The organism is Paraburkholderia susongensis (assembly GCF_900177725.1).
Taxonomy (GTDB): Bacteria; Pseudomonadota; Gammaproteobacteria; order Burkholderiales; family Burkholderiaceae; genus Paraburkholderia; species Paraburkholderia susongensis.
Window position 1 is genome coordinate 455,802 of the sequence record NZ_FXAT01000002.1, and the last position, 437,333, is coordinate 893,134.

Below are 437,333 nucleotides of genomic sequence, written 5' to 3' on the forward strand. Positions count from 1 at the left end.
CGGGAATTGCCGCCGCGCCCTAAGATGAATGGCTGGCGGAGTCGAGCTTTGTATCGTTTTCGGTAGCAATGGTAACGTTCCCTGCTTCAATCATTCGTATGAAAAGCAGGGGGCGCGTCACAGTAACGCCCTGCTGCGCTCAGGAACCGTATTTTTCTGGAATTGGCATGAATCCGTCTTTCCCCGCCGCGCCCCCGGTCGAGCGCGCGGCCGAACCCACCGAGGCGAACATCCGCGATCTCGTCTACGGCTTTTACGATCGCGTGCGCGCCGACCCGCTACTCGGACCCGTCTTCGAAACGAAGCTCGCGGGCCGCTGGGACGATCATCTGCCCAAGATGTGCACGTTCTGGGGCTCGCTCGTGCTCGGGGCGAAGCAATATCGCGGCAACGTGCAGCAGGCGCACCAGCCGCTCGAAGGCGTCGAGCCGCAGCATTTCAGCCGCTGGCTCTACCTGTTTCTCGATACGGTCGAATCGCGCTACCAGCCGGCCGCGGCGATCCGCTTCATGGAGCCGGCGCTGCGTATCGCGCAAAGTTTGCAGTTGAGCCGCTTCGGTTGGGATTACAAGATTCCGGCAGAGCAGCAGGCGCTGCTCGAACGCGTGGCGCCGAAGCGGCATCCACGCGATGACGAGGCCGACCGTCACTCCCGACCGGCGGGCGAGCCGTTTCCAGTGCCGATTGTTGGCCGCTCGAGCGAGAACTGAGACGAATCTGGTGCGCGATGCGGTGGCACGGCGGCCGCAGTCCTCAGTCCGCAGTCCGCAGTCCGCAGTCCGCAGTCCGCAGTCCGCAGTCCGCAGTCCGCAGTCCGCAGTCCGCAGTCCGCAGTCCGCAGTCCGCAGTCTCGGACGCGCCTACTGCCCCGTTTTGTTCCCCGACTCGATGCCCCAGCGCGCCAGCGCCGCATCGTCGGTCACGCGCGCGTCGACCCAGCGCTCGCCCGCGTCGGTTTTCTCCTTCTTCCAGAACGGCGCCTCGGTCTTCAGATAGTCCATCACGAATTCGCAGGACGCAAACGCCTCGCCGCGATGTGCGGCCGTCGTCGCGACGAGCACGATCTGGTCGAGCGGATAGAGCTTGCCGACCCGATGCACGATCAGCACCTCGATGCCCGGCCAGCGCTCGCGTGCGCGCTCGACGATCGCTTCGAGCGACTTCTCCGTCATGCCCGGATAGTGTTCGAGTTCCATCGTCTCGACCGCGCTGCCTTCGTTCAGATCGCGCACGGTGCCGACGAAGCACGCGAGCGCGCCGATCTTCGGATTGCGCGCGCGCAGCGCGGCCACCTCGGCGGTGAGGTCGAAGTCTTCGGTCTGGATGCGAACGGGCATGGACGGCTCCTCTGGCTTCTTCGCCTGACGCGCGCGGGCGCGGCTCAGCCGCCCGTGACGGGCGGAAAGAACGCAACCTCGCAACCCTCGGTGATGCGGGTGCTCGCGCCGGTCATCACGTGGTTGCAGGCCATGCGCAGCGCGCGGCCTTCGGCGAGCGTGTCGGCCCAGATGCCGCCGCGCACGCGCAACCACGCGCGCACGTCGCCGACGGTTGCGATGCCGTCCGGCACGTCGACGGTTTCGTCGGAGGTGTTGAGCGCTTCACGCACGCTCGCAAAGTATCGGAGTTCAATCTTCATCGGGATGCCACCGGCCATGCCGCAGATGCGGCAGACGGCCAGCCTCAGTTCAGCAGTTCGGAAAACGGAATGAAACGCACGGTTTCGCCCGCGCTGATTGCGTGATTCGGCGGATTATCGATCAACCCGTCGCCCCACACGGTCGACGTCAGCACGGCCGAGCTTTGATTCGGAAACAGGTCGAGACCGCCCGCCGCGTTGACGCGCGCGCGCAAAAACTCGTTACGGCGATCGGCCTTGCCCTGCGTGAAGTCGGCACGCAGCGACAGCGCGCGCGGCGCGACCGCCTGCACGCCGGCGAGCCGCAACACGAACGGACGGACGAACAGCAGGAACGTCGCGAAGCTCGAAACCGGATTGCCGGGCAGGCCAATGAAGAACGTTTCGGCCGCCGAAGAAGCCGCCGCGCCCGCGGATGCCGCACCGCCCGCCCCCGCCACGCGGCGCACCGCGCCGAATGCGAGCGGCTTGCCCGGCTTCATCGCGATCTGCCACATCGACAGACGCCCCTCGGCCTCCACCGCCGGCTTCACATGATCCTCCTCGCCCACCGACACGCCACCGCACGTGAGAATCAGATCGTGCCCCTGCGCGGCTTCGCGCAATGTCGCGCGGGTCGCCTCGAGCTGGTCGGCGACAATGCCGTAGTCGGTGACTTCACAGCCGAGCTTTTCGAGCAGCCCGCGCAACGTGAAGCGATTCGAGTTGTAGATCGCGCCTGGCCTCAGCGGCTCGCCCGGCATCGTCAACTCGTCGCCGGTGAAGAACACGGCGACCTTCACGCGGCGGCGCACCTCGAGCTCAGCGCAACCGACCGATGCGGCGAGCCCCAACGCCTGAGGCGTGAGCCGCGTGCCGGCCGGCAGGATCACGGCCCCCCGGCGGATATCCGCGCCCTGCGCCGTGATCCACTCGCCCGTCTGCGGACGATGCACGATCGTGACTTCGTCGCCGGCCGCTTCGGTCTGCTCCTGCATCACGACCGCGTCCGCGCCGGGCGGCACCGTCGCGCCGGTGAAGATGCGCGCCGCGGTGCCTGACGTAAGCGGCGTCGGCGCATGACCGGCCGGAATGCGTTGCGAGACCGGCAGGCGGCTGCCGTGCGCGAGGTCGGCGATCCGGACCGCGTAGCCGTCCATCGCGCTCGTGTTCATCGGCGGGACGTCGAGCGGCGACGTGACGTCGGCGGCGAGCACGCGGTTCAGCGCGTCGAGCGTCGGAAGCGCTTGCGTGCCGTCGATCGGACGCGCGGCGTCGAGCAGGATCGCCAACGCGTCGGCAGTGGCGAGCATGGGAGCGCGGGGCGTTGATGTGGACATCTTGGGTCTCGAAGCCGCAGGTTAAAAGAACATTGTAGCGGCCGATGCCGCCAGCCTGGGCGGCCCGGCGTTATGAAACGATTTACCCAAGCATTTATCCGCTCACTCACCCCTTTATTCGCCCCTTTATTCGCCCCTTTATTCGCCCACTTATTCCCCGGTATTCGCGACGATGAAGTCCTTCACCCGCTGCGCGTCGGCCGGCACGACTTCGAAGCGCTGCGGCAGCGACTCGATCCCCGAGAACGCGGCCGGCCGCTCCGGCTCGCGCAGCAGCGCCTCGCGGATCGTCTCGCCGAACTTGATGGGCTGCGCGGTCTCGAGCACGATCATCGGAACGCCCGGCTGCAGATGCTCGCGCGCGACCTTCACGCCGTCGGCCGTGTGCGTGTCGATCATCGTGTCGTAACGCTCGAACACGTCGCGGATCGTGTCCACGCGCGTGCCGTGGTTGCTGCTGCCCGACACGAAACCGAACGCCTTCACGCGTGCGAAGTCCCCGCTCGCAGCGAGGTCGAAACCGCCCTTCTCCTCGACGTCGCGGAACAGTTGCAGCACGCGCGACGGATCCCGGCCGAGCAGATCGAACACGAAGCGCTCGAAGTTCGACGCCTTCGAGATATCCATGCTCGGGCTGCTCGTGTGATACGTCTCGGCCGCCTTGCGCACGCGATAGATGCCGGTGCGGAAGAACTCGTCGAGCACGTCGTTCTCGTTGGTCGCGACGACGAGCTTTTCGATCGGCAGCCCCATCATGCGCGCGATGTGACCCGCGCAGACGTTGCCGAAATTGCCCGACGGCACCGTGAACGATACGCGCTCGTCATTCGACTTCGTCGCGGCAAAGTAGCCCTTGAAGTAGTAGACGACCTGCGCGACGACACGCGCCCAGTTGATCGAGTTGACCGTGCCGATCTTGTACTTCGCCTTGAACGCGTGATCGTTCGACACCGCCTTGACGATGTCCTGCGCGTCGTCGAACACGCCTTCCACCGCGAGGTTGAAGATATTCGGGTCTTGCAGGCTGTACATCTGCGCGGTCTGGAACGCGCTCATCTTTTTGTACGGCGACAGCATGAACACGCGGATGCCCTTCTTGCCGCGCATCGCGTATTCGGCGGCGCTGCCGGTGTCGCCGGAAGTCGCGCCGAGGATGTTCAGCGTTTCGCCGTGCCTCGCGAGCGCGTACTCGAACAGGTTGCCGATCAGCTGCATCGCCATGTCCTTGAACGCGAGCGTCGGCCCGTTCGACAGTTCGAGCAGCGAGAGCGGCGCGCCGTTCTCGACGCCGAGCGTCTTGAGCGGCGTGATCTGCGCGGCGCTTTCGTCGTCGCGCACGTTGCAGTAAGTCTCGGCCGTGTAGGTCTTGCGCGTGAGCGCGCGCAGATCGTCGGCGGGAATGTCGTCGCTGAATTTCGACAGGATCTCGAACGCGAGGTCCGCGTACGGCAGCGTGCGCCAGCGCGTCAGTTCGTCCGCGGTGACGCGCGGATACTCGGCCGGCAGGTACAGGCCGCCGTCTTTCGCGAGACCGCCGAGCAGGATGTCGGAGAAGGTATGGCGCTCGCCGGCTCCGGCGCCGCGCGTGGAGAGGTAGTTCATAGTTCGGCCTAGTTCAGCGCTTCCATGCGCAGCTTCGTGACTTGCGAGACGACGGTCTCGAGCGCTTCGATCGACTGGATCGCCGCGTTGACCTGCTTCTCGACCGTCTCATGCGTAATCAGGATGATGTCGGTTTCGCCCTTGCCGTTCGCATCGACATGCTCCGACTCCTTTTGCAGCAGCGCGTCGATCGAGATGCCGGTGTCGGCGAGGATGCGCGTGATGTCGGCGAGCACGCCGGTCACGTCCGCGACGCGCAGGCGCAGGTAGTAGCCGCTCGTCACTTCCTCGATCGGCAGGATCGGCGTGTTCGACAGGCTGTCCGGCTGGAACGCGAGATGCGGCACGCGGTGCTCCGGGTCGGCCGTGTGCAGGCGCGTCACGTCGACCAGATCCGCCACCACGGCGGAGGCCGTCGGCTCCGCGCCCGCGCCCTTGCCGTAGTAGAGCGTCGTGCCGACCGCGTCGCCATGCACGACGACCGCGTTCATCGCGCCTTCCACGTTCGCGAGCAGGCGCTTTTCCGGAATCAGCGTGGGATGCACGCGCAGCTCGATGCCCTTCTCCGTACGGCGCGCAATGCCGAGCAGCTTGATGCGGTAGCCGAGTTCCCCAGCGTATTTGATGTCGATCGCCGCCAGCTTGCTGATGCCTTCGACGTACGCGCGGTCGAACTGCACCGGCACGCCGAACGCGATCGCGCTCATGATCGTCGCCTTGTGCGCGGCGTCCACGCCTTCGATGTCGAAGGTCGGGTCGGCTTCCGCGTAACCCAGCTCCTGCGCGGCCGCGAGCGCGGTCGCGAAATCGAGCCCGCGATCGCGCATCTCCGAGAGGATGTAGTTCGTCGTGCCGTTGATGATGCCCGCGATGTACTGGATGCGGTTGGCCGTGAGCCCTTCGCGCAACGCCTTGATGATCGGAATGCCGCCGGCCACCGCCGCCTCGAACGCAACCATCACGCCGTTCGCGCGCGCCGCCTCGAAAATCTCGGTGCCGTGCACCGCGAGCAGCGCCTTGTTGGCCGTGACCACATGCTTGCCGTTCCTGATCGCGCGCAGCACCAGGTCGCGCGCAATGCCCGTGCCGCCGATCATTTCCGCGACGATCGCGATCGAAGGATCGTCGACCACCGCGTTGAAGTCATCGGTCAGCGCCACGCTGCCAGCCTCGCCGCCGAGCGCCGCAGTCGCCTTCGCGGGGTTGCGCACCGCAATGCGCGCAATCTCGATGCCGCGGCCCGCGCGGCGTTTGATTTCTTCCTGATTGCGGCGCAGTACCGTGAAGGTGCCGCTGCCTACCGTGCCGAAGCCCAGCAGTCCAACTTTGATCGGTTCCATGCAGCCTGTGTGTCGAGTAGGTGATTAAGGGTAACTTGGTCGGGCGGCGGCGCGCCGTGCGCCACCCGCCCAGTATGCGCGAGGCGGGCTTACGCCGTATGACGCTTGCGGTAGCCGTCGAGAAAGCGCGCGATGCGGTTGATCGAATCCGCGAGATCGTCCACGTTCGGCAGGAACACGACGCGGAAGTGGTCCGGCGTTTTCCAGTTGAAGCCGGTGCCCTGCACGAGCAGCACGCGCTCTTCGAGCAGCAGGTCGAGAATGAACTGCTGGTCGTTCTGGATCGGATACACCTTCGGGTCGAGACGCGGGAACATGTACAGCGCCGCCTCGGGCTTCACACAGCTCACGCCGGGGATCGCCGTGAGCATCTCGTAGGCGAGCTCGCGCTGCTTATAGAGGCGTCCGCCCGGCACGATCAGGTCGTTGATGCTCTGATAGCCGCCGAGCGCGGTCTGGATCGCGTACTGGCCCGGCACGTTCGGGCACAGCCGCATCGACGCGAGGATGCCGAGCCCCTCGAGGTAGTCCTTCGCGCTGCGGCGGTTCTCGCCGGTCAGGCCCGAGATCGCCATCCAGCCCGCGCGGTAGCCGCACGAGCGGTAGCTCTTCGAGAGGCTGTTGAACGTGACCGTGAGCACGTCCTCGGAGAGCGAGGCCATGGCCGTGTGGGTCTTGCCGTCGTAGACGATCTTGTCGTAGACCTCGTCGGCGAAGATCACGAGGCCGTGCTGGCGCGCAATCTCGATCAGGCCGAGCAGCAGTTCGTCCGAATACAGCGCGCCGGTCGGGTTGTTCGGGTTGATGACGACGAGCGCGCGCGTATTCGGCGTGATCTTCGCGCGGATGTCGTCGAGATCGGGCATCCAGCGGTTCGATTCGTCGCAGATGTAGTGCACCGGCGTGCCGCCCGCGAGGCTCACGCCGGCGGTCCACAGCGGATAGTCCGGCGCGGGCAGCAGCACTTCGTCGCCGTCGTTGAGCAGGCCCTGCAGCGCCATCACGATCAGTTCCGATGCGCCGTTGCCGATGTAGATGTCGTCGAGCTCGACGCCATGCACGCCCTTTTGCTGCGTGTAGTGCATGATCGCCTTGCGCGCCGAGAACACGCCCTTCGAATCGGAGTACCCGGACGAGTTGGGCAGGTTGAGGATCATGTCCTGAATGATCTCGTCCGGCGCCTCGAAGCCGAACGGGGCGAGATTGCCGATGTTCAGCTTGATGATGCGGTGGCCCTCTTCTTCGAGCTGCTTCGCATGTTCGAGGACGGGCCCGCGAATGTCGTAGCAGACATTCAGCAATTTGTTGGATTTGAGAATCGGTTTCACGGCGGGCACTTCATCCTGGTTGATGACTTGGTGATGGCTTGGGCAAACGGGCCCGGCTGACGGCGCCGGCGACGGCCGCCAGCCGCGGATTGGTCGATCTTTCGGGCCGACAAAAAACGAAGCGGACGAACGGAAAAGCGCGGAAAAGCACGGCGAAAGCGCGTGATGCCAACGCAGGCAGCCGGTGAGCTACACGATGTTCGCCGCACGATGTTCAACCGCAGCTTGTGGCGGCACTTGAGCAAGGGGCGCCGCAGGGCGGCTAAAAAGTTATAATTTAGCGGATTTTGGCCGACTTCCGCAATGCACCAACCGCAACGGCAAGCCTTTTCGGCCCCCTCGTGCCTCACGTGCGTCGAACCGCGCCGCCTGCGCCGCGTCCGGTCAGGCCGGCAACAGGCACGATGTTTCACGACGACTTCGGAAAACCAATTTGAAATTACATCAGGATTCCAGCGGCGCCCTGAACACCGTCACCGGCTACGGCGCCGACTACGTCGAAATCAATCTGGTGCGTCATTCGGGCAGCATTCTCGTGCTGCCGGACGCGCCGGTCATTGCCTGGCCCGTCTCGTCCTTCGAGCAGCTGAGCGCCGAGCACTTCGCGATGCTGATCGAAGCAGCGCCCGAGGTGGTCGTGTTCGGCAGCGGCGAGAAGCTGCGCTTCCCGCATCCGCGCCTGACCGCCGCGCTCGCCGCAAAACGCATCGGCGTGGAAACCATGGACTTCAAGGCCGCCTGCCGCACCTACAACATTCTGATGGCCGAGGGCCGCAAGGTCGCGGCCGCATTGCTGATCGAAGCCTAGCCGGCGCGACCGGTCGCCATGTCCAGAACAACAACGCCGCGCCGCGTCGCGCGGCGCCGCCAGAAAGGTTGAAATTCATGAACGATACGCCGTCGAGGCTACCGCTCAATCGCACCACGATCCTGCTGCTGGTGCTGGCTCTCGCCGTGATCTGGTTCGTGCCGCTCGGCTGGCGGCATCTGCTGCCGAGCGACGAAGGCCGCTACGCCGAAATGGCGCGCGAGATGTTCGTCACCGGCGACTGGATCACGCCGCGCTACAACGGCTACAAATATTTCGAGAAGCCGCCGCTGCAAACCTGGGCGAACGCCCTCACGTTCGCGTGGTTCGGCATCGGCGAATGGCAGGCGCGGCTCTACACCGCGCTGACGGGCTTCGCCGGCGTGCTGCTGATCGGCTTCACCGGCGCGCGCGTGTTCAATGCGGCCACCGGCGTGTTCGCGGCGCTCGTGCTCGCCTGCTCGCCGTACTGGAACCTGATGGGCCACTTCAACACGCTCGACATGGGCCTGTCGTTCTGGATGGCGCTCACGCTGTGCGCGCTGCTGCTCGCGCAGCGCCCCAACCTGCCGACCTCGTGCGTGCGCGGCTGGATGTGGGTGTGCTGGGCGTCGATGGCGCTGGCGGTGCTCTCCAAGGGCCTGGTCGGCCTGATCCTGCCGGGCGCGGTGCTCGTGCTCTACACGCTGATCGCGCGCGACTGGGCGCTCTGGAAGCGCCTGCATCTGGTGAGCGGCCTGATCGTCTTTTTCGCGATCGTGACACCGTGGTTCGTGCTCGTGCAGGACCGCAATCCGGAATTCCTGAACTTTTTCTTCATCGTCCAGCAGTTCGAGCGCTACCTGACACCGGAGCAGAACCGGCCGGGCCCGTTCTACTACTTCGTGCCGGTGCTGCTGGTGGGCTTCCTGCCGTGGCTGTCGGTCACGCTGCAAAGCGTGCGCCACGCGTGGCGCCAGCCGCGCCAGCCGAACGGCTTCGCGCCGGTCACGCTGATGCTCACGTGGATCGTCTTCATCTTCCTGTTCTTCAGCGCGTCGCACTCGAAGCTGCTGTCCTACACGCTGCCGATCGCGCCGCCCATCGCGATGCTGATCGGCATGTACCTGCCGCTCGTCACACGCGATCAACTGCGCCGCCATCTGGCGGGCTATGCGCTCTTTCTCGTGGTCGCCGCGTTCGTCGCGCTGTTCCTGCCGCGCTTCGGCACCGCGCGCAATCCGGCCGAGCTATACGCCGCGTTCCGCACGTGGGTGCTCGCCGCGCTCGCGGTCGCGTTCGGGCTGACGCTCTTCGCGCTGTGGCTGAACCGCCGCGGCGAGAGCGGCGGAGGCAGCCACGCCCGCGTCGGCCTCGGGGCCGTCGCCGCGTTCGGCGCGGGGTGGCTGCTGCTCGGCACGATCGCGGGCACCGGCCACGACGTGTTCGGGCGCCTCAGCTCCGGCGCGCCGCTCGCGCCCGCGATCCGCGCGCAGCTCGCGAAGCTGCCGGCCGATACGCCGTTCTACTCGGTCGGCGTGCTCGACCACACGCTGCCGTTCTATATCGGCCACACGATGATCATGGTCGAGCATCCGGACGAACTCGCGTTCGGCGTGTCCGTCGAGCCGCAGAAATGGGTGCCCACCGTCGATGCCTGGATCGAGCGCTGGAAGGCCGAGCGCTATGCGCTCGCGCTGCTTCCGCCACCGACCTACGACCGGCTTCTCAAGCAGGGCCTGCCGATGCAGGTGATCGCGCGCGATTCGCGCCGCGTGGTGGTAATGAAGCCGCTCCCGGCCGCTGATGCGGCCACCTCGGCCGGCCAGGCCGGCGCGGCTGACGCGCCGGCAACGCTGGCCGCGCCCGCCACGGCCGCGTCGCCAGCCATGCCCACCGCGCCGGAGTCCGCGGCGGCGGCGCCATCCGCGGCAAAACCGCAGCCATGACCTTCCCTCAGAACCGGAACGTTCGATGAACCCGATTTCCCTCTTCTGCATCCTCGCCGGCGTGACGCTGAACGCCGGCGCGCAGCTGCTGCTCAAGGCCGGCACGAATGCCGTTGGACACTTCGAATTCACCCGTGCGAACATCCTGCCCATCGGTTTCAGGCTCGCGACCCAGCCGCCGATCATCGGCGGGCTCGCGTGCTACGTAATCAGCGTGGCGGTGTGGATCATCGGCCTGTCGCGCGTGGACGTGTCGATCGCCTATCCGATGCTCTCGCTCGGCTACGTCGTCAACGCGTTCGCCGCGTGGTATCTGTTCGGCGAAGTGATGTCTGTGCAGAAGCTGGTCGGGATCGGCATCATCCTCGTCGGTGTGGTCGTGCTCGCGCGCAGCTAGGCGCGAGCCCCCGGCAACAGCTTGCCGGACGCGCTTTATGACCGTCCATTGCCCGCGCGGGCCCGGGCCGGACGCACCCGGCCCGGGCATTTCGCAGGAACCCGAGCGGCGCACGAGCCGCCTAAGCGAGACGTAAGGTTGACCGCGGTATGCTGTGCGGTTACGGTTTTTCCAGCCGCAACCTTGGGTCTGTGCGTAGTTTGTGGTTTACTTCGCGCCCTTCGGGCCGCGCCCCTTTCAATCGAGCGATGCATTCATGAGCCAATCAACAGCCCCGTTTTTGCCGTTTGTCAAACCCGAGATCGATGAGGAAACGATTCAGGGCGTCGTCGAGGTGCTGCGCTCCGGCTGGATCACCACCGGCCCGCAGAACCAGAAGTTCGAGGCCGCGCTCTCCGAATTCTGCGGCGGCCGTCCGGTGCGCACCTTCAACTCCGGCACGGCGACGCTCGAAATCGGGCTGCGCATCGCCGGCGTGGGCCCCGGCGACGAAGTCATCACGACGCCGGCAACGTGGGTCTCGACGAGCAACGTGATCCTCGAAACCGGCGCGACGCCCGTCTTCGCCGACATCGACCCGGTCACCCGCAACATCGACCTCGATCTGCTCGAAAAAGCGATCACGCCGCGTACCAAGGCGCTGCTGCCGGTCTATCTGTCCGGCCTGCCGGTCGACATGGACCGCCTCTACGCGATCGCCCGCGCCCACCAGCTGCGCGTGATCGAGGATGCCGCGCAGGCGTTCGGCTCGACCTGGAACGGCGAGCGCATCGGCAAGCTCGGCGACATCGTGTCGTTCAGCTTCCATGCGAACAAGAATCTGACCTCGATCGAAGGCGGCGCGCTCGTGCTCAACAACGAGGAAGAAGCGGTGCTCGCCCAGAAGTACCGGCTGCAGGGCATCACGCGCACCGGCTTCGACGGCATGGACTGCGACGTGCTCGGCGGCAAGTACAACCTGACGGACGTCGCGGCGCGCGTCGGCCTCGGCCAGATGCCGCATCTCGAGCGCTTCCTTGCGCAGCGCAAAAAACTCGTGCGCGCGTACTTCGCGGGCTTCGAGGGCGGCGCGGCGGTGAAGCTCGGCGTCGGCCTGCCGTTCGCGGACTTCAAAAACAGCAACTGGCACATGTTCCAGATCACGCTGCCGCTCGAGAAGCTCTCCATCGACCGCGCCGGTTTCATGGGCCAGTTGAAGGGGCGCGGCATCGGCTCGGGCGTGCATTACCCGGCGCTCCACCTGTTCTCGCTGTACCGCGAGCGCGGCTTCAGGGAAGGCATGTTCCCGCACGCGGAGCGCTTCGGCGCCAGCACCGTCACACTGCCGCTCTTCACGCTCATGAACGAGGGCGACGTGGAGCGCGTGTGCCGCGCGGTCAACGAAATTTGCGAACAATACGGAAAATAAGCGGACATGACTTATTCGGAATATCGCGCCGTCGCACCGGAAGTGTCGATCATCATTCCGGTGTACAACGAGGAGGCTGGACTGGCGGCGCTCTTCGCGCGCCTCTATCCGGCGCTCGACGCGCTCGGCACCCGTTATGAAGTGATCTTCATCAACGACGGCAGCCGCGACAAATCCCCCGCGCTGCTCGCCGAACAGTTCCGCGTGCGGCCCGACACGACGCGCGTGATCCTCCTGAACGGCAACTACGGCCAGCACATGGCGATTCTCGCGGGCTTCGAGCAATCGCGCGGCGACATCGTCATCACGCTCGACGCCGACCTGCAGAATCCGCCCGAGGAAATCGCCAAGCTCGTCACGAAGATGCGCGAGGGCTACGACTACGTCGGCACGATCCGTATGCAACGCCAGGACAGCCTGTGGCGCCGCAAGGCCTCGCGCGCGATGAACCATCTGCGCGAGCGCATCACGCGCATCAAGATGACCGACCAGGGCTGCATGCTGCGCGCGTACAGCCGCCACATCGTCGATACGATCAACCGCTGCGGCGAGATCAACACGTTCATTCCGGCGCTCGCGTACACGTTCGCGCAGAACCCGGTCGAGATCGAGGTCGCGCACGAAGAGCGTTTCGCAGGCGAATCGAAGTACTCGCTGTATTCGCTGATCCGCCTCAATTTCGACCTCGTGACCGGCTTTTCGGTGGTGCCGCTGCAATGGCTGTCGTTCATCGGCGTGATCCTGTCGCTCGGCTCCGCGGCGCTGTTCGTGCTGCTGCTGATTCGCCGCTTCATCATCGGCGCGGAAGTGCAAGGTGTGTTCACGCTGTTCGCGATCACGTTCTTCCTGCTCGGCGTCATCATCTTCGCGCTCGGCCTGCTCGGCGAATACATCGGCCGGATCTATCAGCAGGTGCGCGCGCGGCCGCGCTACCTCGTGCAGACCATTCTCGAGGAGCGCGACGGCGCGACCGTGACCGGAACGCCGCGTCAGAGCGTCGTGCAGGGCGTGCAGCCCGCGCCGCTCGCCGATCAGGGGCGCAATCCATGAAGCCGCGCGCCGTCGTATTCGCGTATCACAACGTCGGCGTGCGCTGCCTGCAGGTGCTGCTCGCGCGCGGCGTCGAGGTGGCGCTCGTCGTCACGCACGAGGACAACCCGAGCGAGAACATCTGGTTCGGCAGCGTGGCGTCGGTAGCGGCCGAGCACGGCATTCCGGTTCTCACGCCGGCCGATCCGAAAAGCCCGGAGCTGCGCGCCGCGGTGAGCGCCGCGCGGCCGGACTTCATCTTCTCGTTCTACTACCGCCACATGCTGCCGGTCGACCTGCTCGCGCTGGCCGCACGGGGCGCTTACAACATGCACGGCTCGCTGCTGCCGAAATACCGCGGCCGCGTGCCGACCAACTGGGCGGTGCTCCACGGCGAGACCGAAACCGGCGCGACGCTGCACGAAATGGCGGCGAAGCCCGACGCGGGCGCGATCATCGCGCAGACACCGGTGCCGATCCTGCCCGACGACACCGCCGCGCAAGTGTTCGACAAGGTCACGGTCGCAGCCGAGCAGACGCTCTGGCGCGTGCTGCCGGCGCTGCTCGCGGGCGAGGCGCCGCATCTGCCGAACGATCTCGCGCACGGCAGCTACTACGGCGGGCGCAAACCGGAAGACGGCCGCATCGACTGGAACCAGTCCGCGCAGCAGGTCTACAACCTGATCCGCGCAGTCGCGCCGCCCTATCCGGGCGCGTTCACCGACCTCAACGGCCAGCGTTTCATCGTCGCGCGAGCCCGGCTCGCGGCGCCCGGCGCGCTGCGCTCGGATTTGCCGCCGGGCCTGCACGTAAGCGATAATGCCGTTTTCGCGATCTGCGGCGACGGCCGCGCGATCACCATCCACGAATTGCGGCATCAGCACGACGGCGGCGAGACTGTCGTCAGTCCGGCGAAATTCGCCCAGCTCATCCAAACTCATTCATGAAAAAAGTCCTGATTCTGGGTGTGAACGGCTTCATCGGCCATCACCTGTCCAAGCGCATTCTCGAAACCACCGACTGGGAAGTGTTCGGGATGGACATGCAGACCGAACGTCTGGGCGACCTCCTCAATCATGAGCGGATGCACTTCTTCGAAGGCGACATCACGATTAACAAGGAATGGGTCGAATATCACGTCAAGAAGTGCGATGTGATCCTGCCGCTCGTCGCGATCGCCACGCCTGCCACTTACGTGAAGCAGCCTCTGCGCGTGTTCGAACTCGACTTCGAGGCGAACCTGCCGATCGTGCGTTCGGCCGTCAAGTACGGCAAGCACCTCGTGTTCCCGTCGACCTCCGAGGTCTACGGCATGTGCACGGACGAGCAGTTCGATCCGGAAGAATCGGTGCTGTCGTACGGCCCGATCAACAAGCCGCGCTGGATCTACGCGTGCTCGAAGCAGCTCATGGACCGCGTGATCTGGGGCTACGGCATGGAAGGCCTGAACTTCACGCTGTTCCGCCCGTTCAACTGGATCGGCCCGGGGCTCGACTCGATCTACACGCCGAAGGAAGGCAGCTCGCGCGTGGTCACGCAGTTCCTCGGCCACATCGTGCGCGGCGAGAACATCAGCCTCGTCGACGGCGGCGCGCAAAAACGCGCGTTCACGGACATCGACGACGGCATCAGCGCGCTGATGAAGATCATCGCGAACAAGGACGGCGTCGCCACGGGCAAGATCTACAACATCGGCAACCCGACCAACAATTTCTCAGTGCGCGAACTCGCGCACAAGATGCTCGCGCTTGCCGCCGAATTCCCCGAATACGCGGAAACGGCCAAGCGTGTGCAACTCGTCGAGACGTCGTCGGGTGCGTACTACGGCAACGGCTACCAGGACGTGCAGAACCGCGTGCCGAAGATCGACAACACGATGCAGGAACTCAACTGGACGCCCACGTCGACCTTCGACGAAGCGCTGCGCAAGATTTTCGAGGCGTATCGCGGCCACGTCGCGGAAGCCCGCGCGCTCGTCGAACAGTAATAAGGCTCGTCCTTGGCTCGTATCGTCCTGAAGATCGACGTCGACACGCTGCGCGGCACCCGCGAAGGCGTGCCGAATCTCGCCCGCATCTTCGACCGCTTCAAGGCGCGCGCCACGTTCCTCTTCAGCCTCGGGCCCGACCACACCGGCTGGGCGATGCGCCGCGTGCTGCGGCCGGGCTTTCTCAAGAAGGTGTCGCGCACCTCGGTGGTCGAGCATTACGGCGTGAAGCAATTGATGTACGGCGTGCTGCTGCCCGGCCCCGACATCGGCGCGAAGGCCGCCGCCGAGATGCGCGCGATCCACGAAGCCGGCTTCGAGTGCGGTATTCATACGTGGGACCACGTGTACTGGCAGGACAATGTGCGCTCGAAAGATCGCGCGTGGACCGCCGCGCAGATGCAGAAAAGCCACGACCGTTTCGTCGAGGTGTTCGGCGCGCCGCCCGTCACGCACGGCGCGGCGGGCTGGCAGATGAACGGCCACGCGTTCGAGCAGATCGACGCGTGGGGCATGCGCTACGCGTCCGATGGCCGCGGCCACTCGCCGTATCTGCCGGTGGTCGGCGGCAAAACGCTCATGCATGTGCAAATGCCGACCACGCTGCCCACGCTCGACGAAGTGCTCGGCGTCGACGGTGTCGATATTCACAACGTCGCCGCGTGGATGCTCAAACACACCGCAAACAATCCGCACGACCAGGTGTTCACGCTGCACGCGGAACTCGAAGGACAGAAGCTCGCACCGGTTTTCGAGCAACTGCTCGAGGGCTGGCGCACTCAGGGTCACACGTTCGCGACGATGGGCGATTACTACGCCACGCTGGACCGCAGCACGCTGCCATCGTACCCTGTTACGTGGGGCGAAATTCCAGGGCGCTCTGGCGAGCTGATCGTCCAGCCCTGAGCGGCCGAAACGCGGCGCGGAAGTCATCGGAAAGCACGCTGCCTGCTGCCGGGCCTGACGCTCGGGCAACCGCGGGGCAACTGCGGGGCAACCACGGGGCAACCGCGCGGTAACGGCGGGCAACCGTGAATAGCTGCGCGGCAAGCTCCCGCAACCGCATGGCAGCCGCATAGGGGCCTTCCGCGTACCGTCCACGCGCCGCCCGTTTCCCCGCACAACCAGAACCTCGACGACAGACCGGCCGACGCCGCGGCAGCAAGCCGGTGGCGGCCATAACAACCGGAGAACCTCGTGTCCATTGCAGTCGACCAACCCATCCCCGACTTTACCGCCCCCGCGACCGGCGGCGAGATCACGCTGTCAAAGCTGCGGGGCAAGAAGGTGGTGCTGTATTTCTATCCGAAGGACAACACGCCGGGCTGCACGACCGAAGGTCTGCAATTCCGCGACCTGTACCCCAAGTTCAAGAAGGCTGGGGCGGAGGTGATCGGCGTGTCGCGCGACAGCCTGCGCTCGCATGACAATTTCAAGGCCAAGCTCGAACTGCCCTTCCCGCTGATTTCGGACGCGGAAGAAACGCTGTGTTCGCTCTTCGGCGTCATTAAAATGAAGAAAATGTATGGCAAAGAGGTACGGGGAATCGAACGCTCCACGTTCCTCATCGACGCCGGCGGCGTGCTGCGTCAGGAGTGGCGCGGCGTGAAGGTGCCGGGCCACGTCGACGACATTCTGGAGGCTGTACAAGCGCTGTGAGGCGCGTTATATTGGGTTGCAATGAGTGCCTGTCCACCCCACATTTTCCTTCGCTGCGCCAGACCTGACGGCCGCCTTACCGGATCGACCGGAGCCGTTCGGATCGTGAGGCGCAACGCGAGCATCGTAGTCGAGCCGCCTGCCCCGAATGCCGGGGCGGCGGCTTTTTTAATTGCGCGCGACCGTTCGTTCACTGGGCTGCGCGCTTTAGTCAAGGAGCCTATCGAAGACCAGGCGAACCGGCATCTCTAGACTGAATGCGCGTCGCCTCGCGCAAACTGGGCGCCCCATGAGGGCACCGACAGAATGCGACGGGCGGCGCACGATATGTGACCCGATCAATTCGAGGGAAACCATGCCTTTGCCTACTCCCCCCAGCAAGCTCGGCAATCTTTTGTCGCCTGAAGAATACAAGGCCAAAGCCGTCACGCCCGCGCGCTCCGCCGCGAAAAAACAGGCGCATGAAGGGGAATCCGCAGAGTCGGCCGATTACGGCCGCGCCAACGTCGCCACGCCGATGGCGCACGCCGCCAATGCCGCTACCACGCTGCGGCCCGTGCCGGCCTCCGCGACACCTGCCGCTGCGCAGCCCACCCCGGCGCGCAACCGCAAATCGAAACAGACCGCGGCGTTGTTGCAGCCGGTTCCGGCTGCACATCCGCAAACCGCGGCCGGTGCGGCCGAGGCCGAGCCGGTCGTCGCCCGTGCGCCGAGCGCAAGGCAGCCCGCGGCCGACGCCACTGCTGCCGCACCCGTGCCCACCGCAGGCGGCACGCGCAAGAAACGCGGCTCGGCCGCTGCGCCGCTCGAGATGCAGAAACTCTTCGTGCTCGACACGAACGTGCTGATGCACGATCCAAGCTGCCTGTTCCGTTTCGAGGAACACGACGTCTATCTGCCGATGATGACGTTGGAAGAACTCGACAACCACAAGAAAGGCATGTCGGAAGTCGCGCGCAACGCTCGCCAGGTGAGCCGCACGCTCGACGCGCTCGTCGCGAACGCCGGCAACATGGCCGACGGCATTTCGCTCGCGCGTCTCGGCAGCCGCGAAGCGTCCGGGCGCCTGTTCTTCCAGACGCGCCTCACCGCGATCGAGCCGGTGGAAGGCCTGCCGGAAGGCAAGGCCGACAACCAGATCCTCGGCGTCGTGCGCGCGTTGCAGCGCGACCGTGCGGATCGCCAGGTCGTGCTGGTGTCGAAAGACATCAACATGCGCATCAAGGCGCACGCGCTCGGCCTGCCCGCCGAAGACTACTTCAACGACCAGGTGCTCGAAGACAGCGACCTGCTCTATTCGGGCATCCGCGCGCTGCCGCAGGATTTCTGGACGAAGCACGCGAAGGGCATGGAAAGCTGGCAGGACACGAAGACCGGCACGACCTACTACCGGGTCACGGGTCCGCTGTGCGCGTCGATGCTCGTCAACGAGTTCGTCTATCTCGAGCCGCAGAACGGCGAGCCCACGTTCCATGCGCTCGTGCGCGAGATCAACGGCAAAACGGCGCTGCTGCAGACGCTGCGCGACTACGGCCACCACAAGAACAACGTGTGGGGCATCACGGCACGCAACCGCGAGCAGAATTTCGCGCTGAATCTGCTGATGAATCCGGAAATCGACTTCGTCACGCTGCTCGGCCAGGCAGGCACCGGCAAGACGCTCGTCGCGCTCGCGGCCGGCCTCGCGCAGGTGCTCGACGACAAGCGCTACAACGAGATCATCGTGACGCGCGCGACGGTGCCGGTCGGCGAGGACATCGGCTTTCTGCCGGGCACCGAAGAGGAAAAAATGCAGCCGTGGATGGGCGCATTCGACGACAACCTCGAAGTGCTGCAGAAAACCGACGACGCAGCCGGCGAATGGGGCCGCGCCGCGACCCAGGAACTGATCCGCTCGCGCCTGAAGATCAAGAGCATGAACTTCATGCGCGGCCGCACGTTCGTGGACAAGTATCTGATCATCGACGAGGCGCAGAACCTCACGCCGAAGCAGATGAAAACGCTCGTCACGCGCGCGGGTCCGGGCACGAAGATCATCTGCCTCGGCAATATCGCGCAGATCGATACGCCTTACCTCACCGAAGGCAGTTCGGGACTGACTTACGTGGTCGACCGCTTCAAGGGCTGGGCGCATAGCGGACACGTGACGCTCGCGCGCGGCGAGCGCTCGCGCCTCGCCGACTACGCGTCGGAAATTCTTTAAGCGTCCGTTCAATCTTTAGCACCGCAAGCCGCGTCCGGATCGTTCCGGACGCGGTTTTTTATTGCCCGCGCGTTCCGCCCGGGCAACACTTAGCGCGTGAACTTCAAGTAATTTATCAACAATTCTTGCCGCAGCCATGTTCGGCGGGCTACCATCGCGTCATTCAGTCAGTAAACGGGCGTTTACCCGCCCGCCCTCGTCTTCATGCGCCGACTCGCGTTCTCGCTGCTGACCGTGCTGCTGCTCGCTGCTTGCGCCGGCGCGCCGCAGAAGACGTCGCGCGGCTCCGGCGGGGTCGTCGTGGCGAACGGCGCGTATCGTGCGCCGCCGCCCGGCTTCCCTCACTTTGTCGATCACAGCATCGGCCGCGAGGAAATTTCGATTCAGGCGATGAGTCTCGTCGGCGTTCCATACCGCTGGGGCGGCAATACGCCCGATAGCGGCTTCGATTGCAGCGGCTTCGTGCGCTACGTCGTGCTGCGCGCCGCGTCGGTGAACCTGCCACGCACGACGGCCGAAATGAGCGGGCGCGGTGAATCGATCGAACCGGACGAAATCGCGCCCGGCGATCTGATCTTTTTCAACACGACGGGGCGCGCGCATTCGCACGTCGGCATCTACGTGGGCAAGCTGCGCTTCGTCAATGCGCCGTCGACGGGCGGCACGGTGCGGCTCGACTATCTGACCAATCCTTACTGGGCGAAGCGCTTCGACGGTATCCGCCGGATGGCCGGCCCGGCCGCGACGCCGGCGCCGTTCGATACGCCGAGCTATCAGGCTGCGGCACCGCAGGAGCGCGGCGCGGCGGTTGCGGCAACATCAGCTTATGCGGGTGCAACAGCGGCAACGGGTGCGGCGTCTCCTGACGTGAAGGCCACGGCTCAGGTGCCTGCTCAGGTGCCAGCTCAAGCGCCGGTTTATGCGGGCGGTCCGTCCCCGCAAGCTGCGCGCATTGAAACGGCGGCACGCGCACCCTCGATGACGGCAGCCCAACCGGGCGTGGTCTCGACCGCAACGACCGGCGCCGCTGGCACCCCCACCGCGCAAGCCGACCCGTTCGAGCCGCCACCGCCGGGCCTGAGCGCCGCGCAGTTGCAAGCGCGCTCCGCGGGCGCGGTGGCGCCGGCCGTGGTGCCGGCGGCTCAGGCAAGCGCGTATGACATCAGTGCGCCGTCACCCGTGCAATCCGCGCCACCAGCGGCAACCGCCCGCGCCACCTCGCCAACCGCGCCCGACTCGATCGACGCCGCCGCCGATGCATTCGAGCCACCGCCTTCCGCTTCGGTCGCCGAGCGCCAGGCCCAGCAGGCGCAACGTGCCGAAGCAGGTGGCAGTGCCCAGATCATGCGCGCGTCGACAGCCTCGCGCGGCATCCCCGCGCCTACCCAGACCAGCGACGATCCGATCGCGCGCTTCGCGAACGGCAACTAGTGAGGCGCTCGCGTCCGGCAGCAAGGTCCCGCGCGCAGGCGGATCCCGGCGAATTCGCGGTGACGAAAGTCCGCGTGCGCGCCGCGAAAAACCGTCGTCAAATACAGCGATCCCACCGATCTGCTATCGTCATCGATATTCTTCTGACGGCGGGTGGCGACGATGGAACTCGGGCTGAAAGACAAGGTGGTGTTGATCACTGGCGGCAGCAAAGGGATCGGGTTCGCCTGCGCGCGGGCGTTCGCGCAGGAAGGCGCGAAAGTCGCGATCGTGTCGCGCGATCCCGCCAATCTCGCGCGCGCCTACGAGCAGTTGAAGCAGGAAGGACTGCATGTGCATCGCACGCGCGCCGATCTGCACGAGCCGCATAGCGCCGCGGATATCGTCGAGGAAGTCAGCACCGCCGTGGGTCCGATCGACGTGCTGATCAACAGCGCCGGCGCGGCGCGCCGATACGACCCGGAAATGCTCGACGCCGACGCGTTCCGCTCGACGATGGAAGCGAAATATTTCCCCTACATCTATCCGCAGCAGGAAGTGCTGCGCCGCATGGCCGAGCGTGCGAAAGCCGGCAACGGCGCGACGCCCGGCACGATCGTCAACATCATCGGCATGGGCGGCAAGATTGCGAGCGACATCCATATCGCGGGCGGCGCGGCGAACGCGGCGCTGATGCTCGCGACCGTCGGCCTCGCGCACTACTACGCGCGCTATGGCATTCGCATCAACGCGATCAATCCGGGCTCGACGTTGACCGAACGCGTCGAGGAAGCGGTCAAGCTCGAGGCGACGCGCCAGGGCATCGGCAATGAAGAGGCACTCGCACACGGCGAGGCAAAAGTGCCGCTCGGCCGCTTTGCCAAACCGGAGGAAATCGCCGACGTCGCGCTGTTCCTCGCGAGCCACCGCGCGAGTTATGTGACGGGTGCGATCATCCCGATGGACGGCGCGAGCGCGCCGCTGATCTGAGAGAGGCTGGCAGGATGACGCGCGGCGGCCGGGGCAGCGGCTAAAGCCCGCGCCAGTCATCTAGCGCAGGCCCGCATCGCAAAGAGCTACAGGGAGAGAACTACAGGAAGCGGTGGCCGAGCCACCAGGCGGCGCCGGAGAGCACTGCGGAGGCTGGAATCGTCAGAATCCACGCCCAGACGATGTTGCCGGCCACGCCCCAGCGCACCGCGCTCAGCTTCTGCGTTGCGCCGACACCAACGATCGCGCCGGTAATCGTATGCGTCGTGGAGACGGGAATGCCAAGCCACGACGCGGTAAACAGCGTGATCGCACCGCCCGATTCCGCGCAGAAGCCACCGACTGGCTTGAGCTTGGTGATCTTCTGACCCATCGTGCGCACGATCCGCCAGCCGCCGAACAGCGTGCCGAGTCCCATCGACAGATAGCAGCCGCCGATTACCCACAACGGCGGCGCGGCCGCATTCAGCGACGCAAAACCGGTTGCGATCAGCAGCATCCAGATGATGCCGATGGTTTTCTGCGCGTCGTTGCCGCCGTGGCCGAGGCTGTACAGGCCCGCCGACAGCAGTTGCAGGCGGCGGAAACGCCGGTCGACCTTGCTCGGCGGCGTGCGGAAATAAAGCCACGACACCACCAGCATGAAAAACGAGCCGAGCACGAAGCCGAGCAGCGGCGAAATGAAGATGAACGCAACCGTCTTCATGAGACCGTCCCAGTTCAGCGAGCCCCAGCCCGACTTGGCGAGCGCCGCGCCCACGAGCCCGCCGATCAGCGCGTGCGACGAGCTCGATGGAATGCCGTAATGCCACGTGATGATGTTCCAGCCGATCGCGCCGACCAGCGCACCGAAAATCACGTAGTGGTCGACGATGGCCGGATCGATCGTGCCTTTGCCGACCGTCGCGGCCACTTTGAGGTGGAACACGAAATACGCGATGACGTTGAACGCCGCCGCGAACGCCACCGCCTGCTGCGGCTTCAGCACGCCGGTCGACACGACCGTGGCGATCGAATTCGCCGCGTCGTGAAAACCGTTCATGAAGTCGAAAATGAGCGCGACGGCGACCAGGCCGGTAACGACCCAGATAGCGAGTTGTATCGATTGCATTATGCGTTTTCCAGCACGATGCCTTCGATGATGTTCGCTACATCCTCACACTTGTCCGTGATCGTTTCGAGCAGCTCGTAAATCGCTTTCAGCTTGATCAGAACCTTGACGTCGTCTTCTTCGCGGAACAGCTTCGACATGGCCGAACGCAGCACGCGGTCGGCTTCCGATTCCAGACGGTCGATTTCCTCGCACGCCTTGAGGATCTGGCTCGCCTGCTTCATGTCCGAGAGCAGGCCCACGGCGAACTGCACGCGCTCCGAAGTCGCGGTGCAGATATGCGCGAGCTGGCTCGCCTCGGAGGTGACCGCTTGCACGTCGTACAGTGAAATGGCGGTGGCGACGTCCTCCATGAGGTCGAGGATGTCGTCCATCGTCGTGATCAGCTTGTGGATCTCGTCGCGGTCGAGCGGCGTGATGAAGGTCTTGTGCAGCAGGTCGATGGCTTCGTGCGTGAGCTTGTCGGCGGCCTTTTCGGCCTTCTGCACGTTTTGTTTGTGGGTTTCCGCGTCTTGCAGATTGTCGATCAGCAGCTCGAGTTCGCGGCTCGCCGAGACGATGCACGTTGCGTGCGAATTGAAGATTTCAAAGAACTTGCCCTCGGTGGGCATGAATCGACCGAACATTGGGATCCCGAAAATTGGTCATGTAATGGCTGACATAAAACCGCCACATTGTACCGTTGCGTTACGGATATCGCACTTTTGACGGCGCCCTTACAACAACGGCGGCGCCGCGTTCGCGTCACTCGCCGCCGTAGAAATTCTGCGGGCCGGCAAAATTGTCGAACTTCGTGTATTGACCGTGGAACGTGAGCCGAACGGGACCGATCGGACCATTACGCTGCTTGCCGATGATGATTTCCGCGGTGCCCTTGTCCGGGCTGTCCGGGTTGTACACCTCGTCGCGGTAAATGAACAGGATCACGTCCGCATCCTGCTCGATAGCGCCGGATTCACGCAGGTCCGACATGATGGGCCGCTTGTTCGGGCGCTGCTCGAGACCGCGGTTCAACTGCGACAACGCGATCACCGGCACGTCGAGCTCCTTTGCGAGGCTCTTCAGCGATCGTGAGATTTCCGAGATTTCGGTCGCGCGGTTTTCGCCGGACGACGAACCGCTCATCAGTTGCAGGTAGTCGATGATGATGAGGCCGAGCTTGCCGCACTGGCGCGACAGACGCCGCGCGCGCGAACGCAGTTCCATCGGATTCAGCCCGCCGGTTTCGTCGATGAAGATCTGCGCCTCGCTCATTTTCTGCACCGCGTGCGTGAGCTTCGGCCAATCCTCGTCGGTCAGACGCCCGGTTCGCATGCGGTGCTGATCGAGCCGGCCGACCGAGCCGAGCATACGCATGGTGAGCTGCGTGCCCGGCATTTCCATCGAGAACACCGCGACCGGCAGCCCGTACTCCACCGCGACGTATTCGCCGACGTTCATCGAAAACGCCGTCTTGCCCATCGACGGACGGCCCGCGACGATGATGAGCTCGCCACCGTGCATGCCCGAAGTCATGCGGTCCAGATCGACGAAGCCGGTCGGCGTGCCGGTCACGTCGCTCGGATTGGCGGTGTGGTAGAGCGTGTCGATGCGCTCGACCACTTCCGTGAGCAGCGGCCCGATCTCGAGGAAGCCCTGGGTGCCGCGCGCACCGTCTTCGGCGATCGAAAACACCTTCGATTCGGCTTCGTCCAGCAATTGCCGGACTTCCTTGCCTTGCGGGTTGAAGGCGTCGGCCGAGATTTCGTCGGCGACCGACACGAGCCGGCGCAGCACCGCGCGATCGCGCACGATTTCCGCATAGCGGCGGATATTGGCCGCACTCGGCGTGTTCTGCGCGAGCGCGTTCAGATAGGCGAGACCGCCGACCTCCTCCGCCTTGCCCGACGTGCCGAGCGCTTCGTACACGGTAATCACGTCGGCTGGGCGCGTGGCCGCGATCAGCTTGCCGATGTGTTCGAAGATGATGCGATGGTCGTAGCGGTAGAAGTCGCTCTGCGCGAGGAAGTCGGCGATGCGGTCCCACGCCGCGTTGTCGAGCAGCAGGCCGCCCAGCACCGATTGCTCGGCCTCGATCGAATGAGGGGGGACTTTTAGCGACTCGAGTTGGGGATCTTTGGACGGTGCGTTCATGGGGAGGAATTATCGGGCAATCCGGCGATCGCGGCGAGCGGAAAAAAGCAGGCACGTGGGACAAAATCGGGCACAAAAAAAGCAGGGGCCGGTTACCCGGCCCCTGCTCTTCACCAGCAACGTGCTGGCTGATACTGCGTGATGCTTAGACGTGTTCGCCGATCACGGCCACCGTCACATCGACGAGAACGTCGGTGTGCAGCGAAACCTGGACAGCGTGCTCGCCGACCGTCTTCAGCGGGCCTTCCGGCAGACGCACTTGCGACTTTTCCAGTGCGAAGCCTTGCTTGCCGAGCGCTTCGGCGATGTCCGCGTTCGTCACCGAGCCGAACAGACGGCCGTCGACGCCGGCCTTCTGACCGATCTGAACCGTCGAGCCTGCCAGCTTTTCGCCTTGAGCCTGAGCGGCTGCCAGCTTTTCAGCGGCCAGCTTTTCGAGTTCTGCGCGACGCACTTCGAATTCAGCGAGCGCCTCTTTCGTTGCACGGCGAGCTTTCTTGTTCGGGATCAGGAAGTTACGTGCGTAACCGTCCTTGACCTTCACGATATCGCCCAGGTTACCCAGATTGACGACTTTTTCCAGAAGAATGATTTGCATTCGGATGCTCCTTATCGCGTCGTCGGGTTAGGCCTTGTGCTGGTCGGTGTACGGCACCAGCGCGAGGAAACGCGCGCGCTTGATAGCCGTGTCCAGCTGGCGTTGGTAATGCGCCTTGGTACCCGTGAGACGTGCCGGCGTGATCTTGCCGTTCTCGCCGATGAAGTCCTTCAGCGTTTCGATGTCTTTGTAGTCGATGTATTCGACGCCAGCAGCCGTGAAACGGCAGAACTTCTTGCGCTTGAAGAGCGGGTTCTGTTGCTGACGACGCTTGTCAAATTTCTTACCAGTCGGGCGGGGCATGTTCAGTCCTTTCCAATGTCCTGCAATGCTGTGATGTGAAATACCAGAGTTCTTGCGTTGCGGTGCTTTTTCGCCAGAAAGCCGGTGAAGAGCGTTTCCACGCCCATCTGACAGCTTTCGAGCTTACCGCTCGCTTCGCCCGCGGCGACCGCCTGCATGGTCAGTTCGACCTGGCGGGCAATGCCCGCTTCGACGACTTCCGTGCGGTGCTGCAACGTGCAGCTGGCAATCGGAACGCCGGCGGGGGTATACCGCACCGGTTCGCGTTCGACGACGCTCGCCGTGAGTTGCAGCCGGTTCATGTACCTTCGTGCACGTTGGCGACAGCGACGCTGTGGTCTGGCAGCTTAAATAGTGTGTCTTAAGCCTGCGCTTCGGTCGGCTGAGCGGCTGCCGACTTCTTGGCTTCTTCGCGCTGCACTTCCTTCATCATCGGCGACGGGCCGGTTTCGGCCTTCTTCATCTTGACGATGAGGTGACGCAGAACGGCGTCGTTGAACTTGAACGCGTGTTCCAGCTCGTCGAGCGTGGTCTGGTCGCATTCGATGTTCATGCAGACGTAGTGAGCCTTCGCGAGTTTCTCGATCATGTAGGCCAGTTGGCGGCGGCCCCAGTCTTCGATGCGGTGGATCTGCCCACCGTGCGACGTGATCGTGCCCTTGTAACGCTCGATCATGGCGGGCACCTGCTCGCTCTGATCGGGATGCACGATAAAGACGATTTCGTAATGACGCATACACACTCCTTGTGGATTAAAGCCACCCGGGCGTCGGAACCGGTGCGGCAAGTGAGAAGCCGAAGAGTGTAACTGGAATGGGGCCGGGTTGCAAGGTATTCCGTCGATTCGGTGACGGAATCGGGTGTGTTTTCAAGAGCTTAGGGTGGCTGGCGGCGGGGGCCGGAGTGGCAAAGCGTCGTTGCGGGGGCGTCGGCAGAGTGCCGGGCCTTGCTGCGTAGACCTGTGCGCAGCCTTCCGGCGGCCGTCGGGACGCTTTTCCGAGCCGCTGGCCGACGGGTTTTCTCAGCCTTGTTCTACCTTTCTGCCTTCCTTCCGCCTTGCCCCGTCTTCCCGCCCCCGTGCCACCCCTCAACCTGCTTCCGTACGCCCGCTGCCGCTCTGCAGACGCGCTCGAAGCGCCGCTTCGAGGCCGCTCAGCGCGTCGGGCGCGGCGTCCGTGATCGCCCACCAGGTCATGCCCGCCGCGTCCCAATGCGCAATCGAGTAACCGTCGTGATCGAACGATACAGGCGCAGCGCCATCGATGCCGCGGGCCGAGCCACCCGATGCGCTCTGCGGGAACACATATACGTCGATCACGTGCTTGCGATAGCGGTACACGAGCACCGCGACCCGCTGATGCGCGAGGTAGTCGAGCCGGCCGCCTTCCAGCGCGAAGCCGCTCGCCGCGAGATCCTCGACGGGCGGCGAATAGTCGAGCCGGCCGTTGAACCACGGCTTGACCGTATGCTGGTCGGTCGAAATCACGTCGATGTCGCGCCCGGACACCTGCGCCCGCACATGACTTTCCACGAGTTCGTCGACGAATGGCGCGAATTCCGCGGGACGGTGCAGACTCAGCGTGAGGACCGCCGCCGCGGCACATAGCGCGATGACGAGCGCCGCGAACCCGCCGCGCGTGGCCGCGCGATTCGCTCCGCCTACGGTGACTGGGCCGCCGAAGCCGCTTGAGCCTCCCCAACCGCCTGAGCCAGCCGAACCAACCGAGCCGCCCGAGCCCCGAGAACCGTTGGAGCCGCCGGAATTGCCCAGCCGGCCGCCAAGCCACGCGAGCCACCACGCCCCACGCCGCCGATGTCCACGCTCCGCCCCCCCCGCGTCCGTCATCCCTGCGGCAGAGGCAGTTCCAGCCGTGCCAGTGCCTGTCTCAGCCCCACCCGCCGTTGCGCCCGGCACGCCGAACCCTTCTTCGCCAAGCCCTTCATCGAGTCCCGCTGGCAGGCCGGCGACAACGCGCGCCCGCAGCGACTGCGGCGCCCGATGATACGGCGCCGCCCGCAGCGCTCCGCTCAGCGCGCGCAGGTTTTCACTCGCGCGCCGGCAATCGTCGCAGCTCTCGATATGCTGCTGGACCCGGCGCGCATCCGGCGCCGGCAATTCGTGATCGGCATTCGCATCGAGGAGCGGCCGTGCTTCGTTACAGTCCATCCGGCGTCTCCTGAGCAGGGTCGGCGGCAACGCCGGGAATATCGAGGGGCCGGCCGTCAGCAAACGCCCGGATCTGTGTCACTGTTGCGGTGGCGGGCAAGCTCGCCGCGGATGATACGGCGCGGCTATCGCCGCCACTTCGCGCCGGCCGCGCGGATGACGCCGATTGCCCGGGCTGCGCATCCTCGTCCGGCGGCGCACCGGTCGGCACCCTCGTGCCGGCGGCCTCCTCGCCGCCTTGACGCGCCGCGCGCTCGACCGACCTCGCGGACTCCGCCTCACCGCACGCGCCCTGCCCACCGCTGTGTCCACCTCTGCGGCCGCCACCGGCAGGCGCCGTCACGCCTCGCTGCTGCGCCATCAGCACCTCGGCCAGCTTGCGCCGTCCGCGCGCGAGCCGCGACATCACCGTGCCGATCGGCACATCGGCGACCACCGCGATCTCCCGGTAACCCATCTCTTCGAGTTCGCGCAGGATCAGCACCTCGCGATACTCCACCGGCAAGCTCGCCAGCGCGTCGTGCACCTGCTTCACATCCTCGTCGCGGATCAGCAGCGTCTGCGGATCGTCGCCGCTCGCGCTCCAGCCATCGAAAGTCGCTTCGTCCATCGTTTCGTCGAATTCGAGCATCTCATGCGATGGCGCGCGCCGCCGCCATTCCGTGTACCAGGTGCGGCGCACGATCGCGAGCAGCCAGGGCCGCGCGGAGTCGCCGCGAAACGTGTCGAAGAAGCGGAACGCGCGCATGAACGCTTCCTGCACGACGTCCTCGGCATCGCTCGCATTACCGCACAGCCAGCGCGCGAGGTTGTACGCAGCGTCGAGGTGCGGCAGCGCCAACTGCTGGAAGCGGCGGCTCTTCACGGCATCGGCGGTATCAGCGGCGGTGGCTGCGCCCGGCGCGCGGGCGGAGTCTGGATCAGTCTGGACCACCTGAGCCCTCCAAGGGCATTGCGGCTGCGTTGTACGGTTCGCGGTGCGGTTCGCGTGGGGTTGCGCGCTGGGTCGTGCGTTCGGTCGCACGCGCCCGCCAGGCCCTACCTCGCGCGCCCTTTCACCGTATAACCAGCCTCATGCCGAGTTTATTCCCGCCCGCGGAACCCATTCGCAAAAAGATCGGCGCGGGACACCTGCTAATAAGACGAACGGTTCCAGTAGTCCTCGCTCGCGTACACGTCTTTCAGATAATCGATGAAATAGCGCACCCGCGCCGGCACGTAGCGCTGCTGCGGATAGACCGCGAGGATGTCGTAGTCGGGCAGCGCGTAGTCGTCGAGCACGGTTTCGAGTTCGCCGCGCGCGAGCTGCTGCTGGATTTCCCACGTGGACCGCCAGCCGAGCCCGAGTCCCTCGGACACCCAGCGGTGCAGCAGTTCGCCGTCGTTGCAGTCGAGCGTGCCGCCCACGCGCACGGTCGCGAGCTTGCCGTTGCGGCGGAAGTACCAGCCGCGGTTCTGCCCGCCTTGCAGATTGAACGCGAGACAGTTGTGGCCCGGCAGGTCTTCGAGCGTTTCAGGCTTGCCGTGGCGGCGAAAATAGTCGGGCGTGCCGCACACCACGCGCCGGTTCGACGCGAGCTTCACCGCGACGAAATTCGGATCGACCGCGCCGCCGATACGAATCGACAGGTCGTAACCCTCACGCACCAGATCGACGACCCGGTCAGTCAGATTGAACGACATCTGCAATTCAGGCTTGTCGGCCAGAAACGCGGGTGCGAGCGGCGCGACGTGCTTGCGGCCGAACGCGGCCGGCGCCGACACGATCAGATGGCCGTTCACCGCGCGCCGTCCCGCGCTCAGCTCGTTTTCCGCCTGGTCCCATTCGCTGAGCAGGCTGCGGCAGCGCTCGAGAAACGCGGCGCCGTCCTCGCTGACCACGAGCCGCCGCGTCGTGCGGTACATGAGCTTCACGCCGAGGCGCTTTTCGAGCGCGTCGATGCGGCGACCGAGAATCACCGGCGACACGCCCTCTTCGAGCGCCGCTGCCGCGAGGCTGCCCGCGTCCGCGACACGTACGAAGGTTTCGATCTGTTTGAAGCGGTCCATGTTCGTCTCCTGCCTCGCTTTTGTCTCGCTCTTGCCCTTCGCCCGTTTCCAGCCTGTCCCGTGTCCGGCGGCCACCGGCCTTCCGTCTGGCTTCGCACGATTCGATACTTTTTGTTTCGGAATAAGCGACCTTGGCTGATCTTATCAAACCTTTGATGCAGGCCTAAAGTGCTCCCAACAGACTTTGATTCCCACATTTCCAGATATCGAGGAGACATTCATGGCCAAAATGAGAGCCGTCGACGCCGCTGTGCTGGTGCTCGAAAAAGAAGGCATCGACACCGCGTTCGGTGTGCCGGGCGCCGCGATCAACCCGTTCTACTCGGCGATGCGCAAAGCCGGCGGTATCAGCCACGTGCTCGCGCGCCACGTCGAGGGCGCCTCGCACATGGCCGAGGGCTACACACGGGCGCGGCCGGGCAACATCGGCGTGTGCATCGGCACCTCGGGCCCCGCCGGCACCGACATGATCACCGGTTTGTACTCCGCTCAGGCCGACTCGATTCCTATTCTGGCTATCACGGGTCAGGCGCCGCGAGCGCGTCTGTACAAGGAAGACTTCCAGGCCGTCGACATCGAATCGATCGCGAAGCCCGTCACCAAGTGGGCCGTGACCGTGCGCGAGCCCGCGCTCGTGCCGCGCGTATTCCAGCAGGCGTTCCACCTGATGCGCTCGGGCCGTCCGGGCCCGGTGCTGGTCGATCTGCCGATCGACGTGCAGCTCGCCGAGATCGAGTTCGATATCGACACCTACGAGCCGTTGCCGGTCTACAAGCCGAAGGCGACCCGCAAGCAGATCGAAGCGGCGCTCACGCTGCTCAACGATGCTGAAAAGCCGCTGATCGTCTCGGGCGGCGGTGTGCTCAACGCGTCCGCCGAAGACCTGCTCGTGAAGTTCGCCGAAACCGTCGGCGTGCCGGTGATTCCGACGCTGATGTCCTGGGGCGCGATTCCCGACGACCATCCGCTGATGGCCGGCATGGTCGGTCTGCAAACCTCGCACCGCTACGGCAACGCGACGATGCTCGCGTCCGACTTCGTGCTCGGCGTCGGCAACCGCTGGGCGAACCGTCACACGGGCAGCGTCGACGTCTATACGAAGGGCCGCAAGTTCGTGCACGTCGATATCGAACCGACCCAGATCGGCCGCGTGTTCGGCCCCGATCTCGGCATCGTGTCGGACGCGAAGGCCGCGCTCGAACTGTTCGTCGAAGTGGCGAACGAGTGGAAGGCCGCGGGCAAGCTGAAAGATCGCAGCGCATGGGTCGCCGATTGCCAGGAGCGCAAGCGCACCATGCTGCGCAAGACGCACTTCGACAACGTGCCGATGAAGCCGCAGCGCGTCTACGAAGAGATGAACCAGGTGTTTGGCCGCGACACGTGCTACGTGAGCACGATCGGTCTTTCGCAGATCGCCGCGGCGCAATTCCTGCACGTCTACAAGGCGCGCAACTGGATCAACTGCGGCCAGGCCGGCCCGCTCGGCTGGACGATTCCGGCAGCGCTCGGCGTGCGCGCCGCTGATCCGCAACGGCCGATCGTCGCGCTCTCGGGCGACTACGACTTCCAGTTCATGATCGAAGAACTCGCGGCCGGCGCGCAATTCAAGCTGCCGTACGTGCATGTGGTCGTGAACAACTCGTACCTCGGGCTGATCCGCCAGGCACAGCGCGCATTCGATATGGACTACTGCGTGCAGCTCGGCTTCGAGAACATCAACTCGCCGGAGACCAACGGCTACGGCGTCGATCACGTCGCGGTCGCCGAAGGTCTCGGCTGCAAGGCGATCCGCGTGTTCAAGCCCGAAGAGCTGAAGCCGGCCCTGGAGAAAGCGCAGTCGATGCTCTCCGAGTTCAACGTGCCGGTGATCGTCGAAGTGATTCTCGAGCGCGTGACCAACATTTCGATGGGCACCGAGATCGACGCGATCAACGAGTTCGAGGAACTGGCCGCGAAGAACGAAGACGCGCCGACCGCGATCAGCCTGCTCGACTGAGCGCCTCACGTTCGAGGCATTCGCAGTCACCGCAATTTGCAACGTACGCGGCGCTCGCCGCGCGCGGGAGACAGGAGTCGCTTTCATCAGCGGCCCGGCTCCCGGCGCGCGGCAGCCGCGCACGCCATTCCCCTGACCGACCAGAGAGACACACGCACCATGCCGAAATTCGCAGCGAATCTCACGATGCTGTTCAACGAAGTACCGTTCCTCGACCGTTTCGCGGCAGCAGCCAACGCGGGTTTTCACGCGGTCGAATTCCTGTTTCCGTATCCGTACGCCGTCGCTGAATTGAGCGAACGTCTGCAACAAAACCGCCTGAAGCTCGTGCTGCACAACCTGCCCGCGGGCAACTGGGAAGCGGGCGAGCGCGGTATCGCGTGCCTGCCGGATCGCGTCGCCGAGTTTCAGGACGGCGTCGGCCGCGCAATCGAGTACGCGAGCGCGCTGAAGGTGCCGCAACTGAACTGCCTCGTCGGCATTCCCGGCGCGAACGTCGATGCCGACACGGCGAGCGCGACGATCGTCGACAACCTGCGTTTTGCCGCTGGCGAACTGAAAAAGGCCGGCATCCGGCTGCTGGTCGAGCCGTGCAACGCGTACGACATTCCGGGTTTCGCGCTGAACCGTTCGAGCGAAGGCCTCGACGTGATTCGCGCAGTCGGCTCGGACAACCTGTTCCTGCAATACGACATCTATCACATGCAGCGGATGGAAGGCGAACTCGCCGCGACGATCAAAAAGAACCTGCCGCAGATCGCGCACATCCAGTTGGCGGACAACCCGGGCCGGAATGAACCGGGCACCGGCGAAATCAACTACCCGTACCTGTTCGCGCTGCTCGACTCGCTCGGCTACGAAGGCTACGTCGGCTGCGAGTACAAGCCGCTCACGACGACCGAGGCCGGCCTCGGCTGGGTGCAGAGCGTGGCCGGTCAAACGCGCGGCGCGGCGCATGCCGCGGCCTGAGACAGCGGCCTGAAGTAGTAGTGGCTCGAAGCGGCCGCATCACGCACACAAACCATAACCCTGGAGATTCACACACATGGCAAAGATCGGTTTCATCGGCCTCGGCATCATGGGCGCGCACATGGCGCGCAACCTCATCAAGGGCGGTCACACGCTGTTCGTGAACGGCGCGTACCCGGTGCCGGACGACATCGCGAAGACGGCTAGCGTCGTCGCCAACTCGACCGCCGTCGCGCAAGCGGCCGATATCGTCATCATCATGGTGCCGGACACGCCCGACGTCGCCAAGGTGCTGTTCGCCGACGACGGCGTCGCCGCCGGTCTCACGAAGGGCAAGCTCGTGATCGACATGAGCTCGATCTCGCCGCTCGACACGCAGGAATTCGCGAAGAAGATCAACGCGCTCGGCGCCGACTATCTCGATGCGCCGGTGTCCGGCGGTGAGATCGGCGCGCGCGAGGCGTCGCTGACGATCATGGTCGGTGGTCCTGAGAAAGCCTTCGCGCAGGCCAAACCGCTGTTCGATCTGATGGGCAAGAACATCTCGCTGATCGGCGAGAACGGCGCGGGTCAAACGTGCAAGGTCGCGAACCAGATCATCGTCGCGCTGAACATCGAAGCGGTGGCCGAAGCGCTGCTGTTCGCGTCGCGCTCGGGCGCCGATCCGGAACGCGTGCGTCGCGCGCTGATGGGCGGCTTCGCGTCGTCGCGGATTCTCGAAGTGCATGGCGAGCGCATGACGAAGCGCACGTTCAATCCGGGCTTCCGGATCGAGCTGCATCAGAAGGACCTGAACCTCGCACTCGACGGCGCTCGCAAGCTCGGCATCGCGCTGCCGCATACCGCGAGCGCGCAGCAACTGTTCAGCGTCTGCGCGGCGAACGGCGGCAAGGCGTGGGATCACTCGGCAATGGTGCGCGCGCTCGAAATCATGGCGAACCATGAAGTCGCGCAGGCGCCGGGCGGTGAGGAAGCGAAGGCGGCCTGAGGCCGCGGTGACCGAGCTTGCCTGACTGCGCTGATTGCTGCTTCAGCATGAGCGGTGTCACGGTGAGCACAGGTGGGGCGCCTGTTCGTCGCGCGGCAGCTCAGGCTGAGGCGCGGCGCAACGGGCAAATCGTGCCGCTCTGGGCTGAGAGCGGCAAGTGGGGTCCGCAGCGGCACCCGGCGGCGCCGGGGAAGCCTTGGTCGGTCAGACGTCGTCGTCGGGTGTCCGGCTGTCGGATTCGCTCATGCATTCAAGCATGCAGCAGCAAGCATCAATACGTATCGAACACCTTCTGCAACGCAACCGCCTCCGTCACACCCGCCGCGAGCGCCAGCATCAGCAGCACCCGCGCCTTGTACGGATTCAGCGAACCCGCGCTGACGAAACCAAGCGCGTCGTCCGCCGCCGCGCCATTGCGCATCACGTGCCCTGAACCGACGCGCGACGAGCGCACCACCGCGATGCCGCGCGACGCGGCCTCGGCGAGCGCCTGTTGCAACGCCTGATGAATCGAGCCGTTGCCCGTCCCCGCGACGACGATGCCGCGCACACCCGCCGCGACGAGCGCATCGACGGCAATCCGCGACACCCCCGCATAGCTCGCGACGATCTCCACGTGCGGCCACTGCGCGCCAATCGCGAATTCACTCGCAAGCGTATGAGCACGCACCACGCCGCGCTGGAATTCGACACGTCCGTCCTGCACCCAGCCGAGCGCGCCGATCTCGGGCGACTGGAACGCATCGACCGCATAGGTGCTCGTCTTGACGACGTCGCGCGCACTGTGAATACGGTTGTTGAAGGCCACCAGCACGCCCTGCCCGCGTCCTGCCGGATGTGCCTCCGCGTGCCCCGCCACGTGTGCCGCGACCGTCACCGCGTTCAGCAGATTCAGCGGGCCATCGGCCGATAACGCCGACGCCGGACGCATCGCCGCGGTCAGCACGACGGGCTTGTCCGACTTGACCGTCAGATGCAGCAGGTAGGCGGTTTCTTCGAGCGTATCGGTGCCGTGCGTGACCACTACGCCGTCGACAGCGTCGCTCGCAAGCAGCGTGTTGATGCGTTGCGCGAGCGTGGTCCACAACGGCAGCGTCATGTCCTTGCTGTCGACGCTGGCGATCTGCTCGGGCGCGATCCGCGCGACCGTGGACAACGCCGGCACCGCCGCGAGCAACTGATCGACGCCGACGACGCCCGCCTGATAGCCGGACGTGTTGGTCGCATCCGCGGCCGCGCCGGCGATCGTGCCGCCGGTCGCCAGTACGGCGATGCGCGGCAGCGACGGCGTCGCGCCGTGGCCTGAGGAAATCGGGGAAGAGGAAGTCGAGGTATTCATGGCGGCGATTGTAAGCGATGCGCGACACGCCGCCATGGGTGGAAAACCGCATGCGCATGCGGACCGCACTCACGCTGGGATGATTGACGCAAAACCCGTGCAGGGTCCGCACAACGCGGCGTGCAACGCCCGCGCAACACCAGCATGATGGACGGTCCAGCGCCTTCGCTCAAACCGCCTCGCGCAGTTGCGCCGCGATGTCCGTCTCGCTCAACTGCGGCGCGAACATTTCGATCAGCCGGTATGCGTACGCGCGCAGGAACGCGCCCTTGCGCAAACCGACGCGCGTCGTGCTCGCCTCGAACAGATGCTGCGTGTCGAGCGCGACGAGTTCGGTGTCGCGCTTCGGATCGTAGGCCATCGCCGCGACCACGCCGATGCCCATGCCGAGTTCGACGTAGGTCTTGATCACGTCGGCGTCGATCGCGGTCAGCACGACGTCGGGCAACGCGCCCGCCTTCGCGAACGCCTGGTCGATATGCGAGCGGCCCGTGAAGTCCTGGTCGTAGGTGACGATCGGGAATTCGGCGATCTCGTCGAGCGTCAGATTCGGCCGTCCTACGAGCGGATGGTCCTTCGGCACGACCACGACGTGATGCCACGAATAGCACGGGAACGTCACGATGTCGGGGAAACGGTCGAGCGCTTCGGTCGAGATGCCGATATCCGCTTCGCCGTTGATGATCATCTGCGCGATCTGCTGCGGGCTGCCCTGGCGCAACGCCAGATGCACTTTCGGAAACACTTCGGTGAACTGGCGAATCACCTTCGGCAGCGCATAGCGCGCCTGGGTGTGGGTGGTCGCCACGACGAGGTGGCCGCTGTCCTGATCGGCGTACTGGCGCGCGACGCGGCGCAGATTCTCCGCATCGAGCAGCATCCGCTCGATCAGCTGATGCACTGCCTTGCCCGGCTCGGTGAGACCAGTCAGACGCTTGCCGCGGCGGATGAAAATATCGACGCCGAGTTCGTCTTCGAGATCCTTGATCTGTTTCGACACGCCCGACTGCGACGTGTAGAGCACGTTCGCCACTTCGGTCAGATTCATGTTCTGCCGCACGGCCTCGCGCACGAAGCGCAATTGCTGGAAATTCATCGATGTGTCTCCGGTTCAGCCAGAGTTGAGTTATTGAAGCCGCCAGGTGGAATCACCCAGTCCGGCTGATACGTTTCTCTCTTATGACAGATACGTCAATGCGCGGCACCGCATCTGGGCGCTGCTTCCCGGTACCACGCCCGGCCATCTCATTGCGCCGGAAACACGCGCAGCGCGCGCGGCACCGCGGTCACGCCGTCGCCGATCGCGAGTTGCAGATCGCGCCATGTTTCGCGATCGAGTTCCGCTTCGAGCAGATTGCCCTCGCGGCCCGCGAGTTCGACGCGCACCGAGCCGCCGAGCGTGACGACGCGCCGCACGTCGACGACGATGCCTTCACGATGCCCCGCTGCCTGCGGATACAGTTGCAGATCATGCGGGCGCACGTAGGCGAACGCCGGACCGCTGAAACCGGCCGTGATCGCGACCGGCAGCGCCGCGCCATCGACGACGAAACCGGTCGCGTCGACCTGGCCATGCAGACGGTTCGCCGCGCCGAGAAACTCATAGACGAACGAGGTCTGCGGATGATCGTACACGTCCTGCGGACTGCCCACCTGCTCGACATGGCCGCGATTGAGCACGACGATGCGATCGGCCACTTCCAGCGCCTCTTCCTGATCGTGCGTGACGAAAATCGTCGAGATGTGCAGATCGTCATGCAGGCGCCGCAACCAGCTGCGCAATTCCTTGCGCACCTTCGCGTCGAGCGCGCCGAACGGCTCGTCGAGCAGCAGCACCTTCGGCTCGACCGCGAGCGCGCGCGCCAACGCGATACGCTGCCGCTGACCGCCCGACAGCTCCGACGGATAACGTTGCGCAAGCCAGTCGAGCTGCACAAGCTTGAGCAGTTCGTGCACCTTCTCGCGAATCACCTTCTCGGAAGGCCGCTCCTTGCGCGGCTTCACGCGCAGCCCGAACGCGACGTTCTCGAACACCGTCATATGGCGAAACAGCGCGTAATGCTGGAACACGAAGCCTACTTCTCGCTCGCGCGCGCCGACCGTCGCGACATCCTGACCTTGCAGCACGACCTGGCCGCCGTCCGCGTATTCGAGCCCGGCGATCACGCGCAGCAGCGTGGTCTTGCCGCAACCCGACGGCCCGAGCAGCGCGACCAGTTCGCCCGGCGGGAAGTCGAGCGAAACGTTGTCGAGCGCGACGAAATCGCCGAAGCGCTTGTGCAGGTTACGAACGGTGATACCCATTTACAGCTCTCCTTGCTTGAGCGGATGTGGCTGCGACGCGTGCGTTGCGTTGACGAAAAACGAAGGGGGCGCGGATGGCGAACCCGCGGAGTGCGCAGCGGACGACGGCGCCGGCCCTGCATACGCCGGCACCGCGCGCGCGGCCGACAGTTCGGCGGACATATGCCGCTCGGCGAGCAGCTTGAGCCCGAGCGTCACGAGCGCGAGCAACGCAAGCAGCGACGCCACGGCGAACGCCGCCGAGAAGTTGTATTCGTTATAGAGAATTTCGACGTGCAGCGGCATCGTGTCGGTCTGGCCGCGAATATGGCCCGACACCACCGACACCGCGCCGAACTCGCCCATCGCGCGCGCATTGCACAGAATCACGCCGTACAGCAGGCCCCATTTGACGTTGGGCAGCGTGACGCGGCGGAAGATCTGCCAACCCGACGCGCCAAGCACGTGCGCGGCCTCTTCCTCGTCGTTGCCCTGCGCCTGCATGAGCGGAATCAGTTCGCGCGCGACGAACGGGAACGTGACGAAGATCGTCGCGAGCACGATGCCCGGCACCGCGAAGATGATCTGCACGTTGTGGTCCTCGAGCCATGGGCCGAACCAGCCCTGCGCGCCGAACATCAGCACATAGATCAGGCCCGAGATCACCGGCGACACCGAGAACGGCAGATCGATCAGCGTGGTCAGGAGCGCCTTGCCGCGAAACTCGAACTTCGCGATACACCACGAAGCCGCGAGACCGAATACGAGATTGAGCGGCACGGCGATCGCGGCGGTCATCACCGTGAGCTTGATGGCCGAGAGCGCATCCGGATCGGCGAGCGATTCGAAATAAAACCGCAGTCCCTTGTTGAGCGCCTGATAGAACACGGCGGCGAGCGGCACGACGAGGAACAGCGCGAGAAACAGCAGCGCGATGCCGGTCAGCAGCCAGCGCACCACGGGCGGCTCGCTCACCGGGTCGGGCCGGCGCGCGGCATTGAGCGGTGCGGCGGCGAGGGACTTCGCGGCAGCCGCGCCGTTCGCGTCGTTCTTCACGTCGTTGTTCGCGTCGCTCTTCACGTCATTCAGGTCCTGCGCGGAACGGCGGCTCATTGCGCGCCTCCACCAACGGCCGAAACCGCGGGAATGCCCGAAACGCTCGTTGTGCTGCTCGTTGTGCTGCTCGTTATGCTGCCTGTTGTGCCACCCGTCGGGCCGCTCGTTGGCCCATGCGGCGCGGGCCCCGCGCTCCCACGGCTCGTGCGCCGCTGCAAATACCACTGCAACGTATTGATGAAGAGCAGCATCAGGAACGACACGACCAGCATCACGACCGCGAGCGCGGTCGCGCCCGCATAGTCGTATTGTTCGAGCTTCGTGATGATGAGCAGCGACGTGATCTCCGATTTCATCGGCACGTTGCCGGCGATGAAGATCACCGAGCCATATTCGCCGAGAGCGCGCGCGAACGCGAGCGCGAAGCCGGTCAGCAGCGCCGGGAACACGGCCGGCAGCACGACACGGCGAAACGTGAGCCAGCGCGACGCGCCGAGGCACGCGGCGGCCTCCTCCTGCTCGCGCTCGGACTCCTCGAGCACCGGCTGCACCGTGCGCACGACGAACGGCAAGCCGATGAACGTCAGCGCGACGAGCACACCCGCCGGCGTGAACGCGATCTTGATGCCGAGCGGCGCGAGAAACTGTCCGATCCAGCCATTGCCCGCATACACCGCCGCGAGCGAAATGCCGGCCACCGAGGTCGGCAGAGCGAACGGCAAATCGACGACCGCATCGACGATGCGCTTGAACGGAAACGTGTAGCGCACCAGCACCCACGCGACGAGAAAACCGAACACCGCGTTGATCAGCGCGCCGCCGAGCGCCGAGAAGAACGTCAGGCGATATGACGCGAGCACGCGCGGTGAAGTCACCGCGCGCACGAACTGATCCCAGTCGAGCGTCGCGGTCTTCAGAAAGGTCGCCGCCAACGGAATCAGCACCACGAGGCTCAGATAAGCCACCGTGATGCCGAGCGTCAGGCCAAAGCCGGGCAATGCGCTCGGCTTGCGAAAGGTCAACGTGGTCATGCTGGATACTCGTTCATGGTTGAGGCTCGCGCGGTTGTCGCGTTGCTGTGTCGTTGTTGTGCTGCCGTGCTGCGGGCCGCCGTACTCCGGTTAGCCGAAAGCGCGCCCATTGGGCGCGCCCGCCTCCCGGCACGTCGCCGCGCCGGTTCGGCTGCCGCCGGTGGTTCAGGCGGCAGCGGCTTTTACTGCGGCTGATAGATCGAGTCGAACACGCCGCCATCCGCGAAATGTGTCTTCTGCGCGTTGGCCCAGCCGCCGAACGAGTCGTCGATCGTGTACAGCTTCAGCTTCGGAAACTTCGCGGTCAGCTCGGCCGGCACCTTGTTCGAACGCGGACGGTAGAAGTTGCGCGCGGCGATCTCCTGCCCCTCTTCGCTATAGAGAAAGTTCAGATACGCCTCGGCGAGCTTGCGCGTGCCATGTTTGTCGACGACCTTGTCCACCACCGCGACCGGCGGCTCGGCGAGGATGCTCACCGACGGCACGACGATCTCGAACTTGTCCGGACCGAATTCCTTCAGCGACAGGAACGCCTCGTTCTCCCACGCGATCAGCACGTCGCCGATACCGCGCTGCACGAAGCTCGTGGTCGCGCCGCGCGCGCCCGAATCGAGCACGCCCGCATTCTTGTAGAGCTTGCCGACGAACTCCTTCGCCTTCTGCGCATTGCCGCCCGGCTGATGCTCGGCATACGCCCACGCGGCGAGGTAGTTCCAGCGCGCACCGCCCGAGGTCTTCGGATTCGGCGTGACGATCGACACGCCCGGCTTCACCAGATCGTCCCAGTCCTTGATGTGCTTCGGGTTGCCCTTGCGCACGAGGAACACGATCGTCGACGTGTACGGCGACGCGTTGTCCGGCAGCCGCTTCTGCCAGCCCGGGTCGACGAGACCCTTTTTGGCGAGCGCGTCGATGTCGTAGGCGAGCGCGAGCGTCACGACGTCCGCCTGCAGGCCGTCGAGCACCGAGCGCGCCTGCGCGCCCGAGCCGCCGTGCGACTGCTTGAAGGTGACCGTCTCGCCGGTCTTCGCCTTCCATTCCTTGCCGAATACCTGATTGACGTCCTGATACAACTCGCGCGTCGGATCGTAGGAAACGTTCAGGAGCGTCGTGTCGGCGTGCGCCGCGCCGCTCGCGCCGAACATGCCGAGTGCGCCCGCCGTGCCGACGGCAAGCGCCGCGATGAGTTTTTTTGTCCTGCCTGCCAGCCCCGTGTGCCGATGGTTCATGTCAACCTTTCTCCGCGTGATGATCCGCTTCAGTGAATTTGCTGTTGTTTTGCGTCGCGGTCACGTGCACATGAGCGCCAACCCGGAGGCCAGTCTATCGAAGCGCTTTCATCATTAAAAATAATGTTTCTTCATTTTTTAATACGCAAAAGTGGTAACGGCAGACACGCGAGACGTTGCTGCACGAAAACGGATGCGATGACGTACGCAAGCAACGCTGGAGCGTCGACCGTTTCGGGAACTTAAAGTAAAGCTTGAATTGCGCCGAATACTGTATAAAAATACAGTTACCTGTTCATACATACAGTGACCATGACAAAACTCACCGCACGACAGCAGCAGGTTTTCGATCTGATCCGCCGAGCGATCGAACGCACCGGCTTTCCACCCACGCGCGCCGAGATTGCCGCTGAACTGGGCTTCAGTTCGGCCAATTCGGCGGAAGAACATCTGCGCGCGCTGGCTCGCAAGGGCGTGATCGAACTCGCTGCCGGCGCGTCGCGCGGCATTCGCCTGCTCTCCGGGCAAGCTCAGGGTCTGGATGACGCACCGCATCAGTTCACGCTGCCGCACGCGGGGCTCATGCAGTTGTCGCTGCCGCTCATCGGCCGGGTCGCGGCGGGTAGCCCGATCCTCGCGCAGGAACATATCTCGCAGCACTACGCGTGCGACCCCGCGCTGTTCTCGAGCAAGCCCGACTACCTGCTGAAGGTGCGCGGCCTGTCCATGCGCGACGCGGGCATCTTCGACGGCGACCTGCTCGCGGTACAAAAGCGCAGCGAGGCGAAGGACGGCCAGATCATCATCGCGCGGCTCGGCGACGACGTAACGGTCAAGCGCCTGAAGCGCCGCTCGAACGGCATCGAGTTGATCGCGGAAAACCCCGACTACGAAAACATCTTCGTTGAAACCGGCAGCGCGGATTTCGCGCTGGAAGGGATCGCCGTGGGGCTGATCCGCCCGGGCGAGTTCTGAATTTCCGGTATTGCCTGCATTGCCTGCACCGCCTGGACTACCCGCGCCGCTTTGTCCAAACCAAGCTGCATTCACCTCGCATTGCCTGGAGAGACTCATGGAACGCCTTGCCCGTCTGCTGCCTTTTCGCCAGTTCGGCCGTCTGCGCCATCTGCGCAAGCTCACGCCCTGCTCATTGACCGAGGCTCCCGCGGCGCGCACGCCTTCGCTGTTCGACGAGCCCCCCGCCATCTCGGGCCTGCCGTCCTCATTGCCGGCGTTTGCACGCGTGTCGCTGAACGCGGGCCTGAATACGGCCGCACCGGCGCGTCGTGCACCGGTGCGGGTCTATCACGGGCCATCGCGCCTGATCATGGTCGGCACGCTCGACGCGGTATGCCGTATGATCGATCGTTGCATAGCCGACGAAGCCAACGTGCACGGTGCTGTGTTCGAATCCTGAGCGAACTTCCGGAGTTCGGATCTTCGCGTTGCATGGGATCGTGCCGACCTCGCCGTGGCCCACGCTGGAAGATCCAACCTGACCGGAGAGTCCCATCCGATGAGAGTTCCGAAACGTATCCAGGGCAGCACCACCCGGCCGCTGCTCATCACGCTGATCGTAGTCATCGTGATTGCCGCGCTAGGATTCATTTATGCGTCGCCGTATATCGCGGTGAACAATCTCAAACGCGCGGCCGATGCGCGAGACGTGCAAACCGTCAATTCGTACGTGGACTTTCCTGCGTTGCGCGAGAGCCTGAAACAGCAGGTGGCCGACATGCTGACGCGTCGGCTCGGGGCGGACAACGGTAACAAGATGGCGACTATCGGCGCGATGATCGGCGTGACGTTGATCGGTCCGCTCGTGGATGCCTATGCGACCCCAGACGGTGTCGCGGCCTTGCTGAACGGCATGCCGCCGCGCGGCAACCCGGGCGAACAACCGGCGCCCCCGCCGGCCGCAGGCACGGAAGGACAGGCGGCACCTCCCGCCGGAAATAACGCCAATCAGGCAAATGCGGAGCCGCCCGCACGGGAAACCACGGCCGGCTACCGCGGCCTTAACGAGTTTGTCATCACCTACCGGCGTGGCGAGGGCAATGCAAACTACTCGGCGATCTTCCGGCGCGAAGGTCTGATTACGTGGAAGCTCGCCGCGATCAATCTGAACGAGTGAGTTGAACGTCCGGCCTGAACGGATGAGTGGCTGGGCCATCGAGCCCAGCCACCCGGCAAGATACGGCAGGCACGTCAATGCTGCTCGATGCCGCTTAATGCCTAATGCCGTTTGATACCGTTTGATACCGCTTGATACTTCTCGATGCTGCTCGATACCTCCCGATCCACACAACGAGCGGCGCACTTCATGCGCTATGCGCTATCCCCTGCCTTAATGCCTCGCGCATAAGCATTGCGCCAAGCAACACCTTCCACCTCATCAAGCGGCAGCCTGCTGCTGTTCCTGCGCGGACGAACAGGCCACCAGAATGCTGCATGAAACGCGGTCGAGCAGCGGTGTGTTGCCAGCTCCCATCCACCAGCGCGACAGGCCAGTCCGGCAACGGTGGCCGACCACCAGGAGGTCCACATGCAACTCATTGGCGAGATTGGCGATCTCGTCGATCGGATGGCCGAACGCGAAATGCCCCTGGGCATTCACACCGCGCTCGGTCAGCCAGTTCACGCCCTCCTGCAGAATCTCGCGGGCGGTTTTTTCGAAACTGCCGCAAGCCACGTCGGTGAGCAGGCCCGCACTTTGAGCAATACTGGAACGCATATCGACAACGGACAGCAGATGCGTTTCGGCCTTCAGGTCCAACGCCAGATCGGCGCCGCAACGCAGGGCTTTGCGGCCTTCGCGCGAGCCGTCGTAGCACAACAGGATTTTCTGGTAGCTCGCCATCGTTTTCTCCCTTCGCGCGGGAAGCGCGCTCTGAATCAATCATGGTGCGCCGCAATTCGGCTTGCAAGAGATGGAAAACGCTAAGTGCGTAGCCGGTGCATGCTGATCCACTCTGCACAAACGTTGGGCGGCGTCGGGCGGGTCTTGCACATCGATGCGGCAGCGCAAAACTCAATGCCCCGCCGCTACGGCCATCGGCATCGCATTTGCCCCCTCATCAGCACGATGAATGCCCGCAAGCGTCCCTGCACTCGCATTCGCGGGCCGATATCCTAGAATAGGCGGCTTTCGTGGCCGTCGCGGCCACCCCTGTGCAGCGCTTCCATGACGTGTCATTGCGTGTTCTTCCGGAGCCTCGATCGATCCATGCTTGCCGCCCCCATCGAATTCCATCAGGTCAGGAAAAATTACGGCGAGAAAACGGTCGTCGATGGACTGTCATTCCACGTGAACGCGGGCGAATGCTTCGGTCTGCTCGGCCCCAACGGCGCAGGCAAGACCACCACGCTGCGCATGCTGCTCGGCATCGCGTCGCCCGATGCCGGCACGATCCGCCTATGCGGCGAGCCGATCCCGGGCCGCGCACGCGTCGCGCGGGCGCGCGTCGGCGTGGTACCACAGTTCGACAATCTCGATCCCGATTTCACGGTGCGCGAAAACCTGCTCGTGTTCGGCCGCTACTTCGGCTTGAGCGCCGCGCAATGCCGCGCAGCGGTGCCCGAGTTGCTCGAATTCGCGCGGCTCGAAAGCAAGGCGGACGCGCGCGTGAGCGAACTGTCGGGCGGGATGAAGCGGCGTCTCACGCTCGCGCGCTCACTCATCAACGACCCCGACGTGCTCATCATGGACGAGCCGACCACCGGGCTCGACCCGCAGGCACGGCATCTGATCTGGGAGCGGCTGCGCTCGCTGCTCGCGCGCGGCAAGACCATCCTCCTGACCACGCATTTCATGGAAGAAGCCGAGCGGCTTTGTCATCGGCTGTGCGTGATCGAAGAAGGGCGCAAGATCGCGGAAGGTGCGCCGAACGAGCTGATCGCGTCCGAGATCGGCTGTGATGTGATCGAGATTTACGGCCCTGATCCGTTTGCGTTGCGCGACGAACTCGCGCCGCTCGTCGAGCGAACCGAGATCAGCGGCGAGACGCTGTTCTGCTACGTGAACGACGCGCAGCCCGTGCACGCGCGGCTCAAGCAGCGCGCCGATCTGCGCTATCTGCATCGGCCGGCGAATCTCGAGGATGTGTTTCTGCGGCTCACCGGCCGCGAGATGCAGGACTGACGATGGCCCTGAAGCACGCCACGCGACATACGCCGGCTCAGACTGCGTAAGCCGCGACGGCGTCGCACAATAGACGCCAAGTCATAGACGCGAAACACGCGAGAAATACGAACGACGAGCGGCACGAACGAAAGACACGAGACACCTCATGGACGCACGCGCATACGAAACCCCAGGCGACACGCCATCGGCACAGGAGCCTTTCGCCGCGTTCCCGGCCAACGCCGTGAACTGGATCGCGGTATGGCGCCGCAACTATCTGGTCTGGAAAAAGCTCGCGATCGCGTCGATGTTCGGCAACCTCGCCGATCCGATGATCTATCTGTTCGGTCTTGGTCTGGGACTCGGGCTGATGGTCGGGCACGTCGACGGCGTCTCGTACATCTCGTTTCTCGCGGCGGGCACGGTTGCCTCGAGCGTGATGATGTCGGCGAGCTTCGAGTCGATGTATTCGGGCTTTTCGCGCATGCACGTACAGCGCACATGGGAGGCGATCATGCACACGCCGCTCACGCTCGGCGACATCGTGCTCGGCGAGGTGATATGGGCCGCCAGCAAGTCGGTGCTGTCGGGCGCCGCGATCATGCTCGTGGCCGGCGTGCTCGGCTACGCGAATTTTCCGTCGATGCTGCTCGGCCTGCCGGTCATCGTGCTGACCGGCCTCGCCTTCGCAAGCATTGCGATGGTGGTGACGGCGCTCGCGCCGTCGTACGACTTTTTCATGTTTTATCAGACGCTCGTGCTCACGCCGATGCTGCTGCTCTCCGGCGTGTTCTTTCCGTCGTCGCAACTGCCCGCCGCCGCGCGGGTCGCGACCGGCGTGTTGCCGCTCGCGCATGCGGTCGATCTGATGCGCCCGGTCATGCTCGGACGGCCGCTCGACCACGCGCTGTGGCACGTGAGCGTGCTGGCCGTCTATGCGGTGGGCGGCTTCATCGTTTCGGCGATTCTGTTTCGCCGCAGGATGATGAAGTAGGCCGAGGTTCCTGGCTGGCTTCCAGACGAAATCCCAGACGGAAAACCGCGCGGCGTGCATGAAGCGTGCGCCCGCGGCGCGGGGGTTCGGGTCAATTTGCCGTCAGATCCCGCCATCAATCCTTGCCGCGGGTGCGCGCCGTGAGTCTTCGCCGTGAGTCTTCGCCGTGCGTCCTCGCCGTCAGTCCTCGTCGTCAGTCCACGGAATCTCGACATCGGAGATGAACGCGACCGTCGCGAACGGTCCACCCTCGTGGCGCCCGATCTTGCCGTCGGCTCGCTGCCACTCGACCCGGAACACGGTGCCCGGATCGTCCGCGATGAGCCGTACCGTGCGCACTTCTTCGGGATCGGTTTCCTCGACCGGACCATCGAGCGAGATCAGCAAGGCCTGGGGCCACAGGCCGTCGGCGGGATCGTAGATCCTGTCGCCATCGGGAATCAGCGTGAATGCCTCCACGCCGATGGTCGCCGACGCCTCGACGATCATCTTGGCCAGCGCGCGCAATAACGCAGTCGCTCGTGCCGAGTTCGCCTGGCGGATAGCCAGGTCGCCGCGCGTGAGCGCCTGTTCGAGTTTTGGATTGGTTTTTTGTTGCGCCATTCGATGTCCTGGTCCTATCGCTCTGTTGTCGAGAGGCACGCCATGTTGACGACGCGCCGCGCTTCTTTTCCGATTGAAGTCCTGCCGTTGGTGTGCGTTGCAGCATCGCGGGCAGTACAGCGTTACGGTGATTCTTCTGTCGACTTTCCGCCGCTTTTCGTGGTCTTTGCGCGCTTTGTCAGGGCCGCCTCCGTCCACCACAGTTTAGGTCGTGATTCAGGTTCCGACTGGACATTTGCCACTCCGCCGCACGTGCCGACGCCTTTCCGACCTTTGCCTTTCCGGCAACGCTCGCTTCGAAACACGATCATTGTGACAAAAAAGGCTGGCTTCTAGAATCGGTCGCAATGACGTCGCATGACATCGCATGCCGCGACATGCCGAGGCCCGCAGGCAACGAGCCACAACGAGCCCCTTGGCAAGCATCGCGAGCCTTCGGCCTCATCGGCCTCTCGAACCATCAAGCCCATCCCGCATTGGAGACATCCCCATGAGCCGCACCCAGGCGATCGAGCACGCAACCCGGCAGTTCGAATCCGGCGCCTTTCTCGCTGTCCTGAACCGGCGCGTCGGCTTTCGCACCGAAAGCCAGGAAAGCAATCGCGACGCGCTGCTGCTGTCCTATCTGACCGACGAAATCACGCCGGAAGCCGAGCGCCTCGGTTTTCAGACGCGCATCGTCGACAACCCGGTGAACGGCTTCGGCCCGTTTCTGATCGCGAACCGCCATGAAGGCGACCATCTGCCGACTGTGCTGATCTACGGTCACGGCGACGTCGTGCGCGGCTACGAAAGCCAGTGGCGTGCGCCGCTCACGCCGTGGGCCGTGACGGTCGAAGGCGAGCGCTGGTTCGGCCGCGGCACCGCCGACAACAAGGGCCAGCACACGATCAACCTCGCGGCGCTCGCGAGCGTGCTCGACGCGCGCGGCGGCAAGCTCGGCTTCAACGCGAAGCTGCTGATCGAAATGGGCGAGGAAACCGGCTCGCCGGGCCTCGACGCGATCTGCCGCGCGCACCGCGACGAACTGGCCGCCGACGTGCTGATCGCCTCCGACGGCCCGCGTCTCGCCGCGCGCCGCCCGACCGTATTCCTCGGCTCGCGCGGCGCGGTGAATTTCAAGCTGTCGTTGAACCTGCGCGATGGCGCACATCATTCGGGCAACTGGGGCGGCCTGCTGCGCAATCCCGCCACGGTGCTCGCGAACGCGCTCGCGAGCCTCGTCGATGCACGCGGCGTGATCGCGGTCGACGGCTTGCGTCCGCCGCCGATTCCCGCAGCCGTGCGCAGCGCGCTCGCCGACATCACGGTGGGCGGCGGCCCCGGCGATCCGCCGGTCGACGAAGACTGGGGCGAGCCGGGTCTCAGCGCGCCCGAGCGCGTGTTCGGCTGGAACAGCTTCGAGGTGCTGGCCTTCAAGGCGGGCAATCCCGAGAACCCGGTCAACGCGATTCCGCCGTCGGCGTTCGCGGTGTGCCAGTTGCGCTTCGTGGTCGGCACCGATTGGGAAAATCTCGGCGGACATCTGCGCGCGCATCTCGACGCGCACGGTTTTCAGCTCGTCGAGATCGACGTCGAACGCGGCGCGCCGGCCACGCGTCTGAATCCGGATGACCCGTGGGTCGAATGGGCGATCGCGTCGCTCGAACAGACCACCGGCAAGAAAACCGCGGTGCTGCCGAATCTGGGCGGCACGCTGCCCAACGAGGTGTTCGCCGACACGCTCGGCCTGCCGACGATCTGGGTGCCGCATTCGTACCCGGCATGCTCGCAGCATGCGCCGAACGAGCACCTGCTCGGCCCGGTCGTGCGCGAGGGGCTGCAGATCATGGCGGGACTGTTCTGGGATCTCGGCGAGAACTCGCCGCATGGGTCGAGGAAGCAAGCGGCGGGTACGGCAAAGGCCTTGAGCTGAACCAGGCCGAAGTGATCCGGGAACGATCCGGACACGACGGCCTCGGCGACTCGCGACGACGTGCGGCGGGGTGCTGAAACGACCCGCCGCCGCTCGCACTTCCACTTACGCGCCTGGGCAGACCGCTCGAGCCCACCCAGGCGCGCCGCGCTCACCTCACACTCAAGGCGCCGGATTCGGCTGCAACTCGTGCAGCCTGTCGATTTCCGCGAGCACTTCCGGCGACAGTTTCACTTCCGCACTCGCGATGTTTTCCTTCAATTGATCGAGCGAGGTCGCACCGATCAGGTTGCTCGTCACGAACGGCCGGCTGTTGACGAACGCGAGCGCGAATTGCGCCGGCGACAGGCCGTGACGCTTCGCGAGCTCCACATAACGCGTGGTGGCCTGCACGGCCTGCGGCTTGCTGTAGCGCTGGAAACGCTCGAACAGCGTGATACGCGCGCCGGCCGGACGCGCGCCGCCTTCGTACTTGCCCGACAGCCAGCCGAATGCGAGCGGCGAATACGCGAGCAGGCCGATGTTGTCGCGATGAGCGTACTCGGACAGACCCGCTTCGTACGTGCGGTTCAACAGGCTGTACGGATTCTGGATGCTGACGATGCGCGGCAAGCCGAGCTTTTCGGCCGCGCGCAGGAATTGCGCAACGCCCCACGGCGTTTCGTTCGAGACGCCGATGTGACGCACCTTGCCTTCCTTGACGAATTCGGCGAGCACCGCGAGCGTCTCTTCGATCGGCACCGTATAGGCGTCGTCGACCCACGGATACGCGGTGCGGCCAAACGTCATCGTGCTGCGATCGGGCCAGTGCAGTTGATACAGATCGACGTAATCCGTCTGCAGACGCTTGAGGCTATCGTTGAGCGCTTCGGTCAGATTCTTGCGATCGAACTGGTTGCCCTCGCCGCGGATGTGACGCGGATTGTGCGGCTGACGCGCCGGCCCGGCGATCTTCGTGGCAAGCACGATCTTCTCGCGCGCGCTCTTGTGCTGCGCGAGCCATGTGCCGATGTAGCGCTCGGTCGAGCCCTGCGTTTCGGCGCGCGGCGGCACCGGATACATTTCGGCGGTGTCGATCAGATTGACGCCGTGGTCGAGCGCATAGTCGATCTGCGCATGCGCTTGCTGCTCGGTGTTCTGCTCGCCCCACGTCATGGTGCCGAGACCGATCAGGCTGACCTTCACGTCGGAGTCGCCGAGTCTGCGGTATTCCATCTAACTTGTCCTGTTGAATGTATGAACGAAAAGCGCAGACGTTACCACGCCAGCGCGATACCTGCAGCGAGGCGAGGACCTGTCCACGCCAGTAACAGACTGGCGAACGTGCCTTAGAATGCGAGGCCGGCGCTGCGATGCTTTTATCGTCGCGCTACCGGCCGCGCTTCGTACCTTATTCACTCTGGCGCGCTTCATGAACCTCGCGTCGAGCTCCCCGCCATGAATCCCGAACACCTCGAACTGCTGGTCACGCGCGTCATGCCCTACGGAAAATATAAAGGCCGCGTGATTGCCGATCTGCCGGGCCACTATCTGAACTGGTTCGCGAGCCAGGGCTTCCCGCCCGGCGAAATTGGCCGTCTGCTCGCCTTGATGCAGGAGATCGATCACAACGGTTTGAAGCCGTTACTCGAGCCCTTGCGCAAACGTTGAACAAGCGTCGGGCAAGCATCGGGCGCGCGCTGCGAACGGGTTGGCAGCATTGTCGTGAAAGCCTGGCGAAACACGACGAATCGCGATGAAAGTTATAGCGCAGGCAAGCTGCAAGCAATGTAGGTCCGTACAAATTTATACAGTCTTTTTCTTGCGTGTCGCGAGTGCGTGGCCTTTAATTCGCATAGGTCGCCGCGCTGTGAAGCTCGCCGAATGAGTGACGCGAATCGATCGCCGCCTGTCACTCCTCGCTTGTCTCTCCCGATGCCGTGCGCGACTATCCGCCTGTGTGATTTCCTGCCTGTCCATGCCCGAATTCAATCTTCCTGCGTTGCTCGAATTTATCGGTCACGATCTGTCGCCGGTGCGCGCGGTCATCGTGTTCTTTCTGATCGGCTATGTGATTGTCGGACTGCCCTTGCATTTCCGCCAGGGTGCAGCATCGCGCGACATCTGGGGCACTGCGGCCGGAGTAACGATGGCCGCACTCTACGCGGCGTTCATCGTCGGCGTGTACCCTGCACTGCATCATACGGCTGTGATCGCGCATTGACGCGTGGCGGCGTTTTATCCAGTCGTGCTTGCCGAGCTTCTGGCACAGGAGCGTCATCGGCGTCGGCTGTTTTCAGCTTCATCTTCAACCCTATCTCCAGTCCCAATCCCGGCTCAGATCCGGAGTCACTCGATAACGCTTCGCGCAATTCCCGGTGCGGCCGCCAGCGCTTTGCCGAAGTGCGAAGTGCGGTAATGAAAAGCCGTAGCCGCGCTCTTCAGCCCCGTTTCGAATCAAATCATTAATCAGTTGTTACGGTAGCGCTGACTGGTTAGACGCGGGAAGATGGCGGGAAGGGTCGAGCGGCGCGGCATTCGATTGCCTTGCGCGAATCGTGGCCGCGCGCCGATGCACTCACGTGGTAACGCGCGGACACAAATACCACTGAACTCCGCCGCGCGTTGTTTTTCTTATGTTTACATGAAGGGGGAGATCGTGAGCAGGCTCATTGCATCGGCGGCGCTGCTGGCGGCGGCAGCGAGCTTCACCGGGTGCGCGGTCGCACCGCCCGCAGGATACGACTATACGTACGCGCAGCCTTATTACCCGTACGTGTACGGCCCACCCTATGCGCCGGTTTATGGCACGGTCGGCATCTGGGGCGGCTTTGGCGGCCCATGCTGCTATTACCACGGCGGACATGGATACTGGCATGGCCGCGGCGGCTGGCATGGCGGCGGTTGGCACGGCGGTAACGGCGGCTGGCACGGCGGCGGATACGGTGGAATGCATGGCGGCGGAAGCGCGTGGAGTAGCGGCGGCGGCATGGGCGGCGGACATAGTCATTGAGATTGGCAACAAGTCACTGCAACTCGATACCCTTGCCGCCGCGACGTAAGTCCCGCCGTCGCCCCACCCTGCCCGGCCATGTCCGGCCTTGCGGTAAAATTGCTGTTTCGATTCAAGCCGCCTAGCCGTCCCATGTCTTCACCTCACACTCCCAGCCCGCGCCGCGTGTCCGTCGCGCCGATGATGGACTGGACTGATCGCCACTGTCGTTCGCTGCATCGCCTGATTTCGCGCCATACGTGGCTCTACACGGAAATGGTGACGACCGGCGCGTTGCTGCATGGCGACGTGCCGCGTCATCTCGCGTTTGCGCCCGAGGAAGCACCGGTTGCGCTGCAACTCGGCGGCAGCGAGCCCAACGATCTCGCGCGTGCGGCAAAACTCGGCGAGCAATGGGGTTACGACGAAATCAATCTGAACTGCGGCTGTCCGTCCGAGCGCGTGCAACGCGGCGCATTCGGCGCGTGCCTCATGAACGAGCCGCAACTCGTCGCCGATTGCGTGAAGGCGATGCGTGACGCGGTCTCGGTGCCGGTGACGGTCAAGCACCGGATCGGCGTCGACGCGGTCGAAGAGTACGGCTTCGTACGCGATTTCGTCGGCACAGTGGCCGATGCGGGCTGTGACGTGTTCATCGTCCACGCGCGCAACGCGATCCTGAAGGGATTGAGCCCGAAAGAAAACCGCGAGATTCCGCCGCTCAAATACGACTACGCGTATCAGTTGAAGCGCGATTTTCCGCGGCTCGAGATCATCATCAACGGCGGCATCAAGACGCTCGATGAAGTTGAGGCGCATCTTCAGCACATCGACGGCGTGATGCTCGGGCGCGAGGCTTATCACAACCCGTACGTGCTCGCCGGAGTCGACGCGCGCTTCTATGCTTCCACGCAAACGCCGCTAACGCGCGACGAGGTTGAAGCGAAGCTGATCGAATACTGTGCCGACGAAATGGCGCGGGGCACGTATCTCGGCGCGATCACGCGCCATGCGCTTGGGCTTTACCGTGGCGAAGCCGGCGCGCGAGGCTGGCGTCGCGTTCTGTCCGACAGCAAACGACTCGCGGCACGCGATCTGAGCATTTTCGACGAAGCAAGACAGCATCTGCGCGAGCCCTTCGAAATTTCTGAATAAAGGGCTAGGCAAACACAATTCCAGTCCCTATAATCTCGTTTCTTCGTCGGCGAGACAGCTTTTTTAAGCAAGTCAAGCGGATGTTAGTGGTGGCTGTAGCTCAGTTGGTAGAGTCCAGGATTGTGATTCCTGTCGTCGTGGGTTCGAGTCCCATCAGCCACCCCAGAGAATTCAAGCACTTAGCCCGGTTCATCGAACTGGGCTTTTTGCTTTCTGGCGTCCGTGTAACCACTGTGTAACCGGATTTCGTCGAAGCGTCTTCGGCGAGGGACCGTATGGCGTACATCCAATGCACCAAGTGTGGGGCCATTTCGGCATCAGTCTACAAACAGGCTGACTTGGCGCGGGTCTTTCGCCCAGGCACTGCAGTTGGCGCGATTTCTCCTAGTGTGTTGGCGGCCATCATCAGCGCAGTCACGGCATTGCTTCGCGACAGCATGGCATCGTGGCGTAACCGCCAGCAGCCTTACGGGGTTTGCAGCGCATGCGGACATTTGTGGAAAATCGGCTGAGACTTGCGGAACGTCGCACAGCCCCGCCATCCTGCATGACTCTTCTCTAACGTCGGAGAGGTCGAGGGAGCTACGCAGAATTTTGTGCTTATCCACCTATCCCTAGCCTGGAAATTTGTAGGTCGTAGAGCGCGCCGTCGTCGGTCAGGCATTCGCCGGCGCCAGCTTGCGACCAGCCCGAGAACGAGAATACGCAACGCAGATTGTGGCCGTCCGGCGCGGATGCAAGAACATTGCCATTGCCGGTGGCGCTAATGCCGACGGCTGAGCCGGTCGCAACGTGTGTCCCGCTGAAGACCGTACCAAGCGAAAATGAGCCACCTTCAACATAGGCGAAGTGGCCTGAGTAGGTTTCACCGCCAAGGGTGATGGTGACCGATTTGTCTATCTGCTTTGCCACGCCGTGGGCTATCGGGCCTTGCGTGCGTGGCATCAAGTCGAGGTTGTAGGTGGCACATCCCTGAAGCGAAAGCGCCAGCAGTCCGCAAACCCGTCCCCATTTCATGGCTCACCCCGTCTAGTAATTGGTGAGCAACCATAGCACGCGGATGAGGCGCTATACCTTCTTCAACCGGTCACGGCAAGCCCGGAGCAAAGCAGCCACCTCGTGCTGCTTCTCCAGCCATTCACGCGACCGCATCCCATGCGTGAGACCGTTCTGCGACGAAACCGCTTCACCCTCACGGCTTTTCGGGCCGGTGGACTGCTCCCACGGCTTCCAACGCTTGATTGCCTCAGCCTGCTTCGCTCGCCGTTCCGGTGTCCAGCCATTCGCCATTGCTGTGTTCCAAAAGTTCAGTTGATTGGTCGGAAGTGTTTTCGTGCGCGCGCGGAGGCAGCGAGTTGTTGCCCTGCTGTGGCCCGTTGGCAATGTTCGCCTGCTTCACGAATACCGTGCGCGGGTTGCGAATTTCGGCCAGTGCTTCGACTGTTACGCGGCACTGTGACTGTGCCTCGAGCGCCAGCGACAAGTGCGCCTGCATCCGATTCAGGTATTCGGAATTCTTCGCCTTGTTGGCCAGAAAGTTGAACATCATGTCGAGCGTGTTCGCCTGTGTGGCCGGCATCGCCTCGAGCCCGTGCAGGTCACCCGCCTGTGCCTTTCGTATGTGTCAACGGCCTGATTCCCTGTAGTCATGACGGTCAGCAAGTTCATGTTCAATAAAGTCCAGGGGCCGCCAAAAGGCAGTTTTTTCATATGAGATATTCCGCACCTTCGCCTGAAGATTTTCAGCGCCTCAAAGACGATCGCCGCAAGACTGGCAACGAAATGGCCGGCCTGTTCGGCGTGGTCAGCGGTCAGCAGTGGTGCAAGTACACCGGCGGCGTTCAGCGGAGAGAGATGGCCCCGCAGATTCTGTTCCTTGGAGCGGCGAGGCTCGCGCTCACACAGGAAGAGTTCGAGCGCGTCGTGTCGAAGATGCGCGAGCTTGGCGCCGATATCGAACTGGATTGACGCGCGGCGCTGCCCGCATGGGTTACGGCCAACAATAGGCGAGATTATCGAAACGCTGTGCTCGTCGCCGACCAGCCTCAAGATGCTGGAGCCACGCACTTTCCCGTAGCTTTGCAAAGAACCGTTAAATATTTGATTAACGACCAATATTGGGCGCAAGCCCATTGCGATCAAGAATGAGCTCCGGTAAAAAATGAACTGTTCACATATTGCGCATCTCATCGAATGAGGTCCGCAATTATGCAACGTTCATAAATTCAATAATGGAGAGCATCAAAACGGATGGCTTATACGGGAAAATTTTGGGTAAATAACGAGCCTCTATCACCGCTGACTATTTTCGGCATCGGCACCTTCAACGCCTATTCAGGCAATGACCAATACCGCAATCGGGGCGGCTGCACAATGGTGCCCAATAACGGCCCAATCCCCGCCGGTAAATACTGGATCGTAGACCGCCCCACGGGCGGCTTGTACTCTCAGACTCTTGCATGGACTAAAGACACTCTGAATTCGGTTGTAGGCCATCCGTCGAATCACCGTGAATGGTTCGCACTGTATCGGGATGACGGGAAGATTGACGATGTAACGTGGGTGAATGGCGTCAAGCGCGGGCAGTTCCGGTTGCATCCGGCAGGAGGTCGGGATATTTCGCTCGGCTGCATTACCTTGCCGAGCCATACCGATTTTTGGGCTATCCGGAGTGCGCTTCTGCGCACCGCGACTATCCCCGTACGTAATTCGGGGCTCCGCGCTTATGGAACAATCGAGGTCGTTACGTATGGCAACACTTGCCCGTAGAGTATTCAAGGTCGTTCTGTTCTGCGGCCTGTTCCGTCTTTTGCTGCCATACGTCCATCCCTACCCCGTGGAGTGGACAGAAAGCCAGTCGCTCGCATGGTTGCACGCCGCTAACCGGTTAGACATCCGGGACCCCGACGATTTATTTTTTTGGGTCACGGTAGCAATGAACCTCATCGCAACTACGCTTGCCTATGTGGTGATTATGAGGTTATGGCGTCACTACAGGAGACGAAAAAAAACCATCGAGGGATAATGCGAGCCCGCCCCCAAGGCGGGTTCTCTTTTTTGCGCTATGCGCGGTCCTCGTCAACGGAAAGGTGCCCGCGCGTCCCGCCCGGCTCGTGCGTCTCGAACACGCGTTCCTCGCCAGGTTCAAGCTGTTCATCATTGATGCTGTCCCGATCGATGATCACGCGGATCGGGTTTCCGCGTTTCGTGGCCCGAGCGCTACCCTTCCTCCCCCACCAGCCCCACCGTCTTCCCCCCCAAAAACCGCTTGTTAAAGGGGGACAGTCCGCCGCTGAGCCTTGTCGCGCTTATCTCTGCCCGATTGTTTCCCGAACGGGAATAGTAATTTCAAATTATCGGCACAAATTTTCAATAGTAGGGGTATACACTGCCTTCAATCGACGTTGCAGACACACCTCACCGGCTCCTGCGACGCCTTCCTGAAATGCAGTCGAACCGTTATCGGAGTCCTACCATGAAGACCAAGTTCATCGCCGCCCTGCTGGTTGCCGCTTCTGCCTCGATCGCCGCTCCCGCTTTCGCAAGCGGCTACGGTCCGGCACCGTTCTATCGTCCGTCGGTTGGCGCGCCGGCTTCGCAACAAGGCCAGAGCGCACAGACCGTCGCTGCCGAGCACGGCGACGCCGCATCGAATGCATACGGCGGCGTGAAGAGTGTGTCGTCGCAATCGGGCACCCGCGAGCCGGTTTCGGGCCCGCAATCGGTGTTCTTCGGCCACTAAGCCAATCAGCAGTCGCTGTTGATTCGCTGCCCGCAAGGGCAGCGGGTTATCTGGGCGCCGTGCATCGGGTATCGATGCCGGCGCCCAGTTGCGTTTACCGCGGACTTGTCGCGCATATTGAATTCGAATCCGCTGGATGATGCGTGGAGACCCGCGGCACGGCACTCCAGGATACGGGCGTCCCAACCCCGCACGCGTAGCATCCCCGACCAGCCCTAACTCGCAAGCCCCGCGTCGATCAATTCGCGCGCTGCACGAAAACCCGCCTCGGCCGCCGCATGCTCGGTGGACCACAAGCTGTCGATATGCACGAGTTGCCAGTCGACCACCGGCGCATCGTTGCGCAGCACCCGAAAATGCGCCTTGACGCCGGTCAGCACCTGTTCGACCGCGACTTCGATGTCGTAGTCCCCATAACGCTCCTGGTAATCCCCCATGTCGAGGCCTTTCGGCTCCATGCTCGCCTCCGTGGTACCGCTTGATCGCATGCATGACAAGGAAGCGGCCGCACTGGCTCCGCGAGCATCGCTATGGCTCGCCGCGCGCCGTTTCGGCATCCAGGCCGCTGCGGTCCGATGATCGGCAGATCAGTCGCAATCGCCGGAAAGATATTGCCGGCCCTTGCAGTTGATCTCGACCTCGCCGGTGCCTGCCTCGGCGACGAGATCGCTCGCCAGTAATTCCGCCATGACGGACTGCGCGAGTGCGGGCGCCGTCTGCCCAACGCCGACATCGTTCAGACGCCGCAACGCTTCGACTGCTTCGGGACTCAAGGACTTCGACATGGCCGTCTCCGTCGGAATGCTCAATTCATCGTAGCAAGTTTCACGAACGGATGCAGGTACGCGCGGCGACGGGCCCTCGGTATGCGCCGTGAACGCTGACGATTGGCGTCTCGAGCAGGCACGATGTCGCACGCAACGGGAAACGCGACGGCGCACGTGGGAAAGGAGGCTATTGGCAGCCGCTACAGCAGGGCGAAAGCAGACGGAGCACGAAAAGGAGCATCGAGCGTCAAGCACCAGGCTCCAGACCCCAAGCTCAAAGCTCAAAAGGCTCAGGCAGCGAATCTTCCGCCCACCCCCGTGTCTACCGGTGAAGCGCGACCACGCCAGCACCTGCCAGCGACGTCGCGAAGGAGAACGACATGAAACGAAGCAGAGAGACAACGCTCACGGCAGCGGGCATCGCGCTTGCGGCAACGCTTGCAACAATCCTTGCGAGCGGCACGGCAGCCTTCGCGCAAACCACCGCGCCGCGCAACGGCGACAGCCGCTCGCCGATGGTCAAACCGCCCGAGGCGGCATCCGGCTCGGGTGGTGCAGGCACGCTGGACCACATGCCGATCAAGCGTCCGGGCAAGGCGGCCTACGACCGCATGACGCACGAGCCGCCCGCGCGCGGCGCGAACGCAAAGTAGCCGCGCAGCCGTTAGCGCACAGTCGTCAGAGCCGCGCGATCGACACTTCCGTCGACTTCACGAGCGCGACCACCTCCGAACCGACTTTCAGTTCGAGTTCGTCGACCGAGCGCGTCGTAATCACCGACGTGACGATGCCAAACGGCGTCTCCACATCGACTTCGGACACCACCGAACCACGGATGATCTCCTTGACCTTGCCTTTGAACTGATTGCGCACGTTGATTGCAGAAATGCTCATTTAAAGTGACTCCAGAGAAGCGGTTGAGAACAGATAGCCAGGAACAGCAGGTTGGGATTTCAGATGGCCCAGCGCACGTCGGTCGGGCGCGTAAGCTGTTCCTTTGCAGGTTCGCTATAGGCTCGATGCAGCAGCGTGTCGTCGTTGGGTCCGGTTTTCAGCACGCGTTGCAGCACGTGTTCTTCGAGCGCGGCGAAGCCCGCCGACGCGCGCGCACGCGGCCGCTCGAGCGCCACCGGCTGATCGAGCGCGATGCGCCCTTCCTCGATCAGCAGAATCCGGTCGCCGAGCGCCACCGCTTCGTGCACGTCATGCGTGACGAGCAGCGCGGTGAAGCGATGCTCGCGCCACAATCGTTCGATCAGCGCGTGCATTTCGATACGCGTCAACGCGTCGAGCGCGCCGAGCGGTTCGTCGAGCAGCAGCAATTGCGGACGATGCACGAGCGCTCGCGCAAGCGCGACACGCTGGCGCTGCCCGCCCGACAGTTGCGCGGGCCAGTCGTCGGCGCGTTCGAGCAGGCCGACCTCGGCGAGCACGGCGCGCGCGTCCTCGCGCGCCCCGCGGCCGAGACCGAGCATTACGTTCTGCAGCACGCTCTTCCATGGCAGCAGACGGGCGTCCTGAAACATGATGCGGGTATCGAGCGGACCGCCGTCTTCAGCGCGTTTTTCGAGTGCGCCCGAACTCGTCTCTTCGAGACCGGCGACGAGCCGCAACAAGGTCGATTTCCCGCAGCCGCTGCGGCCGACGATCGCGACGAAGCTGCCGCGCTCGATCGACAGATCGAAATCCGACAGCACCTGGCGCTCGCCGTAGCGCTTGCCGACGCCGCGTAGTTGCACGGCGTAGTCGCCGATGTTGTGTGCGGCCTTGTGTGCGTTGTTGCGAGCGAGCGCACCTGCTGCTTGCAGCGTTTCATCGCCCCCGCTTCCTCGTTTTTTCCCCCGCGGTTGCGTCTGCACCCACTCCAGCGCGTGATGCGTCGCCCCGTTCCGCTCGGCATCGAACGCTTCGTTCTCGTCGTGATCCGCAACACGCGGCTGGGCGAGTTCGGCCTCCAGATCACTGCCCGCGATGCCGCCGAACGTCGTCGACAATGTCGTTGCACTCATGCTTTCGCTCCTCGCTGATAGGCCGGATGCCAGCGCAGCGACACACGTTCGAGGCTTTTCGCGAGCACGTCGGCGAGTTTGCCGAGCGCCGCGTACAGCAGAATGCCGACCACCACGACATCGGTTTGCAGGAATTCGCGCGCGTTCATCGTCATATAGCCGATGCCCGATTGCGCTGAAATCGCTTCAGCGACGATCAGCGTGACCCACATGAGCCCGAACGCGAATCTCACGCCGACCAGGATCGACGGCAACGCGCCCGGCAGAATCACATGCCGGTACAGCGCGAAACCTTTGACGCCGTAACTGCGCGCCATTTCGATCAGGTTCGCGTCGACCGAGCGGATGCCGTGGAACGTGTTCACGTAGACCGGGAAAAACACGCCCAGCGCGACGAGGAATAGCTTCGCTTCTTCCTCGATGCCAAACCACAGGATCACGAGCGGAATCATCGCGAGCGCGGGGATGTTGCGGATCATCTGCACGGTCGAATCGAGCAAGATTTCAACGGGTTTGAAAAGCCCCGTGGCGAGTCCGAGCACGAGACCGATGCCCCCGCCGAACGCAAAGCCTGACACCGCGCGCCACGTGCTGACCTTCACGTCCGCCCACATTTCGCCGGACTGGATCAGCGACCATGCGGCCTTCACGACCGCGAGCGGTTCAGGCAACACGCGCGTCGACAGCACGCCGCTGCGCGCGGCGATTTCCCACGCGAGCAGAATCGCGAACGGCGCGAGCCACGGCAGCAGATGCGCGCCCAGGCGGCGCAGTGTGTTAGCACTTATGCCGGCTGCCGCGGGTGTGCGCGCATGAGGCTGCGCGCTCAGAGTGGTTTGAGTCATGATGGCTGTCCTTGTTGCCTGATCTGTCGAAAGTCGTCGCGAGGTCGTTGTTCGATCGTCGTTAGGTTACCTATGCAACACCCCACTCGCCTCAGCTCGCGCTCGCCGCCTTCGGCAGATAGTTGTTGCCGACGATCTCCCCAAACGGTCCCGACAACGGTCCGCTCGCGACCTTGTCGAGCCGCTTCGGCAGCAGCGGAAACACGAGCTCGGCGAAACGGTAGGACTCCTCCAGATGTGGATAACCGGAGAGGATGAACGTTTCGATGCCGAGTTCCGCGTACTCTTTCATACGCACGGCCACCTGCTCTGGACTGCCGACCAGCGCCGTACCCGCGCCGCCGCGCACGAGGCCGACGCCCGCCCACAGGTTCGGATAGATCTCGAGGTCCGCGCGCCCGCCGCGCTTGCCGCCGTGCAGGGCGGCCATGCGGCGCTGTCCTTCCGAGTCCATCTTCGCGAACGAGGCCTGCGCACGCGCGATCGTGTCGTCGTCGAGCTTGCTGATGAGCTTGTCGGCGGCGGCCCACGCTTCCTCTTCGGTCTCGCGCACGATCACGTGCAGACGGATGCCGAAGCGGATCTGCCGGCCGCGCTCTGCGGCGCGCGCGCGAATGTCGGCGATCTTCTTTGCGACCGCCTCGGGTGGCTCGCCCCACGTCAGATACGTGTCGATGTGATCGGCCGCGATGTCGTGCGCGGCCGCCGAAGAACCGCCGAACCACAGCGGCGGATGCGGGTTCTGCACCGGCGGATACAGCGCCTTGCCGCCCTTCGACTGCAAATGCTGGCCGTCGAAATCGATCGCATCGTTGGTGTGCGAAGCAGTGAGCAGCTTGCGCCAGATATGCAGGAATTCGTCGGTGATTTCGTAGCGTGTGTCGTGATCGACGAACACGCCGTCGCCGGCCAGCTCGGCCGCATCGCCGCCCGTCACGACGTTGATGAGCAGGCGCCCATTCGACAGCCGATCGAACGTCGCCGCCATGCGCGCAGCGAGGCCCGGCGACGAGATGCCGGGGCGGATCGCCACGAGGAACTTGAGCCGCCGGGTTGCGGGAATCAGGCTCGATGCGACCACCCATGCGTCCTCGCACGAGCGCCCCGTCGGCAGCAGCACGCCTTCGTAGCCGAGCGTATCGGCGGCGACGGCGATCTGCCGGAAGTAGTCGTAGTCGGCTGCGCGTGCGCCTTGGGACGTACCGAGATAGCGGCTATCGCCGTGAGTCGGAATGAACCAGAACACATTCATTGGTTGTTGCTCCTGCCAGTTCTAAACGGAGTAATAGGAAGACGCTGCGCCGGCGCCGCGCGCAGGCCGGCCGCGCGTATCGAGCCGGCCTGCGGCTGGGCGCTGCGACGCATCGAAGAAATTGAAAACAGACGGCTGGCTCAGGCCGCCGGCAACCTAATCACGGCCGGGCGGACAACAGAGCGAGCCACGGCGCGAATCACGGCAAGAATCACAGCGCAAGCGCGCGCACCTGCTAGTTCCGCAGTGGAGGCACTTCGGCATCAGGCTGAACATCGCGGCGGCTTTCCTCGACCAACGTGCGCGTGATGCGCTCGATTAAACGGATGACAGCGAGCAGCGCCGTCTGCATGAGGAAACAGTCTATGGAGCGGCCCGCGGCTTTTGAACGATTTTTTTGAGCTTAGGTTTTCCGCTTTCGTGATTAGCCCGACGCTCGGGCATACAGGTGTTGCGCTTTATGCACGCGGCAACGGGCGGCGGCACCCCTATCGATATAATGGCGCACGTTTCCCATTCATCCGGTACAGGTTTTGCGAATTACGCCGCCTGTACTTTGGCGGTGCAATGCATGCAAAAACTTATCCTGCCGTTCGTCGCCGGTTTTCTGGCTTCCCTTTTCTTCCACGAATCCACGCTGGCGCTGATGCATGCCGCCGGCGTCATCGACTCCAGCGGTTTTTCGACCGCGCCGTTTCTGCCGCTCGGACTGCCTGAGTTCATCGCCAACGCGATCTGGAGCGCGTGCTGGGCCGTGCTGATGGCGTGGCTGCTGCGCGTCGCGCCGCACCGGCAAGCGCCATGGGTGCCGGCCTTCGTGTTCGGCGGCATCGTGCTGACGGCGGCGAGCGTGTTCGTCGTCGATCCGCTGCGCGGCATCTGGCCGAGCGGCAACATGCTGCCGCGCCTCGCGGTCGGTTTCGCAGCGAACGCGATGTGGGGCTGGGGCGCGCTCGTATTCATGCGCGCGTTCATGGCAAGCGGAAGCGGGGAAGAGGAGTAAGCGTGGGGCGGGCCGCGGCGCCCCGGCGTAGTCGCGGGGTGAGCGGTGGCGCGGCGATGTGGTCGCGAGACCGTTGTTATTCGACCTCGTTGTTCAACCTCGTTGCCCAGCACGTTATCAGCCTCGCCGTGAGCCTCGTTGTGGGCTCCGTGTCGTGAGCCTCGTTGTGGGCCCCGCGTCGTGAGCCTCGCGTTGTGAACCCCATCGTGAGCGCCGTTACGAGCCTTGTTATCAGCGTCGCCCCGCTGGCTTCTCGTTCAGTTACACCCGCGCGCGTCAACCACGCAGATCGCGCAACGGATGCTCGTTCGCCGGCCACGGGCTGTCGAACATCTTCTCGACGTCGGCCGCGCTTACGTCCTCGATGCGCGCGAACCGCCAACGCGGCGCATTGTCCTTGTCGATGATGCGCGCGCGAATGCCCTCCACCGTATCGCCGATCAGAAAGCTCGAGCGCGTCAGATCGAGATCGGCGCGCAGCACATCCGCCATCGAACCCTCGGCGCGCGTCACCACCTCGAGCGATACCGCCATCGACAGCGGCGAGCGTTCGCGCAACACCGCAATCGTCTGCTCGGCCCACTCGGCCGCGTCATCGCCGCGCTCGTGCTCCTCTTCGAGCGACGCGAGAATCCGCGCGACATCGGGCAGTGCGAAATGCCGGTCGAGCAGCGTCCTCGCGCCCGCGAGCGCCGACTCCTCGGGCAGCGGCGCGACCTGATACGCGCGCGCTTCGCGCTCGATGCACGCGACCACGTCCGCGCCGCGCTCGAACGGTTCGCGGCGCAACGTGTCGAGCAGCGCGGGCAAGGCTTCGTCGTCGATATAGACATCGGCGAGGCCTGCGTACAGCGCGTCGGCCGCGCCGATCGTCTCGCCCGTCACCGCCAGATAGCGGCCGATCGCGCCCGGCGTACGCGCGAGAAACCAGCTCGCGCCGACATCGGGAAAGAGGCCGATGCGGGTTTCGGGCATCGCCATCTTCGTCGATTGCGTGACGACCCGCAGGCCGCCCGTGCGATGCGCTCCCTGCGAAATGCCCATGCCGCCGCCCATCACGATGCCGTGCATAAGCGCGATATACGGCTTCGGATACGTGAAGATCGCGTGATTGAGGCGGTACTCCTCGGTGAAAAACGTGTCGCGCGAATCCTGGTCGCCGCGTTGCGCCGCCTCGTACATCAAGCGGATATCGCCGCCCGCGCAGAACGCGCGCGCATGCGGGCTGCGCACCACGACGGCGAGCACCTCGGGGTCTTCGCGCCATTGGTCGAGCGCCGCATGCATCACGCGGATCATGCCGGTCGACAGCGCATTGAGCGCCTTCGGCCGTTCCAGTTCGATGAAGCCGATGCGGTTGGCTACGTAGGTCGCGACTTCGTCGCTAGCGGCGGGCGAGGCGGAAATGGACATGGAGAGCTGGGCGCGGCGGCGCGGGATGATGTGGAACTGAACGTTATCACGGGCTCGCGGCTTTGCGTTTGGCGGATGGGTTGCCCGGCGGGCTGGCGGGCTGGCGGGCTGGCGGCCGGGCGGACTACCCAGCCTGAGGCGTGCCGAGCCATGCGTCGAGCGTCACGCCGACCACCGTATCGAGCGGTGCGCCCGGAAACACCGGACACGTAAGGTTGAGCGCGACGATGCCATGCAGGCTCGCCCAGAACGCCTCGGCCCACACGGCCGAGTCGATCGAAGCGAGCGACGCCGGTAGACGTCCCGCGGCTCTCAGTTCGTCGAGCGCGTCGATCATGATGCGAAACGCGGCATCGTCAGCGTCCTCGTCCGGGACAGCCGAGGGAGCTGCCTGGCCTGTTGCCTCGGGCGTTGCGCCCGCTACTTCGTCGTTTGCGTTGCCGGTTGGCTCCGGGTTGCCCGGCTCGGCCGCCTGAGTTGCTGCCTGAGTTGCTGCCTGAGCCGCCGCCTGAGTTGCGACCTGAGCCACGCTCGCCTGAGCCATCCCTGACTGAGCCAACTCCGAGGCAACCCGAGCTGCGCCGACCTTGCCCGCTCCCTCGCGCCGGGCGCCCGCCGCGCCGCCGAGCGCCGCGCCGGTATAGCTCGGATCCTCCATGAAGATCAGCCGGTAGGTCTCCGGATGCGCAACGCCGAACGCAACGTACGCGCGCCCGAGCGCCCTGAGCCGCTCGGCCGGATCGGCGATCTGCACGAACGGCACGAAGGTCTCGAGCAGTTGCGCGTAGCCTTCCGCACACAAGGCTCGCGCGATCTCGTCGCGGCTTTCGAAATGCAGGTACAGCGTGGCGGGCGAGTATTCGATCGCGTCGGCGATCTTGCGCATCGACAGCGCGGCGAAGCCCTCGCGCATCACGATGCGCCGCGCGGCATCGAGGATGCGTTCGCGCAGTGCCTGTCTCTGGCGGTTTTTTCGTTCGACGATTCCCATGTCAGCAATTTTCGGTTTGACAAACTGAAAAGTCAAATTAAAATGAACACTGTTTATTGAACACCGTTCAGTAAATTTTCATCCGTCACTACGGACCTGCAAAATTGTGCGGCTCAAGCGTGCCGCCGTCCTTGGAGTCATCATGCAAGCCACTGGAAAGGTCGGTTTATTCGGTGCCGCGGGCGCGGCCGGTCAATGCATCGCGGCGGCGCTCAGCGCGGCGGGACGCGGCTACAGAGTGGTCGGCCGCTCGCGCGAGTCGCTGCAGCGGGCCTTCGGTCACGATCCGCTCGCCGAAATCGTCACGTGGAATCCCGACGACCCTGCCTCGGTTCGTGCAGCGGCCGCCGGCTTGCAGACCGTGATCTACCTCGTCGGCGTGCCCTACGACCAGTTCGCCCAGCACCCGCCGCTGATGGAAAAAACGCTTGCCGGCGTGACGGCGGCGGGCGTCGAGCGCTTCATCCTGATCGGCACCGTGTATCCGTATGGCCGCGCGCAGGGCAATCCGGTCCGCGAAGATCATCCGCGCGAGCCGCATACCTTCAAGGGCCGCATGCGGCTCGAGCAGGAAAAGCTCGTGCTGGCGGCGCACGGCCGCGCGGGCCTGTCGACGCTGGTGCTGCGCCTGCCCGATTTCTACGGACCGTGCATCGAGCGCAGCCTGCTGCAAGGCGTGTTCGTCGGCGCGGCGACCGGCAAGCGCGCGCAGCTACTCGGTCCTGTCGATATGCCGCACGAATTCATTTACCTGCCGGACATCGCTCCGGTGGTCGAGATTCTCACGCGCACGCCCGAGGCTTACGGGCGCTGGTGGCATCTCGCGGGCGTCGGCACGATCACGCAGCGCGAAGTAGCGCGCAAGGCGTATGCGCTGGCGGGTCGCGAACCGAAGCTGATGGTGGCCGGCAAAGGCATGCTGCGCGTGCTCGGCCTCGTCAATCCGCTGATGCGGGAACTCGTGGAAATGAACTACCTGATGACCGAGCCGCTCGTGCTCGACGATTCCGCGCTGACGAAGCTGATCGGGCCGATCGTGAAAACATCGTATGAGGAAGGGATCAGGCGGTCTTTCGAAGCGGCACGCGCGTCGGTGTCGGCCGGCGATGCAACCCGGCGGGAGACCGTAAGAGGCACGTGATTTACACGCAAGAAGCGCGCAGACGGGTAGCTAACCGGGGCGCAACTGTCCGCGCTCACGCTATGTGCGCTCGCTAGGCCGCCACCTGGCCCGGCGGAAAGTGGCCGCTCCTGAGCAGCACCGGCGTGCCCTTGCTGATCCGCAGATGCTCGCGCGCGACCGCCTCGATACGCGGCCGGCCGGCGTCGAACGCGCGCAGCCAGCCTTCGAGGTCCTCGCTACAGGCGCCGAAATGATCTTCGAGCGCTTCGACCGAGATCGCGCACGGCACCGGCTCGCCGTCCACCAATGCGGGAAAGACGACGGTCAGATTGGAGTCGCGATAAGCAGGTGCGTCTGCGGGAAAGCGAATTTCCATGATCGCCTCATCAGAAGATTCCGGCGGGACGACTGCACCGGCGAGAATCCAATGCTCGCCATCGATCCCGTGCGGGTCCCGCTATGGTACCCGTGCCGCCGGACTGGGGTCTAGCGTGCGGCGGGGCGTTGTTTGGGGCCGTTGTTTGAGGCCTTGCCGGGGCCTTTTCCTAGCCTTTCATGGACATTGCACTTACCTTGTCTGGGCCATTGCTTGGGCCGTGGTTGAGGCATGGCTCTATCGCTTTGTCCCGCACTTTTCCGCATTCTGGCACGGCGTGTTGGTCGTGCCGCAAGTTGCGCCGTCTGCCCGCACGCCACCGCGCATTCCCCGTCCCCCGCACTTCCCTCCTGGATATATGCCCAAATTCGAGGCGCGAACTCGCGCTCGCCTCGCCTCGCGACAAGTTCCAATGCACACCGCAACAGCCAACCGCGCATCGCACTTATGCGGCTCGCGCCGGTCGAATAGCCTGATTGGCACGCTCTGTGCTGCCGACTGGTTTTACGTCAACGGTGCCATTCCGAGATGAGGGAGCGCAATATGGGAAAATACTTTCTGCAGAATCACGAACTGCCCGAACCGGATGCGGCGAACAGATGGTTTGCCTACGCCGAAAGCCACGGCATCGACATTCCGAAAGCGATCAGCATCTGGGAAGACGCGGCCACCGAAAGCGGCGCGGAGAGCCGCCGGCTCGTCAGCGCGGCGGGCATTACGATCGAAACGTCCTAGCCTGCGCCGTGGCGCACGCCCGCCGAAGGTCAATGCCAGACACTGGCTCAGCAGCACCCGCATCCATCCACCCTCACCCATCCGAATGAAAGGAAACATCACGATGCATTTCACGACGCAACCGCGGCGCGCCGGCCGATTCCACCGCCTCCGACCCAGCGCCACGCTTGCCCTCGTGCGCCGCGCGCTGCTCCCGGCCGCGCTACCGGCCGCCTTGCTGCTCGCCGCTGGCCTCAGCGGCTGCGCGTCGTCGAATACCACCACGCTGATCAATCTGCCGAACGGCCAGACCGGCTTCGCGGTCAATTGCAGCGGCGCCGATGCCGCTTCGAGCTGGGCATCCTGCTACGTCCAGGCCGGCAAGGCATGCGGCGCAACGGGCTACGACATCGTGTCGAAGGACAACGACGAAGGCGGCGCCGCCGGTGGCAGCGTGACGAACGTCGTATCGGCCAACGTAAAAAACCGCTCGATGATCGTGCGCTGCAAGTAAGCCCAGCGCAGACCGCGCGCCGCGCCTCGGCGCCGGCTCAATGCGCCTGCATCTTCGAAAAGAGATTCAACACGGCGACGCCGGCAATGATGAGCCCAAGCCCGATCATGGCCGGCACGTCGGGCACCTGGCGGTAGAGAACCAACGCGACCAGCGTGATCAGCACGATGCCCACGCCGGACCACACCGCATAGACGATGCCGACCGGAATGCTCCTGAGCGTGAGCGACAGGCAGTAGAAGGCGATGCCGTAACCCACCACCACGACCGCCGAGGGCAGCAGTCGCGAAAAACCATCGGACGCCCGCATCGCGGAGGTCGCGATCACTTCGGCGACGATCGCGATGGCGAGCAATGCATAGGGAGGCAACCGCATCGCGTCAGGCCTTCGCAAGCGCGAGCTTGCTGTAGTCGTGACCCAGATGCGCGCACAGCGCTTCCACGACGAATTCGTGATCGGCGCGTTGCGGCAGCCCGGACACCGTGATCGAGCCGATCACGCCGGCGCCTTCCACCGTTAACGGAAACGCGCCGCCATGCGACGCATATTCGGTCGCCGGCAGACCGTGCTTGTCAGCCAACGTCGCGCCTGCGAGCTGCATTTTCAGGCCGATCGCGTATGAGCTGCGGCGAAAGTGTGCGACGGTGTTGCCCTTGCGGCGCGCCCAGTCGACGTTGTCGGGCGTCGCGCCGTCGAGCAGGCTGAAAAATAGCGGCTGACCGAACGTGCGCACGTCGATCGCGGCGGCAATGCCGCGCGCTTTCGCGAGTTCGTGCAGATAAGCGCCGATTTGCCACGCACGGTCGGCATCGAAGCGGGGAAACACGAGGGCCTTTTCCTGGGCAGCAATTACCTGCAGATCGTGAGCGATATCCATGAAGTTCGAAGCGAGGTCAGAGAGTTGAAGCGCTCGCCGTCGTGAAGTCATCCTGGGGTGTGGCGAGCCGCATGGAGAATCCGGATTCTAGCGCAGCGCCAGGTGGCGGCTTTGCGCGACGCGGCGCTGAACGTCCGGAGCCGTGTTGCCAGCAAGGGCCTCGATGACGGCAAGCCGCCGTGCGGTTGCGTAATGAAGCGAATTCTTACATGGCTATTGCGTCGGCTGTCACGTTGTTCTATAATCTTTTCTTCGACGGACGCGGGGTGGAGCAGTCTGGCAGCTCGTCGGGCTCATAACCCGAAGGTCGTAGGTTCAAATCCTACCCCCGCAACCAAAGCCTCATCAGGCTTTGCGCGATTCAAACGTTTTTGGCAAGTCCTTCTTTTTGCGATTTTGGGCAATCGGTGGGCAGAGCCTGCGAGAATCCGACAAACCGTCACACCATCAAACCCGCCTTCGAGCGGGTTTTTTGTTTTCTGGCCTTCGACGGCTTCGCGCCGCCGCCTTCCCCAAAACGCCATTAAGGCCGCCAGAAGCCGGGATTCACGTCAGGCGCCGTCTTCTGCCCGACCGGTTTCCCCATCCGTTTCGCTTCTTCCGCGACAGTGTTCAATTCGTCTTCGGTCACGTCAGAAAAGCAGTGCAGTTCGGAACCGACGCGCACCAGTAGATCGACAGCGATCATCGGCAGCATTCCGATATCAGGCGGTTCAGCCGGGCTGACAATATCCGAGTTTGGTCAGTCGTTCGCCGCCAGCGTGGTGCGCGATCATGCTTGTGATGCTCGTATGCACGAATGCGCAAAGAATTCGGTACTGAACATAGGCTTCGCCACGATCAACGCGGCTTAGTTTCGCTTCGACGGCGAGCTTGTCGAGTCCGGCCTTCCGTAGTTCCTTGCGAACAGGTTCTTTGCGCGGACGTTCTCCTAACGCAGTTGATCGAGATATTCGGCCTTGGCTGACAGGTTCATCAGGTCCGCCACACCTTCGAGCATCGAGCGAATCGGCCCGCGCCATGACGATCACGAACCGGCTGTGTCATCCCTGAGAAAAGCGCGATGACATCGCGCTTTTCTTTTGCGCGCCGTCAACAGAATATGCATCAGGAATCGGATTTTTCTTAATTTTCGTAAATTATTGTCACGACGCGATTATCCCAAATTAATTTGGTTGATCTAAATAGATTTAGATGGTCAGCTAACAGATTGGCAATTGAATCGAAAAAAATCTGCGCGTACCGGCGCTGATCCAGGGGGTGTTCGGTTCCTTTTTGCTGAATCGCAGGCCTGACGTAATTGCTGACAGCTTTTTACAGAGTATTCAGGACGGACCCGCAGAAACGCAAAGGCATAACTTGCGCATTCGCAACTATTGAGACACGAAGGGAAGGTCGAAAATGAAGCGAGCCATTCTGAAGCCAGACGACGCATCCGGCAACGACGGTGTCGTTACCGAAGGTATCGACCATTCAGCCGCAGAAGGCGATCCATTCGCCAACGGGGCTTGCACGGTTATCTTCCGAATTGTCGCCGATTACCGGGAATCGTTCGGTGACCATTTCGATTCGCTACCGTTCCTGACGTCGGGTGGGTATTTCGTTGAGGGCGCGAGCTTGCGATCCGCAAAATCAGGTTGCGAAATATGGTCTCGCCTGCAATGGGATATCTGCCGGTGTCGGCATAGACGCCAGGACTGGTGCGACGAACAGTTCGTACTGACCGGTAACGATGGGAGGCCGATGAGCGGTGTTCATTATCGCGTGCGCGTCGGCTCGAACGTCGTAGCCAGTGGCGTAACTGATTCAAGTGGACGAACGGTACGTATCACGACGGGCGAAAGCCTGCGACTAAGGCTCGAAGTCGCGTGACGCAAGGATCATCAAGCCTACAACTTCAAATTGAGAAGCAATAGAAATGACGGACTCTACACAATGGGTAACGGTTCACGATACGGCTTATACAAACACTAACCCCAATTCATGCGTTGAAGTTCGAATCGCCGCAAATCTGTTGTCGTGGGACATCCCCGATAACAGATACGGCGACAAGCTACCTTTAATTCCATCATCTTCGCGTGTGCAACATGGAAAAATTCTGTACCATCTGCCGATCAAAGCTACGGTAAAAAGCCGTACCGGCGTTCCGCTTTCTAATCGCACACTATCCATCAAGAGCGATCGCGCACACGATACTGTACGAATTTCAGGCCCGACCGATTCAGACGGTTGCGCAATAGTGATACTCGAATCACGTGAATCGGGTGATTTGTCGTTATCAGTGATGGACGATAATATAACGGCCGTGCCACTACGTTTAACTCTGAAAGAGGCATGGTATGAAAGCACTTTCCTCATTACTGGATATCATGTCTGCTTTGAAAGCGATTTTACGGGAGAGCCGGTATTCGCACATGGCACGAATGATTACCACAAGAAAGATTTCCTATACAGCGCGCGCGGCGTAGTCATGCAGGGCACAGGAAAAGCGTCAAATGGTCGATATATTCGACCAACCCAGGTAAATTCGGGCTGGCATCGCAACAATCATGGCAATCGCGACTATTTGAACAACCCAGACGGCGTGGCATTCACTTATACGAACTCAGTGCAAGGCGCATATAACCCCGTTACAGAGAATCATTCAATCGCCGTTGATCCTGATGTGATTCCGAAGCGCGCTCAAGTCAATATTGAAATGGTTGGCAATCGCTTTGCGGACGATACTGGAAGCGCAATTGTCGGCCATCATATAGATAATTTTTTCGGCGCTGGCGCAGCGATACAGACGACATGGGAAATTGGCCCAATAAATAACACGCAGCGCAAAGTTAAATATATCGGCTTCGGGAGTTAATTAAATGGGGATTGGAAAATATTTTATTCGCGCAATGATTGCTGCCAGTCTCGGTATTGGCGCAGCCCAGTTTGCCTACGCTGATGGCTCCGTGAGCTTTGCGTTGGACATCATTCCGATGATGAAAGGTCGCCCAATTTTTGAGCAGTTCATAGCCCAGTCATTTTCAATTACAGATACCGGATGGGGAATTCGAATTGATAGCCCAACAATACCGCATATGGGCGGCGCACGTATAGGGCCATATAGGTTTAATGCAATCTGGCACAGCCCAAAAGGCGACGTTCCTGTTACTCTTATAATAGATACAAAGACACAGTTTTTCGACGCTCATCATCGAGAAATTACTGGCGATGATCTGAGAGAGGCAACGTCGATCACTGAGACTTTGGATTCGATAGAAATCGAGTCACCCAAAGGCAATTAGCGGCCCGCTCTGGCGCGCCTATTTGATTATTCGATAATAAGCGAGCGCGCTCTGCCGGACGCACAAAAAAAGCGCGTCAAAAAAATGACGCGCCAAGACTACGAGGCAATGTACAAGAGAAAAAAGACGACTGCGGTGGAGGCCGAGGGCTTCCATCGCAACCATCAGGGCCGATGCTATCAGCGGACCTGAAAAGCGACTGTCAACCAGTGTCAGATGCCGCGCCGGCCGGAACAGGCATTGCGGCCCGGCACCTCACCGCGCCTCAGTGATCCCTCGCCCGGGTGATAAACTCCTATCACCCTTTCTCGTCCCCTCTCCAATGAAATTCTGTTCTGTCTGCGGCCACGGCGTCAGCCTGAGCATTCCGCCGGGCGACAATCGCGAGCGCTTCGTATGCGGCAGTTGCGGCACGGTGCATTATCAGAATCCGCGCAACGTAGTCGGCACCGTCCCGGTGTGGGACGACAAGGTGCTGCTGTGCCGTCGCGCGATCGAGCCGCGCTACGGTTACTGGACGCTGCCCGCCGGCTTCATGGAAATGGGAGAGACGACCGCCGAGGCCGCGTCGCGCGAAACGCTCGAGGAAGCCGGCGCGCGCGTCGAGGTGCAGAACCTGTTCTCCCTGCTCAACGTGCCGCACGTGCATCAGGTTCATCTGTTCTACATGGCGCGGCTGCTCGATCTCGACATCGCCGCCGGCGAGGAAAGCCTCGAAGTGAAGCTCTTCGAGGAGCACGAAATTCCCTGGAGCGAGATCGCCTTCCCCACCGTCGGGCAGACGCTGCGCTTCTTTTTCGCCGACCGTGCGGCCGGCAGCTTCGGCCTGCACACAGGCGACATCTTCCGCTCGCTGCGCGAAGGCTGAGCGGCGCACATGGTTCCCTGGCTCGGAGTTGACGATCCGTTTCCGCCTGTCGAGCGTGCGCTCGGCGCGACGAGCGGCGCGCCGGGCCTGCTCGCGGCGAGCAGCGACCTGCTGCCCTCGCGGCTCATCGACGCTTATCAGCGCGGCATCTTTCCGTGGTACTCGGACGGCCAGCCGGTATTGTGGTGGAGCCCCGACCCGCGCATGATCCTGCGCCCCGCCGAATTCAAGCTGTCGCCGTCGCTGCGCAAGACGCTCAAGCGCGTGCTGCACGACGACGCGTGGGAGATCCGCGTCGACCACGATTTCGCCGCCGTGATGCGCGCCTGTGCGCAAGCGCCGCGACGCGGACAGCGCGGCACGTGGATCACGGCGGACGTCGTCGAGGCGTATTCGTCGCTGCACCGGCTGGGCGATGCGCACAGCATCGAAACCTGGTTCGAAGACAAGCGCGTGGGCGGTTTGTATGGCGTGTCGCTTGGCAAAATGTTCTTCGGCGAATCGATGTACACCGAGGTCACCGATGGCTCGAAAATGGCGCTGGCCGCGCTCGTCGGGCACTTGCGCCGTCACGAAATAGAAATGATAGACTGCCAGCAGAACACGTCGCATCTGGCGTCGCTGGGCGGGCGCGAGATAGCGCGCAAGGCGTTCGTCGCGCATGTTCGCGCGTCTGTCGGCGCACCGGCCATTCCCTGGCGCTTCGACAAGACCGCCCTGCTCGAGGTCGTCGCGCGGGCGGCGTAGGAAGAATCAGGCCGAATCCGGGTCCGCCGCCCACCGGGGCAAGAGTCATAAGCCGCGAGGCGCGCCGGGTTTGCATTACCAGAGACGCTTCGAGAGCTGCCAACGTGACTCATCCCAACGAGCTGCCTCTTTCTCCACTTTCAGCGCTGCAATTTTATGCAACGGCGCCCTATCCCTGCAGTTATCTGGATGGCCGCATCGCGCGCTCGCAAGTCGCCACGCCCAGTCACCTGATCAATTCGGACGTCTACACAGACCTCGTGAAAGCGGGCTTCCGGCGCTCGGGCGTCTTCACGTACCGCCCGTATTGCGACGGCTGCCGCGCATGCGTGCCGGTGCGCGTGCCGGTCGAGCGTTTCGAGCCGAACCGCACGCAGCGGCGTGTGTGGAAAAAGCACGGCGGGCTGATCGCCACCGTCGCGCCGCTTCACTACGACGAAGAACATTACGCGCTCTACATGCGCTACCAGTCGGCGCGCCACGCGGGCGGCGGCATGGACCGCGACAGCCGCGACCAGTACGAACAGTTCCTGCTGCAAAGCCGGATCAACTCGCGGCTCGTCGAATTCCGCGAGCCGCAGCCCGACTGGCCGGACGACGCGCGGCCGGCGAGAGCGAACACGCCGGGCGTGCTACGCATGATCAGCATGATCGACATTCTCGGCGACGGCCTGTCGTCGGTGTACACGTTCTTCGAGCCCGACCTGCCGCACGCGAGCTTCGGCACCTACAACATCTACTGGCAGATCGAGCAGGCGCGCAGCCTGAACCTGCCCTACGTGTACCTCGGCTACTGGATTCGCGAGAGCCCGAAAATGGCATACAAGGCGAATTTCCGGCCGCTCGAAGGTTTGATCGACGGCGCCTGGCGCGTGCTCGATCCGGCGAACGTCGACCTGCCGCCGATCGATTTCGAGATCCACGGCCGGCGCGGGCCGCTGCGGCCGTAGCTGTTCGCGGGCGACCACGGCGACACAACGGCCAGTGGTGGCCGCCGGTGGATCCGCCCCAATCGGTCTCATAAAAGCCCAAAGCCGGTAAAATAACGGGTTCCCATTCTCCGGCCGTCCGGCTGCTTCATTCCGTGCTCAGCTCCCTTTACCCGCTTGTTCGCGCCCAACTCTTTCGCATGGACGCGGAAGACGCCCACCATCTCACCTTGCGCATGCTCGGCGCAGCCGGGCGCACCGGCCTCGCCAGCGCGCTCGCGGCGCGCGTGCCGGATGCGCCGCGCAACGTGATGGGCCTCACGTTCCGCAACCCGGTCGGGCTCGCGGCGGGCCTCGACAAGGACGGCGCCTGCATCGACGGGCTCGCGGCGCTCGGCTTCGGCTTCATCGAGGTCGGCACCGTGACGCCGCGCGCGCAGCCGGGCAATCCGCGGCCGCGCATGTTCCGGCTGCCGCAGGCGAACGCGGTCATCAACCGGATGGGCTTTAACAATGCCGGCGTCGACCAGTTCGTGAAGAACGTGCAGGCGGCGCGCTATCGCGGCGTTCTGGGTCTGAACATCGGCAAGAATGCCGACACGCCGATCGAGCGCGCCGCCGAAGACTACCTGTACTGCCTCGAGCGCGTGTACCCGTTCGCGAGCTACGTGACAGTCAATATTTCATCGCCGAATACGAAGAACCTGCGCCAGTTGCAAGGCGCCGACGAACTCGACGCGCTGCTCGCCGCGCTCAAGGACAAGCAGCAGCGCCTCGCCGACCTGCACGGCAAGCTCGTGCCGCTCGCGCTGAAGATCGCGCCGGACCTCGACGACGAGCAGATCAAGTCGATCGCCGACACCTTGCTGCGCCACAAATTCGAAGGCGTGATCGCGACCAACACGACGCTCTCGCGCGCCGCCGTCGCCGGCATGCAATACGGCGACGAAGCGGGCGGCCTGTCGGGCAAGCCGGTGTTCGACGCGTCGAACGAAGTGATCCGCAAGCTGCGCGCCGAAGTCGGCGAGGCGGTGCCGATCATCGGCGTCGGCGGGATTTTTTCGGGCGAGGATGCGCGCGCGAAGCTCGCGGCGGGCGCGTCGCTCGTGCAACTCTATACGGGCTTCATCTACCGGGGTCCGGCGCTCGTCGCCGAATGTGCGCAGGCGCTACGGTGAAACAGACACCTGCGAGGCACCTGCGAAGCACCCTCGAAGCACCCGCGCCGCCCGCGTAATATAGACATAAACAAACGGTATTTGGGTTTCGATAGCTCTGTTTGTTATGCTTGCGCCCGTCCAAACGCCAGCCGAACAAAAAGGAACACGATGAAATTTGGCCTGTTGAAAAAGCTTCTGGTTGCCGCCCTGATCGGCACGTCGTTGACCGCCGTCGCCGCGCACGCGGAAGACCTGCTGGATCAGGTCAAGCAGCGCGGCACGCTGCGCATCGGCCTCGAAGGCACCTTCCCCCCGTTCAACTCGAAAGCGCCGTCGGGCGAGCTGGTCGGCTATGACGTCGACATCGCCAAGGCCGTCGCGGCGAAGCTCGGCGTGAAGCCGGAATTCGTCACGACCGAGTGGAGCGGCATCATCGCCGGTCTGCAGGCGGGCAAGTTCGACGTGATCGTCAACCAGGTCGGCATTACCGATGCGCGCAAGCAGACACTCGACTTCTCGCCGGCCTACACGTACTCGACGGCGCAGCTGATCCAGCGCAAGAACGACACGCGCCAGTTCACCTCGCTCGACGACCTGAAGGGCAAGAAGCTCGGCGTCGGTCTCGGCACGGTCTACATGGACATGGCGAAAGCGGTGCCGGGCATCGACGTGAAAACCTACCCCGGCGCGCCCGAGTACCTGCGCGATCTGGCCGCCGGTCGGCTCGACGCGGCGCTCAACGACCGTCTGATGCTCGCGTACCTGCTGAAGAACTCGCAGCTGCCGCTGCGCACCGGCGCGAACGTCGGTCCCGGCAAGCCGTCGGGCATTCCGTTCAAGAAGGGCAATCCGAAGTTCGCGCAGGCGATCGACGACGCAATGGCCCAGCTCGAAGCCGACGGCACCTTCACGAAGATTTCAGAGAAGTGGTTCGGCATCGACGTCAGCAAGCCGATCAACTAACACGCATCGGGTGAAACGAAGGGCGGCATCGTCGGCGATGCCGCCCTTCGCGTTTCTGCGGTGCGGCGTGCGATAAAACCGCGCGTCACGCGCGCGTCACGTATACCCCGACTCGTGTCGCGCAACCCGCGCCTTAACGCCCGCCAAAGTTTATGATGTGCGCTTTGCGCGCCAAACAGAACACCGTCCATGTCCACCACCACCCTGCTCATCCAATCGCTGCCTGTGCTCGCACAGGGCGCCGTGCTGACGGTCAAGTTCGCCATCCTGTCGATGGTCTTCGGCCTGATCGGCGGCGCCGTGCTCGCGCTGATGGGCATCAGCCACAGCCGTCCGCTGAACTGGATCGCGCGCGTCTACGTGAGCGTGATGCGCGGCACGCCGCTGCTCGTGCAGATCTTCGTGATTTACTACGGGCTGCCGAGCTTCGGCATCTCGCTCGATCCGACGCCCGCCGGCGTCATCGCGTTGTCGGCGAACGTCGCCGCGTATCTGTCGGAGAGCATGCGCGGCGCGATCCTCGGCATCCACCAGGGCCAGTGGCTCGCCTCGTACAGCCTCGGGCTCTCGCGGCGCCAGACGCTGCGCTACGTGATCGCGCCGCAGGCGCTGCGCATCGCCGTGCCGAGCCTCTCGAACAGCCTCATCAGTCTCATCAAGGACACCTCGCTCGTCTCGGTGATTACCGTCACCGAGCTCTTGCGCAGCGCGCAGGAAATGATCGCGTCGACCTATCAGCCGCTGCCGCTTTATCTCGCCGCGGCAGCCGTGTACTGGGTGCTGTGCCAGGTGCTCGAATGGGCGCAGCGCTGGTATGAGCGGCGTCTGTCGCTGCCGACGCGGCACTGAGCGCCGCACGGCCGCTCACTCCCCCGCGAACTTGAGCCCAAGCGCCGCGCGCGCCGCATCGGCCATTGCGATCATCCGCAGCGAGGTGTCGTGCGGCATCAGCGGACTTTCGAGCTGACCCGCGCGAATCAACTCGCAGAAGTGCGCGGTCTCGTAGTTCAGTCCGCCGCCTTCGAACGGCTCGTCGAGCTCGACGACGCGGCCATCGGCATAGCGGATCGTCGCGCGCGACGGATTCCACCACGGCTCGTGCAGCGTCACGTGGCCGCCTTTCGCCATCAGCAGCGCATCGCCCTTGCCGTGCAGATCGAGCCCGCAGAACAGTTGCGCGATGCCGCGCTCGTGCCGGCTATTGAGACTCGCGAACGTATCGACGCCGCTCGCGCCCAGGCGCCCGAACGTCTGCACGTCGTGCGGCGCACCGAGCCAGTCCACGGCGAGAAATATTTCGTAGATGCCGATATCGAGCAGCGCGCCGCCTGCATGCTCGAACGATAGCGACGGATGATCGTCCGGCACGCCCGGCACCGAGCATCCCGCGCGCACGAAGCCGACCTCGCCGATCGGCTCGGCGGCGAGTCGTTCGCGCAGCTTCCTGTAGAGCGGATAGAACGGCGGCTTCATCGCTTCCATGAAGAGCCGTCGCGAGTCGCGCGCGGCCGTGACCACGCGCTCCAGCTGCGGCCGGTTGATCGTGGCGGGCTTCTCGCACAGCACGTGCAGACCGGCCTGCAACGCGGCGATCGCATAGTCGGCGTGGCTGTCCTGAAGCGTGGCGATATAGAGCGCGTCGATGCCGCTTGCGAGCAGCGCGTCGAAACTCGTGCAGACCGTGCCGCCGAATTCACCGGCGAAAGCCTGCGCCGGTTCCGCGCGACGCGACCACAGCGCGGCGAGCCGCGCGTGCGGCACATAGGCAAGCCCTTGGGCGAAGCGGCGCGCAATGCGCCCCGTGCCGACGATTCCCCAGCGGATCACACGCGGCGAGTCTGCTTCAGACGAGGTTTCGTGCGCGGTTTCATGCGCGGCCTGGTGCGCGATTCCGTTCGTGGCCGACGTTGCCAATATTGCATCTGTCATCGTATCTTCAAAGGCCCATGCGGTTCAGGAAAGCCGACATTGTCGCGCATGTCGCACACTTCGCTCGCGCACGAACGCGCCGACCCGCGCGAAGCGCTTTCCCTGCACCGCATGGTCCTTCGAAAACCGGCGAGCCGCCGCCCGCGTCTACGCGCTCCTCCTCATGCCCACACGCGAGCTCACACGCGCGCCTGCGGTTGCGTCGAAAACTTGTCGCCGAGTTCTTCCGCGGCGTGTTCGATCATCGCGAGCGAGGCGCTTTCCGCTTCCTGCGGATCGCGCCGCTCGATCGCCTCGATCACGCGCTGATGCGAGGCGATCGCGGTCTCCCACAGCCCCTCCTTGTCGTGCACGATCGGATTCACGCTCGACAGCGCGCCGCGGATGATCGCCGCCATCTGCCTGAAGAACTGGTTGCCGCTCGCGATCACGATGCGCGTATGGAACAGTTCGTCGGCGTCCTGATAGCCGGGCTCGCCCGGATGGATCACGCGAAACGCCTCGAACGCCTCGCGAATCGCCGCGACGTCGGCGGCGCTGCCGCGCGCGGCCGCCTGAGCCGCCGCGCGCGGTTCGATCAGAATGCGAAACTCGATCACGTCGCGCAGAAACATCGGATCAGGCTTCGCGCGAAAACGCCAGTTCACGACGTCCTCGTCGATCATGCGCCAATCGCTCATCGGCCGGATGCGCGTGCCGATCTTCGGCCGCACGTCCAGCATGTCGCGCGCGAGCAGCATCGAGAGCGCCTCGCGCATCACGGTGCGGCTCACGTCGAACTCCTTCGACAGCACGTCCTGCGGCGGCAGTATCGCGCCGTACTTCTCTTCGACGATGCCGGTGACGAGCCCGTCCATCACTTTGCTCACCAGCGAGCGATCCTTGTTTGCCTGTTCCATAACACTCTCCCCGAAGCGGTGTTGTCCCCGCGTGGCCTGTTGATTGACTGGCCCGTGCATATCGTTTTTATGCGTATCGTATTTTCTACGATACGTTGCAAGCTTCGAAACAGATGCGCCAGTTGGGACACTTCCTGACAGGGTTATCCCTCTGAAGAATTGTTTCGTTCCTGTAACGTCGCATGTTTCGATAGGCGCAAGGCTTGCGCGTCAAGCGTGCCTGCGCTGCGCAATTTTCATCGTGCGAATACGCACGTTGTGAGATGGAATTGTCTGATTTGCGCGGATGGGGCCTCGCGATGCCGTGGGCGGGCGCCGCGCGGGTGCAATCGCGTGCGGTATCGAAGGAGATTGAAAGGCTGAAGCGCGAGGCCGAATGGCGGAGTTCAACGGTGAGGCCGAACCGCGAGATCGAACCACGAGATTGAGCCGCGAGGCTCGCCCGCATCGGACGCGGGCGGCCGCTCGCATGTTTCCGGGTTCGCGCGCTTAGGTCATCGCGCACGCCACCGACGCATAACGGCCGCCGAAGAAAATCAGCGGCGCATGCTCGTCGAGCGAGAACACGAGCACCTGGCCGACGAAGAGCGTATGGTCGCCGCACGGATGCCGGTCCACGATGCGCGCGGCGAAGCGGGCCGCCGCGTGTTCGAGCAGCACGACGCCGGGCAGGCCGTCCACCGCCGCGAAGCGCGGCGCGAGACTCGACGCAAAGCAGCTCTGCGCTTCGCCCGCGAAATGGCGGCTGTGCGGCTCCTGCGCCTCGGACAGCACACTCACGCCGAACAGCTCGTCCGTCATCAGACGCTCGTGCATGCGCGCGCGATGCCCGACCGAGACGACGATCAGCGGCGGCCTGAGCGAGCCCGACATGAACGCGTTGGCGGTCATCGCGTGAAGGCTTTCGCCGCTGCCGGTCGAGATCACGACGACGCCGGTCGCGAAGCGCCCGAGCGCGCTGCGAAAGCGCCGCTCGTCGAACGGCGCCGCTGGCGCATCGCTCTCAGGCGCCGTTGCCTGACGTACCGTTGCCTGCATGTCCGCTCTCCTGGTCCCGGCCGTACTGATCGTCGAAGCGCACGATGTCGTCTTCGCCGAGATAGCCGCCTGATTGCACCTCGATGATTTCGAGCGGCGTCTTGCCCGGATTCTCGAGCCGATGCGTGACGCCCAGCGGAATGAACGCCGACTGATTCTCCGAGAGCAGGAAGCGCTCGTCGCCGCGCGTGACCAACGCGGTGCCGCGCACCACGATCCAATGCTCGGCGCGATGATGATGCATCTGCAACGAAAGCCGCCCGCCCGGCTTCACGACGATGCGCTTCACCTGAAAGCGCTCGCCGCGCTCGAGCGAATCGTAAAAGCCCCACGGCCGCCCGACCTTGCGATGCTCCTCGGCCTCGCTGCCCTGCTCCGCCTTGAGGCGCCCGACGATAGCCTTGACGTCCTGCACGCGGTCCTTCGCGGCGACCAGCACCGCGTCGGCGGTTTCGACCACCACCACGCCGCTCACGCCGACACACGCGACGAGCCGCCCGTCCGAATGCGCGAAGCTGTCGGTCGAGCCGTCGAACATCACGCGGCCGCGCGCGACGTTGCCGTGCGCGTCCTTGCTCGACGCATCCCACACCGAGTCCCACGCGCCGATGTCCGACCATCCCGCGACGAGCGGCACCGCGACGCCGACGAGACGCGCATCGGTCGCGATGCGCTCCATCACCGCGTAGTCGATCGAATCGGACGGGCACGCGGCGAACGCATCGCGCGCAAGATGCAGCGAGCCGTCGCCGTCGATGCTCGCGTGCTCGAACGCATCCGCGCAGGCCGCCGCGATGGTGGGACGGCACAGGCCGATCGCGGCAAGCCAGACCGATGCGCGCACGACGAACATGCCGCTGTTCCACCAGTACTTGCCCGAGGCGAAGTAGCGTTCGGCGAGTTCGGCGTCGGGCTTCTCGACGAAACGCTCGATCGCGCGCGCGCCCTTGCCGCCGAGCGCCGCGCCCGTGCGGATATAGCCGTAGCCGGTCGCCGCGCGCTGCGGCGGCACGCCGAGCGTGACGATCGCGCCGCGCGCCGCATGCGCGAGCGCTTCGTTGAGTGCCGCGCCGAATGCGGCGTGATCGGCAATCAGATGATCGGCGGGCAGCGCGACCAGAATCGGATCGTCGCCGGCCGCGGCCGAGGCGCGCGCGGCGAGCGCCGCGATGCTCAGCGCGGGGGCGGTATTGCGCGGCACCGGTTCGAGCAGCATGCGAACCGGCTTGCTGTATTGCTCGACACGCTCCAGCGTTTGCAAGCGCAGATCCTCGCAGCAAACCACGAGCGGCGTGGCCGGCCGCACTGCGCGTGATGCGGGGGACCCCGTGCACGCTGGGTTCGTGGTCGCAGCGAATGCCGCATCGAATGCAACACCGAACGCCGCATCGAGCCGATGCAGCGTCGCTTCGAGCAGCGATTCTTCGCCCATCAGGCCGATCAGTTGCTTCGGATTGCGTTCGCGCGACAGCGGCCATAGCCGCGTGCCCGAGCCACCCGCGAGAATGACCGGTTGCACGCTCAGTGCGTTGAGCGTGGTAGCGGCCTTTGCCTGCTGAGCCAGTGGATTGCCTGGTTCTACTATTCGGTTCATATTGCGCCCCCCGTCGGAGTTCAAGTCTGTCTGATTCGCACTGGAGCCAGCATGTCTTCATGCTGGCGTGGCGCGATTGATGTTTCGCGATCCATCTGTGTGGATCAGTCGATTCGATAGTCGAAACGGCCCGGCGTAATGAACCACGAGGACCACGGCGCTTATCCAGTCAGGCTAGCCCGTCTTCGCGCCATGATTACGCATGTCCGAATAAACGAAACGCTCGCGCGCGCTTTGCAAGCCATTGCGTCGCACGCGCCCGCCGCCGTCCGGAGTCGCGGCTGTGCGGCTCGCCGTCGCGCGCCGCGATGTCGGGCCGGCGCAGTTTGGTAAAACCATCGCGATAGACGTTCTCGACATACGACATGATGTTTTCCTGCGCGGCCGACGAGAGGACTGCGTGATCGGTGTGCTTGCAGAAGGCCACGTGAACGCGCTTGAAGCGCCGCAGCCGCGCACCGCGCACGCCGAAGCAGCGCTCGAGCTCTTCGACGCCTTCGTCGAACACGCCATAGACGAGATGCGTGTCGACCCCTTGCTCGTCGAGCTCGGCGAACAGGCGCCGCTCCTCACTCGCGCCGAGTTCGATGCCGCACAGCCGCTGGAGCCGGTCGGCGAACGTTTCGCGAAGCCGCGCGGCCATGCGTGCCGACAGCACGCGTACCACGCCGAAGCCGCCCGTCTGTCCTTTGATGACACGCAGCCATTTGCGCGGCTGCATCATCGAGCGCAGGTAGTTGCGCGTCGAACCGAATGCGGCCACCGCGATTTTCGGCTTGCCATGCTCGTCGCAGATGTTCTGCCATCTGAACTTCGGAAGGTTGATGAGCACGGCGCCGAGCACCGCGGGCTCGCGCGTCGCGGCATACAGACCGGTGTACGCGCCCGCGCAGATGCCGACCAGCACCGCGCCCGCATGTCCGCGCCCCGTGAGCCAGCGCGAAGCGCACGCGGCATCGTCGGCGCTCGACTGCGCGTATAGCCCGTCGAGGCTCGGCGCATCGAGCGACGGCATGCTGTCGCCAAGACCGCCCACGTCGATGCGCAACGAAGCGATCCCCTGGCGCGCGAGACGCCGCGCGAAATTCACGCTCAGCCGCGCATTGCCGATGCGCGACACCGCGCCCGTGTTCAGCAGCAGCACAGCGGGCGCGGTGGCGGCCGCCGCCCCGTCGGGCAGGCAATAGACGCCGAATACCTTGCCGTCGTTGAGCCACACCGGCGTTTCGTGCAGACCCGGCGCGACGTCGTGACCAGCAAAGGCATCGGCATTCGCAGCCCATGCGGGAGGGCAAGCGGCAGCCCGAGCTTCGACGCGTTGCGCGCCGCCCGCCACGAGCCAGTTTTCGATCGATTGAAACGCGGCCTGCGGAAGCTCGCTGTCGAGCGACTCCATCATGAATCTGCTGTATTCGTCGAACGGCTGACGCTCGACCGCGACGCCCTGCTCCGTGTAGTGTGCGGCGAGCGCATCGACACGCGCCGGATCGAGCGCGTCGAGCAGCAGCACGCGCGCGGCCGGCCGGCTCGCGTCGCGATGCAGATCGACGGCGCGCAGACTGTCGAGCGTGTCGCGATAGATCCGGAAGCCGTAGGCCTCGACAAACTCATCGGTGTCGGGCTCGGCGGTGCAATCTATCGCGGTGGGCAACGACAGCCACTGCCGGTAATGCGCGCGCAATTCTCGCTGATAATGCTTGCCGGAGAACACGGGCGCGAGCAGCGCGAGGCCATGCACGTCGCCGAGTTCCTGCGCCGCGAGCGCGGCCAGCATGCCGCCCAGGCGCAGACCGATCAGGCTCACGCGCTCGACACCGGTCGATTCACGCAGCAGCGCGACCGCCTGCTTGACGCTGTCGATCCATGCGCGCCACAGGCCCGCGTCGCTCGTGTTGCCGGCCGAATCGCCGGTGCCCGGATAATCGAAGCGCAGCACCGGCATGCCGCGCGCGGCGAGACGCTCGGCGAGCCTGCGCATGCCGCGATGCGTGCACAGCGCGTCGTAGCCGAACGGGGAACACAACACAACGCCGTCCGAGCCGTTGGCCGGATGCAGCCAGCCGAATTTGCCTTCGAAGACGATGGGTCTCACACTCTGCTCCTTACGGGATTATTCCTTTCAAGTATTACAACAAAGGACATCCCGTTGATATGTACGTCCTGCCACATTGATTCGGATTCCAACTCATGTTCACGGTCCATCGTGCGTGCGCTCCCGCACGCGGATGCGATACGCGCGGCCATGCTCACTCGTCCGTCATACCGCGTGGCGGATGCCGGGGCGCGCGAGCGTCGCGCGAGCCGCCAGCAACACGTGATAAAAAAAGCGCGCACGCAGCCGCTCGCGCATCGGATAGTGCTTCGACAGCAACACGCGCCACGCCTCGCCAGGCTCGCCGGCTCTCGCGTAGGCCGATGCGGCGCGCGGCGCGATGCGGCGCAGCGCGTCAGCGCGCGCGGCCTGCGCGGCGGCGGGCACCACGCTGTCGCGCAGTTGCGCGAACGCGTGCATCGCGGGCAACGCATGCGTCGAAATCGACAGCGCGGTTTCGCGCGAGATCGACACGAACTCATCGACGAAGCACACGGCGGGCGCATCGAGGCACAGGCGCAAGCCGAAATCGAAGTCGCACGCCTCGCCCACTTCGGCGGTCGTGCGATACGCAATGCGGCGCGCGGCGAGCGTGTCGACCAGATAGCCATTGTTCGGGAACATCTGGTCGATGCCGGCGAGCGCGGGCACGGTCATACTGCCGGCGCGCTCGGGCATGCGCCGGTAATCGCGGTTGAGAGACGCGGTCGCATGCGGGCGCGGGGTGCCGTCGTTGGCGATCACGCGCTGCGTGCCGAATGCGGCGATCAGGCCGGGATGCCGCTGCCAGCACGCATCGAGCGTGCTCAGCGCGTGCGGTTCGAGCAGATCGTCGTCGTGCAGCAGCACGAGGCGCGCGCCCTGAGCGCGTGCGAAAAGGCGATTCACGTTGCCCGCCTGACCGAGCCGCGGTGTGTTGCGCCAATAGCGGATCGGCCGGTCGCTGCGCGCGCGCCAGCGCTCGACGACCTGCCGCGCGCTGTCGTCGCGCGAGTCGTCGCCGATCACGATCTCGAACTCGCGGTACGTCTGCGCGTGACAACTGGCGATGGCTTCGTCGAGCAGCGCGGCCCGATTGCAGGTCGGAATGCAGATCGAAATCAGCCGCGCATTCAATGCGTGTCTGGGTTCCCCGCCATGTCCGTCAATCAGTTCAAACATACTTGCTCCGAAAAGCGGTTCGCGCCGCGGCCCCGTGGCTGCGCTCACCTAACTTCTGATGATTGGCATTTAACATCCTCTCGATAGCAACTATCTGTACGGCCACCCACACAGACGCGCGGCGCGCCAGGGCAATATTCAGACCTGCGACGGGCCGACGCCGCCGCTCATGCGCGCGCAGCGAGTGCGGCTACGCACCGACGGCGTCAAGAACGAATCGCACCATTGCATGACTCATTGGCCGGACTGTGGACCATGGAAAGAAGTATCGTCAGAAACATCATCATCAACTTTGCAGGGGCCATCGCTCCGACGTTCGTTTCCCTCGTCACCGTACCCACGTATATCCATCTGATGGGCGCCGAGCGATACGGGGTGATCAATCTGGTGTGGACGCTGATCGGCTACTTCAGCGTGCTCGATCTCGGCACGAGCCTCGCGACCGAAAATCAGATTTCGAAGGCGCGTGCCGCGGACGACGATTCGATCGAACGCATCTTCTGGAGCGCGTGGTTCATGAACCTCGGCACCGGCATCGTCGGCGGACTGCTGATCTACGCCGGCACGATCCTCTACATCACGCACGGCGTGAAAATCGAGCCGGGGTTCCAGCGCGAAGTGATGGCGAGCCTGCCGTGGATCGCGGTGGCCGTGCCGATCGCAAACGTTTCATGGGTGTTCGCCGGCGCGATCAACGGCGTCGAGCGTTTCGCGAGCTTCAACATCAACCAGACGATCGGCACCGCGCTGTTCCAGTTGCTGCCGCTCGCGGCGATCTTCTGCTTTTCACCATCGCTCGCGGTCGTGATTCCGGCTGCCGTGATCGCGCGTTTCGTCGCCGGACTCATGCTCGGCGCAGCCGCGTTTCGCGCGCTGGGCATCCGCCGCGTGCGCATGCCGCAATGGCATGTGATGGCCGAACTGTTTCGCTATGGCCGCTGGATGCTGATGTTTTCCGGTGCCAACATGATCGCCTCGACACTCGATCGCGTGCTCGTCGGCGCGCTGCTCGGCGCACGCTTCGTCACCTACTATGCGACGCCGCAGAATCTCATCACGCGTCTGAACCTGCTGCCGGTCGCGATGGTGCGCACACTGTTTCCGCGCCTCTCGGCGGTCTCGCGCGCCGATGCCGATGCGCTCGCGCACAACGCGCTCGCGTTTCTGAACGGCGCGTTCACGCCCTGCGTGATCGTCGCGCTGTTCGCATTGAAGCCGTTCCTGCTCTTGTGGCTCGGGCCGACGCTCGCCGCCGCCGCGCCGGTCGCGAGCGTGCTGATACTCGGCGTGTGGCTGAGCGGCCAGTCGGGCATTCTCGGCATCCTGATCCAGGCGCAGACCAGCCCCGCCTACGTGGCGAGCGTCGGCTGGCTGCAATTGCCGTTCTTCGCGGGCGCGCTGTGGTGCGGGATCCACTGGTTCGGAATCATGGGCGCGGCGGTCGTCGTCGTGCTGAAGGCGCTGTTCGATTATTCGGTGCTGCTCGTGTTCGCGCGGCTGCACGCGTGGTCGATCGTGCGCAACATGCTCGCGCATCTCGCGTTTCTGCTCGTAGCGCTCGTGCTGGCCGATTCGATCAGCGCGCTGCCGCTCGCGATCGTCATCGCGCTCGTGCTGACGGCGGCGAACTTCGGGATGTCGCTGCATGGATCGAGCGAATTGCGCGCCGCGCTCTACAAGGTGTGGGCGCGGTTCGTGCCGTCGACGGGGCAGGCTGAGGGGTAAGGTGGGTGGCGGTGCGGCTTACGGAAGCGGGAACTGGTCCGGCTTCACACGCAAACGTTGCTTTACTTCAGGGTGATATATCGAGAGGATACCGAGTGCGCAGGCGCCGAGGCGGTTGGCGACATTTTCCGTCAGTTCACCGCCTGGAATAGCGTCAAGCCGCCAAGGCGCGACTACGGCGTTTTCGCGCAGTTCCGTAAGATCTGAATCTTTGAGCGAGCACATTTCGAATTGCTGAAGTTCCTCGTTGAACGAGATAACGAAAGATTGTGGTGCGAGCATAGCCTAGAATCCCCTGCACTGATTGTAGAGTCGGAATGCGTTCTGTTGGCACGCGACAAGAGTATACGGGTTGCCTGTCGTCGCCCGATACAGCTTGCATTGATCGAGACGCGCTTCGTATTCGGCGAAACATTCGGCCTCCTGCGCTTCATCAACCCCGCGCGCCGCAATGTCCTGCATGTCGTCGCTTATCGCATCCGGCCGGTACTCGAAAGGCTGTGCATTGCCAAGATTCCGCGGCACACGCGGGCTATTGCCATAGAACGACCTTACCACCTCCGCGTCAGCCGGTGGTTGTGCGTGCGCAGGGGCTTGCCGGGAACCTTTTTCCCGCTGCGTCCGTATCGCCTCCACACACTTGCGCATCTCATCGCGCTCCGGCACGAAGACCAGGTTGCCGTCCTTTATTTCGTTGTACAGGGCTCTGGCAACCTGATGGTTGTCCATCCTGTTCATGTGAAAAATGTTGTCACTTTCCCCGAGCGCGTTGCGCAACTCGTAGGACTGAAAGGACAGTAGCAGGGACGGGGCATGCCGCAGCCACGCTATGCGTGCTTCTTTCATGCCCTCCACCAGATCGTCGTGTGCCTCGCGCGGTACGCTCGCCTGCAACGCAAAATGAAACCAGCGGTCCACGTCGAACATGCGGGGCGACCAGATGTGAAGGCCAATCGATTTGCGAACGCTTCGCCAGAAGAAATGTCCGTGCTGCCCTTCACGGACGCTGTGACAGGAATCCGGGGGAAATGACAACGTTGCGCCTCACAATCGATTAACCAGCCGCGATTGTGCAGCAGGACACCATCCCGAAAAACCCCGGCTTAATCGTTGCAGGAGACGCCAGTCACGCCTGAACTGAACTGCGCCTCTGAGTTCAGCCCCCTGAGCCATAGCGCGCATCAAAAAAAATACGCGGAGCGACCTCCCGGCCTTCCCCGCGTTATCGCCCTCGCATTGCCCTTCCCTTCACACTGTCGTCGATTGCGTCACCGTGTCCGCGAGGCCGGTCTGCGGTGCCGCGATCTTCCCGATATCCGTCCCGCGCGCGGTCAGTTTCGCAAAGCGGCGCGGCTGGCAACTCTCGAGCGTGCGCTCATAAACCGCGAGATACGCCTCGCTCAGACGCTGCACACTGAATTTTTCGAGTCCCTGCGAAGCCCGCGCGGCCAATGCCGCATGCGCCTCGCGATCGGTCAGCAAGGTGGTGATCGCGTCGGCGAGCGTGGCCGGGTCGTGCGGCGGCACGAGCACGCCCGCCTCGCCGCCGTCGAGCATTTCGGGAATGCCGCCCACGCGCGTCGCCACGATTGCGCGGCCCGCTTCGCGCGCTTCGCACAGCACGAGCCCCGCAGGCTCGTTATGCGAGGCCAGCACGAACACGTCGGCCTGCGCGAGATAGCCGCGCGGATCGGCGCAAAAGCCCTCGAAGTGCGCATGCTGCGCCACGCCGATCTGCTGCGCGAATTCCTCCATGACCACGCGGTCCGGACCTTCGCCGACCAGATACAGCACCGCGCTGGGCAGACGCTTGCGCAGCAGCGCGAACGCGAGCAGCAGATCGCGGATGCCCTTGCGCTCGTACATGCCCGCGAGCGTGACGATGCACGGATGCGCAAGCGCCGGCGACGCAGGCATCGGCTGCCCGGCGAGCCGCGGCGTGCCGACCGTGCCGTTGCGCACGACGGCGAGGCGCTCGCGCGGAATGCCGCGCGCTTCCATCGCGACCGCCACCGCTTCGCTCACGGTGACGACGCGGTCACCCACGCGCATCAGCGTCGCGCTCTTCTGAAACTCGTTGTGCACGGTCGTCACCAGCGCATAGCGCCGCCGCAGCACGCCGAAACGCGCGAGCAGCGCGCCGGTCATCATGTGCGCGTGCACGACGTCGGGATCGATCCGCGCGATGAGCCGGTTCAGCCCCGCCACCATCGCAGGCACACGCGAGGGCTTCGGCGCCTGCGCAAGCAGCACGTGACGCACGCCGTGCCGCTCGAGCAGTGCCTCGAAGCCGCCGCCGCCCGATGCGACCGTCACGTCGTGTCCCGCGCGCGCCTGGCTGCAGGCGAGATCGACCATCACGTTGACGATGCCGTTGCCGATACTTTGCGCATGGTTGGCAAGATGGATGATTTTCATGGATTGGCAGCAACGTCAGTGGGATGGCGAGAAGCGGTCGCGGGCGCGGCCGTCGAAGGTGTGAAGCGATACATGAGCGCCTTGCCGTGCGCGTCCTCTTCGACGAGCACGACGTATTCGCCCGCGTACTTGCCGGAGTCGAGACGATGCGCGGTGATCGGCATCGGCACGTCGGTCCAGCCGCTCGTCGAGCCGACTTCCTTGCCCGGCGCGAGCCGGCCGAGGTCGCGCCCGCTCGCGCGGTCGTAGACGCGTACGATCGCACTGCGCGTTTCGACGGCGAACACGTAATCGCCCGCGACCGTGAAGCCGTTGATCGACAGCCATTCGGGCGGCCCGGCGTCGGGCAGGCCGATCACGTAGCGCAGCACAGGCTTGCCGCTTTTCCAGTGGTCGTAGCGCGCGAGCTGTGAGCCCGCGCCATTCCAGTTGTCCTGATTGAACGGATGCGCGGGCGTCGAACCGGAGATGAACATCGTGTCGTCGTCGGCCGAGTAATAGAGGCGCGCGATGCGATTGAACGGTGCGGGCGCCGGATACTCGCGCGTCGCCGCGTAGCGGTAGACCGGATTGCCGACGCGATCGAAACCCTGCAACGGGAAGCATCGAATGCCCTCGGCTTCGGTGCCTTGCCACACGTCGCCGCGACTGTCGACCCACCAGCCGCGCAGAGGCGGCGCATCGCTGCGATTCGCGTTCTGGTCGAACGCGGCGGAGGAGAAGTCGCCCTTGCCGGTCACGTCGCGCCAGATCCATTCGCCTTGCGGCGGCTGGTTCGGCGGCCACGCGCCGTCGATATGCGACAGCGCGAAGAGTCCCGCCGGAATCGCGGTCTCGCGATCGGCCGCGAAACGGTAGATGCGCAAATACGACGAGTACATGTCCGTCGTATAGAGCAGGCGATGCCCGCGTACGTCGCGCACCATCGGCATGCCGCGCTGCGCGCCGAGAGACAGATGGAAATACGGATCGTACGGATAGCGGAAGCGGTCCGCGGTATAGCCCGCATACGACCACTCCTTGCCGGGCCCGCGCGACAGATCGAGTGTGAAGCGTTTGCTGCCGCTATACACGGAAGGCGGCTCGCCGTCGACGAACTGCGCGCCGTCGACGAACAGCAGCCCCTGCAGGCTGAAGCGCCGCGTGCCGTCGGGCGCGTAGCTTTCGAGCAGCGCGCCGTCGTAAGTGCTCGGCCCCGTGCCGATGGGACGCGGCCCGGCGCCGTTCATCGACACATAGAGATTACCCGCGCGGTCCGCGCCGACGCCGGTCAGCCCATTGAAGCGCAGCGGGCCCGGCGCGCCCGCGCGGCCCGCGTAAATGCCGCCCTGCTGCCCGAAGCTCGCCGAGAGTTGCATGCCCGCGCCCGCCGTGCTGCCGGGGCTGGCCGCGGTATAGATGAGGATCTGCTGGCGCGCGCCGTTATCGGCGACGAGCAGACGGCCCTGCGTATCGACGCTCAGATCGACGGGCACTGTGCCGCCGGGCAGCGCAAGCTCGCCGAGGTACGCGCCGTCGCGCGAGCGATGCGCCACGCGGCGCGCGTCGTCCGTGCGGCTGTTTTCGATGATCCATAACGAGCCGTCGCGCGCGAGCGCCATGCGGCCCGGCTCGTGCACCGCGAATGCGCCGGCCGGCTGCATCGTCTGTGCATCGAATACCTGCACGCTGTTGTCGAGTTGATTCGCGACGAACAGGCGCGTGTTGTCCGCGGCGAGGCCGCGAATCGCGTAATCAGTTTTCGCGGAATAGCGCGAGATCAGCAGGAACGCGAGACGGCTTCCCGCCGGAAACCTGAGCTGCCCCGCGAACGGCACGCCGTCGCGAATGTCCGCGCGGCTGCGGCGCGACACGCCGCTCCACACTTCGCCTTCGCGCGGCGTAGGCCGGTGTTTGGCTTCCTCGTTGCCGAGGCTCACCATCGTCTGCGCAGCGTAGACGTACTCGTCGTTCACGGCGATCGCGTCGCCGCCCATCATGCCCCAGCCATGCGACTCGCCGCCGTGACGCACGAGTTCGCCGTTGCGGTACTGGCCGAGTTCGCCGCCGCCCTCGTCCCACGGCGCGTTCGTGAAGACGTCGCCATCGGCCGCGACCGCGATCGCCTGCACGTCGATCTGCATCCAGCGATGATCGCCATAGCCCCACGTATTGCCGATCCACGAAGTTCGATAGGAAAACGAAGGATGTGCAGCGGCCGCGCGCACCTCGTCGGCGGGACGTCCTGCCGAGGCCACTGCGCCCGGCACGGCGGTGTCGGACGTCGTGCTTTCCAACGACGACGCCTGGTGCGCCACAGCGCTGTTCATGGCGCCGCTCATGACGCTACCGAGGCCGCTCCCCAGGCCACCCCCGTCGCCACCGCCCCACGCCGCGAGCAACGCGATGAACGGCAACGCCAGCGCGAGCGCGAACACCAGTCGCTCGAAGGTTTTCCGTGCAGGGCGTCGCATGATTACCCGCGCATCAGAACGCGCCGATCGCTTCGCGATAGACGTCGGCGACCTGCGCGGCGACTACCGGACGATCGAACCGGCCGCGTGCATAGGCGCGGCAGGCCGCGCTGTCGGGCAGCACGCGGCGGCCCTGCAGCGTGTCGACGATGCCTTCGCCGATCGACCTGTAGCCGCTCGACTGCAACACGAGTTCGCTCGACAGCGGCGCCACTGCCTCAGGCAGGCCGCCCACCGGCGTGACCAGCACCGGCGTGCCGGCCGCGAGCGATTCGATCGTGGTGAGCCCGAAGCCTTCGAGCGACACGGTCGGCACGATCGACAGATCGGACGCGCGATACCAGAGCGGCACTTCGTCGTCGGGCACGAAGCCAACCAGCCGCACGTGTTCTTCGAGCCCGCGCGAGCGGATGCGCGCCTGCAATTGCGCTTCGAGCGGCCCCTTGCCCGCGATCGCCAGCAACACGTCGGGCAGCAGCGGCTTGACGATCGCCATCGCGTCGATCAGGTCCTCGATGCCCATGCGCGACACGAGCCGCCGAATGCAGAACAGCAACGGCCGGTCCTGCGGCAGACCGAGCCGCTCGCGCGCCTCGCGCCGGGTCAGATCGATGTCGAAGTGCTCGACGTCGACGCAGCCCGGCACGATGCGGATGCGGTCCTCGCGCACGCCGTAGGTCTCGTGCAGCAGACGGCCGAACGCGTGCGACAGCACGATATGACGCGTCGCGCCACGATAGACGAAGCGCTCGAGCGCGATGCGCGCCGCGCGCGACCAGCCGCCCCCGCCGCCCGGATACGATTCCGCCCCCCACGGCCCATGAAAATGCACGACCTTCGGCACACGCCGGAACACACCGACGGTCGGCGCCGCGTAAAGCGCGAAATGCGACGCGACGACGTCGGGCATCTTCGCCGTGCGCAACGCGAGCGACTGCCTGCGCGAGCGCCACAACCGCGTGCCGAGTTGCGACTGCGCGGCGGCGAACGCCTGCACGCGCCCGCCCGAGGCGTCGAATACGCCGGGGCTACCGGCCACCATGCCGCGCACGCTGACGCCCTGCGCGGGCAGCGTGTCGATCAGCGACTGATACATGCGATCGAGCCCGCCTGGCCGTTCGTTGAACCAGTGCATGCCGATCTGCAGCGAATCGATCGAAGTACTGTTCATGGTTTCACCGATGCGGTTGCGCAGCCGGCCGGCAGTTCGCGTGCGTGGCGCCGCGCGTGCACCTGCTCGTAGACGTTCAGATAGCGCTCGGCCATCGCCTGCCAGCTCAGCGTCGCCGCGACGCGGCGCGCGGTTTCGCCAAGACACCGCGCGTAGTCGGGGTCGCTCGCGAGCCGCACGACCGCCGCCGCAAGCGCACTCGCATCGTTCGGATCGTCGAGCACGATGCCGCTGCCCGACGTAATCACTTCCGCGCCGCCGGCCGTGCGCACCGTAATCACCGGCAAACCGGCGGAGAGCGCTTCGAGCAGCACGAGCCCCATCGGTTCGTAGCGCGAAGGAAACACGAACGCATCGACCGAGCGCATCAGCGCGGGCATGTCCATCACCATGTCGGTGAAGTGAACCCGGTCGCTCAACCCGAGCGCTTGCACGAGCGCCGGATACGGGCTGTTGTGCAGAATCCCCGCGACCGCGAGATGCACGTTGGCGGGCGTATGCACGAGCGCATGCAGCACGGTGTCGAGATTCTTGCGCGACATGCGCAGATCGCCCGCGAAGAGCAGCATGAACGGCGCCTGCGGCAAGCCGAAGCGCGCGCGTTCCGGCGCGCCGGGCGTGAATTCGCCGACGTCCACACCGTTGTGAATCACCTCCATGCGCTTCGCGCCGATGCCCAATGCGCCGACCTCGCTCGCCACCTTCTGCGAGACCGGCACGATCACCTCGGCATGGCGGAACGCCCATTTTTCGCAGCCGATGTTCAGCAGCGTGTAGATCACCTGATACGCGTGATAGAAACTGCGCAGCAAACGAAACGGGTAGAAGCCGCAGCGATACCAGCCGTCGTGCACGAAGTGCGCCGCGTTGACGTCCGCGCGCGCCCACGCGATGAAGCCGTTCACGTGCACGATGTCGAATTCGCCGCGATGCGCGCGAATCCATGCACCGCAACGCCACGCGAACATCTGGTATTGAACGAGCCGGCTCGGCAGGCGGCTTCTCGCGATCTGCACGAAGCGCACGCGCGGGTGCGCGACGAGTTCGGGCGCCGCTTCGGCGGCGAGCAGCGTCACGCTATGGCCGGCCGCGAGCGCGGCCTGCACGATCTCGTAGTTGACGCGCCCTTGCCCATCGTTCTTGCGCACCACGTGGGTGACGATCAGAATCCGCATCCTGTTGTCCTTCATCTGGCTATCTTTGTGTTTGTCTTGTGCTTATCCCGCGTTGCGCGAGGGAACCATGCGGGACGTGTCGCGGCCTTCGCGCGCGTAGCGCAGCGAAATCACCGGCAGCGTCGCGCAGATAAAGAAGAACATCCCCGAGACCGACGTGAGCGTGTTGACGAAAACCATCATCGTGACGATCGAGACCGCCACGCCCACGCCGGCATTCGCGAGCAGGTCGCCGGGCCGCTGACGGCTCGCGCGAAACGCGCGCCACAGCATCATCAGCACGCCGCTCACGTAGAGCAGCGTGCCGGGCCAGCCCATCACGAACGGCACTTCCATGAGGCCGCTGTCGAAGTCGAGCATGGCCGGCGCCGCGGAGTTGTCCGAGAGCTTGGTGCCGAGCCCTGTGGTGCCGAGGCCCTCCCCCGCGATGTTGGAGAGCGCCGACGAGAAGAAGGTCTTGTAGAACTCGGTGCGCGCCTGATAGCTGGTGTCCTGACCGATGTTCTGCATGGTGTCGAAACGCGCGATCACCGGCGCCGCGATCTGATCGATCATCATGAGCGGCGTCGCCATCACCGCGAGTCCGATCGCCCCGGCGAGAAGCCGCAGGCGGTTCCTGCCGTTCAACATCAGGAACAGATAGACGAGCGCGACGGCGAAGCCCCCCCACGCGCTGCGCACACTCGTGAACAGCAGCACCGGCACGCCGACGCAGCCGAGCACGATGCGCATCTTGCCGCGCGCCGCGAACGACATCAGCAGGATCGCCATCAGCGTGACCGCGAACGGGCCGCTGGAATTCATCGTGCTGCTCACGCGCATGCCGAACGGCACGGGATGCCCTTCGGAGGCCATCTTCGAGGCGATCAGCCAGAACGCGTCCCATGGCATCGGCGCAACGAATTCGACGAGGCCATACACGCTCATCAGCAGTCCGCCGTAAATGAAGGTCTTCAGCAGCACGCGGTGATAGTCGGGATAGTGGCGCCACGTGACCACCAGATAGAACGCGACCATCACCGGATAGAGCCACGTGATCAGCGCATAGATCGCGGCCCCCGGCCCGACCTGCGCGAACCCGATCACGAACGCGTACAGCAGCGCGGCCACGATCAGCACGAGCGGAGCGGCGCGCCGCTGGCCGAGCTTCGACATATGCTTGAGCAAGGTCAGGCCCGTGAGCGCAACCGCGGCGAGCGGCGCGATCATGATGAGGCTCTGCTGGTTGAACGAGCCGTTGGCGAAATCCGCGAGCCGCCGCACCTCGGGTGCAAGGAAAAAGAGCCAGCAGACGAAGCCGAGGTAATGCGCGGGCGAGCGCAGGTACAGCACGAGCGCGACGGCGAATGCGCCGAGCGGAAACAGGTATTCGGCAAGATGGCCCTGATGCAGCAGGATCAGCGCGAGCGTCGCGCCGAACAGCAGCAGCGGCAGGCGCAACGGATGACGAAGGCCCTGCGCGCGCACGCCGGCCACGGGCTTCGCTGCGGCGAACTTCGCGGCCCGGGCTGGCTCTGCCGCCGCACTGGCGCGCGCGGGCATCGGCAGGCGCACCTGCGCGCTCGACGGTGTCACAAGCATGCGCGACATCACAGCAACTCGAAGGTATCGACGAACGACGCGCCGTTGCGCGCGCGCCGCCGCGAGTTGACGCGCGGCTGGCCGCCGTGCCCCTGGCGCGTGAGTCCGATGAACGCCACGCCATGTTCGAGGTACGGCCCCTCCGTCTTGCGAAAGCCGAACTGCTCGTAGAAGCCGCGCAGGCCGAGCGGCGCGCTCACGCGCGCGGCGCGTCCCGGCCAGCGTTCGGAGACCGCGTCGAGCACGCGCTCGATCAGCAGCTCGGCGGTGCCGTCGCCACGCCGCAGCGGGCTCGTGAGCACCTTGTCGATCGTGATTTCCGGATCTTCCGCATCGCCGGGCTGCACGCGCGCATAGGCGAGGATCGGCATGGGCCGCGCCATGTCCTCGGTAGCGAACACGTGCAACGCGTGTTCGTCGCGGCCATCGGCATCGAGGCACACGTGCGACTGTTCGACGACGAACACCGCGCTGCGCGCTCGCAGCACAACATACAACTCACGTGCAGACAGCTGATCGAATTCCAGCGTTTTCCAGTTCATCACGCTCCCCGGCGGTCAACAGGTTCGGCGGGGCCGGCAGCGAGCGCCACGCCCGACGGCATGGCTCGACACGACGGCTCCTTGTCATGGGCTACACGGTACGTCCGCAAAACGCGTGTTTCCGTGCGGCATCGCACTGACGCTGGGCTTTGACAATTCTTAAATAGCGGTCATCGGAGCGCGGCATCACCGTGCGCCCTCATCGCAAGCGACCCATGGGCGCCGCGGGCACATGACGGCGATGCGCATGAGTTCGCTCGCGCCATGCCGCGATGAAGCAGACCGGACCGATCCAATACGAAACAAGAAACACGAAACAAGACCACCGACGATCGTTTTACGTCAGGGCCATTCAGTTGAACGTTGAACCTCAAGGGGGACCGCACCATGATGAAAACCGCATTGAGACGCATCCTTTCCGAAGCCGCCCGCCTGGAAGTGCCGGTGGACGGCCTCGCCGATGACGCCGACCTCTACGCCGCAGGCCTTTCCTCGCTCGCGACCGTGCATCTGATGCTCGCGATGGAAGACGAATTCGACGTTGAGATTCCGGACCGCATGCTCACGCGCCGGCTCTTTTCGAGCATCGACTCGATGGCCGCGGCGATCACCGAACTACAACAGGCGAAGGCGGCAGCATGAGCGCCCCGCTGCTGGACGCGGCCACGGCCGCGCAGGCCGGAGGCGGCGCAGCGGCCTGCACGGTGGCGCTCACGGCGCTCGGCCCCGAACCCGAATGGCGCGCAGCGGCGCATCGTTGCGCCGCCATCGCCGCGCAATACGCCGATGCGGTGGACCGCGAAGCACGCTTCCCCGCTGAAGCATTCGAAGCGCTCAAGCGCGAACGTTTGCTCTCGGCGATGGTGCCCGCCGCATTCGGCGGCGCGGGGCTCTCGCTCGCCGACATCGGCGCGATCTGCGAAACGCTCGCTCAGGGCTGCGCCTCGACCGCGATGATCTACGCGATGCATCAGATCGAGGTTGCGTGCATCGACGCGCATCGCGGCGACTCGGCATGGCAAGCGCAGCTGCTCGCGCAACTGGTCGAGCAGCAATGGCTGCTCGCATCGGCGACGTCCGAGGAAACCATCGGCGGCAACATGCGCACGAGCGCGTGCGCAGTCGAGCTCGATGGTGCGCGCTTTCGGATCGAAAAGCTCGCACCGACGATCTCGTATGGCGCTTACGCGGACGGCATTCTCGTCACGGCACGGCGCACCGCGGAGTCGAGCGCCTCGGACCAGGTGCTGATCGTCGTGTTGCGCGGCGAGACCCAGCTCGAAAAGCGCGGCGGCTGGGATTCCATGGGCATGCGCGGCACCTGCAGCGAGGGCTTTCGCCTCGTCGCCACGGGCGCGGCCGAACAGATTCTCGCGACACCGTTTGCCGAAATCGCCGACCAGACCATGCTGCCGGTCTCGCACACGCTGTGGGCCTCGGTCTGGACCGGCATCGCGGTCAATGCGGTCGATCGCGCGAAGGCCTTCTTCCGCGCCCAGGCGCGCTCGAAGCCCGGCACGATGCCGCCGTCGGGCCTGCGCCTCGCCGAAGCGGTGGGCCTGCTGCAGATGATGCAGGCGCGCCTGTCGGTTGCGCTCGGCGCCGCGCATCTCGCGTATCAGAGCCATCAGGCGCGTCAGGCATGCGACGCCGGTCCGCAGCCCGACACGCCGCTCGCGGCCCAGCTCGGCTTCGCGTCGGACATGAACACGCTGAAAACCAGCATCTCGAACACCGCGCTGCAGGTCGTCCATGAAGTGCTGATGATCTGCGGCATGGCGGGTTACAAGAACGGCACGCCGTACAGCGTCGGGCGCCATCTGCGCGACCTGCACTCCGCGCCTTTGATGATTAACAACGATCGTATTGCGCAGAACACCGCGAGCCTGTTGCTCGCGCAACGTCCTGCCACTCCGGGGAGATCCTGAATGAACATGATGACCGATACCGCCGCTGCCGCTGCCGCCACTGCCGCCGCCGAAGCGAGCCCCACAGTGGAGTCGTCGCTCACGCTGCGCGACGAGATGCTGGCCGCCGGCCTGCTGATCGATACCGGCGAAAACGGCCTCTATGGCCGCAGTCAGATTTTCGAGGACGTGCTGGAAGGTCTGAACACGGCGATCACGCATCTGGGACGCGATCAGGAACCCGAAGTACTGCGCTTTCCGCCCGCGATGCGCCGCACCGACTTCGAGGACAGCGAGTATCTGAAGAGCTTCCCGCATCTCGCAGGCACGATCCATTCGTTCTGCGGCAACGACATGGGCCATCGCCGCCTGCTAACCGCGCTCGACGACGCGATGGCCGAGCGCGACGACGATCGCAGCGACGCATGGATGGAGCAGCAGAAACCGACACGCATCGTGCTGACGCCGGCCGCCTGCTATCCGATCTATCCGGTGATGGCGCGGCGCGGCGCGCTGCCCGCCGGCGGCCGTACGGTCGATGTGCTGTCGTACTGCTTCCGCCATGAGCCCTCGCTCGATCCGGGCCGCATGCAGATGTTCCGCATGCGCGAATACGTGCGGCTCGGCAGCCCCGAGCAGGTGATGGCGTTCCGCCAGATGTGGATCGAACGCGGCTCGCTGCTCGTCAAGCTGCTGCAGTTGCCCGTCGAGATCGATCTCGCGAACGATCCGTTCTTCGGCCGCGGCGGCAAGATCGTCGCCGACAGCCAGCGCGCCCAGGCGCTCAAGTTCGAGCTGCTGATTCCGGTCGCCGATCCGCGCGGCAAGACGGCCTGCCTGTCGTTCAACTATCACATGGACCACTTCGGCGCGCTCTGGAAGATCCCCTGCGAAGACGGCGCCGTCGCGCATACCGGCTGTGTCGGCTTCGGCATGGAACGCATCACGCTCGCGCTGTTCCGTCATCATGGGCTCGACGTGAACGCCTGGCCCGACGACGTGCGCGCGCTGCTGTGGGGCGACACCGGAACGCGCATCGCGCAGGCGATGCAGACCATGCAGGCCCCGGCTGCCGCCGGGGACGGTGCATGAATCCGTTGCCGACACCGGCGGCGGCCGGGGCGTTCGCGGCGCAGCAACTGCCGCGGCGCCCCGCAGGCCTGTCCTTGCCTCCGGGCAGCGCGGTCCTGCCAGGCGCTCGCGCGCGGTTGCGCGAGCACGTGCCGCACGCGCTGCATCAGGGCGAGCGCGTGTGGCAGGAGACCAACTGCTACGTCGATCTGTGGATCGAACTGCTGCATGGTTTCGGGCTCGAGCCGCGCGCGGCGCTCGCCTTTACTGTGACGCAGGATTTCGAGGGCGATCAGTTCACCTTCTTCAAGTTTCCGCTCGAAGACCTCGAACATCTGTACGGCACGCAGGTGCAGGAACTCGCGATCTACGACTCGCTCGAAACGCGCGTGCTCACGCAGGCGCTGCGCGGTCATACGGTGCTTCTCGAAGTGGACAGCTATTACCTGCCCGATACGCGTGCGACCGCGTATCGCAGCCAGCATACGAAGACTACGATCGGCATCGATTCCATCGATATCGCCGCACGCCGCATCGGCTATTTTCATAACGCTGGCTACTATCAGCTCGAAGGCGAGGACTACGACGGCGTGTTGCGCAAGCTGCCGCATTTCGCCGCGCAACCCGATGTGCTGTTCCCGTACGTCGAGTTCGCCAAGCAGGCGCGGCCCGCGCTCGAAGGCCTCGCGCTCGCGGAAGCCTCGGCGGAACTGTTGTGCGCGCATCTCGAGCGGCGTCCGCTCATCAATCCGATTTCGCAATGGCGTGCCGCGTTTCCCGCGCATCTCGACACGCTATTCGAACACGGCGAGGCGTACTTCCACCTCTACGCGTTCAATCTGATGCGTCAGCTCGGCGCGAACTTCGAGTTTCTCTCCAAGTATCTGCTGTGGCTGATCGCGCAAGGCTTCGAGATTCCGCCGGAGATTCCGGCCGCGGCGCAACGTATCGCGTCGGAGTCGATGGTGATGCAGTTCAGGCTCGTTCGCGCCATCGCGCGCGGACGTCGCGACGCGTGCGAAGACTGCTTCGACGTGCTCGAAAGCGCTTATGAAAAAACGCTGCCGCCGCTCGCTGCGCTCGTGCGTTGACACACCAGACGCGCGCACTTCGCACCTTGCGCCGCGCGGATTTCCCAGGAACTCGCCGTGGATGTATTGACGCTCGACCCGGCGGCTGACGAAGGTGGCGCCGGCCGCCCGCTCGCGGCCGCCCACGTCTCGCTATGGCCGCAACCGGTCGACACCGGTTGGGAATGCATCAGCACGCCGCCGTTCGCGTGCGCTTCACCAGCCGATCTGCCTGCCGGTCTGAACGCTGCCTCGCCCGGACATGGCTGGCTGGCCGCGCAGGTGCCCGGCACCGTGGCCGGTGCGCGCCGCGCAGCGGGCCTGCTCGATATCGATCACCCGCCGCCGCTCGCCTTCGACGATCACTGGTATCGCGTCACGCTCACGGGCACCGGGCGCCGCCGCCTGCGTCTGCATGGACTCGCGACGCTCGCCGAAGTCTGGCTCGATGACGTGAAGCGTCTCGACTCCGCTTCGATGTTCGTCGCGCACGATCTCGACATCGACCTCGATGGTAGCGCGACGCTCGCGCTGTGTTTTCGCTCCCTGACGCCAGCGTTGGCGGCAAAACGTTCGCGCGCGCGCTGGCGGCCGCGGCTCGTCTCGCCGCCGACGTTACGCAATGTGCGAACCACACTGCTGGGTCATATGCCGGGCTGGTGTCCGTCGATCCAGGCGGTCGGTCCGTGGCGCCCTATCGAATTACTCAGCGACGCGCCGCACGCATTCGATACGCTCGATCTCGCGAGCCGTCTCGATCACGACGATGGTGTTGTTTCGCTGACGTTACGTTTCCTGCAACCGCACGATACGGCTACCTGTCGCGCGACATTTGAATGCGCAGACTCTGTTTCGTCTTTGCAATGGCACGATGCCTATACATTGACCGGCAGCGTGCGCGTACCGCACGCGAAGCGCTGGTGGCCGCATACGCATGGCGAGCCCACTTTATATCCTCTGACGTTGCGGCTCGATGACGGCAGTGTCGTCTCTCACTCCCTGGGTTCGATCGGCTTTCGCAGCGTCGAAGTGGAGCGCGGCGCCGACGGCGCGGGCTTCGCGCTGCGCGTGAACGGCGTGCCCGTATTCTGCCGCGGCGCGTGCTGGACGAGCGCCGATCTCGTCACGCTCGCGGGCAGCGAAGCGCAATTGCGTCACACATTCGAGCTTGCGCGCGCCGCGGGCATGAACATGCTGCGCGTCGGCGGCACGATGCTGTACGAGTCCGATATGTTTTATGCACTCGCCGACGAATACGGCCTGCTTGTCTGGCAGGACTTCGCGTTGGCGAATTTCGACTACCCGAACGACGCCGCGTTCAGTGCGCTGATCGAGCGCGAGGCGAGTCAGTTCCTTACGCGCACACGACGTTTCGCGGCGCTTGCCGTGCTGTGCGGTGGCAGCGAAGTCGATCAGCAGGCAGCCATGTTCGGGTTGCCCGCTTCGATGCGCGCGCAGCCGCTCTTCACCGAACTATTGCCCGCCGTGGCCATGCGCGAACGCGCCGATGTGCCGTACGTGAGCAACTCTCCCTCGGGCGGCGCCTGGCCGTTTTCGACTAACGAGGGCGTCACCCACTATTACGGCGTGGGCGCGTATCAGCGTCCGCTCGACGACGTGCGCCGCTCGCAGGTGCGCTTTGCGGCCGAATGCCTCGCGTTTGCAAACGTCCCCGACGACGTGACCCTGAACGACGCACTCGGCACGATCCATCTGCACGATCCGCGCTGGAAAGCCGCCGTGCCACGAGACCCGGGCGCAGGCTGGGATTTCGACGACGTGCGCGACCATTATCTGCAAACGCTTTACGGCGTCGAGCCGGCTCGGCTGCGTTACGACGACCCGGCGCGCTATCTGGAGCTCTCGCGCGCGGTGGTGGCCGAACTGATGGGCGACGTGTTCGCCGAATGGCGGCGCGCGGGGTCGTCGTGCGGCGGCGGCCTCGTCTGGCAACTACAGGATCTGCGCCCGGGCGCGGGCTGGGGCTTGATCGACGCAACAGGACGGCCCAAGAGCGCGCTGCACGGCCTCGCCAACGCGCTGCAGCCGCTACAGGTCGTGATGACCGACGAAGGCCTCAACGGCCTCGATATCCATCTGATCAACGAGCGCGCGCAAACGTTTTGCGGACAACTCGAACTCGTCTGTCTGCGCGAGGGCAGCGTCAAAGTGATCTCCGCGAGTTGCGCGGTCGAGCTTGAGCCGCATAGCGTAAAGCGCGTGAGCGCGGCCGCGTGCCTCGGCCAGTTCTTCGACTTCACGCACGCGTACCGTTTCGGCCCGCGCGCGCATGACGTCACGATCGCAACGCTGCGCGATGCGGCGGGCCAGGTCGTTTCGGAGGCGTTTCATCTGCCTGAGCGGCGCGTTCACGAGCGTCACGATCTCGGTCTGACGATTGCCGCCGAGCGCGGCAGTGATGGCGGCTGGCAGCTCGTCATCGAAGCGAAGCGCTTTGCGCGCTTCGTTCATATCATTGACCCGCACTACCGGGCCGCGCGCGACTGGTTTCATCTCGCGCCGAATCGTCCGTGTATCGTTCCGCTGATTCCTCTGTCGGCGCGTGCATCCACCGGTGAAATGGTTGCGCGTGCAGCGAGCGCGGAGATTAACGCCGATGAAACATACGCGTCACCCGCAGGCGAGGTGCGCGCAATCAATGCGTTATCCGCCATCTTCTACGGCTAGTGGTCATTGTGAACTAGTCGCACCTTTGAGACGCGCATAAAACCTCGCATTGCGCGAATCCAACTGTCTGATCTGTTAAATCACTGTTGGCTTTTGCGCGACTGTTCCAGCTTCCAAAGGGCTCTCCGTGCGGCAGCGCACGCATCGCATTTAACACTTCTGAATCAATTTCGGCACTTTACAAAAAGCGCATCAAAACGTGCATGCGACGGCAAGTTCAATTCTGCGACAGTCTCGCCGGGACCCCCGTCAACACGCTAAAGCCCTGTCGTATCAAGGAATTGCGTCAAACGGGAAACTCTCATGCCTTGCATCCCCTGAGAGGGGGGGTGTACAGATTTGAAACAAAAAGCCGCTTTCGGGTTCGCGGCCCGCTAAGGCTATGTTCGCTGCGCCGCATCAGCACGTGTTTTCCCCAAGGTTGGCACGGTCCTCGCTAATAGGTAATCGCAACTCAGCGCCGCTGCAAACGAGAGCCAAAAGAAGGGCTACGGCGCAAAGGCCAAATACGGGGCCGATCCTGCTCGTCCATCGCTGCTCATCAGGGCAGCATGTTCCGGGGATGCAGGCATCGGATCAAAGAAACAGAAAGTCGTGCGAGACGCGACTTTCACGCGAGGACCGATCATGTTGACACTTCAATCCGATTTGCACGGTAACCATTTGCTTGGCGCACTGCCGTCGCACGAATGGCAGGCGCTAGCTCCACATCTTGAACTGGTTCATCTGCGTACCGAGCAGTTGCTGTGCGATTCGGGTCAGCGCATTCATCACGTCTACTTCCCCACCACCGCGATCATCTCGATGCTCTCGACGATGGAAGACGGCAGCTCCGTCGAAATCGCCGCAGTCGGCCGCGAAGGGATGACCGGCGTGCCGGTGCTCACCGGTGGCGAAACGATGCCGAACCGCGTGCAGGTGCAATGCGCCGGCTTCGCCTACCGCATGAGCGCACAGGCGCTCAAGCAGCAGTTCACACGCTCCGACTTCCTGCGCCGTCTCATGCTGCTGTATATGCACGCGCTGCTCACGCAGGTCGCGCAAACGGCAGCGTGCAATCGCCACCACTCGCTGAACAAGCAACTGTGCCGCTGGCTCCTGATCGAAGTCGATCGCGTCGCCTCGAACGATCTGACGGTCACGCAGCAACTGATCGCCGACATGCTCGGCGTACGCCGCGAAGGCATCACCGAAGCGGCCGGCAAGCTGCACGACGAAGGCCTGATTCACCATAGCCGCGGCCATATCAAAGTGCTCGACCGCAAGGGCCTCGAAGCACGCGCCTGCGAATGCTATGGCCTCGTCAAGCGCGAATTCGATCGTCTCCTGCCGCGCCTGCGTCAGGCCGAGACCGTGGAATAAAAGTCGAATAAGCATTGCACCGTTTGATCACCGGGGTAGTTCAAACATGTTCAGAAATACTGCGCGATGCCTCGACGCACTCTTCGTGATTGCGGGCGGCCTGCTCGCTCACTGGATGCGCTTCTCGACACCGATCGCATTGTCCGATACCGAGCGTCTGCTGATCGCTTTCAACTGCGTCCTCGTGCTGCTGCTGTTTCCAGCCTTCGGGGTTTATGAAACGTGGCGCGGCAAGGCGCTTGCGCCGGTGCTCGCGAGAATCGCCGCCGCGTGGTTCGTGGTGGTCGCCACCGCGCTCATGCTCGCGTTCACGCTGCACCGGATGGATGCGGTGTCGCGACTGTGGTTCGGCTATTCGACGCTGATCTCCGGCGCGCTCATCATCGCGACCCGCTGCATCGTGCACGTGATGCTGCATAACCTGCGCCGCCGCGGCATGAACGCGCGCACCGTCGCGATCGTCGGCGCACCCGGCTTCGCGCGCACGCTGCTCGCGCATCTCGAACATGCGCCGCAGGCGGGCTTCAAGCCGGTCTGCGTGTTCGACACGAGCATAGAAGGCGCCGACGCTTATCGCGCCTATCACGCGCGTCTGAACCGCCTGCCGGTGCTGACGGATCTGAACGCATTCGCCGCCAAGGTGCGCGACGAACGCGTGAACGAAGTGTGGCTCGCACTGCCGCTTTCCGAAGAACACACGATCTACCGCTTCACGCGCACGTTCAGACACGACTTCGTCAACCTGCGCTTCATTCCCGACGTGCGCGGCCTCTCGCTCTTCAATCACGCGCTCACCGATGTCGTCGGCTTACCCACCCTCAATCTGAGCGCGACGCCGCTTTCGTCGCCGCAGATGTGGCCCAAGCTCATGTTCGACCGTCTGTTCGCGGCGCTCGCACTGCTTGCGCTCGCACCGGTATTCATCGTGCTTGCGATCGGCATCAAGCTCGACTCGCCGGGACCGGTGTTCTTCCGCCAGATCCGCAAGGGCGTGGACGGACGGCCGTTCGGGATCTACAAGTTCCGCTCGATGACCGTGCACGAGGAAGCACACGGCCAGATCACGCAGGCGACGCGCAACGACACGCGCGTGACGAAGCTCGGCAGCTTCATGCGCCGCACGAGTCTCGACGAGCTGCCGCAGTTTCTCAACGTGCTGCTCGGTCAGATGTCGGTGGTCGGTCCGCGTCCGCATGCGATCGAACACGACGATCTGTACAAGGACCAGGTGTACGGCTACATGCACCGTTACCGGATCAAGCCCGGCATCACGGGCTGGGCCCAGGTCAACGGTTATCGCGGCGCAACCACCAAGGTGGAAAAGATGGAAGCGCGCGTGAAATTCGATCTCTTCTATATCCATAACTGGTCGTTCTGGTTCGACATGAAGATCGTGTTCATCACGATCTTCAAGGGCTTCGTCGGCCGCAACGCATTCTGATCATGCCAATCCGGGAACCCATCCTGAAAGTCTCCGTCATCGTGCCCACTTACCGGCGCACCGCCGATCTGGCTCGCTGCCTCGCCGCGCTCGACGCGCAGGAACGCCGCGCCGACGAGGTGATCGTGATCGCGCGCCACGACGATTACGCCACCCTCGACTGGCTGCGCACGCGCGAAGCGAACCGGCCCGATCCGCGCCGCTGCGTCGTGCTCGTGCACAAGCCCGGCGTAGTGGCCGCCTACAACCTCGGCATCGAAAGCGCGAGCGGCAACGTGCTCTGCTTCACCGACGACGACGCCGCGCCGCATCGCGACTGGGTCGCACGCATTGCGCAGGCGTTCAGGAAAGAGCCGAAGCTCGGCGGCCTCGGCGGCCGTGACATCGTGCACGAGCGCGGCGGCATCCTGCAGGGCAGGAAGCCGCACGTGGGCCTCGTGCGCTGGTATGGACGCACCATCGGCAACCATCACATCGGCCACGGCGAAGCACGCGAAGTCCAGGTGCTCAAGGGCGTGAACATGGCGTTTCGCCGCGAAGCGATCGGCTCGCTGCGCTTCGACGCGCGCCTGCGCGGCACCGGCGCGCAGGTTCACTGCGAGATGGCCTTCAGCCTCGACGTGCGGCAGCGCGGCTGGACCCTGGTCTACGACCCATCGCTGCTCGTGGAGCACTTCCCTGCTCAGCGCGGCGACGAAGACCAGCGCTTCAAATTCAACGACGCGGCTTTCTATAACGCGTCATTCAATCTTCGACTCATCATGTGCGAACACCTGACGCCACCCGGCCGATGGGCGTTCGTCGCTTACTCGACGCTGATCGGCGATCGCGCGGACCCGGGGTTCCTGCGCGCATTGTCGCTGGCATTCGAGCGCGGCGGCGTAGCACTTGCATTTCGCAAATGGCGAGTCGGTTTACGCGCGATGCGCGGGGCTTGGCAGGAAGCGGTGCGCTGACTTTTGGACGCGCCCGTTTCTCGGGGGACCACTATATGACTATCAAAACGATTGCCGCCGGGCTGGCGGCTGCTTCTCTATGCGCCTGCTCGCTGGCGCCCGGACCATATCTGGACACCAAGCGGCTGGAACCGCCGCCTCCGCCCGAGCAGACCGCGGAGAAGTTTCCAGTGCACATGATCGACGTCGACTATTTCCGCAAGGAGCGCGCCGCGGCCGTGCCCGCCGTCTGCCCGCTGTCGTGCCTGACTCCGCAAACGCGCGCCGCCTACGAGTACCGGCTCGGCGTCGGCGATCAGGTGACGATCATCGTGTGGGATCACCCTGAGCTGACGGGCGGCGGCACCGGCATCGCCAGCCTGCCGCCGTTGCCGGCCGGCGCGAACGGCGCTTCGCCCTCGCCCGGCCCCACGCAGACACAAGGCGCGACGCCGATCGGAGCAGGCATGAGCGGTGGCGGCGAAAGCGGCCTCACCGTGCGCGTCGCCAACAACGGCACGATCTTCTTTCCGCGCGTGGGCCGCATCAAGGTGCTAGGCATGACCGCACCGCAGGTGCAGGAAGCGCTGACGAAGGGACTCTCGCGAACGATTCGCAATCCTCAACTCGACGTTCGCGTGTCGGGTTTCAACAGCCAGTCGGTGCAGGTCACCGGCAATCTGCGCACGCCTGCGTCGGAAGCGATCACCGACTCGCCGCTCACCGTGCTCGACGCGATCAATCGCGCGGGTGGCGCACTGCCCGATGCGGATCTGCAGAACGTCGGCGTGACGCGCAACGGCCGGCGCTATACCGTCGACGTCGCCGCGCTGCTCGAAACCGGCGACCCGCAGCAGAACGTGCTGCTCAAGGACGGCGACATCATCGACGTGCCGGACCGCTCGAATAGCCGCGTGTTCGTACTCGGTGAAGTGAACAAGCCGACCTCGCTGCCGATGAACCGCGGCCGCCTCACGCTCGCCGACGCGTTGACCGGCGCGGGCAGCCTCGACGTCAAAACCGGCGACCCGCGTTTCGTCTACGTGGTGCGCGGCGCCGACAAGACGCTCACGCCCGACGTCTATCAGCTCGACATGACCCAGGTCGACGCGCTGATGCTGATGACCAAGTTCAATCTGCAGCCGAAGGACGTGGTGTACGTGCAGGTCTCGAGCGCGGCGCGCTTTAACCGCGCACTCGAACAGATCACGCCGACCCTGGAGTCGCTCTTCTACACGGTGCAGTTGTCCAGATAAATCGCTTGCGACGGAGTATCGCTATGAGTACGTATGACATGCTGGACCACGGGCCCGCGCCCAGTAGCGACGAGGACGCCGTCATGCGCGACCTGCTGCGCATGGTCATGGAGCAGATCTGGTGGGTGATCGGCATCGCGGCGAGCGTGATTCTCGCCGCGGTGATCTACACGAAACTCGCCACGCCGATCTATTCCGCCGACGCGCTGCTGCAGGTCGACACGCAGGCCGGCGCCGGCAACGCGGCGACCCAGAAGGCGATTTCGCTGATGCTGCCGGCGGCGCCGGTGCGCACCGATGCGGAAATCGAGATCATCAAGAGCCGCGCGGTGGTCGAGCCGGTCGTCGATCAGTTCCGGCTGAACTTCAGCACGTCCGCGCGAACCATGCCGGTGCTCGGCCGGATCACGCCGCTGTTCGCGCGCAAGGGGCACCCGCTCGGCGCGCTGTTCGGCATGAGTTCCTATGCATGGGGCGGCGAGCAGTTCGAGGTCGATTCGATCACGGTGCCGAAGTCGCTCGAAGGCACGCGCCTTGTCCTGCGCGCGCTCGGCGAGGGCCGCTTCGAACTGAACGATACCAACGGCGGGACGCTCCTCAGCGGCACGGCCGGCACGCAGGCGAGCGGCAACGGTATCACGCTGTTCGTGAAGACGCTCGTCGCGCGGTCCGGCACCGAGTTCTACGTGACGCGCTACAACCAGCTCGACGCGGTCGCGGCACTCTCCACCAGTCTGCAGGTCGCGGAAAAAGGCCACGATACCGGCGTCGTGCAACTGTCGTACACGGGCGCCAATCCGCACGCGATCACCGATATCGTCAACGCGGTCGCGGCTTCGTATCTGAAGCAACGCACCGAGCGCGCTCAGGAAGAAGCGAGCCATATGCTCGATTTTCTGAACAGCGAATTGCCGCGTCTGCGCGACGAAGTGAAGAAAACCGAAACCGCGTTGTCCGAGTATCAGTCGAAAGTGGGCTCGTTCCAGCCGACCCAGGAAGCCGGTGTCTATCTCGCCGGTGGGCTCGACTACGAGAAGCAGATCGCGGCGTTGCGCATCCAGCGCGCGCAGTTGCTGCAGCGCTTCACCGAAGAGGCGCCCGAAGTGCAGCAGATCGACTCGCAGCTCGCGGCAATGTCGCGTGAGAAAGCGCGCTTCGAAGATCACTTCACGACACTGCCGAGTTCCGAGCGCAATGCGCTCGCGTTGCAGCGCGATGCGAAGGTCGCCGAGGAAATCTATGTCGCTCTCCTGAACAAAATTCAGGAGCTGTCGATCTCGCGCGCGGGCACGATCGGCAACGTGCATATCATCGACGAAGCGCTCGTGCCGTCGCAGCCGGTACGGCCGAAAGCCGCGCTCATCATCGGCGCGGGCACGATGCTCGGCATTCTCGGCGGCATTCTGTTCGCGTTCTGCCGCCGCAGGTTCTTCACCGGCGTGGCCGATCCCGAGTTCGTCGAACGGCGCTTCCAGTTGCCGATCTTCGGCTCGATCACGTTCAGCCCGGAACAGGCGCGCAGCGACCGTCAGCTGAGCGCGCTGCGCGCGGCTGCACTGCCCGCGCCACGCTCGACGCCGACCGAAGTACCCGCGGTGGGTGCGGAGCGCTCAGGCGTCATGGGCCTGCTGGGTTCGCGCGCGGCTGATCTCAAGGCCGGTAAAGATGCCGTACCCGTCGGCACGCAGACCGTCATCGCGTCGGGCAAGACGCCGATGCGCCCGCTGCTCGTGAAAACGCATCCGTACGACATGACCGTGGAAGGCCTGCGCGGCCTGCGTGCGTCGCTGCAATTCGGGCTGATCGACGCGCCGAACCGGATCATCGCGATTACGAGTCCGGCGCCGTCGGACGGCAAGAGCTTCCTCTGCGCGAATCTCGCCACGCTGATCGCGGAATCGGGCAAGCGCGTGCTGCTGATCGACGCCGATCTGCGGCGCGGCCGGCTCGCGCAATACCTTGGCCGCTCGCCGAACGGCGGTCTGACCGAGTTGCTGACGGGCCAGGCCGATTTCGAAACCGTGGCGCGCGCGACCGGCGTGGACGGTTTGCACTTCATCGCGGCGGGCGCGTATCCGCCGAATCCGTCGGAGATTCTGACGTCGCCGCGCTTTAGCGAAATGCTTGCGCGCTTCGAACAGGAATTCGATCTCGTGATCGTCGACACGCCGCCGCTGCTCGCGGTGGCCGACGCCGCGGTGATCGCCAATCTCGCCGGCTCGACGGTGCTCGTGATGCGCGCAGGCGCTCATACCGAGACCCATGTCGCCGAAGCGCTGAAGAAATTGAAGCGCGCGCGGGCTCGCGTGATCGGCGGCGTGATGAATGCGATGCCGGTGAAAAGCCATAACCGCCAGGGCACCTATGACTACGCATATGCGTACACGTATTCGGCCGGTGATCCGCCGGATATTCATGCGCCGAAGTAGTTGAACGGGGAAGTCGTGTAGCGGGAAAGGGCTGCGCCTGATCGAGGCGCGGCCCTTTTGTCTTGAGGTGCTTTGTTTGTGCCTTGTGCCTTGCGTCTTGTTTCCAGCGGTATGTGCGGCTTGCACGGAATCGCCGCGAAACCGGCAACGCGAATGCAAATGCAAACGCCAATGCCGGCGGCTGAATCACAAGCCGCCGGCATTGGCGCAAACGAGCAGAACGCTCGACGAACTACAGTAACCGAAACTCAGCCTTCAACGCAGCACGCGGCTCGCAACCACCGCTACGCCGTGTTCACAGAAACGCGCTGACGTCGGTTTGAAAACGCACGGCAAGCGCCTTCGCCACCTTTTTGCTGATCGCGCGCCGGCCCGCGAGAATATCGCTGACCACGGTCGGCGATGCGATACCGGCCAGGTCCTTCTGTTTGAGTCCGTGCGTGATCAGCAGATGGCGCAGCACCTCGCGCGGCTCCGCGTTCGGAAGCATCACGTTATGAGATTTCCAGTGGCCGATCAGATCCGCCACGATCGTATGCAGATCGGCGAGCGGATCCTTGTCATTGCCATTCAGACACTCGGTCAGCGAACTCGCGACCCGCAGCATCTGCTGATAATCCGCGTCGGTGCGAATCGGTATGATCGGCAACTGGCTTTGCAGCGCGGCCCAGGTTTCGGAGATGTCGGGACAGGATCCCGGAAAGCGTTCAGCGTTCATGAGTTTAAATTCGTCCTCTTCCAAAGTCGTATTGCGCACACGTCAGTACATGACGAACGAATAACGACTGCCTGTTGTAGTGGGTCGCCGCGGCACCCTGCACCGCCCGCATCGGAAACGATGCAGCGAGGCGGCCCAGGGTTCGTGCGGCGAGCGTCTGCTTCAGGTCGTTATGGCCACGCGAGGCAAGCCGGCGCTAATGAATACCGCCTCAATAGCGCACGGCGCGCACCCGGATGCTGGCTGCTGCCATCCAGCCATGCTCTCTTTTCGATGGTCCACCGCGAAGGTCCCCGCACGTGAACTGCGCATCGACGATGCGCGCTTCACGTGCGGGGTCAAACGCAACGGACCGACACCTATAGCCGCCCGGACGCGATGGCCCGAACGGCTCTTTGCTGCTCGTTGCGAAATCACTGCGTTACGACGAAATCCTTGCATTCCCGCCGATACGCTCCCGATCACGGGAACACCGGCAAGACCAGTCTCAATGCCCCCAACTGCTTTTTCGCGCCGCGTCGCGAGGCCAGCCTAGCTCCTCGGTCGCGAGATCGTGTTCGATGCGCTCGACGCTCGCGCCGCGCTGACGCAGGCCCGCCGCCGAAATCGTGCGCGTGACCTCGGCCATGAACGCACGCCGGAATACGACTGCCGAAAAACGCTCGGCATTCGCACGACAGGCACCAGGCGTGATGTGTTCGCTCAGCCGCTCGAAGCGATTGATTGCGTCGAGCATCGACACGACTGTCTGGCGCGCGAAGAAAACACCGGTGGGTTGCGCTTCGCCGACCGGCACCACCGTCTCGAGCGCGCCGCCCTTGCCGAACGCGATGACCGGCGTGCCGCAGGCCTGCGCTTCGAGCGGCACGATGCCGAAATCTTCCTCGGCGGCGAACACGAAGGCGCGCGCGCGTTGCAGATAATCCTTGAGTACTTCGAATGGTTGATAGCCGAGGATCATCACGTTCGGGCCGGCCTTCGCGCGAATCGAAGCCATCTGCGGGCCGTCGCCGATCACGACGAGCTTGCGGTGCGGCGTCGCGTTGAACGTCTCGACGATCAGATCGATGCGCTTGTACGGCACCATCCGCGAGGCGGTCAGATAGAAATCTTCCTTCTGCGTGCACAGCTCGAACTCGTGCACATCGACGGGCGGCGGAATCACCGCGGCATCGCGCCGGTACGTTTTCATCACGCGCCGCGCGACGAATTCTGAATTCGCGATCAGACGGTCGACGCTGTTCGCCGAATGCGCATCCCAGCCGCGCAGATAGTGCAGCATCGCGCGCGCGGCCCACGACTTCGGCCCGCGCAGCAGATTCGCTTCGCGCAGATACTGGTGCTGCAGATCCCACGCGTAGCGCATCGGCGAATGCACGTAGCTGACGTGCGTCTGATCGGGGCCGACCAGCACGCCCTTCGCGACCGCATAAGAACTCGTGATGATGAGATCGTAGCTCGACAGATCGAACTGCTCGACCGCGAGCGGCATCAATGGCAGATACCCGCGATAACGGCGGCGCGCGAAAGGCAGACGCTGGATGAACGACGTGGTAACCGGCTTGCCTCCAAGCGGCCTGCGGTCCTCGAGAAAATCGACGAGGCTGAAAAGATCGGCATCGGGAAAGCACTCGATGATCTGCTCGAGCACCTTCTCGGCCCCCCCCGGTGCGACGAGCCAGTCGTGCACGATCGCCACTCTCATGATCCTTCCTACCTGTCAGTAAACGCCACATGGGCTTAGCAAAGAGTGTATGTGCCGCATTCCTTGCTGTGCGTGCGCGTGCCCACATTCGACACGCGACAGTACGCGAATAATCCGAGTTATCCGTTCGCCGCTGCGAACTCACGGCCTTATTGCTGCGCTTTTGTCATTTGGCCTCTTTCATTCGGTCTTTTTAATTTGACCTTTCTTTTCATTTGACCGTTTTCAATTGCCCATTTGAGTTGCCTATTTCATGCGCCCGACGATCGACGTCTCTCCCCTCGCCTCCTCTCTGGCTCAGCCAGCGCTGTCCGATCAGCCCGCCTCTTCCGCACGCACGACGCATGCTGCCGCGCTGCCGGCGGTGCTGTTCGTCGATCAGAGCGGCCAACTCGGTGGCGCTGAATTCGCGCTGCTGCAACTCGCCGGACATTGCACCGCGCACAGCGAAGTCGTGCTGCTCTCCGACGGCCCGTTCCGCATGCGCCTCGAAGCGCTCGGCGCACGCGTGCAGGTGATTAGCGATGCGCGCGTGTCGGGCGTCGTGCGGCAAGCGTCCGTAATGAACTGTCTGCGCGTGGTGCCTGGCATCGTGCGCCAGGTCCGCGCGATTGCCGCGCGCGCGCGGCAATTCGACGTGCTGTTCCTCAATACGCAGAAAGCGCTCGTGCTCGGTGCGCTCGGCAAGCCGCTGCATCGCAGGCCGGTGATCTGGTATCAGCACGACATCCTCACGCGCGAGCATTTCGGACGCGTGCAGTTAAGCATCGTCAAATGGCTCGTGCGTCTCGCGGTCGATCACGTAGTCGTCAATTCGCAGGCATCGGCGCGCTCGCTCGAAGCGTTGACCGGCATCGCGGCCAACTCGGTGCCGGTCGTCTACAACGGTATCGATGCGCAGGCATTTACGCGTGTCGACGGCAGCGACATGAGCGCGCTGCGCGAGCGTCTCGGCTTGCCGAAGGATGCGTGGCTTGCGGGTCTGTTCGGCCGGCTCGCGCCATGGAAAGGTCAGCACATCGCACTCGACGCGCTCGCGCGTCTGCCCGATGCGCATCTGGTGCTGGTCGGCGCGCCGCTCTTCGGTGAGGATGCCTACGCGCAACGTCTGCACGAGCAGGCGGCGGCGCTCGGCATCGCGGATCGCGTGCACTTCGCGGGCTTTCAGGACGACGTGCCCGCGTGGATGAAAGCGATGGACGTGATCCTGCATACGTCGACCGAGCCGGAGCCGTTCGGGCGCGTGATCGTCGAGGGCATGGCCGCGGCGCGGCCGGTGATCGCCGCCGCGGCGGGAGGCGTGACCGAGATCGTGCGGCATGGCCGCAACGGCTGGCTCGTGAAGCCAGGCGACGCGGCCGCGCTCGCCGGCGCGATCGGCACGTTGCGCGCGGATCCGGCGCTCGCCGGGCGGCTCGCGAAGCAAGCGCTCAGTGATGCGCGCTCGGAGTTTTCGGTGGAACGGTATTTACAGCGGATGACGCAGGCGATCAGGCAGGCTGCGCGCTGATGCTGCAATAAGAAGGATATTGAAAAACGCGTGTGAGCCGCCTGAAACGGCTCACACGCGTCGGAACGAATAAAACCGCTATCCGCTTAGCTCTGACCGTACGCGATCGTCTGCACGCCGCTATCGGTGCCGAGCAGGCACAGGTTCGCGCCGCGGCCCGCGAACAGGCCCACAGTCACGACACCCGGCCACGCGTTGATATGCGCCTCGAGCGTGCGCGGGTCGCTGATGCTCAAGCCCTTCACGTCGATGATCTCGTTGCCGTTGTCGGTAATGAACGGCACGCCGTCCTTCGTCACGCGCACCACCGGCACGCCGCCGAGCGCCGCCACGCGCCGGCCGATCGCGGTGCGCGCCATCGGCACCACTTCGATCGGCAGCGGGAAGCGGCCGAGCGTGTCGACGACTTTGCTCGCATCGGCGATGCAAACGAACACGTCCGACACCGACGCGACGATCTTCTCGCGCGTGAGCGCGCCGCCGCCGCCCTTGATCATCGCGCCGCTGTGGTCGATCTCGTCGGCGCCGTCGACATACACCGGCAGCGAATCGATCTCGTTCAGGTCGAGCACCTTGAAGCCGTGCGATTGCAAACGCGCGGTGGTGGCGAGCGAACTCGACACCGCACCGCGATAGCGGGATCGGGTGGCGGCCAGCGCGTCGATGAAGCAGTTCGCGGTGGAGCCCGTGCCGACGCCGATCACCGAGCCTTGCGGCACGTTGGCGTTCACGTAATCGGCGGCGGCCTGGCCGACCAGTTGCTTGAGTTCGTCTTGAGTCATGGGAAATGCGGGCAAGCGTTAAAAACCGTTAGTTTACCGGAGTGGCCGGCGGACTACCCGATTGGGCCACTCGCGCGCCACGCGTCGAGCGTGCTTTGTCGGCGCATACGATAAAAACGCAACGAAAACTCGGCTAAAACGCAGAATCATCCATCGCCCATTCCCTTCCCTTATCGTCACTTGCTAGCTTCGCAGGTCATCCGATGTCATGCTATCCAAGCTGACGAGAATGAATGAAGTTACCGTGGTCTTGAAATATCAGACCTTCAACAATATGCCCTATTATATTCTTACCGCATTTGTGGGTTAAAGGTACAACATGCTGTCAAATCACTACCCGCGAATGTACGAACTCTTCGGAGCGTACTTTAATCAGGATTTTGATTTATGGGGGAACACGATTCCAGAAATTGTCTCTTGCTACAAGCGAGACAGTCCACGGGAATACCATCATGAACTGGTCAGCGAGATTAATTCGTTCATGAACGAGCACCCAGTCGATCTTGATTCGGCCTTTGCAAAAAACTACGACTCAGGCTTTTATCCAAAACTATGGGGCCATACGACCGCTTCTTTTCTTGACGAATTAAAGCGGCTTTTGGGCGAGTAGCCGATCGCTCACCACATGATTAGCCATCCGTCCGGAAACACCAGTGTGATCCGGACGCAAGCAATTAACTGATAAGGACTACTTCTTCACCGCCCGCTGCCGCACCGCCTCGAACAGACACACCCCCGAGGCCACCGACACGTTCAAACTCTCGACCGTCCCCGCCATCGGAATGCGCATGATCACGTCGCACGTGTCGCGGGTGAGACGCCGCATGCCCTCACCTTCGGCGCCCATCACGAGCGCGACCGGACCGTCCAGCTCCGTTTCGTAGACGCTCTTCTCCGCCTCTCCCGCCGTGCCGACCACCCACACGCCCGCGTCCTTCAGCTCGCGCAACGCGCGCGCCAGATTCGTCACGGTGATGTACGGCACGGTGTCGGCCGCGCCGCTCGCGACCTTCGCGGCGGTCGCGTTCAACCCAACCGCACGGTCGCGCGGCGCGATCACCGCGTGCGCGCCGGCTGCGTCGGCGACGCGCAGGCACGCGCCGAGATTATGCGGATCGGTCACGCCGTCGAGCACGAGGATCAGCGGCGAACCGGCGATGCCGTCGAGCAGTTCGGCGAGGTTCTGCGCGAGCGGCAGGTCGCCCGCGCGCGCGACCACGCCCTGGTGGCGCTCGGTATGCGCGAGGCCCCACAGACGCGTTTCGTCGGCGGCGATCAGGCGCACGCCGGCTTCTTTCGCGGCATGCAGGAATTCGGTCATGCGACGGTCCTTGCGCGTCGCGTCGTAATAGACATCTTCGACCGTCGACGCATCGTGCCGGATACGCGCGGTCACAGCGTGGAAACCGTATAAAACCTTGAGACGTGCCATGACTGAACAACCTTTGATTGAGCGCGCGCGATACGCGCCGCTGTGATGAATATGAAAACCTGTGCGTACCTTCGCGCCACTGCGCAGGCAGCGTCGCAGCACCCCGCGCGCCGACACCACGGCGCGCCAAAATGCAGACCGCGCGCAACCGGCACGCCTTTACGTGCCCGCTGCGCGCGGACGAGACACTGCGACGGCTTCAGCGCTTCTTGCGTGCCTGCTTCGACGCCGCCTTCGGCGGGGCGCCACGCTTCTTCGCTACGCTGCGCGCCGCGCGCGCTTCCTTGACCGCCACGCTCTGCGCCGGCGCGGCCTTCTTGCGCCGTGGACCCGGCACCGCCGCGCCATTCTCCGCGAGAGGCAACGCGCGCACACGCGGGCCACCGCCGTCGCCTTTCTCGACCGATGCGCCGCGCGACGCGGGCGGCTTGATCGGCGCATCGCGCACGAGGCGGAAGTCGATCTTGCGCGCGTCGAGATCGACGCGGCTCACCTGCACGCGCACACGATCGGACAAGCGATAGCGAATGCCGGTACGCTCGCCGCGCAATTCGTTCTTGATCTCGTCGTACTGGAAGTAATCCGAGCCGAGTTCGGTCACGTGCACGAGACCTTCGATAAAGAGCGAATCGAGCTGCACGAAAATACCGAACGATGTGACGCCGTTGACCATGCCGCCGTACTCTTCGCCGAGCTTGTCGCGCATGAAATAGCACTTGAGCCACGCTTCGACGTCACGCGACGCTTCGTCCGCGCGGCGTTCGTTCGCCGAGCAGTGCAGGCCCAGCTCCTCCCAGATCGCCACGTTGTTCGCGCGCGCGCGGCCGCGCTTTTCCTCGTCAGCCTGCTGCATCGCGCGGGCGCGCGGCGACAGCGCCGTATTGAGTTCGACGCCGTGCGGCGGCTCCGGCTGATACTTGCGGCCCTGCAGGATCGCGTAGATCGCTCGATGCGTGAGCAGGTCCGGATAGCGGCGGATCGGGCTCGTGAAGTGCGCATACGCCTCGTACGCGAGACCGAAGTGGCCGATGTTGTCGGGACTGTAGACCGCCTGCTGCATCGAGCGCAGCAGCATCGTCTGCAGCATCGGCGCGTCGGGCCGGTCGCGGATCTGCGCCATCAGCGCCGCGTAGTCGCTTGCGTGCGGCGTGTCGCCGCCGCCGAGCGTGAGCCCCATGCCGCGCAGGAAGGTGCGCAGATTCTCGAGCTTTTCCGCGCTCGGGCCCGCATGCACGCGAAACAGGCCCGGATGCTTGTTGCGCTTGAGGAAGTCGGCCGCGCACACGTTCGCGGCCAGCATGCATTCCTCGATCAGCTTGTGCGCGTCGTTGCGCGTGCGCGGCACGATCTGCTCGATCTTGCCCTGCGCATTGCAGACGATGTACGTCTCGGTCGTATCGAAGTCGATCGCGCCGCGCTTCTGGCGCGCCGCGAACAGCGCCTTGTAGACGCCGTACAGATTCTGCAGTTGCGGCAGCAGCGCGGCGCGGCGCGTCGCCTCGGGACCCTTGGTGTTCTTCAGCACCGCGGCGACTTCCGTGTAGGTGAGCCGCGCGGCCGAATGCATCACGCCGGGATAGAACTGATACCCCTTCACCTCGCCGCGCGCGGTGACGATCATGTCGCACACGAGCACGCAGCGGTCGACTTGCGGATTGAGCGAGCACAGCCCGTTCGACAGCTTCTCCGGCAGCATCGGAATCACGCGGCGCGGGAAATACACCGAGGTGCTGCGCTCGATCGCGTCGGTGTCGAGCCCGCTCTTCGGATGCACGTAGTGCGACACGTCCGCGATCGCGACGATCAGGCGAAAGCCCTCGCCGCGGCCGACCTTGACCGGCTCGCAATACACCGCGTCGTCGAAGTCGCGCGCGTCCTCGCCGTCGATCGTGACGAGCGGCACGTCGCGCAGATCGACGCGATGGCGCAAGTCGGCCGGACGCACTTCGTCGGGCAGGCGCGCGGCTTCGTCGAGCGCGGCCGCGCTGAACTCGTGCGGCACGCCGTATTTGCGCACCGCGATTTCGATTTCCATGCCGGGGTCGTCGATATCGCCGAGCACTTCGGCCACCCGGCCGAGCGGCTGCGAATGGCGGCTCGGGAAATCGGTCAGCTCGACCACCACGACCTGGCCGACCTTGGCCTTCTTGGTGTTCTGCGTGATCAGGATGTCGTGGCCGATACGCTTGTCTTCGGGCGCGACGATCAGCGCGCCGTTCTCGTTGAGCAGACGCCCGATCACGCGCTTGTTGGCGCGGTCCGTGACCTCGACGATGTGCCCTTCCGGCCGCCCGCGCCGGTCATAGCCGACGATGCGCGCAAGCACCCGGTCGTTGTGCATGACCTTCTGCATCTCGCCGTTGGGCAGGAACAGGTCGTCCTGGCCGTCGTCGCGAATCAGGAAGCCGTAGCCGTCGCGATGACCCTGCACACGGCCCGCGACGAAATTCGATGGATGCGTGAGTTGATAGAGATTGCGCTGATCGAGCCGGATCTGGCCGTCGCGCTCCATCGCGCCGAGACGCTTGAAAAATCCTTCGCGCTCCTGGCGCTTGATCGACAGCGCTTCGGCGATGTCGTTCGCGGCAAGCGGCGTTTCACTCGTGCGCAGCACGCCGAGGATTTCTTCGCGGCTTGGAATCGGATACGGAAATTTGCTCAAGGGCTTGTCGATGATTTTTTCTCGTTGCATGGACATCGGTCGGCGATCTGGCCCGGCCAGGTAGACGTTTGCGATATGCGCTCAACTACGGTTGCGTGGCGCCTCTCGTTGCATCGGTTATTGCACCTGCTGTGCTCTGCTGCGACTGTGCCGCAAACGTGCCGGACACCGCGCGGGTCCGGCACGTTCAAGGCTGAATCGACGGGCGTGCCAACGAACCACTGCGAGGCATTCTAACACCCGTGCCGCGCGCCAAGCGGGCCGGCTGCGGGGACAGCGGCGCATGGCGCGACGCGTCGCGCCGAGGCTCGGACGGCTTCAGCGAAACGCTTGACAGGTCTTAATCCGTCGCTATAATAGCGGTCTTTGCTGTGCACCACCTGCCCAGGTGGCGAAATTGGTAGACGCACTAGGTTCAGGTCCTAGCGGTGGCAACACTGTGGAGGTTCGAGTCCTCTCCTGGGCACCAGAAAAATAGCTCCAGACAAATTGCTGGAGTGAGATTCAAAAAAAAGCCCGCTGATCGACTGCGGGCTTTTTCTTTTCTGGACGCGTACTCATCGCGCGCCCGGCATCTTTCCCGATAGGTTTTTCCCGATAGACGCACGCCAGGCACCGGCGGTTGTCGACGTAGTTGTCGCGTCACTTCAAGCAAACTGCTTTAGTTCTTCCGGCTGCATGTGCTCCGGATTGAACCAGACTTCATTCTTCAATTTCCAATTGCGCGTCGATCGGGACCAACGCCGCCGTTTGCGCAACCACACGCTAGCCGCGAAATGCCAGCGTCTTGCGCGCGAATTCTGTCACCTGTTGCCCAACGATTTCCAGTTGCATGCGCGCCGCTTCGTCGATCAGCAGGCCGCTGACGTCGAAGATCGGCAGTGACGTATTGACCATCGCCCCGAGCGGCGTCGGCCAGCCGCGCAGCGCGTGCGCGATCGAGCGCATCGCCGTGAGCGTCTGCCCCGCGGCCTGCCAGCCCGCCGCGCAGCAGATGCAGCCGATCGCGCAGCCGTCGAAATACACGCGAGCGTCGCCGCGCAAGTCCTCCGTATAGTCGAGCACGTTCTTGATCAGGCCGGATACCGAGCCGTGATAAGCCGGCGACGCGATGATCAGCCCGTCGCACCTGCGATACAGATCGATGACGCGCTGCATTGCGGGCGCTCGCTCGGTCAGCCCAGGCGTGTATATCGGCAAATTGAGCGCACCCCCGGCGATCACCTCGACGTCCGCGCCCGCCGCCTCGGCGGCGGCGAGGCTCACGCGCAGCAGCCGCTCGGTCGCCGAGCCCGGCCGCAGCGTTCCGCCCACGCCGACTATCAACGGCCGTCGCGGGACGGCAGCGCCGGCAGACGCCATAGCCATGACGTGTGCCGCATCGCTGGCCTGCAGGGCATGCTCGTTATCGCGCGGTTTCATGGTCGTCTCCCGAAGCCCGATTATTGGCGGCCGCAGGCGGCGTCGGCGTGCAGATATTTACCCAGCAGCGGCATCACCTCGGCCCCGAAGCGTTCGATCGAGCGCAGGATCCGCGGCTGCGAGACGCCTGGAATCGCCATGAAGCAACTGATGTGCGTGGGCCGAAGCGTTTCGATTTCCCGCACCAGTTTCTCCGCGACCACCTCGGGCGAGCCGATGAGCAGGCGATCGATGATCTCGTCGAGCGGCGGTTCGTCCGGCGCGGGCAACTCCTCGAGGAACGCGCCGTCGAGCCGCGCATACTTGTTGCGCATCGACATCGCCACACGCCGCACGTAGCGCGCGCCGTCGGCGGCCAGTTCGGCCTCTTTGGCATCGTCCGTCACGAACACGTAGCGCTGCAGCGCGAACGGCATCCGGGCGGCGTCGCCGCCGGCGGCCACGTAGGCTGACTCCACTTTGTCGCGGATGCCACTCAGCACGTCGAGCCGGTTCCAGCCCGTGGTGAAGAAGGGGATGTAGCCGCGCTGCACGGCGCGCCGCTGCGTTTCCATGTCGCCCGCCAGCCCCGCCACATAGATCGCCGGCCGCGGTTGCATCGTGCGCACCGAAAAATACGTTTCCGAAAAATGGATATGCTCGCCGTTGAACGACAGCGGCTCACCGTCCAGATAAGCTTCCACGAAATCGAGCAGTTCGAGCATCCGGGCGCGCCCAGTGCTCAGTTCCACGCCGAACTTCTGGAATTCGTATTCCTGGTAGCCGGTGCCGAAACCCAGCACCAGGCGCCCGTTGCTGATCTGGTCGGCCATGCCGATATCCTCGAGCAGGCGGATCGGCTCGTAGAGCGGCGCGACGATCACCGCCGGTCCGAGCTTGATGCGCTCGGTCTGCCCGGCCATGTAGGTCGTCATCGTCAGCGGCGAGGGGCACAGGCAGTAGTTGGAAAAATGATGTTCCGCGAACCAGGCTATCTCGAAGCCGGCCTGCTCGACCAGCTTGACCTGCTCCGTCGTGTCCCGATAGATCTGACTCGGCCCGCGCTGACGGTCACGCTGGGTCATCAGGCAAAAAAGACCAAAATGCATGTGAATATCTCCGTGCGTTAGTCGCTCGCGGTCCCTAGCCGACGATCGTCTCGCCGCCGTTCGGGCTGATTACCTGCCCTGTCAGGAAGTCGGCTTCGGGCGACGCCAGGTACGCAACCGCATAGGAAATCTCGATGGGCTCACAAAAGCGCTTGAGCGGCACCTTCTCCTGCTTGGCCTTGAGCGTGGCCTGATCGTCGAGCTTGACCGGTCCGCCCGAAAGCACTCCGCCCGGCGCCACCGCGTTGACGTGAATGTTCCACGGCGCCCACTCCTTGGCCCACGCCTTGGTGAGCCCGAGCAGCGCCGCCTTGGCCGCGCAGTAGTGAGGCGACACCGCCGCTCCGGTCATCCCCCAGATCGACGAAATGTTGATGATCTTGCCGTAGCGGCGCGCCTTCATATCGGGCAGCACGGCCTGCGCACAAAAGAACGAGCCGCGCACATGGACAGCCATCATGCGGTCGAACTCGGCGTCGTCGATGTCTTCGGTCTGCATGCGCCTGCCGTAGCCGGCGTTGTTCACAAGAATGTCGATCGGCCCGAGCGCGTTGACGGCACCCGCCACGGCGACCTTGAGCGCCCCGACGTCGGCTACGTCGAACACCGCCACGTGAACGCGACGGCCCAGCTTGCGCACCTGCTCCGCGGTGTTCTCCGCTGTGTCGCCGCGCAGGTCGGCCACCACGATGTCCGCGCCGCGCTCGGCCAGCAGCAGCGCGTGCGCACGTCCCATGCCGTCACCGGCGCCGGTGATCAATGCAACCTTTTTGTCGAGTAAAGACATCATCATTCCCTTGCGATCAGAAGCGTGTCGTTAATGGACCAGACGAGCGCCACCGGCGCGCCGGCTGGATACAGATCCTCGCGACGTTGCGCGTTCTGGCGCACGGCGAGACGGAGTGAAGTGCCCACCCGCACCCGGTAGCGCACCGTGCCGGCGGCGAATACGACGTCTTCGACGACGCCCGTCAGGCGGTTGAGCAGGTGGCAGCCAGGCTTGTCGTCGGGCGTGTCATCGAATGGCGCGTCGGCCGCGGCAATCCGCACCGCCTCGGGACGTACGCAGACGACGCACCGCTCGGGCGCGAGCGCGTCGGCGTGCACCACCGCCGTCAGCGCGTGGTCCCCGTTGACAGTCAGTGCAACCCTGCTGCCGGCCAGCCCTCGCGTCGCCGTAATCTCGAACAGATTCGCGTCGCCGAGGAAGCTGGCGGCGAACGCGTTGCGCGGATTCTCATACAGCTCTCGCGGCTTGCCGTACTGCACCAGGTGGCCGTGATTCATGATGGCGATGCGGTCCGACATCGCCGCGGCCTCATCCTGGTCGTGCGTGACGTACAGAATGGTCGCTTCGATCTGCTCGTGGAACGCCTTGATCTCGTACTGCATTTCAGCCCGCAGATTCTTGTCCAGCGCGCCTAGCGGTTCGTCCATCAACAGAATTCGCGGATCGTAGACGGCTGCGCGCGCCAGCGCGACGCGCTGCTGCTGACCGCCCGAGAGCTGGCTCGGCCGCCGCCGGATCTTGTCGGACAGGCGCACCGTCGCGAGCATTCGCTCCACGCGCTCCTGGATCTCACGCGGCGCCATGTGACGCAGACGCAGCGGGAAAGCCACGTTGTCGAACACGCTCATGTGCGGAAACAGCGCGTAGTTCTGGAACACCATGCCGATGTTGCGCAGGTACGGTGCGATGCCGACCAGATCGCGGCCGTCGACCTCGATGCTGCCGCCCGAGGGCGCGACGAAGCCGGCGATGGCGCCGAGCAGTGTCGATTTGCCGGAGCCGCTCGGGCCGATGATCGAGAAGAATTCGCCCGCATCGATCGTCAGGTCGGTGGAGGCGAGCGCGGTGAACTCGCCGTAGTGTTTGGTCAGCCCGCGCAGCGTGAGGCGCGCGCCACGGCTTTGCACGCCCGTCGTGCGAGCGGCTCCAGTTTGTACACTCCCCTCAGCCATGCGCGCCCTCCACATCGAGGCCCGCCCGCTTGCGCAGCGCGCTGGCCGCGGCCAGCATCACGAGCGTGAAAACAAAGATCAGGCTGGCGATCACGGCGATGCTCGGCGTCAGAAAATCATTGAGCTGCTGCCAGATCAGCCGCGGCAGCGTGCGCGTGTTGATTCCCGTGAGGAAGAGCGCGAGCAGCAGTTCGTCGAATGACGTGGCGAACGCCAGGATGCCACCGATCGCCACCCCCACCCGGATCATCGGGAACGTGACCTTCCAGAAGGTCTGCCAGCCGTTCGCTCCCAAGGTCATCGCCACCAGTTCGAGCGTGTCGCTGTAGCCGGTCAGCGCGGCCGATACGGTGATGAACACCAGCGGGATGCCGATCATCGTGTGCCCGATGACGACCGCCAGGTAGCCGCGCAGCAGCCCGAGGTCGAGCATCACCGGATACAGCCCGATCGCCAGGATGACGTGCGGCAGCATCATCGGCGCGACGATTAGCGCCGAGATCAGCGCGCCGCGCGCGAGACGCCCCTTCACGACCGCCAGCGCCGCCAGCGTGCCCAGGACCATCGACGCAAGCGCCGATGCCATGCCGATCGCGAAGCTGTTGAAGGCCGCGCCGCGCCACGCCGGATCGTCCGCCATCTCGACGTACCATTTGAACGACCAGTGATGCGGCGGAAACGTCAGATAGCTTTCCGCGTTGAACGACAGCGGCAGGACGATAAGCGTCGGCACGATCAGGTACAGCAGGATCAGTGCGACGATGCCCGTCATGGCGATGCGCGCCATGCGCATCATGCCGCTCATCGGGTCGATGCCGCGCATGCCGCTCACCGGGCCCGCACCGCCCGGGTTGCCAGGGCCGCCCACCGTCTTCATTTGCCGGGTCACATGGGTCATCTCAGCGCTCCCGGTCAAAGCCCTGCGTCGCGCCGCCGGTCAGGCGCACGTACACGATGTAGATCGCCATCGTCAGGAGCAGCAGCAGTGTCGCGAACGCCGACGCGATGCCCCACTGCAGATAGCGGTCCGTCTGCTGCTCGATCAGCACAGCGGCCATCATGTTGCGCGGACCGCCGAGCAGCGCCGGCGTCACGAAGAACCCGAGCGACATCATGAAGACCAGCAGGGAACCGGCGCTTACCCCCGGCATCGACAGCGGCAGGAATACGCGGGCAAAAGCGATCGCCGGGTTCGCGCCGAGCACCCCGGCCGCGCGGAGCAGCGACGGATCGATGGCACGCATGCAGGCGATCAGCGGCAGCACCATGAACGGCAGCATGATGTGGACCATTCCGACATTGGAGGCGATCGCGCCGGGCACGAAATCGACGGGTTGCGCCACGAGGCCCGACCACACCAGCGCGCCGTTGAGCACCCCTGCCCGCTGGAATACCACCATCCACGCATACGAGCGGATCACGACGCTGGTCCACAGTGGAATGATCACGCACGCGCTCATCAGTTGCAGGCGCCAACCGCGCGCGCGGGTGATAGCGTAGGCCACCGGATAGGCAATCAACAGGCAGATCGCCGCCACGAACGCGGCTGTCTCGAAGGTATTGGCCAGCACCTTCAGATAAGGACCGGCCGATATCACGTGCCGGTAATTGCCCAGTCCGAGCCCGGGCGTGCCAAAGCTCCGCGCGATCACCCGCACGAGCGGCCAGACGAAGAAACACAGCAGGAACGCAGCGGGCGGAACGATCAGCCACCGGTATCCGCTGCCGATACTCCAGGCGCGGAATTCGCTGTCGGTTGAAACGCGTGCCATAGTGGGCCTCTGCCTCAACCGAGCAGCCAATTGTTGAAGTGGTCGGCCACGTTCTGGCCGTTGTCCGCCCAGTACTCCAGGTTCAGCATCGTCCCTTTGCCGAAATTGGCGGGCGATGACGGCAGCACGGCCTGGACCTCGGGACTGAGCATCGCCATGGCGTCGCGGTTGACTGGACCGTACGGCAGCAGCCTGGCGAACGCGGCCTGCGTGGGCGCCGACAACTCCTGCGCAATCAATTGCATCGACTCTTTCCTGTTCGGCGCGCCTTTGGGCACCGCCCAGGCGTCGCTAACGAAGATCGCCTGATTGAAGTGATAGTCGACCGGCGCGCCCTGGAGCTTGGGCTGATAGACGCGGCCATTCCAGATCGCGCTGACGTCCACCTCGCCGCTGATCAGCAGTTGCGCGCCCTGCGCGCCGCTCGTCCACCAGACGACCTTGTCCTTGATCCGCGCGAGGCTGTGCAGTGCGCGGGCGACGTCGAGCGGATACAGCTTGTCGCGGCTCACGCCGTCGGCCAGCAACGCGATTTCGAGTGTCTGGCCCGGCTCCTTGTGCAGGCCGATCCGGCCCGGGTAGTCCCACACTTCGCGCCACGTTTGCGGCGGCTTGCTCTTGACCTTCTGGGTGTTCCACGCGATGTGATACGCCGCAATGTCGGTCAGCACGAAATACGGGTAAGCGACGTGCGGCAGCAGCTTGCTCTTATCGACGATCGAATAGTCGATCGGCTCGAACAGCCCCTGTCGCCCGAACAGGATGTATTGCTCGCCGGCCCCTTGCACCACATCCCACTCGACCTGCCTTTGCTCGACCATCGCCTTGAGCCGGCTGGCTTCGTTGGCGGTGGTGACTATCGGGATGCCGGTGCGCTCCTGCCAGGTCTTGAACACCGTCTTTTTATAAGCGTCCTCCAGCATACCGCCGCCGGTGGCGACCGCCAGTTGATCCGGCTTGGCGAATGAACGCGTGGGCATGACGAGCGGCAACGCTGCCGCGCCGCTCAAAGCTTTCACGATATCGCGCCGTGACCAGCGCCGTCCCAACGCGAATTTGCGGTCGTTCATTGCCTGCCTCCAATCTGATGAAGTGATTGCGCTTCGTGGCAATGCATCGTCTGAACTCAAATCATCAGCATGCCGCCGCTGGCGATGACCGTCTCGCCCACCACGAAGCGGTTGCGCGCGGAGGCAAGGAAAAGAATCAGTTCGGCAATGTCGTCCGGCTCGGCAGGCCGGCCCAGTGGAATCTGCTTGATGCGCTCGGCGAACCACGGCTGCTGCGTGGCGCCTTCGGTTGCCATCGTGCCGGGGCTGACCGCGTTGACGAGCACCTGGTGCGGCGCCATTTCCTCGGCCAGCGACTTGGTCAGGCTGACCACGGCCGCCTTGGCTGCGGCGTAGTGCGGGAGCTTGGGCTTGGCGCGATGCGCATCGGCCGATGCGACGTTGACGATGCGCCCGTAGCGGCGGCCGATCATCAGATCGACGAGCGCACGTGTGGTGAGGAAGGGTCCGGTCACATTCGTGCGGAACGTCCAGTCCCAGTCCGACAGGCTGATGTCGCGCAACTGCCCCTGGCGCCAGCCGCCCGCATTGTTGACCAATACGTCGAGCCGCCCGCCGGCGCTGTGTTCCAGTTCCCCGCGCAGCGCCGCCACGTCTTCTTCGACGGCCGTGTCGCCATGCAGCGCGAACACGTCGAGCCCCTCCTGCCGCAGTCGCTGCGTGACGCGCTCGAGTTCCGGCCTGTCGAGATCGAACAGGCACACGCGCGCGCCGCGGCGCGCCAGCATCGCGGCTACCGCGAGGCCGAGACCGCGCGCCGCGCCGGTCACCACCGCCACTTGTTCCGCAAAGTCCATGACACGTCTCCTTAGTCACGACTGCAGGTTGCTACATTCCACGTTAGAACATTTGAATCATATGTCAACAAATAGATCATTTGTTGCATTCCGACCAACCGCGCACTAGACTGGTTTTCAGTCGACGCCCTTTGCCACGCTTTGCCACGCGCGAGGAAAACATGCGCTCTTCAGTCCAGCGGTCCCCTCACGACACCGGCGCAAATCCCGCGCCGGCCGGCGACTCGCAGCAAAACCACGCCGAGCTCACCGCCTCCCACGTGTTCCACCGGTTTCCGCGCAACGCCATGCCGGTCGCGGTGGCCGGCGACGGCGTCTACGTGATCGACCGGCAAGGCAAGCGTTACCTGGATGCGTCGAGCGGTGCGGCGGTGAGCTGTCTAGGGCATAGCCATCCAGCGGTGATCCGCGCGATTCAGCGCCAGGCCGAGCAACTGGCCTTTGCGCATACGAGTTTCTTCACCAACGAACCGCTCGAAGAACTGGCCGCGCTGCTCTCAGCCAGCGCGCCGCCCGGGCTGGACCGGGTGTATTTCGTCTCGGGCGGCTCCGAAGCGGTCGAAGCCGCGCTGAAGCTGGCGCGCCAGTATCAGGTCGAGCGCGGTGAGCCGCAGCGCACGCGCGTCATGTCCCGGCGCCAGAGCTACCACGGCAACACGCTGGGGGCGCTGGCCGCGGGCGGCAACCGGTGGCGGCGCGCACCGTTCGAGCCATTGCTGACGCAGGCGCTCGACGTCGCGCCGTGTTACGCGTATCGCGACCGGAGGCCGGACGAAAGCGAAGAGGCCTACGGCGAGCGGTTGGCGTGCGAGTTCGAGCAGGCCATCGTCGCGGCCGGCCCCGAGACCGTCATGTGCTTTATCGCCGAGACCGTGTGCGGCGCCACGCTGGGTGCGGTGCCAGCGGTGCCGGGCTACTTCCGGCGCATCCGCGACATCTGCGACCGCTACGGTATTCTGCTGATTCTCGATGAGGTGATGTGCGGCATGGGGCGAACCGGCACGCTTTACGCATGCGAGCAGGAGGGCGTCATCCCGGACCTGCTGGTGATCGCCAAAGGTCTGGGCGCGGGCTATCAGCCGATCGGCGCGGTGCATGCGGCGCGGCACGTGTTCGACGCGATCGTCGGCGGTTCGGGATTTTTCCAGCATGGCCACACCTACAGCGGCCACGCGCTCGCGTGCGCGGCGGCGGTCGCGGTACAGAAAGCACTGCGCGACGAGCATCTGATCGACAACGTGCAGCGGCGTGGCCCGCAGTTGATGCAACGCCTGCGCGAGCGCTTCGGCATGCATCCCTATGTTGGCGACATCCGCGGCCGCGGGCTGCTGCTCGCGCTCGAATTCGTCGCCGAGCGCGACGCGAGGACGCCGTTCCCGGCAGAAGCGCGGACCGCGCAGCGCATCAAGGCCAGTGCGCTCGAGCACGGCCTTATGTGCTACCCGGCTGGCGGCGTCATCGACGGCAAGGTCGGCGACCACGCGATGCTAGCCCCGCCTTTCATCATCGAGGAAAAGCATCTCGACGAAATGGTCGACAAGCTGGCGGAGACAATCGATGCCGTGTTTCCCGACGCGGCCCGCCGGCGCTGAAGAGATAATCGTTCGAGCTTCGGCGTATGCTCGACTTCAACGATAATCGCGCAGGCGCCGACGCCCGTTGAAGGTCTCCTTTGCGAGGCCGGAGATTGGCGAGATGCGATTCATCCCGACAACATCATCGGAAGCCGCCATCCTTCCGACAACTCGTGATACCAACGTTGACCGCCGTGGACAAGCATCAGACCGAACCGGACAATCCCCCGCTCACTATCGACAAGCTCGTCGAGCAGCGATTCAGCGCGCTCAGTCCCAAACTGCGTGAGGCCGCGCGGTTCGTGATCGACCGCCCGGAAGAGATCGCGATGAATTCGATGCGTACGGCGGCGGTGCGTGCTTCCGTGCACCCCTCCACGATGCTGCGCCTCGCGCGCGAACTCGGCTTCGACAGTTATGAGCCGTTTCGCGATGAATTCCGCACCTGGCTCGCAAATCGCGGCGCGGTCTCGTGGGCTGGCCGCGCCGAGACGTTGCGCGGCCAGCGGACCGACTCGCACAAGGAGCATCTGATCGAGAAGATTGTCGACCAGGAAGTCTTCAATCTGCGCAACACGTTCGAGCCGCGGACGATCAGCAAGATCGTCGAGGCGCGGACCCTGTTCGGCGAGGCGCGCAACGTCTACGTGCTGGGCCTGCGTAGTCTCTTTCCGGTGGCGTTCTATCTGAACTACGTGTGCCGCATGTTCAACGACAAGACGGTGCTGATGATGGGCGTGGGCGGCACCTTCGCCGACGAACTGCGCACCGTCGACGAGCGCGACGTGATGATCGTTTTCAGTTACCGGCCCTACGCGCGCGACACGCTCAAGGCAGTCAAATTCGCGCGGTCGTGCGGCACGCGGATCGTTGCGGTGACCGACAGTAAGGTCTCGCCGATTGCCACGTGCGCCGACGTGGCAATCCCCGTGCTCAACACGACTCCGTCGCTGTTCCCATCGATCGGGCCGGCATTCCTGGTCGCTCAGGCGCTGGTATCGCTGCTGGTGGCGGAGAGCGGGGAAGACACGATGGCCAAGATTGCACGCAGCGAACGGCAGCTTACCGAGTTCGGGGTTTATGTTAGCGACAACGAGTAGAGGCTCTCGATACCCGGCTTCAATCGAACCGGTACCGGTCATCCCGAAGTAACACTCGAACATCATCTTTAGGAAGTCGAAATTTTTTCAAGGGCACAGTGGATTGGAATCAGCGCGCACATGCCGCAAGTGGCAACGCGATCTGCGCGGGAGAGATCTCGACGCCGCCGAACGGGACCAGATTGACCGGAAAGCTCTCTCCAACGGCTGGCGAATAGTGAAGCCGACGCGGGACCTTCGCGTCCGGCCGGAAGCCCGGCTCCCGAAGAAGCGCCTGTCTTGGTGAGGCTGCCGGTACTGGAGAGCGTGTTCGCGGTCTGCGCGAAGACCCGTTTTTTCAGGGTCGCCGCTATTTCCTTTCCTTGAAACCTCAACGCATTGGCCTGCGATTGCTGCAACGATGTCCGCTTTAGCAGCTTTAGCAGCTTTAGTCTTGCTGTGTCACATAAATTCAGTTGCACCGCCCCGGAAAGCGGTCTAATGACCTGCTTCGAGTGCCCGGATACGCTCAATCGGCTCGCCTCGTCGCTTCCGTCACTTCCCTGCGCGATTCAACCGGGAGGAAGAAAGTTTGTTTGAAGCAGGGATTGACAAACCTGATCGGCACGCTAAAATAGCGGTCTAGCTTGAAGACGTGCCCAGGTGGCGGAATTGGTAGACGCACTAGGTTCAGGTCCTAGCGGTGGCAACACCGTGGAGGTTCGAGTCCTCTCCTGGGCACCAGCAGTTGTTCCGGCATGATCCGGTAAAGCTCGAGAAACCCCGTAAGATCAAAGTCTTACGGGGTTTTTTGTTGTCTGTAATTCCCCTGCGCTCCACTGGCATCGACGATTTTTGCGTATCCCGGATTCGAAGGGCAAACCCATGCCCAGACACGTCGAACCGAAGTCAAATGTGGTAATTCGCGCTGTCAAAGCGAAAGCGCACACCCGTCCCTACCTTCTCGCGGATGGCAACGGGCCCGCCTTGAGGGTCCGGCCAAACGGCGCCACTACCGCACGCAATCCTGTCCGCGAAGGCACCGACCGGTTTCGTTGCCGCTCACCTCGCTGAACCACCTTCCCGGTGCAGACGAACGAACACCGTAGTCGTCTGCACTGCTTTCGTGCTGCTTCAGAAAAACCGAAGCAAGCAAATTCTCTTCTGATTTGTCCGCAGTTTTTGGGGCTTCTACATTCAGTTCACCGGAATGCGCCTCCAGGTCGCATCCGACGACGAAACCCCGCAACACTGAGGACAGGCGATGCGCACGCTCCCCACCCCATCACGTCGCGCTGCCCGGCGCGCGCTTCCCGCACCGGGAGGCACATCATGACCGAGCTGATTCAGTACCTCGTTTCCGGCCTCGTGGTCGGCTGCATCTACGGACTTGTCGCGATCGGTTTCACCGCGGTCTACAACGCGACACACATCGTCAATTTCGCCCAGGGTGAAACTTCGATGCTGGCTGCGCTCACGGCCGCCAGCCTGATCGCGCTCGGCGTGCCGCTCGTCGTCGCACTGCTACTCGCCGTGGGCTTCGTGGCGCTCGTCAACGTGGCGATCGAGCGGGTCGCGATCCGTCCCATCGGCAACGACGTGACACGCGGCATCATCATCACGATTGGCGTGGGCATCGTTGCGCAAGGACTCGCGGCGCTCGCCTGGGGCACCGACGCGCAGCCGCTGCCCGCGTTCTCCGGCTCAGGCTCGCTGAACCTGCACGGCGTGTCCGTGCCGCGCCAGGCACTCTGGGTGTTCGGCACAACGGCCGTGCTGATGGCGGGACTCTATCTCTTTCTCACCCGCACCTATCTCGGCAAGGCGTTTCGCGCCTGCGCGATGAACCGCGACGCGGCTGGCCTCATGGGCATTCCGACACGCTCGATGCGCGGCATCGGCTTTCTGCTGTCGGGCTTCGTCGGCGGCGTGGCGGGCGTCATCATCGCGCCGATCGCGCTGATGCAGTACGACAGCGGCACGCCGCTCGGCATCAAGGGTTTCGTCGCGTGCATCATCGGCGGCTTCGGCAATCCACTCGGCGCGGCCGTCGGCGGACTGCTGCTCGGCGTGCTTGAAGCGCTGTGCGCGGGCTATCTCAGCTCGGGCATGAAGGACGCGATTGCGTACGTGCTTCTGCTCGTGTTCCTGCTGGTGCGGCCTGGCGGCATGCTCGGCGAATTCGGAGGCGCGCGCGCATGAAAGCCGTCCTCATACTCGTGGCCGCGCTGGCCCTCGTACTCGCGACGGGCAATGCGTACCTCGTCAACCTGCTCGTCGTGTGCGCGATCTACGCCATTCCCGCTATCGGCCTGTCGATGCTGATGGGCTACACCGGTCAGATTTCGCTCGGCCATGGCGCCTTCGTCGCGTTCGGCGCGTATCTGGCGGCGTGGCTCACGCGCACGATCGATCTCGATCCATGGCTCGGCTTGATCGCGGCAACCGCGTGCTCGGCGTTGCTCGCCTGGTGCATCGGCTGGATCGTGTTCCGCCTGAAGGGCCATCACCTCGCCATGGCGACGCTGGCGCTCGCGCTGATCGTGCATATCGTGCTGGTGCAGTGGCGCAGCGTGACAGGCGGTCCGGACGGCCTCGCGGGTATTCCGTCGCTTGCGATCGGTCCGTTCAGTCTCGCGTCCGATCAGGCCGTCTACGTGCTCGCCTGGGCGCTGTGCGCGCTCGGGCTCGCCATGGCGCACAACCTCGCCTCGTCGCCAATGGGCTTTGCGATGCGCACAGTCAGCGAGAGCGAGCGCGTCGCGCTGTCGCTCGGCATCGACGCGGCGCGCGTCAAGCGCAAGGTGATCGCGTTGAGCGGCGCGTATGCGGGCCTCGGCGGCGCGCTATACGCGTACTGGATCGGCTACATCAGCCCGGACCCGTTCAACGTGAGCTTCTCGATCAAGCTGCTGCTGATCGTCGCGCTCGGCGGCGCGGCGGGTGTGTGGAACGTGCTGTTCGGCACCTTCGTCGTCGTGATCGTCAGCGAATGGCTCAAACCGTTCGGACGCCTCGATGTCGTGATCTACGGCGCGCTGCTGGTGAGCGTCATGATCTTCATGCGCGACGGCTTCGTGGCGACACTCGCGTGCCAGTTGCGGCGCCTGCGTCAACGCGCCCCGCTACGCCCGCTCGTGACCGGTGACGTTCTACGCGATAAGGAATCCCTATGAATGCGCCGCCCCTGTCTACGCCGGATACGGCGGATACGTTGCTCGAAGTGACGGGCGTGTCGGTCCGCTTCGGTGGCCTGCAAGCCCTCTCCGATGTCGGATTCGACGTGCGGCGCGGCGAGATTCTCGCGCTGATCGGGCCGAACGGCGCGGGCAAATCGACGTTGCTCAACGTGCTGTCGAACTTCATCGCGCCACAGACCGGCAAGGTCCGCTTCAAGGGCCGCGTGATCAGCGGACAGACGCCCGATGCGGTCAACCGCCTCGGCCTCGCGCGCACTTTCCAGGCCGCCGAAATCCTCGCCCGCATGACGGTGCTCGACAACGTCGCGACGGCCGGCGTGGCGCGCCGCAAGGCCAGCATATTGCAAGGCATGATCAATCCGTTCGCGACCGCGAAGGCGCTCGCGGCGCTGCGTACGGACGCCGCCGCGATGCTCGACCTCGTTGGCCTGCGCACGCTGGCCGAGCGTCCCGCGGCAGCGCTGACGGCCGGTCAGCAGCGTCTGCTCGCCGTCGCGCGCGCGCTCGGCAGCGATGCCGAACTGCTGCTGCTCGACGAACCCGCCGCCGGCCTCACGACCGACGAGAAAAAGCTGCTCGCCGAAGCGATCTTCCGTATCCGCGAGCGCGGCATCACAGTGCTCTTCGTCGAACACGATCTGGCTTTCGTCAGCAGTCTCGCGGATCGCCTCGTCGTGCTCAATCACGGCGCGGTGCTCGCGAAAGGCGACCCGCAAACGGTGCGCCACGATCCGGCGGTGATCGCCGCGTATCTCGGCAATACCGACGTGCGCGCCGGGCGCAAGCCGGCGCCGTCCGCGTCGTCCTGCCGTGAGGACACGCCGGTGCTGCGGCTCGACCGCCTGAGCGTGCGCTACGGCCAGGCCGACGCGCTCGTGAACGTGTCGCTCGAAGCACGGCGCGGCGAGATCGTCACGCTGATCGGCGCGAACGGCGCGGGCAAGTCCACCCTGCTGAAAGCGATTGCCGGACTCGTCGCACCGGCATCGGGCGATGTCGCGTTCAACGGCAAATCGATCGCACGCGTGCCGATGGAGCGCCGCACCGCGACCGGCATCGCGCTCGCGCCGGAAGGACGTCAACTGTTCGGCACGCTGAGCGTGCGCGACAACCTGCAAATGGGCGGCTACACCGGCCTGCGCGGCGCGGGGCTCGTGAACCTGTTCCACCCGCGCCGAGCCGTCGCGCGCGAAATGAGTGAAACGATGGACGACATCCTCACCTTCTTCCCGCGCCTGAAGGAGCGCATCGACCAGCAGGCCGGCACGCTCTCTGGCGGCGAAGGCCAGATGCTCGCGATCGGCCGCGCGCTGATGAGCCGGCCGCAACTGCTGATGCTCGACGAGCCCTCGTTCGGACTTGCCCCTCAGGTCACGCGCGAAATTCTGGAATCGCTGCCGCGTCTCGCCGAACGCGGGATCACGGTGCTGCTGGTCGAACAGAACGCGCATTGCGCATTGCAGGTCGCCGATCGCGGCTACGTGCTGGTCAACGGCCAGATCGCGCTGGAAGGCAGCGCCGCCGCACTGCTCGATTCACCGGATATCGGCGAGGCGTATCTCGGTTGGCAGGACTCCGAATCGTGCGAGGCCGTCTAATGGAACTGCATAACGAAACGACATCTTCGATGCTTGCAACGCACGAACACGCCGAGCACGCTGAGCGCATCGCGCTCGACGCGATTGTGGCGAGCCGCCCGGTTCTGCGCGCGCTGCTGCGCGCACGCGACGCGATCCGCTGGCCCGAGCGCACTCTGCTGCACGCGGGGCCGCCGCTGGGCGAGAGTGCGCCGCCGCCCCCGATACTCCACTCCGCCGCGCACGCCGCGCTATTCGAAGGTTGGGCAGCGTCGTTCGACGAAGCGATCGCGGCCATCATGGCGCGCGAGATCCTGCTCGCGCCCGCGCAGGAACACGACTGTGTCGTGCCGCTCGCCGCGGTGCTGTCGCCGGGTCAGTACGTGCAGGTCGTGAGTGACGCCGCCGGCCGGGGCCGCACGATCCACGCGGCGCTGAGTGGCGGCGGCGGCGCGGCGATCCGCCTTGGCATGGACGATCCGCAGGTCACTGCGCATCTGCGCTGGATCAATGGCCCGCTTGCCGACGCGGTCGGCGCGCGTCTTGGCGCACCGGTCGATCTCGCCGCGATCGCCGATGCCGCGCTTGCACTCGGTGACGACTGCCACGGCCGCACGATCGAGGGCACCCGCATCTGGGTCGAGCGGCTCGCAGCGGAGCGCCCATTCGACGACCCTGCCGTGAAGCGCTTTCTCGACACGTCGCCGGGATTTTTTCTGAACACGTGGATGGCCGCGTCGGCCTGCATGCTGAGCACGGCCGAACATGTGAACGGCAGCGCGATCGTCACGTCGATGGGTGCGAACGGCAGGCATGCCGGCATCCGTCTCGCGCACGCGCCGCAACGCTGGTTCACTGTCGAAGCAACGACGCCCGTCGGACGTTTCGACGCCGGATTCGCCGCGACAGACGGCCTGCCCGCGATCGGCGACAGCGCCGTGGTCGACGCGCTCGGGCTCGGAGCAATGTGCATGCATCGCTCGGAGGCGCAGCAGCAGAACCTCGGCGCGTTCATGCAGTCGCCGCCCCAGGCGCTCAACGCCACGCTGCTCGGCGCGCTTCATCCGGCGTTCACGCGCGGCGCGACGCGGGTCGGGCTGAGCGCGCGCAGCGTCGTCGCGAGCGGACTTCGACCCGCCGTCGCACTCGGCATTCTCGACACGAACGGCCGGCGCGGACGCATCGGCGGCGGCATCTGGACCGCGCCGCTCGCACTGTTCGAGGACGCGCTGACCGCTCTCTTCATCTGAAACCACAAGAACGGAATATTCGATATGAAACGCACGCACCGCATTGCATTCGGAATCCTTATGATTATGGGGATCAGCCAAACCGCGCTCGCCGCCGACGACATCAAGATCGGCGGCCTGCTCGAAACGTCGGGCTTCGTGGCCTCGCTCGGCCAGCCTGCGCTCGAAGGCGCGCAACTGGCCGTGGATCAGGTCAACGCGGCGGGCGGGATCAAGGGCCGCAAGGTGAGCCTCGTGAACATCAACACGGAAAGCGACAACACCAAAACCGTATCGGCACTCAAGCGTCTGACCACGCAGGAAAACGTGGTGGCGATCATCGGACCGTCGAGCAGCGGCTCGAACTTCGCGATCGTCGATACGGTGGAGCGGGCGAAGATTCCGATGATCGGCATCGGCGCCACGCGCGGCATCGTGCTGCCGCCGGAGCGCCGCAAGTATGCGTTCCTCGTGCCGCTCACCGACGTCGTCGTTGAAAGCGTGATGCTCGAGGACATGAAAAAGCGCGGCATCACGAAGATCGCGATGCTGCATTCGGATGTCGCATTCGGCACCAGCGCGAGCGACACCCTCGAAAAGCTCGTCAAGAATTACGGCATCACCCTCGTCGATAACGAAACCTTCGGTAACAGCGACACCGACATGACGCCGCAACTCACGAAGATACGCGGCTCCGGCGCGCAGGCGACGGCGATCTGGGCAACCGGCCCCGGTCTCGCGATCGCGACGCGCAACTATCGCGCGCTCGGCATCACGGCTCCGCTCTATCTGACGCAGGCGGCGAACGACTTCAACTTCCTGCGCCTCGCGGGCGACGCCGCCAACGGCGTGCTGCTGCCGTCGTCGAAGATCTACGTCGCGAGCGAATTGCCGGACTCCGATCCGCAAAAGCGCGTGCTGACCTCGTTTTCGGCCGCCTATCAGGCGAAATACGGCCATCCGCCGGCCACTTTCGCAGGCAACGGCTACGACGCGGCAATGCTGCTCATCGACGCGATTCGCCGCGCCGGCGACAAGCCCGACGCGATTCGCGACGCGCTGGAGAACGTGAAGGACTACGTGGGCGTAACGGCGCGCTACACGTACGGTCCGCAGGATCACTTCGGCACGCGCCCGGACAGTGTGGAAATGCTCACCGTCGAGCAGGGCAAATTCAAGCTCGCGCACTGAAACGTCCTTATCTCCTGCGTTACGGGGCAATGATTTGCGGCGCTGGAGCGCGAGCCGCCCTTCGGCACATCAGGAAAACTTTAGCTAGCGGTTTTATTTGTGAATGTCGCGCGGAACGCGGCGTCGCTAGCATCCTATCGGAACGTCATAAGTAGAGTGAACCCATGACCCAGAAAACCATTCTGATCAAGCCCTACTCGGCTTACGAGCGGGAACGCCAACCAGCGGAAAGCATCGAGCTCACACACGTCGAGAAAGGCTCGCCGATGGGCGAATATCTGCGCCGCTTCTGGCAGCCGCTCGCCCTTTCGGCGGAACTCGGCGAACTGCCGAAGGCCGTGCGCATGTTCGGCGAGGATCTCGTGCTGTTTCGCGCGAAGAACGGCAAACCGGGCCTGCTCGAAAAGCATTGCAGCCATCGCGGCACATCGCTCGAATTCGGCATCTGCGAAGACGAGGGCCTGCGTTGCTGTTACCACGGCTGGCTGTTCGGCGTCGACGGCACGATTCTCGAAACGCCCGGAGATCCGCCCGATTCCCAGTTGCGTTTCAACGTGTGCCACGGCGCATATCCGCTGCACGAGTATCGCGGCATCATCTTCGGCTACTTTGGACCGCCGGACGAGAAACCCGAGTTTCCGGTGTTCGACACCTATGGCATCGACGACGACCGCCTCGTGCCCTACTGCATCACGTATCCGTGCAACTGGCTGCAGGTGCACGAAAACGTGATGGACCCGGCGCATGGGGTGTTCCTGCATACGCGCATCAGCTTCACGCAGTTCGCGGAAGCCTGGGGCGAGTTGCCCGAGATGGATTTCGTGCCCACGCCCGCCGGCATGATCTACGTGACGACACGGCGCTGGAAGGACAAGGTGTGGGTGCGTTCGAACGACATCATCCTGCCGAATCTCGCGCAGGTCGGACACATCTGGGAAGATGGTCAGGAGGACAAAAGTTTTGCGCGCGTGGCGATCACGCGCTGGACCACGCCGATCGACAATCATACCTGCCGCATCATCGGCTGGCGCCATTTCCATCCCGACGCGGACCCGCGCGGCATCGCCGACGAAGCCCAATGCGGCGTCGAATCGGTCGACTTTTTTGGCCAGAACGGCGAGCGCCCATACGAGGACCGTCAACGCATGCCGGGCGACTTCGATGCGCAGGTGTCGCAACGGCCCATCGCGATTCACGAGCTCGAAAACCTCACGCGCTGCGATCGCGGCGTCGCGATGCTGCGCCAGTTGCTGCGGCGCGAGAGCAGGAAAGTCGCCGAGGGCGGCAAGCCGTCCGTATCGCCGTTGCGCACGAGCGGTGTCACCCCGACCTACGCCCACGACACGGTGATCACCGCGCCACCGCGCGATGACGACACGGCATTCATCCGCGAAGTCGGCAAGACGATCACGGGCATCGTCGTGCGCGGCGAGCATCACGAAGCGGACGACCGTGACGAACAGGTGCGCGCGCGCATCGAAGACTACGCGCAGTCGCTCGCCAGCACCACGGTCTGAATTCCTGTCGGCACCGCTGTTATTTCCACCGTTTTTTCAAAAGGCAAACCCAACATGAGTCAAACCGTTCATCCCGGCACGGTCGCCTGGACCGGCGACAACCCCGGCATCTATCTGAAAGAGACCGACGACGGCGAATGGAGCAGTCTTGCCGCCTACTTCAAGATCAACTACTCGTCTTTCGGTATGGGTAAAGGCGTGCTGCTGCTCGAAAAGCCCAATGTAGCCGCAAGCCTTCCAGAAGCGTGCAATGTGTGTATCGCCGACAACGAAGCGCTCGCACGCTATCTGATGGAGCATTTCTTCAGCCGATTCGCGGCGTTCCGCGCTTCCGTGGGAACGGCGGCGATCCAGTATCTGCCGCTCACGGATTCGCGCTCGGCCGGCGACACGCGCTCGCGCTATCAGGAGATCCTGCTCTCGGGTGATCTGGAAGTCGTGATGACATGGAACAGACTCGGCACGCCCTACGCCGTCGATATGCCCGCGGAAAAAGGCCCGACGCAGAAGCACGAGATGTACAGCCTCTTCATCGACGCGGCGGATGCGAGCATCGAGTTGAACGGCCGCGCGCTGCGCGGCAAGGTCACGACGCGCAACTTCGACGGCGGCAAGAAAAGCTCTGCGTTTCTCGCGTTCTCGGAATCGTGGATGGAGATGCCCTGAGCGACGGCCGCGCCGGCCGTGCCGTCGGCCGTGTGTTAGCGATCACGGCGACTCGATCGTGAGCGTATCGACGATGGACGCTATGCGCTCGACAATCGCCGCCGCGACGCGCGGATAGTGATAGCGGTACGAGTGGGCAACCACGATGTTGGGCTGGCGCACGTGCGAGTCGAACGGACGCGACACGATGCGGCCGATGCCCGGCACCGTGTACGGAGGACAGAAGTTGAGCAGCGAGAAGCCATGCCCCGCCGCGACGAGACCAAAGAGCATATTCAGCGACGTGACCGCATGCGCGATGCGCGGCAGCACGCCGTGCGAGCTGAAGGCTGACAGCATGTACTCCCGCGTACGCGGAAGGTCGAGCAGGATGAAGGGTTCGGTGTTGATGTCGGCGGCGGGAATGTGAGTGCGCGAAGACAGCGGATGATCTGGCGGCAGCACGACCTGCAACGGCGCGCTGCGCAGCGTCATGATCTGAATGCCCGACGGAATTTCGAAGTCGTACAGCACGGCGAGATCGAGCGTGCCGGTACGCAGGCCTTCGATCAGATATTCGTGATGGCCTTCGGTCCACGTGAGCTTCGCGTTTGGAATTTCGGCGCGCACCGAATTCAGAAGCGCCGGAATGACGAGCGGCGCGAACGTGGTCAGGCATCCGACTTTCACCTGCCCGCGTAGCGCGCTGCGATCGAGCGTGCCGGGTACAAGCAGTTCGTTCGCGTTCTGAAGCACGGCGCGGCATTGCACGGCGAACTCGCTCCCGGCCTCGGTCAGAAGAAGGCCGCGTGCGTGTTGCCGGTTGAATAGGGTTACGCCGAGCGTGCCTTCGAGATGAGCGATCGCGGCCGACACCGCAGGCGATGAAACGTGAAGCAAAGCCGCTGCTTTCTGCACGGATTGATGCTGCGCGGCGGCGAGGAAATACGAAAGCTGTCTGAGAGAGAAGTCCGGAGCCCGGATTGGGCCGTTGTCGTTTTCTTCCGGGTCCGGTCTTGGAAAGTTCATGTTGGGCGAGCAGCTCGATTGCGGTCGAAAAGATAAACAAGTCGGGCAAGGCGAAGAAGCGAATGTCACCAGAGAATACATGCGTGAACGACGATACGGCAACCGTTCACACCGGGAAGCAGGCGATCCATGCAGCCCCGGTTCGCTCGTATTGCGTGGGCGAAACCGTCATGCTCGACGGCTCGGCACGTCTTCCGGTCGTCGCATGCATGGAGTCGGATGAGGTGCATACGGCGCCGCTTTCGCCGATGCGGCTGGCGTTCACCGTTTCATCCAGCGATAGCGCAACGTGTGTGCCCTCGCGGACGCCGCGTCATGCGCTGAACGTGCCGCCGCATCTGGCTGTACGCGACGCTTTGTTATTACCGGGCTGCTGGCCGAAAGTCTGGGTAGGACTGACCTGCCGCCTGAATGTGCGAGCGCATGAAGCCGTGTTGATTCACCATGCCCATACGACGGCAGGCATGCTCGCCACGATTCTCGCCCTGGAGATCGGTGCCGACGTGCTGGCTGTCTGCGACTCGGCTGAAGCCGCGCGCCGCCTGATCGCGCTCGGGGCCAGCGAAGCGGCGACGTATGCATCCTGCTGGCCGGAGCTGATGCGCGAACACGGCGGTGCAGATGTCGTGCTCGATCTGGCGGGCGGCCGCTATACCGGAATGTCGACGCTTTGCGCGCGGCGTCATGCACGCATCGGCGTCATGGACGCGGCGGGACACGGCCTGTTCGACGAGACGCAGTGGCAGCGCTTCATCGCAAGACAGCTTGCATTGATCGTGGCAGACTGGTCGCCCCTGCGCGAGGCCGCCTGCGCGTCCGAAGCGGCTCTGGCATTCGACGCGATAACGCGCACGTCCGGCTGGGCCCGATTCACGCGTGCCCGTCCCGATTCACCCTTCGAATCACACTGTGACCACTGACGCATGAAAACTTACTACGACTCCGAGCCGCTGACCGCGCTCGATATCCGCCACGGACTTGCACAGGAGCGCCTGACGTACGACGCGGTGCTCGACCGGATCGACGCTCGCGTCGAATCATGCGAGCCGCACGTGAAAGCGTGGGTCGCGTTGGACACCGGTGCGGCGCGCGCCGCGCTCGCGAAGCAGGCTGTGCCATTGGGAGCTTCGCTTCTCGCGGGCGTGCCCATCGGCGTGAAAGACATTTTCACGACGAGCGATTTCCCGACGCACTATGGCTCGCCGATCTACGCACACGGCGTCATGGCTGGCGACGCCGATTGCGTCGCGCTAGCGCGCGCAGCAGGTGCGCTCGTGATAGGCAAGACGGTGACCACCGAATTTGCGTACTTCAAACCCGGCCCGACAGCCAACCCTCACGACGTGCGGCGCACGCCCGGCGGTTCGTCGAGCGGATCGGCGGCGGCGGTCGCGGCCGGTATGACGCCACTCGCGTTCGGCTCGCAAACGGCCGGTTCGTTGATCCGCCCGGCTTCGTATTGCGGTGTGTTCGCGCTGAAGCCGACGCACGACGCGTACAGCCTCGGCGGCGCGAAGGCCATGGCGCCCTCGCTCGACACGCTGGGCTGGCTGGCTCGATCAGCCGATGACCTCGAACTGCTGCGCGCCGCGCTCACCCTCGAACATTTCGAGGCACTACCGGAAGCCGACGGTACCGCATTGCGCATTGCGGTGCTGCCCGGTTACGAACAGGAACCGATCGAAGCCGCCGCGCACGCAGTGTTCGATGACGCGCTCGCCCTTCTTTCGCGAGCGGGCGTGTCGATTGCACCACTCGACGTGCCCGATGAAATGCACGGCCTGATCGATGCACAGAAAGCCGTGCAGGCCTATGAAGCCGCGCAATCGTTCGAGTCCGAATGGAACGGCAAACGCGACTTGCTGAGCGCGCCGTTTGCCAGGCTCATCAGCGACGGCATCGCGACGGCACGCGACACCTACGAGGCCGCGCGCGCGCTCGCCGCCCGCTCACGCATCGAGTTTGCCGCTCTGACGCGCAACGCCGATGCCGTGCTCACGCTGGCCGCGCCCGGCGAAGCGCCTGCCGGGCTCGATGCAACGGGTGACCCCGTGCTGAGCCGTTCATGGACGCTGCTCGGTCTGCCTTGCGTCAACGTGCCGGGACTGCGCGGACCCAACGGACTGCCGATCGGCTTGCAACTGATCGGCAAGCCTCTTCAGGAGCGCCGGCTTCTTGCCATCGCCAAACTTCTGAACCGTTTGATCGAACGAGGCATCTGAAATGAAACTGGTCGTCGAAAAGAATACACCGATTGCCCCGGCGGTACGGCTCATCACGCTGCGCGCCGAGGACGGCGCGCCGTTGCCCCCCTACACGCCGGGCGCGCATCTGTCGTTTGCGATTCCGGGCACGCATCTGCATCGCGAGTATTCGCTAACCGGCGACGGCTATACCAGCGACACCTACGAAGTTGCGGTATTGAAGCGGGGCACGGGTTCGGTGTGGATGCATGCGTTGCAGGCGGGCGAGCACGTCGATGCACAATTGAACAACGCGTTCGCTCTCGAAAGTGCCGAAGACGGCCATCTGCTAATCGCGGGCGGCATCGGCATCACCCCGATCCTGTCGATGGCGCGGCGCCTTGCTCGTGACGGTTTGCCCTTCTCGCTGCACTATGCGTCGAAGGATCCGGCGAGCGCCCCGTTCGGCGCACAGGTCACGGGGCTCGGCACGCATTGCCATCTGCACGGCGGCAGCCCGAATGCGCTTCGCTCAAAACTCGCCGGGATCCTCGCCGCGCCTCGCGCCGACGCGCGCCTTTATGTGTGCGGACCGCAGGCGATGATCGCCGATGTCATGCAGACTGCTCAGACATCAGGCTGGCCCGCCGGGCGTATCCATGTCGAACTCTTCGAAGGGACGTTGCCCGTCTCCGGCGATCGGCCATTCGATGTCGAGCTGAGCCTGAGCGGTTTGACCGTGCACGTCGATGCAGGGCAAAGCCTGCTCGACGCCTTGATCGCCGCTGGTGTCGAGCCGCTTTACGACTGCAAGCGCGGCGAATGCGGGATGTGCGTGACCCCGGTGCTTTCCGGCGAACTGGATCACCGCGACAAGTATCTTGCGGCGAGCGAACGTGCTGCGAACCAGTCGATCTGCGTTTGCGTTTCACGCGCCCGGTCTGCAAGCATTACGCTTGATCTGTAGAACCTCTGTCGAGGCGATGCGGCGATGATCGGACAAAATGAGTCAGAATCTGTGACGTATGCCCACTAGCATCACGTTTTGTGAGCGCGAACTCGAAGGCGTGAATCCGAAAATGCTCGCATGCGCGCCACGGCTGGCAATCTGATAGACGTCGTAAGCATAGACATCGGTACGCTTCGACAGCAGATAGTCGATGCTGAGGCTGCCCATGTGCCAGTTCGGCGAACCGTCCACACCATGGTACGTGCCGTGCGTGAGCACATACCCGACGCCGAGCACGAGTGCGGGTGTCAGCCGGTAGGTGCCGTTCACGTCGACGTTGGTCAATTGCAGTCCGGTGCCGTCGAGATAATCGTAGCGCACCGAGGTCAGCTCGCCATTCAGTTGCAGTTTCGACCATGCGTAGGAACCGGCCACGCCGTACTGCCGTTGGGTATCCACGCCGACCGAGGAACTGAGCGGTGAGGTATGAAATAGCTGGAACGGCGCTCCGGCGTAATCGTCCGTTACGGTGCCCGAGCTGTTCACGCCGACACCTGGCCTGCGCAGATCCAGATAAGCCGCGGTGAGTGTCAGTTGGCCGTTGCGATAGCCCACGCCGGCACTGAAAGCACTGTTGTCGCTAAAATTTCCGGCGGCGTTCGACAAACCGTAGAGCATTTCGAACTGCAGACCCGCGAGCGTCGGGCTGATGTATTTCACTGAATTGTTGTAGCGAAATGAGCCGAACGCGTTGTCGTTGTCGCCGATATGCGCCGCGATGCTGTTCGCCCCTACCGGCGTTTCATAAAGGTCGAAATAGTCGTAGAACATGTCGTACTGGCGACCGAACGTCACGGTACCGAGACGTTCGTTGCTGAGTCCGACGAAAGCCTGACGCCCGAACAGCCGGCCGCCGTTCTGCAGCTTGCCGCTATTGAGGTCGAAGCCGTTCTCGAGAACGGCAAGCGCGCTGTTGCCGCCGCCGAGATCTTCCACCACACGGATGCCCCAACGCGTGCTTTGCAATGCGCTCGAAACCGTCTGCACGGCCGAGTGACCTCCTGCGTTGCTAACATAGCCGATGCCCTCCGAGATGAGGCCGTAGAGCGTCACCGTGGACGGGCTTCCCGCCGTGTTCGCCGCACTATTGATGCTCTGTGCCTGAGCCGCTTCCGACATGCACAATACAATCAAGATACCTAAATAATTTTTATAACCAGGAGTTCTCATGGATAGCCCCGTTATAGATGCGAATCGAACTTGAATCGCGTGAGTGACGTGATCCGATGTGCAACCCGGCTGCTGCCTGGCTGCAGCCGGTCTTGCGAAAGATTCCCCGGCAATCAGTTCACGTCGCGCTTCCTGATCGCAACCGGAATCAGCACGCCGCCAACCACGAGCAGTGCCGCAATGACGTGCAGACCCGTCTCGAAACTGCCGGTGCGATCCTTGAGCCAGCCGACGAACAGCGGTGCGAGCAAGCCCGCGGTAAGGCCGACGCTATTGACGAGTGCAAGACCGACCGGTGCGGCCGCGCTGCTGAAAAAGGAACTGCCCATGGCCCAGAAGATCGGCGAGCCGCCGAACAGCATCGCTACAGCGAGGCCGAGTACCAACGTAGCCAGCATAACGTTGCCGCCCAATGCGGGTGTGACCGCGAGCGCCGCGGCGCCGGCGAGCGAGCAGAAAGCGAAGTGCCAACGCCGCTCGAATCGCAAATCGGAGTGATAGCCGACGAGAATCATGCCGATCACGCCAATGCCATAGGGCACGCCAGTCCAGAGTCCAAGCGCGAACGCGCCCGATACGCCGAAGCTGCGAATGATCGCCGGCACCCAGAAACTCAGCACGTACGCGCCGCACATGAGCGTGAACCACGCGAAACAGAGCACCCAAACCTTGGGGCGCAGCACTTCCCTCATGAACTTCGTGTGCGTGCTGCCTTGTACATCATGGCCGAGACCCGCTATCACGACGTCCTGTTCGGCACGGCTTAGCCACGCCGCCGTGCGTGGACCATCGGGAAGCAGCCACAATGCGGCGATACCGCACAGCACGGTCGGCAACCCCTGCAGCAGGAACATCCAGCGCCAGCCCGCGAGTCCCTTGACCTGATCGAGTCCGCTGATGATCCAGCCCGACAGCGGACCGCCGATCAACCCCGCGAGCGCCGTAGCCGCAACCAGAAACGACAGCACGCGCGCGCGGCGCTGCGGCGGATACCAGTAGGTAAGGTAAAGCACGAGCCCCGGATAGAAACCTGCCTCGAACGCACCGAGAAGAAAGCGGAACAGATAGAACTCGCCGGTGTTTCTGACGAGCATCATCGCAGCGGACATCACGCCCCACAGGATCATGATGCGCGCCATCGTCTTTCTTGCGCCGAAGCGCCGCATCAGCAAGTTGCTCGGAATCTCGAACGGCAGATAGCCCGCGAAAAAAATCGTGATGCCGATGCCGTACGCGGTGCTGCTCAAACCGAGGTCGGTCTGCATCGGCCCCTGCGCGAAGCTGATATTGATGCGGTCGAGGTACAGCATCACATAGCAGAGCAGCAGAAACGGCATGAGCCGCCACGACACTTTCTTATGGACGCTGTCGGCCATACGGATCCTGCTGGCGGTCTCTTCGATGCTGTACGTGTGGGACATGCGATCCTCTCACGGGCCATACCGGCCGATATCCGGCGACCCCAAAAGCTTGCGGTGGTTGCGGTGGTTGCGGTGGTTGCGGTGGTTGCGCTCGATGCGCCGGCTCGCGTGCCACCGCGAACCGGCACCGGCAACAGGACGTTTATCTGCCGCGAGCGGGTAACGCCGCTGCGAGATCGACCGGCGTGCCTGCTTCGGCTCCTTCCGACCACTTGCGCCACAACTGCCCTTTCCATCTGTGACGGCCGGACACCGGGAATTGCTGCACGAGTGCGAGCACGCGATCCTGCACCTCGGGAGGAAAGCCCCGCTCGAACGCATCGCGCTCGCTGCCGAACGAAAACGCGCTGAGCGACGCATTGTTCTGGTCCGAGCGCAAACGCTGGGTCGCCGCGACATCGACTTCCTTGTCCTTGATCAGAACTCCGTAGTCGTCGCGCGCGGTCTTCGCGTCGATGAAACCATCCATCACATCGCGCAGCACGGCGTGCGGATCGCGCTCGAACGGATTGCCGTAACCCGCGCCGTTCGGCGTGACGATGCGCACGACCTCGCCCTGCTCGAGCAGCAGACTGTTGGTGATCTTGCCGATATTGCGTTCGCCGGCGTTGCCCGGATTGAGCGTCGTGCTGCCGAGACTGCCGGGCGCCCCGCCCTTGCGTCCCCACGGACGAAAGTGAAAGCGCTCCATGCCGCGCGCGGTCAGCGTTGCTTCCGGACAGCGCATCGCAAACTCCATTTCGATACCGACGCCGCCGCGCCATTTGCCCTTCGAAGGTGGCGTCGTCGAAAGACAATAGCGGTACACCGTAATCGGGAGATCGACTTCGGTTGTTTCCACCGGAATATTGCGCAGATAACCCGCCGCAAAGTCGGCTCCGTCGATACCGTCCTTGACTGGACGCGCGCCCGATCCTCCCCAGAGCGGCTGCACGACGTTGACCTTGAGTTCGCCCGTCTCTGGATCGTTCAGCGAAACGAGCGTGACGCCGAGCATCCCCGCGCCGGCCGCCGGCACCTTGCCCGCGACGCGCGCGCTGGCGGGCTGCGCACCATCCACCGCCTGCGAGAGCACGCCGAAGATCATCTCCATGATCCGCACCACGGTCGCAAAGCGCACGCCGACTGCCGCGGTCGGCTCGGGATTGACGAGCGACCCCTCGGGCAAGGTCACGCTGACGGGCCGCACGATGCCGCGATTGATGGGAATCGAGTTGTCGACCGCGTAGACGAAGTTGAAAATTCCCGCGTTGACGAAGTGATGGTTCTTGCCACGTGTCGGCAAATTCAGCGCCACGCCGACCTGCGGGTCCGTACCCGTGAAGTCGAGATGAACCGAGCTGCCCGATACCTCCATGGCGAGCTTCAGGCGCGCCGGCGGCAGGTTCGTGCCGTCCAGTTCGAGATAGTCGACCATTTCGTAGCGGCCGTCGGGCACCCCGGAGAGCACGTCGCGCGAACGGTCCTCGCCGTAGTCCAGCAGATCGGCCATGCCATCGACGAAACGCTGCAGGCCGTATTTCACAATCGTATCGTCGAGCCGCTTTTCGGCCGCGCGCATCGCGGACACCATCGCCTGAATATCGCCCTCGTTGTGATACGGAATGCGGCAGTTGGCGAGAAACGTGCGCATCAGGTCTTCGTTCAGTTTCCCCTTGTTGTAGAGCTTTGTCGCGGGAATGCGTATGCCCTCCTGGAAGAGATCGTTTGCCGCGAGCGCGATCGAACCCGGCACCATGCCGCCGACATCCGACGAATGAATGAAGGTCCAACTGAAGCAGATCAGCTCGCCAGCGTAGAAGTACGGCTTGAGCAGATGGATGTCGGGCAGATGCGTGCACAGGCCGCCGGTGCTCGACGGATCGTTTGCAATGACGATGTCGCCCGGCTCATAGTTGTCGAACGCAGCGATGATGTCCTCCATCATCGCGCCACACATGAAGGCAACGCCGATATCGCGCGGATAGCTGAAAATCTCCCCCTGCTTCGACACGAGCGCTTCGCCGAAATCCCACGCCTCCTTGATGAACGGCGTGAACGACGCGCGATGAATGATGTGCCCCATTTCGCTCGTAATCCCGTTCAACCGGTTGTTGAGGATTTCGATAAAAACCTTGTCTGTGCGATACGCGCCGCTCGTGCGCTCGGACGGATTCGTTTGCGTCTGCTTCATCGTCATTGCAGTTCCCCAATGATCATGCCGTAGTCATCCACGCGGCACTGGAAGCCTGGCGGAATGAAAGAAGTCGTGTCGTATTGCTCGACGATCGCCGGCGACGCAAAGCGATGGCCGGGACGCAGCGCGGCGCGGTCGTAGACGTCCGCGCGCCAGACCTTGCCGTCGATATAGATGTCGCGTTGCCGCTGCGCACGCAATTCGCCTTGAGCCGCATCGTGCTCGAGACGCGGCAGCAGTGGCCGCGTCGTCCTGCCGATCGCGCTCACGCGCAGGTTGATGATCTCGAGCGGGGCATTCGACGTGCCGTCTCCATAGAGCGCGTTATAGGCTTTGCGAAACGCGTTCGCGATCGCGTCATACGCGGCGGGACTCGTCGGGTCGATATCGTCGAGCGCGACCGTGACCTCGAACGACTGTCCGAGGTAGCGCATATCGGCGCCGATGCCGACGTCGCGTTTCTCGACCCGAATGCGTTCGTCGTCGATCCAGCGCAGCGCCGTTGCACTCAGTGCTTCGATCGAAGTGCGCAGCGTAGCGAGCGCGGCTTGTGGGCGCTCCGGATCGATCACGAGGTTGACGGTCTGGATGAAGTCACTCTTCGCATCCGCGACGAGCGCGCCCAACGCGCACAGCGTGCCCGGAGAAAGCGGCACGAGCACCGTGCGAATGCCGACCTCTCTTGCAAGCATGAAACCGTGCGTCGCGCCCGCGCCGCCATAGCAAAGCAGCGCGAACTCGGAGACGTCCACCCCCTTGCGCGCCATGAGCGGCACGAGTTCCGAATACATGTTCGACGTCGCGACGCGCAGCACGGCTTCGGCACTCTCCTCCCTCGTCATGTCGAGCGACGCCGACAGTTCGCCGAAAACGCCGAGCGCACTCGAACGATCGAGCTTCTGTTCTCCGCCAAGAAAGCGCTCGGGGTCGATAATGCCGAGCGTCACGTACGCGTCGGTGATGGTCGGCCGGGTGCCACCGCGTCCATAGCATGCGGGACCCGGGTCCGAACCGCTGCTCTCCGGTCCGACCTTGAGCACACCCACTCCGTCAGTCCACGCGATCGATCCGCCGCCCGCGCCAATCGAGGAAAGATCGACAGCCGGCATCGAAATATCGAAGTCGCCGATATGACATTGGTTGGCGTAGCGGATATCCGTATCGATGACGGCGACCTCGGTGCTCGTGCCGCCCATGTCCATCGGAATCAGTCGCGAGAAGCCCGATTGCAGTGCGACGTAGCATGCACCGATCGCGCCCGACGCAGGTCCCGACGACAGCGTCTCGACAGGCGTCCTGCGCGCGCTCGCGGCAGTCATCACGCCGCCGTTCGATTTGGTCGACAGCAGCGTCGCGCCGAGTCCGACCGACTTCGTCTCCTCGGTCAGTGCCGCGAAATACGCATCCATCTTGCCGCCGATATACGCGTTGATCGCACTGACCATCGTGCGTTCGTATTCGCGGATCTGCGGCCAGATCTCGGTCGAGCAGCACACGTAAAGCCCCGGCAACGCACGCTCGATCGCCTGCTTCGCCATCTGCTCATGACGCGGATGCCGATACGAATGAAGAAACGTGATCGTGAGCGCCGTGACCCCGTCCGCGACGAGTTCGCGCGCCGCGGCTACGACCTCGCCGAGATCGAGTGGAATCAGCACGTCGCCGCCAGCCATCACGCGCTCATTGATTTCGCGTACGTGTCTCCGCGCGATCAGCGCACGCGGTTTTTCCACCAGCAGATCGAATACGTCGGGCAGGCGCGAGCGGCCGAGACTCATGATGTCGAGAAAGCCGCGTGTGATGAGCAAACCCGTTCGCGCGCCCTTGCGTTCGAGCAGCGTGTTGACCCCGAGTGTCGTGCCGTGCACGAAATAGCGCACGTCTTGCGCACGAATGTCATGCTGCTCGCTAAACCGCGCGAGCCCGTCCATCACCGCCTGACTCGGATGACGCGGCGTCGACGGCACCTTGGCTACCAGCGTCTCGCCGCTGTCCTCGTTGAGCAGACAGAAATCCGTGAATGTTCCGCCAATGTCTATTCCTAAGCGGTACTTAGTATTTTCCACCGATCTTTCTCCTGACATGAACCTGCTTCCCTGTGATGAGGCTCCGTTCGCCTGTGGCGAGCCCAGCCCGCTCCTATCCGTCCGTCAGCACGCGAGCCCTGCACGCCGACATGCGCTGTCGGCGGCGAGGCGTATCTGCGGAAGAATGTCCTCTTCGGCAACGCGCGACGCGCGGCCGTTCTGGATAACCCAGTTACCAGCCACCATTACACTGCGCACGCGAAAGCCGCCGCTCGAATAAACGAGGTTCGATACGGGCGCGAAACGCGGCCTTGGTTGCCACTCCCAGCCGTCCATTGAAATCAGCGTGAGATCGGCGCTTTTTCCTTCGGCAATGGAGCCGATTTCGTCGTCCCACATCAGCGCTTTCCCGCCGTTGAGTGTGGCCATGTCGAATGCCTTGTCCGCGCCGACCACGGTGGCATCCATGCGCGCGTCCTTGTGCGCGCATGCGGCCAGATGGATGATGCGCGGCATGTCGAGAAAGCGGCTGATCGACGCGGCATCCGAACCGAGCGTCACGTTGACGCCGGCCGCCAGCAGTTCAGGGAATTTGCCATGAGCGACACAACCGAAGCCGCCGAGCATGCTTGCGGACGGGCAATGCGCGACGTGAGCGCGACGGCGCGCGACGTGTTCGACTTCCGCGTCGGAAATCGCGCCCATATGAGCGGCCAGAAAATTCGGACCCAGCACGCCGAGTGTTTCATACCGTGCCACGCAGCGCTGCCCGTAGCGCGCGATGCTCAGATCGTTGTCGGCAGGCCGTGTCGCCAAGTGGCCGTGAATGCCCGTGCCGCGCTGATCCGCCTCGCGAGCGATGCGTAACACCAGGTCGTCGCTCACGGAGTTGGGATTCCAAAGGCCGAAATACACTTTGACGAGGCCATCGTTCGCGCCGTGAAATTCATCATAAAAGCGGCAGCTATAGCGCACCAACTCGTCGGTCGTGCTCTCGCTGACCGGACGCGATGGATCGCTCACGTCGGCGACGAGTGGCGACAGCACGAGCCGGATGCCGACGGTTTCGGCCGCGCGCCGGATCGCTTCGGGATAGCGCGCGCCAGGATCCGCGACACAGGTGGTCCCGCTCTTCGCCATTTCCACGAAACTACCGACAGCGCCCCAATACGTCTCCTCCTCGCTTAGCGCGCGCTCGAACGGATAAAGACGCGTTCTCCAGCGTTCCTCTATGGCAACGTCGTCGAGCAAGCCCTTGGAGAGAAAGTGCGCGGGATGCTGATGTGTGTCGATAAAGCCAGGCACTGCCAGGCAGTCGCCAAGCTCGACCCTGCGCGCACCGGCAAACCGTTGGCGGCACTCGCCGGTTTCGCCGACAGCCACCACGCGCCCATCGTCGATCGCGATCGACGCATCCAACAGCACTTCGCGAGCGCGATTCATCGTCACGATGCCGGCCGTTTCGAGCAGCAGTGTCATGCCTCCTCCTCGTCATGCATCGTCGATGGATGATTGCCGGTACTGCGACGCGATTGCTGCAGACGCAGAACGCGCGGACTGCCTTCGAAGCGCTCCGCCAACGCGTGTGCCGCGCCGCGCAGGATCTGCACCTGGTACTCGTATTCGGCGGGAGACACCATCTGCGTCGGAAAGGCCGTGCCTACCGCCGCGACCAGTTCGCCCGAGTGATCGATGACCGGAACCGCGAGCCCGCCGATGCCAGCCAGACGCTCGCCATCGGACGCGCTGTAACCACGCCTGGCGATATGGTCGAGTTCCTTCCTCAAACGTTCGCCCTCGACGATCGTGCGCATCGTCAACCGTTCGAACGGTGCCTGCGCAAGCAGTTGTTCGCGAATACGCGACGGAGCGAATGCCGCGAGAGCCTTGCCGGGCGCTGTTGCATGAAACGGGTAGTACGCACCGAAGTCCGACGTGAAGTCGACCGCCACGGGCCCTTCGATACCAAGCAGATATAGCGGACGCAAACCGTCGAGCGTCGACAGCGTTGCGTGGAAGCCGCTGCGGTCCACCACGCTGCGCAGGATCGGCAACGCCTGGCGGGTCAGCGGATGCTGCCGGATGAAGCGCGAGCCAAACGCGTAAGCGGCCACACCGACCGAATAGAGGCGCGTTTTCGGATGTTGCTCAAGCCAGCCGGCGTCACGGAACGTCGACAGGATGCGCGACACCTGACTGCGCGGCAGCGCGAAACGATCCGCGAGTTCGCTGACCGAGTGGTAGTTGTTGTCGTCGGTAAAGACTTCGAGAATTTCGAGAGCCGTTGCGATCGTCTTCATGTTCATTGCAAATAATGCAATCTATTATGCGATTGAAGTGCCTTTCTGACCATGAGGTGTTTATATTCCGGTCAAAAAACGGGCGCAAGAAATGCTGCTGTAGTTGCAAATATCGCAATCTCTTTATCTGACGTTTATCCGGGCTCTGAGGGGGACTTTTTCAGCCTGCCGAAAATTGACTGCCCCATCGCTATAAACTAGCAATTCATATCAATGGGAGACGGTTGCGGACTCGCCAATGGTCCAGCGCTGCCGCGCGGTGGTTCGGGCCCGAAGCTAGTTGTGATGATGCGAGGCCTGCATCCGATGCCTCGGCAAGGCGAGATATTGACGGATTAGTCCAAAGCAACTTCGAAATCGAGGAAACGAAAAGGGGCTTTGTACTGCTGCCCCGACGTTGGGTGGCCGAGCGCCGCTTTGGTTGGCCCAACCGTTTCCGACGTCTCGCACGTGGCTATGAGCGACTACCTGAAACTCTCGCCGGGCTTCATTTCGTCGTCTTAGCAATGCTCATGCTCGTCCGCGCAGCCCCAGCGCCCCCAAGTTCCCGCACCCTCTAATCAGCCACGCACTGCCGCGTTTCGAGTCTGCTCAAAATCGCTTCAAAATCCTCGATGGGAAGCGGGCAACCAAAATAATAGCCTTGATACGCATAGCACCCAGAGGCAGCGAGGAAGTCCCGCTGTGCCTCGGTCTCCACCCCCTCGGCGATCACGCCCAAACCGAGGCTATGCGCGAGCGCCACGATGGTTCGTGCGATCACGGCGTCGTTGGGATCGACCAGGACATCACGCACGAAGGAGCGGTCTATTTTCAACTGGTCCAAAGGAAGACGCTTCAAATAGGACAGCGATGAATATCCGATACCAAAATCGTCCAGCGAAAAGACGACACCTTGGGCTTTGAGCGCACTCATCTTCTGGATGATGTCCTGCACATTGTCGACCAGCACGCTTTCCGTCAGCTCCAGCTTCAACCTGTTTGGCCTCGCTCCGGTTCGACTAATGATGGCGAATACCTTTTCCACGAAATCAGGCTCGCGGAATTGCTGGGCGCTGACATTGACCGCAATGGTGAGATGAGCCATATCCGGTCGCGCTGCCCAACTCGCCAGTTGCGCGCAGGCGGTCTCCAGGACCCAGCTTCCCAGTGCGAGGATCAACCCGGTTTCTTCTGCCAATGGAATGAAATCGGCAGGCGCTACGATACCGCGGCTGGGATGCTGCCAGCGCACCAGTGCTTCGGCGCCTGTTATGCCGGTGCCGTCGATCTGTGCCTGGTAATGAAGCAGGAACTGGTTGCCCTCGATTGCCTTGCGCAATCCTGCTTCCAGCGCAGCGCGTTCCACCACGGCGGTCTGCATATCCGGGTCGAAGAAACGCACGGCATTACGGCCTCTTTCCTTGGACTTGTACATCGCGAGGTCAGCCTGCTTCAGCAGTTCGTCGATCGAGGCTTGATGTCCCCTGAACACAGTGGCACCGATGCTCGCCGTACTGCGGTATTCGATCTCGCCGAGCTGATAAGGACTACCCAGGACGGTGAGGATTTTTTCGCCCACGACTTCGGTCTGACTGGCCGCCTCACGCCGGCTTTTGTGCAGGTTCCCCAGCACCACCACGAACTCGTCCCCTCCCACTCTGGCCACGGTGTCGCTCTCGAGTACGCTCGCCGCCAGACGTTGCGCCACCTGTTGCAGCAGCAGATCGCCTTTGTCGTGGCCTAGCGTATCGTTCAACGTCTTGAAGTGGTCCAGATCGATGAACAGCAACGCGCCGCAGGCTTCGTTCCGGGCGCTGGCCGTGATCGCCTGCTTCAGGCGATCCAGCAGCAGCGTGCGGTTGGGCAATCGGGTCAGCGCATCGAAGAAGGCCAATTCCCTGATTCTCTCTTCCGCGATCTTGCGCTCGGTAATGTCGTGATGCGTGCCGACATAGTGGCTGACGATGCCGTTCTCGCCCATCACCGCGGAAATCGTGAGCCACTTCGGATACTCCTCGCCGCTCTTGCGGCGCCCCCAGATTTCGCCTTGCCATCCGCCGGCGCGATAGATCTCTTCCCACATCGCCTGAAAGAATGCCGCGTCGTGACGGCTCGAGCGAAGCACTCGTGGTGTCCGGCCCACGATTTCCTCAGCCGTATAGCCGGTGCATTCACTGAAAGCGGAGTTCACGCGCAAGATTATGGCGCTCGCGTCGGTGATCATCATCGGTTCCATCGAGTCGAACGCAACAGCCGCAATTCGCAGTTCAGCCTCGACCTGCTTGCGCTCGGTAATGTCGCGACCGCTCGTGCGAAACCCGATGAAATCGCCCTTGGCATCGCTGATCGGAACCCAGGATACGGAAAGCCACATGAGCGAGCCGTCCTTGCGCACACAGCGAAATTCGAGGTCATCGCCGCGAGAGCCCTGTAGCGCCTTGTGAAACTCAGGTGCAACGCGGGGGATATCTTCCGGACAAATCACCGTGCCGGCAAAGTCCGACAGGGCCATGCACTCGTCGACCGTATAGCCGATGTACCCCTCCACGGCCGAGTTGATCCAGCGGGGCTTGCCGTCGGATCCCCACCAGATCTCCCAGTTGACCGTACAGTCGGCAATCGCGCGGAATTTCTCCTCGTTCTCACGCAGTTCCTTTGTCATTCTCGAGGCGAGCCGCATCGCGCGGCCGCGGCCGGTCATCATCAGCCAGGTGAGCAGCGCCAGCAGCAGGCTGAGCCCCGTGCCGGTGCTGGCGATCTGGAACGCCGCGTTACGGCCGAAACGGGCTTTGAAGTCGTCCTGCGCGCTCATCGACAGGGTCCAGTCATGTCCGCCGACGACCAGATATTCATTGGCCGAGATGTCCGTAGCCCGGTGATGACCCGGCGCTTCGGGCGTCCTGTGCAAAAGCGCCGCGGGCGACGGCCCGACGCCATCGTAGATGGCGATAGTCAGACCGGGCGGCTGCTCGCCGTACAGACTGGCGATGACGTCGTGCATGTGAAAGGAGGCGTAGACCCAGCCAACCAGATGCGCGCGGCGATCGGCGACGCTCTCCTGCGGCTGGCCTCGTTCGTAGATCGGCAGATACATGATGAAACCGGGGCGAGCGTCGGCCCCGGTATCTACCGCGAGGCGGACCTTTCCGGAAATGGTCGCCATGCCGGAGTCGCGCGCCTGCTCCATCGCGCGCCGCCGCACTGGGTCGGTCCACGCATCGAAACCGGCCGACGCGCGATTGATGCCGATATACGGCTCGCGCTGGATGATCGGCGCGTAGTTTTCGCGCGAACCCTCGGGCTGGATCGTGTAGTCGGACAGGCCCTGCCGGTGCATGGTGGCGACATGCGCGGCCTTTTGCGCCGCCGGCACCCACGCGACGATGCCGATCGCCTGAATGCTGGAGAAGTTGGCGTCGAGGTTGAGGGTGTCGACGTAGTCGCGGAATTGCTCGCGGTCAATCGCTCCACTCGCGGCGAACAGGCTCTGCACGCCGCGCAGCAGGAGCTCGTACGTGGCCATGCGCTGCTCGATCCGGCTGACAGCGTCGCCCAGCGAGAAGTCGAACTGGGTGAGGAGTTCATGACGGGCGGCTTGCCGCTCGTGGTCCCAAAGCATCCACGTCACACTGAGTGCTGCGGACAAGACCAGTAGCGGGAGCAGGACAAGACGCGTCCAGTTCACGGCGGCGAATGGAAATCGACCATCGAATCGGCGAGGTCGGGTTTGAAATACTTCTCGAAGATGCGCCGAACCGTGCCATCCGCGCGCATCTCATTCACCAGGGCGCGCCACTTTTCCCGTTCGGCTGGCGACAGCGCCTTCTTCGACATGATGAGACCGTGAGGTATGGCCGGGTCGTCGAACTCCACGATGCTAGTCACGTCGCGGATTTTCTTTTCATCGATTGCAGGGTAATCGAAAGGCTCGATAATCATGCCCTGAATGCGTTGCTGCAGAAGCGCCTTATACAACGGATCCAGACCACCCGCCTGGCTGACGCGGTTTTCGGCTGCCAGCGAGTCGACCAGACGGTTGGCCGAATCGCTGTAGCGGAAGCTGCGGATAACGCCGAGCTGAAACTGACTGTTGTGCTCGAAATCGGCCAACCGGCGAATTCCGGCATCCTTGCGCACCAATAGATAGTATTTGTTGCTGAAGTACCAGGCGAAATCCGCGTACTGATTGCGCTCGTCGTTGGCGATGCCTGAGAGGCTGAAATCGAGCGCGCCGGATTCGATCAGCTTCCAGATCCTGGCGCGTGACATGAGGCTGACCCGGATCTGGCAACCGCTACGGCGGATCAATTCGTCAGCGAAGTCCTTGTCGATCCCGGAGTCTGTGTCGATGGAGTAAAGCAGACCATGATCGTGCAACGCTAGCGTAAATGCCCGCGAACATTCGGGGCCCGCGGCCATAGCGGTGCCAAGGCAGCTAAGCGTTAGCAGCAATCCCCAAAGGCCATGTCGAATCACACTGCCCCCGTCGCGCGAAGGTGATTGATACCACATTCAATTTTCCCAGCCATGACTCAGACGACGAATCGTAATATTGCGCCGCTGTGAATGCGGCTGTAAGAGGCTGTTTTTTTGTGGACTCGGTAGCATACACCTGTCCGAATGGACGCCGAAATATTTAAATCAAAAACACTCGTTACGCAATATCGGCAACGCGCCGCGGTTCTTGAGGGAATGTGTATTTTTGCGGGTTCCCTGTCATGAGTCGTCGCGATTTCCTTGCAGATCGCGAGGCCGAGCCCGGCGGCGGTAGGGGTGAAATGCGATTATGGAGCGCCCACATACTTTGGCGTACACGCTGTGAATTTCGTCCGCCTGCAATCGTTCAATGCCATTCCGAAGGCCCGACGGCACACGTGATGTTTGATAAGCCAACACTGGACACTAACGAACGCGCCGGCCAACGCAATCGCCGCGGAACTGCATACGGCGATCACGCCATCCGGCAATCAACGTGTGACCGTTACTGCGGGTCGTCTGCCGGCACAAAGACCATGCCATGCGGACTGGCCAAATTGGTCACCAAAGGAAGGAGTGCTCCGCTACGCAAATCAAGTTGGCCGACATAAGCCGGCACTGCCGGCGTGCTACTCGTAGCGGCTACGCCCGTTGATGCGGAGAACGCCGCGTCGCGCTGCCAGACATTCGCACTAATCTTGTACACGATGTTCGCCGCCGTGTCGGACACGAGCAGGTAGCCTCGCCGCGCAGTGGCGAATACCGTGTCGTCAACCTGTACGTTGCCGAGAAGCGGCAGATATTGCACTCGCGGTTCATCGCCCGACGAGCGCAACAGGACAAGCTGACCATCGCCCTGATCATCGAGCAGTACATCCCCCGACGGCGTCAGCGTCATCGAATCCGGATCGGTCAGGTTGAGGGTTGCCACCGTGCCAAACGGAATGTTGCTGGCGTCCAATGTGCCGCGCATTACCGGAGTGACGTCGATCGTGTAGGTGTTTGCATCGAGGTGCACAACGCGGACAATCGCGGGCCCGGTATTCTTGCCACCGGCATTGAGAGTGGGATTGGACGCACTGAAATAGGTCTGGCCGTCCTTGAATACGATGTCATCGTAGCCGCCGCCGTGCAGTGTCTTGCCGAATGAATACGGTTTGGATGCCTGGCCGGTCGCGGGATTGATTATGACGAGGTTCGGACTCGCATCCTCATTCTGCATCGCCCAGATCTCGCGCGTGTACGGATTGACCTTCAGACCATCGTTGTGTCCCACGACCTGGTAACTCTTCACGACACTGCCGTCTTGCGCGTATTCAACAATCACGCTCATCGCTCCGTTCGAGCCATCCGGCGCGCCGTTGTTTGCATAGCCGACCCAAACGTGACCATCGAGCACGGCCAGTGAATCCGGTGCGCTCATCAACCCGCCGGAACCCGCCGCGAACACGCTTAGGCTAAACCCCGGAGTGGCCAACGGCTTCGCTGCGGTTTGCGCGTCGGCGCCACCGGCCGCGAAATAGAGAGCAGTGAACGCTAGTGCGGTGCGACCAAAAATACGGCTTACTGCGTAAGCAGATCGAATGCTGGGCATGTTCGTCTCCGGAAACAGGTATGCGGGCGGGAAAGGCAGGAGCACCGGTATGTGCGAGGCAACCGGTAATGAAGCGAAATATATGGAAACATGCGCGCATGACTGAACGGTGACCGCGCGTGAAACTACGCCGAATGTGGGCAAGAACCCTTTGGCTTTCCTAACTTTTCTTAAGAGATCCTTAAGACGACGGAAGCTTTGAAAAAATATATTGCTCAAGCACTTCGAATCGAGGCCGATAGACAGAACGCAGTACACACGTTTTTTCTATGGGAGATTGGGATGGCCATTCAGGCAATCGGTCAAAGCATCGTACAAGCAGCACCCTCGTCCACAGCGTCGACTTCGGGTTCAGCGTCGACGGCGCCGGCATCGGGCACGAGCGCTTCGTCGGCTACGGGGTCGAGCACCAGCACGTCCACGTCGTCGTATACGGTCAGCATCAGCAGCGCCGCGCGCGCCTTGATGGCGGAAGCGACCGAGACGTCGGTTCAAACCGCGCAGGAAGCAGGAAAGGGCGATCGGCAGGCGCAACGCCTGCTCGCCAAGGAGGCCGCAGCCAAGGCGGGCTAAGGCACCCGGGAGATCAAGCTTGCAGGACAGGACCGCCGCGCCGGATCGGCGGCGGTCCCTCAGCATTTGAATGCGTGCCGGCATGACGCGCCAGGCATACCGAGCACTTGCGCGGCGCTATCCTTGCGTTCACCGAACGCCTGCTGGTTATCTTCGGCGGCGTTCAAAACGGTGCCGGGATCGGATAGGCGAAGCGACGACGTAAGCGTTCAATTTCCCATCAGCCGGCGACCCGCCGATTGACGAGTTCCATCGGCGGGTGCGAAAGAGAGTCGGGCCAATATCCGGCTTACAGCATTCGTCCCGTGCAGCCTCAAAGACATCAATCAGACGGGCCGATCCGCATCGTCAATGGTGTCTGTACAGTGGACTAGAGCTCGTCGTGGTCGAAGTGCGTTGACCCGATTGCGCAGTACCGCTCGTCATTCCACCCACTCCTTCGGTCGCGGAGTTCCCTGCCGCGACGCGGGCTTCGGCCGCCTGAATGTCGCCGGGATATCTGGCGTCGTCACGTTTCGCCGGGACGTATCCGGCTTTCTCCAACTGCACGAGTTCAGAGTGCACCTCCGCTCGTGTGACCGGTGCATTCGACTGCTGAGCAAAAGAAGCGAGCGGTGTCGCCAGCACGGCGGCTATAACGATGCCTTGAAGCAATTTCATGATTCGTACCTCCACAGTTTCACCCGTTGCGAACAGCCCTGTTCGCAAACGATGACTACACAGTACGGTACGTATCCTTAAGCCGAGATTATGTGATCGCCGCAAGACTGTGATTGCGCCGTTTCCAACAGGTCGCGCAATGTTGTGCTTTTTTTACCGGTGCCGCAGCGTTGTCTGTGTAACTCGAGCTGAACACACGGGCCGCTAACGAGTCGACACTGCATGGCGTTCATGTCGAAGTGCGGTTAAGGAAATCTTCAGGTAGCGGAGGCCTTTTTCCTCGGCAGGTGGGAAATCACCGGCCCATCTACTCGCCTGCACAGATGGCAGCGCGACATCGACTGGTTGCTGTTAAACGTTAAGCATCCCTTAAGTCGGGCTGTCGTATGGTCCGTGGAGTTTCTTCGCAACAGACCGCGACTCCATATCCTTAAAGGGCTGTAAGCCGCTGCAGCGGCAGATACCCAGTCACTTGACCACGCGGGTGGTTAGTATCACCAGTCTGAGTTGGCGCTTCAATGTTTAAACCGACTACGCTGGTGACTGCCACCCTTTCTGGCCCGGAAGTATTCCGGGCCTTTTTTTTCGCTGACCACGAGCAGGCTTTCTTAACAATATCGGCGATGGCATCTACGCCGGATCGTTGAAGCAAGTAAGCTGCGGGCACTCTGTGTTCATTGCTCGATCTGCCGGTTCCAGCGCGAATCCCACTGCGCGCGATGCTCGTTGATCATATCCCAGTCCACTACCGTCACCTTCTTCACGAGCTGATTGAGGTCGCCGAGGCTCTTTTGCATATCCGGCGGCATGGTCGCGTTCTGGTTGGTGGGAATCTGCTTGCCGGCAGCCGCGGCCTTGCTCTCTGCCGGCGCTGAGAGCAGGAACTGCGCGAGCTTTTGCGCGAGCTGCGGATCGGGATTGTTCTTCACGACGCACAGGTCGACGAGCAGCAGCACGGCGCCCTCCTTCGGGTTCGCATAGGCCACAGGCAGGCCCTTATCCTTCAGGTCACCGACGGCAGTGGGCGTGAGCGGGAAGATTCCGGCTTCGCCGGTCTGGATCATCTCCGAGAGCTTGGCCGAGTTCGGAATATATTCGACGACGTTCGGCCCCACCGTGCTCGCCCACTTCGTGAAGCCTGGCTCGACGTTGTTCTCGCTGCCGCCCATCAGGCGGTTGATGGCGAGAAAGCCATGCAGCCCGAAGGTGCTGCTGGAGGCCGACTGGAACACCACCTTGCCCTTGTACTTCGGATTCGCGAAATCGAGCCACGAGGTGGGCGGCGCCCAGCCTTTCTCCGTAAACAGCCTGGTGTTGTAGCCGATGCCGGTCATGCCGAGCTGCACGCCCGCACCCATGTCACCCTTCATGCGCGCGAACGGATAGAGCTCCTTGAGCACCGGCGAATCGTCGAGCTTTTCGCACACGCCCATGCTCACCGCGCGCGCCATCACGCCGTCGTCGAGGAAGGCCACGTGGATCTGCGGACTGTTGCGGTTGGCGAGGAGCTTGGCGAGCACGTCGGAGGAGGTGCCCGGCACGACCACCACCTTGACGTTGTTTGCCTTTTCGAAGTCGGGCATGACCTGACTCGTATAGGCCTTCTCCATCGGGCCGCCATTCATGCCGACGTAGATCGTTTTCGTTTGCGACCACGCGGAGGCGGAAAAGCCGAAAGCGCAGAGCGCCGCCAGCGAGGCAAATGTGCGTGCGAATTTCATCGTATGGATTCCTTATCTGATTGAGAGAGCGGCATGAACGGAAGACTGCGTAAAGCGGCCGATCGCGAACGCTTCGATGGGCGTGCTCGTGGCGCCTTCGGTGACGAGCTCGGCGAGAACCTCGCCCACGCCCGGCGCGAGCAGAAAGCCGCCCCCGGAAAAGCCGAAGGCGTGCAGCAGGCGTGGCGTGGTGTTGCTCAGGCCGATGATGGGATTGCTGTCCGGCGTTTCACCTTCCACGCCGCTCCATGTGCGAATGAGCAGCGCATTGCGCAGTCCGGGCACGAGTGCGCAGGCATCGCGCATGACGGCGCGCGTGGTGTCGCTGGAAGGCTGCGCATATTCGCCGTCACCGTGTCCACGGCCGCCGCCGATCACGCAGTTGCCGCGCTCGACCTGGCGCGCGTAGACGCCGCCGCCATAAACGCCCAGGTTGTGCTCGATGAAGCGCGGCAACGGCTCGGTCACCCACATGTTCGGATAGATCGGCTTCATCGGCGCGGTCTCGCCAAAGCTGTGCGCAACCGTGTTAGCCCAGGCGCCCGCGGAGTTGATGAGCCAGTCGGCGCTGATGCGCTCGTTGCCCGCGCGCATCTGGAAACGGCGGCCGTCGAAGCTCAGGTCGGCAAGCGCGGTCTGTTCCTGCACGTGCGCGCCCGCGCGACGTGCCGCCACCGCGAAACCGGGCGAGACGAGGCGCGGGTTCGCATGGCCATCGCTCGCGCACAGCGCCCCGCCTATTGCGGCCTTGCCGAGCCAGGGGTAGCGGCGGCGAAACGCGTCGCCGCTCATGACCTGCGATTCGACGCCGAATTCGCGGGCCATCGCAGCCCAGGCGTGTAGCGCTTCGATGTCGCTGTCGCGGCGCGCGAGCCGCAAGTGCCCCGAGATGACGAGTTCCCCGTCGATGCCGATCAGCTCGGGCAGCCGGCTCCAGACACGGCGCGCGCGCACCGCGAGCGGCAACTGTTCGGCGGGCCGGCCGTGGCAGCGCACGCCGCCGTAGTTCACGCCGCTCGCCTGCGCACCGCAGAAGCGCCGCTCGAACAGGCCGACGCTGACGCCCTTGCGCGCAAGCGCGAGCGCCGCCGATGCGCCGACAAGCCCGCCGCCCGCGATCACGACCTGAAAGTGGCGCGTGTCACTCATCATGGGCCTCTTCATCCATGACCTGAATGCCGTCCTCGAACAGCATCGGCGAAATCGGAATCGGCTTGATGGGCGCCTGGCTGCGCAGGCGGCCCACCTCGTGCAGCGGCTTGCCGGTTTCCGCGCTCAGAAGCGCCAGCGCCGATTCGCCGCACATGCGTCCCTGGCAGCGCCCCATGCCGATGCGCGTAAGCGCCTTCAAACGATTGACTTCGGTCGCGAGGCCGCTGCGGATGCAGCTGCGCAAGGTGCCGGCGTTGACTTCCTCGCAGCGGCAGACGATCAGGTCGTCGGGCCAGCCGCCGGCGCACTGGACCGGTGGCGCAAACGCGTGCTCGATGCCTGTGCGAAAGCGCGCAATGCGTTCGAGGCGATTCTCGATCGTCGCGGCATCTGGAAGCCGAGCGTCATGCGGCAGCGCGATGCCGAGGTCGTCGAGCACCGCGAGCGCGACGCGGCGTCCCGCGAGTTCGGCGGCGTCGGCGCCGGCAATGCCCGCGCCGTCGCCGGCCAGATAGACACCCTGCACCGAGCTACGGCCTGCCGCGTCGCGTTCGGGCAACCAGCAACGGTTGAGCGCGTTGAAGGCGAAGCGGCAGCCCGCGAGATCGGCGAGTTGCGTTTCCGGGCGCAAGCCGTAACCGAGGCCAACGGCATCGCAGGCAAGCGTCTGCCCGGCGCCGCCGGCTGAGCGCCAACGGATGGCTTCGACGGCCTCGCCACCGTCGATGGCCGCGAGAGACACGCCGTGCTCCATGCGCACGCCGTGCGCCTTGAGCCAGGCGACGTAATAGACGCCCTTCGCGAAGGTGCCCGGTTGATTGAGCAGCTTCGGCGCGGCGGCGGCCTGGCGCGCGAATGGGCTCGTGTCCAGAACCGCGGCCACCTGCGCGCCTGCTTTTGCGTACTGGTAAGCGACGAGATAAAGCAGCGGGCCGGTGCCGGCGAGCACGGTGCGCCGGCCGATCGCGCAGCCCTGCGCCTTCAGCGCCACCTGTGCGCCGCCGAGCGTATAGACGCCGGGCAAGGTCCAGCCGGGCAGCGGCACGATGCGATCCGTCGCGCCGCTGGCGATGATCAGATGCGACCACGGCACGCTCGCTTCCCTGCCCTCGCCCAACGTATCGAGCCGCCCGGGCTCGCACGACCAGGCGAGCGTATCGGGGCGATAGTCGATCTTCGGAAGGATCTGCTCCATGACTTCATGAACCGCATGCGCCTTCTTTGCCTCGAAGCCGTAGAGCGCGGCTTTCGTGCGCGAGAAGCCCACGCCCGCAGCGGGCTGGCGATAGATCTGGCCGCCCCAGCGCGCGTTTTCGTCGATCACGACCGGACGCAGGCCCGCGGCCACGAGCGTCTGTGCGGCGCGAATGCCCGCCGGGCCCGCGCCGACGATGACGATACGAGGCGCCGTCGTGCTCATTGCGCGTCCCCTTCCTTAACTTCGTTCTCCGTAACGAATTGCGAATCAGATCGAGAATCAGGTTGCGTGAGCACGCGCATGCCCTCGCGCAGCGGCGTCGAGCACGCGCGCAGCCGTGTGCCGTCCTCGCTGCGGACCCAGCAGTCCTGGCACGCGCCAATCTGGCAAAAGCCCGCGCGCGGCTCGCCGCTGAATTCGCTGCGGCGCACGCGCCGCTGCTGCGTGAGGATCGCGGTGAGAAGCGTGTCGCCGGCGAGCGCCTCGGCCTCGACGCCGTCGAGAACGAAGGAAACGCTCGCGCGGGCGGTTTCGGCAACGCGGACAAACTGGGCGGAACGAAGCGATGTGACGATGCTCATGAGAGGTCGGCGGCCTGGCGGCAAAAGTCGGGAGCGAAAAATCGGCAAGGTCTCGGGCAGCGTTCAGTGCTGCCCGATCAGGATGCGGTTAAGACCGTAGACGCGATCGAGCAGCAGCATCGCGCCCGCCGTAATGAAAATGACGAGCGCGGAAACGGACGCCATCATCGGGTCGATCGATTCGGTCGCGTACATGTACATGCGCACGGGCAGCGTGACGGTCTGCGGCGATGTCACGAAGATCGACATCGTCAGTTCATCGAAGCTGTTGATGAACGCGAGGAGCCATCCGCCCGTGATGCCGGGCACGATCAGCGGCAGCGTGATGCGGCGGAAGGTGGTCCACGCGTTCGCGCCGAGCGACGAGGCCGCATGCTCGATGCTGCGATCGAGGCCGCTCACCGAAGCAAGCACGAGCCGCATCACGAACGGCGTGATAACGATCATGTGCGCGAGAATCAGCCAGGCGAACGAGCCGGTTGCGCCGATCAGCGCGAAGAAGCGCAGCAGCGCGATGCCGAGCACGAGCCCCGGAATCACGAGTGGGGAAAGCAGCAGCCCGTTCAGGAAGCCGCGCCCTGGAAAACGCGCGCGGCCAATCGCGAGCCCCGCGGGCAGCGCGATCACGAGCGAGAGCGTGGCCGAGGCGAAGGCGAGCTTCAGGCTGTTGAAGAACGCGGTGATGAAGTCCGGGTAGTCGAGAATCGCGCGGAACCAGCGCAGCGAGAAACCGTGCGTGGGCAGCGTCAAAGTTTCGTCGGGCGTGAAGGCCACGAGCACGACGATGACGAGCGGCGCCAGCACGAACAGGATGACGAGGCTATGGAACGTGAGAGCGAGCGGTCCGTTTTTGCGCATGATGAATGACCTGACGAATTCCGGGTTCCGGGCGATACAGACGATTAAGAGCCTTAACTAGGCCCTAGCCCATGCTGCGGGCGTAGCGGCGCTCGAGCACGCGGTAGTAAGTGAGCATCACCGCCAGATTGGCGACCAGCAGGAGCACGGCAATCGTCGCGCCGAGCGGCCAGTTCATCGAACTCAGGAACTGGTCGTAGACGGCGGTCGCCGCCACTTTCAGGCGCCTGCCGCCGAGCAGGCCCGGAATCGCGAACGCACTCGCCGAGAGGCCGAACACCATGAGGCTGCCCGAGAGAATGCCGGGCATCAGTTGCGGCAGCACGATGCGGCGCAGCGTGGTGGCGGGCGAGGCCATCAGCGAAAGGGCCGCATTCTCGGTTTGCGGATCGAGACGCTGCAGCGCGGTCCACACCGGAATCACCATGAACGGCAGCATCACGTGCACGAGAGCGATGACGATCGCGAAGGTCGTGTATTCGAGCTTGAACGGCCCCGCGCCGAACAGGCCGAAGAACTGGTTCACGAGGCCGTTCATGTTGAGCAGCATGCTCCAGCCGAACGCGCGCACCACCACCGAAACGAGCAGCGGCGCGAGAATCACGAGCAGGAAGAGCGAGCGCCACGGGTCGCCCATGCGCGAGAGAACGTAGGCCTCGGGCGTGCCGATCACGACGCACAGCAGCGTGGTGAGCGCGGCAATGCCGAAGGTGCGCAAAAAGATCGTGTGGAAGTACGACGAACCGAGCACCTCTATGTAGTTGTGCAGATCGAATGCGGCGATCGGGCCGCTCGACGGATCGAAGCGGTAGAAGGTGAGCACGAACGTCATTGCGAGCGGCACGAGCACGAGCGCGGCAAACAGCAGCAGCGCGGGCGCGCTCATGAGCCACAGCGGCATATAGATTTGCCAGCCCGCGCGCACGGTGGCGCGCGGCGCGCGTTGCGAAGCGGGAAGCGTGCTAGACACGGGCGCTCTCCCGCTGGATGAAGCGGACCGCATCGCTATGCCAGTCGATGCCCACCTGGTCGCCTTCGGCAAGCGGCTCCCTGCCTTCGTTCTGGCAGCACACGAGCATCTCGCCGGCTCGGCTGTCGAGCCGGTAGAGCCATTGGCTGCCAAGGAAAAAGCGGCTCGTCACACGGCCCGCGAGACGCCCCGCGCCGCTTGCGCATAGCTTGAGCTTTTCGGGGCGGATGCACAGCGTGATCGCGTCGCCCACGCCGAGCGCCCGCCCGCGCTCGGGCAACTGCGTCATCGAACCGGTTTCCGCGAGGTCGTTGCCGAGATCGACGCAGATGGTGTCGCCCTCGCGCGAGACGATGCAGCCCGCGAGCATGTTGGCCTTGCCGATGAACTGCGAGACGAAATCGTTCTCGGGACGCTCGTAGGCGCGATACGGGGTATCGACCTGGGTGATGCGGCCGTTCTCCATCACGACCACGCGGTCGCTGATCGAGAGCGCTTCCGACTGATCGTGCGTGACCATCAGCGTGGTCGTGCCGATCTTGCGCTGAATCGAGCGCAGTTCGAACTGCATGTCCTCGCGCAGCTTGGCGTCGAGATTCGACATCGGCTCGTCGAGCAGCAGCACGGGCGGCGCAATCACGATCGCGCGCGCGATCGCCACGCGCTGGCGCTGGCCGCCCGAAAGCTCGCGCGGAAAGCGATGCGCGTAGGCGTCGAGGCGCACGAGCGAGAGCGCCTCGCGAATGCGCTCCTTGCGCTCGGCCTTCTGCACGCCACGCATCTCGAGACCGAAACTCACATTCTGCTCGACGCTCATGTGCGGAAAGAGCGCGTAGCTCTGGAACACGATGCCGAGGCCGCGCCTGTTCGGGGGCATGTGCGTGATGTCGCGGCCATCGAGCGTGATGGAGCCGCGCGTGGTTTCCACGAAGCCGGCAATCATCTGCAGCGTCGTGGTTTTGCCGCAGCCCGAGGGGCCGAGCAGCGAGACGAACTCGCCCTTCTCCACCGACAGGTTGATGCCGGTGACCGCCTGCAAGTCGCCGAACGATTTCGAAACATCGGTCAAGGTGAGGAACGACATGGTCTGGCCTTCCAGTGCATGGGGCGCGCCGACACCCGCGGAATCGGTTGCATTGCGTTGCCCCGACTCTAGCTAGCCAAATTTTTGCTCGTCAATTTAAAATTCCGTCTTGTGAGAGAAATCTGTTTTATATTTCATTTAATGGAATACAAAGATGGCTGTGGGCCTCGGTTATTTCATCAGGCGATCTTCGGGAAATCCCTGGAAACGCGGACCCACCAAGAAGGAAGGTGTGCGTCAGAACGCTAGTTCGATGAACACGCCGAACCATATGACCATTCATCAAATATTCCGCTGAATGGAATAAATCGAGGTAAACGTGACGGCAATGGAAGAGAAAAGTGCAACGCCGGGCGACGACGCCCGCGGCGCGGGCGTCCTGCAGCGCGCATTCGCGGTGATCCGCGCGCTGGGCGAGAGCAAGGCCGAAGGCAGCCGCGTGACGGCGCTCGCCAAGGCCGTGGGCCTCACCCAGGCCACGGTGCATCGCCTGCTCCAGGGGCTGATTGCCGAGGGCGTGGTCGAGCAGGATGAAGGCACGAAGCGCTACCGCCTGAGCGTGGACTTCTTCGCGCTGGCGGCACAGGCGGGCAACCCGAGCGGCATGCGCACGCTGTGCCGTCCCGCGTTGCTGCGCCTGTGCGCGAGTCTCGGCGACACGATCTTTCTGCTCGTGAAAAGCAGCTTCGACGCGGTATGCCTCGACATGTGCGAAGGGCCGTTTCCGATCCGCTCGTTCACGGGCGATATCGGCGGGCGCGTGGCGCTGGGCGTGGGCCAGGGGAGCCTCGCGATTCTCGCGTTTCAGCCCGAGGCGGAGCGCGAGGAGATCATCCGCTTCAACGTGCCGCGCCTGCGCAGCTATGGCGTGCTCGACGAGGTGTATCTGCGCACGGAGATCGAGCGCGTACGCAAGCTCGGTTACGCGGGGCGCAATACCGGCGTGCTGGAGGGCATGGCGGGCGTGGCCGTGCCGATTCTCGACCGCAACGGCTGCGCGGTCGCGGCGCTAAGCGTCGGCACGCTGGCCGCGCGCCTGACCGAGGACCGCTTGCCGACGATCGTCGAATTGCTCAAGCGTCAGGCTGAGATCATCGGCCCACAGACGAATCCGTTCGACGTGGCGGTGCGCCGCCCCATGCATGGACTCACTCGCGCCATGACAACACAGCCATTGGCGTAAGCGGCACCCGGTGCCAGCGTCACGCAATTTGAAGGTGCGGCCGTGGCCGGCAGATTCTGACCCGAGCGGCAGGACTACGCCGCAAAAGCCGCGACCACCCTGTTGAATGCATCCGGTCTCGCGACATTCATCCCATGCGATGCGCCGCTGATCGTCTCGCGTTCGGCGAATTCGATCCACTGTTCCAGCTTGTCGACTGTATTGCGGAACATCCTGGGGCTTTTTTGACCATCGATCAGCAACGTGCGGCACTTGATATCGCGCGCGGCTTCGGGGGTGTAGGCAGGAAGCGGATCGAGCAACTGTTTTGGCAGCGTGAGCGCATTGTCGAGCGCCATTCGACGAAAACTCGCGGGGCTTTTGCTCCAGAATCCCGGCATGCTCACCGAGTCCACGAACATCGACAAACCCGCGTCGAACTCTCCTTGCTCGATCAGCTCCGCGACACGCGTGCGCAGGACGTTAGTCGCGGGCGGCATGGAGGCCGGCTCACTTCTCGGTACGGTTTGCAACGGACCGCCGGGATCCGCCAGCGTCAGCGTTTTGACGAGCCGCGGATATTCGCGCGCGAGGTGAAAAGCCACACAACCGCCGCGCGAGTGTCCGACCAGATGCACTGGGGCAAGGTCGAGCGCAGTGATGAATCCGGCAATCTCCTCGACGTGCGCTTCCCAGCTGAAGTCGCTGCGTCCGAACGCATCGACCTCCGGCCAGTAATGGCTCAAACTGGGCGCGAAGCAGTGAAACCGGCTCGACAGGGACGCCATCTGGGCGTCCCAGTAGCGGTAATCGCAAAGCGAGCCGTGCACGAACACCATCGGTTCACCATGCCCGCACTCGACGTACGGCACGGCAACACTCGATGCGGTGGTCGCGAACAACGGCGCAGCCGAGCCATAGGCCGAGGCGAGAATCGATGGGCTAGTACGTGCATTCATCACAGCGCTCCTTTTCCGACACTATCGGCGCTACGCTGACAAAAGAAAATCGCATAATATTGATGGAATCGATCTATTTTTCTTATATCACCCATCATGGCAACGGAAATGAAGGCGCTGGACCTGGACGTGCTCTCGATGATCGTGGCGGTCGCGGACGCCGGCACGATCAGCCGCGCGGCGCAAGTCGTCCATCGCTCGCAATCGGCGGTGAGCATGCAGATCAAGACGCTCGAAACAGCGCTCGGCAAGGCTCTGTTCGTTCGCAAGCCACGCAGCGTGGTGCCGACACAGGACGGCGAAACGCTCCTGACCTACGCACGGCGAATGATCGCGTTGCGTGATGAGGCGTGGGCGGCGGTGGTACGGCCCGACGTGACCGGACGCGTGGTAATAGGCGTACCGGACGACTACGCAACGTCACTGTTTCCGCCCATCCTCAAGAAATTTTCGGCAACCTATCCCAAGGTGGAGATTCAGGTTGTGGGTTTGCCGAGCGTGGCGCTCGAGCCGATGTTGAAAGACGGCACCGTCGATCTGGTTTGCGCGACGCGGGTGAAGGGTTTGCATGGTGAGTTCCTGCGTCACGAACCGATGGTCTGGGCCGCCGCGCCAGGCGCGACCGAAATCTGGCGTGAAAGACCCTTGCCTATCGCCGTGTTTTTGCCGGGCAGCGTCGCACGCGAGAAGGCAATACGGAGTCTGGAGCGCGCGCGCATCATGTATCGGACGTCGTATGAAAGTCCGAGTCTGCTGGGTCTGCTGACGATGGCCGAGGCCGGACTGGCGGTCACTCCGTTGGCAAAATGCGCGGTACCAGCGCATTTTTCGCTGCTGGGCGCGGCGAACGGTCTGCCGGAAATCGGCACGCTTGAAGTCGTGCTCGCGCGAAGTGCCGCCTCAAAACGACCTCCTTGCGATTTTCTCGCGGAACGGATTCTCGCCGACCTCAAGAATTAACCCGGAGATCCGCGATATTCATTGCGCGGTTTTCGGGCAGCTCTGACCCACTTCTTCACCCCGTACGACTCGACCGCCGCGAAATCCCGTCGGTCGACACCCGGTGCGCCCCTGTTCGGGCGGCACTGAGCGTACGCATGCCGGTCTCGGCGAGCGTCTCGAAGGTGCGCAGCCACTGAGGCTTGCGCAGCGTCGCGGCGAGCACGTCCCCGCCGGCTCGTCCGCGCACCATCTTCTTACGGATGCCTTCCTGCACGGCGCCATTCCGTCACCAATCAGAAATACTTCCGATTGCTTGCTGAAATATTTTCTGTAAGCATTCATCGGCACCTCGCTGGCCGCGATCTGCGCTCTGGCCTCGAACAACAACATCCAATTCCGAACCCATGAACAACAAGACGATCCTGCCGTACGCGTCGGCGTTGCTCGCCGCCGCGCTCATGACCGCATGCGGCGGCGACACCGATAGCCCCGCGCCCTCTACCCCGTCCACGCCCAGCGCCTCACAGGATTCGACCTGCCTCGCGATCGACAGCAGCGGCGCCACCGTCGTCGTCGGCTCGAACCAGCCCGGCGACCCGTCGCTGCCCGAGCAGGCGTCCGGCTACCGGACCGGGCTGAAGCCGATCTACGCGAAGACCTACCTGGTCGCGACGTCGAACGCGTACGCGAGCAAGGCCGGTTGCGCGGTGCTCAAGCAAGGCGGAACCGCCGCCGACGCCGCCGTCGCGGTGCAGGCGGTGCTCGGGCTGACCGTGCCGGAGGCGACCGGCCTCGGCTCCGGCGGCGTGCTGCTGTACTACGACGCGGCCAGCAAGACCGTGCAGTCCTATGACGGCCGGGAGACGGCGCCCGCCGCCGCGACCGAGAACTACCTGCGCTACGTCGACGACGCGAGCGACCTGACCACGCCGGTGCCGAGCGCACGCGCGAGCGGACGCTCGATCGGCACGATCGGCGTCCCGCGGTTGATCGAGGCGCTGCAGCGCGATCACGGCAAGCTGCCGTGGCGCGACCTGTTCGGCGACGCGATCTCGCTCGCGACCGACGGCTTCCCGATCGGCGGCCGGCTCGCCGCTGCGATCTCGTCGAACGCGAGCAGCCTGAAGCGCGACCCCGAAGCCGCCGCGTACTTCCTGAACGCAGACGGCTCGCCGAAGGCGCTCGGCACCGTGCTGAAGAACCCGGCCTACGCCGACGCGCTGACGCAGATGTCGCACGACGGCGCGAACGCGCTGTACACCGGCGCCATCGCGCAGGACATCGTCACGAAGATCGCGACGACCGCCGGCGCCGACGGCTCGAAAATCACGCCGGGCAAGACGACGCTCGCCGACCTCGCGGGCTACCAGGCGAAGCGGCGCGAGCCGGTGTGCACGACCTATCGCGGCGCGTACTGGGTATGCGGGATGCCGCCGCCGTCGTCCGGCGGCATCGCGGTCGCGTCCGCGCTCGGCATCCTCGAGAACTTCGACCTGAAGTCGCTCGCGCCAACCGCGATCGATCTCGAAGGCGGCAAGCCGACCGTCGCCGGTGTGCATCTGATCAGCGAGGCCGAACGGCTCGCGTACGCGGATCGCGACAAGTACGTCGCCGACACCGACTTCATCCCGCTGCCCGGCGGCACCTGGGACACGATGCTGAACAAGCCGTACATGAAGCAGCGTGCGGCATTGATCAGTACCACGAAGAGCATGGGCACGGCGCAGCCGGGCGATCTCGGCGCGGTGCCGCTCGGCGTCGACACGACGCTGATCGAGCACGGCACCAATCAGTTCACGATCGTCGACGGCAGCGGCAACGTCGTCAGCGCGACGACCACCGTCGAATCGAGCATGGGCTCGTTCCACATGACGCACGGCTTCCTGCTGAACAACCAGCTGACCGACTTCTCCGCGAGCCCGACCGACAACACCGGCACGCTCGTCGCGAACCGCGTGCAGCCCGGCAAGCGGCCGCGCAGCTCGATGGCGCCGACGCTGGTGTTCAAGGTCGCGGCGGACGGCTCGAAGGGCGACTTCGTGATGGCGACGGGCTCGCCCGGCGGCGGCACGATTCCGCAGTACGTCGTGAAGACGCTCGTCGGCTCGCTCGACTGGGGGCTCGACGCGCAGCAGTCCGCCGGGCTCGTCGATTTCGGCGCGAGCAACAGCCCGACCACGACGGTCGGCGGCGAGCATCCGAATGTCGACACCAGCAACAACGGCGCGAACGATCCGCTGATCGCCGGACTGAAGGCGCTCGGGCACACGGTGTCGACCTCGGCGCAGTCGAGCGGCGTGAATACCGTGATGCGGGTGACGGCGAACGGCGCGAACGTGCTGCAGGGCGGCACGGATCCGCGGCGTGAGGGTGTGGTGCTGGGGGATACGTTCACACCGTAAATGCGGCGCCTGCGCGCCGGAACGCATCGGGCGTGCCGGCGCGCAGGCGCATCTTCCTACATCCGAATCACGTCCATCACCGTCTTCTTCTTGTCCTTGAACCGGTAGATCGTGATGGCCGCATCTTTGAGGTCGCCGTGAGGATCGAACGCGATCTTCCCGATCACGCCGTCATACTGCGTCGCCGGCATCGCGGCGAGCACCTTCGTGCGATCGGTCGAGTCCGCCCTCTTCATCGCGTCGTAGATCACATAAACGGCGTCGTAGGCGAACGGCGCATACGCATCGATCGGCACCTTGTAGCGCGCGGTATAGCGCTGGTCGAACTGCTGCCCCTTCGGCATCTTCGACAACGCAAGCCCCGCCTCGGAACATACGACGTTGTCGATCGCGTCCCCTGCCAGGCTGACCATCTTGTCGGTGCACGCTCCGTCACCGCCCAGCACGCTTGCCGTGATGCCGAGATTCGCGGCCTGCTTCGCCAGCGGCCCAGCCGTCGCATCCGAGCCGCCATACATGATTACGTCTGGCCGCAAACCCTTGATCTTCGTGAGAATGGCGCGAAAGTCGGTCGCCTTGTCGTTGGTCGCCTCACGCGTGACGATCGTCGCGCCGTTCGCCTTCGCCGCCTTGATGAATTCATCGGCGAGACCCTGGCCGTATGCGGTCGAATCGTCGATCACGGCGATACGTTTCGCGTGCAGCGAGCCGAGCGCGTAACGGGCGAGCGCCGGTCCCTGCAAGGCATCGGTGGCGACCACGCGAAACGTCGTCTTGTACCCCTGCTGGGTATAGGCCGGGTTCGTCGAGCCCTGTGAAATCTGCACGACCTGTGCTTCGCTATAAATACGCGACGCCGGAATCGACACACCCGAATTGATGTCGCCGACCACGGCCACCACGCCGTCGTCGACCAGTTTCTGCGCGACCTGCGTGCCGGTGCGCGGATCGGCCGCGTCATCCTGCGAATCCAGTTTGAACTGCACGGGCTTGCCGCCGATCACGGGATGCTGGCTGTTGATTTCGTCGATGGCAAGGCGCGCCGCGTTCTCGCTGTCCTTGCCCATGTTGGCGAGCTGGCCGGTCAGCGGCGCGGCGTGGCCGATCAGCACGACGGCGGGCGTCGCATCGGCCGCATACGCCGATACGTGAATGGCAGCCAGCGCAATCACGCCGGCGACGGAACGATAAGTGGATTTCACGGGCGGCCTCACTCCGATAGTGGATGGATCGAATGGCGCTGTGCCGGATGCGATGCGCCTGAAAACCAGTATTCGGTCGCCAGAATTGCGCGTCCAACGACAAATTCTTTTCAGCGCCGATAAACAAACGCTATGCCGTCACGGCGTGTGTGTTCGCATGCAGCAAGGCCTCGACGCTGCGTCCGATCGCGAGAATCGATGCGTCGGCGAGCGCGGACCCGCAAATCGAGAGCCCGACAGGCAGTTCGTCTTCGTCGTGGCACGGCAGTGTGAGCGCGCAGCCGTCCATATAATTCACAACGCCCGGATTGCGCAGCACCTTCGCATTCAGTGCAAAAAACGCCTCGTCGTCGTGCTCGACGCTGGAAATCCGCGGCGGCACGATCGCAACGGTCGGCATCAGCCATGCATCGAACTTTGCCAGCCGCATGCGCGCAGCGCGCACGAATCGCTCGCGCGCGGCAAGCAACTCGATATAGTCAGCGGCGCTGCGTCCCTCGCCTGCGCGCAAACGCTTCAGCACGCGCGGGTCGTATCCGTCGGCGTTGCGTGCAACGTGTTCGCGATGCCACGCCCACGCCTGCACCGCCGTGATGCCCGCGAGCGGAAGACGGCCTGCAACCTCATGCAGTTCGGGAAATGCGAAATGTTCGACGCAAGCGCCTGCGCGCCTCAGCATGCCGACGGCGCGATTGAATGCAGTGCTGACGGTTTCGTCCAGTTCGTCCGCCACATAGTCGGACGTGACGCCGAAGCGCAGTCCGGTGAGCGGGCGTGGCGCGGTATCGAGCGCCTGCGCCGAGATGACACTGTCGATGAGCGCGCAGCAATCCACGCTGCGCGCGATCGGTCCGATCGAATCGAACGACGTGGATAGCGGCACGACCCCATCGAGCGGCACGCGGCGCGCCGTCGGCTTGAAGCCGACGAGACCGCAGAATGCTGCGGGAATCCGCGCTGAGCCGCCCGTATCGGTGCCCAGCGCGGCGGCGACGTGCCCGAGTGCGACGGAGGTCGCCGCACCGGAACTCGAACCACCCGCAAGACGGCTCGCATCGCACGGATTGACGGGCGTGCCGTAGTGAGGATTGAGTCCGAGTCCGGAGAACGCAAACTCGCTCATGTTCGTCCGCCCGACGAACACCGCGCCCGCCTCGCGCAAACGTGCGATTGCCGCAGCGTCCCGCACGGCGGGTGCGGCGCCGCGCAAAATCCGCGAACCGGCGGTCGTCACCTGTCCTTTCACGTCGAAGAGGTCTTTCACGGAAATGGGCACGCCCGCCAACGCCGAAGGCACATAGCCCCGCTCGCGGAACGCGTCGCTGCTGGAGGCGGCGTCGCGCGCCGCCTCGCGATCGACATGCGTATAAGTCGCGCCGCCGTGCGCCAGGTCGGTGTCGATCGCGGCGAGACTCGCATCGAGCGCCTCGACCGCCGAAGTGGTGCGCCGGGCCAGCGCACTGGCTGTTTGACGCAGGGTTCTCATCGCCGTCACTCCATATGTGCGAGCGCATCGATCGAATAGCGATGCGCTGGACCGCCGCCGAGCGGCTTCGCCTTCACGCCGACGGGCGTTCCAGATCCGATTTCACACGCCATTGTTTTCATTGCAACGTTCCTTCCTTTATTTCTTCCTTTAATTCCTTTAGTTCCTTTAATCGTCTTCTCACCGATTCCGGCCGTATCGCTGCATCGGCGTTCATTGCAAAGTTTTGGCGTGTGGCACACCCGTGTCCAACAAATTAAAATTGTCGCAAGACAGAATATTTTCTTATCCCTTCATATGAGACCTGGCGCTACACTGGGGCACTCCAGCCTGCCGCGTCAGGGGCGTGAATGAACCTGCGATTTCTCGAAACCTTTGTCTGGCTCGCCCGGCTGCGCAGCTTTCGCCTGACGGCCGAGCGGCTGAATGCGACGCAAGCGGCGATTTCCAGCCGCATTTCCGCCCTCGAGCAGGAACTGGGCGTGCGGCTCTTCGAGCGCGGCCCCAAGGAAGCGACGCTCACGCAGGACGGCACGAAGACGCTGCCGTTCGCCGAGCAGATGCTGAAGTTGAATCAGGCGATGATCGAGAGCGTCGGCGACCGCTCGAAGGTATCGGGGTTGTTGCGGCTAGGTGCGATCGAATCGATCGTTCACACGTGGCTGCCCGATCTGCTCAAGAGCATTCACGAGGCGTATCCGAATCTCGTGATTGAACTGACCAGCGACACATCGTCCAATTTGTCGACCCAACTGCTCAATGGCCATATCGACGTTTCGTTTCAGACAACCAGCGTCGCAGGCTCCGACATGACGAATGTCCCGCTGGGCAACCTGCCGATGCGCTGGATGGCGAGTCCGGCGCTCAACCTGTCGGCGCAGGCGTTGACGGAGGCGGAACTGGCCGCTTATCCCGTGATCAGTTTCGCACGCCACTCGCTGCCGCATGAGTTTCTGACCGGCCTGTTCGCCGCGAGTGGCGACGTGCAGGTGCAGATCAACTGCCTGTCGTCGGTGGCCGCGATCATCCGGCTCGTCGTCGACGGCTTCGGCATTGCCGTGCTGCCGCCCGCGTTCGTGATGCGCGAACTCGAAGCGGGGAAACTGCAGTTGCTGCAAGTCACGCACCGCGTGCCTGTCTTGCCGCTGATTGCCGCGTACCGGCGCACGCCCGATAGTCTGCTCTCCGAATCCATCACACGGCTTGCGCTGAACGTCGTGCTCGAATTCTGCCTGAAGCACGGACCCGGGTTCGCGCTATTCCCGCCCACGGACGAGCCTGGCTCCCACACGTGAACGCCTGAACATCGAAGCGAGTCTCCCCGCATGCCGACTGCCCGTTCTATTCCAATCGAACCGCTCGACGCGGCATGTTGCGAACCCTATGGCTGGATGCTCGGCAAGCCGGTGCGCGCCGATGGCGATACACCCGCGTTCGTCAGCCCGGCATCGGACTTCTGGCGCGAGCATCTGTTTGATACCGGCTCGCCGGGTGAAACGGAAATTCTGTGGGTCGTATACCGGAATCGTGACGAAAGCATCGCGTCACTCGAGGTTCATCGCCTGACGCAGCAGGCCATCGTCCCGTTGAGCGCACCTGTCGTCCATCTCGTCGCGGCGTCGACGGAAGACGGCGAGCCGGACCTGGACACGTTGCGGGCCTTCGCGATTCCCGTCGGCATGGGTCTTTGCATGCGGCCGAACATCTGGCATGCGACACGGGTTCGCGATCGCGAAGCGACCTGCCTGATGCTGACGCGGCCTTCGACGACCCGCGATCTCGTCGTTCATCTGAAAACCGGTGCGCCTGCTCGTGAAAGCGCGATCCGGACTATCGGCGCGCGCCGGATCGAAGGTTCGCAATAGAGCGTGTCGGGCGCTTTACCGGCCTGTACTTCGTTGTATTCGCCGTGCTCATGCCTGTTCATCATGCCTGTTCACTTGGCAGCCCTTAACAAGGGCCGCTGACACGCCCTACCCCGGTTGCGCGCCATGATCCGGCAGGTTTAACGCCAGATCATCCGCGGCGAGCGCCTGCGGAATGCACTCTTTAAGGAAATCGACAAAGGTTCGGATCTTGGCGTCGAGATACTGACGCGACGCATACATGGTGTACACGGTCAGTTTCTGGAGCTGATAGTCCGGCAACACCCGCAACAACGAACCGTTGCGCAGCGCGGGCACCGCCGCCGGCATGGGCAACGCGCCGATGCCCACGCCCTCGCGCAAGGCGCCGGCCAACGCCTCGGCAATGTTGACCTGGAATGTCGCGGGCGGCAGCAGGAACGTCTCGACGCCGTTCGAACCTTCCAGGATCCATTTGTCGCGCGGAAATACCGGGGTGAACAGTTGAAGGCACGCGTGCCCGGCCAATTCGGCGACGTTGCGCGGTGTCCCGTGCTCGCGCAGGTACGCCGGGGCGGCGCAAAGTACGCTGTGCACCGATCCCAGCACATGCGAGATGAGTCCCGAATCCGGAAGTTCGACAGAGCTCAACTGAAGCGAGACGTCGTACCCCTCGTCGAGAAGATCGGGAAAGTGCTGTGAAAGCGTCAGTTCGACCGAGACGGATGGATAGCGCTTCTGATACTGCATGACGGCAGGCACGAGATAGGCCTGGCCAAACCCCGTCGTGGCATGAACGCGCAACCGGCCGGAGGGCTGCGCCTGGGCGTTGCCCGCTTCGGCCTCCGCCTGGTCGATGTACGCGAGAATCTGCTCGCATCGCCGCAAGTAACGTTCCCCTGCCTCGGTGAGAACGACACGGCGAGTATTCCGGTTAAGCAGGCGAGCCTGGAGATGTGCCTCGAGACTCGCCACCGCACGAGACGCCGCCGCGGTCGCGATATCGAGGCGCTGCGCGGCCGCTGTGAAGCTGCCCTCTTCTGCAACGCGCACGAATATGCGCATGCAATGCAACCTGTCCATCATATGTGTAGCGTGTTTCGGTTCAGCCGCCAACGCAGGCGTGGTGTCGGAAAGCCATCGCTCCAGCGAACGTTGCGCCCTCTTCGCCTTGTACCGAACGATAGTCAGTTTTCCCGGCACATTACCATGCCCCGGCAACCGCGTCGAAGCGTATCGAATGGACCAGCATTTTCTCCGTCTGCTTGTTCAGAACCGTCTCCACTTACCCTGCGCAGTTCTCCAGCCGCGCGGTGCATGGCGTGCCTGGACTACCTCTGATGGTGAACGGATTGTTGCGCATGCAATATCGACTAACGTTCGTCAGAACTCGTGACCGTGCCGTCGTGTCTCGCTGAGGCTCCCGAGAGCCTCGCGATCGGCCAGACCGTGGCCGCCGCTCCGAGCGAGGTGGCCGCAGCCACTGCAAACATCGTCGCCGCATCGACCTTTGCCGCCATCATGTAGCCGCCGAGAAGCGGGCCGACAATGGCGCCGGCCCGGCCGATCCCCATCGCCCAGCCCACACCCGTCGCGCGCAACGACGTGCTGTAGAAGCTCGCGCAAAACGATACCGTGCACATTTGCGCGCCGATACTGAGCACACCGCTGAGAAACGCGGCGACACCGAGCCAGGCGGCCGAATGTTGAGCTTGCCCGATCAGCAGCACGGCGATCGCACCCGCTGCATACGCGGCCGCGATCACGCGCGGCGCGGCGTAGCGGTCCGCGAGACGTCCAATCACGGTGCAACCGACCACCGCGCCGAGATTGAGCAGCGCGACGGCGATGACCGCCGCCCCGACGCTTGCGCCGACGATATGCGCGGCGAGCGGAATCCAGTTGATCAGCAGGTAGGTCAACAACAGGCTCAGGAATAGCGTTGCCCACAGCAGCAGCGTGCCCGCCGCGCGTCGCTGCGCGAACAGTTGTGCAACCGAGGCGCGCGATAGTCCGTGCGACGGCGCAGACGGCCGGTCGCTGATGTCGATGGCGAGGCGCTCGCAGATGCGCCTGACCTTCTCGTGTTCGCCGCGATGCTCGAGGAACGCGATCGATTCGGGCACGACGAGAAAGAAAATAACGCCGATCACCAACGGCAGAATGCCGCCAATCACGAAGACCCCCTTCCAGCCCGCGGCCGCGACGATGCTTTCGGATGCGAGGCCGCCAATGACGGCGCCGATCGGAAAACCACAAAACATGGTCGACACCATCGACTCGCGCCGCTTCGCCGGCGCATATTCGGACGCGAGCGCCACAAAACAGGGCAGCGCGCCGCCCAGCCCGAAACCCGTTACGAGGCGGATGCTCGCGAGCACGTCCACGGAATTCGCGAGCACGGTCGAGACAGACGCGAGGCCGAAGATGGCAATCGAGAGCAGCAAGGCCGGCTTGCGGCCGATGCGATCGCCGAGTTGGCCGATGCTCAGCGCGCCGATGAAGCTGCCGAGCAGACCTGCGGCAAACACCGGGCCGAAGGTGGCCGGCGCAAGTCCCCATGCGGCGGCGATATGCGGCGCGACGAACGCGATGGCCTGGGTGTCGAAACCGTCGACCAGTGCAACGGCGCCGCACAGAACGATGATGGCCATTTGCATTCTTTGCCTTCGTGCAGCGGGACGGCGGCGCTGGCCGCTTACGGTCTGCACGCTTTCCGTATTGTTCATGAGCGGCTTCTGTGGCTGACAAAAATATTAGAAGGCGATCTCGCGGGAGATGACGCGCGTCGTGATGAGCCATGCACCGGACTGCATCCGGCACAGCGTGTCGAACAGATCGTTGATCCGCGTCTCGGTCTTCGCATCCCGCTGCTCGACCGTCATCTGTACGGCGGTGGTGCGTGCGCCGTGCGCATCTTCCGCCTCGATCCGCAGATTCGACCAGAGGTGCCTCGTCTTGCGGCCCGGTTGCGCATGACGCTGCTCACAGTCGCGCGCGATTGCGTCACGTCCGGCGAGCTGCTGCCCGCCGACATGGAGCACGCCGTCCGGCGCGAAGAGACGGCTCAGCGATTCGCCGTCCCCGCGGTCCGCGTACCATGCAAAATCACTGAGCAAGCGCTCGATAGCGAGGATGTCTTCCTGTTTCAATTGAAATGCTCCTTGGTATCCGCGATCGCGGATGGGCTGAATCTAGAAACGCACGGTGAGGCCGACCCGGCACAGCGTCTGCGTGCTGCCCGAGGACGTGCCGCCCGCGCCGATAATCGCGGCGAACGCATCGCCGTCGCCGCTCACCCATTGCCGGGCCACCGTGGCGTAGACAAACGTGAGCTTCGAGAAGTCGTGCGCAAGGGTCACGTTGGCCTGATGCGCGTGGTTGTTGCTGAGAACGGCATTGCCCTGGTTGAACTGGTAGCCGACCGTCATTTCGTTGTTGTCGGAGATCTGGTAGTACCCGCCCACCTCGTACACGTTGACGCGCCCGCCGTTGTACGTGTTCTCCGTATTCGTGAACATCGCGTCGATCATGAAGTCGGCAATGTTCGCCCGCCCGCCGATGCCCCAGTTGCGGATGCCGTTGTTGCCGTTGTTGATGTTCGGAAACTTCGTATACGTATAGGCCGCGTCTAACGTCATGACCCCGCCGGCATATGAAACGCCGAAGCTCTGCGTGCTGTTCTGCCCGAACGCGCCGGGCTGGCCGCCGAATGCATACATGGCGCCGAACTTCAGGCCGTGAAAGTTCGGAGTTTCGTACGAGATCGCGTTGTTGGTCGTGATGCTGCCGGCGGTGCGGTCGAAATCCATCGAGCCATTGGGCAAGTTGAGTTTCGCGAATGGTCCCTGCTGTGTGTAATAAACCGGGTTGTACTTCAGCATCGCCCCCCAGCGGTCGATCGTCATGTAGCGGAACATGAAATCGAACTGATTGCCCGCCGTCACGGTGCCGTACTGTTCGTTCGTCAGACCGACCCAGGCTTCCTTGCCGAACAGCAAGCCGTTCACCATTGCGCCCGTTCCGTCGTTGAAGTTATTCACGAGCCGGAAAATCGCCTTGGTGCCGCCGCCGAGATCTTCGGTGCCGCGCAGGCCCCACAAGGTCGGCACCATCGTGCCGCTCTGATAGAAGTAGTTGCTCTTTCCGCCCTGGTTCGACGTATACGTAATCCCGGCGTCGAGCACGCCGTAGATCGTGACACTGCTCTGGGCAAAAGCGGGCATGCAGACAAGTAACGCAAGCATCCCCAGAAGCTTGCCTTTCATGTAAGTCTCCTAAATATTATTGATTTTTCGCCTGACTGCCGTAGAGCGGCGAATCAGGATGGCACTGCGACTACGTGGAAATGGACGCAGGAAACATGAGGTTCGCTACGCCGTGAGAACAGCTTCAGCCAGCATCGGCGACGAGACCGGCGCGCTCGATCGCGTATATCGCGCAGGTTTCGTCGACATCGGATCTATCACCACTGATTCCGACGGAGCCGATCAGGGAGCCTTCGTCGTTGCGCACGAGCACCCCGCCTTGAACGGGCGCGATGCGCCCGCCCGAAATGGACGAGAGCGCGGCAAAGAACGCGGGCGCCGCCTCCGCGCGCTGGGCGAGCTGCCGGCCGCCAAGCCCCATGCCGAGCACGCCCCATGCTTTGGCGATAGCGATATCGGGGCGCAGAATGCCCGATCCGTCCGAGCGCTTCAACACCAGCAGATGGCCGCCGGTATCGAGCACGGCCACGGTGAGCGGCTGGCAGTTAATCGCGTCCATCTTCTCGAGCGCGTAGTCGACGATTGTCGAAGCGAGATTCAGCGTCAGGGTTTGCATCGGGTTCTCTCTGGGCGGGTGTGTGTTCTTACTCCGGGGACGGCATCGAGCCGGTTTGCGCCTTTGCGGCAGCGTCAGTTCACTCCCGGCTCGTCCGGCAACGCGTCTTCGTCGTACCGGTCGGATTCGACTGGCGGCAGATCGACCGGCGGCAAGCCGACCAGATACAGCGTCATCTCGCGCGCTGCGCTGAACGTCGCCGCTTCGCCAGCCTCGACCTGCACGGCGCTCAGATAGTCGATAGCGTTACCTTGCGTGTTGCCCTGCGTGTTGCCCTGCGTGTTGCCCTGTGCCTCGCCGTTCCCATCGAGCACCGTGAAAATACGCCGCGCACGGCTCTCAACCGATGTCCATTGCGCACCCGCGCGCAGGCGCACCCACTCGATCCAGACGCCCCGCTCCGAAAAGGCGCCCATGTACTTATGCTCGACGCCGCTCGCGCCCGCGACCGGCAGCCAGTGGTAAGACTGGGGGTCGATCAGGACGACGCTGCGGTAGCGCGGTTTCGGATACCTGATCTTGCTGCCGAACACCTGTCGCCAGATTGCACTCAGCGCCCAGTCTTTTTTGCCGTCCGGCCAGTAGTAGAACGGGCCTGAAAACGTGCCGATCGCGGTGAGCTCCTCCCGAGCCTTGCGACGCTGCTCGATGCTCATGAAGCCGTAGCCCGACGCACCGCCGAACTGCAGAACGAGCTGCTTGCGCTCGCCGGGGGGCGTGTGGCCGAGCGGATCGTCCTGCGGTCCGTAGGCGAGCCCTTCCGGAAAGTAGCCGATCTCGTTCTCATGCAGCATGCCGGTGCGCCCCAGGTTCATGTCGCCGCGAATCGGCAGGCGAATCTGGTCGAAGTTGTGGCGATGCGTCGGCATGGCGAAGTCGGCATCCTGGCGGCCGAGGATGTACATGAAGTTGTTGGGCGAATCGGGTTCGCCGCTCAGCAGATGCTTGAACTTGACGGTGCCGAGCGGGTGGTCGTTGGCCCACCCGTCGTCGTCGAACGGAACGATCTTCATCGTTACTGCGCTCCCGTGAATGAATGGTTGAGAAGTTGCCTTCAGGAGGTTTCGCGAGCGGCGGCGGGCACGCCGCTGGCGTCGCCGGACCGGCTGCGCGCGCGTATGAGGAGCAGCGCGAGGACTGCCGCGCCGGCGCTAAACGAGGTCGCGCCCGCCATCGCGAACAGTGTCGCGAAGCCGACGCCGGAGGCGAGCAGCATCCCGCCGAATACGGGCCCGACGATCGCGCCGGTGCGGCCCGCCGCCATCGCGCAGCCGATGCCGGTGGCGCGCAGGAACGTCTCGTAGAAACTCGCGCTGAGGGCGACCGTGCAGAGTTGCGCACCCATGCTGAAGAATCCGGCTGCGAACGCGACGAAAAAGAGCGCTGCCGCGGAGTGGGCCACATAGGTGATCGACGCGATGATGCCGGCGCCGATCCAGTAAGCGCAGCCGATCACGCGCGGCAATCCGCCGGCGCCGTCGGCAAGCCGGCCGAGCGTGATGCTGCCCACGATGCCGCCGAGGTTGAACATCGACACGGCGATCACCGCGCTTTCGATACCGAAGCCGCTGCGGCGAGCCATCATCGGTATCCAGTTGATGAGCATGTAGAGCATGAACATGCTGAGGAACGTGGTTGTCCACAACAGCATCGTGCCTGGCGCGCGGCCGTCGGCCAGCAAGCTCGCGACGGACGAGCGGACGTGCGTGACGGCCCCGACTTCGCCGTTCCATAGCGCCGTGCCGTTCATACGCGCGACGATGGGCGCGATCTTTTCGCGCTCGTTGCGCAGCGCGAGAAAACGCGCGGACTCCGGCAGCCAGCGCGCGGCGGCCGGCAGGATCAGGAGCGCGAGCAGGCCGCCGAGGAGGAACACGCTGCGCCAGCCGAACAGTGGAATCAGGTACGCCGACGCCATGCCGCCGACTACCGCGCCAAACGGAAAACCGCAGAACATCATCGCGACCAGCGTGGCCCTGCGCGGACCCGGTGAGTATTCAGTGGTGAGAGCGATGAAGTTGGGCATGGCGCCGCCCAGGCCGATTCCGGAAAAGAACAGCACCGCGATCAAACCGGAAACCGAAGTGGCGAGCGGCGTGGCAAGCGTGCCGGCCGCGACGATGGACATGGCGTAAAGCAGCGTCACCTTGCGCCCCTTGCGATCGCCGATGCGTCCGAAGGCAATTGCGCCGATCAACCCGCCGAGCAGACCGGCGCTGAACACCACGCCGAATATCTGGGGCGCAATTCGCCACTGTGCGGCCAGCTCCGGAGCCACGAATGCAATGGACTGCATATCGAATCCGTCCATCATCGCGATGAGAGAACAGAGCGCGATGACGCGGATCTGGAAGGCTCCAATCGGCCTCGAATCGATGAGTGTCTCCAGACTCATCTTCTCGCTGACGTTCATCCCATCTCCTCCGTGCGGTGAGCAGCCATGGCGCAGCTCACGCTTGTTGTCGTTCTTTGTGGTCGTGCAGTGCCGGACGTGCCCAAGGGTCTGCGCCGGTCATCTGATCTCTGGATGCGAGCCGACTCTATGTGTATAGTGCCTCCAGCTATTTCGCCACGTGCGCCTCTAGCCCTGTTTTAGCGGGGATGTAGCGCATCACGCGGCTATAGGAGACTAGTCTAGAGGGGTAGAACGAACGCCGTCCATGCCGGGCGGGACATTTCTAATATCGATCCCATGAATATTTCTTCGGTCGACCTGAACCTGCTCAAGGTGTTCGACGCGATTTATGTCGAACGCAGCGTGAGCCGCGCAGCCGTGCGGCTCGGCCTGACACAGCCCTCGGTGAGCCACGGTCTGACGCGCCTGCGCACACTGTTTGCCGATCCGTTGTTCGTGCGCCTGCATGGCGGCGTCGAACCCACTATCGCCGCCATGCGCATCGCACCGGTCGTGCAGCAGGTCATGCGCAATCTGCAGACGATGTTCGACGAGGGCTCGCGCTTCGATCCGGCCACAGGAAGGCGTACGTTTCTCATCCAGATGAGCGATTTCGGCGAGGTGACGTTCTTGCCGCCGCTCGTGCGTGAATTGCAGGCGCGCGCGCCGGGGGTGCGAATCGAGACGTGCCAGTTGGCCGGAATGGAGCTGACCCAGGCACTGGAAAGCGGACAGATCGATTTCGCGATCGGACACTTGCCGGTGCTCGACGAGCTGTTCCAGTCCGAGCCCCTGTTCGGCGAGCAATACGTTCTTCTCGCACCGCCGGACCCGGCGTCGAAGCCGCCGAAAACACGCCCGCTCGAAGCGCTCGAATTTGTCTGCGTCACGTCACACCCGGAGACCACGAAAATACTGGTCGAGCTAGGACTGCAGGAACGGGTGAAGCTGGCCGTTCCGCATTTCATGGTGCTGCCCGCCATCTTCGAGGAAACCGGTCTCGCCGCCGTCCTGCCGCGCCGGGTGGGCGAGTACTTCGGGCAAACCGTCGGCAAGGGACGCTACCGGGAAATCGAGCTTCCGGGGCCGGGCCTCAGCATGAACATTAATCTCTACTGGTTCAGACGCTATTCGACCGAGCCCGGCAATATCTGGCTGCGCGAGCTCATCGTCGAGTTGTTCAAGCATTCGTCCGCGCAGCGCAAATCGCAGGGACGCAAGACCGGGCAATCTCGCGCTACGGATACGACATTCCGATGAACACACCGTCCAACGCACTCCACGATTCACCACGCCGCACCAATCGCGCCAGTATCACGCAACTGATATTCGACGACTTGCGACAACGCATTCTCGACAGGCAGTTCGTGCGCGGAGGCCGGCTTCCCACCGAGAAACAACTGGTTGCGCATTACGGCGTGAGCGTGGCCAGTCTGCGCGAAGCGATACGCGGACTCGCAAGCGCAGGGTTCGTCGAGGTCCGGCACGGCAAAGGGGTTTTCGTGACCGCCAGCGCCGAGGACCTGATCGCGAACTCGCTGAATTCGATGATTCAGCTCGAAAACGTCGGCATGGCGCATGTACTGGGCGTGCACGGCGCGCTGAATACTTACGCCTCGGAGCTTGCCGCGGCGCGCGCGACGCCGCAGGATGTCGACACGATGCAGAAGGCGCTCATCGCCGTCGATCATGCGGTCACGCCCGAAGATATTGCGGACGGTTTGACGCGGTTTCTCAACGCGCTCGTACGCGCCTCCGGCAATCCGCTGCTCGTGTCGCTATGCCAGTTCCTGACGACCGTGCAGATCGGCCTTGCGCGTGAGATCCAGGGCAAGCGTTTCGAAGCCTGGCGCAAGACCGCCGCGCGATTGTCGAACGGGCGGCAACGCATCGTCGACGCGATACGGATCGGCGACGTGGATGGCGCACGGGTTGCGGCGCGCGCTTTCCACGAGCATTCGATCAGCGTATTCAACGCGTTGCCGAAGGCCAATGACGCCGTTGTCCAGGATCTGGCGATATCGGCGTTCTTCTCCAAGCTCCTTCAGCAGATGATGCGATAGGTCTACCCGGACGTCGGCGTGCGTGGCATGGATGGCCTCGTGGCGACCTAGCTGCCCTGAACCGCTTCCCAGGCCTCGTACAGGTCTTGCCCTTCATCACGTGCGCGGTGGTGGACGAGCTTCATCTCGCGCTGCTCGAGCGGGCGTGCGATCTCGATGTAGCCGCGTTCCGCGGACAGATCGTACGGTTCGCCGTCTTCGTTCGAGTACGCGTAATACACCTTGCTGACACCGGCCAGATACATGGCCGACAAACACATCGAGCATGGGTAGCCGCTCGCGTAGACGACCGCCCCGCTCAGATCCGTGCTTCCCTGCGCCTTGCTCGCGGCACGAACCGCCTGCATTTCGGCGTGCGCGCTGGGGTCGCAGGTGGCATCCACTTCATTGACCGCACGGGCCAGCACCTTGCCGTCTTTGACCAGAACGGCGCCGAAAGGCCAGGTCTTGCGCTCGCGCACGTTCTCCATGGCGAGACGGATCGAGTCGACCAGGTAGGTTTCAGTATTGGACATATAACGTCTCCATTCAGATGGGATGGGCTCAGCTGCCGCGGTAGGTCGAGAAGCACCACGGTGAGCAGATCAGAGGCACGTGGTAATGCTGCACCGGATCGGATACGTTGAAGCGCACCGGCACGACGTCAGCGAGCGCGGCCTGGTCTTTGAAATGCGCGCCAATTGAAAAACGAAGCTCGAACGGGCCGGCTCTCGCCGCGTCGGAGGGCAGCATCGGTGCGTCGGTGCGCCCGTCGGCATTGCTGACCGCACGGGTCAAGAGCCGCGGGGGATCGACGCTCAGGTCGTAGAGCTCGATAGGTACTCCGGCAATGGGCTTGCCTGTCGTGATGTCGAGAACATGGGTGCTGATGCCAGCCATTCGCTTGCTCCTTGTCTGGTCGATGAGTCCGTGGCGGTGCCTGCTACTCAGCTGCCCCGGTAGTACGAATAGTTCCAGGGCCCGAATTGCACAGGCAGGTGCAGCCGCTCAGCGGCGCTGTTCACGCTGAAGCGAATGGGTACCTGAGACAGGAACGACGGAGACGGCAGCCGTACCCCCTTCGTCCGGTAGTAACTGTCGATATGCAGGAGCAGCTCGTAGTCGCCCGCCCGATAGGTATCGCCGATGAGCAGCGGCTCATCGGCGCGGCCGTTCTGGTTGATGATGACTGTCCGGATCGGTTGACGACGTTCATTTTCGATCCGCGCAAACTCCACCTGCAGGCCCGTGGCGGGCGCACCGTGCCACGAATCGAGGATGTGGATCGTCAGACGCGGGCTGGCTCCGTGCTGCGAGATAGGATCGGCGGATTGCGCCGGCTGCGCGGCGCCGTTCCCGAGGGCCGCGGCTTGACTGGACAGCGCCTGACGGGACAGCAGCATGCCGCCTGCCATGGTCATCGAGGTCACGACGAAGCGTCGGCGATTGGGTTTGCTGATGTTGTTCATCGATTAGCATTCCTTGGTGAGCGAACGTGTGCGATACGGAGGATCACGAGTACCGCTGCCAGCAGTTCAATCACGGCAACGAGGTACAGGCCGGGCGAGAGGCTGCCCGTCGCGGTCTTGACCAGACCCAGCACATAAGGCGCACCGAAGCCGGCCAGATTCGACACGGAGTTGATCAAGGCAACGCCGATCGCCGCGGCGCTGCCGGTCAGATACAGGCTCGGCAATTGCCAGAAGACAGGAATGGCGCTCATCGTGCCGGCCAGCGCTATCACCATCGCGGCCATCGTGAAAGCGGGTGCAACGCCGGGAAGTCCGAGCATGGCAGCCAGGGCCGCCAGTGCCAGCGCGCCGCAGCCCGCGGGTATCGCGAAATGCCAGCGCACCTCCTTGTTCCGGTCGGAATGCGCACCGTTCAGGATCATCCCGGCTGCCCCGAAGACGTAGGCGAACGCCGCGATCCAGCCAATCACCAAGGTCGAACCGAAACCGGAATCACGGATGATGGTCGGAATCCAGAACGTCAGCGCCGAATTCGCACACAGCAGGCAGAAGAAGATCGCGATCAGCAGCCACACCTTAGGATTACGGAACAGCGTGCGCCAGTCGTGGCCGCGTTCGCCGAGCGCGCGTTTGTCCTGTTCCAGAATGTTCTGGACGACCTGCTTTTCGGACACGCTCAGCCACCCAGCCTGCTCAGGCCGATCGGTCATGTAGAAGAAGGCCACGACCCCGGCCGCGATCGACGGGACGCCCTCGATCACGAAGAGCCACTGCCAGCCATGGTGGCCGCCCACGCCGTCCATCGAGGTCATGATGGTGCCCGCGAGGGGGCCGCCCAGTACACCCGCAATCGCGGAAGCGGACATGAAAGTACCGAAGGCCCTGGCTCGCCGGGTACTCGGATACCAGTAAGTCAGGTAAAGAATGATCCCGGGATAGAAGCCGGCTTCGAATGCGCCGAGAAGAAAACGCAGAACGTAGAACTGCGTGGGCGTGGTAACGAACGATTGGAGGATGCAGATGATGCCCCACCCTATCGTGATTCGCATGATGGTCTTCTTCGCGCCGATCTTCTGCAGCAGTGCGTTAGAAGGCACCTCGAAGAAAAAATAACCGAGGAAGAAGATGCCGGCCCCGAGACCGTACACCGCCTCGCTGAATTTCAGCGTGTCGAGCATCTGCAGCTTGGCGAAGCCGATATTGACCCGGTCCAGCCATGCAAGAACCCAGAGAATGCAAAGAAAGGGAAGAAGACGCCAGGAGACCTTGCGGTAAACGGAATCTTCGAGCGAGGTGTCGGCGCCAGAACAGACTGACGCATTCTGCTCGGTGGCAGTCATGAGAGTCTCCTGAAAGAAATCGACCTTTCAAAGCCGGAGATGCAACCACCTCATCACGTGGCGGTCAGCCTGAAACCATACTTGTGCATCAGCGACTCGCGGGGCCGTGTTTTTGTAGTGAGTCGTGAACATATCGCAGGGGTATGGGGGCTGACAGCGCGGACCTGCTATAGACTCTATATCAAACCCGAAAGAAGCCGGCCTGACGCCGGTTTGCGCGAAGTTTCCGTGAGACCGGATGGTATCGATAACGTCAATTGCACCGCGATTCGCTGCAAAGGCAGCCAGACGGTGCCGTGCCGATCCAACGGGCGCATCGGCAACCGTTGACGGCGTGCCGCCATCAACGGCAAAGTGGGTGGCATCGGACAATCAACAGGAAGTCACCCCATGCGCAATGACGATCCGTTGGACACGTATCTTCTGCGTGTCTTATGCACCCTCGTCGAGGAACGAAGCGTTTCGCGCACCGCCATTCGCATGAACCAGTCGCAGCCTGCGCTCAGCACCGCGCTCAAGCGGCTGAGGAAGCTGTTCGATGACCCGTTGCTCATCAGGGAAAAGAACGAGATGGTGCCGACCGAACGGGCGCTGCAGTTGATGCAGGACGCGCGGGTTGCGCTCAGTGCTCTCGACAAGATGCTCAGCTCCGATGAGGCCTTTGATCCGGAACGGTCCGAGCGCACCTTCACGATCGCGATGCCGGATTATCTGGCGCCGCCGTTCCTGGCCGATCTGGTGGGCCGATTTCGGCGCAACGCGCCGAATTCGAGGCTCGTGACTTTGCCGATGGGCGCCGACTACGACTACGAAAAGGCCTTGGCCGAAGGACAAGTCGACATCGTGATCGGCAACTGGCCTGTCTCTCCCGAGCACCTGCATATGAGCGTCCTGCTCGAGGATGAAGTGGTATGCCTGATGTCCAGCGAGAATCCGCTCACGAAGCCCGGCAAGCTGACCGCTGAGAGCTATATCAATGCTTCGCATCTGGTGCCGCTGCCGTACTCGAACTCGCAACGCGGCGTTGTCGAGAGTTCATTGGCGACCTTGCGCCTGAGCCGGGGGCGCCAGGTCTCATGTCCGTACTTCAGTCTCGCGCCGTACCTCGTGAGCGAGTCGGATCTCATCCTGACCACCGCGCGCCACTTTGCCGCCTACTATGCGCGTCGCCTTCCCCTGCTCATCAAACCCGCGCCGTTCGACTTTCCATTGATGCGCTTCTATGCACTATGGCATCCGAACCGGCATCGCGCGAAAGCGCACACCTGGTTGAGAGGTCTCATTGCCGAAAGCGTCACGGTACTGCGAAGTATTGCCGGCGCTTCATAGCGCGCCGGCGGCGCAAATACGACCTTAATTCGTCGCCTGCTATACGGCCAATAGAATCTGCCTGCTACTGCACGTGCCCGGTTGATTTCTATACTCGGAACCTCGTTTTCAGTTCCGAGGATCCTAACGACGATGACCCAGATAAAATTCGACACCGCCAACCTCGCTGCGATCAACGCGATGGGAAGGGACCAGTTCATTCAGATGCTGGGTGACATCTTCGAGCACTCGCCCGATGTGGCCGAAGACGCGTGGCAAGCGCGTCCGTTTCGCTCCGTGGATGCCCTCCACGAAGCGATGATGAGCAGCATCCGCGCGCGCGACGTTGCAGCAAGAAAGGCCTTCTTCGATCGCCACCCGGAACTGTCCGCCCAGGCGATCCGGCATGGCGGGTTGACGGCGGCATCCGTCGACGAACAAAGCAGCGCCGGCTTGCATGCGCTCTCCCAGGAAGAAGAAGCACGCCTGCAACAGATGAATCGCCAATACCGTGAACGGCACGGTTTCCCGTTCATTATCTGCGTTCGCCATTACACCAAGGCTGGCATTTTTTTCGAGCTGGAAACTCGCGTTGCGTGCGATACGGAATTCGAACTCGACTACGCACTGAATCAGATCAAGGCCATTACGCGCGGCCGGTTGAACCAGCGGGTGGCATAGGCAGGACGGCCTGCGGATCGCACTCTTCACGAAACGGGGGTGGCGCTGGCGCGCGGCCGAAGTCACCGGATCGGTTGGCGACGTGCGCATCGAGCACAAGGGTGCGGAGATCCCGCGTGTGCCGCGGGACCTCCGCTGACGGCCTCGCTGTGCCGAAGGTCAGCGCTTACGCGCGGATAAATGCAAGCAGATCGGGGTTGATGACGTCGGCGTTCACCGTCAGCATGCCGTGCGAGAAACCCGGATAGACCTTGAGCCGGCTGTTCCTGATCAGCTTCGCCTGCAATTCGACGGCGTCTTTGTACGGCACGACCTGGTCGTCGTCGCCCTGAATACAGAACGTTGGAACCGTTATCGCTTTCAGGTCCTCCGTCTGATCGGTTTCCGAGAAGGCCTTGATGCCTTCGTAGTGAGCCTTGGCGCTGCCCATCATCCCCTGACGCCACCAGTTCTGGATAATGCCCTGCGAAACCTTCGCGCCCGGCCGGTTGAAACCGTAGAACGGCCCCGAGGCCACGTCGAGAAAGAACTGCGACCGGTTGGCGGCGAGAGCCTTGCGAAAGCCGTCGAACACCTCGATCGGTGTGCCGCCGGGATTGCTCTCGGTCTTGACCATGAGCGGCGGAACGGAGCTGACCAGAACAGCCTTGGCGACACGGCCCTGAGGTTGACCGTATCTCGCGACGTACCGGGCCACTTCGCCGCCGCCGGTCGAATGGCCGATATGAACGGCGTTTTTCAGATTCAGGTGTTCGGCAACAGCCGAGGCATCGGCGGCGTAGTGATCCATGTCGTGACCATCGCTCACCTGGCTCGAACGCCCATGGCCGCGGCGATCATGGGCGACGACGCGATAGCCCTCGGCGAGGAAGAACAGCATCTGCGCGTCCCAATCGTCCGCGCTGAGGGGCCAGCCGTGATGGAAAACGATGGGCTGAGCGTTCCTGGGTCCCCAATCCTTATAGAAGATTTGGGTGCCGTCTTTGGTCGTGACGAACGTCATAGCTTTGTCTCCTTGCTGTTGCGGTGAGAGCGGCACCGCGGATCCTGCGATCGCGGTGAGCGGGGAAAATAACGGCGTGACGGCGGCCGCAGCCGCTGCGGTTAGAACCGTCCGCCGGGAGATGCCTTTCGCGCCAAGGTTTTCGTCTTCCTGCTTCACGCAGACCTCCTCTGTTGGAAAATTCCGTCCGGTGCTTCTGTCACCTGGCCCATGGGGCGCGTTTGCTGCAAGAGCAACGGGTCGAGCGATCGCTGAGGAACGGCATGGAGATCTACACCTGAAGAGTAGGCCGAAAGACGATTTCGTTCACATCAACGTCGTCCGGCTGACTGATGGCGAAGGCCACGGCCCTGGCAAACGCGTCTGGTGAGATGGCGATTTCGTAAAACGCCTTCATGGCCGCGGCAATATCCGCCTCGTTGATGCCGCCCGGCAGATCAGTCGCCACCGCACCCGGCAGGATGACGGTCGTGCGAATATTGTGAGGCTTGACCTCCTGGCGAAGCCCCTCCGTTATCACCCGCACCGCCTCCTTGGTGGCGGAATAGATGGCGGTCACCGGGGCGGCCCTGAGAGCCGCGATAGACGAAACATTGATGATCTGCCCGGCCCTCTGGCGGATCATATGCGGCAACGCCGCGGCGATTCCGTAGAGAACGCCCTTGAGGTTCACGTCGATCATCTGATCCCATTCGCCGATCTTCAGCTTTTCGAGCAACGAAAGGGGCGCCACCCCCGCATTGTTGACCAGCACGTCGACGCGGCCATGAGCCTCGACCGCCGTATCGACCAGCTTCTTCACCTGTTCGCTGTCCGTCACGTCGGTCGCGATCGACAGGGCCTGGTGGCCTGCGGCCCTGAGTTCGTCAGCGAGCGCCTGAATCCGGTCGGCACGTCGTGCGCCCAGAACCAGCAACGCACCCTGCTCGGCGAGATGTCTGGCCGCCGCCTCCCCAAGGCCGCTGCTCGCTCCTGTAATCACCACGACCTTGCCGTTTAAACCTGTCGCCATCTCGCCTCTCCTGACTCCGATTGAACTCGATGTCCGCGGCGCACCATGCTCGAAGGCTGGCCTGCGCGAGGACATTCCTCATCGAAGTGAAACAGAAAACGGGTTGTCGACGATAGACCGAAACCACCAGATTCATGTGCAATCCTGCCAATCGTGATTGACTCGCCTGCTCCTCGCCCTGGTGAAGGCGGACCGGTTTTCTGCGGAGTGTCGACAGCCCCGGCCGCAATGAGCAGAGCGCTCCGGCCGTCCTCGTCGTGATCCGTCCGGTTGCTTCAATCAGTGGAGTTGCGCGTGTCTTCGGTTTGACGCAGTCTTCGGCCGTCTCTGCCCGGGGCCTCGCCAAACTGCCGCCGGTATTCCCGGCTGAATTGCGACGCGCTGTTGTAACCCACGGCAAAGCCGACTGTCGCCACATCCTCCGCCGAGGCGAGGAGCAGCGAGCGGGCTGTCTGGAGGCGAATCTGTTTCAGGTATCCGATTGGCGTCATCGAGGTGACGGCGAGGAAATGCCGGTGGAACGAGGTGACGCTCATTCCGGCGACTTGCGCGAGATTCTCGATACGCAGCGGCTCCGCATAATGCGTACGAATGTGCCGGATTGCGCGGCCGATCTGCGCCATGCGGCTATCGGCAAGCCCGATTTGCCGCACCATTGGGCCCTGGGCCCCGTTAATCAGCCGCCAGAGAAATTCCCGTTCTATCGAGTTGGCAAGGACCGGGATATCGGCCGGTCTGTCCACTAAACGCAGCAGGCGGATGATCGGCTCGATCAACTCATCGGTCAGCGCACTGACGGCGATGCCCGGGGGATCGGACAGCGGAGCCGGCGCGCTTCCCACTTCCAGTAGCAAAGAGGCGATTGCCTCGGGCCGCAGCGCAAGTCCAAGGCCCAGATAAGGCGCCTCTTTCGTCGCCTCCGCCACATGCGCTTCCAGCGGCAGGTCGACCGAGACGATCAGATATTGGCCGGTGCTGTAGTCGAACACCTGGTCGCCGAGGCAGACATGTTTGGTGCCACGCGCCACGAGCGCGAATGTCGGCTCGGTCACGTCGGCCATCGGCAGCGTGGGCGCGACCGCCGACATGAGCGTCACGTTCGGGAGCACACGGTAAGCCAGTGCGTCGGGGCTGGCGAGGCGCGTCATCAGCTCTCGCAGCTCAGTCAGGCGTGTTAGGTCCATGCAGCTAACCTAACACACGATCGACGTCGAAATGCACAAACATGTCGCGATTGGCAGGATTATGCAAAAAACAGGTAGTTCAGTCAGACCTCCTGCGGGTACTCAGCAAAACGAATAGATTCCGGAGAGGCGCCAACGTGGGTTGCGCCGCAATAAGGTGGGCAAGTTCAAGACTGCACAGCCGTTAGGCTTACTCATATAACCACCGAGTGGAATTGCTTTTTCAAACAGCGGCACGATTTTCGATCGACTGAATGGGACGATCACTGAAAGCCGCTACACGGCGAACGTAAACCGCGGTAATGGCTGTTGTAACTCAAGTAATGTGCGCCGAATCTAGACTGTGGCCAATTCATCGAACGGTATTCGTTCACGACCTGGCAAGCGCTTCGCCCGCTGTTGGAAGTGCGCCAATGGGATGTAGCTATGCGGCCCGCAATCCAGTCAATATCTCGTGTGGCATTGATTCTTTCACCCGCAGTGGGCGATTCACTGTTGATGATGACGATTGCGCACAACCTTCAGAAAAACCGTATTGCGGCCACCGTGTTCGGCCAACATGCGCATGTTCTGCGCGATTGGTTTCCAGATATCGATATACAGGCCGAGTTAGGCGAAGCGCATCTTGCGGAGCAACTGCACGGCTTCGATACCGTCATTCAAATGCACAGCAATCGGCCGTTTACCGGGCTGGATCGCCTTCATCCCCGAGTGATCCTGCTCGACCATATCTGTCGCGCCCGTTCCTCGGAATCGATGGCGGATCGGCTCGCACTATTTTGTCGCGATGAACTTGGTCTGCCGAATGCCGAAAAAAATAACGGCATTGTGCCGCCGCCGGAACTTCAACACCGCAAGTACCCGTTTCGCGTCGCCATCCATCCCACCGCAAGCACAGTGGACAAACGCTGGCTCGCATCACGCTTCATTCGACTGGCGGTGGAACTGCGCGACCAGGGTTTCAGCCCGGAGTTCGTGGTTGCGCCGCAAGAGCGTGCGGACTGGAAACACGTCGAAAAGCTCGGCATCACCCTGCCCGACCTCCCTTCGCTCGATCACGTCGCCACCTGGCTTTTCGAATCCGGGTGGTTCATCGGTAACGACTCGGGAATCGGCCATCTTGCATCGAGCCTGCAGATTCCCACCATTTCATTGTTCATGCGCCGCGGTATCGCGCGCACGTGGCGTCCCGGCTGGGGCATCGGACGGGTATTGATAGGCGGCGCTTACTTGCCCACAGGACGCCTGAGGGAGCGCTACTGGAAATACCTGTTGTCGGTTAGCAAAGTGACTCAGGCGTTCGAGCAACTACGCACCAATCTCGCATGAATTCATTACCCGTTCCCCGCATGGCGAAAGACAAACCCAGACGCGTCGCCGTGGTCATGTCGAACGCGATCGGCGACACGCTGGTGTTGATGGTCATCGTGAAAAATCTTCTGGGCAACGGTATCGATGTCGCGGTCTTCGGACGTCCGGCTCATGCATTGCGGCACTGGTTTCCCCACGTCGCGATACAGCCGTTGCCGGACCATGCGGATGCCGGAGCACTGCTGGCGCCGTACGACACCGTTCTGCAAATGCATCGGAATCAGCCGATGCCACGCCTGACAGAAGCCCACCCTTGTGTTCTTGATCTGGATGAGGTCGTGTTCGGGGATCGCTCTGGTTGCATGGCGGAGCGCTTCGCCGACTTCTGTCGTGACGAACTCGGACTGCCGGATGTCGACCTGAGCAATGGAATCACGCCCCCGCCGGCACTACGACACCGCCATTACATTCGCCGTATCGCCATTCACCCCGAAGCCAGCACCGAAGACAAGCGCTGGCTATCAGAGCGATTCGTGAAGTTAGCCCGCAATTTGCGTCAACGCGGCTATGACGTCCACTTCGTGATCGCACCGCACGAACGCGAACGCTGGCGAGACCTGGAACGATGGGGCATTCCTGCCCCGGAATTTAGCAGCCCTCATGAGCTGGCATGCTGGTTATACGAATCCGGCTGGTTTATCGGAAACGACTCCGGTGTCGGGCATCTCGCATCGAATCTGCGCATTCCGACCATCAGCCTGTTCCGGCGGCGCCGCGTATCTGAACGCTGGCGCCCGGCGTGGGGAACGGTCAACGTCGTTTTACCCTGGCAATGGGTTCCCACCGCGCGGCTCAAGGAGAAATTCTGGCGCCAGACGCTGACGTGCGCACGCGTATTGTCCACGTTTCAGCGCATGGTTCAGGATGACCGGAACACCGCGAAATCTGGCTCACGTCCGCTATGAAACGAATTTGCCATGCTGAAACCGCGAAACATAGCGTGACTGTCGAAGCCGCGCTGTACGAACGCCGCTCGCGCTCCATCGGCGGCGGCCCCGGCTGGCTGGCGCATCAAGGATTTCTCTCGCTCGCGGAAAATTTCACAACCGGTTATCGGAATTCAAATTGCTTTACGCTCGCTCGATGAGGCCAGAAACCAAAACGGTGTTTTTGCATACCGGATACAGAACGGCGGGCACATGGCTATGGTCGTGTTTTCGCCGCCTCAACGAAGTCACTGCGTACTACGAACCGTTGCACGAGATGTTGTCGACAATCGATTCGGCAAAGCTGGCTACCAGTACGGCAGACAGTTGGCGTTCGGGTCATCCGAAACTGGAGAAACCGTACTTCGCGGAATTCGCGCATCTGCTTGAACCGAGTGGACAAGGTATCTCCGGCTACGAGGAGCGTTTTTCAATCGATCGCTTCTCGGGGCAGACTCCCGACGGAGCCGGCCAGCTTCAAGCCTACCTATGTAAGCTGATAAGCGCCGCTCACGAGCGAGGCGGCGTGCCGGTCTTCAAGTTCTGCCGATCGCTGGGCCGGCTTCCATGGTTTCGCAGTACCTTCCCGGACGCCGTTCACATCGTGGTTGAGAAGAACCCCATTTCCCAGTGGCGGTCTTGCTGGGATCTGCTCGCCACTCACGGAAACCCGCATTTCGTGGCCGTCCCGTTTGCCGTGCTGGCATTGAACAGAGATACGCCAGTGGTCGAGCAAATGCTCGAAGGACTGCATATCGATTTGCCGCGGATATCGCGAGAATCAACGGAAAAGCCGTTTGGAGCATGCCTTGATTTTTTCAAGCAACATGTGATGAATGTTGCACCCGCCGATGCATATCGCGCTTTTCTCGCACACTGGCTCCTCGCTTCACAGCATGCAACGACTCATGCAGATGCGATCTTCGATTGCGATCTCGCCGCTCGGTCACCCGCCTATACGCGAGCCGCTGAACGCTGGGTAGCCGATCTGACGGGACTCGAGCCGTCGTTCGGAAGCGCGCGCCAAACGTGTGAGGACAATCGTCACTGCGGATTCGAAGCGCCGGAAGGATTGGAGATTCACCTTGAAGCCGTAGATCTCGGCAAGGAGATGGTGCGAGGCGGCGCCGTTCATCCCGATACATTTGCGCTGTGGACCAGCAAGCTCGCTCAGGCCACGCAAGTGCTGGCCTTCGGCGCCCAGGCGAACTGGCCGCAGACGTGGACTCCTCTTCATCGGGCTACACGTATCGTGGATATTGCGCTGATCGACGGTGCGGGAGTCGACACGGTGCTGGCAGGCGAACTCGCGGCAACACGAGCGGCTTTAGGAGAAGCGCGGCAACAACTTGCCCGCCTGCAGCGTTCACCGTTCCGGCGCCTGACTGAGTCAGTGCGCGGGTTGTACTCGCCGAAACGTTCCGCCCGTTCTTTCGCCGACGGATGAGGAAAGCGGGCACACCATGACGCGTGACACCAGCCCGCTGTCGTACCTGTCACTGGACTCGCCGTGGCGCCCCGAACATCCGCGACAGGACCCGCGCCAATTCCTTGACGACCGCGTCCGCAGTCGGCCGGTGAAGCAGTGCGACGTCCATCGTATCGATCGAAGGCAAGCCGCTTTTTTTCGTCAAGACGATATGATCGGCCGTGACCGAACGCGCAGGCAGCAGACTGATGCCGAGCCCGTCGGCCACCGCCGCCTGGATGCCGCTCAGGCTCGAACTGATGAAGCTCATGCGCCAGCGGCGTCCGAGTCCTTCGATCGCATTCGTCATGTCGTCGCGATATAGTCCGCGCGGCGGGAACGCAATCAGCGGAATCGGATCGAGGTGGAAAGATGGATTCTTCGCGCTGTCGATCCAGCGCAGTTGCTCCGGCCAGCATGCCACCGCCTCGCGGCTGTTGCGCCGGTGCTTCACGATCACGAGGTCGAGATCGCCGCGATCGTAGCTGCTGGCGACATCGCGGCTCAAACCGCTCATCACCTCGAGCTTCACTTGCGGATGCTTTCGATTGAACGCCGCGAGCATATGCGTGGTGGGCCCGCCAACGAAATCCTCGGGCACGCCCAGGCGCACCGTCAAACCCACCGTTGCTCCCGCCAATGCTTCGAGCATCTCGTCGTTGAGGGCCAGCATGCGCCGCGCGTAGGCCAGCAGCGTCTCACCCGCATCGGTCGGGCGCACGTCGCGGCTGCCTCGTTCGAGCAGCTTGTGCCCTGCCAGCTCCTCGAGGCGTCGCACTTTCTGGCTGACCGTCGACTGCGTCGAATGCAGCCGCGCCGATGCCGCCGTGAACGAGCCGCAATCCGCCACCATGACGATTGCCCGCAGCAGATCCAGATCGAACAGCGGCCTATTCATTTTCACGCCCCCTCTCATCGGACTATTTGAATATCGAATGCGGATACCGCGTTCTATCACGCCGCATCGAGGAGGGCAATGGCGGTCCACGCCGTGCTGCGGACCATCGGCGGCGCGAGGGCGACGCATGGGCCGCAGCCGGCGTCACCCGCTCGACATGCGGGCGACGCCGTGGCTCAACAGTCGCTATTAAGCGCGGCGCGTCTGCGGCGCACCGAGCGTGAGCTTCATCTGACGGTTGACGTCCTTGTAGAGCAGATAGCGGAAGCGCGAAGGGCCGCCCGCGTAGCAGGCCTGCGGGCAGAACGCGCGCAACCACATGAAATCGCCGGCTTCCACTTCGACCCAGTCCTGGTTCAGCCGGTAGACGGCCTTGCCTTCGAGCACATAGAGGCCGTGCTCCATCACATGCGTTTCCGCGAACGGGATCACGCCGCCGGGTTGGAACGTGACGATGTTGACGTGCATGTCGTGACGCATATCGGCGGTATCGACGAAGCGCGTCGTGACCCAGCGCCCTTCGGTGCCGGGCATCGGAATCGGCTCGACGTCCTGTTCGTTCTTCACGAACGGTTCGGGCTGCGGCAGGCCATCCACTGCTTCGTAGTGCTTGCGGACCCAGTGGAAACGCGCGCAGTCGGCGCCGCGATTGCGCAGCGACCAGTTCGTGCGCGGCGGAATGAACGCGTAGCCGCCCGGCACGAGCTTGTGTTCAACGCCTTCGAGCGTCAGCGCGATTTCCCCTTCGACCACGAAGAGGACACCCTCCGCATGCTCGTCCAGCTCGGGGCGCTCACTGCCGCCGCCCGGGCCCACTTCCATGATGTACTGCGAGAACGTTTCGGCGAAGCCCGATAGCGGACGCGCCAGCACCCACAGGCGCGTGTTGTCCCAGAACGGCAGATGGCTCGTCACAATGTCACGCAACACGCCTTTGGGAATGACCGCATAGGCTTCGGTGAACATGGCGCGATCGGTCAGCAATTCGGTCTGGGCCGGATGGCCGCCGTGTGGCGCATAGTAAGGGGTCGATGACACTCGGACGCTCCGTGAGGGTTGATGTCGCGATTTCAGAAACGAGGCCGCGTACGGCGGCTCCCGGGATAATCAGCCGCGCGGGCCGTTTGTGGTATTTGCGGCCTTTGCGGTTTCGGTGTCGAAGTGCAGGCGGGCCGGGTCGCCCCAGAACTGCCCGTGTCGGACGATGGCCCGCTCGGCGGGAACGGCCGCGACAGCGGCGGCGGCGTTCTCAGCCTTCAGGATGACGAACGATGCCTCGTTGCCCGCCTTCAGGCCATAGTCGTGCTTGCCGATCACGGCCGCGCCGGCTGTGCTCACCATGTCCAGCGCGACCAGCAGTGCTTCGTCGGTATAGAACCCGGAGCGGTAGCCGATCAGCATGGCCCGCTGGAGCATGTCGCCGTTTCCGTACGGCCACCAGGCGTCCTGAATGTTGTCGTTGCCGCTGAAGACGCGCACACCCGCCGCACGCAGTTGCAGAATCGGCGGAAAGGCCCGGTCTCCGGGAGCGTTCGTCATGATCGATACGTCTGCTTTCGCGAGCACATCCGCGACGCGCTCGACCTGCGCGGCTTCGACATCGCCCAATGCATAGGCGTGGCTGACCGACACCCTGCCCTGCAAGCCGCACGCGCGGGTGCGCTCGGCAATGCGATGCAGCTGGCCGATGCCTTGCTCGCCCGGCTCATGCAAATGAATGTCGATCTTCACGCCGTATTTCTGCGCAATGCCGAAGATGATGTCGAGCTGACCTTGCGCGTCGCCGTCGAGGGTGGTCGGGTCGATGCCGCCTACGGCTTCCACGCCTTCGCGCGCCGCCGCGCCGAGGACATCGGCGGTGCCCGGACACGAGATGACGCCAGCCTGCGGAAATGCGACGAGTTCGATGTCGACGATGCCGCGCCACTTCTCGCGCGCTTCCATCACGGCATGAAGATGAGTCAGACCGGTCGTCGCGTCCACGTCGACGTGGCTTCTCATCGCCATCGTGCCGAACGATGCGGCCTGACGGATCAGCGCATCGGCGCGCACCGCCACGGGCAATGCGTTCGCGAGCGCCTGTTTCTCGTCGGCAAGGCGTTCGCGCAGCGTCGCGGCAGCGCGATGAGGGCGCCAGCGGTCGCCCACGAAGCTCTTGTCGAGATGGATATGTCCATCGACCCACCCCGGCAGCACGAGATGCCCTTTCAGGTCGACGACCTCGGCGCTGCCGCTCTCAGGACGCTCGGCGCCGACGCTGACGAAGCGGCCATCGCGTACCGCGAGATTCAGGGGTTTGCCGTCAACGCCCACGGCGTTGACGAATACGCGGTCGATCATGACTGTGCCTCGGCGAATCGGAGGCCACTGGACGCGTCTTTATTGACGTTGTGCTCGCCGCGCCGCGTGGCCGTATGGGATAGATGCCGACACCATATCGCACGCCCGAGTCATCGACAAATTAAATGTTGAAATGCATGTCATTCATTTTATTGATACTTTGCTAGCGGCCGGGCGCGCGCCGCCGCGTCTTCATGAACTCGACGAAGCGCAGCGCGGACGCGCCTATACGCGCTACATGCGCGAGCGGCACCCACAGAGTTTCGCGCACGACACTGTCGAGATCGCCGGCGCGGGGCACGACGCCGACGCGATGTTCGGCTCGCCGGCCGGCCTCGCGGAACTATTCGGCAAGACTTGAGACAGACGGGCCCAAAGTGGGGCCCGAGGCGGATTCGAAACAGGTCATTCTCCGCTTCTGGCCGCGTTCGGCCTGCGCCCTGATCACACCTTATTCACCCCGCCGCAGCCGAACCACCCGCGCACGGGTTTCGCGGCAGGCACCCACTTCGCGCAAGCCTGGAAAGCCAGCAACGCGCCGCCCACGGCAAACAGGATCGGAATCAGAAACTCCTGGCTCACGCGCGTAAACTCAAACGCGAGCACGACAGCGGTAATCGGCATCTGCATCGAAGCAGCGAGAAATGCCGTCGCACCAACCACCGCAAATGCCCCTGGCGAAGCACCCGGCCACACGAGAGTCCATAGTCCGCCGAGCACGATCGCCAGCAGCGCGCCATTCGCGAATCCCGGCGTCAGCAGCCCGCCTTCGGCGCCCGCACGCAGGCTGCTTGCGGTAATCGCGACCCGCAGCACCAGCAGCGTCGCCGCAAGGCTGATGCTCAATCCGCCGTCGAAGGCGAGACTCGCCGGACCCTTGCCGTTGCCGAGCAGTTGCGGGAAATACATCGCCAGCATGCCGATCATCGCGAAGTTCAGCAGCGACAACACCGGCAGGCGCCAGTCCTTCGGCGCGGCGGCGCGCGAGCGTTTCGTCAGTTCTACGAACCACCAGGCCACCGCGCCGAAAACCGGACCGCATACGATCGACCACACCGTCAGCGAGGCATTCAGCGTCATGGCCGGCGTCAGATACTGGAACTCGTTGCCGAGTCCCAACCGGGCGACCAGCGCGGCCACCGTCGACGTCACGACAGCCGGCACCAGCACGGACCAGCCGAACGTGCCCAGCAGCACTTCGAGCACGAACACCGCGCCGCCGAGCGGCACGTTGTAGACCGCGGCGAGACCCGCACCCGCGCCGCACGCCACCATGATCCGGCTCTGCGCGACCGACAGCCCCGCGCGGCGCGACAGCCAGCCTGCCAGCGCCGAGCCGATTTCGCGCGGTGCGACCTCGCGGCCGAGCGGTGAGCCCAACGCAACCGTCACGATCTGCAGCAGCGCGTGGATCGTGGTGCTCATCAAAGGCATCTGCGGATCGTCGGATTTGAGCGCCGCGCGGATGCTCACGAGCGGCCGTCCATAACGGTACAGCGCCCACCAACCGAGTCCGGCCACGAGCCCGCACAGCGTGAGAACCATCGCGCGACGCTGCGGCGACGCGTCGCTCACACCGTCGAGAAAGCTCGCAGCGCTGACCACGTGCGAGACGCTGTAACCGTAGGCGACATGTTGAATGCCATGCAGCAGCAACGCGAGCAGCATGCCGCCGATGCCGGCACCGAGACCCGTAAGCAACGTAACGGCGGCGACTGCCATGAATGGGCTGTGTGCGCGGCGCACAGGCACCGGAGAAGTTGCGTTGACTGACATGAGGGATGCTCGGCAAGAGGACATGAAACGGATGGCGGTCATCTTATTGCGCGGCGCACCATGAATCAAATTGATTTTTCTCTTATATTGATGCTCATTTTGCATATATACCGTGCGACTTCGATGCACACAAACGATTCGCGACACCAGCAACTGCCCACGCGCAGATACAGGCACACAGCGGTAACAGTACGGCAAGTCAACCGTGCAATTCCGCGCTTTATAGCCGTGCTTTAAATCCAATGAATATTACAAATAACAAACTAATTTAATAACATTATCAATACGATAATTACATTTAACCAACATAAAACACGTATTGCGGATTCAGCATGAAATTTGCTCTCCGGATTAACACGGATAAAAGCAGGTTCAACCATGCAAGCGCTTAACGCTCGGCGTACACTCGCCGCAGGTATTGGCAGCAAGGCGCAAGGGGCAAAGGCAACGAAGCCGCCCGCCGTCAGTCGCGGGCTTGTGGAGACTCAGGAGAACAATCAATGAGCTGGACTCGGGAACAGAGAAACGTCACGATCGCCGCCTATCTGGGCTGGACACTCGACGCATTCGATTTCTTTCTGATGGTGTTCGTATTGAAAGATATCGCGCAGGAATTCGGTACGGACATTCCGTCAGTTGCGTTTGCGATCATGCTGACCTTGATGATGCGTCCGCTCGGCGCATTGATTTTCGGCTGGCTCGCGGACAAATACGGCCGCCGTCCCACGCTGATGATCAACATCGCGTGCTTCTCGCTGCTCGAACTGCTGTCCGGTCTCTCGCCGAATCTGATGACCCTGCTCGTGCTGCGCGCGCTGTTCGGTATCGCGATGGGCGGCGAATGGGGCGTCGGCGGCGCGCTGACGATGGAAACCGTGCCGCCGAAATCGCGCGGCATCGTCTCGGGTCTCCTGCAGGCCGGTTATCCGAGCGGCTTTCTGCTCGCCTCGATCGTGTTCGGCGTGTTCTATCAATACATCGGCTGGCGCGGCATGTTCTTCGTCGGCGTGGTGCCCGCGCTGCTCGTGCTCTATATCCGCGCGCACGTGCCGGAATCCCCGGCATTCAAGACGCTCGAAAAGAAGGTGCGTCCCGGCCTCATCGCGACGCTCAAGCAGAACGTCGGCCTGTCGATCTACGCGATCATTCTCATGACCGCGTTCAACTTCTTCTCGCACGGCTCGCAGGATCTCTATCCGACCTTCCTGCGCGTGCAGCGTCAGTTCGATGCGCACACGGTGTCGTGGATCACGATCACGCTGAACATCGGCGCGATCTGCGGGGGCCTCTTCTTCGGCTGGCTGTCGGAGAAGATCGGCCGCAAGCGCACGATCTTCATCGCCGCGGTGATCGCGTTGCCGGTGCTGCCGCTGTGGGCTTTCTCGACCACACCGATGCTGCTCGCGCTCGGCGCATTCCTGATGCAGATCTCCGTGCAAGGCGCATGGGGCGTGATTCCGGTGCACCTGAACGAAATCTCGCCTGATGAAATCCGCGCGACCTTCCCCGGTCTCGTGTATCAGCTCGGCAATCTGATCTCGTCGGTCAACGGTCCGATGCAGGCGAAAATCGCCGAACTGCACGGCAACAACTATGCGCTCGTGATGGCGGTCGTGATCGGCATCGTCGCGGTCGTGATCTGCGCGCTGATTCCGTTCAGCCGCGAGCGCCGCGGCATCGACATGATCCAGTCCGCACGTGACGTCGGCACGCCCTCTGTAGGCAGCGCGGCGGGAGGACAGGTCTAGGAACGCCATTCGTTCGAACTGGACAGCTATCGTGCCGGCGCATTAACGGGCACGTTGGCCGGCACATTAGCGGGCGCAATAGCCTCGAAGACGGTTCGAACCGCCACGGCGCCAACACGCGCCGGGCGTGAAAAGTTCAGGCACGAAGCCCGATACATTGCAGGCGATACGAGGCCGTTCCGATTCGATCGGAACGGCCTCTTTGTTTTCCGCGCGACATGACTCGCCGCGCGCGGAAAAGAGCGCTTTCGTCTGATCTTCTAGAGGAGTTAGTCGAGCCGGACACCTTGATCGCAGCGGCCATCCTTCTTTATCCTGAAAAACGGTTGTTTCAAATATCGATTTGAATCGCTTGTTTGCGAGCCGGCAGCGCCGGCCACTGGGAGACGCAACATGGCAGTTCGCGCAACAGGCCGGCATGCCGGCGACACCAAGTCACGCATTCTCGACACCGCGGAGACGCTCTTCATCGAATGCGGCTATGAAGCGATGTCGCTGCGCCAGATCACTTCGCGCGCCGAAGTCAATCTCGCGGCGGTCAACTATCACTTCGGCAGCAAGGAATCGCTGATTCATTCGATGCTTTCGCGCCGTCTCGACCGGCTCAACGAGGAGCGGCTCAAGCTGCTCGACCGCTTCGACAGAATGCTCGGCGCGCGCCTGACCTGCGAGCACGTGCTCGGCGCGATGTTCATTCCGGCGCTGCGTTTGTCGCGCGATCCGCGCGTCGGCGGCAAGGCGTTTTTGCGCCTGCTCGGCCGTGCCTATACCGATCCGTCGGCGTTCATTCGCGACTTTCTGAACCAGCATTACGAATCGGTGGCCGTGCGCTTTTTCGATGCGTTCCAGCGCGCGCTGCCGCATCTGCCGCGCGAAGAACTCGGCTGGCGGCTACACTTCGCGATCGGCGCGCTGTCGGGTGTGCTCGCGGGCACCGACACCGACAGCCTCATTTCCGAGTTCTCGCAGGGCAAGTCGATGAACGACCTGCAACTGATCGCGCGCCTCGCCTCGCTGATGGTCGCCGCGCTCAAGGCGCCGCTGCCGGACAGTTCGCAACTGGCGATGTTCGCCGCGGTGCTCGGCGATGCGGCCGAAGGTGGTGTGGTCGAAGGTGGTGCGGCGGAAGGCGATGCAGCCACTGGTGAACGCCGGGAGGGCAACCCCGAGCCAGCGCCCGCATCGTTGCGGCCTATGCTGCACGGTACCGCGTAAAAGCGCGGCGCCAGCGCGAATCGAAACATCGAACACATCGGCGGGGGCTGCGCCGGCATACGCCACCGCGAGCAAAGCAGCGGACGTTGGCAAGCAGACCGAAGCATCGGTGCAATGAAAAAACTTCCCCCCGCGAAGGCTGGGAAATCGGACAATTCCGCGGCAATTCCTGCATCGAGGACCGCCACAGACCATCACGGCAAAGCGCACCCGATACGTCCAACTCAAGGCACACTGACACACGTTCGGCGTCCCTGAAAAGAGGCTTGCAGCCGGACTCCCCTGAGGGGACTTCCGGCGGCCGTGTCCCCCAAGGGGGACGTCCTTCGGGTGTCCAGCGGAGTAATCAACGACATGAACGACTCCTACCTGAAGTTCGTCAACTCGCCGTTCGGCGCGCGCCTCGCGCGCTCGCTCGGTCTGCCGAAGCCCGAGGTGCTGCGGCGCTATCGCGGGGACCGGCCCGAGTTCGACGGTCTGATCGCGATCGGCGCGGGCCACGAGCCGCGCCTGTTCGACGCGCTCGCGAAGCTGGTCGCGAGTATCGGCATGACGAGCGTCGCGCACGAAAGCGCCGGACTGTGGGTACCGCTCGCCAACCGCCACGGTCTGATGACCGGGCGCTTCGAAGCGGCTGAAGCCGGCTCGTCCGGCAAGCTCGCCGCGCTGCTGTTCGACGCGAGCGGAATCGAAGACAGCAGCCATCTCGAACCGCTCTACGGCTTCTTTCACGACACGCTGCGCTCGCTCGGCCAATGCGGGCGCATCGTCGTGCTGGGCCGGCCGCCCGAGGCATGCGCAAGCTCGCGCCAGTGGACCGCGCAGCGCGCGCTCGAAGGCCTGACGCGTTCGCTCGGCAAGGAAGCGCGGCGCGGCATCACGGCGAATCTGGTGTATGTGGAGGAAGGCGCGGAAAGCACCGAAAGCGGCATCGACGCGACGCTGCGTTTCTTCCTGTCGCCACGCTCGGCCTATGTGTCGGGTCAGGTGGTGCGTATCGTACAAAGCAGCGCCCAAAGCGGCACACAAGGCGGCGCGGGCGGCGCTCACGTTGGCGGCGGCACGAGCGCCCTCGCCGTCGACTGGGCGCAACCGCTCGCCGGCCGCCGCGCGCTCGTGACCGGCGCCGCGCGCGGCATTGGCGCGGCGATCGCGAGCGTGCTCGCAGCCGAAGGCGCGCACGTGATCGGCCTCGACATGCCGTCCGCGCGCGACGCGCTCGCCGCGACCCTGCGCCCGCTCAACGGCACCGCGCTCGCGTTCGACATCGCCGCACCCGAAGCGCCCGCGCAGATCGCTGCCGCGCTCGACGAGCAAGGCGTCGACATCGTCGTGCACAACGCCGGCATCACGAAGGACAAAACCATCGCGAAGATGAGCGAGGCCGCGTGGCAAAGCGTGCTCGACATCAACCTCGGCGCGCAGGAGCGCATCGACGACGCGCTGCTCGCGGGCGGCATCCTGCGCGACCGCGGACGCATCGTCGCGGTGTCGTCGATCAGCGGTATCGCGGGCAATCTGGGGCAGACCAACTACGCGACCTCGAAGGCCGGGGTGATCGGCCGCGTGCAGAGCATGGCGCCGCGGTTGCGCGCGCGCGGCATCACGATCAACGCGGTCGCGCCGGGCTTCATCGAAACGCAGATGACCGCGAAGATTCCGCTCACGATCCGCGAGGCCGGCCGCCGCATGAACTCGATGAGCCAGGGCGGCCAGCCGGTCGACGTCGCGCAGACCATCGCATGGCTCGCGCAGCCGGGCTCGGCGGGCATCAGCGGCCAGGTCGTGCGCGTGTGCGGTCAAAGCCTGATTGGAGCATGAGCATGCGCGAGCCGGATGATCCGTTCGGGAACCGTCATGCCGCCTCCGCGCGAGGCGACGGCGCGCGGCCGAAAACCGTCATCGTCGAAACGCTGCCGGCGCCCGCGAAGCTCTATGCGCGCGCGTTGCCGGGCATCGTCAAGCGCGGCCGCCACACGCACTCGACGCAACTGCCGGCGCTGCGGCTCGTGCGCCCCGCCATCGCGCTCGACCCCGGTCCCGTGTGGCGCTATGCGCGCGTGTGCGGCTTCATCCCCGAGCATGGCGTGCCGCTCACCTATCCGCATCTGCTCGCGTTTCCGCTGCATCTGCTGATGCTGACCGACCCCGCGTTTCCATGGCCCGCGCTCGGGCTCGTGCATCTCGCCAATCACGTGCGGCTGCGCCGCCCGCTCGCGTACAAGGACCTGCTGCGCATCGAGGTGGAATTCGGCGCGCTGCTGCGCCACGACAAGGGCCAGGCGTTCGTCGTGCATACGCGCATCTACCGGCGCGGCGAAGCGGTATGGGACGGCGACAGCATTTATCTGAAGCGTGCGGTGCCGGCGACCGGTCATCCGCTCGAATCGCTCGCGCCCGGCCCCGATGCGCTGCAACGCATCGCGCGCTGGCAGCTCGCGCCGCAATTGGGCCGCGACTACGCGGGCGTGTCCGGCGACTACAACCCGATTCACCTCGCCGCGCTATCGGCCAAGGCGTTCGGCTTTCCGCGCGCGATCGCGCATGGCATGTGGACGCTCGCGCGCGCCGTGTCTTCGTTGCAGCCGCCGAAGCCGCTCGCCGAAGCGACGCTAGCCGCCGAATTCAAGGTGCCGATGCTGCTGCCAGGCGAAGCGTCGTTGTGGAGCGCGTCGCCGTCGCTGATCGAGCGCGATTTCGAGGTACGCGACATGGCTGGTGAAAAGCCGCATTTGCGCGCACGCATGCAGTGGCGACTGCAATGAGCCACGGCAACACCATTCGCCCCTCCCTTCACCCGGCCACGACCTCAAGGAGCCGAGCATGCCCCACCCGCAACCCGCCGTGCGCCGCGTCGCCATCGTCGGGGGCAACCGGATTCCGTTTGCCCGCTCGAACACCGCGTACGCGAGCGCATCGAATCAGGACATGCTGAGCTTCGCGCTGCAAGGCCTGATCGACCGCTACGGCCTGCATGGCGTGCGTCTCGGCGAAGTCGCGGCGGGCGCGGTCATCAAGCATTCTCGCGATTTCAACCTGACGCGCGAAGCCGTGCTCTCCACCACGCTCGCGAAGGAGACGCCCGCCTACGACGTGCAGCAGGCATGCGGCACCGGCCTCGAAGCGGCGATCCTCGTCGCCAGCAAGATCGCGCTCGGGCAGATCGACGCGGGCATCGCGGGCGGCGTCGATACCACGTCCGACGCGCCGATCGGCGTCAACGAGCGCATGCGCCAGATCCTGCTCGAAGCGAATCGCGGCAAAACAGCCGGGCAGCGCCTCGGCGCGCTCAGCAAACTGCGGCCCGGCATGTTCTTCAAGCCGCTCCTGCCGCGCAACGTCGAGCCGCGCACGGGCCTCTCGATGGGCGAGCATTGCGAGCTGATGGCAAAACGCTGGAACATCTCGCGCGAGGCGCAGGACGTGCTCGCCTGCGAGAGCCATCGCAAGCTCGCGCACGCGTATGAGCGTGGCTTCGTCAATGACCTGATGACGCCGTATCGCGGCCTCGCACGCGACAACAATCTGCGCACCGATCTCACGCTCGAAAAGCTCGCGAATCTGCGGCCCGTGTTCGATCGCGACGCCGGCACGCTGACGGCCGGCAATTCGACGCCGCTCACCGACGGCGCATCGGCGGTGCTGCTCGCGAGCGAAGCGTGGGCGGCCGAGCGCGGGCTGCCGGTGCTCGCGTATCTGAGCTGGTCGGAGACGGCCGCCGTCGACTTTTTCGACAAAAAGGAAGGCCTGCTGATGGCGCCCGCATACGCGGTGCCGCGCATGCTCGCGCGCGCCGGTCTGACGTTGCAGGACTTCGATCTGTATGAAATCCACGAAGCGTTCGCGGCCCAGGTGTTGTGCACGCTCGCGGCATGGCAGGATGACGAATATTGCCGCACGCAGCTCGGGTTGCCGGGCGCGCTCGGCGCGATCGACCGCGCGAAGCTCAACGTGAACGGCGGCTCGCTCGCGACCGGCCATCCGTTCGCGGCGACGGGCGGGCGCATCGTCGCCGCGCTCGCGAAGATGCTCGCGCAGCTCGACAAACCGGCCGGCACCGCGCGCGGGCTGATCTCGATCTGCGCGGCGGGCGGCCAAGGCGTGGTCGCGATTCTGGAACGCTAGCGCTGCATTGCCCGCTTCGCCGCGCCGCGCGCGCTCCCCAAAGGGAGACCTCAGGGAAACCTCAGGGAAACGGACGGGAAACCACCGGGATACCAACAGAGGAAGCCACGGCTTTAAGGAGACGACCGATGACCCAGCCTACCCAAGCCCCGCCCCCGGCCGCCGCCGGCCCCGCCTCACCGCGCGCGCCCAACACCGACGGCATCTGGTACGCGTCGTATCCAGCGGACGTGCCGCGCGACATCGACGTCACGCAATACGAGTCGCTCGGCCAGTTCTTCGACGAGTGCGTCGCGCAGTTCCGCGAGCGCGTCGCATACGTGAGCGTCGGCGCGAATCTGACGTATGGCGAGCTCGGCCGCAAGGCGAGCGCGTTCGCCGCGTATCTGCAAAGCATCGGCGTGAAGCCGGGTGAGCGCGTCGCGATCATGCTGCCGAACACGTTTCAGTATCCGGTGACCCTCTTCGGCACGATCAAGGCGGGCGGCGTGGTCGTCAACGTGAATCCGCTCTATACGGTGCGCGAACTCGCGCATCAACTGAAGGACAGCGGCGCGCAAACCATCGTCGTGTTCGAGAACTTCGCGAAGACGCTCGAAGACGCGCTGCCGGGCACGAAAGTGCGCAACGTCATCGTCACGGGGCTCGGCGATCTGCTCGCCGACGGTCTCAATCTGAAGGGACATCTGCTCAATTTCGTGCTGCGCCACGTGAAGAAGATGGTGCCCGCCTACAGGCTGCCGCAAGCGGTGCCGCTGCTCAAGGCGCTCGCGGCCGGCTACGCGCGCCCGTTCTCGCCCGTGCGCGCGACTCACGAAGACATCGCGCTCCTGCAATACACGGGCGGCACCACCGGCGTCGCGAAAGGCGCGATGCTCACGCACCGGAACATCATCGCGAATCTGCTGCAGGCGAAGGCGTGGGCCGCGGGGCAGTTGAGCGGCGAAGCCGAGACGGTGCTCACGCCGCTGCCGCTCTATCACATCTATTCGCTCACCGTGAACGCGCTGATTTTCATGGGGCTCGGCGGGCGCAACATCCTGATCGCGAATCCGCGCGACATGAAACGCGTGATGATGATCATTCGTCACGAGAAGTTCACCGGCATGACCGCGGTCAACACGCTCTACAACGCGTTTCTCGACAACGAGGAATTCCGCAGGCGCGACTTCTCGGATCTCAAGCTCGCGATGGCGGGCGGCATGGCGACACAGAAAGCGGTTGCCGATCGCTTCAAGGCCGTGACCGGCAAGCCGATCATCGAAGGCTACGGGCTCACCGAGTGCTCGCCGATCGTCTCGATGAACCCGGTCGATCTGACCAACCTGCGCGACTTCGAAGGCTCGATCGGCCTGCCCGCGCCGTCCACGCACGTGCGCTTCAGGAAGGACGACGGCAGTTGGGCCAGCATCGGCGAAGCGGGCGAGCTGTGCGTGAAGGGCCCGCAGGTGATGAAGGGCTACTGGAACCGCCCCGAGGAAACCGCGAAGGTGCTCGACGACGATGGCTGGCTCGCGACCGGCGACATCGGCGTGATGGATTCGCGCGGCTTCATCCGCCTGATCGACCGCAAGAAGGACATGATCCTCGTGTCGGGCTTCAACGTCTATCCGAACGAAATCGAGGACGTGATCGCCGCGCATCCGGAGGTGCGCGAAGTCGCGGCGATCGGCGTGCCCGATCCGGCGCAGGGGGAGCGCGTGAAGGTGTTCATCGTGCGGCGCAATCAAACCTTGACTGCGGAACAGGTAATCGCGTATTGCCGCAAGAATCTGACCGCCTACAAAGTGCCGAAGCTCGTCGAGTTCCGCGACGAGCTGCCGCAAACCAACGTCGGCAAGATTCTGCGCCGGGCGTTGCGCGACGAGGAACTCGCGAAGCAGAAGTCGGACTGATTGGAATACGCGTCGCGTTGGTGCGTTATTGCATTGTTGACCGTGTCACTTTCAGGAGAAATTCATGAAGCACCGCGTGTCCGCCCGTTCGTTGCGCCCGCGGGTTTCGCCGCACGCCGCCAGCGCTTCGCCGCGCGACGAAGCAGGCCCGCGCGGCGTGCCGACGCGCGGGCTGCCGGTTCGCAAGCTGGCCGCGATGGTGGCACATTCGTTGGCATATTCGTTGGCATATTCGTTGACACATTCGCTCATGCGTTCGCTGCTGGGCACGGCGATCGCCGCGGCCGCCCTGCTCGCCACGCCCGCTGCGTTCGCGCAAAACGACGACCACCCGCCGCCGCTCGACACCGTGAGCGCTGTCAAACCGCCCGCGACGCCGCTCGCGCAGGTCGGCAAGCTCACGCTCGATCAGCAGGTCAAATGGCTGCGCGCCGCGCAGCAGAGCGGCGCGATGGAAAAGCTCGACGACGCGCAACTGGTTGCGCTGTTCCAGTCGCTCGATCCGCTCGCGTTGCCGCGCTATATCAAGGAAGGGCCGAACGGCTATCCGTCATACGAGTTCACGATGTCGCGCTCGGAACGCATTCACGGCCAGTGGCCCGACAAGCCCGATCACATGCTCGTGCGGCTCGCGCACGATCCGCTGCGGATCTACGCGAAGTGGCTGCCCGACGGCGCGCACGCGGGCCAGGAAATCATCTACGACGAATCGAAGCGTAGCGACGAAATGTACGGCCACCTCGGCGGCATCATGAACGTGCTGCCGTTGTGGACTTCGCTGACGGGCACCCTCGCCCGCTCGCAATCGAATCATGTCGTGAGCGATCTCGGCACCCAGTACGTTGCGGACCAGTACCTCAGCGAGGGCAGGAAATACATCGAGTCAGGTTTGCCGCATTCGACCCAGATCGAAGTCAAAACGATCGACGGCGTGCGCGTCGTCGCATTCACGTTCGAAGCGCCGTCCGGGCAGCCGCAGTTCTATGCGAAGAAGGAAACGCTCGGGCTCGATCTGCGGCATCCGTTCTTCCGCACCGTCGAGTCTTACGACAACGACGGCAAGCCGTTCGAGAAGATCGTCTTCGAGAACATCACGCCGAAGACGTTCGACGATTCGACTTTCGATCCGAAGAACAAGGCTTACAGGTTCTAGCCTCACGCAATGCGCGCGATGCGCGGCGTGAGCGCGAAAGCCACGTGCGCAGGCTGCGCATGCGGCCCGGCGCGCTGCTCGTGACTCTCTTCGATGAAGCGTCCCGTGCGCATCGCGAGATGGCGCAGGATGAAGTAATCGGACGCGCGCGTGAAGCCGATCAGCGACGGCGCCGCGCGCGCGCTCGTGTCGCCGAGCAGCGGCGCGAGCGCAGAGAACCATAGCGCGCCGGCGTCGTCACCGGTTTCGAAGATGGGTAGCTTCAGGTGCGCGGCATAGCGTGCGAACGACGAGCCGCAGACCAGCGTGGAATCGGCGACCGCGAGCGTGCGCGCTTCGTTGCCGCGCGCGGCAGCCTGCGCGAGCCACGGCCATGCACCGCCCGCCATCGTCGACAGCCACGCGCCTGTAAGCATGAAAGTGCGCCGGTCCATGTTGCGTGTGCTCCCGGTCCGTTTCGGGTTTGCTTCGGGTTTGCTTCGGGTTTGCTTCGGGTTTGCTTCGGGTTTGCTTCGGGTTTGCTTCGGGTTTGCTTCGGGTTTGCTTCGGGTTCGCGTTGAATACCAGATCCGCTTTCGGTCCACCTTGCCGCACGCCAGCTTCCGATTGGGGCACGCAAACACGTTTCGGCAACGCTCAAGCACGCTACGCGCAGCGTCCCCACGCCCTCACGTGTACCCTCTCCGGTCGCGCCACGCCGCCGGCCAGATTCCCTGCTTACCCGGCGCGAGAATACCGTTCGGATCGAGCGTGTCCTTGATCGTTTCCGACAGCCGCAGCAACGCGCCATCGTTGAAACCGTACTGAGCCGCCGCGAAATCCATGTACGCGAGATGCGCGCGATATTCGCCATAACCGGCCGCGCGCGCATCGCTCATCAGTGAGCGCAGCAGCGCGCCGGCCTGCTCGGCCTCGCTCGCGTCGTCGCGATCGAAAATCGCCGCGAAGATGTGATGCAGATAACGCGCGCCCGCCGTAAAGCCGCCGTAATAGTCGAAGCCGTATTCCGCGGCGCGCGTCTTCACCATCGTGTATTGACGCATCGCGTCGCGCCCGGTCGCCGGACAGAGCGGCGCGAAGTCGACATGCGCGCCCGCGCCGCCGCGCCAGTCGAGCATGCGAAACGCGGTCATCGCGGGAATGCCGGCCATGTTGCGGTCGCCGCCGCCCGTCGGCTGGGCATTGCCGGCATAGCGCGCCGCCGACAGCCGCGCCTGCGGCACCCGCGCAAACGCGCGCTCGATGAGCGCATAACGCGCGTCGATCAGCTCGGGCGTACCGTACAGCGCGAAATGCAGATTCCAGCGCCCGACGCCGAGCTTGTCGAGCATCGCGGCCACCGCGCTCTCGGGCATCGCGCCTGCGCCCTCGTACCACTGCTGGCGCGCCGACAGGCTCGCCGCACGGCGCAAGCCGCCTTCGATCACCGCGTGGTTGCGGATCGTCTCGTCGAGCCGCAGCGGCCGCAGAATATCGACGATCGCTTCCAGATCGGCCTCGTGGCGAAACTGGATTTCGCCGAGCAGATACGCGGGCGGCGCGGGCATCAGCCAGACGCCGAGCTTCGTGACGATGCCGTAGTTCGACTGCATGAACATCGCATCGAACGACGGTCCGTAGCCGGGCTGGTACAGCTGCCACGCGGTGCCGATTTCGATGCCGCCCATGCCGGTGCGCAGCACGTCGCCGTTGGCGAGCACCACTTCCATGCCGCATTGCGCGGCCGCGTGGTCGCCGTAGTCGGTATAGCCGAAACCGCGCTCGAGTGTGTTGCCGACCACGCTGCCCCAGCCGGCCGCGGGCGGATCGATCCACAGTCTGTAACCTTTGTCGCGCAGATGCGCGTACAGATCGAAATAGCTGACGCCCGGTTCGACGAGCGCATAGGCGAGCGCTTCGTTGACTTCGAGGATGCGGTTCATCCGCTGCAGATCGAGCACGACTGAGCCGGTGAGACGCGGCGCCGCGCCGCCGTACGCGAAATTGCGCCCGGTCGACACGGTCCACAGCGGAATGCGGGATTGATTGGCGATGCGCAGCACCGCGCGAATCTCGTCGACCGAAGCGGGCAGCAACGCGGCGCTCGCGGCAAACGCGGCGCGCTCGCCGGGGGCGAACGGATCGCAATAGGCGGCGAGTCCGGCGTCCGAAGTCACGACGTGCGCGTCGCCGACGATCGCACGCCAGCCGGCGAGCGCGCGGTCGAACTGCGCGGCGGAAACGTTGGGCGGCAAGGTCTGGGGCAACGCGTGTCCTCCGGTGATGCGGGCGGGCGCTTACCGCGCGGCGACTACCGCTCGCTGCCTCTCGCCGCTCCCCGCTACTGCTCACCCTTCCAGGTCTCGGGCTTGCCGCCGAGCGCGCTGCACACGTCGATGGCCATGGTGCGCAGCTTGCCTTCCGCGATCGCGCCCGAAAGCGCGTAGCCCATGCCGTCGCTGACCCAGTAGAAGGTGCGCCGGTTGCCGTCGCGGAATAGCCGGAACGCGGTTTCGTCGCGTGCGATACCGGTCACATAGAGCGTAAGACGCGCGCCTGCCGAGTTCTCGTACATGAACTGCGCGGCCGGTCCCGCTTCACCGGGCAATAGCCGCCCGCCGACCAGTGAATAACCATACTCCTGCAACGACGGCACCGAAAGCGGCCGGTTCAGCCGCTTCGACAGCCAGTTGATCAGATGCTCCTCTTCGCTCGCGGCGACTTCCACCGGATGACGCTGCTCCGGCGTATACACCGCATACGCGACATCCGCGCGCTGCGCGAAGCCCGCCGGCCGGCCGCCGGGTTCGCCCCAGGCACCGGCCCAGGCACCGTCCGTCAGACGCGGCGCGAGCGGCCCGAAGGCGAGCGCGAGCCCCGCGCCAGCGGCGAGCCAGCAGGCCGCGAGGCCCGCCCGCTGCCACCACGGCCGCGGGCGGTGCACGAGGATGAAGGCCGGCTCCTTCGTTTCGGCCGGTTCAGCCGCTTCGGTGCGCCGATTGTCCCCGTGATTCGCGCCAGGGCCCGCGGCTGCATCGAGCCTCTCCTGCCCGTCATCTTCAGCGCGCCGCGACACCCGCGACACCCCGCACAGCGCACGCAACGCGGCTTTCTGCGCGCGCCACGCCGCCACGCGCTCCGCCGCCGGCGGATGCTGGTCCAGTTGCGTTTCGATTGCGGCGCGCTGCGCATCCGCCAATTCGCCATCCACATAGGCCGACAGCGTGCGCAGGTCGAGCCCTTCGGGCAGATCGGAATCGTAGTCGTCGTTGTTCATTATGGATTTCTCACCACTTTCAGCCGCGCGACCTTGTGCGCATCCTGCTCCGAACCGTGGTTCGGCCCCCCTGCAGGCCCCTGGGCGAGCAGCGCGCGCATGTGCTCGCGCGCCCGCGAAAGCCTCGACATCACCGTGCCGATCGGCACGCCCAACGCACTCGACGCCTCCTGATACGACAGTTCCTCGACGCACACGAGCAGCAGCACCTCACGCTGCTCGTGCGGCAGGCAATACAGCGCACGCTGCAGATCGCGCAGCACCAGACCGTCGACTTCGCCCTGCGGCGCTTCGAGATTGCGCCACGGCGCGCTTTCGTCGTCGACCGCGATCTCGCGGCGGCCGCGCAACTGATCGATGTAGAGATGCCGCAGGATCGTCAGCAGCCACGCGCGCATATTGCTGTTCGGCCGGAACGCCGACCAGCGCGCAAGCGCACGCTCCGCCGTATCCTGCACGAGATCGTCGGCCCAGGCGTGGTCGCCCGTCAGTGCGCGCGCGTAGCGGCGCAACTGCGGGAGCCACGCGATCACTTCCGCTTCGAATGTCACCCGGTGCGCAGCACTCAGTAGCCGCCGCCGCTGCTGTTGCCGCTCGAGCCCGACGCGGTGTTGTCGCCCGTCGACGTACAGCCGCCGCTCGTGAGCGTGCCGAAGGCGAGCGCGAGCAGCACGAAGAGCGCGGACAGAATACGGGATGCTTTCATCATGAGTCTCCTGACGATCACGCGGCGTGATCCTCGCCTGCGACCGGAGCGGCAAGCCGCGGAATGCGGCGTTGCCATACACGACTTAACGCCGGCCAAGCGCGGTTTATTCCACCGCGGACCACCGTTTGCCCAGCGCGCGCCGCGTCGTTTTGCGCGGCGCCCCTCTTCCTTTTTCGCCAGCCGTGCCGGCCATGCCTGGAGAGTCAGCAGGAAGGCGCCATCGGCCAGCAGATTCGTAACTCAACGTTACAGTGCGCCGTTATCGGATGCTTATGTGCGCACAAGCCGCTATAGTGGATGAAGTTCGCCCCGCCGACGCGTTCTGCCCCCGCATAGAATAGAAAGGGTAGAATCGCGGCGAACCACCGTCTATTTAACCTGAATTGTCCATGGCATCCGCAGAATCGCATCCGCAAAACGACTTCATGAACGCTGCGCGCAAGGAACGAAAGCGCGTCGAGATCTATCTCGTCAACGGCATTCGCCTGACAGGGTGCATCGAGTCGTTCGATCAGTATCTGGTGATGCTGCGCACGCCGGTTGGCCTGCAAGGCATCTACAAGCGCGCGATCTCCACGATCCAGCTCGACACCGGCACGCGGCCGGCACCGCGCGCGGGCCGCACCTCGCACGGCGAGCACGCCGGGCGCGGCCCGCATGGCCCGCGCGAGCATCGTGAGCCGCGCGAGGCGCGCGAATCGTATGGCGCACCGTCGTCGGATCGCCCCACGAACGAACGCGGTAGCGGCAACCCGGACGGCCCGGTGGTCGTGACGCGGCGCCGGCGTCTGTTCGGCACCGGCGGCGAAGGTGGCAATCACGGCGGCAACCACGGCGGCGCGAGCGGCCAGGGCGGCGGCAACGGCAGCAACGAATAAACGATTGTGGCAGCGTTCGGCTAGTCCGTGGACCGGCCAAGCCGCTGCAGGATTTTCTCCAGTTGCATCACCTGCTGCTCCGTCAGTTCGAACCTTCCTTTGACCGCCAGCACGCGGCGGCGCCAGTACACGGCGTCGAGCATGCGCAGCGCCGGTTGCTTCGTCGCCCAATCCAGGTGTTCCAATTCGGCTTCCACGATGTGCGATGCGAGCAGGCGCCGGGCATGCACAGGTTTTTTCCCGTTCATCTGGTTCGCTGTCTTGTAGTTGGGCGGAGTCTTCGTTCGCATCCCGCCCGGTGGTTGGCCTGATGATGCGCATGTTGTCCGCGTATGGATGGATGCGGCCCCGCGAATGCGTTTGCAGAATCTCGCAAGCGAGGACACACCGAGAACGAATCGATGGCGGCCGGTTTCAAACGGTTTCAAACGACACGTCGATGCCATCCCGGCAATCGCCATGCGCTATGCTGAATAGTCGACTCTCTACTTATGGAGCACGTCATGACCAGCAAGAGCCAGCATGCAACTCACCACGCGCGCACGCGTCGGGCGCCGGCCGAGTCTAGCGAGACCCGCCTCGACGAAGCGCTGATGGAAAGCTTTCCCGCCAGCGATCCGATCGCCGTCGACGTGACGCAGCCACATCGCGCGCGGGTGCGGAAAATCCAGCCGAAGAGCAAGAAGCGGCATTGAGACGGCCGGCGGCACGCCCGGCGCGACAGTGAAGCGCGTGCGGATTTCTCGTTCTGGAGCGCAGCGGCGTTGGCTTTAGCCGTTATGACTTGCGCAAAAACGTGGAATCGAAATGCCGTAAAACCTGGCTCAGTGCGGCGGCAAACCGCTTTCCAGTTCGCGCTGCAGCTCGCTCACCTGACGCTGCGCGGCGCGCAACCGGTCCTGCGCGGACTGCTTCTGCTGGGCCAGCGCGATCGCCTCGGCACGCCTCTGCTGCTGCTGGCTCGCGACGATGCTCTGCTGCTGATGCGCCACGTCGAGATCGGCCTGCAGGCGGCTCGCGCGTTCCTGCGACAGCGCGATCATGCGCTGCGTGAACGCCTTCTGCGCTTCGAGCTGCGTGCGGCGAATCTCGACATCCGAAAGCTGCACCGTCTGCCGCACGAAATCCTTGTAGATGAGTTCTGCGCGCGCCACGTCCTGTGTCTTGATCACGCGCCAGAAGTTCTTCTGCTGGAACAGCGCGACGTAGTAGGTCATCTCCTTGCCGTAGAACAGCAGGCTCGCGCCATACGAGCCGTTGTATGTCGTGCGCAATTCGCTCAGATCCGAGCCGCCGATCATCTGCTGCAATTCCGCCACATTCCCCGCGGCGGACTGCCGGCTTTCGTCCGGCGTCAATGCGGAGGTCTCCGCCTCGCCGGCCTGCGATGTGCCCGGCAACGCGGCGTTGCCCCCCGGCCGGGAAACGATCGCGCTCTTCGCGCCACTGTCCTGCGGAGCCTGAGCATTCACTCCCTGTGCGGCGCTCAACGCGATGAGGGCGGCTAGAGCCATCTCTCGCGGCTTCGACTTTCGGTCCATGTAACTCCTGCTGAATGGTTTTTGTTCTAGTGCAAACGGCGAATCGCTACTCGCCTTTGCGGGTTTCGGGCTCTTTACCGAAAACGAGCCGGTGGGAAGCGCCTCGCTCGGTCCAGGCATCAATGCGGCGCTCTCCTGTCAGTTGAACTGGCGCTTGCGGGAAGCGGGCGTATTGCGTGCCGATTAGAAGCTCCACTATCAAACGGTGCGCATGGTTTCGCGTATTCTGCGCTGACGATGCAAACGGCACCCCGCCCGCATCGTCCCGCATTGCGAAGGCCAGTGCTGCAAAAGCGCCAGCAATGCGCATAACGCCGCGCGACCACGATCGCGCCGTCTCTCATCAAGGAGGAAGGCAATGACGCAATTCACTCAACGCGCCCGCGCGATCGCGCTGCGCACCGCCCGACATGCCGCGCTCGCCGGCGCTCTGCTCGCGAGCGCCGTGACGGCCATGGCGCAAACCGATACGCCGGTCGGCACATGGCAAACGATCGACGATCACACCGGCCAGCCCAAGGCGCTCGTGCAGATCACCCAGGACGGCAGCGGCGAGTTGAGCGGCAAGGTCATCAAGGGGCTCGGCGCGAACGATCAACCCGATCGCCGCTGCACCCAATGCACCGACGCGCGCAAGGACCAACCGATTCTCGGCATGACCATCATCGACAGCATGAAGAAGGATGGCGACGCGTGGGATCACGGTCAGATCCTCGACCCGGAGAACGGCAAGGTCTATAAGTGCAAGATGCATCTCGAAGACGGTGGCAACAAGCTCGTGGTGCGCGGCTATATTGGCGTCGCGCTGCTGGGCCGCTCGCAGACGTGGGTTCGTCAGCAGTAAGGTGTGACGTGTGAGGCGCATCAGTCCCCTCGGCGTGTAGCTTGAACCGGCGCATAGCGCTACACCGATAGCGAGTTCCATACGGAGCAACCGCGCAGGATGAAAAGGAAACGGCCGGCGATGAACATCGCGCGGCCGTTTTCATTTGAAGCGAGCCGTTCCGAATGGCTAGGCCGCCTGCTTGAACGACGCCGCATAGGCGAACGGCGACGCTGGCGATGGCGCGGCCGTTGCCGGGTTGTACGCCCCCTGCGCAACCTGGACCACCGCGGCGGTTTTCTGTTGCGCACCCACGTGCGTGCGCATGCGCGCTTCCATCAATTGGCAAAGCTCTTCGCTCGCCGAGCCGAGCAACTGTTCCGTGACGCGCTTGAGCACGCCGGATTCGTACCATGATTTGAAGCGGCGGTGGCACGTCTGGTACGACGGGTATCTGCGCGGCATGGCGGACCACGTTGCGCCGCTATACATGACCCACATCACGCCGTTGAGCACCGCGCGCGTATTGGCAAGAGGCCGGCCGCGCAATTCGGCGCGCGGACGCAGTTCGGGCAGCAGCGGCGCGACACGCTGCCATTCTTCATCGGTAATATCGCGGTACGGATTCATGCTTCCTCCTTTGTCAGAAATACGACAAAAGATAGCCAGTCATCCGCTTGCCGAATATAAGACGACTCCGAATCTTGAAAAAGTCTTGTCTGACGCAGACAGGCTCGCGACAGGACTGCGCCAGAGCGCGCGCATTGATCCGCGCGCATCGTGGTCCGTGAGTCTGGCCCGCGCGGCGGGCAGCGCGGGCTCGAAACCGGCTCAGGTCAGCGACGTATCGACGATCCGTCGCGGCGCATCGAGATACTCCTTCGACTGCATCTCGACGATGCGCGACACCGTGCGCGTGAATTCGTTGGCCATCGGACCATCGACGTACAGTTCCTCAGGCGGCACTGCGGCCGACATCAGCAGCTTGACCTTGTGGTCGTAGAACACGTCGATGAGCCATGTGAAGCGGCGCGCTTCCGAGGCCATGCGCACCGTCATCTGCGGCACGCTCGAGAGAATCACCGCATGAAAGCGGCTCGCGAGTTCGAGGTAGTCGTTCTGCGAGCGCGGACCGCCGCACAGCGTCGCGAAGTCGAACCAGACGACGCCGTCGGCGCGGCGCAGCGCCTTCAGTTCGCGCTTCTCGATATGCAGGATCGGGCTCTCGTCGGGCACGGCCGCGAGCCGTGCGAATGCGTCGCGCAGCGCCTTGTCGGCGGCAGCGCCGAGCGGCGAGTGATACACCTCGACCTGCGCAAGCGTGCGGCGCCGGTAGTCGATGCCCGCGTCGACGTTGAGCACATCGAGTTTCTGCTTGATAAGCTCGATCGCAGGCAGCATGCGGTCGCGATGCAGGCCATCCGGGTACAGCGTGTCCGGGTCGTAGTTGGACGTCATCACGAACTGCACGCCGTTCTCGAACAGCTTGTCGAGCAGACGGTACAGGATCATCGCATCGGCAATATCGGAGACGTGGAATTCGTCGAAACAGATCAGCCGATAGCGCTTCGCGATGCGGCGCGCGAGTTCGTCGAGCGGATCGGCCTGGCCTTTCAGCTCTTCGAGTTCGCGATGCACTTCGCGCATGAATTCGTGGAAGTGCAGACGCGTTTTACGCTGCACCGGCACGATCATGTAGAAGCTGTCCATCAGGAAGCTCTTGCCGCGGCCCACACCGCCCCACATGTACACGCCGCGCGGCAGTTCAGGGTGATTGATCAGCTTCTTGAACGCGTTCGAGCGGCGCGACTTGTATTCGACCCACTCCTCGTAGCACCGCTGCAGGCGGTCGACCGCCGCGCGCTGCGCCGGGTCCGATTGATAACCGCGCGTCTGCAGTTCTTTTTCGTAGTATTCGGTGACGTTCATCGTGTTGCTGCAAAAAGAAAGGCGGGAGGGAGTGAACCCGCCCGCCTTTGGTGATGCCAAGGTTGCGTTCGGTCAGGCGTGCGCGTTTACATGTTCAGCGCGCGCTTGTCCACGGCGAGTGCCGCTTCGCGCATGACTTCCGACAGCGACGGGTGCGGATGGCAAATACGGCCGATGTCTTCCGACGCCGCCTTGAATTCCATCGCCACCACGGCTTCCGCGATCAGGTCCGATGCGTTCGCCGAGATGATGTGCACGCCGAGCAGTTCGTCGGTCTTCGCGTCGGCGATCATCTTGACGAAACCATCCGCCTTGTTGATGCCGAGCGCGCGGCCGTTCGCCATGAACGGGAACTGGCCCGTCTTGACTTCGCGGCCTTCGGCCTTCAGCTGCTGCTCCGTTTTGCCGACCCATGCGATTTCCGGTTCGGTGTAGATCACCCACGGAATGCAGTTGTAGTCGATATGCGGCTTCTGACCGTCGATCACTTCGGCGACCAGCACGCCTTCGTCTTCAGCCTTGTGCGCGAGCATCGGGCCGCGCACCACGTCGCCGATCGCATACACGTTCGGCACAGCCGTCGCGCAGTGATCGTCCACGTCGATGAAGCCGCGCTCGTTGGCCTTCAGGCCGATCGCTTCGAGGCCGAGGTTGTCGGTGTTCGGCACGCGGCCGACCGACACGATCAGACGGTCCGCTTCGAGCGTCTGCGCGTTGCCGTCCTTGTCCGTGTAGGCGATCGTCACACTGTTCTCAGTCGTCTTCACTTCGCCGACCTTCACGCCGACGTGGATGTCGAGACCCTGCTTCTTGAACTGCTTGGCCGCTTCCTTCGAAAGCGCCTGGTCAGCGGCACCGAGGAATTCCGGCAGCGCTTCGAGCACGGTCACTTCCGCGCCGAGGCGACGCCACACCGAGCCGAGTTCCAGACCGATCACGCCCGCGCCGATCACGGCGAGCTTCTTCGGAGCCGTGTCGAAGCTCAGTGCGCCTTCGTTGTCGGCGACGATCTTGTTGTCGACCGGGATGCCCGGCAGATGGCGAGCTTTCGAACCCGTCGCGATGATCACGTTCTTCGCGGTGACCACTTCCGTTTCGCCCTCGCCGCTCACTTCGATCTGCACGCCTGCATCGGTACGGCCGGTGAACTTGCCGTGACCCTTGAGCCACGTGATCTTGTTCTTGCGGAACAGGAATTCGATGCCCTTGGTCATCTTCTCGACGATGCCGTCCTTGCGGGCCATCATCTTCGAGATATCGACCTTCACGTTCTCCACGGAGATACCGTGGTCCGCGAGGTGATGCGAGGCATTTTCAAATTCTTCCGACGACGCGAGCAGCGCCTTCGACGGAATGCAGCCGACGTTCAGACACGTGCCGCCGAGCTTCAGCGCGCCGGCCGGGTTCTTCCATTTTTCGATACATGCGACGGTCTTGCCGAGCTGCGCTGCGCGAATGGCGGCGATATAACCGCCAGGGCCCGCGCCGATCACGACGACGTCAAATTCTTTGGACATGACAATCCTTTTGATGGCGGAACGGCGCCGGGCCACTCGACATGGCGCGCGCCGTTCCTGTACTGCGGAATGCTAAAGACGTGCTACGGATGGCGCCGGCCCGCGGTAGCCGGCCGGCGCCAGTGGAACGTGCGCTTACAGGTCGAGCAGCAGGCGCGCCGGATCTTCCAGCGCGTCCTTCATCGCGACCAGCGACAGCACCGCTTCGCGGCCGTCGATGATACGGTGGTCGTACGACAGCGCGAGGTAGTTCATCGGGCGGATCACGATCTGGCCGTTTTCGACCACAGCGCGTTCCTTCGTGGCATGCACGCCGAGAATCGCGGACTGCGGCGGGTTGATGATCGGGGTCGACAGCATCGAGCCGAACACGCCGCCGTTCGAGATCGAGAACGTACCGCCGGTCATTTCCTCGATCGACAGCTTGCCGTCCTTCGCCTTCTGGCCGAACTCGGCGATCTTCTTCTCGATGTCGGCGAGGCTCAGTTGATCCGCGTTGCGCAGGATCGGCACCACCAGACCACGCGGCGAGCCGACAGCGATACCGATGTCGAAGTAGCCGTGATAGACGATGTCGTTGCCGTCGATCGACGCGTTCACGAGCGGGAACTTCTTCAGCGCGTGAACAGCCGCCTTCACGAAGAACGACATGAAGCCGAGCTTCACGCCATGTTCCTTCTCGAACTTGTCCTTGTACTTGTTGCGCAGGTCCATGACCGGCGCCATGTTCACTTCGTTGAACGTCGTGAGGATGGCGTTGGTTTGCTGCGACTCGAGCAGACGCTCGGCGATGCGCGCACGCAGACGCGACATCGGCACGCGCTGTTCCGGACGGTCCTTGAGCCACTGCTCGGCCGATGCCGGCGCCTTGACGTCCGGCAGCGAAGGCTTCGCCGCCTTCGGTGCGGCAGCCGGAGCCGGTGCGGCCTTGGCGGCGGGTGCGCCAGCGGTGAGCACGTCGCCCTTCGTGATGCGGCCGTCGCGGCCCGTGCCGGCAACGTCGCCAGCGGCCAGACCCTTCTCGGCCATCAGCTTGCCGGCAGCCGGCGAAGCAGCGGTGTTCGAGCCGGTGGCAACGGCAGCCACGGCAGCCGGTGCGGCAGTGGCAGCCGGTGCAGCGACCGGAGCCGGCTTCACTTCGGCTTCGACAGCAGCGGCGCCTGCGGTGCCTTCAGTGTCGATCTTCGCGATCACCTGGTCGGCAACGACGGTGTCGCCGTCGTTCGAGATGACTTGCGCGAGCACGCCGGCTGCGGGTGCCGGCACTTCGAGCACGACCTTGTCGGTCTCGATTTCGATGAGGATTTCGTCCTGAGCGACAGCCTCGCCGGGCTTCTTCTTCCACTGCAGCATGGTGGCTTCCGAGACCGACTCGGAAAGCTGGGGAACCTTGACTTCAACAATAGCCATTATGAGTATCCTGAATACGTATCGGGTGACGGCGCAATTAACGACGACCGCCTGCGAACCGTGCGCGCCGCGCAGGAACCTTCATCGGATCACTGGGCGCGGCGCGGGAAAGCGCAGTGCGCTTTCCCGGTTCGTCTGTTCTCTTTATTTAGCGATCGACGCGCTCTTGAGGCGGCCGAAAGCGCCTTCGATCAGCGCCTTCTGCTGCTCGTAGTGCTTCGCGTAGTAGCCGACTGCCGGCGAGGCCGAAGCCGGACGGCCGCTGTACGCCAGCTTCTGTCCTTCCTTCATGCCTTCCTTCAGGTGGTGCTCGATGTAGAACCACGGGCCCTGATTCTGCGGCTCGTCCTGCACCCACACCACTTCGGTCGCGTTGTCGTACTTCTTCAACTCCGCTTCGAACTGCTTGTGCGCGAACGGATAGAGCTGTTCGATACGGACGATCGCGACGTCGTTCGCCTTCGCTTCGCGGCGATGGGCGACCAGGTCGTAGTACACGCGGCCCGAGCAGGCCAGCACGCGCTTGACCTTCTTCGCGTCGATGGCTGCGTCGATTTCGCCGATCACCGGCTGGAACGAACCCTTCGCGAGGTCCGACAGATCCGACACGGCTTCCTTGTGACGCAGCAGCGACTTCGGCGTGAAGACGATGAGCGGCTTGCGGAACAGGCGGATCATCTGGCGACGCAGCAGGTGGAAGATCTGCGCCGGCGTGGTCGGCTGAACGACCTGCATGTTGTGGTCTGCGCACAGTTGCAGGAAACGCTCGATACGCGCCGACGAGTGCTCCGGACCTTGGCCTTCGTAGCCATGCGGCAGCATCATGGTCAGGCCCGACACGCGGCCCCACTTCACTTCGCCCGACGAGATGAACTGGTCGATCACGACCTGCGCGCCGTTCACGAAGTCGCCGAACTGCGCTTCCCATGCGACGAACGTGTTCGGTTCAGCGGTCGAGTAGCCGTATTCGAAGCCGAGCACCGCTTCTTCCGACAGCACCGAGTCGATCACCGTGAACTTCGCCTGACCTTCGGCGATGTTCTGCAGCGGCACATACGTGCCGTCGTTCCAGCGCTCGCGGTTCTGGTCGTGCAGCACCGCGTGACGGTGCGTGAACGTGCCGCGGCCCGAGTCCTGACCGGTCAGGCGCACGGCATAACCGGACGCGACCAGCGACGCGAACGCGAGGTGTTCGCCCATGCCCCAGTCGAGCTTCGCTTCGCCGCGGCCCATGGCGCGACGGTCGTTGATGACGCGCTCGACGAGCGGGTGCACCTTGAAGTTCTCGGGAATCGTGGTGATGCGCTCGGCGAGGCGCTTCAGTTCCGCGAGCGGCACGGCCGTGTCGGCCGCGTCGGTCCACTTGCGGTTCAGGAACGGCACCCAGTCCACCGCGTACTTGCTCTTGTAGTTCGAGAGCACCGGGTCGATCGTGTGATGGCCTTCGTCCATCGCCTTGCGATAGGCCTTGACGAATTCATCGCCTTGTTCGGCCGTGATCACGCCTTGCTGCACGAGCTTTTCAGCGTACAGCGCGCGCGTGCCCGGGTGCTTCGCGATCGTCTTGTACATGAGCGGCTGCGTGACCGCCGGAGTGTCCTGCTCGTTGTGGCCGAGCTTGCGGAAGCAGACGATGTCGACCACGACGTCCTTGTGGAACTGGATGCGGAAGTCGATCGCCATCTGAATCGCCAGCACGACCGCTTCGGGGTCGTCGCCGTTCACGTGCAGCACCGGCGCTTCGATCATCTTGACCACGTCCGAGCAGTACAACGTGGAGCGCGAGTCGCGCGGGTCCGACGTCGTGAAGCCGATCTGGTTGTTGATGACGATGTGCAGCGTGCCGTGCGTGCCGTAACCGCGCGTTTGCGCGAGGTTCAGCGTTTCCATCACGACGCCCTGGCCCGCGAAAGCCGCGTCGCCGTGAATCTGCACCGGCAGCACCTGCAGGCCGGTGTCGTCGCCGCGACGGTCCATGCGGGCCTTCGCCGAGCCTTCGACCACCGGGTTGACGATTTCGAGGTGCGACGGGTTGAACGCGAGCGACAGATGAACCGGGCCGCCTTCGGTCGAAACGTCAGACGAGAAACCCTTGTGGTACTTCACGTCGCCGGCCGGCAGGTCGTCGACGTGCTTGCCTTCGAATTCGGCGAACAGGTCGGCCGGCATCTTGCCGAGCGTATTGACCAGCACGTTCAGACGGCCACGGTGAGCCATGCCGATGACGATTTCCTGAACGCCGTTCGCGCCGCCGTGACGCACGACTTCGTCCATCGCCGCGATGAAGCTCTCGCCGCCTTCCAGCGAGAAGCGTTTCTGGCCGACGTACTTGGTGTGCAGGAAGCGCTCGAGGCCTTCCGCGGCCGTCAGGCGGTTCAGGATGTGCTTCTTCTTGTCGTTGCTGAAGTTCGGCGTGGAGCGGATCGATTCGAGCCGCTCCTTCCACCAGCGCTTCTGCTCCGGATCGCTGATGTACATGTACTCGGCGCCGATCGTGCCGCAGTACGTGTCGCGCAGGGCCTTGACGATGTCGCGCAGCGTCGCGCGCTCGAACCCGAAGTACAGATTCGTTGCGCTGAACTCCTGGTCCATGTCGGCTTCGGTGAAGTCGTAGAACGCGGGTTCGAGTTCGGGGATCGCGGGACGTTCGCGGCGCTTCAGAGGATCGAGATTGGCCCATTGCGAGCCGAGGAAGCGATATGCGCCGATGAGGGACTGGACATAAACCTGTTTGCGGGCCGTAGCGAGGTCTTCGCCGCCGGTCGCCGCGCGCGGCAGGAAGGCATTGGCCTTGGCGCGCTGGGCAAATGATTCGACGATCGGGCCGTGGGCCACGTCGTTGGCATTGCTGCCGTCCGATGCGGGTACGTTTTGCAACGCATCGAAATAGCTGCGCCAGGTCTCGGGCACTGACGCCGGATTATCGAGATACGCTTCGTACATTTCTTCAACGTACGGAGCATTGCCGCCGAACAGATAAGAGTTCGACTGGAATTGCTTCATCATTTTTACGCTCACCTTTCTTCGAGCTTCTCGAGAAATAGCGGGTTACAGAACCTTCCGCGACACGGCCTGACCGTTTAGCGGATTGCGCGAATCAAGTCTTGCTTGGAAGGACCTAAAACTGTGCACCCGGGAGCATAGCACAGAACGAATAGCCCAGATAGCGAACAGCATAGGTGCCCAAGCCCGCCATGACGGGCGTTTCGCGGGTGGTACGGCATCCCCTTCGTGGCGCGCAACGGTGTTCTGTGAAAAATGGCGGCGAATGCGACCGGCGGCGAAGCGCTGCAATAGACGGGGGCGCACCGCGCCTTATGAACCGCACCTCATGGCGCCGCCCGGCTCGCCGCGTTTGCATGCGCCGGAAACGACGAAGCCACCCGAAGGTGGCTTCCGTTTGCTGCTATCCAGACAGGCTCGAGGCTCGCTTACTCGCTCACGACCTTGTTGCGGCTCGCGCTGCGGCGCTCGTGTTCCTTCAGGTAGCGCTTGCGCAGACGGATCGACTTCGGCGTGACTTCGACCAGTTCGTCGTCGTCGATGAATTCGACCGCGTATTCGAGCGACAGCTGGACCGGCGGCACGAGACGCACGGCTTCGTCGGTGCCCGACGCGCGCACGTTCGTGAGCTGCTTGCCCTTGATCGGGTTCACGACGAGGTCGTTGTCGCGGCTGTGAATGCCGATGATCATGCCTTCATAGAGCGCCTCGCCCGGCGACACGAACATGCGGCCGCGATCCTGCAGCTTCCACAGCGCATACGCGACTGCCGCGCCGTCGTCCTGCGAGATCAGCACGCCGTTGCGACGCTCGCCAACCGCGCCTTCCTTGACCGGCTGGTACGAATCGAACGTGTGGCTCATCAGACCCGTGCCGCGCGTGAGCGTGAGGAATTCCGACTGGAAGCCGATCAGACCACGCGCCGAAATGCGGTACTCGAGACGCGTACGGCCACGGCCGTCCGACGCCATGTCGAGCATTTCGCCCTTGCGGCGGCCAAGCTCTTCCATCACGCCGCCCTGGTGGGTGTCTTCCATGTCGACCGTCAGGTTTTCGTACGGCTCGTGCTTGACGCCTTCGACTTCCTGCAGCACCACGCGCGGACGCGACACGGCCAGCTCATAGCCTTCGCGACGCATGTTTTCGACGAGAATGGTCAGATGCAGCTCACCGCGGCCAGCCACTTCGAACGTGGTTTCGTCGCCGGTATCGCGCACGCGCAGCGCGACGTTATGGTTCAGTTCCTTCATCAGGCGGTCGCGAATCTGGCGGCTCGTGACGAACTTGCCCTCGCGGCCGGCGAGCGGCGACGAGTTGACGAGGAAGTTCATCGTCAGCGTGGGTTCGTCGACGGTGATCATGGGCAGCGCTTCCGGCTGTTCCGGCGAGCAGATCGTCACGCCGATGCCGACTTCCTCGATACCGTTGACCAGCACGATGTCGCCCGCTTCAGCCGAATCGACCTGCACGCGGTCGAGGCCCTTGAACGACAGCACCTGGTTGATCTTGCGATTGAGGATTTCGCCGTCCGGGCCCGAGCGCACCGCGACGGCCATGCCCGGCTTGATGCGGCCGCGCGTGATGCGGCCAATGCCGATACGGCCGACGTACGACGAATAGTCGAGCGAGGTGATCTGCAGTTGCAACGGACCGTCCGGGTCCGCCGGGCGAACCGGCACGTGCTCCAGGATCGCCTCGAACAGCGGCCGCATGTCGCCGTCGCGCACTTCCGGCGTGAGGCCGGCATAACCATTGAGGCCCGACGCGTAGACGATCGGGAAGTCGAGCTGCTCTTCGCTTGCGCCGAGTTTGTCGAACAGGTCGAAGGTCTGGTTGATGACCCAGTCGATCCGCGCGCCCGGGCGGTCCACCTTGTTGACCACAACGATCGGCTTCAGGCCGAGCGCGAGCGCCTTCTTCGTGACGAAGCGCGTTTGCGGCATCGGGCCTTCCACCGCGTCGACGAGCAGCAGCACCGAGTCGACCATCGACAGCACGCGCTCCACTTCGCCGCCGAAGTCGGCGTGCCCCGGCGTGTCGACGATGTTGATGTGCGTGCCTTCGTACTCCACCGCGCAGTTCTTCGACAGGATCGTGATGCCGCGCTCTTTTTCGATGTCGTTCGAGTCCATCACGCGCTCGGCGATCTGCTGATTCTCGCGGAACGTGGCGGTCTGACGGAGAAGCTGGTCGACGAGCGTGGTCTTGCCGTGGTCGACGTGAGCAATGATGGCGATGTTGCGTAGGGCGCGGGTCATAGGAAACCTGAAGACAGTTGGAGTGCGCCGCCTGCTTATGCTGCTGGTTGAGGGAGATAAACCACGACAACAAGCCCAAAGCGCACTTTTGGGAACCCAACATTGTAGCATGACGAGATGATGCTTTCTGGTATTCCCCGATAGACCACCCGCCCTTCCCGCTACTACGGCCGGGGCGCAACGCTGCCGCAGCCCTCCCTACGGCAAACCGTACCCTTTTTTGCTTTAAGTGGGAAAAATCCTTGCCTAAGCTGTAATAACGCTTGTCGTGTCAATCAACAGCCGACTATACTAATGCCTAGTCAACCATTGCATTCGCACGAGAATCATGCCGGAGCCGTCCAACGAACCCACGCCGGACCTCAGCGAGTATCAGCTCGGCGAAAGCGTCGGCTATCTCCTGTCGCGGGTGAAATCGACCATGTCGAATCTGATCACGCAGCGCAGCATGGCCGAACTGGGCATCACCAGCCAGCAAGGCAGCATCCTCTTCATGGTGGCGAGCGGCAAATGCCTGCTGGCCGCCGAACTGGCCCGTGAATACGGCATCGACGCGAGCGCCGTCACGCGGCTCATCGACCGGCTCGAGAAGCGCGGCCTGCTCACACGGGTGCGCAGCAACGAAGACCGGCGCGTCGTGCGCCTCGCGCTGACACCGGAAGGCCACGCGATCGCCGCTCGCATGCCGGGCATTTTCAATGGCGTGCTCGATAGCCTGCTGAGCGGCTTCACCCCCGAGGAAGTGGGCTTCCTGAAGAGCATGCTGCGCCGCGTGCTCGTCAATTCCGGCGAACAGACGGGACTTACCCGCGATGCCGCAAGCAATTTCGATAGCAAATCGTAAGAAATTACTTGCTGTGTCCATCATTACATTCCACTCAAAGAGTCGAGCGATGAAATCCCTTTCCCTGTCCGCGCCCGCGCTTCCGAGCCGGGCCGCTGTCGCCGTCGCGGTGACAGCGCTCGCCCTCACGGGGTGCGCGAACTACTTCGGCGTGAAAAGCGACAAGCAGATAGCGTCGCCGACGCAGTACGAGTCGACGCAGAGCCTGCCCAACGAAGGCGGCCAGTGGCCGTCGTTCGACTGGGCCAACCAGTTCGGCGACCCGCAACTGCCGAAGCTGATCGCTGAAGCGCTCGAGGGCAGCCCGTCGATCGCCCAGGCGCAGGCGCGGCTCGCGAAGGCGTCGTCGTATATCGAAAGCTCGCGCTCGTCGCTGTTCCCAAAGGCCAATGCAAGCTATTCCTGGACGCGCGAGCTGTACTCCGCCAATTCGCTCTACCCGCCTCCGTTTGGCGGCACCTGGTTTAGCGAGAACAACGTGCTCGCGAGCGCGTCGTGGGATCTCGACCTGTGGGGCAAGAACCGCCAGCGCCTCGGCCAGGCCGTGTCGCAGGAGAAGGCCGCCGAGGCGGACATGCAGCAGGCGCGCGTGACGCTCGCCGCCTCGGTCGCGAGCACCTATAACCAGCTTGCGCAGCTGTATGCGTTCCGTGACATCGCCGAGCGCGAAATCGCCAACCGCAAGGATATCGGCCGCATCACCGACGGCCGGGTCGTCGCAGGCCTCGACAGCAACGTCGAGAAGGAGACGGCAACCGGCAACATTGCCACCAGCCAGTCGAACCTGACCGACCTCGACGGCCAGATCACCGTCGTGCGCTATCAGCTCGGCGCGTTGCTCGGCAAGGGCCCGGACCGCGGCATGCAGATCGCCAAGCCGACGCTCGGCGGCGGCGACGTGGTCGCGCTGCCGGACAACATCCCGGCCGACCTCGTGTCGCGCCGCGCGGACATCGTCGCCGCGCGCTGGCAGGTCGAAGCCGCGATGCACGACGTGAAAGAGGCAAAAGCCGAGTTCTTCCCGGACGTGAACCTCGCGGCCGGTTTCGGTTTCGACGCGTTCGGCTGGGGGCGTTTCTTCACCTCGTCGAGCCGTCAGATCCAGTTCGGCCCGGCGATCCACCTGCCGATCTTCGACGCCGGCGCGCTGCGCGCGCAGTTGAAGGGCCGCTATGCCGACTTCGACCTCGACGTTGCGAACTACAACCAGACGCTGATCAACGCGCTGCAGGACGTCTCGACGCAGGTGTCGTCGATCCGCTCGATCGATCGCCAGTCGGGCGACGCCCAGCGCGCGCTCGAGGCGTCGAGCAAGGCCTATCAGCTCGCCGTGGTGCGCTACAAGGCCGGCCTGTCGCCGCAACTGCAAGTGTTGACCGCCGACCAGAACCTGCTCGCCGCCGAGCAGACGGTGACCGGCCTGCAGATGCGCCGCCGCGATCTGCAGATCGGCCTCATGAAGGCGCTGGGCGGCGGTTTCGACGCGACGCAGACCGGCCTCGTGGTGCCCACCGATGCCCCGGCATCGGCCAAGGCTGCCACCCCCGCCACGAGCACGGCCGCGAACTGAGCGCGCCCGCCCGCAGCCACGCCAACGAACACGCATACGCACGAACAACCGAATAAACGACGCCGTTCAAAAGAACCCGGAGCACATCAATGAGCACCCCCCAACAGCCCGCCACCCCGCCGCAAGCGGCGAACAACGGCAAACGCAAGCGCATGATGACGCTGCTCGTCATCGTGATCCTGATCGCCGCGGTCGCGTACGGCCTGTACTACTTCCTCGTGGCGCGCTTCCATGAAGACACCGACGACGCCTACGTGAGCGGCAACGTCGTGCAGATCACGCCGCAGGTCACGGGCACCGTGATCGCGGTCAACGCGGACGACACCCAGATCGTCAAAGCCGGCGATCCGCTCGTCGTGCTCGATCCGGCCGACGCGCGCGTCGCGCTCGAGCAGGCCGAGGCGAATCTCGCGCAGGTGGTGCGCCAGGTGCGCGGCCTCTTCGCCGACGACAGCCAGTACGAAGCGCAAGTCGCGCAACGTCAGGCCGACCTGTCGCGTGCCGACGACGACCTGAAACGCCGTCTGGCGGTCGCGCAAACCGGCGCGGTGTCGCAGGAAGAAATCTCGCATGCGCGCGACTCCGTGAAGACCGCGCAGGCTGCGCTCGACGCCGCCAAACAGCAGCTCGCGGCAAACCGCGCGCTGACCGCCAATACCACGATCACCGATCACCCGAACGTGCAGGCCGCCGCCGCGAAAGTGCGCGACGCGTATCTGAGCCACGCGCGCAACACGCTGCCCGCGCCGGTCACCGGCTACGTCGCGAAGCGCTCGGTGCAGGTCGGCCAGCGCGTATCGCCGGGTACGCCGCTCATGGCGATCGTGCCGCTGCACGACGTCTGGGTCGACGCGAACTTCAAGGAAGTGCAGCTGAAGCACATGCGCATCGGCCAGCCGGTCGAACTGACGGCCGACCTGTACGGCTCGTCGGTGCCGTACCACGGCAAGGTGGTCGGCTTCTCGGCGGGCACGGGTTCGGCGTTCTCGCTGCTGCCCGCGCAGAACGCGACCGGCAACTGGATCAAGGTCGTGCAGCGTCTACCGGTGCGTATCGCGCTCGATCCGCAGGAACTCGAGAAGCACCCGCTGCGCATCGGCCTGTCGATGCAGGCTGACGTGAACATCAAGGACGACACCGGCGGCCAACTCGGCCAGGCGCCGAACACGACCTACGAGACCAACGTCTTCGACAAGTACGGCGACGAAGCCAACGCGGTCATCGCACGCATCATCGCGGAAAACGCCGGCCCGAACGCGAACGGTGGCACGCAGAATTCGGCTGCCCAGAGCGGCGCTGCCGCCAAGCCGGCGGCAAAGAAGAGCTAAGTCTCGCGTGACGATTCATAGAAGGCTTTTTTAATGGCTCAGGCTCAGGCGCAAGTCCCTCACCCGCCGCTCGAGGGCGCGCAACTGGTGATCGGCACCATCGCGGTGTCGCTCGCCGTGTTCATGAACGTGCTGGACACGTCGATCGCGAACGTGTCGATCCCGTCGATTTCCGGCGACCTCGGCGTGTCGTCCGACCAGGGCACGTGGGTGATCACGTCGTTCGCGGTCGCCAACGCGATCTCGGTGCCGCTGACCGGCTGGCTCACCGACCGCATCGGCCAGGTGCGCCTGTTCATGGCGTCGATCGTGCTGTTCGTGATCTCGTCGTGGATGTGCGGGCTCGCGCCGACGCTGCCGTTCCTGCTCGCTTCGCGCGTGCTGCAAGGCGCGGTGGCCGGCCCGATGATTCCGCTGTCGCAGACGCTGCTGCTCGCGAGCTATCCGCGCGCGAAAGCGCCGATGGCGTTATCGATGTGGGCGATGACCACGCTGATCGCACCGGTGGCCGGCCCGATTCTCGGCGGCTGGATCTCCGACAACATCTCGTGGCCGTGGATCTTCTACGTCAACATTCCGGTCGGCATTCTCGCCGCGGCCGCGACATGGATGATCTTCCGCAATCGCGATTCGGTCATCAAAAAGGCGCCGATCGACGGCGTTGGTCTCGCCCTGCTGATCGTCTGGGTCGGCTCGCTGCAGGTGATGCTCGACAAGGGTAAGGACCTCGACTGGTTCTCGTCGACGACGGTCGTCGTGCTCGCGCTCGTCGCGGTGATCGCACTCGCGTTCTTCATCGTGTGGGAGTTGACGGCCGAGCATCCGGTGGTCGACCTGTCGCTCTTCAGCCGGCGCAATTTCACGGGCGGCACGATCGCGCTGTCGATCGGCTACGGGCTCTACTTCGGCAACCTCGTGCTGCTGCCGCTGTGGCTGCAGACCGATATCGGCTACACCGCGACCGAGGCCGGGCTCGTAATGGCGCCGGTCGGGGTGTTCGCGATACTGCTCTCGCCGCTCACCGGCAAGATTCTGCCGCGCACCGATCCGCGCTATATCGCGACGCTGTCGTTCCTCATATTCGCATTGTGCTTCTGGATGCGCTCGCGTTATACGACCGGCGTCGATACGTACTCGCTGATGCTGCCCACGCTGATCCAGGGCATCGGCATGGCGGGCTTCTTCATCCCGCTCGTGTCGATCACGCTGTCGGGCTTGCCGGGCCATCGGATTCCAGCGGCGTCGGGGCTCTCGAATTTCGTGCGGATCATGTGCGGCGGCATTGGCACGTCGATTTTCCAGACCGCGTGGGATCACCGTACGATCATGCATCACACGCAACTGACCGAGCAGGCGAATGCGTACAACCCGGTGTTCGATCAGTCGATGCATCAGATGGGCGGCGCCGGCTTCAGTCAGGAGCAGACCTATGGTCTCTTCAACAACATGGTCACGCAGCAGGCCGCGCAGTTGGGCGTGAACGATCTGTTCTTCATCTCCGCTGGCATCTTCGTCGCGTTGATCGCATTGATCTGGATCACGCGGCCGGAACGCGCGGGTGGTGACGCGGGCGCGGCGGCAGCCGCGGCGCACTGAGAAACCGTAGCAGTCAGATCACGTAAAGCGGTATGAAAAAAGCGGGATCGCTATCAGGCGATCCCGCTTTTTTATTTCGCGCGGCTCTATTTCGTGCAGCAAGCAAACCGCTGCGGCGCTTGCGATTCGCGCGCCTAGCTGTTCGTCTCCGTCGTCACGATCAATCGTTCGGGCGCAAGCACGCCCTCACCCTGCCTTGCGACGCCAAGAAGCCGCCCCTGCGCGGCGTAGACGCGCACGCGCGGCGCGTTCACGGCAGCGCCGGTAATCGTCAGCGTGGACAGGCGCAGGCGCTGGCCGTGTAGAAAACGACGCGTGTCGTCTTCGTTCAGGTGCACCTGCGGGAACGTCGACAGCAGGGCATCCACCGGCTGCAGCCATGCGTCGCGCTCGGGCTGCGTCGCATCGGACAGCGCGTCGAGCGTCACCGAATGCTCGAGCGTCAGCGCACCGACGCCCGTGCGCCGCAGCGCGACCAGATGCGCGCCGCAGCCGAGCGCTTCGCCGATATCCTCGGCGAGTGTGCGCACATACGTACCCTTGCTGCAGGTCACGCGAAACGTCACGTCCGGAAGCGCACACTCGATCAGTTCGAGCGCGTGGATCGTCACCCGGCGCCCTTCGCGCTCGACCGTCTGGCCGGCCCGCGCGTATTCGTACAGTGGTTTGCCGTCACGCTTGAGTGCCGAATACATCGGCGGAACCTGGACGATCTCGCCGAGAAACCGGCGCAAGGCGGTCTGCACCGCCGCTTCATCGCACGTCACGGCGCGCGTGTCGATCGCGTCGCCTTCGGCGTCGCCGGTGGCCGTGCGAATGCCGAGGCGCATCGTGGCCTCGTAGGTCTTGTCGGCTTCGAGCAGGTCCTGCGAAAACTTCGTGGCTTCACCGAAACACAGCGGCAGCAAGCCGGTTGCGAGCGGGTCGAGCGTGCCGGTGTGGCCCGCCTTTTTCGCCAGATAGAGACGCTTCGCACGAATCAGCGCGTCGTTGCTCGATAGCCCGATCGGCTTGTCGAGCAGCAGCACGCCGTCGAGCGCGCGACGCGGCACGCGGGGGCGTTGAGGTGCGGTCATGTCAGTGAGGCAAAGACTTCAGGAAATACGGAACACAGCGCGAGGCGCAGTGCAACGCGAGCGTGGCCAGAAACGCCTGGCCGCCCGACGCGCTCAGTCGTCCTTCGCGCGCGTGGAATTCGCCTCGTCGATCAGACGCGACATCTCGACGGCCCGCTCGATCGTTTTGTCGTAATGGAAATGCAGCGTCGGCACAGTATGGATGTGCAAGCGCTTGAACAACAAGTTGTGCAAATGGCCAGCCGCGTGCGCAAGCGCTTCGAGCGTCTGTTGCGGGTCGCCCGTCAGTGTCGTGAAGTAGACCTTCGCGTGCGCGTAGTCCGGCGTCAGCTCGACGCTTTGAATCGTGACGATACCGATGCGCGGATCCTTGACCTCGCGCAGCAGCTCCGACAGGTCGCGCTGGATCTGATCGGCGATCTGTACGTTGCGATTGGGAGAAGAACGTTTTTTAGGCATGGTGTTGTGTGCTCCGCTATGACGGATGCAAAAAATGGTTCGCGCGAGGCGTGTTTCTTATCCGTTCGATACGACGGCATCGCGTCCGCGGCCTGTGAACGGCTCGGCGGCGCGGCAGGCTTGCGCGGCGGGCCCAACTCACGACGATGCAGCAAGGAGCCCCGCCAGCGAGAAACCCAACGCAGCGGGCTCAAAAGCAACGGGCGGAGGGGCGTTCAAGCCCGCTCCGCCCGTTGTGCCGCGTCGCGCGAATTACAGCGTACGCGCGACTTCGGTGACCTCGAAGACCTCGAACTGATCGCCTTCGACGATGTCGTTGAAGTTCTTGATCGACATACCGCACTCGAAGCCCTGACGGACTTCCTTCACGTCGTCCTTGAAGCGCTTGAGCGAATCGAGCTCGCCCGTGAAGATGACGACGTTGTTGCGCAGCACGCGCACCGACGACGAGCGCTTGACGAAACCGTCCGTGACCATACAGCCGGCCACCGCGCCAACCTTCGGCACCTTGAAGACCTGGCGCACTTCGACCGTGCCCGTCACGACTTCGCGCTTCTCCGGCGCCAGCATGCCCGACATTGCCGCCTTCACCTCATCCACTGCGTCGTAGATGATGTTGTAGTAGCGAATGTCGACGCCATTGGCTTCGGCCAGCTTGCGAGCCTGCGCATCCGCACGGGTGTTGAAGCCGATGATGACCGCCTTCGACGCCGTCGCGAGGTTGACGTCCGACTCGCTGATGCCGCCGACCGCGCCGTGCACGATCTGCACGCGCACTTCGTCGGTGGAGAGCTTCTGCAGCGACTGCACCAGCGCTTCCTGCGAACCCTGCACGTCGGCCTTGACGATGAGCGGCATGTACTGCACTTCGCCTTCGCCCATCTGCTCGAGCATGTTCTCGAGCTTCGCGGCCTGCTGCTTGGCGAGCTTGACGTCGCGGAACTTGCCCTGACGGAACAGGGCGACTTCACGCGCCTTGCGATCGTCCGGCATCACGATGACTTCTTCGCCCGCCTGCGGCACTTCCGACAGACCCTGGATTTCAACCGGGATCGACGGGCCAGCGGACTTGGTCGGCTTGCCGGTTTCGTCGAGCATCGCGCGCACGCGGCCATAAGCGCTGCCTGCGAGCACCACGTCGCCGCGGTTCAGCGTACCCGACTGCACGAGGATCGTAGCCACCGGGCCCTTACCCTTGTCGAGCTTCGCTTCGATGACGAGACCCTTGGCCGGCGAGTCGACGGGCGCCTTCAGTTCCAGCACCTCGGCTTGCAGCAGCACGTTCTCGAGCAGATCGTCGATACCCGCGCCGGTCTTCGCCGACACCGGCACGAACGGCGAATCGCCGCCGTACTCTTCCGGCACGACGCCTTCCGTGACGAGTTCCTGCTTCACACGTTCCAGGTTCGCGTCCGGCTTGTCGATCTTGTTGATCGCGACGACGAGCGGCACGCCGCCTGCCTTCGCGTGGGAAATCGCTTCCTTCGTCTGCGGCATCACACCGTCGTCGGCGGCCACGACCAGAATCACGATGTCGGTTGCCTTCGCACCGCGCGCACGCATCGCCGTAAAGGCTTCGTGACCCGGCGTGTCGAGGAACGTGATCACGCCGCGCGGCGTTTCGACGTGGTAAGCGCCGATGTGCTGCGTAATGCCGCCCGCTTCGCCGGCCGCCACTTTCGAGCGGCGGATGTAGTCGAGCAGCGATGTCTTGCCGTGGTCGACGTGACCCATGACGGTCACGACCGGCGGACGCGGCAGCGCTTCCGCATCGCTCACCTCGCCTTCGACCAGCATTGCTTCCGGATCGTCGAGCTTCGCGGCAACCGCGTGGTGGCCCAGTTCCTCGACGATGATCATCGCCGTTTCCTGGTCCAGCATCTGGTTGATCGTGACCATCTGGCCGAGCTTCATCATCGACTTGATGACTTCCGACGCCTTCACCGCCATCTTGTGCGCCAGATCGGCAACCGTGATGGTTTCCGGCACGTGCACTTCACGCACGATCGGCTCGGTCGGCGCCTGGAACGTAGTGGACTGTTCCTGATGCTTGCCGCGACCCTTCGGACCGCCGCGCCAGCCGCGATCGACGCCGCCGCTCGAATCGCCGCGCGTCTTGATGCCGCGGCGCTTCGCTGCGTCGTCCTGCCAGCCGCTCTTGCCGCCGCCCGGCTTCTTCTTGTCGCCGGCAGACGGCGCGCTCGTCGTCGTGGCAGGAGCCGCAGTAGCCGGCTTCTTCGCAGCCGGGCGCGCCGGTGCTTCGCCAGCCGGACGCGCCGGCTTGTGCAGCGTGCCCTTGGCCTGCTCGGCCTTGGCCGGCTCGGCGGGCTTCGGTGCCGGTTCCGGCGCCTTCACCTGTGCCTTGCGCGGCGTGTTCATCATTTCGCGAATGGCGCGTGCTTCGGCTTCCGCCGCCGCACGGCGCTTGGCGATTTCTTCCTGCTCGGCACGCGCCTTTTCGGCAGCCTGACGCGCGGCGTCTTCGGCCTTCTTCGCGGCTTCGCGTTGCGCCGCGCGCTCCGCTGCCGCGCGTTCGTCGTCCTGCTCGCTTTCTTTCGCGACAGCGGGTTCCGCTGCCTGCGCAGCCGCCTGCTGAGCCTTCTCGCGAGCAGCCGCCTCGGCCACAGCCGCTGCACGCTTCTTCGCGTCTTCTTCCGCACGCTGACGCTCGGCTTCGGCGGCACTCTCGCGTGCCTGACGCTCAGCCTCTTCGCGCTCGAGCTGCTCCTGGCGAGCCTTCAGTTCCTGAGCCTGCTTTTCGAGCAGTTCGGCTTCGTGACGCGCTTCCTCTTCGCGACGCTGAAGTTCGAGCTCTTCGGCATCCGCGCCTTCGGCCACATGATTCGATGCATCCCCGCCTTCCGCTACGGTTTCGTCGCGGCGGACGAACGTGCGCTTCTTGCGCACCTCGACCTGAATGGTGCGAGCTTTGCCCGTCGCATCGGACTGCTTGATCTCCGACGTATGCCGGCGCGTCAGCGTGATCTTGCGCTTGTCGGCATCGTTCGAGCCATGCGACTTGCGCAAGTGATCGAGCAGACGCGCCTTGTCCGCCTCGGACAGGTTGTCGTCTTCGCTCGCTTTCTGGACGCCCGCTGCCTGCAGCTGCTCGAGCAGCACGCCTGCAGGCATTTTCAGTTCCGCGGCAAATTGGGCTACGTTGTTACTCGCCATTCATTCCTCTTAATGCAAGGACCGATTCCTTGCGGTTAGCATCGGGTCATGCGGCCTGACGGCCGCGTTCAATTCAGTGCGCCATGGTCATTTCTCACTGGAACCAGTGTTCACGTGCTTTCATGATCAACGCCTTAGCGGCATCCTCTTCCATTCCGGTCATCTCGACCAGTTCATCCACAGCCAGCTCGGCGAGTTCGTCGCGCGTCTGGATCTTGTGTTCGGCCAGCTTCGCGAGCAGGTCGGCGTCCATGCCGTCCAGGCTCTTCAGGTCGAGCGCAACATTCTCGACCTTTTCTTCATTCGCGATCGCCAGCGTCAGCAGTGCATCGCGCGAGCGATTACGCAGTTCGTGAACGGTGTCTTCGTCGAATGCCTCGATCTCGAGCATTTCGTTGAGCGGCACGTAGGCGATCTCTTCGAGACTCGTGAAGCCTTCGTCGATCAGGATGTCGGCGACTTCCTCGTCGACATCGAGACGCGCCATGAACAGGTCGCGCAGGACGCCGCGCTCCTGATTCTGCTTCTGCGCAGATTCGTCCGGCGTCATGATGTTGATCTGCCAGCCGGTGAGTTCGCTGGCAAGACGCACGTTCTGGCCGCTGCGGCCGATCGCGACTGCCAGCTCGTTCTCGTCGACGACGACGTCCATCGAATGCTTTTCTTCATCGACGACGATCGACTGCACGGCTGCCGGCGCGAGCGCGCCGATCACAAACTGGGCGGGATCTTCCGACCATAGCACGATGTCGACGTTTTCGCCACCGAGCTCGTTACGCACGGCCTGCACGCGCGAGCCGCGAATGCCGACGCAGGTGCCGATCGGATCGATGCGCTTGTCATAGGCGACCACGCCGATCTTCGCGCGCACGCCCGGATCGCGAGCGGCCGCCTTGATTTCGAGCAGGCCCTGCTCGATTTCCGGCACTTCCATCTCGAACAGCTTCATGAGGAATTCCGGCGCCGTGCGCGACAGCTCGATCTGCGGGCCGCGCGCGGTGCGGTCGACCTTCGCGATGTAGGCGCGCACGCGGTCGCCCACGCGCAGGTTTTCCTTCGGAATCAGTTGATCGCGACGCAGCAACGCTTCGACGCGGCCCGATTCGACGATGAAGTTGCCCTTGTCGAGGCGCTTCACCGAGCCGGTCATGATGTGCTCGCCGCGCTCGAGGAAGTCGTTGAGGATCTGCTCGCGCTCGGCGTCGCGTACCTTCTGGAGAATCACCTGCTTGGCGGCCTGCGCGCCGATACGGCCGAATTCGATCGACGGCACCGGTTCTTCGATGTACTCGTCGAGCTGAATGTTGGGCTGCTGCTCGCGTGCCTCGAACAGCAGGATTTCCTGATCCGGCTCCTGCAAGCCGGCTTCGTCCGGTACTACCCTCCAGCGGCGAAACGTTTCGTGTTCGCCGCTTTCACGGTCGATGTGGACGCGAATATCCGCATCTTCTTCGAAGAGCTTCTTGGAGGCCGAAGCGAGAGCCGCTTCGAGCGCCGCAATTACCACGTCCTTGTCGACATTCTTCTCGCGTGCCAGCGCATCCACCAGCATCAACACTTCGCGACTCATTGTTTGCGGCTCCTAAAGTCAACTTTCGGAACAAGGCGCGCCTTGTCCATGTCCGCGAGCGTGAAATCGAGCATCGCGGCACCTTCTTTTCCTTCAAATTCCAGACCGATCGCCTCGCCTTGCGGAGCATGCAGGATGCCCCGGTACGATTTCCGTCCGTCCAATGGCTTTTTCAGTGTGATTACCGCTTCGCTGCCCGCGAAGCGTTCAAAATCCGCCAGTTTTTTCAGCGGGCGGTCGAGACCGGGCGACGACACTTCAAGCCGCTCATAATCGATGTTTTCGACCGTCAGAACGTGCTGGAGCTGACGCGTGACTTTCTCGCAGTCTTCGATCGCGATGCCGGCCGGCTGGTCGATATAAATACACAACATGCCGCGCCCAGTGCGCTCGAGATCGACGAGCTCGTAGCCGAGTCCCACGACCGTGGTTTCAATCAGTTCCGTCAGTTGCACAGTGCCCTCTTAGATGTTCGCGCAGCGAGCCAGCCGCCTGTTTCAGCAAACAACCAATGCGGGCCGCGCGCCAAGCCGGCGCACGTTCGTGCTAACCCGAGATGCCGAACCACGGAAGGAGCGGCAAAAAAAAAATGGGCTGAACGCCCATCATCTTATTGCCGGTGGTCGCACCTGAGCCGCACATGAAAAACCGTACGCCCAGCGACTCCGCGATTGTAGCCATTTTTTGGCCCAAACGCAATCTGCAGAGAGCCATGCGGTGTGCATTTCCGCTTGATTTCATGGGAATCTTTCGGAAATGTGGCGGCAATATGGGTCTTTTGCAAGGTGGCCCGCGCCGCCTCGAACGGCATTGTTGCCTCGCGGCGACCTGATGCTGATTGCCGCGGCGGCAACCATCCGACGATCACCGAAGGACAGCCGCCTCGCGTGGGTTAGCCAGGCGGCCGCCCCACCGCTGCAAGGAGCGCCGCTTAACGCCCGCGCGAGCGACCGCGCGCCGCGCCGCCACCACGATTCGCGCCGCCCGCCGGGCCTGCATTGCCGCCCGCGCGATTGGCGTTACCACCGCCACGATTGCCGCCCGGTGCACGATTGCCGGCGTTACCGGGGGCGGCACGCTTGCCACCGGGGCGCGCGCGATTGCCATTGGGCGACGGCGCACGATTGCCGTCGACATCGCGACCGCGCTGCTGACCGCCGGTACCGCGGTTGTTATAGCCGGCACCGAAACCTGCGCCTGCGCCCGTCCCCGCGCCGAAGCCGCCACCCGCTCCGCCCCGGCGGCCCTGGCCCTGGCCGCGCGGTTGCTGCTCGAAGCGGCTATGCGACATCAGGACCGGCTCGCGGTTGATGAAGCCCATCGACGTCTGCATCGGATCGGGTTGCCGGCGCTCCGGCGCCGCATTGCGGCCGCCGCGCTCCTCGGCCGGCGCCTTCAGGCCGACCGACGCCATCAGCGCACGCACCTGATTGTCTTCAAGCTCTTCCCAGCGGCCACGCTTCAGACCTTTCGGCAGCGAGATCGGGCCGTGGCGCGTGCGGATCAGCCGGCTGACCATCAGCCCGGCAGCTTCGAACATGCGGCGCACTTCGCGGTTACGCCCTTCGGCGAGCGCGACGTGGTACCAGTGATTGGTGCCTTCACCACCGCCGTCGCGGATGCGCAGGAAATTCGCCGGGCCGTCGTCGAGTTCGACGCCGTGCAACAGCTTTTGACGCATGCCTTCCGCCAGTTCGCCGACCACGCGTACCGCATACTCACGCTCGACGCTATAACGCGGATGCATGAAGCGATTCGCGAGATCACCCGACGTGGTCAGCATCAGCAGACCCTCGGTGTTGAAGTCGAGGCGGCCGACCGCAACCCATTTGGCGGTCTTCATCGGCGGAAGCTTGTCGAACACCGACGGACGGCCTTCCGGATCAGCATGGCTGACGATTTCGCCAGTCGGTTTGTGGTACAGCAACACGCGCGGCGGCTTGTTCGCGAGCTTGCGCTTGACCGGCTTGCCGTTGATGCGAACCTGATCGGTCGGCATGATGCGCTGGCCGATGTGCGCGGGCTCACCGTTCACGGACACGCGGCCGGCGATGATCAGCTCTTCCATGTCGCGGCGCGAACCCATGCCCGCTTCGGCGAGCACCTTGTGCAGCTTCGGCGCGTCGTCGTCGGGGGAGAGCACGCGCTTCGGGCCGGCAGCCTTGCCACGCCGCAGCATCGGCGCGCGCACGCCGCCGGTCGTGCTGTTGTCGGCGTCGAACGCCGGCGATGTCACGTACGAGAACAGATCGTCCTGGGTGGATTCCGGGGCCACAGCCGCATCGGCGCCGCGACGATTCTGACGCTGACCTTCGCGCGGCTGACCCTCGCGCTTCGCGCCACCCGCGTTGCGCCGCGCGCCCTGCTTCGCGCCCGCGTCCTTGCGCGGCGTGCGCGCCTGCGCGACGACCTCGCCGTCCGGCGGCGTTTCGGCGACGACCGGCGCGGCCTGTGCGGGCGCGCCTTCGGCGGCCTTCGTCTTCGCTCCGGCGCGGCGGCGCGCGATCAGGCTGCGCGGCCCGCGGCGCAGGCCGCGGCGCGGACGCTCTTCGCCGTTGGCCTCCGCGCTCTGAGCCGGGCGCTCGCCCTCGCCTGCCGACGCTTGCGTGGTGCGCGCTTCGTCGGCGCGCGCCGACGGCACGGCGCGCTCGGATTCGGACGAATCGGTGTCGTGGGTATGTGTCAAAACAACCTCAAAATGTCAGGTCGCGCACGCCCGTTGCGGGCGCGGCAAAAAAGTTCGGTTACGTCAGGCGCTGCGTGACTCGGCTTCGTCGCCGGTCAGAATGCCTGCGTCCTGTGCGGCATCGCGGCGATCCTCGGAATCGCCGTGCGCCGCCTTGATCGGGTTCGGCTCGCTGGCGTGCTCCGTGTTGCGAGACACGCCCGAGTCGTGCGCGGTTGCTGCAGGATCGGCCCGGGGGACCGGATCGTGCGGATCGTGATGCTGCGCAGACCCCGCGACGCCAGCCTGCGGTGCTGCATTCGCCGTTTCGGCGTGTTCTTGCGCATCACCAGTGGCGTCGCTTGCGTCGCCGGCTGCGTCGCTTGTCGCTTCGCTTATTGCTTCATTCGTTGCTTCGTTCGTCGCCTCGTTTGTCACGGTAGGCGCGCCGATCGCGTCAGCCGGCCCGGCTGCGTCAGGATGCTGTTCCGCTCCGGGCGACGGCCCGGTCTGCACGGCTTGACCGATTGGGTCCGCCTGCACCGTTTCCGGTTCACCTGCCGCGTGAGCCGCCTCCGCTTCTTCAACGGACTGCGCCGGCTCCGGCGACGGGCCGCCCGCTTCCCCGTTCACGCCTTGCGCTTCCTGCGCGACCGCCGCATCGCCCTCGGCGAACTCGATCGCATGCTGGCCCAGCAGATCCGCGTTCAGTTGCGCCGACGGATCAGCAAGCGGCGGCAATTCGTCGAGCGCCGTCAGGCCGAGGTCGTCGAGAAACTGACGCGTGGTCGCGTACAGCGCGGGGCGCCCCGGCACGTCGCGATGACCGATCACCTCGATCCAGCCACGATCCTCGAGTTGCTTGACGACCTGCGTATTCACCGTCACACCGCGGATTTCTTCGATATCGCCCCGCGTGACCGGTTGCCGGTAGGCAATGATCGCGAGCGTTTCGAGCACCGCGCGCGAATATTTCGGCGGTTTTTCCGGATGCAGGCGATCCAGATACGAACGCATCGCGGGCTTGCTTTGAAACCGCCAGCCCGACGCCAGCCCGACCAGCTCCACACCGCGCCCAGACCAATCCCGCTTCAGGTCTTCGAGCAAGGTCCGAACAGTGTCTGCCGACACGCCGTCGGCAAAGAGCTTGCGCAATTCGCCGAGTTTTAACGGCTCCTGCGCGCAGATCAAGGCAGTCTCGAGGACGATCTTCGCCTCTTGGGTATTCATGCAGCTAGGTCAGACCCTGTGGTCAAAGAACCGGATCAAACAGACGATGTGGAACTGAAGACGCGCTCGCCCGATTCTGATCGGTCATATTGATGGGAGCACGCACCGGGGGGCGGCGAACAGACTTATCGAACCAAACCCAGCCGGACGGAGCAGCGATGTTCCTGAAGGGAATCGCGTGACTGAGCGCCATATTACGCAAAAACGACCGGTGCGTAAAGCCGGAATCCCCGGCGCATTGTCTCGCCACGCGCCGGCAGGCGCGCCCGGGCGTCAAAGCGGCGGCAATAAAAAAACTGAATCCGCGCCGGAATTCGAGCCACGCATCCGCCCTCGCCCGATCAGGCGCCCGTGTGCCGCGCGAGGAACCCCTGCAGACGCTCGACACCGGCGTCCAGCCGCGCCGTATCGCACGCATAGCACCAACGCACGAAACCTTCGCCCTGTGGCCCGAACGCGCTGCCCGGCGCCACGCCGAGCCCCGCCTCGCGCACCATCGCCTTGCACAATTCGAGACTGCGCGCCGCGCCCGGCATCGAGAAGAACAGGTACATCGCCCCCAGCGGCGCCTTGACGTCGACACCCGGCACCGCCGACAACGCCTGCACCAGATGATCGCGCGACGCCCTCAGGTCGCGCACCAGCTCCTGTGTGAAACGCTCGCCCTGCTCGAGCGCGGCGATGCCCGCCTGCTGGACGAACGACGGCGCGCACGACGTGTTGTACTCCACCAGCTTGCCCAGATCGTCCATCAAGGCGGTTGGAGCTACGACCCAGCCAAGCCGCCAGCCCGTCATCAGCCAGGCCTTCGAGAACGAATTCACGCAGATCACGCGTTCGTCGCGCGAGGCCAGATCGAGAAACGACGGCGCGGTGCGCGCGTCGTCCGCGTAATAGAGCCGCTCGTAGACTTCGTCCGCGACGATCCAGATGCCATGACGCCGGCAATGCTCGAGCACGGTGCGCTGATCGTCGCGGCTCATCACCCAGCCGGTCGGATTGTTCGGCGAGTTGATCATCAGCATCCTGGTGTCGGGCGTCAGCGCGGCCAGCAATTGCCCGACGTCGAGCTGCCAGCCGCGTTCGCCGTAACCCAGCGAGACGGTTTCGACATGCGCCCCCAGAATCTTCGGAATCTCGACGAGATTGGGCCACAGCGGCGTTACCGCGACCACCCGGTCGCCCGCGCCGACCACGAGCTGCGCGGCGAGCATCAGCGCGTTGACGCCGGCGCTCGTCACCGCGATGTGATCGGCCGACGTCGCGCCGTGCAACCCGCTCACGTAGCCGGCGAGCGCCGCGCGCAGCGGCGCGATACCGAGGTTATGCGTATAGAACGTGGCGCCGGCGGCAAGCGCCGCGCTCGCCGCGTCGCGGATAAAGGCGGGCGTGACCCGGTCGGACTCGCCGAACCAGAACGGCAGCACGTTCTCGACGCCAAAACCGGCATTGGCGACTTCACGGATTTGCGAAGGACGCAGCGCGCGCACGGCGTCGCGCGCATTCGGAATGGAGGGCACGGGCAGGTCCAATTCGCTCATCGAGGCTTCCGGATGGAGGTGAAAGATAGAGGCTCAAAGGGCACGCTCAACGAACGTGCCGCCGGGAAGACACTAGTTTAGCGCGGCGCCTGTCTGGGGAGAGGCGAACCGGGCAGCGGGCCCGGGTGTTGATCCCGGCCCGGTGAAGCTGCCGCGGTTAGACGGCCTGAGCGTTCGACATGCCTGAGACCATCGTTTCCGCCTTGTTTCGTGAAATCCCCGCTCCTCATCGGAGTGATCGACGCGCGAGCGTGTGCGAGCGTTCTCGCGCGTGTTCGCCGGCCCTAGTTCAACTCCTCCGCCCGCCCCGGCAACTGGCGGATCAGATTCCACACGGCCTCGGCCGCCGGCGACAACGAGCGATCGCGCCGCCGCACGAGTTCGACGCGGCGCTCCGCGCGCGGCACGAGCGCCCGCGCGACCAGCGACGCGCCCGCCGGCAACGGCAGCGCGAGCCACGGCAGCACGCTGATCCCGACGCCCGCCTCGACGAGCCCGAACACGGTCGCGGAATGCCCGAGTTCCTGCACCACCGTGGCGTTCACGCCCTGCTCCTGCATCGCGGCGTCGATGATCGGCCGGCTGCCCGACGCGTAATCGAGCATCACGAGCTGCTCGCCGTCGAGATCCCGCCACGTGACCTGCTTGCGTGCGGCGAGCGGGTGATCGTCGCGCGAGACGACGCAGAACGAATCGGTCATCAGCGTTTCGCTGAGCAGATCGCCGTCCGAGAAAGGACCGATGATCACGCCGAAATCGACCTCGCCCGACTTCACCTTGCGCACCACGTCGCTCTGCACGTCGTCGCGCAAACCCAACGTGACATACGGAAACTGCTGCACACACGACGCCACCACACGCGGCATCAACCGGCACGCGATGGTCGGACTTGCCGCCACCACCACGCGGCCACGACGCTGCTCGCCGATTTCGCGGATTTCGCGCAGCGCATCGTCGAGATCGGAGAGCAGCCGCGACACGCTCGACACGAGATTGCCGCCGACATCGGTGAGCTGCACCTCACGCGTGGTCCGGTCGATCAGCTTGAGACCGATTTCGCTCTCGAGTTCGCGTACGCAACGGCTGACCGCCGACTGCGTCAGGCCGATTTCATCGCCCGCCCGGCTGAAGCTTTGCAGACGGGCGACCTCGATGAAAACCCTTAGTTGACGCAGCGTCACATTCATTTGCCTACCTCATCAATAACGCGATTTGATGCGCATTGTAAGGCCAAATGGGCACCGCACCACGGCTTCGGGGCAGTCGCTGCGATGCAGCAAAAAAGACGCGAACGCACGCCAGCCGGGCCTTAGTGCACAAGATTGGTGATTGTCCCGATTTGCGAGATGGGTTTTTTGGATTCTTATACGCCCCTAGCTGGCGCCCGCGCTGGCCCGCCGCCACGGGGCTTTCAGGCAATCGGGATCAAATTGGCACACTTCGTGCGTTGAGATACGCACAGGGTCGGCGCCATGGCTTCTGACTGAATAAGCAGACTGTGGCAAGCCCGACCCCTTTGGCACTCGCCTATCGAGTGCATGAAGAGTGCGCGGCGCGGGGCAGCGCACCGGAGTTAGCTTCGCTGAGGTGAAACATGATGCTGTTCGACGATTTGAGAGACAACGAGTGGGCGCTGGTCGAGGCTTTGTTCTGTGCCGAGCCGGCGCGGAGCGAACGGCGCGGCCGGCCTCGCGTGGAAGCACGTGCGGTGGTCAACGCCGTGCTTTGGGTGCTGTCGACGGGCGAAGGCTGGTCCAAGCTGCCAGGGCGCTATCCGTCCCCGCCGACTTGCCGCCGGCGCTTCGACGAGTGGCAAGCCGATGGCACGCTCGCCGAAATAGTCAAGCGGCTTGGCACCAGCGGCCGCGAGATTTCGCTGCGCGGCCGGATCGGCGCGACTGCCGCGAAACCGCCGGCACCGCCGAGCCGCGATCGTCTGCGCGGCGCATTCTGGACCAATCCGGAATCGTGGCGAGCACCGGTCAAGATGGCCTGACGCGAAACTGCCTTGTTACCGGGCGCCTGCAGGCGCCCGGTTTTTTATCCGGATGCGTATCCGTGTTGCCTGCGTGCGCCGGCAACGCGCCTGGCTCGCTGCCGGCACTTCCTCCGGTATTTCTCCTTGCGCCTCACGTCTTTGTCCGTCCTTGCGCGCAAGTTTCCCCCACCCGTTCCGCTTGACATACAGAGCGCTTTGTCCCGCGCGGAGCCAGACATTTCAGGCTGCGCATGGCTTCGGGTGAAACATCCATTTACTATTAATTACAGTGCGCTTTCGCGACCCGGCATACCTTAGTACGTATGCATATAAGCCTTGATTCGATGGGCTTGAGGGGGGCGTCGGCATGAAACCAATGTCAGTGCTTGTGTGCGGCATTGTGATTTCATTGATGGCCGCACCAGGATTTGCTCAACAACGTCCGCAGGGATGGAACTGGCGGCCGGACCGGCCGGCAACGCTTCAGGCGTGGCAGCAAAGCGAAGCGCACAATCGCGATTTCACGCCGCCGGCGCCGCGCGGCGACTTGCGCGGCGATATCGCCAGCAACGTGCGGGCGCGGCCCGATGCGCCTCGTGCGGATCAGGGGCGGCGTCGTTAGTCAGGGCTTCTGGAACGATGGGCGCGACGCCGGGAGCCGGATATCGCACCGTAAATGAATAATCGGGGAACCACAGGGCGCCGAGCCAGTCTGATTCAACGCCATTAGCACAGCGTGGCAGTAGTAATTCCGGTACGCCCGTATCTTCGCGATACGGGCTTTTTTTTCGCACAAATGCAACGGCGCGACGGTGAATGCAATCGCACCGTGCGTTCGTCGAGGAAGGAAGCAGCGAATCACCACCCGTCGCGCGCTGCGACCGGTCAACAGAAGTAGCCGCCCGCCGAGGAAACGATGGACCCATGCGGACGTTGTACGAACAATCGGGCGGACGCCGAGCCCGAGGAGGCGCCAGGCCTAATCCCGGACTTCGAGCGTCGTGGCGGACTGCGGTTGAACCGCAGCGAGAACATAGTCGTTCATGCGCTGCGCGGTCCATGTGAGCAGGCGCTCGTCGTGCTCGAGCCGCGCGAACTCGGCTTTGCCCCGCTCGGTGAGCACGGCGATGTCGACGGGCGCATGAAAACCCGGCGCCGGCGCAACGGTGCGCTGCCGAACGGTGTCCATCAGGCCTAGCGCGCGAAGATACTGGAAAACACCCGGCCTTCTGGCCCAGGGAACCTGACGATATTGCGCTCGCCGCAGCGCTTCGAGTACAGCTTCGTTGGAATACGTCGTCATCTCACTTCTTTCTTAAAGTGCAGCCATGACACATCTATGCCAACGCGTCACCGCGCCACTGGCGACGCGCCTGGCACCCGCCTCTGGCCAGAAGCTCGCCGCGTGTCGGGCGGCGGATTTCCGCCAGGTGCTGCCTGGTCTAGTATTCGGAACCCCCGTCTGAACAGCATGTTAGCGTTCTCTCCACGAACCGGCGATGCAACCGCCGCGGCGCGATGGCAAGCCCGTAGATTTGTCCCGAAACACATACGTTACAGCATTTAAATTGATTCTATTCACTTTATTGACGCTTTTTTTTGCAGCAATCGTGCTATGGAAGCGGGCGCGCCGCTCGCTCATCGTCTGCATGATCGCATTGTTCTGGCTGCTCGCGGCCGGCTGGCTGACCGCGCCCCTGCTCGATCTCGCGCAGCCGCACCGGCAAAGCGCCGCACCCGCCGCCTTCGCGCCTCGCACCGCGATCATCCTGCTCGGCGGCGGCACTATCTACGACGACGATGACGTGCTCGTGCCGCCGCGCGACGTGCTCTCACGCATCGAGGTAAGCGCACGCAGCTACGCGGCCTGCAAGCGAACGGCCACGACCTGTCAGGTGATCGTGAGCGGCGGCAATCCGCAGCGGCACAGCGCGACCGAAGCCGACACCTATCTGCCCTATCTGCTGCGCCAGCAAATTCCGCGCACGGACATCGTGCTCGAGAGCACCAGCCGCACAACTTACGAGAATGCGCGCAACGTCTCGGCCATTGTCGGCAATTCGCGCTACGACACCGTGATACTCGTCACGTCCGCCTATCAGATGCCGCGCGCACTGCTCGACTTTCACCGCTTTGGCATCACGCCGCAGCCGCTGATTTCGAGCGCGCGGCACGCGCGGCTCGGCGTGCTGCCCCGCTATGACAATCTCGTGGCCGCCGAAATCGCGCTTCACGAGCTGATCGGAATCGCGCAATTTCACGTGTATCGGGCGTTCGGCTGGTTCTGACCGAAAGCGGCACGGCACCGCGATACCGCGCATTATTTAACGATGCGAACCATTTTCGGACTGCCTTCGGGCTTGCGCGACGAACACGGCGCATGCGTGAAACGCCTCACAACCATTGGGCACGGACGGTATAATTAAAAGGTGTAACAAATGTTTAGCGCAGTTACAAAGCCATCGGCTGGAGCAGAGATTGCTCGCTAGAATGCATTGTCTCTCCCAACGGACAGGCAATACTCGGGTCCACCACCACTCTACGGAGGTAACTATGAAGAAAGTGTCCCTGGCGATCCTGGTTTCCCTCTGCGCCGCAGCGGGCGCGGCGTATGCGCAGGACAACGGCATCACGACGAGCACCGATCCAGCCAAGGCGGCGGATATCGAGCAGCGTGCGCAAGATCTGCAAAACCGCGAGCAAGCAATGGGAAGTGCCCCAGCCATGCCCAAGCATCACAAGATGGCACCGCATCATCACAAGAAGGCTCCCGACGCTTCGAGTTCCTGAGCGAGTTGGGGGGTCTCACTTCGCGGCGCTGCCGTGAAGGTGAAAAGCCGAAGCTGGCACCGCCGGTTTCGGCTTTTTTTGTTATCGATGGATTCCGAGGACGGATTTCCAACGCCTCGCGTAACAAAACGCATAACTCAAAGCGCATGAGTCAAAGCGCATAAGTCAAAACGCATGAACCCGTGACGCGAGCGCGTGGCGGCATGCCGCTGACCCGGCGCGCTCGAGCCGCCTGCCGCGCTGCTTTCATGCGATTGCTTCAAGCGCGCTCCGAGTGCCCGCAAGCGCCCGGCTTCGAACGCGCACTTGCCGCAAGAGGCCGCCGGCGCCCCGCTTTCGGTATGCTAAAGTCGCGCACCGGCCGGCGGCGGCCGGCCCCCTAACCCGTGCGCACCCTGGTGCGGAGGACAGCATGAGCAACATCCAGCTAGATATCGAATGGACGGAAGCAGCATCTCGCAAAATCGAAAAACTGATGCCGCGCGGCGGTCAGGAAGCGTACCTCGCGCTGCCGCCCGTCGAATGCCTGCCGATGGAAGGCGACGTGCTGTTTCTCGGCCCGGCTGGCAAGCAGCAGCCGTTCATCGTCGCAGAGCGCCAGTATCACCATGACGGCGACGCGGACTGGACCATCATCCTGATCCTCGACGTGCCGCAAGCAACTCACTGACAACCGGCGGTGCGATCGACGCCGCGCCGTTGACCGCAGGCGCGGCGCGGGCGGCCATGTGATGCATCTTCCGCTCGCCAGCGCGCCGCCTCGTCCCATGTGCCGTGCGGCTTGTCCGCCCGAAGCGCGGCATGCGCCGGAGCTGCCGCCTGGCGCCTGCCGGCTTCCGGCGCCAATCGCAGGACGTTCAGGCGATTTTCGACGCGACGCGAATTTCCGCGTGCTCGATCCAGTCCGCGACCGCTTTCCGGTACGCCTGGATATGCGCTGATTTCGCATGCGCCGCCAGCGCTTCCTCGCTCACCCAACGCTCGACGAACACAAATCGGCGCGGCTCCTGCACATCGCGATGCAGGTCGTACTGAAGCACGCCCTGTTCCTTGCGCGTCGGTCCGACAATGCCCTCGAGCGCCGCGCGCAGTTGCTCTTCGTGACCCGGCTTCGCCACCGAAATTGCGACTACTGTGATTTCCGACATACTTGCCCTCCTCTTCACGAAAAGCAGCAGCATACCCGTCGTCCGACGACTCTGCCGGTGAACGCGGCAAGGCTCCGCTCCGCGCTTTGCGCGCCTCGCCACAGCGCCACAGCGCCGCAACGCCGCTGCGGCCAGCGAGGTGCGTCAGCCAAAAAACCTATCGCTGCAATAACGTCTGAGCACCGTCCTCGCCTGGAATTTGGCGGGCGGCCGCCTACCGCCCTGCTACCCTCGGCTGGTACGGCAACTGATTGCGATTGAGAATCGGTTTCGCGCGAGGCAAGCGCGCGAACACTCCGGCGCCATCCCCGCAACACGTTGCCGGGCGGCCCTGAGTACCCGGTTTGCAGGCATATCTGGCGGTCGGGCATTTGTGATTACCCGCACATTATTGTCCCCCGCAAACTGCTAGACTCGTTTTGACCCATTCGCCGGAGTCCAGCATGGCTGGCATCGCCCTGCGCGTTCCCGGGCTGTATCCGTTGCGCCCCGTCGACGCTTCGGGCGTGCGAGCGCTGCGCGCCGAAGAGGTTTGCGTACCCCTTCACCCGCTTGCCGCAGGATTCCCATGTCCGCTCTCATGCCCGCCTCTATGCCATCCGTCAGCGAATTGACTCTGAGCGGCCTGCTCCCGCATCTGGTCCGCGGCGAGTCCGGCTGGACCGCGACGTGGCGCGCGCTAACGCTGCACAGCGTGTTCCAGCCGGTGCTGTCGGTGACGCATCGGTGCGTGGTCGGCTACGAGGGGCTCCTGCGCGCGTTCGATCCGGTTGGCCTGCCCGTCTCGCCCGACGTGCTGTTTTCCGGCACACGCTCAGCCGCCGAAGCGCGCGAGCTGGATCGCATCGCACGCTGCCTTCATGTGGCGAATTTCATGGAGCAAGGCATCAGCACAGGGTGGCTGTTTCTCAACACGCGCCCGCAGGTGTTCGAAACGGGCTGGCCGCAGCGCGCGTTCATCGACGAGCTGTCCGCGCATTTCGGACTGCCGCAGGAGCGCATCGTGATCGAAGTGCTCGAGCAGCCTGCCGACGACGAATCAGCCGTCGCCAGCATGCTCGCGGCCTCGCAGCCGCGCGACTTCCTGATCGCGATCGACGACTTCGGCACCGGTTTTTCGAACTTCGACCGCGTGTGGCGCTTCCGTCCCGACATCGTCAAGCTCGACCGCTCGCTCGTCGCGCGGGCGGGCAAGCGCGAGGGCGACGAGTCGATGATCAGCCATCTGATCGCGATGCTCCATCAGTCGGGCACGCTCGTGCTGGCCGAAGGCGTCGAAACCGACGAGGAGCTGATGATCCTCATGCAAGCCGACGTCGATTTCGTGCAGGGGTTCTGGTTCGGCCAGCCGAAGAGCTCTGTGCAGGCGGCCTGCACGAACGTGCCGGCGCTCGTCGAGTCGATCTGGAGCAAGTTCGCCGACTACGAGCGTGCGCACGACGGCCACCCGTGGCTCGGCTTCGAAGGATTCACCGAAGCGGTGCTTGCCGCCGCCGACACCTACAAGGCAACCGGTGACCTCGAACAGGCGGCGCAAAGAATCTGGCATTTGCCCGAAGCGCGCCGCGTGTTTCTCACCGACGGCCAGGGCGAGCAGACCCAGCCGTCCGTGACGGCCGCGTCGGTGCCGCCGCCGCCGCAGCGGCTCGCGCCGCTCTATGCGGAGACGCGCAGCAACTGGTCGCGGCGCGCGTATTTCCGGCACGCGCTCGCCACGCCGGGGCGCGTCGCCATGATGGGGCCGCACTATTCGCTCGCGGATGGTCAGGACTGCTACACCGCGGCGATCGCCTTCGAGCATGACGGCACGCATGTGCTGTGCGTCGATTTCGTGCCGGCGGCTGCGACCGCGGATGCGCGTACCGGCAGACGCGGAGGAAAGTGGTAGGAGCGGCTGATTGCCGGCCGTAGCTACTCGTGCACCCGGCCGCGGCCGGACTTGATCTCGCTGCGTTTCGCCTTGCCGTCGAGACGGCGCCGATTCGACGCGCGTGTCGGCTTGGTCGCGACCCGCGGCTTGCGCGTCACGCTGACACTTTCGATCAGCTCATCGAGCCGCGCCAGCGCCGCCGCGCGATTCATCTCCTGAGTGCGATGCTCCTGCGCCTTGATGATCACCACGCCATCACGCGTGAGCCGGTGATCGGACAACGCGAGCAGACGCATCTTCAACACCTCGGGCAACGACGAAGCCCGCACGTCGAAGCGCAGATGAATGGCGCTCGAAACCTTGTTGACGTTCTGACCGCCCGCGCCCTGTGCACGCACGGCGGTCAATTCGATTTCGTTCGGCGGGATCGGATAGCGGGATGTCATGAGCGGGATCGAACAAAGGTCTGTGAGTGTACAAGCCGCTGGGGCGATATGCGTGCAGTGGGTGATGAGCGGTGGGCGGCGCGGTGCCAGCCGGAGCTGGCGCAGCATTGCACCGCGCCGCGTTACGAAAAACCATTTGCGTCGGCACGGCCAGTTCATCGATACTGCGTTTTTGCTTACAGCGTAAATTCGTATGAAAATCCGCCCGGGTTTCGTACTCGAACTGGCCGTCAACTTCCTGCTGCCGTGGCTTGCCTACCGGCTTGCGTTGCCGCGTGCCGGTGAGACCGGTGCGCTGATCGCGTCCGCCGTGCCGCCGCTCGTCTGGAGCGTGATCGAGCTGGCGCGCTTCCGTCGCGTCGACGCACTGAGCATGATGGTGATCGTGGGCATCGTGCTGTCCGTCGCTGCCATGGCCCTCGGTGGCAGCCCGCGCATGCTGCTGTTGCGCGAGTCGCTCGTCTCCGGCGCGGTCGGCGTGGCGTTTCTGCTGTCGCTGCCGTTGCGCCGCCCGCTGATCTTCTATCTCGCTCGCGCGACGGTCGCCCGTGAAATGGAAGGCGGCGCCGCGCACTTCGAGGCGCTGTGGCGCGAACGCCCGGGCCTCGCCGCAGCCATGCGGACGATGACGCTCGTCTGGGGCGTCGGCCTGACCGGCGAAACCGCGCTGCGCGCATGGATGGCGCTCACGTGGCCAATCGGGCGCTTTCTCATCGTGTCGCCGTTCATCGGTTACGGCATCTACGGTGCGCTCGCGCTGTGGACGCTGTGGTATCGCAAGACGATGCGCAGCCGCGCCGAGGCAAGCGCGCGGGCGAGCGGGGTCGCCAGTTGACGGACGGCACGGGGCAGATTGCCACGCCGGGTTCCTCCGCCGCCATTCGTCGCCTCCGCGAAGCTGTTGTCGTCTCTCGGCGCATTAGTGCAGCACGTCGCTCCTCGTTGCCGCATTACTTCTCGCCGCCCGTCCGCTCTCGCGGTTCCTCGTCGGTTTCCGACACTTTCATCGGATCTAGCCAGATCGAACCGGTTCTCGCCGTCCTCAGCGCTTCTCCGCTTCTCCACCTTACCGCCCTAACCTCGCCGCCTCAGCAATCCTCGCGGCCAGACCCGAATCGCGCTGCGTCGGCGTCGCGATTGCCTGTGCGAGCACGGCGCGCGCGCCGATCACCTCGACCCGTTCGCGCGCGCGCGTAATCGCCGTGTACACGAGTTCGCGCGACAAAACCCGGCTGAACAGCGACGGCAGCACCAGCACCGTGTGCTCGAACTCCGAGCCTTGCGACTTGTGAACCGTCAGCGCAAACGCGGTGTCGTGCGGCGGCAGCGCGGCCGGCGACACGGCCCGCACATCGCCGTCGCCGGTGCGGAAATACACGCGCAATACGCCACCCGTGCCCGGCAGCGCAATGCCGATGTCGCCATTGAAAAGCCCCAGCGCGTAGTCGTTGCGCGTCACCATCACCGGACGCCCGGCAAACCACTGCGCGCCGACTGCGAGCGTGACGCCCGCCGCGCGGCGCACTTGGGCCGCCATCGCCGCATTCACCTGATCGACACCGCGCGGCCCGAGGCGAGTCGCGCACAGAATGCGGAAACGGTTCAACGCGTCGAAAAGCGGCAACGGGTCGGGCGTGCCGCTGGCGAGCGCCGCGGCCAGTGCATCCGCATACGGAGCAAAGCCGGCGGCGAGCCGTGTGACAGTGCGCTCGGCAAGTGTGGCGTGCGCGTCTTCGCGCAGCGCCGCCGCGCAGGTTTCGGCGGGATCGATCCGCAGCACGTCGAGCGCCTCACTGGCCGAGCCGTTGCGGATCGCGAGCGACAAACGGCCGATCGGCGACTCGAGGCCGAACCGGTAATTGCGCTCGAGCCAGACGACGCAGTCGGCAAGCGGGCTCCGGTCATTCGTCGCGGACGACGACACTGCCTGCCCGCTTCCGGCCGGAGCAATGTCGTCGAACAGATCGCCCGGCGGCTGTGATTCGAAGTCCTCCAGCGTATCGGGTGAAATAAAAAAATCGTCGGGCGGCGCATCGTCGAGATTGCGCGCCGCACGCGGCAACGCCCGCGCGAGCCGCGCCTCGTCGATGCCGAGCGCCTGCGCGACCCGCCGCAAACCGCGCGGCGTCAAGGCGGGCCGCGCGCTGAGTTCGGCGAATACCGCGCCCGCTTCGACCGCCGCGAGCTGATCCTTGTCGCCGAGCATCACGAGACGCGTCTGCGGCGCGATCGCGTCGAGCAGGCGCGCGGCCATCGCGACGTCGATCATCGACGCCTCGTCGATCACCACGACGTCGTACGGCAGCGGATTGTCGCGATGATGGCGGAAGCGCCCGCCCGGCCCCGAGCCAAGCAGACGATGCAGCGTGTACGAGGTCTGCGGCAAGCGCGCGGCGAGCGCGGGCGGCAGATCGCCGGCGCGTGCGAGCAACGCTTCCTGCATGCGCTGCGCCGCCTTGCCGGTCGGCGCAGCGAGCGCGATCCGCAAATCGGCACGCGCATCGAGCAGGCACGCGAGCACGCCGACCACGGTCGTGGTCTTGCCCGTGCCCGGTCCACCGCTCACGATCGTGAGCCGCCCCGATAGCGCCATCACGGCCGCGACGCGTTGCCAGTCGACATCGTCGTCTTTCGGCGGGCCGAAGTAACGCAGCAGACGTTCGCGCAGCGCGGCGGGATCCGGATCGGAATCAACGATGGAACCAGCGGCAGAATCAGCCGCGGAATCAATTGCGGCATGAAACGCGTGATCGGCCCCGGCATCCGAAGCGTGCCCTTCGCCCGCCGCGTGCGCGACCAGCGCGCGCGCGAGACACCGCTCGTAATCGTAGTAGCGCGCCAGATACAGCCGCCCCTGTCCATCGATCACGAGCGGCCGCAGCGCCGCTGCGCTTTGCGCGCTGTCGTTCGCCATGTTGCTCACCATGTCGCTCGCCAACAGCGCCGCGCGCACCTCGGCGCTCGACGCGTCGAAGCGGTGCGCGAACACCGCAAGCGGCACGCACACGTGACCTTCGGTGGTCGCGCGGCTCGCGGCGAACGCGCCGCGCGCAGCCCATTTCACCGCGTCGGACGACGCGCCGCCGCGCCGCGCGAGCATGCCAATGCGGCGCGCGAAACCCTCGGCGAGCGCAATGCTGAAATCGGCCGGCGCAGGCAGATTGACGCCGATGTCCTCGAGCCCAAGCGGCACGGCCGCGCGCGGATCAAGTGTGCTGGGCGTGCTCATGCGCCACCTCCGATCATCGCCGCGTCGAGCAGCGCCACGAGTTCGAACGGCGGGCGGCGCATATGCACGCCAGCGGGGCCATCCGCGTCGCGCCACTCTGGCCGCACGCCGCGCACGAACAGATACAGATAGCCGCCGACATGCGTGTCGTAGGCATAGCCACGCACACGCGTCTTCAGATAGCGATGCAGCGCGACCGTGTAGAGCAGCGCCTGCAGGTGATAGGCGTGGCTCGCCATCGCCGCTTCGAGCGGCGCGGCGGCGTAGTCGGCGGCAGTGTCGCCGAGGTGATTCGATTTCCAGTCGACGATCCAGAAGCGGCCGTCGTGCTCGACGATCATGTCGATGAATCCTTTGACGAACCCGCGCAACACGCCGGGCTCCAGCGCGACATCGGGATAGCCGTATTCGATCAGCAGTTCGCGCAGCGCCGGAAAATCGAGCGACGGCGCCGCGAACAGAAACTCGAGTTCGTTCAGACGCCGGTGCCGGTTCAGCTTCGCGAGCGCCATGCCCGGCACGAGTTCGGTCGAGACCACATCGCCGATCAAGCGATGCATCATCGCGGGCAAACGCGCGGCAAGTTCGGGCACAGCCGGCGCCGGGCGCTCGCGCAGCGCGCCGCGAATCGCGTCGGGCCACGTGCTCGCGTCGGTGAAATCGGCGAGTTCGAACATGCGGTGCAGGCAATCACCGGCCGCCGCGCCGCGCGGAAACGCGAGAATGTCGTCGTCGGCATGAGCGGGCGTTTGCTGAGCAGATGCCGGCGCGAGCAGCGGCGCGGATTCGAGCGCATCGGCAATTTCGTCGTGATCGGGCCGCACCTCTTCCTGCGGTACATGCGCGTCCGCGGCCTTGCCGCCGGCCGCGATCAGTCCGCTGAAACTCGCCATGCGCCACTGATCGCGCAGCGGCCGGCGATTGACGCGCGCGAGCAACTGCGCGCCAAGATCCTGCAGACTTTCGAGCGGCGTGCGGCGCATCCCTTCGGGCAGCGCCTGCAACGTGACAGGCCCGCCCGCGAGCGCCTGCCAGCTTGCGGCCAGCGCGGCTTCGTCGGGTGGCTCGGCGAGCCAGTCGTCGAACACGTGAGCGCCGCCGCCCACGAGCCAGTTCAGCACGCTGCGGCGCGACTCCTTCGTCGAACGCGATATCAGATACGTGCCCGCGACCAGATAACAGCGATACACCGCGCGCGTGAGCGCCACGTAGACGAGCCGCGCGCGCTCGGCCGCCTGCTCGCGCAGCGCGTAGCGCGACGCGTGCGCGGCTTCCTCGTCGTCGCAGCCGTAGTGCAGCACCGCCTCGCCGGTGTCATCGTGATACTCGCGCGCATCGGGCAAGCCGGACGAAGGCGGCTCGCGCAACGCGCCATCGTTCAGGAACGGACAGAACACCACGGCGTATTCGAGGCCCTTCGACTTGTGAACCGTGACGATCTGCACGAGGTTGCGATCCGATTCGAGCCTTAGCTGCGCCTCTTCTCCGCCGCCCTGCTCGCGCTGCGCGGCGAGCCAGCGCAGGGTCGGCGCGATGCCCGGCTGCGTGGCGGCGCGCGCCTGCACGAGTTCGGCAAGGTGGTTCACGTTGGTCAGGCGGCGCTCGCCGTCGGGTCCGGCAACGAGCCGTTGAGCGACGCGCAGCTCGCGCATCAGCGTGCGCCACATCACCGCGAAGCCGCGCTCGTGCCACAGCATCCGGTAGCGCGAGAAGCGCTCGACCCAGCCCATCGCGTCGGCCCCATCGTCAATGCCGGGCGCTGGCGCGGGTTCGTCGGCGCCCGCGGGCGCGTCGGCGACCTGTGCAAGACGCCACAGCGCGGCAGCGTCGAGCCCGAGCCAGTCGGTGGCGAGCGCGGCGCGCAGGCGCCGCAGATCGCCGGGCGTGTCGATGGCGGCGAGCACGCGCTCGATCTGCTCGGCGTCGGGCGTCGCGAACACCGACGCCTGTGCAAGCTCCACGCTGCCGACGCCCCAGGCCGCCAGCACGCGTTTGACGAGACTGCCCTGCTTGTGCGTTTGCACGAGCACCGCGATGTCGCCCGGTGCAATCGGCCTGTCGCCGATCGTCACCGTGCCTTCGCGCGCGCCGCGCAACAACCGCACGATCTCGGCCGCGCACGCCTCGCTCGCCGCGCGCTGCGCGGCGCGCTTGCTCAACGCGGCCTCGCCTTGCGGCAAGGTCCAGATGCGGAAATCGCCACTGCCCGCTCCGGGATCGACAAACGGCGCGCGGCGCCGCTCGCCCGCGCGCACCGGCTGATAGTCGAGCCCGTCGAGCACGAACGCCCGCGGGTTGGCCTCGAAAATCCGGTTGCAAGCCTCAACGATCGGCGCGGTCGAACGCTGGTTGACCGCCAGCGTGTAGCACGCCGATGCCGACGCGCGCGCCGCGAGGTAGGTGTGCAGATCCGCCGCGCGGAAACTGTAGATCGCCTGCTTCGGATCGCCGACCAGAAAGAGCGGCCCAGCCGGTGCGAAGATGCGGCTGAAGATCGCGAATTGCAGCGGATCGGTGTCCTGAAACTCGTCGATCAGCGCGGCCGGATAGCGGCTGCGCAATGCATCCGCGAGCCACGAATGAGCGGCCAGCGCGCGATACAGGTTCGCGAGCAGATCGTCGAACGAGACGACGCGGCGCGTGCGCTTGCGCGCCACCAGTTCGGCGGGCGCGTAATCGAGCCACGTCTCTACGAGTGTGAGCCAGCGCGCGCGCTGCGCGGCCTCGGCCGCGACGACGGCCGCCGCCAGCCCTTCGGCTTGCTCGAAGAACGGATGGGCGGGCGGCTCGAACTTGACCTTGGTCGCCTTCTTCAACGCCGACACCGTCAGCTTCAACGCGGCGCGCGGCGGCGGCGCATGGCAGTCGCCCTGCGCGAAGTAGTCGTTCCACGCGGCGACCGCGGCGCTCACGTGATCGGGCTTGTGCGTGGTCTTGCTCAGGCGCTGCTCTGCCTCGGCGAGCAGCGCGACGATCGCATCCCGCTGCGCGTACCAGATGGCGCGCGCGGCATCGAAACCGGCTTGCGGATCGGCGTCCTCGCTGCCTGCATCCACGGCGCCCCAGCGCAGTTGCGCGAGCGGTTTTTTCAGACGCCGCGCAAGCTGCTCGTCGAGCGAGGCGGGACCCGCGCGTTTCGCCACGAGCCACGCGGCGAACGCCGGATGCGCATAGGCCTCCGGTTCGACCCGCTCGCGCCAGAAATCAGCGGCGAGTTCGAAACGCAATGCCGCGTCGTCGGCTTCCATCTCGAACGCGAACGGCATCGCCGCGGCGAACGGCGCTTCCTGCAACGCGCGCTGACAGAACGCATGGATCGTGTGGATCGCCGCCTGATCGAACGTGCGCAGCGCGCGGCGCACGACCTTCAACGCGGCCTCGCGCTCGATGCCGTTCTCCGGCGCGAGCGTCGTTTCGAATAGACGCTGGATAAACGGATCACCGCCGTCGTCGTCCATTTCGATCGCGCGATGCAGCTCCGCGAGACGGCCGCGAATGCGTTCGTGCAGTTCCGCCGTCGCCGCCTTCGTGAACGTGACGACCAGAATCTGATCCGCGTTCAGGTTCTTTTCGAGCAGCAGCCGCACGTACAGCGCACAGATGTTCCACGTCTTGCCGGTGCCCGCCGACGCTTCGATCTGGTTGACGCCGTCGAGCGAACACGCGAAGACGTCGAGTTCCTCGGCCACCAGTGTGTGACTGTGCGCCGCGCCGCTCATGATGCGCTCCGCAGATGCTGGATCAACGGCTTGAAGACGATCGCGGCGAGGCTGCCGAATGGTTCGTCGAGCGTGAGCGGCGTGCCGCGCAGCGCGATGCGCAAGGCCGGATCGTCGGACTCGCCGCGCACGCGGTCGTTGATCCACACGCCTTGCGCGGCCGATTCGCTTTCGCTGATCCTGGTCCACGCGCTCTTTGGGAAAAAGCGCAGCGGCAACCTGCGCCCGACTTTGAACAATGCGGCCAACGGCGCGAGTTCGTCGAGCGGATTTGCGACCGGCGCGAGCTCGAAGCTCTCGCCGCTGCCATGCCACACGGTGCGGCGCGGGCCGTCCGGCTGCGCCGCGCAATAGACCAGATGCGCGAGCCACGCGGACAGATAGTCGCGCGCGGTGGCTTTGGCATAACGAAAAATCACTTGTCCCGTTCCGGTCAGCAAATTCAGTGTGCCGCGCAATTGCAGCGGTGTTTCGGCGGCTTCGCGCAGCAGCGCGTCGTACTCACCGAACAGCGCGCCGGACAGCGTGTCGGCAATCTCAGCGCTATCGGGCCAGCGCGGCGCCACGTCGAGCACGAACGGCAGGCGCTCGACACCCGCGGCCACTTCGCGGCGCACGCTCGCCGCCAGTTGTTGCAGCGCGCTCAACTCGCGCGCACGCCACACCGCGCCGGTCGCGCCGCCCGGCAATTCGGGGCTCGCCTCGGCGACGCGGCGCACGCGGCTGAACATGGCCTCGTCTTCCACATCGGCGTCGAGCAGCACCGGCAACAGACGCTCGGCGAGCGCGTCGCGCCCCGCGTAGTCGAGATCGAACGGCTCGGTGTCGAGCAGTTCGCCCTGCGCATCCGACAACGCGATGCCAAGGCGGTCGCGCAACAGCGAGCGCGCCGGATGACGCCAGAAGCGCACGAAGTCGCCGAACTCGACTTCATAGGTCTCTTCAGGCGGCAGCGGTTCATCGAAGAACGGCGCGGCGGCCGGATGCTCGGGCGCGGCAAGCAGCGTAGCCAGTTCGGCGCGATCGGCGTCGTAGGTGAAAAGATCACGCTGCGGGTCGGACCGCGCCGCGAAGTAGTCCGATGCGAACGCCTGCAACGGATGCTCGACGATGAACGCGTTGCGCGCGTCATCGACCTGCCCGGGACTCGCGCCCTCGCCCGCCGACACCTGCGCGAGATGATCGAGCAATTCGTCGACGAGCGCGGCTGGCGGCAGCGGCGCGTTGTCGCGAATGCTGCGGCCCGTGTAGGCGATGAAAAGCCGCTCGCGCGCGGCGAGCAGCAGATCGAGGAACAGATTGCGCTCGTCGTCGCGGCGTTGACGGTCGCCCGCCTTGCCGAACGCGGCCATCAGATCGAACTCGTCGGCCCGCGCGAGACTCGGCAGCACGCCGTCGTCCATGCCGATGAGGCACACGACGCGAAACGGCAAGCCGCGCAGGCTCGTGAGCGACGAAAACGTCACGCTGCCCCAGGGCACGCCGCCGCGCGCGGGGTCGTCGAGCGCTTCGGTGAGCGCGCTGCGTATCACCGAAGCGGGCAACGGCACGTCCTGCGCGCCGGCCTGCATCGCGTCGCCCATCGCATCGAGCGCGTCGCGCACCGCCGCGAGCGAATCGGCGAACTCGACGCCGCCGTCGAAGCACTGCGCGAGCGTTTCGAGCAACAGTTGCAACCATCCGGCAGGCGTGCGCTCGATCGCGCATTGCGCGGCGAAGCTGTCGATATCGTCGACGAAACGCGACAGGCGGCCGAGCAGTTCGGCGTCCGCGCCGCCCGCGCCTTCGACCGGCAACCACGCGTCCACCGGTTCGCCACCGGCCGGCATCGCGTAGCCGAGGTAGAGCCGCGTGAGCGCATCCGCGAACGTGTGACGCGCGACCGGCACGTTCTCGCCGAGCGGTTCGAGCGGCGCGAGACCGCGCCGCGCCCCGGCCGCCGCAAGCCATTCCTGCGCGGTTTCGAGCGAATTCGCATCGATCCCGTAGCGCACGGCGACCGCGTCCACGCGCAGCCATTCGATCAGATCCGGCGCACCGACGCTGCGCTCAGGCAGCGCGAGCCAGTCGAGCAGCAGACGCGCGACCGGGTTCGCCTGCGACGGCGGCAAACCGGTGATCCGGTAGGGAATGCGGCGCGTGTCGCCCGCGGGCGTGGTGCCGAACACCGCGTCGATCAGCGGGCCGGCCGCCGCGAGATCGGACACGGCGACGAGCACGTCGGACGGCTGCAGGTCGCCGAATTCGTCGAACCAGCCCAGCAGACGATCGTGCAGCACTTCGAGCTGGCGCGACAGGCTATGGCAGACGTGCACTTCGATGCCGCGCTCGAGCGGCGGCTCGTCGGCATCCGCCTCATCGCGCAGATCGAGAATGCCGTTCTGCACGGCCGCGAGCCAGCTCGGTTCGGGGTTCCCGGTAAAGTCGCCGGTCTCGGCGGAAGCGGCGCTCTCGGTCAGCTCGTGCAGCATGTGCAACTGCGCCTGAGTCTGCCGCCCCCATTCGGCGAGCAGCGGATGACCGACCTCCTGATAGTCGAGCTGACCGGCCGCGTCGAGCGCCTGCACGCGCCCTTCGCTGACCACGTCGAACCAGAACTCGCGGCACGGGTTCATCACGTACAGACGCACGTCGATCCAGCGCGACAACGCGCGCAGCAATGCGATATGCAGCGGCGGCATGGTCGGCAACGCGAACACGCTGACCGCTTCCGGCCATTGCGCGTTCGAGATCGCCTCGAGATCGAGCGTGCCGATTTCATCGAGGAAGCGGTACGCGGGCGGCAGCGCGGCCGCGGATGTTTGCGCATTGCCGCCCACTTGCGCGACTTCCGCGAGCACCGCGCGCCACAGCGCCGCCTGCCAGCGCTCGTCCTCGCGCGCCGCCTCGCTCGCGCCCGTGAGACGCGGACCGGTGTCTTGCGCGGTATTGCCCGTGGTATTGGCCACTGCGCCGCCCGCGAAGATCGAACCGCCCTTCTGCCATTGCAGCAGCCATTCGGGGCGATAGGTCAGATAGTGATCGAGCACGGTCGCGACACGCCGCGCGAGCTCGTAGCGCATCGACGCGTCCGCCGCATCGAGATAGGTGCGCAGACGCGGCGACGCATTCCACGGCAGCGATTCGTGCGCGTCACTCAACAACCGGTAGCAGCGCCACACGAGCCGGTCCGGCGCGAACGGCGAATGCCTCGGCACCTCGATCACGCCGCCGATCTGCGCCCACAGCCATTGCGCGAGATAACAAAAATCGATGTTTGCGCAAATGCCCTGGCGAGCGGCGATATCGAGTTCGAGCCGCCTGCGGACCGCCGCGCTCGGCACGATCACGGGCCGCGCGCTCCATGGGTCGGCGCTCGCTTGCGCGAGGTCGTCGAGCAACGCGCCGACCAGCGTTTCATAGCGGTTCGAGTAGAAGATCTGCAGCATGGATTCCGGGTGAGACGCGGCACGCGGGTGGCACACCGGCGGCGCGCGGGCAGTGCGCGCGGGCCACGGCAGCCATTGAAGCGACAGCATAACAAACACGCCCCCCAGGGCATAACCTGGCCGGACGGACGAGGTCAGAACGCGCGCAAAATCAGTTAGACTCGACGGCAGTTTCGAGCTGTCTTTCAACTGCGGCTGTCTTTTCAACTGCGGTTTTTCTCGGTGAATGGATTCCAGGTAGTCGATGCGCTATTCGGTCGAAATAAAAAAATTCCTCTATAGCCAGTACTTTTATGGCGGCCTGCGCATCGCGGTTGGCGTGTCGTTACCGGCCATCCTGTGCCTGATCGTGTTTCACAATCGCGAGCTCGGTTTCACGATCGCGACCGGCGCGCTCGGCGCCTGCGTCGTCGACATGCCGGGTCCGCTCAAGTACAAGCACAACGAGATGCTGGCCTGCACGGTGATCGGCTTTCTGTCCGCGCTCGCCACCGGGCTCGCTACCGTGAATCCCATCGCGCTGTGGTGCACGGTCGTGCCGCTCACGTTCGTGCTCTCGCTGATCGTCGTGTATGGCAACCGCTGGCCGCAGATCAGCTTCGCCACGCTGTTCATGATGATCATGACGCTCGAGGAGCACTTCACGCCGCTGCAGGCGCTCGTCAATGCATCGTGGATCCTGCTCGGCGGGCTCTGGTACACGTACTGGTCGACGCTCGTGAGCCGCTGGATGCTGCATCGGATCGAGCAGCAGGCGCTCGCCGAAAGCGTGTTCGCGTGCGCGGACTATCTGCTTGCGCGCTCCGCGTTCTACGATCTCGACAACGATCTCGACGAATGCTACCGCAACCTCGTCGACAAGCAGATCATCGCGGTCGGGCGCCAGGAGGCCGCGCGCGACATCGTGCTGCGCAATCTGCCGAAGCGCAAGCGCGGCAAGCTCGAACCACGCCGCGCGATGCTGTACAACCTGTTCATCAACACCGTCGATCTGCACGAGCTGTTCGTCGGCGCGCACACCGATTACACACTCGTACGCAGCACCTTCGGCGGCTCCGATCTGCTCGTGTTCTATCGCGACCTGATCCGCAAGGCGGCGGAAGATCTCGAGGAAATCGGCCTCGCGGTGCTGCAGAACCAGGCGCCGCGCCGACGCGTGAACGTCAAGGCGGAGTTGCGCGCGATCGAGTTCGAAATCGAGCTCATGCGCAAGCGGGATCTGCCGGAGCAGAACCCCGAGGCGTACTCGGCGGTGTCGTCGAATTTCCGGCGCATCTGGAGCGCCACGCGGCTGATCGACAGGATGCACCGGAGCCTTACGACCGAGCCGAGCCCGACCGAAACCGAATTGCGCATCGACGAGGCGTTGGGCCGCTTCGTCTCGAGCCGCCGCGTGCCGTTCGGGCAGATCTTCTCGAATCTGACGATGGCCTCGCCGAGCTTTCGCCACGCGTTGCGCGTGACGATCGCGGTCGCGGTGGGCTTCTGGCTCGGTCGTCTGCTGCCGCTCACGAATGCCTACTGGATCGTGATGACCACGGTCATCATCCTGAAGCCCGACTATTCCCTGACCAGGCAGCGCAACGGGCAGCGGATCATCGGCACGCTGATCGGCTGCGCGGCGAGCATCGCGCTCATCATCTTCGTCAAGGAGCCGCACATCCTGATGGTCGTGATGTTCGCGTCGATGGTGATGAGCTACAGCCTGCTGCTGTTCAATTACACGGCGAGCGTGGTGTTCACGTCGTCGTATGTGCTGCTGCTGTTCCATCTGCTCGCGCCGGGCAGCATGCGCATCATCGGCGAGCGCGCGATCGACACCGTGGTCGGCTGCGCGATCGCGATCGCGGCAAGCCATCTGTTCCCGTACTGGGAATACCGGCTGATGGGCAAGCTCGTCAACAACATGATCGGCGCGACGCGGCAGTATCTCGAAGCAAGCTGGTGGTGGAGCGGCAAGCCTGCCGCGGCGGTCGTCGCCACGGTCACCGAAGCCGGCGCGCGCGCGCCGGCCGCGGCGATGGCCGATCCGGCGATCGGCTTCGGCGGTCCGGCGCTCGTCGAGGCGGGTACGGGTGTCAGTGCCAGCATGAGCACCGGGGCGGGCGCGGCGGCACAGCCCGTGGCGACTACATACCCACAGGCAGATGACGCGTCCGCCAGCCCCGCCACGGTCAGCAACGCGACCGCGCGGCCAGCCAGCGGCGCATCGGCGGCGGCAGCGGCGGCTGCGACCGCGCTCGATCGCGATTACCGCTATCGGCTCGCGCGCAAGAACGTCCACGTCGCGTTCGCCAATCTGGGCCAGGCGTTCCAGCGCATGATGCTCGAACCGAAGTCCGTGCAGAAGTTCGTGCCCGAATTGAACGGCCTGCTCGTGCGCAGCCACGTGCTCGCCTCGCAAATCACGGCCGCCGCGCCGCTGCTGCGCACTTCCGCGCAACAGCAGCAGCAGGTCGAGGACATCTCGCTACAGCCGCTGCAGCGCGCGCTCTCCCTCGTGCGCGACAATCTCGCCGCAGCCGAAACGGGCACCGCATTGCCCGCCGAGCAGAGCGACCAGGTCAAGCTGATGACCCGCGAACTCGATGCGATGGTCGTCGAAACGGAAAAATCGCCGGACTATACGGCCGATGCCGTGCACGACATGAAACAGCTCGCTCATCAATGCAAGCAGATGCTCGCGGCGTCGGCACAGATCCGCAAGGATGCGAGCGTGATTCGCCTGCCGGAGGGGTAAAACGGAGCGCAGTGCGGGAGCGCAGTGCGGCGTTACTGCGCGGCGCCGCTTGCGGGCTTCATCGCATTGGCCGCCGCGGCCGCATCCGACGAAACCGATGGCTCCTGCGCGTTCTGGCTATCGAACTCGTGCTTCTCGTGGATCGCGTTGTAGAACAGCGTGGCAATCACGAGCAGGATCGCCACCACGATAAAGACGGCAACGCCAAAGGTCGGGTTCTTCTTGCGCGGCGGTTTGTTCATGAAGCAGGCCCGGTTCGCGAGACAGTCGCGGATGGTGTGAGGGAAGGCGGCATTCTACGCCCACTGAGCTTGCACACGGCTTGCAGTCTGCACACCGGGCGAAGCGGGAAGCGCGGCGCGCCCGCTTTCGATGTAGCAAGCGGCGCGCCTCGCGCATATCGGTTCATTGCGCCCGCCTGCTTGCGATCCTGGGGCAATCTGTCACGCCTCACCGGCCGCCTGTGACGGTCGCGGCTGGCCGCACCGGCAACGCCGTCGAGTACTTGATCTGCTCCATCGCGAAACTCGAACTCACGTCGTACAACGGCACGGCCGTAATCAGCTGCTTGTAGATCCGGTCGTAGTCGTCGATATCGGACACCACCACGCGCAGCAGATAATCGGTCTCGCCGCTCATCCGGTAGACCTCGACCACTTCGGGAATGTCGCGCACCGCCTGCGTGAACGCGGCGGCCCAGGCCTCGGTGTGCTGGTTGGTCCGCACCGCGACGAACACCGTGGTCCCGACGCCGAGTTTGCGTGCGTCGCAAAGCGCCACCTGCGCGCGAATCACACCCGCCTCCCTCAGGCGCTGCAGCCGCTTCCAGCACGGCGTTTGCGACAGATTCACGCGCTGCGCGAGTTCGGCGATCGGCATGGTCGCGTCTTCCTGCAGCAGTTCGAGCAGCTTCCGGTCGATGATATCCATACCCATACCGACACTCCTGATAGGAAATTATTCTACTTTTCAGAGCCTCAGGGGAATTATATGGAAACTCTTTCTCCGGTCAAACGGGTATAAATATCGATACCGAAAATAGCCGACAAACAGCCAGCACGCTGCATCACGACCATGAATGACGACCTTCGCGCCAGCACCTTCGAGCGCCTCTGCGACTACCCGACGCCGCTGCCAGGGCCGGATCAAACCTACGCCGACGCGCGGGCGGCCCGCACGCCGCTCGAACGGCTTTGCGACACGCTCGACGCGATGTTCGAAGCCTGTGCGAAATTTCCCGAGCCGTCGCACTCCGCCTTCTTCGCGCGCAGCATGCGGCTCGCGCTCGCCGAGGCGGCCGCCGACCCTGCCTTGCTCACGCCGGCGCAACGCGAAGGCTCGCCCGAAAACTACCGGCGTCATCTGCTCGCCGCCGATCCGCGCGAGCGCTACGCGATTGCCGCGCTGGTCTGGCAGCCGGGCCACGCAAGCCCGGTGCATGCGCACCACACGTGGTGCGGCTACGCGGTGCTCGAAGGCACGCTCAGCGAAACGATCTTCGAATGGGACGGCGCGCAGCATTGCGCGAGCGCGATGCGCTCGCAGGCGCGCAAACGCGGCGCGGTGTCGTTCGTGCGCAGCGGACGTGGCGCGATTCATCGGCTCGGCAACAACGGCAATGCGCCCGCTATTTCGCTGCATATTTACGGCGTGGCCGGCGCGCGGATCAGCACACATGTGAACGACATCGTGCGCGTCGCCGAAGCGGCGGCGTTGATCTAGTCGGGCCTGTTCACGCCAATTACGGACTTGCGCTGGCCGCCGGAAGGGCAGAACGCAAGAAATACGGCGAAGGGAATACTGGGCGTATTCACGGGGAACATGGCGGGACTACCCGCACGCCGGCTGTCCCATTCGCCATGCGAGCACGCGATCAACGCCACCGCGCTCGCCCGCCCTTGCTCGACCTCCCGCTCAACTCTTCCCGCCCCCATCGCCTGCCGTAGGAATCTGCGGCGGAATCGGCGCGGTCTGTCCGGTCGGCGGCGGCGCCGGACGCGGCTCGTGCGACACATCGCGCGCCGGTGCGAGAGGCGCCTGCGTGGCGCGCGCCGACGCACCGATCCCGCCCGCCTCGTACTCGCGCTCGCGCTCGCGCGCATCCTCATGCGGCCTGTCGTGCGTCCTGCCCTGGGCCCTGTCCTGTGCCTCTTCCCGAGTCCTTTCGTGTACCTTTTCGTGCGTCCTTCCGTGCGCCGTCCCGTGCGCGCTCTCCCGTTCCCGGTCAAGCGCCTCGCCATGCGCATGCCGCGCCTCGTCCGCCTCCCGATGCGCGACGAACCCGGACATCTCATCGTCCCGCAAAGGTTCGCCCTCGCTATCCTTCGACGACGTGTACACGCGCATCTGCGCGACCGGAATCTCGATCCCCGCTTCGTCCATCTTGCGCTTGAGCCGTAGATTGAACGCGCGCGCGACGCTCCATTGCTGCAACGGCCGCGTCTTGATCTGCCCTTTGACGACCATCCAGTTCGGATCGAAACGGTCGAGCCCCCACACCTCGATCGGCCCGAGCATCTCGCGCCGGTAACGGAAGTCGGCCATCAGATCGGCGCCGACTTCGCGGATCAGTTGCGTGATCTCGTCGACATCGGTCGAGAACGACATGCGCACCTCGAACACCGCATACGCGAAATCGCGCGAGAGGTTCTTGACGATCTTGATCTGCGAGAACGGAATCGCGTGGATCGCGCCCTGCCCGTCGCGCAGCCGCACGGTGCGGATCGACAGATGCTCGACGGTGCCCGCGTGTCCGCCGTCGACGTCGATCCAGTCGCCGACCGAAATCGTGTCCTCGATGATGATGAAGAGGCCCGTTATCAGATCGGTCACGAGCGACTGCGCGCCGAAGCCGATGGCGAGACCGATCACGCCCGCGCCCGCGAGCAGCGGCGTCACGTTGATGCCGAGATTGGCGGCCGTCACGATGCCCGCGATCGTCATGATCGTGACGAGCAGCACGTTGCGCACGAGCGGCAGCATCGTGCGCGCGCGCATGCTCGGACTGCGCGCCTTGTTGCGCAGACTGCCCGGATTGAGCGCCTCGGTAATCGCCGTGTCGACGAGAATCCACAGCAGCCACGCGATGAACACGGTGGCGACGATCGCCGTGACCGCATGCGCGACGCCGCGCGCCGCGACGTTTTTCTCGACCATCGCCGCAAGCGACACACCCCACAGACGCGCCGCGAGTTCGAAGAAGAACAGCCAGATGAAGAGCGTCGAGAGCGTGCCGAAAAAGCGCAGCAACCGCGTCAGATACGGCGAGCGGCGCCGCGCGCGCGCACTGCGCGGACGCGTCATGCGCAGCACGATCGCCGAGAGGAAAAACGCCAGCACGAGCAGCAGCGCCGTGACGATCGAAATCTGCAGCACGTTCTCGCTGGAGCTCGTGCCGCCGAGCGTCGCGACCACCGAGGCCGCCGCGAGCACGAGCACCGGCACGTGCCAGAGCGCGGCGAGCACCTCGAACGCGTCGGTCGCGGCCTTGTGATCGTTGCGCTGCTCGTAGGGCCGGTTGCGGATCAGATGCGCGACCGGCCGCCGGAACGCGAGCGCGAAATAGCCGGCCAGCACGGCGGCCGTCATGTTGGCCGCGGTCGAAATCAGCGCGGCGAGATTCGAGCCGAGCTGATGGGCGACGTCGTAGTTGACGGCCGCGTCGCCGAGCGCCCCGCATATGCCGACCGCGAACAGGACATGCCGCGCCTGATCGATCAGCAGGCGCACCGCGACGCGCCGATGCCCCGAGCCGAACAGCGAGAACATGATGAGGCAGATCGCGGAAAACACCGCGCCCGCAACGATTGCATAAGCGACCACCATGCCGAGCGTGCGGCCGAGCGCATCGGGCATCGCGCGCACGAACAGCAGCGCCGCGACGAACGCGATGATCCACGGCCCGACACGGCGCAACGCGAAAATCAGCAGCTCGCGCGTGGTCGGATTCGGCTTGAGATCGACATCGATGCTGAAGCGCCGGTAGAAACGGTGCTGCACATAGATCAGCGCGCCCGCGCACGCGCCCCAGCCGGCCAGCATCGCGAGCATCGACAGCAGAATCCTGCCGAGGCTCTCGCGCCCCTGGCCCGAGACGATCGTGTACAGCTCGTTGCCGGCCGCGTTGAGGCGCCCGCTCCAGTAACGCAAGGGCGTGCGGCCCTCATGCACGTCGGATTCGAACGAGGCGATGCCCGAGGCGATCGCGCCGAGCAGGCCGGGACTCGGCTGCACGGGCGCGGCCGGCCCGACGGTTTGCGCGGCGTTTTGCGACACGTCGCGCAGCTTCTTCAGCTGGTTGACGAGCGCGGTGCGCTGACGGTCGTTGTCGAGCGTGGTAATCACGCTATCGAGCGAGCGCGCGAGTTCCGCCTGGCTCGCCGGCGACGGCGCCGAAGCCGCGTCGGCCGCCGATGCGCCCGATGCCGCGGACGCGGGCGCCGCCGGGGCGGTCACGGTCGCGCTGTTGATGAGGCTCTGCAAGGCCGGAATGACCGGCGTGCCGGTGCCGAGCGCTGGGCCCGCGGCTTCGGCGCGCAGCGGCATCACGCCAAGGCACAGGATCAGGGCCGCGCACCACAGCGCGGCCACCCATGCGCCGGTCGATGTCACCGCTCGCGCTGCCGCGCGGCGCGCTGTATCGCTGGCAGTTGGGTGGCAGGAAAAATGAGGGACGGTGCGAGTCGCCGGCTGGGCGCCGCTAGACGGCGCAGCCTCGGACTCACGCCGCGACGGGCATGACGGCATGGCAATCCGTAAGAAAACGGGAGACGCCAGTGTAGCCGCAGTTTTGCCCGGCGCGCCCGCGCATGCGTAACCGAATGTTAGTGCGCTTGCTCGGGCGGCAAGTTCAGTACGCCACCGTCGCGAGCTGGCGAATGAAACGGCCCTGCTCCAGTTCGTCGACGAACGCGATTGCGTAGTCTTCCGCGGAAATGCGGCTATTGCCTTCGGCATCGGCCAGCAGCGTATTCGCGCCCGTGCGGAATTGGCCGGTGCGCTCGCCCGGCGCGATCATCGCGGCCGGTGCGAAGCAGGTCCAGTCGAGATCGGTCACGCTGCGGTAGTAGTCGAATACGTCGCGGTGCGCGAGCGCGATGCCCTTGTAGGCGTCAGGAAAGCTGTCGGTGTCGACCAGTTGCTTGCCCGGCGCGACTTCGAGCGAACCCGCACCGCCCACCACCACGAGGCGCTTCAGACCCGCCGCGCGCACGCCTTCGACGAGCGCATGCGTCGCCTTCGAGAGCACCGCGAAGTCGCCTTGCGGCGGCGCATACGCGCTCGCCACGACGTCATGGCCGCGCACCGCGGCGCTGACGCTCGCGGCGTCGAGCAGATCGGCCTGCGCCGCGTGCAGATTCGCGACGCCGGCCGGCACACGCGCCGGATCGCGCGCGAGCGCCGTGACCTGATGCCCGCGACGGGCCGCTTCCGCGGCAATCCGCGAACCGACCATGCCGGTCGCGCCGAACAATGCGATCTTCAATTGCTTGCTCATTTCACTGACTCCTGATGCGTAATATGTAACCATAATAGTTACATATAAAGTGGAAAAAAGCGGGGCGTCAACCCCGTTCGTTCTATTCAGACGCGCCTGCCGCAATGATTCGGCACGCGCCCTGCCATGCTGCTTTCTCTCAGATCATTGCCGATGGGTTATCGGCAACGTCAGCCTTGCACGCGGCGCTTGCGCTCCCGCTGCTTTTCCGTGCGCACCACATCCGCGGTGGCGTCGGCAAGCGTGCGCGCGGCAAGCGAAGCCTCCGCCGCCTGCTGCGCTTCGTCGATGATACCGCGCAGCACGCTCTGAATATTGCGCCCCACCATGCATGCCGGATTCGGCTCCTCGCGATGCAGCGCGAACAATCGCGCATCGTCCACCGCGCGATACACGTCGAGCAGCGTGATCTGCTCCGGCGGCCGCGCGAGCAGCGCGCCTCCGCCCGCGCCGAGCTGCGACGTGGTGAGCCCGGCTTCCGCGAGCATCGCGAGAAGCCGGCGGATCAGCACGGGATTCGTATTCACGCTGCCCGCGATCATTTCCGACGACAGTGGCACGCCCCCCTGCAACGACAGCAGCGCGAGCACGTGCACAGCAAATGCAAACCGGCTACTCGTGTTCACAACGAACCCGTCCTGCAACGAAATGTGTAACCATGATAATTACACTTCTGCTCGATGTCAAACGAGTCGTCAAGCGACGGGATGGACCAGCATGCATGTCATTTATCCATCTGCTTCTGCGCGTCGCTGGAATCGGCCGAAGCCGACGACGAACCAGACGAAGAAGCAGACGAAGAAGCGGACGACGTCGCGTTCTGCGCCGACCACGCCTGCAGCTTGCGCCCCGCCGCCTCGAGACCCTGCCCCGTAATCGACGCGGCCTTGCCAAGCTGCGCGTTAGCCGTGCTCGCCGCGTTCTGCAGATTGGCCTGCGCGCTCGATGCGAGCGCAGCGGGATCGATATTGATCGACGGCGCGGAGGCGGAATCGAGGTTCTGCTGCGCGGTGGCCTTGGTCGCATCGACCTGCTGGCCGACGTAGCTCGCCGCCTGATCGAGCTTCTGACCGGCGGCCTGGGCAGCGTCGTTGAGCGTGCCCGTCACCTGACCGGCCGACGCATCGTTTTTCTGGCATGCGGCGAGGCCGCCGAAAATCAGGACCACGAACGCCGCGCGGCGCAACAAAGAGGAAGGAAGCGATGAAATCATGTTGGGTATGAGCCGCACCGGGCGGCTCGGGCATGCGAAGACGCGCCCATGATACCGCCGTTGCGCCGCACCCCCGCTTTTACGCGCCGCGCGCAACGCACATCGGCGCCGCCAGCGGCCCGCCGATCATGCCGCGTGAGCCTGCGCCCGCGCCTGCGCCTGCGCATGGAGCGCGCCGCCCCGTCGCCGTTCTGTCAAGGTTGATGGAGTAGACTGCCTGAGCATCGAGCAGCACTCAGCATCTCATCGCGCCGATGCACGCCTGTGAACCTCGGCGCGGTATTCCGTTGATCAACCGGAGGCATACGATGGCTGCAAAGAAGATCCTGTTCCTGACCGGCGACTTCGCCGAGGATTACGAAACGATGGTGCCGTTTCAGGCGCTGCAGGCGGTCGGCCATATCGTCGATGCGGTCTGCCCGAACAAGAAAGCGGGCGATCGCGTGAAGACCGCGATTCACGATTTCGAAGGCGACCAGACCTACACCGAGAAGCCTGGCCATCAGTTCACGCTCAACGCCTCGTTCGACGACGCCGATCCGCGCCAGTACGACGCGCTCGCGATCGCCGGCGGCCGCGCGCCGGAGTACTTGCGGCTCGACCCGCGGGTGATCGACGTCGTGCGGCAATTCGCCGAGGCGGGCAAGCCGATCGCCGCGATCTGCCACGCCGCGCAGCTGCTGGCCGCCGCCGACGTGATCCGCGGCAAGCGCATTTCCGCGTATCCGGCCTGCGCGCCCGAAGTCAAGCTGGCGGGCGGCGAATATGCCGACATTCCCGTCGACGCCGCGATCACCGACGCCAACTTCGTCACCGCGCCCGCGTGGCCCGCGCATCCCGAGTGGCTGCGGCAGTTCCTCGTACTGCTCGGCACGCGCATCGAGCATTGAGTTCGACGGCGAGCACGCTCACGCGCCTCGCGCACGCTCCGCCTTGCCGCCAGGCGGCGCTCGCCGCAACATCACCCGCCCCCCCACATTTGGGAGTCGTCCGATAGTTCTCGAAGAAAAGCTCCCCCATAGTCGCGGCTGCCTTGGGGGAGTATTCGATGAAACTGACCGACTGGATCGTGATCCTCGCCATCATCCTGATGGCGATTGCGTTTTTCTGCGCACGCAGGCCGGGCGCCTGGTCGCGCAACAACCGCGCGCGGCGTATGGCGGGCACGCGCCTGCTGCTGCAGGCCGCGTGTTCGCTGTGGGCGGCGCTGCTGATCGCCGTGCAGGGCCTCTTCACCGTCGACGGCTTTGCCGGCTTGCGGCCCGCGCCGCTCGAAGTGCTCGCGGGCGTCGCGGTGCTGGCGGCCTGCGGATGCTATTGGTCGATTCGCGGCAGCCGGCTGCTCAAACCGCGGCGCATCTTCGCGGGCTCCTGAGCGCTTTCCGAATTCGCGATATCGGTCAAGGCGCCGTCGGTCACCTCATGCCTACCGGGTGCTGATACCGCGCTGCGCATCGGCGGAATGGGCGGCGGCCTGCCCGCTGCACTTGCACTTGTACCCGCACCTGCACCTGCCACACCTGCACTTGCGCCCGCACCCGCGCGCTCACGCGCATCCAGCTCCGCACCGCTGCCCCACGAATTGCGCGCCGCCCGAACACCAGCCGCTTCCCCCAGCGCCGGCGCGCCGGCCACGTACTCCCTCGCACCCGCGCCCGCCTCGGGAAGCGACAGATAAAACGTCGTGCCCGCCCCCTCCTTCGATTCCGCCCACACGCGGCCACCGTGCCGTTCGACCATGCGCCGCACGAGCGCGAGGCCGATGCCCTCGCCCGCCGTCGCATTGCCGTGCAGACGCTGGAACGCGTTGAAGAGGCGCGGCAGCGCGATGGCCGGAATGCCGAGGCCGTTGTCGCGCACATAGAAGATGCGCAACGAATGCACGCCTGGCGGTGCGGGCGTCGTGCCGATTTCGATGCGGCCTTCGCGCGCCGGGTCCAGATAATTGACCGCATTGCCGATCAGGTTCGCGAAGATCTGTTCGAGCGCGGTGGGATCCCCCCACACCGCGGGCAAGTCGCCGACGGTCACGCGCGCGCGCCGCGCCCGGATCGAGCCCTGCATCGCATCGACGACGCGCTGCACGATGTCGCGCACATCCACCTTCTGGCGCCGGTACTCGACGCGGCCGACGCGCGAGAGCCGCAGCAGCGCATCGATAATGTGCGACGCCCGCAACACGGCAGTCTGCAGATAATGCAGCGCCTCGCTGATGTCCTCCTCGATCACGCGCTCGATGCGCTGCCGCGCGCCCGCCGCGAGCGACGATTCGCGCACCATCGTGCGCAGTTCGTCGCACGCGTGGATCAGTTCCCTCGAGAAGCCTTGCAGGTTCACGAGCGGTGCGCGCAGATCGTGCGACACGCTGTAGATGAACATTTCGTTTTCCTGAGTCTGCTGCCGCAGCGTCTCGTTGATCCGCGCCAGTTCGGCCGCGCGGCGCTCGAGGTCCGCGTGAAAGCGCGCCTCGATGCGCTCGGCTTCGAGCAGACGCCGGCTGGTCTCGTGCAAGGTCAGATCGAGCCGCGCGATTTCATCGCGGCCCGCGCCGATCGGCGCGAGCGGTTCGTTGCCCGCGAGCCGCCCGGCGTTGTCGGAGAGCAGCGCGAGCCGGCCGCGCACGCCGCGCGTGAACATCCACACAGCGAGCGCGACGAACAGCAGCGAGCCCAACGCGGCCGCGACGATCAGCGACTGCTGCCGTTCGCGCGCCGCGTCGGCGGCATTCGAGCGCAGCGTGTCGAGGCGCCGCTCCTCGCCCTGGAACGCGCTCACCTGGAAGCGGAAACGATCGAGCACGTCGGCCTGAGCGAGATCGCGAAAGCGCGCGAGAATGTCGGCGCGCCGCCCCGCGTGCAGCAGGTCCTCGATCCGGTCCGACCATTGACGATACGCCTGCACCGCCTGGCGCACCTCGACCACGCGCTCGACCTGCGCCGGATTGTCCGCGACCAGTTCGGCCAGCTGATCGATGCGCCGGTCGACGTTGATCCATAGCGCCACCGGCGTCGTGAAGTGAGTGTCGTTGGCGAGCACCGCGCCGCGCAGCGCGACGGATTCGGAGAGCACCGGATCGAGAATCGCGGTGCTCTGGCGCAGCACTTCCTCGCTGTGCATCGCCCAACGCTCCGCCTGCGCGGTGTCGGCCTGCGCCTTCACGAGTCCGGAAAGCAGCGCCAGTTCGAAGACAGCAGGAATCGCGATCAGCAACAGGCCTTTAGTGGTCAGTCTCATGCGTGCGCATTGAAGGAATTGGCCGGCGGATCATGCACGGAGTCGGCACATTATGTCGGCGTTTGCGTAGGAAGACAAAGAGACCGCAAGTCACGGCAAGCGCCCGCTTCGATGCGGCGCCGGGCGCGTCGCGCATGCGCCTGCGTGTGCCTGCGTGTGCCCTCGTTCAGCACCGCCTGGGCACTTCATGCGTCAGGATTCCAAATAAAATTGTAATTAAAATCGAAGATTACGCCCTCAACTGGATCATTCCCGCCGCAATCCGGCGCGCATGCACTTCGATTGTGCTTATGATCTCTGTTCAGGTGCAGAAAGTATCCGCGCCGCACATCGTCCAATCGACAGAGAATCCCATCCCGGTGCCTGCCTGCACCGCGGCGACGCGAACGGCACAACTTTGGCCCGCTTCTTGCTCACATTGCGCACTTTTTTGGCATAAGCGGGACACATCGATGGAAAGTCTGAAATACGGCGCCGACACTGAGTTTCTTCTGCTCGGCGCCGCCATGGTGCTGGCAATGCACGCGGGGTTTGCATTCCTCGAGCTCGGCACGGTGCGCAAGAAGAATCAGGTCAATGCGCTCGTCAAGATTCTGGTGGATTTCTCGGTCTCGACGATCGCGTATTTCTTCATCGGCTATACGATCGCTTACGGCGTGCAGTTTTTCGGCAGCGCCGCGTCGCTCGCCGAGCACAACGGCTATGCGCTGGTGCGCTTTTTCTTTCTGCTGACGTTCGCCGCCGCGATTCCCGCGATCGTGTCGGGCGGCATCGCCGAGCGCTCGAAATTCAACCCGCAGCTGTTTGCGACCTTCGTGCTGGTCGGCTTCGTCTATCCGTTCTTCGAAGGAATCGTCTGGAACGACCGCTTCGGCATCCAGGACTGGCTCGCCCGGGCGTTCGGCGCGCCGTTCCACGACTTCGCGGGCTCGGTGGTCGTGCACGCGTTCGGCGGCTGGGTCGCGCTGCCGGCCGTGCTGCTGCTCGGCGCGCGCCACGGTCGCTACCATCGCGACGGCGGCATCGCCGCGCATCCGCCGTCGAACATTCCGTTTCTCGCGCTCGGCGCATGGGTGCTGACGGTCGGCTGGTTCGGCTTCAACGTGATGAGCGCGCAGACGCTCGACAAGATCAGCGGCCTCGTCGCGGTCAATTCGCTGATGGCGATGGTCGGCGGCACGCTGAGCGCCTGGTTCGCCGGCCGCAACGACCCCGGCTTCACGTATAACGGCCCGCTCGCGGGACTCGTGGCGGTGTGCGCCGGCTCGGACATCATGCATCCGCTCGGCGCGCTGGTCACGGGCGGCGTCGCGGGCGTGCTGTTCGTCTATATGTTCACCTGCGTGCAGAACCGCTGGCGCATCGACGACGTGCTCGGCGTGTGGCCGCTGCACGGCTTGTGCGGCGCGTGGGGCGGCATCGCGGCCGGCATCTTCGGGATGCGCGCGTTGGGCGGGCTGGGCGGCGTGTCGCTCGGCTCTCAGGTGATCGGCACGCTCGGCGGCATCGTCGTGTCGACGCTCGGCGGCACGCTCGTGTACGGAGTGATCCGCATGACGGTCGGCCTGCGGCTCGACCAGGAAGAGGAATACAACGGCGCGGATCTGTCGATCCACAGGATTTCGGCGACGCCGGAGTGAGGCGCGGCGGGCGCGATAGGCGCCCCGCCGCCGCTTCCCGCCTGTCCCCAAATGCCCTTGCCAATGTTAGACTTCGCCGCTGGAGATGGCATTCTCCATTAACCGCCCTCGGGGCTGATGATGCCTGCTACGCCCGGCTATGCGGACGCGGCATCGATTCGCCCGCATGAACCGGTTTGTCGACACTCCGGCTTCAACACCTTTTCCATGTATTGGTCCTTTCTCGCTGTCGCCATTGGCGGCGCACTCGGCTCGTTGTTCCGCTGGTTTCTCGGCATTCGCCTGAACGGCGTATTTAGCGGACTGCCGCTCGGCACGCTCGCCGCCAACGTGATCGCCGGCTACATCATCGGCGTGGCGGTCGCGGGCTTCGCGCGGGCGCCGCAACTCACGCCTGAATGGCGCCTGTTCGTCATTACCGGCCTGATGGGCGGCCTGTCCACGTTCTCGACGTTCTCCGCGGAAGTCGTGCAGCGTCTGCAGGACGGCCGACTCGGCTGGGCGGCCGGCGAAGTGGTGATTCACGTGAGCGCGTCGCTCGTGATGACGATCCTCGGCATCGCGACGGTTTCGTTGCTGTCGCGCTGAGCGCGCGCAGGCTTTGTCGTGCGCCGATAGCCCGAAAAAAAAGGCGTCACGTTGCCGTGACGCCTTAAAAAGTTCTAGCCATTCCGAGGGCCGTGCTAGAACCTGAGAGACGGTATTCGAAGGTATTCGAAAGAGTTCGGAACCAATGCATCCAGCATTTCATCCTGAAATATGGGAACTCGAAATACGGGATCCGAAAATCACCTTTCGAAATGAAGTTCCATTTTTTACGATTATGCTGACTGAGTCAGGCAAAAGTCTAAAGCATCTCGAACTGTTTCAGCAATCTATTCCGATATAATGAATCCTCTAATGAAGTAATGAACTTCATACTCTGGTTTGGGGTCGCCCGTCGACTTTTGCGGGCCGGCCGTCAACAGGTTGCGAACGCATAATTTGAAATACAGTTCCAAAAAACCATGAATCGCCCCACCTCTCCCCAAGCCACAACCCTCTTCGCAAAAGACAAGGACGGCGCGGGCGACGAAGTCACCGCCCTTGCGCGCGGCCTGACCGTGCTGCGTTCGATCGCCGCCGCCCACGCGCCGCTCAGCAATCGCGAACTCACCGAACTGACCGGCATTCCGAAGCCCACCGTCTCGCGCATCACCGCGACGCTCGTCGGCGCCGGCTTCCTGCTGCGACTGCCCGACAGCGAGCGCTTCGTGCTGACCTCGTCGGTGCTGGAGCTGAGCAACGGTTTTCTGCGCAATTTCGACATCCGCGCCCGCGCGCGGCCGTTCCTGATCGAACTCGCGGAACGCACCGCGCTGTCAGTGCATCTGGCCGTGCGGGACCGTTTCGACATGGTCGTGATCGACGCGATCCGGCCGCGTTCGGCGGTCCTCGTGTCGCGGCTCGAGATCGGCTCGCGCATGAGCCTCACGCGCACCGCGGTCGGTCGCGCGTACCTCGCGGCGCTCGCGCAGCCGGAGCGCGTCGCGCTGCTCGCCGGCCTGCAGACGGCCGAGGGCGGCGAATGGGGCTATATCGGCAGCCGGCTCGAAAACGGAATCCAGGACACGCTCGAGCGCGGCTTCGCGATCGCCACCGGCGAGTGGTACGACGGCCTCAATGCGATCGCGCTGGGTTTCGTCGGACCATCGGGCGAGCGCTACGCGGTCAATTGCGGCGGCTCGGCCGACCAGTGTCCGCGCGACTGGCTCCTCTCGCGCGCCGCGCCCGTGCTACTCGAATGCATCGGCAAGATCGTGCTCGAGATCGGCGGCACGCCGGGCCGCCGGCTCGATGAATGAGACATCGGGCGCGCAGCGCGCCGCCCGACAATTTCCCAACATCCTGTAACCTTCGTAATCAAACGAAAAATAGATAGCTGGACTGTTACAGACGCCGCAACGTACGATCACGCATCCCGTCGCGGGACGCGCACGCGGCGCGCGCTTCTCTCCGGTTCTCGGCGTCGAAAGCGCCCCGTCCAATCCATGATGATTCCGCATTGCGTTAACATCGCTGTCCCGCGTCTCGGGTAGCATCGCGTTGAGCGATGCGCGGCGCGCACGCCGCCAAGACCGCCTGCCATGCCGCCTGCGTACCGGCCCGTCGTCCTTCAAGGGTGGCGGCCGCGCGAGCGGCGCACATCAAAAAAGCCAGCCACCTGACCGAACCGATGGACGAACAACAAAAGCACCCGGAAACCCAACGCCCTGCCGCTTCCCAACCGTCCGCAAGCGGCGCGCAACACAGCGCGCCCGGCGCGGTGAAGCGGCACCGCGGCCGCACCATCGCACTGATCGTCGCGGCGCTGGTCATTCTCGGGGTCGTGCTGTGGCGCTGGCATCCGTGGGGCGGGCCCGGCGGCGGCGCGAGCGCTCCGGGTGCCGCAAGCGGCGCGAGGCCGGGCGGACGCTTTGGCCGCGGCGGCCCGAACGCGATGGCGAACATGGCGCAGCCGGTGCACGTCGCCACCGCGACGCAGGGCGAGATGCCGGTCGTGCTGACCGCGCTCGGCACGGTCACGCCGCTTGCTACCGTCACCGTGCTGCCGCAGTTGAGCGGCGTGCTGCAGGACGTGTATTTCAAGGAGGGCCAGATGGTCAAAAAAGGCGACGTGCTGGCCCAGATCGACCCGCGCCCTTACGAGATTTCGCTGCGCAACGCCGAGGGCACGCTGATCCGTGACCAGGCGCTGCTCGAAACCGCGCGTCTCGATCTCAAGCGCTATCAGACGCTGCTCGAACAGGACTCGATCGCGAGCCAGCAGGTCGACACGCAGGCTTCGCTCGTGCGGCAATACGAAGGCACCGTGAAGTCCGACCAGGCGAACATCGATACCTTCAAGCTCGACCTGATCTACGCGCGCATCACCGCGCCGGTGTCGGGACGCGTCGGCCTGCGCCAGGTCGATCCGGGCAACTACGTGACCTCGGGCCTCGCCAACGGCATCGCCGTGATTACGCAGCTGCAGCCGATCAGCGTGATCTTCACGACCTCCGAAGACAACCTCCAGCAGATCATCCAGCAAACGCAGAACGGCGAACAGCTCTCGGCCACCGCGTACGACCGCAGCAACACGCGGCCGCTCGAGGTCGGCTCGCTGAAGACGATGGACAACCAGATCGACACGACCACCGGCACGGTCAAGCTGCGCGCGCTCTTCGAGAACGCGGACAACGGGCTGTTCCCGAACCAGTTCGTCAATACGCGCCTGCTCGTCGATACGATCAAGGACGCGGTGATCGTGCCGACCTCGGCGGTGCTCAACGGCTCGATGGGCTCGTTCGTGTACGTCGTGAAAGAGGACAACACGGTCACGGTGCGTCCGGTCAAGGTCGGCCCGGTGGACGGCGAGCGCATCAGCATCAAGTCCGGCCTCGCCGCGGGCGAGCGCGTCGTGACCGACGGTTCGGACCGCCTGCGCGAAGGCGCGAAGATCACGATTCCGGCGGCGCGTCCGAGCGGCGCGTCGGGCCCGCAGGGCGCAAGCGCGGCGAAGGGCGCATCCGGCGCCTCCGGCGCGCACGCACATCGCGGCCGGCACGCGCCGCAAGCATCGCAATAAAGTAAAGGCACGGCACTTACCGCATGAATCCATCCCGCGCTTTTATTCTGCGTCCCGTCGGCACCGCGCTGCTGATGGCGGCGATCATGCTGGTCGGCCTCGTCGCACTGCGCTTTCTGCCGCTCTCCGCGCTGCCCGAGGTCGACTATCCGACGATCCAGGTGCAGACCTTCTATCCCGGCGCGAGCCCGGACGTGATGACATCGTCCGTCACGGCGCCGCTCGAGCGGCAGTTCGGGCAGATGCCGTCGTTGAACCAGATGTCGTCGCAAAGCTCGGCCGGCTCGTCGATCATCACGCTGCAGTTCAGTCTCGATCTGTCGCTCGACATCGCCGAGCAGGAAGTCCAGGCCGCGATCAACGCGGCGGGCAACCTGCTGCCGTCCGACCTGCCCGCGCCGCCGATCTACGCGAAGGTCAACCCGGCCGACGCGCCGATCATCACGCTCGCGATCACCTCGAAAACGCTGCCGCTCACCCAGGTGCAGGATCTCGCCGACACGCGTCTCGCGCAGAAAATTTCGCAGGTGGCGGGTGTGGGCCTCGTGAGCCTGTCGGGCGGCCAGCGACCGGCGATCCGCATTCAGGCGAACCCGCGCGCGCTCGCCGCGTACGGCCTGAATCTGGACGACCTGCGCACCACGATCTCGAACCTGAACGTCAACACGCCGAAGGGCAACTTCGACGGCCCGACGCGCAACTACACGATCAACTCGAACGACCAGCTGACGAGCCCCGACGAGTACCAGAGCGCGGTAGTCGCGTACAAGAACGGCCGCCCGGTGATGCTGACCGACGTCGCGAGCATCGTCTCGGGGCCGGAGAACACCAAGCTCGGCGCGTGGGTCGACAACACGCCCGCGATCATCCTGAACGTGCAGCGCCAGCCGGGTGCGAATGTCATCCAGGTGGTCGACAGCATCAAGGCGCTGCTGCCGCAGCTGCAGCAGTCGCTGCCCGCCGCGCTCGACGTGCAGATCGTCACCGACCGCACCACGACGATCCGCGCGTCGGTGCGCGACGTGCAGTTCGAACTGGCGATGTCGGTCGTGCTGGTCGTGCTGGTGATGTACCTGTTCCTCGCCAACATCTACGCGACGATCATTCCGAGCCTCTCGGTGCCGCTCTCACTGATCGGCACGCTCGCCGTGATGTACCTGTGCGGCTTCTCGCTCGACAACCTCTCGCTGATGGCCCTCACTATCGCCACCGGCTTCGTGGTCGACGACGCGATCGTGATGATCGAGAACATCGCGCGCTACGTCGAGGAAGGCGACACGCCGCTCGAAGCCGCGCTGAAGGGCTCCAAGCAGATCGGCTTCACGATCATCTCGCTCACGGTCTCGCTGATCGCGGTGCTGATTCCGCTGCTCTTCATGGGCGACGTGGTGGGACGCCTGTTCCACGAATTCGCGATCACGCTCGCGGTGACGATCGTGATTTCGGCGATCGTCTCGCTCACGCTCGTGCCGATGATGTGCGCCAAGCTCCTGCGCCACACGCCGCCGCACGAGAGCCACCGCTTCGAGGCGAAGGCGCACCGCTTCATCGACTGGGTGATCGCGCGCTACGCGGTCGCACTCACATGGGTGCTGAACCGCCGGCGCTCCACCCTGGTCGTCGCGCTGCTCACGCTGGTGCTGACCGGCCTGCTGTACGTGTACGTGCCGAAAGGCTTTTTCCCGGTGCAGGACACCGGCGTGATCCAGGCGATCACGCAGATGCCGCAGTCGGTCTCGTTCGCGTCGATGGCCGACCGTCAGCAGGCGCTCGCCGCACAGATCCTGAAGAACCCGGACGTCGACAGCCTCACTTCGTTCATCGGCGTGGACGGCAGCAACATCACGCTGAACAGCGGCCGCATGCTCATCAACCTGAAGCCGCGCGACGACCGCAGCAACACCGCGAGCGACGTGATCCGCCAGTTGCAGAAGGACGTCGCGCACATTCCGGGCGCCTCGCTCTACATGCAGCCGGTACAGGACCTGACGATCGACTCGACCGTGAGCCCGACGCAGTACCAGTTCATGCTGACCGATCCGAACATCAGCGAATTCACGACGTGGGTGCCGAAGCTGATCGACCGGCTCAAGCAGTCGCCCGAACTCGCGGACGTCGCGACCGACCTGCAGGACAACGGCCGCTCGGTGTTCATCGAAATCGACCGCGCAACCGCGGCGCGCTTCGGCATCACGCCGGCCACGATCGACAGTGCGCTCTACGACGCATTCGGCCAGCGCATCATCTCGACGATCTTCACGCAGTCGAACCAGTACCGCGTGATTCTCGAAGCACAGCCGGAAATGCAGCACTACACCGAGTCGCTGAATTCGATCTACCTGCCCTCTTCCACCTCGGCGGGCGGCCAGGTGCCGTTGTCGTCGATCGCGAAGTTCATCGAGCAGCCCGCACCGCTACTCGTCACACACCTGAGCCAGTTCCCGGCCACCACGGTGTCGTTCAACCTCGCGCCGGGTTCATCGCTCGGCGCGGCGGTCAAGGCGATCGATCAGGCGCAGAAGGACATCGGCCTGCCCGCGTCGTTCCAGACGCGCTACCAGGGCGCGGCGCTCGCATTCCAGGCGTCGCTCGCGAACGAGCTGTTCCTGATTCTCGCGGCGATCGTCACGATGTACATCGTGCTCGGCGTGCTGTACGAGAGCTTCATCCATCCGATCACGATTCTCTCCACGCTGCCTTCGGCCGGCGTCGGCGCGCTGCTCGCGCTGCTCATCACCGGGCACGATCTCGACATCATCGGCATCATCGGCATCGTGCTGCTGATCGGCATCGTGAAGAAGAACGCGATCATGATGATCGACTTCGCGCTCTATGCCGAGCGCGAGGAAGGCAAGCCGCCGCGCGAGGCGATCTACCAGGCGTGTCTGCTGCGTTTCCGGCCGATCCTGATGACCACGCTCGCCGCCCTGCTCGGCGCGCTGCCGCTGATGCTGGGCACCGGCGCCGGCTCGGAGCTGCGCCGTCCGCTCGGTATCGCGATCGCGGGCGGCCTGATCGTGAGCCAGTTGCTCACGCTGTTCACGACGCCGGTGATTTACCTCGCGTTCGATTCGCTCGCCCGCCGCCTGCGCGAGCGCTTCCATCGCGGCGACTCGTCCGGCAGCGCCACGCCGCCCGCCACAGATGCGGGGAACTAGGCGATGAACCTGTCGCGTCCGTTTATTTCCCGCCCGGTCGCCACCACGCTGCTGGCAGTCGGCATCGCGCTGGCCGGCGTGTTCGCGTTCACGAAGCTGCCGGTCGCGCCGCTGCCGCAGGTCGATTTCCCGACCATCTCGATCCAGGCGACGCTGCCGGGCGCGAGCCCGGAAACCGTCGCGACCAGCGTCGCGAGTCCATTGGAGCGGCATCTCGGCTCGATTGCCGACGTGACCGAGATGACCTCGCAAAGCTCGGTCGGCTCGACGCGCATCACGATGCAGTTCGGCCTGAACCGCGACATCGACGGCGCCGCGCGCGACGTGCAGGCGGCGATCAACGCGGCGCGCGCCGACCTGCCGACGAGCCTGCGCAGCAATCCGACCTACCACAAGGTCAACCCGGCCGACGCGCCGATCCTGATTCTCGCGCTCACCTCGAGCACGCTGACCGCCGGCCAGTTGTACGACTCGGCGGCCACGGTGCTGCAGCAGTCGCTCTCGCAGGTGGACGGCGTCGGCGAAGTCGATGTGAGTGGCTCGGCGAATCCGGCCGTGCGCGTCGAACTGGAGCCGCATGCGCTGTCGCACTACGGCATCGGTCTCGAGGACGTGCGCGCGGCGCTCGCCTCGGCCAACGCGAACAGCCCGAAAGGCTCGATCGAGTTCGGCGAGAATCGCGTACAGCTCTACACCAATGACCAGGCGAGCAAGGCGTCGCAGTACAAGGATCTGATCATCGCCTATCGCAACGGCGCGCCGGTCAAGCTCTCGGACATGGGCGAAGTGGTCGATTCCGTCGAGGATCTGCGCAACCTCGGCCTCTTCAACGGCAAGCGCTCGGTGCTCGTGATCCTGTACCGCCAGCCCGGTGCGAACATCATCGAGACCGTCGACCGCGTGAAGGCGATGCTGCCGCAACTGCACGCGTCGCTGCCCGCGGACGTCGACATCGAGCCCACCTCGGACCGCTCCACGACGATCCGCGCGTCGCTGAAGGACACCGAGCGCACGCTCATCATCGCGGTCGCGCTCGTCGTGATGGTGGTGTTCCTGTTCCTGCGCAACTGGCGCGCCACGCTGATTCCGAGCGTGGCCGTACCGATCTCGATCATCGGCACGTTCGGCGCGATGTACCTGATGGGCTTCTCGATCGACAACCTCTCGCTGATGGCGCTGACCATCGCGACCGGCTTCGTCGTCGACGACGCGATCGTCGTGCTCGAAAACATCTCGCGGCACATCGAGAACGGCGTGCCGCGCATGAAGGCCGCGTTCCTCGGCGCGCGCGAGGTCGGCTTCACGGTGATGTCGATCAGCATCTCGCTCGTCGCCGTGTTCCTGCCGATCCTGCTGATGGGCGGCATCGTCGGCCGGCTGTTCCGCGAGTTCGCGCTCACACTCTCGCTCGCCATCGCGGTGTCGCTCGTCGTCTCGCTCACGCTCACGCCGATGATGTGCTCGCGCCTGCTGCGCGAGCCGCACCAGAAGCGCGAGGAAAGCCGCTTCGGCCGCTGGCTCGAGAGCGGTTTCATGTCGATGCAGCGCGGCTACGAACGCACGCTCGGCTGGGCGCTGCTCCATCCGCTGCTGATCGTCACCACGCTGATCCTGACCATCGCGCTGAACATCGCGCTCTACATCATCGTGCCGAAGGGCTTCTTCCCGCAGCAGGACACGGGGCGGCTCATCGGCGGCATCCAGGCCGACCAGGCCACGTCGTTCCAGGCCATGAAGGGCAAGTTCTCGCAGATGATGGACATCGTCGGCAAGAATCCGGCCGTCGAGAGCGTGGTCGGCTTCACGGGCGGCCGGCAGACCAACTCGGGCTTCATGTTCGTGTCGCTCAAGCCGAAGAGCGAGCGCAAGCTGTCCGCCGATCAGGTGATTCAGCAACTGCGCGCGCCGCTCGGCGACGTGGCCGGCGCGCGCACGTTCCTGCAGTCGGTGCAGGACATCCGCGTGGGCGGCCGGCAATCGAACGCGCAGTATCAGTTCACGCTGCTCGCCGACTCCACGCCCGATCTCTACACGTGGGGGCCGAAGCTCACCGAGGCGCTGCAGGCGCGCAAGGAGCTCGCGGACGTGAACTCCGACCAGCAGCAAGGCGGCCTCGAAACGATGGTGACGATCGACCGCGCGACCGCGTCGCGGGTCGGCATCAAGCCCGCGCAGATCGACAACACGCTGTACGACGCGTTCGGCCAGCGCCAGGTATCGACGATCTACAACCCGCTGAACCAGTATCACGTCGTGATGGAAGTCGCGCCACGCTACTGGCAGAACCCGGAGATACTGAACCAGATTTTCGTCAGCACCTCGGGTGGCAGCGCGAGCGGCGCGCAAACCACCAACGCGCCGGCAGGCACGGTGACGTCAAACACGTCGTCGTCGAACCCGAACAGCGCGGCGGGCAACACCGCGGGCAGCACCGCGCCCACCGCCACGACGAGCGCGGCCAGCATCGCGGACGACTCCGCGCGCAACCAGGCCATCAATTCGATCGCGGCGAGCGGCAAGTCGAGCGCGTCGTCGGGCGCGCCGGTGTCGACCTCGCAGGAAACGATGGTGCCGCTCTCGGCAATCGCGAGCTTCGGGCCGGGCACCACGCCGCTGTCGGTCAATCACCAGAGCCAGTTCGTCGCCTCGACGATCTCGTTCAACCTGCCGCCGGGCGTGTCGCTCTCGACGGCAACCCAGGCGATCTACGACACGATGGCCGAGATCGGCATGCCGGCCACGATACACGGCAGCTTCCAGGGCACGGCTCAGGCGTTCCAGCAATCGATGTCCGATCAGCCGATCCTGATCCTCGCCGCGCTCGCGGCCGTGTACATCGTGCTCGGCATCCTGTACGAGAGCTACATCCACCCGCTGACGATTCTCTCGACGCTGCCGTCGGCGGGCGTGGGCGCGCTGCTCGCGCTGCTGCTCTTCAACACCGAGTTCAGCATCATCGCGCTGATCGGCGTGATCCTGCTGATCGGTATCGTGAAGAAGAACGCAATCATGATGGTGGACTTCGCGATCGAGGCGTCGCGCCACGGGCTGTCGTCGCGCGATGCGATTCACCAGGCGTGCCTGTTGCGCTTCCGGCCGATCATGATGACCACGTTCGCGGCGCTGCTCGGCGCGCTGCCGCTCGCGTTCGGACGCGGCGAAGGCGCGGAACTGCGCGCGCCGCTCGGTATCGCGATCGTGGGCGGGCTGATCGTCAGCCAGATGCTCACGCTTTATACGACGCCGGTCGTGTATCTCTACATGGACCGCATCCGCGTGCGTTGGGAGGCGAGGAAGGCGCGCCGCTCGGGTGGCGCGGCGCCGACGTCGTCATAGTTTTTGTTCGATAGCCAGCGAAAAAATCCGCTGCCACTGGCGAGCCTGCCGTTCATCCGACATCGGCACGAGCCACTCGCCGTGGCGCGGGTCTTTCACTTTCAGCGCGAGCCGCGCGTCGGCATCGGCGGCGCCGCGCTGTACTTCGGCGCCGAGCAGATCGGCGAAGATATAGGCGCCCTCTTCCTTGCCGATGCGAATCTCGCAGAGCCGCTTGGCCGCCGCGAGCCGGACCGCCCCCCAGGTCCCCTTCAGTTCGTGGGTCCAGTCGCCGTCGCGCACGTTCGGCGCGACTTCACGGCGGCGCCGCAGCCAGTACGCAATCGCGCCGATCAGCAGCAATGCGGCCAGCACGGCGACGCCAACCGCAACCGCCATGCCGAACGCGGCCTGCAACGCATAGAAGGCCCGCACCGCGCCGTACACCAGCGCGATCAGCGCAATCAACGCAACGATAATCGGCATCGCAAGCTCACCCGGAAAAAAGTTTTAGTCTGGCACGGGCGGCCGCCTGTTCACGCTGCAACAAGCCATTGCGCAAATCGTGACGCCGCCGCGACGTGTCACTGCGCCTTATGCGCCGCCGTCCAGTCCTTGAGCGCCTTCAATGTGTTCTCGACGTGCTTCTCGGGCGACAGGCTCGTGTATTCGTAAATGATCTTGCCGTCCGGAGCGATCACGTACGACACGCGATTCGCCATGCCGCTATGCATCGGCATGCCGGCGTCATAGGCACCGATCACCTTCGAATCGGCGTCCGCCGCGACCGGGAATTTGCTGCGGCATTCGCTGACCGAGAACTTCGTCAGCGTGTCGATGTTGTCGTGCGACACGCCGATCACCGTCGCGCCGTATTTCTTGTATTCGTCGACCGCATCGGCGAACTCGTGCGCCTCGATCGTGCAGCCCCTCGTGAACGCGGCCGGATAGAAGTACAGCACGACCGGCCCCTTCTTCAGCTCGTCGGCGAGCGAATAGGTGTAGGTCTTGCCGCCGAGCGAAGCCTCGGTGGTGAAGGTCGGCGCGGTGTCGCCCGGTTTGAGCGTCGCCGAGGCGAGCGGCGAATGCATGGCGAATCCGATCGCCATGACGGCGGCCAGCGCCGCCGGTAGGTGTTTTATCTTCATCTGCGTCTCCCTGCGTGAGCACACGCGTTGGTTCCAGGGCATCGAAGACAGTTGCGCTGGCATGACGCCGGCGGCCGTCCCTGCATCTGATATTGGAACACGGAAGCGCGGCGCGCGTAAGCAGCCGGAACAACGACAAGCGTATCGAAAGAATCCGGCGCTGGACGGGTGCTAAACGAGCGCGCGGCGGCGCGATCGCGCCCCGAACCGGACTGAACACGCTCGAATCGACGAGGCGCCGCAGTTGCACGGCCACGGCACGGCGCCCCCCCTCGCCGGATGTTTTCCACGACGGGCCGCTAAAGATTTCGCGCCGCGGGTCGTTATCTCGTTCTGATGCGGCGGCTTGCTGTCTGCCTGCCGCCCGAACCCGCGGACCAGCAGCCCTGCTTGCGGACAAACGCGCGGACGAACCCAGGTTGCCAGCGACAAACATGGAAGCGAACACGATCACCGCGCCCCGCCGGGGCTCCTTGCGCACGGTCATCGACCGGCTTCGCGCATTCGGCCGGCGCGCGGACGACACACGGCGAAGCGGCACCCGCCGCGCCGCGCAACTGGAACAACTGGTCGGCGCGGTCGACCTGCTCGCGCACGTCGACGACGCGCAGCGCTTCCTCTATGTGTCCGATGCGAGCCTGCGGTTCATCGGCTATCACCGCGAGTATCTGGAAACCATCACGCTGCACGAGCTCGTCGCGCCAGCCGACCTGCCGCGCCTCGACGCGCTGCTCGCGCGCGCCGCGGCCTCGGGCAACGTCGAGAAAGCGACGCTCGGGTTCATCAAGTCGCTGACCTATCCGATCACGGTCGAGCTGCGCGTCGTGCGCAGCAGCCACAACGGCGTCGACGGCCATGCGCTCGCCGGCTTCGACGTGTCCGCCTGGCGCGCCACAGAGGAGCGTCTGACCCAGGCGCTGCATCTGGATCGGCTGACCGGCCTGCCGAATCAGCCGGGCCTGCTGCACGCGCTGCTCGACGCGCAGCAGCAGGCCGACGCGCACGGCACGCCGGTCGCGCTGCTGCTGCTCGATCTCGACGACTATCAGCGCGTGAACCGCGCGCTCGGCTACGACGCCGGCGACGAGATGCTGCGCGACACGTCGCGGCGTCTCGCGAACATGACGAGCCCGAACGAATTGCTCGCGCGCGTCGCGAGCGACGAGTTCGCGATCCTCGTGAAGCCCGCCGCGAACCGCACCGACGCGGCCGCCGCCGCCGAAGCGCTCGCGCGGCGCCTGCTGACCGCGATCCTGCAGCCGTACGTGTTCAAGGGCCAGCAGGTGCACCTGTCGGCGAGCATCGGCATCGCGCTGTATCCGGACGTGCGCCACGCGAACGACACCGCCGGCCACGCCACGCACCTGCTGCGCTGGGCCGATCACGCGCTCTTGCAGGCGAAGGCCGCGGGTGGCAACACGCTCGCGTTCTACGTGCCGGACGACGACCCCGCCGACGCCGAGCGCCTGAAACTCGAAGCCGATCTCTACGACGGCGTGCGCAATGGCGAGTTCTCGCTGCACTTCCAGCCGATCACGAGCAGCCGCACGCACGGCGTGGTCGGCGTCGAGGCGCTGATGCGCTGGACGCATCCGGTGCATGGTCTCGTGCCGCCGTCGATGTTCATTCCGCTCGCGGAGTCGATCGGTCTCATCAACTTCCTCGGCAACTGGGTGCTGAAGGTCGCGTGCATGCAGCTGATCCAGTGGGATACCAAGGGCATCGCGCTGCAATACGTGGCCGTCAACGTGTCGCCGCAGCAGTTTCGCGACCCGCGCTTCAAGGACTCCGTGCGCGAGGCGATCGAGCTGACCGGCATCGATCCGCGCCGCGTCGTCTTCGAAATCACCGAGAGCCTGCTGATGCACGACCCCGCGCATGCGACGGCGCTGCTCGAAGACCTGACCGCGATGGGCATCCGCTTCGCCGTCGACGATTTCGGCACCGGCTATTCGAGCCTCGCGTACCTGCAGCGCTTTCCGCTGGCGAAGCTCAAGATCGACCGGAGCTTCGTGGAGAATCTGCTAACCTCGCGCAACGATCAGGCAATCGTTAGCGCGGTCGTCGGTCTCGCGCAAACGCTCGATCTCGAACTGGTTGCCGAGGGCGTCGAAACGGAAGCGCAACGCACGCTGCTCACCGAGATGGGCTGCGATCACATTCAGGGCTGGCTCGTCTGCAAGGCGTTGCCGTCCGACGAACTCGCGCAGCGTTTCGAAGCGCGCACGCTGCGCCTGCACGGCGCGTAGCCGGCCATGCAGGCACGGCACCCCGGCAGCGGAAGCGGCAGCAGAACCGGAACAAGCCGGCTCGACACCGGCGTGGCACACATTGGAATACGTATGGCTTTTGCGGGACTCACATGGTAAAGGCGGCAGTGCTCGACCGGCTCTGGACGCGAATGAGCGAGCGCGGCGATTTCCCGATGCTGTCGCAATCGCTGCGCACCACCATGGCAGCGATGAACAACGACGACCTCGACTTCAGCGGCCTCGTGCAGGTCGTGCTGTCGGACTTCGCGCTCACGCAAAAAGTGCTGCGGCTCGCGAACTCCGCCATGTACATGGCGTTCGGCGGCAACATCACGACGGTGTCGCGCGCGCTGATGGTGCTCGGCATGGATGCGGTCGGCCACCTCGTCGTCGGACTCAAGATCGTCGATCACTTTCATCACAGCGCGCCGCGCCGCATCGACGCGAAACTCGAACTGAATCGCACGCTGCTGTCGGGCTGCGTCGCGCGCAAGCTGACCGAGCGCGGCGACCTGCGTGCCGGAGAAGAAGCGGTGGTCTGCACGCTGATGCGGCAAATCGGCAAGCTGCTCGTGGTGTTCTATCTCGACGCCGAGTGGGATCAGATTCGCGGACATATCGACGACGGCGCGCTCGAAGCCGAGGCGTGCGTGCTCGTGCTCGGCGTCACGTTCGATGAGATCGGCGAGGAAGCCGCGGTGCGCTGGCGCCTGCCCGACATGATCCGCTCGGGCATGGGCGAGTTCGATCCAGAGGACACCGAACAGCCGCGCCAGGTGCAGTGGCTGCGCGCCATCACCAATTACTCGACCGCGGTCGCCGACGTGCTCATGCAGCAGAACATGCCCGAGTGGGAACGCGAGGCATGCATCGCCGAACTCGCGCAGGAATACGGCGGCGCGCTGAACACCGACCCCGACGTGCTGCTGCAGATGAGCGTCGCGCTCGCCCGCGAAGAAGGCGGCGACGGCGTGATGCGCGAGATCGTCGAGCTGCGCGCGAACGCCGATGCGATCGCGCGCGAGGCGCTCGCACCCGAGGCGCGCATCGCGGTCGGCGTGAAGGATCTGCGCGGCCTGCCTGAAGGCAGCCCGCTCGCGCCGGCTCTCGCGATGGCAGCGGAGACCGTGCTCGCCGGGCTCGGCTTCACGCGCACGGTGATGTTCGTCAGGCACAGCAGCGGCACGTTCAAGGCGCGTCTGGGCCTTGGACCGGGGATCGGCGCGGCATTGCCGAGGCTCACGTTCAACACCGCGTTCGAGCCCGACGTGTTCCATCTCGCGATCGCGAATTCGGTGGGCATCTTCATCGAGAACGCGCGCGATCCGAAGATGGTCGCGCGGCTGCCCGAGTGGTTCCGCCGCTCGTTCGACGACGCGCGCGCGTTCCTGCTGCTGCCGGTCGTCGACGAAGCCGATCAGACCGTCGCGCTGTTATACGGCGACTGGTCCCATACGCAGGAGCCGCGCCGCATCTCGCAGAAGGAGATGAGCGTGCTCAACGAACTGGCAAAGGAGTTAGGCCGTTTTTTTGGCCAGGGGCAGATGCGGGAATTGGAGACGATGTGAAGACGTGCCCAAGGCACTCAATCCTCGATTCTTTCGAGCCCTTGCGCGCTGCGATCCGCGACGCCTGCCCATGCGCCGGCCGCGAGGCCCATCTGCGCGATGTCGTCTACCGTCAACGGCTGCAAACGCTCGCAGAGCGTAGCGATACGCTCCCATGCAGCGCATTCGAGCGCTTCGACCGCGCTCAGCAACAGACCCAGCGTGCCCTCGCGATGCAGGATCGCAGCCTGGATCGGGCGCGATAGCGTCAGGATGTTCAGCGTCTTTTCGAGCGAGCCGCCGAACACCGCGTCGACGAACGAGAACACGCCGGTCAGGAACGCCGCGTCGGCTTCGTCGCGGCCCGCCTCGGGCATGCGCTCGATCGCGAGTTCCATGAAACGCGCGCGCGAGGCCGCGAGTTGCAGCAGCGGATCGTCTTCGAGCGCGACCTTGCGGCCGTCGGCGTAAAGCAGCAACTGCGTCCAGCGCGCGATGCGATCGGTGCCGGTCGCGTTGATCGCGTCGCGCAGCGTCGTCACCCTGTGCCCAACGGCGAGGCCACTCGAATTCGCGAGCTTCATCAGGTGCATCACGAGCACCGGGCTCAGCTTCAGCTCGGCTTCGAGCTGCGCGACGGTCGGGTCGCCCGCGAGCAATTGCAGCAGATTGAGCAGCGCGTGGCGCGGCGTGCTGACACGGCGCGTCGCCGAGCTCTGCGCACGCGCGAAGTAATAGCCCTGAAAACGGTCGAAGCCGAGCCCGTGCGCCATGTCGAAATCGGCCTGCGCATCGACACCCGACGCGAGCAGCAGCTTGCCCGCCGACTTGAGCACGCTCGCGAGCTTCGGCAGCAGCGCACGCGGCGCGCGCGTGATGGCGATCTTGACGACCTCTGCATACGGCAGCAGTTTCGCGAAGGTTTCGTTGGGCTGCGTGACGTCGTCGAGCACGAAACGATAGCGGCGGCCATGCAGATACACGAGCCGTGCGATCAGTTCGTCATCGGCTTCGAGCGACGGCGGCAGTTCGAGCATGAAGCGCTCGGCGGGCAAGCGCAGGATCGCGTCGTCGAGCAACAGGTCGCGGCTCACGGCGACGTAGGCCGGATGACCGGTCAGCGCGCCGCGCACATCGTTTTGAACGAGACCGCGAACGATCGCGCGCGCAACGCGTTGCGGGGGTGTCGGCGCGCGGCCCGGCAATGCGTCGGGGTGGGGGTCGAGGTGGGTATCTCCGCCGCTGTGCGAGCCGCGCTGGTCGGCTTCTTCGCCTGGCGTGAGCGGCAATTCGGGGGGGCACACCTTGATCTCGTAACCGCACAGCATGCCGTCGCGGTTCAGAATGGGCTGCCGTGCGAAGCTGGCCGTCAACGATGTTTCGTCTGTCGCGCCGCCCCATGTCTCGATTGCGATGGTGGTCATTCCGGTCCCCGCTCAACGCCGCCGCGTTTGCCGCTGTTTTCTGGCGCTGTATTGTGTGTATTGTGTTTTGGCTGCACCGTGGCGCGTTTTTGACGATAGCAAGAGTCGTCGCGCGCGGCAGCATGTCTCGCGATTTTATCGCAGCAAGCGCGCTAAGCGTAAGCACGACAAGCAGCTACGTTGCGCGCAGAAATGCAAAAGACCGCCTGGGCGGTCCTTTGCAGCGGCTTGCGTCGGCACCTTGCGCGCTGCATCGCAGGCAACGCGCAACGCGTGTTACTTCAGCACGACCTTCACGTCGAAGTACTTCGCGGCGAGGCGGTCGATCGTACCGTCCGCCTTCAGCTCCTTGAGCGCTTCGTTCAGCGCGTCCTTGAGCGCCTTGTCGTTCTTGCGCACGCCGTAGCCGACGCCCGCGCCGAGCAGCTTCTCATCGGTGACGGCCGGACCGGCGAATTCGAAGCCCGCGCCCTGCGGCTTCTTCAGGAAGCCCTTCGATGCCGCTTCGGCGTCCTGGAACGACGCATCGAGACGGCCCGACACGAGGTCGGCATAAATCTGGTCCTGCGTCTGATACGGCACGATGTCGACGCCGGCCGGCGCCCAGCGCGCCTTCGCATACGCTTCCTGGATCGTGCCCTGCAGCACGCCGATGTGCTTGCCCTTCAGCGATGCCGGCGTCGGCTGCAGACCGCTGCCCTTCTTCGCGATCATCTGGTTCGGGATCGTGTAGATCGGATCGGTGAAGTCGATCGCCTGGCGACGCTGCTCGGTGATCGTCATGTCCGAGTTGATCGCGTTGAACTTGCGCGCTTCGAGCGCGGGAATCAGGCCGTCGAACGAATTCTCGACCCACACGCATTTGGCCTTCAGCTTCGCGCACACAGCATTGCCAACGTCGATATCGAAGCCCTGCAGCTCACCGGCCGGCGACTTCGATTCGAACGGCGCATACGACGCCTCGACGCCGAAACGCACTTCCTTGATCTCCGCCGCCGACGCGGCACCTGCCGTCAGCGCCGCCGCGACCAGCGCGAGCGCGGCCATATTGGGCCAATTCATCTTCATTACGGGTGTTCCTTCTACGGTATTGACTAAAACGGAGCCAGGCCGGCGCGGACACGCTCGCCGCGCCGCGTGCGGCCGGGCTCGCGCGGCAAACGTAGCGCGCCAAGGGAGCTACGGGGAGCCGCGAAGCCCGCGATTGTACACGGAACCTGTCTAGACAAGCTTGGAGAGCGTTTCGGCGGTGGTTTCGATCACGAGCAGACCGGCGCGCAAGCCGGGCTTGACCGTCGCGTTCGGAAACACGATGCGTTCTTCGTCATGACGCACCGTGTAGCGGTAGTCGCCATCGCGCGCGAGCAAGGTGCCCTTCGTGAACGGCGTGAAGTTCGGCACGTCGGGCGCGAGCAATAGCTCGAACGCGTCGCTTTGCTTGGTCAACTGATCGATCACCGTGAAGACGCGCGGCATTGCCGACGGTGCCTCGGATGCGGCGTCGGCTGATCCATTGGCTTGCACGGTGGTTTGCGAGCCAACCCGCGTGCCGGCGAGCAGCGCGCGCACCGCGAGATCAGCGCCCACGAAGCGCGTGAGGTCGTTCTCGCCGAACGGACGCACCTTGCCCAGTTCGAGCGTGCATGCATCGGCGCCGCACGCTTGCGCGGTGAAGTTCGAATACGTGTTGCCCTTCGTCGTGTGCAACAGCACCGCGCTGATGCGCGCGTCGCCGAGCCATTCGAACATCGCGCGCGAAAACGGCTTGCCGGTATGCGGCAGCAGCGCGAACTGCTCGAACGCGGACGCGCGGATCGCCGTGTGCATGTCGATATGCCGGCGCGCGCCGGGCGCCTCGGACGCCGCCGCGAAAAAGCGCGTCGCGGCCTGTTCGAGCGCCGCGGCGCGCGGCGCCTCGTGGCTGTGCGGCAATTGCAGATGACGGCCGCTGAAGAGACGATTCAGATCGTCGTCGCGATAGCGGCAGCCCTCGCGCATCGCGTCGACGTTGCCGAGAATCACGAGCAGACGGCATGCGAGCGCGGCGCGGCCTTGTGCGATATCGGCGATCATGCGCGAGAGCAGTTCGATCGGCGCGGTTTCGTCGCCGTGCACGCCCGCCGAGACGAGCACGCTGCGCAGGTTTTCGGGCCGCTGCGTGGATGCTTCGGCCTGCTGATGAATCGACGCCCGAGCCGGCTCCATCGCAAGCACGCCCTCGTCGAGCCACGACCAGCTCACGCCGTTCGCGCACACACCTTTTGCTTCATGCGCGGCGGGCCGCGTTCCCGCGAGCGTCCACGCGAGGAAATCGTCGAGCATCGAGGTCGAGGACGGCATCGCGTCCTCAGCGCTGGAAGTCATAGAGCGAGCCCAGTTCGAGAATCTGCGTCAGCTCGTCGAGCGCGGTGCGCGATTCGACGAGCAGTTGCGGATCGGAGAGATCGGCCGGCGCGAGACGGTCGCGATAGTGCTTTTCGATCCACGCGTCGAGGCGGCCGAACAGCGCGTCGTTGATCCACACGCCCGGCGCAACGGCCGCGCGTTCCGCATCGTCGAGCACGACTCGCAGACGCAGGCATGCGGGACCGCCGCCGTTCTTCATGCTCTCGCGCAGATCGAACACGAGCACTTCGTCGATCGGACCGCCATGCGCGGTCAGTTCGTCGAGATACGCAGCCACGCGCGGATTCTCGCGGCACTCCTGCGGCACGACGAGCATCTGCTTGCCATCCGGGCGCGTCAGCAACTGGCTGTTGAACAGATACGACGACACCGCATCGGCAACGCTCACCTGCGCGTCGGGCACTTCGATCACGTTGAATCCCGCGTGCAGGCTCGCGAGCTTCGAACGCAGTTCGTCGTACACCGCGCTCTGCTCGACGAACGCGAGCTGATGGCAGAACAGCGTGTTGCGATTGCCGACCGCGATCACGTCGTTATGGAACACACCCGCATCGATCACTTCCGGATTCTGCTGCGCGTAGACCGTCGCCGCTTCCCGCAAGCCATGGCGATGCGCGACCGCGCGGCTCGCCTCGAAAGTCTGGCGCGCCGGATAACGCTTCGGCTCCGGTCCGCGACGATATTCGCTGCGGCCATACACGAAGAACTCGACGCCGCGCGCGCTGTAGGCCTCGCAAAAGCGCGTGTGGTTCGCCGCGCCTTCGTCGCCGAGCGCGGGCGTGCCCGGCAGCGCCTCGTGCACGACGAAGCGGTCGGCGTCGCTGAACATCGCGCGCAACGTGCGGCGCGTCGATTCATGTTCGATCGCGCGATGCAGCTTGCTGCACAGATTGGCCGGTGTGAAATGCACGCGGCCGTCGTGCGTGTCGGCCGACGGGCTCACGGTCGCCGCGTTCGCGGTCCACATCGCCGAGGCCGAACTCGCGGCGGCCAGCAATTCGGGCGCGTTCTTCGCCACACGTGCGATCACCGAAGCGTCGTCGCCGGAAAAGCCGAGTTCGCGCAACAGCCGCACCGACGGACGCTCCTGCGGCGGCAACACGCCCTGATGAAAACCGAGGTCGGCCAGTTGCTTCATCTTGCGCAAACCCTGGCGCGCGGCGGCCTTCGGATTCGCGGCGGATTTCTCGTTGTTCTGCGACGCGACGTTGCCGAACGAGAGCCCCGCATAGTTGTGGGTCGGGCCGACCAGGCCGTCGAAATTGGCTTCAGTGGCTTGCAGCATCGTCGATCCTTAGAATTGGAGGCCCGGCGAGACGCTCGCGGGCATGTGCAGTTGCGCGCTTTCGACGGAAGCCATCGGATACGCGCAGTAGTCGGCGGCATAGAATGCGCTCGGCCGGTGATTGCCCGAGCGGCCCGGACCGCCGAACGGCGCACCCGAAGAAGCGCCGTTGGTCGGCCGGTTCCAGTTGACGATGCCCGCGCGGATGGTGCGTTGGAAATGCGTCCACAGCGCCTCGTCGTCGGCGAGCAGACCTGCGGAGAGACCGAACTCGGTGTCGTTGGCTTTCTCGAGCGCTTCGTCGAAGCTGCGGTAGCGGATGATCTGCGCGAGCGGGCCGAAATGCTCCTCGTCGGGTAAATCCGGCACGCTGGTCACGTCGAGAATCGCGGGCGTGACGAAGCCAAGCTGCGGATCGCGCTGCTCCATTTTCAGCAGCGCCTTCGCGCCGCTCGCGAGCAGACGCTCCTGCGCGGCGATCAGGCGCGAGGCCGCGCGCGCCGACACGACAGCGCCCATGAACGGCTGCGGATCGGCGTCGTACTCGCCCACGCCGATGCGCGCGGTGACTTCGGTCAGGCGCGCAAGGAAGCGCTCGCCGATCGCATCGTCCGGCACGAAGATACGGCGCGCGCACGTGCAGCGCTGCCCCGCCGACAGAAACGCCGACTGGATCGTGTGATGCACGGCGGCGTCGACATCCGCGACCGGCCCGATCACGAGCGGATTGTTGCCGCCCATCTCGAGCGCGAGCACGATCTCGGGGCGGCCGCCGAATTGTTTGTGCAGCAATGTTCCGGTATCCGAACTACCGGTGAAGAAGAGCCCGTCGATCTGCCGGTGATTCGCGAGCGCGATGCCGGTGTCCTTTTCGCCCTGCACGAGATTGATGACGCCGGCGGGCAGGCCCGCGTCGCGCCAGATCTGCACGGTCAGCGCCGCGACGCCCGGCGCGAGTTCGGACGGCTTGAACACGACCGCGTTACCCGCGATCAGCGCGGGCACGATGTGCCCGTTCGGCAAATGGCCAGGAAAATTGTACGGGCCGAACACGGCCACCACGCCATGCGGACGATGCCGCAGCACCGCGGTGCCGTCGGCCATCGCCGAGCGCCTTTCGCCGGTGCGCTCGTTGTAGGACTGAATCGAGATCTCGACCTTCGCGGCCATCGACGCCGCCTCGGTGCGCGCTTCCCACAGCGGCTTGCCGGTCTCGCGGCCGATCGCCTCGGCGAGCGCTTCCTTGCGCTCGGTCACGAGCGCGGCGAAGCGGCGCACCACCGCGCAACGCTCGTCGAGACTCAGCGCCGACCACGCCGCGAACGCGCGGCGCGCGCTGCGCACGGCGCGATCGACGTCGTCCGCCGATGCGCTATTGCCTTGCCACACCACCGCGCCCGTGCCGGGATTGCGCGATGCGAATACGGGTCCTGTGCCGGCGGCCCATTCGCCGTCGATGAAAAGCTCACTCATGATCGTCCTTGTTTGTGTTTCAACGGCAGCACCCGCACCGGTTCGCCCGCCTTGACGTTGAGCGCGGCGGCCTCGGCTGCGCTCAGGCGCAACACGCCGTCTTGCGGCACGCCCGCCACGACGCCGACGCGAAAATCGCCGAGCGACGTATTCGACACCATCGATTTCGGCCCATCCTGCGCGGCCTGCGCGGACGCCTCGCCGATCTCCGCCGCGACCAGCACGCTCTCGCGCACCGTGCGCAGATCGGCGATATGGCATTCGAGCACCGGGCCCGCGTCGAAGATATCAACGTGATTCTCGTAGCGCAGCCCTTCCGCCTCGAGCATGCGGCGCGCGGGAATCGTGTCGTTATGCGTGAGGCCGACGCAGCGCTGCGCTTCTTCGGGCAGTAGTTCGACGTACACCGGATAGCGCGGCATCAGTTCGGCGAGAAACGCCTTGCGGCCGTGCGAGCTCAGATAGTCGGCCGCGTTGAAATCGATCTGGTAGAAATGCGAGCCGACCGCGCGCCAGAACGGCGACGTGCCTTGCTCGTCGAAATGGCCGCGCAGTTCCGCGCACAGACGCTGCGGAAAGCGCTCGCGAAACTGCGCGAGAAACATGAAGCGCGAACGCGACAGCAAACCGCCGACGCCGCTCGTGCGATAACGCGGGCTCAGGAACAGCGAGCACACTTCGGCATAACCGGTGAGGTCGTGCGAGATGTTGAGCGCGTGCATGCGCGTCCAGATGCCGAGGTCCTGGCTCGCGTGCACGACCGTGCTCACACGATAGTTGTAGAACGGCTGCTGCAGGCCCACCGCCGTTTCGATGCCGCAGACGCCGGCCACGTCACCGCTCGCCGTATCTTCCATCACGAAGAAATAGCCGGCCTCGTGGGGCTCGGCCTTGTCTTCCATCGTGCGGCGCGCGCGTTCGACGCGCGCCGCGAGCGCATCGCGATCGGGCTTGAAGGTGGTCAGGCCCGGACCGGTTTCCTGCGCGAGCCGCATGAGGGCGTCCACATCGCCTCGTTGCACCACGCGAACGACGATCATCGCGCATCTCCCGATTGTTCATCCTGCTGCGGCTGATGCAACGGCACGCAGCGCACCGCATCACCCTCCTGTACACCGAGCGCGGCGCGCGCCGCCTGCGACAACGCCGCACCCGCGTCCCTGCCCGGCGCGAGATCGCCGAGCACGCAACGGAACTCGCCATCGGCGCCGTTATGCGCGATCAGATACGTCGCGCCGTTCGCCGCGGGTGCCTCGCGCACGATGCGCGTTTCGTTGTGCTTCACGCTGACGCTGCGATCCACCTGCGCGGTCAGCACCGGACCGGCGTCGAAGATATCGACGTAGCGATCGGTCTCGAAGCCCTCTTCAAGGTGAATCTCGTAGGCAAGCAGCGCATTCGCATCGGGCTCGCCGAGCACGCGCTGCGCCGCCTCCGGCAGCAGCGGCACATACACCGGGTAGGTGGGCATCACTTCAGCGATGAACGTGCGGCTGCGCCCGCCCGACTCGACTTCGATATCGGCGAAATTGCGGCCGAAGAACTTGCGCCCCACCGCTTCCCAGAACGGCGACACGCCGTTTTCGTCGGTGACGCCGAGCAGCAGCGAGAACACCTCGGACGTGAAGCGCTTGCGGTTCGCGGCGACGTACATCATGCGTGCGCGCGACATCAGTTGCGCGGCCGCGTCGCCACGCAGCGACGGGTCGATGTAGTAGCCGGCGAGCCGGCTCTTGCCGGTCAGTTCGTGCGACATCGTCAGCGCGTGAATCTTGCGATTCACGTGCAACTCGCGCGATGCGTGAATCAGCGCATCGTTGCGAAACACGTAGAACGGGTCCGCGTAACCGGCCGCGGCGACGATGCTCGCGGTGCCCATGAGCTTGCCGCTCTGCGAGTCTTCGAGCACGAACAGATAGAACTCCTCACCCGGAAAATCGACTTCCGCGCGAAACGAGTCTTCCGACAACGCGACACGCGCTTCGAGCGCGCGCCGGTCGTGCGGCAGGGAATGCAGCACCGGTTGCGCGGTGCGCGCCATATGCTCGAGCGCATCGAGATCGGCGAGACGGCCGGGACGTACGAATAGCATCATCGTTCCTGTTGAATGTGACGCATGATCCGGTGCGGGTGCGGCGGGTGCGTATTGTTATGCATGAACGCGCCGTGATGGATCAGTGCGACGCCGCCTGCGCGCTCGCGCCGACGAGTTCGCCGAACGCCTTCCCGAGACGCGCGAAGCCTTCGCTCATGTCGTCGAGCGGCATGATCAGCGACGGCACGAAACGCAGCACGTCCGGGCCGGCCATCAGCATGATCACGCCATGCTGGCCCGCCGCGGTGACGAAGTCTTTCGCGCGGCCCTTGAACGCGTCACTGAGTTCCGCGCCGATCAGCAGACCCTTGCCGCGCACTTCGGTGAAAAGCCCGAAGCGCTCGTTCAGCTTCGCGAGATGGCTCTTCAGCGTTTCGCTGCGCGAGCGCACGCCTTCGAGCACCTTCGGGTCGCTCACGAGTTCGACCACCTTCTCCGCGATCGCGGCACCAAGCGGATTGCCGCCGTAGGTCGTGCCGTGCACGCCGACCTTGAAGTGCGCGGCCAGTTCGTTCGTGGTCAGCATCGCGCCGATCGGGAAGCCGTTGCCGAGCGCCTTCGCGGTGGTCAGGATGTCCGGCGTGACACCGGTGTCCTGGTACGCGTAGAAGTAGCCGCTGCGGCCCACGCCGGTTTGCACTTCGTCGAAAATCAGCAGCGCATCGTGCTGGTCGCACGCTTCGCGCAGGGCCTTCAGGAACGCCGGATCGGCCGGGATCACGCCGCCTTCGCCCTGGATCGGCTCGACGATCACCGCGCAGGTCTGCGCGCCGATCGCCTTCTTCGCCGCTTCGATGTCGTTGTACGGCAGATGCGTGATGCCGGCCGGCACCGGTCCGAAGCCTTCCGAATACTTCGGCTGGCCGCCGACGCTCACGGTGAAGAGCGTGCGGCCGTGGAACGACTGCGTAAACGAAATGATTTCGGCCTTCTGCTCGCCGTGGCGGTCGAACGCGACGCGGCGCGCGAGCTTGAGCGCGGCCTCGTTCGCTTCCGCGCCCGAGTTCGCGAAGAACGCGCGGTCGGCGAACGTGAGGTTTTCGAGCCGCTTCGCGAGGCGCAGCACGGGTTCGTTCGTGTAGCCGTTGCCGATGTGCCAGAGCTTGCCGCCCTGCTCGTGCAGCACCTTGAGCAGCTCGGGATGCGCATGACCGAGCGCGGTGACGGCGATGCCGCCGGCGAAGTCGATATAGTCGCGGCCTTGCGTGTCCCACACGCGTGAGCCGAGACCGCGATCCGGTACGAAGGCGGCGGGAGAAAACACCGGCACCATGACTTCGTCGAAGGTCTGGCGTGTCACAGTCAGGTCGTTCATGGCAAATCCTTTTACGGGTGACGGGTAATACAGCTAGTGTAGGAAACCGCGCGCGATACGTCTTGCGCATACGCGACGCGTTCTATGGGGTTCCATGCGTTGGGGCGGCTTTGGGCTTGGGCTTTGGGCTTTCGTTCTCACTTCGCATTTCGCACTGTGTGACCGGGCCGTGTCCGCTTCGTGTCCGGCTCGCTTTCAATTGACTTCCTGGCCGTCTTCGGCCGCCTCGCCGCCCGCGTTGCCCATGCGCGCCAGTCAGTCCGCCTGGACCGTCTGCGTCAGGAACCCTTCTCGATCCGTGCCGCACCGCGTCGACGCGGGTCAACCGGCTTCGGGCCGCTCGATCAGCGCAGCCGGCCGCGGCTCGTTGGAGGCACCGTGCGCGCCGGTCTGCCGGTCGATCCAGTTGCGGCGATCCTCGCGCGGCGTGACGCCAAAGCGCTCGCGATATGCATTCGAAAAGTGCGCCGCCGACGAAAACCCGCACGCGAGACTGATCTGCACAACCGATTTGCTGGTGCGCTGCAATTGCGTGCGCGCCTTCGAGAGCCGCAGCCCCAGGTAATATTTGGACGGCATCGAGCCGAGATACTGGCGAAACAGGCGCTCCAGTTGCCGTCGCGATACGCCGACGAGACCGGCGATTTCATCGGTCGTGAGCGGGTCCTCGATGTTCGCCTCCATGAGCAGGAGCGCGTCGTTCAGGCGCGGATGGCGCTCGCCCGGCGCGGTCACGAACGGAATGCGCTGACGCTCCTCGCCCGCGCGCAACACGCCGACGCCGAGCGTATCGGCGATGCGCTCCGCGAGTTCGGGCCCATGCTCGCGGCCGATCATCGCGAGCATGAAGTCGACGGTCGCCTGACCGCCCGCGCAGGTGGCGCGATCGCGGTCGATTTCGAAGATCTGCTGGGTGACGATGGAGCGCTCGAACTGTTCGGAGAACTGCTGATAGGTTTCCCAGTTCACGCTCACGCGATAGCCGGACAACTGCCCCGCCATCGCGAGCCACCACACGCCGTGATGGATGCCCGTGACGAGCGGCGTGCGCTGGCCGACGCGCGAGAGGCTCGCGAGAAACAAACGATAGTCGGCGAACTGCTGGAAACGCTCACTGACGATGATGAGCCAGTCGCACGCGATCGCGTCGCCGAACGCGGCATCGGCCGGCCATTGCGCGCCGCCCGCGAGCGGCACCGCGCGGCCGTCCCACGAGCACACCTGCACGCGGTACAGCGCGCGGCCGTCGATTTCGTTGGCGAGATTGAGCGCGTCGACAATCGGCCCGACGCCCGACATCGACACGGGCGGCAATGCGACGATTGCAACCTGCGTGGTGCGAGCCGGGCTGGACGTGCGGGCCATCGCTTGTGCGTGCGGAGCGAGCGCGCGAGCCGCGCGTTACTTGAGGCTGCCGGAGAGGAACTGCTTGAGGCGCTCGCTGCGCGGCGCGCTCAGCACGTCGGCGGGATTGCCCTCTTCTTCGGTGCGGCCCTGATGCAGGAACATCACATGGTTCGACACGTTGCGCGCAAACCCCATTTCGTGAGTCACGACGATCATCGTGCGGCCTTCCTCGGCGAGCTTCTGCATGACCTTGAGCACTTCGCCGACGAGTTCGGGGTCGAGCGCGGAAGTCGGCTCGTCGAACAGCATGACGTCCGGGTTCATCGCGAGCGCGCGCGCAATCGCGACGCGCTGCTGCTGCCCGCCCGACAGATGCGACGGATACTGCTTTTCGACGCGCGGCGCGAGGCCGACCTTCTCGAGATATTCGCGCGCGCGCTCTTCCGCTTCGCGACGCGACAAGCCGAGCACATGAATCGGCGCTTCGATCACGTTCTCGAGCACGTTCATGTGTGCCCACAGGTTGAAGTGCTGGAACACCATCGCGAGCTTCGTGCGAATGCGCTGCAACTGCTTGTGATCGGCGACTTCGAGATTGCCGGCGCGATCGGTTTTGGTTTTCACCGCCTCGCCATCGACGACGATCTGCCCGGCGTTCGGCCGCTCGAGAAAATTGATGCAACGCAGAAAGGTGCTCTTGCCCGAGCCGCTCGCACCGATGATGCTAATGACGTCGCCCTTATTCGCGTTGAGCGACACGCCCTTGAGCACTTCGTTGTCGCCGTAGCGCTTGTGGATGTCCTGTGCGGCGAGCTTGCAAGCTTCGGTTTGAGTGGTATGGAGCAAGATGCTCTCCCGGTGTCGACCGGAGTGAGCGCTTTGCGCTGACTCCGGTCCCATGAAAGATGGTTGTGGTGAAAATACGGACCGCTCAATGCGTGCGCACCGCGAGGTACGCGAGCCAGTGACGCTCCGCGCGGCGAAACAGCGCGACCAGCGCGAACGACACCACGAGGTAAATCAGCGCCGCGAGCCCGAACGCGTTGAACGACTGGTAGGTCGCCGAGTTCGCATCGCGCGCCACCTTCAGGATGTCCGGCACCGTCGCCGTGAACGCGACCGTGGTGGCATGCAGCATCAGGATCACTTCGTTACTGTACAACGGCAAGGCGCGGCGCAGCGCGGACGGTATCACAATACGCCGGTACATCGTGAACCAGCTCATGCCGTAGGCGCGCGCCGCCTCCACTTCGCCGTGCGAGGTCGAGCGGATCGCGCCCGCGAAAATCTCCGTCGTGTAGGCGCAGGTATTCAGCGCGAACGCGAGAATCGCGCAGTGAAAACCGCTGCGAAAGAATGCGTCGAGCAGACTATACGAGCGCACGAACGCGAGGCTGTACACACCCGTGTAGATCAGCAGCAGTTGCACGTAGAGCGGTGTGCCGCGAAACACGTAGGTGTAGAGACGCACCGGCGTGGAGAGCCACCGTTTCTTCGAGACCCGCGCGACCGCGAGCGGCACCGAACAGACGAAGCCGATCGCGATCGACGCCACCAGCAGCCACAGCGTGACCGCGAGACCCGAGATGCGCTGGCCGTCCCAGAACAGGTACGCGCGCCAGAACTGATTGAGAATGTCGATCATGTCGTTCAAAGCTCCGCGTGCCGTACGCCGATCGAATAACGCCGGTTGAGCCAGATCAGCACGACGTTCGATACCGTGGTGATCGCCAGGTAGATCAGCGCGGCGACCAGAATGAAGAAGAACATGTTGAAGGTGCTCTTGCCCGCGTCCTGCGCGGCCTTGACCACGTCGGCGAGACCGATGATCGACACGAGCGCGGTGGCTTTCACCAGCACCTGCCAGTTGTTGCCGATGCCGGGCAGCGCGAAGCGCATCATCTGCGGAAACAGGATGCGCGTGAATACGCGCACACCGCTCATGCCGTAGGCGCTGCCCGCTTCGAGCTGGCCGCGCGGCACCGCGAGAAACGCGCCGCGGAAGGTTTCGGTGAAGTACGCGCCGTAGATGAAGCCGAGCGTGAGCACGCCGGCCACGAACGGATCGATGTCGAATTGCGGCAGATCGAGCGCGTCGGTGAAATCGTTGACGGCCATCTGGATGCTGTAGAACAGCAGCAGCATCAGCACGAGGTCGGGCACCGAGCGGATCAGCGTCGTGTAACCGGTCGCGATGGCCCGCAAGGGCCGGTTGAACGAGAGTTTCGCCGCCGCGCCCGCGAGGCCGAGCAACACAGCAGCCGCCAGCGACAGAACGGACAACTCGATCGTCTGGATCGTGCCAGCGAGCAGCACGGGACCAAAGCCGTATAGGAACACGCGTGTCTCCATCCAGGTTCGTTGAATTGGCGCGGACGGCGATGGCTTCATGGCCTGTCTTGCTCGTCCGGCATGACGCGGAGTCTCGCAAGCGGAAATCAATTTCTCAAATACCCGGCGACTGTCATGCTGCGACGCAACACGACGCCATTCGAGGCGTCTGAACGCCTGTAGCGCTTGGTTTCACGACGAATATTTTTTTGGCGGGTGCGGTGCGCGCGGCGAGCCCTGCTGCGATTTCGCAAGTTTGCGGTCGCTTTTTCGATAGACCTGGCGAAGAGGGTTGCGGAGCAAATTGCTGGCGGCACAAGCAGAAATGACCCATATATGAGTCATGAAGGGCCTTTGCGACTCATATACGAGTCATCCATTGTTTTTTCGCGGACAGGAGACCATAATGACTCACAAATGAGTCACGAAGGCCCTTTACGACTCATATATAAATCACTCTACGTTTTTATGTCCACTGTCGCCACTCGTGCCGCCTCGCGCTATAGCCTCGACGCCGTGCGCCTGCTCGGCCAGTTGATCCGCCGCGCGCGGCTCGAGCGCAAGATCACCGCATCGCAACTCGCCGAACGCGCCGGGCTGTCGCGCAGTCTCGTTCAGCGGATCGAGAAAGGCGATCCGCGCTGCTCGATCGGTGCGGTTTTCGAGGCCGCCGCGGTCGTCGGCGTACGTCTTTTCGATGCCGACTCGTCGGGCATCAGCGCCGCCCTGCGCGCCAACGCCGAAGTGTTGACGCTACTGCCGCGCGCCGTGCGCGCACCTCGCATCGAAACCCGAGATGATTTCTGACTCCGCCTACAACGAAGCCTTCGTGTGGACCTGGTTGCCCGGCGCGACCGAGCCCGTGGTGGCTGGGCGCCTCGTCGCAGCCGGCGAACAGATGCGGTTCAACTACGGCCAGAGCTATCTCGCGCGGGAGAACGCGATCCCGCTCTATGCCCCCGAACTGCCGCTGCGGCGCGGCACCCTGCCGCTCCTCAATGGCCTGACGATGCCCGGCTGCATCCGCGATGCGGCGCCGGACGCGTGGGGCCGGCGCGTCATCATCAATCGCAAGCTCGGCACGCGCGGCGCGCAGATCGACACCGGCGAGCTCGACGAGATGACCTATCTGCTGGAATCCGGCTCGGACCGCATCGGCGCGCTCGACTTCCAGCTCTCGCCAACCGAATACGTGCCGCGAGAAACTGCCAGCGCGTCGCTCAGCGATCTGCAGAATGCCGTTGCGAGCGTCGAGCGCGGCGTGAAGCTCAGTGCCGACCTCGAGCGCGCGCTCTTTCACGGCAGCTCGATCGGCGGCGCGCGCCCGAAGGCTATGATCACCGCGCACGAGCGTAAACTCATCGCGAAGTTCTCCTCGCAGAGCGACGTCTACAGCGTCGTGAAAGCCGAATACATCGCGATGCGCCTCGCGGCCGCGGTCGGCATCCATGCAGCACCGGTATCGCTCGAGCACGTCGGCGGCAAGGACGTGCTGCTCATCGAGCGCTTCGACCGCGAGCATACGGAACAGGGCTGGCAGCGCCGTGCAATGGTCTCAGCGCTCACGCTGTTCGAACTCGACGAGATGATGGCGCGCTATGCGAGCTACGAGGAATTCGCGACGCTGATCCGCCATCGCTTCGCGAATCCGGGCGCTACGCTCAAGGAGCTGTTCGCGCGTCTCGTCTTCAACGTGCTGTGCGGCAATACCGACGACCACGCGCGCAATCACGCCGCCTACTGGAACGGCTACGAGCTCACGTTGACACCCGCCTACGATATCTGTCCGCAGGCGCGCGCCGGCAACGAAGCGACCCAGGCGATGTTGATCGTCGGCGACGACCGCTTCAGCCGGATCGACACGTGCCTGAAGGCCGCGCCGCTCTTTTTGCTGTCGCACGACGAAGCCGTTGCGCTCGTGCAGCGGCAGATCGAGGTGATTCTCGATCGCTGGGACGCGGTGTGCGCCGACGCGCAACTGAGCGAAGTGGATCGCGAATTGATGTGGCGGCGCCAGTTTCTCAATCCGTTCGCGTTCGAAGGCGCGCCGCCCGCGCTCGCGGCACTGCCGCGCTAGATCCGGCGCGCGGCAAGCGCCTGAGCGCCGGCGTCAATCGAGCCCGAGCCGCGCGCGGATCGCCGGCAGCATGTATTCGACCGCCGCGCGCCCTTCCTCGATGGCCGGCGCCGCGCGATGAAAATCGAAGATGCCCATGCCGCCGAGACGCGGCTGGATCAGGATGTCGGCGGGCTCGCCGGCAAGCCGGCTGCGCGTGATGCGCACCTGCATGATGTCGATGCTTTGCGCGATCGAGCTGAGCATCGACGGCACGCGCGCGCTCGGCTTCGGCGGCACGCGCACGTCGCTGACCGCGCTCGTTTCGGCCGGCGCGAGCCAGCGCGGCCAGGGCTTGCCGTTGCGGCGCAGCGCAACGGGCGGCGGTGCGGCCGGATCGAGCGCAGGCGTTTCGACCACCGCGCCGCCGAAGTCGCGGCCGTTCAGGATGTCGTTGTTCAGGTCGATCGCGATCACGCAGTCCGCCCGCATGCCGCGCGCGACCGACACCGGCACCGGATTGCTCAGGCCGCCGTCGACGAGCCACGCGCCGTTGTGCCACACCGGCGCGAAAATGCCGGGAATCGCAATCGACGCGCGCACCGAGTCGATCGTGCTGCCGTCCTGCAGCCAGATTTCGCGGCCCGTATCGAGTTCGGTGGCGACCGCTGCGAACGGCATGTGCAGTTGCGCGATCGAGCGGCCGTCGAATTTCTCGGCGAAGAGCTGGACTACCTTGCGCCCGCCGAGCAGGCCGCCCGAAATCCGCAGATCGAGCAGCCGCACCACCGTCTGCCAGGTGAGCCGCGACACCCACTCTTCGAGCCAGTCGAGGTCGCCGTTCGCGTAGACCGCGCCGACCAGCGCGCCGATCGACGTGCCGCACACCACGTCGGGCTTGATGCCCGCATCGTGCAGCGCGCGAATCGCGCCGATATGCGCCCAGCCGCGTGCGGCGCCTCCTCCCAACACCAGCCCGATCCGGCTGTATCGACGTCGACGTATCATGCCTGCCCCATTCTTGCCATCTTCTATCGCCCCCTTATCACGTCCGAGCGCGACGTGGTGTACACCCTCTGGTTCCTGTCGAAGTGAACGTTGAACATACCTTCTTCCGTCACGCCGCCCTCACGCCATTTCCAGCTCCACACGGTCTCGGGCTTGAGCGGAAACACCGCGACTTGCCCGGGCTTGCCGAGCAGGCGACGCACTTCGTCCTCGGTCATGCCGCTGCGGATCCTCGCGAAGTTCGCAGCGGTCAGCACTTGCGTGATGGCTTGCAGCTTGCCATCGCGATCGATGTCGACCATATACGTGTTGAGGCCCTGCGGGCCGCGCGGATATTCGAAGCGTTTCGAACCGTCGGTGAAGGTGCGTTCGGTTTCCGGCTTGCCCATCTGCGCGCGGATCTGCGCTTCGGTCGTGACGCCCGGCGTCAGGCCTTTGAGCAATAAGGCGTCGGGCTTGACGGCGTTGAAGAAGTCCTTGAGTTTTTGCACGGCTTGATCGCTTTGCTGTTGGTCGCAGCCGGTCAGCGCGAAGCACGCAGCCAGCAGCGCGACACCAAGCGGTTTGAGGCTCACGGCGATTCCTGTCCGGATGCGCGCAGTACTAGCTACTAGCGGTCCATGCGCGCGTTGCCGGTCTGTAGTGTGTACTACAAGGATAACTGCACACGGAGAAAACCGCGAGCGATGCCGGCACGGCGCGTGCGTCCCCGCCCGCAATGGAGCGCGCGAAGACGTCGAAGAAAGCGGAGGAACGCGAAAGAAAGCGGCGCCCAGGACGCCGGGCCGTGCCGCGGAAAACATCAAGCCAGAAGCCAGAAGCCAGACGCAAAAAGCAAAAAGGCGACGCGGTACAAAGCGTCGCCAGGTCGGTCGATATGGTCAACCGGAAAGTGACGGCGGCGCGTACGCCGCCTCGCGCGAAGCACCGCGGACGACGCGCAGCGGTCTGGTTCCGGACGAAGCGATGAGCAACCTTGGCTGCTCACCTCGCGCCATCGCCGCAATGACAGACCGCTGCCTTGTGTGGCCGCCCTGGTCCCTCGATAAGCCTTACAGATGCCGCTAATCTAAACGCGTTGGCAGCTTTAGACGAGAGCGCGTTTACACCGAATTGGCAGAGGATTCGCGTGGCGCGAGCGGCTTCGCGCCGTTTCGCGCCGTTTCGTGCCGTTTCGCGCGGCTTGTCTGCGCAGCCTGCCCGCTCGCTCAGATCACACGAAATCCATGCGTGCCATCGTGTGCGAGTTGCGCGACGAGCCCATGCTCCCACTCCAGATACGCGCCCATCGCTTCACGCGCGTTATCGGTGCCCTCGTAGGGACGCTGATAACGGTCGATGCGCGGCGACGCCATGCGCGCGCCGCCCGCGTCCACGGGCAAGCCCGCCTCGATCCACGCCGCGGTGCCGCCGCTGAGCACCTGTACCGGCCGCTCCGTCAGCGCCGCCAGCTCCGGCGCGACGAAGCGCGCGAGCAGACTGCTGCCGCAGGTCACGACATAGCGCTTCGCATCGGGCAGCGTGCGCAACGCATCGTCGAGCTGGCTGCGGATCACGAACCACGCGCCCGGAATGTGCCGCTTCAGATAGCTCGCGCTGCGCGTGAAATCGAGCACCACGGTGCCCGGCGCCTGCAGCAGCGCGGCGAGGTCGGCCGGCGCGATCTCGTCGGCATCGGGCGGCGCAACCGCATGACGCGCGGGCGGCGCCGCTCCCTTCTCGGCGAAATCCGCGGCAGTCAGACCATCAACCACGTACGCCTCGACGTTCATCTGCGCGAGCCACGACGCGCTCATGTTCGCGCGCACGCCGTCGTTGTCGGCGAGTATCACGCGCGCGCCGCGCACCGGCGCGAACATGTCGGTTTCCTGCACGAGCTGGCCGCCCGGCGCGCTGCGAAAGCCCGGCACGTGGCCCGCCTCGTATTCTTCCGGCGTGCGCACGTCGAAGCGATACACGGTGCGCACCTCTTCGTCGGCCCAGCGGCGCGCCTCGTCGCGCGAGGTGCGGCCCACGCGCGCACGATCGGCGACCGCGCGCGCGCCATCGGCCGCGGCGAGGCGCAGTGCGTCATCAATCGCGCCTTCGAAGCGGCGCGAGCTGCCATGCGCGAGCGGCTGACCGGCGAGCGTCCACCCTATCGTGCCGTTGCGCAGCGCCGCGACCTGATTCGGCACGGCCGCATTGATGAGCGATTGCGCGCCGATGATGCTGCGCGTGCGCCCCGCGCAATTGACGATGATCCGCGTGGCCGGATCCGGCGCGATCTGCCGCGCGCGCAGCACCAGTTCCGCGCCCGGCACGCTGATGCTGCCGGGAATGTTCATTGCCTGGAATTCGTCGAAGCGGCGCGCGTCGAGTACGACGACGTCGGCCTCGCTGTCGAGCAGCGCCTGCACCTGCTGCGCGGAAAGCGACGGCGTATGGCGCACGCTGTCCACGAGCTCGCCGAACGCCTTGCTCGGCACGTTGACGTCCCTGAACAGCTCGCCGCCCGCTTCGCGCCAGCCTTGCAGGCCGCCTTCGAGCAAGGCGACATCGGTATAGCCGAGTTCGGCGAGACGATCGGCCGCGCGCGCGGCGAGACCCTCGCCCCCATCGAACACGACGATGGGCACCGCGGGACGCGGCAGGCGCAACGGCGCATCGAGTTCGAGCCGCGAGAGCGGCAGATTGGCGGCAAACAGCGGATGACCGCGCGCGTGCGGCTCCTCCTCGCGCACGTCGACGAGCGCGATCTCCTCGCGATCGGTCAAGGCGCGGCACACGTCTTCGAATGATCGGGTACGAAACTCTTTGACGACATTCATAGAATCGGGAACTCCTTCACGACATTGCAAAGATTCGGCAACGCGTCGCGTCACCGTACCGATAGTTCCACCGTACACTCGAATGCCGATCAGCGCACGAGTCGCTCGATGCCACTCGATCCATCGTTCACGCGCTCACGCCGCGCAAACTCCCACGCGGCTCCTGCACGAACTTCGCGGACACCCGGGTTGGCTCGCTCATTGGATCTCATTGACTCTCATTGACTCGTGCGTTGACCCACGCATCGGCTTGAGATACCGCAGCAATTTCCGCGCCTCGCAAGCCGCCACGACAATACCCCAACGACATCCCGACGAAGCCCCAACGAAGCCCCGACAGACCCTTCAGGCAACGTGGACATCCTCACGCCGTCAGCAGAAAAATCCAGGCTTTGCCACAATGCCGCATCGCGTGAAAGCGCCGCAAACAGCAAATGAACAGACAATGATCCCCTTCTCGGTCCTCGACCTCTCGCCGGTCACCGCGGGCGCCACGCCGGCGGACGCGTTCAGGAACACGCTCGAACTCGCACAGCACGCGGAACGGTTGAATTACAAGCGCTTCTGGCTCGCGGAGCATCACAACATGGCCGGCATCGCGAGCGCGGCGACCTCCGTCGTGATCGGCCATGTGGCCGGCGGCACGAAAACGATTCGCGTCGGCTCCGGCGGCATCATGCTGCCGAACCACGCGCCGCTCGTCATCGCGGAACAGTTCGGCACGCTCGCCTCGCTCTATCCCGGGCGCATCGATCTCGGCCTCGGCCGCGCGCCCGGCACCGATCAGACCACTGCCCGCGCGCTGCGCCGCGATCTGCAGAGTAGCGCCGAGTCGTTTCCCGACGATGTCGTCGAGCTGCAACGCTATTTCGCCGATCCGGTGCCTGGCCAGCGCATTCTCGCGGTGCCGGGCGCGGGCCTGCAAGTGCCGCTGTGGCTGCTCGGCTCGTCGCTCTACAGCGCGCAACTCGCCGCGGCGCTCGGCCTGCCGTTCGCGTTCGCGTCGCACTTCGCGCCCGATTACATGCTGACCGCGCTGCAGGTGTATCGCGCGCAGTTCCGGCCGTCTGCGACGCTCGACAAGCCGTATGCGATGGTCGGCGTCAATCTGTTCGCGGCCGACACCCACGAGGAAGCCGCGCGTCTTTTCACGTCGCTTCAGCAGCAGTTCATCAACCTGCGGCGCGGCACGCCGGGGAAGTTGCAGCCGCCGGTCGAACGGCTCGAGGCGTCGGAGATGGAGTTGAGCAACGTCGAACGCGCGCTCGCGTGCACGGTGCTCGGCGATCGCGAGGCGATCCGCGAAGGACTGCAATCGGTCATCGAGCAGACCGGTGCGAACGAACTGATGCTCACCGCGCAGATCTACGATCATCGCGCGCGGCTGCGCTCGTTCGAGATCGGTGCGCAGGTGCGCGATGAATTGATGGCCGCGAAATAACCGGCCGGCACCGGTGTTCCCCTCATCCTGCAGGCGTGGTGAAGGCGCTCCCGGTGGCAACGACCCGGTCCGCGGCGACGCGCAGAAACGCAAGGAAATCGGCGGCAGGCAACGGGCGGCTCAACAGGAAGCCCTGCATTTGATCGCAGGCAAGTTCGCGGAGCCTGCGGAATTGCGACTCCGTCTCGACACATTCCGCCACGACCTCGATCTGCAACGCGCGCGCGAGTGTCACGACGGCGGATAGTAATGCGCTGCCGCGCTGGCCGTCTTCGTCGAGATCGCGCATGAACGAGCCATCGATCTTGATCTGGTCGAACCTGAAGCGCTGCAGATAGCCGAGGCTCGAATATCCGGTGCCGAAATCGTCGATGGCGACGGTATAGCCGCGCGACTGCAGCGCTTCGATGGTGCTGCTCGTCTTCTCGATGTTCTGCATCGCCGCCGTTTCCGTGATCTCGAACATCAGGCGACACGGATCGACGCCGGCTGCGCCAACCAGCGCGTCGACGCGGCCCACCAGGTCCGGCACGTTGAACTGGATCGGCGAAAGATTCACCGCCACGGAAATCGCGGGCAGTCCTTGCGCGTCCCATAGCGCAATGTTGCGGCAGACCTCACGCAGAACCCAGTCACCGATCTCGACGATAAGGCCCGAGCGTTCCGCGATGGGGATGAATTCGAGCGGAGCAACCTCGCCGAGTTCCGGATGATGCCAGCGGATCAGCGCCTCGACGCCCGTCATCGATTTCGATGCAACGCTGAACTTTGGCTGAAACGACACACTGAGTTCGCCGGCGCTCAACGCACGCTGCAGATCGCGCTGCAGGATCAGCGACTTGAGCGCAGTGTGGTTCATTTTCGGCTCGAACACGCGGAACGTGTTGCGCCCGCCTTGCTTGGCGGCGTACATCGCGGCGTCCGCGCTATGCAGCAGTTCATCGGCATCACCGCCGTCACGAGGATAGAACGCGATGCCGATGCTCGCGCTCACGCGCAGCGACAATCCGTTGACAACTATCTCCTCGCCTAGTCGTCGCAGGACGCCATTGGCAACCGCCGCGGCCGGCGACGCATCGGCCATGTTTTCGGCCACATTCTCGACCACGATCACGAATTCATCTCCGCCGAGCCGTGCAACCATGTCGGTATGGCGTAAGCCCTCGCGCAGACGCTCGGCGCACACTTGCAGCAAGTCGTCACCGACGCCGTGGCCGAGCGAGTCATTGATGGACTTGAAACCGTCGAGATCGATGAAGAGCACCGCGAACGGCGATTGTCTGCGCGCACATTCGGCGACCGCCCGCTCGATGCGTGACGAGAGTTGCTGGCGGTTGGGGAGATTCGTCAGCGCATCGTGCGTGCCGAGATGCTGCAGTTGCCGGTTCGCGCGCCTGAGCGAGATAGAGAGGCTGCTGGTATGGAAGCCCAGCAATGCGAGTGTGCCGACCAGCACGGTAAATGACGTCGCCGTGACGACGAGCGCAAGCCAGTTGGCATCGAGCTTACCGCCTGCGAGGCAAAGACTGCCAGCGGCGAAGTTGGCCGCGCTCATGCCGAAATAGTGCATTCCGGCGATCGCGAACGCCATGATGAACGCGGCGCCGAGCCGCTTGACAACGACGTGTTCCACGTGCGGCGTGCGCAGCGTGAAGGCGAGCCAGAGCGCCGCCATCGAAGCGCCGATCGCCACGCCCACCGAAAGCACGACTCTCCAGATCGTGTATTCGATTCCCGGCGACATCTGCATCGCTTGCATGCCGGTGAAGTGCATCGCGGCCACTCCGGCGCCCATGACCGTCCCGGCGACGCACAGACGCCTGCGCGACAGCGCGCCGCGGCTCGCTGTGGCAAGCGCGATCAGCGATACGCTGATCGCGAGGAACAGCGACGCCATGGTGATGGAGAAATCGTAGCCGACCGCGATCGGCAACGAGAACGCGAGCATGCCGATGAAGTGCATCGACCAGATGCCGACGCCCATCGACACCGCGCCACCGACGAGCCATAACGGCCGTCGTTTCGCGCTCGTCAGCGCATTCAAGCTACCGGACAGTTCCATTGCCGTGTAGGACGCAAGGAATGCGACCACCAGCGACAGGCAGACCAGCAGCGGGTTGTAGACACCAGTCATCGGCCCTCTCTCTTGTTTCGTATCGGTCTTGTGCGACCGCTTCTTCCTGCACCCCCGACCCGGCTTCGGCGAGCCGCGCGAACCAGCACGCGGGGTATCTTCCGCGCCGTTATCGTTCTATCGACAAACCGCCGGATAACTTTATGATTTCGCCCCGTTATGAGGGGTTCATGCGAAACAGGAAGGCTTCATTCGCGCGCTTGCAAACGTCGCGCGGTTACGCACGGGGCCTTCGGATGCCCGGCTTTGCCGCCGTCCACACGCCGCCCGGATCAGCCGCGTGCTGAGCGCGCAGCCGTGATACGACTCCATCCGCGGGTCGCGGAAGGCGAGTGAACGTCCGCGTCGGCGAAAAAAAACGGGCATCGCGCGTGACCTGCGCAATGCCCGCCTTGCTTCCGCTTTGCTTCTTGTGGCGCTCCGTTTTGCAACGCGCGCCGCCAAAGCTACTTCAAACGCTCACTGAATCACCCGCGTCACACCTCGGCCACGCGGATCGGCGGCGGCTTCCGGCGTATCGCCGTTGACCTTGATCGCCTGGATGTCGCCGCTGAAATCCTGCCCCTTCAGCGTATAGCCCTTGGCTTCGATCTGTTTGGCGAGTTCGCCGTCGATCGGCTTGTACGGCTCCCAGAAGATCGTATTCGGCGGCAGCAGCTGATGATGGAAGCGCATCGCGGCGACCGCATCCGGCAACGGCATGTCGTAGTCGTAGATGTTGTTGATCACCTGGAAAATCGACGTGAAGATGCGCGAGCCGCCCGGCGTGCCGATCACGAGCGCGACCTTGCCGTCCTTGGTCAGGATGGTCGGGGTCATCGACGACAACGGACGCTTCTTCGGCTCGATCGAGTTCGCGTCGCTGCCCACCACGCCGAACATATTGGCGACACCCGGCTTCGCGGAGAAGTCGTCCATCTCGTCGTTCAGCACGATGCCGGTACGGTCCGCCACTACGCCCGAGCCGAAGTAGCCGTTGATGGTGTATGTGTTCGACACCGCGTTACCCCACTTGTCGATCACCGAGAAGTGCGTGGTTTCCGCTTTCTCCGGCATCGAGGTGCCGAGACCCGGCTGCACGCTCTTCGTGTCGGACGGCGTGGTCGGATTGACCTCGGCGGCACGCTTGGCGATGTACGCGTCGTCGGTCAACTGCGCGATCGGCACCTTGTAGAAGTCCGGGTCGCCGAGATACTGCGCACGGTCCGCGAACACGCGCTTCTCGATCTCCGCGATCAGATGCACGTATTGCGGGGAATTGAGCGGCACGTCCTTGAAGTCGGGTGCGAGATCGGCCTTCATCTTCAGCAGTTGCACGAGACCGATACCGCCCGAACTCGGCGGCGGCGCGGTAATCACGCGATAGCCGTTCCAGTCGGCTTGGACCGGCTGGCGCCACACCGCCTTGTATTGCACGAGATCGGCCTTCGTAATCAGGCCGTGACCGTGCATGGAGGCCGCGATCAGATCAGCCGTCTTGCCGCTATAGAAATCTTTCGCGCCCTGATCCGAAATGCGCGTAAGCACTGCGGCGAGATCGGGTTGCTTGAAGTTGACGCCCTGCTTCAGATTGCCGAAGTAAGCGTCGAAATTGGTCTTACCAGCGAAGTCTTTCGCTGCCTCGTCACGACGATCCTGCAATTGCTGGCTGACTTCGAAACCGTCGCGCGCATAGTGAATCGCCGGCGCGAGCACCTGCTTCCATTTGAGCTTGCCGAAGCGGCGCTGCGCTTCCCACATGCCGTCGACGGTGCCCGGCACGCCTACGGCGCGATACCCGAACAGGCTCATCCCTTTGATGACTTCGCCCTTGTCGTCGAGATACATGTTCTTCGTGGCAGCCAACGGCGCACGCTCGCGGTAGTCGAGGAAGTACGGCTTGCCGTCGACATACAGCGTCATGAAGCCGCCGCCGCCGATATTGCCCGCTTCCGGATACGTCACGGCAAGCGTGAAGGCAATCGCGACTGCCGCGTCGACGGCGTTGCCGCCTTCCTTGAAAATCTGCTCCGCAGCATCGGCGCTGTACTTGTCCGCAACTGCGATCGCCGATGCGGTGAGAACGGCCGGTTGCGCTTTGGCAGGCGCCTTCGCGATGGCCGGTGTGACTTCCAGAAAACAGCTTGAAACAGATACGAGTGCGACCAGCGCAAGTCTGCTCACGGACGATTTGTTATTGCGGAGTAGTCTCATCGGATAGCCTTCATGACAATTCCCACATGATGGTGAATAACATTACCTTGGGCTTATAACATGCTGACCAGCGATTTGCGAAGCCACAGCACGGTTGCAGTGCAACAGAAGCGCCGTGTCGAGGCGGGTTGCGTCGCCGTTGCGAGGCCGCTTCGCCGGGTACCTCTCGCCAGGCGGCGCACGTTCGTTCGATGCACTCGCGCGGCTTCCCCAAGCGCTTGCGGCCTTGCGCGCGTCAGACGCGAAACATGTCGGGCCGCGCTAAATGCCAGTCGGGTGTCGTCACTTTAAAGACGGCGCTATTTGGCTGACGGTTTCACCTGCGTCCAGACCAATGGTGCTTCAATCGTCACTTGCATGCGGGCCCGAAGCTCAGGGTGCGCCTTGGTATGGCAGAGCATCGCCATGCTTCCCAGCTTCCGTGCATCTTCATCCGTGATAGGGGTGTCGGAGTTTTCGGGCGCATCCGGGGGGACCGGAATTGAAAGCGCGCGGTCAATCGCAGATTGCACGTGCGCACGCTGAACGACACAAAATTTGATTTGCTGCGTTTGCTCGTCGTAGTAGGAAATGAAGGCAGATTCGTTACTCACTAGAAACCTCTGCAAGTCTGGTAGTTGGAGAACGCTCGCTGTTTGCACAGTAGGTACGTTCGAGAATCCTTGTATGTAGCACCGATCATGTCGCAAGCCATCATGTCATGCTCGTACCGAGCAAAGCATTCCGCTTCATGCGCGTCACTCACTCCGCGCGCTGCAATGTCCTGCACATTGTCGCCTATCGCGTCCGGTGTGTACTGGAACGGCCGGGCATTGCTAAAGCTCTGCGGCACGCGCGGACTATTGCCATATTGGGGGCTTGCAATATCGGTGTTGACAGGTTGCTGCGCGCGCCCATTGTGGTCACGACGCGTGAACTGTTCATCAAAACGCTTCCGTGAACGTCCACGACAATTGCACGCCCATCCGTAACCCTGAGCGTCGGCCATCTCGAAGCCGTTCGGCATTGACCGCAGCCTATCCTGCGGAAAGAACGCGCCGGTTTCGACGTTCAGCGCCATCGCGGATGGCATTGGCGGGAAGTTGGAGAATATTGAATATGTCACACGGCAAAGCAGGCATTCTTCCTCGACTATCGTCTGCGTTCCGGTGACTTCCAGACTCTGTCTCTCCATTGGACTCTCATGAGTTTTCTGGCAATGACCCCAGAATTGACCATCGAGACGGACCACGGTCAACAGCTTTAAATTGAGATGAGTCCGTTTTGACAAACATTGACGATGGTTTCCGGCATCTCATTTGTATTGCATATTCCTGCTCGCACAGGATAAAAAAACGGCATTGATTGACGCTTTGGTCACGAGAGCTTCGCGGTTTCATGCCCGCTCGCCCTGCCCGGCAGTGCCTTCTATACGGTTCTTGTTCATCGGCTCGCGATTTATGCTCCACGCTTCCTCCCCACACCCGGTCGCCCTCGTGCAGTTGCGCTTCGCTTTATTCGCTGTGACCAGCTTATGGCGGGACGTGCACCCGCAGGAATGCGCCCATGTTGGGCACACATGAAAGAAGGGCGGCTCACTCGTGGCCCCCTCTCCTTTGCTGCTGTACTAGGCCCATCGGCCCGGTGTCCTACGCCAGCCCCACTCAGCGATTCGTCGGCACCGCCGCCAGGCCCTCGAGCAACGCCTTATGAAACGCGTCCGGATCCTGCATCTGCGGCGCGTGGCCGAGCCCCGCGAATTCGACGAGCGTCGCATGCGGAATCGCCTTGGCGGCCGCGCGGCCCAGCTCCGGATAATGGCCGATCTTCGCGCGCACCGCGGGCGGCGCAGCGTCCTTGCCGATCGCGGTGGTGTCCTTCTGGCCGATCAGCAGCAGCGTCGGCATGGTGAGCTGGCCAAGTTCGTAAACAACCGGCTGCGTGTAAATCATGTCGTACAGCAGCGCGGAGTTCCACGCGACGATCTGCTTGCCCGGCCCGCGATACATGCCTGCGAGCATCTGCACCCATGGTTCGTAGTCCGCGCGCCATTGGCCTGCGTAGTAGGTGCTCTGCTCGTAGCGGCGAATGCCGTCGGCGGTCGTCTTCAGTTCACGCTGATACCACTCGTCCACCGACAGCGACGGCACGCCCTTCGCTTTCCAGTCCTCGAGCCCGATCGGGTTCACGAGCACCAGTTGCTGCGTTGCGTGCGGATACATCAACGCATAGCGGATCGCCAGCATGCCGCCCGTCGAGTGGCCGACCACCGTCGCGTCGCTCACGCCGAGCGACTCGAGCAGCGCGTGCGTATTGCGTGCGAGTTGCTGGAAGCTGTACTGGTAGTGCTCGGGCTTGCTCGATTTGCAAAAGCCGATCTGATCCGGCGCGATCACGCGATAGCCGGCGTCGTTCAACCGATGAATCGTCGCGTCCCACGTCGCCGAGCAGAAATTCTTGCCATGCAGCAATACCACCGTGCGGCCGTTCGGATGCGCCGGCTTGACGTCCATATACGCCATCGAAAGCGGCACGCCCTGCGACGTGAATTCGAAGCGCTGCACCGGCGCGGGATAGTTGAAGCCTTGCAGCTCCGGGCCATAGGCGGGGCCTGGATCGTCGACGGCGGATGCGTCCGTGGCGGCCGCGCTTGCCGGCGTGGCGGCCCGGGCGACTGAAACAGCAGGCACCGTGGACACCGCGGCATAGGCGCAGACACTCAACAGGGCAAGCAGGGCTGGGCGGCGAAAACTCATCGGGATTTTTCCGGGAAAAACACAACAGTGAACGTGCGAGGATCGTGCGCCGCGGCATCCAGCGCATGATCTTCCTGCCGGGAGCGCACGATTCTACGACGCTGCGCCGGACTCTGGCGCCAATCGCGCATGCGCGGCGCAGTCCCGTTTGGACCCACTGCAGGCTCGCTTCAAGTCGGCATGATGCCCGCATCAGGCACCCATGAAGCGCACACCCGGTGCACGTCGCCCCCTTCGGCACACATATTGCTCCTTACCGAACCACGCATCTCCCGCGCCCGTGACCAAGCGCCCTATGTGTCGTGCCGCACGGATCGGCGCGCAGCAAAAGCCGATGGTGCGAGGACGGCCGGAATCACGGCCTGCGCAATTTGCACTATTCGCTTGCGTCCAATCGGTGCTAGAACTAGCTGACGGGCCCATGAAAACAGCAGCGGCACATAAGTGGCACATAAGCCGCAGAACAAGCGGCAACACGAAGCACCGGGACAAGGTGCCAGGAGCAGGCGCCAGGACCAGGCGGCAAAAAAACAAAGCGGCGAAATAGAGCCGCAAAGCAAAGCTGCAAAGCAACGCAGTGAAACAACGCTACAAAGCAAAGCAGCAAAACAAGGCTGCCTGGCAGCACGAATCATGAACAGAGAGCAGGCGACGAGATTATCCGTGGCATAGGCATACTAATCAGCAACCATCTTGCATGGGACCCGAGTAGATGCTTTGCGTAAGACCGAGCAGGTGCTTTGCATGAGATCGGAGTAGGTGCTTTGCATGGGACCGGAGTAGGTGCTAAAGCGCCAACTCCCTTCGACAGCCAGGGCGCCAACTCCGCTCCACGACCAAAGCGCCGACTCCGGCCAAAAGCTGAAGCGCCAACTCCGGTCGACCAAGGAGACGAACATGAACACTCCGGCACGGTTGAACGACTTACAACGCACCACCCTCGCAATCGTCCTCGCAGGCGGACGCGGCACCCGGCTCGGGCCGCTCACCAACAAACGCGTGAAACCGGCGGTGCACTTCGGCGGCAAATACCGGATCATCGACTTCGCGCTCTCCAACTGCCTGAACTCGGGCATCCGCCGCATCGCGGTGGTCACACAGTACAAGGCGCATTCGCTGCTGCGCCATCTGCAGCGCGGCTGGAGCTTCCTGCGCGGCGAGATGGGCGAGTTCATCGACCTGTGGCCCGCGCAGCAGCGCGTCGAAGGCGCGCACTGGTATCGCGGCACCGCCGACGCGGTGTTCCAGAACCTCGACATCATCCGCTCGATCCGCCCGAAGTACGTGGTCGTGCTCGCGGGCGACCACATCTACAAGATGGACTACACGCGCATGATCGCGGATCACGCCGACAGCGGCGCGGACTGCACGGTCGGCTGCATCGAGGTGCCGCGCATGGACGCGGTCGCGTTCGGCGTGATGGCCGTGGATGAAAACCGCCGCGTGACCGGCTTCGTCGAGAAGCCGGCCGACCCGCCCGCGATGCCCGGCCGCCCGGACACCGCGCTCGCGAGCATGGGCATCTACGTGTTCAGCGCCGACTATCTCTACACGCTGCTCGAGGAGAACATCGCCTCGATCGACACCGACCACGACTTCGGCAAGGACATCCTGCCGCGCGTCGTCACCCAGGGCCTGGCGATCGCGCATCCGTTCAGCATGTCGTGCGTGTCGTCGGACCCGAGCGTCGAGCCTTACTGGCGCGACGTCGGCACGATCGACGCGTACTGGGCCGCGAACCTCGACCTCGCCTCGACCATCCCGACGCTCGATCTCTACGACCGCAGCTGGCCGATCTGGACCTACCAGGAGCAGTTGCCGCCCGCGAAGTTCGTGCGCGACATGAAGGGGCTGCAAGGCTCGGGGAACAATCTGATCGTCTGCGGCGGCTGCGTGATCTCGGGCTCGCAGATTTCGCGCTCGGTGCTGTCGTCGAACGTGAAAGTGAATTCGTTCTGTAATATCAATGAGGCAGTCTTGTTGCCGCAGGTCACGGTCGGCCCGAGCTGCCGCCTGCAGAAAGTGGTGATCGACCGCGGCTGCACGATCCCCGAAGGCACGGTGATCGGCGAAGACCCGGCGCGCGACGCCGAGCGCTTCTATCGCACCGGCGACGGCGTCGTGCTCGTCACCGAGGAGGCGTTGCGCAAACCGCTGAAGTGACGCGCCCGCATTGCGTGGCACTGAGCGGCACTGCGGTCATCATCTACCCGAGCAAAAGCCCTCGTAACCCGAGAGAGACCTGGCCCATGACGATTCGCGCCCTGCACGTCGCAAGCGAGCTGTATCCCCTTCTCAAAACGGGCGGTCTCGCCGATGTCGCAGGCGCGCTGCCGTCCGCGCTGATCGAGCGCGGCGCCGACGTGCGGGTGCTGTTGCCCGGCTTTCCGGCGGTGCTCGCCGGTTTGCACGACCTGCAGCCGGTCGCGCGGCTCGGACGCCGTTTCGACACAGCGGACGTGATGCTCGAGCGCGGCACGCTGCCCGCCAACGGACTCGGCGTCTACGTGATCCGCGCCGCGGCGCTGTACGACCGGCCAGGCAACCCTTATCTGAACGACGAGCACGTGCCCTACGGCGATAACGCGCAGCGTTTCGCGCTGCTCGGCTGGGTCGCCGCGCAACTCGCGCAGCAACTGGACCCGGCATGGTCGCCGCAGATCGTCCATGCGCACGACTGGCACGCGGGGCTCGCGCCCGCCTATCTGAAGGCCGCGGAGCGTCAGCATGGCCGTGCCCCCGCGCGCAGCGTGTTCACGATCCACAACCTCGCGTACCAGGGGATTTTTCCCGCGCATCAGTTCGGGCTGCTCGGTCTGCCGGATGATTTCTTCAGCATGCACGGCGTCGAATTCTACGGACAACTGTCCTTCCTGAAAGCGGGTCTCTACTACAGCGACCGCATCACGACCGTCAGTCCGACCTACGCGCGCGAGATCCAGACGCTCGCGCACGGTGGCGGGCTCGACGCGCTGCTGCGGCATCGCGCGCACGATCTGAGCGGGATCCTCAACGGCGTCGACTACACGGTGTGGAATCCCGCCAGCGACGCGTTGCTCGCGACGCACTACAGCGCGTCGCGCCTCGCCGGCAAGCTCGCCTGCAAGGAAGCGCTGCAGAAGCGCTTCGGCCTCGCGCAGAAAAGCGACGCGCTGCTGTTCGGCGTCGTGAGCCGTCTGACCGAGCAGAAAGGCCTCGATCTGCTGCTCGAGGCGGCGCCCGAGATCGTCCGGCGCGGCGGCCAGCTGGTCGTGTTCGGCACCGGCGACCCGGCGCTGGAAAATGGTTTGCAGCGCGTCGCGCAGGCGCATCCGGAGTCGGTAGCCGTGGAGCTGGGCTTCGACGAAACGCTCGCGCATACGATCATCGCGGGCAGCGACGTGGTCGCGGTGCCGTCGCGCTTCGAGCCGTGCGGGCTCACGCAGCTCTATGGGCTCGCCTATGGATCGCTGCCGCTCGTGCACGGCGTGGGCGGTCTCGCGGATACGGTCGCGGACGCCTCGCTCGAAAATCTCGCCGACGATCTCGCGACCGGCTTCGTGTTCGAGCGCTTCGAGCCGAAGGGCATCACCGCGGCGATCCGGCGCGCGTTCGCGCTCTACGGGCGCCGCACCGAATGGAAGGCCGCGCAGCGCCGCGCCATGTGCCAGGACTTCGGCTGGGGCGCATCGGCCGAGCGCTACCTGGCGTTGTACCGCGAGCTCGTCTGAGCGGCCCGCGCGGCCTCGTTCTGTCAGGTTCCAGTAACCTTGGCGGTTCGCGCGAGGGGCCGTGAGAGCGTCCGTTTGATGGTTAGACGCAACAGCAGGGGGACGGATCAACTCGCGTCCGTCAAACTCCTGTATTGTTTGCTGTCGATGCAAAGCGCGCATTTTTCTTGCACCATCTGAATCTGGCGTACCTGCCGCACGACGGCGCGCCCGCTCGGGCCACCGGCGCGGCGCACGCTTCCCGTTTCGTTGACCGCGCCTGACCGCTTGCGCGAGCCCCACCATGACCAAAAACGTTCTGAGCATTCAGTCCCATGTTGTCTTCGGTCACGCCGGCAACAGCGCAGCCGTGTTCCCGATGAACCGCCTCGGCATCAACGTCTGGCCGCTCAACACCGTGCAGTTCTCGAACCACACGCAGTATGGGCACTGGAGCGGCAGCGCGATCGACGCATCGCAGATGGAAGAACTCGTCGAGGGCATCGGCGCGATCGGCATGCTGCCGCGCTGCGACGCCGTGCTCTCCGGCTATCTCGGCACGCCGGAACAGGCGCAGGCGGTGATCGAAATCGTCAAGGTGGTGAAGGCGGCCAATCCGCGCGCATGGTACTTCTGCGATCCGGTGATGGGCGCCGCGGGCGGCTGCAAAGTCGAGCCCGGCATTCAGGAATTTCTCGTGAGAACGATGCCGGAAGTGGCCGACGCGATGGCGCCGAATCACACCGAATTGCAACGCCTCGTCGGCCGCGAGATCGAGACGCTCGAAGAAGCCGTGACCGCCTGCCGCGAAGTGCTCGCACGCGGGCCGAAGCTCGTGCTCGTCAAGCATCTGCTCGACCGCAACAGCCCCGCCGACCGTTTCAACATGCTCGTCGTCACCGAGCGTGAAGCCTGGATGGGACAGCGCCCGCTCTATCCGTTCGCGCGGCAGCCGGTCGGTGTCGGCGATATGACGAGCGCGGTGTTCGTCGCGCGCACGCTGCTCGGCGATTCGGTCCGCTCGGCGTTCGAGCACACGCTCGCCGCCGTCAACGCGGTGGTCAAGGCGACCTGGCAGGCGGGCCGCTATGAGCTGGAACTGGTCGCGACGCAGAACGAAATCGCGCAGCCGCGCGAGTGGTTCGATGCGTGGGTGGCGGAGACGGCTTAGGCACATTCCCTGAGCCATCACCGCGCGGCGGGCTGCCGTCTCCTATAATGCGTGCCGCGTGGACACAGGCAACGCGCCGTCGTCCACGGCATTTTTCAGGCATCCGGCATTTAGCAGACGAGGCAGCAATGGACGGTTATATCCGCAGCGAGCGGGAAGAATATTTTGAGCAGTTGTGCATGAGCGTCGACGCGGACGAAGCGCACGAACAGGAAGCGATCGAATACTTCGAAAACCAGTTCGGCCAGCCCGACTTCGATCCCGCGCAATGGCTCGACATCGCGCTCTACTACTCGCCGGCCGTCGCGAACGGCATCATCGACATGGTGACGCCCGACGACAAGGCACGCAGCAACATCGCCGAAATCATCGCCGACAATCTCGACATCTCGTACGGCGAAGACGAATGCCAGCAGTTCGCGCAGACCCTCGAATTCGCACTGAACAACGGCGTGCCGGTCGATCTCGACATCGTGCTCGACGGCTGCCAGCGCGCGATCGACGACCTCGATACATGGGCCGACGAAGACACCAAGGCGCCGCTGCTGCGTCTGCGTGAAGAACTGCTGCGCCAGCAAGGCGAGCGGTAGGCAAGGGCGCGAGCCTCGCCTCTGCTTCGCCGCGCCTTGCCGCGCGTTGCCGCGCCTGCGCGCGGGTTTGTTAAGCATATGCCGCAATCGGCAGCCCCTGCGGCGACTCTCACGGCAAGCCAGTCTGGACGCCTTGCGCACGCTCAATGTGCACACTATGCACGTTTCGCGGGCTGTGCCGAAATGCTCATCCAAAACGCCTCGAATTGCCAAGACGACGGCAATTTGGCTTCCTATATTCGCGCCAGACTGATCGCGCGCCTCAGTTGCGAAGCGCAGTACCACTGAGCGTATTCCAGCATTGCGAGTGGCGACCGATCGTTCGTAGTCTTCCGATACGCGAGGCGCCCCCCGGCTTCGCGCGTGAGACCGTTTTCCTGTCGTGCCGCTTTCATAACAACCGTCGATGCAAGGAGAGAACATGAGTCTTCACAACACGCTGAAACCCCTCGCCATGCTCGCTGGCGCCCTGTTTGCCATCGCGCCGCTCGCCAGTTTCGCCGACGACCTGCAGGTCAAGATCGGTTTTGCCGCGCCGCTCACGGGTGCCAATGCAGGCTACGGCAAGGATCTGGAAAACGGCGTGCAACTCGCGATCGACGAAGCCAACGCGCAGAAGGTCACGATCGGCGGCAAGGTCGCGCATTTCGTGATCGTTGCCGAGGACGATCAGGCCGACCCGCGCGTCGGTGTGCAGGCCGCGCAGAAGCTCGTCGATTCGGGCGTCGCCGTGGTGGTCGGCCACTTCAACTCGGGCACGACGATTCCCGCCTCGCAGGTCTATGAGCAGGCCGGCATTCCGGTGCTCGACCCGGCCGCCACGAATCCGATCATCACGGGCCGCGGTTTTGCGAACGCCTTCATGGTGATTTCCACCGACGCGCAGAACGCCGGCAACGCGGGCGCCTACGCGGTCGACCTGACCAAGGCCAAGCGCATCGCGATCATCGACGACCGTACCGCATTCGGCCAGGGCGAGGCCGACGAGTTCGAGAAGGCGGTGAAGGCGCATGGCGGCACGATCGTCGCGCGCGACTACACCGACAACCACGCGGTCGACTTCAGCACGCAGATCACGAAATTCAAGGGCGCGAATGCGGACCTCGTGTTCTTCGCCGGACTCGACAACCAGGCGGCGGGTTTCGCGCGGCGCATGAAACAGCTCGGCCTGAACGCGCAGCTCGTCGGCGGCGGCGGCGTGATGGACGAGGACTTCATCAAGCTTGCCGGCGATGCGTCCGACGGCGCGATGGCCTGGGAATACGGCCGCCCGCTCGCGCAACTGCCGGGCGGCAAGGACTTTTCCGCGAAGTTCAAGAAGCGCTTCGGCGTCGACGTGCTCTCGTATGCGCCGTTCGGCTACGACGGCGCGTGGGTCGCGATCAAGGCGATGGAGCAGGCCAAATCGAGCTCGCCGAACGCGTACCGTCCGGTGCTCAAGGCGATCGATTACGACGGCGTGACCGGCAAAATTTCGTTCGACAACACCGGCGCGCTGAAGAGCGGCGCATCGACGCTCTACCAGGTGAAGAACGGCGCGTGGGTGCCGATCGTGACGAAGAGCGGCACGTAAGAGCACAACCCAGTGCTACCCAGCGTGCAATTCGGAGCACGCACGGGAGCGCAACCCGGAGTACAGGTGACATTTTGTATGGCCGCATGCGGCTTTGCGCGGCGTTGAGCCGCAGCTGGGCCGCATGGGCCGCCTGGCCCACTGCCCGGCCGCTACTTCGCCCCCGCCGCCTTGACGACCACCTCGGCATCGAGATCGCGCTCGATGCGCACGAGGTCGTCCCTGAGCGCGGCGAATTCGTCGGCGGAACACATCTGATGGCCGAAGGCGGCGCGCAGGTGCCGCCTGACCTGCAATGCGCGCGTCGCGGGATCGAACACATACTGCGATGAAAACGTGAGCATGCGATCCTCGACCGTGCTGTCGGCCGGTACATCGCTCACGCGCACGAAGCGCGGTAACGTCATCTCGAGCGTTTCGTCGAACTCCCCGCCGATGCAGGCCCACGGTTGCGTTCTGACCGGCTCGGCCAGCCACGTCTCGACCTGCGAAGCCATGCCGCCCGACAGACTCGTCAGCGCCGGCACGGCGGTCGTGCCGTCCTGCCAGATCAGATGCGGCACTGTGCCCTGCATCGACGTCGCGAACGGCCCGCTCGTTGCGGCCAGATCGTCCGTCTGCAATTGCGCGCTGCCGTGCAGGCCCGCATGCAACAGACGGCTCGCCGCGATCTGCTGTGCACTCTGCTGCGTCGCGCGCCGCAACGTGTTGCGTTCGACCTCGGCGGTAAAGCCCGCATCCTCTACGCGGTAAGCGTAATTCGCGGTGCCGTTTTCGTCGATGTCGATCTGCACGCGCGCGGTGCGCTCGCGCGGCTGCGTGGCCGGCGTGCGCGCGAGCACACCGTCGTCGACGAGCAGCACCGGCCGGTCCATTACGCTGGCTGGCAGATAACCGAATTCGGTGCCACCCGCCGTCGTATCCGCGAATTGCGATAGTTCAGGAATCCAGATGATCGCGTGATTGATCGCGCTCGTCCCGTAGCCGGGCACACTGGGCAAGCTGTAGTACGGCCCGAGATTGAGCAGCACCGGCTCGCTGCGAATGCCGAGCGCCGCGAGCAGCGCGCCATATAGCGCGACGTGGTCCTTGCAGTCGCCATAGCGGTTGCGCAGGATGTCGGCGGCCTTGTGCGGAACCGCCGCGGTCTCGCCGAGAAAGAGCGCGACGTAGCGGATGTTCAGGCGCATCCAGTCGTACAGCGCGCGGGCTTTCGCGCGTGGATCGGCGAGGCCCGCCGTGAGGCTCTGCGCGAGCCGCGCGATCGCGGGATCGCTGCGGGTCGCGTCGTTCGCGGCGGGTCCGCGATAGCGCTCGGCGAAGCTCGCGAAGTCCGGCACCGTCGATACCATCAGCCGGTCGCCCCAGTTCGCATAGCCGACCGCGCCCGCTTCGAGCCGCGCATACGGGCCATGCCGGTAGTCGAATTCGTAGCGGGTGCGGCCGTTCGAAGTCACGGGCGGCAGCGCGACGTAGCCGCGCGCGTCGACATACAGCGGCACGTCGGCGGGCAGATCGAAGATAAGCCGCTGCAACTCGACGGGCTCGCGCGTCGGCTCGACCAGATACGCGAAGGTGCCGGCCTGCAACGGCTTCACGCGCGTCTTGCGAAACGCGAGATGCACGCGCGCGCCAGGCTCGACACCGGGGAAAATCACCGTGCGCAACACGCCGTCCTCGAAACTCGGCGCGCCGGCCGAGCGCGGCTCCTGCACGTCGCGGATCGCCTCGGGACCGACCGGATGCACGCTGCCGTCGGGCGCGATGGTTTCCGCGGCCAGCAGTTGCACCTGCTCGATGTCCTTGTTGAACCATACGTAGCGCTGCGCGATCTCGTCGACACCGCTCGCCGTGCCGGCGCGCAGCACGGTGTCGTCGTGTTCTTCGACGGAGCCGTCTTTCTGGATCGTGAAGAGATGGACGTCGCGCTCGATGGTCGTGGGGGCGCGTTCGTCGCTGGTGGTGACGATTTCGTCGGCGACGGCGGAGAGCGGCCATGCGATCGAGCACGCGGCGAGTAACGCGGCGAATAATGCGGCGCACCACACGGCAAGCGGAGCGACAGGCAGTGCGGCAACGTGCACGCTCCGTACAGGCGCGAGCGCAGCGGTACGCCCGGCAAACACGCGAGCGCGCAGCATCATGAGCGAGACGCCCCGCCCCGCGCGCGCCACGTGCGCGGACTCGCGGCGAACTCCGCACGAAACGCGTGATTGAAATTCGACAGATCGTTGAAGCCGCAATCGAGCGCGACATCGACGATCTTCTCTGCGCCGTCGCGCAGCCGCAGCGCCGCGGCTCGCAAACGCGCGCGCAGCAGGTATTGATGCGGCGTCACGCCGGTCACCTGCTGGAACGTGCGCAGAAAGTAGAAGTCGCTCACGCCCGCGGCGACGGCAAGGCTCGCGAGCGTATGCGGCGCGCCGGGCGCGTCGTCGATCAGGCGCACGATCTGCGCGATGCGCGAGCGGGCCGTCGCGCTCGCGGGAGCCGGTGCGCGCGTCAGCGCACCGGCTGCGTGCAGCGTCGCGGCGGCCAGTTCGACCGCGAGTTCGTCCCACGCGGGGCGGTCCTTGCCGCCGCCCTTGCCACTATCACCAGCATTGCCGCCTTCGTCACCGGCGCTCGCACAAGCCCGCGCGATGAGCGGCGCCAGCTTGCGCAGCGCCGGCACGCTCGCGCGACGGAAATTCAACCGGCCGCCCGCGAGCCCCGCATCGGCGGCAAGCCGCTCGAAGTACTCCGGCGCATAGTGAAACGAGAAGCAGCGATCGCCGGGACCATGCCGATGACCGCACTCGAAACAGGCGCCGGTATTGCCGAGCAGCAGCGCGCCCGGCGTCAGCAGTTCGCGGCCCGTGGCGGCGCGATAGTCGAACGAACCGGCCACGACCATCGCGATGCACACGTCGGCGTGCCGCTCCTCGAACGGCGCATCGCGCGGACCGAACGTGCACAGCAGATCCGCGACGCTCCAGCCCGCGCCTGCGGCCAACGCGCGCGACACGACGCCGCCGCGCGCGCCCTCCTGCTCGCGCCGCGCCAACGCCTGCTGCAACGTGACGGCAATTTTCCCCAAGATGCACCTCGGCAGAGTCCGTATCGTGGTTGTAGCACATCGCCGGGCCACTCGTTTCACGCGGGCTCCGGCGATGCCATCCGACACTTGCCTCACGGAGCACGCAGCATGAACGGACTCGAGAACGACCTCGCAGGCGGCTTTCTGGCCGCGTTGAGCGCACCCGCGCGCGCCGCCGACATCCCCGCCGCCGACGACCTGTACGGCTGGCTGATCGGCAGTTGGGAGATGGACGTGCTGCACTACCGCGTTGATATGCGCAGCGCGCCCCGGCGCGGCGAGATTCATTTCGGCTGGGTGCTGGAAGGCCGCGCGGTGCAGGACGTGTGGATCATGCCGCCGCGCGGCGACTCCCCCAGCGCAAGCGATGCGATGTACGGCACGACGCTGCGCGTCTGGGATCCGGCTGCGCGGCTGTGGCGCGTGACCTACGTCAATCCGCGCACCGGCCAGCATGACGAGCTGACCGGCCGGCGCATCGGCAGCGATCTCGTGCAGATCGGCCGGCACGCGGACGGCACGCCGATCCGCTGGAATTTCACCGACATCACGCGCGATTCGTTTCGCTGGAACGGCGTCGCGCTCGAAGCGGACGGCGTCACCTGGCGGCTCGAAGCCGAGTTCCACGCGCGGCGCCGCGGTGCGGCTTCAATCCCCCTCGCCAAGCTGGCCTAGCAGCGCCTGCAGCTTTTCCACATGCCTGAGCAGCATGTGGCGATGCTTCTCGATCTGTTCGAGCCGTCCCGCGAGATCGGCCTGGATGCGCTCGTCGAGATCGGCAGCGGCGATCACTTCCTCGACCTTGGCGCGCATCGACGCGAGCTCCACCGGCGCCTGGAGCAGATGCCGCTCGAAGCGCCGCACCTCCTGCGCCGCGAGATCGCGCACCTTGCGAAAATGCGCCTGACGCCGGTGCGCCTCCGCGTCGAGCGTTTCTTCCTCGATGCGGCGGGCCGGCGCCGACTGCCCGAAAATCGGCTCGGGCGGCCGCAATACCGTCTTTTTGCGCACCGGATGCGCGGTGCCGCGAAAACGCGCGAGCGGCCGTTCGTTGTCGATCGCCTCGCGCGCGTTGGGCGGTATCTCGTCCTCGGTGTGCGGCACGTTCATCCAGCCACCCGGCAAGCCGGTGACCGCCTCGACGCCGCGCGCGAATTCTTCGCCGAATTCGCGCTGACCGGACAGCATCAGCTTCAGATAACTCGTGGAGAACGTCATCATGCGCGCGAGCCGGCTCGCGGCGCCGACCTCGCGGGTCAGCAACACCAGGTTCGCGCGCCAGACTGGCAGCAGCAATTCGTCGGAATCTTCCATCGCTGGGTTTTCCATCTTTTCGCCTGATGAACCGATGACAGCGTCGCGCATGTCATCGTTCTGAAAGGGTAGCCGCTTCGGCGCGCCGCTTGCAATCAGGGCTTGCGGATTCGCGCACAGGTGTGGCTTTCATGCCGAAGTTACGCGCGAATGCCGTCGACGCCCATGGGAAAGCGTTTACGACTCGCGGCGTGTTGCATCGACACACGTATTCGCACGCCGTTCCTGCGTTCGGCCGCACAAATGTGGCATGCTTACGTGCCGACCCGGCACGTGCCGTACTGTATCGGCCGCTCCACAACATTGACTTAAGGTTTCTGTAATGAAGAAAATCGTTCTCGCCATTGCCGCAGCTGTCGCCACCCTGAGCGCGATCGCTCCTGCTCAAGCTTATGAGCATCATCGCGAATGCCACAAGGTGCGCGTCCACCATCATGTGGAAACGCGCTGCCACTAATGGTGCCGATATCGCGTCGATGAGGCGCGGCTCGCATTGAAAAGCCCCGTTTTCACGGGGCTTTCTTTATGGCAAACCGCGTTCGGAACGACCCGTGGACGACCTCACGCATGCGTGCGACGCCCCATACATTCCACGCGAAAACGCGGGCGCGCAATCACGGACACATGCTGTTACACCTTCGCGGCACGAGGTTCGCGAAGAGGGGCCGACGCGGATCATCGCACTGGGCTGTCGTGCTGGTACACCGGGCCCCGGCGCCATGATTTCCGCGTGGTAAAGAGATGGGCGGAGATGAGCGGGCAGCGGCACGTGTGCGCCCGCCACCCGCATTGCGCTCAAGCCGACTCGACGCGCTCCAGCGCGGTGGTCACGAGCGCTTCGAGCAAAGGCGCGACCTTCGCGGCGAGGATTTCGTCGTACGCGTAGGGCATGTGCTCTTCCATGTACGTGATCTGCGACAGCTCGAGCTGCACCGCATGCACGCCCTGCGCCGGCTCACCGTATTGCCGCGTGATATAGCCGCCCTTGAAGCGGCCATTCGCGACCGCGCTGTAACCGCCGTGCCGCTCGACGAGCGCGGCCAGTTCGTCGGCCATGCCCGTTGCCGCGCTCGCGCCGTTCGAGGTGCCGAAGTTGAAGTCCGGCAGACGTCCGTCGAAAAAACGCGGCACGTGCGAGCGGATCGAATGCGCTTCCCACAGCAGCACCTTGCCGTGCTTCGCCTTTAGCGAAGCAAGTTCGCCTGCGAGCGCGTCGTGATACGGCTTCCAGTATGCGTCGCGGCGGCGGGCGACTTCCGCGTCGTCCGGCAGATGGCCGTCGAGATAGAGCGGCTCCTTGTCGAACGTATCGACCGGCAGGAGACCGGTCGTGTCCTGTCCCGGGTACAGGTTCGCGCCATCGGGCGGCCGGTTCAGATCGATCACGTAGCGCGCGTAGCCCGGCGTCAGGATCGACGCGCCCATGCGCTTCGCGAATGCATACAGGCGATCGAGATGCCAGTCGCAATCGTCGGTGCGTTGCGCGACCGGGGTCATCGTCGTGGCGATGTCCGCCGGGATCTGCGTGCCCAGATGCGGGATCGAGATCAGGAGCGGCAGGCTTCCCTGATGCAGCGAGAAAACCGGTGTGGTGTTCGAGGCAGTCATGTCAGTCCGTATTCGATGAGGATCGGAAAATCGGAGAATCGGTTGCGCAGCTTGCTCAGGTAACCGCGATGGCAATCACCTCGAGCAACTGCGGCGCAACCGCGCCTATTTGAGCAGGTCCGCGAGCGCCGCGCGATAGCGCGCATAGGCGCCCTCTTCGTCGCGATGCCTGCGGTTGTCGACGACCTTGACGCCACCCGCGTAGACATCGCGGATCGGCGTCTCGCCGTGTTCGCAGAATACGACGCCCGAGAGCCACGCCTGCGGCGCATGCTCGGCGATACTCGAATGATCGGCGTCGAGCACGAGCCAATCCGCCCGATGGCCGGCCTGCAACGCGCCGACCGCACGGCCGGTGGCGCGCGCGCCACCGTCGAGCGCGGCGTCGAACAGACGGTCCGCGACATGCGTGGCCTGCGCCGACGCGAGCACGTTGCGCTGCCGGTGTATCAGACGCTGGCCGTATTCGAGCAGCCGCAGTTCCGCACGCCAGTCGACGCCGATATGGCTGTCCGAGCCGACGCCGATGCGGCCTTGCGCGTCGAGATACGCCTGCGCCGGGAAAATGCCGTCGCCGAGATTGGCCTCGGTGGTCAGGCACAGGCCCGCCACCGCGCCGCTCTTCGCGAGCGCCAGCGTTTCGTTCTCATCGACGTGGGTCGCATGCACGAGGCACCAGCGGCCGTCGACGTCGAAACGATCGAGCAGCCATTGCACCGGGCGCGCGCCTTCGGTTTCGATGCACGCGTCGACCTCGGCGGTCTGTTCGGCGATATGGATATGCACCGGCGCCGTCGCGCCGATGCCGCCGAGCAGCGCGCGCAACGACGCCTCCGACACCGCGCGCAACGAATGCGGCGCGACGCCGTAGCGCAGCGCGGCGTTCTCGGGGCGCGCCGCGCGCAGCGTGCCGAGCAGATCGAGCAAACTCTCCGGCGTATTGATGAAGCGGCGCTGATCGTCGCGCGGCGCACGCGCGCCGAAGCCGCTGTATTGATAGAGCACCGGCAGCATCGTCATGCCGATGCCGCTCGCCGCTGCCGCATCCACGACGCGTTGCGCGAGTTCGGCCTGATTCGCGTAGCGGTTGCCGTCCTGCGCGTGATGCACGTAGTGGAACTCGCACACCGACGTATAGCCGGCCTTCAGCATTTCGATGTAGAGCCACTGGGCGACGCTCGCGAGGCCTTCCGGCGTGATGCGCGCGGCAAAGCGATACATGAGGTCGCGCCAGCTCCAGAAGTTGTCGGTCGCGCCTGCGCCCGACGCGACGCGATATTCGGTGAGCCCCGCCATCGCGCGCTGGAACGCATGCGAATGAAGGTTAGGCATGCCAGGCATGAGCGGGCCCGCTGCTTTCGGTACGCCCGCAGGTGCTTGCGCGTGATCCGGCGTGACCGTGGTCAGCGTGCCGTTTGCGTCCCATTCGAGCAGCACGTTACGGCGCCAGCCATCGGGCAGGTACGCATGAGCGGCGAACAGCGATTGATTGGATTGCGTCATCTCTCAGGTTCCAGTTCCGTTCGCGCTCTTCAGTTCACACCCGGCTCACGCCGCGTATAAACGGTTTCGCCCGCGCGCACGACTCGCGCGCACAGCGGACGGCCAATCCAGTAGGCGAGTTCGGCCAGCGAATCGACCGACCACACCGCGAAGTCCGCCGCGCGGCCAGCTTGCAGCGCGCCGTGCCGATCGCTCTTGCCGAGCGCGTGCGCCGCATGCGTCGTCACGCCTTGCAGCACCTCGGGCACGGTCATGCGAAAGAGCGTGCTCGCCATGTTCATCATCAGCAGCAGCGAGGTGGCGGGCGACGTGCCGGGGTTGCTGTCGGTGGAAATCGCAATCGGCACCTCGTAGCGCCGCAGCAGGTCGAGCGGCGGCAGTTGCGTCTCGCGGATGAAGTAGTACGCGCCCGGCAGCAGCACGGCCACGGTGCCCGCCTCCTTCATCGCGGCCACGCCCGCTTCGTCGAGAAATTCGAGGTGATCCGCGGACAATGCGCGATGCCGCGCCGCGAGCGCCGTACCGCCGCCGTTCGACAACTGCTCGGCGTGCATCTTGACCGGCAGCTTGTAGCGCGCGGCCGCGTTGAACACGCGCTCGCTCTGCTCGAGCGAAAAACCGATGCGCTCGCAAAACACGTCCACCGCATCGACGAGCCCTTCGTCCGCGAGCGCGGGCAGCATCGTATTGCAGACTTCGTCGATATAGGCGTCCGCGCGGCCCGCGAATTCGGGCGGCAGCGCGTGCGCGCCGAGAAACGTCGTGTAGACCGTGACCGGATAGCGCTCGCCGAGTTGCCGCGCAACGCGCAGCATCTTGCGCTCGCTCGCGAGATCGAGGCCGTAGCCGGATTTGATTTCGATGGCCGTCACGCCTTCGGCGAGCAACGGTTCGAGCCGCACGGCCGCTTGCCGGAACAGCGATGCTTCGTCCGCCGCACGCGTCGCGCGCACCGTCGAGACGATGCCGCCGCCCTGCCGCGCGATTTCCTCGTAGCTCACGCCCGCGAGGCGCTGCGCGAATTCGTCGGCGCGCTGGCCGCCGTACACGAGGTGCGTGTGACAGTCGACGAGGCCCGGCGTCACCCATGCGCCGCGCAGATCTTCGCGCGGCCATGCGGCGTATTGCTGAGGTAATTCGGCCGCCGCGCCGAGCCATGCGATGCAGCCGTCTTCGACGGCGATCGCGGCATCGGCGAGCGTGTGGTGAGGATTGCCCTGCGGGCACAGTTTGAGGTGATGCCAGACGGTTTGCTTCATCGCATGCTCTTCGCGGCTTGTTGCAGCCTGTTGCGTGGCTGTGTGTTGGTTCACCTGCGGGTTCGCCTGCGCCCGCCGTGAGGTCATTGCGCGCGCCTGCGATTCTGGGTCAGCGGAATCATCGTCGCGTATAGCGGATGCTGATCGCGAGCAACGCGCCCGTGCCTTCGAGCGCGCAAGCCAGTGTGTTCGGCGTGTCGATGCGCAGCGTGTCGCCGGTTTCGAGTTGCAGCGGCTTTGCCGCACTCTCCGCACTCTGCGCACCCTCGAGCGTGAGCGCGACCGAACCGCTTGCGCAGAACAGCAGCGCCACGTCGCCCTCGAGCATGCGCGATGCAGCCGACTGCGCTTCGCATCGCCACACTTCGAGCGCACCCTGCGCGAAGTCGCGCCGCACCATGAGGTTGAAGTCGCGCGTCGCGCCGTCGACGAGCCGGGCGTCGATGCGCGCCTCGCCGTCGAAGCGCGCGATGTCGAACGCTTCTTTCAATGCGTGCGACTTCACGACCTGTGCACCATCCAATTCATCGAGCAGCATGCCCGCGCCGGACAACAGCACGAGCGTCCGGTCGACGCCGTCGAAGCGTGAGAACGGCCCGGCCTGCGCGACGTCGGCGACGCTCACGCGCCACACGAAGTCGCCAGGCCCTGCGCTCTGCCCGCCGTCCTGCGACGGAAACGCGGCCACTTCGCGCGTGATCCCGCCGCCGTTTTTCCACGGCGCGGCCACGAGGTCAGCGCCGCGAATCAGCGTGACGATGGCCGTGCCGCCAACGCCGCGAACACCGCTCACGCCGTCAACAACGGCCACGATCAGCGGCCCAGCATCGGCAGATTGAGGCCCGCTTCGCGCGCGGTCTGCTGCGCGAGTTCATAGCCCGCATCCGCGTGACGCATCACGCCAGTGGCCGGGTCGTTCAGCAGCACACGGCCGAGGCGCTGGTGCGCGGCATCGGTGCCGTCCGCGACGATCACTACGCCCGAGTGCTGCGAGAAGCCCATGCCGACCCCGCCGCCATGATGCAGCGAGACCCACGACGCACCGCCTGCCGTGTTGAGCAGCGCGTTGAGCAGCGGCCAGTCGCTGACCGCGTCCGAGCCGTCTTTCATCGACTCGGTTTCGCGATTCGGGCTCGCGACCGAACCGGTGTCGAGGTGATCGCGGCCGATCACGATCGGCGCCTTCAGCTCGCCGTTCTTGACCATCTCGTTGAACGCCTGGCCGAGACGATAGCGATCCTTCACGCCAACCCAGCAGATACGCGCCGGCAGACCCTGGAACGCGATACGCTCGCGCGCCATGTCGAGCCAGTTGTGCAGATGCGGATCGTCGGGGATCAACTCCTTGACCTTCGCATCGGTCTTGTAGATATCCTCAGGATCGCCCGACAGCGCGACCCAGCGGAACGGACCCTTGCCTTCGCAGAAGAGCGGGCGGATATACGCGGGCACGAAGCCCGGGAAATCGAACGCGTTTTCCACGCCCATTTCGAGCGCCATCTGGCGGATGTTGTTGCCGTAGTCGAGCGTCGCCGCACCACGTTCCTGCAACGTCAGCATCGCCTGCACCTGTTTGGCCATCGACTGCTTGGCGGGCGTGACGATGCTTTCCGGCGCGGTCTTCATACGCTCGCGCCAGTCTTCGACCGTCCAGCCCTGCGGCAGGTAGCCGTGAATCGGATCGTGCGCGCTCGTCTGGTCGGTCACGCAGTCCGGCGTGATGCCGCGCGCGACGCACTCGGCGAACACGTCGGCGGCATTGCCGAGCAGGCCGACCGACACCGGCTTGCTGGCGCGCTTCGCTTCGTCGAGCATCGCGAGCGCTTCGTCGAGCGTCTTCGCTTTCTTATCGACGTAGCGCGTCTTCAGACGGAAGTCGATGCGCGTCTCGTCGCATTCGACCGCGATCATCGAGAAGCCTGCCATCGTCGCGGCGAGCGGCTGCGCGCCGCCCATGCCGCCCAAGCCGCCCGTCAGGATCCAGCGGCCCTTGGGGTCGCCGTTGAAGTGCTGGTTCGCCACCGAGAAGAAGGTCTCGTAGGTGCCCTGCACGATGCCCTGGCTGCCGATGTAGATCCAGCTGCCCGCGGTCATCTGGCCGTACATCATGAGGCCCTTGCGATCGAGTTCGTGGAAGTGTTCCCACGTCGCCCAGTGCGGCACTAGGTTCGAGTTCGCGAGCAGCACGCGCGGGGCGTCCGCATGCGTGCGGAACACGCCGACCGGCTTGCCCGATTGAATCAGCAGCGTTTCGTCTTCGTTCAGGTCCTTCAGCGACGTGAGAATCTGGTCGAAGCAATCCCAGTTGCGCGCGGCGCGGCCAATGCCGCCGTACACGACGAGCGCGTGCGGGTGCTCGGCTACTTCGGGATCCAGATTGTTCTGGATCATCCGGTACGCGGCTTCGGCGATCCAGGTCTTGCAGGTCTTTTCCGCGCCGCGCGGTGCGCGGATCGTGCGGGTCGGGTCGAGACGCGGATCGATATGCTTAGGATTGTTCATGATGTCCCTCGGGATGCTTGAAGCTGTTCGATAAAGAAATTCAGTGATGCTGAAAAACCAGAATCAGAAATGTCCAGTGAAGCGGTAGCGGCTGCCTGGATGCCACAGATTGGCGATCGAGGCGACCTGGCTTTGCGACCACGTCCGCCGGTGCAGGACCAGGCACGGCTCGCGTTCACTCATGCTCAACAACTCGCGCGTGATGTCGTCCGCCGCCAGCGCTTCGATGCGGTACTCGACCCGCTGCAGCGGCGCCACGCGCACGAGATACTGGTTCGGCGTCGTGTTCGTGAAGTCCTGCAACGCGTATTCGGGCGCGACCGCCGGATTCACCCAGCGCTCTTCGAGCTGCACCGGCTCGTCGTTTTCGAAATGCAGCAGGCGCGAGTGAAACACGGGGCTGCCCGCACTCACCTGCATTTCTTCGGCGAGCGCGGCATCGGTAATGCTCGCGCCGATGTTGAGCACCTGCGCGTGATAGCGATGACCGCGCGCGACGATTTCATCGGAGATGCTGCGGATCGCGACCAGCGTCGATTCGTACTTGGGACGGGCGACGAACGTGCCCGAGCCTTGCACACGCGTGAGCACCTGCTCCGAGGTCAGCTCGCGCAATGCGCGGTTGACCGTCATGCGCGCGACGTTGAACTCGCGCGCAAGCTCGTTTTCGGAGGGCACCTGGTCGCCTTCGGCCCACTCGCCCGCATGAATGCGCGAGAGGATGAAGTCCTTGATGCCCTGATAAGCCGGTGCGTTCATTGGCCTGATCCGTGTGTCCGGCGACTTACTGCTCGGACACGAACGACAACGGGCTCAGCTTCGCGATCGTGCCGTCCTGCACGAGCTTCGTGACAGCCGCGATGTCCGGTGCGAAGTAGTGATCGAGCTCGTAGTGCGGCACGTTCTTGCGCACCACGTCCATGACCTTCTGCAGGCTCGGGCTGGTCTTGTGCGGCGCGCGCAGATCGACGCCCTGCGCGGCGGCGAGCAGTTCGATCGAGAGGATGTTCGCGGTGTTCTCGGCGATGTCGCCAAGCTTGCGCGCGGCGAACGTCGCCATCGACACGTGGTCTTCCTGGTTCGCCGAAGTCGGCAGCGAATCGACCGAAGCCGGATGCGCGAGCGTCTTGTTCTCCGACGCGAGCGCGGCAGCCGTAACGTGCGCGATCATGAAGCCGGAGTTCACGCCACCATCCCTGACGAGGAACGGCGGCAGGCCCGACAGCGTCGCGTCGATCAGCAGCGCGATACGGCGCTCGGCGAGCGCGCCGATTTCCGCGACGGCGAGCGCGAGGTTGTCGGCAGCGAAAGCGACCGGCTCGGCGTGGAAATTACCGCCCGAGAGCACTTCGCCGGTGTCCGGGAAAATCAGCGGATTGTCGGACACCGCGTTCGCTTCGAGCAGCAGCACTTGCGCCGCGTGGCGCATCTGGTCGAGACACGCGCCCATCACCTGCGGCTGGCAGCGCAGGCTGTACGGGTCCTGCACCTTGTCGCAATCAGCGTGCGAAACGTTGATCGCCGAGCCTTGCAGAAGCGACCGGTAAGCCGCGGCAGCATCGATCTGGCCTTGATGACCGCGCAGTTCATGAATACGTGCATCGAACGGCTTGACCGAGCCCATCGCCGCATCGACCGACAGCGCGCCGGCCACGAGACCCGTGCGGTACAGGTCTTCGATTGCGAACATGTTGTAGAGCGCGAGCGCGGTGGACGCCTGCGTGCCGTTGAGCAGCGCGAGACCTTCCTTCGCCTGCAGCGTGAGCGGCTTCAGGCCGACGAGTGCGAGGCCTTCGGTAGCCGGCATGCGTTCGCCCTTCGCGAACACTTCGCCGACGCCGAGCAGCACCGCCGACATATGCGCGAGCGGCGCGAGGTCGCCCGATGCGCCAACCGAACCCTTGACCGGAATCACCGGCAGCACGTCGGCGTTGAACAGCGCGATCAGCGCTTCCATGACTTCGCGGCGGATGCCCGAGTGGCCGCGGCCGAGGCTCGAGAGCTTGAGCGCCATCAGGAGACGCACGACCGGACGCGACATCGGCTCGCCCACGCCGACTGCGTGCGACAGCACCAGATTGCGCTGCAGCAGTTCGAGCTGCTCACGCGGGATATGCGTGCTGGCAAGGCGGCCGAAGCCGGTGTTGATGCCGTAGGCCGGCTCGCCCTTGGCGGTGATGTCGGCGACGGCCTGCGCGCAGGCGTCGATGGCGGCGTGGCTCGCGGGATCGAGTTGCAGCGTGACCTGTTCACGCGCGATCTGGCGCAGTTGCGGAAGGCTCAGGTGGCCGGGCTTCAGAATCATGGTGTGTCGTCCTGTCTATACAAGTTCAAATAAGTCTAGCTTGGCGTTCTTGTATATACAACTTCTTTTTCAGGATTTCGGGCCTGGGGATTTCCATTATTCCCAGCGTCCTTCGAGGCAGTACGCCCGAGTGCTTGTGGCTGGGCCGTGCGTGGGCCGTTGAGCATCCGCCGGACACTGGGTGGCGCGGCGTTGCCTCTGAACTTGTATATACACCTTTGTGTTCGCGCGCCGTGTAGCCGGAGATGCGCCGGCCCCGGCGCGGCGGCGAGCCGCCCGGGCCGATATAAGAGTTATAGGAGAGCCGGCCCGGGGTGCAAAAAGCCTGCTGGAGATGTGCGTGGTAATGGCTGGCCGTTGGAGCCGCCCCCTAAAGCCTGACCCTCGCCGCGATGAAATCCAGAAAGCACTGCACCCGCCCGGCGAGCGACGCGCTCTGGTAGTACACCGCGTTCACCGGCTGCCGTTCGTCGACGAGCAGGTTGCCGAGAATCGGCACCAGGCGCTTTTCGCGCACGTCGGCGGCGGTCATGAAGTCGGCGAGACAGGCGATGCCCCAGCCCGAGAGCGCCAGTTGCCGCAGCGTCTCGCCGCTCGACGCCGTGATCGACGGCTCGATCTTCAGCGCCGGGGCTTCGCTCTCGTGACCCTTGCCGGCCTTTCGCCTCTTGCCCCCTTCCCGCAGCGGCCAGCGGTTCAGATGCTCCGGCGCCGTGAAGCCGATCAGCCGATGCGCGCGCAGCGCGTCGATCGTCGTCGGCTCGCCGTATTGCGCGAGATACGCCGGGCTCGCAAGCACGCGCAGCTTGCTGCTGCCGAGCGCGCGCGCATGCAGCGTCGAGTCCTGCAGCACGCCGATGCGAATCGCGATGTCCACCTTCTGTTCGAGCAGATCGACGATCCGCTCGCTGCTCGTCAGCTCGAGCCGGATCTCCGGATACAGCGCGGAAAACGCGGTCATATGCGGCGCCACGCAATGCAGCATGAACGGCGACGCCGCATCGACGCGCAAACGCCCCGACGGCCGTTCGCGGCCGCGCGCAACCGACTCCTCGGCCTCTTCGAGCGCATCGAGAATCGCGCGGGCGCGCCGCAGAAACGCGTCGCCTTCCTCGGTCAGATGCAGACGCCGCGTCGTGCGCCGCACGAGCGCGGTATCGAGCTTCTGTTCGAGGCGCGTGAGCGCGCGGCTCACACCGGAGACGGTCTGCCCCAGTTTCTCGGCCGCCGCGGTGATCGAACCGCTGTCGATCACGGTGACGAACACGAGCAACTCGTCGGTGGACGTTTTCATTGTTGATTTCGAGTCAAGATTGATTTGAGACTAACACGCTTTTTGCGAAAATCCGTACGAGCGATACTGCAGGCCTGTCCTCGTCTTTCCATCAGGGAGAACGTCTTGAAGATTTTTGTTACAGGCGCAAGCGGTTTTATCGGCGGCTCGATCGCGGCGCATCTCGTGCGCGCCGGTCATCATGTGCGCGGTCTGATCCGCAAGCCCGAATTGAGCGCCGAGTTGCAGCGGCTCGGCATCGAGCCGGTCGTCGGCACGCTCGACGACCGCGCGTTGCTGATCGCCGAGGCGCAAGCGGCCGACGCCGTCATCAACACCGCGAGCAGCGATCACGAAGGCGCGGTGCGCGCGCTGATCGACGGGCTCGCCGGCTCCGGCAAAGTGTTTCTGCATACGAGCGGTTCGAGCATCGTCGGCGATGCGTCGGGCGGCGAGGCCGCGAGTGACGCAAATGGAGCCCGCATCTATCACGAAGACGCGCTGCCCGCGCCGACCGCCGACAAGGCCGCGCGCGTCGCGATCGATCAGCTCGTGCTCGACTCGGCGCAACGGAACATTCGCGCGGCCGTGCTGTGCAACACGCTGATCTACGGCCACGGCGCGGTGGCGGGCAGCGCGAGCGTGCAACTGCCGCGGCTCGTGCGCCAGGCGCAGAAAAGCGGCGTGGTGCGGCACGTGGGCAGCGGCGGCAACGTCTGGTCGAACGTGCATATCGACGACGTCGCCGAGCTGTATCGTCTCGCGCTCGAAAAAACGCCTGCCGGTACGTTCTATTTCGTCGAAAGCGGTGAGGCGTCGTTCCGCGACATGAGCGCCGCGATCGCGCGGGCGATGAAGCTCGGCACTCCGCAAGACTGGCCGCTCGAAGAGGCGAAACAGGAATGGGGCTATGAGATGGCGTCGTATGGACTCGGCTCGAACAGCCGCGTGCGTGGTGAACGCGCGCGCAAACTGCTGGGGTGGCAGCCGCGCCGTACTTCGGTGATCGAGTGGATCGAGCGTGAGATGCTGTCGCCGGAAAAGGCGTCCTGAGAGTGTCTTGACCGGACGGCCGAAAGGGCGGCCTTCAGAAGGACTTCTTCGGAGCGTCCCTCAAGAGAACTTCTTCCGGCCGCCCCTGCGGGGCGGCCTCCAAAGCGTAATCTGTGTAAGCGCAGCCGTTGCGAATCCGTAAGCTCATTTCGATAGAATCGCGCCCAACTGATCGTGCGATTCGACCGTCCGTCTCGCACCTGAGCCCGGATCCGATCGATGACTTTCGCGCTGAATTTCTACTGGCTGACCAACCTGCTGGCGATTCTGTTCGTCATAGCGTGCCTCTACGACGCGCGCTACGACGAATACGGCGTGTTGACCCTCGCCGCGGCCGCGATGAGCCTCGCCGTGATGGCGATGGAGCTGTTCCTCAAACCCGCCTTCGACATGGCGCTATGACGCGCTCATGCCTCTAGCCCCTCACTAACCGCACGCGGGGCAACCGCCCTGCGGCTCATCCTCGTAACGGTCGTGATACCTGACCCAGTCGGTCAGATTGCTCTCCTCGTTGCGGCCCTTCGGCGCGATGTCGAGATGCGCGTAGACGCCGACGAAACGCTCGTCGCCGCGTCCGTAGCATGAATACGTGTGGTACACGTCGCCGTTTTCGTCCTTGTAAAACACGCTGTGGCCGTGCTGTTCGTCGATGCCGACGTCCTGTTCGATGAAGTTGTAGAACGCGTTTTTGCTTGCCAGTTGCTCGGGCGTGAACGACACGTGGTAGTCGAAATTGAAATCGCCGCCGCTCGACGACACCCACGGAAAGGTCCATCCCATGCGCCGTTTGAACGCCTCGATCTTCACGAGCGGCGCGTGCGATACCGTCACATAGCTCACGTCGTGATGTTCGAGATGCGTCACGATGCCGGTCATGTGATCCGACAGGAACGAGCAGCCGACACAGCCCTCCTGCCAGTCCGGCCCCAGCATGAAGTGATAGACGATCAACTGGCTGCGGCCGTCGAACAGATCGGCGAGCGTCTTGCGGCCCTGCGGCGTATCGAACGCATAGGTCTTCTCGACCTTGACCCACGGTAGCGCGCGGCGCTTGCGGGCGAGTTCGTCGCCGGCGCGCATGTGCGCTTTTTCTTCGGCGAGCAGCGCGCGGCTGGCGGCCAGCCACTCCTCTTTCGTACCAATGCGGTGTTGCGGTTCCATCTGCGTCTCCTTTCCCGCGTGCTGCGGGTTGACCCAGGCACATCCCGAACGGAACCGGATACAGGACCGTTCGAACTGATTCGGCTCATGCGGCGTTACGGTTGCAGTGCGTCTCGCCAGCGAGACGTTCGTGCGTGAACATCAGCCGCCGGCCTTCTTCGCGCGACGGCCACGCATCGCGGCAGGCCTTGTCGAGCGCGACGCGGTCACGCCATCTTCTGGCGCAACAGGATCGGACTCTTCTTCGACAAAGGCCGCAAGACGGTCGAGCGACGCGGACCAGAAGCGCTCATAGCGGCCGAGCCATTGCATCGCCTCCTGCATCGGCCCCGCGCAAAGCCGGCACGCAACCGTGCGCCCTGTCTTGCTGCGCGTGACGAGACCCGCCGAGCACAGAACGTCGACGTGTTTCATCACCGCGGGCAGGGACATTGCAAGCGGCTGCGCGAGTTCGCTGATCGACAGATCGCGTTCCGACAGACGCGCAAGCAACGCGCGCCGCGTGGGGTCCGACAACGCTGCGAACGTGCGGTCGAGCATGATGCCCTCAAACTTAACCATGAGGTTAAGTTTAGAAACGCGCGCGCGAAAGTCAAGGACAGGTATGCATTTTCGCGAAGCGTGCGTACATCACGCGCGAACCGCCATAAAAAACCGGGAGAAAAAACGGAATGGGAACGGAATGAAGCGGAACGAAAAAGATACGCGGCGCGCCTCGGATGAAAACCCGCAACGCACCGCGTCAACCTGGAGAACAACCGACTATCTGCCCTGAAGCCAAACCGGGCGCATCCCGCTCAAATCGCCCAACCGCCCAGATAAAACCCAACCAGCACAACCGCAATCGCCACCGTGCCGACATTGAGCTTGCGATACTCGCCGCTCACGACGCGCCCGATCACGAGCGTCGCGAAGCCGAGCATGATGCCGGTCACGATGTTCGCGGTCAGCACGATGAACACCGCGCACACGAGACCCGACATCGAGTCGACCATGTCGTCCATATGCAGCTTGCTCACGTTCGAGAGCATCAGCAGGCCGACGTACATGAGCGCGGGCGCCGTCGCATACGAAGGCACGAGACCGGCGAGCGGCGAGAAGAACATCACGACCAGAAACAGCACGCCGACCACCGCCGCCGCCATCCCGGTCTTCGCACCCGCTGCCACGCCGACCGTCGATTCGATATACGCAGCCGCCGGCGCGCCGCCGAGCAGACCCGAGAAAACCGAGCTGAGCGAATCGGCGGTCAACGCGCGGCCGCCGTTGATGATGCGGCCGTTCGCGTCGAGCTGGCCTGCCTGCCCCGCCACCGCGCGAATCGTGCCGGTCGCGTCGAACACGGCAGTCATCACGAGCGCGAGCACGCTCGGCAACACGGCCATCGACAGCGCGCCCTTCACGTCCATCGCACCGATCAGCGACGCATGTCCCGGCGCGCTCAAGGACGGCACCGCGAACACGCCGTGAAACGACACAGCCGGATCGATCGCGAGTGCAATCGCCGAAATCGCGACGATCACGATCAGGATCGAACCGGGCACGCGGCGCCGCACGAGCCCGAAAATCGCGGCGAGCCCCGCGACCGACATCAGCGCCGGCAACGCCGTCAGATGCCCGAGCGAGACCGGCAGGCCGGCGCCCGGATTCTTGACGACGAGGCCGACGTCGTTGGCCGCGATCAACAGCAGAAAGAGACCGATGCCGATGCCCGTGCCATGCGCGATGCCGGTCGGCAGATTGCGCAGGATCCATGAGCGCACGCCCGTCACCGAGATCGCGGTGAACACGACGCCCATTAGAAACACCGCGCCGAGCGCGACGTTCGGATGCAGCCCTTTGCCGAGCACGAGGCCGAATGCGGTGAACGCGGTCAGCGAGATCGCGCAGCCGATTGCGATCGGCAGACGCGCCCACACGCCCATCAGCAGCGAGCCGAACGCGGTGGTCAGGCACACGGCCACGAACACCGCGCTCGTGTCGAAGCCCGCCTTGCCGAACATGCCCGGCACGACGAACACGGAATAGACCATCGCGAGAAAGGTCGTTACGCCCGCGACGATTTCCTGGCGCTGCGAACTGCCGCGTGCGGAAATTTCAAAATAGCGATCGAGAAAGCCCTTCGAGTCGAACGATTCGGTCGCGACCTCGGAATTTGCGAGGGCCTGGGGTTCCATCATGATGAGTGCCTCCTTTATCAGCGTGCTGAAACGGCCGCCGTGGCGGCCATCATCAGGTTCGTCTCGTGGATTTGTTTAGTGTGGGTGCCGCCTTTTCTGCCTCGAAATGTAGGGCAACACAAATATGTCTCCAATCGCATGAATGGCATGCTGGACATGTCACGAGACTTATATCGTTTGCAGGACGGCGAGCCGCGCAGGCGCTCCGCGCGTTTACACCTACGGCCTGCCATGAGGATCTGTAAGGCTTTCGCGGGGGCGCGGCGCGCGCCATGCCGTATCAATGCCGCGCAAGCGCCCGCGAAACGGCCGGAGAAACCGCTGGAGAAACCGGGCCGCACCGCAGCGCAGGTTAAACTCTGGCCCGTACCTGTCCCAACCGCGGCGGCTCATCGCGCCCGTCCGCACCGGCCCATGGAGTTTTTCCTGATGACTGGCGGTTTTCCGCGCCCTGCCTGGCGTCTGCCGATTCACCCGCTTTACCGGATTTGTTCGCTTCATTCGCTGCGCCTGTTGCTCGCCGTGGCCGCGCTGCTGACGCTGGCCGCGCTCTCCGGTTGCAGCAGCCTGCTGTGGGGTACGCAGCAGGCGCCGATCGTCGATGCGACCGTGATGCCCGTCGAGCCCGCGAGCGCTCCAGTAGCCGCTTCCGCGCCGGAGCCGGTCGAGAGCGCGGCGAACGAGGAGCCTGGGCAGCCGAAGAAGCCGAGAAAGCCGATCGTGAGGCCGCACAAGGTCGAGCCGCCGCCGCCCGTCGCCGCGCCCGCGCCGCCGCCTCCCCCGCCGCCGCCGCTGATCGTGCTGCGCACGATCGAGCGCAGCGAGGCGCGCACGCTGCTCGACAGCGAAGTGCAGAAGCCCGACGGCAAGGTGGTCGGCCGCGCGGTCGACATGACCACCGATGCGGCCGGCAAGCCGCGCGAGATGGTCGTCAATCTGCAGGGCTTTCTCGGCGTCGGCGACCGCAAGGTGAACTTCCCGTGGAGCGCATTCCACTTCACGCCGAGCGCGAAAACCGCACCGATCACGCTGAACGCGGCGGCTGTGCCGGCGACCACGGGCAAGTCCGATGCCGTGCAGTTGCCGCTGATCGACGCCACCGTCGAGCGCGCGAACGGCGCGAAGGTGGGCCGCGTGATCGACGTGCTGATCGACGGCAATGCGCAGCCGCAGGCGGTCGTGCTCGACGTGAGCGGGATGGTCAGCCCCGACCGGCGCACGATCGCCGCGAACTGGTCGGCGCTGCACTTCGTCACGCGCGACAAGGAACTGCATCCGCTGATCGATCTGAGCGACGCGCAGATCAACGCGGCGCCGCCCTACGCGAGCGACAAGCCGATCCGCGCGGTATCGCCGGCGCCACCCGCCGCGCCTGCCGTGTCCGCTGCTCCAGCCGCGTCGGCACCACCCGCTGCCGCCGCGGCGCCGGCGGCCGCCTCGAAGGCCGTGGCGGTTTCCAACGCACAGGCGGTCCGATGACGGGCCGCACTCTGGTCACGGCGCGCAGCCTGCGCGCGCTCGATTGGCTGAATTTCTTCGTCGCCAACGTGCAGACAGGCTTCGGGCCGTTCATCGCGTCGTATCTCGCGTCGCATAAATGGACCCAGGGCGAGATCGGCATGGTGCTGTCGGTCGGGACCATCAGCGCGATGGTGAGCCAGGTGCCGGGCGGCGCCGCGGTCGACGCGCTGCGCAACAAGAAGGGTGCGGCCGCGTGGGCCATCATCGCGATCATCCTGAGCGCGGTGCTGCTCGCGGCGAGCCCGACCGTGCTGCCGGTGATCGCCGCCGAGGTGTTCCACGGCTTCGCGAGCTGCATGCTGACGCCGGCGCTCGCCGCGATCTCGTTCGCGCTCGTCGGGCGCGCGAATCTCGGCGACCGGCTCGGGCGCAACGCGCGCTGGGCGTCGATCGGCAGCGCGGTCGCGGCCGGTTTGATGGGTCTGTTCGGCGAATACTATTCGCCGCGCGCGGTGTTCTGGCTGACCGCCGCGCTCGCTGTCCCCGCGCTGATCGCGCTGTCGATGATCCAGCGCACCGACACGATCGAGCTGCCGAAGGCCGCGCCGACGCCGCAGCAGCTCGAGCGCCGCGAGAGCCTGCGCGCGTTGCTGCGCGACAGGCGCATGCTGCTGTTCGCGGCGTGCATCGTGCTGTTCCATCTGTCGAATGCGGCGATGCTGAACCTCGCCGCCGGCGAAGTGACGGCCGGCATGGGCGACAACGTGCAGCTCGTGATCGCGGCGTGCATCATCGTGCCGCAGGCGATCGTCGCGATGATGTCACCGTGGGTCGGACGCTCGGCCGAACGCTGGGGGCGCCGGCCGATCCTGCTGCTCGGCTTCTCCGCGCTGCCGGTTCGCGCGCTGCTGTTCGCGGGCATCAGCAGTCCGTATCTGCTCGTGCCGGTGCAGGTGCTCGACGGCCTGAGCGCCGCGGTGTTCGGCGTGATGCTGCCGCTGATCGCCGCCGACGTGGCCGGCGACAAGGGCCGCTACAACCTGTGTATTGGTCTCTTCGGACTCGCGGCCGGCATCGGCGCGACGCTGAGCACGACGGCGGCGGGCTTCATCGCCGATCATTTCGGCAATGCGGTGAGCTTCTTCGGTCTCGCGGCAGCGGGCGCGCTCGCCGTGCTGCTCGTATGGGCGGCGATGCCCGAAACGCGCGACGCGACAGCCAGTAACGGCGACGGCGGCGACGCACCGGTGACGGATCACGGAGAGTCGGCGCTGAGATGACCTCAACGCGCCGCCACGCTCACCTCAATCGATCGCCCGGCCCGCGGTCTCGCGCATGAACGGCAGCGGCAACAGCGACACGAGGCTGCAGCCGATCAGATACCAGGCCGGCGCGAGGTTGCTGCCGGAAATCTGGATCAGCCAGGTCGCGAAGAACTGCGCAAAGCCGCCGAAAATCGACACGCCGAGGCAGTAGACGATCGACATGCCGGTCGCGCGGATCGCACGCGGAAACAGCTCCGGCAGCATCACGATATTGGGCACGGCGGTGAACGTGACGAGCACCGCGAGCACCGCCACGACCGACAGCAGCACCGGCACCGTCGGCGACGCGTTGATCGCCATGAATGCCGGATAGACCGCCAGAATCAGCAGCACGCGCGACACCCACAGCACGCGCTTGCGGCCGATGCGATCGGACAGCGTGCCCGCGAACGGCGAGCAGATCACGGTGACCACCGCGCCGGTCCACGCGGCCCACAAGGCCGACACCATCGGCAGATGCAGGATGCGGATCGCGTAGGTCGACAGATAGAACAGCACGATGTAGTTCGCCGCCGTGCCGCCGATCGTCGTCAGCACACCGGTCGTGATCGAGCGGGCGTGATCGCGGAACAGGTCGCGGACCGGTTGCGAGGCGGGCTTCGCGGCAACCTGCGCGGCATCTTCGACACCGGGCAGCGTCTCGTCGAGATGACGCCGGATATAGATGCCGATCGGCCCCATCGCCATGCCGATCACGAACGGCACGCGCCAGCCCCAGCTTTCGAGCGCGGTTTGGGACAACGTCGCGGCCAGCGCGACGCCGAGCAGCGACCCGCACACCGTGTTCAAGCCCTGGCTCACGAACTGCCAGCTGCCGTAGAAGCCACGCGTCTTGTCACTGCCGTATTCGAGCAGCAGCGAGGTCGATGCGCCGATCTCACCGCCCAGCGCAAAGCCCTGAATCAGCCGCGCGAGAATCACGAGCAGCGGCGCGGCCACGCCGATCGCCGCATACGTCGGCGCAAACGCGATGATCGCGGAGCCGAGCGTCATCAGCCACAGCGTCAGGCTCATCGCCGCCTTGCGCCCCGCGCGATCCGCATAACCGCCGAGCACGACACCGCCCACCGGACGCATGATGAAGCCGACGCCGAACGTGCCGACCGCGAGCATCAGCTGCGCGAGCTGGCCTTCGACCGGGAAGTACAGCTTGCCGATGATCGTCGCGAAGAAGCTGTAGATCGTGAAATCGAAAAACTCGAGGCCGTTGCCGAGCGTGATCGCGGCAATCGCCTTGGCCTGGTGCAGACGTTTTACGGGTTGCGTGCCTGGTTCGGCGGCGGCCGATGCGGTGGCCGACGTGGTGGCCGATGCACCGGCGAGATTCGCGCGGCCCTGCGCATCGAGCGCGTCGAGTGGGTCGAGCGAGTTGGCACCCGCGGGCCGCGGTGTGGCGGAATAGTCCATCTGTGTCTCCATCGTGTTCTTCCTGCGGCGCAAAGCGCTCGCGCGGGCCGTCGCCACGAGCCGCTCGCGCGCGGCTTGCGGCGACGGCCCGCGACACCCCCGCGTCAAACCAGAAACGTCTGCGTGAGCTTCACCCAGTAAGCCGCGCCGGTGGCGAGGCAATCGTCGTTGAAGTCGTAGCCGGGGTTATGCACCATGCAGCCGCCCTCGCCGTCGCCATTGCCGATGATGAGGTAGCTGCCCGCGCAGCGTTCGAGCAGGAATGCAAAGTCTTCGCTGCCGGTGAGCGGCTGCATCTCGCGGATCAGACCATCCTCGCCGAGCCAGTCGAGCGCGACCTGGCGCGCGAGCGCGGTCATTTCCGCATCGTTGACGAGCACCGGATAGCGGCGCTGATAGTCGACCTCGGCGCGCGCGCCGAACACGGCCGCCTGCGCGGTCGCGACTGCCGTGATGCGCTCCTGCAGATAGTCGCGCACCTCGGGCCGCAGCGCGCGCACCGACAGGCGCATCTCGGCCGTCTCCGGAATCACGTTCGGCGCTTCGCCCGCGTGAATCGCGCCGACCGTGATGATCGCCATGTCGAGCGGCGCGATGTTGCGCGACACGATGGACTGCAACGCGAGCACGATCTGCGCGCACACGACGACCGGATCGACCGCCTTGTGCGGCACCGCGCCGTGACCGCCGCGCCCCGTCACCGTAATGACGACCGTATCCGACGAGGCCATGAACGAGCCCGGCAGGAAGCCGAACTTGCCGGTCGGAAAGCCCGGCATGTTGTGCATCGCGAACACGGCGTCGCACGGGAAGCGCTCGAACAGGCCGTCCTCGAGCATCTTCTTCGCTCCGGCGAGACCTTCTTCAGCCGGCTGGAAAATCAGATTCAAGGTACCGTCGAAGCATTTCTCGCGCGCCAGATGCTTCGCCGCCGCAAGCAGCATCGCCGTGTGGCCGTCGTGGCCGCATGCGTGCATCTTGCCGGGCACCTTGCTCGCGTACGGCAGGCCGGTGGTTTCGTGAATCGGCAGCGCGTCCATGTCGGCGCGCAGGCCCAGCCGGCGCGTGCCGTTACCCACTTTCAACTGGCCGACCACGCCGGTCTGCCCCATGCCGCGCTGCACCGTATAGCCCCACGCCTGCAGGCGCTCGGCGACCAGATCGCTGGTTGCGAACTCCTCGTAGGCCAGTTCCGGCTGCGCGTGGATACTGCGCCGCAGCGCGATCATTTCGTCTTCGAGTTCGGCGATGCCCGCCGGAATGACCATCGTGTTCACGTACCGTCTCCTTCCATGTCAACGTGAACCGAGCATAACCACGCCGATATTCCGGCGGCAGGCGTAGAATCGTTGCGGCGGCAACCGGTGGTTGCCACTCCGGGTTGCCACTAGGGGATCGCTTCCCCGCTTGCCACGATCGGGCGGCTCAGTCAGATGAAACTGCATCAACTCAATACGCTCGCGGCGATTGCCGATACCGGCAGCATCCGGGCCGCCGCCCGCTCGCTGGGACTTTCGCCGGCCGCCGTGACGAAGGCGATGCGCGAACTCGAAGCCGACCTGCACGCGCCGCTCGTCGTGCGCGGCGCGAGCGGCGTCGCGTTCACCGAATTCGGCCGCGCGCTCGTCGTGCATGCGCGGCTCGTGCTCGGTCAACTGCAGCGCGCGGAAGCCGAGATCGAGGCGTTGCGCGGCACGGTCGCGGGCAAGCTGTCGATCGGCGTGACGCCGTGGGTCGCGCTGACCTTCCTGCCGCCTGCCGTGCAGCGCTTTCGCCAGCGCATGCCGGACGTGCAGCTGGAATTCTTCGAGGGTCTGCTCGCGGTCGTGCAGCCGCGCCTGCGCGACGGCAGCCTCGATTTCTCGATCGGCCGGCCGCCGCCCGCTTCGCCGCAGTCGGAATTTCACAACGTGCCGCTCTTTTCGACGCATTCGGCGGTCGTCGCGCGGCGCGATCATCCGAAGGCCGGTTGCCGCACGCTGCTCGAACTCGAACACGCGGAATGGGTGCTGAACTGGGACCCCGCCAGCCGCGAGTCGATGGCGGACAATCTGTTCCGCAAGCGCGGCATGCGCGTGCCGGGCACGATCCTGCTCGCGCATTCGCTCGCGATCGTGCTCGGTCTGCTCGCGCGCACGGACATGCTGAGCATCTTCCCGTGGCCGCTCGTCGAAGTGACGCTCGCGAAGGAAAACCTGTGGGCGTTGCCGCTGCGCGAGACGGTCGACGAAACCATCGTCAGCATCACGTCGCGCCGCGGCGCGCCGGTGAGCCCTGCGGCCACCTGTTTTCTCGACTGCCTGCGCGAGACGATCGACGAAGGCGCGCGCTCGCAGGACCCTGAGCAACGCCGGCTGTTTCATTCGATCGAGCTGCTGCTGTAGTTCGCGAGTCCTTCATGAGCCCGTCGTGAGCCCGTCGTGAACCCATCTCGGCTTCGCGTCGGATCAGTCGAGAAACTCCACCGCGCGCTTTCTCAGCATCGCGCTGAAGTCGTCGAGCCAGCCGATCGACAAACGCCAGCTCTGCCAGTACAGATCGACGTCGATGTGCTTGCCTCGCGCGATTTCCACCAGTTCGCCGCGCGCCAGGTGCCCTGCCACCATCCGCTCGGGACACATGCCCCAGCCGAGGCTCATCACGCATGCGCGCAAAAAACCGGCGACGTGCGGAATCCAGTGCAGCGGCGGATCGAGTTCCGCGCGCGTGATGCGCCGCATGAAGCGCTTCTGCAGCTGATCCTTCGGATTGAAGTCGACACACGGCGTGCGCCGCAAGCTCTCGCGCGTGACGCCGTCGGCGAAATAGCGCTCACGAAACGCGGGCGAGCAGACCGCGAGATAGCGCATGCGCCCGAGCCGCGTCGAGCGGCAACCCTGCACCGGTTCGGCCTGCGTCGTGATGGCGCCCTGCACGCTGCCGTCGCGAATCCGCTGCGCGGTGTAGTCCTGATCGTCGATCACGAGATCGAGCAGCATCTCGCGTTCGACGCAAAACGGCGCGACCGCGTCGATGAACCACGTGCCGACGCTGTCGTCGTTGACGGCCACACGAAGCGCCGGCCACGCTTCGACGAGCGCGCCGGGCAGCGCCGGCAGCCGGCCGTTCAGCTCCGCTTCGAGCAGTTGCACGCGCTCGGTATGGCGGCACAGCAGCGCGCCCGAGGTCGTCGCGACGCACGGCTGGCCGCGCTTCACGAGCACGCTGCCGACCCGCTCCTCGAGCAGCTTGACCCGCTGCGACACCGCGGACGGCGTGATATTGAGTTCGCTCGCGGCACGGTCGAACGAGCCGTGGCGCACCACGGCGGCCAGCGCATCGAGCAGCGCATAGTCCAGCATTAGCGTTCCTTAATCTGCATTAAGTAAATTAGCTTCTCTTATGAACCGCAAAACCGCAGACTAGCGCTGTTCGATTTTTCCGTCTATCCCCCTCTTCCCCTTTCTCCGTCTTTGGACCGTTTATGAACTGGCTGTCCTTTTCTCATGGCGCTGCCCTGTGCGCATCGCTGATCGTGACGATCGGCGCGCAGAACGCCTTCGTGCTGCGTCAGGGCATCATGCGCTCGCATGTCGGCAAGATCGTGCTGCTGTGCACGCTGTCGGATTTCATTCTGATCGGCGCGGGCGTCGGCGGAGCGTCGGTGCTGATGGAGCGCTACCCGAGGTTCGTGCACGCGATGCTGTATGTCGGGCTTGCGTATCTCGCATGGTTCGGCATCAGCGCGCTGCGCCGCGCGGTCCGGCCGGGGCATGCGGTGCTCGATGGATCGGCAGGTGACACCACGCACGGTACGCCGTCCACGCAACGCGCGCTGCCCATCGTGCTCATGACGCTCGCGTTCACGTGGCTCAATCCGCACGTGTATCTGGACACTTTCCTGCTGATCGGCACGGCCGGTGCGCGCGAGCCGCAAGGCGCGCGGCTCGCGTTCGCACTCGGTGCGATGGCGGTCAGCGCGGTCTGGTTCGTCGGCCTCGGCTATGGCGCGCGCCTGCTCGCGCCGCTGTTTCGCCGCGCGACTGCGTGGCGCGTGCTCGATGGCGCGATCGGCAGCATGGTGCTGCTGCTGGCGGTGACGCAGTTGCGTTGAGCACGGTTGCGATCAACCGCGAACAGCGCCTCGAACGTTCTTCGGCCCGGGGCGCACAACGCCCTGGCCGTCCGCGCTACACGTTTGCGTCGAGCGCGATGGCCTCGGCAAGATCGGCGATCCGCGATTCGGCGAATACACGAATACCGTGCTGCCGCAGCAGCGTCGCGGTGACACCCTCGGCCTCATGCGTCGCGCCGCTGAAACTCCCGTCATGGATGAACGTACTGCCGCACGACGGACTGCCATCGGCGAGCAACGCATAGCGGCAGTTCTCCGCTTGCGCGCGCTGCAACGCATAGCGCGCGCCTGCAATGAAAAGCGCACTCACGTCCGCGCCTGTGTTGTCGTAAATCGACGCAGCGTGATTCAGCACATCGACGCCGCCGCGGCGCAATTCGATTTCCGCGGGCGGCCGCGGAGTCGGCAATCCGGCCGCCACCTCCGGACACACGATCACGAGACGGCCTTCGTCGCGCCAGCGCGCGAGCCACGCATCGCGTACGGTTCGAGCCGCGCCGTTATAGCGGACCGGATGCCCGGCAAGACAGGCGCTGACCAGAATTTTCAACATGATGGTGCGTGCTCGATGAGTACTCGATTCGTGCCCGATGAGTGCGCCCTGGCGGGCGCCGCTCGGGTGAATAGGCTTCAGGGCATCGATTGTAATGAAGCTGGGCACACCTATTGCTGAAATCCGCTTGCCGGCACCTCACCCGTGAAGGCATGAAACGCCTGCCACGGGCCGCCGTTTCAACGTCATTTCAACAATCCACCGGTGGAGGCACCATGCTTCGATACGCTGTCATTTTCTTCATCATCGCCATCATCGCCGCGGTGTTCGGCTTTGGCGGCATCGCCGCAGGCGCGACGGAAATCGCCAAGGTGCTGTTCTTCATCTTCGTGGTGATCTTCCTCGTCACCCTGCTAATGGGCGTGATTCGACGCTGACCGTTGCAGGCAGCGCCGAGGTGTATCTACGCCTGCCCGATGCGCTCCGGCAGCGCCCCGTTGCAATACTTGCCCGCATCGTATTGCAATAGTTGCCGCCGCATCGGGCTTCCTCCTGTTTTTGCGAACTTTTCCGCTCACATCCTGTAGCGCATCGAGCGCGGCGTCAGGCCGCGTGCGCGATGGGCGGCGTTGCGCGCAGGCGCTGCGACCAGTTCGCGAGCGTGCGCGTCGCGACCGGCGGCTTGCTCAGAATCGCGCTGTCGTAGCGCTTGCCTTCGAAGCGTGTGAAATCGACGATACGAAACCCCTGCCCGCGATAAAACGCGATCAGATGCGTGGCGGGCTGCGGCGTATCGAGCGCGAGCTCCGCATAGCCGCGCGTCGCGGCCCAGTGCTCGGCGAACGCGATCAGCAAGCTGCCGATGCCGCGCGCCTGCCATGCGGGCTCGACCGCAAACTGCCGCAAGCTCGCGACGTCGTCGTGCCGGTACAGCTCGCACGATGCTTCGCGATCCGAAGCATATAGCGTCATCGTGCCGACGATGCGCCCTTCGCACACCGCCACATAGCAATCGCCGCGCATTGCGCGCTGGCGCGTCGTCTCGACGGTCTGATCCACGCACGTGCAGTTGAGCCCTTGCGCGCCGAGCGACGCGAACGCGCGATGCAGCATCGCCGTCAAGGCAACGAACGACTCGCGCGACGCGTCGAAGCGGCGCAATTCGACATGGCCGATGCCATGACACACATAGCGAACGGGAACGGCTTGCTTGATTACGCGACGCGTCACGTTGAGCACCTCGTGGTAACAGGATGCCCGAAGTGTAGGTTTCGCCCGTGAGCGTCTCAAGAAAAAATGTCGTAAAAACTCACATGCAAATCACGCGATGTTTTCCGCTTCGTAGAGACGCCGGCCCGCGGCATCCTTGTTGCCGAGGATCGGCTCGAAGTCGATCGGCCACTCGATGCCGATGTCGGGATCGCACCACAGGATGCAGCGCTCGAGTTCGGGAAACCAGTACTCCGTCGTTTTCCAGACGCACTCGGCGACGTCCGACAGCACGACGAAGCCGTGCGCGAATCCGGGCGGCACCCAGATCTGCCGCTGGTTGGCGTCGCTCAGATGCTCACCGCTCCATTTGCCGAAGCTCGGCGAATTGAGGCGCACGTCGACCGCGACGTCGAACACTTCGCCGCGCACGACGCGCACGAGCCGCCCCTGGGGACGCTGCACCTGATAATGCAGGCCGCGCAATACGCCATGCACCGCGCGCAAATGGCGGTCCTGCACGAAGCTGAAACCTTGCGCGACGTCGTCCGCAAACTCGTCCTCGCTGAAGCTCTCGAAGCAGAAGCCGAACTCGTCGCCGAGCACTTCCGGCTCGATGAGTTTCACCTCCGGCAATGCCGTCGCCATGACCTTGTTGCCCATCGCCACTGTGCTCGTAAGAAGGCTGGCCCGTGCGAATGCGGCTGCCCATCTCAGCCGCGTTCAACGGACGAAGCGCGTGCGCGCATGCACGCTATGCAGTCATGCTAGGCCTCGATGGCCGCCCGGCTGCGAGCGCGATACTCGGTTGGCGACAGCGCCATGCGTTTGCGGAAAATCTTCGCGAGACGATCGCCGTTGCCGGTGCCGCTGCGCCGCGCGATCTTGTCGACCGGCAATTCGGTCTCCGTCAGGAAGTTGCACGCGATGCGCAGCCGCACCTGCAACAGGTAGTCGGATGGCGTGACCTGCATTTCGTGCTTGAAGCGGCGCAGGAAATTGCGCTCGCTCATCGCGGCGACCTGCGCGGCGTCGGCGACCGACACCGGACGGTCGCAATTCGCCTCCATCCAGCGCGCGGCCGCGCGAATTTTCTCGGCGACGCTGAGCGTGCCGCCTTCGGCCGGCAGCGGCACCCACGTCGCGGCCATGTCGGGCATCACTCGATCGGCGACGCTGCGCGCGAGTTCGGCGCCGAGGTCGCGCTTGATGAACATCAGCGCGCAGCGGGCGCAGTCGTTGCGGTCGTTGGCCGCGCTGAACGCGCCTTCGCTCGCGACGGCGCCCGGATAGCGGTTCATCAGGCCGTCGTGCTCGGTGGGACCGGCGGCTTCGAGCACCAGCCGGCCCTCGCCGATCGTTTCGATTGCTCGCGTGCGCGATTGCACCACTCGCAGCCAGTTGAGCAGGCGCTCGTCGCGCGCGGCCGCATGCGCGCCGGAACCGCCCGCGATGAACAGCACGTCGAAGCCGCTGCTGAAACGCGTGTCGATCCGGTCGGTCCAGATTCGCGCCAATGAGGAACTCGCGACGTTGCCGCCGTCCATCGACAGAAACTGCACTTCGTACGGCGGATCTTCGCCGCCGCGCGTGTCCGACAGCTCATTCGCGCTCTGGAACATTTCGACCACGGTGCCGGGACCGAGCAGCCAGAAACCGTCGAACAGCAGGATGCCGATTCGCCGCGCCGCAGTACGGACGTTCAAGGCCGGCGTGTGTAGCCACGTAATTCTCGCTGTATCAAGATGCATTTGCGGCATGATTTTCCCCAAACGGTCAGATGTCGTGGACCCCGAGGCCCCGTACCTGGACGGAACGAGAGAATGAATTATTACGGCCGAGACCAGCAACGCTGCCGTTTAAACGATTGAGGTTGATGTTAGCGGAATGGATCGCGCTAGTAAATTTGAAAAACGGATTTCATCACGAAAGCGAATGTATGAAGAAAACCGCTATTGCGGCTTTGATATGAGCGCACCGCGCCACTGTACCGCCATCGCGAAGCTGCCCGCGCGGCATTGCCAGCATCATAGCGCAGAGCCCTTACAGAAGGCCTTTTCGTGAATTCCACCGAACTTTACGATAATGCGAATCGCGCTGATTCGCGCACATCCGCCCGCTTCTCCGGCAGTTCAAAAGTGTTTCAGATCTGAACTGAAAATTGATCTTATGGTGATCGATCAACCGGTATTTCTTATTCGCAAAGCGGCAATTCATGGCTCGAACAATGAGCCGCATCGAAATTATTTCAAATCACACCGAATCAATATTTAAATGCAGATTTATTAAACATCCAAAAATGTTTCTATATTGAAACATCGAGGCTTTTTTCGTCTGACTTAAACCAATATGCGCGGGGAGACGATTAAAGATCAGATGATTGAATGCGGTGCAGCAATCAACAGGTGTTGAGGGGCGTGGAGATGCGCCGCTGCAACCTTCCAGGTTGCAACGGCGCACGGTGGGACACAAGTGGAACAACCAGAAAAAGCGGCGCAGGCCATGCCCGCCTGCCGCCTCGCTGCGCTACCTGTCAGCCGTTCGTCCCTTCGCCGGCCAGTTCCGCCGCGCCTCGCGTGCGCGCAAGCACGGGCCTGAGCGCAGCGCCCGTGTGGCTCGCGGCGACACGCGACAGGCTTTCGGGGTCCATCGCGGCGACGATCGTTCCGCCACCCACACCGCCCTCCGGGCCGAGGTCGATGATCCAGTCCGCCTCGGCAATCACGTCGAGATCGTGCTCGATGACGACGACGCTATGCCCGCCATCCACGAGACGATGCAGCACGCGAATCAGCTTCGCAACGTCCGCCATGTGCAGCCCGACGGTCGGCTCGTCCAGCACATACAGCGTGTGCGGCGGCTTCTGGCCGCGCCGTGTGATGTCGTCGCGCACCTTGCTCAATTCGGTGACGAGCTTGATGCGCTGCGCCTCGCCGCCCGACAGGGTGGGCGACGGCTGGCCGAGCGTCAGATAGCCGAGCCCGACGTCCTTCATCAATTGCAACGGATGCGCAATGTTCGTGATCGGCGCGAAGAACTCGACCGCCTCGTCGATTTCCATCGTCAGCACGTCGCCGATATTCTTGCCGCGCCACGTCACCGCGAGCGTCTCGGGATTGAAGCGCTGCCCATGGCACACGTCGCAAGGCACCTTCACGTCGGGCAAAAAGCTCATGCCAATCGTGCGCACACCCTGGCCTTCGCACGCTGGGCAACGGCCTTCACCGGTATTGAACGAGAAACGCGAGGCCGTGTAGCCACGCGCGCGCGCCTCGAGCGTGCCCGCGAACAGCTTGCGGATCGCGTCCCACACACCGATATAGGTCGCCGGGCACGAGCGCGGCGTCTTGCCGATCGGCGTCTGATCGACTTCGAGCACACGGTCGATGCTTTCCCAACCCGTCACCGAATCGCAGCCCTGCCACGTATGCGTGACGTTGAGCGGCGCGCGCGGCGCCGAGCGCGCGAGCACACTCGAGCGCCGGTTCGCGGCCGGTTTTTCCTCGGCCGCCGCACGTGCGCGGCGCGTGGCCGGCGACGACAGCACCGAGCGCCCCACCGCATCGAGCAGATTGGTCATCAGCACGTCGCGCGCGAGCGTCGATTTGCCGGAGCCGCTCACGCCGGTCACCGCGACGAGCCGCGCCAACGGAATGCCGGCCGTGACGTCGCGCAGGTTGTGCAGCTTGCCGCCGTGCACGGTCAGCCAGTTCTGCGGCACCGCGGCCACGCGTTTGCCAGGCGCGACCACCTCGCGGCGCGGCTGCAACGGATGCACGATCGGCTGCGCGAGGAAGCGCCCGGTCAGCGAATCGGGTTGCGCGGACAGGTCCGCGACGCTGCCCTGCGCGACCAGCGACCCGCCGCGCTTACCCGCGCCCGGCCCGATATCGATGATGTGATCGGCGCGCCGGATCGTGTCTTCGTCATGCTCGACGACGACGAGCGTATTGCCCTTCTCGCCGAGCTTGCGCAACGCGTTGAGCAGAATCTGGTTGTCGCGCGGATGCAGGCCGATGGTCGGCTCGTCGAGCACGTAGCAGACGCCTTGCAGGTTGCTGCCGAGCTGCGCGGCGAGCCGGATGCGCTGCGCTTCGCCGCCCGAGAGGCTCGGCGCCGCGCGGTCGAGGCTCAGATAACCGAGCCCGACCTCTTCGAGAAATTGCAGACGGCTGCTGATTTCGCTGACCACGTCGCGCGCGATTTCGGCATCGCGGCCCGTCATTTCCAGCGTGCCGATCCACGCGCGCGTGTCGGACACGGTCCACTGCGCGACGTCGACGATCGCCTGCGAGTCGAACGTGACCGCACGCGCAACCGGGTTCAGGCGCGTGCCCGCGCAATCCGGACACGGTTCGTCGGCGAGACCCTCCGGTTCCTGCTCTTCCGAGGGCAAGCTCTGCTCGCGGCCGCGATTGTCGTCGACGACGATCGTGTCGTCGTACGCGGCGCGCTGTTCGCGCGTGAGCGACAGCCCCGTGCCGACGCAGGTCGTGCACCAGCCGTGCTTGCTGTTGTACGAGAACATGCGCGGATCGAGCTCGGGGTAGCTCGTGCCGCACACCGGACACGCGCGCTTCGTGGACAGCACCTTCACTGCCCCGAGCTTCGCGGTGGAACGGCCGCCGTTGATCGCATCATGCAGGCCGTCGAGCGGCGCGAGCAGATGCATGACGCCCTTGCCGATGTCGAGCGTCTGGTCGAGCGCGGCACGCAGTTCCGCCTCGTGATCGGGCGACACGACGAGGTCGGCCACCGGCAATTCGATCGTGTGCTCGCGAAAGCGGTCGAGCCTCGGCCACGGGTCCACCGGCACGAACTCGCCGTCCACGCGCAGATGCGTATTGCCGCGCGCTTTCGCCCATTTCGCGAGGTCCGTATAGACACCCTTGCGGTTCACGACGAGCGGTGCGAGGAAACCGACATGCTGCCCCTTGTGATCGCGCAGCAACTGCGCCGCAATCGACTCGACGCTTTGCGACGTGACCGGCGTGCCGTCGTGAATGCAATGCTGCATGCCGAGCTTCACGTAAAGCAGACGCAGGAAGTGCCACACCTCCGAGGTCGTCGCGACGGTGCTCTTGCGGCCGCCGCGCGACAAGCGCTGCTCGATCGCGACGGTCGGCGGGATGCCGTACACCGCGTCTACCTCGGGCCGCCCCGCGGGCTGCACGATAGAACGCGCATAGGCATTGAGCGACTCGAGATAACGCCGCTGCCCCTCGTGGAACAGGATGTCGAACGCGAGCGTCGATTTGCCCGAACCGGACACGCCGGTAATCACGTTGAACTTGCCGTGCGGAATGTCGACGTCGAGCGCTTTCAGGTTGTGCTCGCGCGCGTTGACGATGCGCACCACGTCCTCGCCTTCGATCGCGCGGCGCGCACGTGCGGCGCTCAATGCCTTCTGTAGCGGAATGCCTTGCGACGCGGGCTCTTCTTCAGCGCTGCTCGCCGCGCTCATCATGTCCATCGCGCGGTCGTACTGCAGCAGCGCCTCGCCGGTATGCGATTCGGCGCACGTCTTGACGTCTTCCGGTGTGCCCGCGCACAGCACCCGGCCGCCGCCGTCGCCGCCTTCGGGACCGAGGTCGATGATCCAGTCGGCCGCGCGGATCACGTCGAGATTGTGCTCGATCACGATCAGCGAATGACCGCTTGCGAGCAGCTTGCCGAACGCCTGCATGAGCTTCGCGATGTCGTCGAAATGCAGGCCCGTGGTCGGTTCGTCGAACATGAAGAGACGCTTCGCGACCGCCTGTTTCGCGCCACGCGCGCCGCGCGCCTGTGCCGATTCCGCGAGAAAGCCCGCGAGCTTGAGGCGTTGCGCTTCACCGCCCGAGAGCGTCGGCACGGGCTGGCCGAGCTTCACGTATTCGAGCCCCACGTCGACGATCGGCTGTAGCACGCGCAATACTTCGGCGTCCTGTGCAAAGAAAGCGGCCGCCTCGCTGACGGTCAGTTCGAGCACGTCGGCAATGCTCAGCGCGCGCGCTGGCTGGCCTTGCCCGTCATGCCCGCGCCCGATCTTCACTTCGAGCAGTTCCGCGCGATAACGGCGGCCGTCGCAATCGGGACAGCGCAGATACACGTCGCTCAGGAACTGCATTTCGATATGCTCGAACCCCGAACCGCCGCAGGTCGGGCAACGGCCATCGCCCGAGTTGAAGCTGAACATGCCGGGACCGTAGCCGCGCTGCTGCGCGAGCGGCGCTTTCGCGAACAGCTTGCGGATTTCGTCGAACGCACCGACGTAGCTGGCCGGATTCGAGCGCGCGGTCTTGCCGATCGGCGACTGGTCGACGAACACGACGTCCGTGACCTGATCCGCGCCCACGAGCGCCTTGAACGCGCCCGGCGCTTCGGTGGCAAGACCGAAGTGCCGCGCCATCGCCGGGTACAGCACGTCCTGCAACAGCGTCGACTTGCCGGAGCCCGACACGCCTGTCACGCAGACGAGCCGTTCGAGCGGAATTTCCACTGTGACGTCGCGCAGATTGTGCTCGCTTGCGCCTTCGAGCACGATGCGCGGCGTGCTCGCCTCGACCGGACGGCGCGACCAGTGCGCGGCGTCCGCGACGTGGCGGCGGCCGCCGAGGTATTCGCCCGTGAGCGTGCCCGACGAACGGATCGCCTGCGGCGCGCCGTCGAAGATGATCGAGCCGCCGCGCTCGCCCGGGCCCGGCCCCATGTCGATCAGCCGGTCCGCCGCGAGCATCACCGACGGATCGTGCTCGACCACCACGAGCGTATTGCCCGCGTCGCGCAGCCGGTGCATCGCCTCGACGATACGGTTCAGGTCGCGCGGATGCAGGCCGATGCTCGGCTCGTCGAGCACGAAGAGCGTCTTGGTGAGCGACGTGCCGAGCGCCGTGGTCAGGTTGATGCGCTGCACCTCGCCGCCCGACAGCGTGCGGCTTTGCCGGTCGAGCGTCAGATAGCCGAGGCCGACGTCGCACAGATACTTGAGGCGTGTGCGCACCTCGGCGAGCAGCAGTTTCAGCGCGTCGTCGAGCAACGCGCTCGGCAAGGTGATTTCGTCGAAGAAGCGGCGGATGCGCTCGATCGGCATCAGCATCAGATCGTGCACGGTCAGGCCCGGCAGCGCTTCGAGCTGCGCGCGCGTCCACTCGACGCCGCGCGGCATGAAGCGCCGCGCGGGCGGCAGCACGTCGTTCGCATTCGCCTTGCTGCCGAGACGCCACAGCAGCGATTCCGTTTTCAGGCGCGCGCCGCCGCAGGTTTCGCATGGCGTGTAGCTGCGGTACTTCGACAGCAGCACGCGGATATGCATCTTGTACGCCTTCGATTCGAGATATTCGAAGAAGCGTTTGACGCCGTACCAGTGGCTCTGCCACTTGCCGTTCCAGTCCGGCGAACCGTTGATGACCCAGTGGCGCTCGGCCTCGCTCAGCTCGCCCCACGGCGTGTCGCGGCGGATGTCGGCTTTCGCCGCGTAGCGCATCAGGTCGTCCTGGCACTCCTTCCACGCGGGCGTCTGCATCGGCTTGATCGCGCCTTCGCGCAATGTCTTGCGGGCGTCGGGAATCACGAGCCCGAGGTCGACGCCGATCACGCGGCCAAAGCCCCGGCACACCTCGCACGCGCCATAGGCCGAGTTGAACGAGAACAGCGCCGGCTGCGGGTCGGCGTAACGCAGATCGCTTTCGGGGCTGTGCAGGCCGGTCGAGAAACGCCAGATTTGCGGCGCGGCGGCTTGCCCCTGCGGCTCGTCCGGCGCGGCGGGCAGCACGTAAATGTTGACGCGCCCGCCGCCGCGCTTGAGCGACGCCTCGATCGCCTCGATCACGCGTGCTTTGTCGACCGAGCGCAGCCGGAAGCGGTCGGCGACCACGTCGAGCAGCTTGCGCCGGCCCGTGGGCGAATCGACTTCGCGCTGCGCCTGCACGCGCGTATAGCCGCTCGCCGACAGCCATTGCTCGACCTCCTGTTCGGACGCCGACTCGGGCAGCTCGACCGGGAACGTGACGACGAGCCGTGGCTCCTCCTGCGCAGTGCGTTCGAGCAGTTCCGCGTAGATCGTCTCCGGCGTGTCATGACGTACCGGATGTGCGCTCTGGCGGTCGAACAGCTCGGCCGCGCGCGCGTAGAGCAGCTTCAGGTGGTCGTTGAGTTCCGTCATCGTGCCGACCGTGGAGCGCGAACTGCGCACCGGGTTGGTCTGGTCGATCGCGATGGCGGGCGGCACGCCGTCCACCCGGTCGACCTGCGGCCGGTCCATGCGGTCGAGGAACTGCCGGGCGTAGGCGCTGAAGGTTTCGACGTAGCGGCGCTGGCCTTCGGCGTACAGCGTGTCGAACACGAGGCTCGACTTGCCCGAGCCGGACGGCCCGGTGACGACCGTCATTTCGCCGGTTCGCACGTCGAGGTCGATGTTCTTGAGGTTGTGCTGGCGTGCGCCGCGAATCCGGATGGCGCCTTGGGGTTTGCCGCTGGTTGTGCCGTTAGATGACAATTTTCCGACCGTTTGAATGAGTGGGATGAGTGGACCACCTCTCACGGCCGTCTCGCGACCGCGCAAATTCGGTGCAGCAGGAACGGCGCGCCGGGCGGACACGCGTTGCGCACGCATGGGACCCGCACGAGGCACCGGAAGCCTGGTTGCAGCGAGATACTATACTGTATGTTTATACAGTTTTCCATGACGGGGCTCGGTGTGTTTTCGAGCCCTGATGGATGGAGATAGCGGGGATAGCCGGCGTGGCAAGCCGCGGGCAGGACCGCGGCCCGGCACCCAGACAGGGACGGAACGGCAACTACGGGAAAACGCAATCGCAGGAGCAGCCAAAGCGCGTCTAGCCGACCGCGCTCTCCACCCGCGAGCGGTCCGCCAGCGGCGGCATCGCGCAATCGGCCGCCGCATCCCGCGCGGCACGGCCACTCAGCGCATACGCGACGCAGCGCCTCGCCAGCACCTCGGCCGGATCGACGAGCCGCACCACGCGCCCGCCCGGGCACGCGAGCACGGAATCGCGCAACATCAGCGGCAGTTCCGTGCACGCGAGCACGATCACCTGCACGCCCTGCGCGACCAGATCGTCGACCGCGGCAGCGAGATCGTCACAGCATTCGCCCGTCAGGTAACCCGCCTTCGCGCCCTTCGGCCCGTAAATGGCGTTCATCAGACGCGCCTGCGCGGATGGGGACGGCGCAATCTGCGCAAAGCCGCGCGCCGCGAGCGCCTTTTCGTACACGCGGCTCGCGAGCGTGCCCGAGGTGCCGAGCACGCCCACTTCGCGCAAGCCCGGAAAGGCCTCGCGCAGATAATCGGCGGTACAGGCCGGCATATTGACGATCGGCGCGCGCAGCGCCGGCTGGATCCGCTCGACGAACGCATGCGCCGTGTTGCACGGAATCGCGATCAGATCCGCGCCGCCCTCTTCGAGCGTCTTGCACGCGGCATAGAGCGCGAGCGTCGGATCGTCGCCGTCGCCGAGCAGCGCCTCGGTGCGGTCCGGAATCTGCGGGTTCTGCTCGACGATCACCTTGAGATGGTCCTGATCGCGCGCGGCCGGCGTGTTGCGCACGAGCTTGCCCATGAAGTCCACGGTCGCGGCCGGCCCGATTCCGCCGACCACGCCGATCCTGAACTGCCGCTGCGGCTGCGTGTACTGCTCCGCCGCGACGTAGCGCGCATAGACCTGGTTCGTGTCGACGAGCGGCACGTCGAGACGCCCGAGCGCGCGCAGCACGAGACCGATTTCCGCGAGCCCCGGCACGATGATCTCGACGCCCTGCGCGACGAGATCCGCGCACGCCGCGCGCAGCAACTCGACCGGCCTGCCGTACAGACGGCCGTTGCGGATGCCCTCGTCGCCATACACCGCGCTCGTCACGCAGTCGAAGCCCGTTTCGTTGCGTGGATGGCGCACGTCGAACTGGCCGGCCTCGAAATAACGCTCGAAGAGCCCGTTTTCGCGGATCGCCGCGCATGTCAGCACGCCGATGCGCCGCGCCGACGGATACGTGCGGCGCACATGCGCCGAGAGCGCCGTCATGATGTTGGCGACCGGCACGGCGACATTCGCCGCGAGTTCGTCGATAAAGGTATGGCTCAGAAAGCACGGCAGGACGATGGCATCGACACCGCGTTTTTCGAACACGCGCATCGTATCGAACACGTGAATCTTGAACTGGGCATCGGCCGCGTCCAGCGCCGCATCTCCCTGCCAGGCGCGCGGCTCGAGAATCAGATCGAAGGGGCGCGCCGCGCCCGGCCGCCGCGACGCCGTGCTCATCCTGCCGAGGATGTCGGCGCTGGCGAGTTGCGCCGCGCCCGTCGCCACACCGAGCGAACGAAAGCGATTCATGGTGAGTTCCCCCGTCGTTTTAGCCGCTCCCCCTGATAACGGACGGCTTTCTGCGCGCTTGAGGATGACACTATGTGCCTCGCATATGTCGTGGGGTTAACCACGAAACAGCATCCCTTTGCGTTATGGCGACGGGTGTAACGGAGAAAAAAACGCCCGAGCGGAGCGACCCGCTCAGGCGATTCGCCGGTTCAGGCCGCCTCGGCTACGCCGGGCGCCGTGCCGCGCTTGCGGCGCTCGAGCGTGCCGATGCACACCAGCGAAACGCCGGCAAGGCACGTGTAGAACACGGCGAGCGGCCACCACGCGCCCGGATACTGATGCGCGAGCAAGGTTCCGACCAGCGGCGTCAGACCACCGGCGAGCGCCGCGCACAACTGGTAGGACAGCGAAATCGCCGAATAACGCACGCGCACCGCGAACGCGGTCGACATGAAGCCGGCCATCACCGCATACGAACTCGACATGCACATGACCGCGATCGCGATGCCGGCCACGATCGCCACGGGCCGCCCAGTCGAGACCAGCGCGAACATCGGATACGGCGAAAGCATCGCGAGCGCGGCCGCGCCTTTCAGGAAGCGTCCGGTGCCGATGTGTTGCGCGAACCAGCCCGAGCCCAGCTGCGTGAACAGCTGGATGAACGCGACCACGAACAGGCAGTCGAGAATCAGCGAACGGTCGAGGCCGAGCGTCTGCGTCGTGTAATTGAGCATGAACGTATTGACGAACCACGCGCCGGCCACGCCGATCACGTTCGCGCCGAGGCACAGCAGCACCGTGCGCCACGCGTCGCGCAGCACTTCCGCGATCGGCAGCGCGGCCACGCGGCGCTGCTCCTTGAGCGCGCTGAATTCCGGCGATTCGCTGACGCCCGCGCGGATCAGCAGACCGACCACGAGCAGCACCGCGCTCGCGAGAAACGGCAGCCGCCAGCCCCAGTCGAGAAACGCGTTCTTGTCCATCGACGCCACCGCGCGGAACGCAAGCAGCGACAGGATCAGACCGGCCGGGCTGCCCAGTTGCGCGAACGACGCGAAGAACGTGCGCTTTTCCTGCGGCGCGTGTTCGCTCGCCATCAGCACCGCGCCGCCCCACTCGCCGCCGATCGCGATGCCTTGCGCGACGCGCAGCAGCACGAGCAGCACCGGCGCCCACGTGCCCGCGCTCGCGTAGGTCGGCAAAAAGCCGATGCCGACCGTGCCGACGCCCATGATGGCAAGCGTCGCCACGAGCGCTTTCTTGCGGCCGATACGGTCGCCGAGGTGGCCGAACACGAGGCCCCCGAACGGCCGCGCGAAGAAGCCGACCGCGAAGGTGCCGAACGAGGCGAGCGTCGCGAAGAACGGATCGCCGCCGGGGAAGAACAGCTTGCCGAAGATCAGCGCCGAAGCGGTGGCGTAGATGTAAAAGTCGTACCACTCGATGGTGGTGCCGACGAACGCGGCGGCTGCCGCGCGCGTGGGTTGCCGGGTGGCGGCGTGAACGTCTGGCTCGCGATGCATATCGATGTCTCCGGAATCTTTCTTATGGATGGCGCGGCCTCTGCGTGCCGTCGCCGGAAAACTGCCTCACCGGTTGCGGCGAGGCGTCAGGTCTTGAGTGCTTCGGCCTGGGCCTGCTCCGCGCTCTGCGCGACCGGCGCGCCGGACCTCAGCACGCCGGCGTCGAACAGACGCCGCTGCGTGTCGCCGTCGATGCCGAGCGCGTCGAGCACTTCGCGCGTGTCGGCGCCGAGCACCGGCGGCGCGCTGCGATACGTGGCCGGGGTACGCGACAGCTTGATCGGCGACGCGGTGCCGCGGTACTCCCCCATCTCGATCACCATGCCGCGATGCAAGGTATGCGGATGCTGCGCGACGACGTCGACGGTCTGCACCGGCCCGCACGGCACGCCGAGGCGGATCAGATCCTGTGCGAGCGGCTCGCACTCGTATTTCGCGAGCAGGTTTTCGAGCGCAGCCTTCAGCGGCTCGCGATGCCCGCAGCGGCTGCGGTTGTCGGCGAAACGCGGATCGCCGGCGAGCTCGGGCGCGCCGAGATGCGCGCACAGCTTCGCGAACTGCCGGTCGTTGCCGACCGCGAGAAAGATCGGTGCGGTCGCGGTGCGGTAGCTGTCGTACGGCGTGATGTTCGGATGCGCGTTGCCGCTGCGCTGCGGCGTGCGGCCCGAGCCGAAGTAGTTCGGCAGATGCGGATGCAGCAGCGACACGCCGCAGTCGTACAGCGCGATATCGATCGACTGGCCGCGCCCGCTCTTCGTGCGCTCGGCGAGCGCGAGCAGAATGCCGGCGAGCGCATTGAGGCCCGTGACCATATCGACGACCGGCAGGCCGACGCGCGTGGCGGGGCCGTCGCGCTCGCCGTTCACGCTCATCAGGCCGGTCATCGCCTGGATCGCGGCGTCGTAGCCGGGCAGGCCGCCGAGCGGACCATCGGGGCCGAAGCCGGACACCGCGCAATGGATCAGCTTCGGGAAGCGCTCGCGCAACACGCGCTCGTAGTCCATGCCCCAGCGCGCGAGCGTGCCGGGCTTGAAGTTTTCGACCAGCACGTCGGCGTCTTCGAGCAGCTTCCACAGGATCGCTCGGCCTTCCTCGCACGAGAGATCGACCGAAATGCCCTGCTTGTTGCGGTTCACGCCCGCGAAGTACCACGCGGTGTCGCCGTAAAACGGCGGCCCCCAGCCACGCGTTTCGTCGCCGTCGGGCGGTTCGAGCTTGATGACCTGCGCACCGTGATCGGCGAGCGCCTGGGTGCAGTACGGGCCGCCGAGCACGCGGCTCAGATCGACCACCTTGATGCCTTGCAGCGCGCCGTGGCCGCCGGAATCGCCATGCTTCGCGTGAGCACTCATTGCTCATCTCCCGCGGGCAGCAGGCGCAGCGCCTGTTCGAGCGTCACGGGGCGGTCGTTGACGAGCGCGTCGACCACCTCGATTTCGTCGTCGGCGCCGCGCAATTCGAGCGGATCGGACGGCAACAGCTTGTGCCGCACCACGAGATGCGCGAGCGCGAGACGCCGGTAGTCCGGCGCGAGGCGCGCGCCTTCGCAGGCCATCAGCACCGCGGTGCTCGCGTGATAGAGCGCGGAGCCGGCCTGGCGCACCCATTCGTCGCGGCCGGAATCGGCGACGCTCGCGAGCGTGTCGCAGGCGCGCGTCACGCTCCAGCGCAGCAGCGCGAGGCTCCGCGCGGGCAGGCCAGCCGCGCCGAGCAGATCCTGCAGATAGACGCGCAGCGGCTCGAGCGCGCCGTCGCGCTTGGCGGCCCGCGCGATGTCGAGCGCGACGATATTGCTCGTGCCTTCCCAGATCGAGCCGAGATGCGCATCGCGCACGAGCCGCGCGTCGCTCCATTCCTCGATGTAGCCCGTGCCGCCGCGCACTTCCATCGCGTCGCCGGTGACGCGGCGCGCGTCGCGGCATGCACGGAACTTGATGAGCGGCGTGAGGATGCGCACGCACTTCGCGGCCTGGCGATCTCCCGCATCGGCCTGTTGCAGCAGCAGCGCGATGCGCATGAACATCGAGCGCGACTGCTCGGCCGGCAGCATCATCTTGACGAGCTGCCGCTGCATGAGCGGCATCGAGATCAGCTTGCGGCCGAATGCCTCGCGATTGCGCGCGATGTGCAGCGCCTCGGTCAGCGCGCGGCGCATCAGACCCGCGGCGCGCACGCCGTTCGAGAGCCGCGACATGTTGATCATGTCGGCCATCTGGTGAAAGCCGCGCCCCACTTCGCCGATCAGATACGCGAGCGCGCCTTCGAGCACGATCTCGCCGCTTGCCATCGAACGGCTGCCCAGCTTCTCCTTCAGGCGGATGATCCGGTAGCTGTTGCGCGAGCCGTCCGGCAGGGTCTTCGGCAACAGGAAGAGACCGAGACCGTTGATGCCCTCGGGCGCGCCGTCGGGGCGCGCCAGCACCATCGCGAGATCGGCGTCGGCGTTCGAGCAGAACCATTTGTCGCCGTACAGACGCCATTGCCGCTCGCCGTTCGCATCGGTTTCGAGCGCCGCGCGCGTCGCGATACGCGCGACGTCGGAGCCGGCCGCCTGCTCGGTCATGAACATCGCGCCCTGGTAGAGCGTGTCGAAATCACGCGAGGCGAGCATCGGCAGAAACCGCGCGACCAGTTCCGGCGCGCCGAACCGGCGCAATGTGCGCGTGAGCGAATCGGTCATGCTGACCGGACAGCACAGGCCGAATTCCGCCTGCACGAACAGGAACGTCAGCGCGTATTTGACGAGCGGCGGTGGCGGCGTCTTGCCGTCGCGCGTCTCGTGGCTCATCGACGCGAGGCCGAGTTCCGCATAGGCCACGCGTTCGAGCGCAACGTAGTCGGGATGCTTGTCGATGCTTTGCAGCGCCTCGCCGCGCCGCGTGCGATGCCGCAATGCCGGCGGGTTCTTGTCGGCGGACAGCGCCCATAGATCGAGTTCTTCGGAGGCGCGCTGGCCGAGCGACACGAACTGGCTTTCGAGTTCCTCGTACAGCGTGTCGCCGAGATGCACCCTCAACAGGCGTGCGAGATCGGGATCGCTCGAGAAGAAGTTGATGCCGCGGCTATCGGGAATATTGGACGAGCCGTGGGCCGGCTGCGCGATGGTTTCGCTCATGCTTGTCTCCTTTGTGGAAGGCAGCATAGAAGCGGCTTCGATAATCGTCTAATACAACTTATATCCGGTACGATAGACCCAGCTTATCGATAAAAACGGAGACCGCGATGGACCTGAAGCAACTGCGTTATTTCGTGGCGGTCGCCGAGGAACTGCATTTCGGCCGCGCGGCGAAGCGGCTCTTCATTTCGCAGCCCGCGCTCAGTTTCGACATCCGCAAGTTCGAGGAGCAACTCGGTGTGCAACTGCTCGCGCGTACCAACAAGTCGGTCGCGTTGACCAACGCCGGCCAGGCGCTGCTCGGCGAAGCGCGCCGTCTGCTGCTGCAGGCGAGCGAAGCCGAGCGCATCACGGTGCGCTCCGCGCATGGGCTCGCGGGCCGCCTGCGGATCGGCTTCGTGAATTCGATGCTGTATCGCGGCATGCCGCAGGCGGTGAGCCGCTTCGAGGCCGACCATCCGGGCATCGAGATCGTGCTGAAGGAGATGAATACGAGCGAGCAGGTGCAGGCGATCCAACGTATGCAGATCGACATGGGCTACGCGTACTGGGGCAATTTCCCGTCGGACGTCATGTCGACGACGGTCTTTTCGGAGCCGTTCCTGTGCTGCCTGCCGCTCGGGCATCCGCTCGCGCGCAAGCGCAAGATCGATCTGCGCGCGCTCGCACAGGAGCCGTTCATTCTGTTTCCGCGCACCGTGTCGCCGCATTATCACGATCTGATCATCGCGCAGTGCGTCGGCGCGGGCTTCAGTCCGCTGATCCGCCACGAGGCGCGGCTCTGGCAGACCGTCGTCACGATGGTCGGCTTCGGCATGGGCGTCGCGCTCGTGCCGTACACATTGCGGCAACAGCAGGACCCGCGCGTCTGCTTTCTGCCGTTGCACGGGGAAACGCTGCTATCGCAGGTACTGCTGCTGCGCCGCAGTGGCGACGCGGAGCCGGTCGCGGATCGCTTTATCGAGTATCTGCGCGACGCCGGCGGGGTAGCGCAGAAAGCGCTTCATGCGGCGCGCCACGCGACGTAAAGCGCGTTCGCCCCAACACGGCGGCCTAATTGACCGCCTCGAAAATATCCCGCAGCCACTGCGCAAACACCCGCACCCGCGACGACAACTGCCGGTTCTGCGGATACAGCACCGACACCAGCATCGGCGGCGGCGGAAAGTCGGCGAGAAGGATTCGCAGCCGCCCCGCCGCGAGGTCTGCCTCGACACGGTAGCGCGGCACCTGGACGATGCCGAGCCCGGCGAGCGCCGCCCCGGCGTACAGATCGGCGCCCGTCACGGACACCGCCGACGGCAGCACGATCGCGGTATCGCGTCCGTCGACGCGGAATTCGAGCGGCACCGGCTTGCCGGTCGCGCTCGACACGTAGTTGACCGCGCGATGCGCGGACAACGCCGCGAGATCCGCCGGCTCGCCATACGCGGCGAGATAGGCGGGACTCGCGACCGTGACCTGCTGCAACTGCGCGACGCGCCGCCCGACCATCGAGGAGTCCTGCAGATTGCCCGCGCGCAGCACGCAGTCGACGCCCTCGCGCACGAGGTCGACGAAGCGGTCGTCCTCGCCGATCACGAGTTCGATGCCGGGAAAGCGTTCGAGAAACGCGGGCAGCGCCGGCACCACGAAGTGCCGCGCGAGTGTGCCCTGCACGTTCACGCGCAGGAGCCCCTTCGGCGCGAGGTTCGAAAACGAGCCCTCGGCCTCTTCCATGTCGGCGATCAGGCGCACGCAGCGCTGGTAGTACGCCTCGCCGTCGGGCGTGAGCCGCACCGTGCGCGTGGTGCGCTCCAGCAGCCGCGCGCCGAGCCGCTCTTCCATGCGCTTCATCAGGTTGGTGACGGTCGCGCGCGGAATGCGCAGATCGTCCGCCGCGCGCGTGAAGCTCCCCCGCTCAGTGATCCGCACGAAGACCCGCATTTCCTCGAAACGATCCATGTTCAACGCCCTCGCGGCTGCGCCAACGCTCAGCCGTCGATTATTAAAGAAAATGGAATGATGAAGGCAAGTTTAATGCGATTATCTGCGCGTCGAAAGTGCTCATGATGGGGTCTCCATCGCCCCACTCTGAGGAAACGAATCATGAACACCACCCATTCCAGCCGAGTCGCCATCGTCACGGGCGCATCGCGCGGCATCGGCACCGCCATTGCGCAGCGCCTCGCGAAGGAAGGCTACGCAGTCGCCGTCAACTACGCGACGAGCGCCGGGGAAGCCGATGCGCTCGTCGCCGCGATCAAGGACGCGGGCGGCAAGGCAGTCGCGGTGAAAGCGGACGTATCGAACCCCGGCGACGTGCGCCGCCTGTTCGAGATCACCGAACAGCAGCTCGGCAAGGTCGACGTGCTCGTCAACAACGCGGGCGTGATGAAGCCCGCGCCGCTCGCCGACGCCCCCGACGCGCTGTACGACCAGACCTTCGACATCAACGTGCGCGGCACCTTCAACACGCTGCGCGAAGCGGCGGCGCGCATGAACGACGGCGGGCGCGTCGTCAATTTCTCGACGAGCGTGCTCGCGCTGAGCCTGCCGGGCTACGGGATCTACAGCGCGACCAAGGCGGCGGTCGAAGCGTTCACGCGCGTGTTCGCGAAGGAGCTGCGCGGGCGCAACATCACCGTGAACGCGGTCGCGCCGGGGCCGGTCGCGACCGAGCTGTTCCTCGAAGGCAAGACCGATGAGCAGATCGAGACCTTCGCGAAGATGCCGCCGTTGCAACGCCTCGGCAAACCGGACGACATTGCGTCGGTGGTGGCGTTTCTGGTCGGCCCGGATGCGGGTTGGGTCAACGGGCAGGTGTTGCGGGCGAATGGCGGGTTGGCTTGACGGGGCGCCGCACTTCAGCGCCCCCGCGCTCACACCGCCTTCGGATTGCGCTCGGCAAACCCTTCCTGATGCCAGTACGGATAAGCGGGCCGCACGGCGCTCGCCGCGTCGAGCGTCGCGACCTGCTCGGGCGTCAGATTCCAGCCCACCGCGCCGAGGTTCTGCCGCAACTGCTCCTCGTTGCGCGCGCCGATCAGCACCGTCGCGACGGTCGGCCGTTGCAGCAGCCAGTTCAGCGCGACCTGCGGCACCGTCTTGCCGGTTTCGGCGGAAATTTCGCCGAGCGCGTCGAGCACGCGGAACAGGTAGTCTTCCGGCACGGGCGGGCCCATGTCGGCAGTCTTGTGCAGGCGGCTCGTCTCGGGCAGCGGCTGGCCGCGCTTGATCTTGCCGGTCAGGCGCCCCCAGCCGAGCGGACTCCACACGACCGCGCCGACGCCCTGATCGACACCGAGCGGCATCAATTCCCACTCGTAATCGCGGCCGACCAGCGAGTAGTAAGTCTGATTCGCGACGTAGCGCGGATAGCCGTAGCGGTCCGCGATATCGAGCGACTTCATCAGATGCCAGCCCGAGAAATTCGACACGCCGATATAGCGGATCTTGCCGGCGCGCACGAGATCGTCGAGCGTGGACAGCACTTCGGCGATCGGCGTTTTCGCATCGAAGCCGTGCAGCTGGAACAGGTCGATGTAATCGGTTTGCAGACGCTTGAGCGCCGCATCGACGGCCTGGATCAGATGGAAGCGCGACGAGCCGACGCTGTTCGGCCCGTCGTCGAAACGGAAGGTTGCCTTCGTCGAGATGATCGCCTTGTCGCGCTTGCCTTTGAGCGCCTCGCCGAGCACCGACTCGGACGCACCCTTCGAATAGATGTCCGCGGTATCGAACATCGTGACACCCGCGTCGAAGCAGATGTCGAGCAGACGCCGTGCTTCGGTGACGTCGGTCTCGCCCCACGCCTGAAAAAATTCGCCCTTGCCGCCGAACGTGCCCGTGCCGAAACTCAGCACCGGTACCTTGAAACCCGATGCGCCCAGATGTCTGTATTCCATTGAAGAATCTCCGTGGCATTGCCGTCGATAAACGGATGCTCAGTCTACGCGTGTCCGTGGAAATGCGCCGGCGAGCGGGGCATGGATGCCCGGTGGAGACTCACTGGAGATTCAATGGCGGGACGGCGTGAATGCAAGCAGCGCCTCGCGCACGGCCTCGATCACGCTGTCCCAATCGCCGAGCGCCGGTTGCCTGAAGAGACGCGCTCGCGGATACCACGGCGTATCGCTGCGTTCGAGCATCCAGCGCCAGCAGGTGTCGAAACGGTTCAGAATCCAGACCGGTCTGTCGAGCGCACCGGCCAGATGCGCAGTGGACGTATCGACCGAAATCACGAGATCGAGATTGGCGACGAGCGCCGCGGTATCGGCGAAATCGTGCAGCAAGTCTGTGTAGTCGGCGACGCGGTCGCGCTGCGTGCTCTCTGCGAGTTGCTGCGCGGCCGCGCCCTTCTGCACGCTGAAGAAACGCACGTTCGGCACGTCGAGAAGCGGCGCGAACTGTTCGAATGCGATCGAACGGCGCGCGTCGATCCTGCGCAGTTCTGCGATGTGTGCGCGGTTTTCACCGGCCCACACGAGACCGACCTTGAGTTGCTTCGGTTGTCTGTGCGCCGCGTTCGTGTCGGCATCGAAGCCGTCGATGCGTTCGCGCCATTCGCTCGTTGCCGCCGCATCGGCGAAAAGATAAGGCGTGGACGATGGAATGTTCGCCTCATTGGTGCGCAACGCGAGCGGCAAACTCAGCAGCGGACAATGACAATCGAACGGCGGCAGCGACTGCCCTGCTTCGATCACCCGAGCGGGACCGTCGAGCGTCGACAGAAGCCGTATCAATGGCGCCGGCACTTCGAGCACGACCTTCGCGCCGAGCTTTGCGACGAGCGCGGCATAGCGGCAGAACTGCAGCGTGTCGCCGAGGCCCTGCTCCGCGTGCAGCAGGATCGTCTTGCCCGCGAGCGGAAAATCGCCGAGCCATAGCGGCTGCGCGAAACCGCGCTTGCCGGTCTTGATGCGGTTGCGCTCCCAGCGCCATTCGTAGGCGCGCCAACCCGCCTCGAAGCGCCCCATCTGCAGCAGACAGAGCGCCTGATTCCAGTGCGTTTCCGCTGACGCGGGATTCAGCGCGAGCGCGCGTTCATAACTCGACAACGCCTCTTCGCGCCGGTTCAGATCGATCTGCGCGAGACCGAGATTGTTCCATGCATCGACGAAACCAGGCGCCAGCTCCAGCGCGCGCCGGTAACTGCGCTCCGCTTCCTGCGGCTGGTTCAGGTCGCCGAGCGCATTGCCGCGATTGCTCCACGCATCGGGATAGTTCGGCTGCAACGCGAGCGCGCGTTCGCAACTGTCGAGTGCATCGCTCGCGCGCCCGAGGTCGCGCAGCACGCACGCGCGATTGTTCCAGGCCGCCGCGAAATCCGGCGCGAGCGCAAGCGCGCGATCGAAGCTCGCAAGCGCATCGAGCGGCCGGTTCAGCGCGGCGAGCGCATTGCCGCGATTGTTCAGCGCGTCCGCGAATTTCGGCTGCAATGCGAGCGCACGATCGGCACGGGCGAGCGCTTCGTCATAGCGCTGCAACGCATTCAACGCGTAGGCGAGGTTCGAATGCACGGACGCCTGTTTCGCGTCGACGGCAAGCGCCTTGTTGAGCAGATCGGCGCCCTCCTGCAAGCGGCCGGTCTGCAGCGCAAGCTCGCCGAGCCAGCGCAACGCGTCGACATGCCTGGGCTTGAGTTCGAGAATCTCGCGATATAGTTCTTCCGCCTCGACGAGCGCGCCGTTGCACTGAAGCGCGACGGCTTGCCGAAGCATCAGGTCCAGCTGTTGCAGCAGATTGGCGGGCTTGCTCATGCGGTAGTTGAATCGAACGTGGAGCGCGAGCGCAGCGCAGGCGTCGTGCGCGGCGGGAGCCGCAGAAGCGGTCGATTATCGCCGAAAAGCCTAGGTTCGAACTGCTGCGCGCGTGGGGAAATGGTGTGGGGTGTTTTGCTGCGAAGTCAGCTATGCAGTCAGTCGCGGAGTCAGCCATTATTAGCCGCGCCAGCGTTGCGCGCCGCGCCTGGAATCAGCGCGACGCGTATTCACATCAGATTGATCGGGAACGGGACCCGGCGAAATCGATCACCCCGGCCCCGCCCTTAGAAGGCGGGCTCCCGCCTACTGCGCCGAAGCCGACAGATGCTTGCGCTTCGCAAGATCCTGCGCCATCGCGTAGTGCTGCTGGATCGTCGGCAGCGCCTTCTTCGCCACGTCCTTCAACTGCTCGTCGCGGCCCGAGGCGATTTCCGCCTGGAACGCGGAGAGCGCCTTCTGATCGCCCGCGAGCGCGACCTGTTCGATATACGTCTTGTCGAATTCCGCGCCGCGCAGATTGTTGATGCTCGCAAGCACGGCCGCATCGGGATCGTTCTTCGGCACATCGACGCCGCGCGGGCTCGCCGCGCGCAACGCGTCGGTGATCTTCGCGTCGTCGTTCGAGACACGTTCGGCGAACGCCTTCACGTCGTGATCGGTGGAGCGCGCGCTGGCGATGCGCGCGGCGTCGCGCTGCGTTGCGACGGCTTGCGTGCCGTCCGCGATGAACGCCTGGTCGGCGGCATGCAGACGGCCCGCGTCCGCTGGCGCCGCAGTCTGGGCGCTCGCCGCCGAGGCGACAGTCAAAAGACCGGTCATGCAGGCAGCGGCGGCGAGTCTGGCGAAAGGAACGGAAGGCAGACGGTTCATAAGTTCTCCTTGAGGTGGAAGCGAAGCGGCATACAAAGACAAACAACGGCAAACGTATGCGCGAGGTGTGCGTGAAAACCGCCCTTTCGCAAAACCTTGCAAGCGGCTTGCGAGCGAGGTGCGGCGTCACGCTTTTATCGCTGCCGATTCTAGGAGGCACGTCGCACAGCATGTGAAACGGTGCTGTCGCTTCTGTAACCTTAGGTAACCCTCAGAGGAATATGCGGTGCTTCATGTGGTCGTGATGGGGGCGTTCGCCGCCAGTTCGTCCTCACGCTCCAGCGTGCGCGTGCGCCGCAATTCCGGAAACAGCCGCATCCACAGCAGCGCGATCGCGATCGTCGCGGCGCCGCCGACCAGCACAGCCGGCTGCGCGCCCCACCACCCTGCCGTCAGACCCGATTCGAACTCGCCCAATTGATTCGATGTCCCAATGAAAAGCGAATTGACCGCGCTGACGCGGCCGAGCATTTCATCGGGCGTGCGCAACTGCACGAGCGAAAGCCGCACGACCACGCTGATCGTGTCCGATGCGCCGAGCACCATCAATGCGATCAGCGACACGAGAAACTGATGCGACAGTCCGAACACGATCGTCGCGATGCCAAAAGCGATCACGCCGCCGAACATCGCCGCGCCGGGCCGCTCGCGCAACGGGAAATGCGCGAGCCAGATCGTACCCGCGAGCGCGCCGATCGCCGTGCCCGAGCGCAGGAACCCAAGACCGATCGGCCCCGCGTGCAGCACGTCGCGCGCGAAGATCGGCAGGAGCGCGGTCGCGCCGCCGAACAGCACCGCGAACAGATCGAGCGACAAAGCGCCGAGAATCACCGGCTCGCGGCGAATGAACGCGATGCCCGAGAAGATCGACTCGAGCGTGACGGGCGCGCGGCTTGCCGGCTTCATCTGCAGCGGGATGCGCCAGACGGACGCCGCCGCGGCCGCGAACGACAGCGTGCACGCGAGATAAGCCGCGCCCGGTCCGATACCGTAGAGCAGACCGCCGAGCGCGGGCCCGGCGATCTGCGCGGTCTGATTCGCGGACGTGGCCCAGGCGGTCGCCTTCGGCAAATACCCGCGCGGCACGACGGCCGGCAACAACGACGACACCGCGGGCGACTCGAACGCGCGCGCCGCGCCGACGCAGGCGGCCAGCACGTAGATGACCGGCGCGCTGATCCAGCCGCCGAACGTGCCGAACGCGAACAGCAACGCAGCGACGCTTTCGAGGCTCTGGCAGACGGCCGCGATGCGGCGGCGATCGTAGCGATCGGCGACGTGACCGACGACGAGCGTCAGCAGGAACATCGGCAGAAATTGCGCGAGGCCGACGAGGCCGAGTGCGAACGCGCTATGCGTGAGCGCGTAGACGTGCCAGCCCATCGCGACGGCGAGCATCTGGAACGAGAGCGACGACAGAATGCGGGTGCACCAGAACCGTTGGAACGGCGGGTGCTTCGGCAGGCTGAACGAGGGGGAATGGGCGGGATCAGCGGGGTCGGGGGGCATCGGTGTCTTGCTGCTTACGTTACGCTCAGCGGGCTGGCTCGGACGGCCGCTAGTTTAGAGCAAGATGAGACCCGCCGCCCGGCGAGCGAAACCGGTTTCTCGCCATTGACACACGGAAGTCAGCCTGATGTCATCGATTGAGGCAGCGCGAGATAGCAAACATTCACGAAGCTCTCATGCAACCTCGGGTAGTCTGTCGGGTACTGCTTGCGCAGTAGACGGATCGACTCCGGCAATACGACGATTTTTCATCACCAGATGGAGGGTACTTAACGTGGCTACCGAGAATGGCGGTTCGCTGTATGTCCTGCAGGCACGTCCACCGGCGATCATCGCCCTGTGGCCGGACGGTTCGCACGAAGTCGTCGTCGCGAATCTCACGCGTACACCCGACGGCATCAAGGTCGATGCCGAGAACCAGGTGATCTACTGGACCAACATGGGCACCGGCATCCATCTGATCGACGGCGATCCGATTCCCGGCGCAATTCCGCCGAACGACGGCACGATTGAAAGCGCGAAGTTCGATGGAAGCGAGCATCGTGTGCTCGTGCCTTCCGGGGTAGCCGGAACCCCCAAGGAGCTCGCGCTAGACAAGGAAGGCGGCTTTCTGTACTGGTGCGATCGCGAGGGCATGCGCGTCATGCGCGCGCGCATGGACGGCACGGAGGTCACTGAACTCGTTCGCACCGGCAATTTCCCGGCGGATACGGGCGACGCGACCCGCCATTGCGTGGGCATCGCGCTGGACAAGCCAAACGGGCATATCTACTGGACGCAAAAGGGAGCGCCGGATGCGGGAGAAGGTCGCATCTTCAGGGCAAGCATCGATCTGCCCGCCGGGGCGAAATCCGATGCGCGTCCCGATCTCGAATGTCTGCTGAATCATCTGCCCGAGCCGATCGATCTCGATATCGATCATCGCGACGGCATCCTCTACTGGACGGATCGTGGCGACGATACGCATGACGGCAATACGTTAAACCGCGCAAAGATCACCGCGTCAGGGCTTGTCGAGCGCGAGGTACTCGCGCGCGATCTGAAGGAAGGCATCGGCGTGTCCCTGGACCGGCGCGGGCGCCGCGCGTTCGTGACCGACCTGGGCGGCAACGTGCGGGAGCTGGACATCGATACGAAACACGAATCGCATTTCACTACGGTTGCCCACCTCGGCGCGCTGACCGGTATCGACTACGCGGATATCTAGGCCGGTTTTGTCAGGGCTGCCCGGTGGATGTCCGGGTAGCCTCGCCGGTCATTTGCAATGGATTCCTCATCACTTCCGGAGCGATGCCAGCGGCATGACCCATTCAGATAGTGCGCCCCTCAGCCCGGCCACACACTTCGTAATGATGGGTTCCAGAAGCAAATTGCCCCGCTCGAACCGCATTGGCTACGTCTTCGTATTTGGCGAGATATGCCTTTTCAAACTCAGCGCGCTGAAACGCGGCTTCAGGCACTGCTTGAATTGGCCGATCGATCCAGTAACCACATGACTTCGCCTCCAGCTTATAGCCAAGTGATTGAGCGTCCGGCAACGAAAAATAATGAAAGACGAGTGATTTTCGAGTGCGTGCCGGATCGGCGATGGGGCCGCCGCCATGAAGCAGATTGGCATGCCAGATCAACACATCGCCTTTCTTCGCGACGAACGTCTGTTTCTCCAGACGATTGTTCTCAACCTGAGCGCTCATATACGAATGCCACTCTGTCATCTCTGTCGGGATGCTCTGGCGAGTTCCATTGCTGAAAATCATCTGTTCGATTTTGTGGCTGCCCGGATAGTAGAAAAGCTGCCCGGCATCTACGTGTGAATCTTCGAGCGCAACCCAGATTGCTATCAGATGGTCATTCGTGACTGGCGTCATGTATATCGCGTCGACATGCGCCGGCTGCTGGCTACCCTTTTCGAAATACAGACTGTTGCAGAGAGCCGGAGCAGACCCGAGCAGTTCCTGAAGAACTGGTGCAATCCGATCCGATAGAGCGAGCTCGCGGACGTCTTCCATGTCCAGATAAAGATCGTTGATCTTCATGCGACGGCTTTTTATCTCTTCGGGTGAAAGCAGCCCCAGTAAGCTCCGCTCCCCTGTATCAAGAAGGTCAATGGTTACGTTCATTGGGCGCTGCCGCTTGCGCTCCGCGACGGACGCGACAACTGCATCAACCTCGTCAGCCGAGTAAAACGAAGGAAGAATCGCGAACCCCTGTTCTTCGAAGTTTTTCTTGATATTGCTCATTTTGGTCTCGTTTTATATGACGTGCGGCGCCCTCGCATGCATTTAGCGTTCGAATCTGGAGGGGGCCGCGCGGAGTTCCAGCTTGCATTGAATTTTTATGAATCGGCAAATTATACATACGACCGGGAAGAAGGTCATAAATTGCCGATTTTGACCGAGCAGCGCCGCCATCCGGGCGTCAACATGTGTGCAGCCCGAAGCCCCAGCGGCACGTTGCTGTTGCTAACCTTTCTCGAGGGCGGGCTGATGCAGGTGTAGCGCAAGGTCGTCAGCGCGATCGCCTGGAGCGAACCGCCGGTATCGATGTAATGACCCGGTGCATTTCGGTAGCGCATGCGAGCGCATCAACAACGCTCTTCGCCAGGGAGTGTTATTCGGTCATGCCGACACCGCGCAGGGAGAGGCGTGCCTGGCGCCTGAATAAAAGGCCCACCGAAGCAGAACCGCCTTATGTCACCCGTCAACCTTACATCTAAATTTCCCGGAACCCCTGCCGTTAACTACATGTAAGCGACAGCACGCACTGCCGCTTACATCGAAATCGTAGTCCCGTAAATGTATCTGCCGGAGATAAAATGAAAGGTTGCACCATCACCGCTTTGGTATCTGCAATTGCACTTAGCGGCTGTCTTGCAATGACGCCACCCGTCAAGAATGCCAACGGACAGCCCATCAAGTTCGTGTCTCCCGTTCTCGGAAAGAACGCCATGAAAGGTGCTCGATATGTGCTTATCGAGAAAAATATCGCTGATGGTAAATACCGGGTGGTCAGTATTTCGACGAGCCGCCAGGAAATTACAAATGACCGCCAGGAACGGATCGCCTTCAATGCTGATTTGACAGGTTTTGCGCCAGACTACACGGAATACTCTTTCCAGACTTATACGGACAGAGGTAATTATGGCGAGCAGACCGAAATTATGCGTTGCGCCTCTTTTCCGCAAAAAACTTACGCATATACGCCCTGCAATAGCGCATTTGCCGATGTGTTCGTGCCCATGGGAGTAACCAAGGCCTATATTGCCGGACAAATGGGCTATGCGGCAAAAAAATCGTGGGATGATCCGAAAAATAATAATATGCGCTACGTAAGTTCGCCTCAATGGGCTTTGGCGCAGGCTGGCGTATTCGAACGCCTTGCCGATCTGACCAACGCTAAATGATGGGTGAGCGCTTTATGCGGCTTCCAGTTCATTTTTCCATCGGTGCTTTTGCGCTCGCGCTCTCTGTTTCATCGTTTTCGGCTGAGTTGACGCCAGCATCTCCTTCCACGGATACAGTCGCGCTTGAAGTCAACAACCAGTGGAACGTAAGCATTTCAAATCGGGCGGAGCTGGAAAACCCGGTTTACGTGACTCTCAGGCCAGCCGGGAATCATTGGGAAATAGACGGATTGTTCGATGCGGCGCCGGAGCTCGAGCGCACGGAGGATCTGGAATTGTTCGTGGCGACGAGGGATCTTCAGCAATGGGCCAATGCTTATATTGACCTGCGCCAGGATTGCGACACATTCGAGATGAGGGAGTCGGACTTCCATTCCGTATGCACCAGCAGATTTGCGGAAAAGAAAACCGGGATTGCCATAGCCCGAGTCTTTTTCGGTACGGGCGGAAAAATACCCACCGGCTACTCCAGCGAGAAGGTAAAGGCAGCGATCAATAGCATTCCGGTACAGCAGGCAGTGGAGAAACTGACTGCGTATGAGCAGGTTTCCGACGAAACACAAAAAAATCGAAGGATGCTGCACATACTGAAAAGTATGCCCTCCGGCTATTGAATAGCCTTAGCCACTTCGTGAGCGGGCGGCCTCGGCGGAATTTATTTTTCGCTGAGGTTTTTTTGCATAGCCACTTTTCGAGCGCGCGTATCGGTCTCTGATTAACTATCTCGCACTGTGTCCAGCCGGACGCCACCTGTATTTTGGCAAGCGCTTTTTCGAGCATGTGCAGCCATTTGCTGTTTTGCGTCGACTCTCGCCCAGTCAACCCTTGAGGGTAGCGGCGAAGACCGGTCTTATCCAGGCATCGCCGCCGATTTCCTGAGTTCACTTTGTGAGTGACTTAGGGGTCCGTATGGGAACCATGCGTGGCAGGTGCTTCTGGGATTCGCGCAAAGCCCTTTAATCAGGATTTTGCGGAAGGTGTGTGTACTGGCGGAGAGACGGTCTTTCTCCGCCTATCATTGCACTTCACGGACGTTCACGGATATTCATCTAAGCAACTGATTCTCTTGCATTTTTAGTCTACTCTCGTCTACCATAATCCACTCAAATAGACGACTAGAACGTATGTACAAACGTATGTTAGAAAGTTAGGCGGAGAGACTATGGGACGGGGAATTAACAAGCTGGCGGCGCTCGCCGTGAGCAATGAAGATCGGCGCGGATACCACGGCGACGGCGGCGGCCTTTGGCTGCAGGTGAGCAAGTCCGGTACGAAATCATGGATATTCAGATATGCGAGGCACGGAAAGATTTACAACCTCGGCATGGGGCCGTATCCGGCAGTTAGCCTGAAGGCTGCGCGCGAAAAAGCGGCCGAGCAGCGGGCCATACTGGGGGCAGGTGGCGACCCTATGGCAGAGCGCAAAGCCGCCAAGGCCAAGGCCGCCAACCGCATGACGTTCGACCAGTGCAGCGCGGCCTATATCGATGCCCACAAGTCCGGCTGGAAGAACGAGAAGCACGCCGATCAGTGGACGAACACCCTTGCGACCTATGCCAGCCCTATCATCGGCAGCTTGGACGTTGCGCTAGTCGATACTCAATGCGTCGTTCGGATTTTGGAGCGCGATTCCCTCTGGACGACGAAGAACGAAACGGCAAGCCGTGTGCGGGGCAGAATTGAGCGCGTTCTAGCCTGGGCAACGACGCGGCACTTGCGGACTGGTGACAACCCGGCACGCTGGAAAAACCACCTTGACACCCTTCTGCCGCCGCCTGGGAAGGTGCAGGAAGATTCGCACTTTCCAGCGCTCCCCTACCGACAGATTAACGAATTCATGCTGGAACTTCGCGAGCGCCCAGGCGTGGCAGCGCGTGCGCTGGAATTCACCATCCTGACGGCCGCCAGAACGAACGAGACTATCGGTGCCACCTGGGACGAAATCAATTTGCAGAACGCCGTCTGGATCGTTCCGGGGCAGCGCATGAAACGGGCTCGAGCGCACCATACCCCGCTCTGCCGCCGCGCAATCGAAATCCTGAAGGAAATGCAGGCCGTGCAGGATGAGTTCGGCTTTCAGCACGTGTTCCCGAGCGGTGACGGTGGACTGTCGAACGCGGCAATGGGGAAAGTTATCAAGATCATCAACGGTCGTCGCGAGAAAGCCGAACTGCCGCTATGGGTCGATCCGATGGAGGATAACCGGCCAGTGGTCCCGCATGGCATGCGCAGTTCATTCCGTGACTGGGCCGGCGAGGTATCGCACCATGAGCGCGAGGTGATCGAACACGCCTTGGCGCACAAGCTGGCGGACGACAGCGAAGCGGCCTACCAGCGTGGCGCGATGTTCGAGAAGCGACGCGTACTGATGGACGACTGGGCGACCTACATAGAGACTCCGCCAGCGACGCAAATGCCCATCGCAGCATGACAAACACCCCGCACCAAGCGGGGTTTTTTGTTTTTAGAGCAAAAATCTAAAGACCCGTTTTCGTGATGCACGGTGATGCCCGATTAATCGGCATCAATTCGCGTGATTATTTGGATATGGAAGAGACCCGCATCGCGCAGAAACCACACGTGGAAACGGAAATCCCACAAGTGGAAACTGCACCCGCAAGCAGATTTAATGCGACTGCGTTCTAAATCAACCTACCGGGTGATATCCAAATGGGAAACCGAGTTCTCCGCATCGACCAAGTTCTGGCGGTTGTGCCGCTGAAGAAAAGCACCGTCTATAAGGCCATGAAGGCCGGCACCTTTCCTCGCCCTATCCGTCTCGGGCTTAAAGCTGTTGGCTGGCTTGAGGCAGATATCCAGGACTGGATCAACGGCCGCATCGCCGCATCGCTCGGGCAAGAAAAAGGCGGTGCAGCATGAACGCCCGCACCGCCCAGAAGAACACCACTCATCACGAAAACAACCGTAGTCCTAATTATATCACCATGCTTATCGATATTACTCGCCTCTTCACGGACTGCGACCGTCCGTTTGGCCTGTTCGCAGTGCTCGCCCTGATCGCCGTTGCTGGGAGGCTGGCATGAGCGATAGCCAATACTTGACGCCCGCAGACTTCCTGGCGTGGAAGAAAGTCAACGACGCAATGCTTCTCGACGACGATGAACGGAACCAGCGCGCCGTCGACGATGCGGTTATCAAATTTGTGATGCGCGAGATTAGGCGTGGAGCCGAATTTGAAGATGCCGGGGATTTTGCCGCGCGAATTCGCCAGGCCAGTTATGGGGTTCATGACCATGTCCGCTATACGCCCTCAGCTGTGCGCCGCGCATTGCGCGCCATCGGCTGGAAGCCGAAGCGTGAGCGCGCCGGGGAGGTGCCCGAATGAGCGCGTTCGTTTCGATTGAGGAAATCCGCGCTATGCGGCTCGCGGGTACGCTGGATGTTCCGGAGCCACCAGTGCCGGCATCGCGTCCGAAGAAAAAACCGAAGGCCGAACCACGCTTTCAGAAGCCGCCAGCATTGATCGAAGCCGAGAAGGCATCGCGCGACGCGGCTCGTGTGCGCCGGCTGGAAGAAAACGTGCGGCCGGCAAACGACCACGAAGCAGTGGAAGCGATGGCCCATCACGGCATCGCGCTTACCACCAATATGAGCGGTGCGCCCTACGCAAACATCGACAATGCAATAGCAGTGCTGCGAAGGCATCCGCGCTTTGCCAGTCGCATCTGGTACGACACGTTCCACCAGGACATTTTTACTACATGGGACTGTGACGAGCCGCGACCGTGGGCTGACTCTGACCGCGTACGCGTCGCGGCCGTGCTACAGGGCGAGTTCGGGCTGGTGAAGTTCGGCGATGACCTGGTAGAGAAATCCGCCATCGCTGTGGCGCAGGCCGACCAACGCGACGAGTTGCGCGACTGGCTGCAGTCGCTGCGATGGGACGGCACTCCGCGCCTGGGTGACTGGCTGCAGCGCGCGGTCGGTGCGCCTGACGACGAGTATCACAACGCCATCGGGCGAAACTTCATCCTGTCGATGGTGGCTCGCGGGCTTGTGCCTGGCTGCAAGGTGGACACCATGCCGGTATTCGAGGGCTCCCAGGGCGCCGGTAAGTCGAAACTGCTTGGCATCCTTGGCGGAAAGTATTTTTCAGAGTTGTCAGAGGGCATGGACACGAAGGACTTTTTTGTGACCATCCAAGGCACTTGGTTGATCGAGGTAGCTGAGCTTGATGCGTTTCGGAAAACTGAAGTGACGCGTATCAAGCAGGCGCTGTCATCTCGCGAGGACCGCTGCCGACTTCCCTACGCAAAACGCGCCGTCAACCTGCCGCGACGCGTAGTGTTCGCTGGAACGACAAACGAACGCGAATACCTGCGCGACGCGACCGGCGCGCGTCGTTTCTGGCCTCTTGCTGTGGCGAGCATCGACCACGACTGGCTGGAGAGCAACCGCGAACAGCTTTTCGCCGAAGCCGTGGAAGCGTTCAATGCCCGCGCCACCTGGTGGGAAGTTCCGACCGAGGCCGCCAGAGCGCAGACGGATGAACGGCGCGAAACCGACGCATGGGAGGAAACCATTTCTCAATGGTGCATCGGTCGCAGCGAAGTGCTGGTGTCAGAAGTGCTGGCCGGAATAGGGGTTGAGACTGCGCGCCAAGGACGGCCGGAGCAGATGCGCGCCGCCAGAATCCTAGGGCTTATCGGATACGATCGACGGCTGTTACGAAGGTGCGGTAAGCCGACGAGAGTATGGATTCGCGATGATGACGACGACTCCGCACCCATCTAGCCACCAGACCCGCTTCGGCGGGTTTTTTGTTACCACCTATGCATCGATCGTTACCACCTAATGCCGCTAGGTAGTAACGGCTCAAACCCGCGCCAATAAAAGGCTTGCGGATACCGTAACTACCGTAACTACATAGTTTGAGAGATATAAGCGATAGCCCAACTGTGGGATTGAGCAGAGCGCGGGGGATATATAGGAAGTCTATGGTTTCATCGGTTACATCGGTTACGTGGTTACGTGGTTACGCTTCGTCGGTCTCGTAACCAACCACGCTCCACCGCATCCTGGATGCCATTCTGCCGTGTGCCTGGTAGTCCTGATGGATTGTCACTCACGTCCGCGCATCGGGTACGTGCATCGTGTGCGGGGCTCCCACGGGGCTGGATGGATGCGGCAGGCATCAATCCTAAGACAAAAGGTACTCCGCGACGGGGTGGCGCTTGCGGATCGCAATGGTCCGCGACGCATAACCCCTGCGTGCCCCAGAACTCGCCTGCACTTGCACTTTCGCAGCGCACGACCGTGCGCAAAAAGTGGAAAACCCACCAGTGGAAACGGGGGTGCAGTTGCGGGATAGTGCGGGGAAACGGTGTCACGCAGAACCCACAAGAGGAAACGCGACCGATGGCACCGGAAAATAGAACCATCGATAACCCGAGGCTCCACGAACCATGCACGAAAACGAAACGCGCCCGATGGCACACCTGTCCGACGACGAAGTGGCTGCGCAATTGCGAGCGCTCAAGCCGACCACTGGAGGCAGCCGCACTGTGACGCTCAACCCGCTGGCACGCGCCCATGCTGACGTGATGCGCGAGCATCCGGCGATGTACGTGCAAGGCAACGGCGATGCACAGCGACTGATTCCGCTTGGCGGCAATAAAGTCGTGACGCGCATGCAGTTGAACCTGGCCGAATTCGTTTCAAACTCGATCGGCGCCGACAACGTGTATGGCCTGAATAGCGTCGATGCCGGCCAGGTGCATACGATTGATCCGGCGGAAGTGCTGAAGGCGCGCAGCGTGGCGCTGGCGAGCGGCATCAAGCTTGAACTGGCGGCCCCCCGCGACAAGATGGTTATGCCGGACGGCGACCGCACTCGCGGCCTCTACGGAATGTATCAAGACAGCGCGCTGGTCCGACGCCAGCTGCCGGCGACGTTCGCGGATGTCGCCGATGTCGCCGATGGCGCCGCTGCGGCCGTATCGCCGCTGCCGTTCAAAGACGTTTCGTATTCGTGGCCGGAAGCCGCCAGCGCGGCGTTTTCGACCGTCATCACTCGCGCGAAAGACAAGGAAGTCGGCGGCGGCGAATTCCTGTTCGCCACGCTGCTGAACAGCGTTCTGTTCGGCCTGGCGGAATACATCGACCGCACCGTGTTTGCAGCGATGGCTGCGGCGAACCCGGTCCCGTTCACCCACGCACTGGCGGCCACACAGCACCTTCGCATCGCCGACCTGGTGGGCGTCGTCGGTACGGCTGGCACCGGGGCGGGCTACAACGGCGCAGGCGAATTCATCGTGAATCCCGGTATCCGCGCCGACCTGACCGCGCAGACGGCTGGCAGCTACATCTACGCACCGGGAACCATCGTCGCGGCGCTGTGGCCGACCATCGACATTCTGGTGAGCCGCGCTGGAGCGCTGAACGGTGACGTGACGGTGACGTGTTTCGCGTCGGCTCAATGCCCGATTGCGGACCCGGCTGTTATCTGGACGGCGGCTGCAGCAGCATGATGAACCCCCCGTCACGCCGCCGCCGTGCGGTTGAGCCAGTCGAGCGGGCCGCCCCTGTTGGATTGCCCGTGGATGTCGCGGCCGCCATCGCTGGCGCGACAATCGTGGATCGCGGCATCGCAGACATCGAGACTGGAGCGCGCCGCACTGTCGTGATGACGGCTGATGGCCGCAGCGCGTTCGACTACGACCGCGCGAAGGCGGCTTCCTGGCTGCGCAGTCGCTGGCCGCAATTGTCCGCTGAGCATGTAACTGCGGCGTTGGACATGCTGCACGACTGCGTGGTGGCCCGCGCTCACAAACGCGCGTCGGAAGGCGCAGCGCGCAGCAAATCTGCCTGGGCATCGTGGCCGCTTCGACCGGAGTTTTGACAATGGAAACCATGCAAAAAATCTCTTTCAGCCTGCCAACGGGCCTTCTTCGCGCACTTGACGCCGAACGCGAGCGCATCGCCTCTGAAACGTTCGTGCCCGTATCGATGAACAGCGCCCTGCGCAGCGTGCTGACGCGCGCGCTGGTGGTGCCGAAGCAGCAACAAAATGATTTCCAACCGGGCCGCGCGGGTTAATACGCGGATGGCGCTGCTCGCGGCGCGCCAATCCTGAAAGTTCGCGAGCGCGGGAATGGGCGCGCACCGTGATGCTGAAACGCGGCCTTTTTCTTCGCCAGCCTGGGGCCGGAAATGCCAGGTACTACTACACGAAAACATGAATACAAATCACCCGCAGTTTTTCATCCAGCAGTGCGCCGAGGTATGCAAGCGCCTGCAGCGTTCGTTGCACACAATCGGTGAGATGCTGGAAGTCGCGCGGCCGGATTCGGCCATCGTCAGTTCATCGCAGATTCAGCTACGAAAACTCGCTGTCGAACTGGATAACGCGGCCATTCGACTGAATGGCTCGCAACTGACTGATGGCTGCGACGAATGAGAGCCTTGCTCGCGAAACTGTTTTCACTCCGCGCCGAACCGACGCCTGAGCGGGCCAAGCCGAAGCGCAAATACAACGCCAAGCGCCGCCATCCGGCACCGAAGGGCGCACGGCGTATCAATCCCGATCAACCGATCATCGAGCAGGCGCGGGGCAAACGGTGAGTGAAGTTCTCGAACTGGAAGTTTCCGCCGACGTTCTGGCTGCACTTACCGGCATGTCGCGGCGCTGGGTTTTCGACCGCGCGACGGACGGCACCATTGCGCGCATCGGGCGAGGCAAGTTCATGCTGGGCGAGTCTTTGCCTGCGCTGATTGCATTCATGACTCGCGGCGAACTGGGCGAGGAAATCGACCGTGCGCGCCTGCGCAAACTGAACGCAGATGCGGCGCGGGCTGAACACGAATTGGCAGTCACTCGCGGCGAGTATGCGCCGATTGATGTATTCGAGCGTGCACAGTCGAACATGTGCGCCGTGATTCAAGCCAATATGCGCAGCATTCCGCAGCGCGCTGTTATTCAGCTGATAGGCGAGACGAACGAGGCGCTATGGAAGAAGCGAATGCTTGCTGAAATCGATATAGCGCTGACGCAAGCAGGGAATCCCGAAAACTACACCAAGGAAAGCATCACAAATGAGCAATACGAATCCGAAGATTGACGTTAGCCAGTTCTCGAACATGCCCGCTGTTATGGCTGCCGCCCGCGAGGCTGCAAAACACCTTGTGCCGACAGCAGAGGAACAGGCGCAGTACGCCGAGCAGGACAAGCGCGATGCGCTGTCGAATGCGCGCCTGCGGAACGTCGCCGCAGCTTTGGCGCACGAAGCGGCTGACGCGTTGGAACCCGATGCGGGCCAGATGATCGATGACGATACGCGAGAGCGCATCGCTCGTGGCATCGCGTTGGCTCTCTATGAAAACATCGGGCCGTTGCACAACCTGGTAGCGAAGGTGGCCGAATGAGCAAGCAAACGAAGCGCGCAAAACGCGTACTGAAGCGAGCGCAGCGGCTCGAAAATCGCATCGACGTAATCATCGGTGCATCGCTGCAAGAACTCGAAGATTCTGTGTCAGCGGCTGAGCAGCTGGTGCGCGAGCTTGAAATGGATATTGCGGCGATGGAAGCGCAGGACATTCCCCTGGAGGCGCGTCACTGATGGCAAAAAATCAACGCTTGAACTCGGTCATCCAGATCGGTGGAGCGATCTCTCCCACGCTGAAGGGCGCCTTCAACACCATCAACAAAAGCATCGGCGGCGTAGGCAAATCGGTACAGGACCTGGAGCGTCGTCAAAAACTCCTAGGCCGCTCGATTCGTGAATTCGGGCGAGCCGGCCGCAATGTTGACGGCCTGCGCAATTCGTATGCGAAGCTGACGCAGGAACTGGACCGCACGCGACGTGCCCAGGATCGCCTGGCGGCATCCCGCAAGCGCGCAGAAACTATCGTCGGTATTGGCGGCTCTGTCATTCGCGGCGTGGGCGTGGGAGCCGCTGCTGCCGGCCTGGTTGCGCGCCCGCTGGTCGGCGCTGCGATCAATCGCGAAAACGCTGTCACAGTGATCCGCAACTCTGGCGTCTCGAAAGACGAAGCAGACGCAATGGTGAAGGCGGCGCAAGACTCCAAGCAGTTCGGCGTGAGCGTAACCAAGGCCGCCGAAACGGTTTCCGAACTGCGCACGGCACTGGGTGATGCGCACCACGCAATCGAAGCGTTGCCTACGGCGCTGCAGGCGATTTCCGGGCTCAAGCTGTACGACCGCCTGCACCATACGGATATGGCATCGGGCGATTCCGCCTATCAACTCGTGAAGATTGCCGAAGAGCGCGGCGGCGCGACTGACCCGGCTTCGATGCGCCGCAAATCCGATTGGGCGTTCAGGTCGGTGACAGGAAGCAACGGCAAGGTTGGTGTTGGCGACCTGCTGACGGCTGTGCGCGCCGGCAAGGGTGCGGTTCAGGCGATGGATGACGAAGCCCTGTTCGGCGACACTTTTCTCATGCAGTCGATGGGCCCTGATCGATTCGGGACGAGCAGCAGCACTTGGGTCAACGCCTGGATAGGAGGCCACCAGACACACGGCGCGTTCGATCACATGATGCAGTTGGGACTGCTCAACCGCAACGGCGTCAAGTTCGACAAAACCGGCAAGGTAAAAACTGTCTCTCCTGACGCTCTGGTGGACGCAAAGGGTTTCTTGCGCGACCCGCAGAAATGGGTCGATGAGCATTTGATTCCGCTCGCGAAGAAACAGGGCGTTGATCTTAGCGACCCGGCCGCCCTGCTGAAGTTCGCGAACGCGATTGCGTCGAATCCGAACGTTGCAAACATGATCGTTAGCCGGATGCGCTTCGATGCAAACATTTGGAAAGATAGAAGGAACGTTGCCCAAGCGAACGGCATCGACGCGTCAGACCAGGCGAACAGGAACTCCACGGCCGGAAAGATGGACAACGCCCGCGCCCGTCTGGAGGACGCGCAAACGCGTATGGGAACCGTTCTGCTGCCAGCGTTCACGAGCGCGATGGAGAGCGCTGCATCAGCACTGGAGGCGCTGAACAGGTTCGCCGATGAGTCGCCGACGGCGTTCAAGTTTGCTACGGTCGCTTTCGTCGGGCTCACTGGCGCCGTTGCTGCCCTTACCGTGGCTGGCGGCGTGTCGAAGCTGGCGACAATCGGGCTTACTACTGCGATGACCACGCTGGGCGGATCGATGGACACGACAGCGGGAGCAGCTGGGCGAGCGTCAACGGGCCTGATGGGCTTCCTGGGCAAGCTGGGCCTGGTGGGCGTATTGGCAACGGGTGCACTGGCCGCAGCGAAGGCCGCAGGGCTGCCAGACGTTGACGAAAAGAAAGGCATCGCCGACGTGCGCGCAGGCAAGTGGCTGGTGGCGTCTGCGCACATGAACCCGCTGGACTTCGCGCGCGCCACGGCGGCCCGATTCGCAGGCCGATCGAACGACGAGATTGCAACGTCGATGGCGAACGGCGAGAACCCGGCGAACCCCACGCCCAAAGCGCCCCCAATGAAGGCGCCACCGATGGCGACAGCGCGGAGTGCCCCGCCCGTGATCGAGCACACTGTGAACGTTGGCGGCATCACAGTGAACGCCGCGCCGACGCAATCTGTGCATGACCTGGGTGTCGAGGTTATCCGCCAGCTGAACAGGCATACCGCCGTGAAGCAGCGTAGTGCGATGTACGACGGCAGCGACCATTAGCGCGACGAAGGCCGTAAAAGACAAAAGCCCCGCCGATATGGTGGGGCTTTTTGCTTTACTGCACCGTATTTCGCCACGTATGTAGAAGCGTATGTACGGAATTGTTCGCCAGTAAAAGTGCTTACAAAACAGCACCTTACATACCGTACTGGCGGAGAGACGGGGATTCGAACCCCGGATAGGTTATTAACCTATACACGCTTTCCAGGCGTGCGACTTAAACCGCTCATCCATCTCTCCGGCGGGGAGCCGAATTATAGCAAACTTCGCGCCCTACGCTACACCCCCAGCCACTTCCCCGCGCAAACCGCCTAGGGATGCCGAATGTAGTCCACCAGCGCGATCGTATAAGCATCCGGCTTGCGGTCGATCAGGCTCACGCCGATCGCCACCAGAAACCCCGCCGGCACCCCGAACACACCCGAGCTGATCGGCTCGATGCCGAACCAGCGCGCGCCCGTGAAGCCCGTCATCTGCGTGAAGAACGGATACGTCGACACGATGTAGTAGATGCACACGACGAGCCCCGCCACCATGCCCGCCACCGCGCCGAGCCGCGTCGTGCGTTTCCAGAACACGCCGAGCACGAGCACCGGGAACAGGCTCGACGCCGCCAGCGAAAACGCCGCGCCGACCAGAAACAGAATATTGCCGGTATTCAACGACGCCACGTACGACGCAAACAGCGCCACCCCGAGCAGCAGAATCTTCGAGATCGTCACGCGCCGCTGGCTCGACGCACCGGGATCGACCATGTGGTAATACACGTCGTGCGACAGCGCATTCGCGATCGTCAGCAGCAGACCATCCGCGGTCGACAGCGCCGCGGCGAGCGCGCCGGCCGCGATCAGGCCCGACATCACATACGGCAGCCCCGCGATCTCCGGCGCGGCAAGCACGACCATGTCCGGCTGCATCTGGATCTCGCTCCAGCGCACGATACCGTCGCCGTTCGTATCGGCGAGGCTGATGAGGCTCGGCTCGACCTTGCGCCATTGCATGAGCCATTGCGGCAGATCGGCGAAGTGGTGGCCGACGAGATTCGTCAGAATCTCGTACTTGATCAGCACGGCGAGCACAGGCACGGTCAGATAGAACAGCGCGACGAAGAAGAGCGTCCAGCCGACCGAGCGGCGCGCCGACGCGACCGAGGTCGTCGTGTTGTAGCGCGTGAGGATATGCGGCAAGCTCGCCGTGCCGAGCGAGAGGCACAGCAGCAGCGAAAGAAAGTTGCGCGTGTGCGTGCTGCGGTCTTCATCGCCGACAGCGGGAAACGGCTCGTGCATCGGCACCGGCGCGGCCGCGCGCATGAGCATGTCCTCGCGCTGCTGGGTCCAGACGATCTGCGCGGCGGCGGCATCGCGCGGAAACTGCTCGAGCGCTCGTTCGCGTTCCTTGATCTCGCGCAACGGACCATTGTGGCGGCGCAGATCGGCCACTTCCTGCGTGAGCCGCTGCTTCTCGTCGGCGAACGATTGCGGCAGCGTGTCGAGCCGCAACTGCATCAGCGCGGCGCGGCGTCGATAGTCGTCGCGCACGCGCTGTTCGAGCGGCGCGTCGCGCACTTCTTTCTCGAGCCCTTCCATGCGCTCCATCAAACGTCCGTAGTTGAACTGCGGCACCCAGCCGAGGCCGTCCTTGTGCGCGATCATCGATACAGGTATCAGGATGGCGGCGATCAGGATGATGTACTGCGCGACCTGGGTCCACGTGACCGCGCGCATGCCGCCGAGAAACGAGCACACGAGAATGCCCGCGAGTCCGCAGAAAATGCCGACCGCGAAATCGACACCGATAAAACGCGTCGCGATCAAACCCACGCCCTGAATCTGCGCGACCAGATAAACGAACGAGCACAGGATCGCGGCAAGCGCCGCGAGTCCGCGCACCGCGTTGCTCGAAAAACGCGTGCCGAGAAAATCGGGAATCGTGTAGCGCGCGAGCTTGCGCACATACGGCGCGAGCAGGAACGCGACGAGACAGTAGCCGCCCGTCCAACCCATCAGATACGCGAGGCCGTCGTAGCCGGTCGCGTAGATCGAGCCGGCAAGACCGATGAACGACGCGGCCGAAAGCCAGTCGGCCGCGGTCGCCATGCCGTTGAACGCCGACGGCACGCGCCGCCCCGCCACGTAGTATTCGACCAGATCGGAGGTGCGCGACAGCACGCCGATCACCGCATACACCGCGATCGGCACGAACAGGAACACGTAGCCGATCCACACGCCGGGTCCAGTGGTGCGCTCGATACGCCACATCACGTAGACGAAGAGCAGAAAGCCGAGCGTATAGAGCGCGTACGAGCGGATCAGCCGGTGCGTGAGCTTCATCGGCTCAGCGTCCGCGCGCGGCGGGCGCGTTTGCGTCGGCGCTCGCGCCGGCTGTGCTATTGCCCGTGGAATCGGCGTTGGCGCGCTGCTTCGAATCCGCTTCGAGCGCGCGCTGCAACTGGCGGTCGGCGCGCTGCATCAGCACGATATACACGACGATCAGCGCGAGGTAGATCAGGATCGCGCCCTGCGCGCCGAAATAGAACGGCAGCCTGAAGCCGCCTACGCGTATCTGCGCGAGCGTCGGCGCGAGCAGCGGCAGCACGAACGACACGATGAAGCCGAGGGTCATCAGCGCCGCGATCAGCACGAGGTTGAAACGCCAGTACTTGCGATGCGCAAGCGCCATCGCCGCCGAGACCGGTGGCGGTTCGGGCGCGGGGTTCAGCGTGGCGTGGGAGGAAGGGTGTGGCGCGGTCATGCGCCTATGTATCAAAAAGGCATCGGGCAGGCAATCGGGATTGTCCGCGCGACGATGCCGCTCAGGCGGGTTGGCTCGATCTGATTCGCTCGACCCGAAGCCTCTCGAATCAGTGATGAGCGGGTCTGCGCATCGCAACCGGGAGCGTATCGACAACACACTCCCGCCGCTTGCGCAGCCCCGCTCGCGACATCAAAGCCTGCTCAAAGCGACTCGCCGAGCTGATCGAGGATCGCCGGGTTCTCGAGCGTGGACACGTCCTGCGTGATCTCCTCGCCCTTCGCGAGCGAGCGCAGCAGGCGGCGCATGATCTTGCCCGAGCGCGTCTTCGGCAGGTTCTCGCCGAAGCGGATGTCCTTCGGCTTCGCGATCGGACCGATCTCCTTGCCGACCCAGTTGCGCAACTCATTGGCGAGCTTCACGGCTTCGTCGCCGTGCGGACGCGCGCCCTTGAGCACGACGAACGCGCACACGGCCTCGCCGGTCGTCGCATCGGGCCGGCCCACCACCGCAGCCTCGGCGACGAGCGGATTCGCGACCAGCGCCGACTCGATCTCCATCGTGCCGAGCCGGTGGCCCGACACGTTGAGCACGTCGTCGATCCGGCCCATGATCGTGAAGTAGCCGGTCTCCTTGTCGCGCACCGCGCCGTCGCCGGCGAGGTAGAGCCTGCCGCCGAGTTCTTCGGGAAAATAGCTCTTCTTATAGCGGTCCGGATCGCCCCACACGTTGCGCAGCATCGCCGGCCACGGACGCTTGATCACCAGAATACCGCCCTGCCCGTTCGGCACGTCCTGCCCGGTTTCGTCGACGACCGCGGCCATGATGCCCGGCAGCGGCAGCGTGCACGAACCCGGCACGAGCGGCGTCGCGCCCGGCATCGGCGCGATCATGTGGCCGCCGGTCTCGGTTTGCCACCACGTGTCGACGACCGGGCAGCGCCCGCCGCCGACGTTCTCGTAGTACCACACCCACGCTTCCGGATTGATCGGCTCGCCGACCGTGCCGATGATGCGCAGCGTCGACAGGTCGTAGCTCTTCGGATGCACTTTCGCGTCGGCCTCGGAGACTTTGATGAGCGAGCGGATCGCGGTGGGCGCCGTGTAGAACAGCGTGACCTTGTGCTTCGCGATCATCTGCCAGAAGCGTCCGGCGTCCGGATAAGTCGGCACGCCCTCGAACACGACCTGGGTGCCGCCGAGCGTGAGCGGCCCGTACGTGATGTAGCTGTGACCCGTGATCCAGCCGATGTCGGCGGTACACCAGAACACGTCGGCGGGCTTCCAGTCGAAGGTCCACTTGAGCGTCTGCGCGGCCCACAGCAGATAGCCGCCGGTGCTGTGCTGCACGCCCTTCGGCTTGCCGGTCGAGCCCGACGTATAGAGGATGAAGAGCGGATGCTCGGCGTCGACCCACTCGGGCGGGCACTGATCCGATTCGGCCTCGGTGAGTTCGTGCATCCACAGGTCGCGCCCTTCGTTCCAGGCGACCTTGCCGCCGGTGCGGCGGTACACGATCACGCTCGTGACCTTCTCGCAGCCGCCGAGCGTGAGCGCTTCGTCGGCGATGTTCTTCAGCGGCAAGGCCTTGCCGCCGCGCATCTGTTCGTCGGACGTGATGAGCGCAACCGCGCCCACGTCGACGAGCCGCTCGTTGAGCGACTTCGACGAGAAGCCGCCGAACACGACCGAATGCGTCGCGCCGATGCGCGCGCACGCCTGCATCGCGACGATGCCTTCGATCGACATCGGCATATAGATGACGACCGGATCGCCCTTCTTCACGCCGCGTTTTTTCAGCGCGTTCGCAAAGCGCGACACGCGTTGCAGCAGGTCCTGATAAGTGACGTTGGTGACGGTGCCGTCGTCGGCCTCGAACACGATTGCGACACGCTCACCGTTACCGGCCTCGACGTGACGGTCGAGGCTGTTGTACGACGCGTTCAGCTGGCCGTCTTCGAACCACGTGTAGAACGGTGCCTTCGATTCGTCGAGCACCTTCGTGAACGGCTTGTGCCAGCTCAGCGTCTCCTTCGCGAGACGCCCCCAGAAGCCTTCATAATCGCGCTCGGCTTCGGCGGCGAGCGCGCGGTACGCGTCCATGCCGGAAATCGTGGCGCCTTTCGCCGTTTCGGCGGAGGGTGGAAAAACGCGGCTTTCCTGAAGAACCGATTCAATCGCAGACATCGACAACCCCTTGGTGAAGATGAAACGTAAAACCCGTACCGGCGCGCGTGGCGCACCTTATCCTGTTGACGCCGCAACGAACGGCGCTGCCTCCCGCTCTCCCACTCCCGCCGCGCCGCCGAGCGTACCCGTGCGGCAATGCAGCATCGATGCGTGCAGGCAGGCTGGCCGTTCTGCCCGAACTTGCAGGCTCAAAGATAAGCGCTGCAACTTACCGGCCACTTACGCGCCCGGCGTTGAACGACGAGCGAAAACCCTTATACCTTCGACCTGGACCTTCCATGACCTTAGGCGCTCGCCGGACAGCACGCGCGGCGAACACGCGGCCCATCCGGCAATGCGCAGCGATGCTGCGCCACGCGTCATACTGCATTGGCTCATCGAGTCCTGCACACGATGAACACATCGCATATCGCGATCCCATCCGCATGCAACGCTTTCCCGCCGTGCCCAACTGTACCCGAGCGTCGTGCTTTTACGCTGGCTTGCACGGCCTCTTACAATGCTAACTGAACTAGCCGTCCGGATTCCAGCTTGAATCGCGACGGCCTGTTTCTTCACGGCGCCCCGTCCCGCATGCGCCCCTCGGGTCCTGCTCACGTCCGCCTCATGTGCCCTCGCCGGCCTTTCATCTGCCCGCCGCGCGGCAGCCAATTCGACCGACGCTGTACAATAGCGCGCCCGACGCGGGTTTCGCGGCCTTTCGTGGCCGTGTAGCACACCGTCGGCGCCTGGTTTGCGTGCCGGGCGCGCCTTCGAGCCGGATGCTCGAACCGTCTCCCGATCCGCGAGCCTGACTCATGTGCGCCAGCGGCATGCCGTCCGGCGCATTGGTCCGTGTTCCGTCATCCGCGTTTCATCTGCATTTCATCTGACTCTTGCCCATGTCCGCTTCGCGACCCGACTCCACCCGTCAACGCCGCCCGATGCGTCCGCTGCCCGTCATCATTTTCATGAGCCGCTGGCTGCAGGTGCCGCTGTATCTGGGCCTGATCGTCGCGCAGGCGGTCTACGTCGTGCTGTTCCTCAAGGAAGTCTGGCATCTGGTCGCGGAGTCGATGAAGCTCGACGAAACCAACGTCATGCTCGTCGTGCTGAGCCTGATCGACGTGGTCATGATCTCGAACCTGCTCATCATGGTCATCATCGGCGGGTATGAAACGTTCGTGTCGCGCCTGAACCTCGATGGTCATCCGGACGAACCGGAGTGGCTCGATCACGTGAACGCCGGTGTGCTGAAAGTGAAACTGTCGATGGCGCTCATCAGCATTTCGTCCATCCATCTGCTGAAGACCTTCATCAGCCCCGACCAGAACACGACCCACACGATCATGTGGCAGGTGACCATCCACGTGGCGTTCCTTATTTCGGCGCTCGTGATGGCGCTCGTCGACCGCCTCACCACGCACACGCATCCCAAACATTTCGAAGAGTCCGCGGCGCCACTGCACGCCGTGGGCGGCATCAAAGGTTCCACTCCCCTGAAGGCGCAAGACTGACCGCACCGCATCGCGATCCGACAACAAGCGCCACTCCCCACTGAGCTAGCCATGACCGTCATCAAACAGGAAGACCTGATTCAGAGCATTGCTGATTCGCTGCAGTACATCAGCTACTACCATCCGCTCGACTACATCGAAGCCCTCGGCCGCGCCTACGAACTCGAACAGAGCCCGGCCGCGAAAGACGCGATCGCGCAGATTCTCACCAACAGCCGCATGTGCGCCGAAGGCAAGCGCCCGATCTGCCAGGACACCGGCATCGTCACGGTGTTCGTGAAGGTCGGCATGGATGTGCGCTGGGACGGCGCGACGATGAGCGTCACCGACATGATCAACGAAGGCGTGCGCCGCGGTTATCTGAACCCGGACAACGTGCTGCGCGCATCGATCGTGAGCCCGCCCGAAGGCGCGCGCAAGAACACCAAGGACAACACGCCGGCCGTGATCCACTACGAGATCGTGCCGGGCGACAAGGTCGATGTGCAGGTTGCAGCGAAGGGCGGCGGCTCGGAGAACAAGTCGAAGTTCGCGATGCTGAACCCGTCGGATTCGATCGTCGACTGGATTCTGAAGACCGTGCCGACGATGGGCGCGGGCTGGTGCCCGCCGGGCATGCTCGGCATCGGCATCGGCGGCACCGCTGAGAAGGCGATGCTGATGGCGAAGGAATCGCTGATGGACCCGATCGACATTCAAGACGTGATCGCACGCGGCCCGCAGGACTGGATCGAAGAGCTGCGCGTCGAGCTGCATGAGAAGGTCAACGCGCTCGGCATCGGCGCGCAGGGTCTCGGCGGTCTCGCCACCGTGCTCGACGTGAAGATCATGGCCGCGCCGACGCACGCTGCATCGAAGCCGATCGCGATCATCCCGAACTGCGCGGCGACGCGTCACGCGCACTTCACGCTCGACGGCTCGGGCGTCGCGAAACTCGAAGCGCCGTCGCTCGACGCATGGCCGAAGGTGCAGTGGGAACCGGACACGGAAAAGAGCAAGCGCGTCGATCTGAACACGCTGACGCCGGAAGAAGTTGCCGGCTGGAAGCCGGGCCAGACGCTGCTACTGTCGGGCAAGATGTTGACGGGCCGCGACGCCGCGCACAAGCGCATCGCCGACATGCTCGCGAAGGGCGAAAAGCTGCCGGTCGACTTCACGAACCGCGTGATCTACTACGTCGGCCCGGTCGATCCGGTGCGCGACGAAGCCGTCGGCCCGGCAGGCCCGACCACCGCGACGCGCATGGACAAGTTCACCGAGACGATGCTCGCGCAAACCGGCCTCATTTCGATGATCGGCAAGGCCGAGCGCGGCCCGGTCGCGATCGAGGCGATCAAGAAGCACAAGGCCGCGTATCTGATGGCCGTGGGCGGCGCCGCGTACCTCGTGTCGAAGGCGATCCGCAGCGCGAAGGTGCTCGCGTTCGAAGACCTCGGCATGGAAGCGATCTACGAATTCGACGTGCAGGACATGCCGGTCACGGTCGCGGTCGATTCGAACGGCACCTCGGTACACCAGACTGGCCCGAAGGAATGGCAGGCGAAGATCGGCAAGATTCCGGTCGCCACGGCTTAATGATTCGCAGTTAGCGCCACTCAGGCAAGTCGCAAAGCCGGGGCCGCGGTCCCGGTTTTTTATTGCCGCGCGCCATGCGTGTGCAATGCGGCGTGCGAAGGCGGCAACATTGCCTGAAGTTGTGCCGGTTTCCTTGGCTTTTTCAGGTATGGCGTTTATTGTTGTTGGAAATTCAAGGTCTCCACATAAGGAAATAACATGCAAGGCGACAAGAAAGTTCTCGAGTATCTGAACGCGCAGCTCAAGAACGAGCTGACCGCGATCAATCAGTACTTCCTGCACGCGCGGATGTACAAGCACTGGGGCCTCGACAAACTCGGCAAGCATGAATACGACGAGTCGATCGGCGAAATGAAGCATGCCGACATGCTGATCGAGCGCATTTTCATGCTCGACGGTTTGCCGAATCTGCAGGATCTGCACAAGCTGCTGATCGGCGAGGAAACCAAAGAGATCCTCGAATGCGATCTGAAGCTCGAACAGATTTCGCAAAACACCTGCAAGGAAGCAATCGTGTATTGCGAATCAGTCCGCGATTTCATCTCGCGCGAAATCTTCACGAAGATTCTCGACGACACTGAAGAGCATATCGACTGGCTCGAAACCCAACTCGACCTGATCGACAAGGTCGGTATCCAGAACTATCAGCAAAGCGGGATGGGCTCGGTCGAATCCTGATCGAAGCACGCTGAGCTATCCGGCGCGGCGGCGCAAGCGTTCGCTCGTCTGCGAGCGCATCTGCGTTCGAGAAGAACCGCGCCGCACGTTGCGTCACGCACGTTCTCTCTGCCTATGTCTGCACAATCGCAGTCCCCGACGGTCCGGACCTTTACCGCTGGCGCCGCGCCGCAAGCGCCGATCGGCATTTTCGATTCCGGGCTGGGCGGTCTGTCGGTGCTGCGGGCGGTCCGTGCGCAACTGCCTGACGAAGCGATCCTGTATGTCGCCGATTCGCTGTATGCGCCCTATGGCGAGCGCGATGACGATTTCATCGCCGACCGCACGCTCGCCATCGGCGAATGGCTGATGGGGCAAGGCGCGAAAGCGCTGGTGGTCGCGTGCAACACGGCCACTGCGCAGTCGATCGCATTGGTTCGCGAAAAGCTGCCGATTCCGCTGATCGGCGTCGAACCCGGCATCAAACCCGCCGCGCTGCAGTCGAAAAGCCGTGTCGCCGGCGTGCTCGCCACGCAAGCGACGTTGCGCAGCGCCCGCTTTCAGGGGCTGCTCGAGCGCTACGCCGCCGATTGCCGCTTTCTGTGTCAGCCGGGGCATGGGCTCGTGCAGGCGGTCGAGCGCTGCGACGTCGGCTCGGCGGAATTGCGCGCGCTCCTGCGCAGCTATCTCGAGCCGATGCTCGATGCAGGCGCCGACACCCTCGTGCTCGGCTGCACCCACTACCCGTTTCTCGATGCGGCGATCCGCGACATCGTCGGCGACCGGCTCGCGCTGATCGACACGAGCGTGGCGATCGCGCGTCAACTGGAGCGCGTGCTGGCGCAGCACGGCCTGCGCACCGCGCCTGGCGCGGGCGCCCTGCTGCCGCGCTTCTATTCCACCGACGACGGCCTCCACCAGCAACAGCTCGCCGCGAGCCTGCTGCGCATCGAAGCGGCCGTCGAACAGGTGCGAATTCCATCGCGCCGGACGGCCGGGCCGGATTCGCGGGCAGCGTAAGGGGCGGTGGGCCCGCGGGCGCTGGGTTAGCGGGCCTCGGGCCTTTCTGGGTCTGTCCCACGCCTGTCGCCCCCACTCCAGCGCCGCCGCCAGCCATTCCGACGCGCTTTTCCCTCCGACGAAACCCCTCCTAAGATTCTGGTTTTGTTACAAAAAATCATCGATGGCACTTGCCAAACGGACCAAACAAAATGATAATAATTCGCATTAACGTTAGCTATGACGCCTGCCATGATCGTCTGTGTCTGCAAATCCGTTTCCGACCGAACCATCCGCTCCTCGATCGCGGATGGCATCGACTCGTTCGATGAGCTTCAGTTCGAGCTTGGCGTCGCATCCTGCTGCGGCCGGTGCGAGGAATCGGTGCGCGACGTCATGCTGCAAAGCGGCGTTTGCGCGAGCCGCTGCGGCGTTGCCGAGCATCATCATGGGCAAGTCGTGGAAATGGTCGCGGTGACGTTCTACGAGCGCAAGGCAGCCTGATTCCCGCTTTCGGCACACGGCGCGAGCCACACCCGCCACGTTTGTTGCACCATGCTGTTCACGCATTTAATGTAACGTTTAATGCGACGCCAAGGCACCACGTAGTTCGCCGTACGCCTTGATCCCACTGCCGTCAGCAAGCCAGTATTCCTGCCAGCCAGCTACCCCGCTCATCCTGTGAAAGGAGTTCGAGATGGAATTGCTGATTGGTTTCGTGACTACCCTGTTCATTTCGCTGCTGATTTTCCGAACATGACGATGTCCTGTCTGACACGCCGCCCAGGCGGCGTGCTGCCACGCTAACCATGCAGGTCCCGCACCCTGTTTCCGCTGGCGCTCCGCTGGCGTCACCCCCCCGTCAGAATTCGCGCGCGCTGACCGTCACCGCTGTGGTCGCGGCGATTCACGTCGCGTTGCTCGCCGTCATCATGATGCTGCGTCACGAACCCGCGCCGCCCGCGCTGGAATCGCACGTGATGACCGCGGAGTTGCTGCCGCCCGCGCCGACTGCCGCGCCCGTCGCGCTGCAATCGATCGCGCCGCCGCCCAAGCCGACGCCGCCGGTCCATACGAAGCCGAAGGTGCAGCCGAAGCCGGTCCCGACGCCTAAGCCCGCACCCACTCCGTTGCCGCAGGCCGACGCGCCGTCGCCGACGCCCGTCGCGGCGGCCGATCCGACGCCGCCAGCGCCCGCCGAGCCCGCGCAGCCGCCCGTGGCGGCCGCGCCCGCAATCGGCCGGCAGACGATGGAAATCGCCGCGCCGAAGAACGTCTCGCACGTCGAGTGCAACATCGCGCAGCCCGATTACCCGGCACTGTCGAGGCGGCGCGGCGAATCCGGCACCGCGTACGTGCGGTTCGTGGTCGGTTTGACGGGCAAGCTCGAGAGTGTCGAGTTGAAGAAAAGCAGCGGCTTCGATCGCCTCGATGACGCCGCGCTAGCCGCGGTGCGCGCGAGCGCCTGCAAGCCCTATCTCGAGAACGGCCAGCCCGTGCGAGCCGTGTACACCCAGCCTTTCAACTTCAATCTGACCGATTGAAGCAGATTTCAAAAACAGGAATTGCAATGCAAAACTACGGATTGGCGCACGTGTGGGCGCAAGGGGATTTCGTGACGCGCGGCATCGCGCTCGCGCTGCTGATCATGTCGATACTGTCGTGGAGCGTGATCGTCGTCAAAGGCTGGAACGTGATGCGCCTGAAGCGTCTCACGAAGAACGCCGAGCAGGCGTTCTGGCATTCGGACGATCTCGCCGACGGCGTGAAGAAGCTCGGCGCGGGTTCGTCCACGCCGCAGGACAACCCGTTCCTCGCGCTCGCGCTGTCGGGCCAGGAAGCGGCCGATCATCACCATCAAACGCAACCGCATCTGCATGACCGCATGGACGTGTCGGACTGGATCACGCGCTGCCTGAAGGACACCATGGACGAAAGCGTCTCGCGCATGCAGAGCGGTCTCGCGATTCTCGCGTCGATCGGCAGCACGGCGCCGTTCGTCGGTCTGTTCGGCACGGTGTGGGGCATCTATCACGCGTTGCTCGCGATCGGCGCGAGCGGCCAGTCGTCGATCGACCAGGTCGCCGGCCCGGTCGGCGAAGCGCTCATCATGACCGCGTTCGGTCTGTTCGTCGCGATTCCGGCGGTGCTCGGCTATAACGCGCTCACGCGCGCCAACAAGGCGATCGTCGCGAAGCTCTCCCGCTTCGCGCACGGCCTGCATGCGTTCTTCGTGACGGGCGCGCGCCTGTCGTCGACGCGGCGCGACGGCCTGCGTCTCGCGGCCCGCGCCAACTGATCGACGAGGCATTCCGATGGCAATGAGCCCTTTCGCCGGAGACGATGACGACGGCCTGATGAACGAAATCAACATGACGCCGCTCGTCGACGTGATGTTGGTTCTCCTGATCGTCTTCATGGTGACGATTCCGGTGATCCGTCATGCGGTCAAGATCGATCTGCCGCACGCAAGCAGTCAGAAGGAAGATACGAAACCCGCGCAGGTGACGGTGTCGATCGACGCGGACGGCAACGTTCTGTGGGACGACGCGAAGGTCGACGACGCGGCGCTCGCCGCGAAGATCGCGACGGCCGCACAGGCGAGCCCGCAGCCGGAGCTGCATCTCGATGCCGACCGCAAGGTGCCTTACGAGAAAGTCGCGCAGGTGATGTCGGCGGCGCAGGCCGGCGGCCTCACGAAGATCGGCTTCGTCACGCAACCGAAGACGAAGTAACCCGGACGACGTAACGTAGCGCGCAGCGGCGCAGCGGCGCCACATCGAAGCGGAAACGCAAAAAAGCCCTTTAAACAGGGACTAAAAAGTAAAAGGCCTTCATCGTCGGATGAAGGCCTTTTTTTGTGCGCGCTCGGCGCCTTCGGGCGGCGGGATCACTTGCCATCGGCCGAAGACTGATAGCTCGAATCACCGCATGCGACAGCCGTGGTCGACACGGACAGCGCGGTCAGCCCTATCAGGCCCGCTATGATAGCGGCCATGAGTTTTCGCATAAGAGACTCCTTAGCGAAGGGATTTCACTATAGGCTCCCGCGCGCGCGCATTCAAGCAAACGGCCATTGAAAGTACCGATGACAGGCCACGCTTAAATGCTAAAAACGATTTGCGGTGCGTGATGCAGGTGGTGCGCGCGCCATGCGCGCCTTATGTGGCAACAGCGGAGGCAACAGCAGAAGCAGCGGCGCGAGACGGCGGCTGCGCCGCTTTTTCGCCGCTCACCGGACACTCGCGCATGATGTGCTTGCCCTCGTCCGGGTCGAGCATCTCGACCAGATAATCGACGAACGCCCGTACGGCCGGCACCATCCCCTGACGCGACACGAACACCGCGTACAACTGCGGTGTCGGAAAACTCCAGCCCGGCATCACCGGCGACAACTGCCCCGTTCTCAATGCGGCCCCGTACATCATCTCCGGCAGCGCGGCGATGCCGACACCGGCGAGCACCGCTTCGCGGATCGTCATCAGATCGGCGGTCACGAGGCGCGGCTCGTGTTCGTGCGCGTGACGCGTGCCGTCGGGCGAGATCAGGTTGTAGACATGGCGGCCGTCGCTCGTCGGCACGTCGAGCGTTTCGAAGCGGCTCAGATCGGCCGGCGTCAGCGGCGGCGCATTCTGCTGCAAAAGGCTCGGCGCGCCCACCAGCATCTGCTGCGTGCGCCACAGCGGCCGCACGACGATGTTGGCATTTTCGGGCGGATCGGAACGCACGCGCAGCGCGATGTCGATCGAATCCTCGAACAGATCGACCACGCGGTTCGTCACCCGCATGACCACGCGCACCTCGGGATAGCGATGCATGAATTCCGGCAGGATCGTCGAGAGGATGGTCTGCGAGATCGTGACCGGCACGCTCACGCGCACGGTGCCGCGCGGCGACGAGCGCAGTTGCTGCACCACGTTGACGGCCGCCTGCGCCTCGCTCAGCATCGCCTGACAGTGCTGGTAGAACAGTTGCCCGGCTTCGGTCAGCGCGAGCTTGCGCGTGGAACGCTGCAAAAGCCGCACGCCGAGCGACGCTTCCAGCTCCGTGAGCCGGCGCGACAGACGCGACTTCGAGATGCCCAGCACGCGCTCTGCGGCGGAAAATCCGCCATGTTCGACGACCTGCGAGAAGTACATCAGGTCATTCAGGTTGTGTGAATCGATCTTCATCTCATCGTTCCATTAACAGAACAATCCATTGCTCGAAGGCGGCTGGCACCGGCAAAAACGGTCCCTATAATAGCTCCATGTTTCAAAAATAACGCTATTCCCCATTTTTCAAGGTGATATTGATGAGCACGCCACGCACGATCGAACGCACGTTTCCCGCTGTTCGCACGACTGAAGGCGGTGGATTTATCGTCCATCGCCCGTTTCCGACGCGTCTGCTGATGGACTTCGATCCGTTCCTGCTGCTCGACGAAATGGGGCCGGTCGACTATGCGCCGGGCGAGGCCAAGGGCGCTCCCGATCATCCGCACCGCGGCTTCGAAACGGTGACGTATGCGCTCGAAGGTGAGTTCGGCCACAAGGACTCGGCGGGCCACTCCGGCACGCTGCGCGCCGGCGACGTGCAATGGATGACCGCGGGTGCGGGCGTCGTGCACAGCGAAATGCCGGACCCGGCGTTCGTGCGTACGGGCGGGCGCGTGCACGGCCTGCAACTGTGGGTGAACCTGCCGCGCCGCGACAAGATGATCGCGCCGCGCTACCAGGAAATCCCGTCGGCGAGCATTCCGGTCGCGACGTCCGCGGACGGCAAGGTGCGCGTGAAGGTGATCGCCGGCGAAGCGCTCGGCGTGAAGGCCGCGATCGAAACGCGCACGCCGATCCTGTATCAGCATTTCTCGCTGCAACCGGGCGCGACGATCCGCCAGCCGGTGCCGGCCGACTATCGCGTATTCGCATATGGCCTGTCCGGCAAGGGCATTTACGGCGAAGGCGAGGCGCGCCGGGAGATCGGCGCGCAGACGATGGTCGTGTTCGGAAACGACGGCGACGCGGTCACGCTCAGCGCCGGCGACGAGCCGCTCGAGGTGCTGCTGCTCGGCGGCGTGCCGCTGAAGGAGCCGGTGGTGCGCTACGGCCCGTTCGTGATGAACACCGAGGACGAGATCCGCCAGGCGGTGATCGACTACCAGGCCGGACGGATGGGCGAGATCGCCCACTGAAGCGCTGACGGCAATGATTCGCCTCGCCTGACGCGCGAGATACCCCGCTCGCCGGAGTATCTCGACGGGCCCATGGCGCGAACGCCGGTAAATTCGGTCACAATAGCGGCTCATGTCGCGCGGCGTTTTATCGCAATGAGTCCCGGCGCGCGGCGCTTTTTCCGTCCCTGCAAAGGAGCGCGCATGGCAGAGTCCACCGTCACCGCCCACATCGGCGCGACGAATTTCCAGGTCATTCTCGACGACGGCAAGCACACGTGGCTGGCCGACGAACCCGAATCGGTCGGCGGCGGCGACCGCAGCCCGACGCCCGTCTCGCTGCTGCTGTCGAGCCTCGGCGCCTGCACGTCGATCACGCTGAAGATGTACGCGCAGCGCAAGGAATGGCCGCTCGCGGGCGTGCGCGTGAAGCTGTCGATGGAAACCGGCGACGCGGGCTCGACCATCGAGCGCCAGATCGTGCTCGAAGGCGAGCTGTCCGGCGAACAGCGGGAACGGCTCTTGCAAATCGCCAATGGGTGTCCGGTTCACAAGATCCTCACGCATGCCATCTCGATCCGCTCCACCCTCGCCGTCGCGTAACGGACGTTCGGCCGACGTGCCCGCGCTGAGCCGGCTGCGGGTATCGCAACGTTTTCATAGGACGCAGTCGTCTTGAATTTCGAACACCTCATCCAGATCAACGACCCGTTGAATCCCTTCGTCGAATCGATGACCCGCGAGCAGTTGTGGGAAGGGCTCGTGCTGCGCGCCGAGCAGCCGCAACTGTTCGTGATGGGCCTCGACAGTTGCACGATTCTGTCGCGCGAAGGCAATGTCCTCGAGCGCGAGCTGCACTACGGTCAGGCGACCGTGCGCGACCGCGTCACGCTCGAGGACAGCCAGAGCGTGCGCTATGACATCCTGCCGACCGCGGAGCACGTCGGCGGCTCGCTCACGATGACGATCGAGCAACCCGACGAATTGCAACTCTTCCTGCGCTTCGAGTATGCGACCACGCTGCCCGTCTCGACCGATCAGGACGCCGTGCAGACGCAGGAGATCGTCAAGTCGGCGTATCGCGAGAACGACATCGACACGGTGCGGCTGATCCGCCAATACGTGGCGGGCAAGCAGGCGCCGGGACCGTTGCATTGAATGATGCGCGGGCGCTCTGCCCGCGCTGCGCGGGGCCGCGATCAGGTTGGCCCCCATCGTTGTATTGCCGCTTGTTCCTCCATCTATCGAAAGTCAAATCCGATGAATTTCCTAATCTTGTAAATAGGAATAGTTATCATTTAGAATCAATCCATCGAATCGACACACAAGCTACAACAAATGACCGATCTCAACCGCTCCTCCACGCTCAGCCTGCGCCGCCCGGCGGCCGCGCTGACCAGCCGCCCGAAATCGTCGACGGCTAGCGCACCGGCCGCGAAACCCGCCGCGGAGCGCACGAACGGTCCGGGCGAGACGTCGGAACGGGTCGTACGCAGCGACGCGCTGCTGCAAGGCCATAGTCACATCAGCATCGTCCATAACGGCGAAACCTACCAGTTGCGCGCCACGCGCCTGGGCAAGCTGATCCTGACGAAGTAAGAGTGGTAAGTACCGGGTATTGTGGGGACCACCTCCCAGAGAGGTGTTAGGCATTAGCCAGCCACGACGGCTTGCACGCGAGAACTAGACCCCTTCGTGCAGACACCAAGCCAGCCGTCGCAGCAAGCCAGGCCATTTTTTTGGTTCTCACCGGAAAGCAGATGCGCGAAACGCCGCGTATCGCTGAATGCGGAAAATGAAAAAGCCGTGGGATGGCAACATCCCACGGCTTTCTGTTTTCTGCGTTGTTTTTTGCTTTGGTTTTCCGCCCGGTTTTCCGTGCAGTCTCTGACTCGCGTCACGCCACTACTTCGACGCCCAGCCCCAGAACATCAGCCACCACGCACTATTCACCACGGCCAGCGCCGCGACGAACCACAGCATCGCCAGCGCGCGCGGCACGAAACGCTCGCTATAGCGGCGCGTGACGAGCCATGCGAGCCATGCGCTCCACAGGCTCGAAATCGCGAGAATCGCGATGCGCAGATCCGACGCCCACCACAGCGACACATGCTCGGCGCGCAGCAGCGACAGCGTCGTCGCGGAGAGTCCAAGGAACACGCCCGCGCCGGCAATCGGAATCAGCCCCTGCGTCAGATGATGCAGCCGCGTCGCGTCGAAGCGCCCGAGCATGCGCGTCGCGCCCATCAGCAACAGCAGCAGCGCGGTGCCGTACACGAGCGCCGTCGCGAGGATGTAGCCGATCAGCAGCGAGCCGTCGAGCCACGAGAACACGTCGTTCTGCTCGGGATAATGCGTGAACAGGAACCACGGCGCGTTGGTGTCGAGCGGCCACGTGATGTCGTGATCGACGAGCCACGTCGCGGCAAACATCTTCAGGTCGATGAACCAGCGCGACGCGGTCCAGTGAAACGCGCCGATCGCGATGCCGAGCAGGCCGTACAGAATCAGCGCGGTATCCCACGGGTTCGCCTTCTTGTCACCCAGCTGCACCACTTCCGACGACGGCTTGCGCCACGTCAGCGCAATCGCGTCGCGGTGTCCGCTGCAGCGGCCGCACATATGGCAGTCCGCCGCGCCCTTCATGTTGCGCAACGGCACGAGCGGCGCGCAGTTGATCGGAATCACGCGATGCCCGTGCTCGCCGTTCTTGTACGAATGGCGCCACGCGTCTTCGTCGACCTTGTAGTGGAACGGCGCGAGGCGCGCCAGAAGCGAAAAAACCCCGTTGACAGGGCACAGGTATTTGCACCAGACGCGCTTCTCGCGTCCGTATAGCAGGCCGATGACGATCGCCGCGAAGGTCGAGCCGCCCAGCACCAGCAGCACCGCTTTCGGATACTGGTAGACGCTCACCATCTGGCCGTAGATCGTCGTGATGCCGAACGCGACGAACGGCCAGCCGCCCCAGCGCATCCAGCGCGGAATCGCGCGGCCGCGGCCGAACTTGCTCGCGAATTCGGCGAGCGCGCCTTCCGGGCACAGCACGCCGCACCAGACCCGCCCGAGCATCACCATCGACAGCAGCACGAACGGCCACCAGATGCCCCAGAACACGAACTGCGCGGCAAGCGTCAGGTTGTTCCACAGATGCGCGGTGTCGTCGGGCAGCGGCATCAGCGCGGGCACGAGGATGAGGAACGCGTACACCGCGACCACGACCCACTGAATGCCGCGGATCACCGCGCCGTGACGCTGCATCCACTGGCCGGCCGCCGCGAGGCGGCCCGGCCGGGGGGCCATCACGCTGCTCATGCTGCGCGTCCTGCCGCCTGCTGCGCCGGCTTGCGGTTTTTACGGTTTGCGCGGCGCACGAGCAGATAGACGACCGCCCAGTACACTGCGTAAGCGATCAGGTTCATCAGCGCCGGGTGAGCGCGATAGCCGGTCAGCGTCGCGACGAGCGAGCCGAAGGTGCTCGAGTCGTCGAGAATCGCCGACGAATTCCACATCTGGTCGACGAGCGTCGGCAGGATTTCCTTGTCGATCAGCTTGTCGACGCCGGTCTGGAACAGGCCCGCGCCGAGGAACAGCAGCATGATTTCGGTGACGCGGAAAAAGAGCCGCCACGAGAAGAACTTGCCGCCGAGCTGCAGCACATAGAAGGTCAGGAACGCGAGCGCGAGGCCGAGCGCGACCGCGAGCATCTGGCTGCCGTCGACGTGACCCGACTGGCCGAAGCCGAGGCCATACAGAAAGATCACCGTCTCGCTGCCCTCACGGGCGATCGCCAATGCAACCAGCACCGCGACGCCCCACCAGTTCGAATCGCGCTGGCTCTTTTGCAGCGACTGCTCCATCTCGCGCTTCAAGGTGCGGCCGTGCTGCTTCATCCACAGCACCATCTGCACGATCAGCACACAGGCGATCAGCACCATCGCGGTCTGGAAGTAATCCTGCGCGTCACCGGAAAGCACTTCGGTGAAACCGACGAGCGCCGCGCCGAGCGCGACCGCCGCGATCACGCCGGCCGCCACGCCGCCCCACAGGTACGGCAAGCCGCGGCGCGCGTCGTCGTCACCATTTTTCAACCACGCGTACAGGATGCCGACGACCAGCAGCGCCTCGACACTTTCCCGCCACACGACGAACAGAATCTGCCCCATTCAAACTCTCCCTTCGATCCTTCTACTGCCTGACTGCCTCGCCTGAACCCGGGCGCTCGTTGCACGCGGCGCGCTCACGTTCGAGGCCACGGCTTACTTCGCGACGATCACGCCCTGCGCCTGCTGGTGAAAGTCGTCGAAAAACTTGTATTCGCCCGGCTCGAGCGGCGCAATCACGACGAACGAATCGGCGCCCGGCGCCAGCACCTTCTCCTTGCGCAACTGCACGCTTTCGAATTCGGCCGCGCCTTTGCCCGTGTTGCGCACTTCGATCTTGATACGCTGCCCCGCCGGCACTTCGATGCGGGCCGGGTTCAGCTTGCCGTCGTTCATTTCGAGCTTGAAGGTCGGCAGGTCGGCTGCGTGAGCCGCGCCCGCCAGCCAGAATGTGGCGGCAAGCATCGCGATCTTTCGATTAATTCCCATTAGCCTGTCCGGAAAACGCGACGCGCCGACGTTGTATATGACACTGAACGTCCGCGCGCCGTCTGCTGCATTCACTGATGCGTCCATCGGCCGCCGCCCGCCGATCGCTTCACCGTTCAGACGCGGCGCGCGGCGCAACTCGCGGCACAACGCGCACCGATCAATAACCGCCCTTCTTGCCGATACCAGCGAAGGTGAAGTCGTACTCGAGCGTGAACGGCTTGAACCACGGACCCACGCCGGTTTCCTTGTCGACGTGGCGGCCGAACGCCATGTGGCCCGTTTGCATCGGCGGTTCGACGATCAGCTTCAGGTGATACTTGCCCGGACCTTGCAGCTTGACGTTATCGCCGTAGTGCGGACCGTCGTTCGCGACCATCGCCATCAGATCGCCCTTGAGCGGCTGGTTCGAACCGGCCTTCGTCAGTTCGTAGTGCACCTGCAGATACGGCATCCAGTCGCCCTCGGCGAAACCGGTCGGATTGTTCTTGACTGCGTGGATGTCGGCTTCGAGGTGGATGTCCGAATCCGAGGCCTTGCGCATCATGCCTTCGGGTTCCATCGTGATCGGCTGCAGGTAGACCGCGCCGATTTCCATGCCGCCCTGGATCTGCTGCTTGCCGATCGGGTATTCGGCGGCCGAAGCCGAGAAAGCCGCGACGGCGGCCACCGCGGCAGCGCCACCACGCACAAATGAAGAAATCCGCATTGAAACTCCTTGTTTTTATCAGACCGGGATCGAATCCATTGGCATTGGAACAGTGCACGGCGTAAGCAAGATGCAAATCCAAATGCGAACCATTCTCAATATTGGTCGAGTTTATCATTGATCGCCAGGGAGAACAAACACGGACGCACGCCAGGCCTTGTGCCGTCAGGGTCTTAAGGCTCGCTTAAGGAAGACGGTGATGGGTGAGGAAGAATGGGGGCAAATCCAGGGGGGCGATGACGGGTTGGGCGCGCTGCCGGTGGGGCGGGCTCAGGTGCTGATCGAGGTGCCGATCGAGGGGTCGCTTGCAGTGCCGACTCCGAGGCCAATCCGCAACGGATGCGGACGGAAGTCCGTGCGTTGGCGCAATGAACAGGGCGCGGCGTACAGCCGCACCCCCGGGTAAAAAACCCGTTATTCGACGCCGGACACGTGATCGCCGACATTCGCTCCGAACACGCGCTGGCGCAGCAACGCCAACTGGTCGCGGGTCTGCGCGGCCTTTTCGAACTCGAGATTCTTCGCGTGCTCCATCATCTGCTTTTCGAGGCGCTTGATCTCCTTGGCGAGCTGCTTCTCCGACATGTCCTCGAATTTCGCGCGCGTCTGCTGCTCCTTCAATTCGGCGCGCGCCTCGTCGACGTTGTACACGCCGTCGATGATGTCGCGAATCCGCTTGACCACGCCGCGCGGCGTAATGCCGTTCGCGACGTTGAACGCGATCTGTTTCGCGCGGCGCCGCTCGGTTTCGCCGATCGCGCGACGCATCGAGTCCGTGACGTTGTCCGCGTACAGAATCGCCTTGCCGTTCACGTTACGCGCCGCCCGGCCGATGGTCTGGATCAGCGAGCGCTCGGCGCGCAGGAAGCCTTCCTTGTCCGCGTCGAGAATCGCGACCAATGACACCTCCGGAATATCGAGCCCTTCGCGCAGCAGGTTGATCCCGACCAGCACGTCGAACGCCCCGAGCCGCAAATCACGGATGATCTCGACGCGCTCCACCGTATCGATGTCGCTGTGCAGATAGCGCACCTTGACGCCGTGATCCGCCAGAAACTCGGTCAGCTGCTCGGCCATCCGCTTGGTCAGCACCGTGACCAGCACGCGGTCGCCGGCCTTGACGCGCTCGTTGATCTCGCCGAGCACGTCGTCGACCTGGCTGCGCGCCGGCCGCACCTCGATCTCGGGGTCGACGAGGCCGGTCGGACGCACGAGCTGTTCGGCAACCTGCCCCGCGGTCTTCTTTTCATAGTCGGCGGGCGTCGCCGACACGAACACGACCTGACGCATCTTGCGCTCGAATTCGTTGAACTTGAGCGGCCGGTTGTCGAGCGCGGAAGGCAGCCGGAAACCGTAATCGACGAGATTTTCCTTGCGCGCGCGGTCGCCGTTGTACATGCCGTTCAACTGGCCGATCAGCACGTGCGACTCGTCGAGCATCATGATCGCGTCGGGCGGCAGGTAATCGACGAGCGTCGGCGGCGGCTCGCCGGGCGCGGCGCCCGAAAAGTGCCGCGAGTAGTTCTCGATACCCTTGCAGAAACCGAGCTCCTGCAGCATTTCGAGGTCGAAGCGGGTGCGCTGCTCGAGCCGCTGCGCCTCGACGAGCTTGCCCTCGCCATAGAAGAATTCGAGCCGCTCGCGCAGCTCGCTCTTGATCGTATCGACCGCGCGCAGCACGGTATCGCGCGGCGTCACATAGTGCGACGACGGATACACAGTGAAGCGCGGAATTTTCTGCCGCACGCGGCCGGTGAGCGGATCGAACAGTTGCAGCGTGTCGACTTCGTCGTCGAACAGCTCGACACGCACCGCCATCTCGGCGTGCTCGGCCGGGAAAATGTCGATCGTGTCGCCGCGCACACGGAACGAGCCGCGCTGGAAGTCGGCTTCGTTGCGGCTGTACTGCATCGCGATCAGCCGCGCGATGACGTCGCGCTGGCCGAGCTTGTCGCCGGTGCGCAGCGTCAGAATCATCTGGTGATATTCGGACGGGTTGCCGATACCGTAAATCGCCGACACCGTCGCGACGATCACGACGTCACGCCGTTCCATCAGGCTCTTGGTGGCCGACAGCCGCATCTGCTCGATATGCTCGTTGATCGACGAGTCCTTCTCGATGAACAGGTCGCGCTGCGGCACGTACGCTTCCGGCTGGTAGTAGTCGTAGTACGAGACGAAGTACTCGACCGCGTTGCGCGGAAAAAACTCGCGGAACTCCGAATAAAGCTGCGCGGCGAGCGTCTTGTTCGGCGCGAACACGATCGCCGGGCGGCCGAGCCGCGCGATCGTGTTCGCCATCGTGAAGGTCTTGCCGGAGCCGGTTACGCCGAGCAGCGTCTGGAATGCGAGCCCGTCTTCGACGCCTTCGACGAGCGTGTCGATGGCCGTGGGCTGGTCGCCGGCTGGCGGATACGGCTGGTAAAGCCTGAACGGCGAGTCTTCGAACGTGGCGAATTTCGATTCGTCGAGCGTGTCTTCGGCTTCAGTCAGATGGTGTTCGGACATGGGAGACGGCACCGGGCCTTGGGCAAAGAATCATTCTAACGGGTTGCGGGAGTCACCGATCGAGCGGGGTTGCGTAGGATTGGCGTGGGGCGTTGCAGGCAGACGCCGGTTGTATTCTGCGCCCGTGCTCGCTGTGGCAAGCGCGGCGAGCCGCGACGCCGCCTGCGCCCTGGACCGGCTCGCGTCTTCGGCAAACCTGAGCCCGCGCGCTGAGTCCGAGCGAATTCCTTGCTGCGAAATGCCCCCGGAGTGCCTGTTTTTCGAGCAAATAATTGCGCTTCGCCCGTCTTGTCGCCCAAAAAACGCGCCCGGATTCGTTACAATGCGAAGTTGCGCTCGCTCGCCGCTGCCCGTAGGCCGTCCCCGTTTTTGCGTTTCGCCGGACTCCCGCCAAACGCCCGAAACGCCGCCGACGCCCAAGGCCGGAGCCGCCCGCGACGCCGCCCTCTTTTCACTACTGCTGCCCATCCACCATGTCTCTGTTCTCCGCCGTCGAACTTGCTCCCCGCGACCCGATCCTGGGCCTGAACGAAGCCTTCAATGCCGATACGCGCGCCACCAAGGTCAACCTCGGCGTTGGCGTGTACTTCAATGAAGAAGGCAAGATTCCGCTGCTGCGCGCCGTGCGCGATGCGGAAAAGGCCCGCGTCGAAGCCGCGCTGCCGCGTGGCTATCTGCCGATCGAAGGTATCGCCGCTTACGACGCCTCCGTGCAAAAGCTGCTGCTCGGCAACGACTCGCCGCTGATCGCAGCGGGCCGCGTCGTCACGGCGCAGGCGCTGGGCGGCACGGGCGCGCTGAAAATCGGCGCGGATTTCCTCAAGCGCGTGAATCCGAACAGCAAGGTCGCGATCAGCGATCCGAGCTGGGAAAACCATCGCGCGCTGTTCGAAGGCGCGGGCTTCGTCGTCGAGTCGTACCCGTACTATGACGCGCAGACGCACGGCGTGAACTTCGACGGCATGCTGAGCGCGCTGAATGGCTACGCCGCGGGCACCGTCGTCGTGCTGCACGCGTGCTGCCACAACCCGACCGGCGTCGACCTCACGGCCGGCCAGTGGAAGCAGGTGGTCGAAGTCGTCAAGGCGCGCAACCTCGTGCCGTTCCTCGACATCGCCTACCAGGGCTTCGGCGACAACATCGACGCAGACGCAGCGGCCGTGCGCCTCTTCGCGGCAGCGGAACTGAACGTGTTCGTATCGTCGTCGTTCTCGAAGTCGTTCTCGCTGTACGGCGAACGCGTCGGCGCACTGTCGATCATCACGGCGAACCAGGAAGAATCGGCTCGCGTGCTGTCGCAACTGAAGCGCGTGATCCGCACGAACTACTCGAACCCGCCGACGCACGGCGGCTCGGTGGTCGCCGCAGTGCTCGCGTCGCCGGAACTGCGCGCCACATGGGAAACCGAACTGGGCGAAATGCGCGACCGCATCCGCGCGATGCGCAACGGCCTCGTCGAACGTCTGAAGGCCAGCGGCGTCGACCGCGACTTCAGCTTCGTGAACGCACAGCGCGGCATGTTCTCGTACTCGGGTCTGACGGCGCCGCAAGTGGACCGTCTGCGCGAAGAGTTCGGCATCTATGCGGTGAGCACGGGCCGCATCTGCGTGGCTGCGCTCAATACGCGCAACCTCGACGTGGTCGCGAACGCGATTGCTCACGTGCTGAAGTAAGGCATTGCGCGGCGCGAGCGTTGGCCGCGCTGTACCGCAACCGCCAGTGAAAACGGCGCCCTTCCCAGAAAGGCGCCGTTTTTTATTGCCCGATCGCTCGGCCGTATCGAAGAGGCCTGGGTTCTTTCGAGAGAGCTCGATGAAAACTCAGTGAGAGCCCAACGCGAACCCAGCGCAAACTCAGCCGTAAGCTCAGCGCGAATCCCGATGAATGTCGTGCGTCACGAACCCCGCTTCGTTGTTCGGCAGGTCGAGCCAGTCGGGTTGCTCGAGCGAGCGGCGAATATCTTCGAGACCGCTTTGCCAGTGCTCGCGCATGGTCGACAGGCCGAACTGGAAGTCCTTGTAATGCCCCTCGTACTCCTTGTGCCGGTAGATCAGGTGGATCACGTTGTAGCGCTTCGAGCACGATAGATCTTCGGCCAGCTTGCACCACGGGTCGTCGCGCTGCTCGACGGGCACACGGTCCAGCACCTCGCGCAGCACGTGCCGGAAACGCTGCGCGCGCTGCAGCATGTCGGTCACGAGACGCGTGCGGCTCGAATACTGGATGTCTTTCATGCGCCCCTGAACGTCGGTGATGTTATCCGGCACCGGCCCGATCGCGCTCCACAAATCGACCTGAAATGCGAGCGTGTCGCGGCGCGGCGTGGATTGGACCACCTCGTAGAGCGGCGTATTCGACATCAGACCGCCGTCCCAATAGTACTGACCGTCGATCTCGACTGCCGCGAAACCCGGCGGCAAGGCGCCCGACGCCATGAAATGCTCGGGCCTCAGTGTCGTATGCGTGTTGTCGAAGTACGCGAAATTGCCCGTGCCGCAATTGACCGCGCCCACCGACACACGTATCTCGCCCGAATTGATGCGGTCGAAATCGCACAGTGTCTCGAGCGTGGCCTTCAGCGGCGTGGTGTCGTAGTAGCTAGCCATTTGCGGCGGCCCGGACACCGTAGGCAACGGCGGCGGAAAACGCGGCACGAAAAAGCCACGCTGCCCTTCGACGATCGCGCTCATCGCCTGCGCCGCCGTAAACGCTTTGCGCACGGCCTCGCTGGAATTGAACAGCGCGTGCTCGACGAAAGTCGGCAACGGTGGTCCGAACGCCGGCTGGCAGATCGTCTCCCAGAATTGCAGCAGCCGCTCGACACGCTTTTCCGGCGGATTACCGGCAATGATCGCCGTATTCAACGCGCCAATCGAAATGCCCGCCAGCCAGTTCGGCTCGATACCGGCTTCGTAAAGCCCCTGAAAGACGCCGGCCTGATAGGCACCCAGCGCGCCGCCGCCTTGCAGCATCAGCGCGACGGTTTCGTAGTTGGGCAACTGGAGATGCCGGCGCGGTTGGGCGGCGGCCGCGGGACCGGCGCCCTCCCCGTCGCCGGACACGCCCACGCGCGCCCGCTTGAGATTGCGTTGCGCCATGGGTGGCTCCTTATTGCATGTACCAGCCGTGGCTCACCACGAAGGACTGACCGGTCAGCGCGGCCGTCGGGAAAGTGGACAGGAACAGCACCGTCTGCGCAACGTCTTCCACCGTGGTGAAAATACCGTCGACCGTGCCGCCCAGCATCACGCGCTTGATCACGTCTTCCTCGCTGATACCGAGTTCCTTCGCCTGCTCGGGAATCTGCTTGTCGACGAGCGGCGTGCGCACGAAGCCTGGACACACCACATGCGAGCGCACGTTGTGCTTCGCGCCTTCCTTCGCGAGCACGCGCGCGAGGCCGAGCAGCGCGTGCTTGGCCGTCACGTAAGCGGATTTCAGCGGCGAGGCTTCATGCGAATGGACCGAGCCCATGTAGATCACGATGCCGCCGCGATCGTCCTTGTACATGTGCTTGAGTGCGGCCTTGGTGGTCAGGAATGCGCCATCCACGTGGATTGCCTGCATCTTCTTCCAGTCTGAAAACGAATAGTTTTCGATCGGATTGACGATCTGGATGCCGGCATTCGAAATGAGAATGTCGACCGAGCCCAGCTCCGCCGCGACCTTGTCGATACCCTGGTTGACCGCGTCTTCATTCGTGACGTCCATCGCCACACCGATCGCCTTGCCGCCGCCTTTCCTGATTTCTTCAGCCACGGCGTTCGCGCCGTCCTGGTTCAGGTCGGCGATCGCGACCGCCGCGCCCGCCGCGGAAAGCGTCAACGCGATCTGCTTGCCGATGCCGCTTGCGGCACCCGTAACCACGGCGACCTTGCCGTTCAGATTCGTGTTCAGAGACGACATCCAGAACCTCCATGCAGTTGATGAGCAATGAGACCACAGGGCCGCAGGCGGCGTGAAGTCAGCCAAACGGCATAGACCGTTCGGCCGATGCTGCATTGCGGCCAACCCTGCTATTGTGCATGAACCCTGTGAACTCCAGCGGTAAAACGCACATCGAACCGTATCTCTTTAAACTGGACGCTTTCGGGCTGAATTTCGGGCTCAATGCCCGCGCACCACCACCAAGGAGACATGCATGAATTACCGACGTCTGGGCCGCTCCGGCCTGCAAGTCAGCGAATTGTCCATCGGCTCGTGGGTCACGTACGGCAATCAGGTCGATCATCGCGCCGCGCGTGAATCGCTTGCCGCGGCACGCGATGCCGGTGTCAATTTCTTCGACAACGCCGAGGTCTACGCCGGTGGCAAGTCCGAGGAAATCATGGGCCACGCCTTGAAGGAACTCGCGTGGCCGCGCGTGAGCTATGTGGTGTCGACGAAATTCTTCTGGGGATTGGCGGAAGCTCCGAACCAGTACCACACGCTCAATCGCAAATATCTGCTGAACGCGATCGACGGCTCGCTCAAGCGTCTGCAACTCGATTATGTCGATCTCGTGTTCTGTCATCGGCCCGACCCGAACACGCCGATCGAGGAAACAGTCTGGGCGATGAGCGACATGATTGCGCGCGGCAAGGCGTTGTACTGGGGCACCTCCGAATGGAGCGCCGATGAAATCCGCGCCGCTCATGAAATCGCCGAGCGGCATCATCTGCATAAGCCGGTCATGGAACAGCCGCAATACAACCTGTTTCACCGCAAGCGCGTCGAGCAGGAATACAGGCGGCTTTACGAGGACATCGGCCTTGGACTGACCACCTGGAGTCCGCTCGCGTCCGGTCTGCTCACCGGCAAATACCGCGAAGGCGTACCCGCCGAGAGCCGTGCGCAATTGCAGGGCTACGACTGGCTGCGCAAGCAGCTCACCGACCCGGGCCGCAACAACGTAGTCGGAGAACTCGGCGCGGTGGCCGATGAACTCGGCTGCACGGTGGGTCAGCTCGCGATCGCATGGATTCTGAAGAATCCGAATGTCAGCACCGTGATTACGGGTGCGTCGCGGGTCGAGCAGATCGGCGAGAACATGAAGTCCGCCGAAGTGGCCGAGCGCATTACGCCGGAGATCAAGCAGCGGATCGAGGAGATCATCGGCGACGCTTACGATTGAATGCGCTGCCTGGCGAATGGGTGGGCGCGCCGGTGTGTGCGCTACCAGTCGCGTACAATACGCGACCGCGCGCCGCCGCATCCACCCCGGACCGGCATGCCCTCTTTCAGTGTCTCTCCATCATGCTCAGCTATCGCCACGCCTTCCATGCCGGCAATCACGCCGACGTTCTGAAACACGCCGTCGTGCTGCAGCTATTGCGCTACCTCGGACAGAAGGACAAAGCCTACTGGTATATCGACACGCACGCGGGCGCCGGCGTTTATTCGCTGAAAGAAGGCTACGCGACCAAAACCGGCGAGTTCCAGACCGGCATCGCGAAGCTGTGGGAGCGCAACGACCTGCCGTCGCTCTTCGCCGAATACGTCGACGAAGTGAACGCGCTCAATGCCGATGGCCAGTTGCGTTTTTATCCGGGCTCGCCCTATATCGCGTGGCGGCAGTTGCGCGAGCAGGACCGCATGCGTCTGTTCGAGCTACACACGACTGAAATCGACGTGCTGCGTCACAATTTCCGCGACGCGGGACGCCGCGCGATGCTTTACGCGGGCGACGGCTTCGACGGCATTCTCACGCTGCTGCCTCCGGCGCCGCGCCGCGCGCTCGTCCTGCTCGATCCATCGTATGAAGACAAGCGCGACTACACGCGCACGCTGCGCTGCGTCGAGGAAAGCCTGAAGCGCTTTCCGACCGGCACGTATGCGATCTGGTATCCGCAGGTGAGGCGCCCTGAATCGCAGCGCTTTCCCGATCAGTTGAAGCAGCTGCAAAAGGACAACTGGCTGCACGTGAGCCTGACCGTCAGCAATCCGCCCGCGGACGGCTTCGGTCTTTTCGGCAGCGGCATGTTCATCCTGAACCCGCCGTACACGCTCGGGAAAATGCTCAAGGAGCAAATGCCGTGGCTCGTCAAGACGCTCGGCGAGGACAAGGCCGCGACGTTCAAGGTGGAGTATCGCGGCAACTGAATGCCATCAGCGCCCTGTCAGCGCGGCATCAGTGCGTGCGACCGGATCGCGCGCGCTGATGCCGCAAATACCTGCTTCACGTTAAAGCCTTTCCACCCGTTGCTCGCGCACCCCTCCGGTGCCCGCATCACGCGCAACGGGACCACGTCCGCCCCTCACTTCAACTGAGCCGCCGCCTTGATCGCGAAATCGTTCGTATAGGTGGCGCTCAGATCGATCTTTTTCGGATCGAGCCGGCTATCGAACGACGACAGAGCACGCAGCGAGGTCGCAGGACCGTCCGCGGGCATCAGGCCATCGGGCGAATACGCGTCGCGCACATTGTGAAAGGCTTCCAGATAGAGCGCCGAGTCGTTGAGCAGATAGGCCGGCGGCACCATCTTCAGCAGATCGGCGTCGCTCGCGGTCTGCAGCCAGTGGTTGGCGCGCACGATCGCATTGGTCAGCGCCTGCGTCGTCTTCGGATTCTTCCGGATGAAACTCTCCGGCGCGTAAAGCGTCGCCGCCGGCATCGTGCCGCCGAAAACGTCCTGCGTGCCCTTCACTGTGCGGGTATCGACCAGCACCTTGATCGCGCCGCTGCGCGTGAGCTTGGTCATCATCGGATCGACGTTCGACAGCGCATCGATCTGCCCGCTGCCCACCGCGGCCAGCACCGTCGCGCCGCTACCCACGCCGATCGCGGAAATATCGCTGCGCTGCACGCCGGCCTTGCGCAAGGCCACGGTGAGCACGAGATCCGTCGACGAACCCGGCGCGCTCACGCCGACCTTCGCGCCCTTGAAGTCCGCCAGCGATTTGATCTGGTCCGTCTTCGTCTTCACCACGCCGATGACGATCTGCGGCGCGCGGCCCATCAACACGAACGCGCGATAGTGTTGCCCCTTCGCCTGCATGAAGAGCGTGTGCTCGAACGCGCCCGCGCCGACTTCGGCGCTGCCTCCCACCACCGCTTCGAGCGCCTTCGAGCCGCCCGCGAAGTCCTCGAGCGTGACGTTCAGGCCTTCGTCCTTGAAGTAGCCGAGCTGCTGCGCGGCAAGGACCGGCAGATAGTAAAGGCCGGGCAAGCCGCCGACGGCCATCGTCAGCGTTGGCATTTCGGGCGTGTCCTTTGCGAACGCGGCGCCGGGCAGCACGGCGAGCGCAAACAGCATGATCCAGGCGCGAGTGGCGCGCTGCATCCAGTGAGTCGGCATGTTGACGTCTCCTTGTTCTGTTTCCCGTTCGAAGCGGTGGCGCGACGCGAATACCGCGACTGCGGCGACCAGCGGCGGCGCGCGCAACGATTGTCGTCGGACGGTTTCGCGTGCGCCATGCGCCCAAACCCCAATGCAATGCTGACTACTGCAGCGCGAGGCAATCCGAGAGCGGAAGACGAATGGAGACGCGATACGACGCGGAGCGTCAAGCTCGTGTTGTGTTGTGCCGCGTCGTGTCGAAACGTGAGCTGGCATGGGCTGACGTGACGTGACGTGACCTGACGAGACGAGAAAAAAGGATAGAGGGTGAAGACGTTTCGCCTGCCACCCTTCTACGACGTCTTTACTGCGGAGGCGCTATCGGCCGAGGCATGGGTCGCGGCGGCACGCCACCGCCCGCCGGCAACTGGATATAAGGCGCGACCACGAACGGTGGCGACGATTCCCGCGGCAGTTCCACAGGCGCCGCAATCGACGGTGCGGCGACAATCGGCTGCACCGAAGGCGGCGCGCTCATCAGCACGGTGCCACTTTGGCCATTATTGACGCCGCCCAGCGTGTCGAGAGTCACTGGCCTGCGGGCGCTGTCGGACGCGGTGGACGCGGCGAACGCGCCTGGCACGGCGCAGACGGTCGTCAGCGCCGCGGCTACAGCCGTGGTCAGCACAGATTTGAATAATTGGAGCGAGCGGACAGAGAACATGGGCGGCCCGGTTAGTGATGAATGCCCGATTACGCAGAAAACGCCTTACCTTACCTCGGCCCGAGCTACGAGGCTAGTCGACAGTCGCCATGACTAGCGTTTTCGCGCCATCCACCCGAAAGCGCTTCGGAAAACGGGTAATTTCCGGCGCCCAGATGCGACAAAGCCCCGCTTTGACGGGGCTCGACACTGTACTGCGATGGCCGCTCAACTGCGCCGCCGGGTCAAACTCGAAGCCGGAACTTACAGCGAGTAGCCGTTGGTTTCGAGCGAGCGGATACGCTGCTCGAGCTGGACGATATCCGACGACGATGCCAGGTAGGCTTCACGACGGTTGCGTTCGGCGGTTTCGAACCAGGTGCTCAGCTTTTCAAGAAGGTATGCAAACATGATGTTCTCCAAGGATCAGATCGAATCCCCGGTGATCGGACATCAGGGATTTCCCGTAAAAGGGTTAACCCGAATTATAGCCCCATGGTGCAACCTGACCAGTGAAATGCCCGCATGATGTGCATTCCGTTTTGGAATGGTGCATGGCCGCAGTTCATCTAAGTCGCTGATTTTTCCGGTTTCAGTGACCATTCGCAACAATCTCGATATCCAGCCCCAATTTTTAAGCACAAATCTGGTGCAGACACTAAATGAGTTGCTCTAACATGCTATCTGGGTTGCACCTTCCGCAACAACGGCTATAGCGGATGACACCCCTGCCCCGAAACAAGATCCGTATCGGCAAGACGCTCGATGATCGGACAATCCGGGCGTTCGTCGCCGTGACAATGGTCGGCCAGGTGCGCGAGGGTGTCGCGCATGTCGGTCAGCTCGGCGATGCGACGGTCGAGTTCCGCCACATGCTCGAGCGCGATCCGCTTCACTTCCGCGCTGGCGCGCGAGCGATCGTGCCATAGCGCCAGCAACCGCCGGATGTCTTCGACCAGAAAACCGAGCCGGCGCGCCTGGCGGATAAAGCGCAACGAATGCACCTCCTGCGGACCGTATACGCGATAACCGGCGCTCGTGCGAGCCTTGGCCGTCAACAGGCCGACGCTTTCGTAGTAGCGGATCATTTTTGCCGTGACGCCCGACGCGCGGGCCGCTTCACCGATATTCATGACTGTTTTCCCATGGTTTGGCTCGAATGTGGATCGATCCTACACCTTCCCATGATGGGAAGGTCAGCCACTCAAGTACGGATGGGCAGGCATAATTCAACTATTCGCCATTCTGATTTCACGGGGATCCCTGTAATGACAATCGAATTCCACGTAGAAGGCATGAGCTGCCAGCATTGTGTGGCCGCCGTCACGAACGCGATTCGCGAACACGACGCCGTCGCGCAGGTTCAGGTGGACCTCGCGGCTGGCCGCGTCGTGGTGGAGTCGGCGCAATCCGTCGACGCGCTGAAGGCCGCGATCGACGAGGCCGGCTACACGGTCACGTCCACGAACTGAGGGACGCGGATCATGTTCAAGGTTGCCGTTATCGGCGGCTCCGGGCTGCTCGGCCGCGCGCTCGTCGACGAACTGGCGCGGCAGGCCGGCTGGCAGGTCGTCGCCACGGCATTCAGCCGGCCCTCGCCGGACCAGGTCGCGCTGGATATTCGCGACGCGCAGGCGGTCGAACGCTTCATCGAGCGCACGGCGCCGCACGCCGTCGTGATCGCCGCGGCGGAGCGCCGTCCAGATATATGCGAGCGCGACCCGGCGCTGGCCCGCGCGCTGAACGTGGATGCTGTACGCACCATTGCCGCGGCGGCCAACCGGTGTGGGGCGTGGACCCTGTCGATCTCGACCGATTACGTGTTCGACGGCACGCGCCCGCCCTATCGGCACGACAGCGCGCCCGCGCCGCTCAACGCCTATGGGCACAGCAAGCTAGAAGGCGAGCGCGCGCTGAGCGAAACGGCCGCGCATGGCTGCGTGCTGCGTTTGCCGTTGCTGTATGGGCCGATCGTTGGTTGGCCGGAATCGGCGGTGACGAGTCTCGTGCCGGCGATTGCCGCTTCGGCAGCAGCAGACAGCCAGCCCGCCGTGATGGATGCATGGGCGATCCGCTATCCGACGTTCACACCGGACGTCGCGTTCGTGATCCGGCAGATGCTCGAGTTACATGCGCGCGGCGAAACGATCTCCGGCATCGTGCAATGGTCGGGCGACGAACCGATGACCAAGTACGAGATCGCCGTGCGTCTTGCCGAAGCGCTGCAACTCGACGCGCGCCTGACACCGCAGCACACGCCGGCCGACGCGACGCCTCGCCCGCATAACTGCCACCTGGCGTCGAGCCGTCTCGAAGCGCTCGGAATCGGCCGGCGCACACTGTTCGACACAGCGATCCGCGAGGTGCTGGCCGCGTTTCCGTGGCAAGGCGCGGCGCCGCCGCGCTTGAGCTGAGATCGTGCAACGGGGTTTCTTCCGGTTTTCTCTGTTCGGGCCGTTGCTGTGATCGAACGCGCTGACCGCGGGCTTGTGCTTCACGCGAGGCACACTGCGCTTGCTCGGGTGTGTCTTTCGTCTCGAAATCGATCGGTGTTTGGTGGCATCGCGCGGGCGAAGAGATTGACGAGTACACGGCAATCGTCGGTCATCTGCTGATGGCCGGTGGCAAGTTCGCCGGCCGCGGCGTATCCGGCCACAACCTGCAAGCCCACGCCCCACCCCAGCTTCAATGGAAATCGCGGCTCGTCGTGGCGAGTTCGCCGAGCCATGCGCTGTAATCTTCGAGACGATGGGCGACGAGATGGACCACCTCGCCCTGCTGTTTGCGCCCGGGTTTTCGCCGCGTCTCGCCGCGCCCGCTTGTTCTGCTTGTTCCGCCTCCCCTGCTTCCCGCATCTTCCCGAGCGCGCCGGTTCACATTCGTTGCACTCACCGCCGGGCTAACGTTGCCAGCCCTGTCGCCACCGGTCGTCACGCCATCATCGCGCTGCACGACACCATAGACCGCGAGCAGCGACGAACCCAGCAACGCCTTGCGCTGCTTCTCCACGAGCGACGGCCAGACGATCACATTGATCGAGCCGGTTTCGTCCTCGATGGACACGAACACCGTGCCGTTCGCCGTGCCCGGCCGCTGCCGCACGGTGACGATGCCGCACGCCCGCGCCATCGTGCCGTGCCGGCACGCGGCGAGTTCGGCCGCCGTGCGAAACCGCTGTTGCGCGAGACGCGCCCGCAACAGCGCAAGCGGATGACGATTGAGCGTGAGACCGAGGCTCGCGTAGTCGTCGACGATCTCACGGTGCTCGCTGGCCCGCGGCAACGCGAGCGGCGCCTCGGCGATCGGCGCGTCGCGCAGCAGCTTCGGCACCGTGTGCTGCGCGGTCACGGCCCACCACGCTTCACGCCGATGACCGGCGATACGGGTGAGCGCATTCGCCGCGGCCAGTGCTTCGAGCTCGCGCCGCGTCAATGCCGCACGGCGCGCGAGATCGTCGACGTCCGCAAACGGCGCCTCGCGGCGGGCCGCCATGATGCGTTCCGCCGCCTCCTGCGCGAGCCCCTTGATCAAATGCATGCCGATACGCACCGCGGGACCGCGCGAGCCATAAGTGCTCGACGGCTGGAACACGCGCGCGCTCAGCCGCTGCGCGGCACGCCGGATCGTCCGGCTTACCTTCAGGCTCGGCAAGGACAGATAGCGCAATTGCTGCGCGGATAGCACGGCGTACTGGCGACGCAGGTGGGTTTGGTCCGCGACAATCCGCAGCCCTTCGGCATTGCGCCGCTCGAAGGTCGATTCCCAGTCGCTCAGCGTCACGTCGGGCGGCAATACCTGGACACCGTGACGCCTCGCATCCTGCACGAGTTGCGACGGCGAATAAAAACCCAGCGGCTGGCTATTCAGCAATCCCGCCAGAAAAGCGGCCGGCTCATAGCGCTTCAGCCATGCGCTTAGATAGACGAGCAACGCGAAACTCGCCGCATGGCTCTCCGGAAAACCGTATTCGCCGAAGCCCTCGATCTGTTTGCAGATGCGTTCGATGAACGCCTGCTCATAACCGCGCGCCAGCATGCGATTGGTCAGATCCTTCTGATACTTCGCAAGGTTGCCGCTGCGCCGCCATGCGGCCATCGCGCGGCGCAACCTGTCGGCCTGCTCGCCCGTATATTTCGCCGCCACCATCGCCAGGTGCATGACCTGCTCCTGGAAAATCGGCACGCCGAGCGTGCGTTCGAGCACCGGCCGTAATTCGTCCTTCGCGTAATCGACCGGCTCGAGCCCCTGCTTGCGACGCAAATAAGGATGCACCATGCCGCCCTGAATCGGTCCGGGCCGCACGATCGCCACTTCGATCACGAGGTCGTAGTAGGCGTTCGGCTTCAGACGCGGCAGCATGCTTTGCTGCGCGCGCGATTCGATCTGGAACACGCCGATCGTATCGGCATGGCCGCACATCTCGTAGACGGCGCGGTCCTCACGTGGAATATCCTGCATCCTGAACACTGGGAAACCGCGCCTCAGCGCGACGAATTCGAGCGCGCGCCGGATTGCCGAGAGCATGCCGAGCGCCAGCACGTCGACTTTCAGCAGCTTGAGCGCGTCGATATCGTCCTTGTCCCACTCGATCACGCTGCGGTCTTTCATCGACGCGTTTTCGATCGGCACGAGCCGCGACAGCCGGTCTTTCGCGATCACGAAGCCGCCCACGTGCTGCGACAGATGCCGCGGAAAATTGCGCAACTCCCGAGTGAGCCGAATCAGATTCTGCGTGATGTGCGAGCTGGCATCGAAGCCCGCTTCGGCCAGATAGGCGGCCACCGCGTCGGGGCCATCCCACCATTGCTGCGACTTGCTGATCCGCTCGATCAGCGACGCCTCGAGACCCAGTGCCTTGCCGACGTCTTTCAGCGCGCTGCGCGAACGGTACGTGATCAGCGATGCCGTCAGCGCCGCGCGATGGCGGCCGTACTTCGCATAGATGTACTGGATCACTTCTTCGCGCCGCTGATGTTCGAAGTCGACGTCGATATCGGGCGGCTCGTTGCGGGCGCGCGAGATGAATCGTTCGATCAGCATGTTCATGCTGACCGGATCGATTTCCGTTACATGCAGGCAGTAGCACACGACCGAATTCGCCGCCGAGCCTCGCCCCTGGCACAGAATGTTTCTGGAGCGCGCGAAGCTCACGATATCGTGCACCGTCAGAAAATACTTTTCGTATTTCAGATCGGCGATCAGACCCAGTTCCTTCTCGATCTGCTGGATCCGCTTCAGGTCCATGCCGCCCGGCCAGCGCTCCATCGCGCCGGCCATGACGAGCTTGCGCAAATAGCTCGAAGGCGATTCGCCGGCGGGCACCAACTCCTCGGGGTATTCGTATTGCAGTTCCTTGAGCGAGAAGCGGCACAACGCGGCGATGCGCAGCGTTTCTTCGAGCGTGTCGCGCGGGTACAGCTTGCCGAGACGCACGCGCGTGCGCATGTGGCGCTCCGCATTGGCTTCGAGCGCATGACCACAGGCCGAGAGCGGCGTGCCGCGGCCGATCGCGGTCATGGTGTCCTGCAGCGGCTTGCGCGAACGCACGTGCATCAGCACGCCACCCGCTGCCACGAGCGGTAAGCCGCTCTCTTTTGAAATCATCCGCAATGCGTCGATCTGAAGATCGTCGCTGCCGGTTTGCCACAACTCGAGCGCAATCCATGCACGCTGCGCCGCGAACGATGCGAGCCAATGCGCGCAACGCAGCGTGTGCGAGAGCGTCGCCGTGCGCTGCGGCACGAGCATCAGCACGCAATCGGGCAAGCCACGCAGATGCTCGAGGTGAGACAGCGCATCAGTGAAATCTTGCGGACCGATACGATAGCTGCCTTTGTCCGCGCGCGAGCGCGCGAGCGTGATCAGTTCGGCCAGGTTGCCGTACCCGTTGCGATTGATTGCGAGCGCCACCAGCGTGCAGAAAGGCTTGCCGTCGGCATCGGTCAGATTGAATTCGCTGCCGATGATCAGATGAGGAACGGGTTTCAATGCTTCGTCACTCGTGGGCTCCTGAGACGAAGCCGACGCGCCGCTGGCGTCCTGCGAAGACGCCGCTGCCTGCGCGGCTTTTCTGGCCTGCTCCTCGCGCTCTTTCCCCTGACGCTCCTGCTCCTCTTCGATTTCCTTCAACGCCGTGTAAGCGCGCACGACACCCGCCAGCGAACATTCGTCGGTAATCGCCAGCGCGCTATAGCCGAGCGACATCGCCTGCTCGACCAGCTCATGCGGATGCGAAGCACCACGCAGGAACGAGAAGTTGGTCAGGCAATGCAGTTCCGCGTACGTCGGCAAGTGGGCCGCGAGCGTCTGCTGCGAGGAGATGGAGGGCGCGGAAGTTGTCATCGCACTCAACCGAACAGTCCCTGCAAATACCATCCGCCCTTGATGCGCTCGCGGTACACCCAGAACATGTAGCCGCGATCGTCGGCCGCGATGTAGTAATCGCGGCCGACAGGATTGCCGTCCCACCACCCTGCCTCGATCCGCTCGGTGCGCGTGAGCATGGTCAGCGGCCGGCGATAGACCGGCCGCTGGTCGCGCACCATCAGACGCAGTGGCTGGGCGAGCATCCAGATTGGACGAGGCTGCGAAGGTAACGCGGAGTCGGGAAGGTCGAGCGATGCCTGCGCGTTGCCGGCTTGCGCTGCGAATGGGCGCGTGTTTTGGGTGTCGGCCGATCCGGATGGATCTGGTGTTGCTGGTGTTGCCGAAGTGGCCGGCGCATCTTGTGCCATCGCTTCGCCGCCCTCACGCTCTTCCTCGAGCGCGGCATTGCGCAGTTCATCGGTCAGCCAGGTCTTGTCCGCCCTGACCTTGGCGCGGCGCCTCGCCGGCGCGCGCTGCCTGCGTGAAAACGCTTGCGCCTGGTAGGCTTCCACGCGCATTGCCCGCTCCGGACGATGATCGTCCTGCTGCGACATCTGCAACACATTTTCAGGACCCAGGCGTGCACTCAGACGTTCGAGCAGCCGTGCAAGAGAATCGCCATCCGACTCGGGCATCGGGAACAACGTGTCCGACTGCCCGGCATGATCGACGATCTGATCCGCCAGCAGCTTCAACTCGATGACGGGTGCCGCCAGCACCGTCTGGTTCAGCTTTTCCCGCAGCAGCCAGATCAGATGCTCGGCATCGCGCGACGGAATGGCCCACGCGACCTTCAGGCTCGATGTCTTCGGCGCATGGCGCGACGCCAGTTCATGCTCGAGCAACAACGTATAGCCGCTCAGCGCCGCATGATGCGCGCTCAGCCAGCCGGCCAGTTGCACGATCAGCCGACGCGCGGCGAACAGCAAGGCATCGGCGTTGTCGACCCGCGACGGCAATTCCAGTTGTGCATGAAACGACGCCGGCGCGCAAAACGATTCGCGCGGATCGGCGAGCGTGCCATATGCCTGCGCGAGCAGATCCAGAATGCCGCCGCCAAAACGCCGGACGACGCCCGCTCTCGGCAAGCCACGCAAATCGGCGAGCGTCGCGCAGCCGACATGCGAGAACGCATCGCGATGCGCCTGCGCGACCGGCAGCAGCGAGACAGACAAACGATCGAGCACACGCGCGAGCGACACTTCCTTGACCACATGCCAACGACGCCCCTGCCGGCACGCACGTGCCTGCGCCAATAGCCACGCGCCCCAAGCGGTCGGCGCGCACGCGATGCGCGCCGTATAGCCGAATTCCGCCACCGTGCCCGACACGCGCGACAACAACGTGCGCAAGCCGCCAAACAAGCGCAGGCCGGAGCCGACTTCCAGCAACAGCGTGTGTGCATCGGCGAGCGACACTTTGGGCGTGTAGCTCAGCAAGGCAAGCGCGATCGCTTCGAATGCCTGGGTTTCGCGAGCCGCATCGGCGGCAAGCAGCGTCAACCCTGACGTCAACGCCAATGCATACGAGCGCGAATGCCCCACCTGCACGCCGGCGCGCAATGCATCGAGATCGGGCATCAGGATGTGTGCGTGATCGGCCAGCGCATAACAGATGCGCGCGTCGAGGTTCGCGGACGCTTTCGACCCACTCGCGCCGTCGCGCGAATCACGCCGATTCGGTTTCGCGAGCGAACCATCCGGAAACGATGCGAGCGGCTTCACCGCTTCCAGCGGCAACAGCGGCAATGTGATTGCGATCCACAACATGTTTGACCTCTCGGCGTTGATGACTACCGCTCCCGTTTTCAGGCAACACAACGCTTTGTAAAGGCAGAACGAGACGAAGAGGCTCGGCGGGCGGTGGTCCGCGACGCTTGAAGATGTCGATCGACATACCGATCTCCTGCAACCACTGGCGGCGATTGATCGTCTGCGCATTGGCCGGCAGGAGCGGTTCGCAGATCATCCGCAAAGGCGCCGGTGACGATTGCGAAGCCGCCTCCACGGGACGGATCAGAAATGCCAGCGCTGCCGATTCCTGGGCTGCCACCTGCAAGCGCCGGATCTTGTCGGCGCGCGCACCCGGCAGCCACACCAGAACCGCGCCGATGCTGTCCTGCTTCAATGCCTGAGTGGCAACCCATAGCGCCTGATCTTCCGTCGAGCGTACCCACACAACGCGCCCGATATCGATCCCCCAGGCCTTCAGCGCCACGACACAGGGTTGATAAGGGGGCGCCACGAGCATGACGTGCCGCTCGGTATGTTGCGTCAGATGACGGAGTGCATGAGCCAGCAGACGCACCTCGCCCACTCCGCAATGTTCGACCAATAGTTCAGTCAGGCCGCCCGCCGACCAGCCTTGCCCGGGCAATAATCGATCCAGTTCCGCATAACCACTGGAAATCACGTGCGAGTCCGAGCCGGCAAGCTCGTTGCCTTGCCATACCCGACGCCGTAATTGAGACGACAGCGTGGTCGTCGCTAGCTGAATCGCTGCTGCCATAGACACGCTCTTTGCTCAGGACCGCTCCGTCCCTGCCGGACAGAGATGCCTCGCCGCTCCGAGCAATATGCAACGCCGCCGACGACGGTGAGTAGATGGAAGTTCCGGTTTCTGCATATAAATCATGTTGATCTGCGCTCAATTTCTTGCAACAAGGGAGTTTGTGGGGCCGAATCCATTCACCCCGCAATACTGTATATTTATACAGTATTGCGGGGTGAATGTTAAGGCCGAAGGATGCTGACAAAGAAGGGGACGCTGTTCTTGCCTGGCTGGGAAATGTATCGGTGGTCTTTGCTGAACGCGGCGTATCAGCAAACCCAATCAATGAGAAAACAGTTTTAGGCTGTCACAGATCAGCGCCATGACGCCGGAGATGATCGCCGTAATGGCGCCAGTGTGAAGTGAAGTAAACGCGGATTCGAGCGGACTCAAGGTTGCGTTTTTTGGGTCGCGTCCGCAAACGGTATCTGGTCGAGAGCTGGGGGTATTGGCCTGGGCGTACGGAAGCTGTCGCCATCGAGCATGATGCGGTAGGCGCTGGCGTAGGCGTAGGCGTAGGCGTAGGCGGTCAAGTGTCGTGCCCCCTGGCATGCGGTTGCGCGCGAACGCATCGCTCCATTCGTTGAAGTCGAGGTTACTCGTCAGGATCGTCGCAGCGCTCCCGTACCTTTCCGCTATCAGGTGCTACAGCGAACCGCAGTTGCGCGTGACGGGCAGCGTGATGCGTCCTGTCGCGGGTGGAAGCGCCTCGCGGCGCGATACGATCTGACGGGCACTGCGTGGCTGGATCACGAATGGTCGAGCACGTTGCTCGACGCCGACGCGCTCGGGTGGGATTGGCTCGGAGCCAATCTGACGGACGGCTCGGCGCTGATGGCATTCAGGGGGCGTCGCCGCGATGGACGTGCGCTATGGGCACACGCGACGCTTCGCAGTCCCGATGGACAGGTAACGACGTCCGGTGCGGATCAGGCCGACTTCACGCCCGTTCGCCCATGGCGCTCACCGTCGTATCCGGTCCCGATGGTGCTCCGGACAGGCGCGTTGACGTGGCAGCCCAGTCCGCTCATGGACGATCAGGAGTCCGACGCTGGCGTAAACGCCAGAACCCCGGTTCTCGTGATGAGAGACCGGGGTTCAGTCGATGCAGCATGAGGAGCCTGACGATGACCTACTTTCACACGGGCAATCCGCACTATCATCGGCGTGGAGTCGTTTCACGGTCCTGTTCGGGATGGGAAG

383 protein-coding genes, 5 tRNA genes, 1 rRNA gene, 4 pseudogenes and 1 riboswitch are annotated in these 437,333 nt (G+C 64.2%); of the genes and pseudogenes, 176 read left to right on the top strand and 217 right to left on the bottom strand.

Going from position 1 to position 437,333, the window contains the following annotated elements:
* Nucleotides 1–167: 167 nt before the first annotated feature.
* Nucleotides 168–710 (top strand): group III truncated hemoglobin, encoded by a 543-nt coding sequence (locus B9Z01_RS07155; RefSeq protein WP_085481546.1) that lies wholly within the window; start codon nucleotides 168–170, stop codon nucleotides 708–710.
* A 150-nt stretch (nucleotides 711–860) separates the two neighbouring features.
* Here B9Z01_RS07155 and B9Z01_RS07160 read toward each other — a convergent pair whose 3' ends face one another.
* From B9Z01_RS07160 to B9Z01_RS07185, 6 genes are all read right to left on the bottom strand, one after another.
* A complete protein-coding gene (locus B9Z01_RS07160; RefSeq protein WP_085481547.1) occupies nucleotides 861–1,337 on the bottom strand; it encodes a molybdenum cofactor biosynthesis protein MoaE in 477 nt (158 codons plus the stop codon).
* A 44-nt stretch (nucleotides 1,338–1,381) separates the two neighbouring features.
* Entirely contained in the window at nucleotides 1,382–1,639 is a 258-nt protein-coding gene (moaD, locus tag B9Z01_RS07165; protein ID WP_085482059.1) for a molybdopterin converting factor subunit 1, read from the bottom strand.
* Nucleotides 1,640–1,683: 44 nt separating this feature from the next.
* A complete protein-coding gene (locus tag B9Z01_RS07170) occupies nucleotides 1,684–2,931 on the bottom strand; it encodes a molybdopterin molybdotransferase MoeA (RefSeq protein WP_085481548.1) in 1,248 nt (415 codons plus the stop codon).
* Nucleotides 2,932–3,108: 177 nt separating this feature from the next.
* Nucleotides 3,109–4,560, bottom strand: coding sequence for a threonine synthase (gene thrC, locus B9Z01_RS07175; protein WP_085481549.1), 1,452 nt, complete (start codon nucleotides 4,558–4,560; stop codon nucleotides 3,109–3,111).
* An 8-nt stretch (nucleotides 4,561–4,568) separates the two neighbouring features.
* A complete protein-coding gene (locus B9Z01_RS07180) occupies nucleotides 4,569–5,900 on the bottom strand; it encodes a homoserine dehydrogenase (RefSeq protein ID WP_085481550.1) in 1,332 nt (443 codons plus the stop codon).
* An 89-nt stretch (nucleotides 5,901–5,989) separates the two neighbouring features.
* Nucleotides 5,990–7,237 carry a pyridoxal phosphate-dependent aminotransferase gene (locus B9Z01_RS07185; RefSeq protein ID WP_085481551.1) on the bottom strand — a complete coding sequence of 416 codons (1,248 nt, stop codon included), beginning with the start codon at nucleotides 7,235–7,237 and terminating at the stop codon, nucleotides 5,990–5,992.
* A gap of 424 nt (nucleotides 7,238–7,661) precedes the next feature.
* On the opposite strand from B9Z01_RS07185, the gene B9Z01_RS07190 reads away from it, so the two are divergent.
* The 12 genes from B9Z01_RS07190 (at nucleotide 7,662) to B9Z01_RS07245 (ending at nucleotide 21,047) form a co-directional block, all read left to right on the top strand.
* Nucleotides 7,662–8,036, top strand: coding sequence for an Mth938-like domain-containing protein (locus tag B9Z01_RS07190; RefSeq protein WP_085481552.1), 375 nt, complete (start codon nucleotides 7,662–7,664; stop codon nucleotides 8,034–8,036).
* A gap of 77 nt (nucleotides 8,037–8,113) precedes the next feature.
* Entirely contained in the window at nucleotides 8,114–9,964 is a 1,851-nt protein-coding gene (locus B9Z01_RS07195; RefSeq protein ID WP_085481553.1) for an ArnT family glycosyltransferase, read from the top strand.
* 25 nt (nucleotides 9,965–9,989) lie between these two features.
* A complete protein-coding gene (locus tag B9Z01_RS07200; protein ID WP_085481554.1) occupies nucleotides 9,990–10,361 on the top strand; it encodes an SMR family transporter in 372 nt (123 codons plus the stop codon).
* A gap of 256 nt (nucleotides 10,362–10,617) precedes the next feature.
* Nucleotides 10,618–11,769, top strand: a complete 1,152-nt coding sequence (locus tag B9Z01_RS07205; RefSeq protein ID WP_085481555.1) for a DegT/DnrJ/EryC1/StrS family aminotransferase — start codon at nucleotides 10,618–10,620, stop codon at nucleotides 11,767–11,769.
* Nucleotides 11,770–11,775: 6 nt separating this feature from the next.
* Nucleotides 11,776–12,819, top strand: coding sequence for a glycosyltransferase (locus B9Z01_RS07210; protein WP_085481556.1), 1,044 nt, complete (start codon nucleotides 11,776–11,778; stop codon nucleotides 12,817–12,819).
* Entirely contained in the window at nucleotides 12,816–13,745 is a 930-nt protein-coding gene (locus B9Z01_RS07215) for a formyltransferase (RefSeq protein ID WP_085481557.1), read from the top strand. Before B9Z01_RS07210 ends, B9Z01_RS07215 begins: the two co-directional genes overlap by 4 nt.
* Entirely contained in the window at nucleotides 13,742–14,785 is a 1,044-nt protein-coding gene (locus B9Z01_RS07220; RefSeq protein WP_085481558.1) for a bifunctional UDP-4-keto-pentose/UDP-xylose synthase, read from the top strand. The genes B9Z01_RS07215 and B9Z01_RS07220 overlap by 4 nt, the downstream gene beginning before the upstream one ends.
* Nucleotides 14,786–14,797: 12 nt before the next feature.
* Nucleotides 14,798–15,691, top strand: a complete 894-nt coding sequence (locus tag B9Z01_RS07225; RefSeq protein ID WP_085481559.1) for a polysaccharide deacetylase family protein — start codon at nucleotides 14,798–14,800, stop codon at nucleotides 15,689–15,691.
* Between the two features lie 291 nt (nucleotides 15,692–15,982).
* Nucleotides 15,983–16,444 carry a peroxiredoxin gene (locus B9Z01_RS07230; protein ID WP_085481560.1) on the top strand — a complete coding sequence of 154 codons (462 nt, stop codon included), beginning with the start codon at nucleotides 15,983–15,985 and terminating at the stop codon, nucleotides 16,442–16,444.
* Between the two features lie 355 nt (nucleotides 16,445–16,799).
* Nucleotides 16,800–18,647: a PhoH family protein gene (locus B9Z01_RS07235; protein ID WP_085481561.1), complete on the top strand. Its 1,848-nt coding sequence runs from the start codon at nucleotides 16,800–16,802 to the stop codon at nucleotides 18,645–18,647.
* Nucleotides 18,648–18,851: 204 nt separating this feature from the next.
* Nucleotides 18,852–20,078 carry a C40 family peptidase gene (locus B9Z01_RS07240; RefSeq protein ID WP_085481562.1) on the top strand — a complete coding sequence of 409 codons (1,227 nt, stop codon included), beginning with the start codon at nucleotides 18,852–18,854 and terminating at the stop codon, nucleotides 20,076–20,078.
* A gap of 162 nt (nucleotides 20,079–20,240) precedes the next feature.
* Nucleotides 20,241–21,047 carry an SDR family oxidoreductase gene (locus B9Z01_RS07245; protein ID WP_085481563.1) on the top strand — a complete coding sequence of 269 codons (807 nt, stop codon included), beginning with the start codon at nucleotides 20,241–20,243 and terminating at the stop codon, nucleotides 21,045–21,047.
* Nucleotides 21,048–21,147: 100 nt separating this feature from the next.
* On the opposite strand, the gene B9Z01_RS07250 is transcribed toward B9Z01_RS07245, so the two are convergent.
* The 10 genes from B9Z01_RS07250 to B9Z01_RS07295 all read right to left on the bottom strand — a co-directional run bounded on the left by B9Z01_RS07250 (nucleotide 21,148) and on the right by B9Z01_RS07295 (nucleotide 29,408).
* Nucleotides 21,148–22,158 carry an inorganic phosphate transporter gene (locus B9Z01_RS07250; RefSeq protein ID WP_085481564.1) on the bottom strand — a complete coding sequence of 337 codons (1,011 nt, stop codon included), beginning with the start codon at nucleotides 22,156–22,158 and terminating at the stop codon, nucleotides 21,148–21,150.
* Nucleotides 22,158–22,784 (bottom strand): DUF47 domain-containing protein, encoded by a 627-nt coding sequence (locus B9Z01_RS07255; protein WP_085481565.1) that lies wholly within the window; start codon nucleotides 22,782–22,784, stop codon nucleotides 22,158–22,160. Before B9Z01_RS07255 ends, B9Z01_RS07250 begins: the two co-directional genes overlap by 1 nt.
* Nucleotides 22,785–22,902: 118 nt before the next feature.
* Entirely contained in the window at nucleotides 22,903–24,291 is a 1,389-nt protein-coding gene (locus B9Z01_RS07260; protein ID WP_085481566.1) for a replicative DNA helicase, read from the bottom strand.
* 145 nt (nucleotides 24,292–24,436) lie between these two features.
* Complete coding sequence (rplI, locus tag B9Z01_RS07265; protein ID WP_085481567.1) at nucleotides 24,437–24,889, bottom strand: 50S ribosomal protein L9; 453 nt, start codon at nucleotides 24,887–24,889, stop codon at nucleotides 24,437–24,439.
* Nucleotides 24,890–24,916: 27 nt separating this feature from the next.
* The gene (rpsR, locus tag B9Z01_RS07270) at nucleotides 24,917–25,192 is read right to left on the bottom strand and encodes a 30S ribosomal protein S18 (protein ID WP_013588504.1); all 276 of its coding nucleotides are present in this window, start codon (nucleotides 25,190–25,192) and stop codon (nucleotides 24,917–24,919) included.
* A gap of 2 nt (nucleotides 25,193–25,194) precedes the next feature.
* A complete protein-coding gene (gene priB / locus B9Z01_RS07275) occupies nucleotides 25,195–25,494 on the bottom strand; it encodes a primosomal replication protein N (protein WP_085481568.1) in 300 nt (99 codons plus the stop codon).
* A 59-nt stretch (nucleotides 25,495–25,553) separates the two neighbouring features.
* The gene (gene rpsF / locus B9Z01_RS07280) at nucleotides 25,554–25,928 is read right to left on the bottom strand and encodes a 30S ribosomal protein S6 (protein WP_085481569.1); all 375 of its coding nucleotides are present in this window, start codon (nucleotides 25,926–25,928) and stop codon (nucleotides 25,554–25,556) included.
* 351 nt (nucleotides 25,929–26,279) lie between these two features.
* Nucleotides 26,280–27,359 carry an anti-sigma factor family protein gene (locus B9Z01_RS07285; protein ID WP_085481570.1) on the bottom strand — a complete coding sequence of 360 codons (1,080 nt, stop codon included), beginning with the start codon at nucleotides 27,357–27,359 and terminating at the stop codon, nucleotides 26,280–26,282.
* Nucleotides 27,349–28,293, bottom strand: coding sequence for an RNA polymerase sigma factor (locus B9Z01_RS07290; RefSeq protein ID WP_085481571.1), 945 nt, complete (start codon nucleotides 28,291–28,293; stop codon nucleotides 27,349–27,351). Before B9Z01_RS07290 ends, B9Z01_RS07285 begins: the two co-directional genes overlap by 11 nt.
* A 200-nt stretch (nucleotides 28,294–28,493) precedes the next feature.
* A complete protein-coding gene (locus B9Z01_RS07295) occupies nucleotides 28,494–29,408 on the bottom strand; it encodes a substrate binding domain-containing protein (RefSeq protein WP_085481572.1) in 915 nt (304 codons plus the stop codon).
* Between the two features lie 220 nt (nucleotides 29,409–29,628).
* Here B9Z01_RS07295 and gcl point away from each other — a divergent pair, with 220 nt between their 5' ends.
* From gcl to B9Z01_RS07310, 3 genes are all read left to right on the top strand, one after another.
* Nucleotides 29,629–31,404 (top strand): glyoxylate carboligase, encoded by a 1,776-nt coding sequence (gene gcl, locus B9Z01_RS07300; protein WP_085481573.1) that lies wholly within the window; start codon nucleotides 29,629–29,631, stop codon nucleotides 31,402–31,404.
* 159 nt (nucleotides 31,405–31,563) lie between these two features.
* Nucleotides 31,564–32,373 (top strand): hydroxypyruvate isomerase, encoded by an 810-nt coding sequence (gene hyi / locus B9Z01_RS07305; RefSeq protein ID WP_085481574.1) that lies wholly within the window; start codon nucleotides 31,564–31,566, stop codon nucleotides 32,371–32,373.
* 76 nt (nucleotides 32,374–32,449) lie between these two features.
* Nucleotides 32,450–33,361 carry a 2-hydroxy-3-oxopropionate reductase gene (locus B9Z01_RS07310; protein ID WP_085481575.1) on the top strand — a complete coding sequence of 304 codons (912 nt, stop codon included), beginning with the start codon at nucleotides 32,450–32,452 and terminating at the stop codon, nucleotides 33,359–33,361.
* 271 nt (nucleotides 33,362–33,632) lie between these two features.
* Here the strand turns inward: B9Z01_RS07310 and B9Z01_RS07315 are convergent, their stop codons facing one another.
* From B9Z01_RS07315 to B9Z01_RS07340, 6 genes are all read right to left on the bottom strand, one after another.
* Nucleotides 33,633–34,700 (bottom strand): asparaginase, encoded by a 1,068-nt coding sequence (locus tag B9Z01_RS07315; protein ID WP_085481576.1) that lies wholly within the window; start codon nucleotides 34,698–34,700, stop codon nucleotides 33,633–33,635.
* A 169-nt stretch (nucleotides 34,701–34,869) separates the two neighbouring features.
* Nucleotides 34,870–35,796, bottom strand: coding sequence for a CysB family HTH-type transcriptional regulator (locus B9Z01_RS07320; RefSeq protein WP_085481577.1), 927 nt, complete (start codon nucleotides 35,794–35,796; stop codon nucleotides 34,870–34,872).
* 149 nt (nucleotides 35,797–35,945) lie between these two features.
* Entirely contained in the window at nucleotides 35,946–37,004 is a 1,059-nt protein-coding gene (locus B9Z01_RS07325; protein ID WP_085481578.1) for a sulfate/molybdate ABC transporter ATP-binding protein, read from the bottom strand.
* Nucleotides 37,005–38,096 (bottom strand): sulfate ABC transporter permease subunit CysW, encoded by a 1,092-nt coding sequence (cysW, locus tag B9Z01_RS07330; protein WP_244195949.1) that lies wholly within the window; start codon nucleotides 38,094–38,096, stop codon nucleotides 37,005–37,007.
* On the bottom strand, nucleotides 38,093–39,070 hold the full coding sequence (gene cysT, locus B9Z01_RS07335; protein WP_420814650.1) for a sulfate ABC transporter permease subunit CysT: 978 nt from the start codon (nucleotides 39,068–39,070) through the stop codon (nucleotides 38,093–38,095). The genes cysW and cysT overlap by 4 nt, the downstream gene beginning before the upstream one ends.
* Nucleotides 39,071–39,252: 182 nt before the next feature.
* On the bottom strand, nucleotides 39,253–40,299 hold the full coding sequence (locus B9Z01_RS07340; protein WP_085481579.1) for a sulfate ABC transporter substrate-binding protein: 1,047 nt from the start codon (nucleotides 40,297–40,299) through the stop codon (nucleotides 39,253–39,255).
* 312 nt (nucleotides 40,300–40,611) lie between these two features.
* On the opposite strand from B9Z01_RS07340, the gene lexA reads away from it, so the two are divergent.
* The 3 genes from lexA (at nucleotide 40,612) to B9Z01_RS07355 (ending at nucleotide 42,433) form a co-directional block, all read left to right on the top strand.
* Entirely contained in the window at nucleotides 40,612–41,274 is a 663-nt protein-coding gene (gene lexA / locus B9Z01_RS07345; protein ID WP_085481580.1) for a transcriptional repressor LexA, read from the top strand.
* Between the two features lie 97 nt (nucleotides 41,275–41,371).
* Complete coding sequence (locus B9Z01_RS07350; protein WP_085481581.1) at nucleotides 41,372–41,716, top strand: hypothetical protein; 345 nt, start codon at nucleotides 41,372–41,374, stop codon at nucleotides 41,714–41,716.
* A 99-nt stretch (nucleotides 41,717–41,815) separates the two neighbouring features.
* Nucleotides 41,816–42,433: a DUF2939 domain-containing protein gene (locus B9Z01_RS07355; RefSeq protein ID WP_085481582.1), complete on the top strand. Its 618-nt coding sequence runs from the start codon at nucleotides 41,816–41,818 to the stop codon at nucleotides 42,431–42,433.
* Between the two features lie 261 nt (nucleotides 42,434–42,694).
* On the opposite strand, the gene B9Z01_RS07360 is transcribed toward B9Z01_RS07355, so the two are convergent.
* Nucleotides 42,695–43,159 (bottom strand): universal stress protein, encoded by a 465-nt coding sequence (locus tag B9Z01_RS07360; protein ID WP_085481583.1) that lies wholly within the window; start codon nucleotides 43,157–43,159, stop codon nucleotides 42,695–42,697.
* A 366-nt stretch (nucleotides 43,160–43,525) separates the two neighbouring features.
* Here B9Z01_RS07360 and nodI point away from each other — a divergent pair, with 366 nt between their 5' ends.
* Nucleotides 43,526–44,440 (top strand): nodulation factor ABC transporter ATP-binding protein NodI, encoded by a 915-nt coding sequence (gene nodI, locus B9Z01_RS07365; protein ID WP_085481584.1) that lies wholly within the window; start codon nucleotides 43,526–43,528, stop codon nucleotides 44,438–44,440.
* 148 nt (nucleotides 44,441–44,588) lie between these two features.
* Nucleotides 44,589–45,416 carry an ABC transporter permease gene (locus B9Z01_RS07370; RefSeq protein ID WP_085481585.1) on the top strand — a complete coding sequence of 276 codons (828 nt, stop codon included), beginning with the start codon at nucleotides 44,589–44,591 and terminating at the stop codon, nucleotides 45,414–45,416.
* Nucleotides 45,417–45,596: 180 nt separating this feature from the next.
* Here B9Z01_RS07370 and B9Z01_RS07375 read toward each other — a convergent pair whose 3' ends face one another.
* Entirely contained in the window at nucleotides 45,597–46,019 is a 423-nt protein-coding gene (locus B9Z01_RS07375; RefSeq protein WP_085481586.1) for a hypothetical protein, read from the bottom strand.
* A 42-nt stretch (nucleotides 46,020–46,061) separates the two neighbouring features.
* On the opposite strand from B9Z01_RS07375, the gene B9Z01_RS34720 reads away from it, so the two are divergent.
* Nucleotides 46,062–46,355, top strand: a complete 294-nt coding sequence (locus B9Z01_RS34720) for a hypothetical protein (protein WP_143808849.1) — start codon at nucleotides 46,062–46,064, stop codon at nucleotides 46,353–46,355.
* 154 nt (nucleotides 46,356–46,509) lie between these two features.
* Nucleotides 46,510–47,934, top strand: a complete 1,425-nt coding sequence (locus B9Z01_RS07380; protein ID WP_085481587.1) for a M20 family metallopeptidase — start codon at nucleotides 46,510–46,512, stop codon at nucleotides 47,932–47,934.
* A 162-nt stretch (nucleotides 47,935–48,096) separates the two neighbouring features.
* On the opposite strand, the gene B9Z01_RS07385 is transcribed toward B9Z01_RS07380, so the two are convergent.
* Entirely contained in the window at nucleotides 48,097–49,149 is a 1,053-nt protein-coding gene (locus B9Z01_RS07385) for an NADP(H)-dependent aldo-keto reductase (protein ID WP_085481588.1), read from the bottom strand.
* A gap of 222 nt (nucleotides 49,150–49,371) precedes the next feature.
* On the opposite strand from B9Z01_RS07385, the gene B9Z01_RS07390 reads away from it, so the two are divergent.
* The 5 genes from B9Z01_RS07390 to B9Z01_RS07410 all read left to right on the top strand — a co-directional run bounded on the left by B9Z01_RS07390 (nucleotide 49,372) and on the right by B9Z01_RS07410 (nucleotide 52,225).
* Nucleotides 49,372–49,584 carry a DUF3820 family protein gene (locus B9Z01_RS07390; RefSeq protein ID WP_042323893.1) on the top strand — a complete coding sequence of 71 codons (213 nt, stop codon included), beginning with the start codon at nucleotides 49,372–49,374 and terminating at the stop codon, nucleotides 49,582–49,584.
* Nucleotides 49,585–49,891: 307 nt separating this feature from the next.
* A complete protein-coding gene (locus B9Z01_RS07395) occupies nucleotides 49,892–50,137 on the top strand; it encodes a hypothetical protein (protein ID WP_085481589.1) in 246 nt (81 codons plus the stop codon).
* Nucleotides 50,138–50,572: 435 nt separating this feature from the next.
* The gene (locus tag B9Z01_RS07400; RefSeq protein WP_085482063.1) at nucleotides 50,573–50,926 is read left to right on the top strand and encodes a hypothetical protein; all 354 of its coding nucleotides are present in this window, start codon (nucleotides 50,573–50,575) and stop codon (nucleotides 50,924–50,926) included.
* Nucleotides 50,927–51,058: 132 nt separating this feature from the next.
* Nucleotides 51,059–52,060, top strand: coding sequence for a tRNA dihydrouridine(20/20a) synthase DusA (gene dusA / locus B9Z01_RS07405; RefSeq protein WP_085481590.1), 1,002 nt, complete (start codon nucleotides 51,059–51,061; stop codon nucleotides 52,058–52,060).
* Nucleotides 52,061–52,149: 89 nt separating this feature from the next.
* Nucleotides 52,150–52,225, top strand: a tRNA-His gene (locus B9Z01_RS07410).
* Nucleotides 52,226–52,660: 435 nt separating this feature from the next.
* Here the strand turns inward: B9Z01_RS07410 and B9Z01_RS07415 are convergent.
* Together B9Z01_RS07415 and B9Z01_RS07425 are read right to left on the bottom strand one after the other, a co-directional pair.
* Nucleotides 52,661–53,077, bottom strand: coding sequence for a hypothetical protein (locus B9Z01_RS07415; RefSeq protein ID WP_244195950.1), 417 nt, complete (start codon nucleotides 53,075–53,077; stop codon nucleotides 52,661–52,663).
* 229 nt (nucleotides 53,078–53,306) lie between these two features.
* On the bottom strand, nucleotides 53,307–53,639 hold the full coding sequence (locus tag B9Z01_RS07425) for a hypothetical protein (RefSeq protein WP_208625907.1): 333 nt from the start codon (nucleotides 53,637–53,639) through the stop codon (nucleotides 53,307–53,309).
* Nucleotides 53,640–53,770: 131 nt separating this feature from the next.
* Between B9Z01_RS07425 and B9Z01_RS07430 the strand changes: the two genes are divergently transcribed.
* The 3 genes from B9Z01_RS07430 to B9Z01_RS07445 all read left to right on the top strand — a co-directional run bounded on the left by B9Z01_RS07430 (nucleotide 53,771) and on the right by B9Z01_RS07445 (nucleotide 55,802).
* On the top strand, nucleotides 53,771–54,028 hold the full coding sequence (locus B9Z01_RS07430; protein WP_085481592.1) for a hypothetical protein: 258 nt from the start codon (nucleotides 53,771–53,773) through the stop codon (nucleotides 54,026–54,028).
* 282 nt (nucleotides 54,029–54,310) lie between these two features.
* Entirely contained in the window at nucleotides 54,311–54,829 is a 519-nt protein-coding gene (locus B9Z01_RS07435) for a DUF2778 domain-containing protein (RefSeq protein WP_085481593.1), read from the top strand.
* Between the two features lie 706 nt (nucleotides 54,830–55,535).
* On the top strand, nucleotides 55,536–55,802 hold the full coding sequence (locus B9Z01_RS07445) for a hypothetical protein (RefSeq protein WP_085481595.1): 267 nt from the start codon (nucleotides 55,536–55,538) through the stop codon (nucleotides 55,800–55,802).
* Between the two features lie 215 nt (nucleotides 55,803–56,017).
* On the opposite strand, the gene B9Z01_RS07450 is transcribed toward B9Z01_RS07445, so the two are convergent.
* Together B9Z01_RS07450 and B9Z01_RS07455 are read right to left on the bottom strand one after the other, a co-directional pair.
* Entirely contained in the window at nucleotides 56,018–56,260 is a 243-nt protein-coding gene (locus B9Z01_RS07450) for a DUF6566 family protein (protein WP_085481596.1), read from the bottom strand.
* A 129-nt stretch (nucleotides 56,261–56,389) separates the two neighbouring features.
* Nucleotides 56,390–56,587 carry a hypothetical protein gene (locus B9Z01_RS07455; protein ID WP_085481597.1) on the bottom strand — a complete coding sequence of 66 codons (198 nt, stop codon included), beginning with the start codon at nucleotides 56,585–56,587 and terminating at the stop codon, nucleotides 56,390–56,392.
* Between the two features lie 362 nt (nucleotides 56,588–56,949).
* Here B9Z01_RS07455 and B9Z01_RS07460 point away from each other — a divergent pair, with 362 nt between their 5' ends.
* Nucleotides 56,950–57,222, top strand: coding sequence for a hypothetical protein (locus B9Z01_RS07460; protein WP_085481598.1), 273 nt, complete (start codon nucleotides 56,950–56,952; stop codon nucleotides 57,220–57,222).
* Nucleotides 57,223–57,247: 25 nt separating this feature from the next.
* On the opposite strand, the gene B9Z01_RS07465 is transcribed toward B9Z01_RS07460, so the two are convergent.
* The 4 genes from B9Z01_RS07465 to ssuD all read right to left on the bottom strand — a co-directional run bounded on the left by B9Z01_RS07465 (nucleotide 57,248) and on the right by ssuD (nucleotide 60,675).
* Nucleotides 57,248–57,463, bottom strand: coding sequence for a TOBE domain-containing protein (locus tag B9Z01_RS07465; protein WP_008922916.1), 216 nt, complete (start codon nucleotides 57,461–57,463; stop codon nucleotides 57,248–57,250).
* 59 nt (nucleotides 57,464–57,522) lie between these two features.
* A complete protein-coding gene (locus B9Z01_RS07470) occupies nucleotides 57,523–58,578 on the bottom strand; it encodes an ATP-binding cassette domain-containing protein (protein WP_085481599.1) in 1,056 nt (351 codons plus the stop codon).
* Nucleotides 58,575–59,423 carry an aliphatic sulfonate ABC transporter permease SsuC gene (ssuC, locus tag B9Z01_RS07475; protein ID WP_085481600.1) on the bottom strand — a complete coding sequence of 283 codons (849 nt, stop codon included), beginning with the start codon at nucleotides 59,421–59,423 and terminating at the stop codon, nucleotides 58,575–58,577. Before ssuC ends, B9Z01_RS07470 begins: the two co-directional genes overlap by 4 nt.
* Nucleotides 59,424–59,514: 91 nt before the next feature.
* Nucleotides 59,515–60,675 carry an FMNH2-dependent alkanesulfonate monooxygenase gene (gene ssuD, locus B9Z01_RS07480; protein ID WP_085481601.1) on the bottom strand — a complete coding sequence of 387 codons (1,161 nt, stop codon included), beginning with the start codon at nucleotides 60,673–60,675 and terminating at the stop codon, nucleotides 59,515–59,517.
* 571 nt (nucleotides 60,676–61,246) lie between these two features.
* Between ssuD and B9Z01_RS07485 the strand changes: the two genes are divergently transcribed.
* A complete protein-coding gene (locus tag B9Z01_RS07485; protein ID WP_085481602.1) occupies nucleotides 61,247–61,678 on the top strand; it encodes a hypothetical protein in 432 nt (143 codons plus the stop codon).
* Between the two features lie 276 nt (nucleotides 61,679–61,954).
* On the opposite strand, the gene B9Z01_RS07490 is transcribed toward B9Z01_RS07485, so the two are convergent.
* Together B9Z01_RS07490 and B9Z01_RS36115 are read right to left on the bottom strand one after the other, a co-directional pair.
* Nucleotides 61,955–63,091, bottom strand: coding sequence for an enoyl-CoA hydratase/isomerase family protein (locus tag B9Z01_RS07490; protein WP_085481603.1), 1,137 nt, complete (start codon nucleotides 63,089–63,091; stop codon nucleotides 61,955–61,957).
* Nucleotides 63,092–63,215: 124 nt separating this feature from the next.
* The gene (locus B9Z01_RS36115; protein ID WP_143808850.1) at nucleotides 63,216–64,082 is read right to left on the bottom strand and encodes a TetR/AcrR family transcriptional regulator; all 867 of its coding nucleotides are present in this window, start codon (nucleotides 64,080–64,082) and stop codon (nucleotides 63,216–63,218) included.
* A gap of 142 nt (nucleotides 64,083–64,224) precedes the next feature.
* Between B9Z01_RS36115 and B9Z01_RS07505 the strand changes: the two genes are divergently transcribed.
* Nucleotides 64,225–65,223 (top strand): NAD-dependent epimerase/dehydratase family protein, encoded by a 999-nt coding sequence (locus tag B9Z01_RS07505; protein WP_085481604.1) that lies wholly within the window; start codon nucleotides 64,225–64,227, stop codon nucleotides 65,221–65,223.
* A gap of 73 nt (nucleotides 65,224–65,296) precedes the next feature.
* Here the strand turns inward: B9Z01_RS07505 and B9Z01_RS07510 are convergent, their stop codons facing one another.
* On the bottom strand, nucleotides 65,297–65,581 hold the full coding sequence (locus B9Z01_RS07510; RefSeq protein WP_085481605.1) for a DUF1488 family protein: 285 nt from the start codon (nucleotides 65,579–65,581) through the stop codon (nucleotides 65,297–65,299).
* Nucleotides 65,582–66,124: 543 nt separating this feature from the next.
* Here B9Z01_RS07510 and B9Z01_RS07515 point away from each other — a divergent pair.
* Together B9Z01_RS07515 and B9Z01_RS07520 are read left to right on the top strand one after the other, a co-directional pair.
* On the top strand, nucleotides 66,125–66,316 hold the full coding sequence (locus B9Z01_RS07515; RefSeq protein ID WP_085481606.1) for a hypothetical protein: 192 nt from the start codon (nucleotides 66,125–66,127) through the stop codon (nucleotides 66,314–66,316).
* 103 nt (nucleotides 66,317–66,419) lie between these two features.
* Nucleotides 66,420–66,809 carry a hypothetical protein gene (locus B9Z01_RS07520; protein ID WP_085481607.1) on the top strand — a complete coding sequence of 130 codons (390 nt, stop codon included), beginning with the start codon at nucleotides 66,420–66,422 and terminating at the stop codon, nucleotides 66,807–66,809.
* 37 nt (nucleotides 66,810–66,846) lie between these two features.
* Here B9Z01_RS07520 and B9Z01_RS07525 read toward each other — a convergent pair whose 3' ends face one another.
* Entirely contained in the window at nucleotides 66,847–67,179 is a 333-nt protein-coding gene (locus B9Z01_RS07525; protein WP_420814654.1) for a DMT family transporter, read from the bottom strand.
* Between the two features lie 10 nt (nucleotides 67,180–67,189).
* Nucleotides 67,190–67,687, bottom strand: a complete 498-nt coding sequence (locus B9Z01_RS07530) for a heme-degrading domain-containing protein (RefSeq protein ID WP_085481609.1) — start codon at nucleotides 67,685–67,687, stop codon at nucleotides 67,190–67,192.
* 260 nt (nucleotides 67,688–67,947) lie between these two features.
* On the opposite strand from B9Z01_RS07530, the gene B9Z01_RS07535 reads away from it, so the two are divergent.
* A tRNA-Met gene (locus tag B9Z01_RS07535) sits at nucleotides 67,948–68,024 on the top strand.
* 186 nt (nucleotides 68,025–68,210) lie between these two features.
* Here the strand turns inward: B9Z01_RS07535 and B9Z01_RS35455 are convergent.
* Nucleotides 68,211–68,384 (bottom strand): hypothetical protein, encoded by a 174-nt coding sequence (locus B9Z01_RS35455; protein ID WP_167387444.1) that lies wholly within the window; start codon nucleotides 68,382–68,384, stop codon nucleotides 68,211–68,213.
* Between the two features lie 704 nt (nucleotides 68,385–69,088).
* Between B9Z01_RS35455 and B9Z01_RS34730 the strand changes: the two genes are divergently transcribed.
* The 9 genes from B9Z01_RS34730 (at nucleotide 69,089) to B9Z01_RS07570 (ending at nucleotide 76,487) form a co-directional block, all read left to right on the top strand.
* A complete protein-coding gene (locus B9Z01_RS34730) occupies nucleotides 69,089–69,559 on the top strand; it encodes a hypothetical protein (RefSeq protein ID WP_143808851.1) in 471 nt (156 codons plus the stop codon).
* A gap of 46 nt (nucleotides 69,560–69,605) precedes the next feature.
* On the top strand, nucleotides 69,606–70,544 hold the full coding sequence (locus B9Z01_RS07540) for a 3D domain-containing protein (protein WP_085481610.1): 939 nt from the start codon (nucleotides 69,606–69,608) through the stop codon (nucleotides 70,542–70,544).
* Nucleotides 70,545–70,548: 4 nt separating this feature from the next.
* Nucleotides 70,549–70,971, top strand: coding sequence for a hypothetical protein (locus B9Z01_RS34735; RefSeq protein ID WP_143808852.1), 423 nt, complete (start codon nucleotides 70,549–70,551; stop codon nucleotides 70,969–70,971).
* A gap of 322 nt (nucleotides 70,972–71,293) precedes the next feature.
* The gene (locus B9Z01_RS07545) at nucleotides 71,294–71,839 is read left to right on the top strand and encodes an NUDIX hydrolase (RefSeq protein ID WP_085481611.1); all 546 of its coding nucleotides are present in this window, start codon (nucleotides 71,294–71,296) and stop codon (nucleotides 71,837–71,839) included.
* A gap of 9 nt (nucleotides 71,840–71,848) precedes the next feature.
* Nucleotides 71,849–72,586: a leucyl/phenylalanyl-tRNA--protein transferase gene (gene aat / locus B9Z01_RS07550; protein WP_085481612.1), complete on the top strand. Its 738-nt coding sequence runs from the start codon at nucleotides 71,849–71,851 to the stop codon at nucleotides 72,584–72,586.
* Nucleotides 72,587–72,690: 104 nt separating this feature from the next.
* The gene (locus tag B9Z01_RS07555; protein WP_085481613.1) at nucleotides 72,691–73,536 is read left to right on the top strand and encodes an arginyltransferase; all 846 of its coding nucleotides are present in this window, start codon (nucleotides 72,691–72,693) and stop codon (nucleotides 73,534–73,536) included.
* Nucleotides 73,537–73,670: 134 nt separating this feature from the next.
* A complete protein-coding gene (locus B9Z01_RS07560) occupies nucleotides 73,671–74,693 on the top strand; it encodes a quinone-dependent dihydroorotate dehydrogenase (RefSeq protein ID WP_085481614.1) in 1,023 nt (340 codons plus the stop codon).
* A gap of 150 nt (nucleotides 74,694–74,843) precedes the next feature.
* Nucleotides 74,844–75,638 (top strand): cystine ABC transporter substrate-binding protein, encoded by a 795-nt coding sequence (locus tag B9Z01_RS07565; RefSeq protein WP_085481615.1) that lies wholly within the window; start codon nucleotides 74,844–74,846, stop codon nucleotides 75,636–75,638.
* A gap of 189 nt (nucleotides 75,639–75,827) precedes the next feature.
* A complete protein-coding gene (locus B9Z01_RS07570; RefSeq protein WP_085481616.1) occupies nucleotides 75,828–76,487 on the top strand; it encodes an amino acid ABC transporter permease in 660 nt (219 codons plus the stop codon).
* Nucleotides 76,488–76,502: 15 nt separating this feature from the next.
* Here the strand turns inward: B9Z01_RS07570 and B9Z01_RS07575 are convergent, their stop codons facing one another.
* The 6 genes from B9Z01_RS07575 to B9Z01_RS07600 all read right to left on the bottom strand — a co-directional run bounded on the left by B9Z01_RS07575 (nucleotide 76,503) and on the right by B9Z01_RS07600 (nucleotide 84,351).
* The gene (locus B9Z01_RS07575; RefSeq protein ID WP_085481617.1) at nucleotides 76,503–77,567 is read right to left on the bottom strand and encodes a Gfo/Idh/MocA family protein; all 1,065 of its coding nucleotides are present in this window, start codon (nucleotides 77,565–77,567) and stop codon (nucleotides 76,503–76,505) included.
* Nucleotides 77,568–77,746: 179 nt separating this feature from the next.
* Entirely contained in the window at nucleotides 77,747–78,466 is a 720-nt protein-coding gene (locus tag B9Z01_RS07580) for a FadR/GntR family transcriptional regulator (RefSeq protein ID WP_085481618.1), read from the bottom strand.
* A 489-nt stretch (nucleotides 78,467–78,955) separates the two neighbouring features.
* Complete coding sequence (locus tag B9Z01_RS07585) at nucleotides 78,956–79,504, bottom strand: flavin reductase family protein (protein ID WP_085481619.1); 549 nt, start codon at nucleotides 79,502–79,504, stop codon at nucleotides 78,956–78,958.
* A complete protein-coding gene (locus B9Z01_RS07590) occupies nucleotides 79,470–81,098 on the bottom strand; it encodes a mannose-1-phosphate guanylyltransferase/mannose-6-phosphate isomerase (protein WP_085481620.1) in 1,629 nt (542 codons plus the stop codon). The genes B9Z01_RS07585 and B9Z01_RS07590 overlap by 35 nt, the downstream gene beginning before the upstream one ends.
* A 196-nt stretch (nucleotides 81,099–81,294) precedes the next feature.
* On the bottom strand, nucleotides 81,295–83,190 hold the full coding sequence (locus B9Z01_RS07595) for an alpha/beta fold hydrolase (protein ID WP_085481621.1): 1,896 nt from the start codon (nucleotides 83,188–83,190) through the stop codon (nucleotides 81,295–81,297).
* Nucleotides 83,191–83,355: 165 nt separating this feature from the next.
* Nucleotides 83,356–84,351, bottom strand: coding sequence for a glycosyltransferase family 2 protein (locus B9Z01_RS07600; RefSeq protein WP_143808853.1), 996 nt, complete (start codon nucleotides 84,349–84,351; stop codon nucleotides 83,356–83,358).
* A gap of 255 nt (nucleotides 84,352–84,606) precedes the next feature.
* Between B9Z01_RS07600 and B9Z01_RS07605 the strand changes: the two genes are divergently transcribed.
* Nucleotides 84,607–86,076: an oligosaccharide flippase family protein gene (locus B9Z01_RS07605; RefSeq protein ID WP_085481622.1), complete on the top strand. Its 1,470-nt coding sequence runs from the start codon at nucleotides 84,607–84,609 to the stop codon at nucleotides 86,074–86,076.
* A gap of 18 nt (nucleotides 86,077–86,094) precedes the next feature.
* Here B9Z01_RS07605 and B9Z01_RS34740 read toward each other — a convergent pair whose 3' ends face one another.
* From B9Z01_RS34740 to B9Z01_RS07640, 8 genes are all read right to left on the bottom strand, one after another.
* A complete protein-coding gene (locus tag B9Z01_RS34740; RefSeq protein WP_143808854.1) occupies nucleotides 86,095–86,358 on the bottom strand; it encodes a hypothetical protein in 264 nt (87 codons plus the stop codon).
* A 3-nt stretch (nucleotides 86,359–86,361) separates the two neighbouring features.
* On the bottom strand, nucleotides 86,362–87,003 hold the full coding sequence (locus tag B9Z01_RS07610; RefSeq protein ID WP_244195951.1) for a hypothetical protein: 642 nt from the start codon (nucleotides 87,001–87,003) through the stop codon (nucleotides 86,362–86,364).
* Between the two features lie 321 nt (nucleotides 87,004–87,324).
* A complete protein-coding gene (locus B9Z01_RS07615) occupies nucleotides 87,325–88,494 on the bottom strand; it encodes a glycosyltransferase family 4 protein (protein WP_085481624.1) in 1,170 nt (389 codons plus the stop codon).
* On the bottom strand, nucleotides 88,491–90,947 hold the full coding sequence (locus B9Z01_RS07620) for an NHL repeat-containing protein (protein ID WP_085481625.1): 2,457 nt from the start codon (nucleotides 90,945–90,947) through the stop codon (nucleotides 88,491–88,493). The genes B9Z01_RS07615 and B9Z01_RS07620 overlap by 4 nt, the downstream gene beginning before the upstream one ends.
* A 13-nt stretch (nucleotides 90,948–90,960) precedes the next feature.
* Nucleotides 90,961–92,118 (bottom strand): glycosyltransferase family 4 protein, encoded by a 1,158-nt coding sequence (locus B9Z01_RS07625; RefSeq protein ID WP_085481626.1) that lies wholly within the window; start codon nucleotides 92,116–92,118, stop codon nucleotides 90,961–90,963.
* Nucleotides 92,115–93,293: a glycosyltransferase family 4 protein gene (locus B9Z01_RS07630; RefSeq protein WP_085482067.1), complete on the bottom strand. Its 1,179-nt coding sequence runs from the start codon at nucleotides 93,291–93,293 to the stop codon at nucleotides 92,115–92,117. The genes B9Z01_RS07625 and B9Z01_RS07630 overlap by 4 nt, the downstream gene beginning before the upstream one ends.
* Before the next feature lie 42 nt (nucleotides 93,294–93,335).
* Nucleotides 93,336–94,883: an O-antigen ligase family protein gene (locus B9Z01_RS07635; protein ID WP_085481627.1), complete on the bottom strand. Its 1,548-nt coding sequence runs from the start codon at nucleotides 94,881–94,883 to the stop codon at nucleotides 93,336–93,338.
* On the bottom strand, nucleotides 94,883–95,416 hold the full coding sequence (locus tag B9Z01_RS07640) for a GNAT family N-acetyltransferase (protein WP_085481628.1): 534 nt from the start codon (nucleotides 95,414–95,416) through the stop codon (nucleotides 94,883–94,885). Before B9Z01_RS07640 ends, B9Z01_RS07635 begins: the two co-directional genes overlap by 1 nt.
* A 390-nt stretch (nucleotides 95,417–95,806) precedes the next feature.
* Here B9Z01_RS07640 and B9Z01_RS07645 point away from each other — a divergent pair, with 390 nt between their 5' ends.
* From B9Z01_RS07645 to B9Z01_RS07690, 10 genes are all read left to right on the top strand, one after another.
* Nucleotides 95,807–96,058 (top strand): acyl carrier protein, encoded by a 252-nt coding sequence (locus B9Z01_RS07645; protein WP_085481629.1) that lies wholly within the window; start codon nucleotides 95,807–95,809, stop codon nucleotides 96,056–96,058.
* Nucleotides 96,055–97,344: an acyl-CoA dehydrogenase family protein gene (locus B9Z01_RS07650; protein WP_085481630.1), complete on the top strand. Its 1,290-nt coding sequence runs from the start codon at nucleotides 96,055–96,057 to the stop codon at nucleotides 97,342–97,344. Before B9Z01_RS07645 ends, B9Z01_RS07650 begins: the two co-directional genes overlap by 4 nt.
* Complete coding sequence (locus B9Z01_RS07655) at nucleotides 97,345–98,415, top strand: amino acid--[acyl-carrier-protein] ligase (protein WP_085481631.1); 1,071 nt, start codon at nucleotides 97,345–97,347, stop codon at nucleotides 98,413–98,415. It begins immediately after the preceding gene.
* Nucleotides 98,412–99,485 carry a DUF1839 family protein gene (locus B9Z01_RS07660; RefSeq protein ID WP_085481632.1) on the top strand — a complete coding sequence of 358 codons (1,074 nt, stop codon included), beginning with the start codon at nucleotides 98,412–98,414 and terminating at the stop codon, nucleotides 99,483–99,485. Before B9Z01_RS07655 ends, B9Z01_RS07660 begins: the two co-directional genes overlap by 4 nt.
* 57 nt (nucleotides 99,486–99,542) lie before the next feature.
* On the top strand, nucleotides 99,543–102,152 hold the full coding sequence (locus tag B9Z01_RS07665; protein ID WP_085481633.1) for a glycosyl hydrolase 2 galactose-binding domain-containing protein: 2,610 nt from the start codon (nucleotides 99,543–99,545) through the stop codon (nucleotides 102,150–102,152).
* A 627-nt stretch (nucleotides 102,153–102,779) separates the two neighbouring features.
* Nucleotides 102,780–103,514: a Crp/Fnr family transcriptional regulator gene (locus B9Z01_RS07670; RefSeq protein ID WP_085481634.1), complete on the top strand. Its 735-nt coding sequence runs from the start codon at nucleotides 102,780–102,782 to the stop codon at nucleotides 103,512–103,514.
* Between the two features lie 46 nt (nucleotides 103,515–103,560).
* A complete protein-coding gene (locus B9Z01_RS07675) occupies nucleotides 103,561–104,955 on the top strand; it encodes an undecaprenyl-phosphate glucose phosphotransferase (RefSeq protein ID WP_085481635.1) in 1,395 nt (464 codons plus the stop codon).
* A 2-nt stretch (nucleotides 104,956–104,957) separates the two neighbouring features.
* Nucleotides 104,958–105,911 (top strand): glycosyltransferase family 2 protein, encoded by a 954-nt coding sequence (locus tag B9Z01_RS07680; protein ID WP_085481636.1) that lies wholly within the window; start codon nucleotides 104,958–104,960, stop codon nucleotides 105,909–105,911.
* A gap of 35 nt (nucleotides 105,912–105,946) precedes the next feature.
* The gene (locus tag B9Z01_RS07685; RefSeq protein ID WP_085481637.1) at nucleotides 105,947–107,146 is read left to right on the top strand and encodes a polysaccharide biosynthesis/export family protein; all 1,200 of its coding nucleotides are present in this window, start codon (nucleotides 105,947–105,949) and stop codon (nucleotides 107,144–107,146) included.
* 23 nt (nucleotides 107,147–107,169) lie between these two features.
* Nucleotides 107,170–109,575: a polysaccharide biosynthesis tyrosine autokinase gene (locus tag B9Z01_RS07690; protein WP_085481638.1), complete on the top strand. Its 2,406-nt coding sequence runs from the start codon at nucleotides 107,170–107,172 to the stop codon at nucleotides 109,573–109,575.
* Between the two features lie 295 nt (nucleotides 109,576–109,870).
* On the opposite strand, the gene B9Z01_RS07695 is transcribed toward B9Z01_RS07690, so the two are convergent.
* On the bottom strand, nucleotides 109,871–110,293 hold the full coding sequence (locus B9Z01_RS07695; RefSeq protein WP_085481639.1) for a helix-turn-helix domain-containing protein: 423 nt from the start codon (nucleotides 110,291–110,293) through the stop codon (nucleotides 109,871–109,873).
* Between the two features lie 487 nt (nucleotides 110,294–110,780).
* Nucleotides 110,781–111,998 carry a glycosyltransferase family 4 protein gene (locus B9Z01_RS07700; RefSeq protein WP_085481640.1) on the bottom strand — a complete coding sequence of 406 codons (1,218 nt, stop codon included), beginning with the start codon at nucleotides 111,996–111,998 and terminating at the stop codon, nucleotides 110,781–110,783.
* A 253-nt stretch (nucleotides 111,999–112,251) separates the two neighbouring features.
* Between B9Z01_RS07700 and B9Z01_RS07705 the strand changes: the two genes are divergently transcribed.
* Nucleotides 112,252–113,508, top strand: a complete 1,257-nt coding sequence (locus B9Z01_RS07705; protein WP_085481641.1) for a glycosyltransferase — start codon at nucleotides 112,252–112,254, stop codon at nucleotides 113,506–113,508.
* Between the two features lie 86 nt (nucleotides 113,509–113,594).
* On the opposite strand, the gene rpiA is transcribed toward B9Z01_RS07705, so the two are convergent.
* Nucleotides 113,595–114,290, bottom strand: coding sequence for a ribose-5-phosphate isomerase RpiA (rpiA, locus tag B9Z01_RS07710; RefSeq protein ID WP_085481642.1), 696 nt, complete (start codon nucleotides 114,288–114,290; stop codon nucleotides 113,595–113,597).
* A 319-nt stretch (nucleotides 114,291–114,609) separates the two neighbouring features.
* Here rpiA and B9Z01_RS07715 point away from each other — a divergent pair, with 319 nt between their 5' ends.
* Nucleotides 114,610–114,900: a contact-dependent growth inhibition system immunity protein gene (locus tag B9Z01_RS07715; protein WP_085481643.1), complete on the top strand. Its 291-nt coding sequence runs from the start codon at nucleotides 114,610–114,612 to the stop codon at nucleotides 114,898–114,900.
* A 78-nt stretch (nucleotides 114,901–114,978) separates the two neighbouring features.
* Here B9Z01_RS07715 and rlmB read toward each other — a convergent pair whose 3' ends face one another.
* Together rlmB and rnr are read right to left on the bottom strand one after the other, a co-directional pair.
* A complete protein-coding gene (gene rlmB / locus B9Z01_RS07720) occupies nucleotides 114,979–115,722 on the bottom strand; it encodes a 23S rRNA (guanosine(2251)-2'-O)-methyltransferase RlmB (RefSeq protein WP_085482069.1) in 744 nt (247 codons plus the stop codon).
* A gap of 199 nt (nucleotides 115,723–115,921) precedes the next feature.
* The gene (gene rnr, locus B9Z01_RS07725) at nucleotides 115,922–118,414 is read right to left on the bottom strand and encodes a ribonuclease R (RefSeq protein ID WP_085482071.1); all 2,493 of its coding nucleotides are present in this window, start codon (nucleotides 118,412–118,414) and stop codon (nucleotides 115,922–115,924) included.
* 352 nt (nucleotides 118,415–118,766) lie between these two features.
* Between rnr and B9Z01_RS07730 the strand changes: the two genes are divergently transcribed.
* Nucleotides 118,767–118,853, top strand: a tRNA-Leu gene (locus tag B9Z01_RS07730).
* Nucleotides 118,854–119,149: 296 nt separating this feature from the next.
* On the opposite strand, the gene B9Z01_RS07735 is transcribed toward B9Z01_RS07730, so the two are convergent.
* From B9Z01_RS07735 to B9Z01_RS07770, 8 genes are read right to left on the bottom strand one after another with little or no spacing between them, the layout of a single operon-like run.
* Nucleotides 119,150–119,806 carry an NADPH-dependent FMN reductase gene (locus B9Z01_RS07735; protein ID WP_208625910.1) on the bottom strand — a complete coding sequence of 219 codons (657 nt, stop codon included), beginning with the start codon at nucleotides 119,804–119,806 and terminating at the stop codon, nucleotides 119,150–119,152.
* A gap of 20 nt (nucleotides 119,807–119,826) precedes the next feature.
* The gene (locus B9Z01_RS07740) at nucleotides 119,827–120,894 is read right to left on the bottom strand and encodes an LLM class flavin-dependent oxidoreductase (protein ID WP_085481644.1); all 1,068 of its coding nucleotides are present in this window, start codon (nucleotides 120,892–120,894) and stop codon (nucleotides 119,827–119,829) included.
* A 34-nt stretch (nucleotides 120,895–120,928) separates the two neighbouring features.
* Nucleotides 120,929–121,681, bottom strand: a complete 753-nt coding sequence (locus B9Z01_RS07745; RefSeq protein WP_085482075.1) for an SDR family NAD(P)-dependent oxidoreductase — start codon at nucleotides 121,679–121,681, stop codon at nucleotides 120,929–120,931.
* 2 nt (nucleotides 121,682–121,683) lie between these two features.
* Nucleotides 121,684–122,856 (bottom strand): ABC transporter ATP-binding protein, encoded by a 1,173-nt coding sequence (locus tag B9Z01_RS07750; RefSeq protein ID WP_167387445.1) that lies wholly within the window; start codon nucleotides 122,854–122,856, stop codon nucleotides 121,684–121,686.
* Entirely contained in the window at nucleotides 122,849–123,754 is a 906-nt protein-coding gene (locus B9Z01_RS07755; RefSeq protein ID WP_085481646.1) for an ABC transporter permease, read from the bottom strand. The genes B9Z01_RS07750 and B9Z01_RS07755 overlap by 8 nt, the downstream gene beginning before the upstream one ends.
* Before the next feature lies 1 nt (nucleotide 123,755).
* On the bottom strand, nucleotides 123,756–124,628 hold the full coding sequence (locus tag B9Z01_RS07760; protein ID WP_085481647.1) for an ABC transporter permease: 873 nt from the start codon (nucleotides 124,626–124,628) through the stop codon (nucleotides 123,756–123,758).
* Between the two features lie 14 nt (nucleotides 124,629–124,642).
* Entirely contained in the window at nucleotides 124,643–125,698 is a 1,056-nt protein-coding gene (locus B9Z01_RS07765) for an ABC transporter substrate-binding protein (protein ID WP_085481648.1), read from the bottom strand.
* Nucleotides 125,699–125,754: 56 nt separating this feature from the next.
* Nucleotides 125,755–126,495, bottom strand: a complete 741-nt coding sequence (locus B9Z01_RS07770; RefSeq protein ID WP_085481649.1) for an SDR family NAD(P)-dependent oxidoreductase — start codon at nucleotides 126,493–126,495, stop codon at nucleotides 125,755–125,757.
* Between the two features lie 83 nt (nucleotides 126,496–126,578).
* On the opposite strand from B9Z01_RS07770, the gene B9Z01_RS07775 reads away from it, so the two are divergent.
* The 10 genes from B9Z01_RS07775 to B9Z01_RS07825 all read left to right on the top strand — a co-directional run bounded on the left by B9Z01_RS07775 (nucleotide 126,579) and on the right by B9Z01_RS07825 (nucleotide 138,528).
* Complete coding sequence (locus tag B9Z01_RS07775) at nucleotides 126,579–128,087, top strand: aspartate aminotransferase family protein (RefSeq protein ID WP_275937489.1); 1,509 nt, start codon at nucleotides 126,579–126,581, stop codon at nucleotides 128,085–128,087.
* 176 nt (nucleotides 128,088–128,263) lie between these two features.
* Complete coding sequence (locus tag B9Z01_RS07780; protein ID WP_244195954.1) at nucleotides 128,264–129,169, top strand: MurR/RpiR family transcriptional regulator; 906 nt, start codon at nucleotides 128,264–128,266, stop codon at nucleotides 129,167–129,169.
* Between the two features lie 636 nt (nucleotides 129,170–129,805).
* Nucleotides 129,806–129,892, top strand: a tRNA-Leu gene (locus B9Z01_RS07785).
* 588 nt (nucleotides 129,893–130,480) lie between these two features.
* Nucleotides 130,481–131,350 carry a branched-chain amino acid ABC transporter permease gene (locus B9Z01_RS07795; RefSeq protein ID WP_085481652.1) on the top strand — a complete coding sequence of 290 codons (870 nt, stop codon included), beginning with the start codon at nucleotides 130,481–130,483 and terminating at the stop codon, nucleotides 131,348–131,350.
* Nucleotides 131,347–132,324 carry a branched-chain amino acid ABC transporter permease gene (locus B9Z01_RS07800; protein ID WP_085481653.1) on the top strand — a complete coding sequence of 326 codons (978 nt, stop codon included), beginning with the start codon at nucleotides 131,347–131,349 and terminating at the stop codon, nucleotides 132,322–132,324. Before B9Z01_RS07795 ends, B9Z01_RS07800 begins: the two co-directional genes overlap by 4 nt.
* Nucleotides 132,321–133,946 carry an ATP-binding cassette domain-containing protein gene (locus B9Z01_RS07805; RefSeq protein ID WP_085481654.1) on the top strand — a complete coding sequence of 542 codons (1,626 nt, stop codon included), beginning with the start codon at nucleotides 132,321–132,323 and terminating at the stop codon, nucleotides 133,944–133,946. Before B9Z01_RS07800 ends, B9Z01_RS07805 begins: the two co-directional genes overlap by 4 nt.
* 29 nt (nucleotides 133,947–133,975) lie before the next feature.
* Nucleotides 133,976–135,175, top strand: a complete 1,200-nt coding sequence (locus B9Z01_RS07810) for an oxamate carbamoyltransferase subunit AllG family protein (RefSeq protein ID WP_085482079.1) — start codon at nucleotides 133,976–133,978, stop codon at nucleotides 135,173–135,175.
* Between the two features lie 66 nt (nucleotides 135,176–135,241).
* Entirely contained in the window at nucleotides 135,242–136,345 is a 1,104-nt protein-coding gene (locus B9Z01_RS07815; RefSeq protein ID WP_244195955.1) for an ABC transporter substrate-binding protein, read from the top strand.
* A gap of 164 nt (nucleotides 136,346–136,509) precedes the next feature.
* Complete coding sequence (locus B9Z01_RS07820) at nucleotides 136,510–137,862, top strand: aromatic ring-hydroxylating dioxygenase subunit alpha (protein WP_085481655.1); 1,353 nt, start codon at nucleotides 136,510–136,512, stop codon at nucleotides 137,860–137,862.
* A 54-nt stretch (nucleotides 137,863–137,916) separates the two neighbouring features.
* Nucleotides 137,917–138,528 carry a hypothetical protein gene (locus tag B9Z01_RS07825; protein ID WP_085481656.1) on the top strand — a complete coding sequence of 204 codons (612 nt, stop codon included), beginning with the start codon at nucleotides 137,917–137,919 and terminating at the stop codon, nucleotides 138,526–138,528.
* A gap of 42 nt (nucleotides 138,529–138,570) precedes the next feature.
* Here B9Z01_RS07825 and B9Z01_RS07830 read toward each other — a convergent pair whose 3' ends face one another.
* Entirely contained in the window at nucleotides 138,571–139,617 is a 1,047-nt protein-coding gene (locus B9Z01_RS07830) for a LysR family transcriptional regulator (protein ID WP_244195956.1), read from the bottom strand.
* A gap of 89 nt (nucleotides 139,618–139,706) precedes the next feature.
* Between B9Z01_RS07830 and B9Z01_RS07835 the strand changes: the two genes are divergently transcribed.
* The 3 genes from B9Z01_RS07835 to B9Z01_RS07845 are packed head-to-tail and all read left to right on the top strand — an operon-like array spanning nucleotide 139,707 to nucleotide 142,686.
* A complete protein-coding gene (locus tag B9Z01_RS07835; RefSeq protein ID WP_167387446.1) occupies nucleotides 139,707–140,456 on the top strand; it encodes an MDR/zinc-dependent alcohol dehydrogenase-like family protein in 750 nt (249 codons plus the stop codon).
* 3 nt (nucleotides 140,457–140,459) lie between these two features.
* The gene (locus B9Z01_RS07840; protein ID WP_085481658.1) at nucleotides 140,460–141,758 is read left to right on the top strand and encodes an amidase; all 1,299 of its coding nucleotides are present in this window, start codon (nucleotides 140,460–140,462) and stop codon (nucleotides 141,756–141,758) included.
* 1 nt (nucleotide 141,759) lies between these two features.
* Nucleotides 141,760–142,686 carry a PDR/VanB family oxidoreductase gene (locus tag B9Z01_RS07845; protein ID WP_085481659.1) on the top strand — a complete coding sequence of 309 codons (927 nt, stop codon included), beginning with the start codon at nucleotides 141,760–141,762 and terminating at the stop codon, nucleotides 142,684–142,686.
* A 42-nt stretch (nucleotides 142,687–142,728) separates the two neighbouring features.
* On the opposite strand, the gene B9Z01_RS07850 is transcribed toward B9Z01_RS07845, so the two are convergent.
* The 6 genes from B9Z01_RS07850 to B9Z01_RS07875 all read right to left on the bottom strand — a co-directional run bounded on the left by B9Z01_RS07850 (nucleotide 142,729) and on the right by B9Z01_RS07875 (nucleotide 151,822).
* Nucleotides 142,729–143,847: a porin gene (locus tag B9Z01_RS07850; protein WP_085481660.1), complete on the bottom strand. Its 1,119-nt coding sequence runs from the start codon at nucleotides 143,845–143,847 to the stop codon at nucleotides 142,729–142,731.
* Between the two features lie 164 nt (nucleotides 143,848–144,011).
* Nucleotides 144,012–145,319, bottom strand: coding sequence for an MFS transporter (locus B9Z01_RS07855; protein WP_085481661.1), 1,308 nt, complete (start codon nucleotides 145,317–145,319; stop codon nucleotides 144,012–144,014).
* A gap of 142 nt (nucleotides 145,320–145,461) precedes the next feature.
* Nucleotides 145,462–147,492, bottom strand: a complete 2,031-nt coding sequence (locus tag B9Z01_RS07860) for a hydantoinase B/oxoprolinase family protein (protein WP_167387447.1) — start codon at nucleotides 147,490–147,492, stop codon at nucleotides 145,462–145,464.
* Nucleotides 147,493–147,494: 2 nt separating this feature from the next.
* Nucleotides 147,495–149,561 carry a hydantoinase/oxoprolinase family protein gene (locus tag B9Z01_RS07865; RefSeq protein ID WP_167387448.1) on the bottom strand — a complete coding sequence of 689 codons (2,067 nt, stop codon included), beginning with the start codon at nucleotides 149,559–149,561 and terminating at the stop codon, nucleotides 147,495–147,497.
* Between the two features lie 84 nt (nucleotides 149,562–149,645).
* On the bottom strand, nucleotides 149,646–151,001 hold the full coding sequence (locus tag B9Z01_RS07870; RefSeq protein WP_085481664.1) for an amidohydrolase family protein: 1,356 nt from the start codon (nucleotides 150,999–151,001) through the stop codon (nucleotides 149,646–149,648).
* The gene (locus B9Z01_RS07875; protein ID WP_167387449.1) at nucleotides 150,998–151,822 is read right to left on the bottom strand and encodes an IclR family transcriptional regulator; all 825 of its coding nucleotides are present in this window, start codon (nucleotides 151,820–151,822) and stop codon (nucleotides 150,998–151,000) included. The genes B9Z01_RS07870 and B9Z01_RS07875 overlap by 4 nt, the downstream gene beginning before the upstream one ends.
* A gap of 362 nt (nucleotides 151,823–152,184) precedes the next feature.
* Between B9Z01_RS07875 and B9Z01_RS07880 the strand changes: the two are divergent.
* Nucleotides 152,185–152,382: pseudogene (locus B9Z01_RS07880) on the top strand (transposase); the annotation flags it as partial.
* On the opposite strand, the gene B9Z01_RS07885 reads toward B9Z01_RS07880, so the two are convergent.
* From B9Z01_RS07885 to B9Z01_RS07935, 12 genes are all read right to left on the bottom strand, one after another.
* Nucleotides 152,379–155,489, bottom strand: coding sequence for a bifunctional diguanylate cyclase/phosphodiesterase (locus B9Z01_RS07885; RefSeq protein WP_085481666.1), 3,111 nt, complete (start codon nucleotides 155,487–155,489; stop codon nucleotides 152,379–152,381). The pseudogene B9Z01_RS07880 and the gene B9Z01_RS07885 overlap by 4 nt on opposite strands.
* Nucleotides 155,486–156,280 (bottom strand): substrate-binding periplasmic protein, encoded by a 795-nt coding sequence (locus tag B9Z01_RS07890; protein WP_085482085.1) that lies wholly within the window; start codon nucleotides 156,278–156,280, stop codon nucleotides 155,486–155,488. Before B9Z01_RS07890 ends, B9Z01_RS07885 begins: the two co-directional genes overlap by 4 nt.
* Nucleotides 156,281–156,785: 505 nt before the next feature.
* Entirely contained in the window at nucleotides 156,786–157,874 is a 1,089-nt protein-coding gene (locus B9Z01_RS07895; RefSeq protein ID WP_143808857.1) for a hypothetical protein, read from the bottom strand.
* A gap of 302 nt (nucleotides 157,875–158,176) precedes the next feature.
* Nucleotides 158,177–158,317, bottom strand: coding sequence for a hypothetical protein (locus B9Z01_RS35460; protein ID WP_167387450.1), 141 nt, complete (start codon nucleotides 158,315–158,317; stop codon nucleotides 158,177–158,179).
* Between the two features lie 478 nt (nucleotides 158,318–158,795).
* On the bottom strand, nucleotides 158,796–159,107 hold the full coding sequence (locus tag B9Z01_RS07900; protein WP_085481668.1) for a DUF4148 domain-containing protein: 312 nt from the start codon (nucleotides 159,105–159,107) through the stop codon (nucleotides 158,796–158,798).
* A gap of 674 nt (nucleotides 159,108–159,781) precedes the next feature.
* Nucleotides 159,782–160,828: an ABC transporter substrate-binding protein gene (locus B9Z01_RS07905; protein WP_085481669.1), complete on the bottom strand. Its 1,047-nt coding sequence runs from the start codon at nucleotides 160,826–160,828 to the stop codon at nucleotides 159,782–159,784.
* Nucleotides 160,829–160,840: 12 nt separating this feature from the next.
* Nucleotides 160,841–161,977, bottom strand: a complete 1,137-nt coding sequence (locus B9Z01_RS07910; protein ID WP_085482087.1) for an NAD(P)/FAD-dependent oxidoreductase — start codon at nucleotides 161,975–161,977, stop codon at nucleotides 160,841–160,843.
* Nucleotides 161,970–163,400, bottom strand: coding sequence for an FAD/NAD(P)-dependent oxidoreductase (locus B9Z01_RS07915; protein WP_085481670.1), 1,431 nt, complete (start codon nucleotides 163,398–163,400; stop codon nucleotides 161,970–161,972). The genes B9Z01_RS07910 and B9Z01_RS07915 overlap by 8 nt, the downstream gene beginning before the upstream one ends.
* Entirely contained in the window at nucleotides 163,397–163,759 is a 363-nt protein-coding gene (locus tag B9Z01_RS07920) for a (2Fe-2S)-binding protein (RefSeq protein WP_085481671.1), read from the bottom strand. The genes B9Z01_RS07915 and B9Z01_RS07920 overlap by 4 nt, the downstream gene beginning before the upstream one ends.
* Nucleotides 163,760–163,822: 63 nt before the next feature.
* Entirely contained in the window at nucleotides 163,823–164,617 is a 795-nt protein-coding gene (locus B9Z01_RS07925) for an ABC transporter permease (protein WP_085481672.1), read from the bottom strand.
* A gap of 64 nt (nucleotides 164,618–164,681) precedes the next feature.
* Nucleotides 164,682–165,587 carry an ABC transporter permease gene (locus B9Z01_RS07930; RefSeq protein WP_085481673.1) on the bottom strand — a complete coding sequence of 302 codons (906 nt, stop codon included), beginning with the start codon at nucleotides 165,585–165,587 and terminating at the stop codon, nucleotides 164,682–164,684.
* Complete coding sequence (locus B9Z01_RS07935; protein WP_085481674.1) at nucleotides 165,580–166,671, bottom strand: ABC transporter ATP-binding protein; 1,092 nt, start codon at nucleotides 166,669–166,671, stop codon at nucleotides 165,580–165,582. Before B9Z01_RS07935 ends, B9Z01_RS07930 begins: the two co-directional genes overlap by 8 nt.
* Before the next feature lie 328 nt (nucleotides 166,672–166,999).
* Between B9Z01_RS07935 and B9Z01_RS07940 the strand changes: the two genes are divergently transcribed.
* Complete coding sequence (locus B9Z01_RS07940) at nucleotides 167,000–167,854, top strand: IclR family transcriptional regulator (protein WP_085481675.1); 855 nt, start codon at nucleotides 167,000–167,002, stop codon at nucleotides 167,852–167,854.
* 74 nt (nucleotides 167,855–167,928) lie between these two features.
* Here B9Z01_RS07940 and B9Z01_RS07945 read toward each other — a convergent pair whose 3' ends face one another.
* Nucleotides 167,929–168,792 carry an alpha/beta fold hydrolase gene (locus B9Z01_RS07945; RefSeq protein ID WP_085481676.1) on the bottom strand — a complete coding sequence of 288 codons (864 nt, stop codon included), beginning with the start codon at nucleotides 168,790–168,792 and terminating at the stop codon, nucleotides 167,929–167,931.
* 108 nt (nucleotides 168,793–168,900) lie between these two features.
* Here B9Z01_RS07945 and B9Z01_RS07950 point away from each other — a divergent pair, with 108 nt between their 5' ends.
* Nucleotides 168,901–169,752, top strand: coding sequence for a LysR substrate-binding domain-containing protein (locus tag B9Z01_RS07950; RefSeq protein WP_208625913.1), 852 nt, complete (start codon nucleotides 168,901–168,903; stop codon nucleotides 169,750–169,752).
* Between the two features lie 55 nt (nucleotides 169,753–169,807).
* On the opposite strand, the gene B9Z01_RS35465 is transcribed toward B9Z01_RS07950, so the two are convergent.
* The gene (locus B9Z01_RS35465; protein WP_085481678.1) at nucleotides 169,808–170,008 is read right to left on the bottom strand and encodes a hypothetical protein; all 201 of its coding nucleotides are present in this window, start codon (nucleotides 170,006–170,008) and stop codon (nucleotides 169,808–169,810) included.
* A gap of 130 nt (nucleotides 170,009–170,138) precedes the next feature.
* On the opposite strand from B9Z01_RS35465, the gene B9Z01_RS07960 reads away from it, so the two are divergent.
* Nucleotides 170,139–172,136: a gamma-glutamyltransferase family protein gene (locus B9Z01_RS07960; RefSeq protein WP_085481679.1), complete on the top strand. Its 1,998-nt coding sequence runs from the start codon at nucleotides 170,139–170,141 to the stop codon at nucleotides 172,134–172,136.
* A gap of 56 nt (nucleotides 172,137–172,192) precedes the next feature.
* On the opposite strand, the gene B9Z01_RS07965 is transcribed toward B9Z01_RS07960, so the two are convergent.
* Both B9Z01_RS07965 and B9Z01_RS07970 read right to left on the bottom strand, forming a co-directional pair.
* Nucleotides 172,193–173,338: a branched-chain amino acid ABC transporter substrate-binding protein gene (locus tag B9Z01_RS07965; protein WP_143808860.1), complete on the bottom strand. Its 1,146-nt coding sequence runs from the start codon at nucleotides 173,336–173,338 to the stop codon at nucleotides 172,193–172,195.
* Between the two features lie 130 nt (nucleotides 173,339–173,468).
* Complete coding sequence (locus B9Z01_RS07970) at nucleotides 173,469–174,824, bottom strand: amidase (RefSeq protein ID WP_085481681.1); 1,356 nt, start codon at nucleotides 174,822–174,824, stop codon at nucleotides 173,469–173,471.
* A 350-nt stretch (nucleotides 174,825–175,174) separates the two neighbouring features.
* Here B9Z01_RS07970 and B9Z01_RS07975 point away from each other — a divergent pair, with 350 nt between their 5' ends.
* Together B9Z01_RS07975 and B9Z01_RS07980 are read left to right on the top strand one after the other, a co-directional pair.
* Nucleotides 175,175–176,119, top strand: a complete 945-nt coding sequence (locus tag B9Z01_RS07975; protein WP_085481682.1) for a LysR family transcriptional regulator — start codon at nucleotides 175,175–175,177, stop codon at nucleotides 176,117–176,119.
* Between the two features lie 30 nt (nucleotides 176,120–176,149).
* Nucleotides 176,150–176,689, top strand: coding sequence for an ureidoglycolate lyase (locus B9Z01_RS07980; protein ID WP_085481683.1), 540 nt, complete (start codon nucleotides 176,150–176,152; stop codon nucleotides 176,687–176,689).
* Nucleotides 176,690–176,797: 108 nt separating this feature from the next.
* Here B9Z01_RS07980 and B9Z01_RS07985 read toward each other — a convergent pair whose 3' ends face one another.
* The 7 genes from B9Z01_RS07985 to B9Z01_RS08015 form a co-directional block, all read right to left on the bottom strand.
* Nucleotides 176,798–177,751, bottom strand: coding sequence for a LysR family transcriptional regulator (locus B9Z01_RS07985; RefSeq protein WP_085481684.1), 954 nt, complete (start codon nucleotides 177,749–177,751; stop codon nucleotides 176,798–176,800).
* Nucleotides 177,752–178,041: 290 nt separating this feature from the next.
* Nucleotides 178,042–179,322 (bottom strand): MFS transporter, encoded by a 1,281-nt coding sequence (locus B9Z01_RS07990; protein WP_167387451.1) that lies wholly within the window; start codon nucleotides 179,320–179,322, stop codon nucleotides 178,042–178,044.
* Between the two features lie 102 nt (nucleotides 179,323–179,424).
* Nucleotides 179,425–179,820, bottom strand: a complete 396-nt coding sequence (locus tag B9Z01_RS07995; protein ID WP_167387452.1) for a nuclear transport factor 2 family protein — start codon at nucleotides 179,818–179,820, stop codon at nucleotides 179,425–179,427.
* Nucleotides 179,821–179,862: 42 nt separating this feature from the next.
* A complete protein-coding gene (locus B9Z01_RS08000; RefSeq protein ID WP_085481687.1) occupies nucleotides 179,863–180,936 on the bottom strand; it encodes a porin in 1,074 nt (357 codons plus the stop codon).
* Nucleotides 180,937–181,060: 124 nt separating this feature from the next.
* Nucleotides 181,061–181,492 carry a GlcG/HbpS family heme-binding protein gene (locus B9Z01_RS08005; protein WP_085481688.1) on the bottom strand — a complete coding sequence of 144 codons (432 nt, stop codon included), beginning with the start codon at nucleotides 181,490–181,492 and terminating at the stop codon, nucleotides 181,061–181,063.
* A 74-nt stretch (nucleotides 181,493–181,566) separates the two neighbouring features.
* The gene (locus tag B9Z01_RS08010) at nucleotides 181,567–182,505 is read right to left on the bottom strand and encodes a hypothetical protein (RefSeq protein ID WP_085481689.1); all 939 of its coding nucleotides are present in this window, start codon (nucleotides 182,503–182,505) and stop codon (nucleotides 181,567–181,569) included.
* A 41-nt stretch (nucleotides 182,506–182,546) separates the two neighbouring features.
* Nucleotides 182,547–183,905 carry an MFS transporter gene (locus B9Z01_RS08015; RefSeq protein WP_085481690.1) on the bottom strand — a complete coding sequence of 453 codons (1,359 nt, stop codon included), beginning with the start codon at nucleotides 183,903–183,905 and terminating at the stop codon, nucleotides 182,547–182,549.
* 279 nt (nucleotides 183,906–184,184) lie between these two features.
* Between B9Z01_RS08015 and B9Z01_RS08020 the strand changes: the two genes are divergently transcribed.
* Nucleotides 184,185–185,147 carry a LysR family transcriptional regulator gene (locus tag B9Z01_RS08020; RefSeq protein ID WP_085481691.1) on the top strand — a complete coding sequence of 321 codons (963 nt, stop codon included), beginning with the start codon at nucleotides 184,185–184,187 and terminating at the stop codon, nucleotides 185,145–185,147.
* Nucleotides 185,144–185,950, top strand: a complete 807-nt coding sequence (locus B9Z01_RS08025; protein ID WP_085481692.1) for a FadR/GntR family transcriptional regulator — start codon at nucleotides 185,144–185,146, stop codon at nucleotides 185,948–185,950. Before B9Z01_RS08020 ends, B9Z01_RS08025 begins: the two co-directional genes overlap by 4 nt.
* Before the next feature lie 47 nt (nucleotides 185,951–185,997).
* On the opposite strand, the gene B9Z01_RS08030 is transcribed toward B9Z01_RS08025, so the two are convergent.
* From B9Z01_RS08030 to B9Z01_RS08045, 4 genes are read right to left on the bottom strand one after another with little or no spacing between them, the layout of a single operon-like run.
* Nucleotides 185,998–186,465 carry a nucleoside deaminase gene (locus tag B9Z01_RS08030; RefSeq protein ID WP_085481693.1) on the bottom strand — a complete coding sequence of 156 codons (468 nt, stop codon included), beginning with the start codon at nucleotides 186,463–186,465 and terminating at the stop codon, nucleotides 185,998–186,000.
* Nucleotides 186,466–186,493: 28 nt separating this feature from the next.
* On the bottom strand, nucleotides 186,494–186,829 hold the full coding sequence (gene uraH, locus B9Z01_RS08035; RefSeq protein WP_085481694.1) for a hydroxyisourate hydrolase: 336 nt from the start codon (nucleotides 186,827–186,829) through the stop codon (nucleotides 186,494–186,496).
* Between the two features lie 47 nt (nucleotides 186,830–186,876).
* Entirely contained in the window at nucleotides 186,877–187,398 is a 522-nt protein-coding gene (gene uraH / locus B9Z01_RS08040; protein ID WP_085481695.1) for a hydroxyisourate hydrolase, read from the bottom strand.
* Complete coding sequence (locus tag B9Z01_RS08045) at nucleotides 187,395–188,741, bottom strand: MFS transporter (protein WP_085481696.1); 1,347 nt, start codon at nucleotides 188,739–188,741, stop codon at nucleotides 187,395–187,397. The genes uraH (B9Z01_RS08040) and B9Z01_RS08045 overlap by 4 nt, the downstream gene beginning before the upstream one ends.
* Nucleotides 188,742–189,131: 390 nt before the next feature.
* Here B9Z01_RS08045 and B9Z01_RS08050 point away from each other — a divergent pair, with 390 nt between their 5' ends.
* Both B9Z01_RS08050 and uraD read left to right on the top strand, forming a co-directional pair.
* Nucleotides 189,132–190,070, top strand: coding sequence for a LysR substrate-binding domain-containing protein (locus B9Z01_RS08050; protein ID WP_085481697.1), 939 nt, complete (start codon nucleotides 189,132–189,134; stop codon nucleotides 190,068–190,070).
* A gap of 132 nt (nucleotides 190,071–190,202) precedes the next feature.
* Nucleotides 190,203–190,730 (top strand): 2-oxo-4-hydroxy-4-carboxy-5-ureidoimidazoline decarboxylase, encoded by a 528-nt coding sequence (gene uraD, locus B9Z01_RS08055; RefSeq protein WP_085481698.1) that lies wholly within the window; start codon nucleotides 190,203–190,205, stop codon nucleotides 190,728–190,730.
* Between the two features lie 166 nt (nucleotides 190,731–190,896).
* On the opposite strand, the gene B9Z01_RS08060 is transcribed toward uraD, so the two are convergent.
* From B9Z01_RS08060 to B9Z01_RS08070, 3 genes are all read right to left on the bottom strand, one after another.
* Nucleotides 190,897–191,733, bottom strand: a complete 837-nt coding sequence (locus B9Z01_RS08060; RefSeq protein WP_143808878.1) for an alpha/beta fold hydrolase — start codon at nucleotides 191,731–191,733, stop codon at nucleotides 190,897–190,899.
* A gap of 271 nt (nucleotides 191,734–192,004) precedes the next feature.
* Nucleotides 192,005–192,745, bottom strand: a complete 741-nt coding sequence (locus tag B9Z01_RS08065; RefSeq protein ID WP_085481700.1) for an SDR family oxidoreductase — start codon at nucleotides 192,743–192,745, stop codon at nucleotides 192,005–192,007.
* A 275-nt stretch (nucleotides 192,746–193,020) separates the two neighbouring features.
* Complete coding sequence (locus B9Z01_RS08070) at nucleotides 193,021–193,929, bottom strand: AraC family transcriptional regulator (RefSeq protein ID WP_085481701.1); 909 nt, start codon at nucleotides 193,927–193,929, stop codon at nucleotides 193,021–193,023.
* 456 nt (nucleotides 193,930–194,385) lie between these two features.
* Here B9Z01_RS08070 and B9Z01_RS08075 point away from each other — a divergent pair, with 456 nt between their 5' ends.
* From B9Z01_RS08075 to B9Z01_RS08090, 4 genes are read left to right on the top strand one after another with little or no spacing between them, the layout of a single operon-like run.
* Nucleotides 194,386–195,258 (top strand): glycosyltransferase family 9 protein, encoded by an 873-nt coding sequence (locus B9Z01_RS08075; RefSeq protein ID WP_244195957.1) that lies wholly within the window; start codon nucleotides 194,386–194,388, stop codon nucleotides 195,256–195,258.
* Nucleotides 195,255–196,205 carry a glycosyltransferase family 9 protein gene (locus B9Z01_RS08080; protein ID WP_085481703.1) on the top strand — a complete coding sequence of 317 codons (951 nt, stop codon included), beginning with the start codon at nucleotides 195,255–195,257 and terminating at the stop codon, nucleotides 196,203–196,205. Before B9Z01_RS08075 ends, B9Z01_RS08080 begins: the two co-directional genes overlap by 4 nt.
* A 35-nt stretch (nucleotides 196,206–196,240) precedes the next feature.
* The gene (locus tag B9Z01_RS35470) at nucleotides 196,241–196,387 is read left to right on the top strand and encodes a hypothetical protein (RefSeq protein WP_167387453.1); all 147 of its coding nucleotides are present in this window, start codon (nucleotides 196,241–196,243) and stop codon (nucleotides 196,385–196,387) included.
* On the top strand, nucleotides 196,384–197,673 hold the full coding sequence (locus B9Z01_RS08090) for a hypothetical protein (RefSeq protein WP_143808861.1): 1,290 nt from the start codon (nucleotides 196,384–196,386) through the stop codon (nucleotides 197,671–197,673). Before B9Z01_RS35470 ends, B9Z01_RS08090 begins: the two co-directional genes overlap by 4 nt.
* Before the next feature lie 49 nt (nucleotides 197,674–197,722).
* Here B9Z01_RS08090 and B9Z01_RS08095 read toward each other — a convergent pair whose 3' ends face one another.
* From B9Z01_RS08095 to B9Z01_RS08105, 3 genes are all read right to left on the bottom strand, one after another.
* The gene (locus tag B9Z01_RS08095; protein ID WP_085481706.1) at nucleotides 197,723–198,592 is read right to left on the bottom strand and encodes a LysR family transcriptional regulator; all 870 of its coding nucleotides are present in this window, start codon (nucleotides 198,590–198,592) and stop codon (nucleotides 197,723–197,725) included.
* A gap of 189 nt (nucleotides 198,593–198,781) precedes the next feature.
* A complete protein-coding gene (locus B9Z01_RS08100; protein ID WP_085481707.1) occupies nucleotides 198,782–199,630 on the bottom strand; it encodes a bifunctional allantoicase/(S)-ureidoglycine aminohydrolase in 849 nt (282 codons plus the stop codon).
* A 69-nt stretch (nucleotides 199,631–199,699) separates the two neighbouring features.
* Nucleotides 199,700–200,932, bottom strand: a complete 1,233-nt coding sequence (locus B9Z01_RS08105) for an amidohydrolase family protein (protein WP_085481708.1) — start codon at nucleotides 200,930–200,932, stop codon at nucleotides 199,700–199,702.
* 133 nt (nucleotides 200,933–201,065) lie between these two features.
* Between B9Z01_RS08105 and B9Z01_RS08110 the strand changes: the two genes are divergently transcribed.
* Complete coding sequence (locus B9Z01_RS08110; RefSeq protein ID WP_085481709.1) at nucleotides 201,066–201,293, top strand: hypothetical protein; 228 nt, start codon at nucleotides 201,066–201,068, stop codon at nucleotides 201,291–201,293.
* Between the two features lie 83 nt (nucleotides 201,294–201,376).
* Here B9Z01_RS08110 and B9Z01_RS08115 read toward each other — a convergent pair whose 3' ends face one another.
* The gene (locus B9Z01_RS08115; RefSeq protein WP_085481710.1) at nucleotides 201,377–202,708 is read right to left on the bottom strand and encodes a chloride channel protein; all 1,332 of its coding nucleotides are present in this window, start codon (nucleotides 202,706–202,708) and stop codon (nucleotides 201,377–201,379) included.
* Between the two features lie 500 nt (nucleotides 202,709–203,208).
* Between B9Z01_RS08115 and B9Z01_RS08120 the strand changes: the two genes are divergently transcribed.
* The 6 genes from B9Z01_RS08120 (at nucleotide 203,209) to B9Z01_RS08145 (ending at nucleotide 211,691) form a co-directional block, all read left to right on the top strand.
* A complete protein-coding gene (locus tag B9Z01_RS08120) occupies nucleotides 203,209–204,456 on the top strand; it encodes an MFS transporter (protein WP_085481711.1) in 1,248 nt (415 codons plus the stop codon).
* Between the two features lie 393 nt (nucleotides 204,457–204,849).
* On the top strand, nucleotides 204,850–205,671 hold the full coding sequence (locus B9Z01_RS08125) for a TetR/AcrR family transcriptional regulator (RefSeq protein WP_085481712.1): 822 nt from the start codon (nucleotides 204,850–204,852) through the stop codon (nucleotides 205,669–205,671).
* A gap of 354 nt (nucleotides 205,672–206,025) precedes the next feature.
* Complete coding sequence (locus tag B9Z01_RS08130; RefSeq protein WP_085481713.1) at nucleotides 206,026–207,492, top strand: 3-oxoacyl-ACP reductase; 1,467 nt, start codon at nucleotides 206,026–206,028, stop codon at nucleotides 207,490–207,492.
* A 2-nt stretch (nucleotides 207,493–207,494) separates the two neighbouring features.
* Nucleotides 207,495–208,436 carry a MaoC/PaaZ C-terminal domain-containing protein gene (locus B9Z01_RS08135; protein ID WP_085481714.1) on the top strand — a complete coding sequence of 314 codons (942 nt, stop codon included), beginning with the start codon at nucleotides 207,495–207,497 and terminating at the stop codon, nucleotides 208,434–208,436.
* Between the two features lie 58 nt (nucleotides 208,437–208,494).
* Nucleotides 208,495–209,796, top strand: coding sequence for an acetyl-CoA C-acetyltransferase (locus tag B9Z01_RS08140; protein WP_085481715.1), 1,302 nt, complete (start codon nucleotides 208,495–208,497; stop codon nucleotides 209,794–209,796).
* Nucleotides 209,797–209,924: 128 nt separating this feature from the next.
* Complete coding sequence (locus B9Z01_RS08145) at nucleotides 209,925–211,691, top strand: AMP-binding protein (protein WP_085481716.1); 1,767 nt, start codon at nucleotides 209,925–209,927, stop codon at nucleotides 211,689–211,691.
* A 51-nt stretch (nucleotides 211,692–211,742) separates the two neighbouring features.
* On the opposite strand, the gene B9Z01_RS34755 is transcribed toward B9Z01_RS08145, so the two are convergent.
* Nucleotides 211,743–211,961 (bottom strand): hypothetical protein, encoded by a 219-nt coding sequence (locus B9Z01_RS34755; protein WP_143808862.1) that lies wholly within the window; start codon nucleotides 211,959–211,961, stop codon nucleotides 211,743–211,745.
* On the opposite strand from B9Z01_RS34755, the gene B9Z01_RS08150 reads away from it, so the two are divergent.
* Nucleotides 211,942–212,844 carry a DUF1571 domain-containing protein gene (locus B9Z01_RS08150; protein WP_143808863.1) on the top strand — a complete coding sequence of 301 codons (903 nt, stop codon included), beginning with the start codon at nucleotides 211,942–211,944 and terminating at the stop codon, nucleotides 212,842–212,844. The genes B9Z01_RS34755 and B9Z01_RS08150 overlap by 20 nt on opposite strands.
* A 2-nt stretch (nucleotides 212,845–212,846) precedes the next feature.
* Here the strand turns inward: B9Z01_RS08150 and B9Z01_RS08155 are convergent, their stop codons facing one another.
* The 5 genes from B9Z01_RS08155 to B9Z01_RS35475 form a co-directional block, all read right to left on the bottom strand.
* Nucleotides 212,847–213,278, bottom strand: coding sequence for a hypothetical protein (locus tag B9Z01_RS08155; RefSeq protein WP_085481717.1), 432 nt, complete (start codon nucleotides 213,276–213,278; stop codon nucleotides 212,847–212,849).
* A 234-nt stretch (nucleotides 213,279–213,512) separates the two neighbouring features.
* Nucleotides 213,513–215,090, bottom strand: coding sequence for an FAD-binding oxidoreductase (locus B9Z01_RS08160; protein WP_085481718.1), 1,578 nt, complete (start codon nucleotides 215,088–215,090; stop codon nucleotides 213,513–213,515).
* Nucleotides 215,091–215,164: 74 nt separating this feature from the next.
* Entirely contained in the window at nucleotides 215,165–216,100 is a 936-nt protein-coding gene (locus tag B9Z01_RS08165) for an anti-sigma factor family protein (protein ID WP_085481719.1), read from the bottom strand.
* A complete protein-coding gene (locus tag B9Z01_RS08170) occupies nucleotides 216,100–216,651 on the bottom strand; it encodes an RNA polymerase sigma factor (RefSeq protein WP_085481720.1) in 552 nt (183 codons plus the stop codon). The genes B9Z01_RS08165 and B9Z01_RS08170 overlap by 1 nt, the downstream gene beginning before the upstream one ends.
* 14 nt (nucleotides 216,652–216,665) lie before the next feature.
* Entirely contained in the window at nucleotides 216,666–216,806 is a 141-nt protein-coding gene (locus B9Z01_RS35475; protein ID WP_208625916.1) for a hypothetical protein, read from the bottom strand.
* Between the two features lie 392 nt (nucleotides 216,807–217,198).
* Here B9Z01_RS35475 and hfq point away from each other — a divergent pair, with 392 nt between their 5' ends.
* Nucleotides 217,199–217,687 carry an RNA chaperone Hfq gene (gene hfq / locus B9Z01_RS08175; RefSeq protein WP_085481721.1) on the top strand — a complete coding sequence of 163 codons (489 nt, stop codon included), beginning with the start codon at nucleotides 217,199–217,201 and terminating at the stop codon, nucleotides 217,685–217,687.
* Nucleotides 217,688–217,707: 20 nt separating this feature from the next.
* Here hfq and B9Z01_RS08180 read toward each other — a convergent pair whose 3' ends face one another.
* Nucleotides 217,708–217,935 carry a hypothetical protein gene (locus tag B9Z01_RS08180; RefSeq protein ID WP_085481722.1) on the bottom strand — a complete coding sequence of 76 codons (228 nt, stop codon included), beginning with the start codon at nucleotides 217,933–217,935 and terminating at the stop codon, nucleotides 217,708–217,710.
* Nucleotides 217,936–218,190: 255 nt separating this feature from the next.
* On the opposite strand from B9Z01_RS08180, the gene B9Z01_RS08185 reads away from it, so the two are divergent.
* A complete protein-coding gene (locus B9Z01_RS08185) occupies nucleotides 218,191–218,382 on the top strand; it encodes a hypothetical protein (protein ID WP_085481723.1) in 192 nt (63 codons plus the stop codon).
* 129 nt (nucleotides 218,383–218,511) lie between these two features.
* On the opposite strand, the gene B9Z01_RS08190 is transcribed toward B9Z01_RS08185, so the two are convergent.
* On the bottom strand, nucleotides 218,512–219,228 hold the full coding sequence (locus B9Z01_RS08190; RefSeq protein WP_085481724.1) for a DUF2968 domain-containing protein: 717 nt from the start codon (nucleotides 219,226–219,228) through the stop codon (nucleotides 218,512–218,514).
* Between the two features lie 358 nt (nucleotides 219,229–219,586).
* On the opposite strand from B9Z01_RS08190, the gene B9Z01_RS08195 reads away from it, so the two are divergent.
* Entirely contained in the window at nucleotides 219,587–220,072 is a 486-nt protein-coding gene (locus B9Z01_RS08195) for a DUF2147 domain-containing protein (RefSeq protein ID WP_085481725.1), read from the top strand.
* Nucleotides 220,073–220,240: 168 nt separating this feature from the next.
* Here B9Z01_RS08195 and B9Z01_RS08200 read toward each other — a convergent pair whose 3' ends face one another.
* The 6 genes from B9Z01_RS08200 to typA all read right to left on the bottom strand — a co-directional run bounded on the left by B9Z01_RS08200 (nucleotide 220,241) and on the right by typA (nucleotide 230,168).
* Complete coding sequence (locus tag B9Z01_RS08200; protein ID WP_085481726.1) at nucleotides 220,241–220,681, bottom strand: transposase; 441 nt, start codon at nucleotides 220,679–220,681, stop codon at nucleotides 220,241–220,243.
* A 201-nt stretch (nucleotides 220,682–220,882) separates the two neighbouring features.
* Nucleotides 220,883–221,980, bottom strand: a complete 1,098-nt coding sequence (zapE, locus tag B9Z01_RS08205) for a cell division protein ZapE (RefSeq protein ID WP_085481727.1) — start codon at nucleotides 221,978–221,980, stop codon at nucleotides 220,883–220,885.
* An 86-nt stretch (nucleotides 221,981–222,066) separates the two neighbouring features.
* Nucleotides 222,067–223,497, bottom strand: a complete 1,431-nt coding sequence (lpdA, locus tag B9Z01_RS08210) for a dihydrolipoyl dehydrogenase (protein ID WP_085481728.1) — start codon at nucleotides 223,495–223,497, stop codon at nucleotides 222,067–222,069.
* Between the two features lie 135 nt (nucleotides 223,498–223,632).
* Entirely contained in the window at nucleotides 223,633–224,907 is a 1,275-nt protein-coding gene (gene odhB / locus B9Z01_RS08215) for a 2-oxoglutarate dehydrogenase complex dihydrolipoyllysine-residue succinyltransferase (protein ID WP_085481729.1), read from the bottom strand.
* Nucleotides 224,908–225,051: 144 nt separating this feature from the next.
* Nucleotides 225,052–227,913, bottom strand: a complete 2,862-nt coding sequence (locus B9Z01_RS08220) for a 2-oxoglutarate dehydrogenase E1 component (protein WP_085481730.1) — start codon at nucleotides 227,911–227,913, stop codon at nucleotides 225,052–225,054.
* A 425-nt stretch (nucleotides 227,914–228,338) separates the two neighbouring features.
* Complete coding sequence (gene typA / locus B9Z01_RS08225) at nucleotides 228,339–230,168, bottom strand: translational GTPase TypA (protein ID WP_085481731.1); 1,830 nt, start codon at nucleotides 230,166–230,168, stop codon at nucleotides 228,339–228,341.
* A gap of 328 nt (nucleotides 230,169–230,496) precedes the next feature.
* Here typA and B9Z01_RS08230 point away from each other — a divergent pair, with 328 nt between their 5' ends.
* From B9Z01_RS08230 to B9Z01_RS08245, 4 genes are all read left to right on the top strand, one after another.
* Nucleotides 230,497–231,012: a MarR family winged helix-turn-helix transcriptional regulator gene (locus tag B9Z01_RS08230; RefSeq protein ID WP_085481732.1), complete on the top strand. Its 516-nt coding sequence runs from the start codon at nucleotides 230,497–230,499 to the stop codon at nucleotides 231,010–231,012.
* Between the two features lie 49 nt (nucleotides 231,013–231,061).
* Nucleotides 231,062–232,582, top strand: coding sequence for an efflux transporter outer membrane subunit (locus B9Z01_RS08235; RefSeq protein WP_085481733.1), 1,521 nt, complete (start codon nucleotides 231,062–231,064; stop codon nucleotides 232,580–232,582).
* A gap of 89 nt (nucleotides 232,583–232,671) precedes the next feature.
* Nucleotides 232,672–233,910 carry an EmrA/EmrK family multidrug efflux transporter periplasmic adaptor subunit gene (locus B9Z01_RS08240; protein ID WP_085481734.1) on the top strand — a complete coding sequence of 413 codons (1,239 nt, stop codon included), beginning with the start codon at nucleotides 232,672–232,674 and terminating at the stop codon, nucleotides 233,908–233,910.
* A gap of 33 nt (nucleotides 233,911–233,943) precedes the next feature.
* The gene (locus B9Z01_RS08245; protein ID WP_085481735.1) at nucleotides 233,944–235,506 is read left to right on the top strand and encodes a DHA2 family efflux MFS transporter permease subunit; all 1,563 of its coding nucleotides are present in this window, start codon (nucleotides 233,944–233,946) and stop codon (nucleotides 235,504–235,506) included.
* 134 nt (nucleotides 235,507–235,640) lie between these two features.
* Here B9Z01_RS08245 and truB read toward each other — a convergent pair whose 3' ends face one another.
* The 9 genes from truB to B9Z01_RS08290 form a co-directional block, all read right to left on the bottom strand.
* Nucleotides 235,641–236,582 (bottom strand): tRNA pseudouridine(55) synthase TruB, encoded by a 942-nt coding sequence (gene truB / locus B9Z01_RS08250; RefSeq protein ID WP_085481736.1) that lies wholly within the window; start codon nucleotides 236,580–236,582, stop codon nucleotides 235,641–235,643.
* 93 nt (nucleotides 236,583–236,675) lie between these two features.
* Nucleotides 236,676–237,041 carry a 30S ribosome-binding factor RbfA gene (rbfA, locus tag B9Z01_RS08255; protein ID WP_085481737.1) on the bottom strand — a complete coding sequence of 122 codons (366 nt, stop codon included), beginning with the start codon at nucleotides 237,039–237,041 and terminating at the stop codon, nucleotides 236,676–236,678.
* Nucleotides 237,042–237,293: 252 nt separating this feature from the next.
* A complete protein-coding gene (gene infB / locus B9Z01_RS08260; protein ID WP_085481738.1) occupies nucleotides 237,294–240,215 on the bottom strand; it encodes a translation initiation factor IF-2 in 2,922 nt (973 codons plus the stop codon).
* 94 nt (nucleotides 240,216–240,309) lie between these two features.
* Nucleotides 240,310–241,785 (bottom strand): transcription termination factor NusA, encoded by a 1,476-nt coding sequence (gene nusA, locus B9Z01_RS08265; RefSeq protein ID WP_085481739.1) that lies wholly within the window; start codon nucleotides 241,783–241,785, stop codon nucleotides 240,310–240,312.
* Nucleotides 241,782–242,240 carry a ribosome maturation factor RimP gene (rimP, locus tag B9Z01_RS08270; protein ID WP_085481740.1) on the bottom strand — a complete coding sequence of 153 codons (459 nt, stop codon included), beginning with the start codon at nucleotides 242,238–242,240 and terminating at the stop codon, nucleotides 241,782–241,784. The genes nusA and rimP overlap by 4 nt, the downstream gene beginning before the upstream one ends.
* 476 nt (nucleotides 242,241–242,716) lie before the next feature.
* On the bottom strand, nucleotides 242,717–244,471 hold the full coding sequence (gene rluB, locus B9Z01_RS08275; protein WP_085481741.1) for a 23S rRNA pseudouridine(2605) synthase RluB: 1,755 nt from the start codon (nucleotides 244,469–244,471) through the stop codon (nucleotides 242,717–242,719).
* A 63-nt stretch (nucleotides 244,472–244,534) separates the two neighbouring features.
* Nucleotides 244,535–245,680, bottom strand: coding sequence for an SMC-Scp complex subunit ScpB (gene scpB, locus B9Z01_RS08280; RefSeq protein WP_085481742.1), 1,146 nt, complete (start codon nucleotides 245,678–245,680; stop codon nucleotides 244,535–244,537).
* Nucleotides 245,681–246,021: 341 nt separating this feature from the next.
* Complete coding sequence (locus B9Z01_RS08285) at nucleotides 246,022–247,221, bottom strand: pyridoxal phosphate-dependent aminotransferase (RefSeq protein ID WP_085481743.1); 1,200 nt, start codon at nucleotides 247,219–247,221, stop codon at nucleotides 246,022–246,024.
* 284 nt (nucleotides 247,222–247,505) lie between these two features.
* Entirely contained in the window at nucleotides 247,506–248,408 is a 903-nt protein-coding gene (locus B9Z01_RS08290; protein WP_085481744.1) for a LysR family transcriptional regulator, read from the bottom strand.
* A 410-nt stretch (nucleotides 248,409–248,818) separates the two neighbouring features.
* Here B9Z01_RS08290 and B9Z01_RS08295 point away from each other — a divergent pair.
* Both B9Z01_RS08295 and B9Z01_RS36120 read left to right on the top strand, forming a co-directional pair.
* A pseudogene (locus B9Z01_RS08295) lies at nucleotides 248,819–249,214 on the top strand (transposase); the annotation flags it as partial.
* Nucleotides 249,215–249,566: 352 nt separating this feature from the next.
* Nucleotides 249,567–249,821 carry a hypothetical protein gene (locus B9Z01_RS36120; RefSeq protein WP_085481745.1) on the top strand — a complete coding sequence of 85 codons (255 nt, stop codon included), beginning with the start codon at nucleotides 249,567–249,569 and terminating at the stop codon, nucleotides 249,819–249,821.
* Between the two features lie 357 nt (nucleotides 249,822–250,178).
* Here B9Z01_RS36120 and B9Z01_RS08305 read toward each other — a convergent pair whose 3' ends face one another.
* Complete coding sequence (locus B9Z01_RS08305) at nucleotides 250,179–250,502, bottom strand: hypothetical protein (protein ID WP_085481746.1); 324 nt, start codon at nucleotides 250,500–250,502, stop codon at nucleotides 250,179–250,181.
* 265 nt (nucleotides 250,503–250,767) lie between these two features.
* Between B9Z01_RS08305 and B9Z01_RS08310 the strand changes: the two genes are divergently transcribed.
* The 3 genes from B9Z01_RS08310 (at nucleotide 250,768) to B9Z01_RS08320 (ending at nucleotide 252,659) form a co-directional block, all read left to right on the top strand.
* The gene (locus B9Z01_RS08310) at nucleotides 250,768–251,487 is read left to right on the top strand and encodes a YdcF family protein (RefSeq protein ID WP_420814651.1); all 720 of its coding nucleotides are present in this window, start codon (nucleotides 250,768–250,770) and stop codon (nucleotides 251,485–251,487) included.
* A 265-nt stretch (nucleotides 251,488–251,752) separates the two neighbouring features.
* Nucleotides 251,753–251,989, top strand: a complete 237-nt coding sequence (locus B9Z01_RS08315; protein WP_085481747.1) for a hypothetical protein — start codon at nucleotides 251,753–251,755, stop codon at nucleotides 251,987–251,989.
* 412 nt (nucleotides 251,990–252,401) lie between these two features.
* Nucleotides 252,402–252,659: a hypothetical protein gene (locus tag B9Z01_RS08320; RefSeq protein ID WP_008923870.1), complete on the top strand. Its 258-nt coding sequence runs from the start codon at nucleotides 252,402–252,404 to the stop codon at nucleotides 252,657–252,659.
* Between the two features lie 187 nt (nucleotides 252,660–252,846).
* On the opposite strand, the gene B9Z01_RS08325 is transcribed toward B9Z01_RS08320, so the two are convergent.
* Nucleotides 252,847–253,137 carry a putative quinol monooxygenase gene (locus tag B9Z01_RS08325; protein ID WP_085481748.1) on the bottom strand — a complete coding sequence of 97 codons (291 nt, stop codon included), beginning with the start codon at nucleotides 253,135–253,137 and terminating at the stop codon, nucleotides 252,847–252,849.
* 568 nt (nucleotides 253,138–253,705) lie between these two features.
* Here B9Z01_RS08325 and B9Z01_RS08330 point away from each other — a divergent pair.
* The gene (locus B9Z01_RS08330) at nucleotides 253,706–255,025 is read left to right on the top strand and encodes a sensor domain-containing phosphodiesterase (protein ID WP_244195958.1); all 1,320 of its coding nucleotides are present in this window, start codon (nucleotides 253,706–253,708) and stop codon (nucleotides 255,023–255,025) included.
* Nucleotides 255,026–255,048: 23 nt separating this feature from the next.
* Here the strand turns inward: B9Z01_RS08330 and arfB are convergent, their stop codons facing one another.
* The gene (arfB, locus tag B9Z01_RS08335; protein WP_085481750.1) at nucleotides 255,049–255,453 is read right to left on the bottom strand and encodes an alternative ribosome rescue aminoacyl-tRNA hydrolase ArfB; all 405 of its coding nucleotides are present in this window, start codon (nucleotides 255,451–255,453) and stop codon (nucleotides 255,049–255,051) included.
* 193 nt (nucleotides 255,454–255,646) lie between these two features.
* Between arfB and B9Z01_RS08340 the strand changes: the two genes are divergently transcribed.
* Nucleotides 255,647–256,288, top strand: a complete 642-nt coding sequence (locus B9Z01_RS08340; protein WP_085481751.1) for a VC0807 family protein — start codon at nucleotides 255,647–255,649, stop codon at nucleotides 256,286–256,288.
* Nucleotides 256,289–256,519: 231 nt separating this feature from the next.
* Here B9Z01_RS08340 and B9Z01_RS08345 read toward each other — a convergent pair whose 3' ends face one another.
* From B9Z01_RS08345 to recC, 3 genes are read right to left on the bottom strand one after another with little or no spacing between them, the layout of a single operon-like run.
* The gene (locus B9Z01_RS08345; RefSeq protein WP_085481752.1) at nucleotides 256,520–258,682 is read right to left on the bottom strand and encodes an AAA family ATPase; all 2,163 of its coding nucleotides are present in this window, start codon (nucleotides 258,680–258,682) and stop codon (nucleotides 256,520–256,522) included.
* On the bottom strand, nucleotides 258,679–262,401 hold the full coding sequence (gene recB / locus B9Z01_RS08350) for an exodeoxyribonuclease V subunit beta (protein ID WP_085481753.1): 3,723 nt from the start codon (nucleotides 262,399–262,401) through the stop codon (nucleotides 258,679–258,681). Before recB ends, B9Z01_RS08345 begins: the two co-directional genes overlap by 4 nt.
* Nucleotides 262,398–265,829 (bottom strand): exodeoxyribonuclease V subunit gamma, encoded by a 3,432-nt coding sequence (recC, locus tag B9Z01_RS08355; protein ID WP_085481754.1) that lies wholly within the window; start codon nucleotides 265,827–265,829, stop codon nucleotides 262,398–262,400. The genes recB and recC overlap by 4 nt, the downstream gene beginning before the upstream one ends.
* Nucleotides 265,830–266,073: 244 nt before the next feature.
* On the opposite strand from recC, the gene B9Z01_RS08360 reads away from it, so the two are divergent.
* The gene (locus tag B9Z01_RS08360; protein ID WP_085481755.1) at nucleotides 266,074–268,569 is read left to right on the top strand and encodes an FUSC family protein; all 2,496 of its coding nucleotides are present in this window, start codon (nucleotides 266,074–266,076) and stop codon (nucleotides 268,567–268,569) included.
* Nucleotides 268,570–268,601: 32 nt separating this feature from the next.
* On the opposite strand, the gene B9Z01_RS08365 is transcribed toward B9Z01_RS08360, so the two are convergent.
* Nucleotides 268,602–268,811: a hypothetical protein gene (locus B9Z01_RS08365; protein ID WP_085481756.1), complete on the bottom strand. Its 210-nt coding sequence runs from the start codon at nucleotides 268,809–268,811 to the stop codon at nucleotides 268,602–268,604.
* Nucleotides 268,812–269,019: 208 nt separating this feature from the next.
* A complete protein-coding gene (locus B9Z01_RS08370) occupies nucleotides 269,020–269,505 on the bottom strand; it encodes an Lrp/AsnC family transcriptional regulator (RefSeq protein WP_085481757.1) in 486 nt (161 codons plus the stop codon).
* Between the two features lie 138 nt (nucleotides 269,506–269,643).
* On the opposite strand from B9Z01_RS08370, the gene B9Z01_RS08375 reads away from it, so the two are divergent.
* Nucleotides 269,644–270,291, top strand: a complete 648-nt coding sequence (locus B9Z01_RS08375) for a cysteine dioxygenase family protein (RefSeq protein WP_085481758.1) — start codon at nucleotides 269,644–269,646, stop codon at nucleotides 270,289–270,291.
* 192 nt (nucleotides 270,292–270,483) lie between these two features.
* On the opposite strand, the gene B9Z01_RS08385 is transcribed toward B9Z01_RS08375, so the two are convergent.
* The 4 genes from B9Z01_RS08385 to B9Z01_RS08400 form a co-directional block, all read right to left on the bottom strand.
* Nucleotides 270,484–273,315 carry a mechanosensitive ion channel family protein gene (locus B9Z01_RS08385; RefSeq protein WP_085481760.1) on the bottom strand — a complete coding sequence of 944 codons (2,832 nt, stop codon included), beginning with the start codon at nucleotides 273,313–273,315 and terminating at the stop codon, nucleotides 270,484–270,486.
* A gap of 103 nt (nucleotides 273,316–273,418) precedes the next feature.
* Nucleotides 273,419–274,066: an NAD(P)-dependent oxidoreductase gene (locus B9Z01_RS08390; RefSeq protein WP_085481761.1), complete on the bottom strand. Its 648-nt coding sequence runs from the start codon at nucleotides 274,064–274,066 to the stop codon at nucleotides 273,419–273,421.
* Between the two features lie 170 nt (nucleotides 274,067–274,236).
* Nucleotides 274,237–274,692, bottom strand: a complete 456-nt coding sequence (locus B9Z01_RS08395) for an Rrf2 family transcriptional regulator (protein ID WP_085482093.1) — start codon at nucleotides 274,690–274,692, stop codon at nucleotides 274,237–274,239.
* A gap of 98 nt (nucleotides 274,693–274,790) precedes the next feature.
* Nucleotides 274,791–275,279 carry a BCAL1086 family glycoprotein gene (locus B9Z01_RS08400; protein WP_167387454.1) on the bottom strand — a complete coding sequence of 163 codons (489 nt, stop codon included), beginning with the start codon at nucleotides 275,277–275,279 and terminating at the stop codon, nucleotides 274,791–274,793.
* A 308-nt stretch (nucleotides 275,280–275,587) separates the two neighbouring features.
* Here B9Z01_RS08400 and B9Z01_RS08405 point away from each other — a divergent pair, with 308 nt between their 5' ends.
* Together B9Z01_RS08405 and B9Z01_RS08410 are read left to right on the top strand one after the other, a co-directional pair.
* Complete coding sequence (locus B9Z01_RS08405; protein ID WP_085481762.1) at nucleotides 275,588–276,169, top strand: DJ-1/PfpI family protein; 582 nt, start codon at nucleotides 275,588–275,590, stop codon at nucleotides 276,167–276,169.
* Between the two features lie 158 nt (nucleotides 276,170–276,327).
* The gene (locus tag B9Z01_RS08410; protein ID WP_085481763.1) at nucleotides 276,328–276,654 is read left to right on the top strand and encodes a hypothetical protein; all 327 of its coding nucleotides are present in this window, start codon (nucleotides 276,328–276,330) and stop codon (nucleotides 276,652–276,654) included.
* On the opposite strand, the gene B9Z01_RS08415 is transcribed toward B9Z01_RS08410, so the two are convergent.
* Nucleotides 276,594–278,513 carry a sensor histidine kinase gene (locus B9Z01_RS08415; RefSeq protein ID WP_085481764.1) on the bottom strand — a complete coding sequence of 640 codons (1,920 nt, stop codon included), beginning with the start codon at nucleotides 278,511–278,513 and terminating at the stop codon, nucleotides 276,594–276,596. The two genes, B9Z01_RS08410 and B9Z01_RS08415, sit on opposite strands and share 61 nt — an antisense overlap.
* Before the next feature lie 452 nt (nucleotides 278,514–278,965).
* On the opposite strand from B9Z01_RS08415, the gene B9Z01_RS08420 reads away from it, so the two are divergent.
* The 6 genes from B9Z01_RS08420 (at nucleotide 278,966) to B9Z01_RS08445 (ending at nucleotide 290,254) form a co-directional block, all read left to right on the top strand.
* The gene (locus B9Z01_RS08420; protein ID WP_085481765.1) at nucleotides 278,966–280,153 is read left to right on the top strand and encodes an ammonium transporter; all 1,188 of its coding nucleotides are present in this window, start codon (nucleotides 278,966–278,968) and stop codon (nucleotides 280,151–280,153) included.
* Nucleotides 280,154–280,225: 72 nt separating this feature from the next.
* A riboswitch (Fluoride riboswitch) is annotated at nucleotides 280,226–280,287 on the top strand.
* A 73-nt stretch (nucleotides 280,288–280,360) separates the two neighbouring features.
* Nucleotides 280,361–280,741 (top strand): fluoride efflux transporter CrcB, encoded by a 381-nt coding sequence (gene crcB / locus B9Z01_RS08425; protein ID WP_085482097.1) that lies wholly within the window; start codon nucleotides 280,361–280,363, stop codon nucleotides 280,739–280,741.
* Between the two features lie 419 nt (nucleotides 280,742–281,160).
* Nucleotides 281,161–281,997: an IclR family transcriptional regulator gene (locus tag B9Z01_RS08430; protein ID WP_085481766.1), complete on the top strand. Its 837-nt coding sequence runs from the start codon at nucleotides 281,161–281,163 to the stop codon at nucleotides 281,995–281,997.
* A gap of 371 nt (nucleotides 281,998–282,368) precedes the next feature.
* Entirely contained in the window at nucleotides 282,369–283,760 is a 1,392-nt protein-coding gene (locus B9Z01_RS08435; protein WP_085481767.1) for an MdtA/MuxA family multidrug efflux RND transporter periplasmic adaptor subunit, read from the top strand.
* Nucleotides 283,761–283,783: 23 nt separating this feature from the next.
* Nucleotides 283,784–286,918: an MdtB/MuxB family multidrug efflux RND transporter permease subunit gene (locus B9Z01_RS08440; protein ID WP_085481768.1), complete on the top strand. Its 3,135-nt coding sequence runs from the start codon at nucleotides 283,784–283,786 to the stop codon at nucleotides 286,916–286,918.
* A 3-nt stretch (nucleotides 286,919–286,921) separates the two neighbouring features.
* Nucleotides 286,922–290,254, top strand: coding sequence for an efflux RND transporter permease subunit (locus tag B9Z01_RS08445; RefSeq protein ID WP_085481769.1), 3,333 nt, complete (start codon nucleotides 286,922–286,924; stop codon nucleotides 290,252–290,254).
* On the opposite strand, the gene B9Z01_RS08450 is transcribed toward B9Z01_RS08445, so the two are convergent.
* Together B9Z01_RS08450 and B9Z01_RS08455 are read right to left on the bottom strand one after the other, a co-directional pair.
* Nucleotides 290,249–290,719 (bottom strand): hypothetical protein, encoded by a 471-nt coding sequence (locus B9Z01_RS08450; RefSeq protein ID WP_085481770.1) that lies wholly within the window; start codon nucleotides 290,717–290,719, stop codon nucleotides 290,249–290,251. The genes B9Z01_RS08445 and B9Z01_RS08450 overlap by 6 nt on opposite strands.
* Before the next feature lie 98 nt (nucleotides 290,720–290,817).
* A complete protein-coding gene (locus B9Z01_RS08455; RefSeq protein ID WP_085481771.1) occupies nucleotides 290,818–291,381 on the bottom strand; it encodes a peroxiredoxin in 564 nt (187 codons plus the stop codon).
* A gap of 434 nt (nucleotides 291,382–291,815) precedes the next feature.
* Between B9Z01_RS08455 and B9Z01_RS08460 the strand changes: the two genes are divergently transcribed.
* Nucleotides 291,816–293,630, top strand: coding sequence for a putative bifunctional diguanylate cyclase/phosphodiesterase (locus B9Z01_RS08460; protein ID WP_085481772.1), 1,815 nt, complete (start codon nucleotides 291,816–291,818; stop codon nucleotides 293,628–293,630).
* A gap of 113 nt (nucleotides 293,631–293,743) precedes the next feature.
* On the top strand, nucleotides 293,744–295,201 hold the full coding sequence (locus tag B9Z01_RS08465; protein WP_085481773.1) for an HDOD domain-containing protein: 1,458 nt from the start codon (nucleotides 293,744–293,746) through the stop codon (nucleotides 295,199–295,201).
* Between the two features lie 17 nt (nucleotides 295,202–295,218).
* Here the strand turns inward: B9Z01_RS08465 and B9Z01_RS08470 are convergent, their stop codons facing one another.
* From B9Z01_RS08470 to B9Z01_RS08525, 12 genes are all read right to left on the bottom strand, one after another.
* The gene (locus B9Z01_RS08470; protein ID WP_085481774.1) at nucleotides 295,219–296,604 is read right to left on the bottom strand and encodes an EAL and HDOD domain-containing protein; all 1,386 of its coding nucleotides are present in this window, start codon (nucleotides 296,602–296,604) and stop codon (nucleotides 295,219–295,221) included.
* 276 nt (nucleotides 296,605–296,880) lie between these two features.
* Nucleotides 296,881–297,672 (bottom strand): ABC transporter substrate-binding protein, encoded by a 792-nt coding sequence (locus B9Z01_RS08475; protein ID WP_085481775.1) that lies wholly within the window; start codon nucleotides 297,670–297,672, stop codon nucleotides 296,881–296,883.
* Between the two features lie 153 nt (nucleotides 297,673–297,825).
* On the bottom strand, nucleotides 297,826–298,968 hold the full coding sequence (gene astE / locus B9Z01_RS08480) for a succinylglutamate desuccinylase (RefSeq protein WP_244195959.1): 1,143 nt from the start codon (nucleotides 298,966–298,968) through the stop codon (nucleotides 297,826–297,828).
* Nucleotides 298,952–300,292 carry an N-succinylarginine dihydrolase gene (astB, locus tag B9Z01_RS08485; RefSeq protein WP_085482099.1) on the bottom strand — a complete coding sequence of 447 codons (1,341 nt, stop codon included), beginning with the start codon at nucleotides 300,290–300,292 and terminating at the stop codon, nucleotides 298,952–298,954. Before astB ends, astE begins: the two co-directional genes overlap by 17 nt.
* Before the next feature lie 12 nt (nucleotides 300,293–300,304).
* Nucleotides 300,305–301,768: a succinylglutamate-semialdehyde dehydrogenase gene (gene astD, locus B9Z01_RS08490; protein WP_085481776.1), complete on the bottom strand. Its 1,464-nt coding sequence runs from the start codon at nucleotides 301,766–301,768 to the stop codon at nucleotides 300,305–300,307.
* On the bottom strand, nucleotides 301,765–302,808 hold the full coding sequence (gene astA / locus B9Z01_RS08495; protein ID WP_085481777.1) for an arginine N-succinyltransferase: 1,044 nt from the start codon (nucleotides 302,806–302,808) through the stop codon (nucleotides 301,765–301,767). Before astA ends, astD begins: the two co-directional genes overlap by 4 nt.
* Nucleotides 302,805–303,860 (bottom strand): arginine/ornithine succinyltransferase subunit alpha, encoded by a 1,056-nt coding sequence (gene aruF / locus B9Z01_RS08500; RefSeq protein ID WP_085481779.1) that lies wholly within the window; start codon nucleotides 303,858–303,860, stop codon nucleotides 302,805–302,807. The genes astA and aruF overlap by 4 nt, the downstream gene beginning before the upstream one ends.
* 82 nt (nucleotides 303,861–303,942) lie before the next feature.
* On the bottom strand, nucleotides 303,943–305,178 hold the full coding sequence (locus B9Z01_RS08505; RefSeq protein WP_085481781.1) for an aspartate aminotransferase family protein: 1,236 nt from the start codon (nucleotides 305,176–305,178) through the stop codon (nucleotides 303,943–303,945).
* A 321-nt stretch (nucleotides 305,179–305,499) separates the two neighbouring features.
* Nucleotides 305,500–306,543, bottom strand: coding sequence for a GlxA family transcriptional regulator (locus B9Z01_RS08510; RefSeq protein WP_085481783.1), 1,044 nt, complete (start codon nucleotides 306,541–306,543; stop codon nucleotides 305,500–305,502).
* A gap of 36 nt (nucleotides 306,544–306,579) precedes the next feature.
* A complete protein-coding gene (locus B9Z01_RS08515; protein WP_085481785.1) occupies nucleotides 306,580–307,371 on the bottom strand; it encodes an ABC transporter ATP-binding protein in 792 nt (263 codons plus the stop codon).
* A gap of 85 nt (nucleotides 307,372–307,456) precedes the next feature.
* On the bottom strand, nucleotides 307,457–308,170 hold the full coding sequence (locus B9Z01_RS08520; RefSeq protein WP_085482105.1) for an ABC transporter permease: 714 nt from the start codon (nucleotides 308,168–308,170) through the stop codon (nucleotides 307,457–307,459).
* Between the two features lie 5 nt (nucleotides 308,171–308,175).
* On the bottom strand, nucleotides 308,176–308,865 hold the full coding sequence (locus B9Z01_RS08525; RefSeq protein ID WP_085482103.1) for an ABC transporter permease: 690 nt from the start codon (nucleotides 308,863–308,865) through the stop codon (nucleotides 308,176–308,178).
* 507 nt (nucleotides 308,866–309,372) lie between these two features.
* Here B9Z01_RS08525 and B9Z01_RS08530 point away from each other — a divergent pair.
* Complete coding sequence (locus B9Z01_RS08530; RefSeq protein ID WP_208625921.1) at nucleotides 309,373–309,663, top strand: helix-turn-helix transcriptional regulator; 291 nt, start codon at nucleotides 309,373–309,375, stop codon at nucleotides 309,661–309,663.
* On the top strand, nucleotides 309,653–310,933 hold the full coding sequence (locus tag B9Z01_RS08535) for a type II toxin-antitoxin system HipA family toxin (RefSeq protein ID WP_085481789.1): 1,281 nt from the start codon (nucleotides 309,653–309,655) through the stop codon (nucleotides 310,931–310,933). Before B9Z01_RS08530 ends, B9Z01_RS08535 begins: the two co-directional genes overlap by 11 nt.
* A 33-nt stretch (nucleotides 310,934–310,966) precedes the next feature.
* On the opposite strand, the gene B9Z01_RS08540 is transcribed toward B9Z01_RS08535, so the two are convergent.
* From B9Z01_RS08540 to B9Z01_RS08550, 3 genes are all read right to left on the bottom strand, one after another.
* Entirely contained in the window at nucleotides 310,967–311,920 is a 954-nt protein-coding gene (locus B9Z01_RS08540) for a patatin-like phospholipase family protein (RefSeq protein ID WP_085481791.1), read from the bottom strand.
* 23 nt (nucleotides 311,921–311,943) lie between these two features.
* Nucleotides 311,944–312,495 carry an outer membrane protein assembly factor BamE domain-containing protein gene (gene bamE, locus B9Z01_RS08545; protein WP_085481793.1) on the bottom strand — a complete coding sequence of 184 codons (552 nt, stop codon included), beginning with the start codon at nucleotides 312,493–312,495 and terminating at the stop codon, nucleotides 311,944–311,946.
* Nucleotides 312,496–313,128: 633 nt separating this feature from the next.
* Complete coding sequence (locus B9Z01_RS08550) at nucleotides 313,129–314,730, bottom strand: rhodanese homology domain-containing protein (RefSeq protein WP_085481795.1); 1,602 nt, start codon at nucleotides 314,728–314,730, stop codon at nucleotides 313,129–313,131.
* 445 nt (nucleotides 314,731–315,175) lie between these two features.
* On the opposite strand from B9Z01_RS08550, the gene B9Z01_RS08555 reads away from it, so the two are divergent.
* Entirely contained in the window at nucleotides 315,176–316,171 is a 996-nt protein-coding gene (locus B9Z01_RS08555) for an LLM class flavin-dependent oxidoreductase (protein ID WP_085481797.1), read from the top strand.
* 22 nt (nucleotides 316,172–316,193) lie between these two features.
* Here B9Z01_RS08555 and B9Z01_RS08560 read toward each other — a convergent pair whose 3' ends face one another.
* From B9Z01_RS08560 to B9Z01_RS08585, 5 genes are all read right to left on the bottom strand, one after another.
* Nucleotides 316,194–318,305, bottom strand: a complete 2,112-nt coding sequence (locus tag B9Z01_RS08560; protein WP_085481799.1) for a putative bifunctional diguanylate cyclase/phosphodiesterase — start codon at nucleotides 318,303–318,305, stop codon at nucleotides 316,194–316,196.
* 459 nt (nucleotides 318,306–318,764) lie between these two features.
* A complete protein-coding gene (ggt, locus tag B9Z01_RS08565) occupies nucleotides 318,765–320,498 on the bottom strand; it encodes a gamma-glutamyltransferase (protein WP_085481801.1) in 1,734 nt (577 codons plus the stop codon).
* Between the two features lie 299 nt (nucleotides 320,499–320,797).
* Nucleotides 320,798–321,091 (bottom strand): hypothetical protein, encoded by a 294-nt coding sequence (locus B9Z01_RS08570; protein WP_085481803.1) that lies wholly within the window; start codon nucleotides 321,089–321,091, stop codon nucleotides 320,798–320,800.
* Nucleotides 321,091–321,672, bottom strand: a complete 582-nt coding sequence (locus B9Z01_RS36770) for a hypothetical protein (protein WP_085481805.1) — start codon at nucleotides 321,670–321,672, stop codon at nucleotides 321,091–321,093. Before B9Z01_RS36770 ends, B9Z01_RS08570 begins: the two co-directional genes overlap by 1 nt.
* Before the next feature lie 469 nt (nucleotides 321,673–322,141).
* Nucleotides 322,142–323,233, bottom strand: a complete 1,092-nt coding sequence (locus B9Z01_RS08585) for an alpha/beta fold hydrolase (protein WP_085481807.1) — start codon at nucleotides 323,231–323,233, stop codon at nucleotides 322,142–322,144.
* An 897-nt stretch (nucleotides 323,234–324,130) separates the two neighbouring features.
* Between B9Z01_RS08585 and glgC the strand changes: the two genes are divergently transcribed.
* The 5 genes from glgC to B9Z01_RS08610 all read left to right on the top strand — a co-directional run bounded on the left by glgC (nucleotide 324,131) and on the right by B9Z01_RS08610 (nucleotide 330,256).
* The gene (glgC, locus tag B9Z01_RS08590) at nucleotides 324,131–325,396 is read left to right on the top strand and encodes a glucose-1-phosphate adenylyltransferase (RefSeq protein WP_085481809.1); all 1,266 of its coding nucleotides are present in this window, start codon (nucleotides 324,131–324,133) and stop codon (nucleotides 325,394–325,396) included.
* Nucleotides 325,397–325,482: 86 nt separating this feature from the next.
* Nucleotides 325,483–326,943 (top strand): glycogen synthase GlgA, encoded by a 1,461-nt coding sequence (gene glgA / locus B9Z01_RS08595; protein ID WP_085481811.1) that lies wholly within the window; start codon nucleotides 325,483–325,485, stop codon nucleotides 326,941–326,943.
* Nucleotides 326,944–327,226: 283 nt separating this feature from the next.
* A complete protein-coding gene (gene pdxY, locus B9Z01_RS08600; protein ID WP_085481813.1) occupies nucleotides 327,227–328,093 on the top strand; it encodes a pyridoxal kinase PdxY in 867 nt (288 codons plus the stop codon).
* Nucleotides 328,094–328,221: 128 nt separating this feature from the next.
* Entirely contained in the window at nucleotides 328,222–328,683 is a 462-nt protein-coding gene (locus B9Z01_RS08605) for a hypothetical protein (RefSeq protein ID WP_085481815.1), read from the top strand.
* Nucleotides 328,684–329,104: 421 nt separating this feature from the next.
* Nucleotides 329,105–330,256, top strand: coding sequence for a branched-chain amino acid ABC transporter substrate-binding protein (locus tag B9Z01_RS08610; protein ID WP_085481817.1), 1,152 nt, complete (start codon nucleotides 329,105–329,107; stop codon nucleotides 330,254–330,256).
* Between the two features lie 152 nt (nucleotides 330,257–330,408).
* Here the strand turns inward: B9Z01_RS08610 and B9Z01_RS08615 are convergent, their stop codons facing one another.
* Both B9Z01_RS08615 and B9Z01_RS08620 read right to left on the bottom strand, forming a co-directional pair.
* Nucleotides 330,409–332,400, bottom strand: coding sequence for a DUF3857 domain-containing transglutaminase family protein (locus tag B9Z01_RS08615; RefSeq protein ID WP_420814652.1), 1,992 nt, complete (start codon nucleotides 332,398–332,400; stop codon nucleotides 330,409–330,411).
* Complete coding sequence (locus tag B9Z01_RS08620; protein WP_085481819.1) at nucleotides 332,397–333,335, bottom strand: helix-turn-helix domain-containing protein; 939 nt, start codon at nucleotides 333,333–333,335, stop codon at nucleotides 332,397–332,399. Before B9Z01_RS08620 ends, B9Z01_RS08615 begins: the two co-directional genes overlap by 4 nt.
* Before the next feature lie 108 nt (nucleotides 333,336–333,443).
* On the opposite strand from B9Z01_RS08620, the gene B9Z01_RS08625 reads away from it, so the two are divergent.
* A complete protein-coding gene (locus tag B9Z01_RS08625) occupies nucleotides 333,444–334,010 on the top strand; it encodes a hypothetical protein (protein WP_085481821.1) in 567 nt (188 codons plus the stop codon).
* On the opposite strand, the gene B9Z01_RS08630 is transcribed toward B9Z01_RS08625, so the two are convergent.
* On the bottom strand, nucleotides 333,984–334,649 hold the full coding sequence (locus B9Z01_RS08630; RefSeq protein WP_085481823.1) for a hypothetical protein: 666 nt from the start codon (nucleotides 334,647–334,649) through the stop codon (nucleotides 333,984–333,986). The genes B9Z01_RS08625 and B9Z01_RS08630 overlap by 27 nt on opposite strands.
* Nucleotides 334,650–334,971: 322 nt before the next feature.
* Here B9Z01_RS08630 and B9Z01_RS36630 point away from each other — a divergent pair, with 322 nt between their 5' ends.
* On the top strand, nucleotides 334,972–335,106 hold the full coding sequence (locus B9Z01_RS36630; RefSeq protein WP_275937490.1) for a hypothetical protein: 135 nt from the start codon (nucleotides 334,972–334,974) through the stop codon (nucleotides 335,104–335,106).
* A 338-nt stretch (nucleotides 335,107–335,444) separates the two neighbouring features.
* Here B9Z01_RS36630 and hutG read toward each other — a convergent pair whose 3' ends face one another.
* The 8 genes from hutG to B9Z01_RS08670 form a co-directional block, all read right to left on the bottom strand.
* Nucleotides 335,445–336,257, bottom strand: coding sequence for an N-formylglutamate deformylase (gene hutG / locus B9Z01_RS08635; protein ID WP_085481825.1), 813 nt, complete (start codon nucleotides 336,255–336,257; stop codon nucleotides 335,445–335,447).
* 105 nt (nucleotides 336,258–336,362) lie between these two features.
* Nucleotides 336,363–337,760, bottom strand: a complete 1,398-nt coding sequence (locus B9Z01_RS08640; protein WP_085481827.1) for a formimidoylglutamate deiminase — start codon at nucleotides 337,758–337,760, stop codon at nucleotides 336,363–336,365.
* Between the two features lie 29 nt (nucleotides 337,761–337,789).
* Complete coding sequence (gene hutI, locus B9Z01_RS08645) at nucleotides 337,790–339,019, bottom strand: imidazolonepropionase (protein ID WP_085482109.1); 1,230 nt, start codon at nucleotides 339,017–339,019, stop codon at nucleotides 337,790–337,792.
* A 118-nt stretch (nucleotides 339,020–339,137) separates the two neighbouring features.
* Nucleotides 339,138–339,830: a HutD/Ves family protein gene (locus B9Z01_RS08650; protein ID WP_244195960.1), complete on the bottom strand. Its 693-nt coding sequence runs from the start codon at nucleotides 339,828–339,830 to the stop codon at nucleotides 339,138–339,140.
* Nucleotides 339,831–339,832: 2 nt separating this feature from the next.
* Nucleotides 339,833–341,521, bottom strand: a complete 1,689-nt coding sequence (hutU, locus tag B9Z01_RS08655; protein WP_085481829.1) for a urocanate hydratase — start codon at nucleotides 341,519–341,521, stop codon at nucleotides 339,833–339,835.
* Between the two features lie 63 nt (nucleotides 341,522–341,584).
* Nucleotides 341,585–342,280, bottom strand: coding sequence for a histidine utilization repressor (gene hutC, locus B9Z01_RS08660; protein WP_085481831.1), 696 nt, complete (start codon nucleotides 342,278–342,280; stop codon nucleotides 341,585–341,587).
* 25 nt (nucleotides 342,281–342,305) lie between these two features.
* Nucleotides 342,306–343,826, bottom strand: a complete 1,521-nt coding sequence (gene hutH / locus B9Z01_RS08665; RefSeq protein ID WP_085481833.1) for a histidine ammonia-lyase — start codon at nucleotides 343,824–343,826, stop codon at nucleotides 342,306–342,308.
* 370 nt (nucleotides 343,827–344,196) lie between these two features.
* Complete coding sequence (locus B9Z01_RS08670) at nucleotides 344,197–345,120, bottom strand: LysR family transcriptional regulator (protein ID WP_085481835.1); 924 nt, start codon at nucleotides 345,118–345,120, stop codon at nucleotides 344,197–344,199.
* 105 nt (nucleotides 345,121–345,225) lie between these two features.
* Between B9Z01_RS08670 and B9Z01_RS08675 the strand changes: the two genes are divergently transcribed.
* On the top strand, nucleotides 345,226–346,152 hold the full coding sequence (locus B9Z01_RS08675) for an NAD-dependent epimerase/dehydratase family protein (protein WP_085481837.1): 927 nt from the start codon (nucleotides 345,226–345,228) through the stop codon (nucleotides 346,150–346,152).
* 219 nt (nucleotides 346,153–346,371) lie between these two features.
* A complete protein-coding gene (locus B9Z01_RS08680; RefSeq protein ID WP_085481839.1) occupies nucleotides 346,372–346,554 on the top strand; it encodes a hypothetical protein in 183 nt (60 codons plus the stop codon).
* Nucleotides 346,555–346,578: 24 nt separating this feature from the next.
* Here B9Z01_RS08680 and B9Z01_RS08685 read toward each other — a convergent pair whose 3' ends face one another.
* The 3 genes from B9Z01_RS08685 to B9Z01_RS08695 all read right to left on the bottom strand — a co-directional run bounded on the left by B9Z01_RS08685 (nucleotide 346,579) and on the right by B9Z01_RS08695 (nucleotide 349,493).
* The gene (locus B9Z01_RS08685) at nucleotides 346,579–347,313 is read right to left on the bottom strand and encodes a DUF899 domain-containing protein (protein ID WP_085481841.1); all 735 of its coding nucleotides are present in this window, start codon (nucleotides 347,311–347,313) and stop codon (nucleotides 346,579–346,581) included.
* 141 nt (nucleotides 347,314–347,454) lie between these two features.
* A complete protein-coding gene (locus tag B9Z01_RS08690) occupies nucleotides 347,455–347,874 on the bottom strand; it encodes an ArsR/SmtB family transcription factor (RefSeq protein WP_085481843.1) in 420 nt (139 codons plus the stop codon).
* A 236-nt stretch (nucleotides 347,875–348,110) separates the two neighbouring features.
* Nucleotides 348,111–349,493, bottom strand: a complete 1,383-nt coding sequence (locus B9Z01_RS08695) for an NCS2 family permease (protein ID WP_085481845.1) — start codon at nucleotides 349,491–349,493, stop codon at nucleotides 348,111–348,113.
* 429 nt (nucleotides 349,494–349,922) lie between these two features.
* Here B9Z01_RS08695 and B9Z01_RS08700 point away from each other — a divergent pair, with 429 nt between their 5' ends.
* Both B9Z01_RS08700 and B9Z01_RS08705 read left to right on the top strand, forming a co-directional pair.
* Nucleotides 349,923–350,972: a PRC-barrel domain-containing protein gene (locus B9Z01_RS08700; RefSeq protein WP_085482113.1), complete on the top strand. Its 1,050-nt coding sequence runs from the start codon at nucleotides 349,923–349,925 to the stop codon at nucleotides 350,970–350,972.
* Nucleotides 350,969–352,234, top strand: a complete 1,266-nt coding sequence (locus B9Z01_RS08705) for an MFS transporter (RefSeq protein WP_085481847.1) — start codon at nucleotides 350,969–350,971, stop codon at nucleotides 352,232–352,234. The genes B9Z01_RS08700 and B9Z01_RS08705 overlap by 4 nt, the downstream gene beginning before the upstream one ends.
* A gap of 24 nt (nucleotides 352,235–352,258) precedes the next feature.
* Here the strand turns inward: B9Z01_RS08705 and B9Z01_RS08710 are convergent, their stop codons facing one another.
* On the bottom strand, nucleotides 352,259–353,686 hold the full coding sequence (locus tag B9Z01_RS08710; RefSeq protein WP_085481849.1) for an MFS transporter: 1,428 nt from the start codon (nucleotides 353,684–353,686) through the stop codon (nucleotides 352,259–352,261).
* A 104-nt stretch (nucleotides 353,687–353,790) separates the two neighbouring features.
* Nucleotides 353,791–354,963 (bottom strand): M20 aminoacylase family protein, encoded by a 1,173-nt coding sequence (locus B9Z01_RS08715; RefSeq protein ID WP_085481851.1) that lies wholly within the window; start codon nucleotides 354,961–354,963, stop codon nucleotides 353,791–353,793.
* A gap of 156 nt (nucleotides 354,964–355,119) precedes the next feature.
* On the opposite strand from B9Z01_RS08715, the gene B9Z01_RS08720 reads away from it, so the two are divergent.
* Nucleotides 355,120–356,070, top strand: coding sequence for a LysR family transcriptional regulator (locus tag B9Z01_RS08720; protein ID WP_085481853.1), 951 nt, complete (start codon nucleotides 355,120–355,122; stop codon nucleotides 356,068–356,070).
* A 63-nt stretch (nucleotides 356,071–356,133) separates the two neighbouring features.
* Here B9Z01_RS08720 and B9Z01_RS08725 read toward each other — a convergent pair whose 3' ends face one another.
* Nucleotides 356,134–357,027: a LysR family transcriptional regulator ArgP gene (locus tag B9Z01_RS08725; RefSeq protein WP_085481855.1), complete on the bottom strand. Its 894-nt coding sequence runs from the start codon at nucleotides 357,025–357,027 to the stop codon at nucleotides 356,134–356,136.
* Nucleotides 357,028–357,149: 122 nt separating this feature from the next.
* On the opposite strand from B9Z01_RS08725, the gene B9Z01_RS08730 reads away from it, so the two are divergent.
* Nucleotides 357,150–357,779 carry a LysE/ArgO family amino acid transporter gene (locus B9Z01_RS08730; RefSeq protein WP_085481857.1) on the top strand — a complete coding sequence of 210 codons (630 nt, stop codon included), beginning with the start codon at nucleotides 357,150–357,152 and terminating at the stop codon, nucleotides 357,777–357,779.
* Nucleotides 357,780–357,855: 76 nt separating this feature from the next.
* Here B9Z01_RS08730 and B9Z01_RS08735 read toward each other — a convergent pair whose 3' ends face one another.
* On the bottom strand, nucleotides 357,856–358,353 hold the full coding sequence (locus tag B9Z01_RS08735) for a 2-thiouracil desulfurase family protein (RefSeq protein ID WP_085481859.1): 498 nt from the start codon (nucleotides 358,351–358,353) through the stop codon (nucleotides 357,856–357,858).
* A gap of 215 nt (nucleotides 358,354–358,568) precedes the next feature.
* Between B9Z01_RS08735 and B9Z01_RS08740 the strand changes: the two genes are divergently transcribed.
* On the top strand, nucleotides 358,569–358,730 hold the full coding sequence (locus tag B9Z01_RS08740; protein ID WP_085481861.1) for a DUF1328 domain-containing protein: 162 nt from the start codon (nucleotides 358,569–358,571) through the stop codon (nucleotides 358,728–358,730).
* A gap of 166 nt (nucleotides 358,731–358,896) precedes the next feature.
* Here B9Z01_RS08740 and B9Z01_RS08745 read toward each other — a convergent pair whose 3' ends face one another.
* From B9Z01_RS08745 to B9Z01_RS08780, 8 genes are all read right to left on the bottom strand, one after another.
* Nucleotides 358,897–359,523, bottom strand: coding sequence for a GNAT family N-acetyltransferase (locus B9Z01_RS08745; protein WP_143808865.1), 627 nt, complete (start codon nucleotides 359,521–359,523; stop codon nucleotides 358,897–358,899).
* A gap of 90 nt (nucleotides 359,524–359,613) precedes the next feature.
* A complete protein-coding gene (rfbC, locus tag B9Z01_RS08750; RefSeq protein ID WP_085481865.1) occupies nucleotides 359,614–360,165 on the bottom strand; it encodes a dTDP-4-dehydrorhamnose 3,5-epimerase in 552 nt (183 codons plus the stop codon).
* Between the two features lie 104 nt (nucleotides 360,166–360,269).
* Entirely contained in the window at nucleotides 360,270–361,262 is a 993-nt protein-coding gene (locus B9Z01_RS08755) for a GlxA family transcriptional regulator (protein WP_085481867.1), read from the bottom strand.
* 773 nt (nucleotides 361,263–362,035) lie between these two features.
* Nucleotides 362,036–367,978, bottom strand: coding sequence for an excinuclease ABC subunit UvrA (gene uvrA / locus B9Z01_RS08760; RefSeq protein ID WP_085481869.1), 5,943 nt, complete (start codon nucleotides 367,976–367,978; stop codon nucleotides 362,036–362,038).
* Between the two features lie 340 nt (nucleotides 367,979–368,318).
* Nucleotides 368,319–369,833, bottom strand: coding sequence for a cysteate racemase (gene cuyB, locus B9Z01_RS08765; protein WP_085481871.1), 1,515 nt, complete (start codon nucleotides 369,831–369,833; stop codon nucleotides 368,319–368,321).
* Between the two features lie 191 nt (nucleotides 369,834–370,024).
* A complete protein-coding gene (locus tag B9Z01_RS08770) occupies nucleotides 370,025–371,338 on the bottom strand; it encodes an MFS transporter (RefSeq protein ID WP_085481873.1) in 1,314 nt (437 codons plus the stop codon).
* Nucleotides 371,339–371,424: 86 nt separating this feature from the next.
* Complete coding sequence (locus B9Z01_RS08775; RefSeq protein WP_085481875.1) at nucleotides 371,425–372,690, bottom strand: CaiB/BaiF CoA transferase family protein; 1,266 nt, start codon at nucleotides 372,688–372,690, stop codon at nucleotides 371,425–371,427.
* On the bottom strand, nucleotides 372,687–374,453 hold the full coding sequence (locus B9Z01_RS08780) for an acyl-CoA dehydrogenase family protein (protein ID WP_085481877.1): 1,767 nt from the start codon (nucleotides 374,451–374,453) through the stop codon (nucleotides 372,687–372,689). The genes B9Z01_RS08775 and B9Z01_RS08780 overlap by 4 nt, the downstream gene beginning before the upstream one ends.
* A 107-nt stretch (nucleotides 374,454–374,560) precedes the next feature.
* On the opposite strand from B9Z01_RS08780, the gene B9Z01_RS08785 reads away from it, so the two are divergent.
* Nucleotides 374,561–375,481: a LysR family transcriptional regulator gene (locus B9Z01_RS08785; protein ID WP_085481879.1), complete on the top strand. Its 921-nt coding sequence runs from the start codon at nucleotides 374,561–374,563 to the stop codon at nucleotides 375,479–375,481.
* Between the two features lie 25 nt (nucleotides 375,482–375,506).
* Here B9Z01_RS08785 and B9Z01_RS08790 read toward each other — a convergent pair whose 3' ends face one another.
* Complete coding sequence (locus B9Z01_RS08790) at nucleotides 375,507–376,397, bottom strand: LysR family transcriptional regulator (RefSeq protein ID WP_085481881.1); 891 nt, start codon at nucleotides 376,395–376,397, stop codon at nucleotides 375,507–375,509.
* A 144-nt stretch (nucleotides 376,398–376,541) separates the two neighbouring features.
* On the opposite strand from B9Z01_RS08790, the gene B9Z01_RS08795 reads away from it, so the two are divergent.
* Nucleotides 376,542–377,285 (top strand): SDR family oxidoreductase, encoded by a 744-nt coding sequence (locus B9Z01_RS08795; RefSeq protein WP_085481883.1) that lies wholly within the window; start codon nucleotides 376,542–376,544, stop codon nucleotides 377,283–377,285.
* Between the two features lie 29 nt (nucleotides 377,286–377,314).
* Here the strand turns inward: B9Z01_RS08795 and B9Z01_RS08800 are convergent, their stop codons facing one another.
* The 4 genes from B9Z01_RS08800 to B9Z01_RS08815 form a co-directional block, all read right to left on the bottom strand.
* Nucleotides 377,315–378,340 (bottom strand): aldo/keto reductase, encoded by a 1,026-nt coding sequence (locus B9Z01_RS08800; protein WP_085481885.1) that lies wholly within the window; start codon nucleotides 378,338–378,340, stop codon nucleotides 377,315–377,317.
* Between the two features lie 111 nt (nucleotides 378,341–378,451).
* Nucleotides 378,452–380,194: a tetratricopeptide repeat protein gene (locus tag B9Z01_RS08805; protein WP_085481887.1), complete on the bottom strand. Its 1,743-nt coding sequence runs from the start codon at nucleotides 380,192–380,194 to the stop codon at nucleotides 378,452–378,454.
* A 306-nt stretch (nucleotides 380,195–380,500) separates the two neighbouring features.
* On the bottom strand, nucleotides 380,501–381,067 hold the full coding sequence (locus B9Z01_RS08810; RefSeq protein ID WP_085481889.1) for a DUF4142 domain-containing protein: 567 nt from the start codon (nucleotides 381,065–381,067) through the stop codon (nucleotides 380,501–380,503).
* Between the two features lie 231 nt (nucleotides 381,068–381,298).
* The gene (locus B9Z01_RS08815; protein WP_085481891.1) at nucleotides 381,299–382,576 is read right to left on the bottom strand and encodes an MFS transporter; all 1,278 of its coding nucleotides are present in this window, start codon (nucleotides 382,574–382,576) and stop codon (nucleotides 381,299–381,301) included.
* A gap of 274 nt (nucleotides 382,577–382,850) precedes the next feature.
* On the opposite strand from B9Z01_RS08815, the gene B9Z01_RS08820 reads away from it, so the two are divergent.
* Nucleotides 382,851–383,783, top strand: a complete 933-nt coding sequence (locus B9Z01_RS08820; protein WP_085481893.1) for a hypothetical protein — start codon at nucleotides 382,851–382,853, stop codon at nucleotides 383,781–383,783.
* Nucleotides 383,784–383,886: 103 nt separating this feature from the next.
* Here B9Z01_RS08820 and B9Z01_RS08825 read toward each other — a convergent pair whose 3' ends face one another.
* Nucleotides 383,887–384,816: a phytanoyl-CoA dioxygenase family protein gene (locus B9Z01_RS08825; RefSeq protein WP_085481895.1), complete on the bottom strand. Its 930-nt coding sequence runs from the start codon at nucleotides 384,814–384,816 to the stop codon at nucleotides 383,887–383,889.
* A 36-nt stretch (nucleotides 384,817–384,852) separates the two neighbouring features.
* On the opposite strand from B9Z01_RS08825, the gene B9Z01_RS08830 reads away from it, so the two are divergent.
* The 17 genes from B9Z01_RS08830 to B9Z01_RS08900 all read left to right on the top strand — a co-directional run bounded on the left by B9Z01_RS08830 (nucleotide 384,853) and on the right by B9Z01_RS08900 (nucleotide 396,624).
* A complete protein-coding gene (locus tag B9Z01_RS08830) occupies nucleotides 384,853–385,074 on the top strand; it encodes a hypothetical protein (protein WP_085481897.1) in 222 nt (73 codons plus the stop codon).
* Nucleotides 385,075–385,391: 317 nt separating this feature from the next.
* A complete protein-coding gene (locus B9Z01_RS08835) occupies nucleotides 385,392–385,979 on the top strand; it encodes a hypothetical protein (RefSeq protein WP_244195961.1) in 588 nt (195 codons plus the stop codon).
* Nucleotides 385,976–386,593, top strand: a complete 618-nt coding sequence (locus B9Z01_RS08840) for a hypothetical protein (RefSeq protein WP_085481899.1) — start codon at nucleotides 385,976–385,978, stop codon at nucleotides 386,591–386,593. Before B9Z01_RS08835 ends, B9Z01_RS08840 begins: the two co-directional genes overlap by 4 nt.
* A 548-nt stretch (nucleotides 386,594–387,141) precedes the next feature.
* Nucleotides 387,142–388,410 (top strand): tyrosine-type recombinase/integrase, encoded by a 1,269-nt coding sequence (locus tag B9Z01_RS08845; RefSeq protein ID WP_085481901.1) that lies wholly within the window; start codon nucleotides 387,142–387,144, stop codon nucleotides 388,408–388,410.
* Nucleotides 388,411–388,649: 239 nt separating this feature from the next.
* Nucleotides 388,650–388,859 carry a helix-turn-helix transcriptional regulator gene (locus tag B9Z01_RS08850; protein ID WP_085481903.1) on the top strand — a complete coding sequence of 70 codons (210 nt, stop codon included), beginning with the start codon at nucleotides 388,650–388,652 and terminating at the stop codon, nucleotides 388,857–388,859.
* The gene (locus B9Z01_RS35480) at nucleotides 388,856–389,023 is read left to right on the top strand and encodes a hypothetical protein (RefSeq protein ID WP_167387456.1); all 168 of its coding nucleotides are present in this window, start codon (nucleotides 388,856–388,858) and stop codon (nucleotides 389,021–389,023) included. Before B9Z01_RS08850 ends, B9Z01_RS35480 begins: the two co-directional genes overlap by 4 nt.
* The gene (locus B9Z01_RS08855; RefSeq protein ID WP_085481905.1) at nucleotides 389,020–389,325 is read left to right on the top strand and encodes a hypothetical protein; all 306 of its coding nucleotides are present in this window, start codon (nucleotides 389,020–389,022) and stop codon (nucleotides 389,323–389,325) included. The genes B9Z01_RS35480 and B9Z01_RS08855 overlap by 4 nt, the downstream gene beginning before the upstream one ends.
* Nucleotides 389,322–390,734, top strand: a complete 1,413-nt coding sequence (locus B9Z01_RS08860; RefSeq protein ID WP_085481907.1) for a virulence-associated E family protein — start codon at nucleotides 389,322–389,324, stop codon at nucleotides 390,732–390,734. Before B9Z01_RS08855 ends, B9Z01_RS08860 begins: the two co-directional genes overlap by 4 nt.
* A gap of 770 nt (nucleotides 390,735–391,504) precedes the next feature.
* Nucleotides 391,505–392,470, top strand: coding sequence for a hypothetical protein (locus B9Z01_RS08865; RefSeq protein WP_143808866.1), 966 nt, complete (start codon nucleotides 391,505–391,507; stop codon nucleotides 392,468–392,470).
* A gap of 68 nt (nucleotides 392,471–392,538) precedes the next feature.
* Nucleotides 392,539–392,841, top strand: a complete 303-nt coding sequence (locus B9Z01_RS08870) for a hypothetical protein (RefSeq protein WP_085481911.1) — start codon at nucleotides 392,539–392,541, stop codon at nucleotides 392,839–392,841.
* Between the two features lie 2 nt (nucleotides 392,842–392,843).
* Complete coding sequence (locus B9Z01_RS08875; protein ID WP_085481913.1) at nucleotides 392,844–393,038, top strand: hypothetical protein; 195 nt, start codon at nucleotides 392,844–392,846, stop codon at nucleotides 393,036–393,038.
* Between the two features lie 55 nt (nucleotides 393,039–393,093).
* Complete coding sequence (locus B9Z01_RS08880) at nucleotides 393,094–393,399, top strand: hypothetical protein (RefSeq protein ID WP_143808867.1); 306 nt, start codon at nucleotides 393,094–393,096, stop codon at nucleotides 393,397–393,399.
* A gap of 5 nt (nucleotides 393,400–393,404) precedes the next feature.
* Entirely contained in the window at nucleotides 393,405–393,563 is a 159-nt protein-coding gene (locus B9Z01_RS35485; RefSeq protein WP_167387457.1) for a hypothetical protein, read from the top strand.
* Nucleotides 393,560–394,060 carry a hypothetical protein gene (locus tag B9Z01_RS08885; protein WP_085481917.1) on the top strand — a complete coding sequence of 167 codons (501 nt, stop codon included), beginning with the start codon at nucleotides 393,560–393,562 and terminating at the stop codon, nucleotides 394,058–394,060. The genes B9Z01_RS35485 and B9Z01_RS08885 overlap by 4 nt, the downstream gene beginning before the upstream one ends.
* Nucleotides 394,035–394,364 (top strand): hypothetical protein, encoded by a 330-nt coding sequence (locus B9Z01_RS08890; RefSeq protein ID WP_143808868.1) that lies wholly within the window; start codon nucleotides 394,035–394,037, stop codon nucleotides 394,362–394,364. The genes B9Z01_RS08885 and B9Z01_RS08890 overlap by 26 nt, the downstream gene beginning before the upstream one ends.
* A complete protein-coding gene (locus B9Z01_RS08895; protein WP_085481921.1) occupies nucleotides 394,361–394,558 on the top strand; it encodes a hypothetical protein in 198 nt (65 codons plus the stop codon). The genes B9Z01_RS08890 and B9Z01_RS08895 overlap by 4 nt, the downstream gene beginning before the upstream one ends.
* Nucleotides 394,558–396,624 carry a phage tail tape measure protein gene (locus B9Z01_RS08900; protein WP_085481923.1) on the top strand — a complete coding sequence of 689 codons (2,067 nt, stop codon included), beginning with the start codon at nucleotides 394,558–394,560 and terminating at the stop codon, nucleotides 396,622–396,624. The genes B9Z01_RS08895 and B9Z01_RS08900 overlap by 1 nt, the downstream gene beginning before the upstream one ends.
* Nucleotides 396,625–396,773: 149 nt before the next feature.
* On the opposite strand, the gene B9Z01_RS08905 is transcribed toward B9Z01_RS08900, so the two are convergent.
* From B9Z01_RS08905 to acs, 4 genes are all read right to left on the bottom strand, one after another.
* Nucleotides 396,774–396,864, bottom strand: a tRNA-Ser gene (locus B9Z01_RS08905).
* 71 nt (nucleotides 396,865–396,935) lie between these two features.
* Nucleotides 396,936–398,954, bottom strand: a complete 2,019-nt coding sequence (locus B9Z01_RS08910) for a sodium:solute symporter family protein (RefSeq protein WP_085481925.1) — start codon at nucleotides 398,952–398,954, stop codon at nucleotides 396,936–396,938.
* Nucleotides 398,955–398,958: 4 nt separating this feature from the next.
* Nucleotides 398,959–399,375, bottom strand: a complete 417-nt coding sequence (locus tag B9Z01_RS08915) for a DUF4212 domain-containing protein (RefSeq protein ID WP_143808869.1) — start codon at nucleotides 399,373–399,375, stop codon at nucleotides 398,959–398,961.
* 203 nt (nucleotides 399,376–399,578) lie between these two features.
* Nucleotides 399,579–401,561 carry an acetate--CoA ligase gene (acs, locus tag B9Z01_RS08920; protein WP_085481929.1) on the bottom strand — a complete coding sequence of 661 codons (1,983 nt, stop codon included), beginning with the start codon at nucleotides 401,559–401,561 and terminating at the stop codon, nucleotides 399,579–399,581.
* A gap of 926 nt (nucleotides 401,562–402,487) precedes the next feature.
* Here acs and B9Z01_RS08925 point away from each other — a divergent pair.
* The 8 genes from B9Z01_RS08925 to B9Z01_RS08960 all read left to right on the top strand — a co-directional run bounded on the left by B9Z01_RS08925 (nucleotide 402,488) and on the right by B9Z01_RS08960 (nucleotide 409,026).
* Entirely contained in the window at nucleotides 402,488–403,060 is a 573-nt protein-coding gene (locus B9Z01_RS08925) for a TIGR00645 family protein (protein ID WP_420814655.1), read from the top strand.
* Nucleotides 403,061–403,111: 51 nt separating this feature from the next.
* Nucleotides 403,112–404,635 carry a fumarate hydratase gene (locus tag B9Z01_RS08930; RefSeq protein WP_085481933.1) on the top strand — a complete coding sequence of 508 codons (1,524 nt, stop codon included), beginning with the start codon at nucleotides 403,112–403,114 and terminating at the stop codon, nucleotides 404,633–404,635.
* Nucleotides 404,636–404,833: 198 nt separating this feature from the next.
* On the top strand, nucleotides 404,834–405,313 hold the full coding sequence (bfr, locus tag B9Z01_RS08935; RefSeq protein ID WP_085481935.1) for a bacterioferritin: 480 nt from the start codon (nucleotides 404,834–404,836) through the stop codon (nucleotides 405,311–405,313).
* Nucleotides 405,314–405,427: 114 nt separating this feature from the next.
* Nucleotides 405,428–406,312, top strand: coding sequence for a glutamate racemase (gene murI / locus B9Z01_RS08940; protein ID WP_085481937.1), 885 nt, complete (start codon nucleotides 405,428–405,430; stop codon nucleotides 406,310–406,312).
* 231 nt (nucleotides 406,313–406,543) lie between these two features.
* The gene (locus B9Z01_RS08945) at nucleotides 406,544–406,795 is read left to right on the top strand and encodes a (2Fe-2S)-binding protein (protein WP_085482117.1); all 252 of its coding nucleotides are present in this window, start codon (nucleotides 406,544–406,546) and stop codon (nucleotides 406,793–406,795) included.
* 305 nt (nucleotides 406,796–407,100) lie between these two features.
* The gene (locus tag B9Z01_RS08950) at nucleotides 407,101–407,835 is read left to right on the top strand and encodes an energy transducer TonB (protein ID WP_085481939.1); all 735 of its coding nucleotides are present in this window, start codon (nucleotides 407,101–407,103) and stop codon (nucleotides 407,833–407,835) included.
* A 26-nt stretch (nucleotides 407,836–407,861) separates the two neighbouring features.
* Nucleotides 407,862–408,590: a MotA/TolQ/ExbB proton channel family protein gene (locus tag B9Z01_RS08955; RefSeq protein WP_085481941.1), complete on the top strand. Its 729-nt coding sequence runs from the start codon at nucleotides 407,862–407,864 to the stop codon at nucleotides 408,588–408,590.
* A gap of 16 nt (nucleotides 408,591–408,606) precedes the next feature.
* A complete protein-coding gene (locus B9Z01_RS08960) occupies nucleotides 408,607–409,026 on the top strand; it encodes an ExbD/TolR family protein (protein ID WP_085481943.1) in 420 nt (139 codons plus the stop codon).
* Between the two features lie 426 nt (nucleotides 409,027–409,452).
* Here the strand turns inward: B9Z01_RS08960 and B9Z01_RS08965 are convergent, their stop codons facing one another.
* Entirely contained in the window at nucleotides 409,453–410,463 is a 1,011-nt protein-coding gene (locus tag B9Z01_RS08965) for a LysR family transcriptional regulator (protein ID WP_085481945.1), read from the bottom strand.
* 122 nt (nucleotides 410,464–410,585) lie between these two features.
* On the opposite strand from B9Z01_RS08965, the gene B9Z01_RS08970 reads away from it, so the two are divergent.
* The 4 genes from B9Z01_RS08970 (at nucleotide 410,586) to hemP (ending at nucleotide 413,042) form a co-directional block, all read left to right on the top strand.
* Nucleotides 410,586–411,464, top strand: a complete 879-nt coding sequence (locus B9Z01_RS08970; RefSeq protein ID WP_085481947.1) for a pirin family protein — start codon at nucleotides 410,586–410,588, stop codon at nucleotides 411,462–411,464.
* Nucleotides 411,465–411,647: 183 nt separating this feature from the next.
* Nucleotides 411,648–412,046 carry an OsmC family protein gene (locus B9Z01_RS08975; RefSeq protein WP_085481949.1) on the top strand — a complete coding sequence of 133 codons (399 nt, stop codon included), beginning with the start codon at nucleotides 411,648–411,650 and terminating at the stop codon, nucleotides 412,044–412,046.
* Between the two features lie 72 nt (nucleotides 412,047–412,118).
* The gene (locus B9Z01_RS08980) at nucleotides 412,119–412,601 is read left to right on the top strand and encodes an SRPBCC family protein (RefSeq protein ID WP_085481951.1); all 483 of its coding nucleotides are present in this window, start codon (nucleotides 412,119–412,121) and stop codon (nucleotides 412,599–412,601) included.
* Nucleotides 412,602–412,781: 180 nt separating this feature from the next.
* Nucleotides 412,782–413,042: a hemin uptake protein HemP gene (hemP, locus tag B9Z01_RS08985; RefSeq protein WP_085481953.1), complete on the top strand. Its 261-nt coding sequence runs from the start codon at nucleotides 412,782–412,784 to the stop codon at nucleotides 413,040–413,042.
* A gap of 306 nt (nucleotides 413,043–413,348) precedes the next feature.
* Here the strand turns inward: hemP and B9Z01_RS08990 are convergent, their stop codons facing one another.
* The 5 genes from B9Z01_RS08990 to uvrB all read right to left on the bottom strand — a co-directional run bounded on the left by B9Z01_RS08990 (nucleotide 413,349) and on the right by uvrB (nucleotide 419,252).
* A complete protein-coding gene (locus B9Z01_RS08990) occupies nucleotides 413,349–414,758 on the bottom strand; it encodes a 4Fe-4S binding protein (protein WP_085481955.1) in 1,410 nt (469 codons plus the stop codon).
* Nucleotides 414,755–415,609, bottom strand: a complete 855-nt coding sequence (locus tag B9Z01_RS08995; RefSeq protein WP_085481957.1) for an FTR1 family iron permease — start codon at nucleotides 415,607–415,609, stop codon at nucleotides 414,755–414,757. Before B9Z01_RS08995 ends, B9Z01_RS08990 begins: the two co-directional genes overlap by 4 nt.
* Before the next feature lie 93 nt (nucleotides 415,610–415,702).
* Nucleotides 415,703–416,035, bottom strand: coding sequence for a cupredoxin domain-containing protein (locus tag B9Z01_RS09000; protein WP_085482119.1), 333 nt, complete (start codon nucleotides 416,033–416,035; stop codon nucleotides 415,703–415,705).
* Between the two features lie 160 nt (nucleotides 416,036–416,195).
* Nucleotides 416,196–416,744, bottom strand: a complete 549-nt coding sequence (locus B9Z01_RS09005) for an iron transporter (protein ID WP_085481959.1) — start codon at nucleotides 416,742–416,744, stop codon at nucleotides 416,196–416,198.
* Between the two features lie 414 nt (nucleotides 416,745–417,158).
* A complete protein-coding gene (uvrB, locus tag B9Z01_RS09015) occupies nucleotides 417,159–419,252 on the bottom strand; it encodes an excinuclease ABC subunit UvrB (protein WP_085481963.1) in 2,094 nt (697 codons plus the stop codon).
* A gap of 473 nt (nucleotides 419,253–419,725) precedes the next feature.
* On the opposite strand from uvrB, the gene B9Z01_RS09020 reads away from it, so the two are divergent.
* Nucleotides 419,726–420,925 carry an amino acid aminotransferase gene (locus B9Z01_RS09020; protein ID WP_085481965.1) on the top strand — a complete coding sequence of 400 codons (1,200 nt, stop codon included), beginning with the start codon at nucleotides 419,726–419,728 and terminating at the stop codon, nucleotides 420,923–420,925.
* Nucleotides 420,926–421,117: 192 nt separating this feature from the next.
* Here the strand turns inward: B9Z01_RS09020 and B9Z01_RS09025 are convergent, their stop codons facing one another.
* Together B9Z01_RS09025 and B9Z01_RS09030 are read right to left on the bottom strand one after the other, a co-directional pair.
* Nucleotides 421,118–422,350, bottom strand: coding sequence for a DUF3734 domain-containing protein (locus tag B9Z01_RS09025; RefSeq protein WP_085481967.1), 1,233 nt, complete (start codon nucleotides 422,348–422,350; stop codon nucleotides 421,118–421,120).
* A gap of 10 nt (nucleotides 422,351–422,360) precedes the next feature.
* A complete protein-coding gene (locus tag B9Z01_RS09030) occupies nucleotides 422,361–423,158 on the bottom strand; it encodes a 3-hydroxybutyrate dehydrogenase (RefSeq protein WP_085481969.1) in 798 nt (265 codons plus the stop codon).
* A 235-nt stretch (nucleotides 423,159–423,393) separates the two neighbouring features.
* Between B9Z01_RS09030 and B9Z01_RS09035 the strand changes: the two genes are divergently transcribed.
* Together B9Z01_RS09035 and B9Z01_RS09040 are read left to right on the top strand one after the other, a co-directional pair.
* The gene (locus B9Z01_RS09035) at nucleotides 423,394–424,365 is read left to right on the top strand and encodes a potassium channel beta subunit family protein (RefSeq protein ID WP_085481971.1); all 972 of its coding nucleotides are present in this window, start codon (nucleotides 423,394–423,396) and stop codon (nucleotides 424,363–424,365) included.
* Nucleotides 424,366–424,487: 122 nt separating this feature from the next.
* Entirely contained in the window at nucleotides 424,488–425,333 is an 846-nt protein-coding gene (locus B9Z01_RS09040; protein ID WP_085481973.1) for a 23S rRNA (adenine(2030)-N(6))-methyltransferase RlmJ, read from the top strand.
* A gap of 155 nt (nucleotides 425,334–425,488) precedes the next feature.
* Here the strand turns inward: B9Z01_RS09040 and B9Z01_RS09045 are convergent, their stop codons facing one another.
* The 3 genes from B9Z01_RS09045 to cueR all read right to left on the bottom strand — a co-directional run bounded on the left by B9Z01_RS09045 (nucleotide 425,489) and on the right by cueR (nucleotide 428,347).
* Entirely contained in the window at nucleotides 425,489–426,529 is a 1,041-nt protein-coding gene (locus tag B9Z01_RS09045) for an ABC transporter substrate-binding protein (protein ID WP_085482121.1), read from the bottom strand.
* Between the two features lie 949 nt (nucleotides 426,530–427,478).
* On the bottom strand, nucleotides 427,479–427,625 hold the full coding sequence (locus B9Z01_RS09055) for a DUF3563 family protein (protein ID WP_085481977.1): 147 nt from the start codon (nucleotides 427,623–427,625) through the stop codon (nucleotides 427,479–427,481).
* Nucleotides 427,626–427,924: 299 nt separating this feature from the next.
* Nucleotides 427,925–428,347, bottom strand: a complete 423-nt coding sequence (gene cueR, locus B9Z01_RS09060; RefSeq protein WP_085481979.1) for a Cu(I)-responsive transcriptional regulator — start codon at nucleotides 428,345–428,347, stop codon at nucleotides 427,925–427,927.
* A 135-nt stretch (nucleotides 428,348–428,482) separates the two neighbouring features.
* Between cueR and B9Z01_RS09065 the strand changes: the two genes are divergently transcribed.
* The gene (locus B9Z01_RS09065; RefSeq protein ID WP_085481981.1) at nucleotides 428,483–428,686 is read left to right on the top strand and encodes a heavy-metal-associated domain-containing protein; all 204 of its coding nucleotides are present in this window, start codon (nucleotides 428,483–428,485) and stop codon (nucleotides 428,684–428,686) included.
* A 12-nt stretch (nucleotides 428,687–428,698) separates the two neighbouring features.
* Nucleotides 428,699–429,628 (top strand): dTDP-4-dehydrorhamnose reductase family protein, encoded by a 930-nt coding sequence (locus B9Z01_RS09070; RefSeq protein WP_085481983.1) that lies wholly within the window; start codon nucleotides 428,699–428,701, stop codon nucleotides 429,626–429,628.
* A gap of 271 nt (nucleotides 429,629–429,899) precedes the next feature.
* Here B9Z01_RS09070 and B9Z01_RS09080 read toward each other — a convergent pair whose 3' ends face one another.
* From B9Z01_RS09080 to B9Z01_RS36135, 4 genes and pseudogenes are all read right to left on the bottom strand, one after another.
* Nucleotides 429,900–433,556 carry an error-prone DNA polymerase gene (locus B9Z01_RS09080; RefSeq protein ID WP_085481987.1) on the bottom strand — a complete coding sequence of 1,219 codons (3,657 nt, stop codon included), beginning with the start codon at nucleotides 433,554–433,556 and terminating at the stop codon, nucleotides 429,900–429,902.
* 5 nt (nucleotides 433,557–433,561) lie between these two features.
* On the bottom strand, nucleotides 433,562–435,349 hold the full coding sequence (locus tag B9Z01_RS09085) for a Y-family DNA polymerase (RefSeq protein ID WP_085481989.1): 1,788 nt from the start codon (nucleotides 435,347–435,349) through the stop codon (nucleotides 433,562–433,564).
* A complete protein-coding gene (gene imuA, locus B9Z01_RS09090; RefSeq protein WP_085481991.1) occupies nucleotides 435,249–436,088 on the bottom strand; it encodes a translesion DNA synthesis-associated protein ImuA in 840 nt (279 codons plus the stop codon). The genes B9Z01_RS09085 and imuA overlap by 101 nt, the downstream gene beginning before the upstream one ends.
* A gap of 431 nt (nucleotides 436,089–436,519) precedes the next feature.
* Nucleotides 436,520–436,772: pseudogene (locus B9Z01_RS36135) on the bottom strand (ATP-binding protein); the annotation flags it as partial.
* Nucleotides 436,773–436,776: 4 nt separating this feature from the next.
* On the opposite strand from B9Z01_RS36135, the pseudogene B9Z01_RS09100 reads away from it, so the two are divergent.
* Nucleotides 436,777–437,246 (top strand): annotated as a pseudogene (locus B9Z01_RS09100) (lipocalin family protein); the annotation flags it as partial.
* Nucleotides 437,247–437,249: 3 nt separating this feature from the next.
* On the opposite strand, the gene rrf reads toward B9Z01_RS09100, so the two are convergent.
* Nucleotides 437,250–437,333, bottom strand: a 5S ribosomal RNA gene (rrf, locus tag B9Z01_RS37050); the annotation flags it as partial.

Excerpts from the sequence above, each read along its gene's own strand:
- B9Z01_RS07155 (WP_085481546.1), top strand. The coding sequence starts at position 168 with ATGAATCCGTCTTTCCCCGCCGCGCCCCCGGTCGAGCGCGCGGCCGAA.
- B9Z01_RS07160 (WP_085481547.1), bottom strand. The coding sequence starts at position 1,337 with ATGCCCGTTCGCATCCAGACCGAAGACTTCGACCTCACCGCCGAGGTG.
- moaD (WP_085482059.1), bottom strand. The coding sequence starts at position 1,639 with ATGAAGATTGAACTCCGATACTTTGCGAGCGTGCGTGAAGCGCTCAAC.
- B9Z01_RS07170 (WP_085481548.1), bottom strand. The coding sequence starts at position 2,931 with ATGCTCGCCACTGCCGACGCGTTGGCGATCCTGCTCGACGCCGCGCGT.
- thrC (WP_085481549.1), bottom strand. The coding sequence starts at position 4,560 with ATGAACTACCTCTCCACGCGCGGCGCCGGAGCCGGCGAGCGCCATACC.
- B9Z01_RS07180 (WP_085481550.1), bottom strand. The coding sequence starts at position 5,900 with ATGGAACCGATCAAAGTTGGACTGCTGGGCTTCGGCACGGTAGGCAGC.
- B9Z01_RS07195 (WP_085481553.1), top strand. The coding sequence starts at position 8,114 with ATGAACGATACGCCGTCGAGGCTACCGCTCAATCGCACCACGATCCTG.
- B9Z01_RS07200 (WP_085481554.1), top strand. The coding sequence starts at position 9,990 with ATGAACCCGATTTCCCTCTTCTGCATCCTCGCCGGCGTGACGCTGAAC.
- B9Z01_RS07205 (WP_085481555.1), top strand. The coding sequence starts at position 10,618 with ATGAGCCAATCAACAGCCCCGTTTTTGCCGTTTGTCAAACCCGAGATC.
- B9Z01_RS07210 (WP_085481556.1), top strand. The coding sequence starts at position 11,776 with ATGACTTATTCGGAATATCGCGCCGTCGCACCGGAAGTGTCGATCATC.
- B9Z01_RS07215 (WP_085481557.1), top strand. The coding sequence starts at position 12,816 with ATGAAGCCGCGCGCCGTCGTATTCGCGTATCACAACGTCGGCGTGCGC.
- B9Z01_RS07220 (WP_085481558.1), top strand. The coding sequence starts at position 13,742 with ATGAAAAAAGTCCTGATTCTGGGTGTGAACGGCTTCATCGGCCATCAC.
- B9Z01_RS07235 (WP_085481561.1), top strand. The coding sequence starts at position 16,800 with ATGCCTTTGCCTACTCCCCCCAGCAAGCTCGGCAATCTTTTGTCGCCT.
- B9Z01_RS07240 (WP_085481562.1), top strand. The coding sequence starts at position 18,852 with ATGCGCCGACTCGCGTTCTCGCTGCTGACCGTGCTGCTGCTCGCTGCT.
- B9Z01_RS07245 (WP_085481563.1), top strand. The coding sequence starts at position 20,241 with ATGGAACTCGGGCTGAAAGACAAGGTGGTGTTGATCACTGGCGGCAGC.
- B9Z01_RS07250 (WP_085481564.1), bottom strand. The coding sequence starts at position 22,158 with ATGCAATCGATACAACTCGCTATCTGGGTCGTTACCGGCCTGGTCGCC.
- B9Z01_RS07255 (WP_085481565.1), bottom strand. The coding sequence starts at position 22,784 with ATGTTCGGTCGATTCATGCCCACCGAGGGCAAGTTCTTTGAAATCTTC.
- B9Z01_RS07260 (WP_085481566.1), bottom strand. The coding sequence starts at position 24,291 with ATGAACGCACCGTCCAAAGATCCCCAACTCGAGTCGCTAAAAGTCCCC.
- rplI (WP_085481567.1), bottom strand. The coding sequence starts at position 24,889 with ATGCAAATCATTCTTCTGGAAAAAGTCGTCAATCTGGGTAACCTGGGC.
- rpsR (WP_013588504.1), bottom strand. The coding sequence starts at position 25,192 with ATGCCCCGCCCGACTGGTAAGAAATTTGACAAGCGTCGTCAGCAACAG.
- priB (WP_085481568.1), bottom strand. The coding sequence starts at position 25,494 with ATGAACCGGCTGCAACTCACGGCGAGCGTCGTCGAACGCGAACCGGTG.
- rpsF (WP_085481569.1), bottom strand. The coding sequence starts at position 25,928 with ATGCGTCATTACGAAATCGTCTTTATCGTGCATCCCGATCAGAGCGAG.
- B9Z01_RS07285 (WP_085481570.1), bottom strand. The coding sequence starts at position 27,359 with ATGGACTGTAACGAAGCACGGCCGCTCCTCGATGCGAATGCCGATCAC.
- B9Z01_RS07295 (WP_085481572.1), bottom strand. The coding sequence starts at position 29,408 with ATGGACCGCTTCAAACAGATCGAAACCTTCGTACGTGTCGCGGACGCG.
- gcl (WP_085481573.1), top strand. The coding sequence starts at position 29,629 with ATGGCCAAAATGAGAGCCGTCGACGCCGCTGTGCTGGTGCTCGAAAAA.
- hyi (WP_085481574.1), top strand. The coding sequence starts at position 31,564 with ATGCCGAAATTCGCAGCGAATCTCACGATGCTGTTCAACGAAGTACCG.
- B9Z01_RS07310 (WP_085481575.1), top strand. The coding sequence starts at position 32,450 with ATGGCAAAGATCGGTTTCATCGGCCTCGGCATCATGGGCGCGCACATG.
- B9Z01_RS07315 (WP_085481576.1), bottom strand. The coding sequence starts at position 34,700 with ATGAATACCTCGACTTCCTCTTCCCCGATTTCCTCAGGCCACGGCGCG.
- B9Z01_RS07320 (WP_085481577.1), bottom strand. The coding sequence starts at position 35,796 with ATGAATTTCCAGCAATTGCGCTTCGTGCGCGAGGCCGTGCGGCAGAAC.
- B9Z01_RS07325 (WP_085481578.1), bottom strand. The coding sequence starts at position 37,004 with ATGGGTATCACCGTTCGTAACCTGCACAAGCGCTTCGGCGATTTCGTC.
- cysW (WP_244195949.1), bottom strand. The coding sequence starts at position 38,096 with ATGAGCCGCCGTTCCGCGCAGGACCTGAATGACGTGAAGAGCGACGCG.
- cysT (WP_420814650.1), bottom strand. The coding sequence starts at position 39,070 with ATGACCACGTTGACCTTTCGCAAGCCGAGCGCATTGCCCGGCTTTGGC.
- B9Z01_RS07340 (WP_085481579.1), bottom strand. The coding sequence starts at position 40,299 with ATGAACCATCGGCACACGGGGCTGGCAGGCAGGACAAAAAAACTCATC.
- lexA (WP_085481580.1), top strand. The coding sequence starts at position 40,612 with ATGACAAAACTCACCGCACGACAGCAGCAGGTTTTCGATCTGATCCGC.
- B9Z01_RS07350 (WP_085481581.1), top strand. The coding sequence starts at position 41,372 with ATGGAACGCCTTGCCCGTCTGCTGCCTTTTCGCCAGTTCGGCCGTCTG.
- B9Z01_RS07355 (WP_085481582.1), top strand. The coding sequence starts at position 41,816 with ATGAGAGTTCCGAAACGTATCCAGGGCAGCACCACCCGGCCGCTGCTC.
- B9Z01_RS07360 (WP_085481583.1), bottom strand. The coding sequence starts at position 43,159 with ATGGCGAGCTACCAGAAAATCCTGTTGTGCTACGACGGCTCGCGCGAA.
- nodI (WP_085481584.1), top strand. The coding sequence starts at position 43,526 with ATGCTTGCCGCCCCCATCGAATTCCATCAGGTCAGGAAAAATTACGGC.
- B9Z01_RS07370 (WP_085481585.1), top strand. The coding sequence starts at position 44,589 with ATGGACGCACGCGCATACGAAACCCCAGGCGACACGCCATCGGCACAG.
- B9Z01_RS07375 (WP_085481586.1), bottom strand. The coding sequence starts at position 46,019 with ATGGCGCAACAAAAAACCAATCCAAAACTCGAACAGGCGCTCACGCGC.
- B9Z01_RS34720 (WP_143808849.1), top strand. The coding sequence starts at position 46,062 with ATGTTGACGACGCGCCGCGCTTCTTTTCCGATTGAAGTCCTGCCGTTG.
- B9Z01_RS07380 (WP_085481587.1), top strand. The coding sequence starts at position 46,510 with ATGAGCCGCACCCAGGCGATCGAGCACGCAACCCGGCAGTTCGAATCC.
- B9Z01_RS07385 (WP_085481588.1), bottom strand. The coding sequence starts at position 49,149 with ATGGAATACCGCAGACTCGGCGACTCCGACGTGAAGGTCAGCCTGATC.
- B9Z01_RS07390 (WP_042323893.1), top strand. The coding sequence starts at position 49,372 with ATGAATCCCGAACACCTCGAACTGCTGGTCACGCGCGTCATGCCCTAC.
- B9Z01_RS07395 (WP_085481589.1), top strand. The coding sequence starts at position 49,892 with ATGCCCGAATTCAATCTTCCTGCGTTGCTCGAATTTATCGGTCACGAT.
- dusA (WP_085481590.1), top strand. The coding sequence starts at position 51,059 with ATGTCTTCACCTCACACTCCCAGCCCGCGCCGCGTGTCCGTCGCGCCG.
- B9Z01_RS07415 (WP_244195950.1), bottom strand. The coding sequence starts at position 53,077 with ATGAAATGGGGACGGGTTTGCGGACTGCTGGCGCTTTCGCTTCAGGGA.
- B9Z01_RS07425 (WP_208625907.1), bottom strand. The coding sequence starts at position 53,639 with ATGCCGGCCACACAGGCGAACACGCTCGACATGATGTTCAACTTTCTG.
- B9Z01_RS07430 (WP_085481592.1), top strand. The coding sequence starts at position 53,771 with ATGAGATATTCCGCACCTTCGCCTGAAGATTTTCAGCGCCTCAAAGAC.
- B9Z01_RS07435 (WP_085481593.1), top strand. The coding sequence starts at position 54,311 with ATGGCTTATACGGGAAAATTTTGGGTAAATAACGAGCCTCTATCACCG.
- B9Z01_RS07445 (WP_085481595.1), top strand. The coding sequence starts at position 55,536 with ATGAAGACCAAGTTCATCGCCGCCCTGCTGGTTGCCGCTTCTGCCTCG.
- B9Z01_RS07450 (WP_085481596.1), bottom strand. The coding sequence starts at position 56,260 with ATGGAGCCGAAAGGCCTCGACATGGGGGATTACCAGGAGCGTTATGGG.
- B9Z01_RS07455 (WP_085481597.1), bottom strand. The coding sequence starts at position 56,587 with ATGTCGAAGTCCTTGAGTCCCGAAGCAGTCGAAGCGTTGCGGCGTCTG.
- B9Z01_RS07460 (WP_085481598.1), top strand. The coding sequence starts at position 56,950 with ATGAAACGAAGCAGAGAGACAACGCTCACGGCAGCGGGCATCGCGCTT.
- B9Z01_RS07465 (WP_008922916.1), bottom strand. The coding sequence starts at position 57,463 with ATGAGCATTTCTGCAATCAACGTGCGCAATCAGTTCAAAGGCAAGGTC.
- B9Z01_RS07470 (WP_085481599.1), bottom strand. The coding sequence starts at position 58,578 with ATGAGTGCAACGACATTGTCGACGACGTTCGGCGGCATCGCGGGCAGT.
- ssuC (WP_085481600.1), bottom strand. The coding sequence starts at position 59,423 with ATGACTCAAACCACTCTGAGCGCGCAGCCTCATGCGCGCACACCCGCG.
- ssuD (WP_085481601.1), bottom strand. The coding sequence starts at position 60,675 with ATGAATGTGTTCTGGTTCATTCCGACTCACGGCGATAGCCGCTATCTC.
- B9Z01_RS07485 (WP_085481602.1), top strand. The coding sequence starts at position 61,247 with ATGCAAAAACTTATCCTGCCGTTCGTCGCCGGTTTTCTGGCTTCCCTT.
- B9Z01_RS07490 (WP_085481603.1), bottom strand. The coding sequence starts at position 63,091 with ATGTCCATTTCCGCCTCGCCCGCCGCTAGCGACGAAGTCGCGACCTAC.
- B9Z01_RS36115 (WP_143808850.1), bottom strand. The coding sequence starts at position 64,082 with ATGGGAATCGTCGAACGAAAAAACCGCCAGAGACAGGCACTGCGCGAA.
- B9Z01_RS07505 (WP_085481604.1), top strand. The coding sequence starts at position 64,225 with ATGCAAGCCACTGGAAAGGTCGGTTTATTCGGTGCCGCGGGCGCGGCC.
- B9Z01_RS07510 (WP_085481605.1), bottom strand. The coding sequence starts at position 65,581 with ATGGAAATTCGCTTTCCCGCAGACGCACCTGCTTATCGCGACTCCAAT.
- B9Z01_RS07515 (WP_085481606.1), top strand. The coding sequence starts at position 66,125 with ATGGGAAAATACTTTCTGCAGAATCACGAACTGCCCGAACCGGATGCG.
- B9Z01_RS07520 (WP_085481607.1), top strand. The coding sequence starts at position 66,420 with ATGCATTTCACGACGCAACCGCGGCGCGCCGGCCGATTCCACCGCCTC.
- B9Z01_RS07530 (WP_085481609.1), bottom strand. The coding sequence starts at position 67,687 with ATGGATATCGCTCACGATCTGCAGGTAATTGCTGCCCAGGAAAAGGCC.
- B9Z01_RS35455 (WP_167387444.1), bottom strand. The coding sequence starts at position 68,384 with ATGCTGCCGATGATCGCTGTCGATCTACTGGTGCGCGTCGGTTCCGAA.
- B9Z01_RS34730 (WP_143808851.1), top strand. The coding sequence starts at position 69,089 with ATGAAGCGAGCCATTCTGAAGCCAGACGACGCATCCGGCAACGACGGT.
- B9Z01_RS07540 (WP_085481610.1), top strand. The coding sequence starts at position 69,606 with ATGACGGACTCTACACAATGGGTAACGGTTCACGATACGGCTTATACA.
- B9Z01_RS34735 (WP_143808852.1), top strand. The coding sequence starts at position 70,549 with ATGGGGATTGGAAAATATTTTATTCGCGCAATGATTGCTGCCAGTCTC.
- B9Z01_RS07545 (WP_085481611.1), top strand. The coding sequence starts at position 71,294 with ATGAAATTCTGTTCTGTCTGCGGCCACGGCGTCAGCCTGAGCATTCCG.
- aat (WP_085481612.1), top strand. The coding sequence starts at position 71,849 with ATGGTTCCCTGGCTCGGAGTTGACGATCCGTTTCCGCCTGTCGAGCGT.
- B9Z01_RS07565 (WP_085481615.1), top strand. The coding sequence starts at position 74,844 with ATGAAATTTGGCCTGTTGAAAAAGCTTCTGGTTGCCGCCCTGATCGGC.
- B9Z01_RS07570 (WP_085481616.1), top strand. The coding sequence starts at position 75,828 with ATGTCCACCACCACCCTGCTCATCCAATCGCTGCCTGTGCTCGCACAG.
- B9Z01_RS07575 (WP_085481617.1), bottom strand. The coding sequence starts at position 77,567 with ATGACAGATGCAATATTGGCAACGTCGGCCACGAACGGAATCGCGCAC.
- B9Z01_RS07580 (WP_085481618.1), bottom strand. The coding sequence starts at position 78,466 with ATGGAACAGGCAAACAAGGATCGCTCGCTGGTGAGCAAAGTGATGGAC.
- B9Z01_RS07585 (WP_085481619.1), bottom strand. The coding sequence starts at position 79,504 with ATGCAGGCAACGGTACGTCAGGCAACGGCGCCTGAGAGCGATGCGCCA.
- B9Z01_RS07590 (WP_085481620.1), bottom strand. The coding sequence starts at position 81,098 with ATGAACCGAATAGTAGAACCAGGCAATCCACTGGCTCAGCAGGCAAAG.
- B9Z01_RS07600 (WP_143808853.1), bottom strand. The coding sequence starts at position 84,351 with ATGTTTGAACTGATTGACGGACATGGCGGGGAACCCAGACACGCATTG.
- B9Z01_RS07605 (WP_085481622.1), top strand. The coding sequence starts at position 84,607 with ATGGAAAGAAGTATCGTCAGAAACATCATCATCAACTTTGCAGGGGCC.
- B9Z01_RS34740 (WP_143808854.1), bottom strand. The coding sequence starts at position 86,358 with ATGCTCGCACCACAATCTTTCGTTATCTCGTTCAACGAGGAACTTCAG.
- B9Z01_RS07610 (WP_244195951.1), bottom strand. The coding sequence starts at position 87,003 with ATGTTCGACGTGGACCGCTGGTTTCATTTTGCGTTGCAGGCGAGCGTA.
- B9Z01_RS07615 (WP_085481624.1), bottom strand. The coding sequence starts at position 88,494 with ATGAAAATCATCCATCTTGCCAACCATGCGCAAAGTATCGGCAACGGC.
- B9Z01_RS07620 (WP_085481625.1), bottom strand. The coding sequence starts at position 90,947 with ATGCGACGCCCTGCACGGAAAACCTTCGAGCGACTGGTGTTCGCGCTC.
- B9Z01_RS07625 (WP_085481626.1), bottom strand. The coding sequence starts at position 92,118 with ATGAACAGTACTTCGATCGATTCGCTGCAGATCGGCATGCACTGGTTC.
- B9Z01_RS07630 (WP_085482067.1), bottom strand. The coding sequence starts at position 93,293 with ATGCGGATTCTGATCGTCACCCACGTGGTGCGCAAGAACGATGGGCAA.
- B9Z01_RS07635 (WP_085481627.1), bottom strand. The coding sequence starts at position 94,883 with ATGTCGCGCATGCTTGTGACACCGTCGAGCGCGCAGGTGCGCCTGCCG.
- B9Z01_RS07640 (WP_085481628.1), bottom strand. The coding sequence starts at position 95,416 with ATGAACTGGAAAACGCTGGAATTCGATCAGCTGTCTGCACGTGAGTTG.
- B9Z01_RS07645 (WP_085481629.1), top strand. The coding sequence starts at position 95,807 with ATGAAAACCGCATTGAGACGCATCCTTTCCGAAGCCGCCCGCCTGGAA.
- B9Z01_RS07650 (WP_085481630.1), top strand. The coding sequence starts at position 96,055 with ATGAGCGCCCCGCTGCTGGACGCGGCCACGGCCGCGCAGGCCGGAGGC.
- B9Z01_RS07655 (WP_085481631.1), top strand. The coding sequence starts at position 97,345 with ATGAACATGATGACCGATACCGCCGCTGCCGCTGCCGCCACTGCCGCC.
- B9Z01_RS07660 (WP_085481632.1), top strand. The coding sequence starts at position 98,412 with ATGAATCCGTTGCCGACACCGGCGGCGGCCGGGGCGTTCGCGGCGCAG.
- B9Z01_RS07670 (WP_085481634.1), top strand. The coding sequence starts at position 102,780 with ATGTTGACACTTCAATCCGATTTGCACGGTAACCATTTGCTTGGCGCA.
- B9Z01_RS07675 (WP_085481635.1), top strand. The coding sequence starts at position 103,561 with ATGTTCAGAAATACTGCGCGATGCCTCGACGCACTCTTCGTGATTGCG.
- B9Z01_RS07680 (WP_085481636.1), top strand. The coding sequence starts at position 104,958 with ATGCCAATCCGGGAACCCATCCTGAAAGTCTCCGTCATCGTGCCCACT.
- B9Z01_RS07685 (WP_085481637.1), top strand. The coding sequence starts at position 105,947 with ATGACTATCAAAACGATTGCCGCCGGGCTGGCGGCTGCTTCTCTATGC.
- B9Z01_RS07690 (WP_085481638.1), top strand. The coding sequence starts at position 107,170 with ATGAGTACGTATGACATGCTGGACCACGGGCCCGCGCCCAGTAGCGAC.
- B9Z01_RS07695 (WP_085481639.1), bottom strand. The coding sequence starts at position 110,293 with ATGAACGCTGAACGCTTTCCGGGATCCTGTCCCGACATCTCCGAAACC.
- B9Z01_RS07700 (WP_085481640.1), bottom strand. The coding sequence starts at position 111,998 with ATGAGAGTGGCGATCGTGCACGACTGGCTCGTCGCACCGGGGGGGGCC.
- B9Z01_RS07705 (WP_085481641.1), top strand. The coding sequence starts at position 112,252 with ATGCGCCCGACGATCGACGTCTCTCCCCTCGCCTCCTCTCTGGCTCAG.
- rpiA (WP_085481642.1), bottom strand. The coding sequence starts at position 114,290 with ATGACTCAAGACGAACTCAAGCAACTGGTCGGCCAGGCCGCCGCCGAT.
- B9Z01_RS07715 (WP_085481643.1), top strand. The coding sequence starts at position 114,610 with ATGCTGTCAAATCACTACCCGCGAATGTACGAACTCTTCGGAGCGTAC.
- rlmB (WP_085482069.1), bottom strand. The coding sequence starts at position 115,722 with ATGGCACGTCTCAAGGTTTTATACGGTTTCCACGCTGTGACCGCGCGT.
- rnr (WP_085482071.1), bottom strand. The coding sequence starts at position 118,414 with ATGCAACGAGAAAAAATCATCGACAAGCCCTTGAGCAAATTTCCGTAT.
- B9Z01_RS07735 (WP_208625910.1), bottom strand. The coding sequence starts at position 119,806 with ATGAAACCGCGCGATAACGAGCATGCCCTGCAGGCCAGCGATGCGGCA.
- B9Z01_RS07740 (WP_085481644.1), bottom strand. The coding sequence starts at position 120,894 with ATGCATTTTGGTCTTTTTTGCCTGATGACCCAGCGTGACCGTCAGCGC.
- B9Z01_RS07745 (WP_085482075.1), bottom strand. The coding sequence starts at position 121,681 with ATGTCTTTACTCGACAAAAAGGTTGCATTGATCACCGGCGCCGGTGAC.
- B9Z01_RS07750 (WP_167387445.1), bottom strand. The coding sequence starts at position 122,856 with ATGGCTGAGGGGAGTGTACAAACTGGAGCCGCTCGCACGACGGGCGTG.
- B9Z01_RS07755 (WP_085481646.1), bottom strand. The coding sequence starts at position 123,754 with ATGACCCATGTGACCCGGCAAATGAAGACGGTGGGCGGCCCTGGCAAC.
- B9Z01_RS07760 (WP_085481647.1), bottom strand. The coding sequence starts at position 124,628 with ATGGCACGCGTTTCAACCGACAGCGAATTCCGCGCCTGGAGTATCGGC.
- B9Z01_RS07765 (WP_085481648.1), bottom strand. The coding sequence starts at position 125,698 with ATGAACGACCGCAAATTCGCGTTGGGACGGCGCTGGTCACGGCGCGAT.
- B9Z01_RS07770 (WP_085481649.1), bottom strand. The coding sequence starts at position 126,495 with ATGGACTTTGCGGAACAAGTGGCGGTGGTGACCGGCGCGGCGCGCGGT.
- B9Z01_RS07795 (WP_085481652.1), top strand. The coding sequence starts at position 130,481 with ATGACCGAGCTGATTCAGTACCTCGTTTCCGGCCTCGTGGTCGGCTGC.
- B9Z01_RS07800 (WP_085481653.1), top strand. The coding sequence starts at position 131,347 with ATGAAAGCCGTCCTCATACTCGTGGCCGCGCTGGCCCTCGTACTCGCG.
- B9Z01_RS07805 (WP_085481654.1), top strand. The coding sequence starts at position 132,321 with ATGAATGCGCCGCCCCTGTCTACGCCGGATACGGCGGATACGTTGCTC.
- B9Z01_RS07810 (WP_085482079.1), top strand. The coding sequence starts at position 133,976 with ATGCTTGCAACGCACGAACACGCCGAGCACGCTGAGCGCATCGCGCTC.
- B9Z01_RS07815 (WP_244195955.1), top strand. The coding sequence starts at position 135,242 with ATGGGGATCAGCCAAACCGCGCTCGCCGCCGACGACATCAAGATCGGC.
- B9Z01_RS07820 (WP_085481655.1), top strand. The coding sequence starts at position 136,510 with ATGACCCAGAAAACCATTCTGATCAAGCCCTACTCGGCTTACGAGCGG.
- B9Z01_RS07825 (WP_085481656.1), top strand. The coding sequence starts at position 137,917 with ATGAGTCAAACCGTTCATCCCGGCACGGTCGCCTGGACCGGCGACAAC.
- B9Z01_RS07830 (WP_244195956.1), bottom strand. The coding sequence starts at position 139,617 with ATGTATTCTCTGGTGACATTCGCTTCTTCGCCTTGCCCGACTTGTTTA.
- B9Z01_RS07835 (WP_167387446.1), top strand. The coding sequence starts at position 139,707 with ATGCTCGACGGCTCGGCACGTCTTCCGGTCGTCGCATGCATGGAGTCG.
- B9Z01_RS07840 (WP_085481658.1), top strand. The coding sequence starts at position 140,460 with ATGAAAACTTACTACGACTCCGAGCCGCTGACCGCGCTCGATATCCGC.
- B9Z01_RS07845 (WP_085481659.1), top strand. The coding sequence starts at position 141,760 with ATGAAACTGGTCGTCGAAAAGAATACACCGATTGCCCCGGCGGTACGG.
- B9Z01_RS07850 (WP_085481660.1), bottom strand. The coding sequence starts at position 143,847 with ATGTCGGAAGCGGCTCAGGCACAGAGCATCAATAGTGCGGCGAACACG.
- B9Z01_RS07855 (WP_085481661.1), bottom strand. The coding sequence starts at position 145,319 with ATGTCCCACACGTACAGCATCGAAGAGACCGCCAGCAGGATCCGTATG.
- B9Z01_RS07860 (WP_167387447.1), bottom strand. The coding sequence starts at position 147,492 with ATGAAGCAGACGCAAACGAATCCGTCCGAGCGCACGAGCGGCGCGTAT.
- B9Z01_RS07870 (WP_085481664.1), bottom strand. The coding sequence starts at position 151,001 with ATGACACTGCTGCTCGAAACGGCCGGCATCGTGACGATGAATCGCGCT.
- B9Z01_RS07875 (WP_167387449.1), bottom strand. The coding sequence starts at position 151,822 with ATGAAGACGATCGCAACGGCTCTCGAAATTCTCGAAGTCTTTACCGAC.
- B9Z01_RS07895 (WP_143808857.1), bottom strand. The coding sequence starts at position 157,874 with ATGCCCAGCATTCGATCTGCTTACGCAGTAAGCCGTATTTTTGGTCGC.
- B9Z01_RS35460 (WP_167387450.1), bottom strand. The coding sequence starts at position 158,317 with ATGCTGACCGTATACGACGACGTGGACGTGCTGGTGCTCGACCCCGTA.
- B9Z01_RS07900 (WP_085481668.1), bottom strand. The coding sequence starts at position 159,107 with ATGAAATTGCTTCAAGGCATCGTTATAGCCGCCGTGCTGGCGACACCG.
- B9Z01_RS07905 (WP_085481669.1), bottom strand. The coding sequence starts at position 160,828 with ATGAAATTCGCACGCACATTTGCCTCGCTGGCGGCGCTCTGCGCTTTC.
- B9Z01_RS07910 (WP_085482087.1), bottom strand. The coding sequence starts at position 161,977 with ATGAGTGACACGCGCCACTTTCAGGTCGTGATCGCGGGCGGCGGGCTT.
- B9Z01_RS07915 (WP_085481670.1), bottom strand. The coding sequence starts at position 163,400 with ATGAGCACGACGGCGCCTCGTATCGTCATCGTCGGCGCGGGCCCGGCG.
- B9Z01_RS07920 (WP_085481671.1), bottom strand. The coding sequence starts at position 163,759 with ATGAGCATCGTCACATCGCTTCGTTCCGCCCAGTTTGTCCGCGTTGCC.
- B9Z01_RS07925 (WP_085481672.1), bottom strand. The coding sequence starts at position 164,617 with ATGCGCAAAAACGGACCGCTCGCTCTCACGTTCCATAGCCTCGTCATC.
- B9Z01_RS07935 (WP_085481674.1), bottom strand. The coding sequence starts at position 166,671 with ATGTCGTTCCTCACCTTGACCGATGTTTCGAAATCGTTCGGCGACTTG.
- B9Z01_RS07940 (WP_085481675.1), top strand. The coding sequence starts at position 167,000 with ATGGAAGAGAAAAGTGCAACGCCGGGCGACGACGCCCGCGGCGCGGGC.
- B9Z01_RS07945 (WP_085481676.1), bottom strand. The coding sequence starts at position 168,792 with ATGAATGCACGTACTAGCCCATCGATTCTCGCCTCGGCCTATGGCTCG.
- B9Z01_RS07950 (WP_208625913.1), top strand. The coding sequence starts at position 168,901 with ATGAAGGCGCTGGACCTGGACGTGCTCTCGATGATCGTGGCGGTCGCG.
- B9Z01_RS07960 (WP_085481679.1), top strand. The coding sequence starts at position 170,139 with ATGAACAACAAGACGATCCTGCCGTACGCGTCGGCGTTGCTCGCCGCC.
- B9Z01_RS07970 (WP_085481681.1), bottom strand. The coding sequence starts at position 174,824 with ATGAGAACCCTGCGTCAAACAGCCAGTGCGCTGGCCCGGCGCACCACT.
- B9Z01_RS07975 (WP_085481682.1), top strand. The coding sequence starts at position 175,175 with ATGAACCTGCGATTTCTCGAAACCTTTGTCTGGCTCGCCCGGCTGCGC.
- B9Z01_RS07980 (WP_085481683.1), top strand. The coding sequence starts at position 176,150 with ATGCCGACTGCCCGTTCTATTCCAATCGAACCGCTCGACGCGGCATGT.
- B9Z01_RS07985 (WP_085481684.1), bottom strand. The coding sequence starts at position 177,751 with ATGGACAGGTTGCATTGCATGCGCATATTCGTGCGCGTTGCAGAAGAG.
- B9Z01_RS07990 (WP_167387451.1), bottom strand. The coding sequence starts at position 179,322 with ATGGCCATCATCGTTCTGTGCGGCGCCGTTGCACTGGTCGACGGTTTC.
- B9Z01_RS08000 (WP_085481687.1), bottom strand. The coding sequence starts at position 180,936 with ATGAAAGGCAAGCTTCTGGGGATGCTTGCGTTACTTGTCTGCATGCCC.
- B9Z01_RS08005 (WP_085481688.1), bottom strand. The coding sequence starts at position 181,492 with ATGCAAACCCTGACGCTGAATCTCGCTTCGACAATCGTCGACTACGCG.
- B9Z01_RS08010 (WP_085481689.1), bottom strand. The coding sequence starts at position 182,505 with ATGAAGATCGTTCCGTTCGACGACGACGGGTGGGCCAACGACCACCCG.
- B9Z01_RS08015 (WP_085481690.1), bottom strand. The coding sequence starts at position 183,905 with ATGAACGTCAGCGAGAAGATGAGTCTGGAGACACTCATCGATTCGAGG.
- B9Z01_RS08020 (WP_085481691.1), top strand. The coding sequence starts at position 184,185 with ATGAATATTTCTTCGGTCGACCTGAACCTGCTCAAGGTGTTCGACGCG.
- B9Z01_RS08025 (WP_085481692.1), top strand. The coding sequence starts at position 185,144 with ATGAACACACCGTCCAACGCACTCCACGATTCACCACGCCGCACCAAT.
- B9Z01_RS08030 (WP_085481693.1), bottom strand. The coding sequence starts at position 186,465 with ATGTCCAATACTGAAACCTACCTGGTCGACTCGATCCGTCTCGCCATG.
- uraH (WP_085481694.1), bottom strand. The coding sequence starts at position 186,829 with ATGGCTGGCATCAGCACCCATGTTCTCGACATCACGACAGGCAAGCCC.
- uraH (WP_085481695.1), bottom strand. The coding sequence starts at position 187,398 with ATGAACAACATCAGCAAACCCAATCGCCGACGCTTCGTCGTGACCTCG.
- B9Z01_RS08045 (WP_085481696.1), bottom strand. The coding sequence starts at position 188,741 with ATGACTGCCACCGAGCAGAATGCGTCAGTCTGTTCTGGCGCCGACACC.
- B9Z01_RS08050 (WP_085481697.1), top strand. The coding sequence starts at position 189,132 with ATGCGCAATGACGATCCGTTGGACACGTATCTTCTGCGTGTCTTATGC.
- uraD (WP_085481698.1), top strand. The coding sequence starts at position 190,203 with ATGACCCAGATAAAATTCGACACCGCCAACCTCGCTGCGATCAACGCG.
- B9Z01_RS08060 (WP_143808878.1), bottom strand. The coding sequence starts at position 191,733 with ATGACGTTCGTCACGACCAAAGACGGCACCCAAATCTTCTATAAGGAT.
- B9Z01_RS08065 (WP_085481700.1), bottom strand. The coding sequence starts at position 192,745 with ATGGCGACAGGTTTAAACGGCAAGGTCGTGGTGATTACAGGAGCGAGC.
- B9Z01_RS08070 (WP_085481701.1), bottom strand. The coding sequence starts at position 193,929 with ATGGACCTAACACGCCTGACTGAGCTGCGAGAGCTGATGACGCGCCTC.
- B9Z01_RS08080 (WP_085481703.1), top strand. The coding sequence starts at position 195,255 with ATGAATTCATTACCCGTTCCCCGCATGGCGAAAGACAAACCCAGACGC.
- B9Z01_RS08090 (WP_143808861.1), top strand. The coding sequence starts at position 196,384 with ATGAGGCCAGAAACCAAAACGGTGTTTTTGCATACCGGATACAGAACG.
- B9Z01_RS08095 (WP_085481706.1), bottom strand. The coding sequence starts at position 198,592 with ATGAATAGGCCGCTGTTCGATCTGGATCTGCTGCGGGCAATCGTCATG.
- B9Z01_RS08105 (WP_085481708.1), bottom strand. The coding sequence starts at position 200,932 with ATGATCGACCGCGTATTCGTCAACGCCGTGGGCGTTGACGGCAAACCC.
- B9Z01_RS08110 (WP_085481709.1), top strand. The coding sequence starts at position 201,066 with ATGCATGTCATTCATTTTATTGATACTTTGCTAGCGGCCGGGCGCGCG.
- B9Z01_RS08115 (WP_085481710.1), bottom strand. The coding sequence starts at position 202,708 with ATGTCAGTCAACGCAACTTCTCCGGTGCCTGTGCGCCGCGCACACAGC.
- B9Z01_RS08120 (WP_085481711.1), top strand. The coding sequence starts at position 203,209 with ATGAGCTGGACTCGGGAACAGAGAAACGTCACGATCGCCGCCTATCTG.
- B9Z01_RS08125 (WP_085481712.1), top strand. The coding sequence starts at position 204,850 with ATGGCAGTTCGCGCAACAGGCCGGCATGCCGGCGACACCAAGTCACGC.
- B9Z01_RS08130 (WP_085481713.1), top strand. The coding sequence starts at position 206,026 with ATGAACGACTCCTACCTGAAGTTCGTCAACTCGCCGTTCGGCGCGCGC.
- B9Z01_RS08135 (WP_085481714.1), top strand. The coding sequence starts at position 207,495 with ATGCGCGAGCCGGATGATCCGTTCGGGAACCGTCATGCCGCCTCCGCG.
- B9Z01_RS08140 (WP_085481715.1), top strand. The coding sequence starts at position 208,495 with ATGCCCCACCCGCAACCCGCCGTGCGCCGCGTCGCCATCGTCGGGGGC.
- B9Z01_RS08145 (WP_085481716.1), top strand. The coding sequence starts at position 209,925 with ATGACCCAGCCTACCCAAGCCCCGCCCCCGGCCGCCGCCGGCCCCGCC.
- B9Z01_RS08150 (WP_143808863.1), top strand. The coding sequence starts at position 211,942 with ATGCGTTCGCTGCTGGGCACGGCGATCGCCGCGGCCGCCCTGCTCGCC.
- B9Z01_RS08155 (WP_085481717.1), bottom strand. The coding sequence starts at position 213,278 with ATGGACCGGCGCACTTTCATGCTTACAGGCGCGTGGCTGTCGACGATG.
- B9Z01_RS08165 (WP_085481719.1), bottom strand. The coding sequence starts at position 216,100 with ATGAACAACGACGACTACGATTCCGATCTGCCCGAAGGGCTCGACCTG.
- B9Z01_RS35475 (WP_208625916.1), bottom strand. The coding sequence starts at position 216,806 with ATGAAAGCATCCCGTATTCTGTCCGCGCTCTTCGTGCTGCTCGCGCTC.
- hfq (WP_085481721.1), top strand. The coding sequence starts at position 217,199 with ATGGCATCCGCAGAATCGCATCCGCAAAACGACTTCATGAACGCTGCG.
- B9Z01_RS08180 (WP_085481722.1), bottom strand. The coding sequence starts at position 217,935 with ATGAACGGGAAAAAACCTGTGCATGCCCGGCGCCTGCTCGCATCGCAC.
- B9Z01_RS08185 (WP_085481723.1), top strand. The coding sequence starts at position 218,191 with ATGACCAGCAAGAGCCAGCATGCAACTCACCACGCGCGCACGCGTCGG.
- B9Z01_RS08190 (WP_085481724.1), bottom strand. The coding sequence starts at position 219,228 with ATGGACCGAAAGTCGAAGCCGCGAGAGATGGCTCTAGCCGCCCTCATC.
- B9Z01_RS08195 (WP_085481725.1), top strand. The coding sequence starts at position 219,587 with ATGACGCAATTCACTCAACGCGCCCGCGCGATCGCGCTGCGCACCGCC.
- B9Z01_RS08200 (WP_085481726.1), bottom strand. The coding sequence starts at position 220,681 with ATGAATCCGTACCGCGATATTACCGATGAAGAATGGCAGCGTGTCGCG.
- zapE (WP_085481727.1), bottom strand. The coding sequence starts at position 221,980 with ATGAACGTCACCGAATACTACGAAAAAGAACTGCAGACGCGCGGTTAT.
- lpdA (WP_085481728.1), bottom strand. The coding sequence starts at position 223,497 with ATGTCCAAAGAATTTGACGTCGTCGTGATCGGCGCGGGCCCTGGCGGT.
- odhB (WP_085481729.1), bottom strand. The coding sequence starts at position 224,907 with ATGGCTATTGTTGAAGTCAAGGTTCCCCAGCTTTCCGAGTCGGTCTCG.
- B9Z01_RS08220 (WP_085481730.1), bottom strand. The coding sequence starts at position 227,913 with ATGATGAAGCAATTCCAGTCGAACTCTTATCTGTTCGGCGGCAATGCT.
- typA (WP_085481731.1), bottom strand. The coding sequence starts at position 230,168 with ATGACCCGCGCCCTACGCAACATCGCCATCATTGCTCACGTCGACCAC.
- B9Z01_RS08230 (WP_085481732.1), top strand. The coding sequence starts at position 230,497 with ATGCCGGAGCCGTCCAACGAACCCACGCCGGACCTCAGCGAGTATCAG.
- B9Z01_RS08235 (WP_085481733.1), top strand. The coding sequence starts at position 231,062 with ATGAAATCCCTTTCCCTGTCCGCGCCCGCGCTTCCGAGCCGGGCCGCT.
- B9Z01_RS08240 (WP_085481734.1), top strand. The coding sequence starts at position 232,672 with ATGAGCACCCCCCAACAGCCCGCCACCCCGCCGCAAGCGGCGAACAAC.
- B9Z01_RS08245 (WP_085481735.1), top strand. The coding sequence starts at position 233,944 with ATGGCTCAGGCTCAGGCGCAAGTCCCTCACCCGCCGCTCGAGGGCGCG.
- truB (WP_085481736.1), bottom strand. The coding sequence starts at position 236,582 with ATGACCGCACCTCAACGCCCCCGCGTGCCGCGTCGCGCGCTCGACGGC.
- rbfA (WP_085481737.1), bottom strand. The coding sequence starts at position 237,041 with ATGCCTAAAAAACGTTCTTCTCCCAATCGCAACGTACAGATCGCCGAT.
- infB (WP_085481738.1), bottom strand. The coding sequence starts at position 240,215 with ATGGCGAGTAACAACGTAGCCCAATTTGCCGCGGAACTGAAAATGCCT.
- nusA (WP_085481739.1), bottom strand. The coding sequence starts at position 241,785 with ATGAGTCGCGAAGTGTTGATGCTGGTGGATGCGCTGGCACGCGAGAAG.
- scpB (WP_085481742.1), bottom strand. The coding sequence starts at position 245,680 with ATGAATACCCAAGAGGCGAAGATCGTCCTCGAGACTGCCTTGATCTGC.
- B9Z01_RS08285 (WP_085481743.1), bottom strand. The coding sequence starts at position 247,221 with ATGAGCGAATTGGACCTGCCCGTGCCCTCCATTCCGAATGCGCGCGAC.
- B9Z01_RS08290 (WP_085481744.1), bottom strand. The coding sequence starts at position 248,408 with ATGAATGTGACGCTGCGTCAACTAAGGGTTTTCATCGAGGTCGCCCGT.
- B9Z01_RS36120 (WP_085481745.1), top strand. The coding sequence starts at position 249,567 with ATGAAACCAATGTCAGTGCTTGTGTGCGGCATTGTGATTTCATTGATG.
- B9Z01_RS08305 (WP_085481746.1), bottom strand. The coding sequence starts at position 250,502 with ATGACGACGTATTCCAACGAAGCTGTACTCGAAGCGCTGCGGCGAGCG.
- B9Z01_RS08315 (WP_085481747.1), top strand. The coding sequence starts at position 251,753 with ATGAAGAAAGTGTCCCTGGCGATCCTGGTTTCCCTCTGCGCCGCAGCG.
- B9Z01_RS08320 (WP_008923870.1), top strand. The coding sequence starts at position 252,402 with ATGAGCAACATCCAGCTAGATATCGAATGGACGGAAGCAGCATCTCGC.
- B9Z01_RS08325 (WP_085481748.1), bottom strand. The coding sequence starts at position 253,137 with ATGTCGGAAATCACAGTAGTCGCAATTTCGGTGGCGAAGCCGGGTCAC.
- B9Z01_RS08330 (WP_244195958.1), top strand. The coding sequence starts at position 253,706 with ATGTCCGCTCTCATGCCCGCCTCTATGCCATCCGTCAGCGAATTGACT.
- arfB (WP_085481750.1), bottom strand. The coding sequence starts at position 255,453 with ATGACATCCCGCTATCCGATCCCGCCGAACGAAATCGAATTGACCGCC.
- B9Z01_RS08340 (WP_085481751.1), top strand. The coding sequence starts at position 255,647 with ATGAAAATCCGCCCGGGTTTCGTACTCGAACTGGCCGTCAACTTCCTG.
- B9Z01_RS08345 (WP_085481752.1), bottom strand. The coding sequence starts at position 258,682 with ATGAGCACGCCCAGCACACTTGATCCGCGCGCGGCCGTGCCGCTTGGG.
- recB (WP_085481753.1), bottom strand. The coding sequence starts at position 262,401 with ATGAGCGGCGCGGCGCACAGTCACACACTGGTGGCCGAGGAACTCGAC.
- recC (WP_085481754.1), bottom strand. The coding sequence starts at position 265,829 with ATGCTGCAGATCTTCTACTCGAACCGCTATGAAACGCTGGTCGGCGCG.
- B9Z01_RS08360 (WP_085481755.1), top strand. The coding sequence starts at position 266,074 with ATGCGCTATTCGGTCGAAATAAAAAAATTCCTCTATAGCCAGTACTTT.
- B9Z01_RS08365 (WP_085481756.1), bottom strand. The coding sequence starts at position 268,811 with ATGAACAAACCGCCGCGCAAGAAGAACCCGACCTTTGGCGTTGCCGTC.
- B9Z01_RS08370 (WP_085481757.1), bottom strand. The coding sequence starts at position 269,505 with ATGGGTATGGATATCATCGACCGGAAGCTGCTCGAACTGCTGCAGGAA.
- B9Z01_RS08375 (WP_085481758.1), top strand. The coding sequence starts at position 269,644 with ATGAATGACGACCTTCGCGCCAGCACCTTCGAGCGCCTCTGCGACTAC.
- B9Z01_RS08385 (WP_085481760.1), bottom strand. The coding sequence starts at position 273,315 with ATGCCGTCATGCCCGTCGCGGCGTGAGTCCGAGGCTGCGCCGTCTAGC.
- B9Z01_RS08390 (WP_085481761.1), bottom strand. The coding sequence starts at position 274,066 with ATGAGCAAGCAATTGAAGATCGCATTGTTCGGCGCGACCGGCATGGTC.
- B9Z01_RS08400 (WP_167387454.1), bottom strand. The coding sequence starts at position 275,279 with ATGATTTCATCGCTTCCTTCCTCTTTGTTGCGCCGCGCGGCGTTCGTG.
- B9Z01_RS08405 (WP_085481762.1), top strand. The coding sequence starts at position 275,588 with ATGGCTGCAAAGAAGATCCTGTTCCTGACCGGCGACTTCGCCGAGGAT.
- B9Z01_RS08410 (WP_085481763.1), top strand. The coding sequence starts at position 276,328 with ATGAAACTGACCGACTGGATCGTGATCCTCGCCATCATCCTGATGGCG.
- B9Z01_RS08415 (WP_085481764.1), bottom strand. The coding sequence starts at position 278,513 with ATGAGACTGACCACTAAAGGCCTGTTGCTGATCGCGATTCCTGCTGTC.
- B9Z01_RS08420 (WP_085481765.1), top strand. The coding sequence starts at position 278,966 with ATGGAAAGTCTGAAATACGGCGCCGACACTGAGTTTCTTCTGCTCGGC.
- crcB (WP_085482097.1), top strand. The coding sequence starts at position 280,361 with ATGTATTGGTCCTTTCTCGCTGTCGCCATTGGCGGCGCACTCGGCTCG.
- B9Z01_RS08430 (WP_085481766.1), top strand. The coding sequence starts at position 281,161 with ATGAATCGCCCCACCTCTCCCCAAGCCACAACCCTCTTCGCAAAAGAC.
- B9Z01_RS08435 (WP_085481767.1), top strand. The coding sequence starts at position 282,369 with ATGGACGAACAACAAAAGCACCCGGAAACCCAACGCCCTGCCGCTTCC.
- B9Z01_RS08440 (WP_085481768.1), top strand. The coding sequence starts at position 283,784 with ATGAATCCATCCCGCGCTTTTATTCTGCGTCCCGTCGGCACCGCGCTG.
- B9Z01_RS08445 (WP_085481769.1), top strand. The coding sequence starts at position 286,922 with ATGAACCTGTCGCGTCCGTTTATTTCCCGCCCGGTCGCCACCACGCTG.
- B9Z01_RS08450 (WP_085481770.1), bottom strand. The coding sequence starts at position 290,719 with ATGCCGATTATCGTTGCGTTGATTGCGCTGATCGCGCTGGTGTACGGC.
- B9Z01_RS08455 (WP_085481771.1), bottom strand. The coding sequence starts at position 291,381 with ATGAAGATAAAACACCTACCGGCGGCGCTGGCCGCCGTCATGGCGATC.
- B9Z01_RS08460 (WP_085481772.1), top strand. The coding sequence starts at position 291,816 with ATGGAAGCGAACACGATCACCGCGCCCCGCCGGGGCTCCTTGCGCACG.
- B9Z01_RS08465 (WP_085481773.1), top strand. The coding sequence starts at position 293,744 with ATGGTAAAGGCGGCAGTGCTCGACCGGCTCTGGACGCGAATGAGCGAG.
- B9Z01_RS08470 (WP_085481774.1), bottom strand. The coding sequence starts at position 296,604 with ATGACCACCATCGCAATCGAGACATGGGGCGGCGCGACAGACGAAACA.
- B9Z01_RS08475 (WP_085481775.1), bottom strand. The coding sequence starts at position 297,672 with ATGAAGATGAATTGGCCCAATATGGCCGCGCTCGCGCTGGTCGCGGCG.
- astE (WP_244195959.1), bottom strand. The coding sequence starts at position 298,968 with ATGACTTCCAGCGCTGAGGACGCGATGCCGTCCTCGACCTCGATGCTC.
- astD (WP_085481776.1), bottom strand. The coding sequence starts at position 301,768 with ATGAGTGAGCTTTTCATCGACGGCGAATGGGCCGCCGGCACAGGACCC.
- astA (WP_085481777.1), bottom strand. The coding sequence starts at position 302,808 with ATGATCGTCGTTCGCGTGGTGCAACGAGGCGATGTGGACGCCCTCATG.
- aruF (WP_085481779.1), bottom strand. The coding sequence starts at position 303,860 with ATGCTATTCGTACGTCCCGGCCGTCTCGCCGATCTCGATGCGCTCGAG.
- B9Z01_RS08505 (WP_085481781.1), bottom strand. The coding sequence starts at position 305,178 with ATGAACGACCTGACTGTGACACGCCAGACCTTCGACGAAGTCATGGTG.
- B9Z01_RS08510 (WP_085481783.1), bottom strand. The coding sequence starts at position 306,543 with ATGGCCCGCACGTCCAGCCCGGCTCGCACCACGCAGGTTGCAATCGTC.
- B9Z01_RS08520 (WP_085482105.1), bottom strand. The coding sequence starts at position 308,170 with ATGATCGACATTCTCAATCAGTTCTGGCGCGCGTACCTGTTCTGGGAC.
- B9Z01_RS08535 (WP_085481789.1), top strand. The coding sequence starts at position 309,653 with ATGATTTCTGACTCCGCCTACAACGAAGCCTTCGTGTGGACCTGGTTG.
- B9Z01_RS08540 (WP_085481791.1), bottom strand. The coding sequence starts at position 311,920 with ATGATACGTCGACGTCGATACAGCCGGATCGGGCTGGTGTTGGGAGGA.
- B9Z01_RS08550 (WP_085481795.1), bottom strand. The coding sequence starts at position 314,730 with ATGAATGTCGTCAAAGAGTTTCGTACCCGATCATTCGAAGACGTGTGC.
- B9Z01_RS08555 (WP_085481797.1), top strand. The coding sequence starts at position 315,176 with ATGATCCCCTTCTCGGTCCTCGACCTCTCGCCGGTCACCGCGGGCGCC.
- B9Z01_RS08560 (WP_085481799.1), bottom strand. The coding sequence starts at position 318,305 with ATGACTGGTGTCTACAACCCGCTGCTGGTCTGCCTGTCGCTGGTGGTC.
- ggt (WP_085481801.1), bottom strand. The coding sequence starts at position 320,498 with ATGAGACTACTCCGCAATAACAAATCGTCCGTGAGCAGACTTGCGCTG.
- B9Z01_RS36770 (WP_085481805.1), bottom strand. The coding sequence starts at position 321,672 with ATGGAGAGACAGAGTCTGGAAGTCACCGGAACGCAGACGATAGTCGAG.
- B9Z01_RS08585 (WP_085481807.1), bottom strand. The coding sequence starts at position 323,233 with ATGAGTTTTCGCCGCCCAGCCCTGCTTGCCCTGTTGAGTGTCTGCGCC.
- glgC (WP_085481809.1), top strand. The coding sequence starts at position 324,131 with ATGAACACTCCGGCACGGTTGAACGACTTACAACGCACCACCCTCGCA.
- glgA (WP_085481811.1), top strand. The coding sequence starts at position 325,483 with ATGACGATTCGCGCCCTGCACGTCGCAAGCGAGCTGTATCCCCTTCTC.
- pdxY (WP_085481813.1), top strand. The coding sequence starts at position 327,227 with ATGACCAAAAACGTTCTGAGCATTCAGTCCCATGTTGTCTTCGGTCAC.
- B9Z01_RS08605 (WP_085481815.1), top strand. The coding sequence starts at position 328,222 with ATGGACGGTTATATCCGCAGCGAGCGGGAAGAATATTTTGAGCAGTTG.
- B9Z01_RS08610 (WP_085481817.1), top strand. The coding sequence starts at position 329,105 with ATGAGTCTTCACAACACGCTGAAACCCCTCGCCATGCTCGCTGGCGCC.
- B9Z01_RS08615 (WP_420814652.1), bottom strand. The coding sequence starts at position 332,400 with ATGATGCTGCGCGCTCGCGTGTTTGCCGGGCGTACCGCTGCGCTCGCG.
- B9Z01_RS08625 (WP_085481821.1), top strand. The coding sequence starts at position 333,444 with ATGAACGGACTCGAGAACGACCTCGCAGGCGGCTTTCTGGCCGCGTTG.
- B9Z01_RS08630 (WP_085481823.1), bottom strand. The coding sequence starts at position 334,649 with ATGGAAGATTCCGACGAATTGCTGCTGCCAGTCTGGCGCGCGAACCTG.
- B9Z01_RS36630 (WP_275937490.1), top strand. The coding sequence starts at position 334,972 with ATGAAGAAAATCGTTCTCGCCATTGCCGCAGCTGTCGCCACCCTGAGC.
- hutG (WP_085481825.1), bottom strand. The coding sequence starts at position 336,257 with ATGACTGCCTCGAACACCACACCGGTTTTCTCGCTGCATCAGGGAAGC.
- B9Z01_RS08640 (WP_085481827.1), bottom strand. The coding sequence starts at position 337,760 with ATGACGCAATCCAATCAATCGCTGTTCGCCGCTCATGCGTACCTGCCC.
- hutI (WP_085482109.1), bottom strand. The coding sequence starts at position 339,019 with ATGAAGCAAACCGTCTGGCATCACCTCAAACTGTGCCCGCAGGGCAAT.
- hutU (WP_085481829.1), bottom strand. The coding sequence starts at position 341,521 with ATGAACAATCCTAAGCATATCGATCCGCGTCTCGACCCGACCCGCACG.
- hutC (WP_085481831.1), bottom strand. The coding sequence starts at position 342,280 with ATGAACGCACCGGCTTATCAGGGCATCAAGGACTTCATCCTCTCGCGC.
- hutH (WP_085481833.1), bottom strand. The coding sequence starts at position 343,826 with ATGATTCTGAAGCCCGGCCACCTGAGCCTTCCGCAACTGCGCCAGATC.
- B9Z01_RS08670 (WP_085481835.1), bottom strand. The coding sequence starts at position 345,120 with ATGAAAACGTCCACCGACGAGTTGCTCGTGTTCGTCACCGTGATCGAC.
- B9Z01_RS08680 (WP_085481839.1), top strand. The coding sequence starts at position 346,372 with ATGACTTTCGCGCTGAATTTCTACTGGCTGACCAACCTGCTGGCGATT.
- B9Z01_RS08685 (WP_085481841.1), bottom strand. The coding sequence starts at position 347,313 with ATGGAACCGCAACACCGCATTGGTACGAAAGAGGAGTGGCTGGCCGCC.
- B9Z01_RS08690 (WP_085481843.1), bottom strand. The coding sequence starts at position 347,874 with ATGGTTAAGTTTGAGGGCATCATGCTCGACCGCACGTTCGCAGCGTTG.
- B9Z01_RS08695 (WP_085481845.1), bottom strand. The coding sequence starts at position 349,493 with ATGATGGAACCCCAGGCCCTCGCAAATTCCGAGGTCGCGACCGAATCG.
- B9Z01_RS08700 (WP_085482113.1), top strand. The coding sequence starts at position 349,923 with ATGACTGGCGGTTTTCCGCGCCCTGCCTGGCGTCTGCCGATTCACCCG.
- B9Z01_RS08705 (WP_085481847.1), top strand. The coding sequence starts at position 350,969 with ATGACGGGCCGCACTCTGGTCACGGCGCGCAGCCTGCGCGCGCTCGAT.
- B9Z01_RS08710 (WP_085481849.1), bottom strand. The coding sequence starts at position 353,686 with ATGGACTATTCCGCCACACCGCGGCCCGCGGGTGCCAACTCGCTCGAC.
- B9Z01_RS08720 (WP_085481853.1), top strand. The coding sequence starts at position 355,120 with ATGAAACTGCATCAACTCAATACGCTCGCGGCGATTGCCGATACCGGC.
- B9Z01_RS08725 (WP_085481855.1), bottom strand. The coding sequence starts at position 357,027 with ATGCTGGACTATGCGCTGCTCGATGCGCTGGCCGCCGTGGTGCGCCAC.
- B9Z01_RS08730 (WP_085481857.1), top strand. The coding sequence starts at position 357,150 with ATGAACTGGCTGTCCTTTTCTCATGGCGCTGCCCTGTGCGCATCGCTG.
- B9Z01_RS08735 (WP_085481859.1), bottom strand. The coding sequence starts at position 358,353 with ATGTTGAAAATTCTGGTCAGCGCCTGTCTTGCCGGGCATCCGGTCCGC.
- B9Z01_RS08740 (WP_085481861.1), top strand. The coding sequence starts at position 358,569 with ATGCTTCGATACGCTGTCATTTTCTTCATCATCGCCATCATCGCCGCG.
- rfbC (WP_085481865.1), bottom strand. The coding sequence starts at position 360,165 with ATGGGCAACAAGGTCATGGCGACGGCATTGCCGGAGGTGAAACTCATC.
- B9Z01_RS08755 (WP_085481867.1), bottom strand. The coding sequence starts at position 361,262 with ATGCCGCAAATGCATCTTGATACAGCGAGAATTACGTGGCTACACACG.
- cuyB (WP_085481871.1), bottom strand. The coding sequence starts at position 369,833 with ATGAATCGCTTTCGTTCGCTCGGTGTGGCGACGGGCGCGGCGCAACTC.
- B9Z01_RS08770 (WP_085481873.1), bottom strand. The coding sequence starts at position 371,338 with ATGCATCGCGAGCCAGACGTTCACGCCGCCACCCGGCAACCCACGCGC.
- B9Z01_RS08775 (WP_085481875.1), bottom strand. The coding sequence starts at position 372,690 with ATGAGTGCTCACGCGAAGCATGGCGATTCCGGCGGCCACGGCGCGCTG.
- B9Z01_RS08780 (WP_085481877.1), bottom strand. The coding sequence starts at position 374,453 with ATGAGCGAAACCATCGCGCAGCCGGCCCACGGCTCGTCCAATATTCCC.
- B9Z01_RS08785 (WP_085481879.1), top strand. The coding sequence starts at position 374,561 with ATGGACCTGAAGCAACTGCGTTATTTCGTGGCGGTCGCCGAGGAACTG.
- B9Z01_RS08790 (WP_085481881.1), bottom strand. The coding sequence starts at position 376,397 with ATGGATCGTTTCGAGGAAATGCGGGTCTTCGTGCGGATCACTGAGCGG.
- B9Z01_RS08795 (WP_085481883.1), top strand. The coding sequence starts at position 376,542 with ATGAACACCACCCATTCCAGCCGAGTCGCCATCGTCACGGGCGCATCG.
- B9Z01_RS08800 (WP_085481885.1), bottom strand. The coding sequence starts at position 378,340 with ATGGAATACAGACATCTGGGCGCATCGGGTTTCAAGGTACCGGTGCTG.
- B9Z01_RS08805 (WP_085481887.1), bottom strand. The coding sequence starts at position 380,194 with ATGAGCAAGCCCGCCAATCTGCTGCAACAGCTGGACCTGATGCTTCGG.
- B9Z01_RS08810 (WP_085481889.1), bottom strand. The coding sequence starts at position 381,067 with ATGAACCGTCTGCCTTCCGTTCCTTTCGCCAGACTCGCCGCCGCTGCC.
- B9Z01_RS08815 (WP_085481891.1), bottom strand. The coding sequence starts at position 382,576 with ATGCCCCCCGACCCCGCTGATCCCGCCCATTCCCCCTCGTTCAGCCTG.
- B9Z01_RS08825 (WP_085481895.1), bottom strand. The coding sequence starts at position 384,816 with ATGAGCAATATCAAGAAAAACTTCGAAGAACAGGGGTTCGCGATTCTT.
- B9Z01_RS08830 (WP_085481897.1), top strand. The coding sequence starts at position 384,853 with ATGCATTTAGCGTTCGAATCTGGAGGGGGCCGCGCGGAGTTCCAGCTT.
- B9Z01_RS08835 (WP_244195961.1), top strand. The coding sequence starts at position 385,392 with ATGAAAGGTTGCACCATCACCGCTTTGGTATCTGCAATTGCACTTAGC.
- B9Z01_RS08840 (WP_085481899.1), top strand. The coding sequence starts at position 385,976 with ATGATGGGTGAGCGCTTTATGCGGCTTCCAGTTCATTTTTCCATCGGT.
- B9Z01_RS08845 (WP_085481901.1), top strand. The coding sequence starts at position 387,142 with ATGGGACGGGGAATTAACAAGCTGGCGGCGCTCGCCGTGAGCAATGAA.
- B9Z01_RS08850 (WP_085481903.1), top strand. The coding sequence starts at position 388,650 with ATGGGAAACCGAGTTCTCCGCATCGACCAAGTTCTGGCGGTTGTGCCG.
- B9Z01_RS35480 (WP_167387456.1), top strand. The coding sequence starts at position 388,856 with ATGAACGCCCGCACCGCCCAGAAGAACACCACTCATCACGAAAACAAC.
- B9Z01_RS08855 (WP_085481905.1), top strand. The coding sequence starts at position 389,020 with ATGAGCGATAGCCAATACTTGACGCCCGCAGACTTCCTGGCGTGGAAG.
- B9Z01_RS08860 (WP_085481907.1), top strand. The coding sequence starts at position 389,322 with ATGAGCGCGTTCGTTTCGATTGAGGAAATCCGCGCTATGCGGCTCGCG.
- B9Z01_RS08875 (WP_085481913.1), top strand. The coding sequence starts at position 392,844 with ATGGAAACCATGCAAAAAATCTCTTTCAGCCTGCCAACGGGCCTTCTT.
- B9Z01_RS08880 (WP_143808867.1), top strand. The coding sequence starts at position 393,094 with ATGGGCGCGCACCGTGATGCTGAAACGCGGCCTTTTTCTTCGCCAGCC.
- B9Z01_RS08890 (WP_143808868.1), top strand. The coding sequence starts at position 394,035 with ATGAGCAATACGAATCCGAAGATTGACGTTAGCCAGTTCTCGAACATG.
- B9Z01_RS08895 (WP_085481921.1), top strand. The coding sequence starts at position 394,361 with ATGAGCAAGCAAACGAAGCGCGCAAAACGCGTACTGAAGCGAGCGCAG.
- B9Z01_RS08900 (WP_085481923.1), top strand. The coding sequence starts at position 394,558 with ATGGCAAAAAATCAACGCTTGAACTCGGTCATCCAGATCGGTGGAGCG.
- B9Z01_RS08910 (WP_085481925.1), bottom strand. The coding sequence starts at position 398,954 with ATGAAGCTCACGCACCGGCTGATCCGCTCGTACGCGCTCTATACGCTC.
- B9Z01_RS08915 (WP_143808869.1), bottom strand. The coding sequence starts at position 399,375 with ATGACCGCGCCACACCCTTCCTCCCACGCCACGCTGAACCCCGCGCCC.
- acs (WP_085481929.1), bottom strand. The coding sequence starts at position 401,561 with ATGTCTGCGATTGAATCGGTTCTTCAGGAAAGCCGCGTTTTTCCACCC.
- B9Z01_RS08925 (WP_420814655.1), top strand. The coding sequence starts at position 402,488 with ATGCGTCCGCTGCCCGTCATCATTTTCATGAGCCGCTGGCTGCAGGTG.
- B9Z01_RS08930 (WP_085481933.1), top strand. The coding sequence starts at position 403,112 with ATGACCGTCATCAAACAGGAAGACCTGATTCAGAGCATTGCTGATTCG.
- bfr (WP_085481935.1), top strand. The coding sequence starts at position 404,834 with ATGCAAGGCGACAAGAAAGTTCTCGAGTATCTGAACGCGCAGCTCAAG.
- murI (WP_085481937.1), top strand. The coding sequence starts at position 405,428 with ATGTCTGCACAATCGCAGTCCCCGACGGTCCGGACCTTTACCGCTGGC.
- B9Z01_RS08945 (WP_085482117.1), top strand. The coding sequence starts at position 406,544 with ATGATCGTCTGTGTCTGCAAATCCGTTTCCGACCGAACCATCCGCTCC.
- B9Z01_RS08950 (WP_085481939.1), top strand. The coding sequence starts at position 407,101 with ATGCAGGTCCCGCACCCTGTTTCCGCTGGCGCTCCGCTGGCGTCACCC.
- B9Z01_RS08955 (WP_085481941.1), top strand. The coding sequence starts at position 407,862 with ATGCAAAACTACGGATTGGCGCACGTGTGGGCGCAAGGGGATTTCGTG.
- B9Z01_RS08960 (WP_085481943.1), top strand. The coding sequence starts at position 408,607 with ATGGCAATGAGCCCTTTCGCCGGAGACGATGACGACGGCCTGATGAAC.
- B9Z01_RS08965 (WP_085481945.1), bottom strand. The coding sequence starts at position 410,463 with ATGAAGATCGATTCACACAACCTGAATGACCTGATGTACTTCTCGCAG.
- B9Z01_RS08970 (WP_085481947.1), top strand. The coding sequence starts at position 410,586 with ATGAGCACGCCACGCACGATCGAACGCACGTTTCCCGCTGTTCGCACG.
- B9Z01_RS08975 (WP_085481949.1), top strand. The coding sequence starts at position 411,648 with ATGGCAGAGTCCACCGTCACCGCCCACATCGGCGCGACGAATTTCCAG.
- hemP (WP_085481953.1), top strand. The coding sequence starts at position 412,782 with ATGACCGATCTCAACCGCTCCTCCACGCTCAGCCTGCGCCGCCCGGCG.
- B9Z01_RS08990 (WP_085481955.1), bottom strand. The coding sequence starts at position 414,758 with ATGAGCAGCGTGATGGCCCCCCGGCCGGGCCGCCTCGCGGCGGCCGGC.
- B9Z01_RS08995 (WP_085481957.1), bottom strand. The coding sequence starts at position 415,609 with ATGGGGCAGATTCTGTTCGTCGTGTGGCGGGAAAGTGTCGAGGCGCTG.
- B9Z01_RS09000 (WP_085482119.1), bottom strand. The coding sequence starts at position 416,035 with ATGGGAATTAATCGAAAGATCGCGATGCTTGCCGCCACATTCTGGCTG.
- B9Z01_RS09005 (WP_085481959.1), bottom strand. The coding sequence starts at position 416,744 with ATGCGGATTTCTTCATTTGTGCGTGGTGGCGCTGCCGCGGTGGCCGCC.
- uvrB (WP_085481963.1), bottom strand. The coding sequence starts at position 419,252 with ATGTCCGAACACCATCTGACTGAAGCCGAAGACACGCTCGACGAATCG.
- B9Z01_RS09020 (WP_085481965.1), top strand. The coding sequence starts at position 419,726 with ATGTCTCTGTTCTCCGCCGTCGAACTTGCTCCCCGCGACCCGATCCTG.
- B9Z01_RS09025 (WP_085481967.1), bottom strand. The coding sequence starts at position 422,350 with ATGGCGCAACGCAATCTCAAGCGGGCGCGCGTGGGCGTGTCCGGCGAC.
- B9Z01_RS09030 (WP_085481969.1), bottom strand. The coding sequence starts at position 423,158 with ATGTCGTCTCTGAACACGAATCTGAACGGCAAGGTCGCCGTGGTTACG.
- B9Z01_RS09035 (WP_085481971.1), top strand. The coding sequence starts at position 423,394 with ATGAATTACCGACGTCTGGGCCGCTCCGGCCTGCAAGTCAGCGAATTG.
- B9Z01_RS09040 (WP_085481973.1), top strand. The coding sequence starts at position 424,488 with ATGCTCAGCTATCGCCACGCCTTCCATGCCGGCAATCACGCCGACGTT.
- B9Z01_RS09045 (WP_085482121.1), bottom strand. The coding sequence starts at position 426,529 with ATGCCGACTCACTGGATGCAGCGCGCCACTCGCGCCTGGATCATGCTG.
- B9Z01_RS09055 (WP_085481977.1), bottom strand. The coding sequence starts at position 427,625 with ATGTTTGCATACCTTCTTGAAAAGCTGAGCACCTGGTTCGAAACCGCC.
- cueR (WP_085481979.1), bottom strand. The coding sequence starts at position 428,347 with ATGAATATCGGTGAAGCGGCCCGCGCGTCGGGCGTCACGGCAAAAATG.
- B9Z01_RS09065 (WP_085481981.1), top strand. The coding sequence starts at position 428,483 with ATGACAATCGAATTCCACGTAGAAGGCATGAGCTGCCAGCATTGTGTG.
- B9Z01_RS09070 (WP_085481983.1), top strand. The coding sequence starts at position 428,699 with ATGTTCAAGGTTGCCGTTATCGGCGGCTCCGGGCTGCTCGGCCGCGCG.
- B9Z01_RS09080 (WP_085481987.1), bottom strand. The coding sequence starts at position 433,556 with ATGACAACTTCCGCGCCCTCCATCTCCTCGCAGCAGACGCTCGCGGCC.
- B9Z01_RS09085 (WP_085481989.1), bottom strand. The coding sequence starts at position 435,349 with ATGTTGTGGATCGCAATCACATTGCCGCTGTTGCCGCTGGAAGCGGTG.
- imuA (WP_085481991.1), bottom strand. The coding sequence starts at position 436,088 with ATGGCAGCAGCGATTCAGCTAGCGACGACCACGCTGTCGTCTCAATTA.